This window comes from Nonomuraea thailandensis, assembly GCF_024172165.1.
Taxonomy (GTDB): domain Bacteria; phylum Actinomycetota; class Actinomycetes; order Streptosporangiales; family Streptosporangiaceae; genus Nonomuraea; species Nonomuraea thailandensis.
In genome coordinates this window covers 9,108,454-9,556,545 of the sequence record NZ_JAMZEB010000002.1, presented here as the reverse complement: position 1 = coordinate 9,556,545, position 448,092 = coordinate 9,108,454, and the positions used below count along the sequence as shown (strand labels likewise).

Sequence of the window (448,092 nt, the reverse complement as noted above, 5' to 3'; positions counted from 1 at the left end):
GTCATGCGCGCTACGCCGTAGTGCGCCATCAGTGTGGCTTCGGACGGCACCTTGGCTCCGGGCTCTAGACTCCCTCGCTCAATCGCCTCGCGAAGGTGGTCAGCGATCTGCTTGAACACGGGGCGGTCTGATGCCGGATCGAGACCAGGCATGCTGAAGTCCATGTAAGTCAACTCCTCCACTCGTACATACGTGTACTAGCTTGGAGTCTAGCTAGCTTCTAGTCGCTAAGGATTGCCATGAATCAGGACTCGCGTCACTCAGTGAGCGTCGCTGGCGTCATCGTAGACGATCAAGGTAGGGCGTTGCTCATCCAGCGTCGCGACAACGGTCATTGGGAAGCGCCGGGAGGGGTCCTTGAGCTGAATGAAGACATTGTTAGTGGACTCCGGCGCGAAGTACGGGAGGAGACGGGGCTTGAGATCGAGCCGGAGCTACTTACCGGCGTATATAAGAACATGAAGCACGGTATCGTCGCACTCGTCTTTCGCTGTCATGCCGTAGGAGGGTCTCTTACAGCATCCGAGGAATCAAAAGCCTTTCGCTGGGTGACTGCAGATGAAGCGCGCGCATTGTCTGTCCAGGCGTTCGCTGTCCGCGTTATTGACGCCATGACCAGCGACGGCAAGCCCGCAGTGCGAGAACATGATGGTGTTCACATCGTTGGGCTTAGCCTCTAAGGTCACGTTGGTGGAGTGCCTTGCCCGAGAACGCTGCGATCACACGATTGATTAGCAACTTTCGCATCGTTCCCCGACCGCCGGATATCGACGGACGGGGAAACGATGCGTGCGCTGCCGAGCGGGCTTCAGCGAGGGCCGTTCCTTTAGAAGAGGGTGTCTTGTGTATCCCCGAGGGCTGACGCCGCAACCCCGCTCACTGCATTTACGTGAGCGACTAGGCTGCTTCCAATAACTTCGCCCAGTTGGACGGGTACAGCATTGCCGATCAGTCGCCCGAGAGATTTGAATATGACAGGTTCGCCCTTCTTGACGAACTTGTATTTGCGCGGGAACGTCTGGATCATGGCTGCCTCGCGGAGAGAAATGGCGCGATCCTGCTCGGGGTGCCCAAAACGTCCATTCCCATAGCCGAAGCACTGCGTGGTCATGGTGGGCGCTGGAGCATCCCATTCCATACGTCCATAGACGCTCGGATAACTTGTGCCAGTGTCCTTACGATGGCAGGCGGCAAGCAATTCTGGGTCCCAGTCGCGCCAAGTTCCCCCAGGCTTCGAAGCCCTGATGCGTCGTAGATTTGTCTCACTCAGCGATGAGGCATAGTGGAGAGGGTCTCTTGGATGCTGCTGACCCGCCTCTATACGAGGTAGCCTGGCGATAGTCTGGCGAACAGTGCTACGAGTACCGAATGTTTCGGGAATAGAAAGACCTTCGTGCCCAAGTTTTGATGCCAACAGTACCAGACGACGCCTAGTTTGTGGGATTCCTAGCTTCGCGCACTCGACGACCGACCATGTAACAGCGTAGCCGGCGAGAGCGGAAAGGAACTCCTTGAACACCGAGTGATCGGCGAGTTGTGGCACATTTTCCATTGTCACCAAGGTCGGCTGAAGGTCCTTGATGAGACTGCCGAAGGTAGAGACCAGTTGCCAGTCTAGGCCGCGCTTCTTACTCCTCCCGCTTCGACTGTACGTAGAGAACGGCTGGCAGGGAGCGCACCCAGCCAGCAGTGATATGTCCCCTTCGGGGAAGTACGGGCGCAACTCTTCTGCCCGCAACTCATTGACATCGCGTTCAATGAACTCCGCAGCGTTGTTGGCCTCATACGGGTACTTGCAGGCAGGATCGACATCTATACCAGCGCGCACGGTGATACCGCTGCGGACCAGGCCATGAGTCAATCCGCCGGCGCCGCAGAAAAGATCGACTGCGGAGATATTTGGAAGCGCGCTAGATTCGTCCATCACGCGACCCCCTTTGGCTGATGTTCAGGCTTTAGAAATTCATGCGACTGTATGTGAGAGGTGAAGCAGTCAATAACCTCTCGTAAATATGCACCGATCGCATCGACGGTCGTACGCAGCTCCGATACTCCTATGCCATCTGCGCAATCGACAAAGGAGATGGAGCCGTGTGCTAAGTCGTTTCGTCGGTTCTTTACCAACTTCAGGGCGCCCATGTCGTCCCGAAGTGGTCTTTTTGCTACCGCTCGCACTGCAGCGGAAATTTTGATCTGACAACCGATGCGTTTGCCTATTTTCTCGATAGTTTCGTCATCCCAGTTGCCTCCCCCGCCGATCTCAATGTTGAACGAATCAATTGGAAGCCTGTCGATGAGGTGATTGCACATCGCCACCGCCTGTGCAAGCCGATGCTCCGGAGAGAGATCTACGTGCGTCCTTGCCATTGCGCGGACCCACTCTCTTTGGAGTGATGGGTTTAGGTGCTCGGGGCCCCATTGGCTGCCCGATTGGGCAGCCATACATAGGGCGGCTATGCACCTTGATACCGTAGCCTCAACGAGATTATAAAGTTGGAGGTAAACGCTTGAATAAAGGATTTTTTGCTGTGAGGCGGTGATGGTATAAGCAGAGGCGATGGGTTGGTTGGAGCCGAGTACTTTAGGAACGCCCGCTTGCGCCGATCGTTCTACTTCGCCGAGAAAGTCCAGATACGACTCAATCTCCTTGAAGCGCTCCGTGTAAAACGGTAGGAGATCAGAGATGTTCATGAGCTCACCAGGCGTGTGCGAACGAAGTCGATGCGACCCCTCAAGCGCGCTTTTGCGTTGGCCCCATCCGAGCCGGTGATCTTCGAGAACTCGTCTCCGTGGATCCACTCTGCAACATTGATGCGGCCGGCTTCTAGGTTCGCGAGTTCCGGTCGCTCGCTGAGCGCCCAATACGAGCCGATCGCAATAGATTCAAAACGTGCTCGTGGTGTGGCTTGACCTTTTGGCGTTTTAGTGAAGCCATGCGGGAACACGCGAGCCACAAAAGCCATCGTCTCGGCGAACCTCTGGCGGTAGCGGCCTGCTAGCCTCGGGTCTTCGTTGAACTCCTCGTTCATCTTCTTGGAGTAATCGAACATGAAATCTGAGGGCCGATCGCGATACCCATCCAGGCCATCACCATAAGCAAAAAAGCGCGTGACCAGTTCTTCGGGGCCTCGCTCCTTCTCCCTCTTCTTGCTCATTGGTGCGAGTTGAACGAAAAGCGGGTCCTGTGCGAGATCGATAACCATCTGGATGAAGGGGCCAGCAAGGGCGCCGCGGCGGATCTCGGCGTAGTTCGCGATCTTGCTGCCGGTGTTGATCCGCTCGAACATGTCGAGTCGCGCCGCTTCGTCGGCATGTTCGTTTAACACAATGCCACGGATGGAGCGGTTCTTGATCTTACGCTGTCGGGATTCAGGAAGATCGGTGAATCGAAAACCGGAGACGTGGGTTAGCTGATCGAGATCTCCTAGTTGGAGATTCCCGAAAATAAACTCCTGAAGAGTGCGAAGCCTTTGGGATCCGTCGACTATTTCCAGCTTGCCGTCAGGCATCTCCCAAAAGAATATGAACGGGATCGGAAGGCCCATGATCAGAGATTCAATGAACTTGGACTTTCGCTCATGCTCCCAAGTGAATTCGCGTTGATATGCAGGCACCACATACTCGCCAGTCTGCATTTTGTTCGCTAGGATCTCAACCGAATACTCGGTAATGTAGAACTCAATGCGTTTGGCCTGCTCAAAGATCTGGTTCTCGGCGGCTTCAAGGTCCTCCGCAGTGAGGATCATGCCCTGACTCACCTCTGGCCCGCCCCTCTTCGTATGGCCGCTGCTTGAGGGCTCGTGCATTCGACTGGCGTTGCGGATACACATCCCCACTGGATCATGTCATACGCTGCTGCTCTTGCGCATCTCATGTCCGAATCGGCCCGTGTGGACGCCGGTAACGAGCAAGACCCCTTATCTGTAGTGATGCGACTTTCATCCGAGTCGGGTGGCTGAGTCCGCTTCCGCCAGTGTCCACCTACCCCCTTGGTCCTGGAGGGGAGCTGCCTGTGGCCTCTGGGTGGCCGGCTGCCGATGGACGCGCACTGGCCCGCCTGAAGGAGGGCGGTCTCAGCGGCTCGTAGAGTGCCTTTCGGCGACAGGGCGGAGGGAGAGGTCCAGTCGCGACGTGTTCTTGTCTCAGGGCTCCTGAGCCGTGATCGCTTGTGCGTTACGTTGAATGCGTGCACAGCTAGCCATGGAGCCAGGACGAACGCGCAGGTCAGAGCGGGTTGCAAGGATGCCCTGTAAAACCGTCGGCTCAGCCTACGCAAGTTCGAACCTTGCACCTGCCACCAGCAGTAAGTGCAGCTCAGAGGCCCTACGGGGCCTCTTCTGCCTTTCAGGGGTATGCAGCCGGATGCCGCTCTGAGCGGCCTGTTGTCGCTGGTCCACCAATATGCGTGCAATGATCTTGAGCGCGTTTCCGCAGGTCGAGCCTTGGTTCCGGCCAATACGCGGCCAAGAACAAGAGCCCCGGTGGCGGCCGAGGCTCTGGGCGGGGTTGAGGTGTGGGTCATGCGGCGAGGGCGTCGCCGATCCGCTTGTTGGCGATCTCCTGTTGGCCGTCGATGCACTTGGCGTAGACCCTCAGCAGGACATCGACGCTGTGGCCCGCTCGTTCGGCCACATCCGGGGCTGACACGCCCGCATTGAGCCAGAGGGACACCGCCGCGTGCCGGAGATCATAAGGACGCTTGGCGAGCGGAGAGGCGACCTGGGCGGGCGTGAAGGCCAGAAGTCGGGCGGCCTGCCAGACCTCTGTGTACGCCGTTGAGGCGACGACCCCGCCTCGCTCACTGCGAAAGATCCGGCCGTCCTTGGCCGTTCCGTACTCGGCGATGTGTTCGCGGAGGATGTTGACCAGTTCGGGAGGGACGGGCACCGGTCGGACGTCTTGTCTGCCCCGGTGCTTGAGGCCGCGTTCCTCGTGTGCGTCCCCTGTGTCGGTCCACTGCGTGTTGACCTCGGGTCGAGACACGTCGATCGTCAGCCGTCCCCAACCTGCGGCGGGCAGGTGGCAGTCCTGGACACGGAGGCCCACTGCTTCGGCCGGTCGAAGGGCGGCGTAGTACATGCAGGCGAAGAGGGCCATGAGTCGCCGGCCTCTGCCGCGTCGGCCTACGTAGGTCACCGCGGTCAGCAACTCTTGCGCCTGGCGCGGGTTCACTACGACGCGAGGGTCTACCGTCTCCGTGGTCTTGGGCGGCTTCCACTTGATCTTGTGCAGCGGATTTGCCGAAAGTTCTTCCAGCTCTACCGCGTACTCCAGGAGGGCGTGGAAGACGGCGCGTTTGCGGGCGATCGTCGTGGACGCTGCCGCCTTGCCGTCGAGGCACAGCGTCAGGGCGTACAGCGCGAGCCGCACGGTCTTGGCTTCTTCCAGGTTGGCCAGGTCGAGCGAGGCCGCCTTCATCCAGGCCACGGCGGAAGTGTGCTGCTGCGGCACTGTCGGGCGCTTGTCCTCGGGCAGGAGGAGGAGCTTACGGAGGATCGTGCGCAGTTCGCGGGCATCTGGGCGACCCGTCCGTTCCTTGGTCAGAGCGGGCAGGACCGTCGCCAGGGCATCGGACATGCTGTCCCGGCTCTTGGCCGCTGCATGTGGCCACTTCATCTCTATGAACGCCTGGGCGAACTCCAGAACGCTCCGAGCGTCCTTGGCCTTGATCATGGACATCGGTAGCCCCGAGTCCACGTCGAAGGCTTCACCACGCTTGGCGGCCTGGCGCAGGTCGGACAGGAAGCTCTCGGCGAGGGCCTTGGTCCGGTAGGTCTTCGAGGAGCGCTTGCGGGCGACGGACCAGCGGACGACGTACGAGGGTGTCTTGCTGGACTTGTTGCGAGTGATCTCGAAGAACTTCACGTCGTACGAGGCCGTCATGTGACGCTCCGGAGGGATTCGAGCCAGGCGTTGAGGTCGCTGCGGTAGATGCGAAGTTCACCGTTGGGCAGGCGGATGCCCTCCGGTGCCTTGCCGATCTCACGCCAGCGGTAGAAGGTCCGGCGGGAGACGCCGCCGAGTTCGTCGAGGACCTGTCGGACGGTCAGCAGCTCGTCTTGTGCGGTCATGCGGCCCTCCCCACGTCTTCGACTGCCGAAAGATCTTGTCCGGTTGCTCTGGCTTCCAGTTCACGGAGGTGGGCGCGCCAGCGTTGGCGTTCGTGGACGGAGCGGAGGAGGCGGAGGGCGAGGGGTGGCACGTTGGCGTCTCCGGCCGGGACGGGGCGCCAGATGTAGCGGTGTGGGTCGGTGGGCTCGTCGGCCTGGCCGAGGGCTTCCAGGACCCAGGTGCGGCGGTCCTGCTTGTGTTCGGCGAGGGTCTTGTTCGACCACTTGCGGGAGACCAGGACGCGGCGTCCCGCGTAACCGAGGTGTTCGGGCTTGTGGGCCTTGCCACGGCAGCGGCCGGGGTGCATGCCGGGTTTGGCGTCCTTGGGCTGGATGCCGTAACGCAGCCAGTTCGGGCAGGTGGGCGAGCAGGGTTCGTAGCGGAGCGCATCGAGCATGCGGGCGGCGTGCTGTTGCTGGGTCTGGCCGCCGTCGAGGGCGTCGCCGATGGACTTGGTGAGGTACTTGGACAGGTAGCGGATGCACTGGTCGGCGTCCGGGGTGCCCGCGAGCACGCCTTGGACATCGACTTGTTCGCCGAAACGGATCACGTGGAGCGGTTCGGCGTCCTCGTCGAGGGCGTCGAGGGCTTCGTCCCAGGTCGGCAGGACTTCGCCGGTGGCCGGGTCCAGGTAGCCGGTGCAGTCCTGCCAGACGGGCACGTGGTCGCCGTCGAAGACGACTTCGTCGGCCTGGGGCCACCAGACCTGGTGGTAAGTGGCCGCGGCTATCTGCTTGATCTCGGCGCGTGGGAGCGTTCCACGAATGGCCATGTGCAGGTGCGGGGCGAGCCGCTTCTGAGGCTCCACCGAAGCGAAGTACTGCACGTCATAGCCCGCCACGCGGCGCAGGTTCTGCACGAAGCGATCCACCAGCTTGGAGAAGTGCAGTGCGTCCCGGGCGGCGCGGTGGTAGTCGTAGGTGTTGGGGTCGATGGGTGCGCCGTCGCGAACCTTGCCGTACGAGGGCAAGGTGAGCGTGACGAACAGGGACGGCCGGTAGATCTTGCCGTCGCTGCCTTGGAAGGTGCGGCCCAGGGTGGTGTGGGTCATCTTGCGCTTGGGCAGGTCTGGTGCGTCCTGGCGCCGCCGGGTGGAGCGAGAGCGCTTGAATGCCGTACGACCGAGGACGTTGCCGCGCATCCCAGCGGCGTTGATCTCCTCGTCCAGGCCGGAGATGATCGCTTCCAGTTCGGTGGTGTCGTCGCCGGCCTTTTCGGCAGCCTCGCGCTGGGCTTGGTAGTCGGCGCGGAACTCCACCAGCCAGCGTTGTTCCTCGTTGGGCTCGTCGGGTGTGATGGCGGGTTCGGTGTCGAGGTGCCAGCCTTCGCGGCATTGGGCCTTGCGGAGCTGCTTGTTGCGCTTGGCGCAGGGCGGGCACTTGCTGTCGAGGGTGGCCCCGCACGGTACGTCGATGATCTCGGTCTTGCCGGTGACGACGTCGAGGCGCTTGAGCGGGATGGGGCGGATGCAGACGCCGTGCTGCTTGGCGACCTCTACGAGCACGTCGCGGGCCATCGGCATGGCCTGTCGGACGGCACGGGGGAGGGCGCGGTCGTGCGCATGGGTCATGCGGTCCTCCCTTCGTCGGGGTCGGTGACGATGAGCGCGGTCTGGCCGCACTCGGAGCACTCGACCAGGCCGCGGAGGGGATCGAGCCAGAGAGCGTTCAGGGTGAGGCATGTGGCGCAGCGCAGGCCGTGGAGCAGGTGAGTCATGCGGCCTGCCCGTAGTAGGCGACCATGGCGCGGATGTCGGTGTCGGAGACGTAGGCGGCGCGGACCCGGATGGGCTCGGGTGAGGTCTCCAGTCGCATGTATGCGACGCCCGCGCCCAGTTCCGGTATTGGGGAGATGTGGTCGGCGAGTGCGCCCCGGTCGCGTGCGCCGTCGCCGAGGACCATGTCCACTTGCTCGGACTCGTCGAGCCGGAGGGCGATCTTGTCGGGGAACAGGTTGCGGATGTTCATGACTTCCTTGCGTGGGTCCTGGAGGGCTGCCATGACGCCGACGCCGACCGAGCGGCCTTGGGTGGCGAGGGTGGCCAGGGCGGCGGAGGTGCGTTGCCGGAGTTGCCGGTCGGGTTGGTAGGCGGTCAGGAACGCGACTTCATCAACGAGCACCAGGACGAACGGGTCCTCGATGGTCGGGATGTGGGAGCGCTGCAGTCCGGCGAAGCGGGCGGCCCGCTTCTGCATGACGGAGACGGCCTCGTCGAGCAGGTCGGCGCAGTCGCCCGGATCAGCGGCGTAGCGGCCTTGGAACAGTTCCCGTCCGAAGGACAGTTCCATCAGCTTGGGATCCAGCGCCCAGATCTGGGCCAGGCCCGCCCGCATGGCGGGGAGCAGTCCGCGGATGGTGTCCCAGAGGAAGGAGCCTTTGCCGGCTCCGGTCGCGCCTGCGATCAGGACGTGGGTGCCGTGCACTTTGAGCCGGAGCGGTCGGCCGTCCTCTTGCTTGCCAATCTCAATCGGTCCGACCGATGGCTCGTCCGGGATGGGCAGCGCGGGCATGGGAGCGGCCAACGGATCGTTGCGTGGGAAGGTCAGCAGCAGCCGTCCGCCTTTGACGAGCGCGACCCGGCATGAGGTGGCGCCGAAGCCGTGGGCGAGGTTGTCGATGCGGTCGGACCAGTCCTTGACCGCCTGGCCGCCGAGCATCCGGACCGTGATGCGGTCGGCCCAGCCGTCGCAGGTGACGCGGAGCAGACGCGGCATGTAGACGCGACCGTTGACGCGCTTGGCCAGGCCGGAGACGTCCATGACGCCGTTCCAGTGCCGCCGGTAGACCGACATCAGCCGCCACCAGGCCAGCAGCCGGAAGCCAACGAGGCGGGCGAAGAGATCGCCGTCGGTGCAGGCCCAGGCGAGCAGGGACAGCACGACGAAGCCGAGCGTGGACGCCGCAGCAGGCCAGCCGTACCAGTAGCAGATGCCACCGAGGGCGACCGGGACGGCGACGGCGACCGGATGCCGCCAGGTGGTGCGGACGAGGGCGGACAGGAAGCGCCAGCCGTAGACGAGGAAGGTGATGATGGCGGGTGTCTTGAGCACGGCCGGTCGGAAGACGACGGCTGTATCGGGCGTGGTGGAGACGAGGGTGCGCGCCTCGTCGCCAGGCAGCCGCTTGAACATAAGCTGGGAACCTCTCGTGATTGAGCAAGTCGTGGGAGAGCCGAGGGGCCGCCGGAAGTTGCCGCTTCCAGCGGCCCCGCCTCATGCGTCAGGCCGCCGTGTTGGTGGCGTCCTGGGCCGACTGTTCGGTGTGCAACTGCTCGCAGTCGGCGAGGTAGCGAGCGGCGGCGTTGAAGATCTCGCGGGCGAGGCTCAGGTCGGCGTCGGTGACCGGCCCGGCCCCGGTGGTGGAGATGTGCACGTTCGCCTCATGAGAGGCGAAGTCCAGGTACGGGCGCGGGTTGCTGAGCAGGAGCCCGGCACGGACCTTCAGGCGCGGGGTGTGGAAGGAGACGCCGACGTGCGGCGCGCAGTCGGGCTGCATGGACAAAGTGACGTAGGTGTAGGGCCGGGGCTCGCTCACGCTGCCACCCCCTTGCCGTCCGGGAGGCCGTAGAAACTGCGCTCCACGGAGCGGGCGAAGCGGTGAGCCGCGTGGGCGAGCTGGCGGGCGAACTCCATGTCTTCCGCCGTCACGGGCCCGTTGGTGGTGACCAGGACGGAGGTGGCACCGAAGTCGAGCGCCAGGACGGGCTCACGGCGGGCGAACGGGTGGTTCATGGTGCGGGCGGCGTGCCCGGTGGTCAGCCGGATCACGCTGTTGCGCGGAGTACGGCGTCGGGTCATTTAGGCGGCTTCCTTTCCGGTCTTGGCAGGCTGGGCGCTCTGGCGGGGAGCATGCATCTGCTGAACCTTGATCGAGTAGGCGAGACGTCCGGCCGCGTTTACGTACGGGGTGACGGCCATGCCGTCGAACTCGACCGGCGTGAACGGCAGCCCCGGCATGGGCTGCGGCGGCACCGGCTGGACCGGGGCCAGGATCTTGACCGCCACCGTCTTCTGGGCGGGCTTGAGGGTCGGGTCACCGTCCATGACCGCGACCTGCCAGACCAGCTCCTGGGTCTGCTTGTCGCGGGCCTGCACGAACCGGCCGCCGGCGGAGGCGTCGAAGTCCTTGACGGGCTCGACCTCGCCGACGATGTAGCAGCCGTGCGGGAAGACCATGGCGAAGGTGACGGGGATGGGGCCTTGCAGAGCCATGACGTGGGTTCCTCTCTTGAATGACAGGCACTCGACCTATCAAGTAGTTAGACGATAACTCTCCGTAGCTTGCTAGGTCAAGTGACTAGGTGTGAAGTGACGGGCGTGTCACCAGTGCGATAGACAGTCGCCTAAGCCGATGGCCCGACATCTGGGGAGGATCTGGTGCGAATCCTGTGGGGCTGCTTAGCCGTGGTCGTGATCGCCCCGCTGGTCGGGCTATTCCTGCTGATCATGAAGCCGGTGTGGCGCGACGATGCCCGGCTCGACAACTTCCATGAGCGAGTGCTGGCCATCCCGCTGCCGCCTGAGACACGCAGCAACGGCGACATCGAAGCCGAATTCGGCAAGAACAGCGGTGGCAGTGGCGACTACTGCCACTACGAGATCCGACTGCCCCTCAGCACTGGGCTGTCGGCGGGCGAGATCGGTGCCTACTACCGCAAAGCCGCGATTGCCGGAGTGGAGAACGAGGCCAACGTCCGTCTGACCTGGGGCGAGAACGCCGCAGACGGTAGAGCCGTCGTTGTGGAGTTCAGCGACATCAGCTCCAGCGATTGGGACTTCCGCTGCACATAGACGGCAGCTCCCCGTCACGTGATCGGGTAGGCGTCTTCCAGCTCATGCCGGTCGGCAGGTAGCAGGACCTCGACGACGGCAAGGGGCCGGCCGGAGGCGTCACGGACGGCGCCGAAGACGGCCAGGAGCGGAACGTTCGGGGGCATTGCCAGTTGCTTGGCCTCGTCTGCCGAGGGCATGCGCGCGGTGATCTGCTCCACGATGTGATCGAACCGGACGCCCTTACGCGCCTGGAGGTGCTCCCGGAGTCCCTGCCGCAACGGCTCATCGCTGGTGAGATCCGTACCGCCGGAAAGATCCAACGGCAGCCACAGTGATACCAGCTCGGTCGGCTCGGCGTTACGCACGATGAGCCGCCGCCGGACGAACACTTTGCTCTTGGGCTGCACGTCGAGCAGCACACCGACGCGGTTCGGAGCGGTGACAGCGCTCACTTCAACAACGTCGCCGGTGGTGTCGGCCTCCGGCGTGGTCAGGTACGCCTGTCCAGGCCGCTTCTGCTCGATGGAAGCCATGGCCGGACGGCCACGTACGAAGCGTCCCTTGCCCTGCTGAGATTCGATCCAGCCCTGCTCGCGAAGCACGCGTAGGGCGGCCACCACGGTGGGACGGGAGACGCTGAACTCCTGGATGAGCTGGTTCTCACTGGGCAGGAGCGTGCCCGGTGGGTAGTCTCCTGCCTCGATGCGCCTCCGAAGAGTCTGGACAAGCTGCGCATACTTAGGCGGCACGGACTCTAGCGACATCATGACCGTCCAACAGCCGACAGGTTGTTTTACCAAGTTTGAGAGTAACCGGCGAACCACAGCCTGTCCACGCGGTTGGGACAAGGCCGGGAGCCGTACAGAGAGAACCGGCAGGCAGCCCAGCAGCCGGGCGGGGAAAGGACGCCGCGGGGGCCACCACTGCAACTGCCTGCCGGGAGAGGCGCGACGAGACAAGGCGGCGGCAATCCCTACCCCTTTTGGCAGGGAGCGCACTTGTCTCTCCGCGCCGGTCATCACCTGGCGATGTACTCAGCCAGAAGCTTTGCCGCGCCCTCCGGATCGTGGGCCGGGTGCCGCTGCTCGGCGCTCTGCCAGGAGTAGTAGTTTCCGCCGAACCCGACGAACACCCACACCGGCAGCCCCGGCTCACGCTTGTGGACGACCAGCGCGGTGTTGTCGTCGCGCAACTCGGCGTTGACACCGAGGTTTGTGAGCTGGGCGTGCAGTCGGACGAGCAGGTCCCCCTCACGCTGGTGTTGCAGGAAGTCGTTCATCGCCGCCTGCATGATCGAGTTCATTTCCCGTTCCCTTCGGCCTGGCCGCCTCCGAGGCAGTCGAGACACTCCCGCTCCTCACTAGGGGTCTGATCTGTGTCGCAGTCGCCGATGAGAAGCGCACGGCGCGAGTCGCGCAGCTTGATCCCGCGTCCCCGGCAGCCGGGGCACGGCGACGTCTTGCTCATCTCGTCTGGCCGGATCACCGTCGCCATCTCCTCGTTCATCCGGCGTTCCCTGTGGCGGGAGGCCGCGTGACGTACCGTGGTTGATTGATGACAAGTCCACCGGCAACCGAGTCTGAGCAGGACCCCTGAACGGCCCCCTCATTTCCCCTTTCGAGCCCCCAGCCGGGAGGAAGACCCGAAGATGCCCGACTACGTCCCTAACGTGCGCCTACGTGCTTGGCGCAATCAGGAAAAGCTCAACCGCGCCCAGATGGCAGAAAAGATCAACACCACGCCCATCGGACTCGCGCAAAGGCTGACCTGCGACGAGGAGCGAATCCGGCGCTGGGAAGCAGGCGAAGTCAAATGGCCGCGCGCCGAATACCGGCTCGCGCTGACCCAGCTGACCGGGAAGGAACCGGAAGGCCTCGGGTTCTCCCAGGGGAGGCGGAACGAAAGCCGCCTCATCGAGGCCCACATCATCCCGGCCGACGCCCTTCGAGCCGAGGCCGACCTATACGGCACCATGGAACTCGCCCAGCAACTCCAGGCTTCCGACGTTGGAACCGGAACCTTGGAAGCCCTTGCCGAGGCCGTCGATCTCCTGTGCCGCGCCTATCCAGTGGTACCCGCAGGCACCCTACGGGACCGGACGCAAAAACGCCTGGCGCAGATCAATCACCTACTCGCCGGCCGCCTCACCCTGGATCAGCACCGCGAACTGCTCGTGATCACCGGGTGGCTAACCGCCCTACTGGGCTGCGTCCACTACGACCTGGGGGAGAGGGAAGAGGCCGAAACGGCCCGACGCGCCGCATTCGAAATGGGCCGCCAGGTCGGACACGGCGAACTCATGGGCTGGGCACACGAGATGTCAGCGTGGTTCGCCCTCGTCGAAGGCCGCTACGAAGACGTCGTCACCGCCGCCCGCATGGGCCAAGCCGTCGCCGGCACCAGCAGCGCCATGGTCCAACTCACCCTCCAAGAAGCCCGCGGCCTCGCCCGCATCGGCGACGGCCGTGAAGCTGACCGCGCCTTGACACGCGGAGCCGAAGTGCTGGGCAGCCTGCCCATGCCCGACCACCCCGACCACCACTTCGTCTTCGACCACGCCAAGTGGGTGTTCTACGCCGCCACTTGCTACACCTGGCTCGCCGACGACGACCGCGCCGAAGAACACGCCCGCGAAACTATCCAGATGCACACACGTCCAGACGGCACCTCCAATGCCCCCATGCGGGTCGCCGACGCACACATAGATCTCGGGATTGTCCATGCAAGACGTGGTGATCTCGATGCGGCTGTTGAACAAGGTTTGGCTGCCTTCGACATCGATCGGAGATCTCTTACCGACCTCGTAAATCGTGCTGGGGATCTTGATCGAGTACTACGGCAGCGTTATCGCCGGGAAGTGCTGGCAGCCGAATTTCACGAGAGGTATGTGACAGCTCGGCGCGCACTCATGAGCCGCCGCCCAGACCTGCTCGACTAGACGTTATAAAGCTATGAGTTGAGCCATGCCCCCATAATCAGGGCGGCTTGGCGTGGAGCATAGAATCAGACATGGCGCAAAAAGGGTCGCATACCGTACACGCGGATCGTATGGGTGCTAAAAGAAGTGACGAAATAGCTCATATGTGGCATGATGCGTGGTGGCAGCAATCCGGCTTGCCCCTCAGGTCGTGCGGGTGAAAGATGCGTCTGGATGTTCCATATCTCGCGGCGTTGGATCTCGAGAAAAGCGCTCAGTATGTAATAAAGACGCCACTCGACCACTTCCCTTGCCTGATACTGGATCGCTGCCTAGAGAACGCAACCGCAACTATCGCCAGCCATATGTCCGCAGCTCTTAGTGCGGGTATGGTGATTGCAAGTGAAATTCTCACCATGCCGCGTGCTGGCTTCGGTCCTAGGCCTGTTTTGGTAACTGGAACCTTAGAGCGAACGCTCTATCGATCGCTTATGCAAGCCATAGCGAAGGATCTCCCTCCTCAGTCGAGGGGCGCCGGGAAGTATGACGCACTTAAAAGCTTCGGCCTCGATGGAAGCTCAGAGTATATTGTCGAGATCGACATAGCGGCGTGCTATGAATATATCGGACATAGCATCCTGTGTGACGAAGTCATGCTCCGTTCGATGGATTTTAATACCGCCGATGCACTGATGTCGTTTCTCGGTGAAGTGTCGAAGCAATCTCGCGGCCTTCCGCAAATGCAAGATACTAGCGATCGGCTTGCTGATGTTTATCTCAGCATTCTAGACCGCAAGCTAGGTCGCCATGGCTACAGCGTTCGTCGATACGCTGATGACATCAGGGCCACGGCGAGCGATTGGCTCACGGCGAACGAGGTCATCGAACATGCGGCTGAATATGCTCGAGAGCTCGGGCTTATTCTCTCTGCGCACAAGACGCGAATCTATCGCAGGCAAACGCTGATCGACCAGCAACAAAGTGAAGCTAACTTCTTCAATGGATACATCTGGCGAGCCAAGGAGACGCTAACACGAGTCTTCTTCGCGGCTCCACCTCCATACTCCAATCAGGATCCAGAGGAGATCGCCGTTGAGCCCGAGGATAAGGACACTGCTCAGCGCGCGTATTGGGATCTACTTAGCGATTGGGGAAGGGGGCAGAGGGAGGGATCTGAGGCGGAGATAGAAGGCTTTACCTCCATCTCGATACCGCTTATCCTGTCCGGCCTGCAGTCGTATCAAAAGCGAATCTCGGATCGCCGACTAGAGGATATCGTATTTCGGCATCCTAGATATCTAGAGGCAGTATCCAACTACATTGTCGCACGTGCAAAGGCGGGCCTGGACGAGAGGCACTGGAGCTCAGTGGCCCGTCTAATCGTTATGGCTCGACAAAGCCCCTGGGCGAAGCTATGGCTGTTGGACACCATTGAACGTGTTTCACCGAATATCAGTGAGGCTCCCCGTAGGGTGAGAGAATGGGTAGCTCAGCAGTTGGATGATCGACACGAGACAGTGCGGGCTCAGGCGACCTGGGTCCGAGCTGTCTTGGGCGAACTGACAGCCGGTGAGGTTGGAGAGATTTACCGGGCAGCCTCTGGTATGACCAAGCCTGCTATTGCTGCGGCATCAACGCTTCAGCAAGGACTCGATAACTCCATCGTGCGTGCGATCGAAGGCGACTCCCCATTGAATCGAGAGGCAGTCAAATGGGCAAGCGCATTGATCCCCAAGACCTGACTGAGTCAGCTGATCGATGTCTATTGGCGCTAGCCCGTCTCGCGCGGAGAGGTAGTACTAGTACCCATACTCGTAGTGACCAACACTGGTTGGTCACCTCGGCTGCGACTCTAGTAGAGGGATATACCGATGGGTTGCTGCGATCTTTGATTGACCTGAGCGATATACGGAGTACGCCGTTTGGGAATGCTCTACTTAGCGCCACAGGGGATGATCCCTACAGGGCATGGGAATCGCGACTGGGATGGCTGAGGGATGGTTTCTGTATATCGATCAAAGGTGATAAGGAGACCCAGGCGTTCCTTACCTTGGTAGACGCAAGGAATGCAATCGTGCATGGGGAAGGTAGGCTAACACGTCTGCAAGCGGGAAGGGTAAATCAGCTCGTCAACATGTCGAGGGACTTGAAAAAGATTCTAGATATCGAGCTTTCGTCAACGTCCTTGATTTTCACGCCTACATCCTGCTTGCGAGGTATTTTGACGTGTCGAGATTTTGTGTGCTACTTGGATGCAAAAGCCCTCGAAGCAGAGCCGCGTTTGAAAACGTATAGCACTCGGTGAGTTGACTGCACAAGCGCAATTCCTGGCTGCCGCCTCCAGCTGTTGACTGACTGTTGTCTGGTCTCACTTGATGCTTGACGCTTTGGCATCGGATGATGCTTGACACTCCTAGCCGATCTTTCGCTTCTTAGTATGCGCTTGGGACTTGATCCGGGTGATCTCCTGGGTGGTGGTTCGGGGCACGACGCGGATGGGTTCGCCGTTGTCGCGCACGGTGATGTGGGTGTCGTCCACGGTCACGTCCAGGATCTTGCGGGCGTGAACCCGGCCGACCTGGACCTTCTGCCCGACCACCTGGAAGTGCCCGCGGCTGCAGACCACCCGCTGGACGGTGACGGGCTCGGTCGGAGCGCCGGGTGGTGGTCCGGCGGGGCGGGCGTTGCGCAGGGTGACACACTCGGCGAGCGGGAGTGGGCAGGGTACGGCGCGCAGCAGCAGGCGTTCCTCGTCCATGACGCGGGCCGTGATGCCGTCCAAGCGCACGATGACGCGGCGGCCGGCCAGGTGGGCGCCGATGCACAGGGCCCGCCCGGCCAGGCTGATGGTGCCGATCGAGCTGACCTGCCGATCCACCTCGACGGCGCTCGCCGCAATCGCGGGCTCGGCGACGGGCTCGTCCGGTGCTGGGCGGGCTTGTCCCGAAGCGAGCAGCGCGGCCAGGTCCTTGACGGTCAGCCGGGAGGCCACGCTCTTGAGCCGGCCACCGCTGCCGGTGAACACGTGCAGCCGCTGAGTGCTGATCCACACGGTGATCGGCATGCCCGCCCGATCGGGGCCGAGCCAGAGCTGCTGGCCACCGATCGACAGGTTGCCTGAGGCAGGAACGACCCGATCGACCTCGATCGCCTGGCGCGATAGCGGATCGACCGTGCTCATCAGGACGGGCTCGGGCCGTTCGGGTTGATCGAAGTGATGGATGGCCGGGGCCGGGAGATCCGGCGGTGCGGTCGCGGGAGGGGCCGCGGGAGCAACGCCGGCAGCGGGGGCGGGCACCGTGGTCAGGCCGGCGGGCAGGTGCAGTGGCAGTTCCCGCTCGGCCCGGCGTTGTCCGTCGCTGCGCTCGATGAAGAACCGGTCGGCGGGGAAGGCCATGTCCAGCGCCTGGTGAGGGCGGGCGGTGTTGTAATGCTCGGCGAAGGCGTCCAGTTCGGCCTGGGCGGTCTCGATCGAGGCGAACGGCAGCGCCTCGGTCAGCAGCTCGCGGCGCACGCTCTGATGGAAGCGCTCGATCTTGCCAGTGGTGGTCGGGGTGCGTGGTGCGGTGTGACGCAGTTTGATGCCGTTCTCCCGGCAGACACGCTCGAACAGCACCTCGCCTGCCTTCGGCCCGCCGAACCGGCCGGTGAACTGCTTGCCGTTGTCGGTCAGCACCTCCAGCGGCACCCCATAGGCGCGCATCGCCGCGGCGAACGCCGCGCACACCAGCCGCCCGGTCGGCCGGGTCACCACCGAGGCGATCACGCAGAACCGGGAATGATCGTCCACGCCAGTGATCAGCTGGGCCTCGCTGCCGTCGGCCAGCAGCAGCCCGCCCATGATGTCCATCTGCCACAACTGCATCGGCCCCGGACGCTCCCAGCGGCGGTAATCCTCGCGCCTGCGCCGGCGGGTGACCGGCTCGACCAGCCCGTTACGCACCAACACCCGGTAGATGCTCGCCCGCGACGGCAACGGCTCCACCCCGCGCCGGCCCAGCTCCCACAACAGGGTACGCGGCCCCCACCGCGGATGGGCCCGCCGCAGCTCACAGATCAGCGCCTCGATCGCAGCCGACGTCTGCATCGGATGCGCCTTCGGTGCATGCGACCGATCGGCCAGCCCCGCCAGGCCACCGTCCTGATACCGCCGCACCCAGGCATGCACCGACTGCCGCGACACCCCATACCGTCCGGCCACATCGGTGACCTTCGCGCCCGACAACACCTCGATCACCGCGTGATAGCGCTGCTCCACGACACTCAACTCCACCAATGCCACCCGAGCCTCCCCCGAAGCGCCGATAACGCCACGAGCAGGCACAGATAACGATCAAGGTGTCAAGCATCAAGCGAGGCCAGAGTGTCAACCATCAAGCGAGACAGGACACTGTTGACTGACTGTATGTTGCCGAATTGCTCTCATAGGTATCAAGGCGGCGGCGCGGCGCGCCACCGTACCCCCGGCCCTCCGCCCGCCCGCCGTCCGGGCGTGCGGCCTGGGGGCCGGTCCCGGACGACGGCGGGACACCGGGCCGGGCGCCGCACGCCGGCTCCGCCGTACGGGCCGAACGCACCGGCCGGGGTTGCCACGCTGCCACACACATGCAGCCCTACGATCGCCGCGGCGTGGCTGGTCGTCGTAGATTGCTGGGGGCGATCGACGATCCGTGCTTCGTTCCTCAGCACGGCTCACCGTCAACGTGGTTGCGGTCTGATTCCAAGCCAAGGGCGCGCCTAATCCCGAGGACTTAAACCGGAGGTCCGGTAGGGAGCGGAGGAGTGGCCGCGACGGTCTGTTGAATTGCCAAGGTGACGGCACGGCGCATCACGCGCTCTAGGTCCTCCACGACGGCTTGGAACGTGGATGCCAGGGAGCCGTCCAGCAGGCTCATCGAGGGGGCTACGCCTGGGTCAGCATGAACTTGATGGTTTCGGAGATTGTATGCCTTCGACATGAAGCCTGAGATAGCGGCCGCGGACGCGCCGAGTTCGGGGTCTCTATCGAGCAGGCTTGCCGCGCCTGAGGCGATTAGAGCCTTCTTGCGCTGGGTCCTGCCATGCCCAGCGCCGTGAATGAACATAGCTTCAGCAGCCACCATAAGATCTACTAGACGATCCTCCGGCAGGCCACGGGACCCAGCCAACACAAGACGGCGGATCGCCATCTGAAGCGGCCGATCTTGCGTGACAGACGGGGTGGCAAGCATCGTCATCAGCTGCTGGACCGACATGGCGTCGGCCGTACTGAGAAGCAGCGTGGGCCGTGCCAAGTCGGGCGCTTGGCTCCAACTGAGCGAAGCCGAATAGCCAGGATTGGCGTCGAAATCGTCAGGATGCTGCATCTGGAACGATCGGCCGACTGTTACGGAGCCCCCGCAAACTAGCCTCAGCGCGATCTGAAGTCGCAGCACCTCCTCCTCAATCGAGGGCGGTACGTTGATCGGTCCGTCCACCTCCCCGACCCGAATCGGATAGGTGGTCACCTTAACTACGGCACGCTGATAGAACCTCGACACCGTCCGGCTCAAGGTGCTCGATGTCGCCTGGTCCGGCAGACCAGTCTGAATGGCGGCTGACAGTTCGGCATCGGTCATGAGTCGGAGGACCATACCGTCCCCCAAGGACACCTCGGGATGCAGGGCCATGTCGAAACCGAGCAACGGCACCGCCTGCACCAGTCGGACAGTCGAGGCGAGCAGGCCAGCCTCCACCCGCTCGTACGTTTCGTCGAAGAGGGCTTGGTCGAAGACGTAGGTGCTGTTCGCCTCGACCAACGGCGTCAGCAAGTCAGCGATCAGTACCTGGGTCAGCTCTCGGCTCGTTGCCGAGAAGTCGAATCCAATCAACGTGTTGACCCTGCGGCTCAGCTCCGGATGACTGGCAAGCGCCGTACAGAAGGTCGGCATCCCCGGCAGCTGATTCCACCAGTCATGACTGACTAGCACGGCCGGATGCTGCCAGTGTCGACGCCGAACCAGCACCAGTGTTTCTTGCCCAGCGCGCCACCAACCGTCCCTGCCTACATATTCAGCGAAGATCGGCTCGGGCTCGGCCGCACTCAGCTCCGCCAGTGCCTCTTGCATCAGCGCAGCGGTGGCTTTCCACATGTCGTCGTACTGAATCGCCATGGTGACGCCCCCTGTTCGGTAAACAAGCCCTATAGCGGCGCCCGCAGGAAGCGAGCCAATCAGGATGTCACAGCGGCTCTGCGGGGTCCACCTGAATGGAAGCGCGAGTAGAGATGTCTCTGCCGGGAGTTGCTGTGTGAGGAAGTCCCGTCTGGCATACCCAGTCGTGACGTGCAATATACGTGCAATGATCATGGAGTGCATGGCGCTGAAGTAAGGTTGCACCGCAGGTCAGATGCCCTGCCGACCTGGAAGCAGTCACGAGCTGTAAAACCGTCGGCTCAGCCTACGCAAGTTCGAACCTTGCACCTGCCACACCAGCGGGAAGAGGCCCGTCACCAGCGGAAACGCGGTGACGGGCCTCTTGCGTTGTGCCCGGCCGCCTACGGCTGACACCGACTCTGTACGGGTGGCTGCGCCGAATACGCGCCGAAGATCGTTAGTCTGCCTCGGGGACGTCCGGCTGCTCAGCGGGGGCGGCCGGGGGGAGCGCCGTTTCGATGCGGCGCATGGCTTCGACCTGGCCGCCCGCGATGCACTTCGCATACACCCGCAAAAGAACGTCCACGCTGTGGCCGGCCCACTCTGCAACCTGGGGAGGGTTCACGCCGGCGTTCAGCCAGGTGGACACGCAGGCGTGCCGAAAGTCGTACGGCCGCGCCGCGATGCCCGACGCTTGCTCAGTGGGGCTGAGGGCACGCTCGCGTGCCTTGTGCCAGACCGGCAGATAGGTGCTGTCGCGGATGATGCCGCCGCGCGGACCGGTGAAAATGCGGCCCTCACGACCATGGTTGAACTCGGCGCGATGGGCGCGTAGGAGTGCCACGAGATCCGGGTGGATGGGTACCTGGCGCTTTGCTTTCACCGGGCGGTGCTTGAGTCCGCGGCGTTGCCGCGCTTTGCCGTCGTCCGTCCACTTAGTGCCGACCTCTGGGTCGGAGTTCGTAAGAACGAATTCCCCCCATTCACCACTTTCGGGAAGCTTTCTGATGTTCTCTGTGCGCAAGTCGATGACCTCTTCTGGGCGTAGGGCGGCGTAGTACATGCAACCGAAGAAGGCCGCGAGCCGTTTACCCATGGCACCTTCCTTTGCTACCTCGGCAAGGATGGCGCGGGCTTGTTCGCGGTTCGCTACGACACCAGGATCTACGGCCTCATCAGTTCTCGGTTTGGTCCACGTAACGCTGTCGAGCGGATTAGCCTGCAGGGCGCTGATCTCCCGGGCGAACTTGAAAGCGTTGTTGAGGACTTGCCGTTTACGCTTAACTGTGTTGCCCGCTGCGGCCGTGCCATCCTGCTTGCGACTGATCCGATCAAGCACGGCCCGCGTGAGGAGTGGGCCGCGCTTGGGGCGAGTCAGTTCTAGGACGTCGATGGTGTTCTCCTGCAGCCACCGAACTACGTGCTGGATGTCCTCGGGAGGGTCCAGCCAACGCATGGCCGCGTGCGGACCTTTGGCAGGTTCTGCGCCGTCGCGGACTCGCGTACTGAAAACCCAACCGCGTAGTGCCGCACGAAGCTCTTTCTGGTCGGGCCGTCCTGCATCGCTTACTAGTAGCACTTCGGTGGCATCGGTGAGTGCTTCGGCGATGCTCTTACGGTGGTTCCCCGAGGCGTACGACCATTTAGCATCCGTATAGGCGCAAGCGAATTTGAACCAGCTTAGGGCTTGTTCGTCCCGCCTCCACGAGATCGGTCGCCCATCTTCGACGCTGAATGCTTCGCCTCTGTTGGCCGCGACTGTCAGTTCTGCCTTGAAGTTGTCTGCCTGCGTTTTGCCGCGGAATGGCTCCTTGAAGGGCCTTTCGCCTACTCTCCATCGGACGGTGTACGTAGTGACCTTGGCGCCCTTGTATATGTCCGTTTTCCAGATGCGAACGTTGTAGCTAGTTTCCATTACGCAGCATCCTCCAGGCTACTCAGCCAGCGGTCGTAGTCTGTGCGGCGAATGCGCAGATCGCCGTTGGGGAGCTTGAGGCAGCGCGGAGCACGGCCTTTCTGGCGCCGGTCGTAAAAGGTGGAGCGTGCTATGCCGAGTTCGGTGCAGAACTCGGCGACGGTCATGGGCTTCCCTGCGGTGGTGGCCATGAGCGTGAGTCCTTCCGGATTCATGATCAGCATGAGGCGCGAAAGCAGCTCTCGGAGCCCTGCTCGGGGCTCGTTGGCGCAGTTTTGAGGGGGTAGCCGTACCAGCCGTACCAGCTTCGTTTTGGCTGGTCAGGGTCGGTACGGCTTTTTGAGTGGTACGGCTTAAGCCGTACCAGGGTTGCAAGCCGTACCGCTTTGACCTGGGGATTCGAGGCTGGTACGGCTGGTACGGGCTCCCCTGCCGAACTGCACGACGTCGGCGTCGTCGGCGCCCTCGGAAGGCCGGTCGTGGCCGTCCGGGGCGGGGTCGTCGGCGGGGCAGTAGCGCTGCCAGGCGTCGGTGAAGTCACCGCGGTGGTAGCCCTTGGCCTGCCCGATTGGGCGAGGGAAGCGGATGGTGTCGGAGCGGATGTCGTATTCGCGCAGCATCACGCCGAGCTTCATCGCGGTTAGGCCGGTGGGGCCGTATTCGTTCCAGCCGCCTTCGGGGTTGGCCTTGAGCCGTTCCAGGAGGGTGGCAGTGGGCGGGGCGGTGTCGGTGCCGAAGGCGGTGCGACAGTCGGTGAGCAGGCGCAGCCCGGGGGTTGGGCGGCCGTTGTCGTCGGCCTCGGCGGTGAGGGCGAGGGCGGCGGCGCGGGCGCGGTCGGGCCAGGTGCCGCCGGCGTGGTCTGCGATGATGACCAGGGGTTCCCAGGTGTCGGCGGCGCGGTCTTCGACGGGCATGGCGGGTTCGGCCTCCTCCAGTCGGGTCAGGTCGGCGCGTAGCCACTGGTTAAGGGCGGCGGCCAGGTCGCGCAGTGGGGTGCGGTCGCGGCGGTGCCGGTAGGGGGCGGCTTTCTCGCCGGGGCCGCGGCGGCGCATGCGGATGACGACGGCGCGGTCTTCGATGGTGTCGGGCATGGCGCCGATGCCGGCCAGGGCGGCCATAGCGAAGGTGGGGATGGATTCGACCTGGTTGCGGGCGGCGTCGTAGCGTTTGGCGGGCCGGTTGCGTTGGTGGCCGGCGTTGAGCAGGCCGCGTAGGTCTTCGTTGCCGTCGGCTTTGGGGCCGAAGATGGTGTCGGCTTCGTCCACGAGGATGGTGGGCGGGTCGTCGGTGATGGAGCGGTAGATGGCCGGCGATGAGCTGTTGACGGTGATGAACGGGTCATGGCAGGTGGCCTCCACGATGTCCAGCAACCGGGACTTGCCGCACCGCTTTTCGGGGCCGCGGGCGACCAGGCGGGGGGCGTGCGCGAGGGCGGGCTGGGCGTGGGTGGCGGCGATCCACAGGGTGACGGCGTCGGCGGCCTGGTCGCTGGGCAGGATGACGTAGCGAGTCAGCGCGACGCGTAGCCGGTCCGGCGGCCGATGATCGGTCTCTCTGCGTCGGCCGTCCACGAGGTCGTGATCATGGAATATCGTGCTGGTCATGACCACGGATGACTGGTTGGCCGACACCCGAACCTCTTATGACACGGTCGCGGTCAGCTATGCCGACCAAGTGCGCGGCGCCCTCGCCGGACACCAGTACCTGCGCGCGGCTCTGGCGTTGTTCGCCGACAGCGTGCGAGTCGCTGGCGGCGGGCCGGTCGCGGACGTCGGCTGCGGCCCCGGTGAAGTCACCGCCCACCTGCATGAGCTCGGTGTCGACGCCTTCGGTGTCGACCTCTCCCCTGGGATGATCGACGTGGCCCGGCGCGACCACCCCGGCCTGCGGTTCGAGGTAGGCTCGATGACGGACCTGGACCTCCCCGTCGCTTCGGTGGCCGGCCTGCTCGCCTGGCAGTCGTTGATCCACATCCCCGACGACGAGGTGCCGACTGTGTTCGGGCACTTCCACCGAGCATTGCGTCCCGGCGGACCGCTGCAGCTCCTGTTTCACGTCGGCGACGAGTCGCGGTTGATGACGGAGGGCTATGGCGGTCACCCGATGAAGGTCCATGTCCACCGCCGTCAGCCTGACCAGGTGGCATCCTGGCTGCGCGATGCCGGTTTCGTGGTCGAGGCTCAGATGCTGCTCGACCCGGATGCGAAAGCTCAGCAAGCGATTCTTTTCGCACGCAGTAAGTCCTAACTTCTGCATATGTCGGGCTCGCCAGTCGGAACCGGAGGACATGCGGGTGTGCTCCCAGCGGTGCTGGTGGCCTCGTCGAGGCTGTCGAGCACTCGTTGGACACGGTCGTGCTCGCGCCGAAGCCGGGTCTTCTCTCCCGTGGGGACTCTGGGGTTGCCGAGGAACGCTTGGAAGGTGGCCGCCTGCTCGGCCCAGATCGGTCGGTGGCAGGCGTGGTGGGTGGCCTGCGGGCAGCGAGCCGAGTCGCACAGTCCGATCAGCGGCCGTGTCGCCTGTGTGGTCCCGGCCAGTCGTAGGCAGAGCGCTTTGGACGGGTCGCGGAACCAGCAGTAGTTGGCTGGGCCGACGTGCAGGCTTGCGGCTTGCGCGCGGAGTAGGTTCTCGATTCGCCGGTCGGTGTCCAGCACCGTCGGCTCGGCCGGTGCGCTGTCCCGCAGCGCGTTGTCGATGCGGGTGAAGGTCGCGATGAGGCCGCGGGCACCGGGTCCGGCGGGGAGCTGTCCGGCCTGGTACTGGCGGAATGCGTTGATGGTCAGGCGGAGGTGGTGTTCTTCTTCCAGTTCCTGGACTTCGGCGTGGAAGAGGGCTTGTGATCCGCCGGGGCGGTTGGCGTAGCCCTCGGTGGTGGCGGTCGAGACGTGCTTGAGGTGGATCTTCGCCGCGAGCAGTCCGCCGGGGCGTTGCGCGAGTTCCTGCGCCAGCGTGCGGCGCAGCATCCGCAGGTTGAGCGGGCCGGCGGGGATCGGTGTCAGGCCGAGTCGCTGCCCGGCCGGGCCGTTGATCCAGTTCCGCAGCCGTGGGTAGCTGGTGTGGAAGACCATCGCGCCGAACACGGGTTCGCCGGTGCCGCCGCCGTGGAGACGTTCGGCGAGCGCGATCGCCTGGTCGACCTCGGCGACGACGACCCACTCGTCGTCCTCGCCGCCGAACTGTCGACCCTTGATGACCTTGCTGGCTAGGCGGAAGCGTTGGCCGCCGCCCGTGATCGTGAGGGGAGGCCGTCGGCAGCCGATGCGTAGTTCCAGCAGTTCGCTGGTCCGCATGCCGCTGGCCGCCGCAGTGAGGATCAGGCAGGCGGTGCGGACCGCGGTGACCAGGCCGCGGATCTCGTGGTAGGACACCGGAAGCGTCCAGGCGCGGGGCTCGCCGCCGTCCGCGCCGACCACTGGTGCCGCGTTGCGGCCCCAGGCATGCTCGACCCCCAGCACCCGGACGGCGTGTTCGAGGTGGGGCCGGATCTGCTCGACGTGGCGCAGCAGCAGCTTGCCGTAGCCGAGCTGACGCCCCAGCGGGCTGAGGTTGACCGGCAGTACCGGGTCGGCCGGGCTCCAGCCGTTGGCCAGGCGCCGGTCAATCGTCCCGGTGGCGCGCTGCCCCACTCGGGGGCCCGGCGGAACTCCTCGCGCAGCTCAACGAGCTGCGGTCCGATGGTGTCGACCAGGTAGAGGCAGGCCGCCAGCAGCGGTTGCAGGACGGGCAGCGGGACCGGCGGGGTCCTGTTCTCCCCGGCGCGCTGGTGCCCGGCGACGGTGTTGGCTGGCTTGCCGTTCCAGGGGGTGAATCCGGGCTGGTAGCGGTCGGTGCTGAACAGTTCGCCGTAGATCGCGACCAGCTGGAGCACCCAGACGCGGGCGGCGACGCTGCCCGGCGTGTTCGCGGTCTCGGTGGGGATTCCGTTCGGGTCGTGCTTGACGAACGCGTGTTGCAGGAACTGGTCGCAGTGCAGCTGGGTGACCTCGGCCAGGCTGCGGACGTGATGATTGTCCAGCCAGGACAGCCACTTGATCAGGCTGTTGAGGTGTTTGCGGCAGGTGCGGGGGCTCAGGCGTTCGCGGTGCGCGTGCGGGAGTCGGGCGACCGCCTCGTGGGTCGGCGCGAGCAGGGCGAGCATGAGTTCTTTGGCCATCCGCCGCCATGCCGGGTTCGTGATCGCGGTGAAGTCCCACCGTTTCTCGACCGCGCCCATCATCCGGTGTGCGTCGGCCAACCCGTCCAGAACCCAGACGTCCTGGTCGAACACGGGACGAACGGATCCGGGCAGCACGGTGAGCCCGGCCAACTCGCAGACATCGGCGCCGGTGAATACCGAGGCCGACGGCGAGTGGTCGGGGCTGGAGACGAGGTGTTGGTCGGTCACGCCAACTCCTCGGGACACAGCGGCAGCAGCTCGCCGACGCTGCCACCGATATCGCTGCCGGCCGTGGTGCCGGCCTCGGTGTCGAGGGCGTGGGCGGCGGCGGTGACCGCCTGCTGGTCGAAGCGGGGCAAGATGTCGGTCTCCAGTCGGTGGGCGTAGGGGCCGAACACGGTCAGGAACGCGGTCGTGGGCTGCTGGCGGAACTGCCGGGAGAAGAAACCCTTGAGCCGCAACAGGTTCGGCAGGTGGCGCGGTAGGAACGCCGCCAGCGGACACAGCAGACAGACCCACGGCCGCGCGGGGCAGGGCTTGCCCGCCGGACCGAACGGGCTGGCCAGCTGGTCGGCGCAGGCCGCGACGAACACATCCCGCTGTCCACCGAGCAGCTCGGTGATCGCGGCATCGTCCAACCCGTGCTCGGCGGCCAGCTGCGGCAACCCCGACGCCGCGTCCACGGCCTGCTCGTCGGTCAGCACCCGAGGTGGCTGGGCTTTGCGGAGCAGGTCGGCCTGCCCATCCTCGATGATCGCTTCGATCGCGTCCTGTTGGGCCGGTGTGGTCACGCTCAGGTAGTGGTCGCCCTCGACCGCGGCGCTGTGGTTGGGGTCGATGGTGGTGCGGCCGGTCCAGCCGCGACGGGACAACAGGTTCTGGTAGGTGGTGCGAATGCGGCTGCGGTGCAACCGAATCGAGACACCGTCGACGGTCAGATCGTGCGTGGCGGCCCAGCGTCGGCTCAACCCGTTGCGGAACACCAGACCGGACGCCGGACTTCCCGCCTCGCTGGCGGGGTTGGGGCCCAGGCCCGGGTTCAGTCGGATCCACAACCGCGACCGCAGTTCCTCGCGGATGACGCGGCGCAGTGGGGCGGAAAGCTCCAGCCACTGCTCCAGCAGGCGAACTGCCTGCCGGGGCAAGGTCAGGCTCTGCGGACCCGAGCGGCCTTTGACGTAGTCGAGCAGGATCGTGGCCTCGCCTGCCCAGTCGATGTCGGGCACTCCGAGGTCGGCGATGCCGTCGGGGACGATGCCGGTGTAGGCGCCGAACAACAGCACGTAGGCGAACGTGACGTCGGTCGTCGGGAACAAGGTCCGAGTCACACGGCCCAGGTTCGTTTGGGCCACTGCGTAGCTCGTCACCCCGGCCCACCGGGTGACCTGCGCGCGACCGAGCGGGCCGTGCCGCAGCAGCAACCAGCGGAAACGCGGTGACGGGCCTCTCGCTTTGTGTCCGGCTGTCCACGGGTGACACCGGCGCTCTACGGTTGATCGTTCCCTGTACGTTCCCTAGCGATCACGGTTGGTGGACCCCAGTGCTCGGGATGTGTCTGTGGCGACACTGGGCTCCCGCACCGGCGTCTATCTCAGGGAGGAGCGTCACAGAGCTCGCAGGAAGGACTCCAGCGCCCTGGGACGGTAACGCAGCTACTCCGGCGGGACACCCGCCCTACGCCCGCTACACGCTGGCGTAGGGCGTGTGCCACTGCGCCGTACCCGCCGTGTGATCAACCCATCGTCGGCGCCGAACTGGCCAAGGTCGACGCCACCGGCTACCGGTCACTACGTTCCTTCGAACGCGTCGGGAACCCGTCCTTGTGGTGACCTGAGCCCGGCGGCCAGAGACACGCTCTCGCCGCCCTGACCGGCCGGTCAGGGCGGGTTGTGCATCTTGCCGGCCACCGCCATCGAGGAGGGCCGGGCCTTGTCCTCGATGAGCGGCGTGCTGGCCGCCGCCTACCACCTGCTGTTGGCCTGGCGACAGGCCCCCCTGCTAGCGCAGGTGGCGGGCGAAGAACCCGGCCGCGTCCTCCCCGGCGGACTGCGGGACACCGGTGTGCCCGCCCATGTTGGCGAGCAGCGTCTTCTCCTTGGAGCCGAAGGCGTCGAACAGGTCCAGGGCCGCCTGCCTGTCGTTCCCTTCGTCATCCCACTGCAGCAGGACAAGCAGCGGAATGGTGACCTGCCGGGCCTCCTCGAACATGATGCGAGGCACGAAACTCCCGGCGAAGAGGCCGGCGGCCACGATGCGCGGCTCGACCACCGCGAGCCGGATGCCGATGGAGATCACTCCCCCCGAGTAGCCGACCGGACCGCCGATCTCGGGCAGCGACAGGAGGGCGTCCAAGGCGGCCTGCCATTCCGGGACCGCCTTGTCGACGAGCGGGAGGATGAGGGCGTCGATGATCTCGTCGCCGACCGGCTCGCCGGCCTCAATCGCCCGGCGCAGGTCGGCGCCTGCCTGCTCGGCGCCGGCCCAACGGGGCCGGTCACCGCTCCCGGGGAGCTCGATGGTGGCCGCAGCGAAGCCAGCCGCCGTGGCGTGCCGGGCCCGTGCCACCAGCCGGGGGTACATCTTGTGCAGTCCGAGCGGAGGGTGGCCGAGCAGGATCAGCGGGACCGGTGCGGACGCGGATGAGGGCGTCCACAGGATGCCGGGGATCTCGCCGAGGGTGAATCCGCGTTCGACGACGCCGTCGTCGAGGTGCTGCTCGGAAGTGAATTGCATGGTCGTGCCTTTCGGGAGTGCTCGTGAACGGCGCTCCCGGACGACCTATCGCCCGGCCGTGACCCCAGAGGGGAGCACCCATGTCGATACTGTGTTCACGGGTACCACCTCCTCGTTCTCCGGCACGGCCTCCAGAAAGCTAGCAATGGTCGCCGTGGTCCGCCAACCGGTTTTCGCGAAGGCTCCGTGGCCGGATGATGCACGGAGCCACTCGCCTCAAGGCCGAGGCCGTGTAGTTGAGGGCTTCGCTGTGACGTGATCGCGGCGTGACGGGATCGGAACGCTACGCAGAGCTACTTGGAGCCTCATCGCAGCTGTCCGAGTGGAGGGTCGTTCGGCGCATGATCCGCTCGTTCGCCGGGTTCGGCGAAACCCTGCCGGGTGGTCCCCGGGTCTGGCTGAGGTCCGGCCGTACCGGTGCAGTTCGCAGGTCTGTCGGGCACGTTGGTTGGCCGCGCGGCCAACCCGCCTCTGGCGCGGCCCTCGCCCAGTCGTCCGGCATCACCGCATCATCGCCATCAGCTGCGCCAGGCTCGGGCTCGACCAGTCCACGCCGTGCCCCGTGCAGTGCGACACGTACAAGGCGATCCAGCCCGTGCACGTGTCGTACTGCACGGAGCACGGCCCGCCGCGCAGGCGATCAGAACACCATTGCGAGCAGGTCGGCGAACAGCTCCTGATCGTCGATCTCGAGCCCGCGGTTCGTGAACCAGGTGGCCATGTTGTGGCAGTCACGCATCAGGAAGTCCATGCCCTTCGGGTTGCCGACGACGTCGACGACCTGGGGCAGGTCGATCATCACGATCCGCTCGTCCTGCGCGAGGACGTTGTACGGCGAAAGGTCGCCGTGCGCGAGCCCCGCGCGGGCCAGTTCGCGCATGCCCTCGCGGAGCTGCTCGAAATACACACCGAGCAGCTCCTTCGACGGCCGGACCTGGGCGAGCCGGGGCGCGGCACCGCCCTCGCCGTCGTCGATGAACTCCATCAGCAGCTCGGTGCCGTCCACCTGCACGGGATACGGCACCGGGACGCCGGCCTTCCACAACCGGTTGAGGGCGACCCACTCGGCGTAGGCCCACTGACCGGCCGCGACACTGCGGCCGTGCGAGGTCTTCTTCGCAATCGCCCGGTTGTCGCGGCTGTTGCGGGTACGGCGGCCTTCGACGTACGACGTACTGCGGCGGAAGGACCGGTGTTCCTCGGTGCGGTATCGTTTCGCGGCCAGCAGCGAGGACTTCGCCGGGTTGTCGCCGATGGCTTCGACGGCCCGTTCGAGCAGGAAGACGTCGGCTTCCTTGCCGGTTTTGAGGACGCCGAGCTCGGTGTCGATCGCAGCCTGCTCCGTCACGACCCACGAGGGGCGTGGTTCCGGGCCGCGAGAACCGCGCTCGACCTCCAGCCAGGTGGACCACCGCTGATCCGGGCCCAGCTCCTCGTCGACCGAATGGAACTCGAAGACGAAGGCGTCGGACGGATCTGATGAAGACTCGTCACCGGGGGCATCGGACCAGGGGGAGCCGAGGTCGGAGTAGGAATCAGGGAGTTCGTACTCGGAAGACAACGGGTGTGCTCCTGAACAAAGAGGTGGGACTGATGCGGACATGCCGCAGCGCAGTGATGGCCATCCGTCAGCCCTCCTTAGTCCAGGCAGCGCTCTCCGCCGCTCGATCGAGCCAGCATGCCCGCCCGTTTTGGATCTCGCAACCCATTTACCGGCGCCGGGACCGTACGGTCGGTGCCGATTTCGGAGGGCGTCTGCACGGATGTCAGAAGTCGCCGCTGAGCATGGTTGTGGTGCGGGCCGCGGTACGGGGCATGGCCGGGCTGGTGCTCGGGGCGGTGATGGCCGTGGTCGAGCTGGTGTGGGTCGTCGTCGCGGTGCCGTTGCTGGTGCTGCCGCCGGCCCGGCCTTGGTCGTTTCGTGGCGCTCGCTGGCTGGCCGAGGCCGATCGGGTCCGGGTCAATCGCTGGCTGGGCGGCGCCGTCGCTCCTGGTCTGGCTGGGGGACGTGTGTTGGCGTACGTGGCGATGCGTGCCATGGCGGGCGGGCTCGGCGGCGGAGTGCTGGTGCTGGTCGGGATCTGGGTGGCGGTGAGCTGGCAGGCGCTGTCCGGCGGTATGAGCGAGCGTGCCGGTTGGAGCTGGTACGACCCGATCACCTGGACGGTGTTCGTCCTCCTCGTCCTCTTCCTGGCGGTGCAGGCCCTCATGGGACTGGCGGCGCTGGAGCGGCGGCTGGCGGCATGGGGGCTGGCGCCCAGCGACAAGGAGGTGCTGCGGGGACGCGTTGAGCAGTTGTCGCGGACGCGGGCGGAGGTGCTGGAGGCGGTCGATGACGAGCGGCGGCGGATCGAGCGGGACCTGCATGACGGGGTGCAGCAGCGGCTGGTGGCGCTGGGCATGCTGCTGGGCCGCGCTGATCGCCTCGACGATCCGGGCGCTGCCGCCGCGCTGTTCCGGCAGGCGCGGGAGGAATCCCGCCGCGCTCTGGAGGAGTTGCGGGAGGTGGCCTGGCGGATCTGCCCGGCTCCGCCCAGGAGACGGTTGCCTCCTTCGTGGTCTGCGAGGCGGTGACGAACGCGCTCAAACACAGCCGAGCCCAGCGTGTCGAGGTCGAGATCCGCCAGCCCGGCGGCATGTTGCTGGTACGCGTCACCGACGACGGCGTCGGCGGCGCGCGGGCCGACGGGCGGGGTCTGTCCGGGCCGGCGCGCCGGGTGGCCGCCCACGACGGGCGGTTCGACCTCGACAGCCCGGCAGGCGGGCCGACGACGCTGCGGGTGGAGCTGCCATGCGCATGGTCCTGGCCGAAGACAACACACTGCTGCGCGAGGGCCTGACCCGGCTGCTGAGCGAGGGCGGCCATACCGTTGTGGCCGCCGTCGGCGATGGGGAAGGACTGATGGCCGCCTGTGTTGTCGCAGTACGTCGACACCCGCTACGCCGCCCAGCTCATCGAGGGCGCCGTGCGCGGGGCCGGCTACCTGCTGAAGGACCGGGTGGTCGAGGTCGGCGACTTCCTGGAGGCGCTGCGGCGGGTGGCGAGCGGCGGGACGGCGTTCGACCCGGAGGTCGTCCGGCGGCTGCTCAACCGCGCCCGCGACACCGTGTCCCTGGCCCGGCTCAGCGTGCGCGAGCACGAGGTGCTCGCCCTGATGGCACAGGGACACACCAACGAATCCATCGCCGCACGCCTGCACGTGTCGCGCAGCGCGGTGGAGAAACACGCCAACGCCATCTTCGACAGGCTCGGCCTGGCGCACGCCGACGGCTGCAACCGCCGGGTCCTGGCCATCGTGCGTTTCCTCAACGACCAACCCCCTTCCCATCTGACGACCTGGGCGGCCCTGCGCCGCGGTCGTGCGGGGACAGCACGATGTCGGCGTCCTGGAGGTCGGCTTGGGCGAAGCCGGCCGGGGTGCCTGCGGGTTCAGTCGCGTGCCGGGGGCAGCAGCGCGGCGGCGGCCACGATGAGCGGGTCGAGCCGGCCGTCGGCCGCGCCGGCGTCGGCGAGCAGCCTGGCGCGCATCCGGGGATCCCAGAAGGCGCGGATGTGCTCGGCGATCCGCTCGGCCGCCCAGGCCGGGTCGCGGTTCCTGAACTGCACGGCGATCTCGTTCGCCATGCGGATGTGCGGGGGCGTCCGCGTCGCGGTCACGGGATCACATCACCGCTGCCGGGGCGGGGTGCTTCAGCGACACCTGCACCGCGGTCACCTTGTACTCGGGGCAGTTGGTCGCCCAGTCGGAGTTCTCCGTGGTCACGACGTTCGCGCCGGTCACCGGGTGGTGGAACGTCGTGTAGACCACCCCGACCGGCATCCGGTCGTCGATCTTCACCCGGAGGCTGGTCTCCCCGACCCGGCTGGTCAGCGCGACGGTGTCGCCGTCGCGGACGCCGCGCACCTCGGCGTCGTGCGGGTGCATCTCCAGCACGTCCTCCGGATGCCAGGCGGTGTTGCCGGTACGCCGGGTCTGGGCGCCCACGTTGTACTGCGACAGGATGCGTCCGGTCGTCAGGATCAGCGGGAACTTGCGGGTGCTGCGTTCCCGGGTCGGCACGTAGTCGGTGAGCATGAACCGGCCCTTGCCGCGTACGAACTCGTCGATGTGCATGATCGGGGTGCCTTCGGGCGCCGCGTCGTTGCACGGCCACTGGACGCTGCCGACCTCGTCGAGCTTGGCGAACGACACCCCCGCGAAGCTGGGTGTGGTCATCGCGATCTCGTCCATGATCTGCGCGGAGTCGCCGTACTTCATCGGGTAGCCCATCGCCTGCGCGATCTCGCAGACGATCTCCCACTCGTGCTTGCCGGTCCGCGGCGCCATCACCGGGCGGACGCGGTTGATCCGGCGCTCGGCGTTGGTGAACGTGCCGTTCTTCTCCAGGAACGAGGTGCCCGGCAGGAAGACGTGCGCGTACTTCGAGGTCTCGTTGAGGAACAGGTCCTGCACGACGACGAGCTCCATCGCCGACAGGGCGGCGGTGACGTGCTTGGTGTTCGGGTCGGACTGGACGATGTCCTCACCCTGCACGAACAGGCCCATGAACGTGCCGTCGATCGCGGCGTCGAACATGTTGGGGATGCGCAGGCCCGGCTCCGGGTCCAGCACCCGGCCCCACAGCGTCTCGAACGTGCCCCGCACCACGTCGTCGGAGACGTGCCGGTAGCCGGGCAGCTCGTGCGGGAAGGAGCCCATGTCGCACGAGCCCTGCACGTTGTTCTGCCCGCGCAGTGGGTTCACCCCGACGCCCTCGCGTCCGATGTTGCCGGTGGCCATGGCCAGGTTGGCCATGCCCATCACCATGGTCGAGCCCTGGCTGTGCTCGGTGACGCCGAGGCCGTACATGATGGTGGCGTTGCGCGCGCTCGCGTACAGGCGGGTCGCGGCCCGCAGCTCGGCGGCGGGGATGCCGGTGATCGGCTCGACCGCCTCGGGGCTGTGCTCGGGGGCGGAGATGAACCGCTCCCATTCGGTGAAGTCCTCGCAGCGCTCCTCGACGAACTCCCGGTCCACCAGGCCCTCGGTCACCACCACGTGGCTCATGGCGTTGATCAGCGCCACGTTGGTGCCGGGCTGTACCCGCAGGTGGTGTTCGGCCTGGATGTGCGGGGATCGGACCAGGTCGATCCGGCGTGGGTCGGCGACGATGAGCTTGGCGCCCTGGCGCAGCCGGCGCTTGATCCGCGAGCCGAACACCGGGTGGGCGTCGGTCGGGTTCGCCCCGATGATCAGGATGACGTCGGCCTTGTCCACGGACTTGAAGTCCTGGGTGCCGGCCGACGTGCCGTACGTCTGCTTGAGGCCGTAGCCGGTCGGCGAGTGGCAGACGCGGGCGCAGGTGTCCACGTTGTTGTTGCCGAAGGCGGCGCGCACCATCTTCTGGACGACGTACACCTCCTCGTTGGTGCAGCGCGAGGAGCTGATCCCGCCGATGGAGCCGGCGCCGTGCCTGGCCTGGATCCGCAGCATGCGGCCGGCGACGTGGCCGATGGCCTCCTCCCACTCCACCTCGCGCCAGGGGTCGGTGATCCGCTCGCGCAGCATCGGCTTGAGCCGCCGGTCGGGGTGGGAGGCGTAGCCGAAGGCGAACCGCCCCTTGACGCAGGAGTGTCCCTCGTTGGCCTTGCCGTCCTTGTACGGCACCATGCGAACGACCTCGTCGCCGCGCAGCTCGGCCTTGAACGAGCAGCCCACGCCGCAGTAGGCGCAGGTGGTGAGCACGCTGCGGTTCGGCATGCCGAGCTCGACCACGGACCGCTCCTGCAGCGTGGACGTCGGGCAGGCCTGCACGCAGGCGCCGCAGGAGACGCAGTCGGACTCCATGAACGTGCCGCCGGCGCCGGCGGCCACCTTCGAAGCGAACCCGCGCCCCTCGATCGTCAGGGCGAAGGTGCCCTGCACCTCACCGCAGGCGCGCACGCAACGGGAGCAGGCGATGCACTTGCTCGCGTCGAAGTCGAAGTAGGGGTTGCTGCTGTCGGTCGGCAGGTCGAGGTGGTTCTCGCCGTCGAAGCCGTAGCGGACCTCGCGCAGGCCGACCACGCCGGACATGTCCTGCAGCTCGCAGTCGCCGTTGGCCGGGCAGGTCAGGCAGTCCAGCGGATGGTCGGAGATGTACAGCTCCATGACGCCGCGGCGCAGCTCGGCGAGCTTCGGCGTCTGGGTGCGTACCCTCATCCCCTCGGCCACCGGGGTGGTGCACGACGCCGGGGACCCCTTGCGGCCGTCGACCTCGACGAGGCACAGGCGGCACGATCCGAAGGGCTCCAGGTTGTCGGTGGCGCACAGCTTGGGGATGTCGATGCCGCACTCGGCGGCGGCGCGCATCACCGAGGTCCCCTCCGGAACCAGCACTGTCTGCCCGTCGATCTCCACGGACACGGTCGCCTCGACCGAGCGCGCCGGAGTGCCGTAGTCCTTCTCCTTGATCAGGCTCATCGCCGTTCCTCCGTCGTCACTCCGAAGTCGCCGGGGAAGTGGGTGAGGGCGCTGCGCACCGGCATCGGCGTCAGGCCGCCCATCGCGCAGAGGGAGCCCTCCGTCATCAGGTGGCACAGGTCGTCGAGCAGCTTCAGGTCGGCGGTTCTGTTCCGGCCCGCGACGATGCGGTCGATGACCTCGACCCCGCGCACCGAGCCGATCCGGCACGGGGTGCACTTGCCGCACGACTCGGCGGCGCAGAACTCCATGGCGAACCTGGCCTGCGCCGCCATGTCCACGGTGTCGTCGAACACCACCACGCCGCCGTGGCCGACCATCGCCTCCGCCGCCGCGAACGCCTCGTAGTCCATGGGCAGGCCGAACCGGGACGTCGGCAGGTAGGCGCCGAGCGGCCCGCCGACCTGCACGGCCCGCACCGGCCGTCCCGATCGGGTGCCGCCGCCGTACCCCTCCACCAGCTCGCCGAGGGTGATGCCGAAAGCGGTCTCCACGACGCCGCCGCGGGCGATGTTCCCGCCGAGCTGGAAGACCTGGGTGCCGCGCGAGCGGCCCACCCCGAGCTCGGCGAACGCCTCCGCGCCGTCGGCCAGGATCATCGGCACCGAGCCCAGGGTCAGCACGTTGTTGACCACGGTGGGTTCGCCGAACAGGCCCTCCAAGGCGGGGATCGGCGGCTTGGCGCGCACCATGCCGCGTTTGCCCTCCAGGCTCTCCAGCATGGAGGTCTCCTCGCCGCAGATGTACGCTCCGCCGCCCACCCGGACGAACAGGTCGAAGCTGAAGTCGCGGTCGAGGACCCGCTTGCCGAGCCAGCCCCTCTCATAGGCGGCGTCGATCGCCGCACGTAGCGTCGCCACGGCGTCGGGGTATTCCGAGCGGACGTAGATGTAGCCCTCAGCCGCCCCGACCGCCCAGGCCGCGATCGCCATCCCCTCGACGAGGGTGAACGGGTCGCCCTCCATCAGCATCCGGTCGGCGAAGGTGCCGCTGTCGCCCTCGTCGGCGTTGCAGCAGACGAACTTGAGCTCCGACACGGCACCGAGCACGGTCTTCCACTTGACGCCCGCCGGGAAGCCCGCGCCGCCGCGGCCGCGCAGCCCGGAGTCGGTGACCTCGGCCACCACCTGCTCAGGGGTGAGGGACAGCGCGCGCGTCAGGCCGGCGAGCCCGCCGTGGGCGACGTAGTCGTCGGGGGAGACCGGGTCGACCACGCCGACCCGGGCGAACGTCACGCGCGTCTGGTCGCGCAGCCACGGGATCTCCTCGGTCGGGCCGAGACACAGGGGGTGCTCGGCGCCGTCCAGCAGTCCCGCGGCGAGCAGGTCGTCGACGTCGTCCGCGCCCACCGGTCCGTACGCCACCCGGCCGGCCGGTGTCGCCACCTCGACCAGTGGTTCGAGCCACAGCATGCCTCGGGATCCGTTGCGCACGACGCGGACCTCGGGGCCGGCCGCCTCGGCGATGCGCTCGGCGACCTGGTCGGCGCCGACGGAACGAGCGGCCGAGTCCCGCGGGACGTACACGGTCATCGGCTCGCTCGTCACGCGGCCTCCCCCAGGAGGCGATCGAGCTCCTGTGCCCCCACCCTGCCGTACAACCGGTCGCCGACCTGGACGGACGGGCCGAGAGCGCAGTTGCCGAGGCAGAAGACCTGCTCCAGCGTGATCGCGCCGTCCGGCGTGGTCTCCCCGAGGCCGACGCCGATCCGGCTCCTCGCCCGGTCGACCAGCTCGTTCCCGCCCACCGCCTGGCACGCCTCCGCCCGGCAGATCCGGACCGTCGTGCGGCCCGGAGGCGTCTGGCGGAAGTCGTGGTAGAAGGTGACGACGCCGTGCACGTCGGCTCTCGACAGGTTCAGCTCGTCGGCCAGGATCGGGATCGCCGCCGGATCGACGTGGCCCAGCTCCTCCATGAGGCTGTGCAGGATGGGCAGCAGAGCGCCCCGGTCGTCACGGTGCCGCGCGACGACCGCGCGCACTCGATCTTCAAGAGACTGCGCCGACGACGACGTCATGACCAGCCTTTCGGTCGGGGGGATCTACCTGCACGGTCGTGCATCCCCGGCCGGCGCGTCCAATCGTTTCTTTCTCTCATCCGATAGACGGCTTCTATCAGCGCAGACCACGGTGCGGTCGTCGCATCAGCAGGGTCTCCTCGCCCGCGTCCCCCAGCGGTGCGGTCTTGATCGAGCGCCCGCGAGCGGTATCTCATGGATCCGGAACGCTCGCAGTTCGTGGAACGCCGCAGCGGGGCGGCGCAGGCCGGGCCGGCGTTGATGGAGCCGGTGTTGTCCGGCCGTGAGACCCGTCCACAGGAAGTCACGGCGCGGTAGAGGCCGGGTGTTCGCATTTCCTGAGCAGGAGTGACGATGACGTACGAGGAAGCTGCGGAACTCTCGCGACACGGCGTGCCGCCGACCGGCCTCAGCCGTCGGGAAGGCGCTGTGAGGGTGCGCCGCCCGGGCCCGACGACCCCCGTTCGCATCAGGCAGTTCTCCGGCTCGACGGCCACGGACCGCCGCGACGACCTGGCCACGGAGGAGCCGCTGGAGATCCGCGTGTCCGCCCCGGACGGCACGCGCCGTACGGCGGCCATCACCATGCGCACGCCGGGGCACGACCTGGAGCTGGCGGCCGGGTTCATCAGCGGGGAGGGCCTGGCGGGGCCGGGGGACATCGCCGCGATCGCGTACTGCACCGACGACGACATCCCGCCCGAGGCCCGCTACAACACGGTGACCGTGCACCTGAAGGGGCCCATCCCCGACCTGCCCGCGCTCGACCGTCACTTCCTCACCTCCAGCGCGTGCGGCGTCTGCGGCTCGGCGAGCCTGGAGTCGCTGCACGACCGCTGCCGCCCCCTTCCCCGGGGCGAGCTGGAGCTCACCGCCGAGCTGCTGTACGGGATGCCCGGCGCGTTGCGCGGCGCCCAGGGGGTGTTCGGCAAGACGGGCGGCCTGCACGCCGCCGGGCTGTTCTCGGCCTCGGGCACGCTCGTGGCGGCGCGCGAGGACGTCGGCCGGCACAACGCCGTCGACAAGCTGGTCGGCTGGGCGGCGATGAACGACCGGCTGCCGCTGAGCGACCACGTGCTCATGGTGAGCGGCCGGGCCAGCTACGAGATCATGCAGAAGGCTCTGTCCGCGGGCATCCCGGCGGTGTGCGCGGTGTCGGCGCCGTCCTCCCTGGCGGTCGACCTCGCCAGGGAGTTCGGCATCACGCTGGTGGGCTTTCTGCGCGGCGAGCGCTGCAACGTCTACGCGGGCGGGGAGAGGGTCGTCGGCTCTGCCGAGGGGCGCGGGCACGCCGGTGCGGGCCGGACATGATCACCGGCTGGCGGGAAGGTCGATCGAACGTCGCCGCTGAACAGTGAAGACCGCGATCGCGGTGCGACTCGCCGGAGAACAATGGCGCTCCCACGCCGCCAAGATCCGGCATTTCCGGACAAAGCCCTCCGTTCTTGGAGAGTTTTGGCCCTGTTCGCCGCTTCTGTCTGCTGTGGCAGTCGGGGTGATCCACTCGTCGGCGTTGGGCGAATCCATACCATTCGGAGGCCGAAAGATAGGCCGATGATCACGCCGAATTGGCCGGAGTGGTCGACCGATATGGCTACGATATTCAACGTTCAAACGACCGATTGCGGGACGACCTGTCTCGATCTATTTCGAGCATTGCCCCGTGCGACGCCCGCACAGGGGAGAAGCGCGCAAGGTGACCGGTAACGTCGCTGACGACCCGTGCGACGATCGCTACGACAACTGGCGACGCGACTTCTCGCTGCTGTGGGGCGGCGCCGCGTTCTCCCAGCTGGGTACGGTGTGCAGCAGGCTCGCCGTCCCGCTGCTCGCTCTGGACATGACCGGCTCGCCGGTGTTCGCGGGCTGGGTGGCGGCGGCGGGCGTGCTGCCCGGTGTGCTGCTGCACCTGCCGATCGGCGTGCTGGTGGACCGGTTCGACCGCTATCGCGTCATGGTCGTGAGCCAGGTCGTGCAGGTGTTCGTCGCGCTGCAGGTCGTCGCCATGCTCTGCCTGGGTGGCCCGCCCGTCATGCTGCCCATCGCCGCGGCCCTGCAGGGAGTGTGCCTCAGCTTCTACAACACGGCGGAGCTCACCGCCGTGCAGCGCATCGTCCCGACCGAACACCTGTCGGGAGCCATGGCGAAGAATGAGGCCCGCCGCAATGTCGCCATGATTCTCGGCCGCCCGCTCGGCGGATTCCTCTTCGGGCTCCACCGGATAATTCCGTTTCTGCTCGACGTCGTTTTCGCCGTTGTCGCCCTCTGTGCGCTGCGCGGGATGCGGAACAAAGAATTCCAGGCGGGTTCGGCATTCGGCCAGGCCCGAAATAATTCGCTGTGGCGCGATTTCCGTGACGGCATCTCCTATCTCCGTCGGGAGACGTTTCTTTTCCTGGTGCTGTGGATCTGCACGATCACCAATTTCCTCTTCCAGGCACTCGGCCTGGTCTTCATGGTCTCCGCGGAACAGCAGGGGCTGTCCAGCTTCGAGATCGGCGTCCTGCTGGCGGCCGGCGGGGCGGGCGGCCTGCTGGGAACGTCCATCGCGTCCTGGACGCTGCGCAGGCTCGGGGCCAAGCTCATGGTCGTGGTGTGCGTGTGGACGTGGCTGCTCGTCATGGTCCCCGTCATCTTCTGCGACGACGTCGTCATGCTCATGCTGGTGTGGGCGGTGATCGGATTCATGGGCTCGCACATGAACGTCGCGCTCACCGTGCACCAGGCGCAGGTCGTGCCGGAGGAGTTGCTGGGACGGGTCGTCAGCGTCAACCGGTTCTTCACGGGGGGCGCCGTTCCGCTGGGCGCGCTCGCCAGCGGCTATTTGATGAACGTGCTCGACACCCAGGGCACCGCGGTCGTCACGGTCGTCGTCATCGCGTTTCTCGCCCTGGCCATCACGCCTGGAAAGGCGTGGGAGAGCACCCGCCTCGTCGACGGCGACAACAGGCGATCGATCAATCCGGCGCCACGCGGCAAGCACGTTCAGATGAGCCTGCAGCGTGACCGTCGGCGAATCTCGGTGAGGGCTCACACCGGCGTGATGGCGCGCGATGCGGGTTCCTCCCCGCCGGGGGAGGGGAAGATGGCGAGTGTGAGGCCGCGCAGGCTCGACTGAACCTTGTCCTCGACGATTCCCGGATCGACCGTGCGGGTGCCGCTCGAAATGATGTGTCCGAAAACGTCGTCACAGACGGCGTTCACCTCGTCGATCGCCTGGCGCCGGCCCTCCTCGCCGCACAGCGCCCAGAGCTGCGCGATGGCCACCCGGGCCGCGTGGTAGTCGTCACGGGCCTGGCGGAGCCGGTCAGGGAGATCTTCGGGGTCGAGCCGCACATTCGCGTCCCGGCGCATCTGCAGCACGAGCCGTGCGGTCAAGGCGAGCTTGAGCACGGAGGACTGCACGGCCTCGCACGACTCGCGCAACTCGCGCCTGCGGTTCTCGGTCGCTTCGGCCCGCCGCTCATCCTCCAGCCGGATCCGTTCGTACTTGGCCTTCATCCTCTCGTTCAGCAGCGCCCACACCGCGGTGAGAGTCGCGGCCAGGATCGTGCTGGTGCCGGTGATGATCGCTATCAGCGCAGTGGGGTTCATACGCGTGCATCACAGTTCCTCGATCAGCTGCACGGCGGCGCTGCGTTGGTGGGAGGGAAGGGGAGGACGCTTGGCGGACAACGCGCGGGTGGCGAGCTGGAGGGCGGCCGACCGGTTGCCGCTGAGCTTCTGGACGCGGGCGGCGCGAAAGAGCACCGGCCCGCTCTCGACGGTGTCGGTGACGAGGTCGCCGAGCTCCTTCCTGGCCGCCTCGGTACGGGACAGCGTGGCCAGGGCCAGTGCCCGGGCTGCCCTCGCCGACGGCACCGCCCGGTTGGCGACCCGGTCCAGGTCCCGCAGGGCCGATTCCGCCTTGCCCAGGTCGGCATAGATCTCCCCGCGCACGCGGAGCGCTTCTGGCGTGTCACCGTCGCGCCTGAGCACCTCACCCAGCACGACCAACGCGGCCTCCTTGCGGCCCGCGTTCCAGAGCGCCTGGCCGAGCCCGGTCTGCACGGACAGGTCGTTGGGGACGCGGTTGGCGGCGGCGGAGAGCTCCTCGACGCCGGCCCCCTGACCTCCCTGCACGAGCTTGAGCCGCCCCACTGCGGCGAGCAACTGACCGACGGCCGTGGTGTCACCCAAGGTCTCGAAGATCCCGGCGGCGGAGCGGTAGCGGCGGGCCGCCTCCTCCAACAGGCCCTGCTCGTACGCCACGGTGCCCAGGAACGACTCGGCCTGCGCACGCGTCCTGGTGTCCTCCCGGGAGGCCGCGCTCGCGGCCTCGTCGGCATGCCTCCGTGCGAGAGTGAGCCTGCCCCGGGACAGCGCCTCCTCGGCGGCACGCAGGCGGGACGGCCCGTCCAGTTCGGCACTGTGCCACTGTGCGGCCTCGAGCTGCTGGACGGGCTGCACGAGCCGCGGATGTTGCAGCTCGTAGCCGCGCAGGCCGTTGCGCCACCGCGCCTTGATGACGTGCTCGTCCTCCACGGCCTGGACCACGGCGGCCGGCAGGCCGAAGGCGCGTCCCGACCCCTCCTGCGCTGTTCCCCCGCCCTTCGAGGCGGCGGAGATGAACGTGTTGCGCAACCACGAGGCGAGCTCGTGCGGTGGCAGCTGCTGGTCGGCTGCGACGTTGGCCAGCGCCTGCGCGGTGAAGTGTTGCAGCGCCCTGTTGACGTCCAGGTGCAGACGGGTGGAGTGCACCTCGGGCGCGTCCGTCAGGTCCCTCCACAACCGCGCGCACACCACCTGCAGGAGCACCGGCTCCACCAGAGCCGTCCGGCCTCTGTCGGTCCCCTGAGCGGTCCTCACGGTACGGAGCTCGTCGACCAGCAGGCTCGCGATCTCAGGGGGGAGCGCGCGGCCGAACCGTTCGATCGGCCCCCTCGCCGCCTCGATCGCGGTGTCCTGGCCGAACGGTTCCAGGGGAAACGAGACGCAGGAGTCGTCGGCGACCTCCTTGGCGATCGGGAGGACGTCGTCGAGGTGGTCGGTGCGCACGCACAGGAGCAGGCGCGCGGCCGGGCGGCGGTTCATGGCCTCGATGAGCTCGTCCAGAAACCGGCGCCGACGGCTGATGTGGATCTCGGAGTCCTGGAAGAGCCGCTCCGCCTGGTCAATGGCGATCATGGTGGGGACCGGCTGGCCCGATCGATCGGCACGTTCGTTCCTGCGCAGGAAGTCCTCGATGGACAGGCTCGCGATGCGGGCCGCGGACGCGGTGGGGGCCCACGACGACAGCAGGGCGAACACACACGGATTCTCGTCCGGCAGCGACGCGGAGGGTACGGAGGAGCGGTACGAAAAACGGCCGATGGGCAGGACGTTCGCCCCCTCGGCCGAAAGTTTGGCAAAGGCGCCGGCCCGCAGTAATGACGTCTTGCCGACCCCGGCGTGGCCGTACAGGATGGTGACGCGATTCTGCTGCCAGAGCCTGGTCAGCTCATTCGTCTCGTATGTCCGCCCAAAGAACAGCTCATGATCGCCCACCTCGAAGGAGCGGGCTCCGACAAAAGGGTCAGGCTTCGGCTGCCAAAGCGGGGATGCTCCTGTCATACGGTGATCCTCGGGTACCAAAAAGCGGAAATTGTCTGCCCGAAACGACAGCGAGGTTTCCGTGATCCGACATGCGAGCATCCGATCGTAACAGTTGAAGCCTCTGCTGGCCGCAGTAACATGATCATGTCGAGATGGAGAAGGCGTCCCTGTACGAATGCGACGCACTGTTGGCGGGTCTGCTTCCAGGGTAGGCCATATACGCGGACGCCGGAAGCCGACCGGGCCGGATCCCGCCGCGGCCGGCAAGCCGCGAGATCCTACGGCCGCTGTGTCGACTGCTGAAATCCGGCGCTGATGTCCCCGTTTCGCTTCGGAGAATCGAGAACGTCGCGCAACGCCTGCTCCACGACCGAATCGCCCAGTCGTTCGAGGTCGTCGAGCGTGAAGTCGGACACATCGATCAGCTCGACATGATCAGCCAGGTGGGACGTGAATTCTGGCCCCATGTGCCCTCCTCAGCCACCCTCGCCGGCATCCTCATTCGATTACAAGAATCGATTAGCATGAGCAGTATAGACGCCCGCCTACCCATCTTCCAGATCATCCCATACGCTATTGTGATCCCCTCTCAGGGTGACGCTTCGAAGCGCGACGGGTTGCGGCACGGCCGAAAAAGGAAATAGTGGCTGCCGATTATCTGCGTGGTCGCATCGGAGGCGTGGCGGCTCACGAATGACACGTCGCGAGGATCGAAGGCGGAGGCGGGGCGGATGACGCTTTCACAATCGACTGGCACGATACGACCGTCGGGAAGGTTTCCCAAGGTCTGGGGCAAGATCCCGCCCCAGAACAAGAACTTCACGGGGCGCGAGGAGCTGCTGGAGCGGCTCCGCAACGGCATCATGGGGGAGATCACCGCGGTCGTGCCCCATGCCCTGCACGGTTTCGGCGGAGTCGGCAAGACCCAGATGGCGGTGGAGTACGCCTACCGCTACCGATCGGAATACGACGTGGTCTGGTGGGTCCCCTCCGACCAGCCCGATCTGGTGCGATCGACGCTCGCTCAGTTGGCGCCCCACCTCGACGTGCCGTCCGCCACCACGACCGGCATCGAGGACGCGGCCAACGCGGTGCTGGGCGCCCTGCAACGGGGCGAGCCCTATTCGCGGTGGCTGCTCATCTTCGACAACGCCGACGAGCCGGAGGACATCAACGACGTCATCCCGCGCGGGCCGGGTCACGTTCTGATCACCTCGCGCAACCATCGCTGGGAAGGCGTGGTCGAGACGGTGGCCGTCGATGTGTTCTCGCGCAGCGAGAGCATCGAGTTCCTGAAGAAGCGCGTGCGCAAGGCGATCGACGGAGAGGACGCCAGCAGGCTCGCCGACGAACTGGGCGACCTTCCGCTGGCTCTGGAGCAGGCGGGTGCGCTGCAGGCCGAGACCGGCATGCCTGTGCAGCAATATCTGCAGTTGCTGGCCGAGCGCACGAGTCAGCTCCTCGGCGAGAAGAAGCCGACGGACTACCCCGTGTCCATGACCGCGGCGTGGGCGCTGTCGGTCGCCAAGCTCACCGAGAACCTGCCCGAGGCCGTCGAGCTGCTGCGCTGCTGCGCCTTCTTCGGGCCCGAGCCGATTCCGCGCGAGGTCTTCGCGCCCGTCGACGACGACGCGATCCGGCCCGTGATAGCCGAGGTGGTGGCCGACCCGCTCCGGCTGAGCCGCGCCATCGGAAGCCTCGGCCGCTACGCCCTCGTCCGCGTCGACAACACCTCCCGCACCATCCAGGTCCACCGCCTGATCCAGGCGCTGCTGCGCGACGAGCTCGACATCGAGACGCACAAGCGGATCCGAGCCGAGGTGCACGCCCTCCTCGCCGGAGCCGCCGCGCCCAACCCGGAGAGCCCGGCGACCTGGCCCCGATACCTCGAACTGCTCGCGCACGCGACCTCGGCGGGCGTGGCCTCCAGCCATTCGCCGGCGGTCCGGCAGTTCGCGCTCCGCCTGCTGCGATACCTGCGGGCGTCGGGCAACTACGCCTCGGCCCAGGACACCGCCAAGCGCCTGGTCGAGCAGTGGGGCCAGGAGTCCGGCAGTGACGACATCGACGTGCTCAGGGCCCGCAGCCAGCTCGGCAGCATCCTGCGGGAGCTGGGCGAGTACGGCGAGGCGTACGAGCTCGACAGGACCACTCTGGAGTACATGCGGCGCACGGCCGGCCCGGACCACGAGGACACCCTGGTGCTCGTCAACGGCATCGGCGCCGACCTTCGCGCCCGGGGCGAGTTCCTCCAGGCCCGAGACCACGACAGCGACTCGCTGCTGCGGCACGAGGCGGTGTTCGGCATGGGCGCTCCACGAACGTTGCAGGTCGTCAACAGCCTCGCGCTCGACTACGCCCTGATCAGTGACTACCAGGAGGCCCGCAAGCTTCATGACCGGGCCTACCGCGGGCAGCGGGTGCCCGGGCTGGAGATCACCAGGGCGGGCATGCTCGGCTCCATGAGCGGTCTCGCGCGGGCGGTCAGGCTCTGTGGCGACTACACCGAGGCGTGCGACCTCGGGGAGGACGCGTACTCGTACGGGATGGACCAGCTGGGCGGAGAGCACCCCTGGACCCTCCGCGCCGCCAAGGAACTGTCCGTCGCCCTGCGCCGCGCGGGCGAATACGGCAGATCACTGGAGATCGCCGTGGACGTGCACACGCGCTACGTGCGGCTGTTCGGGCTCGAACACCCCGACACGCTGGCCGCCGCGATCTGCCTGTCCAACATCCAGCGGGCGATCGGCGACACGGATCTGGCCTTCGAACTCGCCGCCGACACCGCGCACCGGTATCCGAAGGTGTACGGCGGCGATCACCCGTACAACTACGGCTGCACAGGGAACCTGGCACTCCTGCATCGCGTCAAGGGCGACCTCCGGACCGCGCGGGAGATGGACAGGAAGGCTCTTGCCGGTCTTGAGGCCAAGATGGGGCGCGATCACCACTATCCGCTGACCGTGGCCGCCAACCTGGCCTCCGACCACGCCGCGCTAGGAGAGCTGGACGAGGCCTGCGAGCTGGGCCAGGACACCCTGCGGCGAGCGCAGAAGGTGCTCGGCGACTCTCACCCCATGACGCTGGGCTGCGCCGCGAACCTGGCGGCGGACCTGTGCGCGATCGGCAGGAAGGACGAGGGAACCTCCCTGCTGGAGCGGACCATGGACGTCTACGCGGCGACGCTGACGCTCGAGCATCTGGACGCGGTGGTGGCGAGCGAGGGCCGCCACCTCGATTTCGACTTCGACCCGCCGCCGATCTAGACCTGCGGGCCGGGGACTGATCCGGGCTCCCCGTTCCGCCGCCGCCATGCGGACAGGTGGTCGTCGGCGGCCTGTCCGGCCGCCGAGCGGGCGTCGTCCGGCACCGGTTCGCGAGACCAGTCGTTCAGTGTCCGGCTTGTCGCGGCGACGAACTGCTCACCCGCCTGGGTGAGCAGGCCGCTGCCCGCGATGACCTGAGCGGCCGAGGCGGCGGCGTCGCGCCAGCGAGCGAATTCAGTGTGCGCGCGAAGGGCCGCGGCGCCGGCCTCGTGGACGCGTTGCCGGCGCCAGAATCCGGCGATGCCGAGGTGCGCGTAGACGCCCTGGAGCAGGCCTGCGATCGGACGCGGGTCGTCGCGCCAGGGGGCGTAGAAACGCCGGCCGCCGTCGGGCCTCGTCAGGGCGACCATGTCGAGCAGCGCGGTGAGCTTGGTGTGCTGCGCCTCGTGCGCCAGCGTGACTGCGAACAGCTGGGGATCCGGCGGGATCGACAGCCCGACGCTGCCGAGGGCCTGGTAAGGCGTGGCGCTCGACACGCCGTCCTTCGGGCCGGCCAGCGGCGTGAGGACCGTGATGGTGTCGGCGATCTCCTGTGCGGCCGTCCAGTGGTGCCGGACGAGCAGCTCCCACGCCGCGCGCAGCGTCGCCCGCCACTGCGCCACCTCTTCAGGGCTCAGCCTCGTCGGAGCGACCTCCGCCCCCGGCACGCGGTCGGGGTCGATGTCGTCGAGCAGGAAACGTACCCCGACCCCCTGGTGTTCGGCGGTCAGCCGGCGCAGCCCCTGCCACCCCGGAGCGTCGTCGCACGGATCGGCGGGAATCCGGACGGAGGTCCTGCCCGCGGTGACGACCGCTCCCCCCTCCTCGACCCGTACGACGGCGGGGCCGTCATCGCCCGGTGCCGCCGCCCGCCCGAGCGACGGCAGCATCACCATGCCGTTCACGGCCGTCACCTGGAACTCGCCCGGGAAGCCCGCCCGGACGGCCGCGGCCGCGACCAGCGAGGCCAGCTCGAGCACGTCGCCATGGTCGTCGGGTCCGTTGAGGATCGCGCGCCGCGCCCACGCGGTCATCGTGGGGTAGCGGATCACGGCGCCGACCGCCCGCGGGTCATGCTGCTGGATCCGGGCGAGCATGGCGTAGGAGCGCTTCACGGCCTCAGTGCCCACAGCGCTGCGCAGCCCGCGCAGTAGGAGCAGGCGCTTGCTGTACTGGGCCGAGAGAAGATGGCCTACTGCCTCCGTGCCGCCGCCGCCCTGTGCCAGCGCGTTGAACACCTTGTCGGGAAGGACGTGCCGGTCCAGATCCATCAACTTCCCTTCCGCAGCATGGCGACGTCGTTGGCGAGAGTCCGGTGGATGTGGGTGATGAGCCGGAAGAGATCCCGGCAGTAGACCGATGCGTTCAAGAAGCCTCGTCCCGAGCGGTAGCGGTGCGGATACAGGCCTCCGCCGCAGATCCGTTTGACGTCGCAGCCGGTGCACTCGGCGGACAACGCCCGGCTGCCGAGCTGACGGGCGGCGATGGCCGGATGGAGCAGCGCCGCGTCGAACGCGTCCCTGGCGACGTGCATGGCCGTGTCGGCGGCTCCTTCGTAGGCCGCCTTCAGCGAGTCCACCTGCTCCAGGCTGCCGTCGGTCTCCACGACCACGACCGTCACCGGGGACAGGCCGATCGCCTCGGTACGCGAGGCTTGGCCGAGCAGCATGCGGATGATCTCCGAGAACAGCCGGACGTGCGTCTCCTGCTTGCGGGCGCCGTACCAGCGGTCGAAGAGGGCGACGAGCCAGTCGGCGTACGGGGTGGCCGCGCCGTGCGGAGACAACCCCGGAGGCGGGAAGTCCCAATTGCCGTGCGGCAGCAGAAAATCCATGGTGGGCGGGGCGAATTGCAGCAGGGATTCGTACGTGGTGACAGGGTCACCGCGTAGGTCGATGGTGCTGAGCACGCCATTGAAGAGATGCCGGTATCGCGGTGACGTCAGTTTTTCCAGCCCGGTGCGGACGGCCGCGTAACTGCCTGTGCCGTTGGCCCGCACCCGATGCCGATCGTGACTTTCCGCGTCACCGTCCACACTGACGCCCACCGACACGTCCAAAGCGTCGAACAGGTCGAGAAACACGGTGTCCAGCAGCACGCCGTTCGTCTGGAGGAGAACCGAGACGTCGACCGCCGGATCGACGGCCGCGCGGAGCGCGGTCACGGCGTAGCGGATGTGGTCGGCGCCGGCGAGCAGCGGTTCGCCGCCGTGCAGGATGACCTCGACCTGGGACAGGCCGTTGTCATGGACGTGCTCGGCGATGCGCAGGGCGGCCGCGTCGATCGTCTCGCGGGCCATCCGCCGTGGTTGCCGCCGCCAGCTCTGGTCGGCCATCTCATAGACGTAGCAATAGTCGCAGGCGAGATTGCACCGACTGTGGATCTTGAGAATGAACTGCCGGAAGGGGGTCGGTCGCCAGCCGATCTCCAGCAAACCTTTCACATCGAGGTTCAGCGGCCATTCGCTCGTATCGGCGGGGGGCCCTGACTGAACGCCAATAGCCACGCAATCAGCTCCATCGGTAAGATCCGAGCGCTGCGCTGCGCCATACCACCTGGGCGGATTATCCATGTGTCCGCGAGAACAAGCAACCAGCGAATCGGTTGCGTCCACAGAAGTGATGTACGGGTTTGACCTGGTCGGCACATCGCGTGACGTTTCCATGTTTGTCGAGCGGGTCCTGCCGTCCCCGGAGCGTCGGCGGCGGTGTGCTGCCGCGCCGCGGCCGGACAGGACCCGGCGGGGAGCATCGGCTTCAGATATTGGAATGGAACATTCCGTTCTGGTATAGTGGAGGCACGACACGACGGACGGGGAGCCGGACGCCGCGGCCCCCCGTACCTGGAAAGGACGCACGATGAGCCAGAACGCCAGCACCCACTGGAAGATCCTCGACGACGCCCACACCGCCCTGCGCACGGCCGTGGCGGGCGTCGAAGCCTCCGGCTGGGGTTGGGCCACCCCGTGCGAGCACTGGAACGTCACCCAGGTGCTGCAGCACGCGGCCGGCGACCAGGTCGGCTTCGCCGCCGCGATCACCGGCGGCCCCGGCCCGGGCGAGGACCCGTTCGCCCCCTCCGGGACGCTGGCCGGGGACCCTGTGGAAGTCGCCGAGGAGGCGATGCGGGCCTCCGCCGCCGCGTTCGCCACCATCGCCCACGACGCGGACGCCGTGCCGACCCCGATCCCCCCGCACTCCTTCCCGGCCGGCCTCGCCGTGGGCGCCTGCGCCCTGGACGCCGCCGTGCACGCATGGGACATCGCCATGGCCACCGGCCAGCCCTCGCCGCTCTCCCCGGAGCTGGCGCGGGCGCTGATGCCCACCGCTCAGGTCATCGTCGACCCCGTACGGGCCTGGGGCGCCTACGCCGCGGTTCTGCCCGAGGCGGAGGGCGACGACGACGTGGCCGTGCTGCTGCGCTACCTCGGCCGCGACCCGCGCTGGACCGCCTGAGGCGACCCGCCGGAGCCGCATGTCAACGTGGGGCGATCGCCTCGTGCAGGCGCTCGAAGCGTTCGCGTACGGCGGGGTCCGGTTCTGCGCGCAGGGCCGCCGCCACGGCGGTTCGCGCCACGGGCGGCAGCGTGGCGTGGTCCCAGGCGGACAGCGCGCGAACGGCCAGGTTGCGGTTCGGGTGACGTGTCTCCTGGTGTTCGGGCAAATTTGCCCAGTCGCAGGTCATGACCGCCGCTGTGCCCGGCGAGTATGTCGACGGACGCCATGGATGTCGCCCATGCTCATCAATAGGCCGACTGTCACTGTCCGTGATGATTCACCGGCCTGGTCTGAGTAGCCGAAGGGTGGGAGCCGAGCCATGGCCGAGCAGGGACGCGTGCGGTGGAAGCGCTTCGGCTTGATCTTCGCTCCGGTCGCGGCCTTGACGTCGCTGCTGGTCGGCGCCACGGCTCAGGGTGTCATCGGCGCCATGTTCGTGGTCTCGGGCAACGCGTTCAAGCTCGCCGTCGGTGAGCTGCGCGGCCAGGGCTTCACGCTGGCCGGCGGCGTCGTGGAGACCAGGAAGGGCCGGACGATACCCGTCATCTCGACCGGCATCCGCCGTGCCGTGGTCACCGACCTGTGCCAGAGCGCCCTCGTGCGGACACCCGTGGGCACGATCACGATCCGGCTCACCGGAGGCCGGGCCGGCAACGTGGTGACGATCGACAACCTGGTGATCGACCTGGAGACGGGGCGGACGGGAGCCTCCATCCGCGACCTGGAGCTGGGCCGTGACGCCGCCACCCTGGACCAGGTGCCGGGCTTCGGAGGGCCCGCCGGGACCTTCGGCAGCCAGGCGTCGGCGGTGACCCTCCGCAATGTCAGGCTGAGCCCGCGGGCCGCCACGGCGGCGACGTTCAGCCTCCCCGACCTCGGCCTCGACGTGGTGCGGGGGGAGAGCGAATGCTTCTAGGACGGATCCGGCCCGGAGCGCTGGACGGAAGCTGGCGGCGATCGCGGCCGTTCTGGGGCGGGCTGTTCATCGTGGCGGCGGGGACGGAGCTGCTCTGCATCCCGCTCGCGCTCGACGCGCTGCCGGTGGCCGTCATGTTCGGCGCGGTCGGGGTCAGCTACCTGATCGCGCTGGTCATGGTCATGGCCGGGGTGCTCGTCTGGCTGCAACCCGCCCAGCGGGTCTTCCTCGGCCTGGTGACCGTGGTGCTCTCCATGGCCTCCTTCGTCTACTCCAACCTGGGCGGATTTCTGGTCGGCATGGTCCTGGGGCTGCTGGGGGGCATGCTGGCGGTGGCCTGGACCCCGGACAGCCGGCCGGAGAACCGCGTCGACACCGTCAGCGTCCGCAGCGCGTTCGCCGTCGTACGCACCTGCGCTGAGAAGGCGATCGCGGCTCTGGCGCGGATCAGGTGAGCGGTGGTCACGGCGTGACGACGGCGAAGTCCGGCGCGGGTCAGGTGAGCGGTGGTCAGGGTGTGACGATGGCGAAGTCCGGCGTGGGCTCCTCCAGGACGGCGGTCAGCCGTTGCAGGACGGTCAGGTCGCCGTCGTGGTCGAGGTCGGCGGCGTCGCCGTCACCGGCGAGCAGGCTCATCAGGCGTTCCTTGGTCAGCCGGAGCGTCAGGTCCGCGCCGTCTCCGGACGGGCTCCGCTCGTGGATCAGGGCGCCGTTGGACATCGTGGTGCGGTGGTGCTCGTCGTTGTCGGTGAGGTGCCAGTCGATGGCGAAGCGCTCGTTCCAGGCGTCAGGGCCGTGCACGCGGATGGAGAGCGAGTCGAAGACCTGCTCCGCGGTGAGCGCCTTGAGCATGTCGTGGGAGACGGTGCTGGTGGCGGGCTTCGACGGCCGTTCGGTCAGCTCGCCGGCGCCGGTCAGGTAGAAGTTGCGCCAGGTGGCGTTCTCGGCGCCGTGGCCGAGGCGGGTGTAGACCTTGGCGAGCAGCCGCCGGGCGGCGGAGTCGTCCGGGTCGGCGAAGATCGCGTGGTTGAGCAGGGTCGCGGCGAAGCGCAGGTCGCCCTCCTCGACGTAGCGGCCGGCCAGGGCGACGACGGCGGAGGTGCCGCCGAAGGCTTCGACGTAGCGGCGGGCCTGCTCGACGGGCGGGTGCTCCCACAGGTGGGCGGGGTTGCCGTCGAACCAGCCGAGGTAACGCTGGTAGATCGCCTTGACGTTGTGGCTGACCGAGCCGTAGTAGCCGTGCGTGTGCCAGGCCTGCTCCAGGGCGGGCGGGAGCTGCATGATCTCGGCGATCTCGTTGCCGGTCATGCCGCGGTTCAGCATGCGCAGGGTCTGGTCGTGCAGGTAGGAGTACAGGTCGCGCTGCTGGGACAGGAAGGTGACGATGCGCTCCTTGCCCCAGGTGGGCCAGTGGTGGGAGGCGAAGGCGACGTCCGCCCGGTCGGCGAACAGGGCGATGGCCTCGGTCAGGTAGCGGGACCAGAGCCGGGTGTCGCGGACCAGCGCGCCGCGCAGGGTGAGGACGTTGTGCAGGTTGTGGGTGGCGTTCTCGGCCATGCACAGGGCGCGCCGGTCGGGGAAGAGGAAGTTCATCTCGGCCGGGGCCTCGGTGCCGGGGGTGAGCTGGAAGACGACGCGGACGCCGTCGATCGTCTCCTCCTGGCCGGTGCGGGTGACGTCCAGGGTGGGCGGGACGAGCGAGACGGTGCCGGCCGAGGTGCCCATGCCCAGGCCACAGCCGAGCTGCCCTTCCGGGCTGTGGGGGAGGTGCTGGCCGTACATGTACGCGGCGCGGCGGTTCATGGCGGTGCCGGCGTAGACGTTCTCGGAGACGGCGTGCTCCATGAAGTGGGCGGGCGCGATGACGGGGACGTCCGTGCCGTCGATGACGCCGCGGGCGCCGCCGAAGTGGTCCGCGTGGGAGTGGGTGTAGATGAGGGCGGTGACCGGCCGGTCGCCCCGGTGGTCGCGGTAGAGCTTGAGCGCGGCGGCGGCGCACTCGGTGGAGACGAGCGGGTCGATGACGACGACGCCGCGCTCGCCCTCCACGAGGGTCATGTTGGACAGGTCGAGGCCGCGTACCTGGTAGATGCCCTCGGTGACCTCGAAGAGCCCCTGCCTGGCGCAGAGCTGCGCCTGCCGCCACAGGCTCGGGTGCGCGCTCTGCGGGCACTCGCCGTCGAGGAAGGCGTAGGAGTCGTTGTCCCAGACGACCTTGCCGTCGGCTGCCTTGATCAGGGCGGGGGACAGCTTGGCGATGAAGCCGCGCTCGGCGTCGTCGAAGTCCGCCCGATCGTGAAAGGGAAGGTCTGCCATGCGACGGTGCTGCCCAGCAGCGCCTGAGAAGAAGGCCAGAGAAGGCCAAAGAATGGGCATGGCCGGCGCGGAGGTCGTCCCGTAAAGGGAACAAGCCGGATGTGCCGCGTGCGCGCCCCCCCGGTGACGGTCCCGGAGCTGTACTGATCGGAGGGCTGCTGTGACGTTCGCGGCGGGGCTTCGCGGGGTCCGGCGGGGTGACCTGGGCAAGGAGATCACCGCCGGCGTGACGCTGGCCGCGCTGGCGATTCCGCTCAACATCGGTTACGCCCAGATCGCCGGGCTGCCGCCGGTGGTCGGCCTCTACACCGCGATCCTGCCGATGCCGGTCTTCGCGCTGTGCTGCTCGTCGCGCCAGCTCGTGGCCAGCCCGGACGCGCCGATCGCCGCCCTGATCGCCTCGCTGCTGGCGGCGCTCGCCGTCCGTCCGGGCAGCCCCCAGTACGTCGAGCCGGCCTACGCCCAGGCGCTGGTGTGCGCGGCCGTGTTCCTGCTCTTCTACGCCTTCCGGCTGGGTTTCCTGGCGAGCTTCCTGTCGGAGCCCGTGCTGGTCGGCTTCATCGCGGGCCTGGCCGTCGAGATCCTCACCAGCCAGATCAAGAAGATCCTGGGCATCCACACCAGCGCCGAAGGCTTCTTCCCGGAGCTGTGGGAGATCGTCACCAAGCTCCCTCAGTCGCAGTGGTGGAGCGTCGTCGTGGGTTCGTGCACGATCGCGGTGATCCTCCTGCTGCGCCGGATCGCGCCCGCCCTGCCCACCCCGCACTGGCCGGGCATCTCGCTCGGGCAGTGGGCGGCGCTCGTCCCCGGCGCCGTCTGCGCGGTCGTGGTGGCGGTCGTCTACCGCTTCGAGAGCCAGCTCTTCTTCGCCAACGCCGGCACCCTCAAGAGCGAGATCGAGGCGCTGGCCGACCGCGGCGCGCGGCACGTCGTCCTGGACGCCGAGGCGATCAGCGACGTCGACACCACCGGCGCGCAGGCCCTGCGCCAGGTCGCCGACCTGCTGCGCGAGCGTGGCGTCGGCTTCTCCGTCTCGCGCGCCACGACGGGCGTCCGCCGGCTGCCGGCGCACTACGGGCTGACCGGTCTGACCTTCCACGAATCCAACCAGGCCGCCGCCGCGGCGTTCCAGCAGGAGGAGTCTTGTGGGTGAAGCCTTCGCCGACATGCTGCCCTACACGCTCGGCCTCATCGTCTCCCCCTTTCCCGTGGTGGCCGTGATCGCGCTGCTGGTCAGCACGGGCGGGCGGGCCAAGGCGACGGTGTTCGAGCTGGCGTGGCTGGTGGTGAGCTGGCTCGTCCTGCTGGCGCTCACCGCGCTGCTGGGCGCCCTCGGGGCCGCGGGTCACGGCGGGCAGCCCGCGTGGCTCTCCTGCCTGGTGCTGGTCATCGGGCTGGTGCTGCTGGCGGTCGTGTTCGCGGGGGCGCGCAGGGCGGCCCGGCGTCCGGCCGGGGAGGCGCCGCGGGTGCCGCGGTGGATCGTGGCCATGGACGCCATGACCAAGCCGAAGATCGCCGGGGTGGCGACCGCGCTGATCGTGGCCAATCCGGTCAACCTGGCCGCGCTGGTCGGGGGCGCGGTCACGGCCGGGCGGGTGCCTCTGTCGCCGCTTCAGCAGGCCGTGCTGGCTGCGATCTTCGTCGTTCTGGGCAGTGTGGGGGTGCTGGCGCCGTACGTTCTGACGATGCGTGAGGGCGGGGAGGAACGGCTGGCACGGCTGCGCGCGTGGCTCATCCTGCACAACAGCGCACTCACCCTGCTCCTCATCGCCGTCTTCGGCCTGCTGTTCCTGGCCAAGGGGCTGCGCGGCCTCCTGTCCTGAACAGCCGGCCCGTCCGGATCGGCCTTCAGCCTGTCACAGCCCAGGGTGATCGCGAATCGGCCTACGCGGGGAGGTGAAAGCGATCATTATGACCGTGGGGGCCTTCCCCGCGAGCGCGACCGACCCCGCAGCCGCTCGCACCCGTCCGAGAGAAAGGACCGCATGTCCGAGGGAACGATCAACCGCCGCAAGCTCATCACCATGGGCTCGGCGGCGGCCGCCGGCGGCCTGTTAGGGCTCTCGCTCGTCCCGGCCGAGGCCCGGGCGGCGTCGCGGACGGCCGGCAGCGCCCGCCGCAGCGCGGCCACCTGGGAGAACATCATCGAGAAGTCCTCCTTCAGCAGCACCACGGCCTTCACCCAGGAATGGAACTACGGCTACCCCTGGGGCAACACCCACAACGGCGCCGCCAAGATGCTCAACAGCAAGGTCACGCTGTCCGGCGGCGTGCTGACCCTGACGGCGACCCGGCTGAGCCAGCCCGACGGGCAGAGCGCGAGCCCCCCGCACGCGCCGCTCTGGTACCACTCCGGCGCCATCCACGCCAAGGAGCCGATCCTCGTCGACGACCAGTTCCCCGAGTACGACATCGAGGGCGAGTTCCGCACCCGGACCGGTCTCGGCATCTGGCCGGCCTTCTGGACCACCGGCATCGCCCCGAACTGGCCTCCGGAGAGCGACATCCTCGAGTACGTCGGCGACTCCACGAACCTGTTCAACACCTGGACCAAGGAGGCCGGCGAGAACGACCCCGCGGAGCGTCACGAGCTCAGCGGCCACGACCCCAGCACCTGGCACCGCTACCGGCTCTGGATGGAGAAGGACGGCGACGACGTCATCCTCGACTACTACTTCGACTACGGCGAGAACGACGGCTGGAAGGTCACCCACCGGGGCGTCGGCTGGGCCGGCATCCCACAGCACCTGATCATGAACTTGCAGATGGGCTCCTGGGCGTCGCAGGTCGACGTGAACGATCCGCTCTGGAGCCAGCAGCCCGGCCCTTCCGGCAACACCACCTTCCAGGCGCGCAACGTGTGGGTCGGCCGGACTCGTAACTGGTAGGACGCCACCCTTCGGCGGCTCACCGGTCGAGGTAGTCGTGGCGCGCGTCGGCCGGGCCGATGTGCACCTGGCCGTCGCGCACCTGCCACTCGCTCCGGCCGCCCTCCTCGTGGGAGACGAGGAAGAGCCCGACCACGCGGTCGTCGTCCGCGTCGGCGGCCGGCAGCGCGGCGGCCTGCCGGATCACGTCGAGCAGGTCACCGACGTGCTGCGCGCGGACGGCGCGTGCGTAGCAGACGGCGTCGAGCCAGCCGCCCTGGGGGAAGGCCCAGCCAGGGTCCGGCGCGCCGCCGAGGATGCGCTCGAACGAGCGTCTCTGGCCGGAGTCCTGGAACTCCAGCCAGCCTCGGACATGGACCCACGCCCCCATGACGCCGTCAGCCGCCGGTCACGTGGACACTGTCGCCGGTGTCCACACCAAGGCGGGACGCCCAGGCCAGGGCGTCGTGGAGGATGGCGGTGTCGTCCGCCGGCCGGGCGGCCGCGAGCGTGGCGGGCGCGCCGCCGCGACGATGGCCTCGACGATCGGTCGCACGGCCGCGTCCACCATGTTCAGTCCTCGTTCCGTCGGCATCGCCGATCAGTCTGGCAGGCGCCTGCCCGCCCCACCTCGGGCAGACGGCGAGGGCGCTACGCCCGCTCGAACAGCAGCTTCGCGGCCGTCATCGCCCCGTCGGCCTGGACCTGGCCGGCCACGTCGGCGGCGCGCGCCCGGGTCCGCGCGTCCAGCGCCGTGCCGAGCGCCGCCGACAGGGACGCGAAGGTCGGTACGGGGCCGTCGTGCGCCACGCCGTTCCCCAGCTCGGCCACCCGCCCGGCGTAGTACGGCTGGTCCACCATCTGCGGCACCACCACCTGCGGCGTGCCCGCCCTGGCGGCCGCGGTCGTCGTGCCCGCGCCCCCGTGGTGCACCACGGCGGCCACCCGGCGGAACAGCGCCTGCTGGTTGACCTCGCCGACGGCGAAGCAGTCGGCGGCGTCGTCGATCGGGGCCAGGCCGGCCCAGCCGCGGGCGAGCAGGACCCGGTGGCCCTGCGCGCGGACCGCCTCGACGGCCACGCGGGCGACGTCCTGGGCCGCCGTCATGGGCATGCTGCCGAAGCCCACGTACACGGGCGGCGTGCCCGCGTCGAGGAAGGTCTCCAGGCCGGCGGGCAGCGGGCGTTCGTCGGGCAGGATCCAGGCGCCGGTCTGCACCACGTCGAGGTCGGCGGGCCGTACCCAGGGGCTGAGGACGGGGTCCGTGGCCAGCCAGGGGCGGTCGGTGAGCAGGTGGTCGCGCACGTTGCCCAGCGCGGGCAGGCCGATCGACGTCCTGTGGGCGTTGATCACGCCGCCGAACAGGACGTTCATGTTCTCGATGTCGAGGTCCCACAGCGCCCGGTTGTCGGTCACCCCGGCCGGGTGCGGGCGGCCCGGGTACTCGAACGGCGGGTGGTGCGGCGACGGCAGCATGGCCGGCTGGAAGCACGTGTAGAAGTAGCGCAGGCCCAGCTTGTCGGCCGCCGTCCGCGCGCCCGCCACGGCGGGGAACATGCCGGTGGCCACCACCGCGTCGGCCCCTTCCGCGGCCGCCGCGGCGATCGTGTCGAAGGTGGCGGCGACCATCTCGGCCGCGCGCTGCGCCATGTCCTGCTCCTTGAACCGCGTCGGCCCCGTCACCATGGAGCGCGCCGTCCGGCCCACCGGCACCAGCGGCACGCCGGCCCGCGCCAGCACCTCGGCGAACTCCTCGTCGGGCGGTGCGCACACCCGAGCGTCCGCGCCGAGATCGAGCAGCCGGACCGCCAGCGCCGCCATCGGCTCGACGTCTCCGCGCGAACCGCGGGTCGACAGCAATACACGCACTACGCACTCTCATCTCTGCAGGTCTTCGGCTTCGGCCTGTGATTCTGCGGCATGACCGGGGTCTTGCCGCAAGCCCGGGGTGCGCTATACGTTGGGAGTGGCGGAGGGTGGTAAACGCCCTTTCCGCATGAATCAGCCGGAAGCGTCCTCTGCCGTGAGCTGCCCGGCGCGCCGCCGCAGGTCCGCGGCGAACTCCTCGGCCCTGCTGAGCTGGGTGCGGAGCGCCTCGCAACGCTCGCGGGCGGCCTGCTCGAAGCGGCCCAGCCGGGCCAGCAGCCGCTCGCGCTCGGCCGCGTCCAGGGCCGCCGCGCCGCTGTCGTCGAGCCGGTCGGTGATGGACAGCAGCTCGCCCATCTCTTCCAGCGTGAAGCCCAGCGGCTTCATCCGGCGGATCACCATCAGCCGGGCCACGTCGGCCTCCGTGTAGAGGCGGAAGCCGCCCTGGCTGCGCGCGGAGGGCCGGACCAGGCCCACCTCGTCGTAGTGGCGGATGGTCCGCAGCGACAGCTCGGTCCGCGTCGCCACCTGCCCGATGTGCATGTGCTCTCCGCCACCGCCCGCCGGCGCGGGAAGCCCTGATCCGTCCATCATTCGCATGACCTCACTGCTCGGCTGATCGGGCGGTGCGGGCCCCGCCGAATCTCTACCCTAACGTCAGGGTAGAGTTGCCCGTGGCCGGACCGCACGTGGCATGCCCTGGCTGGGAACCTACCGCCACCTCGCCACCCCGCCGCCCGCCCCTGTCGAGGGCCGCTCCCCGATGAAGGACGTCTGTTGCTCAGCTCATCCGTGCCCGCCCGCTTCCGCCCCGGCCGCCCGGCCTGGCTGACGCCCTCGGTGGCGCGTACCGAGATCCTGTCCGGGCTGGTCGTGGCCCTCGCGCTGATCCCCGAGGCGATCTCGTTCTCGATCATCGCGGGTGTCGATCCCAGCGTCGGCCTGTTCGCCTCCTTCACCATGGCCGTGGTCATCGCCATCGCCGGTGGCCGCCCCGCGATGATCTCGGCGGCCACCGGCGCCATCGCCCTGGTGGTCGCCCCGCTGGCCCGCGAGCACGGCTTCGGCTACCTGATCGCCACCGTCATCGTCGGCGGCCTCATCCAGATCGTGCTCGGCGCGCTCGGCGTGGCCAGGCTGATGCGCTTCGTGCCGCGCAGCGTCATGGTGGGCTTCGTCAACGCCCTCGCCATCCTCATCTTCATGGCGCAGGTGCCCGAGCTGATCGACGTGCCGTGGGTCGTCTACCCGCTGGTCGGCGGCGCGCTCGCGCTGATGGTGTTCCTGCCCCGCCTGACCAGGGCGATCCCGGCGCCGCTGATCTCCATCGTCGCGCTCACCGCCCTGACCGTCGGCGCCCACCTGGCCGTGCCGACCGTCGGCGACCGCGGCGTGCTGCCCTCCTCGCTGCCCGTGCCCGGCCTGCCGGACGTGCCCTTCACGCTCGGCACCCTCACCCTCATCGCCCCGTACGCGTTCGGCTTCGCCCTCGTCGGCCTGATGGAGTCGCTGATGACGGCCAAGCTCGTGGACGACATCACCGACACGCACTCCTCCAAGACCCGCGAGTCCATCGGGCAGGGCCTGGCCAACATCGTCACCGGCTTCTTCGGCGGCATGGGCGGCTGCGCCATGATCGGCCAGACCATGATCAATGTGAAGAACGGCGCCCGCACCCGCCTGTCGACCTTCACCGCCGGCGCGCTGCTCATGGTGCTGTGCATCGTCTTCGGCCCGCTGGTCTCCCAGATCCCGATGGCAGCCCTCGTCGCCGTCATGATCCTGGTGTCGTTCGGGACGTTCGACTGGCACTCCGTCGCGCCGGCCACGCTCAGGCGGATGCCCGCCGGCGAGATCGGCGTCATGGTGATCACCGTCGCCGTCGTGGTCGCCACGCACAACCTGGCCATCGGCGTCGTCGTGGGCTCGCTGACCGGCCTGGTCATCTTCGCCCGCCGCGTCGCCCACCTCGCCCAGGTGACCTCCTGCCTCGACCCCGACGGCAGGCAGGTCGTCTACGCGGTCACCGGCGAGCTCTTCTTCGCCTCCAGCAACGACCTGGTCTCCCAGTTCGACTACGCGGGCGACCCCGATGACGTGGTCGTCGACCTCACGGGCGCGCACATCTGGGACGCCTCCTCCGTGGCCGCCCTGGACGCCGTCGAGGCCAAGTACGCCGCCCGCGGCAAGACCGTCCGCATCGTCGGCCTCAACCAGCCCAGCGCCCGCATGCACGGCGCCCTGTCAGGGGAGCTGTCCGGCAGCCACTGACACGCGGGCGCCCGTCAGCTCGTGAGGACGACGAGCTGACGGGTCGCGCGCGTCATCGCGACATACCGGTCGACCGCCCCCTCGATGCCCTCGCCGAAGGAGCCGGGGTCGACGAGGACGACCAGGTCGAACTCGAGGCCCTTCGACAGCTCCGGCGTCAGCGACCGCACGCGGGCCGTCTCCTCGAACGCGGGATCGCCGATGACGCAGGCCGTCCCGTCGGCGTGGGCGGCGAGCCAGGCGTCGAGGATCGAGCCCAGCTCCGAGGTGGCGCCGCGGGTGACGGGGACGCCGGTGGCGCGGATGGAGGTCGGGACGTTGGCGTCGGGGAGCGCGGCCCGGATGACCGGCTCGGCCTCCGTCATGATCTCTTCCGGCGTGCGGTAGTTGACGCTGAGCGAGGCCAGGGTGATCCGGTCGAGCCTTACCCGCTCCAGCCGCTCCTGCCACGACTCGGTGAACCCGTGCCGGGCCTGCGCGCGGTCGCCGACGATGGTGAAGCTCCTGGACGGGCAGCGCTGCAGCAGCATCTGCCACTCCGCGTCGGTGAGCTCCTGGGCCTCGTCCACGACGATGTGCGCGAACGGGCCGGCGAGCAGGTCAGGGTCGGCGGCCGGCAGGGCGCTGTCGTCGACCAGGCTGCTGCGCAGGTCCTCGCCGCGCAGCATCGTCACCAGGCCCTCGCCGTCGTCGTCGGCTTCGAGCAGGTTGTCGACGACGTGCGACATGCGCTCGCGTTCGGCGGCGAGGGCGGCCTCCTGACGGCGCCTGCGCCGGGACGCCTCCGGGTCGCCGAGCCGCTGGCGTGCCGCGTCCAGGAGCGGCAGGTCGGAGACCGTCCAGGCCTGGGCGTCATCGCGTTGCAGCCGCCGGATCTCGTCGGCGGCGAGCCAGGGAGCGCACATCCGCAGGTAGGCGGGGACGGACCAGAGGTCGCCGACGAGGTCGGCCGCCTCGATCAGCGGCCACGCGCGGTTGAAGGTCCGCAGGAGCTCCCTGTTCTGCAGCAGGGACTTGCGGAGCAGGTCAGGCGAGATGTCCTCGTCGTCATGCTTGTCGGTGAGGATCGTGAGCAGTTCCTCCCAGATCTGGTCGCGCGCCTCGTTGTGCGGGGTGCCGGGATCCGGCGCGGCGAACGCCTCGGCCCAGTCGTCGGCGCCCAGCCAGATGTCGGACCAGTGGGTCGTGACCGTCATGCCCTCGGTGGGCGGGTTCTCGTAGAACCTGACGGCCGGCTCGATGGCCTTGACCAGGTCCGCGGACGCCTTCAGCCGCGCCACCTCCGGGTCCTTCTCGACCGCGGCCGCGGCTCCCTCGGCGACGAGGTCCCGCAGGGTGCAGGTCTGCACGCCCTCCTCGCCGAGGCTGGGCAGGACGTCGGCGACGTAGGCCAGGTAGGGCTGGTGCGGGCCGACGAACAGCACGCCGCCCCGGCGGTGGCCGAGGCGCGGGTCGGAGTAGAGGAGGTAGGCGGAGCGGTGCAGGGCGACGACGGTCTTGCCCGTGCCGGGACCGCCGTCGACGACCAGGGCACCGCGGGATCCCGCGCGGATGATGGCGTCCTGGTCGGCCTGGATGGTGGCGAGCACGTCGCGCATCCGGGGCGAGCGGCTGCTGCCCAGGCTGGCGATGAACGCGGACTGGTCGTCGAGCGCGGCGTGCCCCTCGGCCCCGTCCGCGGTGAAGACCTCGTCCCAGTAGTCGCTGATCCGGCCGCGGGTCCAGCGGTAACGGCGGCGGCTGGCCAGGCCCATCGGGTTGCCGTGGGTGGCTCCGAAGAACGGCTCGGCCGCCGGGGAGCGCCAGTCGAGCAGCAGGCGGCGGCCCTCGCTGTCGGTGAGGCCGAGGCGTCCGACGTAGACGGGCTCGGGGTCGTCCGCGCTCACCATGTGGCCCAGGCACAGGTCCAGCCCGAAGCGGCGCAGCGCGCGCAGGCGCGCGGTCAGCCGGTGGATCTCCAGGTCCCGGTCCAGCGCCTGCCTGCCCGCGCCGCCGGGCGCCCTGCGCTCGGCGGCGAGCCGGTCCGACAGCTCGGCGATCGCCTGTTCGAGGCTCGCCGCGATGGCCGCGAAGTGTTGCTCGTCGCGGGCGATCAGGGCCGGGTCGGCCTTCGGGGCGAGGTGGTGGGGAAGGTCGAACGCGCTGGTGGTCAGCGGGGTCACGGGTGGTCGGCTCCGATTCGTTGCTCGCGGCAGGGGGTCAGGTCGTCGATTGTGCGGCACGACCGGGGTCTTGCCGCAAGCCCCCTGTTGCGCTATACGTTGAGAGTGGCGGGGGGTGTGCCGTCCTCCTCGCTCCTCATCAGCCGAGGTCGAAGGCGACGTCGGCGAGCCGGATCGTGCTCACGTCCTGGTCGGGCAGCAGCGCACGCAGGTCGGCCAGTTTCCAGCGGTCGATGACGAGCCCGTACACGGCGCCCTCCTCGGCGGCCCGGGCGAGCCACTGGTAGCTGAGGCCGAACGCGCTGAGATCGTCCCCCTCGTCGAGCAGCCCGACCCAGTTGCGGAACTCCCGGAGCGCCGGCTCGGGCTCGGTCTCGTGCTGGTAGGTGAAATCCGCTCCGGTGTTCTCCTCGACCATGTCGCGATTCCACACCACCGCGTTGAGCAGCGGATTCGGGTCGGAGTCGTCGTAGCGCGAGGCCGGGAAGTAGATGTAGGAGACGTCGGGCCCGCCCCGGAGGGCGTACCTGTGGTTGAAGGCGATGAGCTGTTCGGTGGTCATCGGGCGCGTGAACTCCACGACCGCGGTGGCGACGAGCGTCTGGGGCAGCCCGTCGATGGTCTTCCTGGCGATGTGCTTCTGTCCCGCGTAGGGGTTGGCTTCGACGGCGCTGATCGCGTCGCCCAGCTTGCCGGACGGCCCGTCGAGGGAGGGCGCCCGGACGGTGCCGAACAGGCTCTCCACGATCTCGTAGCGCTCGGGCTCGCTGCGGCCGGCCAGTCGAGGCTCTCCCCACATCGCGTAGGCCGACTGCCATAACGTCTCGCCGGAGTCGGAGCCCCCGGACAGGCGCTTGTCCGGGTTGGCGACGCGGGCGGCCGTGCCGTGCACCGTGGCCACGCGCTCGCCGCCGGAGGGGAGGAACAACCACAGCACCCGATCGGCGGCGCCCAGGGCCAGGTGGAGCACCACGGTGACGGCGAGCACCTTGCCGAGGGACCTGGCCACGTGCGCCCAGTCGGGCTCCCTGGGGTTCAGCACCGCACACTCCTCGCGACGTAGATCAAATCCGGCCGAGGGCCATGATGCAGGTGATCGGTTCGGCCGTCGAACGGTGCGGCGTCAGTGGCCGGTGGCGCCGTCGAGGCGCTCGCGGAGCAGGTCGGCGTGGCCGTTGTGGCGGGCGTACTCCTGGATCATGAGCGTGTACACCCAGCGCAGCGACATGGTGATGCCGCGCCTCGGGTCGGTGAAGGTCTCGTCGAGGGAGCGGCCCGCGACCGTGCGGCGGACCGCGTCGAGCTCGGCGAGATAGGTCGCGTGATCGGCCTCCGCGTCGGCCCCGTCCACGTCGAACTCGGCGCTCAGGTCGTCGTCGGTGCAGTAGAGGTACGGCACCCGCTCGCCGGCGAAGCGGGTGCGGAACCAGTCGCGCTCCACCTCGGCCATGTGGCGCAGCAGCCCGAGCAGCGACAGGCTCGACGGCTCGACACAACGGGACCTGAGCTGGCCGGCGGTCAGGCCGCCGCACTTCCAGAGCAGGGTCTCGCGGTGCGCGTCGAGCCAGGCGTCGGCGACGGCCCGCTCGCCGCCCGCGGGCACGCTCAGCTGGCCGTTGAGCCGCGAGATCTCCGGCGAGCGCCAGGCCATGGCTCCATCATGCCTCCAGCAGCACCAGCCAGGTGCGGTCCGGGCACACCCGCTCGATCTCCGCACGGGAGAGCCAGTCGGCGCGGGTGCTCTCGGAGCCCGCGGGCGGCCGCGTCGGCGCGCCGGACTCCGGCAGCGCCGCGCGGAACATCGCCATGTACGCCAGCGCCGGATAGCGGTAGTCCGCCGGAGGCGGCTCCAGCAGCTCGATGCGCTGCCAGGCGAAGATCGACAGAGCGGAGGCCGGCAGGCTCAGGCCGGTCTCCTCGTGCAGCTCCCTGGCCGCCGCCTCGGCCAGGCTCTCGCCCGGCTCCAGGTGGCCGCCTGGGATGTCCCAGCCGCGGCCCTCGCGGTCCACGCAGGTCATCAGCGTCCGGCCGGCGGAGTCGGACACGAACGCGAACGCCGACGTGGTCTGCTCGACCGGCGGCAGGGTCTCGGACAGGATCACGTCGAGGCGGTGCGCCACCGGGATCCAGGGCACCGTCCGCGTCGCCAGCACAAGAGTCACCAGCTCACTCTGGTGGCGACGCGAAACGGATGTCAAAACGGCTCATACGCCTCGACGCAGCGCCCGGTTGCCCAGGTAGAGGCCGACCGCGGCGATGACGCAGGCGGTCGCGGCGCCGTACAGGACGGAGGGGCTGGACAGGTCGCCCGCGAACAGGGCGCGCTGGGCGTCCACGATGTAGGTGACCGGGTTGACCTGGCCGAGCGCCCGCAACCAGCCGGGAGCGGTCTCCAGCGGGAGCAGCACCCCGGAGAGCAGCAGCAGCGGGAACATGATCGACTGGCTGACGACGTAGAACAGGGTGCCGCCCGGGGCCGACTTGATCGCCAGGACGAACGAGAGCGCCCCCAGCCCCACGCTGAAGACGACGAGCTGCAGCAGCGCCCCCAGGACGCCCGCCAGGTGCAGCTCGAAGCCCAGCGGCAGCGCCAGGACGATGATCAGCACCGCCTGCACCAGCAGCGTCAGCACGGCCTTCACGCTCTTGCCGACGAGCATCGCCGTCCGGTTCAGCGGCGTGACCATGAGGCGCTCCATCGCGCCCCCGATCAGCTCGACCAGCAGCGTGTAGCCGGCGCTCATGGGCCCGGTCAGGCACATCATGACCAGGATCCCCGGCACGAACCACTGCCACGACGAGCCGACCGCCCCGTCCAGCAGCGACCCGAACAGGAACAGGAACAGCAGCGGCTGCCCCATGTCGAACAGCAGCCCGACCGGGTTGCGCAGGCTGGGCTTGAACTCGCGGGAGAAAACGGTGGTGGTGTCACGCAGGAACGTCGTCATCGGTGAGGCTTCTCCCAGTCAGGGTGAGGAACACGTCGTCGAGGGTCGGGCGGATGGTCTCGGCGGTGACGACCTTGATGCCGGCGGCGTCCAGCGTCCGCAGGTAGTCGGGCAGCGCGGCGGTGGCCTTGGCGACCCGCAGGCGGACGGTGAGGCCGTCGGCGTCGCCGCCGCCGATCCGCGCGGCCGTCTCGGCCTCGCGCTCGGTGCCGGTGGTGATGACGATGTGGTCGCCGGCCAGGTCGTTCTTGAGCTGCTCGGCCGTGCCGTCCGCGATGATCCGGCCGCCGTCGATGATCACCACCCGCTCGGCCATGCTGTCGGCCTCCTCCAGGTAGTGGGTGGTCAGGAACAGCGTGGTGCCGTACGTCTCGCGCAGGCGCAGGATGTGCTGCCAGATCTCCGCGCGGCTCTTGGGATCGAGCCCGGTCGAGGGCTCGTCGAGGAACAGCAGGGACGGGCGGTGGATGAGGCCCAGGGCGATGTCGAGGCGGCGGCGCTGGCCCCCTGACAGGGTGCCGGGCACGCGCTTGGCCAGCGGCGCCAGGTCCAGCAGGTCGAGCAGCTCGCCGGCGCGGGCGGCGGCCTCCTTCGGGCGCAGGCCGTAGCAGCGGCCCTGGGTGACGAGCTCGTCCCGGACGAGGAAGTCCTCGCCCGCGCTGTTGCGCTGGCCCACGTACCCGATGCGGGCCCGCACGCCCTTCGGGTCGGTGGCCACGTCGTGGCCGGCCACCGTGGCGGTGCCCGAGGTGGGTGGCAGGAGGGTGGTGAGCATGCGCAGGGTGGTGGATTTTCCCGCGCCGTTCGGGCCCAGGAACGCGACGAGCTGGCCGGCCTCCACGTCGAGGTCGATGCCGCGGACGGCCTCCACGCTCTCTTTCTTCATCTTGAACACTCGGGTCAGTCCCCGGGCATGGATCATGGTCGCCTTCCTCCGGGCATGGCGAAGAAACCCCTGGTCGGGGGCGGTCGCTGGATCGAATCCCAGTTTGTGCAGCTCCGGGGATGTTTGGCAAACGCGAATGTCACGTTCATAAAGGGCTTCCACCTGCGGAAACACCGTCAGGAGCGGCGCCGCCGACGTGGCCAATTCAGGGCCTCCGAAGTGCGGTTTCTCCGGATCGGCGCAACAATTTCTGCGAACATCTCGCGCATGGGTGATCTCGTCGTGCTCGTCAACGGCCTGCCCGGCTCCGGCAAGACCACGGTGGCCCGGGCGCTCGGGCGGGCGCTCGGCTGGCCCGTCATCAGCAAGGACGACATCAAGGAGACGCTGGCGGACACGCTCACGAGGCCGGAGTGCGTGCCGCCGCGCGAGTGGAGCAGGCGCCTGGGGGCGGCGGCGGGGGAGAGCATGTGGACCCTGCTGGCCGCGGCCGGTCGCGGCGCGGTGCTGGAAAGCCCCTGGCTGGCGCCGCTGCTGCCGGTGGTGCGCGCCGGGCTGCGGCGGGCGGGCGTCGAGGCGGGCCCGCGCGTGCGGGAGGTCTGGTGCGACGTGCCGCCCGAGCTGGCCAGGCGCAGGTACGAGCAGCGCGTACGGCACCCGATCCACTTCGACGGCGAGGTCGGCGACGAGCGTTGGCGGGAGTGGACGGCAGGGGCGCACCCCCTGGGGCTCGGGCCCGTCTTTTCGGTCGAGACGACGCGGGAAATTGATATTCCCGGACTTGCGAAATTGTGTGCGGCTCCGCAATGATCTCCGGCGTGAAACGTCTCTTGTTATTCGCGGTAATTGCTACGGTCGGCATGACCGGAGTCGCCCAGGCGGCCGACGGAGTGCCCGGTGTGGACGTCAGCAACTGGACGGGCGACATCGATTGGGCGAGCGTTGCCGCCGGAGGCGGGAAATTCGCGTTCGTGCAGGCCACCGAGGGCACGGACTACACCAACCCGCGTTTCGGAGCGCAGTACGACGGAGCCGCGGCGGCCGGGCTCATCCGTGGCGCCTATCACTTTGCGCAACCACACGAAACCGACGGTACGGCGCAGGCCGACTATTTCCTGCAGCACGGCGGCAACTGGATCAGCGATGGCCGCACCCTGCCGGGAGTGCTCGATATCGAGGACAATCCGTACAAGGACACGAACGGCAAGAACAACTGTTACGGCCTGTCCGTCGAGGACATGGTCGCCTGGCTCAAGGCGTTCACGAAGAAGTACCACGAGGCCACCGGCCGGCACGCGATCATCTACACCACCACGAGCTGGTGGCAGACGTGCACGGGGAACTCCGACAAGTTCAGGTCCAACCCCCTCTGGCTGGCCCGCTGGGGCAACGATCCGGGCGAGCTGCCGAAGAGCTGGAAGAAGCACACGTTCTGGCAGTCGTCCGACAAGGGGCCGCTGGTCGGCGGCGGGAACACGTTCAACGGCTCGGAGTCCCAGCTCGCCACGCTGGCCAACCCGCCGGCCTCGGTGACGGTGTCGGGCCAGGCCAGGAACAGGAAGACCTACACGGTCACGATCAGGAACACGGGGCCGCACCCCGTCAAGGACGTCAAGGTCTCCGGGAGGGCGTTCGGCGGGCAGACCGTGGTCAAGGCGCCGGGGTGCGACTTCAGCGGCACGGCGGTGCGTTGCACCGTCGCCGAGCTGCCGCGCGGGCAGAAGAAGACGTTCACGTTCACCACCAAGCCCAGGAAGTCGACGGGCACCGTGGGCGTCAACGTGACGGTCGGCTCGGTGAAGCTCACCCTCAAGGCCCGATAAGAGGCAGTATCAATCCCAGAAGCGTGACTTTTGGGAGGGTATGGGATGAGACGGCGGTTAGCCGTGGCAGCGGCGCTGCTCCTGCTGACCGCCACGGCCTCCGTGCCGCTGGGGCTGTCCATGCCGCCGCTGATCGTACGTGTCGCGTACGAGATCGAGCAGCGCGGGATCGTGTACTCCTGGGGCGGCGGCCACGCGGCGTCCCCCGGGCCGTCCAAGGGCACCTGCAGGGGCTACCGGGGCCGGATCAAGCCCTGCCCGGCGGCCAGGACGCGCGGGCTCGACTGCTCGGGCTTCGCGCGATGGGTGTACGCGCTGGCCCACGGCGAGGACGTGCTGGGGCCGGGGAACACCGACGACCACGTGCGCAGGATGCGGCGGGTCTCCTCGCCCGAGCCGGGGGACCTGGTGTTCTTCGGGAAGATCGGCAAGCGGTCGGTCAGGACCCATCACGTGGGCGTCTACCTGGGCGGCGGGAAGATGATGAACGCGCCGGAGACCGGGGCCGTGGTGCGGGTCGACGAGATCGGCCGGAAGAAGGACTTCGCCGGGTTCTACCGGTACTGAGGCCGGGCTCTACGGGTACTGAGTCGATGCCTGTGCCGATTCGGTATGCCTGGTAACGCGTGTGGCAGGGCAAAAATGAGAGACCCCGCGGCTAATGTGTGCCGCTATGGACAGGCGATGGGTCGGGCTCGACGGTTACGAGGTCGTCGGTGCGGTGCGCGGGGGGCGGCAGGTGCTCCGGGTGCGCAGGAACGGGTGGCTGGTCGCCGACTGCACCTCGGTGGCGGAGGTGGCCAGGCACGTCGATCTGGCGGATCTGTGCGAGGTGATCGACTTCCCCGCGCGGCGGCGGGTGCGGGCCCCGGCGGCGGCCGGAACGAGTTCGCATCATCGCTGAGTGCCGTGTATGGTTACACCTGTCCGCAGCGCCGGACAGGCCCCTATAGCTCAGTCGGCAGAGCGTCTCCATGGTAAGGAGAAGGTCAACGGTTCGATTCCGTTTGGGGGCTCGCACTTCACGCCCGACCCGTAAGTCACGGGGCGGGCGTTTTCGCGTTGTACGCGGCTAATCGGCTGGCGGCTGGTCCTTTCCCCGGTTCCTCCACCACCGGAAGAGCGCCGCGACGGCGAGCATGACCGCCGTGCCCGTGCCGGTCTCCAGGGCGGCGACGACGTCCCAGCGGATCAGGAACGCGCAGAACACCAGCACGGCCCAGATCGCCGCCCCTCCCAGCACCCACGCCAGGAGATCGTGAAGGTTCAAGCTCCGCCCCGCATGGCGAGGAGTGTGGCGACCGGGGCGGGCTGCCCTCTGCCAGGCATCTCAAGCCCGAAATTTGGGCTGTGGCTGATGGGCCGCGTCGCCTCGGATCCATAGCCTTGGAGAAATGGCAAGGTCAACCTGGATCGCTGCAGCGGCCGTGATCGTCGCCATCGCCGTGACGGCCGGCGCCGCCCTGGCGATCGGGATCGTGCTGCTGACCACCGAGCACGGACGTCAGAGCCCGCAGATCGCCGCCTCCGTCCGCGGCTCCGGCTCGACCGCGCAGAAGGGCGCGATGGACGCCTGGCGCGCCGACTTCGAGCGCACGCATCCAGGGTTGCGCGTGATCTACGAGGCCACCGGCTCGGGAGCGGGCATCCGCGACTTCATCGCCGGCCGCAGCGCGTTCGCCGGCTCGGACGTCGCGATGAACCCGCAGGAGCAGGCGCAGGCCGACCGGCGCTGCGGCGGCCGCGCCATCCATCTGCCGATGGTGATCGGGCCCATCGCGCTGGCCTACAACCTGCCGACCGTGCCGGACCTGAAGCTCTCGCCCGCCACGCTGACCGGCATCTTCAGCGGGCGCATCACCAGGTGGAACGCGCCGCAGATCGCCGCGGACAACCGCGGCAGCCGCCTGCCGCCGACCCCGATCCGCGTCTTCCACCGCTCCGACGCCTCCGGCACCACCCACAACTTCCTGTCCTACCTCAAGGCGGCCGGCGACTGGCCGCACCGGCCCTCCCTGAGGTGGAACGGCACGGGGGAGGGCGTGGTGAGCTCCAGCGGCATGGCGCGGGCCGTCGAGCAGCGCCGGCACTCGATCGGGTACGTGGAGTACGGCTTCGCCAGCAGCGCCAGGCTGAAGGTCGCCCGGATCCGCAACGCCGCCGGGCAGTTCGTCCCGCTCACGCCCGAGAGCGCGAGCAGGGCCATGAAGGGCGCCAGGAGCGCCGGTCGCGAGGACGATCTCGTGGTCCGCCTCGACTACGTGACCAAGGTCTCCGGCGCCTACCCGCTCATCCTGGCCACCTACGAGATCGTCTGTGCGAACCGGAACGACCCGGTGGTGCTCACCTTCCTGAACTACACCGCCAGCGACGCCGGCCAGTCCTACCTCTCCCTGTACGGTTACGCCATGCTGCCCGAAGAGCTCCTCGCCAAGGTCCGCGCGCGGCTCGGCGCCACGTCCTGAGCCGGGCGGGCGGCGACCGGTGTGCGGGGGTTCGCGACCGCTGCTACGCTGATCACCCCTTGGGAGGGGACGGCAGACGGGGCTGCCGGGCATTTGATTTCGGTTGTCGGGGGTTCCTGAGGCATACTGGGAGCACCCCACCTGACCGGGTGAGTTACGAATGTGCTCGCCGTGTCGGGTATCCTCTACGGGCCGGGCCCTTTCCGGCTCAAAGGCGGAGTAGCTCAGTCAGGCAGAGCAAACGGCTCATAATCGTTGTGTCGCCGGTTCAAGTCCGGCCTCCGCTACTGCCCCAACCCAGGTCGCCAGGCCTGGGTACGGGCGTGTCCATGTCCCGAACGTAGAAAGGCACTCCCAAGTGGCTGCCACCGACGTTAGGCCGAAGATCACGCTGGCCTGCCAGGAGTGCAAGCACCGCAACTACATCACGCGGAAGAACCGGCGCAACGACCCGGATCGGCTTGAGCTGAAGAAGTACTGCCCCAACTGCCGCTGCCACCGCGCGCACCGCGAGACCCGATAGGGCCTCCGGGCAGGGCTTCTGCCCTCCTACAGACATATCGCACAACCGGCGTCCCCTAGCAGGGCGCCGGTTTGTCGTGTTTGTAGGGGCTTTTCGCGCCGCGCATGTCCCGGGCAAAAAGCAGCCCATCCCCAGCGACAGCCGAACCTTGTTCTGTTAGCGTCGGCCCCATCAGCGCTGGGACGACGGAGACATGCGAGGGAGCAGCGATGGCCTTGAATCGTGACTTCGTGGGCAGGACCTATCCGCCGAGTACCCCGTACGAGGTCAGCAGGGTGAAGATCAAGGAGTTCGCGGCCGCGATCGGCGACAACAACCCGCTCTACCGCGACAGGCAGGCCGCCCAGGCCGCCGGCTACCCCGACGTGATCGCGCCGCCCACGTTCCCCATCGTCTTCAGCCTGCAGAGCGGCGGAGAGGCGCTGGTGGACCCGGATCTGGGCCTGAACCTGGCCATGGTGGTGCACGGCGAGCAGCGTTTCGAGTACGTGCGGCCCGTCCACGCCGGCGACGAGCTGGTCATGACCTCCACGATCACCGACATCCGCACCGCCGGCCGCAACGAGGTGCTGACGGTCAGGAGCGACATCCGGACGGTGCAGGGCGAGCCGGTGTGCGTGACGTACAACACGATCGTCGAGCGCGGAGGGGCGGGCTGAGATGACTGCCACGGTGAGGTACGACGAGGTCGAGGTCGGGCAGGAGATCCCGGCGGCGGAGTACAACGTGCGCCGGGTCAACCTGGTGATGTACGCGGGCGCGTCGGGCGACTTCAACCAGATCCACTGGAACGAGCGCTTCGCCAAGATGGTCGGGCTGCCCGACGTGATCGCGCACGGCATGTACACGATGGCGCAGGCCGGGCGGTTCGTCACCGACTGGGCGGGGGACCCCGGAGCGGTGGTGGACTTCGGGGTGAGGTTCTCGTCGATGGTGGTCGTGCCCGACGACGACCGGGGCGCGACGATCTCGGTGAGCGGGGTGGTGGAGGAGAAGCTCGAGGACAAGAGGGTGGTCGTCGGGCTCACCGCCAGGTCGGGGGACGCGAAGGTGCTCTCGAAGGCCCGGGCCGTGGTCCAGCTCTCATGATAGGCGGGGCGGCTCCCGGGTAGCGCGTGTCCGTATGAATGATGCTGCGCGACAGGTCTGGCCGACGGTTCGATCCATCCCCGTGTCCGCGGTGACCGATGCCAAGCCGCCCGGCAACCTGCGGCCCGCGCGGCCGGAGGAGGTGGCGGGCGGCACCGGCACCGGCCGCGACACGGCGGGCGGCGCCGGGACCGGTGGTGACACGGCGGGCGGCGCCGGGACCGGCCGTGACACGGCGGGAGGCGCCGCCCTCCGCGGTGGCGGGCGGGCGCCCGGGGTCGGCACGGCGGGCACCCGGGCCAAGGGAGAGCACGCCAGGCTGAACCCCGCCGCCGAGCTGGGCTTCTCCGGAGATCCGGGGCAGCACGGCGATCCGGGTGACGAGATGTTGCACGCCCAGCGCGTCTGGGACGGCACGCTGGCCACCAACCGGCTCGACGACCTGGGCGTCAACAGCGAGCGGCAGCGCATGGAGACCAAGGACGTGACGGTCGGCGTGGGCCTGCTCGTGGACGGCAGGCCCGAGGACGTGCGCAGGTGCCTGCAGTCCGTCCTGGACCACACGAACGCCCGCGTGCTCGCCCTCGACCTGGGCGACGTGGACGGCGCCGGCGACGTGCTGCGCGAGCTGGCAGACCGGCACCCGGAGCGGATCGCCGCCTGGCACGTGGCCGAGCAGCCGCACTGGCGCGGCGGCACCGCGACCTGGGGCGAGAGCCGGGCGAAGCTGCTGCGACTGGACGAGTCCGAGGTGCACGTGCTGATGGACACGGACGTGGTGCTGCGGGGCGACGCGCTCACCCCGCTCGTCGCCGCGGTCGCGTCGGGCGCGGTGGCGGCGGGCTGGCGGGGCTTGGAGCCGTCCGACGGCGCCACGGCGCGGACGAGCATCGGGATCGTCCCGCAGTGGCGGCAGGGGCCTGGCGGCGCGGGGCCCGAGTGGCGGGAGGCCGGGCCCGGGAAGGTGCGGGCGCTCACCGGGGGGCTCCTGGCCGTGCGCAGGGCTCAGGCGATCGGCGCGCTGCCCGAGGACGCCTGTTACGGCGCGTACGCCGATCTGGAGCTCTCGCTGGCCCTGCCCGGCGACCTGGTCGTCCCCGACGAGCCGCCGCCCGTGGAGCGGCTGGAGCGGCACGACGTGCCGGCCGACTACCTGGAGCGGGAGTCCCGGCGCAACTACGACGGGGTGCTGCGCATGCTGACCGTCTCCTGACCGACGACTGGGGTGCTGGGCGTGCCGGGCGTCTCCTGAGCGACGACTGGGGTGCTGGGCGTGCCGGGTGCCTCCTGAGCGACGACGGGGGTGCTGCGCATGCCGGGCGCCTCCTAAGCTAGGTGCTCATGGAGATGCTCGCGCCGTACACCACGCTGCGCCTGGGCGGCCCCGCCCGCGACTTCGCCGAGGCGACCTCGGCGGAGCAGCTCGTGTCCCTGATCGCCGAGGCCGACATGAACGGCGTCCCCACGCTGGTGCTCGGCGGGGGCAGCAACGTCGTGGTGTCCGACGACGGCTTCGACGGGCTGGTCGTCAAGGTCGCCACCGAGGGCGTGGCCGTCTCGCGCGACGGCGAGCAGGTCGTGCTGGTGGTCCAGGCGGGCGAGGACTGGGACCGGCTGGCGGCCCGCGCGGTGGCCGAGGGCTGGTCGGGCATCGAGTGCATGTCCGGCGTGCCCGGCCTGGTGGGCTCGACGCCCATCCAGAACGTCGGGGCGTACGGGCAGGAGGTCGCCCACACCATCAGGTGCGTGCGCGCCTACGACCGGCGCACCCGGCAGGTGGTGGACCTGGAGGCGCGGCAGTGCGGGTTCTCCTATCGCGACAGCCTCTTCAAGCGTGACCCGAGCCGGTACGTGGTGCTGGCCGTGACGTACGCGCTGGACGTTTCGGAGCTGTCCGGCCCGCTGGCGTACGAGGAGCTGGCCCGCAGGCTGGGCGCCGAGGCGGGCGGCCGGGTGCCGCTCGACCGGGCCCGTGCGGCCGTCCTGGAGCTGCGCAGGGGCAAGGGCATGGTGCTCGACCCCGACGATCCCGACACGCGCAGCGCGGGCTCGTTCTTCACCAACCCGGTGCTCACGCCGGAGCAGGCGGCGGAGCTGGCCGTGCGCGCGCCGGGGCATCCGCACTGGGAGATGCCCGGCGGGCTGATCAAGGTGCCGGCGGCGTGGCTGATCGAGCAGGCGGGCTACCCGAAGGGGTACGAACGCGGCCCCGTACGCATCTCCACCAAGCACACGCTCGCCCTCACCAACCCGACCGGGGCCGCCACCGCGGCCGACCTGCTGGCCCTGGCCAGGGAGGTGCGTGACGGGGTGCGCGAGAAGTTCGGGGTCACGCTGGTCAACGAGCCGGTGCTGGTGGGCTGCGGTCTGGGGGAATAGGCAGCCTTCTGGGGCTGTTATGGTGTGTTGGAATTACCGAAGGGGAGTAGTCCCAATCGCGTGATCGACATACTGGCGCCCGCGGGCGCCCGGTCGCGCGGGCCTTGATCGGGCGGACGAGACCTTCGGCCTGGCAGTCATGACAAAGACGCTGCCGGGCCGAAGTCGTGCCCGAAAACCATCTCCCCGGGTGCCTGCTTCCGGCCTGGTCGCGCGGAAGAGGACCGTTGGAAGCGTTCTGGATCAGCACCGTCGCCATCTTCGTGGCCGAGCTCGGCGACAAGAGCCAGCTCATGGCGATGACGTTCGCCACCCGTTTCAAGGCCTGGGTCGTGATCCTCGGCATCACCGTCGCCACGGCCGTGGTGCATCTGCTCAGCGTGGCCCTGGGCGGGCTGGTCGGCGACTGGCTGCCGACCACGGCGATCTCGATCGTGGCGGGCCTGGCCTTCCTCGGCTTCGCCCTGTGGACGCTGCGCGGTGACGAGCTGACCGAGGAGGAGTCCAAGAAGGCCCAGCGCACCACCAGGAACGCCCTGATCGCGGTGACCGTGGCGTTCTTCCTGAGCGAGCTGGGCGACAAGACCATGCTGGCCACCATCACGCTGGCGACGCGCTACGACGACTGGGTCGGCACGTGGATCGGCTCGACGGTGGGCATGGTGGCGGCCGACGCGCTGGCGATCCTCGTGGGGCGCATGCTGGGCAAGCACCTGCCCGAGAAGGCCATCAAGTACGGCGCCGCCACCGCGTTCGCCGTCTTCGGCCTGATCCTGATCGCCGAGGCGATCTTCTAGGCGGCGATCTTCCAGGCCGGCAGCCTTCCAGGCCGGCGGTCCTGCGGGACAGCGGCCTTCTAGACCAGCAGCGAGAGCCGGTGGGCGGCCGCGGCCGCCTCGCCGCGCGTGGTGACGCCGAGCTTGGCCAGGATGTTCGACACGTGCACGCTCACCGTCTTGGCCGAGATGAACAGCTCGGCCGCGATGTCGCGGTTGGTCCGCCCCTGCGTCACCAGGCGCAGCACCTCCAGCTCGCGCGGGGTGAGCAGCTCGGACGGCTCCTGTGCCGCCTGGAGCCCGCCCACCCGGCGCGACAGCGCCTCGATGTCGGCGATGAGCGGGGTCGCGCGCAGCGCCCGGGCCAGCGGGAGCGCCGTCTTGAGCCGCGTCGCCGCGCCCTCCCTGTCGCCTCCGGCCGCGGCGCCGCCGGCCGCCCGCAGCAGGGCCTTGGCCTGGTTGTGCGGGCGCCTGAGCCGCTCCCAGGCCGCCGCCGCGGCGTCGAAGTCACCGAGGTACGACAGCCGGTACGCCTCCACGACCGGCCCGATGACGGTCAGCTCGGCGGCCACCTCGGCGGCGTGCTTGCGTACCGCCTCGGTCCGCGCGGGCTCGACGTCCCGGGCGGCGTCGCAGACGACGCGGAGCAGGGCGAGCAGCCGCCAGCCGAGCATCGCCTTGCTCGGCTGGCGCGGCCGGGCCAGCACCCGCTCCGCCTCGTCCAGCGCGGCGGCGGGGTCGCCCGTGGCCAGCCGCCAGCCGATGCGCAGGCGGGCGTTGTTGACCAGGTCCTGGACGAACTCCTCCTGGTGGTCCTTGAACACGCCGGTCTCGGTCAGCAGGGCCTCGACGAGTTGCAGCTCGCCCCTGGCCATGGCGATGTCGGCGCGCACGCGCAGCAGGGCGAGCCTGTGGCGCAGCACGGGGCCGTGGCTGAGCGCGCTCTCGACGATCTCGATGGCCTCGTCCCAGCGGCCGAGCACCTCCATCGACTCGGCCCAGTTGTTGGCGATGAACAGGCCGCTGCCGCGCAGCCTGCCGTACTGCTTGGCGATGCCGTAGCCGTCCTCGGCCAGGCGCAGGGCCTCGTCCTCGCGGCCCATGTCGAGCAGCGCGTCGACGTTGTTGCCGAGCGCCCGGGTGATCAGGCGGGGCGAGCGCTCCTCCCGGCCGATCCGCAGCGCCTGCTCGTTCAGGGCGATCGTCTTCTCCGTCTCGCCGTTGAGCGAGTGGCCGAGCGCCTGGTTCATCAGCAGGTCGCCTTCGAGACAGCGGTCGCCGTACTGCCTGGCCAGGCGCAGGCCCTCGGCGACGAGCCCGCCGGCCTCCTCGATCTGGCCGCGCAGCATCAGGTGGCGGCTCAGCGTCATGACGACCTCGGCCCGGTCGGGGCTGTCCTCGGGGACGAGCTGCAGCGCGTGCCTGAGGTCGTCGATCACGCCGGTCTGGTTCTTGGAGTTCTTGAACGCGGCCCTGCGCTTGATGACCTGGGCCACCCGCTCCGGCTCCGTGGCCTCGTCGAGCTGCGCGAGCGCCGCCTTGACGAACTTCAGGCCCCTGTCGACGTCGCCGCCGGCGCTGGCGGCCTCGGAGGCGCGCTCCAGCACGGCGGTGTGGTCGGCGCCGATGAGGTCGGCGGCGTCGGGCACCCGGACCCAGAGCATGAGCACGCGCTCCAGGAGCTGGACGGCCTCGGTGTACGCGTACGCCTTGAACGACTTCTGCGCCGCCTCCCAGGCCGAGATCAGGGCCCAGCGGTCGTCGCGGGCGCCGTACCAGTGGTGTGCCAGCTCGACGGCGGCGCGGCCGGGCGGGACGAGCCTGCGGTCCTTGGAGATCTCCTCGGCGAACCTGGCGTGCAGGCGCTGGTGCTCGCCGGGCAGCAGCTCGTCGTGGACGGCCTCGCGGATCAAAGAGTGGCGGAAGACGTAGGCGCGGTTGTCGGCGATCTGCAGCACGTTGCGGGCGATGGCCGGGCGCAGCGCGCCCTCCAGCTCGACGTCGGACAGGCCGCTCACGGCCGCCAGCAGTGCGTGGCCGACGCGGTTGCCGCCGGCGGCGGCCACGCGCAGCACGCGCTGGGTCTCCTCGGGCAGCCGCTCGACGGTGCCGAGGATGAGGTCCTGCATGGACTCGGGGAAGGTGCAGTCGACGCCGCACTCCAGCAGGGCCTCGACGAACAGGGGGATGCCCTCGCTGCGCTCGTAGACCTGCTCGACCGCGCCGTACTCGGAGACCTTGCCGAGGATCGCGGTCATCTGCTGCGCCACCTCGTCGCGCGACAGGCGGGGCAGGTCGAGCCGGTGCACCCCGTTGACGCGGCCCAGCTCGGCGAGGACCGGCCTGAGCGGGTGCTGGCGGTGCAGGTCGTCGGACCGGTACGTCATGACCATCAGCACCTGCGGCGCGTGCAGGTTGCGGCTGAGGAAGGCGATGAGGTCGCGGCTGGAGCGGTCGGCCCAGTGGATGTCCTCGATGACGAGGATGGTGGGGCGGCTGTCGGCCAGGCGCTCCAGGAGGGTGAGGAACTGCTCGAACAGGCGCGCGCGGCCCGTGTCGGTCTCGCCGTCGCCGTTGGGCTCCCCGAACTCGGGCAGCAGCCTGGCCAGGTCGCGCTCGGCGCCGTCGGGCAGCAGCCCCGCCACGGCGGCCGGGCCCTGCTCGCGGACGAGCTGCCGGAGTGCGGCGGTGAACGGCGCGTACGCCAGGCCCTCGGTGGACAGCTCCACGCAGCCCCCGAGGAGCACGTGGGCGCCGTCGGCGGCGCGCTGCTCGGCGAACCGCTGGACGAGCCTGGTCTTGCCGACCCCGGCCTCGCCTCCCAGCAGGACGGCCGTCGCGGTGCCGCGTTTGGCGTCGAGGAAACTCTCGGCCAGAGCCGCCAGCTCCTCTTCCCGCCCTACGAAGACGGGACTGACAGATCGTCCCCGCATGTCGTCCAGCATGTCATGCAACTTCCGGTGCTTTCGACGGATTTATGGCGGTTGTGAGGCCCGGCCGCGCGCGAGGATGCGGCCGGGCTCTCGTGGGGTGGTCATGAGGTGCGGCGCTTGCCGAAGAACGAGCGGCGCTCGCTCTTGTTGCCACGCTCCGCCTCGAGTACTCGGCGGTGGTGGGCGGCCGCCCGGCGCAGCTCGCTGGCCTGACTCTTCATGAGCTCGAACTCGATCTCGGGGTTCATGGTGTTTCTCCAGATGTTTCGTGCGTCTTGCTGACACCTTTAATGCTCGGTCTAAGGCCCGCCCCGTCGCATCGGGTGGATGCCTTATCTCTGGTGCCTGAAGGGCTACGGCATACCTAGGGAGGGGGCCCCGGGTGCCCTAAGGTGGTCCGGTTTGGAGGTAGTGGCCCTGGTCGGCGATGCTGTCTAGGTGTCAACTGTGACTACCTCGCTCGCGGACGTCGCCTCGTCCGACGCGGCGTTGCGAGCATTCCTGCAGGGCCTGCCCGGGGTCGACCGGGTCGGCGCGGACCAGCGGGCGGCGATGCTGGGCACCCGTTCGATCAAGACCACGGCCAAGGCCCAGGCCATTGACCTGGCCATCTCGATGGTCGACCTGACCACGCTGGAGGGGGCCGACACGGCCGGCAAGGTGCGCGCGATGTGCGCCAAGGCCGTCCGGCCCGGCGGCGACGCGCCCTCCGTGGCGGCCGTCTGCGTCTATCCCGACCTCGTCCCCGTCGCCGTCGAGGCGCTCAGGGGCACGGGGATCAAGGTGGCCTCGGTGGCCACCGCGTTCCCCAGCGGGCGCACCTCGCTGGAGGTCAAGGTGAGCGACACCGCGCTGGCGGTGTCGGCCGGGGCCGACGAGATCGACATGGTGATCGATCGGGGCGCGTTCCTGTCCGGGCAGTACATGAAGGTCTACGAGGAGATCGTCGCGGTGAAGGCGGCCTGCGGGGCGGCCCACCTGAAGGTGATCCTGGAGACCGGCGAGCTGTCGACCTACGACAACGTGCGGCGCGCGTCCTGGCTGGCGATGCTGGCCGGCGCCGACTTCATCAAGACCTCCACCGGCAAGGTGTCCCCGGCCGCGACGCCGCCGGTGACGCTGATCATGCTGGAGGCCGTGCGCGACTTCCGCGACGCGACGGGCCGCCAGATCGGCGTGAAGCCGGCGGGCGGCATCCGCACCACCAAGGACGCCATCAAGAACCTCGTGCTGGTCAACGAGACGGCCGGCGACGACTGGCTGACCCCCGACTGGTTCAGGCTCGGCGCCTCCTCGCTGCTGAACGACCTGCTGATGCAGCGCCAGAAGCTGGCCACCGGCCGGTACGCGGGTCCCGACTACTTCACCCTGGACTAGACGATGTTCGAATATGCACCGGCACCCGAGTCGCGCGACATCGTCGATCTGAGGTCGTCCTACGGGCTGTTCATCAACGGCGAGTTCGTCGAGGGCTCCGGCGCCTCGTTCAAGACCGTCAACCCCGCCACCGAGGAGACGCTGGCCGAGGTGGCCACCGCCACCTCCGACGACGTCGACCGCGCCGTGCAGGCGGCACGCAAGGCGTTCGGCGTCTGGAGCGCGCTGCCCGGCTCCGAGCGCGCCAAGTACCTGTTCCGCATCGCGCGGCTGATCCAGGAGCGGGCCAGGGAGCTGGCCGTGCTGGAGTCGCTCGACAACGGCAAGCCGATCCGCGAGTCGCGCGACGTGGACCTGCCGCTGGTCGCGGCGCACTTCTTCTACTACGCGGGCTGGGCCGACAAGCTGCAGTACGCCGGGTTCGGCCGGAGGACGGCAGACGGGCAGGGCGGCGCCAAGCCGCTGGGCGTGGCCGGGCAAGTGATCCCGTGGAACTTCCCGCTGCTCATGCTGGCCTGGAAGATCGCTCCAGCGCTGGCCTGCGGCAACACCGTGGTGCTCAAGCCGGCCGAGACGACCCCGCTGACCGCGCTGCTGTTCGCCGAGATCTGCCGGCAGGCGGACCTGCCGCCCGGTGTGGTGAACATCGTCACCGGCGCGGGCGAGACCGGCGCCGCCGTGGTGGCCCACCCCGACGTGAACAAGGTGGCCTTCACCGGCTCCACCGAGGTCGGCCGGATCATCGCCAGGTCGGTCGCCGGCACGGGCAAGAAGCTCACCCTGGAGCTGGGCGGCAAGGCCGCGAACATCGTGTTCGACGACGCCGCGATCGACCAGGCCGTGGAGGGGATCGTCAACGGCATCTTCTTCAACCAGGGTCACGTGTGCTGCGCCGGCTCGCGGCTGCTGGTCCAGGAGTCGATCCAGGAGGAGCTGCTGGCCGCGCTCAAGCGCCGGCTGGGCACGCTGCGGCTGGGCGACCCGCTGGACAAGAACACCGACATCGGCGCGATCAACTCGGCCGAGCAGCTCGCCAAGATCAGGCAGCTGAGCGACCTGGGCGAGTCCGAGGGGGCCGAGCGCTGGTCGCCCGCGTGCGAGCTGCCCGGCAAGGGCTTCTGGTTCCCGCCGACGCTGTTCACCGGGGTCGCGCAGTCGCACAGCATCGCCAGGGAGGAGATCTTCGGCCCCGTGCTGTCGGTGCTGACCTTCCGCACCCCCGCCGAGGCCGTCGAGAAGGCCAACAACACGCCGTACGGGCTGTCGGCGGGAGTGTGGACCGAGAAGGGCTCGCGCATCCTGTGGATGGCCGACAGGCTCAGGGCCGGGGTCGTCTGGGCCAACACGTTCAACAAGTTCGACCCGGCCTCGCCCTTCGGCGGCTACAAGGAGTCGGGCTACGGGCGCGAGGGCGGGCTTGCCGGGCTGGAGGCCTACCTTGATGTGTGAGCACCGCCGGGCCCGCCGCCGTCAGCGGCGCGCCGAGGCCACCAGGGGGCACGCCTTCGCCAGGGCCGGCCGGCCCGTACGCACCGGCTGGTACGCCCACCGCTGCGGCGTGAGCCGGTGCGGGCAGGTCTTCGTCCCGGTCCAGATGTCGCAGGAGTCCACGTGGAGGGGTCGGGGCGATGAGTAGGTTGTCCGTCAACAAGACCTACAAGCTGTACATCGGAGGGGCGTTCCCGCGCTCTGAGAGTGGAAGGTCCTACCCCGTGACCTCGGCCAAGGGCGAGTTCCTCGCCAACGCCTCGCGGGCCTCGCGCAAGGACGCCCGCGACGCGGTGGTGGCCGCGCGCAAGGCGTTCCCCGGCTGGTCGGGCGCGACGCCGTACAACAGGGGGCAGATCCTCTACCGCGTGGCGGAGATGCTGGAGGGGCGGCGCGCGCAGTTCGCCGAGGAGCTCGGCGGCGGCAAGCGCGCCGCGCTGGAGCAGGTGGACGCGGCCGTCGACCGGCTCGTCTGGTACGCGGGCTGGTCCGACAAGATCGCCTCGGTGCACGGGGCGGCCAACCCGGTGGCCGGGCCCTACTTCAACCTGTCCACGCCGGAGCCGACCGGCGTGGTGGCCGTGGTGGCGCCCGCGGATCCGCTGCTCGGGCTCGTGTCCGTGGTCGCGCCGGTGATCGTCACCGGCAACACCTGCGTCGTGGTCGCCTCCGAGCCCGCGCCGCTGGCGGCGATCACCCTGGCCGAGGTGCTGGCCACGTCCGACCTGCCGGGCGGGGTCGTGAACCTGCTCACCGGCAGGCAGGCCGAGCTGGCGCCCTGGCTGTCGGCGCACATGGACGTCAACGGCCTCGACCTGACCGGGGTCGCGGACGCCGACCTGGCGCTGAGCTGCGAGCAGGCGGCGGCGGAGAACCTCAAGCGGGTGCTGCGGCCCGTCCAGGAGGACTGGACGGCCGATCCGGGGATCGGCCGCATGACGCGTTTCCTGGAGACCAAGACCGTCTGGCATCCGATCGGCATCTGACCCGTCCGGGGCCTCTCAGCCGATGAGCGGGCCCCGGGCCGTCAGGTCCCCGACGAGGTCGGGCGGCAGCGCCCGGCAGTCGTGCACGCGGACCTCCTCGCTCGACGGGTGCCCTTCGAGCCCGTCGAGCGAGGTGAGCCGCTGGTGCCGGCCGGTGACCACGCCGGTCAGCGCGGGCAGCCGCCGCGGGCCGCCGGACGGCCTTCCAGGCGTGGGCGGGGGACGCGGTGGCCAGCTTGGCGCGCGGCTCGATCAGGTCTGAGGGCCGGATCATGACCCGAGACCTTACGGGGCGGGAGCGGCGACTCAGGAGAAACCGGGTGGCCTGAGCGGCGGGTGCACGTTCTGGAGCTGGGCGGCCAGGCCCAGCAGGTGCGGCTCGCCGCCGGGCGGGGCGACGATCTGCACGCCGATGGGCATCGCGCTGGAGTGCGTCGCCACGGGGACGCTGATGGCGGGCCAGCCGCACATGTTCCAGGGGCCGGCGGTGGGGGCGTAGGTGACGTTCGTCCACGCGTTGCGCAGGAAGCCGCGCTCGCCCCAGCGCTCGGCCTTGGGCGGCACGGCGGCCAGGGCGGGCGTGATGAGCGCGTCGGCCTCGCCGAACCACTGGTCGGCGCCGTATCCGCGCCAGCGCTCCCGGCCCCGCACGCCGTTCAGCCGCAGCGCGCGCAGCGTCCGGCCCGCGCGGGCCAGCGCCCTGGTGCGGCGTTCGAGCCGGTCGGGGGCCTCGGCGGACTCGGCGGCCCTGATCAGCCAGGTCGCGACCGTGGCCGGGCCGAGCCACACGGGCAGCCTGCGCCCGTGCTCCACCACCGTGTGCCCGGCCACGCGCAACGTCTCGGCCGCCCCGCGCACCGCCGCCTGGAACTCCTTGTCCACCCGCATGCCGGCCGGCAGCGGCTGGGGCGCGTACGCCACCCGCAGGTCGAACGGCTCGGGGCTGTCGGGCGGCGGCTGCGGCTCCCACACCTCGTCGTCGTCCGCCCAGACCGAGCGCAGCATGCGCGGCGGCGGCTCCACCCGCCGCCCGCTCCGCCACGCCTCCGCCAGCGCCGGGTCCGCCGCCAGCACCGACAGCGCCAGCGCCAGGTCCGAGGCGGTGCCGGCCAGCGGGCCGTTCTCGGTGAGGCGGTCCCAGTCGTTCGCGGGCGGGGGCACCAGGCCCGCGCCCGGCTTGATCGCGAGCACGCCGCAGCAGGCCGCCGGGATGCGCAGCGAGCCCATGCCGTCGTTGCCGAGCGCGATCGGCACCATGCCCGCCGCCACCGCCGCCGCGCTCCCCGAGGACGAGCCGCCCGCCGTGCGTGACAGGTTCCACGGGTTGCGGACGATGCCGTACGCGCTGTCGCCGAGCGCCACCAGCCCCAGCTCCGGCAGGTTGGTGAGGCCCACGATCACCGCGCCCGCCGCCCGCAGCCGCGCCACCGTCACATGGTCTTCCGGCGCGGGCGTGTGCGGGCCGGCGGCCGACCCGTGCAGCGTGGCCTCGCCCGCCACCTCAAGGTTGTCCTTCACCGCCACCGGCACGCCCGCCAGCGGCAGCTCGGCCAGATCGCGCCGCTTCTGCAGCAGCCGCGCCTCGTGCACGGCCTGCTCCCTGACCCTCCGGAACGCTCCTACCTGGGGATCCCGCTGCGAGATGACATGGAGGTGCTCCTCGACGACCGTCGTGGCACTGACCTCACCATGCCGGACGGCCGTCGCTATCTCGATGGCGGACCTGCCTGCCCACAACATGAGAAGAGTGTGCAGCTTTTCACTCATCGTTGCGAGGGTCGATAGGGTCGATTCACGTGAACGGACCTTCGCTTGCCCTCCGCCAGCGTTCCATGGGCGACCTCTCGGCCGAGTTCCCCCTGTTCCCGCCGCTGACGCGGGGCTGCCCCAAGACCAGCACCGACGAGATCGCCTTTCCGCTGGACGTCGTCTACGACTACGCGAAGGTGGACCGGCGCCTGTTCGAGCAGGCGCCGGGGCCGGACCTGGCGCGGTGGTCGCCGCTGCTGCCGCCGCTGGACGCGCCCACGCTGGGCGAGGGCGGCACCCCGCTGGTGCCGTTCGGGGACGTCCACGTCAAGGACGAGTCGCGTAACCCGACATGGTCGCACAAGGACCGGCTCAACCGGGTCGCCGTGAGCGCGGCGCTCGCCTCGGGCGCGCCCGGGGTGGTCGTGGCCTCCTCCGGCAACCACGGGGCCTCCGCCGCCGCCTACGCCGCCCGTGCCGGGCTGCCCGCCATCGTGCTGGCCTCGGCCGACTCGCCGCCCGCCGTGCAGGCGTTCCTGCGGGCGTACGGGGCCAAGGTCGTCTCCGTGCCCGGTGAGAAGCGGTGGCCGCTGCTGCGGGAGATCGTCGACCGGCTGGGGTACCACCCGGTCAGCAACCAGACCGTGACGCACACCGGGCATCCGTTCGGGCCCGAGGGCTACAAGACGATCGCGTACGAGCTGTTCCTGCAGCTCGGCGAGGTGCCCGCGGCCGTGTTCACGCCCACCGGGTACGCCGAGCTGCTGTACGGGGTGTGGAAGGGGTTCACGGAGCTGCACCTGCTCGGGGTGACGGAGCGGACGCCGCGGATGTTCTCCTGCGAGACGGCCGCCGGCGGGCCGCACGCCAAGGCGCTGGCCGCGGGCCTGCCCGCCGCCGTCGTCGAGCTGGGGCCCACCGACGCGTACGGCGTGGCCGGGTCGGTGGGCGGGCACCGGGGAGTCGTCGCCGTGCGCGACAGCGGCGGCGAGGCGGTGCTCGTGACGGACGAGGAGATGCGGCGGGCGCAGCGGGAGCTGGCGCGGGCGGGGTTGTGGCAGGAGCTGTCGGGGACCGCAGGGCTGGCCGGGCACCGGCGGCTGCGCAGGGACTTCGACGGGCCCGTGGTGTGCATCGCCACGTCGAGCGGGTTCAAGGACCTGGGGGTGGGCGGCGAGCGCTACCCCGTCCTGGAGGACCCGACCCTGGACGACCTCATCCCCTGATCCAGACCCGGAGCGGGCCCACCGTGGTGAAGCCGTGCCGCAGCGCGGGCGCCGGGTCGCTCTCGTAGCCGACCAGCGGGCGGCCGGGGAACAGCTCGGCCGCCGCCGCCAGGACCCCCGCCCAGTCGCCGAACACGTTCGACACGCCCACGGCCGGCCCGGTCGCCGTCAGGACCGCGCCGGAGCCCAGGCCGGGGGCGTGCACGATCGTCGCCTCGGTGAGCAGCGGCGGCAGGAACAGGTCCCGCACGCCGCAGGCGCGCTCCCACTCGGCGAGCGCGGCCTCGTCCCTGACCACCTGCCAGTTCGTGGTGGCCGGCTCCGGGGCGTCGCGATGGATCCACTGGGCCTCGAACAGCACGTCGAAGCCGGGCGGGTCGAGGGTGGCGAAGCTGTCCTTGATCGACGCGCCGGAGCCCGCGTCGAGGTGCGGGAGCAGGTCGGCGGCCGTGGCGCCGGGGGAGAGGGTGACGGCGTCGGGGTAGAACGGAGGGGTCCTGACCGGGCTGGTCCAGGCCAGGTCCGTGAACGTGCCCCGGATGCCGTGGGCGCGGCACATCAGGTCGCACCAGCGCGCGTTGTCCCTGGCCGCCTCGCCTCGCCAGTCGGTCATGGGGTGTTCCTCTTCGTGCGGCGGGTGGGCCGGGCGGTGAGCGGGTCCTCCGGCCAGGGGTGCTTGGGGTAGCGGCCGCGCATCTCCGCGCGTACGTGACGGTAGCCCTCACGCCAGAACGAGGCCAGGTCCGCGGTGACGGCGAGCGGGCGGCCGGCGGGGGAGAGCAGGTGGACCAGGACCGGGACGCCCGCGATGCGCGGGGTCTCCAGCCAGCCGAACAGCTCCTGCAGCTTGACCGCCAGCACCGGCTGGTCGCCCGAGTAGTCCAGGCGGACGCTGGAGCCGGTGGGGACCTCGATGCGCTCGGGAGCCACCGCGTCGAGGCGCTCGCTCCAGGGGATGAGGCGTCTCAGCGCCGAGGCGACGTCGATGCGCTCCACGTCGGCGCGGCGGCGGGCCCGGCCGAGCTCGGGCTCCAGCCACTGGTCGGCGAGGTCGGCGAGGTGGTCCATCGAGGGCCAGGGGGCGCCGATCGCGCGGTGGCAGAACGCCAGGCGGTCGCGCAGGTCCCTGGCCTGCTTCGTCCAGGTGAGGAGCTCCTCGGTGCGCAGGCCGTGCAGGATGGCGTCGCGGACGTCGGCGTTCCTGAGCGGGGTGGCCGAGAGCTCGATCGCGCCGAGGCGTTCGACCCGGCGGGCCGAGACGTCGCCCCTGCGCTCGCCCGGCGGGACGCGCCAAGTGATCTCGTCCTCCGTCGTGGTGCCCAGGGCCGCTCTCGCGGTGGCCTCGTCGATGACGACGGCCTGCCTGATGCGGGCCGAGGCCGAGCCGGTGGGACGGTCGGCGATCGCGATGGCCAGCCATTCGGCGGTCTGGAGCCGGGAGCCGTCCGGGAGCTGGGCCTGGGTGCCCGAGGCCATGAGGTAGCCGCCGCCGCGCCGGCGCGCCACCCGCTCGGGGAACGCCAGCGCCACCGCCATACCGGCCGGCGCGTCGCCATGGCGCGGCCTCGTGGTGGTGCGGGCGGCGGTGGTGCGGCTGTCCCGGGGGGCGCGGGCTTCCGCGGCGGCGCGGCGCAGGCGGGAGGACTCCTGGCGCCAGCGGGAGGCGAAGCCGGTGCCGCCGCGGCGGGCCGCGCGCCAGACCTCCACCAGGTCGTCGGACGCGTCGCGGGGCAGCTGCTCCGACAGCAGGGCCACCACCTCGGCGGCCTCGGGGCCGAGGTCGAGCAGGGCCCTGGCCAGGCGCGGGTGCACGCCGGCGAGCGCCATCCGTCGCCCGCGCTCCGTCACGCGCGCGCGTTCCCCCTCGGAGGGCGAGAGGGTGACGGCGCCGAGCACGTCCAGGGTGCGGAGGGCGGCGGACAGGGCGGCAGGGGGCGGCGGGTCGAGCAGGGCCAGGCCCGACGCGTCCGGAGCGCCCCAGCAGGCCGCCTGGAGCGCGAAGCCCGTCAGGTCGGCGAGCGCGATCTCCGGGCGGGCGTGGTCGGCCAGGCGGTCGTGGTCGGCGGCCGTCCAGCAGCGGTAGACCGTCCCGGGAGCCTCGCGGCCCGCGCGGCCGGCGCGCTGGGTGGCCGACGCCTTGGAGACGCGGACCGTGGTGAGGGAGCCCAGGCCGCGGGCGTGGTCCGTACGGGGCTCGCGCGCCAGGCCGGAGTCCACCACCACCCGCACGCCGGGAACGGTCAGGCTCGACTCGGCGACCGACGTGGCCAGCACCACCCGGCGCGCCGGGCCGGGGCGCAGCACGGCGTCCTGGACGTGGGCCGGCGCCTGCCCGTGGACCTGGAGGAGGTGCTCCACGTCGCCCGCCAGCATCCCCGCCACCTTGGCGATCTCGCCCACGCCGGGCAGGAAGCACAGCACGTCGCCGTCCCGCTCCGCCAGCGCCCGGCGCACGACCGCGGCCACGTGCGAGAGCAGCGCGGGGTCGACGCGCAGGCCGTGGGGCGGGGCGACCGGGCGCGGCGGCGGCGCCCAGACGGTCTCCACGGGGTGGGCGGCGCCGGTGGCGGCGACGATCGGCCCGCCGATCAGGCCGGCCCACGGCTGGGCGTCTGCGGTGGCGGAGGTGGCCAGCAGGCGCAGGTCGGGGCGGAGCGTCTCGCGTACGTCGAGGAGGAACGCCAGCGCCGTGTCCGCGTCGAGGTGGCGCTCGTGGCACTCGTCGAGCATGACCGCGTCCACCCCGGCCAGCTCCTGGTCGCGCTGGAGCCGCTGGAGCAGCACGCCGGTGGTGACGACCTCGACCATGGGGTTCGCGCCCACGTGGCGCTCGCCCCTGATCGTGTAGCTGACGCCCATGCGGCGGGCCGCCGCGCGGACGGCCAGCCGGCGCGGCTCCGCCACCACGACGCGCAGGCCCGCCTCGGCCAGGGCCAGGGGGACCACGGTGGTCTTGCCGGTGCCGGGCGGGGCGGTCAGGACCGCGCTGCCGTGCCGGTAGAGCGCGGAGAGCAGCTCGGGCAGGACGCGCCGGATGGGCAGCACCTCCGGCGCCGAGGCGGTACCGGGCGGCGCCGAGGCGGTTCCGGGCGGGGCCGAGGTACCGGGCGGGGCCGAGGTACCGGGCGGGGCCGAGGCGGCGCCAAGGGGCGGCGTGGCGCCCTGGTCCGCGTCAGGCATGGGCCCCGGCGGGGACGGGGAGCGCGGCGGTCAGGACCGCGTCGAGCAGGCCGGGGAAGCGGCTCTCCAGGTCGCCGCGGCGCAGGCTCATGTACTTCAGCCGGCCCTCCTGCTTGGTCAGGACCACGCCGGCCTCGCGAAGCGTGCGGTAGTGGTGCGAGGCGGTCGACTTGTGCACGCCGAGGTCGTCGCCCGCGACCGTGCACGTCATCTCGCCGGCCGCGGCGAGGCGGGTCACGATCTCCAGGCGTACGGGGTCGCTGAGGGCCCGCAGAACCTCCGTGAGCTGGATGTTCTCCGTGGACGGATGCGGCAGCAGGCGCATGCTGAAACCCTACCTCCGTTTTATTGTTTGACAACAATCCAACTATCGGTCAGTTTGATGGGCGTCCAACTGAATGCTGGAGGCTCCATGAGTTCGCGGCTCTACCCGATGGCTGCCGGAAATTTCGCGATCGGTACGGGCATGTTCGTGACCGCCGGGCTGCTGCCCCCCATCTCCGCGGACCTGGGGGTCTCCCGATCCGCCGCGGGGCAGCTCATGACGGTGTTCGCGCTGGCCTACGCCCTGCTGTCGCCGATGCTCGCCGCCCTGACCGCACGGATGTCGCGCAGGACGGTGTTGCTGGTGGCCATGGGGGTGTTCGTGGCGGGCAACACCTTGACGGCGCTGGCTCCCACGTACGCGCTGGTCATGCTGACCCGGGTGGTCGCGGCGGCGGGCGCGGCCATGTTCACGCCCACGTCGTCGGCCGTGGCGAACGCGCTGACCGAGCCCGAGCGGCGCGGCCGGGCGCTGGCCCTGGTGATGGGCGGGCTGAGCGTGTCGTCGGCCATCGGGGTGCCGCTCGGCACCTGGCTGGGGGAGGCGGCCGGGTGGCGGGCCACCTTGTGGCTGGTCGCGGGGCTGGGCCTGGTCGGGCTGGTGGGAGTGGCCGTGCTGGTCCCCGAGGTGCGGATCCCGGCGTCGGGACGGTTGCGGGAGCGGTTCGAGCCGCTGCGGGACCGGCGGGTGCTGGCGGTGATGGTGACACAGCTGCTGATGTTCGCGGCGGGCTTCACGGCCTACACCTACATCGGGTCGCTGTTCGATCTGCCGCTGCCCGCGCTGCTGTGGGCGTGGGGGCTGGGCGGCATCGTGGGCAACGCGCTCGGCGGGCGGCTCACCGACGCGTACGGGCCGCGCCGGATGATCCTCGCCGGGCTGGGCGCGTCCGTGGTGTTCCTGGCTCTGGTCCCGGTCGCGAACCTGACCATCCCCGTCGCGCTGGTCTGGGCCTTCCTGTGGGGCGCGACCGGGTGGCTGGTGGCGCCCGCGCAGCAGTTCAGGACCGTCACGGCGGTGCCGGGCAGCGTGCCGATCGGGCTGGGCCTGCTGTCGTCGGCGCAGTACGTCGGGTTGTTCGTGGCGGGGCTGGCCGGTGGCGCGGCGCTGGACTCGTACGGCCGGACGGGCGTGGTCGTGGTGTCCGCCGGGTTCGGGCTGGTGGCGCTGCTGTTCACGTTGGTCACCTACCGGGAGCGGCCGAAGGTCGGCGTTCCCGCTCCCTAAGTAGGGGCTCACGCCGCCCGGTTTTTCGGGAGAATGTCGGATGTGTCTGACGAGCGGGATCCACGTGACGAGCCCCTGTCCGACGACGCGGGGCAGGCCCCGGTGCCGCCCGGCGGCGATCCGCGCGACGAACCCGCCCCCTTCGGCGCCGTCGTCCTGCTGACGGGCGCGGCGGCGGTCGGCATCATGGTGCTCGGCGCGCTGGCGCCCTCGGCGCTGAGCCTGAAGTTCCTGCTGTTCGGGCCGATCGCCCTCGTCCTGTTCGAGATCGCCGTGCACGAGGTGTGGTGGAAGCGGTGGTGGGGGGCGATCCCCGGAGCGGTGCTGGGGCTGGCGATCTACTTCGAGGGCCGTGCGGCGCTGGCCGACATCGTCGGCGACGCCTGGGCGCACCCGGCCTCGTACGTCACCGCCTGGGCCCTGTTCGCGGCCGTCTTCGCCTGGGCCAGCCGCTACCCCCGCACGTCCTCCTGAGGGCCGGCCGCTACCCCCGCACGTTCTCCTGAGGGCCGGCCAGCAGGCGCGCGAGGTCCTCCAGAAGCCTGGCGTCGGCGGCCAGATGGGCCTCGGCGTTGTCGAACAGCGCGTCGGCCAGGGGTGACAGGCCCTCCTTCGCCGTACGGCCGGCGGCCAGGGCCGCGCGCTCGGCCTCCACCGCCCGGGAGGCCGCCGCGACCAGCTCCCCTGCCTCGCCCGTGTCCAGCAGGGCGTGCCAGCGCAGGGCCAGGGCGAAGTCGGAGCGGGTGGAGTGGGGCGGGGCGGCGAGCGCCTTGCGCAGGAGGTCGCGCAGGGTGCGGCGGCCCTCCGGGGTGATCGCGTAGACGCGGCGGAGGCGGTCGCCGGTGCGTTCCTGCGAGAACGTCCGCGCCAGGCCCTCCAGCTCCAGCTTCGCCAGCGCGTGGTAGACCGAGCCGGGCTTCACGCCGGTCCACTGGTCGAGAGCGCCGGCCGTCACGACCTGGTTGATCTCGTAGCCGTGCTTGGGGCCCTCGTTGAGCAGGCCGAGGACCAGCAGCCGGGTGGATGACGCCGACACGGGAACACCTCCGCTGAATAGTCAACGTTGACCATATCAGGGCGGCCGTGCTCTCATTACTCCAAGTCGAATAGTCAACTTGGAGTATCGAATGAGGCGACGGCGGATGGACCGGTTCGTGCGCGCGTACGCGGAGCTGGGCCGCTTCAGCGGAGCCGTGCTGGTCGCGCGGGGCGAGAAGGTGCTGTTCACGAAGGGGTACGGGCTGGCGGACCACGAGCGCGGCGTGCCGAACCGGCCGGACACGGCGTTCAGGATCGGCTCGCAGACGAAGACGTTCACCGCGATGGCGATCCTGCAGCTCAAGGAGCGCGGGCTGGTGCGGGTGGACGACCCGATCGCCAGGCACCTGCCGGGCCTTCCCCACGGCGAGCGGATCACCCTGCACCACCTGCTCACGAACTCCTCCGGCATCCCCGACTACGTCACGACCGAGGGGTTCACCCGCGTCATGGGAACGCCCGTGACGCGGCGGGAGCTCATCGACTCCTTCAAGGACCGGCCGCTGCTGTTCGAGCCGGGCGCGGGCGTGAGTTACAGCAACTCGGGGTGGGTGCTGCTGGGCGAGGTCATCGAGCGGGCGTCGGGGCTGGCGTACGGCGACTACCTGCGCGAGCACGTCCTGGAGCCGCTGGGGATGGCGCGCAGCGGGCTCGTGGGAGAGGCAAAGGGATACGTGTACGCGGACGGGCGGGCCGAGCCGGCCCCGTACCTGGACAACTCCCGCCAGGACGCGGCGGGGGCGCTCTGCTCGACCGTGACGGACCTGCACCGGTGGCGGCTGCGAGTGCCGGACGAGCTCGTGGGGCCGTACGTCGAGAGCGACGGGATCGCCTACGGGTACGGGTGCGCGTCCGGCCGGGGGCGGATCGAGAGCTCAGGAGGGACCATCGGGTTCGTCAGTGTCTCGGCGCGGTACCCGGCCGACGACCTGTTCGTCTGCGTGCTGGCGAACGTCGAGAACGCCGCCTTCTCGGAGATCGAGCGGGGGCTGGCGGCGATCGCCAGGGGCGAGCCGTACGAGCCGCCGTCCGCGCGGGTCTTCGTGAGCGTGGACCCGGCCCTGTTCGACGGGTACGCCGGCCGCTACACCATGCGTTTCCTGGGCCGCGCCTCGACCATGGACGTGACGAGGGACGGCGACCGGCTCATGGCGGAGGTGCACGGGCTGGCCAGGACCGAGCTGCGCCCGATGTCGCCGACGCGGTACTTCGCCCGCATGAAGGGGGAGGTCGAGCTGGACTTCCGCGAGGGCGGCGAGGTCGCGCTGAACTGGGCGGGGCACGACGTGACCGCCCGCAGGGTCGCCTCCTCGTAGGGGACGGCCGGAAGGCCTCAGGGTCTCCTCCTCGTAGGGGACGGCCGGTAGGCCCGCAGGGGGACGACCCGCGGCGGCCCGCCCGCCTACGGTCGGCCGCATGTTCAACGACCACGTGACATTCCGCCGAGTCACGGCGGGCACGCTGCTCGTCGTGGCCCCCCTCCTCCAAGCCGTGGCCGTCGTCGTCGACCCCGGCACCTGGGGCGACGACCGGGAGGCCGTCAGCTTCGGCGACAACCCCGCGCTGGCCCAGACCCAGTCCGTGCTCTACCACTGGAGCTGGATGCTGATGGCCGTCGCGATCATCGGCCTGATGCACCTGACCAGGCGCAGGGCCACCCGGCTCGGCCACGCGTCGGGCGTGCTGGCGGTGATCGGCTATCTCCAGCTCTCCGGGCTGCTGCTGATCGACCCCGTCGAGTGGTACCTGGGACAGCACAACAGCCCGGAGGAGGCCCAGCGGATCCTCGACGAGATGATGAACCTGCCCGGGGTGACCTTCGGCTTCCAGATGCCGTGGATGTTCTTCGGCTTCATCGGGCTGCCGCTGCTGACCGTGGCGGTGTGGCGGGCCGGGTTCGTCGGGTGGTGGGTGCCGCTGGTGGTGGCCGCCGGATACCTCGGCGGCTTCCTGGTCGAGTACGGGCCGCTGACCGTGCCGTTCTGGACCGCGCCCGTCGTCGCCCTGGGCTGGACCGGGGTGAGGATCCTGCGCATGGGAGACGACGCGTGGGCCGGCTACTACCAGGTCAGCCGATCACCGGAATCCAGCCCGCGGTGACCGCGAGGATGATGAAGAAGCCGAGGAGGATCCGGTAGATCACGAAGGGCGTGAAGCGGTGGGTGCTGATGTAGCGCAGGAACCACGCCACCGCCGCGTACCCCACGATGAACGACACGACCGTGGCCACGATCGTCGGCCCCCAGTCGGGGGTGTTCTCGCCGCCGATCTCGAACAGCTCCAGCAGACCCGAGGCGAAGACGGCCGGCATGGCCAGCAGGAACGAGTACTTGGCCGCGTCCTCGCGGCGGTAGTCGAGCAGCAGGCCGGCCGTCGTGGTGCCGCCCGAGCGGGACACGCCGGGGATGAGGGCCAGCGCCTGGGCGAAGCCGTAGATGAGGGCGTGGGTGATGCTGAGGTGCTTCTCCAGCGTGAGCTTGTTGCGGGCGGTGCGGTCGGCGAACCACAGGATGAGCGCGAAGACGATCAGCGTGGTGCCCACCAGGCGCAGGTCGCGGAAGACCGTCTCGATCTGGTCCTTCAGCACCAGGCCGAGCACGGCGATGGGCAGGGTGCCGATGATGATGTACCAGCCCATGCGGGCGGCCCAGTGGCTGCGCAGCTCCTTGACGAACAGCGAGCGCGTCCACGTCGAGATGATCTGCCAGAGCTCCTGCCGGAAGTAGATCACCACGGCCAGCTCCGTGCCGATCTGGATGACCGCCGTGAACGCCGCACCCGGGTCGGGCCAGCCGGCGAAGGCGGAGACCACCCGGATGTGGGCGCTGGAGGAGATCGGCAGGAACTCCGTGAGCCCCTGGACCAACCCCAAGATCACCGCTTCTAGCCAGCCGATCACGACAACACCTCTCGTGCGCGCGGGAGTGACGAGGGTGAGGTTAGCGGAATCGGAGGCCCGCCAATCGCTCTCGTCCGCCGTGACGCCGGCCGGCATGCGGAAGGCGACCAGGACCGCGTCCACCCTGGCCGGTGGACGATTCCGGCAATTCACTGGAAGTTCGCACGATGTTCGCCTCCGCCTGCCTGTGCGCCGAGCTGCCGGCGCTAGCGCTTCCAGACGTGGGCGTTCGCGCGCGCGAAGTCCGCGAAGTCGCGGGCCGGGCGGCCGAGCGCCTCCGGCACGCCGTCCGTCACACTGGCGTTGCGGCCGTCCAGGATGTCGGTGAACAGGTGGCCGAGCCCCTCCGCCGCCTCGCGCGGCACCCCGTGCTCCACGGCCGCCGTCACGTACTCCTCCGGCGTGACCCGGACGAACGTGATCTCCCTGCCGATGATCTCCGACAGCTCCCCGGCCACGGCCGCGAACGTCAGCAGCCTCGGCCCCGTCATCTCGTAGACCCTGCCCGCGTGCCCCTCCTGGGTGAGCGCGGCCACGGCGACGTCCACGATGTCCTCCACGTCGAGGAACGGCTCGGGCACGTCGGCGGCGGGCAGCGCGATCACGCCGTCGAGCACGGCGCCGAGCAGGAAGTCCTCGCTGAAGTTCTGCATGAACCAGCTGCAGCGCAGCACCGTCCACTCGGCCCCGGACTCCGCCAGGGTGCGCTCGCTGGCCTGCGCCTCCGGCTCGCCCCTGCCGGACAGCAGGACCAGCCTGCGCACGCCGCTGCGGACGGCCAGGTCGGTGAACGCCTTGACGTCGTCGTACGCGCCGGGGAAGGCCAGGTCGGGATAGTAGGACACGTAGACGGCCGTCACGCCGTCGAGCGCGGCCTGCCAGGTGCCGCGGTCCTGCCAGTCGAAGGCCGGGGTGGCGGAGCGGGAGCCGACCCGTACGGGCAGGCCGAGCGAGGTGAGCCGGTCAGCAATGCGGCGGCCGGTCTTGCCGGTGCCGCCGAGCACCAAAGTCGTCATGCATCTAGTAAGCCCCGATACCGATAAGACTCTCCATGGTTGAGAAGCGCAATCCCATATGCGATCGTCTAGGCATGGACCAGCTCGCGGCGCTACTCGACGGCCCGAGAGCCCACGGCGCCTTCCTGCTCCGCTCCCTCCTTGATCCGCCCTGGTCGCTGCGCATCCAGGACGAGGCCCCGCTGTCGGTGATCGCGCAGGTGCGGGGCGAGTCGTGGGTCATGTTCGACGACGGCGAGCCCGTACGGCTGGAGCCCGGGCAGGTGGCCATCGCGCGCGGGCCGGAGCCGTACACGGTGGCCGACGACCCCGGCACCAAGCCGCAGGTCGTCATCCACCCCGGCCAGCACTGCACCACGCTCGACGGCGAGGTCCTCTACCAGACCCTCGACCTGGGGCTGCGTACGTGGGGCAACAGCGCCGACGGCGCCACCGTGCTGCTCACCGGCACCTACAACCTGGAGGGCGAGGTCAGCAGGCGGCTGCTCGAAGCGCTGCCCCAGCTCATCGTGCAGGCGGGCGACCCGATCATCTCGCTGCTCGGCGCGGAGATCGTCAAGGACGAGCCGGGGCAGGAGGCGGTCCTCGACCGGCTGCTCGACCTGCTGCTCATCGCCGTCCTGCGGGCCCACTTCGCCACGCACGAGGCGCCCGCCTGGTACCGCGCGATGAGCGACCCGGTGGTGGGCAGGGCCATGCGCATGCTGCACAACAACCCGGCCCACCCGTGGACGGTGGCCCTGCTGGCCGCCGAGGTGGGCGTCTCCAGGGCCGCGCTGGCCAGGCGCTTCACCGAGCTGGTCGGCGAGCCGCCGATGTCGTTCCTCACCGACTGGCGTCTGGCCCTGGCCGCCGACCTGCTGCGCGAGCCGGACGCCACGATCGGCTCGGTGGCCAGGAAGGTCGGGTACGGCAGCCCGTTCGCGCTCAGCGCGGCCTTCAAGCGGGTGCGCGGCGTCAGCCCGCAGGAACACCGGGCGGCGACGGCGGCGGGGGTCAAGTGAAACCCCTGCTCCTGCTGGACGTGGACGGCGTGCTCAACCCCATGGGCCGCCCCGCGCCCGACTTCCGCCGCTACCGCTGCACGATCGGCGATGACGTCTACACCGTGCACCTCAACCCCCGCCACGGCCGCCGCCTGCTGGAGCTCGCCCTGGTCACCGGCTCCGAGCTGGTCTGGGCCACCACCTGGGAGCACCACGCCAACGACTGGATCGCTCCCCGGATCGGCCTGCCGTCGCTGCCCGTCATCACGCTGGGCTCCTCCTCCGGCGCGCCCGCGAGCGAGCACGGGGAGATGTTCAAGACGCCGCACGTGGCGGCGTACGCGGGGCAGCGGCCGTTCGTCTGGTTCGACGACCAGGTGTGGGCGGAGGACGAGGAGTACCTCAGGGTCCATCAGGGTCTGGCGGACTTCCTGCTCATCCACGTGGATCCCAGGCAGGGACTGACCAGCCGACATCTGGGCATGGCACATGAATGGCTGACCCTTACAGGGTTTTCTCAGGGTTCCTGACGGGAGTCTTGCGGCCACGCTGTCCGTTTCCCAGATAGGTCGCGAAAACCACACGGAGGAACAGCATGTACCGCTCTCGTGAGCACCGGATCATCGCAGGCGTCTGCGGCGGGCTCGCCGACAAGATGGGCCTGCCGCCCACCCTCGTACGAATCCTCTGGCTGCTGCTGTCGCTCATCCCGGGGCCGCTCTGGGTGGTCTACGTCGTGATGTGGATCCTCGTCCCGGAAGAGCCGAAGGGTTACCGCACGGCGGCCTGACCCCCCGGGGCGCGGCAGGGGGCGCCGCGGCGCCCCCTGCGCCGGCGGCGCGAGCCGCGCCCCTCGCACCAGTGAGTGAGGCCGGAAGGGCACGTGCCGGTGTGTCCGGACGGCGGCATATCCTCGAAGCATGAGGGCAAGGCCGCTGACGCTCATCCAGGATGAGCTCGTCGATTACGACCAGGCGATGGAGCGCATGACCGACTTCGTCGGGCAGCGCCAACGGGACGAGCGGCCGGACACGCTCTGGCTGCTGAGCCACCCGTCCGTCTACACCGTCGGGCGCCGCACCCCGGTCTCCCACCTGCCCGACCCCACGCGCGGCATCCCCGTCGTCGAGACCGGGCGCGGCGGTCAGCTCACCTACCACGGTCCCGGGCAGCTCGTCGGCTACCTCGTCGTCAAGCTGGGCGAGAGCGAGGGCATCGTCGACTACGTGCGCGAGGTGGAGCTGAGGCTGGTCGAGGCGCTGGGCAAGCTGGGCCTGCCGGCCGAGCGGCGTGACACGCCGCCGGGCTCCGAGCTGCTGACCGGGGTCTGGACGGCCGAGACCGGGCGCAAGATCATTTCGATCGGGATGCGGCAGAGCCGGGGCGTCACCAGCCACGGGTTCGCGCTCAACGTCGACGGCGACCTGACGCCTTGGGACTGGGCCGTGGCCTGCGGGATGCCCGACGTCGACATGACCTCACTCAAGCGCGAGCTGGGCGCCACCGCCATGGACGAGGTGCGCGTGGCCGTGGCCGAGGCGTTCGAGGCCGCCTGACAGGCGGAGGTCATCCTCAAGGAGGAAATCTTGTCATTCCTCCCCTTTCCTGCCTGCGCATAGGCAATGATCCAATCTTGGTCGCACGCCCCGACGGAGGGATCGACTGAAGATTGGAGCACTGTGCGAAGAAGGTTTTCCCTGCTCGCTGCCGCTTTAATGGCGATGGCGACGCTGTCGTCCGTCTCGCCCGCCGCCGCGGAGACGGCGGAGACGGCACCAACGATCACCTGGGCGCCCTGCGAGGAGGAGCCCACCGCCGAGTGCGGCAAGCTGACCGTCCCGATCGACTGGTCCAAGCCCGACGGGCCGACCGTGGACATCGCCGTCGCCCGGCGCAAGGCCACCGACCCGGCCTCCCGCATCGGCTCGCTCGTGATCAACCCGGGCGGCCCCGGCGGGTCCGGCGTGGAGGCCGCGTACGGCGCCACCTGGTTCACCGATGAGCTGCAGAAGCGGTTCGACATCGTCGGGTTCGACCCTCGGGGCGTGGGGCGCAGCAACCCGGTGATCTGCTCGGCGTCGGTGTACAACCAGATGCCGCACACCGTCATGAAGAGCCAGGCCGACTTCGACGCCTGGAACACCTTCACCAAGAAGCTGCACGCCGACTGCCGCGAGCGCACCGGCCCGCTGTACGACCACGTCGACTCCAAGGACGTGGCCCGTGACATGGACGCGCTGCGCGCCGCACTCGGCGAGGAGAAGCTGACCTACTACGGCATCTCCTACGGCACGCTGATCGGCCAGATGTACGCCGAGCTGTTCCCGGACCGCGTCCGGGCACTCGGCCTCGACAGCAACATGGACCACAGCCTCGGCGTCGCCGGCTTCCTGTCCACCGAGGCGATCGCCGTCGAGGACGCCTTCGACCAGTTCGTCGGCTGGTGCGACCAGGACCCGGGCTGCGTCCTGCACGGCCAGGACATCCGGGCCATCTGGAAGGGCCTGCTGGACAAGGCGCGGCGCGGCGAGCTCGTCTACCCGAGCACCGGCACGAAGATGACCGAGCTGCAGGTCATCTACAACGCCGCGCTGGGCAACGAGGGGCCCGACTGGCAGACGCTGAGCCAGACGATCAACTGGCTGAACGGCGGCCCCGAGCCGGGCTGGGTGCCCCCGCTGCCCGGCCGCGGTCCGGTCGAGGGGGACGTGGCGTACCTGCCGACCGCGATCCTCTGCCAGGACTACAACCTCAAGGTGCGCAACTACACCGAGTACGCGGCGCTCATGAAGGTGTCCAACAAGCTGGCGCCGGACACGCGGTACCACCCGTACCCGATCGACGACCTGCCGATCTGCATGAACTACCCGACCACCAACCCGCCGCACGAGCTCAGGTACACGGGCGAGGCCCCGATCCTGCTCGGCAACTCGCTGCACGACCCGGCCACGCCGTGGATCTGGTCGGCCAACGCCGCCCGCCAGCTCGGCTCCAAGGCGGTGCTGCTCACGTACGAGGGCTGGGGTCACCGCATCTACGGCAAGGACAAGTGCCAGACGGACATCTTCGACGAGTACCTGATCTCGCTGAAGGTGCCCGCGCACGGCACGCGCTGCGCCGTGGGCACGCCTGAGGAGACGCTCAAGCTCAGGAGCACGACGCCGGCCTGGCCGACGGACAGGCTCTCCTGGTAGGCCCGATGGGTACGGCGTCGCGCCGTACCCATCGGTTTCCTCACGCGGTGGGGACCTCGTCGACCGTTCGGCGGGGTCCCGTGAACCAGTGGCGGGCCGACAGGGCCCACCACAGCGCGATCCCGACCAGCACCACCCCGACGGCGATCGGCGCGTAGTTGACCGACGTCCAGGTGAAGTCGGCGCTGCCGGGCACGCCGGCCGGCGAGAACGGCATGATGAAGTAGATCGAGACGATCACGATCTCGACGCAGGCGATCCAGCACAGTGCCTTGTACTTCTTGCCCAGCGTCCACGGGCCGGGCTGGAAGGCGTCGCCCATGCGCAGGCGCAGCCAGATCGGGATGAGGAAGGCCAGGTAGAGCCCGATGACGGCGATGGACACGACGGCGTAGAAGGCGACCGGCGTGGTCAGGCCGGGAGGGGCGTAGAGGGCGGGCAGGGTGATCAGGGCGGCGGCGACGCAGCCGGCGATGATCGCGTTGACCGGGGTGCGGTTGCGGTCCACCTTCGACCACAGACGCCAGCCGGGCACCGCGCCGTCGCGCGAGAACGCGTAGGTCATCCGCGACATCGAGGTCACGCAGCTCATCCCGCAGAAGAACTGGCCGATCGTGGAGATCGCGAAGATGGCCGTGGCGAGCGGGGAGGACAGCGCCGTCTCGAAGATGGCGCCGACGAAGCCGGCCTGTTTGTTGAGCTCGTCCACGTTCGTGGCGGCGAACAGGAACGACAGCAGCAGGATCCAGCCGCCGATGGCCGAGTAGAAGATCGACTGCCACAGGCCGCGGGCCGCGCTCCTGGCCGCGCCCTGGGTCTCCTCCGACACGTGCGCGCAGGCGTCGAAGCCGGTGATCGTGTACTGGGTGAGCAGGAAGCCGAGCGGCAGCACGTACAGCCAGAAGGGCAGCCCCTCCGAGCTGTCGCCGAAGCCCGAATTGTTGTTGGTGCCGAAGAAGACGAAGTCGGCCGACTGGTGACTGGCCGGGGCGAAGATCAGGATGGCGACGACGATCGCGGCGCCCGCCACGTGCCACCAGACGGAGACGTTCTGCAGCAGCGAGATCAGCTTGTGGCTGTAGATGTTGATCAGCGCGTGCAGCGCGAGGACGATCACGAAGAGGAGGAACGCCTGGGGCAGGGTGGCCTCCCAGGCGCCGCCGGTCAGGCGGTTCAGGGTGATGTTGAGGAACGTGGCACAGCCGTAGTCGACCGACGCGGTGACGGCGATGAGGCCGATGAGGTTGAGCCAGCCGGTGAACCAGCCGTGGATCGGCTTGCCCAGCTTGGCGGCCCACCAGTAGATGCCGCCGGCCGTCGGGTACGCCGACACCAGCTCCGACATGCAGAAACCGATGATCAGGATGAACAGGGAGATCAGCGGCCAGCCCCAGGAGATGGCGATGGGGCCGCCGTTGTTCCACGCCTGTCCGAAGGTCGTGAAGCAGCCGGCGAGGATGGAGATGATCGAGAAGGAGATGGCGAAGTTCGAGAAACCGCTCCAGGTGCGTGCCAGCTCCTGCTTGTAGCCGAGCTCGGCCAGTCGCCTGGAATCCTCTTCAGTGGTCATTGAGGTCTCCCTGGGGGGCGCGGAGGACGCTCCTTTTGGTCTACGTCTAGACCATTTCTTTCCAGGGGACAAGCCGTTACAGGAGGGTTTCGATCTCGTCAGGCGGGATGGTGGTCCCCCCGCCGGGCGGGGGGACCAGCGGCGGGGTCAGGAGAAGGCGTCCGTGGCCGCCTGGCAGAAGGCCTTGAGGTCGTCCGGCTTGCGGCTGGTGACCAGTGTGTTCGGGCCTTCGGTGCAGACCATGACCTCCTTGTCCACCCAGGTCGCCCCGGCGTTGCGCAGGTCGGTCTGCAGGCTGGGCCAGGACGTCAGGGTCCGGCCGCGTACGACGTCCGCCTCGATCAGCGTCCACGGCGCGTGGCAGATGGCGGCCACCGGCTTGCCCGAGTCGAAGAAGGCCCGGGCGAACCGCACCGCCTGCGGCACCGTGCGCAGGAAGTCGGGGTTCGCGACGCCGCCTGGCAGGACGAGGCCGTCGAAGGCGGCCGCGTCCACGTCGTCCACCGTGTCGTCCACGGCGAAGGTGTCGGCCTTGTCCAGGTGATTGAACCCCTGGACCTGGCCCGGGGCGGTCGAGACGAGCCGGGGCGTGCCGCCGGCCTGCTTGACCGCCTTCCACGGTTCCGTGAGCTCCACCTGCTCGACTCCCTCGGGAGCGACCAGGAAAGCGATGGTCTTGCCGTCCAGCATGTGACTGCCCTCCCTTGTTTCCACCCCCCTTTCCGTGACCGCCGGATGTATGCGTCTTTACCCCTAGGGGGTATATTGGCAGTCAGGAGGGACGAGAGTGAGGAGTGTGACCATGACTGTCGCGACGTACCAGGTGGACGGCATGACGTGCGGCCACTGCGTGAGTGCCGTGACCGAGGAGGTCGGCAAGGTGAGCGGCGTGAGCGGGGTCGAGGTCGATCTGGCGAACGGGGCGGTGACCGTGACCAGCGCGGCGCCCGTCGATGTCGCGCTGATCGACGCCGCGGTGGTCGAGGCCGGTTACGAGCTGGGCGGCAAGGTGGACCTGCTGCCCCAGGCCGGCGGGTCGTGCTGCGGCAGCGGCGGCTGCCACTAGCTCACCAGGGCAGCGGCCCGTTGGCGTCGAGGTAGCCGCCGGTGGGGCCGTCGGGGGCGACCTGGGCCATCCTGACGATGATCTCGGCGCCCTCCTCGACGGTCTGGACGCCGGTGTTGTGGTTCAGGTCCGTCTTGGTGAAGCCCGGCTCCACGGCGTTGACGCGCATGGCGGGGAACGCCTTCGCGTACTGCACGGTGACCATGTTCACCGCCGCCTTGGAGGCCGGGTACGCCACCCCCGGGTAGGCGTACGCCGGGGTGCCCTCGGCGGTGACCCCGGCCATCGAGGCCAGGCCGCTGCTGAGGTTCACCACGACGGGGGCGGGGGAGCGCAGCAGCAGGGGCAGGAAGGCGTGCGTGACGCGGACCAGGCCGAAGACGTTCGTCTCGAAGACGGCACGCAGGTCGCCGGGCGTCACGTCCGCGGCGCCGATCACGGCGCCGTCCGCCGTCCGCCCCTCCACGCCGGCGTTGTTGATCAGCACGTCCAGCCCGCCGTCCGCCCCGACGGCCCGCGCCGCGGCGGCCACGGAGGCATCGTCGGTGACGTCCAGGACGACGAGCCGCGCGCCGAGCCGGTCGGCGGCCTCCCGGCCGCGCCCGGCGTCGCGGCTGCCGAGATAGACGGTGTGACCGGCCTCGACGAGGCGGCGGGCGGTCTCGTAGCCGAGCCCCTTGTTGGCTCCGGTGATCAGTGTCGTGGTCATGTCTCCAGCGTGCGGCGGAGCTCCGGGAGTAGCCATTCGTCCGGTTTTCCTGGGACTGACAGTGCCAGGAACATCCCGGACGGGCGGGGCAGACTGGGGACATGAGGGAGTTCGGGCAGGCGGTGCGGCGCTGGCGTGACCGCGTGACGCCGGAGACGGTGGGGCTGGCCGCCGGCGGGCACCGGCGCGCGGCCGGGCTGCGCCGCGAGGAGCTGGCGCTGCTCGCCGGGATCTCCGCCGACTACGTCACCCGGCTCGAACAGGGCCGGGCCGCAAACCCGTCACCGCAGGTCGTCGAGGCGCTGGCCCGGGCGCTACGGCTGTCGGCGGACGAGCGGGCGTACCTGTTCAGGACGGCAGGGCTGGCGCCGCCGTGCCCCGGCGCCGTGCCCGCGTTCATCCCGCCCAGCGTGCACCGGATGCTGGACCGGCTGGCCGGCACGCCGGTCGGAGTCTACGACGCGGCCTGGACGCTGCTCCTGGCCAACTCCATGTACGCGGCGCTGATGGGCGACCCGTCCGGATGGCGCGGCAACGAGCGCAACGGCGTGTGGCGCAACTTCGCCGGACCGGCAGGCCGGGTCAGGTACACGCCGGAGGAGCGGCGCCGGTTCGAGGCCATGATGGTGGCCGACCTGCGCGCGACGGCCGGCCGGTATCCGGCCGACCAGCGGCTCAGGCGGCTGGTCGGAGAGCTGCGGGCCAGGAGCGAGCGGTTCGCCGAGCTGTGGGACGCGGGGGGCGTCGGGCGGCAGGAGGGCGGCCGGAAGGTCATCGATCATCCGCAGGTGGGCCCGCTGGCGCTGGACTGCGACATCCTCAGCGTGGCGGGCAGCAACCTGCGCATCATGATCTACACCGCCGAGCCCGGCACGGAGGACGCCGAACGCCTAGCCCTGCTGGGCGTCCTCGGCACGCAGTCGATGGTGGGCTAGCCAGCAGGCGGCGGCGCCCACGGCGTACCAGAGCAGGTCGGGCGGGTTGAACGTGCTGCCCAGCACCGGCCGCAGGAGCTCGGGGATCTCCCAGAGCTGGGCGAACTCGATCGCCCAGCTCAGCCCCGCCGAGACCGCCGCGGCCACCCAGGGGCGCACCCTGGGCAGGGCGAGCACGAGGAGCGCGTAGATCAGCGCGGTGTAGAGCGCGTCACCGGCATACTTCGGCACGGGCCCGTCCCAGAGCGCGCGCACGCCGAGCCCGCATGCGACGATCACGACGCAGGTTAGGGCGGTCGGCAGGCGGGGCACCAGCTCACGGTAGTGCCAAGTGCGCTGAAAATTTACACCGCCAAAGGAAACGAAGGTGAAACAATTTTCCGCACCTCGTTGACATGCGGACTCCGTATGGTGTGCCTTTCTCTACACAGGAACCCCCCTGCCTGAAGGTGAGGCACTCATGAGGAGATGGTTCGCACGCCTGGCTGCGCTGGGCGTCGCGCTATTAGTGGCCGGTCAGGGCACCACGGCCGCCCTTGCCCAAGATCCGGCTGCGGGGAAGAAAGTCTTTCGCGTCGGCGCGACGCAGGCCATGGACTCGATGAACCCCTTCCTCGCGGTCCGCCTGGTCTCGACGTCGATCCACCGCTGGATGTACGGCTACCTGACGGTGCCCGACTCCAAGACGCTGCAGCCCAGCCCCGACCTGGCCGAGTCGTGGACCACGTCCGAGGACGGGCTCACGTGGACGTTCAAGATCCGCGCCGCCAAGTGGTCCGACGGGAAGCCCGTCACGGCCGACGACGCGGCCTGGACGTTCAACAAGATGATGACCGACGAGGCCGCCAAGACCGCCAACGGTCCTGCGGTGGAGAACTTCGAGAGCGTCACCGCCAGTGGCCAGGACCTGACGATCAAGCTGAAGGCGCCGCAGGCGTCCATGCTGGAGAACCCGGTCCCGATCATGCCCAAGCACGCTTGGGAGTCGGTCACGGACATGGCGAACTACGACGCCGAGAAGTACCCGACCGTCAGCAGCGGGCCGTACATCGCGGTCGAGCACAAGAAGGACCAGTACGTCAAGCTGCAGGCCAACCCCAACTACTGGCGGGGCAAGCCCAAGATCGACGAGCTGCAGGTCATCTTCTACGACAACCCGCAGGCCGCGATCGCCGGCCTGAAGAAGGGTGACATCGACCTGCTCGGCCGGATGACCCCGCAGGAGTTCGAGGCCATCCAGAACGACCCGAACATCGAGGCGTGGAACACCCAGGGCCGCCGCGCGGCGTACCTCCAGGTCAACCACGGCGCCACCACCACCGACGACAAGCCGGTCGGCGACGGTCACCCGGCGCTCAAGGACGTCAAGGTGCGCCAGGCGCTGCACTACGCCATCGACAAGCAGAAGCTGGTCGACGAGGTCCAGAACGGCCTGGCCAAGCCCGCCGACGGCTCCATCGTGCCGCCGATGTACAAGGACTTCTTCTGGGAGGCCACCGGCGAGGAGAAGGTCTCCTTCGACCCCGCCAAGGCCAACCAGATCCTCGACGACGCCGGCTACAAGAAGGGCTCCGACGGCGTCCGCACGATGCCCGACGGTGACCGCAAGCTGGAGTTCCGCTTCACGATCCACACGGAAACGCCGATCGAGGACAAGCTCGCCGAGTACCTGACCGCGTTCCTCAAGGAGGTCGGCATCACGCTGACCACGGTGAAGCTGGAGTCCAGCAAGTTCACCGAGGAGACCGGCGTCACCGGCAACTTCGACATCGCGATCAGCGGCTGGTCGGTCAACCCCGACCCGGAGGAGGTCATGGCCACCCACCTGTGCAGCCGCAGGCCGGCTCCGGGCGGCGAGGGCGGCGGCACCGAGTCGTTCTTCTGCGACGACACCTTCGAGAAGCTCTACCAGGACCAGCTCAAGGAGCTCGACCGCCCCAAGCGCGTCGACCTCCTCAAGCAGATGCAGGAGCGGCTCTACACCCAGGCGCCGATCATCGCGATCTACTACACCAACGACCTGGAGGGCTACCGCAAGGACAAGGTCACCAGCATCACCCCCATCCCTGAGGACAAGGGTCTGCTGTACGGCGGCAGCGGCTACTGGCCGTTCTACACCGTGGACGTCAAGGCCACGGCGGCCGCCGGAGGCAGCAGCGGTGGTGGCTCCAACACCGGCCTCATCGCCGGCATCGTGGGCGCCGTGGTGGTCGTCGGTGCCGCGGCCTTCTTCCTGACCAGGCGGCGCAAGAGCACCGCAGACGAGCGCGAATGACGACTCCGCTCGAAGCAGCAGAGCCCGCCGCCGTCCAGGCGGCGGGCCCTGGTGACGAGCGCCCCACCAGCCGAGGCGCGCTGCGGTACGCGCTGTCGAAGGCCGGTGGGGCGCTGTTCAGCATCGCCATGGTGCTGGTCGGCACGTTCTTCGTGTTCCGGCTGCTGCCGGGCGACCCCGTGCGCAACCTGGCGCAGGGCCGCAACATGACCCCGAGCCAGCTCGACATGGAACGCCGGCGGCTCGGGCTCGACCAGCCGCTGCTCGACCAGTTCATCGACTTCGTCGGCGACACGCTCAGGCTCGACCTCGGCACCTCCTACGAGTACAAGCGGCCCGTCCTCGACCTCATCGGCGAGCGGCTCGGCCCGACCCTGCTGCTCGCGGGCACCGGCCTGGTGATCGCGGTCAGCCTCGGCATCTGGCAGGGCACGCGGGCCGGCTGGCGGCACGGCAGCCGCTTCGACCGCCTGTCCACCGGCGCGTCGCTGCTGCTGTGGTCGATGCCGACGTTCTGGCTCGGGTTGCTGCTCATGATGGTGTTCGGCGTCGGCATCGGGCCGATCCCGGGCATCTTCCCGTTCCGGGGCATCGAGAGCGTGGACGCTCCCGACGGGTTCGCGTACGTGCTGGACGTGGCCTCCCACATGGTGCTGCCGTGCCTGACGCTGGTGGCCGTGGTCTACGCGCAGTACCTGCTCGTCATGCGCTCGTCGCTGATCGAGGAGGTCAGCCAGGACTACGTCACCGTCGCCCGCGCCAAGGGGCTGCGCGACGACGACGTACGGCGCCGCCACGCGGTGCCCAACGCCCTGCTGCCCACGGTGACGCTGGTCTTCATGCGCATCGGCTTCGTGGTCGGCGGCGCGGTCACCGTCGAGACGATCTACACCTGGCCCGGTCTCGGGCAGTTGTTCTACGAGGCCATCAAGGTGCCCGACTTCACGCTCATGCAGGGCACCTTCCTGCTCATCACCGTGGCCGTGATCGTCATGAACACGCTGGCCGACGTGGTCTACCACCTACTCGACCCGAGGGTGAGGTCGGCGTGACCAGTGTCTCCACGGCCCGCAGGCGGCTCGCGCTGAGCCGGTTCTGGGCCGAGTACCGCCACCACCGCGGCGGCGTGATCGGCCTGGCCGTGCTCGTCGTCGCCGTGCTGCTCGCGCTGGCGGCGCCGCTGTTCATCAGCGAGGACGTGACCAGCGTCGTCCGGGGCGTCGGCCAGAAGTGGGCGGCGCCGAGCCTGAGCGAGCCGTTCGGCACCGACGAGTCCGGCCGCTCGATCCTGCTGATGGTCTGGTGGGGCTCGCGCACGTCGCTGCTCATCGGCTTCCTCGCGGCGCTGCTCAGCATCGTCATCGGCCTGGTCTTCGGCGTGGCCGCCGGGCACTTCCGCGGCTGGCTGGGCGCCTCCCTCATGCGGGTCACCGACTGGTTCCTGGTGCTGCCCTCGCTGGTCACGGCGCTGGTGCTGGCTGCCGTTCTGGGCGGGAGCACGTTCACGATCATCATGGCCATCGGCATCACCACCTGGCCGTCCACCGCCCGCCTGATCAGGGCGCAGACGCTCGCCGTCGAGGCCAGGCCGTACATCGAGCGTTCCAAGGCGCTCGGCGCCGGGCACTGGCACATCACCACCCGGCACGTGCTGCCGAACGTGGCGCCGCTGCTGCTGGCCAGCACCACGCTGGAGGTCGCCAGCGCGATCGTCACCGAGTCCACGCTGGCCTTCCTCGGCGCCAGCTCCAACAAGACCTCGTGGGGCACCATGCTGCGCGCCTCCTACGACTACGGCGCCGCCAACGAGGGCGCGTGGTGGTACATCCTCATCCCCGGTCTGGCCATCCTCGTCGTCGTGATGGCGTTCACCCTCGTGGGGCGGGCGCTGGAGGCCGTGCTCAACCCCCGGCTGAGGAGGGCCGCATGAGTCTGCTCGAACTCGACGACGTGTCGGTGACCTACCGCATCGCCTCGGGCGAGGTGCCCGCCGTACGCGGGGTGTCGCTGAGCCTCGACTCCGGAATGGCGCTCGGCGTCGCCGGCGAGTCCGGCTCCGGCAAGTCGACGCTGGCCATGGCGCTGCTCCGGCTCCTGCCGCGCGACGCGCGCGTCGGCGGCCGGATCCTGCTCGACGGCGACGACGTGCTGGCCATGACGTGGGGGCGGCTGCGCGCCGTCCGCTGGGCCGAGGCCTCGATCGTCTTCCAGGGCGCCCAGCACGGCCTCAACCCCGTGCGCCGGATCGGCGAGCAGATCGCCGAGCCGCTGCTCGTGCACGACCTGGCCAAGCCGGACGCCGCCCGCAAACGTGTCGCCGAGCTGCTCGAACAGGTCGGCCTGCCCGCCTGGCGGTCGCGCAGCTACCCGCACGAGCTGTCCGGCGGGCAGCGGCAGCGCGTGATGATCGCGATGGCGCTGGCCTGCTCGCCCCGGCTGATCATCGCCGACGAGCCCACCACCGCGCTCGACGTGATGGTGCAGGCCCAGGTGCTCACCCTGATCAAGGAGCTGGTCGCCGAGCAGGGCATCTCGCTCATCATGATCTCGCACGACCTGTCCGTGCTCGCCGACGTGTGCGACCGGCTCGCCGTCATGTACGCGGGCCGCGTGGTCGAGCACGGGCCGTCCGGCGAGGTGTTCCACGAGGCCAGGCACCCCTACAGCCGGGCGCTGGCCGCGGCCTTCCCGACCGTGGGCGACCCCCTCTCGCGGATGGCGCCCAAGGGGCTGGGCGGCGACCCGCCCGACCCCATGCACCTGCCGAGCGGCTGCTCGTTCCACCCGCGCTGCCCGGTCGCGCTGGACGAGTGCCCCTCGCTGGACGTCGAGCTGTGGCCGGCGGGGCCGGGCCGTACGGCGGCCTGCGTGCACGTCAGATCTGACCGGGCACTCGGTGCTGCCGACGCTGCCGACAGTGCCGACGCTGCCGACAGTGCCGACGCTGCCGACGCTGCCGACAGTGCCGACGCTGCCGACAGTGCCGGCGCTGTCGGGCTTGTCGGAGCCGAGGAGGAGGCTTCATGACCGAGACGCAGACCACCGCGGAGGCGGTCGCGACCACGCGGCCGACGCTGCTGGAGGCCCGCGACCTGCACGTCGAGTTCTCCTCCAGAGGCCGCCGCGCCCGCGCCGTGGACGGCGTGAACCTGGCCATCGGCGCGGGCGAGATCGTCGCCCTGGTCGGCGAGTCCGGCTGCGGCAAGACCACCCTCGCCCGCACCCTCCTCGGCCTCGAACGCCCCACCTCCGGCGAGGTCCGCTACGACGGCGACCCGCTGAGCTACGGCTCCAAGGCGCTCAAGGCCTACCGCAGGCAGGTGCAGCTCGTCCTCCAGGACCCGACCGGCTCCCTCAACCCCAGGCACACCGTGTACGAGGCCGTCGCCGAGGGCCCGCGCATCCACGGCCTGCGGGACGAGCAGGACATCGTGGCCACCGCGCTGTCCCACGCCGGCCTGCGGCCGCCCGAGCGGTTCTTCCTGCGCTACCCGCACGAGCTGTCGGGCGGGCAGCGGCAGCGCGTGGTCATCGCCGGCGCCCTCGCGCTGAACCCGAAGGTGCTGATCGCCGACGAGCCGGTGGCCTCGCTGGACGCCTCCGTACGCGGCGAGATCCTGGCCCTGCTGCTGCGGCTGCGCGCCGAGCTGGGGCTGTCGGCGCTGGTCGTCACCCACGACCTGGGCCTGGCCTGGAACATCGCCGACCGGGTGGCCGTGATGTACCTGGGCAGGATCGTCGAGTCGGGGCCCGTGGAGCAGGTGCTGACCGCGCCGCGGCACCCGTACACGCAGGCGCTGATGTCGGTGTTGCCCGAGTCGCCGGAACGCGTGGTGCTGACCGGCGAGCCGCCGGACCCGACCCGGATTCCCGGCGGCTGCCGCTTCCACGCCCGCTGCCAGGTGCTCGCCTCCGGCAAGGCGGCCGAGGCGGGGGTGGACGGGCGGTGCCGTACGGAACCGCTGGACATCCTGCCCGCGGTGCCCGAGGCACAGGCGGCCTGCTACTACGCGGAAACAACCGGCCATTGACCCGCTGACGCACTGCTCCGCAGACCCGGTGGGTTCGCTGACCGGTGGGCCCGGTTGCCTGCTCCCCTCGTCTCGCCAGGGGCCGCCGGCATACGGAGTCGGCCGGTGCAGTCGGCCGGCGCAGCCGACCAGCGGACCCAGACATCGCGTCGGCCGGCGGCGGTGGTGGATCGCGTCGGCCGGCGGCGGTGGTGGATCGCGTCGGCCGGCGAGCCGGTCAGTGGAGGTCGGCGTCGTGGACCAGGATCGCGGCCTGGACGCGGTTGGCCAGGCCCAGCTTGGCCAGCACCCGGCTGACGTGCGCCTTCACCGTGGCCTCCGTCAGGCGCAGCTCGCGGCCGATCTCGGCGTTGGACAGACCGCGGGCCAGCGCCTTGATCACGTCTCCCTCCCGGCCGGTGAGCCCGTCGAGCTGCCTGCGGGCGGCCTCGGCGCGCGAGGGGGCGCGGTCGGCGTACTGCGCGATCACCCGCTTGGTGACGGACGGGGAGAGCATCGCCTGACCGTCGGCCACCGTGCGCACGGCGGCGGCCAGCTCCCTCGGCGGGGTGTCCTTGAGCAGAAAGCCGACGGCGCCCAGGCGCAGCGCCGCGTGCACGTACTCGTCCACGTCGAACGTGGTCAGCATGATCACCTTGGGCGCCTGCGGGTCCAGGAGGATGCGGCCGGCGGCGGTCAGTCCGTCCATGACCGGCATCCGCACGTCCATCAGCACCACCTCGGGCCGCAGCCGCCCCACCGCCGAGACCGCCTCCGCGCCGTCACGCGCCTCACCGATCACCGAGATGTCGCCCGCCGCCTCCAGAATCAACCGCAACCCCGACCGTACGAGCGCCTCGTCGTCCACCACGAGCACCCTGATCACGCCGCACTCCCGCCACTCACGACAGCGCCCAAGGCAAAAGGCCCGCGCATGCCGAGCTCAGGGCGGTACCGCTCGCGAACCGCCGCGTCGCGCTCACGGTCGCGCCACGTGCGAAGAGCCACGCTCATGCCGGGATCCTGGCGCTGACGAGGAAGCCGCCGCTCTCCTCGGCGCTGGTGCGCAGCGAGCCGCCGAGGAGCTCCACCCGCTCGCGCAGCCCCACCAGGCCCCAGCCGGCGCCCGGCAGCTCCTCGGGCGGCGCGTGTGGCGCCTGGTTGCGCACCTCCACCTCCAGCGCGCCGTCCCCGAACCGGAGCATCACGTCCGTGGGCACGCCGCCCGCATGCTTGTGCACGTTCGTGAGCGCCTCCTGGATCACCCGGTACGCCGTCCGCTCCACCGTCTCCTCCACCGGCCGGGGCTCGCCCTCGTCGTGCCGGGTCACCGCGATGCCCAGGGCGCGGGACTGGTCGAGCAGCCGGTCGAGGTCGCCGAGCGTCGGCTGCGGCCGGTAGCCGGAGTCGAGGTCGTCCAGCGCGGACGGCGGCCGGAAGTCGCCGCCGAGGCCAGGTCGTGGTCGGTAGTCGCCGCTGAGGCCAGGTTGTGGTCGCAAGCCCCCGCCGAGGTCGGGTTGTGGTCGCAAGCCCCCGCCGAGGTCGGGCTGAGACTGGAACCCGCCGCCGAGGCCAGGCCGTGAAGGCGAGCCGGCGTCCACGGTCTCGGTGCGGGGCGCGCGCAGGACCCCGAGGACGTCGCGCAGGTTGCTCAGGGCCTCCCGGCCGATCCCGCCGATCAGGGCGGCGGTCTCGGCCGTCTCCTCGTCGGCGGCCCGCACCTCCAGCGCCCCCGCGTGCAGCACGATCAGCGAGACCCGGTGGGCGACGACGTCGTGCATCTCCCTGGCGATCCGGGCGCGCTCCTGCGCCCTGGCCTGCTCGGCCCGCATGACCTGCTCGCGTTCGAGCCGCTGCGCCCGCTCCCTGGCGGCCTCCAGCACCTCGGCCCTGGCCCGCGTCCACAGCCCCACGGCCAGCGGCAGCCCGATCATGCCCAGCGCCATGAACAGCGCGTTGCCCAGGCTGGCGGTCAGCATCTCCTGCAGCCCGTCGCGCGCCTCGCCGACCACCGCCGTGATGCCGCAGACCACCAGGCAGGCGGCGATGTAGGCGGCGATGCCGCGGCTCCTGTCGAGCGTGCGGCCCGCGAAGTAGGAGGCGACCAGCAGCGGCGGCCACACCACGAGCCAGGCGTAGGTGACGGCGCCGACGGCGGCCAGCGGCCACCAGGACCGCGGCGCGTGCCAGGCCGCCACGCCCGCCACCGCGGCGATCACGACCTGCACGGGCAGCGGAAGGCCGGACGGCACCCCCATCTGCCCGCTCATCACGAACAGGGACGCCGCGAACATGCCCGCGCCGAGCAGTACGAACCGCATGGTCACAGCGTAGGGGCGCGCCGGGGAAGGGGCCTTACGACGAAAGTAGGGGGTGCGGATCGACGATCGGGGAGGACGCTCCGGCCCGCCCTTCCGGCAGCGTGGTCGCCATGCGAAGCACCGCTGCCGCGGCAGCCCTGTCGTTCATCGTCCTGTCCGTCATCCCCGCCCAGGCGGCGCGCGCGGCCGTGCCTGCGGGAGCCGGAGCCGAAGCCGGAGCCGGAGCTGGAACCGGAGCCGGAGCTGGAACCGGAGCTCGGGCAGGCCTCAACCTGCCCGAGCCGACCGGGCCGAAGCCCGTCGGCACGACGACCCTGCATCTCGTCGACAAGAGCCGCCCCGACCCCTGGAACCCCGAGGCCGACCGGCGAGAGCTGCTCGTCTCGCTCTGGTATCCGGCGAAGAAGGCCACCGGCAAGGCTGCGCCCTACCTGACCGGGCAGGAGTCGGAGCTGGTGCTCAAGGACCTGCCCGTCGCCCGGAAGGACGCGCTCACCACGGTCAGGACACACGCCCGTCTGAACGCTGCCGCCGCGGGAGGCAAGCGGCCGCTGGTCGTGATGTCGCCAGGGTTCAGCTTCCCGCGCGCCACCCTGACCTCGCTGGCCGAGGACTTCGCGAGCAGGGGTTACCTGGTCGCCGCCGTGGAGCACACGTACGAGTCGGTCGCCACCACCTTCCCCGACGGCCGCACCACCACCTGTCTGGCCTGCGTGAAGGGCCAGGACAACGCGAAGGTCGCCGCGAGCAGGGCGAAGGACGTGCGGTTCGTGCTCGACGAGCTGACCGGGAGCGGCTGGGGCAAGAAGATCGACCGGTCGCGGATCGCCATGGTCGGGCACTCGATCGGCGGTTACTCCGCGGCCCGGACGATGCTCGCCGACGGCCGGATCAAGGCCGGGGTCAACCTGGACGGCACGTTCCGGGTGGAAGAGCCGCTCAAGCGGCCGTTCATGCTGATCGGGGCGACGAAGTCGCACACGCCCGACGGCACCGACGAATCATGGAAGCAGGCGTGGCCGAACCTGACCGGCTGGAAGCGCTGGATCACGGTGAAGGGCACCGACCACTCGGCGTTCGTGGACTACGCGGTGCTCAGGCAGCAGCTGGGGCTGCCGGCGCAGGAGCTCGACGGGGCGCGGGCGCTGGAGATCACCCGGGCTCACCTGGCGGGCTTCCTCGACCGGCACCTGCTGGGCAAGCGCACGCCGGTCAAGGACTATCCGGAGGTCAGCGTGCATAATCCTTGAGCGTGACGGCGTTGGCGGCGCGGAAGATGGGGCCGGTGATCCGCTCGATCATCCGGTTCCTGCCGGGCAGGCGCGGCAGCAGCCGCATCATCCTGAGCTGGAACCACAGTGCCGCCCGCGACCCGATGACCATGCCTTTGACGTTGGCGGGCCCCAGCGCCTGGTTCGCCGCCACGAAGGGGCGCAGCTCGCGCTCGTACCCCTCCGTCCCGCCGCCCGTGGCCAGCTCGCCCGCCAGCACGTACGCGCCCACGAGCGCCAGGCTGGTGCCCTGCCCCGAGGCGGGCGAGGCGCAGTAGCCGGCGTCGCCCACCAGCACGACCCGGCCCTTCGACCAGCGGTCCAGGTGGATCTGGGCGACCGTGTCGAAGTAGAAGTCCTCGGCGTCGCGCGCGGCCTCCAGCAGCGCGGGCACCTGCCAGCCGACACCCTCCATGGCCCGCGCGAGCAGCTTCTTCTGGCCGTCGACGTCGCGGTGGTCGTGGTCCAGCGGCGGCGACGACCACATGAACAGGGCCTTGGCCGCCGTGTCCTGCCGGGTGCTGTAGACGTTGGCGGTCCTGCCGACGGCCGCGTGCACGGCCTCCTCGCGGTCGAGGCCGAGCGTGTTGGGCACGGTGCAGATCGAGATGTAGTGGCCGAGGTCGCGGGTGCAGGCGGACTCGTCGCCGAAGGCGAGCCGCCGGACGTTGGAGTGCACGCCGTCGGCCCCGACGACCAGGTCGAACGTGCGGGGCAGGGAGCGTTCGAACGTCACGGCGCCGTCCTCGGCGATGCCGGTGATGGAGTCGCCGAAGACGTACTCGACCTCGTCGCGGGTCAGGTCGTACAGCAGCTCGTTGAGGTCGCCGCGCATGATCTCGGCGTCGTCGCCCGTACGGCCGCCGAACAGGTCGGCGTCCATGGCGGCCAGCGGGCGGCCGGCGGCGTCGTAGTAGGTGGCGACGCGCATGTCCGTGCCCCTGGCGCGGACCGCGTCCAGCAGGCCCATGCGCTCGATCACCTCCAGCGCGGCGCCGCGCACGTCCACCTTGTAGCCGCCCGTGCGGATGGCGGGGGCTCGCTCGACGACGGTCACGGTGTAGCCGTGCCGCCGCAGCCAGTACGCCGTCGCCGTGCCCGCGATGCTCGCGCCCGAGATGAGGATGTTCGTCATGAGCGAGACCGTACATGCGTCTCAGACGCTTGTCTAGTACGCATGTGTTAGCCTCTGGGCATGGGAAACAGGGAAGATCTGCTGGCGGGGGCGAAGCGGTGCTTGATCGAGAAGGGTTACTCGCGCACGACCGCCCGTGACATCGCGACCGCGTCCGGCGTGAGCCTGGCGGGCATCGGTTACCACTTCAGGTCGAAGGAGGCGCTGATGAACGAGGCGCTGTTCGAGGTGATGAAGGAGTGGGGCGAGGAGCTGGGCGCGACCCTGTCGGCCGACGTGCGGCCGGACGCCACGCCGCTGGAGCGGTTCGAGGCGGCCTGGGACCGGGTGGTGGAGTCGTTCGAGAAGCTGCGTCCGCTGTGGGTGACGCAGTTCGAGCTGCTGGGGCACATCGACCATGCCGCGCCGGAGCTGCGGGAGCAGCTCACCCGGGCCATCGGGGAGGCACGGCTGGGGCTCGCCGAGCTGTTCGAGGGCGTCACGCTGGGCACCGATCCCGAACGCGAGCGGCTCACGGGCACGCTCTACCAGGCCATGCTGACCGGGTTCCTGTCGCAGTGGCTGCTCGACCCGGACAGCGCGCTGTCGGGCCGCGAGGTGGCCGCGGCCCTGCGCATGATCACAAGCTGAACGCCCGCGGGCCCGGCAACCCGCCGACCACGACCTTCCCCGGCAGGCGCCGGCTCGCGGTGGGGTCCGGCTTGTCGTGTGGAGTCAGAAGGCGCTGATCGAGCGTCAGAAGGCGCTGATCGTGGCGGGGGCGCGCTCGGCCCTGCTCAGCGTGCGGATGACCGCCGTCGGCCCGTGGCGGTGCACCGCCAGCCGGGCCAGCAGCTCCACCACCGGATCGATCACCGAGGTGGGCAGCTCGGGAGTCTCCACGCCCACGCTGGCGGCCAGGTCGTCGGAGTGCACGACCAGCTCCACGAGCCGGGTGAGCAGGAAGTCGTCCAGCCGCAGCGACCAGCCGGACCACGGCAGGTGCACCACCCGGTCGGCCGGCTCGGAGACCAGCGCCGCGCTCTGCATCTCGTACAGCGCCTGCGCCCGCTCGACCAGCACCGCGGGGCCGGCCGCCGCGGCCGCCTCGCCGCCGCGCCGGACGCTGAGGTTGCTCTCGTGTTCGAGACCGGCCTGCACCCACGGCGAGCGCGAGTAGTGCTCGATGAGCGTGACGGGCTCCCCGGCCTGCCCGTTGGGCGCCAGTACGTCGCCGACCCTGACGAGCTGGTGGGCCAGGTGCCCGGCCAGCCCCGCGACGCTGAACTCCATCAGCGCGCTCGGCTTGTCCCACGAGGCCGCCACGGCCGGATGGCGCAGGAGCGACACGGCCGACGCCGCGGCCTCCAGATAGGACTGCCTGCTCTCCCCCATTTGCCGCCCTTCCCAGGTTTCAGGTGGTGATTGGCGCGAACGCACACTACGCACGTAACAAACCACCGCCGCGTCGCCGTTCTTCCTGGTGAGCCGGGAAACCTCAGCCGAGCGCCTGCCTGATCGCCGACCGGACGAACGCCCGGGCCAGCCGCCCCCGCCGGAACCGGCTCAGCACCGGCGCGGGCGTGCCGTAGCGGCGGGCGCGGATGCCGGCGACCACCGTCTCGGGCGCGCCCAGCTCGTCCAGCACGTCCAGCGCCTCCAGCTTGCTGATCAGCCGCCCCTCCCGCAACGTGACGGTGGCCCTGGCGACGGTCACCATGCCCAGGTCGACCCAGACGTCCTGCAGCCAGCGCCGCCGTTCCTGCGCCTTGACGAGCCAGAAGTCGCGCAGGTCCGTACGGACGAACCGGGCCAGCTCCTCGTCCGACACCGGCGGCAGCAGGCCGGCGGGCGGCGGCCCGTGCAGCACCCTGGCGCCGTTGTGCAGCTCGCGCCGCGTGACCGCGGTGACGGGCCGCCGGAAGATCTGGCTGTGCGCCCACGTGATGTGCTCGGCCCCGAGGTCGTCCAGCTCCTGCCTGGACATGTACGAGCAGTGCAGCCGCTCGGCCAGCGGCAGGCGGAGCCTGCGGTGCACGGCCTTGATGCGCCGCCAGTCGCCCATCGTGGCAGGCGAGTCGAGCACCGCGATCAGGTCGAGGTCGCTGCGTCCCTCCTGGTAGTCGCCCGCCGCGAGCGAGCCGTGCGCCCAGAGCGCGACCAGGGGGACGGCAGGCTCGATGCTCTCGAGAAAATGCCTTAGCAGTCGTTCGGTGGCTGCGTGCATGATGGCAACTATGATCGATACGCGGCTGACAGGAAAGGTTGCGCTGATCACAGGCGCCAATCACGGCATCGGCGCTGCGACGGCGACCGCGCTGGCGGCCGAGGGGGTGGCGGTCCTCCTGACGTACAAGCGGCTCGCGCCTCTGAACGAACCCGCCTATCCGGAGGCCTTCGACCGGGTCAGGGCGGGCACGGCCGACGACGTCGTCCGACGCATCCGCGAGGCGGGCGGCACCGCGGAGTCGGCCGAGGCCGACCTGTCCGACCCCGAGGCTCCGAAGCTGCTGTTCGACCTGGCCGAGAAGGCGTTCGGGCCGGTGGAGATCCTGGTCAACAACGCCAGCGCCGGGCTGGGCGACACCTTCGCGCCCGCCGGGCACGACGCCTTCGGCCGCTCCTTGCGGATGGTGGACGTGGAGACGCACGACAGGCAGTTCGCGGTGGACGCGCGGGCGGCCGCGCTGCTGATCTCGGAGTTCGCCACGCGGCACGTGGCACGCGGCGCGACCTGGGGCCGCATCATCGGCCTGACCTCCGGCGGGCCGAACGGCTTCCCGACCGAGGTCTCGTACGGCGCGGCGAAGGCGGCCCAGGAGAACTACACCATGTCGGCCGCCCACGAGCTGGGCGCCTACGGCATCACGGCCAACATGGTCTACCCGCCCGTCACCGACACCGGCTGGATCAACGACGAGGTGGCCAGGGCGGTCACCGAGAGCGCGGTGCTCAAGGAGATCGCGCGGCCTGAGGACGTGGCCGAGGTGATCACCTTCCTCGTCTCGCACCAGGGGCGGCGGGTGACGGGGCAGATCCTCAGGATGTACTGAACAGGGCGCTCACCGACTCGCCGTAGTGGATCCGGCGCATGGCCTCGGCCAGCGCGGACGCGATCGACAGCACGGTGAGCTTGTCGCTGGGCTTGGGCGGCGGCACGGTGTTGGTGCAGACGATCTCCAGGACCTCGGGCATCGCGCTGAGCCGCTCGATCGCCCCACCGGCGAACAGGCCGTGCGTGCACGCCACCCGTACGGAGCGCACGTCGCGCTCGCGCAGCCGGTCGAGCAGCTCGATGACGGTGCTGCCCTTGGCGATCTCGTCGTCCAGGATGATGACGTCCTTGCCGGCCACGTCGCCGATGACCGAGCTGATCACGACGCGGTCGTCGCTGAAGCGCTGCTTGGCGCCCATCGCGACGCCGGTGCCGAGCAGGCGGGCGAAGTGGGCGGCCTCCTTGGCGTTGCCGAGGTCGGGGGAGACGACGACCGTGTTGGACAGGTCGTACCGGCGGAAGTGGGCAGCCAGCTCGCGCAGCGCGTGCAGGTGGTCGACGGGGACGCTGAAGAAGCCGTGCACCTGCGGCGAGTGCAGCGTCATGGCCAGCACGCGGCTGGCGCCCGCGGCCACCATCAGGTCGGCCACCAGGCGCGCGCCGATCGAGATGCGCGGGGCGTCCTTCTTGTCGCTTCTGGCGTAGGCGTAGTGAGGCATCACCACGGTGGTCCTGGCGGCGGAGGCGCCACGGGCGGCGTCGAGCATGAGCAGCAGCTCGACGAGGTGCTCCTGCACGGGCGGCACGAGCGGCTGGATGAGGAACACGTCACGCTCGCGGCAGTTGGCCTGGAGCTGCACTTCGAGCACGTCATTGGCGAAGCGGTTGAGCTGAACGGGGTGCAGAGGTGTGCCCAGGTGGGCGCAGATCTCCTCGGCCAGGTCGGGGTGGGCGCTGCCGCTGAAAACCGTGATGTCTCGCACGATTCCCACATGGTAGCCAGAGCCACCGACGTTCCACGAGACCAGCCCCGGCACCAGCGCGTCTCAGGTGACGAGCTCGGAGGCCGGCCGGTCTCGGGTGACGAGCCCCGAGGTCGGCGGGCTCAGGTGACGAGCTCGGAGGTCAGCGCGTCCAGGTCGGGCAGGACGCGCCAGGCCAGCGCGAGCGCGTCCGGCGCGGGCGGGTAGCGGGGGTGCGGCACGGCGATCACCCGCATCCCGGCCGCGTGCGCCGAACGCAGCCCGTTGCTGGAGTCCTCGACCGCCACGCAACCATGCGGGTCCACCCCGATGCGCCGGGCCGCCTCCAGGTACCCGTCGGGCGCCGGCTTGCCGCGCGGCACCTCCTCGGTGGAGACGGTGGCCTCGAAGCACTCCGTGAGCCCGGCCGCTTCCAGCACCACGTCGATCAGCCGGCGCGGGGACGAGCTGGCCACCCCAAGCGTGAGGCGCCCCGCAAGCCGCCGCACCACCTCGACGGCCCCGGGCATCAGCGGCACCTCCTCCCGGTACCGCCCGGCCATCTGCTCGACGACCCCGCGGGCGATCTCGTCCGGCGGCAGCCCGACGCCGAGCTCATGCAGGTACGCGGCCCACTCGCCGGTGCTCATGCCCATGAGCCTGGACTGGGTGTCCGGCTGCCAGGTGCCGCCGTGATCGGCGACGAACGCCCGGCGCACCTCCTCCCAGACAGGCTCGCTGTCCACCAGCACGCCATCGAGGTCGAACACGCACACTTCCATGGATCCCCCTGCGACGATCAGCTCAGGACCAAGCCAACCACATGCACTTGTCGGAGATTCATCCTATTTAGGGCCTTTATTGAGCTATTTGCCCGAAAAGGCGGGCATGCGGCTGAGCATGGCAGACCTTCCCTTCCACGACAGGGGCGACTTCGAGGACGCCGACCGCGGTTTCCTCGCCAAACTCAGCCCGGCAGTGATCAGAACGGTCGACGGCAGGATCGTGTGGGACAACGACGCCTACGACTTCCTCCAGGAGGAATGCCCCGGCACCGCCCATCCCAGCCTCTGGAGGCAGGGCCAGCTCTGCTCCAGACAGGGCCTGTACGAGGTCACGGACGGCGTCTACCAGATCCGGGGCCTGGACCTGTCGAACATGACCCTCATCGAGGGCGAGCGCGGCGTCGTCGTCGTCGACCCGCTCATCTCCACCGAGTGCGCCGCCGCCGCGCTCAAGCTGTACCAGGCCCACCGCGGCGCCCGCCCCGTCACCGGCGTGATCTACACCCACGCCCACGCCGACCACTTCGGCGGCGTCCGCGGCGTCACCGTCGGCGACGTGCCGATCCTGGCCCCCGCCGGCTTCATGCGGCACGCGGCGGCCGAGAACTTCTACGCCGGCCCCGCCATAACCCGCCGCGCCGTCTACATGTACGGCCGCGCCCTGCCCCGCTCCCCGCTGGGCCAGATCGGCGCCGGGCTCGGCATGACCGCCTCGACCGGCACCATGTCGCTGATCCCGCCCACGGACGAGGTCGCCCGCACGGGCCAGGAGGAGACGATCGACGGGGTCAGGATGGTCTTCCAGCTCACCCCGGGCGCCGAGGCCCCGGCCGAGATGAACTTCCTGCTCCCCGACCGGCGTGCCCTCTGCCTGGCCGAGAACGCCACTCACAACCAGCACAACCTCCTGCCGCTGCGCGGCGCCGCCGTCCGCGACGTACGCGCCTGGGCCAGGTACCTGACCGAGGCCATCACCCTGTTCGCCGGCCGCGCCGACGTCGCGTTCGCCTCGCACCACTGGCCCACCTGGGGCGCCGAGCGCGTGGAGCGCTTTCTCAGCCAGCAGCGCGACCTGTACGCCTACCTGCACGACCAGACCCTGCGCCTGCTCAACAAGGGCCTGACGGCGTGCGAGATCGCCGAGGCCGTGCAACTCCCGCCCGAGCTGGAACGGGCCTGGCACACGCACGGCTACTCCGGCTCGCTGGTCCACAACGTCAAGGCCGTCTACCAGCGCTACCTGGGCTGGTTCGACGGCAACCCGGCGCACCTGTGGGAGCACCCGCCGCGGGAGAGCGCGATCCGGTACGTCGAGTGCCTGGGCGGCGGGGCGGCCGTGGTCGCGTTCGCCAGGCGGTACATCGACGAGAACGACCTGCGCTTCGCCGCGCAGCTCCTCAACCACGCGGTCTTCGCCGACGAGGGCAACAAGGAGGCCCGGGACCTGCTGGCCGAGGTCTACACCCGGCTCGGCCACGGCGCAGAGAACGCCACCTGGCGCAACTGCTACCTGATGGGCGCGCTGGAGCTGGCCGACGGCATCGTGCCCGCCGCCCTGGACGCCGCCTCGCCCGACTTCTTCGCCGCCCTGACCGTGGAGCAGATCTTCGACTCGATCGCCGTGCGCGTGGACGGGCCGCGGGCCTGGCACGAGCGGCTGTCCATCGACTGGCACCTGACCGACCTGGGGGAGCGCTACCGTACGACGCTGTCGAACGGCGCCTTCATCCAGCAGCCGGCCCCGCGCGACGGGGCCGCGGACCTCACGCTGCGGCTCACCAAGGCGCAGCTCGTCGGCCTGCTGGCGGGCAAGGGCGTGGAGGGCGTGCGGCGCGAGGGCGACACGACGGTGCTGCAGCGGCTGGTGTCGGTGCTCGACCGCCCGGTGCCGGACTTCGCCATCGTGACGGCCTGACCCGTCACTCCCGGTCGGCCTGCGCGCGCAGCGCCTTGCAGGCGAGCGCGAGCAGCGTCACCACGACCGCCGCGACTCCCGGGCCGACCAGCAGCGGCGTGGTCAGCTCGCCGGCGTGCCAGGCCGCCGCCACGACCGCCGCCGACGTCAGCACCGTCACGCCGAACATCGCGCCCCACAGCGGCAGCACGTGCAGGTACGCGAACAGCAGCGGGAAGGCCACCCACACGAACGGCGGCGCCGCCACGGCCAGCACGGCCCACCCGCCGGTCACGAGCCCCAGCCACACCCGCCCCGCGACGGCCCTGCCCTGGACCGCGGGGCCGGTGGCGTACAGCAGGCCGAGCAGCACGCCGCCCGCCGCCAGGCCGGGCCGGTCCTCGCGCAGCACACCCACCACGGCGATCGCCAGCAGCCCGCAGGCCGTGACATGCACCGCCCAGCTCAACAGTCGCAACGGGACGTCAGTCATCAATCACTAAGAGTAACCCCAAGGCGAGGGCGCGCGACAGAGGCGATCAGGTAGTACAGCACCCCGGCCAGCACGAGCGCGATCACCACGCCGATGTTCGCCGTCCCGAACGTGCCGGCCTCCAGCTCGTCGCTCATCAGGAAGCCGACGATCCTGGCGATGTTCGGATCCGCCGAGGTGATCAGGCCCAGCCCCACGACCGACGCCACGACCAGCGACACCAGGCCCGGCCAGTTGAGCGCGGGCGCGCCGGCCCGCAACAGCCGCTCGTCGTAGGCCCGCCCGCCGGCCCGCAGCCGCCACATGTCCACCAGGAAGATCGCTACCCAGGCCGCCATCACGACGCCGACGATCGCCAGGAACGCCTGGAACGTGGCCAGGAAGCTGGTGGAGACGAACAGCAGGTAGTAGCCGCCGAGCACCATGAGCAGCCCGTCGACCAGCACCGCGTAGTGCCGCCTGATGGGCACGCCCAGCGCCAGCATCGACAGCCCTGACGAGTAGATGTCCATGATCGCGCCGGCCAGGAAGCCGCCGACGGCGGTCAGCAGGTACGGCACCAGGAACCACGTCGGCAACGCCCCCGCCAGCGCCGCCACCGGGTTGGCCCCCGCGGCCTCGGCCAGCGTGGGATCGCCGCCGACCAGCAGCACCCCGAACACGAGCAGCACCAGCGGCGGCAGCGCGCCCCCGAGCGTCGTCCACAGGGCCACCGAGCGCGGCCGGGAGCTCGCGGGCAGGTAACGGGAGTAGTCGGCGCCGCAGTTGACCCAGCCCAGGCCCAGCAGCGTCATGGCGAAGATGACCCCGCCCACCCAGCCGCCGGCGCCCGACGTGGTCTCCAGCGAGCCGGCGCCGAGCCTGGGCACCATGAGCACCAGGTAGACGACCGTCAGCACGATGAACGCGTAGGTCAGGTACCGCTGGACCACCATGATCATCGCGTGCCCGTACACGCCGACCGCGATCACCACGACCGCCGCGACGGCGAAGCAGATCGCCGTGGCCGTCGTGGGCGGCACGCCGGGCTCCAACTGCCCGGACGCGGGGAGACCGGGGCCGAGCCGCCTGATGATCTCCGCGCCGCTCTGCGCCGCGAGCGTGACCAGCACGATCTCCCAGCCGACGTTGGAGATGTACGACAGCAGAGTGGGCAGCTTGTTGCCCTGGTAGCCGAACGGCGCCCGCCCCAGCGTCATCGTCGGCACCCCGGATCTGGCCCCGGCGACGGCGACCAGGCCGACCAGCAGGAACGACAGCGCGTACCCGACCGCGCCGGTGATGATCGCGGGCACGACGCCCAGCCCGAGCCCCACGACGTACACGCCGAAGGCCACCCCGAACAGCGACAGGTTGGCGCCCGCCCAGGGCCAGAACAGGTCCCTCGGCCTGCCGCGCCGCTCCCCCTCCGGGACCGCGTTGATGCCGTTCTGCTCGACCGCCATCGTTGCCATGATCGGACGTTACCCATCCTTGGCCGAGAAACGAACCTTTCTCCGGCGGCGAGCAAAGAAACGCCTGATAGGCGATATTTCAGGGTGCCCGGGGCAGCATGTGCGAGGTGATGGGGGAGTCCGGAACCGACACGCGGCGGCGCGCCCTGGCCGTGTGCCTCGTCTCCGCGTTCATGACCGGGCTGGACGTGAGCATCGTCAACGTCGCCCTGCCCTCCATCCGCGACGGGCTCCACGCCTCCGATGACGGGCTGCAGTGGACCCTGTCCGGCTACGCGCTCACGTTCGGCCTGCTCCTGGTCCCCGCCGGCCGGCTCGGCGACGCCAGGAGCCGCAGGACGATCTTCCTGTGGGCCGTGGCCCTCTTCACGCTCTCCAGCGCGTTCTGCGGCTTCGCCTGGAGCATGAACGTGCTGATCGCGGCCCGCCTCGTGCAGGGCATGGCGGCCGGGATGCTGAACCCGCAGGTCTCGGGGCTGATCCAGCAGATGTTCCACGGGTACGAGCGGGGCCGCGCCTTCGGCGCGCTCGGCGCCACCATCGGCGTGTCCACGGCCGCCGGGCCGCTGATCGGCGGCGCGCTGGTGACCGTGTTCGGGGCCGACCACGGCTGGCGGTGGGTGTTCCTGGTGAACCTGCCGATCGGGCTCGTGCTGCTCCCGCTGGCCTGGCGGCTGCTGCCGCGCCCGCAACTGGTGCACACGCGGCCGGAGAGCATGGACCCGGTGGGCGTGCTGCTGCTCGGGATCGGCGTGGCCGGGCTGCTGCTGCCGTTCATCCAGCGGCACCAGTGGGAGGGGCCGGTCAAGTGGCTGCTCGTGCCGGCCTCGCTGGTGGTGCTGGCCGGGTTCGTGACCTGGGAGCGCTTCTACCGGCGCGAGCCGCTGGTGAACCTGGAGCTCTTCCGCAAACGCTCGTACAGCCTGGGCTCGGCCATCGCGCTGTTCTACTTCGCCGGCTTCACCGGCATCTTCTTCATCTTCACGCTGTACCTGCAGAGCGGCCACGGCTACAGCGCGCTGCTGGCCGGGCTGGCGATCACACCGTTCGCGCTCGGCTCGGCCTCGGCCGCCATGGTCGGCGGGCACCTGGTGTCCCGGATGGGGCGGCGGCTGGTCGCCATCGGGCTGACCATGGTGATCGTCGGGCTGCTGGCCACCATGGGCGCCACCGCGCTGGTGCCCGGCGCGGGGGCGGGCCTGGCGACCGCGCTGCCGCTGCTGGTCGCGGGCATGGGCAGCGGGCTGGTCATCTCGCCCAACCAGGCCATCACGCTGTCGGAGGTGCCGCCCTCGGGCGGCGGGAGCGCCGCCGGGGTGCTGCAGACGGGGCAGCGTCTCGGGTCGGCCATCGGCATCGCGGCGGCCGGGACGACGTTCTTCGGGTCGCTGGGCGAGGGGTGGCCGACGGCCTTCCGGCACGGGCTGGTCGTGGTCGTGTCGTCGGTCTGCATCGCCCTGGCGGCGGCCCTGTACGACCTCGTCCGCACCCGCCGCGACCACCGCGAGCCGGCGAGGTCATGACGCCAGGATCCGCGCCTCCAACGCCGGATCGAGGCCCTTGAGCGGCCGGTCCGCCCGCTGGGGCGCCTGCCCGCCGAGCCCGCGCAGCCAGGCCCACGTGTCGGCCACCGTCTCCGCCACCGGGCGGAAGCGCAGCCCCGCCGCCACCGCCTTGCCGACGTCACCTCCGTGCATGAAGTCGTAGTCGTCGCCCACCAGCCAGAACGGCAGCCCGGTCCACGGCTCCACCCCGGCCGCCAGCAGCCGCTCCTCCTCGATCCAGCGCAGCTCGGCATCGGAGCCGGTCACCTTCACGCAGGTCTCCAGCAGCTCGCCCATCGTCGTGGCCCCGGGCGGGCACACCACGTTGAACGCCCCGCCCACGCCCCGCGCCCCCGCCTCCAGGCACCAGACGGCCAGGTCGCGGACGTCGATGTACTGCAGGCCCCGATCCGCCGGAGCGGGCGCGACCACGGGGCCGCCCCGCGCGATCCTGTTGAGCCACCAGGGCAGCCGCCCCACGTTCTCCTGCGGCCCGATGATCAGCCCCGCCCTGGCCAGCAGCGCCCGGTCGCCGAACGCGGCCACCGCTCCCAGCTCGCCGCCCGCCTTGTTGCGCGCGTAGGGGCCGTCACCGTCGTCGGCCGAGGCCGCCACCAGGGGCGCGCTCTCGTCGGCCCCGAACGGCACCGGCTCGGCGTAGAGCGACCTGCTGGAGACGTACACGTAGGAGCCGGCCCGACCGGCCAGCAGCGCGGCGGAGTCCCTGACGGCCGAGGGCGCCCACGACCACGTGTCGATCACGACGTCCCACTCGCCGCGCTCCAGCGCCGCCAGCCCGCCGGGCGCCGTGCGGTCACCGCGCAACGCCGTCACCCCCGCGGGCGGCTCGTGGCTGCCCCGGTTGAACGCCGTCACCTCCCAGCCCATCGCCAGCGCCTCGTCGAGGACGACCCGGCCCACGAAACCCGTACCACCCAGCACCAGAACTCTCATGGCACCCCAGCCTGCCCGCGGAAGCGTACGGCCGGAAGGCACGCACGCCCTCAGCGGAATCGCCGGGAGCGAAACATGTACGGAGAGTATGCGTCGATCATGTTGCGTACGCCATCCACGGGTAAATGTCACACACAGTAACTGCGGGATGGGGGTGTGGGATTGTCACGACGGCTCCTTCCGCGCTCGATCCGGGCGCGGATGACCACGGCCGCGACCCTGGTGGCAGCGGTCGTCATCGTCGGCGCCTCGGCACTCACGCTGGCGACCGTGCCGGACAATCTCCACGACACCGTCCACAACCGGGTGGAGCTGGCCGTGCGGCGGGTGGCGAGCGACGCGCGTACCGGAAGGCTGCCCAGGGACCTGCGGACGCCCGCCCGCGTCCAGCTCCTGCGCGTGCTCTCCGGGACCGGCGAGGTGCTCGCGAGCAGCACGTCCTTCCCCCAGGATGCGCGGGTCACCGCGTTCAGGCCGGTCAGGCAGGAGACCGTCCACACCACCGAGCTGGAGCTGGCGCGCCACCCGGAGGAGCCCAGGAGCAACCACCTGCTGATGGCCATCACGGTGCGCTCGCCGCGGGGGCCCGTCACGGTGCAGGGCGCCTCCTCCCTGGCCGACGTGGACAGGGCGCTCATGTGGATCCACCTGATGGTGTTCGCCGGCACGCCGCTCGTCCTGGTCGTCATCGCGCTGCTCACCTGGGCCGCGGTCACCTGCGCGCTGCGGCCGGTCGAGCGCGTGCGCGCGGAGCTGGCCGAGATCACGGGCCAGGACCTGAGCCGGCGCGTCCCCGTGCCCCCCACAGGCGACGAGATCGCCGACCTGGCCGCCACCACCAACCACACGCTCGACCGCCTGGAGCGCTCGGCCGAGACCCAGCGCCGCTTCGTCGCCGACGCCTCGCACGAGCTGCGCAGCCCCATCTCCGCCCTGCGCGCCCAGCTTGAGGTGGCCAACGACTACCCCGACGAGACGGACTGGCCCGCCACGGGGGCGCGGGCGCTGGCCGCCGCCGACCGGCTCACGGGCATCATCGACGAGCTGCTGATGCTGGCCAAGCTCGACGCGGGCGCCGTCACCCAGCGCCGGGTGGTGAACCTGTGCCTGGTGGCCGAGGAGCAGATCCGCCGCCGCGAGGGCGGCCGGGCGCCGATCTTCCTGCACGCCTGCGAGACGGCCCCGGTCCTCGGCTCGCCCGTGCAGCTCGACCGCCTCCTGACGAACCTGCTCGACAACGCCACCCGCCACACCGCGTCCAGGATCGACGTCGAGGTGACCGTACGGGGGGACAAGGTGGTCGTGACGGTCACCGACGACGGCGACGGGATCGCGCCGGAGGACAGGGAGCGGGTCTTCGAGCGCTTCACCCGGCTGGAGAGCTCCAGGGCCAAGGACAAGAGCGGCAGCGGCCTCGGCCTGCCGCTGTCGAGGGAGATCGCCGTGGCCCACGGCGGCACCCTGACGGCCGCCGACCAGGCGCCCGGCGCCCGGTTCGTCGCCGTTCTGCCGCTGCACCGTGGCTGACCGGAGGCCTAGACTCGGCGGCATGCACCTGCGCGAGCTCTCCGAGGAGATCGAGTCCATCTCGCGGCGGTACGCCGATCACCTGGGCATCGAGCGCGACGACACCTGGTTCCTGCTCAAGCTGCAGGAGGAGGTCGGTGAGCTGACGCAGGCGTTCCTGATGCTCACCGGCAGGGCCAGGACGAAGGGCCGCACCGGGGCGGAGCTCGACGCCGACTTCCGGGCGGAGCTGGCCGACGTGGTGTGCCACGTGCTGCTCATGGCCCGCCACCACGGGGTGGACCTGGAGGCGGAGATCGCGCGCAAGTGGCTGGCCTGGAAGAGGGAGGGCCCGTCTCCGGCTGAGACGGGCCCCGGGGGGATCACTTGACGAAAGTGATCCGGTCGGCGGGGGACGGGCTGATGGGCGAGCGGGCGCTCAGGTAGGCCGTGAACGCGTCCAGGTCGATCGGGCCGCTCCACGTGTCACTGCTCTGCGTGAACACGGAGAAGCCGTCACCGCCGCCCATGAGGAAGTTGTTCGCGGCGATCTTGATGGACTGCGTGTCCGTGACCGGTGTCCCGTTCAGCTTGATGTCGGACACGCGCGAGCCCACCGGCTTGGTCGTGTCGAACGTGTACGTGAGCGAGGACGACACCTGCAGGATCCGGTGCGAGATCGCGCCCGTGGCCGGGTTGGGCGTCCAGACCTGCTGCTCCAGCAGGGCCTTGAGCTGCGCACCCGTGTACGTCCGCACCTGCACGATGTTGCTGAACGGCTGGACCTCGAACGCCTCGCCGTAGGTGACGACGCCGTCGCCCTCGGAGCCCTTCTGCGCGTACGTCAGCGACGTGCGGATGCCGCCGGGGTTCATCAGCGCGATCTCCGCTCCGGCCGCCTTGGCGGCTTCGAGCTGGGAGTCGGCGATGAGGTCGCCGAGCGGCGTCTCGGGCTTCGTCGTCGCGGCCGAGCTGTTGTTGACCACGTTGGAGATGTCGGCCGTGATGGCGCCGAGCTTGCGGTCGGCGACCTCGGCGCTGCGTGCCTTCCACGTCTGGACCTGGGTCTCGACCTGCGGGTCAGGGGTGACCGTCCGCGTGACGACCTTGTTGTCCGCCTTCACCGAGGACCGGATCACGTCCTTGGTGCGCTTGTCGATCTGCAGGTCGATCTGGGTGAGCACCCGGCCGAACGACGACCCCTGCGTGTAGTAGCGGTCCTGGCCCGCGGGGTCGGTCGCCTTGCAGATGTACGCCTGGTGGGAGTGGCCGCTGATGACCAGGTCGATCTGCGGGTTCAGCTCCCTGGCGATGCGCGAGCCCGCGTTCGAGGTGTTCACCGAACAGGCGTCCGGGCTCTGGTTCGGCGTGATCGAGTCGCCCTCGTGCACCAGCACGACCTGCGCCTTGACACCCTTGCGCGCCAGGTGGGCCGAAGCTCTGTTCGCCGCGGCGACCTCCTCGGTGAACTGCAGGCCCTTGATGCCCTCCGCGGTCACGATGGTCGGCGTGGTCGCCGTGACCAGGCCGATGAAGCCGACCTTCACGCCGTTGATCGTCTTGACGTGGTAGGGCGGCAGCGCGTACCTGTCGGTGCCTTCCTTGAGCACGTTGGCGGCGAGGAAGTCGAAGCCGGTGCCCTTCCACTCGCCCGCGGGCGAGCAGCCGTCCACGGGGTGGCAGCCGCCGTTCATGAGGCGCTGCAACTCGGCGTAGCCCTCGTCGAACTCGTGGTTGCCCGCCGACGTGGTGTCCAGCCCGAGAGAGCCGAGCACCTCCAGCGTGGGCTCGTCGTGGTAGGCGGCGGAGATCAGCGGGGACGCGCCGATCAGGTCGCCGGCCGCCACGAGCAGCGTGTTCCTGTTCTGCGCCTGCTTGATGTGCGTCGCCAGGTACGAGACGCCACCGGCGATCGAGTACCTGCCGCCGGCGATGCCGGTCAGGGTGCCGTCCGTGTCGACCAGGGCCCCGTCGGGGTCGAGGATGCGGCTGGAGGAGCCGGACGGGGGCTCCAGGTTGCCGTGCAGGTCGTTGATGCTGAGCAGGCGGACCGGGACCGTCTGCCTGCCATGGTTGCCGCGGTCGCCGTGGGCGCCGGTCGCGGCCAGGGCGGGTGCCACGGCGAGGGCGATCCCGGCCGCGGCCGCGGCTCCGGCCGAGAGCAGCCGGAGGAGGGTGCGTGACGTCATGACAGGAACGTTACGACGTGACGCTATGCAACAAATGTCGCAAAAGGTAACGATTGATAGGAGTACCTGATGGCACTGTTCGCCATGGATACGCCTAGAGTCTGGTCTGTGGGTGCGTACGTGGAGATCAGGGAACAGCTCGGCGACCGCGACGTCAGCGAGGTGCTGGACGTCGTCGAGAAGGCCACGGAGGCGGACGGCGTCCGCCCCCTCAACGAGCATGTGATGCTCCATCTCCGCTACGGAGGTGACCCGCGCGCCCGGTCGTTGCTGCTGCGGGCGGACGACGGCGCGCTGGCCGGCTACGCGCACGTGGACCCCACCGACGAGGTCGAGGGGCCGAGCGTGGAGCTGGTCATCCACCCGTCCCATCGCCGGCAGGGGCACGGCGCGCGGCTGCTGCGAGCCGTGCTGGAGCTGACGGGGGGCGCCGTGCGGCTGTGGGCGCACGGCGACCACGCGGGCGCCGGAGCGCTGGCCGCCGCGTTCGGCTTCGAGCGGGTCCGCTCGCTCTGGCAGATGCGCCGCTCCCTGTTCGCCCCGCTGGCGCCCTACACGCTCCCGGACGGGGTGACGCTGCGCGCGTTCGTGCCCGGGCAGGACGAGGAGGCGTGGCTCAAGGTGAACGCCGCCGCCTTCGCCCACCACCCCGAGCAGGGCGCGTGGACGATGGACGACCTGCTGCGGCGCGAGCAGGAGCCCTGGTTCGACGCCGAGGGCTTCATCCTGGCCCTGCGCGGCGACCGGCTGGCGGGCTTCCACTGGACGAAGGTCCACGGCTCCTCCGAGCACGGCCACGAGCCGCTGGGGGAGGTGTACGTGGTCGGCGTGGACCCCTCCCAGCAGGGCACCGGCCTGGGCCGCTCGCTCACGCTGGCCGGCCTGGGCCATCTGCGCTCGCGTGGTCTCGCCCAGGCGATGCTGTACGTGGACGAGACCAACACGGCGGCGATCAGGTTGTACGAGTCCCTCGGGTTCAACCGGTGGGACGTGGACGTGATGTACGCCCCCGCGTGATCACCCTTCGACGATGGCGTGGAGGACGAAGTAGGACACGGCAGCCACCAGGGCGGCGGCCGGGATGGTCAGGATCCAGGCGGTCACGATGTTGCCCGCGACGCCCCACCGTACGGCGCTGAGCCGCTTGGTGGCCCCCACGCCCATGATCGCCGAGGTGATCGTGTGCGTGGTGGAGATGGGCGCCCCGAACCCGATGGCGGCCCCGTACAGGACGGTCGCCGCCGCCGACTCCGCGGCGAACCCCTGGGGCGGGTCCAGCGCGATGATGCGCCGCCCCAGCGTGCGCATGATGCGCCAGCCGCCCGCGTACGTCCCGAGCGAGATCGCCCCCGCCGCGGCGAGGATGACCCACTGCGGGATGGGATCCGTGGGCTGGGCGAACCCGCCGACGGTGAGCGCCAGGAAGATCACGCCCATCGTCTTCTGCGCGTCCTGCAGGCCGTGCCCGAGCGCCATGGCGGCGGCCGAGACGGTCTGCGCGTAGCGGAAGCCGCGGTTGGTGCGGCCCGGCTGGCTGTTGCGGAAGATCCAATATATTGCGATCATGATCAACGCGGCCAGGGAGAACCCGACCAGCGGTGACAGCACCATCGGGATGACCACCTTCTCCAGGACGCCGTCCCAGTGCACCACGCTGGCCGAGGCCAGCGCGGAGCCCACCAGGCCGCCGATGAGCGCGTGACTGGAGGAGGACGGCAGGCCGAAGTACCAGGTGACCAGGTTCCAGGTGATCGCGCCGATCAGCCCGGCGGCCACGATGACCAGGCCGTGTGAGCCGTTCGGAGCGTCGATGATGCCCTTGCCCACCGTCTGGGCGACCTGGGTGCCCAGGTGGGCGCCGATGAAGTTCATGGCGGCGGCCATGAACAACGCGGCCCTGGGGGTCAGGGCCCGGGTCGAGACGGAGGTGGCGATCGCGTTCGCCGCGTCGTGGAAGCCGTTGGTGTAGTCGAAGACCAGGGCGATGACGACCACGGCGATGACGAGGCCGAGCGTGAGGTCCACTGCCTGGGCCTAGCTTTCCTTGACCGCGATCGACTCGACGGTGTTGGCCACGTGTTCGAAGGCGTCGGCAGCCTCCTCGAGGGCGTCGACGACCTCCTTCATCTTCATGACGGTGAGGGCGTCGTACTCACCGCTGAACAGCTTGGCCAGCAGCCTCCTGTAGACCTGGTCGCCCTGGTTCTCCAGGCGGTTGACCTCGATCCAGTACTCGTTGAGGTTCTTCATCGACCGCAGGCGCGGCATCGCCTCGGCGGTCAGCTCGGCGGCCCGCTCCAGCACCTCCACCTGGCGGACGACGTCCTTGGGGAGGTGGTCGAGCTGGTAGAGGACGATGAGGTCGGAGGCGGCCTCCATGGCGTCCATCACGTCGTCGAGGTTCGAGGCCAGCCGGTAGATGTCCTCGCGGTCGAACGGAGTGATGAAGCTCTCATTGAGCCGGTTCATGATCGCATGGGTGCGTTCGTCACCGGCGTGCTCGCAGGCGCGCATCTTCTCGGCCAGGGCTTCCCTGTCCGAGCCGTCGCTGATGATCTCAACCAGCAGACGCGATGCCGTGACCAGGTTGTTCGCCGAGTCGGCGAACAGGTCGTAGTAGCTGTCCTCACGTGGCGTGAGACGCAGACGCACGTCGTTCTCCAGATGTGCGGGGATGGTCCGTGGAAGAGGGTATGGCTTACCAGGCGAAATGCGAACTTCATGTCCCCTTCGCCTACTGGCTACCCGCCGTATGTTGTGCGACACCGCAGAACCGCGTAGTTTTAGGCGGTTTTTCGCTGCTCGCGCCCTGTTTGGGGTCGCCCATTACGCCTCACTCGGGCGGGGTGAGGCGGGTGAAGTCACCCGTACGTTATCTGGATGTTCATCTGTTGTTCATCTTGTTCAGATCTTCGTACGGTGGAAGTTCCGGAACGACCGGGACGGGGTGGGGCCGCGCTGCCCCTGGTAACGGGACCCGTACTTGCTGGACCCGTACGGGTGCTCGGCGGGGGAGCTCAACCTGAAGACGCACAACTGCCCGATCTTCATCCCGGGCCACAACTTGATCGGCAACGTCGCCACGTTCGACAACTCCAGCGTCACATGCCCGGTGAACCCCGGATCGATGAACCCGGCCGTCGAATGCGTCAGCAACCCGAGCCTCCCCAGCGAGCTCTTGCCCTCCAGCCGCGAAGCCAGGTCGTCGGGCAGGCTGACGACCTCGTACGTGGAGGCGAGCACGAACTCACCCGGATGCAGGATGAACGGCTCGTCACCCTGGGGCTCCACCAACCGCGTGAGATCCGGCTGCTCGACGGACGGATCGATGTGCGGGTACCGGTGGTTCTCGAACACCCGGAAGAAGCGGTCGAGCCGGACGTCGATGCTGGACGGCTGGATCATCTCGGGGTCGAACGGGTCGATGCCCAGGCGGCCGGCTTCGATCGCAGCGAGGATGTCACGGTCAGATAGCAACACGGTGAGCAACTTACCGGTCTGGTCCTGAGAGTGTGGGGCTGGGATTGCTGTTGTGGGCCAAGTTTCCGCTACAGTGGGGGGCGCAGCCTTCGGGGTGTACGCGGGTGTAGTTCAATGGCAGAACATCAGCTTCCCAAGCTGACAGCGCGGGTTCGATTCCCGTCACCCGCTCCAACTGGTGAGGCCCAGGTAGGGACATGAATCCCGACCCGGGCCTTGATTGTTTCCGGACTTGTTCGATCTTCGCGGGCCATTAACGGGCCATTAGCTCTTGATCACCCTGCTGGGACCAGCGCGCCCGCCGTGCCCTCGTCGTCGTCATCGTCCCGTGCTTCGAGTTGCCGATCGATGGCGTTGGTGATCGCCTCGTCGGCTCCTCTGACCGCGTGCTGGTAGATCATGGCCGCCCGTACGTTGTCGTGCCCCATGCGAGCCATGAGGTCCTTGAGGCCCGCGCCGGACTCGGCGGCCAGCATGTTGCCCGTGTGCCGCAGATCGTGGAAGTGGAGTCCCGGCAGGCCCATCTCCGAGACGACGTCCACCCATCGTGTGCGGGTGTTGAAGCCGCTGCGGCGTATCGGGCCGCCCTTGGCCGCTGGGAACATGAGGGCGCCCGGCTCGTCCTGGACGTAGGTGTTCATGTGCTCTTGCAGGACGGGGACGATGCTCTGTGGGATGCCGACCGTCCGGCGTCCGGCCTTGGACTTGGGAGGTCCCAGCACCAGCCCGCTTGCGGAGCGCTCGACGAAGGCGACCCGTACGCGGACCGTACGCGCCTTGAGATCGACGTCCATCCGGCGTAGTGCGCTGACCTCACCCCAACGCAGGCTCGCGAAGGTGGCCAGCAGCACCATCGCACGGAACCTCCGGTCCTGGGTGGAGTCGGCCTTTCCATCCATGGCCATCTTCCACAGTGCACGCTCAGCCGCCGCACGCGCGTGGAAGATCTCCGGATGGGTACGCATCGCGCCGTGCCGTTGGAAGCGCAGCCGGTATGCCCCGTCCTTGATCTTGCGGACATTGCCGATCGGACGTAGCCCGACCCGGTCGGCCAGTTCGAACACCTGGGAGACAGTGAGCACGGGACGCTCTTGCGCGTGCTCGTCGCCTGCCCCGCGGATCCGGCACGGGTTGTGCGGGATGACGCGGTCGTCGGCGGCGGTCATCAGCACGGCTCGCAGCAGCCGGTACGCCTTGGCCGCCATGCTCACCGACACTCCGTTGCCGAGCAGATCAGCCCGCCACTGCCGAACGGCCGAAGTGCTGATCTTGGCTATCGGGACGTTGCCGAGATGTGGCGTGATGTGCTTCTTGAGCAGCCAGCGATAGAGATCGACGGTCCGGGGACGCAGGCCGGGGCGTTGGGCGATCCAAGTTTCGGCGTAGTCGCGCAGCTTGACCTTGCCACGATCTGGATCGTTCCATTCGCCCTTGATGATCTGCGCCTCGATGAGCGACAGAGCACGCTCAGCGTCGGACTTGCGTTCGTAGGTCTCGGTGCCCGTGCGCATCCGGCCGTCCGGTGCGGGATAGCGGATCTGGTACCGCCCGGACTCCCGCTTGCGGATGTTGCCGAAACGACGGTGGTTGTCCTTGTTCGCCATCAGGCGGCCCTCCCGGTTGCGTCGAAGGTCGTCATGGGCGCGACGGTCCCGGCGACGACGAAGGCGATCAGTGCGGACTCTCGGATGCGGACGTGCCTTCCGACCTTCACGAACTCGATGCGGCGTTCGGCGATCAGTCGGCGGACGAAGCGAACCGAGGTGCTGAGCAGTTCGGCCGCTTCCGGGACGGTGAACAGTTGGTCCAAGATCTCCTCCTCTCAGGCTGCCTGTGGAGTTGCCGAAAGTTCTTCGAGCCGTCTCAGGTGGGCACGCCATCGCTGGCGTTCGGCGATGGATCGAAGGAGCCGTACGCCGATCGGCGAGACATCGGGATCGCCGGGCCTGACCGGCTGCCAGACGTAGCGGTGCGGGTCGGTGGGCTCGTCGGCCTGGCCGAGCGCTTCCAGAACCCAGGTACGGCGGTCCTGCTTGTGCTCGGCGAGCGTCTTGTTGCTCCACTTCCGGGAGACGAGGACCCGGCGACCGGCGTAGCCGAGGTGTTCGGGCTTGTGAGCCTTGGACCGGCAGCGGCCGGGAACCATCCCCGGCTTGGCGTTCTTGGGCTGAACGCCGTACCGCAGCCAGTTCGGGCAGGTCGGCGAGCACGGCTCGTAGCGCAGGGCATCGACGAAGCGGGCCGCGTGCTCCCGCTGAGCCTGACCGTCCAGGGTCTCGCCGAGGCTCTTCGTCAGGTACTTGGACAGGTACCGGATGCACTGATCGGCGTCCGGCGACCCGGCGAGCACGCCCTTGACGTCCACCTGATCGCCGAAGCGGATCACGTGCATGGGCTCGTCGCCGAGCTGGTCGAGAGCTTCGTCCCAGGTGGGCAGGACCTCGCCCGTGTCGGGGTCCACGTAGCCGTCGTTCCAGATGGGCAGGTGGTCACCCTCGAAACGGGCTTCATTGGCCTGAGGCCACCAGACCTGGTGATAGGTCGCCGCCGCGATCTGCTTCATCTCGGCGCGCGGCAGAGTGCCCCGGACGGCCATGTGCAGGTGCGGGGCGAGTCGCTTCTGAGGCTCCACCGTGGCGAAGTACTGCACGTCGTAGCCAGCGACCCGGCGAAGGTTCTGCACGAACCGGTCCACGAGCTTGGAGAAGTGCAGCGCGTCACGAGCCGCCCGAACGTAGTCGTACGTGTCCGGATCGACGGGAGCGCCATTCATGATCTTGCCGTAGCTCGGCAGGGTGAGCGTGACGAACAGAGAAGGCCGGTAGGTCTTGCCGTCCGCCCCTTCAAAGGTCCGGCCCAGGGTCGTGCTGGCCATCTTCCGCTTGGGCAGGTCAGGTGCGTCCTGGCGGCGCTTGGTCGAGCGGACCCGCTTGGAGCCCGTGCGGCCCAGCACGTTCCCGCGCATCCCGGCCTCGTTGATCTCGACGTCGAGCCCGGTGAGCACAGCGTCCAAGTCGGAGGTGTCGCCGCCGGCCTTTTCCTCCTCGTCGCGCTTGGCCTGCATGTCGGCCCGGAACTCGACGAGCCAGCGCTGCCCATCGGTCGCCTCGTCGGGCGTGATGATCGGCTCCTCATCGAGGTGCCATCCCTCCCGGCACTGCGCCATCCGAAGCTGCCGGTTGCGCTTGGCGCACGGAGGACACTTGCTATCCAGCGGCGAGCCGCACGGGACATCGACGATCTCTGACTTGCCGGTCGTCATGTCGAGCCGCTTGAGCGCCACGGGACGGATGCAGACGCCGTGAAGCTTGGCGATCTCCTCGGCCACGTCGCGGGCGAGCGGTTGAGCCATGCGGATGGCTCGCGGAGTCTTGCGGTCGATCAACGAACCTCCTCTCCAACCTCGGGGAACGTGAGCGCGATCTGTCCGCACTCGGAGCACTCGACCAGGCCGCGCATCGCGTCGAGCCAGAGGACATTCAGCACGCCGCAGGAGGCGCAGCGGAGGCCGTCGAGAAAGTGAGCCAGTGTCATCGGACCTCACCGACCATCGCGCGGATGTCATCGTCGGAGACGTACGCGGCCCGGACGCGAATCGGATCAGGACTGGTCTCCAGCCGCACGTACCCGACGCCCGCTCCCCGCTCTGGACGAGGAGAGATGCGATCGGCCAGCGCACCGCGATCTCTAGCCCCGTCACCGAGCACCATGTCCACCTGCTCCGATTCGTCGAGCCGTAGAGCGATCTTGTCCGGGAAGAGGTTGCGAATGTTCATGACCTCCTTGCGAGGGTCCTGGAGAGCCGCCAGGACGCCAACGCCGACCGCGCGTCCCTGAGTGGTCAGCGTGGCCAGAGCAGCCGAGATGCGCTGCCTGAGCTGCCTGTCGGACTGGTAGGCGGTCAGGAAGGCCACCTCATCGACCACGACCAGAACGAACGGGTCGTCGAGAGTGGGTGTGTGTGATCGCTGAATCCCGGCGAAGCGAGCGGCACGCTTCTGCATGACACTCACGGCCTCGTCGAGCAGGTCAGCGCAGTCAGCGGGATCAGCCGCGTACCGGCCGCCGAAGAGAGCCCTGCCGTACGACAGCTCCATCAGCTTCGGGTCGAGCGCCCAGATCTCGACCAGGCCCGCATGCATGGCAGGCATGAGGCCACGAATCGCTGACCAGATGATCGAGCCCTTGCCCGCCCCCGTGGCCCCGGCGACGAGGACATGAGTCCCGTGCAGCCGGAGGAGCCACGGCGAGCCGTCCTCTTGCCGGCCGATCTCGACCGCCCCGACAGTCGGGGTATCCGGGATCGGTAGCGCTGCAATCGGCGTGGCCAGCGGATCGTGACGTGGGAAGGTCAGCACGAGCTGACCGGCCCTGGCCACCGCGACCCGACAACTTTCCGACCCGAAGCCGTGGGACAGGTTCTCGATCCTGTCGGACCAGTCCTTGACCGCTTGGCCGTCGAGCATGCGGACGGTGAGCCGATCGGCCCAGGAGTCGGAGGTGACCTTGACCAGCCGCGGAACGTACTCTCGTCCGCGTATGTGCCGAGCCAGCCCGGCGACGGTCATGACCGGTTGCCAGTGCCGCCGATAGATCCAGAACCAGCGTGCGAAGGCGACCAGCCGCCAGCCGATGCACCGCGCGAACGTCGGCCTGTCGAGGATCGCCCAGGCGCCCATGGCCACGAGAGCGGGAACGACGAGCAGCAGCGCGACGCGCCAGCCGTACACGAGGCAGAGCCCAGTAGGAACGGCGATCGCCGCCAGCGCGACGGGATGCCGCCAGACCAGACGGAAGAGGCCGGCTACGAACCGGGCGATGAAGATGACCAGAGTGATGATGGCCGGGGTCTGCACCACGGCCGGTTTGAAGACCACCGCCGTGTCAGGGGTGGTCGAGACGATGCGGTGCGGCTCGTCGCCGGGCATTCTCTTGAACATTAGGGTGAAGTCCTTCCATGCATGTCGCGTGTGTGCGGAAGACCGAGGGGCCGCCGGAAGTTGCCGCTTCCTGCGGCCCCGCTGAGCATCAGGCCGCCTCGCCGTCGGTGGCCTTGCCTGACTCGCCGGAGTGCAGCCGCTCGCAGTCAGCCAGATAGCGAGCGGCGGCGTTGAAGATCTCGCGAGCAACGGTCAGGTCGTCGTCGGTCACCGGTCCCGAGGTCGAGACGGTCACCGCAGCGTCTGAGGTGTCGAGGTCGAAGCAGGGCCTGCCGTTCTCTCCGAGCCAGGCGCGCGCCCGCAGCTCCGCCGAGCAGAAGGCGATGCTGAACCGCGACGGCTGATCGGGACGTAGGGAGACGGTGACGTAGGTGTACGGGCTGAGCGTCATTGACCCGCCACCCCCAGCCCGTTCGGCAGGCCGTGGAACATGCGCTCCACCGCTCCGGCGAACATGGCGGCCTCTCGCGCCAGAGTCCGAGCAAACTCGACGTCGTCGAGGGTGACGTGATCGTTGGCCGACGTGGTGACGAGCACCTGCGTACCGCCGAAGACGAGCCCCAGGACCGGCGACCGCTGCGGGTACGGATGGTTCCGCACGTCAGCGCCCTGGCCGACCTTGAGAGCGATTGTGCTGACCGGACGGGCCTTCTGCCGCCCCATCACGCCGCGTCCTTGGCAGCCGTGGGCTTACCGGTCGGGCGAGGAGCGCGCATCTCGCGCACCTTGATCGAGTACGCCAGCCTTCCGGCCTGGTTGACGTACGGCGTTGCGGTCATGTGGTCGAACTCGACCGGCGTGAACGGCAGTCCGGCCATCGGGGCCGGGGGAACCGGCTGCACCGGGCTGAGAATCTTGACGGAGACGGTCTTCTGAGCCGCCTTGAGTGTCGGGTCGGCGTCCATGACGCTGACCTGCCAGACGAGCTCTCCGCTCTGCTTGTCGCGGGTCTGGACGAAGCGCCCGTTGGTCGAGGCGTCGAAGTCCTTGACGGGCTCGACGTCCCCCACGATGTAGCAGCCGTGCGGGAAGACCATGTCGAACGTGACGGGGATGGGACCTTGCAGTGCCATGAGGCTTACTCCTAGCTAGTCGTCTTGTCGCTAACTCGTCTTGTCGAGTTGTCATGAAAGTACCCGCAGGTCAGGGGCTTGACAACACGAGTTAGCGGGATTTCTTCAAGATCTTTTATGAGGCTATGACAAATCCATCCATAAGCCATTGCGGCATAGCGGATGGATCGGTTCAAATGACGATCAACTCCACGTGATCTCCAAAGCTCGTGCGGGGACCATGTGGCAGTCGCGCCGATATGGGACCGTGCAAGGAGTGCGAGATCTCGAAATTACGGTACGACCTCAACCACGCTCGCAACATGTCGATCAGGAGCGAGCCCGACGACGAGCCCATGGGGCTGCCACCAGGCGTGCGGGGGACGCGGTGGATCGAAGTCGCCAAGAGCAAAGCACGCAATCGGCAGCTAGCCAGACACAAGCTGACCGAGAAGGAAGAGAAAGCCCTCATGCGGAGAATCGCGCGAAGCCGGGCCTGGAAAGAGGAACAAGAACGCCGCAGAAACGGACTATAAATTAGAGGGAGTAGGAGTCCTCTAGCTCATGGAGGTCGCCGGGTAGAACGAGGTCCACGACAAGCACGGGCCGTCCTCCTCCGTTGAAGACACTGGCCAGCACCCCGAGGACGGGCGCGTTCTTGCGGACCTCCATGAGCTTGGCTTCGTCTGACGAAGGGTGTCGAGCGCTCAGCCGCTCGACGACGTGCTGAAGCTTGACACCCTTGCTCGCCCGAAGATGCTCTCTGATGCCAACGGTGAGCGGCTGGGCTTCACCGAGCTGTGTCTCTTCGGCCTGATGCGCCGGGCACCACACGGTGAACAGGTCGGTCGGCCGCTCATCGTCGCGAAAGAGAACCCGACGCCGCACCACCGCGGATCCCTCCGGCACGTCCAGAAGCTTCGCGACCGCAGCGCTGGCTGCGAGCGATCCAGCCTCGATGACAGTGCAGTTCTCGTCCACCTCCACGCGGTCGAGGACGGCCCTGCCCGGACGGGGAGTCTGGTGAGCGGCGCCTGGTGGCGCGGCCTTCACGAAGGACCCCTTGCCGTGCTCCCGTTCGATGACTCCACGGAGCTGGAGAACTTGGAGGGCGCGAACGACGGTCGGCCGGCTCACCCTGAACTCGCGGACGAGTTGCGTCTCGGAGGGCAGCAGAGAGCCGGGCGGATAGGTCCCGTCCGCGATCTTCTGCCTGATCGTCTGCACGATCTGGGCGTACTTCGGGGGCGCGAACTCTTCGGACGACATGACGACCACCCAACAACTCGACTTGTCGTAAAGCCTAGTTCGAGTTGGACAGCCTGTCTTCCCCTCAGCTACAGGAAGCGTACGAGCTGGTGGAGGAACCATCTGACTGCGCCACAGACAGCCCCTCCACCAGCGCCAAGACGCGCCGCAATGGCATCCCTGAACTCGCCATCCGCCGCGCCCGCCTATCGAGCCTCACCGTTGAGGAGAGCAATCCAGACGTCTTGCGCCTCCTTGGACCGCCAGCGATACGTCTCGTGAATCTGCTGCACCACTCCATCGAGACGCGTAGTCCGACGGATGTAGACAAGGCCACCCTCACGACACCGTTCGTAGATGACGTCCTCGCACTCGCAGGTGAACTCGATCACGCGCGGCGGACCCTGCTCGCGTACCACCTCCCGCCAGACCAGGCGCATGCAGTTTGGCCGAGGTGGACCCACGTGAGGCGCAGAGCAGCCGACGTAGACGTTCACAGCAGCGCACCCGCCCGTCCGGTCCCGCTGCACCGCCAGCAGTCATCGCGGTGTCGGTCATCAGGAGCGGTATCGCCTGAGTTGTTCTCGGCCACCACCACGGCCCGGCGGAGGCTGATGTACTTCCAGCCTCGCCCTGAGCAGGAGTTACACGGCGCAGTCATGCAACGAGGATTGCCCGAGGACTTGTCACGTCTCGATCGCTCGTGAGTACCGTCTGTAATCGACTCGTCTCTTTTCGTCTCCTCTTAGTCTCGTCCGAGCCCGTCTCTGTCGCTAACCTGGGCCTATATGGCACCCCAGCCCGAGGCGCGGATCATGACTGACCAGCCGATCCTGTTGAAGACTCTCCTGACGCAACGCCATTGGCAGACCTACAGCACGTTCTGTAAGGAGTACGACAAGGCGGCCAAGAAGGTGGACCCGTCGTTGCAGGGCGGTTGGCCGAGCCGGGCACAGCTCCACCGATGGCTGAACGGGGAGCTCAAGGGTTTGCCGTACTCAGGCCACTGCCGCGTCTTGGAGGCGATGTTCCCGGGCAGGTCGGTACATGAGCTGTTCACCACGACCGCCGTCGAGATCCCCGCACAGAGAACAGATCCGGAGCCAGCCAGAAGCGCCGGCCCCGACATCGTCGCCTGCGCCATGCCGCAGATGGCCGATGTAACCGCGGTCTTCAGTAGCCGCTCGGCCTTCTCCTCCGCATACCCGGCATCATCGATGTTCGACGACGCGAAGGAGATCAACGCAGCAGGCCTGTCGCTCAACATCCTCTGCCAGAGCTATCCCGATCATCAGCTCAAGCGTCTGCTCGACTCAGGCACGCGCATCCGCTGCCTCTTCCTCGACCCGAAGGGCCAGTCGATCCGCGCCCGCGAAGCAGAAGAGGGCTACACCGACAGCACCCTGACGACCCTAACGGCGCTCAACATCAGCATGCTGACCAGGCTGCGCGATCGGCTCGACACCACGTCGGCCCAACGCCTTGAACTCCACGTCTACGACGAGACGATCCGATTCAACCTGATCATCGTGGACCGAGGGTTGTGCGTGGTGCAGCCGTATCTTCCACAGGCGCGCGGAGTCGATTCACCTACCTTTGTGATCAAAGACAACACCGCCGCAGAGGGGCTGTTCCCCATCTTCGACCAGGTGTTCAGAGATATGTGGGAGCGGAGCAAACCCGTATGACCATCGACGCCAGGACTGTTCTCCCCATCGCTGAACGTGCCGTGTCGATCGCCAGCCAGATCATCCGCACCAAGGCTCCCGGCGTCATCACGGCCAAGGGCGACCGGGACATGGCGACAGAGGTGGACTACGCCGTAGAAGATGCCGTAAGGGAATTCCTGTCTCGCGAGACGCCTGAAATCGGATTCCTGGGCGAGGAGGAAGGCGTCAGTCACCTGGGCGACGGCCTGATGTGGGCGCTGGACCCCGTAGACGGAACGGCCAATTTTCTACACGGCATCCCGCTCTGCGGTGCCTCCCTGGGGCTGATCGACAAGGACACGCCCACACTCGGTGTGATCGACCTGCCGTTCCTCAACCTCCGCTACTCGGCGGCTGAAGAGTCCGGCGCTGTCGCCAACGGATCCGCGATTCAGGTGAGCGATGCCCGCGAGTTGCAGAGTGCGATCGTGGCGATCGGCGACTACGCCGTGGGGGAGAACGCTGACGAGCGCAACCGGCCGCGGCTTGCCCTGACCCAAGAACTCGCCGCTCGTGTCCAGCGCATCCGGATGTTCGGCTCAGCCGCGATCGATCTCGCGTGGGTGGCGCACGGCAGGATCGACGCCACCATCATGCTCAGTAACAACCCGTGGGACACCGCAGCAGGCGTCATCATTGCCCGAGAAGCGGGAGCAACGGTGATCGATCTCGACGGCAGTCCGCACAGCATGACCGCCCAAGCGACCATCGCCGCAAGCCCCAAGCTTGTAGCCGACCTCGTGGAACTCATCGCCGAGACCCGCAAGGCAGTGGTGCTCGACCGGATGTCTGGTCTCACTTGATGCTTGACGCTTTGGCATCGGATGATGCTTGACACTCCTAGCCGATCTTTCGCTTCTTAGTATGCGCTTGGGACTTGATCCGGGTGATCTCCTGGGTGGTGGTTCGGGGCACGACGCGGATGGGTTCGCCGTTGTCGCGCACGGTGATGTGGGTGTCGTCCACGGTCACGTCCAGGATCTTGCGGGCGTGAACCCGGCCGACCTGGACCTTCTGCCCGACCACCTGGAAGTGCCCGCGGCTGCAGACCACCCGCTGGACGGTGACGGGCTCGGTCGGAGCGCCGGGTGGTGGTCCGGCGGGGCGGGCGTTGCGCAGGGTGACACACTCGGCGAGCGGGAGTGGGCAGGGTACGGCGCGCAGCAGCAGGCGTTCCTCGTCCATGACGCGGGCCGTGATGCCGTCCAAGCGCACGATGACGCGGCGGCCGGCCAGGTGGGCGCCGATGCACAGGGCCCGCCCGGCCAGGCTGATGGTGCCGATCGAGCTGACCTGCCGATCCACCTCGACGGCGCTCGCCGCAATCGCGGGCTCGGCGACGGGCTCGTCCGGTGCTGGGCGGGCTTGTCCCGAAGCGAGCAGCGCGGCCAGGTCCTTGACGGTCAGCCGGGAGGCCACGCTCTTGAGCCGGCCACCGCTGCCGGTGAACACGTGCAGCCGCTGAGTGCTGATCCACACGGTGATCGGCATGCCCGCCCGATCGGGGCCGAGCCAGAGCTGCTGGCCACCGATCGACAGGTTGCCTGAGGCAGGAACGACCCGATCGACCTCGATCGCCTGGCGCGATAGCGGATCGACCGTGCTCATCAGGACGGGCTCGGGCCGTTCGGGTTGATCGAAGTGATGGATGGCCGGGGCCGGGAGATCCGGCGGTGCGGTCGCGGGAGGGGCCGCGGGAGCAACGCCGGCAGCGGGGGCGGGCACCGTGGTCAGGCCGGCGGGCAGGTGCAGTGGCAGTTCCCGCTCGGCCCGGCGTTGTCCGTCGCTGCGCTCGATGAAGAACCGGTCGGCGGGGAAGGCCATGTCCAGCGCCTGGTGAGGGCGGGCGGTGTTGTAATGCTCGGCGAAGGCGTCCAGTTCGGCCTGGGCGGTCTCGATCGAGGCGAACGGCAGCGCCTCGGTCAGCAGCTCGCGGCGCACGCTCTGATGGAAGCGCTCGATCTTGCCAGTGGTGGTCGGGGTGCGTGGTGCGGTGTGACGCAGTTTGATGCCGTTCTCCCGGCAGACACGCTCGAACAGCACCTCGCCTGCCTTCGGCCCGCCGAACCGGCCGGTGAACTGCTTGCCGTTGTCGGTCAGCACCTCCAGCGGCACCCCATAGGCGCGCATCGCCGCGGCGAACGCCGCGCACACCAGCCGCCCGGTCGGCCGGGTCACCACCGAGGCGATCACGCAGAACCGGGAATGATCGTCCACGCCAGTGATCAGCTGGGCCTCGCTGCCGTCGGCCAGCAGCAGCCCGCCCATGATGTCCATCTGCCACAACTGCATCGGCCCCGGACGCTCCCAGCGGCGGTAATCCTCGCGCCTGCGCCGGCGGGTGACCGGCTCGACCAGCCCGTTACGCACCAACACCCGGTAGATGCTCGCCCGCGACGGCAACGGCTCCACCCCGCGCCGGCCCAGCTCCCACAACAGGGTACGCGGCCCCCACCGCGGATGGGCCCGCCGCAGCTCACAGATCAGCGCCTCGATCGCAGCCGACGTCTGCATCGGATGCGCCTTCGGTGCATGCGACCGATCGGCCAGCCCCGCCAGGCCACCGTCCTGATACCGCCGCACCCAGGCATGCACCGACTGCCGCGACACCCCATACCGTCCGGCCACATCGGTGACCTTCGCGCCCGACAACACCTCGATCACCGCGTGATAGCGCTGCTCCACGACACTCAACTCCACCAATGCCACCCGAGCCTCCCCCGAAGCGCCGATAACGCCACGAGCAGGCACAGATAACGATCAAGGTGTCAAGCATCAAGCGAGGCCAGAGTGTCAACCATCAAGCGAGACAGGACATGGTGCTCGACCGGAACGTTGCCGAATAGCTCTTGTAGGTATCAAGCGGCGGCGCGGCGCGCCACCGTACCTCCGGCCCTCCGCCCGCCCGCCGTCCGGGCGTGCGGCCTGGGGGCCGGTCCCGGACGGCGGCGGGACACCGGGCCGGGCGCCGCACGCTCGCCGCGCCGTACTAACCGATCGCTCCGACCGGGGTTGCCACGCCGCCGCACAGATACAGCCCTACGATCGCCACTGCATGGCTGGTCGCCATACACGGTCGGGGGCGATCGAAGGGCCAGGGCTTCGTGCCTCAGCCCTGGCCCACCGGATGACGTGGAACTCTCCGTGCTGTCTGGGCCGGTGGGGCCGGGCTCCATCACGGATCGTAGACAACAGCCCCCAGTCTGGAAGATTCGCGATTGAGGACCTTCACACCGCTGAGCCTGCCGGCAAGGCGCGAAGGGAGGTCATCACCACTGATATCGATGATCACCACGCCGCTAATCCTGCTTGCGAGAGCCAGAGCCGCGGGCACGGCATTGTCGACTATGTCGTTCCTGGCAGGGTCGATGCCCACCATACGAAGGTAACCATTCAACTTGTCCGGGTCGCTGCCCTGACGATCGAAGGGGCGAGATGGCGCGAAGCTGGTCACCACTTGTCCGCCCACTGTGTAGATGAATCGGTCGTGTACGCCACGGTCGCGTTGCACGGCGACGGCCTCGCCTCCGCCGATGGATAGGACTTTGACGTGTTCGGCTTGGCTCGCACGACGCCCTTTGCACTCGGTGACGACCCAATCCCCGAGACGAGCAACCGTGATGATCTCTTCAGGATTCTCTGCTCCCTGATGTTCGGCGACCTCTTCATCGGAGATGAGCCGGATGTCCTGCTCTTCGGCGCCAAGGCGGTGGAGAACCTCCCGCTCGTCGAGACCGCGGACGAAGGTGATGGCGTAGACCGGGCCGAGCGGTCCGTCATCAGGCCAGTCATATACATCCGGGCCAACCCCCGAGTCTTGTGCGAAGACACGGACGACCTCGATCACCTCGGGATTCGCGGCCAAATAGGCCTCGCGAACGTGAGAGGGGATCATGCCAGTCCCGCCGATCCTGTGGCCGTTGGAGTCGGCCCATTCCCGGATACCGGGAGTGCCGGGAGGACGGACGAGGCGCGCCATGCGCATCGAGCGAAACGAGGAGTCCGACATGTTGGGCAATCTACTCGTAATCGCAAAACCGCGAGAGAGCAGCGAGGCGCCGCCAGGGTTGCAGTCTGGGTTGCAATACGAGGTCGTTCAGAGCCGTTCAGACTGGACCACGCATGGCCTCTGACCTGCACTGAACGATCTGGAACGGCCCGAGCTGGATCTTTTACTCCGTAGTTTCAGCAATCAGTTTCAGCAATCACCAACCCCCGGATCAATCGGGTCGACCATCAGTACCACCCGGCCAGCCTCGACATCGAATCCGAGATCCGGATGACCAGGGGAACCCTCCGGAGTCATTAGCACAGACTCCCCGAGGCTCTGTCCGATCAGGCGGAGGACAACCACCAGGACATCCAATCGCTCCTGCCCTTGCAGCTCTCTGAGGTCAACATCGAAGTCAATCGACTCAGCCTGATACACCCGGAAAATCATGAGGACCTCAGGGATCGGCCAGACTCTCAACTCAGGCGTGGCGTCGGCGGATGCAGCGGCGACCATGTCAGCAGCCGAAGTAAGCTCCATCGGCTCGCCACTCAGCGCGTAGGCGTACTGCCAGCCCTGCGACTGAACGAGATCAAGCAGCGCCTGCCAGTCCTCGACAGTCGTTCCTTCTACGACCACGTCAGGCAACGTTCCGTTGATATCGGGGTCGAAGAGGGACTTCACGTCATCCCACAACAGGTCGGGCATAGTACTCATCATCCCTGAGGAAGTCCCTCCGGCGGGGTACTCTAGCTCCGGGTCAGCGGCTGATCGTCGGGCCATTAGCGGGCCATTAACCAAGGTGACGAGCGGTCAACCACGGTCACTCACGACCTCACCGACTCCCCCGGCGACCAGCAATCCCCTGCTACAGGGATCGCGATCGATGCAGTTCCCAAGCTGACAGCGCGGGTTCGATTCCCGTCACCCGCTCTCATAGGGATAGCCCAGGTGGACCGATGGATTCGATGCCTGGGCTCTGTTGTTTCCTAGGGCTGTTGATCTCTGCGTGCCATTAGCGTGCCATTAGGGCTCGTGGTCACCCGGCGGGAACCAGCAGGCCAGGCGGGTCATCTTCGTCGTTGTCGCGTGCCCGTTCGTGCCCGATGAGGTGCTTGTCGATGGCGTCGGTGATCAGCTTGTCGGCTCCACGGACGGCGTGCTGATAGATCATCGCGGCGCGGACGTTGTCGTGTCCCATGCGCGCCATGAGGTCCTTGAGGCCTGCGCCCGAGTCCGCCGCGATCATGTTTCCCGTGTGACGGAGATCATGGAAGTGCAGCCCCGGGACGCCGATCGCCCGCACGGCCTCCATCCAGCCGGAGAGCTTGTTGAACCCGCTCCGGCGCATCGGGCCGCCCTTGATCCCGGTGAAGATCAGCGCTCCGGCTTCGGGCTTCACGCAGAGCCGCAGGTGTTCTCTCAGGGCCGGGACGATCGCTTGTGGGATGCCGACGATGCGCTTGCTGGCCTTGGACTTGGGCGGACCAAGAACCAGCTCGCCTGTGGAGCGTTCCACATAGGCCAGACGCACGCGGACCGTACCCGCGTTGAGTTCGAGGTCCAATCGGGTCAGTGCGGTGATCTCGCCCCATCGCAGGCTCGCGAAGGTGGCCAGGAGCACGAAGGCACGGTAGCGGCGATCATGCGTGCAGTCGGCCTGCCCGGTGTCGATCATCCGCCACAGCGCCCGCTCGGCTTCTGCTCTTGTCGGGAAGACTTCCGGGTAGGTCCGCATCTCACCATGCCGCTGGAAGCGGATGCGGTGTCCTTCGCCTCTCTTGAGCGCCCGGATGCTGCCCACGGGGCGGCGCCCAACCTTGTCCGCCAGCTCGAAGACCTGCCCGACGGAGAGAGCCGGTCGCTCTTCGGCGTGCTCGTCGCCGGCCCCGCGGATCCTGCACGGGTTGCGAGAGATGATCCCGTCGTCCTCGGCCGCTGTCATGAGTACGGCGCGGAGGAGGCGATACGCCTTGGCCGCCATGCTCACCGAGACGCCCTTGCCGAGCAGGTCCGCCCGCCACTGCCGAATCATTGCGGTGGAGAGCTTGCCGAGGGAGATGTTGCCGAGATACGGCGTGATGTGCTTCTTGAGCAGCCAGCGATAGAGGTCGATCGTCCTCGGTCGAAGTCCGGGGCGCTGGTCGATCCAGGTTGCCGAATACTCTGCGAGCTTGACCTTCAAGGCGGCGGCGCGGCGCGCCGCCGCACGGCCCTCCGCCCGCCCGCCGTCCGGGCGTGCGGCCTGGGGGCCGGTCCCGGACGGCGGCGGGACCGGGCCGCCCGCCGCACACCCGCGCGCCGTACCCATTCGACCCGTCACACGTGGGCCACGCCGCCGCCACACCCCATAATGCGAGCGTGAGACTCCAAATCGATCCGGACCGAAACTTAAAGACCGGCATCTGCGACTGCTGCCAAACCCCCTTCGAACGCGTGACCGGCTTCATCAACAACGATGACGGCGCTTACGCGATCTACTACGCGTCCTGCTACCACCATGACGGAATCCACGAAGCATGGATAGACGTCATCCTCGATGACGCCTGGGACCCTGATGAACCGGTCAGCCACCCCGGCCCCAACCGGGTCACCTTCGGATGCCGAGTCGGACCAGTCGAAAACTCACCCGTCCCAGCCTGCACCTTGGTGACCGGAGCTGCAGTCGCACCCGATCAACCGTTCTACGGACGCAAACTGACCCGAGACGAAGCCCTCGCACATTCATGGCTCTCGGCTTACTGGGAGACCATCGACCACATCTTGGAGAACGACCTCACGGTGCGTCAGCATCTCTACGGTGTGACCACAAACAATCAAGCCTCCGGCGGGGGCACTCCGACTCCGGGATGATCGTCGCACCGGCTGTTCTCGCCGTTGGTGGCCGAGGTAGAAGCCTGATCATCCCGCCCGCCATCGACCCGGGACAAGCCGAGCAGACCAGGGCCACGGGGCCAAGGTCGTTCGTCCAGTGGGGCGCTCCACCTTGTCCCCGTGGCCCTGGCCCGCTTCCCCTTCGGGCGGGTCGACGGCAGACGGGATGATCAGGCGGCCGGCGTGCGCGCGTCGCGCGAGAAACACCAGGTCGCGGGGTGATCGCCGTGCCATTAGCGTGCCATTAAGGGCGGTAACGAGGGGTCAACCACGGTCACTCACGACCGGTCTCAGCTCCAGGTCAGCGCCCCTACAAGCCAAGATCCCTGCGATTCCCAAGCTGACAGCGCGGGTTCGATTCCCGTCACCCGCTCCAACTGCTCGGGCTCTCGTTCCGGGCGCTACGCGCCTTGCGACTTCAGGCAGCGTTTCCTAGAGGGCTCTGCCCCCTTCGACCCCCGACAAGCTGCTTCGCTTCGCTCGCCTTCGCGCCCGCCCGTTGCCCGTTTACCGGGTTGACCGTTGGAGCCCGCCCCCAACGGTCCTCGCCTTCGGCTCGGGCTGTTCCTCCCGGCGCTTCGCCCCCTGTCGAGGGGCTGCCGCCCCTCGAGCACCCCGACCGGGCGGGGCGAGTGCTCGCTTGGGTAAGCCGCGTGCCCGTGCAGTAAGACGATCCAGCACCTCAAGGCGCGAACGGACTCGCCGACAGGCTCTTGACGACCTCTACGGCGCTCAACATCAGCATGCTGGTCAGGCTGTGCGATCGGCTCGACCTCCCGTCCGCCCAGCGCCTTGAACTCCACGTCTACGACGAGACGATCCGATTCAACTTGCTCATCGTGGGACCGGGCGCTGCGCGTAGTTCAGCCGTACCTCCGCAGGCACGCGGAGTCGATCCAGCTACGTTTGCGATCAGGGACAACATCGCCTTTGAGGGCTTTCTGTGTTCGACCAGGTGTTCAGCGATATGTGGGAGCGGAGCAAATCTGTATGACCATCGACGACCGGACCCTGCTCCCCATTGCTGAGCACGCCGTGTCGATCGCCAGTGAGATCATCCGTACGAAGGCTCCGGCATCGTCACGGCCAAGGGCGACCGGGACATGGCTACCGAGGTGGACTGCGCCGCAGAGCATGCCGTACGGGAGTTCCTGGCTCGTGAGACGCCCGAGATCGGATTTCTAGGCGAAGAGGAAGGCGTCAGCCAGTTGGGCGACGGTTTGATGTGGGCGCTGGATCCCGTGGACGGAACGGCCAACTTCCTGCACGGCGTCCCGCTCTGCGGCGTCTCTCTGGGCCTGGTCGACCAGGACACACCCGCAATCGGCGTCATTGACCTGCCGTTCCTCAACCTCCGCTACTCGGCGGCCGAAGGGTCCGGCGCTGTCGTCAACGGATCCGAAATTCGGGTGAGCAACGCCCGCGAGTTGCGTACCGCGATAGTGCGATCGCGACTACGCCGAGGGAGAGAACGCCGATGATCGCAACCGACCCCGGCTCGCCCTGACCCAAGAACTCGCTGCTCGCGTTCAGCGCATCCGGATGTTCGGCTCAGCCGCGATCGATCTCGCCTGGGTAGCGGACGGCAGGATCGACGCCAACATCATGCTCAGCAACAATCCATGGGACACCGTGGCAGGAGTCATCATCGCCCGAGAGGCCGGAGCAGCGGTGATCGATCTCGACGGCAGCCCGCACAGCCTGGGCGCCCGCGCGACGATCGCAGCAAGCCCTGAGCTCGTGGCCGACCTCGTAGAACTCATCGCCGAGGCTCACGAGGCTTCGGCGTTCGACCGAAGCATTGCCGAATGGCTCTCGTAGTATCAAGCGGCGGCGCGGCGCGCCGCCGTAGGCGCCGCGCAAGCGCTGCCGCGCCGTGCATGCGGCCTGGGGCCGTTCTTGCGCGACGCGCCGCGCCTGGCGTCGCCGTAGTACCTCCCGCGCCGCACCAACCGAACTCGCCGGCCCAACCCCGCACCGCCGCACGATGCCAATGCTCTTGCTTTCCGGCGTCTTCGGATACCGCTATGTGACGCCGTGTTCAACAAGCCGCCTGGATTGCCGTTTCTGAGCGTCTTCTCGGCCGCAGCCATCTTCCTCTTGATATGGGCCAGCTTTCCCTCCTGGTACGGGATCGAGACGTTCAAGTTCGGGATCCCCATCGGCTTCGGCCTGATCCTCTACTGGACGATCCGGATCACATGGGCCGACCACAAGGCAGAGGCGCCAGTCGGCTCACTCAACAGGGCGCTCGTGCCGTGGTACATCGCCATAGCCGTTGGGGCCGCCCTCATCACCAATGCGCCGTTCTGGATCCGCTATACATCTTCCGAAGCGAGCCTGAGAGCCTACGCCACAGCGGTGGATGAGAACCCTGGTCGCAAAGAGCCCTGCCAATGGGTTGGCCTGTACTACGTATGCGATGGGAAGCGATACGACGATCTCTTGACAGGGGAACAGATTCCCGGCAGCGCCCGACTGATAGTCCAGGACCTGTTCGGACAGGACGACAAGGGCTTCGTCTGGCTTACCTCTGGCGAGCCAGACGAGAATGCCGATGGCGGCGACCGCTACAGCCATCTCGAAGGGTATTGGTACAGCTACCGGTATGACAGCTCGTGGTAAGTGGCCGGCCCATCGACAAGGTGATGGTCTTAGCACGGCATGGAGAACCAAGCAGTCTGCGGCGAGGGCGCTCCGGCTACGGGGTGATCGCCGTGTCGGCGACAAGGCCATGACTGGCTGAGGTGGAAGCCGCCCGCCCGGCGTAAGAAGATCCAGTACCTCAAGGCGTGAACGGACTCGCGACCGGCGATGACGCAATGCCCTCCCTGCCAAAATGGACAGAGGTAGCAAATAGGCATGAAACTCTGTGCTGAGGGTGGGGAAGGAGACATCCCTTCGTGGGAGCAAGCAAGCCGGATCCGGAGGTTCCTGATCCTCAGGTGCGTGAACGAGGGCGTCCGCGTTCCTACTCCGCCGCTTACAAGGCCCGGATCCTGGAGGAGTACGACCGTCTGGACAAGGCGGGCAAGGGCGCGTTGCTGCGCCGGGAGGGCCTGTACTCGTCGCTGATCTCCAGCTGGCGCACCGCGCGGGATCACGGTGCGGAGCAGGCGCTGGCACGTCCGGTCGGACGGCCGAAGGCCGACCCGCGTGACAAGGAGATCGAGAAGCTGCAGGCGGAGGTCGAGCGGCTGCGTGCCGAGCTTGGCCAGACCCGTCAGGTGATCGAGGTGCAGGGAAAGCTCTTCGCGCTGCTGGATCAGCTCGCCACCAGCAGCGAGCCCCTGCCGGGCCGGGGCGAGCAGTGACCGAGACCTTCCAGGCTGCCCAGGCCGAGGCGATCGAGGAACTGGTGCCGCTGCTGGGGCGGCGCAACGCCTGCACGGCGGCCGGGGTGTCGCAGGCGACCTGGTATCGCCACCACCGCCAGAGCCCGGCTCCGGTGCGGCCCGCCCGGCCGCGCAAGCCGCACCCGGCCGCGTTATCGCCGGCCGAGCGCGACCAGGTCCGCGCGGTGCTGAACGAGCGCTTTGCCGACGCCTCCCCGGCCACCGCCTACTACAGCCTGCTCGACGAGGGCGTGTATCTGGCGTCGGAGTCGACCATGTATCGCATCCTGCGCCAGCACGGCGAGGTGGGCACCGACCGGCGCCGGCAGGCGACCCATCCGCCCCGGGCGGTGCCCGAGCTGGTCGCCGACGCCCCCAACCGGGTCTGGGCCTGGGACATCACCAAACTCCGCGGCCCCGACAAGGGCGTCTGGTACTGCCTCTACACGATCATCGATCTGTTCAGCCGCTACGTCGTCGGCTGGATGGTCGCCTCCCGCGAATCGGCTGACCTGGCCAGACACCTCATCGAAGCCACCGCACGCAAGCACGGCATCGACGCAGGCACCCTCACCCTGCACGCCGACCGCGGCAGCTCGATGACCTCCAAGACCCTCGCCGAACTCCTCATCGACCTGGGCGTGGCCAAGTCTCATTCCCGGCCTCGGACCTCCAACGACAACCCGCACGTCGAAGCGAGCTTCAAGACACTGAAGTACTGCCCCATCTTCCCCGGCCGGTTCGGCTCCATCGACCACGCCCGCGCCTTCTGCCAGGAGTTCTACGCCTGGTACAACCATGATCACTTCCACTCCGGGATCGGCTACCACCACCCCGTCGATGTGCACTACGGCCGCGCCGCCGCCATCCGCGACCGGCGCGCTGCCGTCCTGACCACCGCCTACGCCACACACCCCGAACGATTCGCCAGCGGCGGTCTGCCCACCCCGCCCGACCTTCCCGTACCCGCCTGGATCAACAAGCCCAAGACCAACGAACCGAAGGACGCCACAGAGAAGACGACACACAATTAGCCCAGCTCAACTGCCTTGCTCAAATTGACAGGTTCCGCAGCAATACCCGAGCTGATGATGCAGGCCGTCCTATTCCATGCCGGCTTACGTTGGTCGTTCGGTGTTCAGCCAGTACTGAAGGGATGAGCTCGTTGACTTGAGCACAGTGGGAGCACGTGAGGGCTCCGGCCAGATCTGCAGGAAGTAGTGATCGCCTGTTTCGACCGCGACTTCTTCATCCATGCCTCTGATGTGATACCGCAAACGATACGTTCCGGGACCGGCGGGCAGCGGAGGAAGAGGGTGCGTCCTCCCTCCTCCCCACTCCTGCAGCGAAAGCTGACCGGATGGAGACTCGTAGCTGATCTCGACGATGTCTTCGTATCCATCGAGGTCGGCCTCCGGATCCCGATCGGCGACAGCCACCGTGAACTCCACCGGTCCCCACTGCGGGCCCACGATCAGGAGGGCACTGCCTTTCTCTACTCGGATGACCCCGACAGGGGGATTCGGCACGTCCTCGAATCCGCCCGCGTCGCACCCCTCGTCCACGAGATAGGTCTGGCTGTAATCCACCTCCACAACCATCTGCTTGACGTGGACGGCAGGAGGCTCGTCTGTGGTCATGGGCGGGAAGCATAGGGCCCGCCCTTGACAAAAATCGCCTATCAGGGGCGGCGTAAACCAGCTGCGGTCAGGTGATGGAGGGCGAGCGAGTTTCCGTGCCACATGCGTGCCAGCACAAACGGGGCCCACGGTCGCTCACGTCGCTCGACTCTCCAGCGACCCTGGTCCTCCAAGTCGCGAAGCGCCATGAGACATCGAGTGGCCTCATCCACCCGACCTCTAGGATCTCGCGATGAAGATCTGGACGGAGCGCCCTTCCAAGACCGACGTCGAAGCGGTCGTTCGCCGCTACTTCAGCCTGCTCCGAGCTGGGAACGTCCCTGAAGCCGAACAGCTCGTCGGTGATCACCCAACGACCCGGCATGTGCTCAAGTCGCTCTGGGCGGGCTCGGTCGGAGTGAGCGTCGATGCGAATGAGACGAGTTGCAGCCGTGCTGCCGATGAGTGGAAGCACGACCTGTCCTGGCTCGGCGAACTCGATCTCGTAGGCTTCAACTGGGGCCACACCGGCAGCCATTTCTACGTCGAGGTCACCCATCGCGCACAGGTGATCGAGGTGTCATTGGGCTTCTGGGTCAAGCCTACCGACGCCGGCTGGGTCGTCGCGGGACCGTCCACCCTCTGGTAGGGAACACCAAGGGGCAGCACGATCCAGGTGTCGCCCGGTCGGCGGAGTTGCGTTCCGGCGGGTGTGTAGATCAGCCCTGAACGGCGCGTCGTCATCGGCGGCAACCCGTGGGCCATGTCCGCAAGCAGGTGCAGACTGGGGCGCATGCTTCCAGCCGGCCTCAGCGAGACGGAGTACCTGCGTCACATCGAACTGCTCGCCCGCGATGTCATCCACGCCGCGAACGAAGAAGGCTGGCTGACCTACGACCGCGAGGCGACAGCCGCCACCCCTCTCCACCGAGCCGTGAACGAACTGGCACGTCAGATCCGCCACCACCACTTCAGCGGAGACGGCTGCCTGGAAGACGATCTCCCGCTCATGCGGCTCGCAGGGATCGTCCTCCTCCACCCGAAGGCGATCCCCCCGGACATGGAGGGGACCTACGAAGAAATCTGCGCCCGGCTGGGGGTGCCGCCGGCGGCGGACGGCTGGGCTGTCTGGAACGCCTGGGCCCACGATCGGCAGCCCATCTCCATCGTCCTGGCCGACACCGACGGAACCGAAGGCATTCTCGTCAACTGGGCCCACGGGATCGAGGTCTACCCGGCCGCACCACTGCCGGCCCAGGTCGTCCTGACGCGGCAAGGATGGATCACACCCATGACGCTCTCTCCTCTCAGCGCCCGAAAGCTCGGCGTCACACGGCCTCCCTATTGGACGCCCGATGCCTCCGGCGAGGGCACTCCGGCTCCAGGGTGATCGCCATCGTCCGCCGGTCGCATGCGTCCGGCCTCAGTTTCCGTTCCGTGGCGTGGCTCCCGGCTCGGCTCCCCTTCGGCCCTTCAGCCGATCACACCGTGAACGTGGTGGACTGGAGGATCTTCCCAGTAGAGGTGACCCTCAGCGCCACTGAGAGGTGAGCAGGGTCCAGAAACGTTCCCGGGTCGGGCGCAAGGAGACGGCGTCGTAGGCGTGGCTCACGGCCAGCCGGAAATCGCCGGTCAGCAGGAGTGCCTCGATCAGCTCCTCCATGACCTGGCACCGCTGATCGGCCAGCGCGTCCAGTGCCGGCCTGAGGGTCCAGGTGATGGACGCGTCCTCCGCCGGCTCGCCCCGCCGGCGGGCCAGAGCCCGGCGGAAGTGACGGACGGCCTGGCCGGGGTCGCCGGCCTGCGTCGCGTGCCGTCCCTTGGCGGCGGCTTCCCGGTAGTCGGCCACGTCGAGCTCGCCCTCCTCGTTCCGGAGGCGGTACCCGCCGTACTTCGTGACGAGCCGGTCCTGGTGGTCGAGCGACCTGCGTAACCGGCCGGCGTACGTGCGGGCGTTGGCGATGGCCGACGCCGGCGGCTCGCCGTCCCACAGCGCCCCGAACAGGCGCTTCAGGGAGACCAGTTGGTTGGGCTCCAGCAGGAGCGCGGTCAGGAGGACGCGGACCTTGGTCGACCCGATGGGGCATTCGCGGCCGTCCCGCTCGACCTGGACGGGCCCGAGGAGGCTGAACCGAATGGTCACAGTCATCCTCCGGCGACTCGTTGGGAGCGCTCCTACTTTGGGCGAGGTGAGAGCGAGGGCTGTTGTGGTGGGGCCGGTGCGCTGTCGTATGGCCGGACGAACGCGGCGACCATGATCGCCGCGCCCGCCGCTTGCAACTTTTCGATCAGTGACGACGGAAGACGCACGTCATCAGCGGAAGGGCGTCTCCGATCAGATTCTCCGACATGTGACTGAGCTGCCATCCTTCGCGCTCGATCCCCTCGATCAGCTCGGCGGCATCCGGCACAGCCCAGGCACGCATGGACTCGGCCTTGACCCGGAGGCGGGACACGAAGATCGTATGACCCTCCTGATGGGCCCGCCGAGCCTCCGCGATGGTCTGACCGATGTCCTGCTCATCATTGCGAAGCCACGCCATGGACCGTCGATCTCCCTTGCCGAGATGGGTGCATCAGCTGCTGAGGATAGTGTTCCGATGATTGAACGATGCCCCTGGTGGAGCTCCGGCTGCGTGCCCTGCTCCATGGCCGGCACGGGCCGATGGGGCGAGTCCTCCCTACCGGCCCTTTGACGCGCGGGACGGCCTCGATCAGCGGCGAACCGGGCTCCGCCGTCAGAGACGCTTCGTGATCAGGTCTCACACCAGCCAGGAGCCGGTGCATTTCGCCGCGGTGCCACCGATGATGTCGGCCTTCACGCAGGCCTTGTAGAGGCGACCGGACAGGGCCCGGTGGCCCTGGCTGTAGGTCGTGTTCTTGATGATCGCCTGCTGGCCGCTCTCCCACTTCCCGGTGCTCGGGTTGTAGACCGACAGCCACAGGCGCAGGCCGTCGGCTGCGGAGCTCTTGGGGACGCGAGGCCAGATGTAGGTGTAGTTGCCGTACTTGCCGGATCGAAGCTGAACCGTGAACGAGTACTTCCAGGTGATGGTCTGCGACTTCAGGGTGCCCACCTTCGTGGCGCTCTTCGGCGCGTCCCAGGTCCAGTAACTGGCCGACGCCTGGGCGTGGGGGACGGTCATGACGAGCGCCGCCGACGCCGCCAGGACAGCAGTGCCAACGGACGCGATACGCCCTACGATCTTTCGCATGTCTATGCTCTCTCCTGTTGACGACCCAGCCGGTCGCGATCAGCGAGTTTCCTGGTAGGAACCCTAAGGAGAGGCGGTATGTCCGAGGTATGCCGATGGCGTCCGTCGGCGCGTCCGAAGAGCGATCGCGTCGGTCGGCATCGGGCTGGGAGGTCTCCTCACGGGCGTCGTCCTCTGAGGGTCTGGACCGTCGCCGATCTGCACCTGGACGGGCCGGCCCGATTGACCTCGGTAGGCCGAGCAGCAGGCGGGCACGAGCGCTCAGCCGCCGGCCTCATCATCTTTCACACACCAGCGGGTGACCTTCGGCGAAGCCGCTGTTGTCGTATCGTCCGAGTCACCGAAGAGCGGTGACGAGACAGACAAACCCGCGCCCCCGGCCGGGCGCTCCTGCTCCGGGATGATCCCTTACAGGGCTTCGGTAGTTGCCCATACTCTGTCGCCAGGAACGACCAAGGGGGTCATCAGTGCTGCAAACCTGGGTCAGCACCGCAGGAGGTCCGTTGATCGCCGTCCCTCAGTCGGAGCTGAGCATGTGGGCGGGTGTGGACGACGATGACGGCCCCGTCGAGACGTGGGGAGACTACGGCCGCGCCTGCGCCGTCGAGGGCTACATCGGTGCCGTCACCGTTGGCGCGCAGCAGGCTCTCGTCCTCGGCGACGAACCTGCCATGACGACCTTTCTGCCGGCCGAACGTCTCTTCCTGCGTTGGGCTGCCGCATCTTCCGAGGGTGAGCTTGTCGCGGCAGCCCAGCGAGCCCTGGCGGCCGATCCGGACTGGGACGATGACGAGGACCTGCACTGGGAGGTACGGGAGCCGGTCGTGCTCTTCGACTCCGCCATCCCCGGTGCTGAGGTGGAGCCTGACGAGCGGCTCGTCATCGATCTCGAACCTGCCCGGTACAGGGTTCGAGCCGCCTACGCCGAGGACGAGGACAACGCGATGATCCTCGTCCAACTCCAGCCGGCGACCTGACTTCATGGTCGCCGCATCGCTCTGCACGCCGTGCGCACCGCCGCCGCACATCATGCGAACGCCGCCAGGATGTCCATGAAGCCATCCGAGTTCGTGATCCTCAGATAGACCTCCTGGCCACCCCACTCAGTGCTCACGCCGTCGAGCCCGTCGACACAGATCAAGCACCCATCCCGTGGTTCATCGATCCGGCTCCATCCTTCGGCGAGGAACTTCTCGAATATCTGCTCGCTGGTCATCAGCGCGGGATCGGCTCTGAAGCTCAGGGAACCGCCACTTCCGGAGTCGCAGTCGTCCTCCTCCGCGACGGTCTCAGCGATGGTCTTCGGGAGCAGCCTCAACACGATCTGCTTCAGTTCGTTGATCTCCTGTTGCGCCTGTGCCTCGCACATGGCTCCGCAGCCGGTGATGGTGGTGGCGGCCAAGGCGATGCTCACCATGAAGGCAGCACAGATCCTCGCAAGGCCGTTCATGCGTCTCCGATTCAAGAGCTCAACCGTCGGCGTGCTCAAGGTAGTTCGCCGACCGGTGCGACGGTATGCGTCCCATCGCCGGTACACCGCCAGACGGCGATGCCTTGCTCCCCGTCGGGGTGCAGGCCAAGGTCGTGCGTGGGCAACGCTGTGCGTCTCGTTCAGGCACGCGAACCGGGATCGGCGCGTGCCCTGGGGGCGCTCGTCGTGTCACGTCGCAGTCGATGTTGCCACCACGGTCCATGGGAGTCCGGGGAGACGAGCGGTGCGGGTGAGGTGCGACGCAGGTGATACCGGTCGATGGGCAGGACCAACGCGTACAGGTGCGCTCCGGCCCACGGAGGCAGGGCGACGAGAGCCTGGTGCAGTCGCCGGCGGGGCGCGTTTCCGCTGCACTCATCGCATGGGCACCTGCTGAAGTGGCGGTCGGCGGTCCCGATCAGGACGGCCTCCTGCCAGGCGACCAGGGCGTCCGCTACCGCGCCCGGCCACATCCGGGTGTGTTCGAGGGCGATCACCGCGGTCATGGGGCGACGGCCGAGCCCGGGAACGTGATGGATCACGGCTCTGTGGGCCCCGCACGCCGATCCTCGCGTACGGACCTGGGAAGGGCGCCTACGCGGCATGGCCCTTTCTGATGGCAGGCATGGCCGGGATGATCTCATGCGACGCGCGTGCCGTCCAAGCGCGTCCGAGACGGACCTGACTTTCGACAGGGGCATCGGTTGACGATGGACGGATGATCCGCCGGCCCGGATTCGGCAGGGTGACGTCCGTGGACACGTTCTTTCCGGGGCGGTGGATCGGTGGTGTGGCGCTCGTCGTGGGGCCGGTGGTCATGTGTGCCGGGTACCTGCTGCGCCATCTGAGCACGGTCACCGCCCTCAGCCCTCAGCAGCAGGCGTGGGCCGAGGGGCAGCCTTTCGCCGCCTACGGTCAGCTTCTCGCCTACACCTCGGAGCCGGCCCTGCTCACCCTCTCCTACGCGGTCTTCGCGCTGGGCGCGATCCTGCTCTTCCCCGCCTTCGCCGCTCTGGCCCAGCTCGCGGGCGGCGGCCTTGCCTGGTGGGGGGCCACTCTGCTGATCGCGGGGCTCTTCGCCCGCCTGTACTTCGCCGGCGCCGATCAGAGCGCCTTCCAGCTCACGGAGGCCGTGGGGCTGGACCAGGCGACGAACGCGATCATGAAGGAGTACGTGGACATCTCCTACGGGCCGTGGCGGGTTCCGGTGTGGGCGTCGGTGGGACAGTACGCGGGCTCGCTCCTGCTGGCCGTCGCCGCCTGGCGCGCGGGCCTGTTCGGCACCGCCCGGTCCTTGATGTTGCTGCTGGCGGGAGGCACCTGGATGGGGGTGTTGAAGGGCGCCTCCGTCCCCGACGTCCTGGTCACCGGTCTGCTCTGCGTGGCGCTGGTCCCGCTGGGCGTACGGGTGTCGCGGGGGTGGCTGCCTGCCCTCACCGGCCGGTCGAAGGCGCTGAGCTGGTGAGCGAAAATCCCGAGGAAGTCGTGGACCGCGGCTTGGTATGGTGCCGAGGTCGTCCCACTTGGCGGCGTTCGAGGGAGAGGACACCACGCGACGATGGAGGCGTCAGAGGTCCGGCGTGCGGTGGCCGTGGCCAGATCGGTCGCCTCGGCACTCGGCCTGACGGCCGACGACGCGGTCGTTCTGCAGAACTCGAACAAGCTCACTCTGCGGCTGCTGCCCTGTGACGTCCTGGCGCGGGTGGCGCCCGAGGCGTCCCAGGTCGCACAGTTCGAGGTCGATCTCGCTCGGCGGCTCGCGGGCGCGGGGTGCCCCGTGGCCGCACTTGAGCCGCGGGTGGAGCCGCGCGTTCATGCGCGCGACGGCTTCGAGGTCACGTTGTGGACGTACTACGCACCCGTGACCCCTGGAGAGGTCCCGCCGGCCGACTACGCCAAGGCGCTCCAGCGGTTGCATGCCGGCATGCGCGAGGCCGACGGCGTCCCGACGCCGCACTTCACGGATCGGGTCGAGGAGGCGCAGCAACTGGTGGCGAGCCGCGAGCGCTCGCCGGCGCTCTCTGACGCGGACCGCGAGTTGCTGGGCGACACGTTACGGCGCCTGAGACGAGTGGTCGGCGAGCGGGGCGCACCCGAGCAGTTGCTGCACGGGGAGCCGCACCCGGGCAACGTGCTCACCACGGAGAACGGCCTGCTGTTCATCGACTTCGAGACGTGTTGCCGTGGGCCTGTCGAGTTCGACCTCGCCCATGCGCCGGAAGAAGTCGGCGAGCACTATCCGGGTGCCGATCAGGAGCTGCTGGGCGAGTGCCGGATCCTCATGCTGGCGATGGTCACGGCGTGGCGCTGGGATCGCGACGATCAGCTGCCGGACGGGCGGCGGCTGGGCCTGGAGTGGCTCGGCCAGATCCGAGCGGCTCTAGCTCGTGACGGGCTGGGCGGCCGGCACTGATCGCCGCCCGCGGCAAGCTCCGTCGAGCGCGTCGTTTCCTGCGGACAAGCTGGAACGTCCTTGAAGGGTCACGGGGTCTGGTGGGGACCCCGTGACGGGCCGGTGGTGGGCATGGGGGTCAGGCGGCGTCGAGGGCTTCGGTGATCTTGCGGGCCATGTCGGTCATGGTGGGGCTGGGCTCGCCGGTCTGGGACTGGATGGCGGCGTCGATGGCGACGGTGACGGTGCGGCGGAAGTTGTCGGCTTGGTCGGGGGTGTGCTGCTTGAGCAGGGCGGTGGAGGCGGTCAGGGCGGGCAGGACCTGGTCGGCGAGGGCGGCGACGGTCTTGCCGGACAGGTTCTTGGGGGCCTTGGCCAGGACGTGGCCGATGGCGCCGGTGGCGGAGGTCAGGGCGATGGAGCCGTTGGTGGCGGCCTTGTGGGCGGAGCCGGCGGCGCCGGCGGCGGACATGAGGTAGACGGCGCCCCAGGCGGCGGTGCGGAGGGTGGTCTGGTCCTGCTCGGAGAAGGTGATCGACATGGTGGGTGTGCTCCTTGGGGAGGGTTCCGGTTCGAACGGGCGGGGTGTCGCGCCGTTCATGTGCCTTACTGTCGCGGACCGCTCTGACACGGGGCCGTTGCGGCACTGATGCGGGCGCTGACATGGCGACCTCGGCATGAGCCGACACCAGTGGTGATCCATTCGGGCAGCTCGACGATGACGTCGTTGAGCTTGGCGAGGACCGGGCCAGGCCGTGGTGACCGCGAACGCCACCGATCCGCTCGCGGACCGGTCGAGGTGCGCTACCTGAGCCTCGCCTGGGCTTGGGACTTCACCTCGGGATGCGGGTCCTCGGCGAGAACCCGCAGGACGGCCGCCGGGGTGGACGGCCAGATGGCCTGCCTGTCGTTCGCGAGGAGGCGGTGGCCGTCCAGGGTGGTGAGGGGGTTCTGGGCCGTGTGCGCGCGGACCTTGGGGTCGGCGTCGGTCATCAGGGTGGCGAGGAGGCGGGGGTCGCCGGTGTGCGCTGCCAGGCCGGACCGAGAATCGCGGGTCTGCTCGGCATCGGACAGGTCAGGTTCGCCTTCATCAACGGCCTGGCAGTGTCCAGGGAGAGTCGAGAGCGCCGGGCCGGTACTGCCAGACGAACTCCAGCCACGGCGGGGCGACTCCCGTGAAGTGCGCCCAGCTGCCCGGCTCCGCGCCGGGATGGTCGCCGCGCACTTCCGACAGGAACCTCAGCACGAAGCCTTCCTGGATCAGGCTGTTGGTCATCCGGCTCAATGTCTGCCGGTACTCGCGGGGTTCCTGGATGCGGCTCCCGGACGACTCGTAGACCCATTCCTGGTCGGGATAGGAGGTCACGGTCTCGTCCGTGTAGGGGTCGGTGAGCGGGTAACCGGAGCCGTTCCAAGAATGGTGGGTGAGCCCGGAGAAGAACGGGTTCGCGCACATCAGGTAATAGTGGCCGCCTTCTTCGACGACTTTCGCGACCTCGCGGAACACGACCCGGCAGTCCGGGACGAAGGTCAGCGAGTACGGATGCCAGACCAGCTCGAAGGAGGAGCCGTCGAGGGCCGACAGGTCCCGCATGTCCCCTTGCACCGTGCGGACGGTGACGCCGTGGTGCTCGGCGGCCGAGCGGTCCCGCTCCAGTTGCCCCGAGGAGATGTCGAAGACCGTCACGTCGGCCCCGAGCAGGGCGAAGGCCGCCGACTGCTGCCCGCCCCCGCCTGCCAGGCAGAGCACCCTCCGGCCCGTGAGGTCGCCGGGGATGCCGAGCCGTTCGAGGCCCAGATAGGCCCGGGCCTTCTCGGCGTCCAGGTCGAGCATCGGACGCGTGAACAGCGCGTCCGCCTCCACCAGGGCTTCCCAGCGTTCCTCGTTGTAGCGGTAGACGTCGTCCTGCACGGCGAACACCCTAGATCGCTGGGGTAGGTCCGGGGAAGTCGCGTCTGCGGCGGATCGGGCTGAGCAGCAGGATGGCGAGCGAGCCGAGCTGGACGGCGGCCATCAGCCACAGGGTCTGCCGGACCCCGATCGACTCGCCCAGCACGCCGCCGAGCAGCGCGCCCAGGGGGATCGCTCCGTAGTTCAGGGCCGAGGTGCTCGCGGTGATCCGGCCGAGCAGCTCGGGCGGGCAGTACTGCTGGCGGAAGGTGCTGGTCAGGATGTTGGAGGCGACGATGCCCGCGCCGGCGCAGAAGCCCGCCAGGGTGAAGAGGGCCAGGCTGTCGCCGGTCGGGCCGAGCAGCAACATCGGCGCGGCGAACGCCTCGCACAGCAGGAACCCGCGGGCCGTGCCCGACCGGGCGGCGATGCGGCCGGCCAGCGCCGCCCCGGCCAGACCGCCCGCGCCGGCCAGCGCGAGCACCAGGCCCACCTGGCCCGCGCCCGCGCCGAGATGGCGGGTGAGGAAGACGACCTGGATCGACTGGTATCCCATCAACGCGAGGTTGGACATCGCGCTGAAGAGGGTGAGCGTGCGCAGGTACGGGTCGGGGACGACGAACCGCACCCCGTCCCGGATCTCCGCGAGCAGCCGCCGCTCCGCCGGGCCGCGCGAGCCTGCCTCACGTGAGCCCGCCTCGCGTGAGCCTGCCTCACGTGGGTGGGCCTCGCGCGTGCGGGACTCGCGCAGGCGGGCCTCGCCCGTGCGGGACTCGCGCAGGCGGGACTCGCGCAGGCGGGACTCGCGCGGGTGGGACTCGCGCGTACGGACGGAGCGCAGGCACAGCGCGGCGATCGCGAAGCTGACCGCGTCGGCCAGCACGCCGCTGACCGCCCCGAAGGCGTGCGCGAGGAGCCCGGCCAGGCCGGGGCCGGCGATCTGCGCCGCCGATTCGCTGCCCTGGAGCTTGGTGTTCGCCTCCAGCAGCCGCTCGCCGCCCACCAGGACGGGCAGGTACGCCCGGTAGGCGAGGGTGAAGAACACCTTCGCCACGCCGCCCACCGAGGCCACCACGAGCAGGTGCGCCATCGTGAGCCCGCCCAGCCACGCCGCGACCGGCACGCTCGCGAACGCCACCGCCGACACGCTGTCGCAGGCCAGCATCATCGGCCGTTTCGGCATCCGGTCCACCCACGCGCCGGCGGGCAGCCCGACCACCAGCCACGGCGACCACGCGGCCGCGGTCAGCAGCCCGACGGTGAACGTGCCGGCGTCCAGCGTCACCACGGCGACCAGGGGGAGCGCGACGCCGGCGACGGAGCTGCCCAGCATGCTGGTCGTCTCGCCGGCCCACAACAGCCGGAAGTCGCGCATCCGCAGCAGCCCGCCGGGCGTGACCGGCGGGGCCGGGGTCACGGCTGTCCGGGCACGGCGCGGACGGTGAGGAAGACGAGCTTGCGCTCCTGCCCGTCATCGGGGATCTCCCTGCCGGCCAGGGAGGTCAGCAGGGCGAGGATCCGCTCCTCCACCTCGGCGAGCTCGGCCACCGACAGCCGCGCCCAGTGGTCGGACGTGAACGCCGCCCGCCGCCACGGCTCCGGGTAGCCGTCGCGCTCGGCGATCCACTGCCTGACCAGGCCGGCCTGGCGGTCGAGCAGCAACGACTCCGCCGCGGCCGCGACAGGGTCGTCGGGGAAGTCCGACGGTGACCAGCTCAGGACGTCCGGCGATCTGCGCCACCAGCGTTCGCGGCGGTCGCGGGCGAGCTCGGGGGCCTCCTCCACGAGGTCGCAGGCGGCGAGGACCTTGAGGTGGTGGCTGAGGTTGCCGACGGCCTGGCCGGTCTTCGCGGCGAGCGCCGAGGCCGTCGAGGGGCCGTCGACCCGGAGGAGGTCGAGCAGGCGCCGGCGCAGGGGGTGGGACATCGCGGCGAGCACCTTGGAGTCGCGGATCTCGCGCGTCGGACGGTCGGGCATGGGCTCAGCGTAGATGCACAAGAGCTCTTGTACAACGGCTCTTGTGCATCAGTCGCGGAGCTTCGCGTTGAGCCGGGCGGCCTGGCGGGTGAGGTGGTCGCGTTCGGGGAGGTTCGTCGCTGATCGGGCGGCTTCGGCGTAGAGGCGTGCCGCCGTCACCAGGTCGCCGTCACGCTCGTGCAGGTACGCCGCGGCGGCGGTGTAGCGGGGCAGGGAGGGGTCGAGGTCTGTCAGGGCGGCCAGGCCGGCCCGCGGGCCGTCGGCCTCCCCGACCGCGACGGCCCGGTTGAGGCGGGCCACCGGGCTGCCGGTGAGGCGCACCAGCTCGTCGTACCACTCGACGATCTGCACCCAGTCGGTCTCCGCGGCCGTCAGGGCGTCGGCGTGCAGCGCGGCGATCGCGGCCTGGGCCTGGAACTCGCCCAGCCGGTCGCGGGCGAGGGCGGCCTGGAGGACGTCGACGCCCTCGGCGATCATGCGGGTGTCCCACAGGCGGCGGTCCTGCTCGGCGAGCGGCACGAGCCTGCCGTCGGGGCCCGTCCGCGCAGGGCGGCGGGCGTGGTGCAGCAGCATGAGCGCGAGCAGGCCCGCCACCTCCTCGTGCCTCGTCGTGGCGGCGAGCTGGCGGGTGAGCCGGATGGCCTCGGCGGCGAGGTCCACGTCGCCGGAGTAGCCCTCGTTGAAGACGAGGTAGAGCACGCGCAGCACCGTGGCGACGTCACCGGGCTGGTTGAACCGGACGGCCGAGACGGTCCGCTTGGCCCGACTGATGCGCTGCGCCATCGTCGCCTCCGGCACCAGGTAGGCCTGCGCGATCTGGCGCGTGGTCAGGCCGCCGACCGCGCGCAGCGTCAGCGCGACGGCCGAGGCCGGGGTGAGCGACGGGTGCGCGCACAGGAAGTACAGCTGGAGCGTGTCGTCGGCCTCCTCGCCGGGCGCGGGCTCGGGCTCGCCCTCCACCAGCACCTCGCGGTTTCGCCTGGAGGTGTCGGCGCGGGCGGCGTCGAGGAACTTGCGCCAGGCCACGGTGACCAGCCAGCCCTTGGGGTCGCGCGGCGGATCGTCCGGCCACTTGCGCACGGCCTCGATCAGGGCTTCCTGCACGGCGTCCTCGGCCGCCGCGAAGTCGGCCCCGCGACGGACGAGGACGCTGATCACCGTGGGGGTGAGGGCCCGCAGCAGGAGCTCGTCCACCGTTCGTCAGTCCGTGAGGGGCGGGCACGCGGACATCAGCGGGCGCACCTCGAGCCACTCGTGGATCGGCCTGCCGCCCGCGCCCGGAGCCGCGGACAGCTCCGCGGCCAGCTCCAGCGCCCGCTCGTACGTGTCGACGTCGATCACCATCCAGCCGGCGATCAGGTCCTTGGTCTCCGCGAACGGGCCGTCGGTGACCGGCGGGCGGCCCTCGCCGTCGTACCGGACGAACGTGCCCTCCGGGGAGAGCTCCTTGCTGTCGACGAACTCGCCGCTGCTCTCGAGCCGGTGGGCGAAGTCGCGCATGTACTGCATGTGGGCCGAGACCTCCTCCGGCGTCCACTGGTCCATCGGCACGTCGTTGGCCGGTGCCGGCGCGCCCCGGTAGTGCTTGAGGAGCAGGTACTTGGCCATCGTGTTCTCCTTTGTGCGGTACGGCCCATTGTGGCCGGTGTTCACTGCGGGGACGGAGCCGTGCGCGGGATCTCGACATCCCGCCGCCGGACCTTCTCAGAGCCGGCGTTCCTCCCTCTGCCGCATCAGCTCCTCCACCGGGCTCGGCAGGGTCGTCTCGAAGTCGATCAGCTTCACCCACGTCGGGGTCACGACGATCCGCACCATGCCGTCGTAGAGCGAACGCACCTCCGCCTCCCACTCGACCCGCTGCTCGGGGGTCATCCGGTAGGAGCCGTTCATCTGGAGGTACTCGTCCGGGATGCCCTCGACGACGTCCAGCTCGGCCCGGCCGCGGATGAGCAGGGTCTTGGGCGGGTGCACCTCGGTGTCGATCGTCAGGGCGACCATCGGGTTCTCGCGCAGGGCCGCGAGCTTCGGGGCGTTCTTCGTGGTGCACATGACGATCTGCGAGCCGTTCCAGGTGAACCCGATCGGGACGTTGCGGGGGGTGCCGTCCTTGGCGACGTAGGCCAGGCGGGTCAGGTCGCGGGCGAGCAGTTCCTTGCTGTACGGGCGGTTCAGGATCTCGGTGATCCGGCTCGGCTCCATGGTCGTTCCCTCTCGTCGGGGCTGCCGCTGATGTCCCTGGGACGGAGCCGGGCGGGCGTTCTCGACATCACCGTCGGATTTCTTACCGGAGCCTCGCCACGGTGGGGAGATGGTCGCTGCCGGTGGCGGGCAGGACCCAGGTGCCGGTCGGGGTCGCGCCGCGGGCCATGACGTGGTCGATCCGGGCGAGAGGGAAGGCGGCGGGCCAGGTGAAGCCGAACCCGTCGAGCGCCGGGGTCAGCCGGGAGGTGAGCGGGGACAGGCCGCGGTCGTGGACGGTGCCGTTGAGGTCGCCCAGCAGCACGACCCGCTCCAGCTTCTCGGCGTCGAGGGCGGTGGCCAGCGCGGCGGCGCTCTCGTCGCGCCAGGCCGTGCCGAAGCCGTCCTGAGGGCGGATGCGGACCGAGGGGAGGTGGGCGACATATGCGGCGATGTCGCCTGCCGGGGTTCGTACGGTGGCGCGCAGGCCGCGGTTCCAGTCGGCGGTGATGTCCTTGGGCTTGATGTCGACGGGGCGGCCGTCGGTGAGGGGGTACCGGGACCAGAGCCCGACGGTGCCCACGACGAGGCGATGGGGATGCTCCGGCGCGAGGGCGGCCTCGTAGACGGGCAGGGCCTGAGGTGTCAGCTCCTGGAGGGCGACGAGGTCGGCTCCCGCGCCGGCGAGGGCGCGGGCCGTTCCTCCGGGGTCGGCGTTGTCGTCGGCGACGTTGTGCTGCAGCACCGTGAGGACGGACGCCTGCTCACGCACGCCGGCGATCCCCGAGCCGGAGAACACCGAGGCGCCGAACACGACCACCCAGACCACCGCGGGCAGCGCCACGGCCGCGACCGCGATGGCCGAGCGCCGTAACGCCGCCAGGACGAGCAGCGCCACGACCACCAGGCCGAGCCAGGCCAGGAACGTCTCCAGCAGGCTGCCCACGTTGCCCACCGCGTTGGGCACGGCGGGGTGGAACGCCAGCAGCCCGGCGACCAGCACGGCCGACGAGACCAGGACCCACGGCCCGCGGGCGCGCGGGCTCCTTTCCCGGCGTGGCGCGCTCATCCCACCTCCGGTCGTCACCGGTCGAGGTGTTCGACCAGGAGGCGCAGCAGCGTCCCGGGCGCCTCGACGTGCGGGTCGTGCCCCGTCGGCAGGGACACCTCCCGGATCAGCGGGCACTCCCGCGTGGCCGCGTCGAGCTGCCGCCGCGTCCACGAGCAGTACGCTTCCAGCCCAGCTCCGCCAGGAACGCGGTCATCTCCCGGCAGGCGGCGGCCGCCGTGCAGGAGCAGGACGTCCTGACCCGACCCGCCGTGGTCCTGCGCCACGATCGGCACGCCGCCGCTCACGACCGACGTCATCCCGGCGGTCACCTCGGTTCGAGGAGCAGGTAGTCGATCTTGCCGTCGTCGCCGACGGAGATCTTCGTGTCGTACTTCTGCCCGACGGGGATGGACGTCACCCCGGCCAGCTCGGTCGGCTTCGTGCTGCTCAGCTCCTCCAGCCTGAGCCCGGCCAGGTCCTTGGCGAGCGCGTTGAACTTCTCCGCGGGCACCTCCTTGAGGAACGTCTCGGTGAGGTGCTCGCCGAGCTCTTTCTCGGGGATCGGCGTGCGGTTGACGGCGTCCAGATACCACTGGAGCTGCTTGCCGGCCGGGCTGTCGGGAACGGCGACACTCTGCTCGCCGCCCGCTGCCGAGCAGCCCGTCACGAGCACGGCGAGCAGGGTGATCAAACCGGCTAACGATCGCATGGAGAGCTCCTGATGATCAGCTTTCGGGGAAGAGGAATGTTAACAACCCGCTCCGACGGAAAGCAGCACCCGGCACGGGTCGGAGCAGGACGACGGGGTTGGCGAGCGCCGGCATGCGCCCGTCCGCTCAGCGCAGGACGACGGGGTTGGTGAGCGCAGCCATGCGCCCGTCCGCGTGACGGATCTCGGCCCGGACGAACGCCGACTCCGCCGCACCGGTCCGCCACTCCACGACGCCCGCCCCGCCGCCGGGCAACGACTCGCGCAGCACCGTGCCGCGTTCGGTGTGGAAGGTGACGGCCCCGGAGGGGACGCCGCGCACGTCCACCCGTACGGCGACCGGCCCGCCGCCGGTCTCCAGGCACTCCCCGACACCGGCCCGGGCGTCACCGGCGGTCGCCTCGAAGGACAGCTCGACCGCGGCCGATCCGGCGATCCAGCTCCGGCCGGCGCGGATCGCGGCGAGCAGGGCGCCGGCGCTGAGCTCATCGGCCAGGACGACGGTGTGCGGAGTGCCGAGCTGGCCCTCCAGATGGGCGTCGCTGTTGCCCATCGCGGGCCGCCACGAGCCCCGGTGGACGTCATGGGCCAGGCCACGGCCCCACTCGGCCAGCGCGGCCTCGTTGTTCGCGTTCCACGGCAGGTCGGAGGCCCACTGGCCGTTCCACACCTCCACCACGTCGAACCCCTGGTACGGGTACATGAACACCCCGGACGGGTACGGCGCGTGCGGGTGGGCGGCCACGCACAGGCCGCCGGAGCGCCGCACCTGGCCCAGGTGGCGGTCCACGACGTCGTCGCGGACGCCGTAACGCCATTCGACCACCTCGCCGGGGGCGAGACCGAGCGCCAGCCAGTGTCCGGTGCGGGTCGTCACCTCCTGGCCGTGGATCACCAGCAGGCCGTCCCCGGACAGCGCGCTCCACTCGTCGTGCGCGGCGGGGGTGTTGTGCTCGGTGACGGCGACGAAGTCGAGCCCGGCGGTGCGGGCGGCGGCCGCCAGCTGCGCCGGCGTCAGGTCCGCGCCCTGCGAGAGGTACGAGTGCACATGACAGTCACCCCGGAACCAGCGGGCCGGGCCATGATCCGTCGCCATGCCGGCAGCGTACCGGTGCGCCGCCCGGTGATGGGAGACTCGCACCGGCCCAGCCCGCGTGATCGCGGTGCGGAACTCATCATGGTTTCGAGCAGTTGTCCCGACTGCTGCGACTACTCGACGACACGGATGTGGACGGCGCATGGATGTTCCCCAGGATCTGCCGCGTGAGCTCGACAGCGCGTTCCACGCCGTCGGCCTGCCCTGGCCGGACATCAGGATCGACCAGTTGGAGCGGGTGCTGGAAGAGCTGGGCGACCGGCCGGAGTCCGAGCGGGTCCACGAACGCTTCCGGATGTTGCGCAGGGGACAGGACCTGTTCTTCCGCATGTTGCGCGACATCGCCGACGAGCACGGCGGCGACGCCATGAGGATCCTGCGCCACAAGGACCGGCCCTGCGTGAGCGCCGTGCGGGACACCTGGGCCGAGACCATCGGCCAGGTGGAGGAGCTCCACGAGGCCGTCCGGAGCGTGGCTCGCGCGCTCGTGGCCGAGCGGGCGGCCACGAGCGACTACCTCGCCGGGCCGTGGCCGGCCTGGGTCGCCGGGCGGCCCGACCGCGGCATCCGCGAGGAGCCCACCGCCGGGCGCGGGCCCGCCTGCGACGCGCTGCTGCGCTGGCGGGACGACCGGTACGGCCCGCGGGTCTGCGTCGTCACCGGCTCTCCCGCCTCGGGCAAGACGACGCTGCTCGCCTGGTCCTGCCTGTCGGGCCTGCCGTCCTGGTCCGGATACCCGGGCAAGGAGGCGGCGGTCCTGCTGCGCAGCCTCTCGGTGGCCGAGGCCCGCGCGGAGCTGGAAGCCGAGCTCGGGCGGAAGGGCCTGGACGGCCTCGACGAGACGGTCCTCGTCACGCTGGGCGACCCCCAGCGGAGCCTGGACCCCGAGGCCATGCTCACGGAGCTGATCATTCCGCTGATCGAGAACCCCCATGTCCGCCTGCTCCTGGAGTGGCCGGACCCGGCCGCCCTCCCGTGCGAGGCCTTCGTCCTCGACCTCGACGATCCCCGCTGCACCGACCGCGAGGCGTTCGCCGGGTGGTACGCGGCCCAGAGCCCGCACTCCCCCTTCCCGGAGTGGTACGCCGCCGAGGACGCGCCTTCTCCCTTCACCGCGGGCCAGGTCTACCCGTCACCCGGTCTGGCGGCGCTGGCGGCACGGGCGAAGGGCGCCGATCCGGGAGAGGGCACGATCGCCGAACGGGTGACGGCGGCCTGGCTCGACGGAGTGTCGCCGGCCGCGCGGGACGCCGCGCAGACCCTGGCCCTGACGCTCGGCCCGGCCGGGCCCTACACCTGGCGGCTGTTGCACTGCGGGCGCCGCCGCGACGATCCCGCCGAGGCCGCGCGGGGCGTGGCGGAGGCCGCCGCGTCCCTGCCGCTCGCCGTGGCGGGGTTCCCGTCGTACGCGGTGTCACTGCCGGAGCTCAAGGCGGCGCTGGACCCGCCGCTCCACGGGCACAGCGAGCTGGTGGCGGTGATGCGCGGCTGGCCGCGCTGCGCCGACCTGTCCACCCCCTCCTACGCGAGCGTCCACCTGGAGGCCCACGAACGGCTGGCCGGCACCCCGATCCCACCGCTGCCCCTGTGCCGTCCCCCGGTCGAGGTCACCCGCGAGATGATGGACGGCCTGGGCTGCGAGCTCGCCCGCCCGCGCGCGTTCCATCCGGCCCTTGCCCATGGGCCCACCAGGAGGTTCATGGCCGAGGTCGGCCTGCCGAAGGACGGCCTGTACACAGGGCTGGGAGAGCTCGAGCTGTTCACCGAGCCGATGACCGGGCAGTGGCCCGACGACCACGACGAGCTGGCCGCGATCTCGCCCTGCCCCCTGGAGTCGCTGTTCATGATCGACTCCATGGACAGCTGGTACCTCTTCCTCGACGGCGGGACCGGCCGGATCTACGAGGTGCACGAGAGCCTTGAGGACGCGCGCCCGGCCCACGACGACGTGGCGTCGTACGCGTACTTCCTGTACGTCATCCACCGGACCCGTGCCCTGTGGTGCGGCAAGGACGCGCAGGGCAAGGCCTCGGACTGGTGCGCCGACGACCTGATCCTGGAGCTCCACACCTACTCGCCCGACACGATGGCCTCGGGAAGGGACCCCATCTGGCCCCTGGCCCTCACCGACTACACGCTTCTGACCTAGGCGGGCAACGGCGGGTCATCGGTGGTGATGCGGGTGCCGATGTCCTCGCCCTCGCAGATCGCCCGCATGACGCCTCTGGCGGCGACGTCGAAGACGTGCATGCGCAGGCCCTGCTCGTTGGCCAGCACGAACGCGCTCTCGTCCATCACCCGCACCCCGGCGGCCAGCGCCTCCCGGTAGGTGAGGTTCGTGTAGCGCTTGGCGTCGGGGTCGAGGTTCGGGTCGCTGTCGTACACGCCGTCCACGCCGCGCTTGGCGACCAGCAGGGCGTCCGCGTCGAGCTCCAGGGCCCGCTGCACGGCGGGGTAGTCGGTCGTGACGTACGGCTGGCCGATGCCGCCGGCCAGCAGCACGATGAGGTCGCGCCGCAGGTGCCGGTCGGCGCGCAGCCGGATGAACGGCTCGGCCACGCTCTGCATGGGCATGGCGGTCATGACCCGGACGTCCGTGTCCGAGCGGGCGGTCAGCACGCCGCGCAGCATCAACGCGTTCATGACCGTGCCGAGCATGCCGATGTTGTCGGCCTCGGCCCTGCCGATGCCCCAGCCCTCGGCCATGCGGCCGCGGAAGTAGTTGCCGCCGCCGATCACCACGGCGATCTGCACGCCGAGGTCGTGGACGGAGAGGATCTCGTCCGCGAGCTGGGCCAGGCTCCCCGGGTCGGTGCCCCAGCCGGCCTCCCCGGACAGTGCCTCGCCGCTGAGCTTGACCACGACACGTGAGTAACGACGCATGCCCGCAATCCCTTCGCGGTCGCGCGCTCGGCGACCGGCCCAAGGATACGTGGCCGTGGCCCGCTCCCACCGGCCGCGCTCGTTCACACGGTGAGCACGCCGACCGTCTGGTCACCGCTCACAGGGTGAGCACGCCGACCGTCTGGTCGCCGCTCACCTCCCCTGTGAGCTCGAACCCGAGCCTGCGGTAGAACCCCTCGGGGCCGCCGTCGCCCGGATGCCACGTGACGTACATCCGCGTCGCCCCCCGCCGCCTGAGCTCGGCCGCCACGGACGAGACGGCGAAGCGGCCGACGCCGCGCCCCTGCGCGCCGGGTGTCACGTTGAGCCGCCACAGCCCCGACCGGAAGTCGACCCCCTCGCCGTTCCAGTCGATGTCGAGGAACGCCATGAGGAACCCCACGGCGTCGGCGCCGTCGAGGATGAGGCGCGGCCAGGCCGTCCGCGGGCGGACGTAGGCCTCGGCCAGCGACTTCACCACCGACGTGACGAACTGCTCCTGGTCGGGGCGGACCCGTACGGCGATGGCCGCGTCGAGGTTGGCGAGGGTGACGGGCACGAGGCGCAGATCAGGCGTCATGGGGCGGATCCTGTGGGAGAGGCGTCGCCGCCCAGGGCGGCGTCCAGGCGCCAGTACCAGCCGATCAGCCTTCCGCGCGCCCGCTTCACCGGTCCAGCGCCAGTTTCACGCCGAGCCCGACGAAGAGGCCGCCCGTGGCGACCTCGATGCGGCGCCGGGCGGCGCGCCGGTGGCGCAGCCAGCCGCCGATGCGGCCCGCGAGCACGCCGACCGCGCCGTCCACGAGGAATTCCAGCGCGATGAGAACGGCCCCGAGAATCGCGAACTGCAACCAGACCTGACCGAGACTCGGATTGATGAACTGCGGCAGGAAGGCAATGGTGAAGGTGACCATCTTCGGGTTCAGCAGGTTGGTCATCAGACCGCTCAGATACGCCCGGCGGCCCGACATGCCGCCGCTGCCCACCGCCGCCTCCAAGGGGCTGTCATGGCGGTTGCGGATGGCCTGGACACCCAGGTAGATCAGGTACGCGGCCCCCGCGATCCGCACCACGGTGAACGCGACCGGCACCGCCTCGAACAGCGCCGCCAGACCGGCCGCCGCCACCGCGACGTGAACGGCCTCACTGGTGGCCACGCCCGCGGTGGCGAGCAGCCCGGCCCGCGGGCCGCCGCGCATTCCGCACCCCAGCACGAACAGCATGTCGGGCCCAGGAGTGATCATGGCGACAATGGTGGTCACAGTGAAGAGGGCGAGAAGATGGGGGTCGATAGGCATGACACGAATTCTCCCATGGCGTCCAAGACGGGAAAAAGTGTGACATCTACCTGGGATGAGGCGTTCGCGGATCGGTATGCGGAATGGTCGGCGCACATGGCGGCCGACATCGCGTTCTACGTCGGCCTCGCCCAGGAGGCGGACGGGCCGCTCGTCGAGCTGGCGATCGGGAACGGGCGGGTCGCCATCCCGGTCGCGCGGGCGACCGGACGGTGCGTCATCGGCGTGGACCTCTCCCCGTCGATGCTCGAACAGGCCCGCACGAACGCCGCCGAACAGGGCGTCCAGCTCGACCTGCGCGAGGGCGACCTGCGCGAGCTCACCCTGGAGGAGCCGGCGGCGCTGGTCTACTGCCCGTTCCGGTCGCTGCAGCACCTCCCGGCCTGGGCCGACCGCCGCCGCCTCTTCGAGCGGGTGGCCGCGTCGCTGCGCCCGGGTGGCCGCTTCGCCTGGAACGCCCTCGCCTTCGACCACCACGTCGCCGCCCGCTTCGACGGGACGCGGCGGCTGGAGCCGGTGCCGCACACGACCCGCTTCGCCGTGGGCGACAACCGCATCGACATCGTGCTGGACGACGGGGCGACGAGCTCGTCCTGGTGGGCGACGAAGAACGAGTGGCTCGGGCTGATCGACGTCGCGGGGCTGGAGCTGGAGGCGTTGTACGGAGGGTTCGCCCGCGAGCCGTTCACCGAGGACAGCCGCGAGTACGTGTTCGTCGCCCGCCGGCCCGTCCCGTAGGCGGCCCGGCGCTCACAACCAGGGCTCACAACGGCGCTCACAACCAGCGCAGCCGGCCGCCGTGCATCGCGGAGAACGCCGCCGGCTGCCCGTCCAGGGCCAGCACGTACATGACGGCGTCCGTCGGGGGACGGCGGGGGAGGCGGGCGGTGACCTGCGGGAGGACACTCTCGGTCTCCTGCGAGATCCAGTGGCAGCCGAGCCGTGCGAGCTGCTGCGTGAACGCGGCCCGGCCCTCGCCGGGCATGAGGTAGAGCACCGCCGTGTGGTAGACGACGAGCGTGGCGTGCGGGGGCGCCTGGGCGGCCACGTCGGCGAGCCGGTCGTTGAGGTCGCCGCGCACGATGGGCGGCGGGTCCTCGCGGGCCAGGTCCATCGCCGCCTCCAGGCGGTGCAGCCGCTCCCGCTGCTCCGGCCAGATCAGCGTGCGCAGCCACCGGACGTCGTCGGGGTCGTCGACGTCGAGGGGGTTGAGGTCGATGCCCGACCGCCAGGCGACGGTGATCGGGCCGGGGTGGGCGAGGTGTGGCGGCGGCACGCCCTCCACCTGGCAGCGCAGGCGCAGCGGGCTGTCCACGGCACCGGTCACGTGACCTTCGTCCACGCGGGCGGGCCGGCCGGGAGAAGCGCGGTCATGGGCGGGCCCGCCCGGCAGGTCGTAGGTGTAGGCGTACCGGTCGGGCAGCAGGCACAACCCGGCCGACGCGCCTGCTTCCAGCAGCGCCAGCGGCTGGGGCAGCGCGGCGAGCAGCGGGTACAGGGCCGCGCACCTGGCCGGCTCGTTGGTCTGGGTGCGCCGGGCGAGCATCGTCGCGACGACGGCCTCACGGTGCTCCAGGAGCGAGCGGCGGAAGTCGTCGTACCCGGACGGGGTGCCGGTGACGTACCGGACGGCGGCGAAGAGCAGGTTGGGCTGCCGCTTGGCCGGCGGCAGCTCGAACAGCAGGCGCAGCACCTCATGGTCGGACGCGACGCCGGAGGCGAGCCGCTCGTAGAGGGGCGAGGCGCCGCGGGCCTCCAGCGTCGCGAACCGCCGGTACCACTCCACCGTCGTGTCCCGCTCATCCGGCATCGATGCCTCCATGCGTGCGATCCGACCACGGGCGTCCTCAGGTCCGGCTGTTCAGCACCTCCCCGAGCAGCGCGAAGAACGCGTCGCCGCGGACGATCTCGAACGGGTCGCCGAGCAGCTCGCCCAGCTCCGCGATGTCGGCCGGCGCCCAGTTCCAGGCGTTGACGGCGCCGGCGATGAACAGCGGGCGCGCGCCGTCCCAGCCCTCGATGTGCCGGACCAGCGTGTCCCGGTACTCCTGAGCCCTGCCCTGCGGCGAGAAGTTCCCGATCACGGGCAGCCCCGCCGGAGCGGCCTGCAGGTCGCCGCTCTCCCACGACTGGATGATGCCGCGCAGCGGCGTGTTCTTCCTGTACGAGGCCGCGATCCGCGCGTCGAGGGCCACCCAGCCGTCGCCCGCCGCGTTGCGATGGTTGTAGGCGTAGACCAGGTCCATCCCCGTGCGGCGCAGGAACCGCCCGGTCAGCGCGGTGTAGGCGTCGAGGGCCTCGCGCGGCCACGACCCCGGGTAGGTGTAGCCCGCGCCGGACGGGCCCGCGATCAGCAGGTCGTGGTCCGTGGCCGTGCGCTGGTAGTACGCCAGCAGCGCGGGCCCGATCTCGGCCAGCAGCGGGCTGACCGTCCAGTTGGTGGGCACCCGGCCGCGCGCGGGGTCGTCCCAGATCTGGCGCATCCTGCGCTGGCAGTACTGGATGTTGTCGCCCTCGCCGACGGTGAGCGTCAGGTAGACGCGGTCGCGCAGCGTGGTGCGCGGCCTCGGGCGTACGCGGTCGGAGACGCGCGCCTGGACGCCCGCGTGCACGGTGGCGTTCATGTAGTAGTCGGCGGGCACCACCTCGACCGCGTGTTGCGAGGCCCGGTCCACCCCGCCCCACTCGCCCGCCACGTCGTTGGAGAACCAGCCCGCGTACGGCGTCGTGGGCCTCACCTGGCTCAGGATCTCGTCGAGCAGCGCGCCCGTCCCGCCGCTGGGCGGCAGCCAGAACACCATGGCCCGCATCGCCACCGTGTAGTCGCGGAAGTACGGGAAGGGCTCCACCCGGGTGGGCGCCGTGGTGGTGGCGGTGACCAGGAACTGGTTCCACAGGTCCACCTCGACGAGCAGTTGACGCGTGCCGGCGGGGGCGGTGAAGCGGTAGACGAAGTAGTTGCCGCCGTCGGCGAAGCGGTTGGCGTCCGCGCCGACAGCGGAGTTGAGGCCGTCGAAGAGGTACGCGGTCTCGGCGTCGGTGCCGGGGGTGAAGGAGGCGAGTTGCGCCCCGTCGGCCCTGACCACGACCGAGCCGACCGAGGCGCCCCAGCCGTCGTCGCCCAGCGAGTCCTGGAAGCGCAGGTAGACGCCGTCCTGGCCGGTCAGCTCCTGGCTGAGGTCGAACGTGCGCACCTGCCGGTTCGAGGAGTCCCTGATCCGCTGGGTCTCCCTGGCCACTTCGCGCCACCGTACGTCCTCGACGCGTACTGTCCTGGTCGGTGGCAGGCCGCTGAGCAGGGCCTTGGTGCAGCGGGGGAAGAGGTTGCCGAGCTGCCAGCGGTAGGTGGCGAGCACGTCGCCGGGGTCGAAGCGGCCGCGCAGGTCGGTGATGACCTCGAAGCCGTGCTCGACGGCCTGTTCCGCGGTGGCGGCGACGGCGTTCTCCAGGCCGGCCAGGGTGGTGGCGACGTTCACGGAGTCGGGGACGGCCGGGTCGTGCAGGATCGCGCCGCGGGCCTCGTCCCGGTAGCGGGCGATCAGGTCGAGCGGGCGGTCGTGGCGGGTGATCCGGGCGCCGGTGCCGTCCAGCCAGGCGGTGTCGTAGTTCTCGGCGTTGTAGTTGAAGTACAGGCGGGGGCGGCGGCGGTTGACGACTCCCTGGAGGGTGGTCAGGAGCAACTGGTCGTCGCCGTGCAGGGCGCTGACGTCGGCGAAGTCGAGGTGGGTGGGGCGGCCGAAGCCGGGGAGGAGGGGGGCCGCGGCGGTGGCGGCTCGGGCGGGGAGGGAGACTCCGAGCCCGCCGGCCGCCAGCACCATGCCGTTCGCGCGCAGGAAGGTACGTCGGGACACCATCGGCGTTCACTGCTCCTCGTCGGGGGGAGACCAGGAATGACAGCGTTGTCATCTGCTGGTGCGAACGTAACAACGTGACGGAATGTTGTCCATGGTGTAAAACCCGCCGACAGGGTCGAACCGTACTTTCGGCCGGTACTGCGATCACGTCCCGGCTCCTACCGTGGGAGGCATGCGGGAGCGGTGGGAGGCGGCCGGGCTCGGCGTCGCGTTCGCGGTGGTGCTCGCCGACTGGGCCCACCGGCTCGTGGACAGCTGGGGCGGCGGCTACTGGGTGCCCGGCTGCGTGGCGGGCGTGACGGTGGGCGTGCTCGCCCTCCTGCGCCGCCGCGCCCGGCTGTGGACGGCCGTGGCGGGCATGGCGGTCGCGGCGCTGGCCATCCTGCTCGCGCGGCTCTTCGACCTGCCCGCCGAGCCGGGGCCCGGACTGGCTCTCGGGCTGTCCGTGCTGGTCGGCTCCGCGCTCAGGACGCTGCCGGCGCCGCAGGCCGCCGGCGTCGGCGCGGGCGGGCTCGCGGTCGCCCTCGGCAGCCAGCTCTCCGGGTCCACGCACACCGCCGTCCTCGCGCTGAACCTCGGGGCCTGGCTCGCCGCCCTCGCGGGCGGTCTGGGGCCGCGGTGGCTGGCGATCCGCCGGTCCGCCGCCGCCGAGCGCGTACGCCACGCCGAACGGCTGAGGCTGGCCAGGGAGCTGCACGACGTCGTCGCCCACCACGTCACGTGCGTCGTCCTCCAGGCTCAGGCCGCGCAGCTCGTCGCCCGCAAGGACCCCGGCCGGGTGGCCGGCTCGCTCGCCGACATCGAGGCGGCCGGATCCGACGCGCTGGCCGCGACCCGGCGCGTCGTCGGCCTGCTGCGCGAGCCCGGCGGGCCCGCGGACTTCGGGCCGGCGGAGCGGCTCGGCGAGCTGGTCGCGCACTTCGACGGGCCTCCCGTGGCGCTGCGGCTGCCCGACGGGGAGCCGGCGTGGCCGTCGGAGGTGGCGGGCACCGTCTACCGGCTGGTCCAGGAGTCCCTGACCAACGTCTCCCGCCACGCACCCGGCGCGAGCGCGGTCACCGTCAGCGTCACGCAGGCAACTGAGGAGCTGGTGGTGGAGGTGACGGACGACGCCCCGCCGTCCCACCGGACCCACCGCGACCGCCTGGGCGGCGGCTACGGGCTGGTCGGGATGCGCGAGCGGGTCGAGGCGCTCGGCGGCACGCTGTCGGCGGGCCCGCGCCCCGCGGGCGGCTGGACCGTGCACGCCACGCTGCCCCTGCCGGAACGCGATGCGCACCGGACGCCGGCCGCCTCCCGGGGGACGCCGGCCGGGGCCGGCGGGCAGGGGCGGCGGTGAGCATCACGGTGCTGCTGGCCGACGACCAGCCCATGATCCGCGGTTGCCTGCGCCTCATCCTGGAGGACCAGCCCGACATCCGCGTGATCGCCGAGGCCGGTGACGGCGCGGAGGCGGTCGCGATGGCACGCAGGCTGCGGCCCGACGTGTGCCTCGTGGACGTGCAGATGCCCAGGCTCGACGGCATCGAGGTCACCGCCGCCCTGGCCGGACCCGACACGCGCGACCCGCTGCGGGTGATCGTGGTCACCACGTTCGACCTCGACGAGTACGTCTACGGCGCGCTGCGGGGTGGCGCGGCCGGCTTCGTGCTCAAGGACGCCGGGCCCGAGCTGCTCGTGGAGGCGGTCAGGGCCGCGCACGCGGGCGACGCGCTGATCTCGCCGTCGATCACGCTGCGCCTGCTGCGCCACGTCACGGCCGCCGCTCCCAGGCCCGCCCCCGGGCAGCCGCTGTCGGAGCGCGAGAGCGAGGTCGTGCGGGCGGTCGCCAGGGGCCGCACCAACCAGGAGATCGCCACCGAGCTGTGCATCTCGCTCAGCACGGTGAAGGGCCACGTGTCGTCCGTCATGACCAAGCTCGGGATGCGCAACCGGGTCGAGGTCGTCGCCTGGGCCTGGGAGAGCCGGCTCGTGCGCTAGTCCGCGAAGATCACTCCACGGGGAACGTGCGCAGCTCCTTGCGCGAGGCCAGCCCCAGCTTGCGCAGCGCGTTGGCGATGTGGCTCTCCACCGTGCGCCTGGACAGGAACAGCGCGTCGGCGATCTCCTGGTTCGTCTTCCCGGCCGCGGCCAGCAGCGCCACCTCGCGTTCCCGCGACGACAGCGTCCCGCCGTGCGAGGGCCGCCCGCCCCGCCACGGGTACGGGATCGGCACCCCGTTCTGCCGCATCACCCGGCAGACCCGCGCGAGGTCGCGGTCCGCCCCCATCGCCCCGTACGCCCGCAGGGCCTCCTCCAGCAGCGCCCCGCCGTCGCCGGACCCGCGCTCGCAGCGCCACCGCCCCAGCCGCTCCCCGGCCAGCGCCTCCTCGTACCGCAGCCCGGCCTTGCGCAGCAGGACCCGCGCCTCGTCGAGGAGCCGGTCGGCCCGCCCGGCGTCGTCCGCGCGCGCGAGCACGGCCTCGGCGGTCAGCAGCGCCGCCTGCGCGAGCGGCGCGTCGGCCCTGCCGAGACCTGCGCGCAGCTCCGCCACCTCCTCCGCGCCGCCGCGCCCGCCCAGGGCGTCCAGGGCGTCCACCAGGCACGACACGCTCTCGGCCGCCCACACCCAGTTCCCCTTGGCCCGCGCCAGGTCCAGGGCGGCGGTGGCGTGCTCGGCGGCGCCGGCGGCGTCGTCCAGCGACAGCAGCAGCCGCGACAGCGTCGTCCTGGCCGGGATGAGCGGCCACACCGCCCCCGTCCGCCCGGCGATCGCGATCACCTCGCGCAGGACCTCGACGGCCTGCTCGGCGGGGCCCGTCGCGGCCAGCAGCGCCCCGCGCAGCAGTCGCGAGTCCAGGGAGGCCGCGGCGAACGTGGCGGAGGTGTCGCCCAGCCGGCGCAGCCGCTCCTCCAGCCCGTCCCACCGCCCGGCGGCCCGGTCCACGGCGGCCGTCACCAGCGAGACGACCTCCGCCACCCGCAGGTACTCGGCCTCGTCGGCCACTCGCCGCCCCTCCGCGAGCAGGATCTCGGCCCGGTCGAGCCGCCCGGCGTGCAGGGCGCCCTGGGCCCAGTTGAGGCAGGCGCGGGCGTGCTCGCGGGGCGAGGCGCGCAGCCGCTCGTCGGCCAGCAGCGCGTCGATCAGCCGCCGGCTCTCCGGGTCGCCCTGCTCCAGCAGCAGGCTCGCGCGCGTGATGCGGACCGCGATGGCCACGTCCGGGTCGCCGCTGCGGAGCGCGGCCCGCTCCGCCTGCTCGCAGCGGGCGGTGTGCTCGCTGACGTGCCGGTCCACGACGGTCTCCGGCGCGGCCAGCACGGCCAGCGCGCGGCCCAGGAGCGCGGGCCGCTCGCCGAGGTCGTCGATCGCGTGCTCGATCTGCAGGTATCCCGCTCGCGCCTGCCCGTGCTGGCGCAGCAGGCGGCCGAGGGCGAAGCGCAGCTCGCCGCGCAGCGGGGCGGGCAGCGGCTCGGTGGCCAGCAGGCGTTCGAGTATCGGCACGGCCTCCGCATGCGCGAGCCCGTCCACGGCCGCCCGGCCCAGCTTGACGGCCAGCCGTACGCGTACGTCGCGGGACAGCTCGCCGACCTCCAGCGCGCGCAGCAGGAAGCGGGCGGCCGTGGCGTCGTCCCCGTGGGAGAGCGCCGTGTCGGCGGCGGCCTCGGCGTTGCCCACGAAGTCGGAGGTGCGGCCCGCGTGCAGGAAGTGGTGCGCCAGCCGGGCCACCGGCCGGGGACCGCCGCGGGACTCCAGGGCCCGCGCGGTCCTCAGGTGCAGCCACCGCCGCCCGGACACGGCGACGGACTCGTACACGATCTGCCGCGCCAGCGCGTGCCTGAACCGGGAGCGGCCGTCCTCCTCGTGCAGCAGCCCCACCGCCTGCGCCTTGGCCAGCGCCCTGGCCACCTCCGGCGGGCTGCGGTCGCTGACCTCGGCCAGCACGCGGTCGTCGGGGGTCATGCCGATGACGGCCGCGGCGCCCAGGATCTCCTGAGAGGGGTCGTCGAGGGAGGACAGGCGCTGCAGCACCACGTCCCGCAGCACGGTGGGGACGGCCAGGTCGGCCAGCACGTCGGGGCGGCCGGGGATCTCGCCGGCGGGCAGCCGCTCCAGCAGCGTGCGCAGCACCTCCTCCACGACGAACGGGATGCCGCCCGTCTTCTCGTAGAGGGGGCCGGCGAACGTGCGGGGGAGCTCGACCCCGAGCACGCCGCCTGCCAGCTCCTCCACCTCGGGCAGGCTCAGCGGGGCCAGGCTGATCGTGCGGGCCGGGCCCGACGGCGCCCTGGCGAAGGCCTCGCGGATGGGCAGCAGGCCCGCCTCGGTGCGTACGGTGAGGATCACCGCCACGTCGCGCGGCCGGTGGGCGGCCAGGAAGGCGAGGAAGTCGTGGGTGCCGGCGTCGGCCCAGTGCACGTCCTCCAGCACGAGCACCAGCGGGCCGAGGTGGTCGAGCAGCGCGACCGCCGCGCGGAACACCCGGTGCCGCTCCGCCCGCTGGTCGGGCAGCGGCGGGAGGGGCGGGGGCAGGTGCTCGGCGATCTCGGGCAGCAGCGGCGCCAGCGCCCCGGCCACGGGGTTGAGCGGCAGGCGCGAGCGGGCCAGCTCGGCCCCCGCCGAGCGGAACGCGTCGAGCAGCGGTGAGAGGGGCAGCGGCTCCTGGAGCTGCTCGCACTGGCCGACGAGCCGCCGGGTGCCGGCCAGGTCGGGCGCGGCGAACAGCTCCGCCACCAGCCGGCTCTTGCCGATGCCCGCCTCGCCCTCGACCAGGGCGAGCGACGGCGGTGACCCGATGACCGAGCGCAGCAGCGCCAGCTCGGAGCGGCGGCCGACGAGCACGTCGGAGAGCGAGCCCGAGGGGGCCGGTCCCAGAGGCAAGCGGCCACCTCCTACCGGATATCAGCGGCAACAGGCTACCTGATGTTAAATTTCCGTTTTGTGACGCCATAAATCCGTATCCAGTACGGATACCGGCCCAGTCCGTCCCTTATTAGCGTCGGCGATCATCCGCGTGATCCGCGGGACGCATGAAGGGGCGACGATGCATCTGTCCACATCCCCCAGACGGTTGGTGGCGACTGCCGCGCTGACCGGGCTGGCGATGGCCGGGCTCGCCTGGCCGAGCACGGCGGAGGCCGGCGCGGAGGAGCAGAAGACTTATCTCGTGCGGCTCGCCGCGGAGCCGGTGGCGACGTACGAGGGTGACGTGGCCGGTCTGGCGAGGACCAAGCCCGCCGAGGGCGAGAAGATCGAGACGGGCTCGGCCGAGGTGACCGAGTACGTCGATCATCTGAAGGGCCGCCACGACGCCGCGCTGCGCAAGGCCGGCGGCCACAAGCTCTACGAGTACGTCTACTCCTACGAGGGCTTCGCCGCGCGCCTGACCGCCGACCAGGTGGCCAAGATGCGGGCCTTACCCGAGGTCGTGTCGGTGACCGAGGACAGGAAGGTCTCGGTGGCCACCTCCTCGACCCCGGCCTTCCTCGGCCTGGACGACCGCGGCGGCCTGTGGGACCGGCTCGGCGGCCCGACCGGCGGCAGGAAGGGCGAGGGCGCCGGTGACGGCCTGGTCATCGGGGTGATCGACAGCGGCATCTGGGCGGGCAGCCAGAGCTTCGCCAACCCGGACACGAGCGGCAGGCGGTACGGCCCGCTGCGCGGCTTCCACGGCGGCTGCGCGCAGAGCAGCCCCGACCAGTCATGGGACGCCAAGCTGTGCAACGGCAAGGTCGTCGCGGCCAGGCACTTCAACGCCGGCTGGGGCGGTGACGCGGGCGTCAAGGAGCAGCTCCCGTGGGAGTTCCAGTCGCCGCGCGACTACAACGGCCACGGCACGCACACGGCCTCCACGGCGGGCGGCAACCACGACGTGACCGTGACGGGCCCGGCGGCGGCGTTCGGCAAGATCAGCGGCATCGCGCCGCGCGCCAGGATCGCCGCGTACAAGGCGCTGTGGTCCACGCAGGACGCCTCCACGGCGAACGGCTACTACTCCGACCTGGTCGCCGCCATCGACCAGGCGGTGGCCGACGGCGTGGACGTGATCAACTACTCGGTCTCGGGCACCAGCACGGACCTGCTCGACCCCGCCGAGCTGGCGTTCCTGGCGGCGGCGGAGGCGGGCGTGTTCGTGGCCGCGGCGGGCGGCAACGACGGGCCGGGGGCCGCCACGGTGGCGCACCCGTCCCCGTGGGTGACCACGGTCGCGGCCGGCACCCACGACCGCGCCACGCACGGCTCGGCGACGCTCGGGAACGGCGCCTCGTACGAAGGCGTCTCGCTGGCCGCGACCAAGGCGGGCCCCGCGCCGCTGGTCGACGCCGCAGCGGCCGCGGTGGCCGGCGCGGACCCGGTGAAGGCCGCGCAGTGCTGGGCCGCCAGGGACAACGGCGGCACGGCGGTGCTGGACCCGGCCAAGGTGAAGGGCAAGATCGTGATCTGTGACCGCGGCACCACGCCGCGGGTCAACAAGAGCGTCGCGGTCTCCGAGGCGGGCGGCCTCGGCGTGATCATGACGAACGCGGACGAGAACTCCCTGAACGCCGACCTGCATGTCATCCCCACCGTGCACCTCGCGGTCAAGGACCGGCAGGCCGTCAAGGACTACGCCGCCACGGCCGGCGCCACGGCCACGGTCGAGCAGGCGAGGATCACCTCGGACGCCCCCGCCCCGTACGTGGCCGCGTTCTCCTCGCGCGGCCCGCTCCAGGCGGCGGGCGGCGACCTGCTCAAGCCCGACCTGATCGCCCCCGGTCAGGACATCCTGGCCGCCTACGCGCCGCCGGGAGCGAACGGGCTGGAATTCAACGTCTCCAGCGGCACCTCCATGGCCGCCCCGCACGTGGCAGGGCTGGCCGCCCTGCTGAAGGACCTCAACCCGCGCTGGTCCCCGATGGCGGTCAAGTCGGCCCTGATGACCAGCGGCTCCGACGTCAAGGACGGCCCGTCCACCGACCCGTCGGTCATCTTCGGCCAGGGCGCCGGGCACGTCACCCCGAACAGCGCCGCCGACCCCGGCCTCGTCTACGACAGCGGCATCGAGGACTGGACGGCCTTCCTGTGCGGCAGCACGAACGCCGTCGAGCCGAAGGTGTGCCAGGCGCTGGCGGGCAAGGGCCGCTCCTTCGACCCCAGCGACCTGAACGTGCCCTCGATCGCCATCGGCAGGCTCCCCGGCACGCAGCAGGTGACCCGTCAGGTGACCAACGTGGGCCGCTCGACCGCCACGTACACCGCCTCCGTCACCGGCCTCGACGGCATCGACGTCAAGGTGTCGCCGAGCCGGCTGACGCTGCGCTCCGGGCAGACGAAGTCGTTCACGGTCACGTTCACCCGGACCACGGCCCCCATGAACGCCTACGTGGGCGGCCGGCTCACCTGGAAGGAGCGCAGGCACACCGTGCGGACGCCCGTCGTGGTGCGCCCGGTGCCCGAGAAGTGGGCGGCCACGTACGGCGTCGCCGGAGGCAAGGACACCGCCGAGTTCATCGTCAACGACCCCGCGGGCAAGCGCGTCTACGTGACCGGCGCCAGCTACGGCTCCACGCCCGGCCTGCTCAGCCCGAGCATCGCCACCGTCGCCTACGACGCCGTGACCGGCAAGGAGCTGTGGAGCAGGACGTACGCGGGCCCGGCCGGCAACTACGACGAGCCGTTCGCGCTGGAGCTGACCCCGGACGGGAGCAAGCTGCTCGTGGCGGGCGTCAGCGCGGGCACCGAGACCGGCACCGACGCCGTCACGCTCGCCTACGACGCGGCCTCCGGCGAGCCGCTGTGGACGGCCCGCTACACCGCGGCGAACGCGCACTCCGACCACGCCAACGCGGTGAAGGTCGCGCCCGACGGCAGAACCGCCTACGTCACCGGCATGACCACGGTCGGCGACAACGGCGAGGCCGACTACTTCGTCGCCGCCTACGACACCGCCGACGGCAGGGAGAAGTGGCAGACCCGCTACGACGGCCCCGGCAAGGGCACCGACGACGCCCGGGTGATCGAGCTGACCCCCGACGGCACGAAGCTCTTCGTCAGCGGCCAGAGCCAGGGCGAGGAGGGCACCGGCCTGTCCGACTGGGGCACGGTCGCCTACGACGCCGCCACCGGCCGGCAGCTCTGGACGGCCGGGAACAACGGCCCGGCCAACCGCATCGACGTGCCTTCCGGCATGGCCGCCGACGCCGGGGCCGTCTACGTCACGGGCAGCATCGAGACGCAGGACACCCAGAGCGACGTGATGACGGTCGCCTACGACGCCGCCACAGGAAAGGAGCTGTGGGCCGACCGCTACGACGGCCCCGGGCACGAGAGCGACACCCCGCACGACCTGACGCTCGCGCAGGGCAGGCTGTACGTCACCGGCAACACCACCGGCGAGGGCACCGGCTCCGACTTCACCACGCTCGCCTACGACGCGGCCACCGGTGAGCGGTCCTGGGTGCAGCGCTTCGACGGGCAGGCCGGGAACGAGGACTACGCCTGGGCCGTCAGGGTGACGCCGGACGGAAGCAAGGTCGTCATCGCCGGTCAGAGCGCCGACGACCAGGCGAAGGGCACCGACTACGTGACCGTCGCGTACGACGCCGGGAGTGGCGAGCAGCTCTGGGTGGGCCGCTACGACGGCGCGGTCGGCGCCTCCGACGACGCCCACGGCCTGGCCGTGGACGCGACCGACGCCGAAGGGGTCCGGATCTTCGTGACGGGCTCCAGCGCGACCGGCGGCACCCCGCCGTTCGCCCTGGAGATCGACTTCGCCACGGTGGCCTACTTCGAGCCGTGGAAGCAGTGACCTTCTGACCAAGGAGCGCCTCCCGTGAAAACGGGGGGCGCTCCTGTCGTTTCGGACGTGACCACTGCGGGTAGGCCCGTGTTGATTCTGAGCTGCCTGATCTTCAGGAGCCCCAGATGTCCCGTATCACACTCACTCCCGCAGCCCGTGAAGCGCTCCGCGACGGAGAAGTGATCTTCTTCGACTGGCACGTCACCGGCCTCTGCTGCGCGGACGCGGGGGAGTTCTCGGTCAGGGCGTTGAGCCGCGCCAAGCTGCCCCGCCGGGCCCGCCCGCTGGGGCCGACCGGCCTGGTGTACGCCCACCCCACCGCCTGGGTGCATCTCACCGACCTCCCCGTCACGATCGACTGCCGCCCGCTGTGGCGCTGGCGGCGCTTCGTCTCCGATCTGCCGCCGGACGCCGGCCTGCGCTGCTGCCTGGGGCGCCCCCTATATGGCCCTCACTACGGGAGGTAACCGGTGAAGCTGCGTTCCATCATCATCTGGACGGCGGTGGCCATCGTCGGCGCCGTGGGGTGGGCGGTGCTCGCCCTGTCCAGGGGCGAGAACGTCAACGCGGTGTGGCTGCTGTGCGCCGCGCTCGGCTCGTACGCCATCGCCTACCGGTTCTATGCCCGCTTCATCGTGCGCAAGGTGCTGCGTGCCGACGACCGCAGGGCCACCCCTGCCGAGCGGCTCGACAACGGCATCGACTACCAGCCGACCGACCGCCGGATCCTGTTCGGCCACCACTTCGCCGCCATCGCCGGCGCGGGGCCGCTGGTGGGGCCCGTGCTGGCGGCCCAGATGGGCTACCTGCCCGGCACCATCTGGATCATCGCGGGCGTGATCTTCGCCGGGGCCGTGCAGGACATGGTGATCCTGTTCTTCTCCATGCGCCGCAACGGCAGGAGCCTCGGGCAGATGGCCCGCGAGGAGATCGGGCCGATCGGCGGGGCCGCGGCGCTCATCGCGGTCTTCGCCATCATGATCATCCTGCTGGCGGTGCTGGCGCTGGTCGTGGTGAACGCGCTGGCGCAGTCGCCGTGGGGCGTCTTCTCGATCGCGATGACGATCCCGATCGCCCTGTTCATGGGGTTCTACCTGCGGGTGATCAGGCCGGGCAGGGTCGTCGAGACCACGGTCATCGGCGTCGCGCTGCTGCTCCTGTCGATCGTGGCCGGCGGCTGGGTGCAGGAGTCGAGCTGGGCGCCGTTCTTCACGCTGAGCCCGTCGGCGCTGGCGCTGTGGCTGATCGCGTACGGGTTCGTCGCGGCCGTGCTGCCCGTGTGGATGCTGCTCGCGCCGCGCGACTACCTGTCGACGTTCATGAAGATCGGCACGATCGTGCTGATCGCCATCGGCATCGCGATCACCGCGCCTCCGCTGCAGACCACGGCCTTCACCGACTTCGCCTTCAACGGCAAGGGCCCGGTGTTCGCCGGGTCGCTGTTCCCGTTCGTGTTCATCATCATCGCCTGCGGCGCGCTGTCGGGCTTCCACTCGCTGATCTCGTCGGGCACGACGCCCAAGATGATCCAGAAGGAGACCCAGGTTCGCATGATCGGCTACGGCTCCATGCTCATGGAGTCGTTCGTGGCCATCATGGCGATCACGGCGGCCTGCGTGCTGACGCCCGGCCTCTACTTCGCGATGAACTCCCCGGCCGGAGTCCTCGGCCCCACCGTCCAGACGGCCGCCGAGGCGGTCACGAACATGGGCTTCGTCATCACGCCGCAGGACCTTGAGGCAGCCGCCGCGGCCGTGCAGGAGGAGACGCTGATCGCCAGGACGGGTGGCGCGCCCACGCTGGCCGTGGGCATCTCGCAGATCTTCTCCGGCTTCCTCGGCGGCGCGGCGCTGCAGGCGTTCTGGTACCACTTCGCGATCATGTTCGAGGCGCTGTTCATCCTCACCACCGTGGACGCCGGCACGCGGGTGGGGCGGTTCATGCTCCAGGACACGCTGGGCAACCTGTGGAAGCCGATCTCCCGGGTGAGCTGGTGGCCGGGGCTGGTGGTGACCAGCGGCGTGGTCGTGGCCGCCTGGGGGTACTTCCTCTACCAGGGCGTCAACGATCCGCTCGGCGGCATCAACCAGCTCTTCCCGCTGTTCGGCATCGCCAACCAGCTCCTGGCCGCCGTGGCGCTGACCGTGGCCACGACCCTGCTGATCAAGAGCGGGCGGCTCAAATGGGCCTGGGTGACGGGCGTGCCACTGGCCTGGGACGCGGCGGTCACGCTGACCGCCAGCTACCAGAAGGTGTTCTCGCCCGACCCGACGCTCGGCTTCTTCGCCCAGCGCGACCGCTACCAGACGGCGCTCGACCAGGGGCAGCTCCTCGCGCCGGCCAAGACGACCGGCGCCATGCGGCAGATCGTGGTCAACTCCACCGTGGACGGCATCCTGGCGGCGCTGTTCGCGATCCTGATCATCGTAGTGCTCCTCGACGCCGCCCGCGTGTGGATCAAGGCGATCCGGATGCGGGAGCCGCTGCCCAGCACGGAGGCGCCGTTCGAGGAGTCGAAGATCTACGCCCCCGCCGGGCTCATCGCCACCCGCGAGGAGAAGGAGATGATGGCCAGGGCCTCCTCAAGCGGGTAGCCACCGCTGCGTGGGCCAGCCCTCCAGCCGCCACGCGCTGTCCCAGAACATCCACTCGTACGCCGCCGCCCGGCAGTACGCCTGCGCCATCGCCGCGCGGGTGTCCGGCCCGGCGGCGGCCGCGAGCCTGTCGGCGATGGCCTTGGCCTGCTCGACGGAGGCCGCGAAGCCCGGGTCGGCGTAGGTGGAGATCCACGCGCCGTACGGGTGGCCTGCGGTGTCGCCGACGCGCTCCAGCAGCGCCGTGCCGACGTCCTGGTAGATCCAGAAGCACGGCAGCACCGCCGCCGCGATGACCGGGTAGGGCTCGGTCAGCGCGGTGGCCTGGAGGTACGACGCGTACGCCAGGCAGGCCGGCGAGGTGGGGCCCTTGGCGTCGAGCTCCTCGATGTACCCGGCGTGCAACATCCGCTCGGCCGCCAGCGCCGTGTGCGCGCTCCGCGCCCAGAACGCCGCGTCGTCCGCGGTGGCGGCCCGGACGGAGGCCGTGGCCAGCGCCTTGGAGAACGCCTCCAGGTAGCGGGCGTCCTGCAGCATGTAGAAGCCGAACCGCTCACGGTCGAGGGTGCCGTCGCCGAGTGCGGTGATGAAGGGGTGCTCGTGGATGGCGCGCATCAGCCCGGCCGTGCGCTGCCACATGTCGTCGCAGAACATGCGCGGCCTACCAGATGGCGTGGAAGTGGTGGACGGGACCGTGGCCGTGACCGACGTGCAGGCTGTCGGCCGCGCGCAGCGCCTCGGTGAGGTACGCCTTGGCCGCCCGCACCGCGCCCGCCCAGTCGTCGTGGCGCGGGCGCAGCGCCGCGATGGCCGAGGACAGCGTGCAGCCGGTGCCGTGCGTGTTCTTCGTGTCCACGCGGGGCGCGGCCAGCTCGATCGTGCCCTCCGGCGTGGCCAGCACGTCCACGCACGTGTCGCCGTCGAGGTGGCCGCCCTTGAGCAGCACCTGCCGCGCGCCCAGCGCCCGCAGCCGCTGCGCCTGCTCGTGCATCTCGGCCAGGCTTCCGGCCGGCTGCTCGCCGAGCAGGTCGGCCGCCTCCGGCAGGTTGGGGGTGATCAGGTGCACGCGGGGCAGCAGCGTCTCGCGCAGCGCGGCCACCGCGTCGGAGGGCAGCAGCCGGTCGCCGCTCTTGGCCACCATGACGGGGTCGAGCACGACGTAGGCGGGCCGGTAGGCGTCGAGCGCCGCCGCCACCGCCTTGATCAGCGCCGCGTTGCCCAGCATGCCGATCTTCACCGCGTCGGCCGGCACGTCGGTCAGCAGCGTGTCGAGCTGCTCGGCGACGAACTCGGCCGGCACCTCGTGGATGCCGGTCACGCCGGTGGTGGTCTGCGCGACCAGCGCGGTGACGACGGTCATGCCGTACGCGCCGAGGGCGGAGAAGGTCTTCAGGTCGGCCTGGATCCCGGCGCCGCCGCTGGGATCGGTGCCCGCGATGGACAGGACCTTGGGTACAGCGGCCATGGCCGTGACGTCCCTTCGCTAGTCCGAACTAGATCAGGTTCGACGGGTGTGATCTCAGCCCGGCCTTCCGGGCACCCCGCGTCAACGGCCACTGTAACAGGCGCTCAGACCTCGACGGCGCGGGCCTCCTCCGCCGTGGCGGCCCGGGTGGCCAGGTAGGTGGCGACGATGGTGATCAGCCCGGCCGCGATCATGTAGGGCGGGATGCCGAGGACGGCGCTGCCCGCCGCGGCCTGCAGCGAGGTCAGGATCACGGGCGCGAAGCCGCCGCCGAGCATGCCGCCGATCTGGTAGCCGAGCGAGGCGCCGCTGTAGCGGACGCGGGCGCTGAACATGTCGGCGAACAGCGCGGCGAGCGGCCCGTACATGGCGGGGTGGATGACCGACAGGCCGATGATCGTGGCGACGGCCAGCACCAGCGGCGAGCCCGAGTCGATGAGCAGGAAGAACGGGTAGGCGTACAGGACGTAGGCGACGGTGCCGGCCAGGAACACCTTGCGTCGGCCGATCCGGTCGGACAGCGCCGCGAACGCCGGGATCGTGATCACCTCAAGCGCGGCGGCGATGGAGACGATGAGCAGCACCGTGCCGCGCTCGATCTTCAGCTCGGTGGTCGCGTACGTGAGGATGTACGTGCCGAACAGGTAGAACTGCAGGAACGGCGCGATGCAGGCGCCGAAGGCCAGCAGCAGGTTCTTCGGATGACGCCGGATGGCCTCGATGACCGGCAGCCGCACCTGGCGCCCCGACTGCTTGACCCGCTCGAAGTCGGGGGTCTCCGCCAGCCGCAGCCGGATCACCAGGCCGACCAGCAGCAACGCCACGCTGCACAGGAACGGCACCCGCCAGCCCCACGTCATGAACTGCTCCTTCGGCAGCAGCGAGACCAGGGCGAACGCGGCGGAGGCCAGCACCAGCCCGGCGGGCGCGCCGGACTGCGGCCAGCTGCCGTGGTAGCCGCGACGCTCCTTGGGCGAGTGCTCGACCGCCATGAGCACGGCTCCGCCCCACTCGCCGCCGACCGCGAAGCCCTGCAGCAGCCGCAGCACGACCAGCAGGACGGGGGCGAGCACGCCGAACGAGTCGTACGTGGGCAGCAGCCCGATCAGGAACGTGGCCGCGCCCATGATGAACAGGCTCAGGACCAGCATCGACTTGCGGCCGAGCCGGTCGCCGAAGTGGCCGAAGACGATGCCGCCCAGCGGGCGGACCACGAAGCCGGCGCCGAAGACGGCGAAGGCGGCGAGCTTGCCCGCGACGTCGGAGAACGTCGGGAAGAAGAGCTCGTTGAAGATCAACGCGGCGGCCGTGCCGTAGATGAAGAAGTCGTACCACTCGATGGTGGTGCCGATGAAGCTGGCGAGCACGACCTGCCTGATCGGCTGCTGGTTCTGGGGGGTCACAGGTGCTGCCTCTCTGCCTTGCACCCGGTCGCACGATGGGGTGCCGGAGCGTGTGAGGAGCGAGTGTATGCAACGGTATCCCGCGATTGTCAATGGTTGGCCGTGATGGTTGACAGGGGCACCGATACATGGATATTTCCGTATTCAACGGTATACATTGCACGAGGAGGTGTCCGTGAGGCTGGCGGAGCGGGCCGACGACTGGCACGCGGCCTGCGCGGCCGACGCCGCACTGGCGGCGCTGGGCTGCCCCGGAGAGGTCGGCTTCGGCATCAGGGCCGGCGACGACGTCGTGACCTTCGCCTTCCGCGACGGAAGGCTCACCGGCGCCGCCCGGCGGACCGGCTTCGAGGTGGTCGCGGAGCCCGAGGCGTGGCGGCTGTTCTTCGCGGCCGAGCCCCGGCCGCCGCACCATCACCTCTTCGGGATGCTCATGCGCGTTCCGGGGACCGCCGTCACCGGGGACGAGGTGTGCTTCGCCCAGCACGCCCACCTGGTGCGGCGGGTGCTGGAGATCGGCCGCGCGGTCCTCGCGGGCCCGGCGCCCGAGGCGGCGGCGGAGCCGGGCGGCGCGGTGGTCGCGGACCAGGCACCCGAGGCGGCAGGGGAGCCGGGCGGCGCGGTGGTCGCGGGTCCGGCGCGGCCGGATCGCATCGAGGGGCGTTACCTGCGGGCCGAGGTGGGCGGGGAGCCCGTGCGGCTGTTCTGCGAGCACGCGGGCACCGGTCGCGACGTGCTCTTCCTGCACACCGCCGGCGCGGACGCCCGCCAGTTCCACCACCTCATGAACGACGATCGGCTGGCGGAGCGCTGCCGCATGGTGGCCTTCGACCTGCCCTGGCACGGCCGCTCCTCCGGCCCGCCCAGCGAGCCGCCCGGCGCGTACGCGCTGGACACCGAACGGTACGTCGCCACGATCATGGCCGTCGTCGAGGGCCTGGAGCTCGACGACCCGATCGTGGTCGGCTGCTCGATGGGCGGCGAGATCTGCCTGGAGCTGGCCCTGCGCCATCCGGGCCGGCTCGGCGGCGTCGTGGCCTGCGAGGCCGCCGACCACGTGCCGGGCCGGCAGGTCGCCTGGGCCCGCGACCCCCGCGTCAACCAGGCGCTGTTCGTGCCGGAATGGGTGGAAGGGCTGATGGCGCCGCAGAGCCCGCCCGAGCACCGGCGCGAGGTGTGGTGGGGCTACTCCCAGGGCGGGTTCGGCACGTTCTCCGGGGACATCCTGTTCTACAGCGGCGACTGGGACGCGCGGGACCGCGTCGGCCGCATCGACACGGCGCGCTGCCCGGTGGTGATGCTGACCGGCGAGTACGACTACTCGTGCACGCCGGAGATGTCCCGGCGGACGGCCGGGCGCATCCCCGGCGCGCTCTTCAGGACGATGCCCCGGCTCGGCCACTTCCCGATGGCCGAGAACCCGGGGGAGTTCGCCGGGCACCTGATGTGGGCGCTGGACGAGATCGACGGCAAGGCGAGAGGGACGGCCGGATGAGATATCGCATGCTGATCGGCGGCGAGCGGGTGGACGCCGGCGGCGACCGCAGGCTCGCGGCGGTCAACCCGTACACCGGGGCGGAGTTCGCCACGGTGCCCGACGCCAGCGCCGCCGACGTGGCCGCGGCGGTCACGGCCGCGAGCGAGGCGTTCGAGAGCACGTGGGCGGCGACGCCCGGGGTGGCGCGGGCGCGGCTGATGCACCGGCTGGCCGACCTGATCGAGGAGCGCGCCGACGAGCTGGGCCGGCTGGAGAGCACCGACAACGGCAAGCTGCTCAAGGAGACCGCCGGCCAGGCCAGGTTCGCCGCGCGCAACTACCGGTTCTTCGCCGGGTACGCGGACAAGCTGTACGGCCGCACGATCCCGCTGGACAACCCGGACACCCTGGACTACACGCTGCGCGAGCCCGTGGGCGTGGCCGCGCTCGTCACGGCGTGGAACTCCCCGATGCAGCTCCTGGCCAACAAGCTCGCCCCCGCGCTGGCCACCGGCAACTGCGTGGTGATCAAGCCGTCGGAGCACGCCTCCGCCACCACGCTGGAGCTGGCCGAGCTGGTCGAGCGGGCCGGTTTCCCGCCCGGCGTGATCAACATCGTGACCGGTGGCGCCGAGGCGGGCACGAGCCTGGTCGGCGATCCGCGCCTGGGCCGCATCAGCTTCACCGGCAGCGTCGCCACCGGCCAGGCCATCGCCGCCACGGCGGCCCGCACGCTCGTCCCCGTCACGCTGGAGCTCGGCGGCAAGTCGCCCAACCTCGTCTTCGCCGACGCCGACCTCGACGCGGCGATCACGGGCGCGATGGCCGGGATCTTCGCCGCGGGCGGCCAGACCTGCATCGCGGGCAGCCGCCTGCTCGTCGAGCGGCCCGTCTACCAGCGGGTCGTGGAGGAGCTGGCGCGGCGCGCGGACGCCATCCGGCTGGGCGACCCGCTGCTGCCGGACACCCAGATGGGCCCGGTCGCCAACGCTCCGCAGCACGAGCGCATCCAGCGCATGATCGCGGCCGGGGCCGAGGCCGGCGCGCGCCGGGTCGCCGGCGAGCGGGAGCTGCCGGACAAGGGGCTGTTCGTGCCCCCCACCGTCTTCGCCGACGTGCACAACGGCATGCCGATCGCCAGGGAGGAGGTCTTCGGGCCGGTGCTGAGCGTCATCCCGTTCGGCGACGAGGAGGAGGCCGTCGCGATCGCCAACGACAGCGACTTCGGCCTGGCCTCCGGCATCTGGACCACGAGCCTGGCCCGCGCCCACCGCGTCGCCAAGCGGCTGGTCGCGGGCACCGTCTGGGTCAACACGTACCGGGCGAGCGCGGCGCAGGCTCCGTTCGGCGGCACCCGGATGTCCGGGTACGGCCGCGAGCGCGGCGAGGAGGCCATGGAGGAGTACCTGCGCACCAAGAACGTCATGATCGACCTGTCCGGCCGGGCCGCCGACCCGTTCGCCATGCGGACCTGAAGGGAACACCACATGAGATCACCAGTGGGGCTGTGCGGCCTCGGCAACATGGGGTCCGCCGTCGCGCGGCGGCTCTCCGGGACCTGCCAAGTGCTCGCCTACGACCTCGACCCCGCCCGCACCGGGGCCGCGGGCGAGCTGGACGGCGTGACGGGGGTCGCGGAAGTGGCCGACCTGGCGCAGGCGGAGACGGTCGTGCTGTCGCTGCCCACCCCGGCCGTCTCGGCGCAGGCCGCCGCCGCGATCGCGCCCGGCATGCGCCCGGGGTCGCTGATCGTCGAGACCAGCACGGTCAACCCGGCCGACATGCACCGGCTGCGCGAGCTGTGCGCGCCGCACGGGGTCCGCGTGCTCGACGCCGCAATCCTGTCCGGCGTGGCGCAGATGGCGGCGGGCACGTCCACGCTGCTCATCGGCGGGGACGAGGCGGACGTCGCCCGCGCCCGCCCGGTGCTCGACGCGCTCGCGCCGCGGCAGCTCGTGCTCGGCGAGCTGGGCGCGGGCATGGCCGCCAAGGTCATCAACAACGCCGTGGCGCACGCCGTCATGGTCGTGCTCGCCGAGGCCGGCGCGATGGCGGCGGCCACCGGCGTGTCCGAGCGGCGGCTCGCCGAGCTGCTGGCCGATCCGGAGGCCGGGCTCACCCGCCCGCTCACCCACCGCTTCCTTGAGCGCGTCCTGCCCGGCGACTACGAGGGCGGCATGCCGACCTCCGCGGCCCGCAAGGACTCCACGCTCGCGCTGGCCCTGGCCCAGGACGCCGGCATCCCGCTCTTCGCCATCCAGGCCTGCCACAGCGTGTACGAGATCGCCGTCGGCGGCGGGCTCGGCCGGCAGGACTACGCCTCGATCGCCACCCTGTGGGAGCAGTGGACCGGCCGCCCCATCTCGGAGAAGGAATGAGCATGACCTCGTACGACGTGATCGTGGTCGGCGGCGGCAACGCCGGTTTCTCCGCCGCCCACGCGGCCCGCGAGCGCGGCGCCCGCGTGCTGCTCCTGGAGAAGGGCACGGCCGGCGAGGCCGGCGGCAACTCCTACTACACGGCGGGCGCCTTCCGCTTCCCCTGCTCCGGGCTGGACGAGCTGCGGCCGCTGATCGAGGAGGACCCCAGGCACGCCACGACGGACGTGCCGCCCTACACGGCGGAGGACTTCCTGGCCGACATGAAGCGGGTCACCGACGGCCGCTGCGACCCCGTGCTCACCGGCCTGCTGGTGGGTGACGCGGCCGGCGCGGTCGGCTGGCTGGCCGGCAAGGGGATCCGGTGGCGGCTGATGTACGAGCGGCAGGCGTACGAGTCGGACGGGCGCTGGCGCTTCTTCGGCGGCCTGGTCGTCGGCACGGTCGGCGGCGGGAAGGGGCTGATCGCCGGGCACACCGGGGCGGCGGTCGCGTCGGGCGTCGAGATCCGGTACGGCGCGGCGGTCACCTCGCTGCTGCGCGACGGGCAGCGGGTGACGGGCGTGGAGTACCGCGACGCGTCGGGAGCCGCGCACGAGGTCACCGCGCCCGCGGTCGTGCTGGCGGCGGGCGGCTTCGAGGCCGACCCGGAGCGGCGGGCCAGGCACCTCGGCCCGGAATGGCGGCGGGCCAAGATCCGCGGCAACCCCCTGAACACCGGCGAGGTGCTCGACCTCGCGCTGGCTGCGGGCGCGCAGCCGTACGGCGACTGGGCCTCCTGCCACAGCACCGCCTGGGACGCGGGCGCGCCCGACAGCGGCGGCAACCGCACCCTGACCAACCAGCTCACCCGCCAGAGCTATCCGGTCGGCGTCGTGGTCAACCGCGAGGGCCGCCGCTTCGTGGACGAGGGCGCCGACTACCGCAACTACACCTACGCCAAGTACGGCAGGGAGATCCTGCGCCAGCCGGGCGGCGTCGCCTTCCAGCTCTTCGACGCCAAGAGCAGGCCGCTGCTGCGCCGCGAGGAGTACGACTCCCACCCGATCACCGCCGCGCGGGCGGACACTCTGGCGGAGCTGGCCGCCGAGCTGGGCATCGACCCGGGAGGGCTGGAGGAGACCGTGGCGCGCTTCAACGCCTCGATCGACGACGGCGTGCCGTTCGACCCGTCGGTCAAGGACGGCCGGGCGGCGGCCGTCCAGCCGCCCAAGTCGAACTGGGCGCTCGCGCTCGACGCCCCGCCCTACTACGGGTACGCGGTGACCTGCGGCATCACGTTCACGTTCGGCGGGGTGCGGGTGGACACCGACGCCCGCGTGCTCGACGCGGGCGGCGTGCCGATCTCCGGCCTGTACGCGGCGGGCGAGCTGGTCGGCGGCCTGTTCTCCGGCAACTACCCGGGCGGCTCGGGGCTCACCTCCGGCACCGTCTTCGGCCGCCGCGCGGGCGCCCACGCGGCCGGGGCGTCCCATGTATGAGCTCTACGCCCTCCGCTACGCGCACCGCGACGCCTCCGTCCGCGGCGAGCACTTCTACGGCCACGACCCGTGCGCCCTCGACCCCTACCCGATCGACTACTACGTCTGGGCGGCCATCGGGGAGCACGGCGTGGTGCTGGTGGACGCGGGCTTCACCGAGGAGACCGCCGGGCGCCGCGGCAACCGCCACTACCTGCGCTCGCCCGTGGACACCCTGGCCGCCCTGGGCGTGGCGGCCGACGGGGTCGGTCACGTCGTGCTCAGCCACCTGCACTACGACCACACCGGTCACCTGCGCGACTTCCCCGAGGCCCGGATCGTGCTCCAGCGCTCCGAGCTGGCGTTCTGGACAGGCCCGCACGCCCACCGCGGCGACTACCCACACCTGGCCGACCCCGACGACATCGCCTACCTGGTGCGGGAGAACTTCACCGGCCGCGTGCGGCAGCTCGACGGCGACCACGAGCTGCTGCCCGGCCTGAGCGTGCACCACGTCGGCGGCCACACGCCGGGCATGCAGGTCGTCCGCGTGCGCACCGCCCGCGGGGACGCGGTCGTCGCCTCGGACGCCGGTCACTTCTACGACAACATCGAGGCCGACCGCCCGTACGGGATCGTGGACCACCTGCCGGCCATGTACGACGCCTTCGACCGCGTCCGGGCGCTGGCCGGCTCTCCCGAGCTGGTCGTGGCCGGGCACGACCCGCTCGTGCTGGAGCGCTACCCGGCCGTGCCGGGCCTGGAGGGCTACGCGGTCCGGATCGCCTGACGGTTGTTGACCATACGTTCGAGCATTCGGCATCGTAGGGCGGGTGGCCGCTGATGAGACGCGTGACGGGGTCGAGCTGACCAACCTGGACCAGCCGTTGTTCGACGGCGCCGACGCCACCAAGCGTGACCTGGTCGACTACCTCGACGCCGTCCGCGACCGCATCATCCCGGTGCTGCGCGACCGCCCGCTCTCGGTCGTCCGCGTGCGCCCGGGGCAGGCGCCGTTCATGCAGAAGAACCTGCCCAAGTACGCCCCCGACTGGGTGCGGTCGGTGTCGATGTGGGCGGAGGCGTCGCGCAGGCAGGTGACGTACGCGCTGTGCGACGACAGGAAGACGTTGTTGTGGTTCGCCAACCAGCGGGCGGTGGAGTACCACCCGGCGCTGTTCGCCGGCGAGCACGCCACCCACCTGGTGCTCGACCTCGACCCGCCCGAGCACGACGACTCGTTCTCGCTGGCGGTGCGCGGCGCGCTGCTGGTCCGGCAGGCCCTCGCGGACATGGGGCTGGCGGGCGCGGTGAAGACGAGCGGCGCCAAGGGCGTGCACGTGTTCGTGCCCGTGGTGGCGGGCACGGCGATGGACGATCTCGCGGCGGCCACCCGGGCGCTGGCGGCGCGGGCCGAGCGGCTGGACCCGGCGCTGGCGACCACGGCGTTCATCCGGGAGGACCGCGAGGGCAAGGTGTTCCTCGACTCCACCCGGGCGGGCGGGGCCACGGTGGTGGCCGCCTACAGCCCGCGCATCCGGCCGGGCGTGCCCGTCTCCTTCCCGCTGGCGTGGTCGGAGCTGGACCGGGTGTCGCCGCGGGACTTCACCGTGCGTACCGCGCCGGGGCTGCTGAAGGACGCCGACCCGTGGGCCGGGCACATGCCCGCGCCGCAGCGGCTGCCCGCCGACCTCGTCGAGGAGGGGCACACGATCCCGGTCGCCCGCGTACAGGCGATGCACGAGGGCAAGCGGAGGGCCCGCGCCCGCCGCGCGGAGTGATGTCGCAAATTTGCGACAATAGTGGGTCTTCACGCTGATTCTTCGCCGGGTTACGGTCGGGCAGCGGCGCCTCGGGGGAAAGGCCGCGTCCCTGGTAACCCATGGGGGGACCCTGCATGCGAAGAGTCATCACCGTCCTGATCGCCACCCTCGCCTTACCCCTGGCCATGGCCGTGCCCGCGAACGCGGGCGGCCTCGACGACGCCTTCGCCAAGGTGCTCGTCAAGAAGGTCAAGGGCAGCAACGTCCAGAAGCATCTCGACGCGTTCCAGGCCATCGCCGACGCCAACGGCGGCAACCGCGCCGCCGGCACGCCCGGTTACGACGCCTCCGTCGCCTACGTCGAGAGCAAGCTGCGCAGGGCCGGCTACAAGGTCACACGCCAGCCGATCAACTTCGTCGAGAGCTGGAGCGAGAACAGCCCGCCCGTGCTCGACCTCACCGCGCCCACGCCGAAGTCGTACGTGCCCGGCACCGACTTCGTCACCTTCCAGCCCTCGCCGCCCGGTGACGTGACCGCGCAGGTCCAGGGCGTGGACCTGACGCTGCCGCCGACCCCGTCGCCCAGCTCGACCAGCGGCTGCGAGGCCTCGGACTTCGCCGGCTTCGTCGCCGGCCGCATCGCGCTCATCCAGCGCGGCACCTGTCCCTTCGTCAACAAGGTGATGAACGCGGCCGCGGCCGGAGCGTCCGGGCTCATCGTGTTCAACGAGGGCCAGCCGGGGCGCACGGACCCCTTCCCGCTGGACATCGGCGAGTGGCGGGGCGGGATCCCCATGGTGTTCTCCAGCTTCGCCGTGGGCAACGAGCTGGCCGCCACGCCCGGCGCCACCGTCCGCCTCAAGGTCGACGCGAACCTCGTGCTCGGCACCAACGACAACGTGATCGCCGAGAGCCGCTTCGGCGACCCGCGCAACGTCGTCATGGTCGGCGCGCACCTGGACAGCGTGACGGAGGGGCCCGGCATCAACGACAACGGCTCCGGCAGCGCGGCCCTCATCGAGATCGCCGAGGAGATGGCGCTCGTCCCGACCAAGAACAAGGTGCGCTTCGCGTTCTGGGCGGCCGAGGAGATCGGCCTGCTCGGCTCCGACCAGTACGTCGATTCCCTGTCGGAGGCGCAGCGCGACCGGATCAGGGTGTACCTGAACTTCGACATGATCGCCTCGCCGAACTACGCGTACAAGCTGTACGACGGCGACGACTCGGACGGCGTCGGCTCGCCCGCCGGACCGCCCGGCTCGGCCGAGATCGAGGCGCAGCTCGCGGCGTTCTTCGGCTCCCGGTCGCTGCCCACCGTGGGCACCGACTTCGACGGACGCTCCGACTACGGGCCGTTCATCGCCGTCGGCATCCCGTCCGGTGGCATCTTCACCGGCGCGGAGGGCATCAAGACGCCCGAGGAGGCGGCGCTGTTCGGCGGCACGGCCGGCGTGGCGTACGACGTCTGCTACCACCAGGCGTGCGACACGCTCGCCAACGTCAACGCCACCGCGCTCGACGTGGACTCGGACGCGATCGCGGACTCGGTCGCCCGGTTCGCCTTCAACCTGCGCGCCATCCCGCCGAGGACGGCGCCCCAGGCGGCGGCCGCCCTGTCGGCGGAGTCGACCACCAGCTAGGAGATCCGGCCGGGTGGGCGGTGCTCCCGCCCACCCGGCCGGGCCTCGCGCCGGCCCGCGCCCACCGGCCGGGCCGCGCCCGCGTCGCGGAGCGTGCTCAGCTCGCGGGGGTCGGATGGCTGACGGGGCCGCGATGCCCCTGCTTGTCCACCGCGCGCACCCCGAACTGGAAGTTGTCCTTCGACAACCCCTCCACGGTGTACGAGGTCACGTTCCCCACGAAGCGGGAGTGCGTCCACAACGGCTCGGTCGTGTCCCGCCAGACCACCTCATAGCCCGAAATGTCGGGTTCGGGGTTCGCGTCCCACCGCAGATCCGTGTCGTTGGTGAGCCGGCTCGTCACGATCGCCGCCCGTCCGGGAGAGCGCGGCGCGCGGGCCAGCACCGCCAGCGCCGCCAGGTTGACCTGCGCCACCCGCGCCACGTAGTCGTTCTCGACGAACCGCAGCAGGTCCCCGTACTGCACGCCGTCCTCCACCCGCACGTCCTGGTGCTGGTGCCGGTAGTTCTCGTGGACCTCCGAGAAACGCACCGCCGCGTACCCCTGCTGCAGGAACGGGATCTGGTCGCCGCCCCGCAGGTACCGGTCCCTGCGGTAGTACAGGCGCGCGTCGAACCACGGCACGTACTGCTCGGCCGTCTCGTGCACGAACCTGGCGAGCTGCCGCGACACCCCGTCGTTCTCGCCGCCGACCGACTGGCGGACGGCGGCCTGGGCCGGGGTCTCCGAGGTGGGCACGCCCTCGGAGAACACCCGCACGGCCCCGGCGTCGCGCCCGTTCTCGCCGTCGGCGCTGCCCACGATGTCGTTGGTGAACATGCCCTGCACGTCGGCGTTGTTCTGCCTGGCCTGCTGGGCGTAGTACGCGGATCCGTACAGGCCCTGCTCCTCGCCCGCGACCGCCATGAACACCACGGTCGCGTCGAACGTGCGGGTGGCCATGACGCGGGCGGCCTCGATGGCGACCGCCACCCCCGAGGCGTCGTCGTTCGCGCCGGGAGCGTCGCAGGTGGCGTTCATGACGTCGCTGCAGCGGGAGTCGTAGTGGCCGCTGACCACGTACGTGCGGCCGGCGGCGGCGTCCTGGCTGCCGCGCAGCGTGGCGACCACGTTCGTGATCACCGTCGGGGCGGGGATGCGCGGCGAGACGGGCTGGACGAACGACTGCTTCTCCACCGTCATGCGCCCGCCGGAGGTGGCGGCGATCCTGGAGAACTCGTCGTGGATGTAGTCGCGGGCGGCGCCGATGCCGCGCACGGGATCGTCCTGGCTGGACAGCGTGTGCCGGGTGCCGAACGAGGCCAGCCTGGCGATGATCCGGCCGAGGTTGCGCGCGTCCACCTGCCGGACCATCTTCTCGATCTCCGGATCGCGCGGCGCGCCCGCCTCGGCGGCGGGGGTCAGCACCCCGGCGAGCAGGACGACGACGAGAAGGGGCAAGGCTGATTTACGGACTCTTTTCAGGGCAAATAGAGATAGTGCCATGACGGCTCCATGAGGATGCTGGGGTGTTCCGGGCCGGTCCTTCTCCGTGGACCGGCCCGGAGAGCTACCGGGTGATCGCCACGTTGTCGATCCCCGCCTCCACCAGGGAGGCTCCCGAGGCGTCGGCCGCGTCGACGACGACGCGGACGGTCTGGCCGGCGAAGGCGTTCAGGCTCGCCGAGGCCGTGGCCCAGGCGCCGTTGCGGTTGGAGGCCGCGCCCGCCTGGTTGAACACCGTGGACGTGGTGCCGCCGACCACGCGGACCCGCAGGTAGTCGGCGCTGGAGGCGTTCGAGCCGTGCGCCAGGTACCACGAGAACGACAGGGTCAGCGCGCCGGTGGACGGCAGCGTGATCGGCGGTGACTGGATCGAGGTGACCCCGCCGTCGACGTCGTACGCGCCCGCGGACGAGCCCGCCAGCCGCCCCGTGACCAGGTCGTTCGTGCCGCTGACCGTGATGCCGAGCTGCTTGGCGCCGCTGGACGTGGTGGCCTCCGGGTCACCGCGCTCCCACTGGCCGAGCGTGGCGGTGTCGGTGGCGGCCGGGTTCACCGTCCAGCCCGTGGCCGTCTCGAACGTGTCCGACCAGACGGTCACCGGCGGCACGGCGGTGGCGATCGTCCACACCGCGTAGGCGATGGCGTCGGCGTTCCTGTCGAGCGCGGTGTCGTTGATGTTGGCGGTCGTGTCGCAGGCGCGGTGGTAGCAGACGTCGAACGCCTGCCCGGAGGTGCCGCCCCACAGCGTGGCCTGGGCGGCGCTCTTGATGCCCTCCGCGCCGGTGAACGTGCCGCCCGCCGGGATGCCCACGGCGATGAACGGCCCGTAGTCGGAGCGCCCGTCGAAGTCGGTGCCCCGGGTGGGGACGCCGATGGAGGTGAAGTAGTCCTGGATGGTCCGCTCGATCTGGGCCGAGCCGGCCGGTCCCGGCCCCGCGCCCGTTCCGTCGGAGTTGTCGCCGTCGTAGATGAAGTATCCGGCGTTCGGGGAGCCGACCATGTCGAAGTTCAGGTACCCCTTGATCCGGGCCCGCTCGGCGGCCGGCAGGTTGTTCACGTAGAACTGCGAGCCGCGCAGGCCCAGCTCCTCCGCGCCCCACCAGGCGAAGCGCAGGTGCTTGACCGGCTGCAAGGCCTGGCGGGACACCTCCAGCGCGGTCTCCAGGATGGCCGCGCTGCCGGAGCCGTTGTCGTTGATGCCCGGCCCGGCCGTCACGCTGTCGAGATGCGCGCCGACCATGAGGACGTCGTTCGGGTCGCCGCCCGGCCAGTCGGCGATGACGTTGTAGCCGGTGGCGCCGTTGTAGGTGAACGACTGCAGCGTGGTGGTGTAGCCGGCGGCGTCGAGCAGGCCCCTGACGTAGTTCGCCGAGGCCAGGTAACCGGGCCGGCCGTGGGCCCGGGTGCCGCCGTTGGCGTTGGCGATGGACTGGAACTGGGTCAGGTGGGCCTTGACGTTGGCCAGCGGGATGTCCGGTGGCGCGGCTGCCCGGGCGGCGGGTGCGGCCAGGGCGGGGGTGAGGGTGAGGGTGACGATCGCCGCGACGATGAGTGATCTCATGCCGTTTTTCCAGGTGCGACGGCTGGATAAGAGCATGGCGGCGCCTCCATCCGAGGTCGAGGGTGGAAGATCCCGAGATGGTGCTTACTGGAACGTAACGCCGCAAATGGGGTTCGCCTAGGCCTGGTGTGAGGCCGCCGGGGCCGGACCTGAGGACATCAGGGCTGGGCCGTCTCCTCGGCCCGCAGCGCCGCCAGGACGGCGTTCGGTGAGTCGGCGAAGAACCGGATCGAGGTCACCTCGGCCGTGCGGCCGAGCGGCCGCACGGCGGTGAGCGGCTCGGCCAGCTCGATCGCCACGTTCACCCGCGAGGAGACCGCCACGGTCAGCCTGCCGTCCTTGACCGTGACCATGCTGTCCTCGTTGTACGACCCGCCGGCCCGGACGGCGGTGATGAGGTGACGGGGCACGCGCAGCTCGAAGTAGGCGCCGTACCTGATCAGCAGCTCGTCACGGGTCACCACATGCGGCCTGGTCGCGCAGGAGGCGGCCATCGTGGCCACGAACAGCAGGCCGTACAGGTCGGCGATCAGCACCCCGAACCGCAGCCACGCCGGCACGTCCAGCGCGAGCAGCAGCAGATCGATCACCACGGTCTCGACCGCCATGGCGAACGAGAACAGCGTCAGCACGAAGGCCTGCTCCTTGGCGTACGTCACGACGGTCGCGCCCACCGGCACCCCGTGCCTGCGGCGAAGCACCCACAGCCCGATGGCGGCCAGGCCCTTGAGCTCGAACCCCAGCATCCGCAGCGCGACCCGGACCATCACGTTCCTCCCTCCAGGCGGCCTGACCTCCGATTAGAAACGTTGACGTCGCGTCAAGGTCAAGTGCGGAATGCCGATGGGAACAACGCTCATACCGGTTCCCGCCAGCGGGAAAGATTTTCGGGAATTCGATTGAACCCATCCCCGCCCGACGGCGTACAACCTGTCGGACAACAGCACGCACCGACACCGAAAAACGCCACCTGACCTGCGCGAAGGCGGATTTCGAGCGTGCCCTGCCGCGCTGACCGGCTGCCACGGGGATGGCGATGGAATTTCAGGGATGGAGCGACGGCCTGGCCCTGCGGCCGCGCGATTACCTGGGAAAGGGCCAGACGCTCGCCGCTGCCGTCAGGACGGCGGGCCCCCTCGGGGACGAGGCGCTCCACCTGTTCGCGCTCGGCAGCGCCGCCGCCATGGCCAGGCTGCACCTGGGCGGCATCGCGGGGCTGCGGCTCAGCCCGGGCAACGTCATGATCGGGCCGCGCGGCCAGGTGTTCCTCGCCCCCGGGCCGCGCGACAGCCTCTTCCCCGCCCACGACGTCAAGGACTGGGCCGGCGTGGTCGTGTTCGCGGCGACGGGCCGCGAGCCCGACGACGGGGCCGACCTCGACAGGCTGCTTCCCGCGCTGCGCGCGGTGATCGGCGAGTGCCGCCGCTCCGACGCGGCCTCCCGCCCGTCGGCCGTGGACCTGGTACGCATCCTGCTCGGCCACTCCGGCGCCGCCCAGGGCGCCACGGTGCACGAGCTGCTGCTGGAGGCCGAGCGGCGGACCAGGCCGGAGGAGCCGGCGCCGTACGCGGACCACGTCGTGCCCACGCCGTTCTGGCGCAGGCCGGCCTACCTCACGGGCATCGCCATCGGCATCGCGCTCGTCGCGGGGGCGGCCGGCGCGGTGGTCATGATCGCCGGTGCGGAAGGCGGGCCGGAGCCCGCCGCGGGAGACGTGCTGAGCGCGGTCGGCCGGCGCACGGCCACGTTCCGCCAGGTGATCGAGGAGACGCGGGCGACGGGGCAGGCGGTGGCCGAGGGCCGGCTGAGCTTCGACCCGGGCGCGCCCGCCACGTCGTACGACATGAAACTCGCCTGCGGGAACGATCCACGCCCCACCCCCGTGTCCCTCGTCGGCAGCAGGGGCGTGGCGGGAGGCGTGGCGTTCGACGCCGACCAGCCGCCGGTGGAGCCCTGCGCCCAGCGGACGGCGGCCGTCGTCAGGGAGCTCAGCTCGCCGCGCACCATCAAGGGCCTCATCGACGCGGCCGGATCGAACGTGACCAGCGCGCCCGCCGGCGCGAACGGCCGCACGCTCAGCGGATCGGCCCCGGCCCACCGGGTCAGGGGCGAGGAGGGGCGGAACACCTACGCGGGCCTGCCGGCCGAGGGTCCGGTGCGGTTCCGGCTGCAGGTGGACGGCCAGGGCCTGCCGGTACGGCTGCAACTGCGCCTGGAAGGCCGCGGCAGCGTGCCCCAGATCATCGAGACCGTCTATCGGGATTGGCGCGCATTCGAGGCCATCAAGGGGGAGACGACCAATGGCTGAGGAATTCACCGCGAACCGCCAGGAAGCCGCGAACGTCTCGCGGGATCTCAAGGCCATCCGCGCGGCGCTCGACGGCGGCAACGCCGGCGCGCTCGACGCGAAGACCGGCTCGGAGAAGGTCGACGACGCCTTACGGAGGTTCTTCGAGGAGTCCTCCGACAACCGGGAGCGCATGAACCAGCTCCTGGAGCGCGCGGCGGGCCTGCTGGACGCCCTCGTCGAGGGCACCGGCACGCTCGACGGCTCCCTGGCCGACTCCCTTTCGACCAGCACGGGCGGCTCGTGATGAAGGCGCTCGGCCTCGGCGTGCTCACCGGCGTCCTGATCGCGACGGTCGCGGTGTCGCTGGTGTTCGCGCTGACGGACCGGCCCGCGGCGCCCGCCGGCGCGCGAGCCGTGTTCATCGAGGAGCCTTCGGGACAGGCCGCCGCGCCCGAAAGGACCCCGGACGCCACGCCGGCGGCGCCCCCGCGGAGCGAGGACCCCACACCGGACAAGGGCGACTTCGCCGGGCGGGTGGCCCGCAGCGGCGCGCTCGTCGCGCTGTCGGTGCGCCAGGGCAAGGCCGTCGGCTACTTCTGCGACGGCCGCCGCGAGGTCTGGATGTCGGGCGCCGCCCGCGACAACCGCGTGACGCTCACGGCCCCCAGGGGCGGCAAGGCCCTGATGACCGCCGCCCTGGACGAGGACGGCGCGACCGGGGACCTGGTGCTCGGCGAGGACGCCTTCCGCTTCACCGCGCCCGTCGTCGAGCGGCCGTCGGGCCTGTACCGGGCGACGGGCCAGGTACGCGGCGCGTCGGTCGTCGGCGGCTGGATCGTCCTGCCGGACGGCCGCCAGGTCGGCGCCGTGAACGTCGGCGGCGTCGAGCGGCCCGCACCCCGGCTCGTGCCGGGCGGCGAGGTCCTGGTCGACGACGTCACCCTCGAACCCGAGCCCGTGGACGCCTTCATGGAGGAGCTGACCGATGGCTGACCTACCCTTCGGATTCACGTTGCGGGTGCCCGACTCCTGGTACGAGTTCGACGTCTGGCGCGCCGGCCGTACCGGTGATCTGGCCCGCCTGGTGGACGCCCGTGTGGCGGCCACGCCGGAGCTGGCCCCGCACCGCTCGGTGCTGCTGAAGGTGCTGCGCGAGGTCGCCGACCTGGCGGCGCGGCACGGTGCGGTGTTCGGCGCGGCGATGACCGACCACGTCGAGGACGCCGGCACCCTGCTGGCCACCCTCATGGTCCTGCACACGCCGGGCCGCTCCGACCCCGAGGGCAACACGGTCGAGGCGATCGCCTCCGGCATCGTCGCCGTGCCGCCCACGCCCGGCACGCCCGCCTGGCGCGGCGTCGAGATCGTGGAGCTGGACGCGGGCCGCGCCGTACGCGTGACCGGCGTCGAGACCGGCGAGCTCGACTCGGTGGTCATGCAGACCCTCATCCCCGTGCCCGGCGGGCACGGCGTGCTGGACCTGGTGCTCACCAGCCCGCACCTCAGCCTGGCCGAGCCCATGCTCGACCTGTTCGACGCGATCAGCGCCACCCTGGCCTGGTCCGACCCCCAAGGAGAGTGAACCGTCATGGCAGGTGGGACCCATCACCTCAGCTTCCCGCAGGTGGAGAACAGCGCCACCCGGCTGAACAAGGAGAAGGAGGACATCGAGAGCCGCCTGACCCAGCTCAAGGCGATGATCGACCAGCTCGTGAGCAGCGACTTCGTCACCGAGCGGGCCTCCGGCAAGTTCCAGCAGGACTACGACCAGTGGAACAACGGCGCCAAGCAGGTCATGCAGGGCCTGGAGGGCATGAGCCAGTTCCTCAAGACGGCCATCGCCAAGCACCGCGAGCTGGACGCCTCGCTCAGCGGCGGCGCGGGAGCGTGACGCCATGCCGGGCGGATGGGACGTGCTGGGGCTGGCCGGCGACCCCGCCCCGGGGGACCCCGGGCAGGTCAGAGGGCTCGCCGACCGGCTGCTCAAGGAGGCGGCGCTGGCCGAGGACAACACGGCCAGGCTGAGCACCGTGTCGGGCGGCAGCTCGGCGCTGCGGATGCGCGGCGACTACGCGGCCCGCTACACCGAGACGCTGGGCGAGCTGCCCGGCGAGCTGGCCAAGCTGGGCAGGGCGTACCGGGGCGCCGGTGAGGCGCTGATGACGTACGCGGGCAGCCTGGAGGCGGCCAGGACCCAGGCCGGTACGGCGCTGCGCCGGGGCCAGGCCGCCGCCGCCCGGTCACAGGGGGCGCTGCGCGAGATCCAGGCGCAGCTCCCCGGCCCGGTGCGCGACGTGCCCGAGGCCGAGTCGGCCCTGGCCCTCGCCGACCCGCCGACCCAGGAGGCCGCGCGCCCGGCGCTGCAACGGGCCCGCCGGGCCGAGGACGACCGCGAGCGGGCCCGCCGCATCGCCGAGGAGGCGGCCGCGCTGCGCGCCGACGCCGAGACCCGGGCCACCCGGGAGATCGAGCAGGCGCTCGAAGGCAGCGGCATCAAGGACAGGTCGTGGCTGCAGAAGGCCTGGGACACGATCAGCACGCCGTTCAGGTCCTGGGACGACTTCGTGTCGTTCGCGGCCACCGTCGGGGCGGTGGCCGGGCTGGTGGTGCTGGTCATCGGCACCGGCGGGGTGGCCGGGGTGATCCTGGCCGGCGTGGCGGTGGCGGCGGGCGCGGTGGTGCTCGGCGACGCGCTGAACAAATACCGCCAGGGCAGGGGCTCGCTGGGGCAGGTCGGGCTGGCCGCGCTCGGCGTGCTCCCGATCGGCAAGGGCATCGCCCTGGCGGGCCGCGGCGCCAAGGCCGTGATGGGCATGAGCGGCGCGGTACGCGGCGGCGGGGGAACCCTGGCCGGCACCGGCGCGCTGAGCGTGCGCGGCGGCGGGAGCGCGCTGGGCACGCCCTCGCTGCGTACGGCGGTGCGGAGCGGCGGCGCCCGCCAGGGCACGGCCGCGACCGCGTCATGGCAGCGCGGGCGCCAGTTCTTCAGCCAGGACCCGGTGCACTTCCCGACCGGCACCGTGCTGCTCCCGCAGACGGACGTCGAGCTGCCGGGCGTGCTGCCGCTCCGCCTGGAACGGACCCACCTGTCCACGTACCGCACCGGCCGCTGCTTCGGCCGCTCCTGGGCCTCCACGCTGGACCAGCGCCTGGAGGCCGACGCCGACGGGCTGTGCCTGGGTACCGAGACCGGCGCCCTGCTCACGTTCCCCTACCCCGAGCAGGACCGCCCGGCGTACCCGGACGAAGGCCCCCGCCTGGCCCTGCGCGAGACCGACGACGGTTACACGGTCACCGACCCCCTCACCGGCCGGACCGCGCACTTCGCCGAGACGGCCGAGGCCGGCGTGCTGCCCCTCGCCGCGATCACCGACCGCAACGGCAACCGCATGGACGTGCGCTACACCGACGGCCTGCCCCGCGAGATCGTCCACTCCGGCGGCTACCACCTGGACATCGAGACGTCCCAGGGCCGCGTCGTGGAGATCCGGCTGCGCGGCGCCGGCCAGCGGCTGCTCTCCTACGCCTACGACGAGGCCGGCGACCTGACCGAGGTGACCAACTCCTCCGGCCTGCCGCTGCGCTTCACCTACGACGACGACGGCCGGATGACGCGCTGGCAGGACCGCATCGGCACCTGGTACGCCTACACCTACGACCTGGAGGGCCGCTGCGTGTACGGCACCGGGTCGGCGGGCGTGTTCAACACCGAGCTCTCCTACGGCGACGGCGTCACCCGGGCCTGCGACTCGCTCGGCCACGTCACCACCTACCACCACAACGACCTGCTCCAGGTCACCGCCGAGACCGACCCGCTCGGCCACACCACCCGCTACCTGTGGGACCGCCACGACCGGCTGCTCGCCCGTACGGACGCGCTCGGCCGCACCACCCGCCACGCCTACGACGAGGCGGGCGCCCCGCTCTCCGTCACCCGCCCGGACGGCGCCACCCGCCGCTGCACGCGCGACGCCCTGCACCTGCCGGTCACCGTCACCGACTTCGACGGCACCACGACCACCCTGCGCCACGACGCCCGCGGCAACCTCGTCGCCACCGACGACACCACCCGCGCCTACGACGACCACGGCCGCCTGACCGCGATCACCGACGCGCTCGGCCACACCCACACCATCGCCGCCGACGCGGCCGGCCTCCCCCTGGAGATCACCGACCCCACCGGCGCCACGACCCGCTGCGAACGCGACGCCTTCGGCCGCGTCACCGCCGTCACCGACCCCCTCGGCCGCACCACCCGCCACACGTGGACCGTCGAGGGCCGCCCCGCCACCCGCACCAGCCCCGGCGGCGCGGTGGAACGCTGGGCCTACGACGCCGAGAACAACCTGGTCGAGCACGTGGACGCGATGGGCGAGCCGACCCGCTTCGAGATCGGCCCCTTCGACGTCCCCACGGCCCGCACCACCCCCGACGGCGCCCGCCTGGAGTTCTCCTACGACACCGAGCTGCGCCTCGCCAAGGTCACCAACCCGCAGGGCCTGACCTGGCAGTACGTCTACGACCCGGCGGGCAACCTGGTCGAGGAGATCGACTTCGACCACCGCGTGCTGAGCTACCTGCACAACCCGGTGGGCAACCTCACCGAGCGCGTCAACGGCGCCGGGCAGTCGACCAGCTTCGTCTACGACGTCCTGGACCGGCTCATCGGGCGGCGGGCCGGCGACCGCCTGACCACGTTCGACTACGACCCGCTCGGCCGCCTCGTGCACGCCGCCAACCCCGACGCCGACCTCACCATCGGCCGCGACGCCCGCGGCCGCGTCATCCGCGAGACCTGCAACGGCCGGACGCTCACCTCCGCATACGACGCGCTGGGCCGCAGGGTGCTGCGCCGCACGCCCTCCGGGGCGGAGACCGTGTGGACGTACGACGCCCGCCACCTGCCCCTGACCCTCGAAACCGCCGGCCAGACCCTGCACTTCACCCACGACCCGGCGGGCCGCGAGACCTCCAGGACGTTCGGCGCCGGCGTCGCCCTCCTGCACGACTGGGACGACGACGGCCGCCTCCGCTCCCAGACCCTCACCAGGGGCCCGGCCGGCCGGACGGCCCAGCGCCGCACGTACGGCTACCGCAGGGACGGCGAGCTCACGGAGATCGACGACCTCCTCTCCGGCCGCCGCCGCTTCGACCTCGACCCCGTCGGCCGCGTCACCGCCGTCCACGCGACCGGCTGGTCGGAGACGTACCGGTACAACCCCGCCGGCCAGATCACCGACGCCACCTGGCCCACGCCCGGCGACTCCCAGGGCCCGCGCGCGTACACCGGCACCATGGTCCGCCAGGCGGGCCGCACCCGCTACGAGTACGACCGCCAGGGCCGCACGGTCCTGCGCCAGCGCAAGGGCCTGTCCACCAGGCCCCGCACCTGGCACTACACCTGGGACGCCGACGACCGCCTGACGGCCGTCACCACCCCCGACGGCACCCGCTGGCGCTACCTCTACGACCCGCTGGGCCGCCGCATCGCCAAGGAACGCGCCGACGGCGCCCACCGCACCGACTTCACCTGGGACGGCCTCACCCTGGCCGAGCAGTCCACCGACGACCGCACCACCTCCTGGGACTGGGCCCCCGGCTCCTTCCGCCCCCTGACCCAGACCGAACGCTCCCAGTCGTGGGTGGACGAACGCTTCTACGCCATCGCCACGGACCTGCTGGGGACGCCGGCGGAGCTGGTGTCGGCGGAGGGCGAGATCGCCTGGCGCACCCGCCGCTCCCTCTGGGGCACCTCACCGGGCGCGATCACCTCGGGCGCCGACTGCCCGCTGCGGTTCCCCGGGCAGTACGAGGATGCCGAATCCGGGCTGTTCTACAACTTCCTTCGGTATTACGACCCGGATGCCGGGTGTTATGCGGCCGCGGATCCGATCGGGTTGCGGGGTGGGTGGGACCCGCACGCGTACGTGGTCAATCCACAGGTGTGGATGGACCCGCTGGGGTTGAGCCCGTATCCCATCTGGAGCGCGACGAACAACCGGACCCCGGTGCAGAACGCCTATCGTCACTGGCGCTCTCATGGGGGTGAATTCCCGCACCTGAACAACGCCAAGGAGTATGTGGAAGAGGCTACGGACTTCCTGCGCGGCAACCAGCCAGGCACGCTCACCAGGCAGCGTCCGAACGGGGACATCGTTCGCTACAATCCGCAAACAGATCAGTTCGGCGTGATGAACGCCCAGGGTGCTCCCCGGACCTACTACAAGCCGGACCCGCACATCCACGGACGACCGACGAACCTGGACTACTTCAATGCCCAATGACGGCAACCCCTACTGCCGGGTCTGCGGCCTGCTCCAACCGGGCCTGCCATGGGGCGAGGACGACAAGACGCCTTCCTGGGACATCTGCGACTGCTGCGGCAGCGAATTCGGCTACCACGACTCCACGCCGACGGGCGTCCTTCGCGCCAGGAACGCCTGGATCGCGAAGGGCTGCCCCTGGTTCGAGGAATCCAAGCGGCCCCCGGACTGGGACATGGAAGAGCAGCTCCGGCACGCCCAGCACCTCTAGAACCCCGCGAACTGCACCAGTTCCAGCCTCCGAGCCGTCCCCATGTACGCCCGCCCCACCGGCCCCCCGAAGAACTGGTCCGGCTCCAGGTTGATCCCGTGCTCGCGAGCGTGCACTCGGCTGGTCGGCGTCAGCAGGAACCGCGTCCCCGACCGCAGCACCTCGCTCACCTCACCCGACAACGCCCGCCGATGCCCCTCCAGCAGCGGCGTGGCGTCCCCGCACAACACCAGCGCCCGCCGCCCCAGCTCCGACGGCGCGAGGATGTCCTGCAGCAACGTGGGCAGGGTGTCGAAGCCCTGCTCCCGGGCCGTGACGGTCACCTGGTCGAGGTCGTCCACCACCACCGCGTACCGTTCCCCTTCGAAGGCCTCCACGGCCTCCCGCAGGGAGGCGTCCGTGAAGGAGACGCCCGCCAGCGCCCGCGCCTCGGGCAGCGAGCGCACCAGCGGCGAGCGGGGCGGCCCGATGGCCAGCACCCGCACGCCCGCCCGCAGCAGCACGGTGGCCATGACGAGCGCCGCGTTGCTGCGGCCGGAGCCGGAGGGGCCGGAGACCAGCACGAGGTGCGGTCCGTGGTCGAACAGGTCCAGCTCGACGGGGGTGACGTCGGGGCCGCCGACGCCGATGGCCGGGTCCGGCAGCGAGCGGAGCGGGACGGCGGCGGGGAGCGGCGGGAAGGGTCTGGGACCGCGGACGGGCCGGCGGGCGTGCGAGGGCCGGTGCGCGGGCAGGACGGGCAGGTCCTCGGGCGGGAGGCAGATCTGGGCGTGCAGCCCGCCGGCCGCCTCGATGGCCCGCCCGGCCAGCACGGGCGGCGACACCATGCCCGACGTGAGGTAGGACCGCCGCGTCTCCTCCCGGGGGAACGGCAGGAACAGCCGCCGTGAGAACAGGTCGGGCGTCTTGCCCCGCAGCATGTCGTGCCCGCCCACGGCCACCGTGTGGATGCCCACGGGAGGCCCGCCTGCCACGATCCCGCGCAGGGTGACGAGCAGCGGCGTCTCGAAGAAGTCGGGGCTGCCGCGATCCTCGAAGTACTCCCACCCGTCGATGACGAGCACGATCACCGGCGCGGACGGCTCGCCGGGCGTCAGACGGGCCAGCCGCCGCCGCTCGACCTCCTCAGCCAGCCACGTCACCAGCCGCCTGATCCGGTCGGGCTCGCCGCCGCCGATGACGGCCCCGCAGTGCGGCAGCGACGCGTACGCGGCCAGCCCGCCGGGCTGGTTCTCCACCACGTAGAGCCACACCTGCTCGGGCGAGCAGCGAGCCGCCAGGCTGGAGACGAGCGTCCGGCAGAACGTCGTCCGCCCCGACTGCGGCCCTCCTGCCACCATGAGCCGCTCGGTCCCGCCCAGGTCCAGCCCCATGGCGGGCTGCGCCTGGTTGACCGGGTCGTCCAGCAGCGCGAACGGCACCCCGCCGGCCTCCGGCAGCGCGGACAGCGGCAGCGCGGCGGGCAGCGGCGGCAGCAGCGGGCGGAACGGCGGCTCGGTGGACAGGCGCGGCGCGGCCTCCAGCACGGCCGCGATGGCCAGGTCCTGGTCGGTACGGCTGGCCCGCGGCGCGTCCCTGAGCTCCGGTCTGGGCAGCCCCAGCGCGGGCCAGGGCGCCACCCGGGCGGTGGCGGGGGCCGAGCCGCTGGGCGGCGGGTCGCCCAGGTAGCCGGTCTGGAAGAGCTGGGGCGTGCGCTGCTCGCCGCCCACCCGCATGATCATGCCCCGGCCGCGCAGCCGTGACGGGATCGTCGCGGCGTCGGGCACGCCGAGCACCTCGGTGCTGTCGGACGGCTCGTTCTGGCGCAGGGTGATGCGCAGGGAGATGTTGTTCTTCAGCTCGGGCGACAGCTTGCCCTGCAGCGACTGCGTGGCCAGCACCAGGTGCATGCCGAGCGAGCGGCCCTTGGCCGCCACGTTCACCAGCTCGCGCAGGAAGTCGGGCGAGGTCTCCAGCACGCGGGCGAACTCGTCGAACACCATGACCAGCCGGGGCAGCCGCCCTCCGGCGTTCCAGTAGGCGTCGATCTCGCCGCCGTACCTGGCCAGGATGGCCTCGCGCCGCCGAACCTCGGCCCGGACGGAGGCCAGCACGCGGCGGGCCGCGCTCTCGTCGAAGACGTCCGCCGCCGTGTCGCCGGTCGAGCGGATCAGCCCCACCACGTGCGGGCAGTGCTCGAACGGCAGGAACGCGCTGCCGCCCTTGAAGTCGACGAGCACCAGGTTCAGCTCGTCGGGCCGGTTGGCCAGCAGCAGCGAGGTGACCAGGGTCTGCAGCAGGATGCTCTTGCCCGCGCCGGTCGCCCCGCCGAGCATCGTGTGCGGCCCGTCCGCGGCGAGGTCCACGGTGACGGGGCCGGTGCCGTCGGCGCCGACGCACACCCTGGTGGTCGGCGCGGGGTCGGCGGCCCAGCGTGACAGCACGGCCTCGGCGTCGGGGACGCCCAGGCCGAGCGTGTCGAGCAGGCGGACGGCGTCGGGGATGACGCTCTCGGCCCTGGCCAGGGTGAGCCGGTCGCGCATCGGCGCCACCGCGCGGGCGATGCGCTCGGCGGCCTGCTCGCCGAGGCTCTCCGGCTGCACGGCGACCGGCAACCCCTGGCGGCCCCGGGTGAGCAGCATGCCGGCGCCGTCGAGCTCGCAGACGCCGCGGCACTCGTTCAGGCTGCGCTGGTCGGCGCAGATCACGTACACGCCGACGGAGGGGCCCTCCCTGAGCACCTCCTTCATGCCGGGGATGTCGCGTAACGCCCGCGCCCCGTCGAGGACGACGACGATCTCCTCGCCGAACACGACGCGCCGCTCCTTGGCCTTGAGCCGCTCGGTGACCAGGTCCTTGAGCTCCTCGATGCGTTCCGTGCGGGTCTCGGGCGTGTTGCCGACCAGGCACGGTACGGGGGCGTCCACGTTCAGGTGCGGCAGCCAGCGGGCCCAGGCCAGGTGCTCGCCCCCGGACGCGGTGATCAGCACCAGCCGCAGCTCGTCGGGCGCGCGCAGGGTGCCGAGCTGGACCAGCAGCCAGCGCAGCAGCGCGTCCACCGGGTCGGGCGGGCCGATGACGCCCAGCACGCCGATCTGGCGCAGGTCCACGGTGACGGGCACCCCGCGCAGGGCCGGCGGCGTGAACTCCGGCCAGGGCTCGCCGTCGAACGTGATCGTGGCGGGCTCGTCCGCCACGCCCACGCGCAGCGTCAGCCCGTCAGGGGAGTCGGCGTTGCGCGGCCACAGGCCGGGCCCCTCGTGGGTGGCGGCGAACGTCAGGTCCACCTCGTCGGGAGCGACGACGTGCCGCAGCCACTGCTCGTGCACGACGTGCTGCCTGACGCGCTCCATCGTGTCGCGTTTGCGCTGGTCGAACTCGCGCTCTTTCTTCTTGCGCTGCCGCCCTTCCACCCACTGCGTGCCGAAGAACGTTATCGGGGTCAGAATTCCGAACAGCAGAAAATATGGGCTTTTCAACAGGACGGCCATCGCGATCGATATCGGCAGCGGCAACAGCGACGAAATCAGCGCCACCGCGATATTGCGCTGCGGGATCTCGTTCCTGGGCATGGTGATCCGCGTGCCCGCGACGGCGGGGGCGGGGGAGAAGGCCCGGTCGAAGTCGATGCGCCCGTCACGCGCGCGGGTGGTCCTGAGCCGGGTGGACGGCAGCGGCGCCCACCGCAGCCGGTCGTCGCCCACCTGGAGCACCCCGTCGGGGCGCAGCGCCACCGGGCCCTGGACGCCCAGCTCGTTGACGAGGGTGCCGTTGCGCGAGCCGAGATCGTGGACCGTGGCCTCGCCGGTCCAGGACACGTCGAGGCGGGCGTGCCGCCTGGAGACCTTCTGGTCGCGCAGCAGGCTGATGTCGGTCCACTCGCGGCCGATGACGTGGCTGCCGGGGCTGAGCCAGATCACCCGGCCGGCGTCCGGGCCGGCGAACACGCGGATCGCGCCGGCCGCCGCCAGCGGCCGCCAGGGCTGGACGCGCTCCGGCTCGCCCACGCTGATCGTCGCCCCCGGCACCAGCGGGCTGTCCGCGACGGGGGAGTCGGGGTCGAGCTTGTCGCTGCCGACGTAGCAGGGGCGGCCTCTGACGGGGAAGGGCAGCGCCCGCAGCAGCGAGCCGACGAGGGTCTCGGGCTCCGCCGTCACCTCGGCGTCGACGGCGGTGGAGGCCGCCGGATCGCGGATCGTCAACCGAATGATCATAATCCCCTCTCCAGGGGACTGAAGCACGATTTAACAGATAAATCTAGCTATACGGCGAGACGGGCAAACTACCCAACCTTGGCCCCGCCTCGTGGCTAGAGTGATAATTCTCAATATCAGCCTACCGAGCGCGATATTTCATGATATCCGCTGCGCGAGGAGCCCCGGAGTGACTCACCGCGTAACCGACGAGGCCATGGTCAGAGCCCTCTACCGCGAATACGGCGCCCCCCTGATGGCCTTCGCCGTCAGGCTGACGGGCGGCGATCGCCGCTGGGCCGAGGACGTCGTCCAGGAGACCCTGGTCCGAGCCTGGCGCAACCTCCACGACCTGCGTACGGAGTCCGGTTCGCTGATGCCCTGGCTGGCCACGGTCGCGCGGCGGGTCGTCATCGACAACCGCCGCCGCTCCGGCTCCCGCCCCCTCGACACCGTCGAGGACATCCCCGAACGCGTCATGCCCACGGCGGCCGAGGACGAGCAGCTCCTGCGGGAGATCGTCGTGACCGACGCGATGATGTCGCTCTCCCCGGCGCACCGGCAGGTGCTCACCCAGACGTTCCTCCTGGACCGCACCGTCCAGGAGGCGGCGGAGACGATCGGCGTGCCTGTGGGCACGGTGAAGTCCCGCGTGTACTACGCCATGCGCGCCTTACGGGTCGCGCTGGAGGAAAGGGGGGTGACGCTGCCGTGATCCAGGTGCGTCACGATGACAGGGGGGTGGCGCCATGACAGAGGTACACCACGAGGACGTGGCCGCGTACGCGCTCGGCCTGCTCAGCGAGGAGGAGCGGGCCGCCTTCGAGCGCCACCTCGACGGCTGCGGGAGCTGCGCGTCGGAAGTGGGGTCGTTCGCCGCGATGGGCGAGCTGATCAAGGGAGTCCACCCGGACGACCTCCTGCCCCACCCACCGGACGCGCAGGTGGAGTCCCTTCTGGTCCGCCGCGCCGCCAAGGAGCGCAGGCGCCGCAGCCTGCACCGCGGCTTCATGACCGCCGCCGCGTGCCTCGTGGTCGCGGCCGGCGTCTTCCTCGGCATCAGCTCCATGACCAGCGGCCCCAACCCCGACAGCATCCACGGCCCGGCCCGCGACCTGCTCATGACCGGCCGCACCTACTCCGTCACCGACCAGGCCACCGGCGTGTCCGGGCTCGTCGGCCTGGAGGACAAGGGGTGGGGCACCCACGTCGCGCTGGAGCTCAAGGGCGTCAAGGGCCCGCTGCAGTGCCGGCTCATGGCGGTCGGCGACGACGGGCGCTCGGAGGTCGTCGCGAGCTGGGGCGTGCCGGAGAAGGGGTACGGCGTGCCCGGCTCGCCCGACCCGCTCGTCCTGCACGGCGGCACCAGCCTCCCGCAGTCGGAGCTGAACCACTTCACCATCCAGACCTTCGACGGGAGGACACTGGCGACCGTGGCCGTCTGACCTCTCAAAGGGCGGAAACGCGCCCTCACAGGGCCGATAACAGCGCCCGCAGCTCGCTGACCTGCTTGGGCTCGGCGATCCCGTCCCAGGGTGACAGGGCCGCCAGCCCGGCCTCCTGGTGCTCGGCGGCCCGCTCCCGCCGCAGCCGGGCCAGGTGCAGGTGGGCGAGCGCGGTGCTCACCCCGGCGGCGGGCAGCCGCGGCTCGGCCTCCTCCAGCAGCGCCGCCACCGCCTCCGGCGCGTGCCCGGCCTCCTCCAGCATGATCCCGGCCCGGTGCACCAGGCAGCGCGCCCGCCCGAGCTCGTCCGCCGCCCCGGCGTAGAGCCGCTCGGCCTCGTCCAGGTGGAGGCCGGCGTCGTGGCTCTGGCCCAGGTAGTGGTGGGCCAGGGCGAGCAGCTCGCGGGCGTGCGCCTCGGTCGCGGGCTCGCCGGCCCGCCGCGCCAGGTCGAGTGCCTGGAACAGCACCACCCTGGCGTTGGCGTGCAGGCTGCGGGCCTCGGGGCCGCGGCCGTCGTGGTCGAGCGTCTGGCCCCTGCGCATGAGCAGCGCCGCCACGTTCGCCAGCCGGATCGCCTGGCCGAGGACGTCGCCGCCGGCCAGCGCCTGCCCGTACCGGACGAGGGCGGACTCGACGGCGGTGAACTCGTCGCCGCCGGCCAGCAGGATCGCCGCGTGCGCCAGGTGCAGGTCCGCCGGCCACGACTCGACCCTGACGCGCAGCGCCGCCGAGCGGTTGAAGTGCTGGCGCGCCCTGCGCGGGTCTCCCGAGGTGAGCAGGATCGTGCACCGGCGCAGCTCCGCCGTGGCCTGCACCGGCTCGTCCCCGAGCGCCTCGGCGGCCCTGGCCAGCTCCGCCGCCGCGCGCAGCCGGTCCTCGTGCCGCTGTTCGAGCCGGAACCAGGCCTCCAGCGCGTCCGCGATCCGCGCGAGCGCGCGCCCGGTCCTGGGCGCGGGCGCCTTGCGGGCCAGCACCTGCAGCAGCACCCGGTCCTCCATCGCGAACCAGGTCCTGGCCTCCTCGGCGGGCAGCCGCCCGGCGAAAGAGCCGGCCTGCTCGGCGAAGTGCTCGACCAGCCGCTGCCAGGCCGCCACCTCCCGCGCGGCCTCCCGGGGAGTGCCCTCGGCGCCGCCGCCGCGGAACGCGCTCGACACCCTGACGCGCGTCATCCGTACGTTCTCCACCAGCCCGAGGTCGGCCAGCTCCGTGATCGCGTCCGCGGCGGACGGCACGCCGAGCAGCGCGGCGGCGGCCTGGTGGTCCACCTCCGCGATCGGCAGCCCGGCCAGCAGCACGAAGAGCTGCTTGGCCGTCGGCCTGAGCTGCCTGACACCGAGGCCGAGCACGAAGTCGAGGGTGTCGGCGACGGACAGGCTGCGCAGGTCGTCCACCAGCGTCTGGAGAGGCACGCCCGGATTGCCCGCCAGCCAGCGGCCGACCCTGACGATCTCCAGCGGGCTGCCCAGGCAGACGTCGACCAGCAGCTCCAGCGCCTTCGGGTCGCGGGAGACCCGCTCGGCGCCGAGGTGGCGGGCCAGCAGCGCCTGGCCCGCGTCGGGGGCGAGCGGGCCGAGCTGGATGGGCTCGACGTGCTGCGGCGGCGTGTCGGTGAGCGTGCCCGCCACCACGATGTGCGCGCCCGGCACGCGGGTCGGCAGCCACTCGACCTGGCTCCACGAGCTGACGTTGTCCAGCAGGAGCACGCAGCCCGTGCCGTTGAGCGCCTCGATGACCTGCGCGGTCGCGTCCTGGGGCTCCTGGATGCCGCCCGGCGGGCGGTTCAGCGTGCGCAGCACCCGCTGGGCGACGCTGAGCGGCGTCTCGGGCCGGTCCCTGTCGGGGCCGCGCAGGTCGGCGTAGCGCTGCTTGCGCGCCTCGCCCGCCAGCTCCCACCCCGCCTGGATGGCCACGGTGGAGGTGCCCATGCCGATGCCGCCGTGCACGACGACGATCCCGCGCTCCAGCGCCCCGTCCTTGATCCGCCGCAGCTCGGCGTCCCTGCCCACGAGGCCGTCGATCCGGTCGGGGAACGGCATGGGCGCCAGGACCGGGCGGGGCGCGGGCTCACGGCGGCGCCGGACCAGGTACGTGAGCACGCCGGCCACGACCGGCACCACCAGGACGAGGAGGATCAGCAGCCAGGTCGGCAGCCCGCCGATGAGCTGCTTGATCAGCTCCTCCTGAAGGATCAGGATGGTGCCGCCCACCGTCAGCACCCCGCCGACCCCCAGCTCGGGCAGGTGCGCCGCGGCCCGCCGGTACAGGCGCGACAGCCGGAAGCTCAGCCGCTCCCTGCGCGAGATGTCCGTCACCGGCGCACCCCCCGGGTCAGCCCCCTGTGGAGCCGGCGCGCCGTCACGGCCACCACCAGCACGGGGACGGCGGTGGCGATCACCGCCTGGGCCGCCAGCGGGCTCGCGGCGCTCATGAAGTGGCGGGCCTGCTCCAGCAGGATCAGCGGCAGGTGGTCGCCCGACGGCCAGTTGAGCAGCAGCCCGACGACCGCGTCGTTCCAGACCAGGACGAACGCCAGCACCCCGGCCAGCACCACGGCCGGGCGCGCCTCGCGTACGACGTGGAACAGCTCCCAGCGGTCGCGCGCGAGCATGGGGGCGGGAACCCGGACGAACGCGTTGTGCAGCACCAGCACCGCCAGCGGCATCACCAGCGCCGCGTGCACGATGGCCAGCGCGAGCGGGGTGCCGACCGGGCTCAGCCAGCGCTGCAGCGGCACGGCGAACGCCTGCGGCGGCAGCGCCGCCAGGGCCACCGACACCAGCAGGACGGGCCGCCAGGCGCGGCGGGGCAGCAGGTGCTCGTGCGCCAGCACGTACGCGGCCGGCACCGCGGCCAGCAGCACCACGCACACCACCGCGACGGCCCGCAGGAACGTGGTGCCCAGCGCCCCGGTGAAGGCGCTGTCGGACAGGGCCTCCGCGTACGAGCCGAGCGTCCACGGCTCGCCCTCCCACCACCCGCTGCGCGCGGCGGCGACGGGCTCGCGCAGCGACGTGAGCAGCAGCGCCGCGAACGGCAGCAGCCACAACACCGCCACCGCGCCCCCGAGCGGCCACAACCGCCGGCTCCGATCGGCCGGAGGCCGCGCCGCCGGAGCCGGATCGGCCCAGCTCACCCGCCCGCGCAGGCCGAGCAGCGCCGGCGAGGCCAGCCCCGCCACCAGCAGGGACATCAGCACGGCCAGCGCGGCGGCCCCGGCGTCGCCCAGATCGTCGTTGTGCCGCCACCAGTACAGCCCGCCGCCCTCCACCAGCGCCTGCGTCGACCCAGGCGCCCCCATCAGCACCAGGTCGAACACGCGGGCCGCGGCCACCAGCGCGAACAGGTACGCCAGCGCGGCGGGTCCGGCCAGCGCGGGCAGCACCACGGACCAGAGCCGGCGCCGCCGCCCGACGCCGAACGCCCTGGCCATCCGCAGCAGGCTCGACGGCAGCCGGGCCAGGGCCTCGTGGAAGACCAGGAACGCGACGCCGGCGTACTGCCAGACGAAGGCCAGCCCGAGCACCAGCCAGATCCAGCCGGGCCCGAGGAAGGCCGTGTCCCCGCCCAGCAGGGCGGCGGCCATGCCGCGCTCGCGACTGGTGTCGAACAGCAGCCGGAAGATCGCTCCCGTGGTGAGCGGGGAGACCACGGCGGGCAGCACCAGGATGACGCGCATGACCAGGCCGAGCGCGGGGCCGGCGTTCCTGACCAGCCAGGCCAGGCCGAGGCCCACCGCGCAGACGACCACGACCAGCACCCACCAGATCAGCGTGTTGCCGACCGCCTGCCAGGCCTGGCCGTCGCTCAGCACGCCGGACCAGGCGCCGGGCCGGGAGAAGCTGATGAGCACGGTCGCCAGGAACGGGGCCAGGATCACGCCCGCCGACAGCAGCACCGCCAGCAGCAGGTAGAGGGCGGCCCGCCAGCGGCTGAGCCGCTGACCGGTCGCCGGCAGCCTGGCGTCGTGGTGCGGGGCCACCTCGAACAGGAAGGCGTTGTGCTCGCTCATCGGGCGGCGCCCTCCACGATCTTCTCGCGCGCGGCCACGGCCGCCGTGGCGGGCGCGACCGTGCCCGCGGTGACGTCGGTGAACAGCTCGGTGAGCACCCGCCACAGCCCGCGCCCGTCACCGCCCTCCAGCCGGCCGATGAGCCGGTCCGACAGGTCGTAGTGGCGGTTGCCCGCCCTGTTCAGCGCCTGCGCGGGCGCGCGCAGCAGCGGGTGCGACGGCGCTCTGTACGGGGTCAGGAAGCCGCCCTCGTCCACCCAGCCGGTCAGCGCGTCCCGCTCACCGCTCGCGCGCGGCCTGGTCAGCCAGTTCACGAAGTCGAGGGCGTCCTGCCCGCCGCCGCGCATCGCCACCGCCACGTCACCCCCGACCACCAGCGGGGGCGGCCCGTTCCCGTGCTGCGGGAAGGGGAAGTGGCGGGCCACGTCCCGGCCGCCGTAGAGCTCGATCACGGGCAGCGCGAAGTCGGGCGCGGCCACCACGTCGGCGGTGCGGTAGCTGAAGACGTCGAGGATCGAGTCGTGGAACTGCATGGTCAGCGCCCGCCGGCCCTGGTCGTGGGTGAACGCCTCGCGCCAGATCGTGGCGAGCAGCGTGAGCGCCTCGGTGACCTTGGCCACCCCCCACCACGCCTGGTTGCCCTGCTCCGAGGGCGGGAAGAGCCCGTCGTACACCTCGGGGGCGTAGGCGAGCAGCACGTTCTCGAACCAGTCGCTGAGCACCCACCCGTCGGCCGCGCCGATCGCCAGCGTGCCGGGGCGGGGCTGCCAGGCCGTCAGACTCGCCGGGGGACGCTGCTCGCCCGTGCGGTGCCACACCAGCGACTTGTTCGCGATCTTGAACCAGGCGCCGAGCTCCTGCCCGCTCCCGTACGGCGTCACGAGCCGCCGCCAGAACTCCGGCTGCGCGTGCCCGCCGGTCCTGGGCCGGATGCGGGGCTGGACCACCGGGTCGAAGAGCAGCCCCAGCCGGGGGATGACCGCCACGTCGGGGATGACGTCCTCGGCGGGGCCGCGCAGCAGCGCGCTGATGTTGTCGCCCGCCGAGTAGACGCTGACGGGCCGCCGGTAGCGGGCCACGTACGCGTCCACCACGCGCAGGAAGCGCCGTAACTCCTCGCCGCTCCACACCACCGCCACCCGCAGCGGCGGCTGCCCGGCGCAGCCCGCCACGAGCACGGCCGGGACGGCGGCCAGGAACGCCCTACGGCTCGTCGGCATCGGCGATCTCCCAGATGCACGAGGGCGAGGCGAGGCTGGCCACCCTCGTGCCGTCGTCGGTGACGACGAGCACGGCCAGCCCGGGATCGGCGCCCAGCGCCCCGCTCACCGCCCCGTGACACGGCCCGCAGCCCGTGCGGTCCTCGATCACCACCACCTTCACCGGCAGCGGCCGGCACAGGACCCGCGCCAGCGCGACGCTCAGCCGCTCGTCGTGGGCCAGCTCGTGCGGCCTGGAGCGCAGGAAGCCCTGGATGTCCATCCGCCTGGCCATGAACGCGATCCGGCCCTGCACGAACGACGGCGCCAGGTCGTCACGCGCGGCCAGCGACAGGTTCCGCTCGACGGTCAGGTGCGGCAGCAGCCCCGCGCCCGCCGGGACCAGCCCGATCTCGCGCTCCGCCGGCAGCCGCATGGTGATCTCCTGGCCGCCGAGGCCGATCCGGCCGCCGACGGGCATCTCCAGGCCGAGCAGGAGGTCGGTGAACGCGTCGGCCTCCGCGGGCTCCCCGGCCACCACCACGGCGGTCTGGCCGGGGTCGAGGGTCAGCGGGTCGGGTGACAGGCGGCGACGGAGCCCGTGAGTGTCCCAGGTGAGACCGTTGATCTCCAGTAGTGGCACGTCCGCAACCGCCGTCAAGTCGGGATGTCATCCGCACTTGACGTTCGCACAAACCGTGGATGACTTCAACGTGATCGATCAACACCACTACGTGTTCAGGAAGAGGCAGAAGGGATGGCCGTCAGGGTCGAGGTGCACGCGCACGTCCCGCTGGGGCTGGAAGCCGGCGACCGTCGCGCCCAGCTCGACCGCCCTGGCGCTGCTCTCGTCGAGGTCGTCCACCTCGATGTCCAGGTGCGCCATCATCTGCTGGGCGCCGGGCCGCGCGGGCCACGTCGGCCGTACGTACTGGGGGTCGGTCGAGAACGACAGCCCGGCCCCGCCGCCGGGCGCCGCGAGCATCACCCAGCCGGGCTCCTCCTCCTTGACCTCCCAGCCCAGCAGGGCGCGGTAGAAGGCGGCCAGCGCGTTCGCGTCGGGCGACTCCAGCACGGTGGCGGACAGTCTCACATCGGCTCCCGGGGTGCGGAGAAGTGGGTGGTGAACCAGTCTCGGGCATGTCCGGCCACAGCCTCCAGCGCGCCGGGCTCCTCGAACAGGTGGGTCGCCCCCGGCACGACCGTGATGCGGGACTCCGCGCGCAGGCGCCGCCGCGCCTCCTCGTTCAGCTCCACCACCACGGGGTCGCGCCCGCCCACGACGAGCAGGGTCGGCGCGCGCACCGCCGCCAGCCGGTCCCCGGCCAGGTCGGGCCGCCCGCCGCGGGAGACGATCGCGGCGATCGCATTGTCAGGCTCGGCCGCCGCCCACAGGGCCGCCGCCGCGCCGGTGCTGGCGCCGAAGTACCCGATCGGCAGACCCTTGGCCTCGGGCTGCCCGCGCACCCAGGCGGTGCGCTCCAGCAGCCGGTCGGCCAGCAGCGCGATGTCGAAGACGTTCGCCCTGTCGGCCTCCTCCTCGGGGGTGAGCAGGTCGAACAGCAGCGTGCCCAGGCCCGCCTCGTTGAGCGCGCCCGCCACGTACCGGTTGCGCGGGCTGTGCCGGCTGCTGCCGCTGCCGTGCACGAAGACCACCATGCCCGCAGCGGCGTCAGGAACGATCAGATCGCCGGACATGCCTCACCTCCTCAACTGCCGCGACCCTGTCGCTACCCGCGCGAAGGCGGCTCTATCAGTCACGATGCTGGGCAGAGAAACTGGACATGGAGACCGATACGGGGCGCGGGCGCGAGGTGGCCGGCTCCCCGCTCGAACGTGTCGTGTCGGGCGGGGCGGCCGCGCTCTCGCGCGTGCGGAGCATGGGGGTCGGGCGCTGGCTGCGCATGGAGCGCGAGGCGCTGGCCCAGACGGTCAAGGTGACGGTGGCGTGCTCGGTGGCCTGGTGGCTGGCCGCGTACGTGCTGAAGGTGGACCTGCCGGTGCTCGTGCCCATCGGCGTCCTGCTCACGGTCTCCGCCACCGCGTACAGCACGCTCGTGCGCGGCGGCCAGCAGATCCTGGCCGTCGTCGCCGGCGTGGGCGCGGCGACGGTGCTGATCTGGCTGATCGGCGCCAACGTGGTGACGCTGGCCGTGCTGGTGGTGGCGGGCCTGGTCCTGACGCGCCTGCTGAACCTGCCCGCCCAGAACGTGCAGATCCCCATCACGGCGCTGCTGGTGTTCGCGCTCGGCAGCACGTACGGCTTCGCCCGCCTCGCCGACGTGCTCCTCGGCGCCGCCATCGGCATCGCGGCGAACCTCCTGGTCATGCCGCCCCGCTACGTGGACAAGGCCGGCAAGGAGCTGTGCGGCCTGTCCGCCGAGCTGGCCGACCTGGCCGAGGACATGTCGCACGGCCTGCGCGGAGACTGGGACAGGGACATGGCCGGCGACTGGCTGGAGCGGGCACGCGCCCTGTCACAGCGCCTGGAGGACACCGAGGAGGCCGCGGACCAGGCGGCCGAGTCCGTGCGGCTGTCGCTGCGCCGACGCCGCTACGACCGCCGCCTGCGCCAGCTGGCCGAGGCCGCCACCGCGCTCGACCACGCCTGCCACCAGCTCAGGGGCATCGCCAGAGGGCTGGTGGACCTCATCGCCGGCGTGCGCGGCCTGCCCGGCGAGCGCGGCGCCGACCTGCCGGAGCCCCTGGCGGACGAGCTGGCGGCGCTGTCCCGCGTGTTCAGGGACTTCGGCATGCTGCAGGTCGGCCGCGGGCGGAGCGAGGACCTGGAGGACCTGTACGCCGCGCTCGACGACGGGGAGCACCAGCAGCAGCGGCTGGCCATGGCGTTCCACCCGACCCGGCACACGGAGCTGCGCTCGCTGCAGGGGGCGCTGCTGGACGACTGCGCGCGGATCCGCCACGAGTTCGACCCCGACACCGGCCCGCACAGAGCCGCCTTCCCGAGGCAGGATTGACGGATGCCGGAAGTCCCGGAGCCTCACTGCCGGCTCCACCCCGCTCTTGAGGTCCGCCCCTCGCCCATCGCGGGTCAGGGCCTGTTCGCCACGGCGGCCATCCCTGCCGGCGCCGTCGTCTCCCGCCTGGGCGGGCGCCTGGTCACCTTCGACCACCTCCAGGCCCTCTTCGCCGACCCCGGCGTCCCCTACGTCGACACCATCACCGTGACCGCCGACCTGCACCTGGTCCTGCCCCCTGACAGCCCGATCGGCAAGGCCAACCACAGCTGCGACCCGAACCTGTGGTGGACCGGCCCCTACACCCTCGCGGCCCGCCGCGACCTCGGCCCCGGCGAGGAGGTGACCAGCGACTACGCCACGAGCACCGCCGACCCCGGCTTCGTGCTCGACTGCCGCTGCGCCACCCCGCTCTGCCGCGGCCGCGTGACCGGCGCCGACTGGCGCCGCCCCGACCTGCGCGAACGCTACGGCGACCACTGGGTGCCCGCCCTTCTCGCGCTCATCAGCGACGGCCCCTGACGCCGCTCACCCCATGAGCCGCACACCTCCACGCGCGGGTGACCACGCCCCGCCGCGGGGCGTTGATCCTGGCATACTGCACGGATGTCCGACTTCGGCGAGTTTCGAGCCAGGGGACGCGCCGCCCTGCTGGCCGGCGAGGCCACCCACGACGTCCCCATGGTGGAAGGCGCCATGCGCTGGGGAGCCGCGGCCGCGTTCCGCCCCGAGGGTGAGATCGTGGACCGGATGACGGAGCTGGCCGCCACCGTCGACGCCCCCGGCCACTGGGTGCACGGCGGCCCGACCTTGCACGTCACGCTCAGGACGCTGGAGCCGTACCGCACGCACATCCCCGAGGACGACCCGCTGCGCCGCGCGTACGGAGCCGCGCTGGCGGAGGCGGTGGACGGGCTGCCTCCGGCGGAGGTGCGCCTGGCCGGGGTGAGCCCGCACCGGGGCGGCGTCCTGGTGGGGGCGCACCCGCGGGACGACACGCTGGCCACCGTCCGCAAGCGCTTCGCCTGCGCACTGGAGTCGCGCGGCGTCAGGGACCTGGAGCAGGGCCGTGTCCGCGACCTCTGGTACGTCAGCCTCGTGCACTTCGCCGCCCCGCTGGCGAACGCCCGCGACCTCGTCGGATGGTGCGACACCCACGCGGAGACCGACTTCGGCACGGCCGAGCTGCGCACGGCGGAGATCGTCCAGTTCCTGCACACCGGCCGCGGCATCCGCGTCCGCTCGCTGGAGATCGCCGCCCTGGACGGAGACGGCGGGGTGTCACCCCGGCCCCATTCCTGAGGTGAAACCCCGCCGCCGGCCCCGTCAGCCCAGCAGCAGCGCCGTCACGAAGTGCAGCAGGTGCCAGGCCACGTAGGCGCTCAGCGAGCAGAACGCCCACTCCTTCCCGCGGCTGATCCGTGCGATCCACCGCAGCTCCTCCGCCGGTTCCCGCCGCACCCGCAGGCTGCGGGAGACGAAGTACGCCGCCAGCAGCCACGCGGTCCCCGACCCCATGACGAGCGCGGCCGAGATCGCCAGCAGCAGCGGCGAGGCGGAGGTCTCCGCAGCGGCGGGAAGCTGGTGGACCCAGGCGCCCAGCAGTCCGGCGAGCAGCCCGACGGTGATCCGTCTGTCCTTGCGCGCCTGTCGCTTGAGCCACTGAAGGTCTCGACGCAGATGGTTCTTGAGCATCCGGATCACCTCCGTTGGAGTAGCTGGGTCACCAGCTAACGGGAGTGTCCGGAGAAGATCTGCGACCTCAGGCCTGAGATTTCACGACTTTTGTCGGCATTTCGTGGAGAAGCCGGAGTTCCTCCGCCACCTGCTTCGCCTCGAAGACGTCGCCGACCTCCTCCAGGGTCCGCACCGCCTCGCGGAGATGGGAGACGGCGGCCCACCGGTGCCCGAGCCGGGCCGAGGTCAGGCCCAGCGCCCGCAGCGCGCACCCGAGGTCCCGCCGGGTCCCGCACTCGCTGTGCACGTCCCTGGCCTGCCGGGCGTACACCACGGCCTCGTCCACCCTGTCCAGGTCCAGCAGCACCAGGGCGAGCGTGGTGAGCGCCGCCCCCCACCGGTCGCGGGTGCCGGTCTCGTGCTGCAGCTCCACCGCCTCCCTGGCGGGCTCCAGCGCCTGCGCCGACCGGCCGGCCGCGAGCAGCGCCTGCGCCATCGACAGCAGCGCGCTGCCCCGGTTGTCGCGCAGCTCCTCCCTGATCGCCAGCGCCGACCTGGCCGCCCGCAGCGCCGCCTTGGGCTGCCCCAGCGACAGGTACGTGTACGTCAGCGTCTCCTGCACGTCGGCCTCGACCCGCCGGTTCCCCAGCCCCTGCACGATGTCCAGGGCTTCGAGCGCGTACACGAAGGCCACCTGCGGCCGCCCCTGCCGCCGCCGCACCCGCGCCAGCCGGTTCAGCATGCGGGCCTCGATGGGCCCGTCGCGGATCACCCGGCTGATCGCCAGCGCCTGGCTCAGGTACTCGTCGGCCCGCAGGTAGTCCGACAGCCGCCAGTGCACCAGCCCGATGTCGCCGAGCGTCTCGGCCTTGCCCTGCTCGTGGTGGAGCTCGACCTGCACGGTCAGGGCCTGCTCGTAGCAGGACAGCGCCTCGTCGTAGCGGGAGCCGTTGCGCGCGATGCGGCCGAGCGCGCACAGGGCCCGGCCGCAGCCGTACTGGTCGCCGGTCGCGGTGTAGCCGGCCAGCGCCCGCTCGGCGTCGCGCCGGGCGTCCTGCGGGAGCCTGAGCAGGTCGTAGATCTCGGCCAGGCACAGCAGCGTCTCGGCCTCGGCGTGCTCGTCGCCGAGCTCGTGGCAGATCGACAGCGCCTCCAGGCCCTCCGACAGCGCGGCGTTCGGCTCGCCCAGGTTGCGCTGCACGGTGGCCAGGATGATCAGGCTCTGCGCGGTGCCGCGCCGGTCGCCGAGCTCCTCGCGCACGTCGAGGGCCTGGCCGGCGTGGTGCAGGGCCAGCTCGTACCGCTCCTGCGACAGGTGCAGCCGCGACAGCGTGTGCAGGCAGCTCGCCACCCCCGCCTGGTCGTCGATCGCCCGGTGGAGCTCCAGCGCCTCACCGGCGTAGCGCAGCGCGTCCTCGCTGTTGCCGGCGATGCCGTGCACCTCGGCCAGCTCGTTCAGCGCCCGCGCCTGGCCCTCGCGGTCGCCGAGCTCGGCGAAGTCCGCCAGCGCCTCGCCGATCAGCCTGGCCGCCAGCGTGGAGGGCCCGATGTCGCGGTGGAGCGAGCCCAGGCGGCTGCGCATGAGCGCGATGGCCCGCCGGTTGCTCACCTGCATCGCCGAGGTGAGCCCGCCCTGCTGCACCTCCAGGTTGTTCTCGTAGAACCGCAGCCGCCTGAACGGCTCGAACACGGCCTCGGCCAGCCGCCAGGCCATGCCGTGCGCGCCGCTCTCCCCGGCCAGCCGCACGGCCGAGACCAGCGAGCGCCGCTCGGCCTCGAACCACTCGCGCGGCGTCCCCGGGTCGGTCGCCACGGCCAGGTAGTGGTCGAGCAGCCGCGCCCTGGCCTCCCGCACCCCCGCCTCCGCGTGCCTGCCCAGCTCCCTGGCCAGCCGCTTGACCAGGTCGTGCACCCGGTAGCGCGGCCCGGGCAGCGGCTCCACCAGGTACGCCCGGTGCAGCCCCTCCACCGCGACCACCGCCTCGGTCACCGGCACGCCCAGCGCCGCCGCCAGCACCTCGGGCGTGAAGTCGCGCCCCGGCAGCAGCCCGACGTGCCGGAACGCCCGCCGCTGCGCCGGGCTCAGCGACTCGTACGCCAGGTTGAGCGCCTGCGTGAACGCCTCCTCGGGATCGCCCACCAGCCGCCGGTCGGGCCGGCGCAGCTCCTGGGCCCGGGACTGCACGCTGAGCCCGGGGTTCTCGGCCAGTTTGGCCGCCGAGATCCGCAACGCGAACGGGTGGTAGGAGCACACCCGCGCCAGCTCGGCCAGCGCGTCGCGGTCGGCGGCCCGCGGCGAGCCCTCGCCGAGCACCGCGACCAGCAGCGCCACCGCGTTGCCCGGGTCGAGCACCAGCAGATCCATCAGGTCGGCGTGCCCGGTGGCGCGCAGCGGCGCCATCCGCGTCCTGCTGGTGACCAGCACCACGCAGTCCTTGCTGCCCGGCAGCAGCGCCCGCACCTGCGCGGGGTCGGCGGCGTTGTCGAGGATGAGCAGCAGCCTGCGCCCGGCGATCCTGCTGCGGTAGAGCAGCATCAGCTCGGCCTCGTCGGAGGCGGGTTCGCCGATGCCGAGCGAGCGCAGGATCTGCCCCAGGGCCTCGATGGTGCTCATCGGCGGCTGGCTCGGCGACTGCCCGCGCAGGTCGATGACGATCTGCCCGTCGGGGAACCGGTCGGCGTGCAGGTGGCCCCAGTGCGTCACCAGCGCGGTCTTCCCCACGCCGGGCAGGCCCTGCACGACCATCGTGTTCGTCCGCCTGGGCCGCTCCAGCCAGGCGGTGAGCAGGTCCAGACTCTGCTGCCGCCCGATGAAGTCCGGCATGTCGGCGGGGAGCTGGCGCGGCTTGGGCACCTCGCCCACCGGCAGGGGCCCGGACGGCCCGGCCGGGCGGATCAGGAACGGCGTCACCTGTCCCGCCCACGGGGCCGACAGGTGCTCCCAGCTCCCGGCGGCGCCACGCAGCGCGGACGGGTCGGCGATGCGCAAGCGCCGGTAGCGCAGCCGTACCAGCCAGCCCCGCTGGGTCCACTGGGTGATCTGGCGTTGCACCACGTCGGCTGAGCTGCCCACCAGGCCGGCCAGCGTCTCCATGGTCAGCGGCGGCGCCTGGTCGGAGCCCAGCCCGTAACGCTCGTCCAGGTGCAGCAGCCACACGGCCAGCCGGGCGGCGACGGGGGCGCGGGCCAGCGCCTCGTGCCGGCGCGCGGCCACGTTCCTGGCGAACAGCTCCTGCACCAGCGCGGTCGCCACGGCCGGGCCGGCGGAGGCGTGCTCGCGCAGCCGGCGCAGGTCGATGGGCCAGACGCGCACCTCGGTCAGCGCGTCGACCCTGACCCGGTCGGCGGGGCTCCAGAAGGCCAGCTCGCCGACCAGGTCGCCGGCGCCCCGCAGGTCGTGCAGGGCCTCGCGCCCGCCCGCCGGGGCGTACTCGCGGGCGTAGCCCGAGTCGATCAGGTAGACGTTGTGGTCGGCCCGCTGCGGCGAGCACATCATCTCGTTGCGGTGGTAGACGCGTGCGCGGGCGCCCTCGTCGACCAGCGATCTGAACAGACTCACCCGGACACCACCCCTTTCAGGACGGCGGTGTCCTCGACATGACAGACGCGAAACAGTGTGTACGACGACTTGTCACATCAGTGGAGCGCAGCGGGAACCCGCTGTCAATGAGCCGCCCGGGGTTCAGACGTTGGCGGCGTCGGCGCGGTCGGGCACGAAACGGTAGCCGACGTTGCGCACCGTGCCGATCAGCGACTCGTACTCCGTGCCGAGCTTGGCGCGCAGCCGCCGCACGTGCACGTCGACCGTCCTGGTGCCGCCGAAGTAGTCGTAGCCCCAGACCTCCTGGAGGAGCTGGGCGCGGGTGAAGACCCTGCCGGGGTGCTGGGCGAGGTACTTCAGCAGCTCGAACTCCTTGAACGTGAGGTCGAGCACGCGCCCGCGCAGCCGCGCGGTGTAGGTGGCCTCGTCGATCGACAGGTCGCCGCTGCGGATCTCGTCGGGCACGTCCTCCGCCGCGGCCTGCGAGATGCGGCCGGTGGCCATGCGCAGCCGTGCCTCCACCTCGGCCGGCCCGGCGCTGTCGAGCAGCACGTCGTCCACGCCCCACTCGGCGGTCATCGCCGCCAGCCCGCCCTCGGTCACGATCACCAGGAGGGGGCAGTCGATGCCGGTGGTGCGGATCAACCGGCACAGGCTCTTGGCCTGCACGAGCTCCTTGCGCGCGTCCACGATGACGGCGTCGGCGGGTGGGGTGTCGATGAGGGCGGACGCCTCCGCCGGGGCGACACGGACCGAGTGGAGCAGCAACCCCAGCGCCGGTAGCACCTCGGCGGACGGCTCGAGGGCGTTGGTCAGCAGGAGCAGGTTGCTCATTACGGCCTCCTCAAACACGCAAGGACCCGGGGGCTACGTCGCCCAGGTCCTGTAGGCGAGGATATCCCACGAGTAAGTCGCGTCCATTGCGCGTCCAGCAGGTGAACAGCGCGTCTCCTGGAACAAGCTGGTTAAGGGCGGCGCACAATAGTGTGGAAAGGATTGTGAGGCACGGCATGGCCACGGGAAAAGTACGTTATTGGGCGGCTGCGAAGGAAGCGGCAGGAGTGGCCGAGGAACCGTTCGAAGCGGTCACTCTTGGTGAACTCATGACGAAAATCACACAAAATCGGTCAGAGCTGGCACGGGTCGTGCGACGATGCTCCTTCCTCGTGGACGGCTCCCCGGTGGGCAAGCGCCCCCACGGCGAGGTGGTCCTCGGCGAGGGCGCGACCGTCGAGGTGCTGCCCCCCTTCGCCGGCGGGTGAGCGGTCAGGTGAATGGGCGCTTCGCGGGGGAATGAGGATGCCAGTCGGTAGTCTCTTGACCCCCCGCTCGAGACAGGGAGCTCCATGCGCAAGCTGCTCGTCTTTCTGATCGTGCTCGTCATTCTCCTGGTGGCCGTCGATCGGGTCGCGGTGGCCGGCGTCGAGCGTGATCTGGCGAACCGCATCGCGGCGACGGCCGACCTCTCCGGCACGCCGACCGTGACAATTGAGGGCATCCCATTTCTCACTCAGGCCGTCTCCGGGCGCTATCCGGAGGTACGGTTCAATCTCGGCACGTTCACGTACGGCGACGTGCCGGTCAAGAACCTGCGGGGCGCCGCCTACGACGTGACGGCCCCCCTGTCCGACATCATCCAGAACAGACCTGACATCCGGGCCGGCCGCGTGACCGTCAGCGGCACCCTCACCAGGGCCACGATCGACAAGTACGCCCCCCAAGGCGTCAAGATCGGCGGCAACGGGCGGCGGCTCACCGCGTCGGGCGAGGTCACGATGGGGGTGAACAAGGTGCGGTTCAACGCCGAGATGCGGGTCGAGCTCGCCGACGGGGGCATCAAGATCCAGGCGGAGAAGATCGAGGGCGTGCCCGACCAGGTCGCCCAGCTCGTCTCCTACACCATCCCCTTCCAGGGCAAGCTGCCCTTCGACGTGAAGGTGACCGGGGTCAAGAGCGTGGCCGAGGGCCTGGAGTTCTCGGCCGAGGCGTCTGACGTGCCGATTCGTGGATGAGATTGAACCGCTCGCTCCCGTCGTACGTGATGAGGGCGTGAGTGCAGCCGGGACCGCCGACGAGGAACTCGTGAAGACCCTCTTCGACGAGCATGCCGGGCCCCTCTACGGTTACGTTCTGCGACTGACCGGCGACTCCGGGCGGGCCGAGGACGTCGTGCAGGAGACGCTGTTGCGGGCCTGGCGGCATCCCGAGGCGATGTCCGGCAGGCCGATCCGCGCGTGGCTGTTCACGGTGGCCCGTAATCTCGTCGTGGACCAGCACCGCGCCAAGAAGGCCAGGCCGCCGGAGACCGGCGACGAGGCGCTGGCGGTCCTGCCGGCCGATGACGAGCTGGAGCGCGCGGTCGAGTCGTGGGCCGTGGCCGAGGCGCTGGCCGCGCTGCGCGCCGAGCACCGCGAGGTGCTGCTGGAGGTCTACTACCGGGGGCGATCGGTGAAGGAGGCGTCGGCGACGCTGGGCATACCGCCGGGCACGGTGAAGTCCCGCACGTACTACGCGTTGCGCGCCCTCAAGCTGGCGCTCGAGGAACGGGGGCTGGCACCGTGATGACGTGTGAGGAGGTCCGGATCTCGCTGGGCGCGCACGCCCTGGGGGCGCTCGATCCGGAAGAGGCGGCGGAGATCGACCACCACCTGGCGACCTGCGAGGCGTGCGGCGCCGAGCTGCTGGAGCTGGAGGGCGTCGGCGCGTTCCTGGGCAAGGTGTCGGAGCGCGACGTGGAGCTGGTGGCCAGCCCGCCGCGCCAGGTGCTCGACCGGCTGCTGAACGACCGCGTCAAGCGGACCAGGCGCGGCCGCGCCCTGATGTCCCTGGTCGCGGCGGCTGCGGTGCTGGTGGTGGGCGGCACGGTGTGGACGGCGGTCCAGACCGGCTCGGGAGGCGGGTCGACGGCGGCGCAGGCCCCGGCCGCGTCGCAGGGCCCCGAGGTCATGCGGGACCAGAGCTCCGCGGAGAAGGCCGTGCCCCAGAGCTCCCCGCGAGCGTCGCAGAGCGCCGCCGAGGACGCCCGGAGCGCCGTGGAGCCCTCCGCGAGCCCGGCCCCCCGGATCCAGGCCAGCTCAAGGCCGGCCAGGGCGGACGAGGTCGCGTTCCCCGGCGAGAACAAGGCCGCCGATTACTACGCCACCGTGCTCGTCCGGCAGGCGGCCACGGGCTCCGAGCTCGGCGTGCAGGTCACCGGGGTGCCGGTGGGCACCGACTGCCTGGTCGTCGTGGTCGGCGTGGACGGCCGGCAGGAGCGCTCGGACAGCTGGGTCGTGCGGCGCGCGGACTACGAGACCGGGAAGATCTTCCGCTTCCGTACGGAGCTCGGCCTGAAGCAGATCGCCAGGTTCGAGATCGTCGACACGGCGGGGAACCTGCTCGTCAAGGTGAACGTGCCGGCGAAGGCCCGGGGGAAGTAAACGACCCCGGCGCGCGGTTGCACCAGAGGATGACGGGCTTGTGGGTGGCGCTGGCGACGCTGGCGCTCGGGACGGTGATCGGGGTGGTCCGGTTGCGCCGCGACGGACGCGTGCACGAAGCGGGCGGCGACCGGCTGTCCGCCGGCGACCTCGGCTCGGGGCTGGGCGAGAGGGCCACTCTGGTGCAGTTCTCGACCGCGTTCTGCCAGCCGTGCCGGGCCACCCGGCGGGTCCTGGCCGACGTGAGCGCGCTCGTGCCGGGCGTCGCCCACGTCGAGATCGACGCCGAGTCCCGGCTCGACCTCGTCCGCAGGCTGGACATCACGCGCACGCCCACCGTGCTGGTGCTCGACGCGGCGGGCGGCATCGTCAAGAGAGCCTCGGGGCAACCGCGCAAGGCCGACGTCCTGGCCGCCCTGGCGGCGGCCGTACCGGATTCCGGACTGTGAGCCGTCTCACAAGTTGTCTCACCAACCGGACGAGATGTGACAGATGACGAGACGCCGAGTAGTGTCTTCGCCATGAACCCATCGACAGAGCTGCTGACGAAGCGGCGCGCGGTTGATTTCTGCCGCGTCGCCACCGCGCTCTGTCGCGCTGCCTGAGGACGATCTCGCGCGGACTGAGGATCCGCCCCAATCGACCCTTCAGGAGCATCCCGCGATGCGTGCCGATCCTAGAGCGCTGCGCTTCGGCGCGGCCATCACCACCCTGGTCCTGGCCTCCGTCCTGGTGACGGAGAGCTTCTGGCTGCTCGCCGCCCAGGCGGTGGTCTTCGCGCTCGGGGCGCACCGGCGCTCGCCGTACGCGATGCTCTTCAAGGTGCTCGTGAGGAGCGATCCAACGGAGACCGAGGACGCCCGCCCGCCCCGCTTCGCGCAGGGGGTGGGGCTGGCCTTCGCGGTAGTCGGCCTGGTCGGGTTCGCCACCGGGATCACGTCGCTGGCCTTCGTGGCCACGGCCGCGGCTCTCCTCGCCGCCTTCCTCAACGCAGCCTTCGGATTCTGCCTCGGCTGCGAAACGTACCTGCTCATTCGCCGACTACTGCCCGCCGCCAACATGGAGGTATCCAAATGAGCCGCTCCGCCGCCCTGGTGGACGCCGACTGGGTCGAGGCCAACCTCGACACCCCGGGAGTCGTTCTCGTCGAGGTCGACGAGGACGTCAGCGCCTACGACAAGGGCCACATCCGTGGTGCCGTGAAGGTCGACTGGCGTAACGACCTGCAGGACCCTGTGCGCCGTGACTTCGTGGACAAGACCGGTTTCGAGGCGCTGCTGTCCGACCGCGGCATTGGCAACGATGACACCGTGGTGCTGTACGGCGGCAACAACAACTGGTTCGCCGCCTACGCGTACTGGTACTTCAAGCTGTACGGCCACGAGAACGTGAAGCTGCTCGACGGCGGGCGCAAGAAGTGGGAGCTCGACTCGCGCGAGCTGGTCAAGGACGTGCCGCAGCGGGCCAAGACCCAGTACGTCGCCCAGGAGCAGGACAGCGCGATCCGCGCCTTCCGCGACGACGTGGTGTCCGCCATCGGCAAGCTCAACCTGGTCGACGTGCGCTCGCCCGACGAGTTCACCGGCAAGCTGCTCGCCCCCGCGCACCTCCCGCAGGAGCAGGCGCAGCGCGGCGGCCACGTGCCCACCGCCCGCAACATCCCGTGGTCCAAGGCCGCGAACGACGACGGCACCTTCAAGTCCGACGACGACCTGCGCTCCCTCTACCAGGAGGCCGGCGTCGACTTCGGCAAGGACACCATCGCCTACTGCCGCATCGGCGAGCGCTCCGCGCACACCTGGTTCGTGCTGCACGAGCTGCTCGAGCAGTCCAACGTGAAGAACTACGACGGTTCGTGGACCGAATACGGCTCGCTCGTGGGCGTGCCGATCGAGCTTGGGGAGGCCCGCTGATGTCGGCTGCAGCACAGGGTTGCGGCGCGCCGGAGCAGACCGTCGCGCTGCCCGCCGGGATCGATCTGGCCAACCAGGCCGTGATCCAGGGCGTCGTGACCGGCGCCGGCACGGCGTACGCGCGACTGCTCGACCACTCCGGTGAGTTCACCGGCGAGGTCGTGGTCTCCGAGGACGGCGTCTTCCGCTTCTTCGCCGCTCCCGGCGACTGGACCGTCCGCATCATCGCGGGCGGCGGCGTCACCAGGGACGTGCAGGTGGAAGCCAAGCTGGGCGAGGTCGCCCAGCTCGCGGTCGCCGTCTGAGCATCTGCGTGCGGGCCCGCGTTCCCTCTCCGGGGAACGCGGGCCTTTCGCGTGCAACCGATGGCGACCGCGCGGTGTTGTAGAGAACGTGGCTGAAACCGACTGTCCAGACCCGGTGCGCAAGGCGCTGCTCGACGACCTCGACGAGGGCTTCGCCGAGCTGTACGGCGCCTACCGCGGCCTGGTCTTCTCGACCGCGCTGCGGCTGAGCGGGCGCTGGGCCGACGCCGAGGACTACACGGCGGAGGCGTTCCTGCGGGCGTACCGGGCCCTGTCCGGGTACTCGCCCGAGCGCCTCGCCGGGCTGCAGCCGCGGGCGTGGCTGATGACGATCCTCATGAACGTCTGGCGCAACTGCGCCCGCGCCAAGTCCCGCAGGCCGCCGACGGACCTGGTCGAGGAGCCGTTGGACGGCGCCGACCCCGGCGAGGGCGTCGAGGCGGCCGCGGTCCGCCGCGAGACCGGCGACGAGCTGGCCGCGCTGCTGGGGCAGCTCCCCGACGAGCAGCGGGCCGCTGTCGTGCTGCGGCACGTCGTGGACCTGCCGGTCAGCGAGATCGCCACCGTCCTGCAGATCCCCCAGGGCACGGTCAAGTCGCACGTGTCGCGGGGGCTGAGGCGGCTACGCGTACTAGGAGGTGCCCGATGACTCAGGATCCCCTGCTCACCGGACTCGCGGCACTCGCCGTGGAGCCGCCGGAGAGCCTGCTCGAACGGATCGCGGCCCGGTGGGTGCGCGTTCCGGCGCCGATCGGTGAGGTGACGGTGGCCTGCACGGATCAGGGTGTGGCCTACGTGCACGCGGGAGAGGGCTTCGCGCAGGCGTTCAGGGAGCGGTTCGGCCGCCCGCTGCTGCCCGCCGCCCGGCCGCCCGCCGGGCTGCTGCCCGCGCTGCGCACCGGCCGCCTGTCGGGGCTGCGGCTCGACCTGCGCGGGCTGAGCCCCTTCCAGCGCGCGGTCCTGGACGCGGCGCGGGAGATCCCGCGCGGCGAGGTCCGCCCCTACGCGTGGATCGCCGCCCGCGTCGGCAGCCCCAGGGCCGTACGGGCCGTCGGGACCGCCCTCGGGCGCAACCCGGTGCCCCTGCTCGTCCCGTGCCACCGGGTCACCCGGTCGGACGGGATGGTGGGCGACTACGTGTTCGGCGCGCCGGCCAAGGAACGGCTGCTGCTGGAGGAGGGGGTGGACCTGGACCGGCTGCGGGCACTGGCGGGGAAGCGGGTGTTCTACCTGGCCAGCGACACGACCGGCGTGGTGTGCTTCCCGACGTGCCACAACGCGCGGCGCATCACGGCCGCGCACCGGCACGGCTTCCGCAGCCTCGCCCAGGCGCGGGCCGCGGGCTACCGGCCGTGCCGCACCTGCCGCCCGGCCCAGGACGTGCCGGCGTAGCGGCCCCCGCCTGACGCGCCGGGCACACGGGCTTCAGACGGGCTCAGACAGGCTCAGAACGGGCTCAGACGGGCTTGGTCGGGTACCGCATGAGGAGCGTGGCCCGCACCACGTCCGGCCCGTGCGCCCGGTAGCCGTGCGGCACGTCGGACACCCACGAGATGTGATCACCTGGCCCGGCCGTGAGCGGCTCGTCGATGGGCCCCGCGCTGAGGGTGCCGGTGAAGACCGTGACGTGCTCGCTGACCCCCTCGTGATGCGCGGGCGAGGTCTGGGTGAGCCCTGGCGGGATGCGCACGCGGTAGAGCTCGTAGGTGACGCGATCGTCCTCGAACACCTCGAGCAGCTCGGCCTCGATGGCGGTGCCCCGCATGATCTGCGGCTCGGGCGGCGCGTCGAGAATGGCCCCGATCGGCACCCCGAGCTGCGCGGTGATCGCCCAGAGCGTCTCCAGGGTGGGGTTGCGCGTGCCGGTCTCCACGCCCGACAGCGTGGCCTTGCCGATGCCGGCGCGCTTGGCGAGCTCGGAGAGCGAGACGCCGCGCGCCTGCCGCAGCCGCCGCAGTCGATCTCCCACCACGCGAGGATCGGTGTCGAGTGCGGGCTGCGGCTCCATACCGCCATATTGCCGCACATCCGACCAGCATGTGGGCTGCGCTCCCCGATTGGTCGCGGACCGCCCGCCGCTTCCGGGGGGCCGCGCCGTGATCGCCGCGTGTTCATGATCGATCTGCGGAGCGTAGCGCTTTTGCCAGGTTGCTGCTGCGCCACAAGTGACAGACCGATACGATTCCACAGATGTCCGGATCGACAGGTGTGACGGCACCTCCGCGACCTGGGCCTACGCCGGCTCAGCAGATGCCGTCGCCGTACTCGCTGCCCCTGCACGCCCTTCGCCTGGCGGGCAAGTGCGCGCTGCCGCTGATCTGCTGGTACGCCGTCGGCGAGCTGGCGCGCTTCGTGCTGCTGTACGGCGCCGTCGAGGTGGCCTACGGCGACTGGCGGCAGGTGCGCCTCGTGGGCGTCATGACCCTGCTGACGCTCATCATCCTGGCGGCGATGACGGTCACCACCGGCATGCTCCACACCCTGCGCGGCGCCCTCTGGGAGATCCGGGCCAGGACCGGCGACGAGGTGGCGGACGAGCGCTTCTTCCGGACCCTCGACCGGGTGGCCCCGGCCTTCGCGGTGCTCTATCTCGCGTGGGGCTTCCACGTGGAGGACGCCCGGGACATCTACCAGATGGACCTGTTCCACCACTTCTTCGACATGACGGAGGCCTCCTGGTTCGGGGAGAACTCCGACGTCGGGCAGGGGCTCACCGACATCGACTGGCGGGTGTCGCTCGGGGCGATGGTCGTCATGTTCGGGCTGAAGATGCTGTTCGCCAGGCTCGTGGAGAAGGGCAAGGGCGGTTTCTACGGCTTCGCAGCCGCCTTCTCCGAGTTCGCGTTCGTCTTCTACGGGCTGAACGCCACGGTCGCCTTCGCCGACGCGCGTTCGGAATGGGTGACGCACCGCAGCGTGGTCGAGGGCACCACGGAGGTCTGGGCCGAGGCCCAGCAGAAGATCCCGGTCTGGGACGACGTCACGGGCTGGTTCGGCGACGTCTGGCCGCTGCTGCTCGACGCCGTCGCCGTCCCGCTCGCCTGGCTCACCGTGGCCATGCTCGTCTTCGGCGCCTACTCCGACGACACCCGAGCCCTGGTCAAGGGCACCAGGCTGGAGAAGGGCGTGGACCGCCTCGAAGGCAGCCACGACCTCACGCAGAGGTCGTTCGACCAGGTCACCGGGGGATTCAGGGATCGCTGGGTGCCGCTGGCCAACTCGCTGCGGATGGTGTTCAAGGCGGGCGCGCCGCTGTTCGGCATGATGTGCCTGTGCTACGTGGGCGTGATGGTGGCGGGCGAGTACGCCGACCGCTGGATCCGGCACCTCGTCGGCTCCGAGGCCGAATGGGCGTGGACCTACCAGGGCCCGCCGCTGTACTTCGTGCTCGACATGATCGTGACCGTGCTCACCACGACGCTCCTGGCGGCCACGTACGACATCGCCGCCACCCGCGCCCGCCTCAGAGGAGAGTCGCTCAGCGACGCCTGAACACCAGCACCACGTCGTCCTTCTCGGCCTTCTCCATCGCCTTCCGGTCGAACAGGTCTTCCGTCGGCGTGTCGGAGCGGTAGGCGCTGGGGCGGAAGCTGAGCTGCACCTCGTTCGCCACCGGGGTCGGCACGATCGCCAGCCCCTCGATCCTGTACTCCTCGCCCACCACGAGCCTCTCCGACGGCTGATCCCCCACCGGCCTGGCCTCGACCGCCCAGGTACGGCCCGCGGAGTCCCTCAGCTGCATCTCCGAGGGCCCGGCCGTCATGGTGGCGTTGGCCTCGTCCAGGAGCTTCCGCGTGATCTCGATCTTCAGCCACGTCGTGTTCGGCCGCGGTGTGCTGCCCTGCGGGATCTCCGTGGTGCTGACCGCGGCCCGGTACTCGATGTTGTGGACCTTGCCCGCCTGGCCGGCGGGCACGACGGTCTCCTTCGTCTCCTTGCGTTCGTCGGTGACCTTCTCGTAGAAGAGGTAGCCGTCGTAGGTCTGGCCGGCCGTGACGAGCAGCGACGCGACGATCGCGCCCGCCGCGATCAGGGCGGTGCGGCGGCGCCTGGCACGCGGGGAGGGCGCGGACCCGGTGGGCGCGGCGGCGGGCTCCTCGGGAGCGCCGGACTCGGCGAAGGCCTGCCCCGGGCCCGAAGCCGGGTTCGCCCCAGGGGCCTGCGCGCCCGGGGGCTGCGCGCCAGGAGGTTGCGCGCCGGGGGGTTGTGCGCCGGGGGGTTGTGGGGCGCCGAACATGGCCGCGCCGGGAGCCGCCCCCGCTGTGGGCCGGATGGCGGGGATCGGTTGCGTGGCGCCGCCGACGGACTCGCGCTGCGCCGGGGGCCAGACCTGCTGGTCGGCGGTGGGAGCGTGCCGGGCATGGCTCGGGGACGGGCCGTACCCGTGCGGCACGCCCTGCGGAGGCAGCCCGCCCTGGGGGCGCGGCGTCCTGTGGGGCGTGGGCCCTTGAGGACGGGGCTGCGCGGACCCCTGGGAGTACGGCGGCTCCGGCGGGTACGGCGTCCCCTGCCCCTGAGGCATCGCACGGCCATGCCGCCCGCGACGAGGCGGCATCCCCTGCTCGGGCGGCGGCACGCCGGGGCCGGCGGCGGAGCGCAGGCCCTGCGGCGGCGCGGCGTGGCCGGGCGCCGAGCCGAGTCCGGGTGGTGGTGTGGCGTGGCCGGGGGCCGAGCCGAGCCCGGGTGGTGGCGTGGCGTGCCCGGGGGCCGAGCCCAGACCGGGCGGCGTCACCCGGCTGCGCGGCGGGGCCTGACGGGGCGCCGGAGCCTGGCCAGGCGGGGCGTGACCGGGTGCCGGGGCATGATCGGGCGGCGTGGGGCTGTGCGGCGGCGTGGGGCCGTGGGGCGGCGTGTGGCCGGGGGCCGAGCCGAAGCCGGGTGGCGGGATGGCGGGGCCGGCGCCGGGTGGCGGCATGGCGGGGCCGAGGCCGGGCGGTGGTGCCTGGCTGGGCGGCGGGGCCTGGTCGGCCGGGGGTTCCTGGCCGACCGGCGGGTGGGGCGTGGTGTCGTCCGGACGCCGGTCGTTGCGCGGTGCGAACCAGTCGCGCTCGTCGTTCGTGCTCATGTCCCGATCACTTCTTCACGAAGGAGTAGACGTCCTGCGGCGAGGCGGCCAGCTTGCGCGCCCCCTCCTCGTCCAGCCCGAGATCCACCTCGACCTGGGGCCGGTACGACTCCACCAGCGTCGTCGTGCCCAGCCCGAGCAGCACGCTCGCGCCGGGCAGCGCCGACGCCGGCACCTCGAAGACGACCCGCCCGCTGACCCAGATGTCGGGCTGCACCCAGGTGTGGGCCAGGGTGAGGGAGCTGTCCACGCGGTCGGTGGTGGCGAACCTCTTGCCGTCGGCCGTGACCAGCACCGCCTCCCGCATGTGGTACGGCTTCAGGCTGGACTTGGCGGAGACGGCGATGACGAGGAAGAGGTTGTCGGTCCCGATGGTGGAGCTGTTGTCCTGGATCCCCTTGGCCACGGAGAACGAGTCCACCCGCGCGGTGAACCGCCGCGCGTCCACCTCCTCGCCCTTCTCCCCGGTGTAGACGAGCGCGTTCGAGGTCTCGCCCTCGCTCAGGTGCAGCGACTGGAGCCCGATGGCGCCGGCGACGAGCACCACCCCGGCGAGCGCGTTCAGCCACCGGGAGCCGCCGCCCCGCCGCCTGCCGGCCCGTCTGCCGCGCCGGGCCGGCCCGCCGCTGACCGCCGATCTCGGCTCCGTGGCGGTCACGCCGCGTCGCCCTTCTTGACCGACATGGTCACCCGGGCCTTGATCTCGGGCAGGTGCTTCTCGCCCACTTCCTTCGAGATCATCTGCCAGGCGGGGATGTCGTCGTTGAACTGGGACTCGAACTCGAAGGAGGCCACGTCGAGCGTGATCTTCTCCGGCGGCTGCTCGTTCTCCTTCAGCTTGTAGCGCACGACGACCCGGGAGGGCACTCCCGGATGGAGCTGACGGGTCTCGCCGCCCTTGCTGAGGGCGAAGGTGAAGGGCCCCGCGTCCTTGTCGAAGGCCGGGGAGATCTTGACCAGCGAGCCCGCGAAGGAGGTGAACGTGAAGGCCTGCTCGGGCTTCTCGGGCGGCAGGCCGACGGAGGCGGTCGCGTCGCCCTGGTTGGTGACGTCGAAGAGCAGCTCCACGAACCGCTTCTCCTCGTCCCACTCGTTCTGAGCCGGTTCGATCCTCACGCGGGACTCGACGAACTTCGTGGAATACAGGCCCTGATCGAGCACGGCGCCCTCGCTGAGCGGGTCCGGCGCGTCGGGAGTCTCGTTCAGACCGCCCAGGAGAGCGGTGATGCCGATGACTGTGATCGCCACCAGGGCGATCGCGGGCACCACTACCGGGCGTCTGGGCTTGTCAGTGCTGCCGCCGGAGGGTTCCGTCATGGGTAAGGATGGTAATAGGTATCGCTTGTCCCATCTGCCGCAATGCTCCCATCGGACCGGTCGAATTGCCGAGAACCCTGCCGCTATAGCGCTTGTAACTCATACGCTGTCACGGAGCGGAAAGGGCTGACCCCCACTCCTCATGACATATCGGCGGCCGGAGGGTCACGTGACGGACGTGCATCCCGAGCATGCCCAGCTCCAGGCGGACCGCATCTACCTGGGCTGGCAGTACATCCTGCTGCATCCCGACCCCGGCCCCCCGCCCAAACGCCCCTCGCCCGTCGAGGAGGCGCCCGGCGAGCCCGACCCCGCCGTGCAGGAGCTGATGCGCCGCGAGCGGATGCAGGAGGACATGCTCAACCGGCCGGTCCGGTTCCTGCGCGTGTTCCTGCTGGCCCTGACCGTGGTGATCCTGGCCGTCGCCCTGGCCGGCTATCTCGCCTGGCCCTTCGCGCTGGTCGCGCTGGTCGCCTCCGGCGGCGTGGCGGCCATCCTCAGCTACGCGCTGCTGCAGGGGGACCGGGCGGTCAGGTACCGGGTGCTGGAGCAGCAGGCCAGGGACGACCGGCAGCGCCGGGAACGCGACAAGGACCTGTTCCGCGCCCAGGAGGAGCACGCCGAGCGCTACCGCGAGTGGCAGGAGTCCAAGGAGCGCCACGACAGGCAGCTCACCTGGTACGCGGTCGCGGTGCCCGACGAGCTCGACCGCATCGACGTGGCCGGCGGCACCTTACCGGGCTGGTCCGCGCTGGTCACGCTGCTCGGCGCCACCCGGCTCTACAGCGGCGGGCACCTGACCGTGCTGGACCTGTCGGAGGGCGCGATCGCCAAGGACCTCATCGAGCTGGCCCGCAAGGGCGGCGACGACCCGCTGGTCTGGGTGCTGCCCGTCGATCTGCCCCGGCTCGACCTGGGCGCCACGCTCAAGCCGGAGGCGTTCGCGGACGTGCTGGCGCACGTGGTGAGCGTGAGCGAGGAGCAGCGCAGCACCCGCGACCTCAGCTTCGACAACGCGATCCTGGAGCGGGTGCTGGAGGTGCTCGGGGAGAACGCCACGATCAGCCAGGTCACCGCCGCGCTGCGGGCGCTGGCGCAGGTGGGCGACCCGCGCGACGACCTGCGGTTCGGGCTGATCACCGCGACCCAGCTGGAGCGCATCGGGACGCTGTTCGGGCGTGGCGTGAGCGACCGGGTGGTGATCGAGCGGGCCTGGGCGCTGGAGTCGCAGTTACGCAAGCTGGAGACGCTCGGCACGCAGGCCGTACGGCTGCCGCCCGCCCGGCTGCGGGTGGTGAGTATGGACCGGCAGGCCGGCGTGTTCGGCAACCGGGTGCTCGGCACGTACGTGGCCACCGCCCTGACCCACATCCTGCGCCAGTCGCCCTCCTCCGACCGGCCCTGGTACCACACGATCATCGTGGCGGGCGCGGACAAGCTCAGGGGCGACGTGCTGGACCGGCTGATGGACGCCTGCGAGACCTCGCGTACCGGGCTCGTCCTGACCTACCGCTCCCTGACCCCGACCGTGCGGGAGCGGCTCGGCAGGGGGCACGCCGCGGTCGCGTTCATGCGCCTCGGCAACGCCGAGGACGCGCGGGTCGCCAGCGAGCACGTCGGCACCGAGCACCGGCTGGAGCTGGCCCAGCTCACCGAGACGATCAGCGACTCGCTGCCGGGCCTCGACGGCGGCTACACCTCCACGATCTCCCAGGTCGAGGACGGGCGCGAGGAGCGCGACGGCGACCACGCGGACCTGGCGGAGGACATCACCGAGTCCACCGAGTGGGGCAGGACGGCCGACAAGATCTCGGAGAAGGAACGGGTGCTGCAGCGCTCGCGCGAGTTCCTGGTGGAGCCGCACCAGCTCCAGCAGCTTCCCACGACGTCCGTGATCGTCACGGATGCCACCGCGGACGGCCGCCGGGTACGCCTGGCCGACGCCAACCCGGCCATCCTCACCTTCCCCAAGACCACGCTGGGCGAGCTGGAGGACGTGCGCGAGGCGGTGCTGGCGCTCGACCCGCAGGCCGTGGACGGCAACGGAGAGCCGCCGCCGAACCTCGGGCCACCACCGCCACGCCTGGACTGGCGCAAGGGGAGGCAATGACATGGTCAATGTCGAGGTGATGAGCTGACGGTTGGCGGAATTTAACAAAGAACCGTCTGTGGGGGATTGAAATGCAGCCGAGTGTCTCGCTGAGCGGGCCCTGGTATCGAATTCAGTCGATCGCAGCACCCTCGCGAAGCTCGTCGGCGGAGTGGGATTTCGTCACTGTGCTTCCTGCGGTGCTGTCGGCGGCGCAGCGCGACCGGCCGTTCGTCATCGGATGGTTGTCGCGGGGATCGGGGGCGCCGCTCGAACTCATCACCAACGCCGGCCCGTTGTCGCCGCCGCGCCAGCCGCGCAGGTCCACCGACCTGCCCGACGACCCGAGCGGGCCGCAGCCGTTGCTGTTCCCGGGCGGGGCGCGGGGGGTGCGGCTGAACGAGGAGTACCTGGCCGACCTGGCCGACCTGGTGTGGACGCCGTGCCCGGGGCGGCAGGCGCCGCCGCTGGGCAGCAAGGGGCGCGAGTTCGATCCGGACGAGCTCAAGCGGCCCACGCTGTTCGAGTCGACGCTGGTGACGCTGATGTCGCGGCCGTTCGCCTGGCTGGTCGTGGCCGAGCCGACGGACCTGCTCGACGCCGAGGTGGCGCACCTGCGCACGCAGCTCAACGTGCTGCGGCAGTACGGCGACGCCTCCGAGCGCTCCCGCTACGACGCCGAGCGGGCCGAGCGCCGCATGCAGGAGCTGGACGCCTTCCGCGAGGCCGGCCTGTGGAACGTGCGGGTGCTGGCCGGCGGGGCCACGGCCGACGAGCTGCGGCAGATCGCGCCCGTGCTCGTCGGGTCCGTCGAGATGAGCCAGCATCCGTACCGGCTGCGCAGCTCGCACGGCGCCGCCTACTCCCTGCCGGAGGCCCTGGCCATCACCATGCAGGACCCGGCCGACGGCGCCGCCGCGCCGTTCGCCGCCACCGCGGGGGCGCTGGCCGCGCTGGCCGGGCTGCCCAGGCGGGAGGTGCCGGGCGTGCGGGTGCTCGACTCGGGCTTCTTCGACGTGACGTCGGAGTCGGAGGGCGGCGAACTGGAGCTCGGGGAGATCCTCGACGGGCAGGACCGCGGCGTCGGCACGTTCCGGGTGCCGCTGGCCACGCTGAACCGGCACGCGTTCGTCACGGGCGCGACCGGCTCCGGCAAGTCGCAGACCGTGCGGCACCTGCTGGAGCAGCTCAGCAGGGCCCGCATCCCGTGGCTGGCCATCGAGCCGGCCAAGTCCGAGTACGCCGCCATGGCGGGCCGCGTCGACGAGCCCGTCACGGTGATCAACCCGTCGGCGCCCGACGGCGTCCCGTTCAGCGTCAACCCGCTCGAACCCGAGCCGGGCTACCCGGTCCAGGCGCACATCGACATGGTCAGGGCGCTGTTCATGGCCGCGTTCGACGCCGAGGAGCCGTTCCCGCAGATCATGTCGCTGGCGCTGCAGCGCGTCTACGAGGCGACCGGCTGGGACGTGGTCACCGGCGGCGCCGTGCCGGGCTCGAACGTGCCGCCCAGCGTCCCCACCCTCGAACAGCTCCAGCAGCACGCCATGGACGTGATCAAGGAGATCGGCTACGGCCGCGAGGTGCAGGCGGACGTCGAGGGCTTCATCTCGCTGCGGCTGCGCTCGCTGCGCGTCGGCTCCGCCGGGCGCTTCTTCGAGGGCGGCCACCCCGCCGACATCGGCGGCCTGCTGGAACGCCAGGTCGTGCTGGCCATCGAGGACGTGGCCAACGACGAGGACAAGGCGTTCCTCATGGGCACGCTGATCATCCGGATCGTCGAGCACCTGCGCATGCGGGCCAGGCGGGAACGCTCGGCCGAGCTGCGGCACGTCATCGTGATCGAGGAGGCGCACCGGCTGCTGCGCGACCGCGGCCACGGCCGGGCCTCCACCCACGCCGTGGAGCTGCTGGCCGGGATGCTCGCCGAGATCAGGGCGTACGGGGAGGGCATCGTGGTGGCCGAGCAGATCCCCACCAAGCTCGTCTCCGACGTCGTGAAGAACACCGCGCTGAAGGTCGTGCACCGGCTGCCCGCCGAGGACGACAGGCAGCTAGTCGGCGCCGCCATGAACCTCAGCGACGAGCAGTCCCGCCACGTGGTGTCGCTGCAGCCGGGCTCGGCCGCCGTGTTCGCCGACGGGATGGACCGGCCGCTGCGGGTGCGCGTGCCGCTCGGGGAGTCCAGGGAGAAGGCGCTGCCGGGGCCGCCGCCGCCCATCCGGGGCCGGCGGTCGGCGGCCTGCGGGGCGCAGTGCCGTACGGGGCAGGCGTGCACGCTGGTGGAGCTGCGCGAAGCCGACGTGCTGGCCGGCGCGGCCGAGTGGGCGTGGCTGCGCATCTGGTGCGACACGGTCGTGCTGGCCTTCGTCGGCAACCGGCCGCTGCCCGGCGTGCCGCGCGCCCTGTCGGCCGCCTGGGCCGACCTGCCGGCGCGGCGCCGCGAATGCCTGCTCGCCACCCTGGTCGAGCGCTCGGTGCAGCGGCGCGCCTGGTCGCTGCGCACGTGGTTCGACCCGGCCCTGCTGACCGAGAAGGCCGCGGAGACCGCCACGCGGCTGCTGGGCGGCGCCGACAGCGGCGGCGAGCGGCCGGGCGCGTCGTGGGTCATCCCGCAGGTGCGCTGGCTGCACGAGGTGGACAGGCTCTTCCCGTACGGCCAGCCCGCCCCGAACCTGCGCAGCCCCGCGCCCCCCATGGAGTACGCCCTGTTCCGCCAGCCGGGCGGCGCCGGCCACGGCTCCGTCGAGCCCGAGCTGCTCGGCCACCGGGCCAAGGCGCTGCGCCACCACCCGCTGTCGATGGAGGTGGACCACAACCGGGCGCTGGCCTGGCGGGTGATCCTCGGGGACGACGAGCACGAGGGCGTGCAGCGCGACATCGCGACGGTCGCGATCGGCGTGGAGTCCTCGGCCAGGATCAGGCACGCGGGGCAGACGATGGGGGCGGGCTGGCTGGAGAGCGTGCTGTCGTGGCCGCGCCGCTTCGTGCTGCCGTTCGAGCACGGCGGCTCTCCGGAGATCGCCTTCGCCGAGCCGCCGGGCCCCTGATCGTAAAGGGGCGTTTTCGCGCGTGTCTCCAGACTTGGGGCCAACGCCGACTAGGATCCTTGCACATGACCCAGCTTCCTCTGCGGGCCCAGCTCGCCAGTGCCCTGGGCCGCAGCGCCGCCACGCTGTCCAGGATGACCGGGCGTGGCGACGGCTCGGTGATCGGCGGTCGGGTCGGCCTGCTGCTCGAGCCCGACCTCCTGCGCCAGCTGGCCCGCGACCGCAAGCTGGCCCTGGTCAGTGCGACCAACGGCAAGACCACCACCACGAGGCTGATCACCTCGGCACTGCTGGAGCTCGGCGAGGTGGCCACGAACGCGTTCGGCGCCAACATGCCCGCCGGCCACGTCTCCGCGCTCTCCCAGCACAAGAGCGCCCCGTACGGCGTGCTCGAGGTGGACGAGAAGTATCTGCCCGAGGTGCTCGCCACGACCGGCGCCGGCGTCGTCTGCCTGATGAACCTCAGCCGCGACCAGATGGACCGCGCCGCCGAGATCTGGCTGCTGGCGCAGAAGTGGCGCAAGGCCCTGTCCGGCAAGCCCACCCACGTCATCGCCAACTGCGACGACCCGCTCGTCACCTGGGGCGCCTCCACCGCGGCCAAGGTCACCTGGGTCGCGGGCGGTCAGCGGTGGAAGGAGGACTCCTGGTGCTGCCCCGAGTGCGGAGGCCCGCTCGACCGCAAGGACGCCGACTGGGCGTGCCGGGAGTGCACGTTCCACCGGCCTGAGCCGCAGTGGGTGGTCGACGACGACTCGGCGATCGACCCGCGCGGGCAGCGCTGGCTGCTCGACATCCAGCTCCCCGGCCAGGCCAACCGCTCCAACGCGGTGATGGCACTGGCGGTGGCCGAGGCGTTCGGGCTGCCGGTGGACCGGGCGCTGCCCCGGCTGCGCGAGGTCACCTCGGTGGCGGGCCGCTACACCACCGTCGAGCGCGAGGGCCGGCACGCGCGGCTGCTGCTGGCGAAGAACCCGGCGGGCTGGCTGGAGGCGTTCGACGTCGCCGACCCGCAGCTGCCGATCATCCTCTCGGTCAACGCGCAGGGCCCCGACGGGCGCGACACCTCGTGGTTGTGGGACGTCGACTACCGCATCCTGCGCGGGCGCCCCGTGTTCGTCACCGGCGAGCGCCGCCTCGACCTGGCGCTGCGGCTCGACGTGGCGGACGTGCCCTTCACGCTGTGCGGCACGTTCTCGGAGGCGCTGGCCATGCAGCCGCCCGGGCGGGTGGACGTGATCGCCAACTACACCGCCTTCCAGCAGATCCGATCGGAGTTCGGCCGTGCCGTCTGACAGCGCCCTTAGCATCGTCTGGATCTACCCCGACCTGCTGAGCACGTACGGTGACCAGGGCAACGCGCTGGTCCTGGAGCAGCGGGCGCAGCGCAGGGGGATCCAGACGGAGACGATCCACGTACGCTCGGCCGACCCGGTCCCCGAGACCGGCGACATCTACCTGATCGGCGGCGGCGAGGACCGCCCGCAGATCCTGGCGGCCCAGCGCCTGCGCAGGGACGGCGGCCTGCACCGCGCCATCGCGCGCGGCGCGGCCATGCTGGCGGTGTGCGCCGGCTACCAGATCATGGGCAGCACGTTCGGCGGCGAGGAGGGCCAGCCGGTCGACGGCATCGGCCTGCTCGACATCTCCAGCTCCCGCGGCCCCGCGCGGGCGGTGGGGGAGCTGGTGGCCGAGGTGGACGCCGCGCTCAACCTGCCCACGCTGACCGGCTTCGAGAACCACATGGGCGTCACCCACCTGGGCCCCGGCGTCCGGCCGCTGTCGCGGACGGTCAAGGGCGTGGGCAACGGCGACGGGTTCGAGGGCTGCTACGCGGGGCACGTCGTGGGCACCTACCTGCACGGCCCGGCGCTGGCCCGCAACCCGGCGCTGGCCGACCTGCTGCTGTCGTGGCGGGTGGGCGAGCTGGCGCCGCTCGACGACTCCCGCTACGAGGCGCTGCGCCAGGAGCGCCTGACGACGGTGCTCCAGGCCTCCTGACGGCGAATTACGTGAACCACCCCGAAGTGGGGTAGAACGTCGGCCGTGGGATCCACGGTCACTGTCCCCCAGACCCGCACGATGAGCGGGGAGGAGCTGTCCGCCGACGACGCGTGGGAGACCCTGCGCAAGTACGGCGGCTGGCACTTCGTGCGCGACTCGTTCACGAGGTTCCGCTACGGCGACGGCATGAGCCATTCGCGGGCCCTGGCGTTCCAGATCTGCCTGGCGATCATCCCCGGCGCCATCGCCGTCGTCGGCCTGAGCGCGGTCACCCACCAGGAGGAGCTGGGCCGGGTGCTGCGGCTCACGCTGAGCGCCCTGGCGCCCGGCGGCGGCACGGACGCCATCGCGCAGGTGCTCCGCGGCGGGAACGGCGCCAGGGACGAGCTGGCGCTCTGGCTGGGGCTGGTCACCACGCTGGCCGCGCTCGCCTCGGCGATGGCGCAGTTCGAGCGGGGAGCGAACCGGATCTACGGCGTCGAGCGCGACCGGCCGTTCCACCGCAAGTACGCCAGGGCGGTCGTGCTGGCGCTGACCGCCGGGATCTGCATGATCACCGGATTCACGGTCCTGGTCGGCGGCGGCGAGCTGGGCGCGGCCCTGAGCGAGACGTACGGCTGGGGCTCCGGCGCCCGCCAGGCCTTCGCCTTCGTCCGCTGGCCGCTCGGCTTCCTGCTCGCGCTGGCCTCCACGGTCACGCTGTTCCGGGCCTCGCCCCGGCGCAGGCAGCCGGGGCACACGTGGCTGGCCGTGGGGGCGCTGGTGGCGCTGGGGTTATGGACGCTGTTCACGCTGGGGCTGGCCGCCTACACCGAGTACAACAGCTCGTTCGGCAACACGTACGGGCCGCTGACCGCCGTGATGGCGCTGCTGCTGTGGTCGTTCCTCAGCTCGATCGCGCTCTTCCTGGGCATGGCGTTCGCGGCGCAGCTGGAGGCCTGCCGCGCCGGCTGCGCCGAGCCCGCGCACCCCGACCCGGGGCCCACGGCGGAGGAGGAACGCGAGCCCATGGTCGGAGAGGTCGGGGCGGCGGTGATCGGCGCGGTGCGGGGCCTGTTCCGCGGGAGGCGACGCGGAGCTTGACACGCAGCCGTATGGCTGCCTATCCTGCAAAAGGCAGCCGAGTGGCTGCGTGTTGGGATGGCGACATGATGGACGAGGTGTTCAAGGCGCTGGCGGACCCGAGCCGCCGCAGCCTGCTGGACAGCCTGAACGCGCGCAACGGCCAGACCCTGCGCGAGCTGTGCGCGGAGCTGGACATGGCCAGGCAGTCGGTGAGCAAGCATCTGGCCGTGCTGGAGGAGGCCAACCTGGTCACGACCGTGCGTCGCGGACGGGAGAAGCTGCACTACCTCAACGCCGTGCCGATCAACGCCATCGCCGAACGCTGGATCAACCGGTACGACCGCCACCGCGCCGACGCCCTGGCGGACCTCAAGACGGCACTGGAGGGCCATCCCATGCGGCACGACCCCGACTTCGTCTACACCACCTTCATCCGCACCACCACCGAGCGCCTCTGGCAGGCGCTGACCGACCCCGCGTGGACCAAGCGCTACTGGGGGGTCGCGCTCAAGTCGGACTGGAGCGCGGGCTCCACGGTGACCTGGGAGTACCAGGGCATCACGATGAAGGACCCGGAGCAGGTCGTGCTCGCCGCGGAGCCCGGCAAGCGCCTGGCCTACACCTGGCACACCTTCACCCCGGAGTTCGTCGAGCTCGCCGGGCTGCGCGGCGACGACCTCGAAGCCTGGACGAGGGACCCTCGCTCGACGGTCACCTTCGACCTGGAACAGCAGGGCGAGCTGGTCAAGCTGACCGTCACGCACGGCGGCTTCGGCGCGGACAGCGCCGTGCGCAAGGCCATCAGCGGCGGCTGGCCGCAGATCCTGTCGAGCCTCAAGACGCTGCTGGAGACCGGCGAGACCCTGCCCGCCGGTCAGTAGACCAGGGCCTGCACGCCCTCGGCGGTCACTTCCTCCACGAACGCCGGCGCGCCCGCGATCCGCACCCCCTCCAGGAGGTCGTCCACGGTGATGTTCCTGCGGGCGGCGCACTGCGTGCAGAGCGTCACCCGCCCGGCCGCCAGCACCGCGTCGAGCAGGTCGGCCAGCGGCGCCGCGTGCGGCAGGCTGAACTCCTTGGCCCGGCCGGGCACCGCGAACCACGACGACTCGCCGGTCAGCCACAGGGAAACGGATACACCGCTCGCGAGCGCGGCGGCCGCGACCGTGAACGCCTGGTTGCAGCGCTCGGGAGCGTCGGCCCCCGCGGTCACCTTGATCACCAGTGAACGTGCCATATCCGTCACCCTAGCCCCGGACGAGCCCGTACGGGCGTGGCGCGCCACTACGCTTGGGGAGCATGGAAGAACCTGAGGTGCACCCCGACCTGGAGCCGATCGCGTTCCTGCTCGGGCGGTGGGAAGGCGCCGGCGTGGGCGGCTACCCGACGATCGAGAGCTTCAACTTCGGCCAGGAGATCGAGTTCGGGCACAACGGCAAACCGTTCCTGACGTACGTGAGCCGCACCTGGCTGCTCGACGACGCCGGCAACCGGGTCAGGCCGCTGGCCACGGAGTCCGGCTACTGGCGCTCCCTGCCCGACCGGCAGATCGAGGTCGTCCTGTCGCACCCCACCGGGATCGTCGAGATCTACATCGGCGAGGTCGTCTTCCACAAGATCGAGCTGCGCACGGACGTGGTGGCGCGCACCGCCTCGGCCAAGGAGTACACCGCGGGCCACCGCCTGTACGGCCTGGTCAACGGCAATCTCATGTGGGCGTACGAGATGGCGGCCGTCGGGCACCCGCTCACGGACCACATGTCGGCAGAGCTGAAGAAGGTGGCCTGATCCCATGAGCACGCCGTTCACCGCTGACGCCGTCGAGGCGATCAAGCGGCACATGAATGACGACCACGCCGACGACGGGCTGATCATCGTACGGGGGCTCGGCGGGCGGCCCGACGCCAAGACGGCGCTGACCAGCGACGTCGACGCAGAGGCGATCACGTTCACGATCGACGGCGGGGAGCGGGTGCGCGTGCCCTGGGGTCAGACCCTCACCGAGCGGGCGCAGGTGCGCAAGGCCGTCGTGCTGCTCTACCGCGAGGCGTGCGAGAAGCTCGGCCTCCAGGCCCGCGGCGAGCACTGAAACTGAAGAAGGGCCCCGGGCAACACTCCGCCGTGGCGGCGGGCCGGATGGACCATGGTCGGGATCGATGTCCCGCCCTCCGGCTGCCAGGGGCCCCGGTGGTTGCCTCGTATTCGCATCACGTCACGAGACAACAGTCCGCGAGGTCAGCGGACAACCACCTCGCTAGCCCGACTATGACTAACCATTATTCGGACCACCTCCTTTCCGCGTACTCAAGAAGCTATGCGCTCCGCCGCGAAAGGGGCAAGTGAATATCGTCGGGCCGTAGTATCGAGGGCATGACCGAGACGCAGTGGCATGAGGAACTTCGCGCCAAGGGCTACAGGGTCACTCCCCAGCGCCAGCTCGTGCTGGAGGCGGTCAAGGAGCTGGAGCACGCCACGCCGGAGGAGATCTGCGTCAAGGTCCGCCAGACGGCGCGCGGGGTGAACATCTCGACCGTCTACCGCACGCTGGAGCTGCTCGAAGAGCTCGGCATGGTCACCCACACCCACCTCGGGCACGGCGCCCCCACCTACCACCTGGCGGCCGAGGCCGACCACGTGCACCTGGTGTGCCGGGGCTGCGACGAGGTGTTCGAGGTGCGGCCCGAGCTGGCGGAGGGGCTGGTCAAGGGCCTGGACGAGGAGCTGGGCTTCGTCGCCGACGTCCACCACCTGACCGTCTTCGGCCGCTGCCGCAACTGCCGCTGACACCCCCGCGGCGGACGGCCGCCTCCGGCGGTGCGGATAGCCTGGAAGACATGCGTAGCCCTCTGCTCGACCTCCCCGGCGCCGTCCCGGCGGACGCCCCTGACTCCGACGTAGCAGCGCACTACGGCGACCTGTTCGCCGAGCAGCGCGCACTGGTCAAGGGAGAAGCGGTCGTCGACCGCAGCAACCGCGAGGTGATCCGCATCTCCGGTGCGGACCGGCTGAAATGGCTCAACGACCTCACCTCGCAGAAGCTCGACACGCTCCAGCCGGGCGAGTGGACGCAGACGCTCGACCTCGACCTGCAGGGCCGCGTCCAGCACCACCTCACGCTGACCGACGACGGCGAGAGCGTCCTGGCCCACGTCGAGCCGGGCACCGCGCAGAGCCTGGTCGACTACCTCGACCGCATGCGGTTCATGCTGCGGGTGGAGGTGTCGCGGGCCGACGACCTGGCGGTCCTGTCCACGGCCACGGAGGACGTCCTGGTGCCGCGGGCCGAGCTCGCCGACCACCTCGGCAAGCCGCTGGCGGGGCTGTGGGCGTACGAGGCCCTGCGCATCGAGGCGCACCGGCCGCGGCTGGGCTTCGAGACCGACCACAAGACGATCCCGCACGAGGTGGGCTGGGTCGGCGGGGCCGTGCACCTCAGCAAGGGCTGCTACCGCGGGCAGGAGACGGTGGCCCGGGTGCACAACCTGGGGCACCCGCCGCGGCGCCTGGTCTTCCTGCACCTGGACGGAAGCGTCGACACGCTGCCGGCGCACGGGGCTCCCGTGATCTTCGAGAGCCAGGAGGTGGGGGTCGTCGGCTCGGCCGCCCGCCACCACGAGCTCGGGCCGATCGCGCTGGCCGTGGTCAAGCGCACGGTGCCGGTGGACGCGCCGCTGCTCGCGGGCGGGGTGGCCGCCGCCCAGGAGGTCATCGTCCCGCCGGACGCCGGCCGCAACGTCACCATCGACCCGTCCCTCCGCCGCCGCATCCGCTAACCCCGGCCCGCGCGGCACCCGCCGCGCGGGGCCTACGCCGGTGCGGTGTTGAGCGCCATGCAGGTGCTACGCCGGGCGCAGCGCCACGCCGTGAGCCGTGCCGCGCCGCGCCGCGCCACGCCGTGAGCCGTGCCGTGCTGGGCGCTGCGCCGTGCTGGGCGCCACGTCCCGCCGCGTTTTGCGCCGCCGTGTGGCGGTGGCCCGCTGGCTCGCTGGGCGGCGCGCCGCCCAGGCCGGGCCCGGCGTCACATGTCCAGGACCAGGGTGATGGGGCCGTCGTTGACCAGCGCCACCTTCATGTCGGCCCCGAACACCCCCGTCTCCACCCGCGCCCCCAACGCCCGCAACTCCGCCACCACCGCATCCACCAACGGCTCGGCGACGGGCCCCGGGGCGGCGGCCTGCCAGGTGGGGCGGCGGCCCTTGCGCGCATCGCCGTACAGGGTGAACTGGCTGATCACCAGGAGCGGCGCCGACACGTCCGAGCAGGACTTCTCGCCGTGCAGGACGCGCAGCCCCCACAGCTTGGCGGCGAGCCTGGCGGCCTCGGCACGCGTGTCCGTGTGCGTGACCCCCACCAAAACGAGCAGCCCCGGCTCGCTGATCGCCCCCACCACCTGCCCGTCGACCTCGACGGACGCCGAACTGACCCTCTGTACGACTGCTCGCATGGCATCCCATTCTGGACCAGGACCAAACGCTTCATACACTCATGTCGAAAGGGGAGCGTGAAATGTCGTTGATTGTGGAAGTTGTCCGATCCGGGTTCGTGGAGTCCACGCATCAGGCTCGCATGCTGACCGTGGACGCGGCAGGCCGCCCGGTCGAGACCAGGGGCGCAGTGCACGTGCCGGCCTCGCCACGGTCGTCGATGAAGCCGCTGCAGGCGCTGGGCATGCTCCGCAGCGGCCTGCGCCTGGAGGGCGAGCTGCTCGCCTTGGCCTGCGCCTCGCACTCGGGCGAGCCCTTCCACGTGGACGGCGTCAGGAAGATCCTGGCGGGAGCCGGGCTGGACGAGTCGGCGCTGCAGTGCCCCGAGGACTACCCGTTCGACCGCGCGGCGACCGAGCGCGGGCGCGTCTACATGAACTGCTCGGGCAAGCACTCCGCCATGCTGGCCACCTGCGTGGCGAACGACTGGCCGCTGAGCACGTACCTGGAGCCGGCGCATCCGCTGCAGCGGGCGATCCGCCAGACGGTGGAGGAGCTGACCGGGGAGCGGGTGGCGGCCTCCGGGGTGGACGGGTGCGGGGCGCCGCTGTTCTACGTGTCGATGCTGGGCGTGACGAAGGCGTTCCGGGCGTTCCCGATGTCGTCGGAGGACTCGTACGAGCGCAAGATCTTCGACGCCATGCGCACCTACCCCGAGTGGACCTCCGGCACCGACAGGGCGGAGGCGAAGCTGATGCGGGCGCTGCCCGGGCTGATGCTGAAGGCGGGGGCGGAGGCGTTCGACGCGTTCGTGTTCGAGGACGGGCGCGCCGGCACCGTCAAGATCGAGGACGGCGGCACGCGTGCCCGCGTGCCCGTCACCGTGGCGGCGCTGCGCTCGCTGGGCCTGGACGCGCCGGAGCTGGCCGAGCTCGCCGCCGGCACGGTGCTGGGCGGCGGCCGGCCGGTCGGCGAGCTCCGGGTGCGCTGAGGCGTCTACTCCGAGGCCTGGTCGGGCACGCGCCCGGCGAGGCGCTCGTAGCGCTGCCTGGCGGCCTGCGGCGTGCCGAGGCCGAGCCCGAAGGCGACCTCCTGCCAGGTCATGCCGCGAGCGCGGGCGAGCTGGAGCAGCGTGGCTTCGAGCGCGTCCAGCTCCCCGCGGACCAGCGGGACGAGGCTCAGCGCGGCGGTGATGTCGGCGTGGTCCACCGCCGGCTCACCGTCGCCCGGCCGCGCGGCTCCGCTGAGGAGGAACGTCACGAGCCTGACGGCCTCGTGCGGCGCGAGCGCCGACGGGTGCACCTGCCGCTGCCGCTGCTCGTCGGTGGCCGCGTGCCGCTCGGAGATCCGGTGCAGGGACGCGTACACGCGCTGCGCCCGCGCCTGCTCGGGCTGCGGAGGGTTGAAGAGGTCGGCGTCGGAAGTCATGGGGATCACGATGGTGCATGACACAGCCGCATGTCAACATCTCGGTTTAAACAGATCGTTCAATTGCTATGACGCCGGTGTCAAGGTACTAACGTGACGCCGATGAAGTTCGGTATCAGCTACAGCACGCCCCCCCACGGAGTCGACTCCGACAAGCTCGCCGCGTTCGCCCGGCTGGCCGAGGAGCGCGGGTTCGAGTCCCTGTACGTCCCCGAGCACATCGTGCTGTACCCGGGCGCCCGCATCGGCCCCTTCGAGCTGCCGCCGACGCTGCCGTACGCCGACCCGCTCGACACCCTGACCTTCGTCGCCGCCCACACCGAACGGCTCCTGCTCGGCACGGGCGTGCTGCTGCTGCCGTACCACCACCCGGTGACCCTCGCCAAGCGGCTGGCCACCATCGACGTGCTGTCCAAGGGCAGGATGCGGCTGCTCACCGTGGGCCTCGGCGCGCTGCCGGGGGAGGCCCAAGCCGTGGGGGTGGACTTCGCCGGCCGGGGCCGCCGCGCCGACGAGGCGATCGACGTGCTGCGGCTGCTCTGGGCGGGCGGTGCGGAGGGCGTCGGCTTCACCGGGGAGTTCTTCGACCTGGACGGCCTGTGCAGCTATCCCAAGCCGCACGAGGCCACCACGCTGCCGATCCACGTGGGCGGGTCGAGCCGGGCGGCCGCGCGCCGGGCGGGCCTGCGCGGCGACGGCTTCTACCCCGGCGGCAGGCTGCGCCCCGAGGAGCTGGCCGCGCTGTGGGAGCTCGCGCGGTCCACCGCCGCCGAGGCGGGCCGCGACCCGGACGCGCTGGAGTACACCCGCTTCGGTGCGATCGACATGCCCACCGGCCGCGCCGAGGAACTCGCCGCGCAGGGGGTGACCCGCCTCGTCGTCAGCCCCTCGGCCACGGAGCCCGACGAGCAGCGCGCGGAGCTGTCGGCGTTCGCCGAACGATTCTCCCTCTAGAGAGCCTCAGAGGGAGCGGAACTGGCGGGTGGCGGAGATGGCTCCCGACGTCGTCTGGGTGAACGTGCGCATCGAGCCGGCGAACTTCGACAGGTCCCACTCCGCGGGCCCGTGGTACCAGTACAGGTTGTCGGCCTGGTGCCCGTTGCCCGTGACGGAGGCCACCACCCGCGACCAGTGCTCCACCCCGTCGAAGATCACCGCGTACGGCAGGTACCGCGAGAACAGCTCCACCCGGTGCTGCTCGGGCACGTCCCCCAGCTCGCCGGAGAACAGGTACTGCCGGAAGCCCATCGTGTGCGCCAGCGCCGCCGACCCCTTGGCGGTCTTGGCCGGCATGTACTGCCCGCCGACGGCCAGCGCGCCGCCCGCGATGACCAGGGCCAGGCCCAGCAGCCCGTACGTGGTGAACCAGGCCAGCGCCACCGTGGCCAGCAGCCCCACGCCGACCAGCACCACGCCGATCGTGGTCCACCTGGTGCGCTCGGTGTCGGGGCGGCGGGCGAACCAGCCCTGCCTGACCACGTCGGCATAGAGCGCGTCGCGCACCTTGCCGAGGTGGGCGGCGAACGAGCCGGACAACTGCGACAGCAGCACCACGTCACGCCCGTCGAAGATGGCCTGGTAGAGCGCCAGCTCGTACGGCAGCAGCGCGTTCACGGGCGCGTTGGGCGCCCTGACCAGCATCCAGTCGGGCGCGTCGTAGGTCTGCCTGGGCTGCTCGTCGATGCGCAGGTAACCGCGCACGGCCAGGTCCACGATGGTGGCGGTCACGTCGACCACGTCGGCCTGCTCGTCCACGAGCGTGCCGATCTGGCCGGGGCGCACCCCGTCGGGCGGGGAGAAGTGGCCGTTCTGCACCGGATCGACCTTGCCGCTCTCGTGGCCGGCGACCCGCGCGTCACGGCCGCGCGTCCAGTAGAGCAGGGCGACGCCGCCGAGCATCAGCACCAGCAGCCCGGCCAGGGCGCCGCCGGTGACGGTGTCGAGCGTGAACGCGGCCGACAGCGAGAAGCGCTTGTCCAGGATGGGCTTGCCGCTGCTGGAGCCCTTGGGGTATCCGACGATGACGGTGAGCGCCTGGTCGGGAGCGATGCTCTCCTGCTCGAAGTCGGCCTGCGTGGCGCCGTGGTCCATGGAGGCCGACGTGCAGCCGATGGCCGAGGTGAGCGCGCCGGCGAAGCAGGACAGGTTCTGGACCTGCCCGGGGCCTGTCACCTTGACCGTGGCCTTGGCGACCGGCTGGTTCCAGCCGTTCACGGCGAACCAGCGCAGCTCCTCGATGCCGCCCGAGGGCGTCACCGCCCCCTTGACGTCGTACTCGACGGTCTGGCCCGTCACGGTGAGCACGTCACCGGTGAGGGTGCCGCCCTTGACGTTCGAGATCTGGTAAAGGCGGTCGTTGCTGTCGTCGTAGCGCGTCCTGGTGATGAACGTGCGCTTCAGCTGCCCCGAGGCGCCGCTGATCTTCTCGACCACGTGCAGGGTGCCGTCCTTGCCGAGGGTCATCGTGACCTCGTCCGTCATCCCGGCCTCCGCTGCGAGAGCGGCGGGGGTTGCGGACAACGTCAGAGCGGTGGCCGCCAGGGCGGCCATCGTGAGTCTGATACCCATGGCGGCAAATCGTATCGGTTCGTACCTGCTCAGGTCAGAGTGATGTTGTTGGCCGCCCGCTGGACGCTCTCCGGCGCGGCACCCTGGCCGGGGTTCTCGTGGGCGAGCGCCTGGTTCGCGGCGACGAACGGGCGCATGCGCTCCTCGTACCGCTCGAAGGCGTCCGCGCCGCCGGCGCCGAGCTCCTGCGCGAGCACGTACGCGCCCACCAGCGCCAGGCTCGTGCCCTGCCCGGACAGCGGCGAGGCGCAGTACCCGGCGTCGCCCACCAGCGCGACCCGCCCCTTCGTCCAGCGCTCCATCTTCACCTGCGCCATGGAGTCGAAGTAGAAGTCGTCGGCCTTCCACATGGCCTCCAGCAGCCTGGGCGCCTCCCACACCTGCGAGCAGTGCTCCTGGATCAGCCGCTTCTGCTGGTCGAGATCGCGGTAGTCGTAGTCGATCACATCGGCCCTGAAGCCGAGGTTGACCCGCATCTCGGCCGGGTCGCGGTCGCTGAACAGCGCGCCGCCCGCCTCGCCCGCGTTGAACCAGGTCTGCCAGTGGTCGAGGCCGAGGAAGTTGCCGGCGGTGTAGATGGAGACGTAGGTGCCGAGGTGGTGCAGATACTGCTCCTCGGGGCCGAAGGCCAGCCGGCGCACGTTGGAGTGCAGGCCGTCGGCGCCGATGACGTGGTCGTAGCGCTCGCCCCACCCGCCCTCGAAGGTCACCTCGCCGTCCTCGCCGAGCGTGGCGATCGAGTCGCCGTAGACGTAGCGGGCGCTCGCGGAGGCGCCGAGGAGGATGCGGTTCAGGTCGTCCCGCATGATCTCGACGTCCGGGCTGTCGAACCGGCCGCCGCTGAGCGTCTCCTCCTCGCTGCGCATGAGCTCGTTGCCGTCGCCGTCCAGCATGTTCATGCCGCGCATGGTGGTGCGCAGCGCGCGGACCTGCTCCAGCACCCCCATCCGCTCGACCACGGTCAGCGCCGCGCCCCTGATGTCCACCGCCTGGCCGCCCTTCCTGGGCGCGGGCGCCCGCTCGACCACCGTCACGTCGAACCCGTGCCGCCCCAGCCAGTACGCCAGGACGGGGCCGCCGATGCTCGCGCCGGAGACGAGAACCTTCTTCATGAGTGCGCTCCTGTGTGTTGACGTTGTACGCAAAACTGAATGTACGTAGTACATACAGCAGGTGGCAAGGGTATAGTGGCAAGATCTGTACTAGTACAGGAGGATGGATGAGCAGCACGCCCCACGCCCGCATCGCGGCCGACATCAAGCAGCGGATCGCCGACGGCCGGCTTCGCCCGGGCGAGCGTGTGCCCTCCACCAGGCAACTCGCCAGAGACTGGAACGTCGCCCTGGCCACGGCCGCCAAGGCGCTGACGCTGCTGGCTCGCGAGGGCGTGGTGGTGGCCGAGCCGCGCGTGGGCACGGTCGTGGCGGAGCGGCCCGGCGAGCCGGCCAGGCCCCGGCCGGGCGCGACGGCCGAGCACGAGCTGACGCGGCGGCGCATCGTCGGCGCCGCCATCGAGATCGCCGACGCGGAGGGCCTGTCAGAGCTGACGATGCGCGCCGTCGCGGGCCGGCTGGCGGCGGCCACCATGTCCCTCTACCGGCACGTGGGCGGCAAGGACGACCTGGTCATGCTCATGGTGGACGCGGCGTTCGCCGAGTTCCCGCTGCCGTCGGAGCGCCCTGAGGGCTGGCGGGGGCGGCTGGAGACCTCGGCGCGGGTGCAGTGGGCCGCCTACCGGGCGCATCCGTGGATGGCCCGAGCCACGCCGCTGACCCGGCCGGTGCCCTCGGAGGCGCTGCTGCGGCACTCGGAGTACGTCATGGAGGTGCTGCAGGAGACCGGTCTCGACGCCGCCACCCGGATGTACGTGATGATCCTCGTCTACAGCTTCGTGCAGGGGATAGCGGCCCACATCGAGCTGGAGCAGCGCGCCAGGGCCGACACGGGGATCACCGACGAGGAGTGGATGACCGGGCAGGAGGGCTTCCTGGGCGACATCAAGGCGGCCAATCCGGCCTTCTCGCGGCTGCTCGACGAGCTGGGCGACTTCGACCTCGACCTCGACCGGCTCTTCGAGTTCGGGCTCCGGTCGTTGCTCGACGGGCTGACGAGGCTGGTCGAGCCCCGCTAGTCGGAGATCTGGATGCGCAGGCGGCGGAAGCCGCGGCCCTTGCTCTCGATCTTGGCGACCCTGATCCGCCCGATCTGCTTGGTGGAGGCCACGTGCGTGCCGCCGTCGGCCTGCGTGTCCAGGCCGACGATGTCGACGATGCGCACGTCCTGGACGGTCTCCGGCACCAGGTTCGTCGCCGTGCGGATGAGGTCGGGGATGGTGAACGCCTCCGCCCTGGGCAGCACCCGCACGTCGATGCGCCGGTCGGCGACGATCTCGGCGTTGCAGGCGTCCTCCACGGCCTCCTTGAAGCCGGGAGGCACCTCGGGCAGGTTGAAGTCCATGCGGGCGCTGAGCTCGTCCATGTTGCCGCCGGTGACCAGGCAGCCGTAGTCGCGGAAGACCACCCCGCACAGCACGTGCAGGCCGGAGTGCGTACGCATGAGGGCCGAACGCCGCTCGTCGGCCACCGCGGCCCTGACCGCGGTGCCGGCCGGCGGGATCGGGTCGCCCTCCGCCGGGATCAGGTGAAGGTCGTCGCCCTTGCGCACCCCCACGATGCGGGTCTCCACGCCCTGCCAGATCAGAACGCCGTGATCCGCCGGCTGGCCGCCCCCACCCGGATAGAATGCCGACCTGCTCAGCACGATTCCCTCGGGTGTGGCGTCCAGGACGACGGCTTCGAAGTCGCGCAGGTTCTGGTCGGACAGTTCCAGTCTTTCGGTGCGCCCGTGGAGATCGGTGCTCATATCGGCAGCCTAGTGCCCTGAGGTGGTCATGCGTGGCCTGATGAGACGCGTCGTGGTGCTCGTCGCGGTGCTGGGGCTGCCCTCGTGCGCCTTCGCGGCGAAGCCGGCGCCCGCCGAGCAGCAGGCGCCGGTGATGATGTTCGTGGGTGACAGCTTCACGGTCGGGTCGGGCCCGGTCCCGCCGTGGCAGACGTACGCCTCGCAGACCGCCCGGCTGCTGGGCTGGCAGCCGATCATCGCGGGCGCGGGCGGCACCGGCTTCTGCAACGAGGGACGGGCGGGCCGCACGTTCCAGCGCTCGTTCGAGGTGGAGCTGGCCTGGCGCCCCGCCCCCGACCTGCTGGTCATCTCGGGCGGCCACAACGACCGGCGCTGGAGCCCGGAGCGGGTGCGCGGGGCCGCCGCGAGCCTGCTGTCCGAGGTGCGCGCGCACTGGCCGGAGACCAGGACGGTGGTGGTCGGCCCCATCTGGATGGGGGAGCCGCCGAAGAAGGCGTACGGGGTGCGCGACGCCGTGGCGGAGGCGGCCAGGGCCGGGAAGGTGTCGTTCCTCGACCCCATGCGCAGGAGCTGGCCCAAGGAGGCGGTCCTGCCCGACGGCGTGCATCCCACGCTCGCCGGGCACGAGGGCCTGGCCGCCTGGCTGGCGGCCGAGCTGGCCTGACCTACCAGGGGCCGTAGGGGCCGTTGTTGCCCCGGCCGCCGCCCATGCCCTTGACGGCGGGCTTGACGTCGACGACGTAGATCGTGGCCGCGATGACGGCCGCGATCGAGAACAGCCCGAGGCCGATGCCGATGAACTGGGCGCCGCCGACCACCATGAAGGCCTGGAAGTAGCTCAACGCCCCGGCGGCCGAGAACAGCGTGGCCAGCCCGAGGATCAGCAGCCACAGGTTCTTCTGCAGCTTGCCCGCCGAGACGAACGCGTTGGCCGGCACCCGGAGCGCGTGCGCGAGCGCGTAGATCGACATGCCGAGAATGGCCACGGCGAGCACCAGGAAGAGGAGGTTGAAGACCCCGTTGATCATGTCCATGTAGTCGTCTCCGCCCAACGCCGTGATGCAAACGGCTTCAGCCTAATAGGCGCCCCCGACATAGGGGCACCCCGAACGGAAAGGCCCGTCTCCCTTCCGAGGAGACGGGCCCGGGGGTGGGTCAGGCCTGGGCCTTGGTGGAACGGGTCTTCCTGACCGGCTCGACGGGCTCGGCGACGGCCGGCTCGGCGGCCTCCGACACCTCTTCGAGCTCCAGGGCGGCCGTGCCGCTCGCCTGGCTGACGACCTTGCGGCCGCGCGTGGCGAAGTCCTCGTAGACCTCCGTGGCCTTGAGGGTGAGCTGGTCGGCGTACTCGCGGGCCTTCTCGGGCAGGTCACGCGCGAAGCCCTCGGCCTTGTCGGCGTACTCGCGGGCCTTGACCGGCAGGTCCTTGGCGATCTCGGTGCGGCGCGACTGCAGCCTGTTGAGCTGCCCGGGCAGCTCGCGCAGCTTCTCCACGGCGAAGTCGCCGACACCGGTGATGGCGTAGAACGGCTTGGACTCGGTGAGCTTCTTGACCTCGGTGGCCAGCGTCATGGGTTAACCTTCCTTGGTTTCCTGGGTGACGTCGCCGTTGCGTGAGGTCGCCGCATAGGGCTCAAGAGCGGCGAGAAACTCCTCGGGCAGCGGCGCGTCGTCCGAATCGGAGTCACTCCGGGGGCGGGCATTCTGGGAGGTCTGCTCGTCCTCGGCGTGCTTCTCCTTGCGGAACGACTCATAGATGTCGATCAGCACCTGGCGTTGCCGTTCGCTGAGATGCGCGTCGGCCCTGATCGCGGTGATCACGTCGCTGGGCGGCTCGCGGTCCTCGATGAGGCCCGCCTGCACGTAGAGCGCCTGCGAGGAGATGCGCAGACCTTTGGCGATCTGGTTGAGAATCTCCGCGCTCGGCTTGCGCAGGCCGCGCTCGATCTGGCTCAGGTAGGGGTTGGAGACCCCGGCCGCCGCGGCGAGCTGGCGCAGCGAGATCTTCGCCTGCTGCCGCTGGTCGCGGATGTATTCACCGATCGAGCCGACTTTGGGTAGTGCCATGCCGACAGTCTGCCCCGCGGTGCTTGCAATTGCAAACGCGATGGTTAACACCAGCAAGCATCAGAGCTGGATAACCCACAGGAAGGGTGCGGCGGTGATCAATGTCACAGACAGGGCGATGAAGCCGTAACGCACCGACGTGGCCAGCTCGGGAGCGGGCTTGATCAGGCGATCGACCCTGGCCATGACGTTGTGGACGTGCACCCCCAGCATGCCGTGGGGCGTCGGCATGGCGCCCGCGGTGCCGAACCTGAGCAGCGCCGTGGCCAGCCGGCGCGGCGAGCAGTAGCGGCGGGCCCGGTCGTCGGCCGCCATCTCGACCAGCAGCTCGACCTGCGCCTGCGCGTCGGCCACGACCTTCGACCAGGGCAGAGCCCTGCGCAGCGCGGCGAACGGCAGCAGCACCAGGTCGTGGCGCTCGCGTACGTGGGCGGCCTCGTGCGCGAGCACGGCGGCCAGCTCGTCCTCCGACAGCAGCTTGAGCGCGCCCTCGCTGACCACGACCTGCGAGCGCAGCCCCGGCACGCAGTACGCGGCGGCGCTGGGATGGGCCAGCACCCGCACCCCGGGCACGCCCGGATCGTCGTGGGAGATCAGCGCCAGCAGCATGCGGTGCCTGCGACGGGCCCGCAACGCCTGCACGCCCGCGGTGAGCAGCACCGCGACCAGCACGGCCAGCGCGGTCAGCCCCGCGATCAGGGCCAGCACGTGCAGCGCGTCCCACTCCTGCGCGGGCGTCTCGCCCCGCGCGAAAGCGATCAGACCGGGCAGCACCCCGTCGTCGTACGGCTGGACGGCGAAGGCGAGCATCGCGCCCGTGGTGGCCAGGCCCCAGCACACGCCGAGGGACTGCCAGAGAATGATGGCCAGCCGGGGGGCGCGCGAGGTCCACCCGGCCGTGGTGAAACGCCAGGAGCCAACCGCGCACGCCGTGGCGAGCGCTGCCAGCGCCGCTGCCGTGATCACTCTTCCTCCAGCTCCGTAAGGGCTCTGCGCAGGATCTCCGCCTCCGTGCCCGACACGGCCTGGGCGAAGCGGGTCAGGGCGGCCGAGCGGTCGCCCGTCAGGTCCAACGCCTCCAGCATAAGCTCAGCGATGTATGCGTCGCGGCTTTCCGCCGGTTGGTACCGCCATGCGCGCCCGTCGCGGGTGCGCTCGAGGAAGCCCTTGCGGGTGAGGCGGTCGAGGACGGTCATGACCGTGGTGGGGGCCAGGTCGCGGTCGGCAATCAGCCTGCCGACCTCGCGGGCGGTCAGCGCGTTGCTCTCCGCCCAGAGGATGTCCATGATGCTGCGTTCAAGCTCGCCAAGACCCTTCACGCCCTTCAGGGTAGCTCTACAAAGCGTCGAGCTGGCATTCGGGGCGGCACAGTTCGCCGGAAGTGGCGTGCGCCGCCCGTCGCTGACAGGCTGAGTGAGATGAAGCTCACGCTGGTCCAAGGCGACATCACCGAGCAGCGGGTCGACGCCGTCGTCAACGCCGCCAACTCCTCCCTCCTGGGCGGCGGAGGCGTGGACGGCGCGATCCACCGCCGGGGCGGCCCCGAGATCCTGGCGGAGTGCAGGAAGCTGCGCGCCGGCCACTACGGCAGGGGCCTGCCGACCGGCCAGGCCGTGGCGACCACGGCCGGCCGGCTGCCCGCCCGGTGGGTCATCCACACGGTCGGCCCCGTCCACTCCGCCTCCGAGGACCGGTCCGGGCTGCTGGCCTCCTGCTACCGGGAGTCGCTGCGCGTGGCCGACACGCTGGGCGCCTGCTCGGTGGCCTTTCCCGCGATCTCGACCGGCATCTACGGCTGGCCCATGGACGACGCCGCCCGGATCGCCCTGGAGACGGTCCGGACGGCGGGCGCCCGGGTGGACGACGTGCGGTTCGTGCTGTTCGACGCCGCCGCGTACGCCGTCTTCGAGGCGCGGCTCTAGATCACGGCGCCCACGGCGGCGCCACGGCCCAGGTCACGTCCTGCTCGTAACTGGTGGCCGAGTCGAAGGCGTGCGAGCCGCCCGGCACCGCGATGTACACGGCCTCCGCGAAGTGCCTGACGTTGTGGCCGGCGATGTTGTACGAGGCCAGCGTCACCCCGGCGCCCCCGGCCCTGGGCGGCTGGGCGCAGAAGGTGGCGTCCTGGTCGAACAGGGCCGTGCCGTCGCGCGCGTCGTTGCGCACCCGGAAGTCGGCGTGCCGCAGGTAGCGGCCGGGGAAGTTGCGCGACTCGAAGGAGTAACAGCTGCCCTCGGCCAGCCCCCGCCGCACGAAGAACGTGGCGTCCTCCTTGAGGAGCTGCGCGCTGCCGGCGCTCACCACGTCGGTGCGCGCCAGCGAGTCCTGGTGCCGCAGGTACCGGTCGGTGAACCCCGGCGTCGTCACCCGCAGCGACTGGGCGGCCCCCACGGTCAGGCCCGCGCCGCTGCGCCACCACGGCGTGTCCGGCAGCCAGGTGACGTCGGCGGCGAACGACGTGGGGGTGTCCCAGGCGTTGGGGCCGCCGCTGCGCGCGATGTGGACGGCGTCGTTGTGGTGGCGCAGGTAGGCGCCGGGCTGGTTGAGCGACTCCAGCGACACGCCGGTGCCCGCCTGCCCCGCGCGGGCACAGAACGTGGCGTCCTGGTCGAACAGGGCCGTGCCGTCGCGCGCGTCCTTGCGCACCCGGGAGCTCGCGTGCCGCAGGTAGTGGCCGGGGAAGTTGCGTGACTCGAAGGAGAAGCAGGTGGCGTTCGCCAGGCCGGGCCGGGCCCAGAACGTGGCGTCCAGCTTCAGCGTGTCGGTGCCGCCCGCGGTGATCACGTCTGTGCGGGCCAGGCCGTCCTGGTGGCGCAGGAAGCGGTCGGTGTGGCCGGCGGTGGTGACGCGCAGCGAGACGAGGCCGCCCGCCGTCAGGCCGGTCGCGGCCTGGATCACCGAGCGGTTGACGGCGCGTACGCGCTCCGCGTCCATCTTCAGCACCCGGCGGTCGTACGTCCACAGGCCGTTGACCTCGTTCTCGACGTCCGTGGGCTGGGTGTAGATGGACGCGGACAGGCCGTTGCCCGCGATGAGCGGCTTGAGCTGCTCGTTGATCGAGACGTAGCGGCCCGTCAGCGCCGTGGCGTTCGAGGTCATCTCGTACGCGAAGCCGGTGCCGGGCCACTGGTGGCCGGGGCTGAGCAGGCCGAGGCCGCCGAACTCGCCGAGCACGGCCACCCTGGTCGCGCTGGGCCGCTGCGGCGTGCCGGGGCCGACGTAGATGTGGTCGTCCACCACGTCGCCGTTGCCGCCGTCGAAGCCGCAGCAGTTGGAGCCGGAGTTGTTGTTGACCAGCCGGGTGGGGTCCCAGCTCTTGACCAGGTCGGCGATGCGGGCGGGGTCGTACTCGCCCCAGCCCTCGTTGAACGGCACCCACTGCACGATCGAGGTGATGCCGCGCAGGTGGTCCACCATGCGGCGCAGCTCGCTCTCGAAGTTCGTCCTGTCGGCCGCCGAGGGGCCGGTGCCGGTGCGCATCGAGGGCATGTCCTGCCAGACCATCAGGCCGAGCCGGTCGGCCCAGTAGTACCAGCGGGCGGGCTCGACCTTGACGTGCTTGCGCACGGTGTTGAAGCCCAGCGCCTTCTGCTGCTCCAGGTCGAAGCGCAGGGCGGCGTCGGTGGGGGCGGTGGAGATGCCGTCGGGCCAGTAGCCCTGGTCGAGGGTGCCGAGCTGGAAGACGAACCGGCCGTTCAGCGTGGGGCGCAGCACGCCGCCGACCATGGCCTTGCCCACCGATCTCATGCCGAAGTAGCCGGTCACGACGTCCCCGCCGCCGGTGCCGGTGAGCGTGACGCGCAGGTCGTACAGGAACGGGTCGTCGGGCGTCCACAGGCGGGCGTTCGGGACCGGCACCCGCAGGGGCGCGCCGATGGCGCCGGTGGCCGTCCCTACCACGTTCCCGCCGGTCAGCACCTCGGCCCTGACCTGCTGTCCCGACGCGCCCGTCGCCTGCACGACGAGGTCGAGCCGCCCGGCCGCGACGTCAGGAGTGGTGTCGAGGCGGGTGATGCTCGCGGCGTTGACCGGCTCCATCCACACGGTCTGCCAGATGCCGGAGTGCGCGGTGTAGAAGATGCCGCCGGGGGAGCGGCGCTGCTTGCCGATGGGGGCGCCCGTGGCGTCCACGGGGGCGTACACGCCGACGATGAGCTCGTTCGAGCCGGAGCGCAGGGCCGGGGTGATGTCGAATCCGAACGGGTCGTAGCCGCCGGTGTGGGCGCCGACCGCGGTTCCGTTCACCCAGACCCTGGTCTCCCAGCTCACAGCGCCGAAGTTGAGCCGGACGCGCCGTCCCGACCAGCCGGCGGGCACGGTGAACGTCCTGCGGTACCACATGCGGTCCTCGTGCCGCTGGATGCGCGAGAGTCCCGATTCGATCGGGTACGGGACCAGCACCTGCTCGGCGAGGTTCTGGCCGGTCGGCGGGGTGGTGATGGAGCCGGTCGCGGCGAACTGCCACAGGCCGTTGAGGTTCTGCCATTCGGAGCGTACGAGCTGGGGCCGCGGATACTCCGGCAGGGCGTTGTCCGGGGTGACCTCGGCGGTCCATGGGGTGGTGAGCGGGGGCGCGGCCAGCGCCTCCTGCACGGGTAAGGCGACGACTGCTCCTGAGAGGACCAGCACCGCGGTGAGGCGGCGGGCCCAGCCTGAGAATCTGCTCATCTCGGCTCCTTGACGAGGACCGTGCCTGACTTCCCCCGACAGGTTGCGACCGAACTTGAACGAGTTAGATCGCACTGTGACCATATACCGCAGATCACCTGCGCGAAACAGACCGCTTACCGGGGATCGACGGCCGTCCAGGGAAGCGTCAGCTCGCCGAGCCGCCACCGGCCGGGACCGCCCAGGGGCGGATGCGTCGGGACCGGCCAGGACTCGGCCAGCACGCCCACGGCGGCCAGCCAGCGCTGCCGCTGCCCATGTGCCCCGTAGGGGGCGCTGACCGCCCAGGCGCGGTCGAAGTCGTTCAGAAACGCATGGATCCGCTCACCCGGCACGTTCCGGTGGATGAGCGTCTTCGGCAGCCGGTCGGCCAGGTCGGACGGCCGCTCGAAGGCGTCGAACCGCGCCGCGATCGTGATCGTCCGCGGTCCGCCGGCCGTCAGCCCCACCCACACGGCCCGCCGGCCGTTCTCGGAGCAGGTGCCCTCCACCAGCACGCCGTCCGGGGCCAGCCTGCCCGTCAGCACGTCCCAGTAGTGCCACGCCTCGTCCTCGCCGTACTGCCGCAGCACGTTGAACGCGCGGACCAGCGCCGGCGGGCGCGGGACGGGCAACTCGAAGCCGCCCAGCCGGAAGCTCAGCCCCTCCCGCTCGTACGGCTTGGCCAGCGCCACCCTGGCCGGGTCGATCTCGACGCCCACCACCTCCACGCCGGGCGCCACCCGGCGCAACCGGGTGAACAGCTCCAGCGTGGTGGTGTGCGAGGCGCCGTACCCGAGGTCCACCACCAGCGGCCGCCCGCCGGCCGCGCCGCGCAGCAGCGGGCCGTGCACCGCCGCGATCCAGCGGTCGCAGCGCCGCAGCCGGTTGTGGCCGGTCGTGCCCCGGGTGATCGTCCCGACCGGTTTAGCCACTGACGCGGTGCACCTTGTGCTGCGCGGCCTGGGCCCGGGGGCGGATGATCATGCGGTCGACGTTCACGTGGGCCGGGCGCGTCACGGACCAGGCGATCGCGTCGGCGATGTCGTCCGCGGTGAGGGGGTTCGGCACGCCCTCGTACACGCGGGCAGCCGCCTCCTGGTCGCCCCTGAAGCGGGTGACCGCGAACCCCTCCGTCTGCACCATCCCCGGCGCGATCTCGACGATCCGCACCGGCTGCCCCACCAGCTCCAGGCGGAGGGTCTCGGCCATGGCCCGCTGGGCGTGCTTGGCCGCGACGTAGCCGCCCCCGCCCTCGTACGCGCCGTGCCCGGCCGTCGAGGTGAGCATCACCAGCACGCCGTCGCCCGATTCGACGAGTTTGGGGATCAGCGCCTGGGTCATGCGTAGGGAGCCGAGCACGTTCACGTCGTACATGTGCTGCCAGTCGGCCAACCGGGCGTCGGTCACCTGCTCCAGGCCGAACGCGCCCCCGGCGTTGTTGACCAGCACGTCACAGCGCTCCAGGCCGGCGGCCAGCGCGTCGACCGACTCCTGAGAGGTCACATCCAACATCACGGGCCTGATCGAGGGCACCTCGGCGGCCAGCTTGTCGAGCCGATCGCGGCGCCGCGCGCCCGCGACGACGTCGTATCCCTCGGCGGCGAGGCGCCGCGCGGTCGCCTCTCCGATCCCGCTGCTAGCACCGGTCACCACAGCCGTCTTCCGCATGCTCCACATCCTAGGAGGTGGCCTCCCTACGCCCAGTTGTGACCGTCTGTCGGGAATGTCGAAAAATTCGGGATAGTTGTATTCCGTCTGGAGGTGGTGTCGAGTGAGGCACTTCGGAGGTGAAGTCGGGTGAGGCGACGACGGGTCAGCCGGGTCGCGACCATCAGCATGCACACATCGCCGCTGGACCAGCCCGGAACGGGCGACGCCGGAGGCATGAACGTGTACATCGTCGAGTCCGCCAGACGACTGGCCCAGCTCGGGGTGGAGGTGGAGATCTTCACCCGGGCCACCGCCCGCGACCTGCCGCCCGTGGCCGAGCTCGCCCCCGGCGTCCTCGTCCGCCACCTCACGGCCGGGCCGTACGAGGAGATGGACCGCGCCGACCTGCCCGCCCAGCTCTGCGCCTTCCTGTCGGAGGTGCTGCGCACCGAGGCCATGTACGACCCGGGCCGCTACGACGTCATCCACTCCCACTACTGGCTGTCCGGCCAGGTCGGCTGGCTGGCCAAGGAACGCTGGGGCGTGCCCCTCGTGCACACCATGCACACCATGGCCAAGGTCAAGAACCTCCTGCTCGCCCAGGGCGACAAACCCGAGCCCCAGGCCCGCGTGGTCGGCGAGCAGCAGGTCGTCGAGATCGCCGACCGCCTCGTCGCCAACACCACCGACGAGGCCCGCGAGCTGATCGACCTGTACGGCGCCCCCGAGCAGCGCGTCGCCGTCGTGAACCCCGGCGTCAACCTCACCCGCTTCCAGCCCGCCTCGCAGGGCGCCGCCCGCCACCGGCTCGGGCTCCCGCAGGACGCCCACGTCCTGCTGTTCGTCGGCCGCATCCAGCCGCTCAAGGCCCCCGACGTGCTGTTGCGCGCCGCCTCCAGGATGCTCATCGACGACCCGTCGCTGCGCTCCCGCCTGGTCGTCGCCTGCGTGGGCGGCCCCTCCGGCAACGGCCTGGCCCGGCCCTCCCTGCTGACGGACCTGGCCGCCGAGCTCGGCATCGCCGACGTCGTCCGGCTCGTACCTCCCGCGCCACAGGAGGAGCTGGCCGACTGGTACCGGGCCGCGGACGTCACCGTCGTCCCCTCCTACAGCGAGTCGTTCGGCCTGGTGGCGCTGGAGTCGCAGGCCTGCGGCACCCCCGTGGCCGCCGCCGCCGTCGGCGGGCTGCGCACCGCCGTCCGCGACGGGGTCTCCGGCCTGCTCGTCGACGGCCACGACCCGGCCGAATGGGCGCAGGCGCTGCGCCGCTTCGTCACCGCCCCCCTCTGGCGCGACCAGCTCTCCGAAGGCGCCCGCGCCCACGCGGCCGCGTTCGGCTGGCAGGCCACCGCCTCCCGCCTCATGGAGGTGTACGCCGGAGCCATCGCCCACATGCACAAAGTGCCCGTGGCCGTGTCCTGACTTTTATTCTGGTCGTCATGCGCGATGTCGTCGAAGCCGCGCTCAAGGCCGCGGACGTCTCCTACGACGAGCCGCGGCCCGGGGCGTTCCTGGTCAAACTGCCCGGACAGCACAAGCTCGCCACCATGACCTGGCTGATCGTGGGTGAGAGGGTGCTGCACGTCGAAGCCTTCTTCTGCCGCCAGCCCGACGAGAACCACACCGAGTTCTACCGGTGGCTGCTGGGCAAGAACGGGTCCATGTACGGGGTGCACTTCTCCCTCGACCCCGTGGGTGACGTCTACCTCGTGGGGCGGGTGCCACTGGCCGCGGTCACCGAGGAGGAGGTGGACCGGCTGCTGGGGTGCGTGCTGACGTACTCGGACGAGTGGTTCGACCGGGCGCTGGAGCTGGGCTTCGCCACCTCGATCCGGCGGGAGTGGGCCTGGCGCGCCAAGCGCGGCGAATCCCTCGCCAACCTCCAGGCCTTCGCCCGCTTCGCCGACCCCGACCGCTGACCCATGGCCTTCGCCCGCTTCCCCGACGCCGACCCCGACCCCGACCGCTGACCCATGGCCCGCAGTCGCAAGAGACCGCGGCGGCTCGTGGCCGGCGACGAGACCTTCCTCTGGGTGGTGGCCCACAACCACCGCGACGAGCAGGGCCGGCCGCGCGAGTGCCGGGAGACGCTCAGGCTGCGGCGCAGCGGGGCGCGGGGGCGCCTGCTGATCGTCTTCCAGGAGGGGCCGGGACGGCTGCTGGCGCACTCCGGAGCGGTCGGCGCCGGTGGCCTGTGGCTGAACCTGCACGAACCCGGCACCGTACGAGCCCTGCTGGACGAGGCGACCCTCCGCGGCTGGGACAGCGACGACCCGCTGACGGCCCACCTCGACGGCTGGGACCTCTTCACCGCGGTCGCACCACCCCTCACCGCCCAGGCACGGCCTTGAACCCTCACCGCACCTCCACTCGCCAGGCGCGGCCCTGATCCCGCCGCACCTCCTCCCACCAGGCACGCCCCTCCTCAGGCACGGCCCTCCACCTCGCGCACTTCCCAAACCATAGGATTGGCCTCATGGCGACTTTGGTGCTGCTTAGGCACGGCGAGAGTGACTGGAACGCGAAGGGCCTGTTCACCGGCTGGGTGGACGTGAGCCTTTCGGCCAAGGGCGAGGACGAGGCCCGCCGCGGCGGCAAGCTCCTCCAGGAAGCCGGGCTGCGCCCGGACGTCGTCCACACCAGCCTCCTGACCCGGGCCATCCAGACGGCCCAGCTGGCGTTGGCGGAAGCGGACCTGATCTGGCTCCCGGTGAAGCGCAGCTGGCGGCTCAACGAACGCCACTACGGCGCCCTCCAGGGCAAGAACAAGGCCCAGACCAGGGAGGAGTTCGGCGAGGAGCAGTTCATGCTGTGGCGGCGCTCGTACGACGTCCCGCCGCCCCCCATCGCCGACGACGACGAGTACTCCCAGGCCGGTGACCCCCGCTACGCCCTCCTCCCGCCGGAGCTCATGCCCCGCACGGAGTGCCTGAAGGACGTGGTCGACCGCATGCTGCCGTACTGGTACGACGAGATCGTCCCCGACCTGGCCGCCGGCCGCACCGTCCTCGTCGCCGCCCACGGCAACTCCCTGCGCGCCCTGGTCAAGCACCTGGACGGCATCAGCGACGACGAGATCGCCGGCCTCAACATCCCGACGGGGATCCCCCTCCTGTACGACCTCGACGCCGACTACCGCCCGACCACCCCTCGCGGCAAGTACCTGGACCCGGAGGCCGCCAAGGCCGCCATCGAAGCCGTCGCCAACCAGGGCCGCTGACCAACTGCTCGGTCTTCCCGGGGGCGCGCTTCGCGCGACGCCTTGTGGGGGGCACTGCCCCCCACACCCCCATTTCAACTGCTCGGTCTTCGCCCGAGGGCGCGCTTCGCACGACGCAGCCTCAGGCAGCGCCTTGTGGGGGCAGGCCCCACACCCCCGGTCGAGGGGCCTGCCGGCCGCTCCCGCTCCCCGGCGCTTGGTCACGCACGAACCACCCTCGGCCCCGAGCCGCGGAAAGTTGCTCAGGTTGAAGAACCACAGGCGTGGACACCCGCACACAGCGAAGCCCGCTCGTGATCCGCCACTTGCCACTCTCTGTGCGTTACGCCTGCCACGCGCCTTCAGCCCGTCCGAGCCTTCAGCTCGCCATGCGCCCTCACCACAGTCCGCGCCCTGCCCGCGTCCGAGCCTTCGGCCCGCCATGCGCCCTGACCCAGCCCGCGTCCTGTCCGCGCCTTCAATCTGCCCGTGCCCTCCCCCTCCGCGCCCTCAGCCCGGCATCTCCACCCGGTGCATCCCGGCTACCGTGATCCCGCTCAGACGTGTTCCATCACGATCACCCCGGCCGTATCGGGTACGAGCGCGGTGAAGACATGCGGCGCATCGCCCGGATAGGACAGATAGTCGCCGGGCCCCAGCTCGACCGGCTCGTCCAAGGGCCCCGCCAGCGCCCGCCCCGCCCCGATGACGAGGTGCTCGACGGTCCCCGGCATGTGCGGCTCCGATCGCCGCGACTCGCCCGGCTGCGCCTCGATCCTGTAGAGGTCGCGGCGGGCCCCGGGCGGGCTGGATGCCAGCAGCGTCGCGGTGTAGTTGGCCTGGCCGGAGTGGGCGGCCGGCCCTTCGCCGGCGCGGATCAGCCGCACCGCGGGGCGCGGCGGATCCACCAGCCGGCTGAACGGGACGCCCAACGCCACTCCGAGGGCCCAGAGCGTCTCAAGGCTCGGGTTCCCGGTGCCCGCTTCGAGCTGGGAGAGCGTCGACTTGGCCAGGCCTGAGCGTCTCGCGAGCTCCGTCAGCGACATCCCGGCGCGGTCACGCTCGCGCCTGATCGCCGCCGCGATCCGGTCGAAGGGAGGTCTGTCATCCGCCACCGTTCGCTCCACGCTTCCATTCGTTCGATTTGACGAACACCCATGCCCGGTCCACTATAGCGGTCGAGCGTTCCGATATACCGAACAGGGGGGCACGTGCGCGACCCAGCAAGCCGGAGTCGACCGCTCGACACCGGCAGCAGGCACCACCCGCAGGAGCAGGGCCGAGCCGTCGCCCTGCCGCCACCGCACATGCGACATCTCGGCATCCTCGCGCACAGCACCGAGGGTGCGGCGCTGAGCTTCCTGTCCTTCTGCCAGGAGGGCTTCCAGCGTCTCGGCGAGCACGACCACCCCGACGTGACCCTCGACTACATCCCGTTCGGCCGCAGCATGCCCGCCTGGGACGCGGGCGATCACGACGCGGTACGCAAAACGCTCGCGGTCAGTGTGGACCGGCTGGCCCGGGCGGGAGCGGAGTTCTTCATCTGCCCCGACAACACCGCCCACCTGGCGCTCGAACGCCCGGGCCCGGCTCTGGCCCTGCCGGGCCTGCACATCGCCGAGGTGGTGGCCGATCAGGCCGCCCGCGACGGACGCACGCGCGTGGGGGTCCTCGGCACCGCCTACACGATGGAGGGCGCGGTGTATCCCCGCGCCCTCGGCGCCAGGGGGATCGCCTTCGAGGTGCCGGACGCCTCAGATCGCAAGGTGGTCAACGAGATCATCTTCAGTGAGCTGGTCAACGGCGTGTTCACCGACGAATCCCGTGCCGCGTACGTCAAGGTCATCGAGCGGCTGGCCGCCCGCGGCTGCGACGCCGTAGCGCTGGTCTGCACCGAGATACCCCTCCTCGTCGAGCCGGAGCACTCGCCGCTCCCCACGCTTGACTCGACCCGCCTCCTGTCGACCGCCGCCTACGACACAGCCGTCGGCTTGAGCCCGTTCCCGACTTGGCGTGGCGGCTTGGAGGGGCTCACGGAATGAGATGGCGGGGGTCCGGAGTCCGAATCTCTTGAGGCGATGGGGGAGGATGAAGGAGAGGGCCGGCGCCTCAGCCCGATGAGATGACACCGGCCGTCAGACCGCGTCGGTTACGACTCTCGCCTGGTGACCCCTTCTGCGGTCGATAGTGAGCGAATCGCATCGCTTCGTTGACGTGATCACTCATTCAACGGGCGGCGAGCCATGCTGGGCCTCCGCCCGCACGGGCTTGGCACCCTCGCGCCCTCGGGTATGGAACGAGGCAGGCCGGCTCGGTCACCTCCCCGCTCGCGAATCGTGACGAAGCCGCTCCTGCTTCGCGCTTTCGGATCGTCAGGCAAGCAGTTCCTGCTTCGCGCTTTTGGATCCTGCGGTAGGCCGTTCCTGCTTCGCGCCGTTCGTAGCCCGATCTACACACCCGACGGGACGCAACCCCTTCGGATGGCGAGGCGAGCCGCCCTGCCTCACGCTTTCGGCTTCTGAGGCAGGGCGGCGTGTTTGTCTCGCGCCTTCGAACGGTGAGGCAGGCAAGGCTGCTTCGCGTACCGAACCATGAGGTGAGGGCCTCACCAGTCGATGGCGCGCGCGAGCGGCGTGGCGTCTCCTGGCGTCAGCGGCTTGGTCAGGAGCACCGGCATCTGCGCCATGAACCGCGGCTCGGTGCCCAGGTGCTCCTGCGCGGCGTGCACGGTGAACGGGTGCACCACGTAGGCGTCGCCCGGGCTGCCGGTCGCCAGTGCCAGCGGCCGGTCGGGGCCCACCTCGTCGAAGATCGGCCCCATTTGCATGGGGTCGAGCACCTGCCCCTCCTCCAGCACCTTGACCATGTCCCGGTGTGATCCCGCGCGGATGCGGGTGGGTGCGTCGTCGGTGCCGACCTCGGAGAACAGCACGAGGAGCAGCAGGGTGCCGGGGCGTGTGCTCACTCCCCAGGTGCCGTCGGCGCGCATGGTGTTGGAGTCGATGTGCCACCCACGGTCGTCGGCCGGAGGCACCCGGGGGAAGCGGACCGGGATGTTGCCGACGGCGCCGCGTCGATGCCATCCGCCCGGGCCGGCGACGGCGTCCAGGGCCGCGTGCAGCTTCGGGCTGGCCATGAACTGCCCGAACGGCCCCTCGCCGGTCAGGTCGGCCGTCCACACCACCGGCTGTGTCCACCCGGAGGGCTCGTCCGGCGACAGGCCGATCCGCTGCCACAACAGGGCCCTGGCCGCATCGCCGACCTCCCGCGGCACGATGCCTTCGAGCTTGGCGAAGCCGTCGCGGACGAACTGCTCGACGTCAATGCTGTCCATGTTGAGCACGCTACCGAGGCTGTCCATCGCTTTTCCGCCGCCACCAGGCCGTTTCCAGGGCGCTCCTTGGCCGTCTCCGGGCCCGCCCGGGGCCGCTTCCTGGCCTTCTCCGGGCGATTCCGGACCGTCGTCGGGGTGATTCCAGACCGCCTCCAGGCCCCTCCGGCCGCCTCCAGGCCCCCCGGACGCCTCCAGTGCCCCTCCGGAAGTCTCCAGGGTCGCGCCCAGGCCGCCTCCAGGCCGTCCTCCGATGCGAACCTCTCGGTCCACGACGCGATCGACGAGCTCCCGTCAGGGGCTCAGAGCGCGGACATGGCGAGGACGGTCGAGGCGAACCGCTGCGCTTCGTCCCGGTCCACGGCGGGCTCGATGCGCTTCCCCTTCCTCCAGACCGAGACGGGCTCGGCGGGCGGCCGGTCGATGAGGGCGGTGATGGGCGGCACGGCCCTCGCCACGGGCTGGCCGAAGAGCGCCGACGCCGCCCGTACGACACCGCGCAGCGGTTGCCTGAAGGGCTCGTGCAGCCCGGTCGCCACGAACACCGGGTTGTACAGCACGTATTTGACGCGCTCGGAGCCGTAGGCGGCGCCCAGCAGCACGCTGGCCCTGGCCCCCTGCATGGTGGCGGCGACCGCTCGATAGCCGTTCTCCAGCTGGAGGTCGTCCCAGTTGATCCGGCCGCCCCGCCCGGCGCCGCACAGGTTGACGATCACCGGCGACGGCGCCTTCTCCAGCGGGCCGCGTAACCCTTCGGCCATGAGCCGGCGGTTGAGCACGTAGAGGGCGAAGGTGTGCTCGAAACCCTCCGCTGTCGTCACCCGGCGCGGGTTGTACCTGAAGGCGGCCAGCACCAGCGCGTCGATCACGGGGTGGTCGGCGCTGAGCCGTTCGACGAGGTCGCGGGTCTCGCGCAGGGAGCTGAGGTCGCAGCGGACGAACCGGGCCCGCGGCACCTCCGCACGCAGGCGCCGCCCGCCCTCCTCGCTGCTGCCCACGGCGACGACCTGCTCGCCGAGCGCGGCGTAGTGGCGGGCGAGGGCCAGCCCGATGCCGCTGGTGCCGCCAGTGATCACTATGGTCCTGGACATAAGTTGAGGGCCTCCTCAAATTGAAAGTGCCCTCAACTTATCTAGACTGCCGGTCGACGCGCAAGGACGGCCGACCCGGGAAGGGGCCACGTGAAAAGCAGCTCCGAAGGCTTGCGGGTAGCCGCCCTGCAGGCGGGTCTGATCGGCTCGGCGGCGGGCGACCTCCCGGACGTCCTGGAGCGATGCGCGCAGGAGCGCATCGACCTCCTCGTCCTCCCCGAGTGCTACTTCGGCGGCATGCCGGCCGACAGCCGGGCCGCCGAGTCGGCGGCGATCGCCCCGCCCTACACGAGCCTCCTCGCGGCCCTGGCGGCCTGCCCCGAGCAGACCACGGTGGTCGCCGGGTTCACCGAGCGCTCGGCCGGCGGGCGGCTGCACAGCTCCGCGGCCGTCGTCCGCGCGGGGAAGCTGACCGGCGGGATCTCCCGCAAACTGTTCCCCCGGGAGCCGGTCTTCAGCCCGGGTGACGACCTGCCGCTGCACCACCACGGCGAGCACGCGTTCGGCGTGGTGATCTGTTACGACTGCAACCTCGTCGAGCCGTCCCGGCTGCTGGCGCTGGCCGGCGCCCGCGTCCTGGTCTGCCCGCTCAACAACGACCTTCCCCCGGACGTCACCCGCGGCTGGCTGAGCAGGTCGCGCTCGGCGTTGATCGCGCGAGCGGTCGAGAACGACTGCTGGGTGATCGCGGCGGACGTGGCGGGAACGGCGCCGGGACGGGAGGGGATCGGCGCGACCTGCGTCATCGCCCCGGACGGCCGGGTCGTCGCCGAGCCGGACAGGAGTGCGGCCCCTGAGCTGGTGGTGGCCGAGATCGAGGTGCGCGGCGAATCCATGCTCCCTCGCTGGGACGTCCGCCGGAACCCGGCGATCTTCGACAGGTGGCGGCGGAGCCTGGAGCCGTAGTGGGTGGTGGGCCGGGGCCGCCTGAGCGCCGGCCCACCACGCGCGGGTTCCTACGGAGCGGGGTAGTCCGTGAGGTAGACGGGCGCGCCGACCTTGGTGGTGTCGGCCGCGTCGCCGACGCCGTTGACCACGTGGTCGATCGTCCCGGCGCTGAGGTTGACGGTCATGATGTGGTGCAGCCGCACGCCAGGGGTCTGCGGCACCTCGAACCCGTTCTCCGTGTGGATCTGCGGATTGTTCTGGTTGAAGACGTAGACCCCGCCGCCGTACAGGCGGTGGCGGCGGACGCGGTCGCCGACCTTGTAGCCGGCCCAGCCCTCGACGGCGCCGTTCATCCAGTCGGCCTGGGTCGGCGGGTCGTACGGCAGCTCGTTCTGGTAGAGGATCGTCGTGCCGTCGTCGCCGTTCCAGATCGTGTTGTACTGCTGGAAGTGCTCGACGAACAGCCCGGTCGCGGTCACGTGGTCACCGTTGATGACGGCGCCGTTGCGGCCCAGGTTGGTGTTCCAGCGCTGGGTGTCATTGAGCCCTTCGACGCCGTGGTCGGCCCGCCACACCCAGGTGTGGTCGATGAGCACGTGGTCGCTGTTGACCTCGAGCGCGACGTCGGTCCTGCCGATGTGCGGCCCGCCGACCCGGAAGTACACGTCGGACAGGGTCGTCGGGTTGTGCGGCGTGGCGCGGCGCTCGCCGTGCCGCTTGCCCACCCGCAGCAGCACCGGCGACTTCTCGGTGCCGGCGTCGATGGTGACGCCGGCGATGACCACGCCGGGCACGTCGGCGACCTCGATCGGGGTCGAGCCGCGGGTGGCGGTGAGCGTGGCGTGCCCGAGGCCGAGCACGACCGTGTCGGGACGCTTGACCTCGATGCTGCGCGCGATGTCGTACACGCCGGGGGTGAGCAGCAGGTTCTTGCCGCGAGCGAGCTGCCTGTTGATGTCGTGCACCGAGTCGGACGGCTTGGCGACGAAGAAGTCGGTGATCGGCAGCGTGCGGCCGGGCGTCAGGCCCGCGGCCCACGAGACGCCGCGGGTGTCCCTCCTGGCGGCGGGCACGCGGACGTTGTACCTGCCCTTCGCGTCGGCGTACAGGTAGGGCTTCTCGCGGCTGAGGGGAGTGGTGTCGAGCGTGGTGTACGGCGGGTTCGGGAAGCCCGTCTCGGCCGGGGCGCCGGTGACGCCGGAGAAGACCTGGTTCCACACGCCGTTCGACCAGCCGGCGACCTCGCTGTTGCGGGTCAGCCACTGCTGCTGGGAGCCGTTGGTGACGGACGGCAGCCTGGAGTCGGCGATGAAGCCGCCGCTGGCGTACTGCGGGCCGGCGGTGCAGTAGTCCATCAGCGACAGGGTGCCGCCGGTGACGTCGAGCCGGCGCAGGGACACCGCCTGGGAGACGGCCCAGAAGTTCGCCGACGACCGGCAGCCGTCCTGGCCTGCGGCGTTGATGTTGATCGACAGGTTCGACAGGGTGCGCCAGAAGTTGACGAGTGCCAGGCAGTTGCTCGTGCCGCCGTCCGCCAGGCAGCGGTTGTAGACCTCGACCTTGCCGTTGATGACGACGTCGGTGGGGGAGGCGCCGAGGCCGGCGATCTCCGTGTAGTAGCCGACCTTGATCTGGAGCGGCTGTTCGGCGGTGCCGTACGTGCCGGGCTTGAAGAGGTACGCGTGGCGGGTGGTGCCCATCTCGGCGTCCACCTGGGCGGCGTGGGCGGCGTCGAGGGTGGCCTGGATGTCGCCGACCGGCATGCCGGGGTCGAAGACGGTGACGTTCGGCCCGAAGTCGGGGGCGGCTGGAGAGGCGGCTGCGGGGGTCGCCGACAAGACGGCGGTCGTGGCGGCGGCGGTCAAGAGGGCGGTCGTCAGCACGAGGCCGAATCGCGGCGCCCGGCCGCGGGGAGGCTGGGTCGTCGTCATACGGTCCGTCCCTTCCACTGCGGGGTCGCGCAGTGCTCTGGACATCGCCAGCTCGGGTCGAGAGAGCGCTCTCTCGCGCGACCTGGCTTATATCGAGGCCTGAAGAATGGGGTTCCGGATGTTTCTACCGCGTCACCGGCCCCGATCACAAGATGCGCGGAACGACGTTCAGGCGCAGGGAGAAGGGGTCCAGGGTCTTGGGCAGCGGGCGGTCCGGGCCGAGGGCCGGGCCGTCCGGGAAGAAGTCGTACTGGCGCAGCAGCGCGGCCAGCACCGCGGTGCCGACCGTGCCTCCGAGATCGCTTCCCGGGCAGCGGCCGGGCCCGGCCGAGAACGGGATGATCCACCAGTCGGCCGCGGCCCGCCCGTCCAGCCACGCTTGCGGGGTGAAGGCGTCGGCGTAGCCGATCTGCGGGTTCCGGTTGTGCACGGCGACCGGGATCATGAGGTCGGTCCCGGCGGGGAGCGTGGCTCCGTGCCAGCCGGTGGGCTCGGTGACGACCCGGGGCAGCGTGGCCACCAGCGGCCACAGGCGCAGGGACTCGTGCAGGCAGGCGCGCAGGTGCCGCCGCTCGCCGCCGGTCGCGCACGCCTCGGCCCGCGCCCTTTCGCAGTGCTCGGGATGGCCGGCCAGGAGTGCCAGGGTGGGGCCGATCACCGTACTGCCGAGCCCCGTCAACGCCAGCAGCCAGTGCGGCACCTGCCCCGCGGGACAGGTGCGAGCGCTCTGGGGCGCGGCCGCCGCCAGGCCCGCCAGGCTGTCGCCGGCCGGCGCCTCCAGGTGCCGCTCGATCCCCGCCGTCATGGCCAGCCGCAACCTGCGCGCCCGGCCGCGGCGCCGGGGCCCCAGACCCAGCCAGTTGCCCTGGTGGCGCAGCGCGTTCAGGGTCGACAGGACCTGTACGTCGTCGCGGGCCGCGTCGCCGAGCACCAGCCTCAGCGTCGCCCGGTCGTAGCCGCCGCGCAGCCGCTCCCAGTCCACCGGGGCCTGGCGGCGGCCGAGGATCCCGTCGAGCTCCTCCGTCATCACCTGGTCGATCCGCCGGGCCAGCACGTGCGCCGCCCCGCCCAGCACGGCCTCGTTGAACCGGCGCCGGTCGCCACGCTGCTCCCCCTGGGACAGCAGCAGGCTGTCCGGCTGGAAGGGCGAGAACCCGTGCCACTTCTCCTCCGTGCGCAGGGAGAAGACCGAGTCGCTGCCGGCCAGCACCCGTTCGACGTCGCCCTGCGACAGGAGCAGCAGCACCTTGCCGCGCGGGCCCCGCACGTAGAGCGAGCGGCCGCCGTAGCGCACGCGCAGCCGCAGGCAGAAGCGCTGCGCCGCGGCCTGCGTGTCGAGCCGGGCGAGCAGCCGGGTCATCGAGGGCCGGGGGACGACGATGCCGCGGGCGAACTCCGGCAGGGAGTAGAGCAAGGCGAACGCCAGGCTCTCCAGCCCGGTCGCGCGCGGCGTCTCGGAGGTCTGTCGTCCCATCACAAGCCCTCCACACCTTGGGGATACCACAAGTAGTAGTTAAATGATTACTATAAGTGAAGAGCTGAAAGGCGGTGACCGGCCATGTTCTGGACGAAGATCGTCAAAGAGTGGTACGAACGACCGTTCCTGCTGCAACTCCTGGCGCTGGCCAGGATGCGGGCCGCCCTGCGCCGGCACAACCTGCACGACACCCGCCCGGTCGGCGGCGAGCGGGCCCCCACCCCGTCCCGGCCAAGGCCGCGCCACCGCAGCTACGACGGCTCCGGCTACGACCCCGCCGACGCGGACATGGGCCGGGCCGGCACCCGCTTCGACCGCAACGCGCCCCTCGGCCTCACCCATCCGGGCCCGCGGGAAAGGCTGCTGTCGCCCAGCCCCCGCGAGGTGAGCAACCGGCTGCTGACCAGGCGCGAGCTCATCCCCGCCACTTCGCTAAACATGCTGGCCGCCGCCTGGATCCAGTTCCAGAACCACGACTGGTTCAGCCACGGCGACAACCGCCTGGCCGACCCCATCGAGGTGCCGATCGCCGACGGCGACCAGTGGTACGAGCGGGTGATGCGCGTACGCCGCAGCCGCCCCGACCCCACGCCGCGCACCGTGCCCGGCACCCCGCCCACCTACGCGAACACGGTGACCCACTGGTGGGACGGCTCGCAGCTCTACGGCAGCTCCGAAAGCCGCTGCCGCTCGCTGCGCACCGGCGAGGACGGCACGATGACCCTCCAGGGCGGGCGGCTGCCGGATGAGACCGCCCCGGGGCTGGCCGGGATCGACCTGACCGGGTTCAACGACAACTACTGGGTCGGCCTGGCGCTGATGCACACCCTGTTCGTCAAGGAGCACAACGCCATCTGCGGCATGCTGCGCGAGGCGTACCCGTCGTGGGACGACGAGCGGCTCTTCCAGACCGCCCGCCTGGTCAACGTCGCCGTCATGGCCAAGATCCACACCGTGGAGTGGACGCCCGGCATCCTCGACAACCGGGCCGTGAGCCTGGGCATGAACACCAACTGGGCAGGGCTGCTGGGGCCCGGCTTCCGCCGCCGTCACGGCCGCGTGGGGCGGGGCGAGATGATCTCCGGCATCCTCGGCTCGCCCATGGAGCACCACGCCGCGCCGTACTCGATGACGGAGGAGTTCGTCGCCTCCTACCGGTTCCATCCGCTGATCCGCGACGACTACCCGGTCCGCTCCCACCGCGACGGCAGCCTGATCACCACCGAGGAGCTGCTCCCGATCCAGGGGCAGCACACCCGCGCCGCCGTCGACAGGCACGGCATGTCCGACTGGCTCTACTCCTTCGGCGTCATGCACCCCGGGGCGCTGAGCCTGCACAACCATCCCGACGCCCTGCGCGACCTGGTGCGCGTCAGCGGCGAGCGCATCGACGTGGGCACCCTCGACATCCTGCGCGACCGCGAACGCGGGGTGCCCCGTTACAACGACTTCCGCCGCATGCTGCGCAAGGCGCCGGTGACCGAGTTCGCGCGGATGACCGGCGACCCCGGGTGGTCACGGGAGCTCGAGGAGGTCTACGAGGGCGACCCCGAACGGGTCGACGTCACCGTGGGGCTGCTCGCCGAGCCCAAGCCGCCCGGGTTCGCGATGTCCGACACCGCGTTCCGGGTGTTCGTGCTCATGGCGTCCCGCCGGCTCAAGAGCGACCCGTTCTTCACCGACCTGTACACGCCCGGGGTCTACAGCCCCGAGGGGCTGGACTGGATCGACAGGACCGGCATGACCGAGGTCCTGCTGCGCCACCACCCCGAGCTCGCCCCCGCTCTCAGCGGCGTCCCGCACGCGTTCGCGCCGTGGCGGGCGCTCAGGTGACCCGCCGTCCGCCGCGCCCCTTGGCGGTGTACGGCAGCACGAACAGGTACAGCCCGGTCAGAAACTGCAGCACGAGCGGGAACAACGGCAGGTAGAACACCCACATGGCGGGATTCTCCTGCGAGACGGCGACGATGGCGACGAGCACGGTCGTGGTGAAGGCGATGGACAGCCAGCGGTGACTCTGCCGGATCCACTTGCCGGAGTTCATGGGAAAGACCTCCTCAGCGGACTTCCTGGATGCGGATGAGGTTGCCGGCGGGATCGCGCACGGCGCAGTCGCGGACCCCGAACGGCTGCTCGATCGGCTCCTGCACGATCTCGGCGTCGCCCGCCTGCAGCCGCTCGAACAGGCCGTCGAGGTCGGCGGTGGCCAGGAGGATGCCGGCGTAGGTGCCCTTGGCCATCATCTCGGCGATGGTGTGGCGCTCGGCCTCGGTGACGCCGGGGTCGGCCGCGGGCGGCTGCAGGACGATGGACGTGCCGGGCTGACCCGCCGGGCCGACGGTGATCCAGCGCATCCCGTCGTACCCGACGTCGTCGCGGATCTCGAAGCCGAGAACGTCGCGGTAGAAGGCCAGGGAGGCGTCCGGGTCGTCGTGCGGCAGGAAGCTCGAGTGGATGGAGATGTCCATGGGAGCCACGCTAGGGGCGGCTCGCGGGCCGCTGCTTCTCGATTCCTGACCGATACTGAGGTCAGGGCTCCACAGGCGCCGTCCGGAGGAGAATTCATGTCAGAAGAACGCGAGATGGCGACAGGCCGTTGTTTCGTCTGTAAGCGCGAATTCACCTACGACCCGAGAGAGGTCATTACTTTTCTGATCGACCCGCAAACCGGGATTCCGCCGGGCTTCAGCGTTCTGGGCACCATGCGGCCGGCCGGACCGGAAGCGGTGGCCCGGTCCACCGATGAACCTCTCTGCCCCGATTGTCAGGGCCGGGCGGAGCAGTACAGGGATGCGATGAACGCGCCGCCGCCCCGCTGGGAAAGCTGGCCGCCAGCCGGGAATTAAGCGCCGCATAACGCCCATGCCCGCGCCGCGTGTGCGCGCAGGGCGCGGGCGTGGCTCTAGCATCTCCTTCGGGCAGACCGGTTGGAGTGCTGGGCGGAGGGTGCCCTTCCGCCCAGCTCACATCCCGGTCACCGGCCGTCAGCTCGGGCGGGCGCCGGTGACCAGGTAGACCACGTCCTGCGCCACCCGTACCGCATGATCCGCGTACCGCTCGTAGTAACGCCCGACCAACGTGATGTCGATCGCCGGCTCCACCCCGTGCTGCCAGTCCTTGGCCAGGATGTTCTTGAACAGTTTGCGATGCAGCCGGTCCATCGCGTCGTCGTCCTGTTCCAGCTCCATCGCCGAGTCCACGTCCCGCGACGCCACGCAGCTCCCGGCCTTGGTGACCAGGTTCTCGGCGATCTGGCCCATCTCCAGGATGGTGGAGCGCAGCGCCGGCGGGATGGCGGAGTCGGGGTGCCGCAGGCGGGCCACCTTGGCGACGTGCACCGCGAGGTCGCCCATGCGCTCCAGGTCGGTGCCCATGCGCAGCGCCGTGATGACCATTCTCAGGTCCACCGCGACCGGCTGCTGGCGCGCCATCAGCTCGAAGATCGACGTCTCGATGTCGGCGAAGACCGCGTTCACCTCCTCGTCGCGGGAGATGACGCTCTCAGCGAGCTGGAGGTCGGCATCGAGAAGGGCCGTGGTGGCACGGGATATCGCCGAGCGGACAAGGCGGGTCATTTCGACCAGCTTGTCTGTCAGTGCATCAAGTTCTTCATGGTACGCGTCGCGCATGTCGTCACCGTACGACCCGCTCGATGAACGAACCCCTACAGCAAGATGAACTTTCCAGGAAAGGGCCGTTCATCCCCTGATGAGGGGGTCTGTCCCTGCGAAAACGCCACCTACCATCGGAGGCATGAGTGAGATGGCCATGAGCTTCGCGGCCCTGGCCGGGTTCGTGGTGGGCGCGCTGGCAGTCCTGTTCTATCGCAATCAGATCGAGGCCCCGAGCCGTGCCGCCGCGGCGGACGGCGTGGAGACCGGCGCCGCGCTGCCGCAGGGCGTCGCGTCGGTGCTGGCCGTGCTGCCGTCGTCCGCCGTGGTCCTTGACGCCCACGACCGCGTCCTGCGCGCCAGCTCGGCCGCACGGGCGTTCGGGCTGGTCAAGGGCGACCGCCTGATGGCCGCGGAGCTGCTCGCCCTGGCGAGGCAGGTACGCCGCGACGGCGAGATCCGCGAGAGCGAGATCGACGTCGCCGGCCACAAGTTCGGCCAGGAGACCACCAACTTCGCCGTCCGCGTGGCACCGCTCGGCTCCTACGGCCAGGTGCTCGTGCTGGCGGAGGACCAGACCGAGCGGCGCCGGGTCGAGGCCGTGCGCCGCGACTTCGTCGCCAACGTCAGCCACGAGCTGAAGACCCCGGTGGGCGCCATGAGCCTGCTGGCCGAGACCATCCAGGACGCCGCCGACGACCCCGAGGCGGTCAGCCGCTTCGCCGGGCGCATGCAGCACGAGGCCGCCCGGCTCAACTACCTCATCCAGGACCTGATCACGCTCAGCCGGATCCAGGGCGCCGAGCCCATCCCGACGCCGGGTCAGGTCTCGATCGACGAAGCGATCCACGGCGCCATCGAGTACTGCAACACCAGGGCCTCGGCCAAGGACATCGCACTCGTCACCGGCGGCACCGAGGGCCTGCGCATCTGGGGCGACGACGACCTGCTCGTCACCGCCCTGCGCAACCTGATCGACAACGCCGTCGCCTACAGCCCCGACCACACGAGGGTCGTCGTCAGCGTGCGGCCCGCGGGCGACTCCGTCGAGATCAGCGTCAGCGACCAGGGCATCGGCATCCCCGAGGAGGCGCTGGAGCGCATCTTCGAGCGCTTCTTCCGCGTGGACGCGGCCAGGTCGCGCGCCACCGGCGGCACCGGCCTCGGCCTCGCCATCGTCAAGCACGTCGCCGCCGCGCACGCCGGCGAGGTGTCCGTCTGGAGCAAGGAAGGGTCCGGCTCCACCTTCACCCTCCGCCTGCCCGCCTTCGGCGGCACGGCGGTGGCAGTACCACCCTCGATTCCCCTGGAGGCAGCCAAATGACCCGAGTACTCGTCGTGGAGGACGAGGAGTCCTTCTCGGACGCCCTGTCCTACATGCTGCGCAAGGAGGGCTTCGAGGTGTCCGTCGCGGCGACCGGGCCCGAGGCGCTGGAGACCTTCGACCGCAACGGCGCCGACCTGGTGCTGCTCGACCTGATGCTGCCCGGCCTGCCCGGCACGGAGGTGTGCCGCTCGCTGCGGCAGCGCTCCAAGGTGCCGGTGATCATGCTGACGGCCAAGGACAGCGAGATCGACAAGGTCGTGGGCCTGGAGCTGGGCGCCGACGACTACGTCACCAAGCCGTTCTCCTCGCGCGAGCTGGTGGCCCGCATCCGCGCGGTGCTCCGCCGCCAGGGCGACGTGGTGGAGGAGCTGGAGACGGCCGTGCTGGCCGTCGGCCCGGTGCGCATGGACGTCGACCGGCACGTCGTGGCCGTGCGGGGCGAGCAGGTGCAGCTCCCGCTGAAGGAGTTCGAGCTGCTGGAGGTGCTGCTGCGCAACGCGGGGCGGGTGCTGACCAGGGGCCAGCTCATCGACCGGGTCTGGGGCGCCGACTACGTGGGCGACACCAAGACGCTGGACGTGCACGTCAAGCGCCTGCGCGCGAAGATCGAGTCGGACCCGTCGAACCCGCGCTGCATCCTGACCGTGCGCGGCCTGGGCTACAAGTTCGACGCCGTCGAGGAGTAGGCGAACACGGAAGAACCCCGGTACCGCGCCGCGGTACCGGGGTTCTTCGTGCGATCAGTGACCCTCTTCGGCCGCGGTGGCGGACGGGGTCGGGGTGGGCGTGGGAGCCGCGGTGGCGCCGGGGGCCGGCGGGTAGTCCTTGTATTCGCGGCTGCGCGTCACCACAGGCACGTTCATGGACACGATCCCGGCGTTGGCGAACTGGAGGTCCAGCTTGATGGACTCGCCGCCCCTGAGGCTCCTGGGGATCGCCTCCAGCATGATCTGCGGGGTGGGCTTGCCGGTGTTGACGAGCGTGTTGCTCGGGAGCTGGATCGGGGCGGTGACCTTCACCGAGCCCATCTGGCCGGCCGAGACCGCCTGGAGGGTGTCGGGGGCGCCGGCGGTGTTCAGGATGTTGAGGTAGATGGGGGCGGAGCCGCGCCACGGGATCTGGGCCCCGGAGTCGGGCCCGAGGATGAACGCCTGCGGGATGTGAATGCCGCTCTTGCCGTACGCGTCCTTATCGATCAGCACTTGCGCTTCGGCGGGTGCGTAGGGCTGGTTGGTGGTGGCGTCGAATCCGGCCGCACAGCCCGCGAGCGCGGGGGCTGCCAAGAACGCGGCGGCTACGGCAATCCAGCGACGGCTGGTCACGGGCGGGTACTCCTTGGTCTTGCGCAGGTGTCGCGCGTGCGTGATGTGCAGCGCCCACCATATCCACCCCAATGCAAGGTCATATCCACACCCCCGCAGGTCATTCGCTATGTCCGGAAATGCGATTCATAGAGTTGAGCGCTTGTCAAGCCCCAATATGCGGCCTTGACCTGCAGTTATGAGGATTTCACTGTTCCGGGAGGCTGTGGATGCGTGGTACTCTGGAGTACAGCGGAAGGGGTACTTGTCACATGACTTTCCAGGTCGGCGACACTGTCGTCTACCCCCACCATGGGGCTGCTCGGATCGAAGCAATCACGACGCGATCCATCAAGGGTGAGGAAAAGACCTACCTGGTGCTCAAGGTCGACAAGGGCGACCTTACCGTCCAGGTGCCAGCTGAAAACGCAGAACTCGTCGGCGTGCGCGATGTTGTCGGTCAGGAAGGCCTTGAGCGGGTTTTCGATGTCCTTCGGATGCCGCACACCGAGGAGCCGACCAACTGGTCTCGTCGCTACAAGGCCAATCTCGAGAAGCTCGCCTCCGGCGATGTGAACAAGGTCGCCGAGGTGGTTCGGGACCTGTGGCGGAGGGACCGCGAGCGCGGCCTGTCCGCGGGTGAGAAGCGCATGCTCGCCAAGGCTCGTCAGATCCTTGTCAGCGAGTTGGCCCTTGCCGAGAAGACCAATGAGGACAAGGCTGAGGCCCTGCTCGACGAGGTTCTCAACTCCTGAACACGAATCTTCCACGGGTGGGCGTCGGTGTCGACGTCCACCCGTTCTCATCGGATGACGCAGCCCGCGAGCTCAACCTCGCGGGCCTGCGCTGGCCGGGCGAGGTCGGCCTCGAAGGCCACTCCGACGGCGACGCCGCCGCCCACGCCGCCTGCGACGCGCTGCTGTCGGCGGCCGGGCTGGGCGATCTGGGCCGGCTGTTCGGCACGGCCGACCCGCGCTGGGCGGGCGCCTCGGGTGCCGCCCTGCTGGAGGAGACCGCCCGCCAGGTACGCGCCGCCGGTTTCGAGATCGGCAACGTGGCGGTCCAGGTGGTCGGTAACCGGCCCAAGCTGGCCCCGCGCCGTGAGGAGGCCGAGAAGGCCCTCAGTGCGGCCGTAGGGGCCCCTGTGAGCGTCTCCGCCACCACCACCGACGGGCTGGGCCTGACGGGGCGTGGAGAGGGCGTGGCGGCCATCGCGACGGCGCTGGTCGTCAACCTTTCCTGAGCGCCCGGCGTCATATGTAGGGACGCGTGAGGGTGTCCTGGCGGGTCGTCGCCTAGCCCGCCTGATTCGGAGGCGGCGGTTCGTCACTGGCGCGGTACGGACCGCCGTCTTCTCATGGGTAGTTTGCCTGCTCAGGGGGTATGTGTCCCGTCAAGACATGTGAACGTCTCGGGGGGAGCTACACATGATCGGCGCGATTGTTTCCGCAGTAGTCATCGGCGCCATCGTCGGTGCGCTGGCCAGGCTGCTGGTGCCCGGCAGGCAGAACATGTCCATCGGCCTGACCCTCATCGTCGGCATCGTGGCCGCCCTGGTCGGCACACTGATCGCGCACGCGTTCGGCTGGGCCGACACGAAAGGGATCGACTGGATCGAGCACATACTCCAGCTCGCTCTGGCCGTCATCGGTGTGCTGCTTGTGACCCGCATGGGCATGGGGCGCGGCGGTGGCCGTACTGGCAGAACCATGACCTGACCTGGCCCTTCTTTACGGCATGCATAATCGCCGTAGATCGGGTAGCGACCTTCCCGTGAGAGTGAACCGCTCACCCTCACGGGGAGGTTTCATGTCATGACCATCGAATCCATCCTTGGCGCCATCGTGATTGGCGCCGTGATTGGCGCAATCGGTCGTCTGCTGCTTCCCGGCAGGCAGGCCATCGGGTGGATCCTCACCATCGTCGTCGGCATCGTGGCGGCCCTGGTGGGTACGCTGCTCGCCCAGGTGCTGGGCGTGGAGACGACACCCGGCATCGACTGGATCGAACTGGTGATGCAGGTGGTGCTCGCGATCGTCGGTGTCGGCCTGGTCGCCGGCCTCAAGCGCGGTCATCGCGTCTGACGCCGGCTCCAAGCGGGATACATCGGCCCGCCCGGGATCTCTCCCGGGCGGGCCCGCCCATGTCCGGATCAGTCGTCGGGCGGGCGCGGGGTGGCGCGCAGGCGCCCCGACGGGGCCGGCGTGTCGTCGTGGACCACCGGGTGCGGGGCGGTGTCCTCCATCTCGTCCGGGCGCTCGCCCTCGTCGGCGCTCTCCGGGCCGTGCACGGGGTCGGGGGCGTCGTCCTCGAAGACGGGGTGCGGCTGGGTGTCGGCGTCCTCGTCGTCCTCCGGGCGAGGGTGGACCAGGACGTCGGAGGGCTTGACACGGTCGCCCCAGCGGACGGGGCGCGTCTCCGGCTCGGGCTCTAATTCCGGCTCGGGGGCGGGCTCGGGCGCGGACCCGGAGACAGGTCCGGGGGCGGGCTCGGGGGCGAGGTCCTTCTCCTGCATCGGCCACTCGGACACCTGAGCCGAGACCGGCGGCGTCTCGGGGGCGGGGGTGGGGCCGACCACCGGGGTGGGCTCCAGCACGGGCGGGGGCGTGTCCGTGGCCAGCGGGGGAGCCGTCTCGGGGCGGTGGAACGGCACGATGTCGCGCTCCGCCGTACGGTCCTCCTGCGCGTGGCGTTCGGGGCCGCGCACGTGCTTGATCAGCAGCAGCCACAGCCACAGCGCCAGCGCCAGCATGATCCACGGCGCCAGGGCCACGCCCACGGCCGTCTCCCGCACGCCGAACTGGAACCGCACCGCCGTGGCCACGTTCACCGCCGCGGCCGCCACGATCAGCAGCACCAGCACGAACGCCGCCTGCACGCGCACCAGCATCCTGGCGGGGCGCAGCAGCAGCACGGCGATCAGCGCGATCAGCAGGAGCGCGTCGAAGGCCGCCGGATAGAGGAAGGCGAGGTCGGGCCTGGCCTCGCCGGTGACGGCGAGCGTGCGCAGGTCGTCGAAGGACAGCGCGCACGCGGCCCCGGCGAGGGCGGCGACCGCGAGCCCGGCCAGGGCGATGCCCAGGCGGCGGAGCGTAGAGGGGGGAGTCACGTCCATGGCGGTGTCGAGCCTACAGAACAATGATGGTCAAGACCGATCAAGGGAGAGCCGCGCATGGCAGTGCTGACGGAAGATGTCCGGATACTCCTGGACGCGCCGAATTACGCGACGGTGACGAGCCTCAATCCCGACGGAGGGCCGCAGTCGTCGGTCGTGTGGGTGCGCACCGACGGCGACGACATCCTCTTCTCGACCGTGAAGGGACGCAGGAAGCCGCGCAACTTCGAGCGCGACCCGCGGGCCAGCCTGCTGGTCATCGACCCCGACGATCCGTACCGGTACGTGGAGGTCCGCGGGCGGGTGACCATGACACCCGATCCCGAGGGAGCGCTCATCGAGGAGCTGTCGCAGAAGTACCAGGGCACGTCCTGGGAGGACAAACCGGGCACCGAGCGGCTTATCGTACGGCTCTCTGCCGACAAGGTCATCTTGCGGGGTTGATTTATCGGCGTGCTGACCGCCCTGAGGCGTTAGCCTTGCCTTTGTGAGCCTGCACATCTACGACACGAGCACGCGCGCCATTCGTGAATTCGTTCCGGTCGAAGCCGGCCGGGCGTCGATTTATCTGTGTGGGGCCACCGTGCAGGCTCCGCCGCATATCGGGCACATCCGCTCGGGTGTGAACTTCGACGTCCTCAGACGCTGGCTGATGCGCTCCGGCTACGACGTGGCGTTCTGCCGCAACGTCACCGACATCGATGACAAGATCATCAGGGTGTCGGCCGAGGAGAGCGTGCCCTGGTTCGTCGTGGCCGAGCGCAACCAGCGGGCCTTCACCTGGGCCTACGACACGCTCGGCTGCCTGCCGCCGACCGTCGAGCCGCGCGCCACCGGGCACGTGCCCGAGATGATCACGCTGATGGAGCGGCTGATCGAGCGCGGCCACGCGTACGCCTCGGGCGGTGACGTCTACTTCGACGTGCGGTCCTACGCCGACCGCTACGGCTCCCTGTCCAACCAGAAGCTGGACAACATGCGGGCCGCGGCAGACACCGACGACGAGTCCTGCAAGCGCGACCCGCGCGACTTCGCCCTGTGGAAGGGCGAGAAGCCGGGCGAGCCGACGTGGCCGACGCCGTGGGGCCCCGGGCGGCCCGGCTGGCACCTGGAGTGCTCGGCGATGGCGACGAAGTACCTGGGGCCGACGTTCGACATCCACGGCGGCGGCATCGACCTGATCTTCCCGCACCACGAGAACGAGATCGCCCAGTCGCAGGCCGCGGGCGACGGCTTCGCCCGCAACTGGATGCACAACGGCATGCTCAAGATCGGCGCCGAGAAGATGAGCAAGTCGCTCGGCAACTCGCTGCTGATCCCCGAGATGGTGCAGAAGGTCCGGCCCGTGGAGCTGCGCTACTACCTGGCGGGCCCGCACTACCGCTCCTCGATCGACTACTCCGAGGAGGCGCTGCTGGAGGCCGCGGCCGCGTACCAGCGGATCGAGGGCTTCGTCACGCGCGCCGCCGAGGTCATCCACGACGTCGACGCCGACGCGCCGCTGCCGCAGGCGTTCGCCGACGCGCTCGACGACGACCTGGGCACGCCCCAGGCGCTGGCCGTGGTGCACGAGGTGGTGCGCGAGGGCAACGTGGCGCTGTCGCGCGGCGACAAGGAGGCCGTGGCGCGGCTGCTGGCCGAGACCCAGAACATGCTCGACGTGCTCGGCCTCGACCCGCGCTCGCCGCAGTGGCGCGGCGCCGGGTCCGACCTGACGCCCGTCGTGGACGCGCTGGTGGCGGTGGCGCTGGAGCAGCGCAAGGCGGCCAGGGAGCGCAAGGACTACGCCGCCGCCGACGCCATCAGGAACCAGCTCGCCGCCGCCGGCATCACCGTGGAGGACACGCCGAACGGGGCGCGCTGGGAGCTGAGCCGTTAGGGCGGGGGCGTCTGGTGGCTCGGGCTCGCCAACAGCCCGAGTACCCTTGATTCCATGGCAGCAGGCGGTAGGGCTTCGGGCAGGCCCGCGAAGAAAAAGGGCCCGTCCAAAGGCACCGGAGGTCAGGGCCGCCGGTCGCTCGAGGGCAAGGGCGCGACCCCGCCCGCCGAGATGCGCCACTGGTACAAGGACAAGGCACGCACCGAGCGCATCGCCCGCGAGGACCGCGACGGCACCCGCCGCGCCGCGCCCGCCAGGCAGCAGCGCCGCTCGGAAGACGCCCCCGACTACGTCGGCGGCCGCAACCCGGTGCTGGAGGCCCTGCAGGCAGGCGTGCCGGCCAGCGCCCTCTACGTCGCCCAGCGCATCGACAACGACGACCGCGTACGCGACTCCATCAAGATCGCGGCTGAGCGCGGCATCGCCCTCCTGGAGGTCAGCCGCGACAAGCTCGACCGCCTGACGGAGGGCGGCGTGCACCAGGGCATCGCCCTGCAGATCCCGGCATACGACTACGCCCACCCGTCGGAGCTGGTCGAGCTCGCCCAGGACGCCGCCGAGGTACCGCTGATCGTCGCCCTCGACTCGGTCACCGACCCCCGCAACCTGGGCGCCATCGCCCGCTCCGCCACCGCCTTCGGCGCCCACGGCCTGCTCATCCCGTCCCGCCGCTCGGCCGGCGTCACGGGCGGCGCCTGGAAGACCTCGGCGGGCACCCTCGCCAACCTCCGCGTCGCCCGCGCCGCCAACCTGACGGCCGCCCTGCGCGAATACCGCGAGTCCGGCCTCTTCGTCATCGGCCTCGACGGCGCCGGCGAAACCGACATCGGCGACGTCGACCTGCTGACCGAGCCGCTGGTGGTCGTCGTGGGCTCCGAGGGCAAGGGGCTGTCGCGGCTGGTGCGGGAGCACTGTGACGTCGTCACGCGGATCCCGATGCAGGCGGCTGCGGAGTCGCTCAACGCGGGGGTGGCGGCTGGGGTGGCGCTGTATGAAGTCGCTCGTCACAGGCGTCTCTAGCGTCTACACTGGTAGGCCGTGCCGACGTAGCTCAATCGGCAGAGCATCTGTCTTGTAAACAGAAGGTCAGGGGTTCGATTCCCCTCGTCGGCTCTGCATCCAGAAGGCCCCTGAACAGGCGTTACGCCGTCAGGGGCTTTCTTGCGTCGCCGGCGAGCCTGGGCTAGGAGTTCATCTCATAGCGGTACCAGTGGCGCGGGTCTCCGTGCTCGTGCAGCCACAGCGTGCCGTCTCTGCCGATCTTTCCTCGGGCCCAGCCGGTCGGGTGTCGGTCGTGGGGAAGGAGCAGGTTCAGCCGGTGCGACTCGGTGATGGTGCCGTTCTGTCGGCGGCCTCTGCGGAGCTCCCAGCGGAACCCGCCGGCCGCTCGGTGTTGATCGAGGAAGGCGAGCTCGTCGCCGGAGACGGCCAGGCCGTCGCTGCTTGTGATGGCGTTCGGGGTGATGCTGCGGACGCCGTGACCATCGACCTCGATCAGGGGGAAGTCGGGGTAGGGGCAGGCATGGACCACTTCGTTTCCGACGTTCAGCGCGTAGCAGTCGTACCAGAAGGCGTCCGAGGTGTGGGGCGGCGCCATCCAGGGGTGGCCGCCGTTGTTGCGTAGAAGGCCGACAGGGTATGGCCGCCTTCATCGATGACCCGGACGCTTTTCGTGAGGTGTAGCTCGTCCTCCGGGATGGGCTCCTGGTAGCGCTCGACGTCGATGTCTACGCGCGCACAGCGTGCAGCGGCCAGCACGATGCCGTCGCCGTGGGTGTAGATGTGGGTGAACCGTTGGTCGAAAACTGTCAGCGAAATCTCGCGAGTCTCCGCGCCATCACAGATGACGGCGGTTGCGGGTGCTGAGCAGGCGCCCGTGACGGTGGTGGAAGATCGGCGGAGCGTTCGTCCCGGCACGATCGCCGAGAAGGGAGCGCAAGGTGACGCCCGAGGATGTGGTGCGGCGTACGAAGCGGATCGTGATCAAGGTGGGTGCCGCATTCGGCGAGACTGAGCGCTTCGGGGCTCGTGGGGAAGGCTTAAGGCTTTCGCGCTGGCCGTTCTACTTCGGTGGACGCGCGGGGGTGCTCGGTGATGTGGACGCCGAGGTGGTGGCGGCGGCGTGCGGGTTCTTCTCGCCGGACCTGGTTCGTGACGCGTGGGACACCGCACGGGCCGTGGTTCCGCTCAGAAGCATCGTTGAGGTGGACGTGGAGGAGTGCACGTACTGGGCACGCACCACTTACGGTGACCTTCCGGAGCTCGGTCAGTTGGCCGATCTGGCCGAACGGGTGGCGGAGGCAGCCGAGCCAGTCGGCCGCCCGCTCTTCGCGGCATGGCGATCGCTTGTGGTGGCCGATGAGGATCCGGCGTCCCGGGTCGCTCTCGCATTGCTGCGGTTGCGCGAATATCGGGGCGCCTCTCATCTGATCGCCGTCCATGAGCATGGCCTTACGCCGCTCAGAGCCATCCTCGCCGGGCCTGGAGTCGACAAGGCGAGGGCGAATGGATGGGATGGACCGTGGCCGTCGGCGCCGGAGACTGACCCCATGGCCCTCGCCAGTGCGGAGCGGCGAACGGATGAACTCGCCGCTGTACCGTTCGCTGCCCTGACGCCAGTGGAGCGGGAGCGTTTTGTGCGGCTTCTCGGCCAGGTTCATGACGCCTACGGGCACAGACAGCATCCGGATCAGACATAGCTGCTTTCGGTGTTGGGGCAGGCCATTCGAAGCTGCTCAGCATGAATTTCCCGCAACCGCGGATCCGCAATGAACTACGTGGAACCACCCGCTCGTTATGTGCCGAGGCCGTCGTCGGCGAGACCGTGTGGGAGGGGAGCGCACTCGTGCTCGTTGATCCAGAGGCCTGCCTGTTCCAGGAGGGGTTCGGGGGCGTGGCCGGTGCTGCGGAACACGAAGCCGACCCTTGCCGGTTCGGTGTATAGCTCACGCCTGTCGGGTGAGCTATTCGGGTCTGTTCGCCAACGGCAGCATGCCTTGTCCAGTGATGCCGTGATCTGCCTCATGGTCATCTGAGAGGAATAGGCGGTGAGTACGTTCGTTTCTGGCTCAGGGAGCTCAACGGGGTCGTGTCGAGCTTGGACGCTGACCATCGTCACGGTGCGGCAGTGGCAGACGCAGAGTTCGACGTGTCCGTATGAGAAGAGGTGGGGCCACCTTTTCCGCCGGCTGACACGGCCGATGTCCCATGGCGGGCCGAGGGTCTTGGCGATGCTGTTCAGAGATGCGCCGCAGCGTATGGGCCCGATCTCGCCTGTTGCACCGAAGAGAATCATGATGGCGAGCGCTGTCACGATGCCGGAGCATAGTGGCTCGCTTGAAGGCGTCTGTGGAGGATTGCAGGGGCTGCATCGCCACCCGCGGAATCTATCCATGCTTGCGTTGCTCTGGAAAGATGCGGGCGCAACCGAAGTGCACTACTCAACTGGTCGTGATGGGAGCGGCACGTCATGGACGATGGTTCGCCAGCCTGGGGCGAGGTGTCATCCCACCATCGTCGGTTTCAACAGGGGCCGGGATTGCGGGTGGCGTCCTGATGGACTGTCGTCGTCCGCATGACACGAACAGCTGTCTCGGATGCAGATGTCGGGATGCTTGTGAGTGGTGGCACTGAACACGAGGTTTCAGGTGATGGATCCGGCCGACACGGATCATTTGACGAACATCTCATGTTGGTCGACCGCGTAGGTTCGGCTAATGAACGAGTTGTGGAGTTTCGGGAACAGCTCGTGGTGCCACCGGCTGGAGAGCACTACGGCACTCTGAACGAAGATGAAGATGAAGATGAAGATGAAGACGTGCCGATGGAGGAGAATTGCGCGTGGCTCAAGATGCAGGCCGGTATCGGTCTCGACATCGCGGCGCGCGGGCCGGGGAGCCGCCTCATGGGTTTCGACGCCTATCATCACGTCGGCCTGGCATTCGGCAACGATTGGCCGCCCCTGCGGGAGGCCACCCGCGAGATGCTGCGCTTGGCGAGCGATTGATGGCAAGTCAGCCGTGACCGCGCTTCGTCCCTCGGCGTGGCTCACCGAGCGACTCCTCCGAGAGAATGGCCGCATGGATCCTGTGGAGATTGTCGTCGGCCGAGGCGGACAGTCCGATCGTGTGCTTATCGAGGTTCGCGGTCGCATGCACCCTGGCTCCACCGATTTCTGGGATGGGAACTGGTTGACCTCTCCTGTTCGTGCGCGGGTCGGCGGGTTCGCCGCCAGGATCAACGCGGGGCTCCGGATCGATGAGCTTCGCGACTTCCGAGTGGCGTTGGAGCGTGTCTACACAGAGGTCCAGGGAAGCGCCACCTTGTCGTCGATGGAGAATTGGATTGAGCTCACCATCGAATGCCATCCCACAGGTTCTCTGTCGGTGTTAGGGACTCTGGGTGATGATCCTGGGATGGGGAACATCCTTCACTTCATGATCAAGGATTTGGACCAGACGGACCTTCCGCCGATCGTGGACGCGCTAATTGCTGTTGAGGAGCGATTCCCCGTTGTGGGCCGCGCATGACAGCGCTTGCCCGGCGTCGTCGGGGAGCCGCCAGGGTCGGTGTGGAGGAGTAGTAGGGCGAGGGCGGCGGGCACGGCGTCCGCGGGCCCCGGCGAAAACAGAGGTCAGGGGGTCGGCGGGGTGGCATACTCGCCGGATGCCGTCCCACGTCTCCCGCGAGAATGCGATCCACCTGACCGGGCCTGTGCCGACGCTGGCTCTCGTCTCGGCCGAGCCGGTCGAGCAGCTTCCCGAGCTCGAGCTTCGCTCGGGTGAGCCCTCCGTGTGTGTCGGCTGGCAGCTTCTGACGGCACTTGCCTTCTCGGTCGTGGACGGGCCTGGTGATGCCGGGTTCCTGGTCGATGGGCTGGTCTCTCCCGATGAGGTGGAAGAGCGGTTCGGCTGGTTGAGGGCGGTGGATCGGGCCGGGGGCGCTGTGGTGGTGGTTGCGGGCTCGCGGGAGCAGGCTCGTGACTGGAGCGCGGTGGCCGGGAGCGGCGGGGCGCGCGGGGGGTTCGTGGCTTTGAGGGAGCGGGACGAGGGGGAAGATCAGTGATTCGGTTCTTGACAGCGTCTTGACTCGGACGTGGAGAACCGGCGGACGCGGGCGCGGATCTTAGGAAAGGATGAGTCGCCGGAAGAGCACCTCGGGAAGTGAGGTTCGGGTGAGCGACCTGCGCGGCGTTGTGGAGCAGCTGATTCGCCGGCCTGCGTTCTGGCGTGCCGATCCGCCGCTTCCCATCCTGTACGTCACGGGCGGCTCGCACGCTTCTGTCGCCGTCGAGACGCTGGTTGGAGCGTTCCAGAACGGTGTGCCCTTCGCCCGTGCCGAAGACGACGGGGCCACGGAGAGCGACCCGCATCGGAGGCTGTTGAAGCTGGTCGAGGCGCTGGCCGCGGAGATGGGCAAGCCGGTGAACGGGTCGCTGCTGCCGCCGCCGCGCTTTCCGCTCGCCCAGTTCGTGATCTGGGCGCGGGAGCAGTGCCACGGGCGGCCGGAGGGCTTCGAAGGGGACTGGCCGCCGCGCTTCCGGACGAACAACGGCTACGGGGAGTTCAAGCACCGGTTCAGGGGCTGGCAGCGCAGCAAGTACGGCAGCGAGCACCGCACCAGGACCTCGGCCGACTTCGCGTTCCGGGCGGCGGTGGCGTGGGTGCCCGTCGGCACGCTGGCGGTCTGGCTGGCCGGCACGAAGACCGACCTCATCCCGTGGGACAACCTGGTGGCCCTCGTGCCGTGGGCGGTCGGCCTCGCGGTGATGCTGGTCGGCACGGTGTTCCAGGGCCTGATGTCGGTCACCGGGTCACTCTTCTACCGCTCCTTCCGCAGGCAGCCGTACGTCACACGGCGGCGGTTCGAACGGTTGCCGCAGTACGCGCTGCGCGTGGCGAACGCGGACGCCGCCGAGGCCGAGCAGTTGCTGGTGCACGCGCTGCTGCGGGATCTGCGCGAGGCCTACAAGAAGCGTGTCCTGCCGTGGCCGAACTGGGGGCGCGAATGTTACGCGCTGCTCGTCCTCAAGGTCACCGATCCCGGTGGCGTGCACGCCAGGTTCCTGCGGCTGATGGAGCGGACCACCGAGGAGACGGGTCTGCTGCCTCCCCTGGTCGTGGTGGCGAGCGTGCCCGACGTCACTCCCCGGTCCCCGCGTTCTCCGATGAGCCTCGGCCGGGTCTCCGAGGCGGTGAGGCGGTGGCGGACGGAGGCCGCGCGGCGGGTGCCCGATCTGCGCCTGCGCATCGACACCCCCGGGCCGCCGGAGGTCACCGCGTTCCAGCCGCGGCGCCCGCGGCGCTCGCGTGCCGTGGGCTACTGGTCGGTGGTCCTGGCGGTCCTGCTGGTGCTGCCCGGATGGGGCGGTTTCCAGTGGTGGGACCGGTGCGGTGGCCGGGACTGGGCGGAGATGAAGGGAGGGGAGTGCGTCGGCATCCTCAACTGGGAGCGGCTCAACTACGGGCGGCTCTTCAACCGAGACGTCCGGGCTTGGCTCAGCAAGATCGACGTCAACAACCAGCAGGCCGAGAAGTCGGGGAACTACGTCGACGTGGTGCTGTTCGGCGAGTACTCGCCGTGGAACGTCGATCCGGACGACCCCCGGGTCGTGAGCGGGCTGTCGGAACTGGCGGCGGCCGAGTACGTGCAGAGCAACGTCCACAGCTCACCGCGGCTGCGCATCCTGGTCGCCAACGGAGGCGACGACTTCAGCAAGGCGCCCGAAGCGGCGAGACAGATCGCCGCCATGGCCGAGGGCAACCGGAAGCTCATGGGGGTGGTGGGGCTCCCGCGCAGTCTGAGCGGCATTCGCGAGGCGATCGAGGTGCTGCACAAGGCGAAGATCCCGATGGTGTCGAGCACGGCGACGGCGGACACGATGGGGACGATCGCCTCGGGGAACCACTCCCAGTACTACTTCCACGTGGGGCCGACCAGCCATCGCGAAGCGTGGATGGGTGTGAGCTTCGCCAGGTCGTTGTTCGCGGCCGGCAAGCGGATCAAGGTCGTCATCGTCAAGGACAGGACGAGCAAGGATCACTACACCGGCAACCTGGCCGACGACTTCAAGGCCGTGCTCCAGAAGCAGGCGATCTTCAAGATCGTGGACGAGTTGCCGTACTCCGCGCACGGGGGGCTGCCTCCTGCCGCCGCCGGGGCCTGCCGCCGGGAACCCGACGTCATCTTCTACGCCGGCCGGGCGGTGGACTTCGTCGACTTCCTCACGGCCGTCGAGGGCCGGAGATGCGGCAAGGTGAAGGTGATCGCGGCCGACGACGTGGCCAGGGTGATGCCGCACCACGGCGAGGCGATAGCCGCGATGAAGCAGGTCGACGTCTACTACCTGGGGCTGGCGGGCCGCTGGTTGTGGGAGCTCCCCGGCAAGTCCGGCGAGCGGCCGACTCGCACGAGATTCGCCAATCATCTGCTGGACAACCAGCTCACCGACATGTCCGAGGACAATCTCATCCTGACCTACGACGCGATCAGCCTGATGTACCAGGCGATCAGCGACGCCTTCGAGCCGGAGACGGCCGAGGAGGCACGCGAGGACGAGCTGCCCGGCCGGGGTGAGATCAAGCAGCGGCTGGAGGGCACCACCCTGCGCGACGCGTGGGAGGGAACCAGCGGGTTGATCGACTTCCGCGGCGCCGGTCACGAGCCGTACGACAAGGTGATCGCCGTCATGAGACCTGGCCGCCAGGGCATCCCGGTGCTCTACTGCGGGACCCTCGATCCCGACCACGCTCGCAAGAGTCAGGGCGAGGTGTGCAAGGGCGTGCCCGCGTCCGTCTCGCCCTATGCGAACGAGGGCGACCCCGTGATCGAGGGCGATCCCGCGATCGAGGGCGATCCCGCGATCGAGGGCGATCCCGCGATCGAGGGCGATCCCGCGATCGGGGGTGATCCCGCGGTCAGGCAGGGCTGATCGTCGCGGCGAGCGTGGCGCCCAGCTCCCAGCAGGCCGCCAGGTCGTCCTTGCCCGGCGCGCCCGTCACCGCCACCGGCGGATGGGCGCGCTGCCAGCCCAGCCCGGTCGTGATCGACTCCACCGCCCGGACCGCGCCGGTCGCGTCGCTGTTGCCGTGCACGTACAGCCCGTACGGCAGGCGCCGCGTCTCCTCCAGACACGGGTAGTAGACGGTGTCGAAGAAGTGCTTGAGCGCTCCGCTCATGTAGCCGATGTTGACCGGTGTGCCGAGGATGACGCCGTCGGCCTCGAACACGTCCACGGCGGTGGCGCGCAGCGCGGCACGGGTGACCACTTCGACGCCCTCGACCTCGTCCGTGGTGGCGCCCTGCCGTACCGACTCGAAGAGCTCCCGCAGCGTCGGGGAGGCGGTGTGATGCACGATCAGCAGGCGTGACACGGTGCGATCCTCTCATGAGCGGGCTCGCTAGCCGCCGCGGGTCACGGTGGCGCGGGGCAGCGATTCGTACAGGGCCTCGGGCGAGCCGACGACGGCGTTGAGGCCGCCGTTGACGATCTGCCCGGCGGCGTCGCCGGAGACGAAGGGCTGGGAGGTCTGTCCCTCGACCCTGATCAGCATGCGGGTCGGGGTGCAGAACAGGCTGACCTCGCCCTCGTGGGAGACGGCCGCCGCCGGCTCCACCGGGCCGGAGAAGCCGTCCTCCCGCTTCGGCTGACCCTGCGACCCGGTCAGGTCGACGTGCATGCTCCAGCCGGCGCCGGCCAGCCCGCACAGGCCCGAGGAGTGGATCCACGCGAGCAGGTCGTACGAGCCCACCCTGATCTGCGCCAGTGCCCGCTCGGCCTCGTCGGGCACCTCGGGCCGGTCGATCAGGCCCCGCAGCTCGGCCAGCGGCCACCGGGCCGGGTCCTTGAGCACCGGGTCGGCGGGCGGCGTGGCACAGGCCGTGGCCGCGAGCAGGAGTGACGCGAGCACGGCACGGGCCGGACGACGGATCAAGGGTGCCCCCGTTCGGGTCGAGTCAGTCGATCTTCCCATCGGAGCCCGACGCCAGCAGCCCGTTGAGCTCGCCGAAGTCGAGGGCGCCGTCCAGGGAGTCGAAGGTGCCCTCGCCGAGGAGTTCGAGGGTGACCTGACGGGCCGTGGCGTAGGCGGCCTGGGCGACGGCCGAGCCGAGGCTGATCCTGCGGACCCCGGCCCCGGTGAGGGCGGCCACGTCCGGGCCGCCGGGCATCGCCATGGCGTTGACCGGGATCGGGGAGGCGTCGCAGAGGGTGCGCAGGGCGGTCAGGTCGAGCAGGCCGGGCACGAAGACGCTGTCGGCGCCGGCCTCCGCGTAGGCGAGCGTGCGGGCGACGACCTCGTCCAGGTCGCCGAGGCCGAACAGGATGACGTCGGTGCGGGCGTTGAGGACCAGCGCCGGCAGGCCCGCTCCGGCGGCGGCGGCCCGGGCCTCCCGGATGCGGGCCGCCTGCTCCTCGATCGTGTACAGCGGGCCGCCGGCGGCCCGGGAGTCCTCCAGGTTGACGCCGACCGCGCCGGCGGCGATCACTTCGGTGACGGTGGCCGCCAGGTCGTCGTAGCCGCCCTCGACGTCGGCGGTGACCGGGACGTCGACCACGGCCGCGATCCGGGCGACGACGCCGATCGCTTCGGCGCGGCCCAGCGCCTGGCCGTCCGGGCGCCCCAGGCTCCAGGACAGGCCGGCGCTGGTGGTGGCGATCGCGGGGGCTCCGGCCGCGGCGATCACGGCGGCGCTGGCGGCGTCCCAGGCGTTGGGCAGGAGCAGCACCGCATCGTTCTGGAGCGAGCGGAGCAGGTCGGCCTTGGCGGTGGCGGTCATGGGAAGGGCTCTCCTCGGCAGGTGGACGTCGTCTCGCTCACAGGTATAGCGCCGGGCCGGGCGCGGCCTGCAGCGGATTTCGGACATCATCATCCCGTACCGCCACGAAGCTCGCGTGTCGCTCACGGGCGGGTGTCAGCGAGATGGACGGCACCGGGCCATGCCGCAGGAGACCGGTCAGCGGCACCCGGGCCCGCAGGAGACCGGTCAGCGGTAGCCGGTCGCGTCCGCGGGCCTGCCCGCGTCCTGGACCTCCACGAGGTAGCGCCAGCAGTCGGGTTGTGAGCCGTCCACGTCCGTGAAGCCGTACTCGCGGGCGAGTTGACCGCTGGACAGCGACTGCCCGCTCCAGCGCATCACGTCCGCGTCCGCGGCCAGTGCGGCGACGGCGCGGCCGACGTAGCGGGGCGTCTCGGAGATCACGAAGTGCGGCTCGCGGGCGGTGGCGTCGCGCCAGTTCGCCTCGCTCACCCCGAAGTGCTCCAGCATCAGCTCGGACCTGAGCCAGCCGGGCGTCAGCGTCACGGCCGCGCAGCCGTGTTCCCGCAGCTCATGTGCCTGTGCGAAGCCGAGCCTGAGCACGGCGCTCTTGGCGTGGTCGTAGAAGAACGAGACGCGGTAGTTGTCGTCGTTGTACTCCTTGGTGCCGTCGGTCATCTCCACCACGAGGCCGCCCGGACGTTTGATCAGCAGGGGCAGCGCGTAGTGGCTGGTGATGATGTGCGTGTCGATGGCGAGCCGGAGCAGGCGCAGCCCGGCGTCGAGGTCGTGCTCCCACAGCGGGGTGTCCCACTGGGCCAGCAGCTCCCCGCCCCAGATGTCGTTGACGAGCACGTCCAACCGGCCGTGGTCGCGCTCGATGCGATCCACCAGGGCCCTGACCTGGTCACGTTCCAGATGGTCCACCTGGACGGGGATGCCGTGGCCGCCCGCCTCGTCCACCAGCGCCGCCGTCTCCTCGATGGTCTCGGGACGGTCGTACTCGGATCGGCTCCGGCCGCTGGTGCGGCCGGTCACGTACACGGTGGCTCCGGCGGCGCCCAGCTCGACGGCGATGCCGCGGCCGGCGCCGCGCGTGCTCCCGGTCACCAGGGCGATCTTGCCCTTCAGGTCGTCACTCATGCGGAGGACGCTAGGACGGAAAGCCGACACGTGGTGTCATGTTCTGCCGGAGCCGTCTTGACCGTACGAAGGCCCTTGCGTACGTTCCGTGCGAGGAGGCGGCCATGACCGAGCAGCCCAGCAGCAAGGGAGCCTGGCCCGATCTGCCCCCGGGCCCGTACGGCACTCCCTCACCCGACCTGGCCCGACGGCTCGCCGAGGCGCCGATGGAGGCGGCCACGATGCCGAGCGGCGACCGCATCCCCATGATCGTCCGGTACGCGGACGTACGCGGCCTGCTGGCCTCCCCGGCGAGCAGCCGGAACCTGCGCGAGCCCGGCCTGCCCAGGATGGTCAGCGGCAGGGCGCTGGACGACGATCCCGCGACGCTGAACAACCAGGACCCGCCGGAGCACACCCGCTACCGCCGCATCATGCACGGCGCGTTCACCCCCAGGCAGGCCGAGCGCTGGCGGCCGCGCGTCGCCGCCATCGCCGGCGAGCTGCTCGACGCGGCGGGCGAGGAGTTCGACCTGGCGGCCGACTTCGCGCTACTGCTGCCCGCGCGGGTGATCTGCGAGCTGCTCGGCGTGCCGATGGACCGCTTCGCCCAGGTACGCGAGTGGACCGACATGTTCCTGTCCACCGCCGACACCAGCGCCGAGGCCAGGGCCGAGGGGTACGCCGCGTTCATGGCCTACGCCGCCGAGCTCATCGCGCGGCACCGGGCCGAGCCGGGCGACGACCTGATCGACCTGCTCATCGCGGCGCGGGACGAGGGCGACAGGCTCAGCGAGGCCGAGCTGACCAACATGGTCTCCACGCTGATCTTCGCCGGGTACGAGACCACGGCCATGATGATCATACGAGGGGCCTTCCGGCTGCTGTGCCATCCCGGCCAGTACGCCGAGCTCGTGGCGCATCCGGAGCTGGTGGAGCCGGCGATCGAGGAGATCCTGCGGCACGAGGGGCCCGGCGCGCCCGGCATGCTGCGCAGGGTCACCGAGAGCGTCGAGACCTCCGGCGGCGCCGTCACGGCGGGCACGGTCGTGCTGCCCAACCTGTCGGCCGCCAACCACGACCCGTCGGTGTTCGCGGACCCGATGCGGTTCGACGTGCGCAGGTTCGCCCGCGACGTGCCCCACTCGCATCTGACCTTCGGCCACGGGCCGCATTTCTGCATCGGCGCGAACCTGGCCAGGATGGAGCTGCAGGAGGCGTTCCGCGCGCTGGTGACCCGGGCGCCCGGGCTGCGCCCGCAGGAGGACCTGGCGGCGGTGCGGTGGAACGACGACGCGTTCGCCTACCGGCCCCGGCGGCTGCTGGTCAAGGCGGGATGAGCGGGCGGGCCTACAGCTCGCCCAGCTCCCCGAGAGGCTTGGTCCAGTAGTCGCGGTCGAAGGGCCTGCCCTCCGCGATGGCGTCGGTGTCGGAGATGGCGCGGTGGGGGTCGGCGGCGATGTGCACGATGTCGTTGAAGGTCTTGAACGCCTGCTCGTCGCCGGGCTGCATCGCACAGGCGTGGATGCGGTCGTACCAGTACTTCTGCTCCTGCTCGATGCGGGGCAGGAGCTCGGCGCGGGTGAGGGTTCTGGCCTCCGCGATCGTCAGCCGTTCGAAGCTCGGCATGCAGCCATTCTGTCGCCCGCCGCCGGTGAGATGAAGAGCCCGGGGTGCGGCCTCAGCCCCGTACGCCGCACAGCAGGCGGTTGTTGCCCCGCTGCCAGAGCGTGCCGATCTCGGTGAAGCCCGCCTCGCGCAGCGCCTCCACGTGGTGCGACAGCAGGTGGGACTCCGAGCCGCGGTGGGCGGAGCCGGCCGTCGTCCTGGCCGCGTTGAGCGCGGCGAGGTCGGGGTCGGCCTCGATCGCGTCCCACCAGGACCGCCAGTCCTCCGGCGGGTTCTGGCCGAACACCCGCTCGGTCTCGAGGCGGTGCACCTCGTGCTCCAGCCGCGAGAGCGCGGGTGTGGTGTCCTCGGTGTCCATGTGGTCGCCGTTGAGCAGCAGGCCGCCGGGGCGCAGCACGGTGGCCAGCTCGGCGTACACGCCCTTCAGCTCGGGGCCGGAGATCCAGTGCAGCGCCGTGGTGCTGACGGCCGCGTCGACCTGGCGGCCGTCGAGGCCGAGCAGCCCGGTCCATCCGCTCGTGCGCAGGTCCGCCGAGACGAACGTGAGCTGCGGGTAGGCCGCCTGCCCCAGCCCGAGCAGCAGCGGGTCGGCGTCCACCGCGACCACCGTGGCATCGGGCAGCCGCTCCAGCAGCCGGGCGGACAACGAGCCGGGGCCGCACCCCAGGTCGACCACCACGGGGTCGGGCCGGCCGAGCGCCTCCACCGCGTCGATCAGGGCCGTGAAGCGTGCCTCACGGTCGGGCAGGTAGCCCTCCTGCTGGCGGTCCCAGCGCGCGATCCATTCCTGTGCGGCATCGTGGGTGAGCATGAACGCCCCCTGTAACTGTCATCTAAGATTTGGACAGTCACAACGTAGAACATGAAGGTGTAACCGGTCAATTGGACTACAACAGTCACACGGACATCGTGGTCAGAGTGGCGGTGTCGCTCGTCAACGAGCTGACCCCCGGCGAGCGGCGCGGGCGGCCCTTCCCCGTGCCGGTGGACGCCGGCGCCGCCGCCACCGCCGGCCTGCGCGCCGTCTACACCTCCTACCGCGAGGTCACCGCGTCCGAGGGGACCGAGCTGGCGCGGGTCGCCGCCCGCCTGCGTACGGTCTTCGCCGCGGTCGCCGCCGGCGACGTCGACAGCGCGGCGGGGGAGGTGAACGCGCTGCTGGAGGAGACGCACGCCAGGCCGATGCTCGAACGGCACGACGGCGAGCCCTGGCACCTGCACTTCCACGGCCGCGGCGGCACCATGGCGGGCGACTGGGCGGCGAGCTGCGCCACGGGGCTGGCGATCGTGCTGGGCAGCGAGTTCCACGACCGCCTGGGGGTCTGTACGGCGCCGCACTGCGACCGCGTCTACGTGGACGTCTCGCGCAACGGCACCCGCCGGTTCTGCTCCACGGCCTGCCAGGGCCGGGTGAAGACGGCCGCGTTCAGGGCCAGGACGAGGCCGGAGTGACAGGACGCGGCGCCGGGATGAGGCGCCGGGGTGAGGCGCCGGGGTGAGGCCGGACCGACAGGACGCGGGGCCGGGACGAGGTCAGGGTGACAGGACGCGGATCGGGGCGCCGTCGATGAAGGCGTCGATGTCCTCGACGGCCTCGCGGAAGTACGTGCCGTAGTTCAGCTCCGTCACGTAGCCGAGGTGCGGCGTGGCCAGCACGTTCGGCAGCGTGCGGAGCTCGTGCCCCTCGGGCAGCGGCTCCAGGTCGAACACGTCCAGCCCCGCCCCCGCGATCCGTCCCGCCCGCAGCGCCGCGGCCAGCGCGTCCTGGTCGACGATCGCCGCCCGCGCCGTGTTGATCAGGTAGGCGGTGGGCTTCATCAGCGCCAGCTCCCGCTTGCCGATGAGCCCCCGCGTCCGGTCGCCGAGCACGACGTGGACGGAGACGACGTCGGAGCCGGACAGCAGCGCGTCGAGGTCGGGGGCCAGGCGCGCGCCGGCGGCGGCGGCGCGTTCCTCGGTGAGGTGCGCGCTCCAGGCCACGACGTCCATGCCGAACGCCCGCCCGACCGCCGCCACCCGCTCACCGATCTTGCCCAGGCCGACCAGCCCGAGCGTGCGGCCGTGCAGGTCCGTGCCGATCGTGTGCTGCCAGGGCCCGCCTGCGCGCATGGCCGCCGACTCCGACACCAGGTGGCGGGTCAGGCCGAGGATGAGCGCCCAGGTCAGCTCGACCGGCGGCGTGGAGATGCTGCCGGTGCCGCAGACCGTGACGCCGTGCTCCCGCGCCGCCGCGAGGTCGATGGAGGCGTTGCGCATGCCGGTGGTGACGAGCAGGCGCAGGTTGGGCAGCCGGTCGAACAGCTCGGCGGGGAACGGCGTGCGCTCCCGCATGGCGACGACGATCTCGCAGTCGCGGATCGCGGCCACGAGGTCGTCCGGGCGGCCGAAGTGCTCGCGGAAGCTCTCCGCCCGCACCCGGGACCAGTCGGCCAGGCCGAGGGCCACGCCCTGGTAGTCGTCCAGCACGGCACATCGCAGCATGACCCCGGATCTTACGCCCCGCCCCGCGGGCATCGAGTAAGCCCTCTTACCGAAGGGAGGTTTTCCCCTTACCCCCGCGAACCGGGCGTCCCGCGCAACCGTGCGGAAGGGTGTCCTGAAGACCGATGGGAGAGGAATTCATCCCATGCGCAGACAACTGGCAGCAGCCGGCCTGGCCACCGCTGCCGCTCTCACCACCCTCGTCGCTCTCCCCGCCTCGGCCGACGCCGCCGCCTCCAACGCGCGGCGGGTCGCGATGAGCGGCAAGCAGGAGGTGCCCGGGCCGGGCGACCGCAACGGCTCCGGCGTGTTCGCCTACGAGGTGAGCCACGGGCGGCTGTGCTACGTCATCACCGCCCGCAAGATCAGGCCCGCCACCATGGCCCACATCCACCGGGGCAGGAAGGGCGTGGCCGGCCCGGTCGTCGTCACGCTCAAGGCGCCGTCGAAGGGCTTCGCACGAGGGTGCGTCAAGGCGGTCAGGCATCAGAACGCCAGGAACGCCGCCACCACGCTCACCTTCAGGGAGCTGCGCGGCATCGTGAAGTGGCCGCACCTGTACTACGTCAACGTGCACAACAAGAAGTTCCCGGCCGGCGCCATCAGGGGCCAGCTCGGGTAGAGCGCAGGACCGACCCCCTGCTCCAGCTCCCCGGTGTGCCCGGGGAGCTGGAGCCCGTTCAGTCGGCGGCCAGCCGCTCCGCCTCTTCGTGCAGCGCCTGGATCAGGACCAGCTCCAGCCGGAGCCGTTCGAGATCGGGCGCGACATCGTCCAGGACGTGCATGATCGGGCCTCCCTGAAAGTTTAGGACGCCCCATATGCCACAGAGGTTTACAACGCCTCAGGTTTCGCTCCTGAAACGTTCCCACGCGGACTGCCGCGTCATGCCGAGGGCGGCGCCGACCCGTTCCCAGCTGACGTCCCGGGAGCGGAGCTGTGCCACCCAGTCGCGTAGGTTGTCGTCCACCTGTGCCTGTACGGCGGCGATTTTCGGGAGATGTTCGAGGATTTGCTCGACGGACATGGTTTCCCAGGCGGGAAGCCGGGGTTCGGTGGAAGCGGCGAGTCGTTCCTGTTCGAGGATTTCCCCGCACAGCCCGACACATTCGTCACAAATGTGTACGCCGGGCCCGGCAATCAGCTTGTTCACGTCCCCGCTCTTCTTGTGACAGAAGGAGCAATGGAGGTTCTCTTTCCAGTCAGGCATGACCTGACGGTAGCTTCGTCAGGCCACACCTGACAACCCCTGGAGCCGATCCCGGTCCATGTGCGCCCGCAGAATCTCCTGCCGCTCCTCGTTGATCCTGCGGGACAACAACAGGTAGGCGCTCAACACCTGCCCGTACCTCTCGCGTGCCTGTTCAAGCTGGTCGCGCAGCAGGAGAACGCGCTCCCCGTCGCCGTGTCGCTCGGCCTCGGCCAGCAGCGCGCGAGCCTCGTCCACGATCTCTTCGGCCCGCGTCCTCGTGCGGCGCAGCACTGCGGAGCACTCGTGCAGCTCCGTCAGGCGCGCCGAGGAGACGATGAACTCAGCAGTGTGCACGGCCGAGCCGTCGGCCGTTCCGCTGCGGAGATCAGATCCCATTTCCCGCCACCTCCCGGTCAAGGTTGCCTAACTGTAGACGCGCAACTCCGGCGCCGGGATCACCGGAGGTGGGCGGTGGTGACGTAATGAACCCGGCGGAGATAAATCCTCTCCCGGGGAGGAAATCCTCCTCCCTGAAACTCATTCGGTGCCGATTGAATGAGGTATTTGGCGGAGATCCCGCTGCTTATCGGCGGAATGCCGCGAATCTCCAACGCCGGCAAAGCAGTGGGAAGAAGACGCCGCGATCGGCCCCCACGGGCACCCGCACTCGTCACATACTGAGACGGGACGACGGCGCTACGTGACTGTGGAGTGGTGGAGATGGGCGGGGCAGGCGACGGTGACGACACGGTCGACGTCAGCGTCGTGATCCCCGTCCACAACTGCCGGGACTTCCTCGACCGGTGTCTCACCTCCGCGCTCGTCCAGCGGGTGAAGAAGGAGATCGTCGTCGTGGACGACGGCTCCACCGACGGCAGCGGCGAGCTCCTCGACCTCTACGCCTCCTACCACCCGGACAGCGTCAAGGTCGTGCACATCGAGGCCAGCGGAGGCGCCGGCAGGCCGCGCAACGTCGGCATCGAGCACGCCACCGGCCGGTACGTCTTCTTCTGCGACGCCGACGACCACCTCGGCCCCGAGGCGCTCGAACGCATGGTCGCCGTGGCCGACCGCAACGACACCGACATCGTCCTCGGCAAGATCGTCGGCCACGGCCGGCGGGCGCCCGTGTCGATGTTCGCGCACAGCGCCGACCGGGTGGAGCTCGGTGACAGCAACGTCTACAACAGCCTGAGCTGCTTCAAGCTGTTCAGGAGGGAGCTGCTCGTCCGCCACCGCATCAGGTTCGGCGAGGGCATGCTGGTCGGGGAGGACATCCTCTTCACCGTGCACGCCTACTGCCACGCCCGGGCGATCTCCGTGGTGGCCGACCACGACTGCTACCACCTCGTCTCCAGGCCCGACGGCAGCAGCATCATGCAGCAGCCCGGCAGCCGGGACCCGCTGGCCTGGCTGGCCATGATCCGCGAGCCCATCCGGCTGATGGCCCGGCACGTCGAGCCCGGCCCGCTGCGCGACCACCTGCTGCGCAGGCACTTCAGGCTCGACGTCTTCACCCAGCTCGGGGCCGTGTTCCTGGACAGCGACGACGTGCGGCGCAAGGACATCGCCCGCGAGGTCGCCGCGTTGTGCGAGGAGTGGTACACCCCCGGCGTCCACGAGCGGCTCAACACCATCGACCGGCAGCGGGCCGGCGCCCTGGACGACATCGACCGCCTCATGCGCCTGGCCCGCATCGAGAGCGCCACCGTGCGGCGCCGGCTGACCGGGCTGCGCTGGGAGGGCGAGCACCTGGTGGTGACGGGCGCCGCCAGGCTCTCCGGGATCACCAGGGACGACGGCCTGGCCGTGGTGCTGCGCGCCAGGCACGACCCGGACAGGGAGCTGGTGGTGACGGCCGAGCGCAAGGGCGGCGAGTTCACCGCCAGGGTGGACGTCGGCAGGCTCGACTCCGGCATCTGGGACCTGCGGGTCGCGGTCGAGATCGAGGGGGTGATCCGGCTCGGCAGGCTCGGGGCCGACCGTGACAGCGGCCTCGGCAGGCCGCGGCCCCGGCTGGTCGGCGGCGTCGTGGCCCTGCCCTACTTCACCCGGGACAACGGCAACCTCAGCATCGACGTGGGCGGCCACGTGGTCGCGGTGCCCGGCACGGCGCGCCTGATCAGGATGCGCTGGGCGCTCGGCCACCGGCTGCTGATGGACGGCGAGGTCACCGTGGCCGGCACCACCCCGCCCGCCACGGCGGTCAAGCGGCTCGTGTGGCGGGAGCGGCGCACCGGGCGCGAACGCGCCGAACGCGTGATGGCGCTGCCCGGAGGCGGGTTCGCGGCCAGGCCGGCGGTCGGGAAGCTGGCGCCCGGCACCTGGGACGCCTACCTGGAGCTCGATCTGGGCGGGCCGCCCGCGCTGTTCAGGATCGAGACCGATACGGTGGCCGGGCCACGCCGATGGTGGGCGTCGGCCCTGTTCAGAAGCGTGCGGCCGTACGCGACCTCGGGCAAGGGGCGGCTGAGCGCGGTGGTGCGGCGGCTGACGGCCGAGAGCGTGGTCAAAAGAATTCTTCGGTAATTGCCATCTATGTGCAGGTGCAAGACGATGTCCTAAAGTAGGACCGTTTGTCCGTCCTCTTCTCGGACCCTCTTGCTGGAGGCAGCCGTGCACGTACCCGATGGCTTCTTCAACGCGGTGACATCCATATCGGCCGGGGTCGTCGCGGCCGCCGGCGTCGCCGTCTGCCTGCGCGGCGCGCGGCGCGAGCTCGACGACCGCACCGCCCCCATGGCCGGGCTCGTCGCGGCGTTCATCTTCGCCGTGCAGATGCTCAACTTCCCCGTCGCCGCCGGCACCAGCGGCCACCTGCTGGGCGGCGCGCTGGCCGCGATACTCGTCGGGCCGTACACAGGAGTGCTGTGCATGGCCGTGGTCCTGCTGGTGCAGGGCGTGTTCTTCGCCGACGGCGGGCTGACGGCGCTCGGCGTCAACATAACGATCATGGGCATCGTCACGGTGCTCGTCGGCTGGGGGATCTTCCGGCTGGTCACGACGATGGCCAGGGGGAAGGTCGTGGTGGCGGCGTTCCTGGCCGCGCTGATCTCGGTGCCGGCCTCCGCGCTGGTGTTCACGCTGCTGTTCTGGATCGGCGGCACCGCGCCGATCGAGGTCGGCACGGTGGCGGCCGCCATGGGCGGCGTGCACCTGCTGATCGGCATCGGCGAGGGCCTGATCACCGCGGTGACCGTCGGCGCCGTGCTGGCCGTGCGGCCCGACCTGGTGTACGGGGCCCGCGGCCTGGCCAAGCCGCTGGAGCTGCGCGGCACCGGAGGCACCACCACCGTCGTGCCCGAGGAGCGGCCGGTGACCACCGGTGGCGGGCTCAGGCCGTTCCTGCTCGGCGGCGTCGGCCTGACGCTGGTACTGGCCGGGGTCGTCTCCTTCTTCGCCTCCGGGGACCCCGACGGGCTGGAGGCCGTGGGCGAGAGCGAGGGCTTCCTCGCTCAGCAGGCCGACCACCTGTTCGGCCGGTGGGCTCTGGCCGACTACGGTGAGGTGGGCGGGATTCCCGTCGGCGTGGCCGGGATCCTCGGCGTCGGTCTGGTGTTGCTCATCGCCGGGGCCGTGGCCTGGGCCGCGCGCAACCGTGACAAGACAGCCGACAAGACCAGGGTGTGATTCGTGGGCGCTGGGCACCACCACCGGCTCTACCTGCCGGGCGAGTCGGTCGTGCACCGGCTGCCGCCGCAGTGCAAGCTGCTGGCGGTCTTCGCCTTCGCGCTCGTGGTCGTGGCCACGCCGCGCGAGCGGTTCTGGGCGTTCGCCGCGTACGCCGTCCTGCTGGGCGGCGTCGCGGTGGCCGCCAGGGTGCCGGGGACGTACGTGCTGCGGCGCATGGTGATCGAGGTGCCGTTCGTGCTGTTCGCCTTCCTCATCCCGGTGGTCGGGCTGGGGGAGCGGACCGAGGTGCTGGGGCTCTCGCTGAGCGTGCCCGGCCTCTGGGCGGCCTGGAACATCCTGGCCAAGGCCTCGCTGGGCGTGGTGGCGTCCATCCTGCTGGCGGCCACCACGGAGCCCCGGGCGATCCTGCTGGGGGCGCAGCGGCTGCGGCTGCCGAGCCTGCTGGTGCAGATCGCCATGTTCATGCTCAGGTACCTGGACGTGATCGTGGACGAGATGCGGCGGATGCGGGTGGCCAGGGAGTCGCGCGGCTTCGAGGCCCGCAACTTCCGGCACATCCCGGTGATCGCGCGGTCGGCCGGGGCGCTGTTCATCCGCTCGTACGAGCGGGGCGAACGCGTGCACCTGGCCATGCTCAGCCGCGGCTACTCGGGCCAGATGCCCGTCATCCAGGAGCTGCCCGCGTCGCCGGCCCACTGGGGGGCCGCACTCGCCCTGCCCGCCGTCGCCCTCGCCATCTTGGGACTAACGTGGTGAACTCTCTTGAAGTCCGGCAGCTCGCCTACGCCTATCCGGACGGCACCCAGGCGCTGTTCGGCGTGGACCTGACGATCGCCCGCGGCGAACGCGTGGCCCTGCTCGGCCCGAACGGCGCCGGCAAGACCACGCTGGTGATGCATCTCAACGGCATTCTCACCGCAGGGCACGGCAGTGTCACGGTGGCAGGCACGCCGGTGCGCAAGGACACCCTCAAGGAGGTCAGGCAGCGCGTCGGCCTGGTCTTCCAGGACCCCGACGACCAGCTCTTCATGCCCACGGTCCGCGACGACGTGGCCTTCGGCCCCGCCAACGCGGGCCTGCGCGCCCCGGAGCTGGACCGGGTGGTCGAGGGCGCGCTGGAGCGGGTGGGCATGCTGGAGGCCGCCGACCGGCCGCCGCACCACCTGTCGTTCGGGCAGCGGCGCAGGGTGGCGGTGGCGACGGTGCTGGCCATGGCGCCCGAGATCCTGGTGCTCGACGAGCCCTCGTCCAACCTCGACCCGGCCGCCCGCAGGGAGCTGGCGGAGATCCTGCGCTCCCTCGACGTGACGGTGCTGATGGTCACGCACGATCTGCCGTACGCGCTGGAGTTGTGCGAGCGCTCGCTCATCCTCTCCGGTGGCGTGATCGCCGCCGACGGTCCCACCCGCGACCTGCTCGGCGACGCCGACCTGCTGGCCCGGCACCGCCTGGAGCTGCCGTACGGCTTCGCGATCCCCGCCGTCTGAGCAAGCTGGCCTCCCAGGCAAGGGCATCGGCGGCGAGATGGGTAGAAACCCGGAGCATGGCTCTTGACGGGGCGTTTGGTACGCGTTTAGGCCCGCCTTGTTCTCCTGCATCCGACTTTTCGTAGTTTGTGCATGCCCGGTATCCGGGGATGTCGAAGTACAGTGGCTCATCGAGGAGGGGCCCATGAAGCTGCGGCTTGCGCGACACGCCCTGGGCGACGCCGTGGTGGTGGCCGTCGAGGGAGAGCTTGACCTGTTCACCGCGCCGTTCCTGCGTGACGAGGTGCGTGACGCCATCAAGCAGGACAGCGCGCGGCTCGTGCTCGATCTCCAGCAGCTCTCGTTCATGGACTCCAGCGGCCTGTCGGTGCTGATCGAGGCCTGGCGGCTGGCGACCGGAGAGGGCGGCGGCGTGTCCCTGGCGGCGCCGCAGGCGCCGGTGGCGCGCATCCTCCGCACGACGGGTCTCGACCGGCGGATCAAGGTGTACTCCGACGTGGACACCGCCGTGGGCGAGATTTAACCGCCCCCGAGTAGAACTTCATTCGGTCTGCGGGTTAGGGTCCGGCTATGGACGTGAACGGATCTGCAGCAATCATCTCCGGCGGTGCCAGCGGCCTCGGTGAGGCGACCGCCCGCCTGCTGGCCCAGGCAGGCGCCACCGTGGTCATCGCCGACCTCAACGAGGAGCGCGGCAAGGCCGTCGCCGACGAGATCGGCGGCGTCTTCGCCAAGACGGACGTCTCCGACGACGAGCAGGTGCAGGCGGCCGTGGACGCCGCCGTGGCCACCGGCAAGCCGCTGCGCGTGGTGGTCAACAGCGCCGGCATCGGCTGGGCAGAGCGCACGGTCAACCGTGACGGCAACCCGCACAACCCGGCCACCTACCGCAAGGTCATCGAGGTCAACCTGATCGGCACGTTCAACCTCATGCGCATCGGCGCCGCCGCCATCGCCAAGACCGAGGCGGCCGACGCCGACGGGCAGCGCGGCGTGGTGATCAACACCGCGTCCGTGGCCGCGCTGGAGGGGCAGACGGGGCAGCTCGCCTACTCGGCCTCCAAGGGCGGCATCGTGGGCATGACCGTGCCCGCGGCCCGTGACCTGGCCGCCATCGGCGTACGGGTGAACACCATCTGCCCCGGCATCATCGACACCCCCATCTACGGCTTCTCGCCCAACTCCGAGGAGTTCAAGGCGAAGCTGGTGGCGCCGGTGGTCTTCCCCAAGCGCATGGGCCGGGCCGACGAGTTCGCCCACCTGGTCAGGTCGCTCGTCGAGAACGACTACATGAACGCCGAGGTCATCCGCTTCGACGGCGGCATCCGCTTCCAGCCCAAGTAAGGCAGGTCCCGTGTCTGACGAAGTGCTCGTCGAAGAGTCCGGCAATGTGGCGATCCTCACCATCAACCGCCCCAAGGCCCGCAACGCCATCAACGGCGCGGTGGCGCGGGGCGTCGCCGAGGCGCTGGACGCGCTGGACGCCCGTCCCGACATCTCCGCCTACGTCCTGACCGGCGCCGGCGGCACGTTCTCCGCGGGCATGGACCTCAAGGGGTTCCTGTCCGGGGACTTCCCGGTGGTCAAGGGCCGCGGGTTCGGCGGGCTGACCGAGGCGCCGCCGAAGAAGCCGCTGGTGGCCGCCGTCGAGGGGTACGCCCTGGCGGGCGGGTTCGAGCTGGCGCTGGCCTGCGACGTCATCGTGGCCTCCTCGGAGTCGAAGTTCGGCCTGCCGGAGCCCAAGCGCGGGCTGGTGGCGGGCGCGGGCGGGATCATGCGGCTGCCGCGGCGGATCCCGTACCACGTGGCCATGGAGATGGCCCTGACCGGCGACCACTACGAGGCCGCCCGCCTGTACGAGCTCGGCCTGGTCAACCGGATCACCGAGCCGGGCGGCGCCCTGGAGGGCGCCCTGGAGCTGGCCAGGAAGATCGCCGCCAACGCCCCGCTGGCCCTCGCCGCGACCAAGAAGGTGGTCATCGAGTCGCAGGACTGGTCGCTGGAGGAGATGTTCGAGAAGCAGGGCGCGATCATCAACCCGGTCTTCGGCTCGAAGGACGCCATGGAGGGCGCCGCCGCTTTCGCCGAGAAGCGCGCGCCCCAGTGGAAGGGCGAATGACCAGGAAGGTCGGATGACCGTCCCCCTCCCGTCCTGCCCAAGGAACGGGAGGGGTCTCCTTTAGCGCGCGCATAGCTCCGCACGGATACGGTAAAGAAAGAGGAGACAAGTTACCGGGAGAGCGCATGAGCGACTATTCGGGTTCCAGGTTCGAGTCGGCCAAGCGCGGTGCCGGAGCGCTCCTCTCCGGCGCGCTCAGCGCGTTGATCATCGTGGTCGGCATGGTCGCCGTCATGTGGGTGGTCGAGGGCGTCGACTTCTTCGTGGGCGGTGCGCTCGACTACCAGTTCGGCATCGTCGGCTGGGATCCTGACGGCCTGGTGGGCATCCTGTTCGCGCCCTTCCTGCACGGCGGCTTCGGCCATCTGATGGCCAACTCGGTGCCGCTGCTGGTGCTGGGCTTCCTGGCCGGGCTGCGTGACCTGCGCAAGTTCCTCTGGGCCACCGTGCTGATCATCTTCATCGGCGGCCTGGGCACCTGGGTGACCAGCCCCGCGGTCCTGACGATCGGGGCGAGCGGGCTGGTGTTCGGCTACTTCGGCTACATCCTGGCCCGCGGCCTGTTCGACCGCCGGCTCCTCGACATCGTCATCGGCATCGGCGTGGGCATCGCGTACTGGGGGATCCTGGCGGGCCTGCTGCCGAACCAGCAGGGCATCTCGTGGCAGGGGCACCTGTTCGGGCTCGTCGGCGGCGTGGTGGCCGCCTGGGTGCTGCGCCGCAGGCCGCGGCGCGAGGTGGCGCCGGCCAACCCGTACTCGTTCTGATAAGAAATGTCCAACTTTCTCCCTACATCGGGTCCTTAGCCCGAACGCGGGCAGGCGTCGGTCAGAGCTGCTGAAGGAACGGGAGCGCTGACCATGTCGAACAAGTTGCGCATTGCCTTTGCCCTGCTCGCCGGGTACTTCCTCGGCCGGCGCCGTAAGCTGCGCATGGCCGCGGCGCTGGCCGCGGCCGGGCTGGCCGGCCGGGCACGCGGGGGCAAGGGCGGGGGCGGCAGTGGCGGTGGCCTGCTGTCCCAGGGGATCAAGACCCTCACCTCCTCCGCGGACGTGGCGCCGATCGTCGATCGCCTGCGCGGAGATCTCCTGGAGGTCGGCAAGGCGGCGGCGGTAGCCGCGGCCGGCAGGCAGATCGACTCCCTGAGCGACAAGCTGCACGAGCGCGCCGAGGCCATGCGGGCGCCGGGGCAGAAGCCCGGCGACGACTCCGACCGGGCGGGCGCGCCACAAGGCGAGCAGGACGGGGCGGAGGAGCCCGAGGACACCGCGGAGGACACCGCCGCGGGCACCACGGAGGACACCGCCGAGGGCGAGGACGAGGACTACGGCGAGGAGCCGGAAGCGGAGGCTCGGGAGCCGGAAGCGCGCGAGAGGACCCAGCGGCGACCCCGCATGCTGCGGCGGACCCGCCGGGCGATGAGGGGGAGCGACCATGGCTGAGGCAGAAGCAGGCCGAGCAAGGAGATTGGCCCAGGCGGCGGGCCGAGCCGGGACGGGAACGGCCAGGAGGGCCGCCGGCGCGGGCAGCGGCCTGGCCGCCGCGGCGAAGAACACGGAGGAGCAGGCGGCCTCCGCGGCGAACACCGCGGCGAACACCGCGGCCGAACAGGCGGCCAATGAGCAGAAGGGCGCCGGTGGACGCGCGATCGGCGCGGCGAAGGGAGCGGCCGGAGGGCTGGCCGGCGCCGCGAAGGGGACCACGCGAGCGGTGGCCGGCGTGGCGAAGGAGGCCGGGCAGGAGATCGTCAAGAACCTGCCCACGGACCGGCTCAAGCAGGAGGCGCAGAACCTGCTGCACGCCGCGGCGGGCCGGGCGCTCGCCCGCGCCGAGAACAAGCTCGAAGGGCTGACCGGCCGTCTGTCCGACTACGCCGGGGGCAAGGGATCCAGCCTGCTGGGCGCGGTGACCGGCTCCGGTGGCGACAAGCCGGGCATGGTGAGCGGAGCCATCAAGGGCGGCCTCACGGGCGGCCTCACCGGCGGCCTGAAGGGCGGTCTCAAGGGCATCATGCAGAAGCTCACCGGCAAGGGAGGCGACAAGGGGAACCGGAAGATCACCAACATCATCGAGTCGATCGACATCGGTGCTCCGCGGCGCCTGGTCTACAACCAGTGGACCCAGTTCGAGGACTTCCCGTCGTTCATGAAGAAGGTCGAGAACGTCAAGCGGGAGTCGGACCAGGAGTCCACGTGGAAGGCCCAGGTCTTCTGGTCGCACAGGAACTGGAAGGCGCACGTCGTCGAGCAGCTTCCCGACCAGCGGATCATCTGGAGGTCCGAGGGCCCGAAGGGGTTCGTGAACGGCGCGGTGACCTTCCACGAGATCACCGACGACCTCACCCGCGTCCTGGTGGTGCTGGAGTACCACCCGCAGGGCCTGTTCGAGCGCACCGGCAACCTGTGGCGTGCCCAGGGGCGCCGCGCGCGGCTGGAGCTCAAGCACTTCAGGCGGCATGTGATGGCGCACCTCCTCCTGCACCCCGACGACGTGGGCGACGGCTGGCGCGGGGAGATCCGCGACGGCGAGGTCGTGAAGGACCACGAGACGGCGATGGACGAGGAGCGCGCGGCCGCCGAGCAGGAGGAGCCCGAGGAAGAAGAGGACTACGAGGAGGAAGAGCCCGAAGAGGAGGAGGGCGAGGAGCCCGAGGAGGAAGAGGAGCCCGAGGAGGAAGAGGAAGAGGAAGAGGAAGAGGAGCCCGAGGAGGAAGAGGACGAGTACGAGGAGGACGAGGAGCCGGAGGAAGAGTACGAGGACGAGGAAGAAGAGGAGGAGGAGCCCGTCCCCGCGCGTGGCGCTTCCCGCCCTCGGACCCGTTAGAGGTGGGAGCGCGTGTGCTCGGCCGGTGACGTGGACAACAACCGGTCGATGTAGGCGAGGCCCACGGCCGACGCCACGAACGCCAGATGCATCAGCGTCTGCCACATGATCTTGTCGTTGGGCGTGCTCTGTGCCCGGATGAAGGTCTGCAGCAGGTGCACCGACGAGATCCCGATGATGGCCGTGGCCAGCTTGACCTTGAGCACGTTCGCGTTGACGTGGGAGAGCCACTCGGGCTCGTCGGGGTGGTCGTTGAGGTCGATGCGCGAGACGAACGTCTCGTAGCCCCCGATGATCACCATGATCAGCAGGTTCGAGATCATCACCACGTCGATGAGGGCCAGCACCGTGAGCATGACCACGACCTCGGGCGAGGGAGCCCCGGCTGCGGCCGGGGCGTCGCCGTGCAGGAACACGGTCTCGATGAGGTGCCACAGCTCCAGCGCGAACTGGTAGACGTACACGGCCTGGGCCACGATGAGCCCGAGGTAGAGGGGAACCTGGAGCCAGCGGCTGGCGAACATCAGGTAACCGAGGCTCTTCGGCCGGGCGCTGCCCTGGCCGAATAAGGGCTTAGCGGACAAGAATGTTTCCTGGTCGTCGAGCCGGAGGGGATGGCGAGGCGGGCGACCCGAGCTCATGCCGGAAGCGCCGACGGCCGGCACCGACGGACTGCCGGTGCCGGCCGGATTTGTCTGGAGCGAGGCTAGAGGCGCTCGACCACGTAGTCGACGCAGGCCGTCAGCGCCTCGATGTCGGCCGGGTCGATGGCCGGGAACATCGCGACGCGCAGCTGGTTGCGGCCGAGCTTGCGGTACGGCTCGGTGTCGACGATGTCGTTGGCGCGCAACACCTTGGCCACGGCGGCGGCGTCGACGGAGTCGCTGAAGTCGATCGTGCCGACCACCTGGGAGCGGAACTCCGGAGCGGCGAACGGCGTGGCGTAGGCCGACTTCTCCGCCCAGGTGTAGAGGCGCTGGCTGGACTCGGCGGTGCGGGCGGTGGTCCAGGCCAGGCCGCCGTTGCCGTTCATCCAGTCGAGCTGGTCGGCCAGCAGGAACAGCGTGGCGACCGCCGGGGTGTTGTAGGTCTGGTCCTTGCCGGAGTTGTCGATCGCGACCGGCAGGCTGAAGAACTCGGGCACGAACCGGCCGCTCGCGGCGATCTCCTCGACCCTGGCCAGGGCACGCGGCGACATGATCGCGATCCACAGGCCGCCGTCGGAGGCGAAGCTCTTCTGCGGCGCGAAGTAGTAGACGTCGGTCTCGGCGATGTCGACGGGCAGGCCGCCGGCGCCGGAGGTGGCGTCGACGAGCACCAGCGAGTCGTCGGAGCCGATGCGCTTGATCGGCATGGCGACGCCGGTCGAGGTCTCGTTGTGGGTGAGCGCGTAGGCGTCGACGCCGTCCTCGGCGACCGCCTCGGGGTAGGTGCCGACCTCGGACTTGATCACGCTCGGCTCGGCCAGCCAGGGCGCCTTCTTGGTGACCGTGGCGAACTTCGAGGAGAACTCGCCGAACGACAGGTGCTGGGACTTCTCGCGGATCAGCCCGAAGGCGGCGATGTCCCAGAACGCGGTGGTGCCGCCGTTGCCCAGCACCACCTGGTAGCCCTCCGGCAGCGAGAACAGGTCGGCGAGACCGGAGCGTACGCGGCCGACCAGGTTCTTGACCGGCTTCTGGCGGTGCGAGGTGCCCATGAGGCTCGCGCCGGAGGCGGCGAGCGCGGCCAGTTGCTCGGTGCGAACCTTCGAGGGCCCGCAGCCGAAGCGGCCGTCGGCGGGCTTGATGTCAGCGGGAATCACGATGTCAGCCACGTAACGGAGCCTACCGACCTGCGCGTAATGGCTTGCACTCGGTCCGGACTTTGAGACCGCTGGAACTTTCACCGCCCGCGCCAGGTCAGCGGCCCGTCCCTGACCGGAGACTTGACTAAACGCTCAGGAAATCCCACTTTCCAGGCAAGTCGCATGAGGCGTTGATGGCCATGGAAGACGCTGACGTCCTCACCGCCAGAGAGCTGGAGATCCTCTCCCTGACCGGTTCAGGCCACAGTGCCCAGGAGATCGCGGATCGGCTGCGGCTCTCGCGCTGCGCCGTGGAGAACCACAGGCGGCGCATCTACCGCAAGCTCGGGGTGGCGGGCCAGGGGCAGGCCGTCTTCCGCGGGCTCGGCCTGCTGGAGCCCGCCGGCAGGGCGTACGTGGAGCGGGAGCGGGGCAGGGAGCTGGTCGTCCTGCACGCCAGGTGCCCGATCGCGGGCGAGGTGGTGACGCGGGCGATGATCGGGGCGGGGCGGGCGCTGGCGGCCGTGCGGGGGCCTCTGCCGTACGACGAGGAGATGGCGGGCGGCCGGCTCACGGCGGTGCTCGTGGACCCCGTGGAGGCCGACTGGGCGCTGCCCGGGCGGCTCGGGGCGCGGGCGATCGCCGTGCCGTCGGCGCCGCCTGGGCCGTGCGTGGTGACCGACGCCGTGGCGCGTGGCGCGCACGCGGTGTTGTGGCTGGGGGACGTGCCCGGCCACCTGTGCGCGGTGCTGGACCTGGTGGCGCGGGAGTACCTGGTGGTCGGGGCGGGCATGGTGCGGCGGCTCGGGCCCGCGCCGCGGCTCACCGAGCGCGAGGCCGAGGTGCTGGCCTCGATCGCGCGCGGCGACAGCATCAAGCAGACCGCCCGCCTGCTCGGCATCGCGGGCAAGACCGTGGAGAGCACCAGGGCCAGGCTGTTCGTGAAGCTCGGCGCCCGCAACCGGTCCGAGGCGCTGACCATTGCCCACCGCGTGGGCCTGCTGCCGCCGGGGCCGCCGGGCGGGCGGCCCCGGCGCAGGATCACTGGCCTCGGCTCGCCGGATCGACCCGGGCGAAGGTGAGCAGGTCCACCATCCTGAAGTCGCCCGCCGGGCCCGAGCGCCGCGGCAGCGTGGGCCGCCAGGACGGGTTCGTGCTCAGGAACGAGGACGGGTCGAGCTGCAGCAGCCCGACGAAGACCTCGCCCACGATCCGCGCGCCCACGCCGGCCAGCCTGAGGCCGCCGGCCAGGACCTCGGCCTCCTTGAGCACGTAGTACCAGAGCGGGGTGCTGGAGGGCAGCCCGTGCCCGATCGACTGCAGCTCGGGGAAGTGCTGCGCCTCCAGGGACTGCACGCCGATGGCCCGTGCGATGTTCTGCCCGGACGGCAGCGACCAGGTGATGTGCCGCAGCAGGTTGCGCTGCGCCAGCGAGGTCGGCGGGTCCGCGGACGGGATCGCGGCCAGCGGCAGGTTGAACAGCGGCGTGGACAGCTTGGTGTCGATGCGCTTGTTCGGCCGCACCTCGCCGTCGCCGAAGTCGAAGAACGTCTGCCAGCCGATGAACCGCCTGGCCGCCCTGGCCCCGCCGCGCAGGTCCACCGGGTCGGCCTGGCCCTGACCCGCGGGGTCGAAGATGAAGCCGAAGAACGGCGTGCCGTCCGGGTTGCCCGCGAGGTTGGCCCGGTACGACGGCCGCACCATGCTGTGCCCGAACCGGTAGGCCGCGCCCTGGAACTCGACGGGGATGAACTGCTGCCCTGCCACCGGCCGGTAGAAGCGCCGCCCGTTCCTGAGGATGTCGTCGACCACGCTCTGGCCGATGATCTGCGGCAGGAACTCCCGCAGCACCAGCCACTGGTAGTGCCACCTGACCTGCTGCCTGGCGGCCTCGAACACGTTGCCCTGCTGGCCCGCCGCCCGCAGGTGGTCCACGACCCGGTTGTGGAAGCGCAGGAACGCCGCGTGCATGCCGCTGATCATGAGGTTCTCGTCGTTGCGGGGATCGGGGATGATCGCCGTACGGTTGGCCCTGCGGGGCACGTCCTCGAACCGGCCGCCGCTCTCCACACGGAGCTTGGCGGTGTCCGCGGGGTCGTAGAACTGCGGATCGGAGGCGGGGCCGCGGGCGTAGACGGTGTCGAGGTCGAAGCCGGGCGTCCTGAGGTTGGGCGACTGCTCGGGCGCGGTCGGCACGCCCAGGGGAGAGTCCCGGTCGAAGGTCATGTCGTGGTCGATGAACTGGCCGAAGAACGTCGTGCCCGCCGTGTGGGTGGCGTTGTCGAGGTTGTTCGGGCTGAGCTCGGGGTTGGTGATCAACCGGATCGGGCCCTCCTGCAGCGGGTCCCTGGCGTCGGCCAGGCCGCCGGGGCGGCCCATCTCCATCAGCGCGGACCTCAGGCTGGGGGCGTTGAAGTCGGCGAACGGGGCCAGGCTGAAGACCCGTCCGAACCGGTCGGGGGAGGTCGCCAGGCCTCCCGCGCGTGCCGTGACGACCTTGGCGAGTGCCTCTGCGGGGGTGAGCGTCAGTGCGGCGGCTCCGGCGCCTACGCCGGTGAGGAAGCCGCGCCTGGTTAAGCCGGATGTGGGCTCCATGACGTGCTCCTTACTGACCCTCACACCGGAGGAGGGCAGGCGCGCGCAGAACGTCATACCTGCTCGTGGGAGGGCCGAGGGTGCCTGCCGCCAGGCTGAGCCTCTGACCGGAGACGGTCAAGGAACCACTTTCCCCTAGGGTCTTTCGTCCCCGGGAACGCGAAACGGCTACCGCCACGGCCCGTCCTGGTGAAAAAGGGGCCGCGCGGTAGCCGCAACACGGAATCAGTACTTGCCGACGACCTCGTCGGCGCCATCGAGCTCGCTGAGTGGGCGCGAGGTGGGACCGGTGTAGATGGCGCTCGGGCGGACCAGCCTGCCCGTGCGCTTCTGCTCCAGGATGTGCGCGGCCCAACCGGCCGTGCGGGCGCAGGTGAACATCGAGGTGAACATGTGGGAGGGCACCTCGGCGAAGTCGAGCACCACGGCGGCCCAGTACTCCACGTTGGTGGCCAGCACGCGGTCGGGCTTGCGGGCGTGCAGCTCCTCCAGCGCGGCCTGCTCCAGCGCCGCCGCGACCTCGTAGCGAGGCGCGTCGAGCTCCTTGGCCGTACGGCGGAGCACGCGGGCGCGCGGGTCCTCGGCGCGGTAGACGCGGTGGCCGAAGCCCATGAGACGGTTGCCCTTGTCGAGCTCGCTCTGGACGTACTTCTTGGCGTCGCCGAGCTGCTCGACGCCCTCGATCATGTGCAGCACCCGGGCCGGCGCGCCGCCGTGCAGCGGGCCGGACATGGCGCCGACGGCGCCGGAGAGCGCGGCGGCCACGTCGGCGCCGGTGGAGGCGATGACGCGGGCGGTGAACGTCGAGGCGTTCATGCCGTGCTCGGCGGCCGAGGTCCAGTAGGCGTCGATGGCCTTGACGTGCTTGGGATCAGGCTCACCGCGCCAGCGGATCATGAAGCGTTCGACGATGGTCTTGGCCTCGTCGACCTTGCTCTGCGGCACCATCGGCAGGCCGAGGCCGCGCGCGGACTGCGCCACGAACGACAGGGCCATGACGGAGGCGCGGGCGAGCTGGTCGCGGGCCTCCTCGTCGCTGATGTCGAGCAGGGGCTTGAAGCCGTAGGCAGGGGCCAGCATCGCCAGCGCGCTCTGCACGTCTACACGGATGTCACCGGAGTGGACAGGAATGGGGTACGGCTCCGCCGGGGGCAGGCCCGGCTGGAACTGATTGTCGACCAGCAGGCCCCAAACGTGCCCGAACGGGACACGGCCGACCAGCTCTTCGATGTCGACGCCCCGGTATCGAAGGGCGCCCCCTTCTTTGTCCGGTTCCGCGATCTCGGTCTCGAAAGCTACGACGCCTTCGAGCCCGGGTTTGAAGTCGGACATACTCGGCCGCCTCCCTTTCTTGCCATGTTTCGGCAACGCGATGCCTTGATGTCGAGATACCGGCGGGTCAATTTAACCCCCTCCCAGCTCATGCTCGGTCTCGGGACCCGCCGTTCAGGCAAACCCGCTGGTCGGGAGCGGTGCATGGGATCTACCACGCAAGCGCGCAAGAATATCGTCTCGTGGATGCCACCCCGCGCCCGCCCACGCTGGCGGGGCTTCGCCGTACGTACGAGGGCGAGCCGTTGCTCGAATCAGACCTCGCGTCCGACCCCATCGCGCAGTTCACCACCTGGTTCCAGGACGCGCTCGAAGCCGGCCTGCCGGAACCCAACGCCATGATCCTGGCCACCGCCTCCGCCGGCGGCCGCCCGAGCGCCAGGACGGTCCTGCTCAAGGGCTACGACGAACGCGGATTCGTCTTCTACACCAACTACGAGTCGCGCAAGGGCCGCGACCTGGCCGAGAACCCGCGCGCCTCCCTGCTGTTCCCCTGGCACCCGGTACGCCGCCAGGTGCGCATCGAGGGCACTGTGACGAGGATCTCCCACGCGGAGTCGGCGGAGTACTACGACTCGCGCCCGTACGGCTCGCGCATCGGTGCCTGGGCATCGCGGCAGTCGGCCGTCGTGCGTTCCCGGGAGGAGCTGGACGCCCGGTACGAGGAGCTGGCGGCCCGCTGGCCGGAGGATCCGCCGGTGCCCGACTTCTGGGGCGGTTTCCGGGTCACCCCGGTCGAGGTGGAGTTCTGGCAGGGGCAGCTCGACCGGATGCACGATCGGCTGCGCTACCGGCGGACACGACCCGGATGGGTTCTGGAGAGGCTTGCCCCTTAATGTTCGTTAAGTGGCATTCGGGGAGCTGGTCAAGCGTCATCTCGTAGACACCCGGCCGCTGGGCGTTCCCGCGTACCGGCGGATCTGGCTGGGCCAGGCCGTGTCACACGTAGGCGTCGGCGTGACCGTCGTGGCGGTCGGGCAGCAGGTCTACGAGATCACGCACTCGTCGTTCTACGTCGGCCTGATCGGCATCGCCAACCTGATACCGCTGATCGTCTTCGGTCTGTGGGGCGGGGCCGTCGCCGACGCCGTCGACCGGCGCAAGCTGCTCATCATCGGCTCGGTGGTCGCCTGGGCCGCCACGCTGTTCATCCTGGTCCAGGCGCTGCTCGGGCTGAACAACGTCTACCTGATCTTCCTCGTGGTCGCGCTGAACTCCACCGGCTTCGCCATCACCGGGCCGACCCGGGGCGCGATCATCCCCAGGATCCTCGAACCGGAGCTGGTGCCGGCGGCCAACGCGCTCAACTCGCTCGTCTACAGCATGGGCGCGGTCCTCGGGCCGATGGTCGGCGGGGTGGCGATGTCGTACGGCGGGTTCGCGTGGGCGTACGCGGTGGACGCCGTCCTGTTCACCGCCAACCTCTACGCGGCGCTCAGACTGCCCTCACTGCCTCCGCTGGGCGAGGTGCAACGTCCGGGGGCCAGGGCCGTCCTGGACGGCCTCAGCTTCATCGTCAGGAGCCCGGTGCTGCTGATGTCGTTCGTCGTGGACATCATCGCGATGGTGTTCGCCATGCCGCGGGCGCTCTTCCCCGAGCTGACCGCCGAGCGCTTCGGCGGGGACCTGCTCGCGCTGGGCTGGATGAACTCCGCGATGGCCATCGGCTCCGTGGCCGGCGCGCTGTTCTCCGGGTGGGTGGGGCGCGTCAAGCGGCAGGGGGTGGCGCTGACGGTCGTCATCGCCGTCTGGGGGCTGGCCGTGGCCGCCGCCGGGCTCGTCCACGACCTGTGGCTGCTGGTGCTGTTCATGGCCGTCGGCGGGGTGGCCGACGTGATCTCCTCGGTCTGGCGGCAGTCGATCCTGCAGCTCTACGCGCCCGACGAGATGCGGGGGCGGCTGCAGGGGGCGTTCATGGTGGTCGTGGCGGGCGGGCCGCGCCTGGGCGACCTGCGGGCCGGCGCCACGGCCACGGCCTTCGGGCTGACGGGCGCGTGGGTGGGCGGCGGCCTGGCCTGCGTCGTCACCGTGCTGGTCGTGGGGCTGTCGGTGGCGGGGTTCCGCAACTACCGGGCCGGCTCGGCCGCGGTGGTCCGGCCGCGCCGTTCGAAGGGAACCGGCCCCTTGAAGGAGGAACCGGCGGATTGACGCTCAGGCGACCCGCGCCTGCGCCCGGTCGGGCTGACGCTCAGGCGCCAGCGGCGCCTGGGCGGCTGGTGCTCAGGCGACCCGGGCCGCCGCCTGGAGGTCGGACAGGAAGCCCGCGTAGGCCGCGTCCCGGTCGGGCGCGCGAAGCACGGCCGACGGGTGGATGGTCGCCACCGCCAGCGACTCGCCGAGCGGCACCGGCTCGCCACGGTGCTGCGTCACCTTGAACGTGCGCCCGAGCAGCGACCGGGCGGCCGTCGCGCCGAGCACCACGACCACCTCGGGCCGCACCGCCGCCAGCTCGGCGTCGAGCCACGGCCGGCACGCGTCGATCTCGGCGGCCGTGGGTTTCTGATGAATCCGCCTTTTACCCCGTGGCGTGAAAGAGAAGTGTTTGACGGCGTTCGTGAGGTAGACGTCGTCCCGTTTGATTCCCGCCTCCTGCAGACCTCTGTCCAGAATGCGCCCCGCCGGGCCCACGAACGGGTGCCCCTGCCGGTCCTCCTGGTCTCCCGGCTGCTCGCCGACCAGCATGAACCTCGCCTGCCGCGGCCCCTCGCCGAACACCGTCTGCGTGGCGTTCCTGTACAGGTCACAGCCCTCGCAGCAGGCCGCGGCACTCCGGAGCGCATCGAGATCGAGACGGTCGGGAAGGAACTCGGCCGCCCCATTGTTGCCGTCCTTAACCATCGTCGGTCGTTCTCCCAATAGGGTTCCCTGTGACTCCTGTGCCCGCAGCGGACGGGCTCAGTCCCACGATCGGCGAAGTACCATTCACTTGGGAGGAGCCTTGACCGCACACGGCCTGATCGACACTACGGAGATGTATCTCCGTACCATCTACGAGCTCGAAGAAGAGGGCATCGTCCCGCTGCGGGCCCGCATCGCGGAGCGTCTTCAGCAGAGCGGCCCCACCGTCAGCCAGACCGTCGCACGCATGGAACGTGACGGGCTCGTCCGCGTCGAGGGTGACCGCCACCTGTCGATGACGGAGCTGGGCCGCACGCTCGCCACGCGGGTGATGCGCAAGCACCGCCTCGCCGAGTGCCTGTTGACGCAGGTGATCGGCCTTCCCTGGGAAGAAGTGCACATCGAGGCGTGCCGCTGGGAGCACGTCATGTCGGAGTCGGTCGAGTCACGCCTGGTGACGCTGCTCGACAACCCGACGGTGTGCCCGCACGGCAACCCGATCCCCGGGCTGGCCGAGCTGGGCGCCAGGGAGCCGGTCGAGAGCGGCGACGACGTGCTGACGACGATGTGCGACCTCGCCGGCACACGCGACACACCGGTAGTCGTGCGTCGAATTAGCGAACAAGTGCAAAGCGATCCCGCTGTGATGCTTAAACTCAAGCAAGTTGGGATACAACCCGGACGCGAGGTGACGCTCGCGGCGAGCGACGACGGTGTACGGGTGACAGGTGACGGTGACGCGAAGGATACTCCCGCGGAGCTTCCGCGCGATGTCGCCGCGCACGTTTTTGTCTCCAAGCGCTGACGCGCGTCCAGCTACTTGGTTGAATCCCTCCTGGGAGGCCCTCCACTCTCCCCTGGCCAAGACTGTTGCAGGAGCGCCCGTGGTCCGCTTTGCATACACGCCACCCCGAGGAGTGGTCTCCGGATGAAGCGATGGGGGGATCTGTCACAAGAAGCGGCTGATCACCTTGCTGCCGGGTCCGTGCTCGACCACGCCGAAATGGCCGTGGTCGTCACCGACCGTTTCAGCAATCTCCTCTATTGGAATCCGTTCGCCGAGAAACTCTTCGGCCGGCAGGGTAAGTCGCCTTCGCGTGACTCGTCCGTCCTGTCCCTCGGGATCATGGAGAAGGACCACCCGATGGCGATCGAGCTCGCCAAGCACGTCCTCAAGGGCGGCGTCTGGGAGGGCACCTTCGACGTCAGGCGCGGCGACGGGACGATCGTCTACGTCCGCGCGCAGGCCGTGCCCCTGCGTCCCTCGTCGGGCGGGGTGACGGGGATCGTCATCATGGCCCGCGAGGCGCTGCGCAGCAACGAGCGGGAGAAGGACCGGTTCGGGCTGCTGGAGCGCATCGGCGAGCGGCTGGCCGGCTCGCTGTACGTCGAGGAGACGCTCAAGCGGGTCGCGGAGATGCTCGTCCCCCAGTTCGCCGACCACTGCTTCATCGAGCTGATGGAGGGCGACCGGCTCGTCCGCAGGGTCTCGCAGCACGTGCAGGGGTGGACTCCACCGTCGGGAACATGGAAGCCGGTGGGCGCGGAGATCCGCTACCCCTCCGGCCACTACGCCGACACCGCGCTCCGCCGCCAGGAGACCATCCTGGTCGAGGACTTCGCCACCAACCGCAGCCCCGTCCCCCACGAGGGCAGCGCGCGCCTGTGCGGCGAGATCGGCATGACCTCCGCCATCGTGGCGCCGCTGCTGGTGCGGGGGGAGACGCTGGGGCTGATGTACCTCGGCCTGTCCAACCTCACCGACCGCCGCAGCCCCCACTACGACGCCTTCGACCGCGACTTCGTGGGCGCCATCGCCACCCGGGTCGCGCTCGCGATCGACAACGCGCTGCTGTTCGAGGAGGAGCGCCACACGGCTGAGTCGTTCCAGAAGTACCTGCTGCCCCGGGCGCTGCCGCAGCTCGACGGCCTGCAGATCGCCGTGCGCTACTACCCGGCCGCCCCCCTGGCCTCCCACGGGCAGGGCATCCAGACCCAGGTCGGCGGCGACTGGTACGACGTCATCCCGCTGTCCGCGGGCCGCGTCGGCATCGTGATCGGCGACGTCGAGGGCAGGGGCGCCAAGGCCGCGGCCATCATGGGCCAGCTCAGGGCCGCGTTGCGGGCCTTCGCCCAGGACGACAAGTCCCCGGCCGACATCCTGGCCAGGCTCGACGAGTGGACCCGCATCATCGCCACCCCCGAGCAGGACGACAACGGCGCCGACGTCAGCATCCCGCCCATCGTGACCTGCCAGTACCTCGTCTACGACGCCTGGTCCCGCCAGCTCTCCTTCGCCAACGCCGGGCACGCCCCGCCGCTGCTGCTGGTCGACGGGCAGTGCGTCGAGCTCGACATCGAGGAGGTCGGCCAGCCGCTCGGGGTGCGCGCCAAGGGCCTGCACGCCGACCTGGTCTACAAGGAGGAGACGCGCACGCTGCCACCGGGCGCGGCGCTGCTGCTCTACACCGACGGCCTGGTGGACCGCCGCCCCGGCCGCGACGGCCGGATGCCGAGCGAGGCCGAGACGCTGGGCGTGCTCTGCGAGAAGCTGGCCAAGATGTCCGACGCCGAGGTCGAGCGCATCGCCGACGCCGCCACGGTCGCGGTGCCCGGCGAGATCGACGACGACATGGCCATCCTCGTGGTCCGCTCCAGCGACGTCGACCTCGACGTGGAGGCCCGCACGTTCCCCGCCCAGCCCATCATGGTCGGCGAGGCGCGCCGGATGGCCGCCGAGGCGTTCGCGAGCTGGAACGTGCCCGAGGAGCGCGCCGAGCTCGCCTGCCTGCTCGTCTCCGAGGTCGTCACCAACGTGGTGCTGCACGCCGCCACCGCCGGGGTGCCGCGCAGGGAGCTGGTCGTGGAGGGGCCGCCGCTGCCGTTCGAGGAGTCCTGGGACATGCCGGGCTTCGAGGACGAAGTGGTCGGCGACAAGGAGTTCACGCTGCGGCTGCGCAGGGGCGAGGAGTCGGTCTGGGTCGAGGTGTTCGACCAGGACCTGCGGCTGCCCCGCATCCGCAGCGCGGGCGAGAACGACGAGGGCGGGCGCGGCCTCTACCTGGTCGACCAGCTCGCCAGGCGCTGGGGGTCGCGACCCACCAGGGAAGGCAAAGCGGTCTGGTTCGAGATTCCCACGCGTGGTAGGTGAGTGATTCACTGGCGGCCATGGAGCTGGCCTTCGAGCGCCGGGGCACCGGCGCGCCGCTGATCCTCGTCCACGGCATCGGCCACCACTGGCAGGGCTGGCTGCCGGTGCTCGACCGCCTCGCCGCCTCCCGCACGGTGTTCGCGGTCGACCTGCCCGGCTTCGGGGTCTCGCCCGAGCTGCCGGCGCGGATCCCGTACACCGCCGAGGCGCTGGCCGACGCGGTCGAGTCGTTCTGCGCCCGGCTCGGCATCCGCGAGCCCGCCGTGGCGGGCAACTCCCTCGGGGGCTACATCGCGCTGGAGCTGGCCTCGCGCGGTGTCGTGAGTTCGGCCGTCGCGCTCTCCCCGGTCAGCTTCTGGTCCCGCGCGGAGCTGCTCTACTGCCAGGCGACGCTGCGCGCCATGCGCACCTCGGCCCGCGCCCTGACCCCGGAGCAGCTGGAGAACCGCCACCTGCGCGCGGTGGCCGCCGGCCTCCTCGTCGCCCATCCCGCCAGGCTCGACCCGGCCGCCCTGATGGCCGCCACGCAGGCGCTGAGCAACGCGCCCGGCTTCGACGAGACGCTGGAGTCGTTCGGCGGGCTGATGCCGCCCGCGCCGCCGAAGTCGCCGATCACGATCGCGTGGGGCGAGCACGACCGGCTGCTGCTGCGCCGCCAGGCCGTGCGCGCGGCGCGGTGGTCGGGGCAGCGGGTCAAGCTGCTGAAGGGGTGCGGTCACGTGCCGATGAGCGACGATCCGGAGCTGGTGGCCCGCGTCATCCTGGAATCGGCGTGAGGCCAAGGGCGGGAATGAGAGGATTGTGACCCTCACCTAGGCGGGGTCACGAGTGCCTTCTGATCGGTACGTGCTGCTCGACAGGCTCGGCAGCGGGGGCATGGGCACCGTGTGGCGGGCCACCGATCAGCTCCTGGGCCGTACGGTCGCCGTGAAGGAGATGCACCTCCAGGCGACGGGCAAGGCCCGCGCCGACCGGGCGGCCCGGGCGCACCGGGAGGCGCACGCCATCGCCCGGATCTCCCACCCGAACGTCGTCAACGTCCACGACCTCGTGATCGAGGACGAGCGGCTGTGGCTGGTGATGGAGTTCGTGGACGGGCCCTCGCTGAAGGACCGGGTCGCCGCCGCCGGTCCGATGAGCCCGTCCGACGTGGCGGGGGTCGGCCTGCAGCTGCTGTCCGCCCTGGAGGCCGTGCACGCGGCCGGCGCGCTGCACCGCGACGTCAAGCCGGCCAACGTGCTGGTGCGCCGCGACGGCAGGGTGGTCCTGTGCGACTTCGGCATCGCGGCGCTGACCGGGGCCGGCCCGCTCACCGAGACCGGCGCGGTCGTGGGGTCGTACGAGTACATCGCTCCCGAGCGGCTGAACGGCGGGGCCGTGGGGCCGGCCAGCGATCTGTTCTCGCTCGGCGTCACCCTGTGCGTGCTGCTGGGCCGCTCCCCGTTCGCGCGGCCGGAGGCGGCCGGCGTGCTGCACGCCATCGCCCGTGCCGAGCCGGAGCTTCCGCCCGCCGCGGGGCCGCTGCGGCCGGTGCTCGAAGCGCTGCTGCGCAAGGACCCGGCCGCCCGGCCGTCCGTCGCGGAGGCGAGCGCGATGGTGCGGCCCCTCGCCGGCACGGACGCGACCGCCTACGACCTCCCGATGCCCTCGCCCGCTCCGCGCGGCCGCCGCCTCATCGGCCTGGCGGGCATCGCCGTCGCCGTCCTGCTGGGCGTCGCCGCCACCACGGTCGCGCTGACGAGCCGTTCGACGGACGGCGCCACGGCCGCCGCCACCGGGACGGCGAGCCCCGCGCCACCGAGTTCCGTCCCCCCGAGTTCTGCGGCACCGAGTTCCACGGCTCCCGCGCGCCCGACCCGCATCGACGCCGTGATGCCGGTCCCGGACGACCCCGAGCAGTACTGGGTGTTCTCCGGTGACCGGTACGTGCGGACCACCCTGGAGGGCGAAGGCCCCGGCGGCCAGGTCACCTACGGGCCGTCACGGCTCGACGGGTGGCCCGGCACGTTCGACAGGGTCGGCGCGTTCAGACAGGGCCTCGACGCGGTGCTGCCCGTGCCGGGCGTGCGGAACGACTACTGGGTGTTCTCCGGAACGCAGTACATGAAGATCCGCGTCACGGACGTCGCCTACGAGGACACGGTGCTCGAAGGGCCGGACACCCTCCGGAGCTGGTCCGCCCTCCGCTGACGCGGGTCAGCCGGAGCGGGGGGTGACGAACTCCTCGATCAGGACGGGATACTGCTCCCCACCGTGCCCCGCCGCGATCGCCCGGTCGGCCATCGCCTTGATCAGCTTCGGCAGCTCGGCGTTGACCCCGGCCGCCTCGCTCTCCTCGACCAGGTGCGCCATCGCCCGCGCGTCCGTCTCCAGGGCCGACACCTCGGCGGGGAAGGAGCCGCCGTCGACCTGCTCGGCATAGCCCGGCAGCCATCCGGCCACCCCGGTGGCGATCTCCCGCGCGAACGGCGCGAAGGTCGCCGCGTCCACCCCGGCCGTCCTGAGCAGCGCGGTGCCCTGGAGCCAGGCGTTCAGGACGCTCCACATCATGGCCAGGCCGGCCGCGTCGTACAGGGACGCCAGGCCCGGGTCCGCGCCGAGGTAGGTGATGGTGCCGAGCACGCCGAGGGTCTGCTCGTACGGCTCGAGGTCGGCCCGCGGCCCGCTGTGCAGGATCACCGCCTCGTCGGTACCGATGGTCTGCGGGATGGCCATGATGGCGCCGTCCAGGTAACGCGCGCCGCGCCCGGCGGCCCGCTGGGCGGCCTGCCTGGCCTGGGCGGAGGTGCCCGAGGTCAGGTTGATCAGCGTCGTGCCCTCCAGCGTGCCGTCGCTCGCGCCCAGCAACTCGTGCACGGCCTCGTAGTCGGTGACGCAGATGATCGTCAAGGGGCTCGCCTGGAGGGCGTCGCCGACCGTCGGCGCCAATCGTGCGCCCCCGGCCACCAGCTGGTCGGCCCTGGACGTCGTACGGTTCCAGACGGTCGTGGGATGCCCGGCCTTGAGGAAGGCGGCGGCGAGGGCCTGGCCCATCAGCCCGAGCCCGATGACGGTCACAGGTGTAGCGGTTCTGTCGTTCATGGCAACATCGTCAACGTTGAGACCGGTCTGAAGGTCAAGTGAGGTTTCGATGCGAATCGGGGAACTGAGCCGTCGGACGGGCGTGCACGCCCACCAGTTGCGCTACTACGAGGCCCAGGGCCTGCTGGAGGCGGAGCGCGGCTCGAACGGTTACCGGGAGTACGACGAGGGCGCGGTGCTGCGGGTCAAGCAGATCCGGCACCTGCTGGGCGCGGGCCTGTCGTCGGAGGACATCGCGTACCTGCTGCCCTGCGCGGTGGGGGAGGCCCCGGAGCTGTTCGGATGTCCCGAGCTGCTGGCGGCGATGCGGACCCGGCTGCGGCGGCTCGACGACCAGATGACGCGGCTCGCCCAGTCCCGCAGCGCCCTGGCCGGCTACATCGAGGCGGCCGAGCAGACGGGCCGCGACAGCTACCCGCCCTTCGAGCACGCCGGCCTGGAGCCCGTCCCCGTGCCGTAGCGACGGCGCCCGCAGGTCTGCCTTCCCGGCCACGGGCCCGCCGGCGGGGGACCTGGGCGCACCCGATCGCGGGGCGGCGACTCAGCCCTTCGAGTCCGCCTTGTAATCCTGGGCGAGGAGCCCGAGCAGCACCTCGTCCAGGAACTCGCCCATCACCCACGCCGAGGACCTCAGCACCCCCTCGCGCACGAACCCGTTCCGCTCGGCGGAGCGCAACATCGCGGTGTTGTCCGCCAACGTCTCGATCTGCAGCCGGTGCAGGCCGCGCACGACGAACCCGTAATGGCACATCACCGCCACCACGTCGGTGCCGTAACCCTTGCCGCGGGCGGACGGCCGCAGCCCCAGCCCGATGTGCGCCGACCGGTTGTGGGTGTCGATGCCCCACAGCGTCGCGGTGCCGACCAGCGCGCCGCCGTCCAGTTCCACCACGGAGAACACGACGTGCCCCTGCGCCTTGTCGTCCACCATGACCAGCGACTCCTGGGAGCCGGGCGTGATCGGGCGCCATGGGCTGGCCTGGGCGCGTGAGTGGGTGACCACGTCGTCGTAGAGCTCGGCCTGCAGGACCGGGAGGTCGTCCTCGTGCCGGGCCCTGAGCCCGACCTTGCTGCCCTTTAGCATGCGAGATTCCTAGCCGACCGGGCCGACCGTCGGCAAACCCCTTGTGATACTTTCGGCGTCGCCGTGCGGTGCTGCGAGTTCGAGGAGGTGAGTCCGATCAACGCTGTGACAGGTCGGGGCTCCCTCCTTTGCATGGCCTAGGGAGCGCCCGCGCAAGGCATCCCGAAAGGCCTGAAACGCTGATGCGCTTCACTTCCCAGACGTCGTCGGACGGCGTCACCGAGCAGTTCTTCACCCTCGACGAGATCCCCGGCGTGCTGTGGACGCCGGAAGGCGCCTGCGGTACCCGTCCGCTGATCCTGCTGGGTCACGGCGGCGGGCAGCACAAGGCGGCCCCCGCCAACGTGTCTCGGGCGCGTCGCTACGCCGCCGAGGGTTTCGCGGTCCTCGCGATCGACGCGCCCGGCCACGGCGACCGGCCCCAGGACGAGGAGTTCGGCCGGATCGCGGCCGAGATGCGGGCCGGCATGGCCGCCGGCCGGAATCCCGGCGCGCTGGTCGCCGGCATGCACGGCCATCTGGCCGGTCAGGCCGTCGCCGACTGGCAGGCGGTGCTGAGCGCGGTCCAGCGCCTCGACCGTGTCGGCGCCGGCCCGGTGGGCTACTGCGGCCTGTCGATGGGCTGCGGGCTGGGCATCCCGCTCATCGCCGCGGAGCCCCGGATCCGGGCCGCGGTGCTGGGCCTGCTCGGCGTGCACGGGCTGGCCGAGGACGCCGCGCGCATCACCGTGCCGGTGCGGTTCCTGGTCCAGTGGGACGACCAGCTGGTGCCGCGGGACCAGAGCCTGGCCTTGTTCGACGCTCTGGCCTCGGCGCACAAGACGCTGCACGCCAATCCCGGCAGGCACGGGGAGGTGCCGTCGTTCGAAGAGGACGACTCGCTGAGGTTCTTCACCCGGCAGCTGAGCTGACACGAGATCGCGGAGCCCCGGCGCGCCGGGCCGGAGGTCGTTCCGGTCCGGCGCGGTGCGCGGGCTGGCGAATTTTCGGTGCAGGCCGAAACTAGCCTTGTGCCTCCGGGATCGTCACAGGCGGGCAGCTCGGGTCGAGCCGCACCTTCGCCAGGTCCCGGCCGACGATCGTCCAGGCGTCGAAGGAGCCCGGCTCGAACTGCAGGTGCGGATTGGTGTGCCACTCGTCGCCCAGCCCGGTCGCCAGCAGCTTGGCCTCCGATCCGAGCTCGTAGGCGTTGCCGCCGCCGAAGAAGGTGGAGGTGAACACCCGGCCCTTGTGGACCTGCAGCTCGCCGTGTCCCGACAGCAGGCCCTGATGCCTGATGGTTCCGGTGGCGGGGTCCAGGGCGATCCAGGCGCCCAGCACGCGCTTGTACACCGCGTACAGCAGCCCTTCGTGGACCTTGAGGTCCTGGAAGGTGCGGTGGCCGGGAAGCGGATCGAACTGCCGGACCACCTTGCGCTGCTCCAGGTCGAAGGCGGCGATCGAGGCCGTCGTCCTGGTCGGCGGCGTGCCGCCTCCGCCGAGCACGTCGCCGCCGAGGTAGACGAGGCCGCGCGCGGGGTCGACGCTCAGGCTCATCAGGCTCTGGTCGGGGATGACGTTCGGGTAGACGTCCATCTTCCCGGTGTCGGGGTCGAGCACCGTCAGGGCGCCCTGCAGCTTCGCGCCGGTCGGGGCGGAGGCCACCAGGATGGTGTCGGTGACGGGGTCGTGCTCGATGTCCCACGGCCGCGACTGGTCGTGGCCGATGTAGCCGAGGCCGCGTACCTCGTCGGTGTGGACGTCGATGGAGACGATCTGGCCGCTCGGATACAGCGCGGCGTAGATCTTGTTCCCCCGCCGCACCATGGCCTTCGGCTCGCCGACCACGCGGATCCTGCGTTCCTGGCCGGTGCGCAGGTCACGCACCTCCACGGCGAAGTGGCCGCCGATGTACAGGGCCCGGTTCGGCACCAGCAGCATGCTCTGGGTCCGCTCCGCGCCGGCCGGGAAGCCCGCGTCGATGAGGTCCACGAACTCGGAGGTCCTGCTCGGCAGGTCCAGCCACCACATGCCGCCGCTGCCGGCGAAGCCGATGAGCCGCTGCCCGTCCAGCTTCAGCGCCCGGGTCTCCTCGCCCGGCGAAGGCGGGTCGGCGACCTTGGTCACCGCGTCCTGCCCGGTGCGGTAGCTGTAGACGGCGCCGTCGGGGCGCGAGGTGAGGTAGACCGTGCCGTCGGGGGCCACCTCGAACGCGTCGATGACGCCCACCCCGGCCTCGAACTGCCGCCGGTCCGTGCCGTCCTTGCGCACGTCGATCAGCGTGCTCCCGCTCGCCGCGAGCACGCGGTCGCCGTGGAGGGAGACCGTGCCGACGGCCTGTGGCCCCTGGGCCAGCTCCCTGACCGCGCCGCTGACCCGGTCGACGGCCATCAGCTTGGCCTTCTCCAGCAGGCCGACGTAGGCGGTGGTCTCGTCGACGGCGACCGCCCTGACGTAGTGCTCGCCCTGGACCAGCACGCCGTACCTGCGGACCGCGCCCGTCGAGGGGACGTACTCCCACAGCCGGCCGTCGGAGGAGGTGCCGAGGTAGAGGGCGCCGTCCGGTGCGGCGGCCATGCTCCAGACGAAGCCGCCGTTCGCGCCGAAGGAGTGCAGGTGCGCCACCTGGCCCGTGGCCAGGTCGTAGCTGTACAGGTCGGGTACGGGGTAGGTGCCGACGTACAGCTTGCCGCCGGCGACGGCGGTGGCCCAGCCGCCTTCCGGCTCGCCCGCCTTGGGGCCGTCCGGCAGGGTCGCGGTACGGGTCACCTTGCGGGTGGCCAGGTCGATCTCGGCCACGACTGGAGGCTTCGGCCCGCGCGAGACGACGTACGCGTGGCCCTCGTGCACGGCAGCGCCGACGATCGCGCCTGTGACGGAAGCGGGGCCGTACGTGGTGACGGCCGGGGTGTCGCAGCTCGGCGCGGCCGTCGCCTGTGCGGCGGCAGCAGTCGACCAGGCCGGTATCGACAAGGCGGACAGGACCATGAGCAGCGCAAGACAGGTTCGCGGCACGGGCCGCACCTCCAGGATGTTCAAAGCTGCCTAGTTTTGGTCCAGACCGTAATCATGTGAGCATGGCACGTCAACACCGGCCGTCGTCGGGACGCCCGTCGGCTTGTCGGCGGCGCGGAACGCGGAGTCGCTGCGCGACGCGGGCGTGCAGGGCGGACCTTTGGCGCTAGATCTTGGTCTGGCCCCAGAGCAGCAGCATGACGATGACGAACACGATCACCACGCCGGCATAACCGATCGGCCCCAGGCGGATCGCCCGGCGTACGCGGTTGAGCAGCCAGGCGAACAGCAAGGCCAGAAAAATCAGGAGGATCAGGCCGCCGTCCATGTTGTCCAGTATGCGGCCCGATCCCGCCTGCTGCGCGGTGACGAATCAGAACCGGTCAGAGACCGAGCTCAGAACCGGTCAGAGAAGAACTTCGAACAGGTCAGAAGCCGAAGGACCTGCCGATGATCTCCTTCATGATCTCGGTGGTGCCGCCGTAGATCGTCTGGACGCGGCTGTCGAGCCACGCCTTGGCCACGGGGTACTCGGTCATGTAGCCGTACCCGCCGTGGAGCTGCAGGCAGCGGTCGATCACCTTGGTCTGCAGCTCGGTCGTCCACCACTTGGCCTTGGCGGCGTCCACGGCGGTGAGCTCGCCGGCGTTGAGGGCGAGGATGCACTTGTCGACGTAGTGGCGGGCGATGTCGGTCTCGGTGGCCAGCTCCGCCAGGACGAAGCGGGTGTTCTGGAACGAGCCGATGTTGCGGCCGAAGGCCTGGCGGGTCTTGCAGTACTCGACGGTCTGCTCCAGCACCGCCTCGGCCGCGGCCACCGCCGCCACGGCGATCGACAGGCGCTCCTGCGGCAGGTTGTGCATGAGCTGGAAGAAGCCCTCGCCGTCCTTGGAGCCGAGGCGGTTGGCGACGGGCACGCGTACGTTGTCGAAGAACAGCTCGGCCGTGTCCTGCGCCTTCATGCCGACCTTGTCCAGGTTGCGCCCGCGGGCGAAGCCCTCCATGCCGCGCTCCACCACGACCAGCGTGGTGCCCCTGGCGCCCGCCTCCGGGTCCGTCTTGGCCACGACGACCACGAGGTCGGCGTTGATGCCGTTCGTGATGAACGTCTTCTGGCCGTTGAGGACGTAGTGGTCGCCCTCCCGGATCGCGGTGGTCCTGATGCCCTGCAGGTCGCTTCCGGCGCCGGGCTCGCTCATCGCGATCGCGGTGATCAGCTCGCCGGACGCGAAGCCGGGCAGCCAGCGCTGCTTCTGCTCGTCGTCGGTGAGGTCCACCACGTACGGGGCCATGACGTCGTTGTGCAGCGAGAAGCCGAGGCCGCTGGCGCCGTTCCGCATGATCTCCTCGACGATCACGGCGTTGAAGCGGAAGTCCTTGACGCCCGCGCCGCCGTACTCCTCGGGCACCGAGAAGCCGAACATGCCCAGCTCACCGGCCTTCTTCCAGGCCTCGCGCGGGACGATCCCGTCCTTCTCCCACTGGGGGTGGTACGGGGCGACCTCGCGGGCCATGAAGTCGCGCACGGTCTCCTGGAAGAGGAGGTGCTCGTCGTCGAAGAGGTCACGCTGCATCAGTCGCCTCCGCTTGCAGAATAGGATTCTGTTACCGGAAGGTATACCCGTGGTGGGCGGCTGGGGACACGGGTTCATCACAAGTGCCGGAAGTAGCGGGTTTCGGCATGTGTTGCGGGTGTTTCGACTCTAGGATCTACCCTCGGTCTGGTATGTGGGGGATCGGAGTCTCCGTGAGTCGGTGGCACAAGGCGTTCATCGCCGCATCCTTGGGCATGGCGGCAACTGCTGGTTTAGTCGTGACGTCCTCGATTCCCAGCCAGGCTGCAACCTCGCTCGTGATCAATTATCGCTGCACGGGTGGTGTGGCGGGCAGCGGCGTGGAGCTGGAAGCGCGGATGACGCCCCAGGTCCAGGCGGGGCGCATGGACGTCCGCTGGGACATCTCCTACACCGACGACTTGCAGCGCTTCGGCTCGCCGGGCTTCTTCCCCGCAGGGTCGTCACTGCATCTCGAAGGTGTCGTGGACATCAGCGGCGCCTGGAACGGCCAGCTCAAGCCGCGGGGTGGCAAGACCCAGCAGCAGCTTGTCCCTGGGGATTATCTGGAGCTTCCCGAAGGGCTGTCCGACGGTGCGGCGCTCGACCGGGCGGGGACGATCCGCTTCAGGCCGGGCGGGCTGAACCTCAAGTTCACGCCTGCCGAAGGTGACGTGAAGATCAACGGTAACGACCCCAGGATCCAGTACGAAGGCACGTGGAACCAGGTGTACACGGCGCCGACGTACAGCGACTACCTCAGCGACATTCAGAAGACCGACGGACTGCACGCGAAGGCCTCGTTCGAGTTCATAGGCACGAAGGTCGCCTACATCGGCCGGCGTGAGCAGAACCTCAGCAAAATCCAGGTGTTGATCGACGGCGAGCCAGCTACTCCCGAGTTTGTCGAGCCAGGTAAGGACACCAGCGGCAACGACATGACGGGCACCAAGAGCCAAGAGGTTCTCTGGACGTCGCCACAGCGGTCCTATGGGCCGCACACCATCCAGATCGTCAACACCGAGGGCAAGGTCGCCTACCTGGACGCCTTCCAGGTGATCACTGGTGACATCCCCGAGCCGCCGGAGTATGACAAGGCGACCTGCACCATGCTCGGGAGCCCGGGCGCCATCGACGTGGTCGTTCCTGGCAGTTCGCCCACGGGCACCGGCACGCAGACACCGACGGACGACCCAACGGACCCGCCCACAGACGACCCGAACGACCCGGATCCGAACGACCCCGACCCCAACGATCCCGACCCGGACCCGGACGACAACGACGTCGACTCCCACGCCACCATCGGCGGTGACTTCGTCCAGGTGGTCACGCCGTCCGGCACCGCCACCGCGACCGCAACGGTCACTCCGAAGAGCACCGGCCCCACCGCGACCAAGTACTACCGCGCCCAGGTGGCCAACACCCCGAGCGGCGGCGTGGACACCGGCGTCGCCCCCGATGAGGAGAGGCCCCCGTTCGGCCTCATGGCCAGTGGCATGGCGTTGGTGATGAGCACCGCAGGCGGCGGGCTGCTGCTTCGCCGCCGCAAGGCCGCGCACGCGGGAGGAGCGCAGTGATGGCCGAGGAGAAGATGGCCGAGCAGCAGAGGTCGCCGATGCACCGGGCGTTGCCCGGGCTGCTCATCGCCGGCTCGCTCGGCGGCATCGGCCTGGTCATGGTGAGCCTGCTCTCGCTGGCGCCCCCGGTGGACGACGGCTCGGGCTCGGGAGTGCCGCTCGCTGCGCCCCAGGGCGCGCCGTCCACGGTCGAGATGTCGAACGCGGGCGCGTTCATCCTGCCGCCGACGGTCGGTCCGGGCGGCAAGAACGTCCCCCTGACCCCGGCCCGCCTGGACGCCCCGCCCCCGCTGGCGGCCGTTCCCGTCGTGCCGGCGATCCCCAAGGCCAAGCCCAAGGTCGGCAAGACCGCGCCCAGGCCGATCCGCATCAAGATCCCCAAGATCAAGGTGAACTCGCCGATCGGCTCGGTCACGGTCAACAAGAAGGGCGTGCTCGGCACGCCGCCCCTGAGCAAGCCCAACCAGACGGGCTGGTACAAGGGCTCACCCGTGCCCGGGGAGACCGGCCCGGCCGTCATCAACGGCCACGTGAGCACCCGGTCGGGGGCCGCGGTCTTCGATCGGCTGCGGGAGCTGGCCAAGGGTGACCAGATCTACGTGTATCGGTCGGACGGGAAGGTCACCCGGTTCACGGTCAGCGGGATCGAGCAGGCGAGCAAGAACTCGTTCCCGACCAAGCGGGTGTATGGCAACACCAGCAACTCCCAGCTCAGGCTCATCACTTGCGGTGGGGTCTATAACAAGGCGACTCACCACTACACGGACAACATTGTTGTGTACGCAACGTTGTCGAAGAAGAAGGGCTGAGGGGGAAAGTTGGGGCGGATTTGGCGGTTTACGGGAAGTTGACAGGGACAGTTCGTAGGATCTCAACCTAACCGTGACCAACGGCTGGAATTCTGGCACGACTGTTGAGCTGGCTTTGAAACGGAGAAGGACCCGTGCTTATGTCCCAGGCGGGGCGCCGCCTCGCCCGTAAGACGTCCGCGATGGGGCTTGCGAGCACGCTGGTCTTCTTTGCGTGCGCGGTCCTTACTTGGTCATCTCCGGCTCAGGCCGCTGTGGACAAGACGATGGAAGTCACCTATGACTGCACGGGTGGTTCCTTCGCGGCCACTGGCGTCAAGGTCACGATCACGGCGCCCGACACCGTGGCGCCCAGCGGAACTGCTTCCATCAAGTGGACCTTGCCTACGACCCTCACGGCGACGTCATCGCTTGCAGCGAATACTCAGATCCTGATCGACGGCAGCCTCACAGTCGGCGGAGGTGGCACGCCCGCTGCGCTGACGAAGACCCACACTGGCACGATGACCGCAGGCGGCACGGCTTACACGCCGTCGCCTGCCACCATGGAGGCCACGGTGACGGCACCGGCCACCGGTGGTCCGGTCACCATCACGCCTGGGACCGCGAACACCACCAAGGGTCTTAAGATCACCGCAACGCCTAGTGGCGGTCAGCAGAGTGTCACTGAGTGCACCTACAAGTCAGCGACGCCCGCGACCGGCCTCTCCATGACGGTTCAGGCGGGTGGCGGTGGTGGCACCAATGACGACGTCGTCGCCTACGTCTGTGACGTCCCCACCGGCACCACCGACACGAACTACCCGTCCGAGGCGGACGTGGACATCAAGGTCGTCATGACGCCCCCCACCAGCGCCTCGGCCAACGCCGACGCCTCGATCACCTGGACCGGCACCATCCAGACCACGGGCGACGGACTAGTTGCTCCTGCAGCCTGGCCGGCCACGGGCGCGAAGCTCTTCGCGACGATCAAGGCGACCGGCGCCGGAGCCCCCGCCACCGCGACCGGTGAAGGCTCGTTCACGACCACCATCCAGCCGGGCGCGGACATCACGACCCTCCCCAGCATCACGATCAAGGTCAAGCCGACGACCACGGGCACCGTGTCGCTGACCGCCGGCGACCTCGCCTTCGGCACCAGCTCGACCAGCCCCGTGCTCAGGTGCACCGCCCCGACCACCGGTCTCAAGGCGTACACGTTCACGGTCGGCAACGGATCGACCAGCCCGAGCCCCACCACGACGAGTCCCACCCCCACGAACACGAGCCCCCGCCCCACCACGACCCGCACCTCCACGGTGACGGTCACCCCCACCAGCAGCACCACCAGAAGGTCGCAGACCCCCAAGGCGGGTGCGGACACCGGTGCCGGTGGGACGATGGGCCCTGATGGCCGCCTGTTCATCCTGACCGGCACCGTCCTGGTAGGAGCAGCCGCGGCCGGCGGTCTGATCATGCGACGCCGTTCGATCAAGGGCTGACGAGACGTGTCGGGCTACTATCCGTACGGCGGCCAGACCCCCGCCCCTCCGCCGTCCCAGGACAAGGGCAGCACCGCTCTCAGAGCGGTGCTGATCACGGCCGCGATCGCCGGCGTGGTGACGGTCGTGGCGGGCCTGCTGATCGTGCTCAAGTCCCCCGAGGAGTACGGCCTGCAGAGCAGCAGGGACACCCTGAACCTCCAGGCCCAGCCGAAGCAGACCGCCCAGCCCGAGCCGGCCTGGTTCCAGGCGCCGGCGAACGTGCCGCCCCCGCTGCCGCAGATCACCCCGGCGCCTCCGATGCTGCCGTCCACGCCGATCAGGCTGGTGATCAAGCGGCTGGGCATCAACGCCCCGATCCAGTCGGTCGGCCTGAAGAGGGACGGCACGATCCAGGTGCCCCCGTCGGAGAACCACAACCTGGTCGGCTGGTACCGGAACATGTCCACCCCGGGCGAGGTGGGCCCCGCCGTGCTGCTCGGGCACAAGGACACCCGGACCCGCGCCGCCGTCTTCGCCCGCTTGCCGGAGCTCAAGAACGGCGACACCATCGAGGTCAAGCGCCAGGACAAGACGACCGCGGTGTTCACCGTCGGCGGGGTGGAGCAGGCGGACAAGAAGACCTTCCCGACCCAGCGCGTGTACGGGGAGCAGCAGAACGCCCAACTGCACCTCATCACCTGCGGTGGCACCTACGATCGGTCCACCGGGCACTACACGGACAACGTCATCGTGTACGCCACGATGACGAGCTCTTACAGAAGCTGAGCGCGGAGGCGGGCATGGGCTGGATGGCGAAGCGGAGACTGCGTACTGGCCCCACGGCGGCACTGCCCGCCAAACCGGACCCCGGCGAGCTGCTGCGCCTCGTCCAGCTCGCGGATCCGAACGCCAGGCGCGACGGCGACGACATCGTGGCCGTGGACGTGCGCGTGTGCGCCCCCGTCGAGGCGGACAAGGACCTGACCGGCGGCGAGCTGGAGCAGGCGTGGGCGGTCCGGGTGGCCGCCGAAGGGCCGCTGCCGCTCGACTTCTTCGACCGCTACCTGGCCGAGGGCCTGGCGTTCCGGCTGGGCGGGCTCGCGGTGTGCCGGGGCGAGGTGAGCGATCCGGCCGATGACAGCGCCGAGAGCGGGCCCGCGGTGATCCTCCCGGTACGCCCTACCGCCGAGGAGCTGGAGCCCCTGCTGCAGCAGGACGAGGACGACGAGTTCCTGTTCACGGCCGGAGACGTCAAGGCCGCGCTGGTGCCGCAGAAGGGGCAGCCGCCGGCCGTGCAGGAGCTGCTGCCCTTCGCGACCGAGCTGACCGCGATCGAGCTGCGCGGCGACGACCCCGTGAAGCTGGGCACGCTCGCCCTGGAGCTGTCGGAGGCGCTGAACGGCATCCCCGTGGACCGCTGGCGCTTCCGGATCGACGCCCCGGAGGACCTGGTGCCGGCCGCGCAGGACGCCACCGAGGACGCCAGCGAGGACGCCGCCGAAGACGCCACCCAGGACGAGCCGGAGGACGCCGTACCCCCCACGGCCCCTGCACCCGAATGACGTTCTGTTGTACCCTGCACCTAGTAACCGAATAATGCTCGGTTTCCAGGAGGCACTGTGGCAGAGGCGTACATCGTCGGGGCGGTCCGTACCCCGGTCGGCAAGAAGAAGGGCGGCCTTTCCACCGTCCACCCCACTGACCTGGCCGCTCACACGCTGAAGGCGCTGATCGACCGCACCGGCGTCGACCCCGTGGCGGTCGAGGACGTCATCATGGGGTGCGTCATGCAGTTCGGCCCCCAAAGCATGGACATCGCGAGAAATGCCTGGTTGTCGGCAGGTCTGCCGGAGACCACGGCCGGCGTCACGATCGACCGCCAGTGCGGTTCCTCGCAGCAGTCGATCCACTTCGCCGCTCAGGGCGTCATGTCCGGCACCCAGGACCTCGTCGTGGCCGGGGGCGTCGAGTCGATGAGCATCGTGCCCATGGGCTCCTCGATCACGGCGGCCCTGGAGAAGGGCATGCCGTTCCCGTTCGGCGAGAAGTGGGTGGAGCGGTACGGCAAGCAGGAGATCTCGCAGTTCCGCGGCGCGGAGCTGATGTGCGAGAAGTGGGGCTACACGCGGGAGGTGCTGGAGCAGTTCGCGTTCGAGTCCCACCAGCGCGCCGCCAAGGCCATCGCGAACGGCTACTTCAAGGACCAGATCGAGCCCGTCAACGGCGTCGAGGACGACGAGGGCCCCCGGGCCGACACGACGCTGGAGAAGATGGCCGGCCTGAAGACTCTGAAGGAGGGCGGGCAGATCACCGCCGCCACCTCCTCGCAGATCTCCGACGGCTCCGGCGCCGTGCTGATCGCCTCGGAGCAGGCCGTACGTGACCACGGGCTGACCCCGCGGGCCCGCATCCACCAGCTCGCGCTCATGGGCGACGACCCGGTCTACATGCTGACCGCGCCGATCCCCGCCACGCAGCGGGCGCTGAAGAAGGCCGGCATGTCGATCGACGAGATCGACGTGGTGGAGATCAACGAGGCGTTCGCGCCGGTGCCGCTGGCCTGGATGCACGAGCTCGGCGCCGACCCGGCCAAGGTCAACCCGAACGGCGGCGCCATCGCCCTCGGCCACCCGCTGGGCGGCACGGGCGCGATCCTGATGACCAAGCTGCTGCACGAGCTGGAGCGCACCGGCGGCCGGTACGGCCTGCAGACCATGTGCGAGGGCGGCGGCCAGGCCAACGTCACCATCATCGAGAGGCTGTAGCAAAGCGGCGAGCGCCGCCCCGGGCGTAACAAGGGGGCGGCGCTCGCCTGACTACCCATCCCGGTAGTTGCTTTCATCGGCCCTTCGGCGGGATGCGGCGCGGCGGCGCGATGGGCCGCTGCGGCATCTTGGGCATCGGCCGCACGACCGGCAGGGCGGGGCGGCTCTTCTTGTTGGATGCACGGATGAACATACAAGGCTCCTCTACGTAATTCGGGGACGCGGCTTCCTACGAGAGGGCCGCTCTGCGAGCTCAGCTGTGGGCCGCGTCACATGGCTGGACGGGGAACAGGGCTTGCTTGCGAATTACAGGTAAAGGCGCATGTCCAAGAGGCTATGGGGGCGCCGGATGCCCGCGCAACCGAATTAATGACAGGGCCAGGCGGGGGGCGGCGGCCCCTCGTCCACCGCGTTCCCCGGCCCGGCAGGCAGGCCCGCGTTCCTCGCCGCGCGATGTGACCTGTCCCGGTTCACACCCGGGCGGCTGAGATGACCAGGTCCAGGGCCTGCCTCGACTCGCTCAGGTCGCGCATCGCCTGGTCGATCCGGTCGCGTTCCCTGCGAAGCCGCCCCACCACGTCCGGGCAGGTAGGCGCCAGCCGCTCACCGCGCGCCTCCAGGCACGGCAGCACGGCGGCGATCGTCGAGGTGCTCAGGCCGGCGGCGAGCAGGCAACGGATGCGGCGCACGGTCTCCACGTGGGTCTCGGTGTACTCGCGGTAGCCGCTGGGCAGGCGCGAGGGAGCGAGCAGGCCCTGTTCCTCGTAGTAGCGCAGGAGCCGCTCGCTCACGCCGGTGCGCCGGACGAGCTCGCCGATCCTCATCCCCACCTCCACGACTTGACTCTCACATACATGTCAGACTTTAGCGTTCCCGCATGAAGAAGAGTCTGCTGGTGCCGGTCGTGCTCATGGTGAGCGTGTTCGTGGTCGGCACGTCCGAGTATCTGATCGCGGGGCTGCTGCCTCAGGTGGCCGCCGACCTCGGCGTCTCCGTGTCAACGGCCGGGCAGGCCGTGACGGCGTACGCGCTGGGGGTGGTGGTCGGCGGGCCGCTGGTGACGATCGCGACCGTGCGGCTGCCGCGCAAGGGGCTGGCGCTGGGGTTGCTGCTGCTGTTCGCCGCCGGGAACGCGGTGTGCGCGGCGGCGGGATCGTACGAGGTGCTGATCGTCGGGAGAGTCGTCGCGTCGTTGAGCCACGCGGCCTTCCTGACCCTGGCGTTGACGGTGACGACGCGGGTGGTCGAGCCGCAGCGGGTGGGGACGGCCATCGCCGCCGTCGGGTCGGGCTTCTCGGTGGCCACCTTGCTGGGCGTGCCGCTGGGAGTGCTGCTGGGCGAGGACTCGGGGTGGCGGACGCCGTTCGCCGTGCTGGCGGTGCTGGCGCTGGCCGTGACCGCGGTGCTGGCCGCCGTGCTGCCCCGGCAGGACGCCCCGGCCACCAGCGTGCGGGACGAGGTCGAAACGGTGCTCGGGCGGCGGGTGCTGGTGGTGATCGCGACGACGGCCGTGGGGCTGGCCGCGACCTCGACCGTGTTCACCTACCTCGCGCCGGCGCTCACCGAGATCACCGGGTTCGGGACGGCGGCGGTGTCGACGCTGCTGCTCGTGTACGGGGCCGGCAGCCTGGCGGGCGGGCTGGTGGCGGGGCGGCTGGCGGATCGCTCGCTGGGCGCCACCGTGCGCGGCACGTTCATCGGGCTGAGCGTGGTGCTGGCCGTCTTCCCGTTCGCGGTGCCGTGGGCCGGGACCGCCGTGGTCGCGGTGCTGGTGTTCGGGCTGCTGACCTCGGCCACCACGCCGGTGTTGCAGAGCCTGGTGCTGCGGCACGCCGGGCGGGCGCCCACCCTGGCGGTGTCGGTGAACGTGTGCGCGTTCAACATCGGCATCGCGGCCGGGTCGGCGCTCGGTGGCGGGCTGGTGGCGGTGGACGGGCTGCGGTGGCTCGGGCTGGCCGCCGCCGCGCTGAGCCTCGTCGCCCTGGCCATCAGCTATGCCGCCGTCCCGCGCCGCGAGCCCGCGCTCGTGAGCCAGTGACGTCCGGCCGGTTCATCGGGAGCGTACGAGGGTCTCCAAGACCTGGTGGAGGGTCTTCGCGGGGTGGCCGATGACGGTTTCCAGGGTGGGGTCGGTGGTGTCGAACTCGCCGGCGCGGGACGCGGCGAACATCGTCAAGGTGAACTCCGCGGCCGGCCGCGGCATCCCGCCGGCGACCGCTGCGGAGATCCACTCGTCGTCGTCCATGACGACCCGGGTGACGGTCCGGCCGGTGATGCGGCCGAGGATCGCGGCGACGTCGGCGAAGTCCAGCGTGTGCGGGGCCGTCAGCGGCGGCGTGACGCCTTCGAGCGCGCCGTCCTCGGCCAGCGCGACGACCGCGGCCTCCGCCAGGTCCTCGTGCGCCGTCCAGGACACCGGGCCGTCCAGCGGAACGGCGAGCGTGCCGGTCTCCAGCGCCGCGCCGATGTAGTGGCCCAGGGTGGAGGCGTAGAACCCGTTGCGAAGGGCGGTGTGGGGCACTCCTGCCTGCCTGAGGTGCTCCTCGGTGGCCGCGTGCACCTTCTGCGGCGGGAAGAGCGAGGTGGGGGAGGCGGCCTGATGGCTGGTGTAGAGGATGCGCCGGGCGCCCGCTTCCCGCGCCGCGTCGATGGCGGCGAGGTTGGCGGTCAACGCACCGCCGCCCCGGATGGCCGCGGAGATGACCAGGACGCACTCGGCGTCTTCGAAGGCGTGCTTGAGGGTGCCGGGTTCGGTGAAGTCTCCCGTACGGACTCGCACCCCCCGCTCGGCGAGGTCGACGGCCCTGCCCGCGTCGCGCACGCTGACGCCGATCCTGCCGGCCGGGACCCGCTCCAGCAGGCGGTTGACGATCAGCGACCCGAGGTGGCCGGTGGCTCCCGTGACGATCAACATCGATGACTCCCGTCTGTTTCCGATGGAACTAATAAGACGGTAACACCGATAATTCCATTGGAAGCAACATGAGCGATATCATCGTGTCCATGGCAGCACCGAAGTCGCAGCGGCGAGACCTCACCCGGGGCCGCATCGTGAAGATCGCGGCCCAGCTGCTGCGCGACCAGGGGCCGGCCGCGGTGACCACGCGCCGGGTGGCCCAGGAGGCCGGGCTCCAGCCCCCGGCTCTGTACCGCCTCTTCCAGGACAAGGACGACCTGCTGGACGCCGCCGCGGAGCACGTCTTCGCCGAACACGTGGCGGGCAAGCGGCTCACCACGCCCTCGGACGACCCGGTGGAGGACCTCCGCGCCGGATGGCACACGCAGATCAGCTTCGGCCTGGCCAACCCGTACGTCTACGGCCTGCTGCTCGACCCGGCTCGCGCCCGCGACACCCCGGCACAGGCCAAGGGCGTGCGGATCCTCGCCGAGCGGGTGCACAGGATCGCCGCCGCCGGGCGGCTCCGGGTGAGCGAGGAACGCGCCGTCAACCTCATCCGCGCGGCGGGGGCCGGAACCGTCCACACCCTGCTGACCCTGCCGCCGGGGCACAGCGACCCGCAGCTGGCCGACGCCGCCTTCGACGCGATCGCTCGCGCCATCCTCGTGGACGAGCCCGCCGTCCCCGCCCGCGACCCGGCGGCCGTCGTCGCGGCCTTCCGCACGCTCCTGCCCGACCTGCCCATGCTCAGCAAGGCCGAGGCCGCGCTTCTCGACGAGTGGCTGCGACGCTGATCCGGGTCATCCGGAGACCCCGGTCACGGCACTAGACGAGCTGCCGTTCGAAGCCCGTCACCATGGCGATCAGCCCCGAGTCGAACCACTGGTCGTAGAAGGCGATGGCCGCCTCGTCGTGCGTCTCGCCGCCCGCGCCCACCTGGGCCAGGGCATGGCCGAGGACGTACACGCCGACCGACTGGACCGCCGTGAGCGCGTCCCGGGAGGCGATGCCGGCGGCCTCGAAGCGGGACAGCAGGCCCGTGAGGAGCTCCAGCCCCAAATCCACGTCGACCGGATGGGTGGCGAGCAGCGGCACGGCGCGCGGGTGCGCCAGCAGCATCCTCCGGTACGCCGCCCCGAACCCCGTCAGGGCCTCGGGCCAGGCGACGTCCGGAGAGTGGTCGGCCACCGCCTCGGCGAACAACGAGTTCACCACGGCCGCCAGCAACGCGTCCCGGTTGGGGAAGTGCCGGTAGAGGGACATCGCCGCGACGCCGAGCTCGGTGCCGAGGCGGCGCATGGTCAGTGCCTCCAGCCCGTCGCCGTCCAGCACCTCGACGGCCGTCGCGACGATGCGTTCTGTGGTGAGCACGGCGGGCCGCCCTGCCCGTCTCCGGTCCGGAGTCATGCGCTCAGCGTAGTGACCAGCATGATCAGGGAGAGCGCCCCCACCACCATGTGCTGGACGTCCGGGACCACGCCGTGCCCCTCGGCGGGCAGGATCTTCAGCGTGCGGGCGTACTCCCGCCGGTAGAGCTCGCGCTGCGCGGCCGAGGACGGGCCGAGGTACGGCAGCCACCAGTTGTGGACGTGCCCGGCCAGGATGAGCACGCAGATCGCGGTGGCGGCGGTCAGCGACCAGGGCCGCCCGAATTTGTGTACCTTGTAAGCTTATACAGTACACAAATCCGGGCGGCTGTCACCCCCAAGCCCGCGAGCGCCGCGACCAGCACCGCGACCGACAGGGGCGCGGGGAAGTAGGTGAGCTGAGCCCAGGTGACCGTGCGCCCGTTCACCAGCACGGACACGAGGTCCGGATACGCGGCCAGCACCGCCGCCGGCACGAGCGCGGGCAGCAGCCGCAGGCCGATCCGCCACCACGGCCGGCCCGACCGCGGAGCGGCCCAGCGCCGCGCCCGCAGCCCGCCCAGCACGCCCAGCCCGGCCGCGACCAGCGCGAGCGCGGCCAGCACGCCCTCGAAGAGCTGCCGCTCGTTGCCCGGCCCCTCGGGGCTCCTGCCCTCGCTCATCGCCGTGAGCCCGAGCATGATGTCGTACGTCGGGTCGTACAGCGTCGCGTTGTTGGTCATCACCGCGAAGCCGTAGCCGGTCCTGGGGGAGACGGCCTCGACGGCGTTGTAGGTGAACAGGTTCCCCGAGTGCACGAGCTGCCCGTCGTCCTCGATGCCCCATCCCATCCCGTACGGGCGCAGCTTCGAGGGCTGGTGCATGGCCTCCAGGCTCTGTCGCTTGACCAGCGGCCGGCCGTCACCCGACTGCGCGACCAGCCACTTGCCCATGTCGGCGGCGGTGGTGATGACCCCGCCCGCCCCGCTCTCGTCGTGGAACCCGTCCAGCTCCGGCCGGGGCAGCCAGGCTCCGAAGAGCGAGTTGTAACCGTCCGCGACCGGGACGACCTTGTCGGAGATGGCGCTGGATCTCATGCCCAGCGGCCCGAACACCCGATCCCGCAGGTAGTCGCCGAACCGCCGCCCGCTCGCCACCTCCACCAGCCGCCCGGCCAGGTCGTAGTTGACGTTGCAGTACTCGTAGCGGGTGCCGGGCTCGGCGGCGAGCCGGGAATCGGCCAGGCGGGCGGTGTAGTCGGCCGGCGAGGTGGCCTCCTCCGTGGAGGCGATGTCCACCGTGCGGTCCGACAGGCCGGAGGTCTGGTTCAGCAGGTGCCGTACGGTGATCCGGGCCGCCCGCGGATCGGCCATCCTGAAGCCGGGCAGTTGCGCGGCGACCGGCTCGTCCAGCTTGATCTTGCCCTGGTCCACGAGCGTCATGACCGCCATGGCGGTGAACGACTTGCTCACCGAGGCCACCCGCATCGGCGTGTCGGCGGTCATCGGCCGCCCTTCCGAGTCGTGCCCGTAGCCGGCGGCGTGCACGACCTTGTCGCCGTGCGTGACGACCACGGACAGGCCCGGGACCCCGGTCGACTCCATCGCCTGCTCCAGGTAGGCGTCGATGGTGGCGGGCGTCAGCTCGGGGGCCGGGCTCAGGGTGAGGGCGAGGGCGAGAAGGAGTTTCACGGGAAGAAACCTAGGAACGCGAGGGCCCCTCCCGTATCCGCCGACCGTCAATGACCACCCCTGTCGAAAGTCAGGTGTCCTCCAGCCGGGTCGGCACCGCCTTCTGCACCTGCTGGAACACCACCGACGTGCGGAACCCGACGATCTCCTTGCGCTTGCTCAGCCGGTCGAGCAGGAACCCGTGCAGGTGATCGAGGTCCTGCACCCCCACGTGCAGCAGGAAGTCGTCCCCGCCGGCCAGCACGAACACGCTCAGCACCTCCGGCATCTCCGCCGCCGACGTCTTGAACGCGTTGATCACCGCCCGGCTCAGCGGCCGCACCTGCACGGACACCATCGCCTGCACGCCGCGGTTGAGCGCGGCCGGATCGATGTCGGCGTGGTAGCCGCGGATCACCCCGCGCCTGGTCAGCGCCCTGACTCGCTCCAGGCAGGTGGACGGCGCGATGCCGAGCTGCCTGGCCAGCTCGCGGTTGGACTGCCGAGCATCCGTTTGGAGCAACCGTACGATCGCCGAATCAAGTTCATCCATGCGGCCAGGTTCGCACGTGATTCCGGCCGATCGTTCGGCCGGGGCCCGGTATGACCGAACGGACGGGTTACGTTCGGCTGCATGAATGGACATATGGGGGCATGGCAGGGTACGGCGCTTCTGGTCGGCGCCGTGCTGGGGCCGGGCATGCTGGTGCTGCCGCACCTCGCCGCCGCCGCAGCAGGTCCGGCGTCGGTGCTGGCCTGGGCGGGGATGCTCGCGCTGAGCGTGCCCGTCGCGCTGACCTTCGCCGCGCTCGGCGCGCGCTACCCGGGCGGCGGAGGCGTGGCCGCCGTCGTCGGCCTCGCGTTCGGCCGCCACGCCGCCGCGGTGGCCGGGTGGTGGTTCTACGGCGCCGTGCCGATCGGGACGGTCGCCGGCGCGCTGGTCGGCGGCCAGTACGTCGAGGCGTGCCTGGGCCTGGACGCCACGCCGGCCGCGTGCCTCATCCTGGCCGCCGCGTTCGCCGCCAACGCCGCCGGGCTGCGCACGTCGGGACGGCTGCAGATCGGCTTCGTCGCCCTGCTCGTCACGCTGCTGGCCACGGCCGTGCTCACCGCCGCCCCGCACGCCGACCCGGCCAACTTCACCCCCTTCGCCCCGTACGGCCTGGCGGGCGTGGCCGGCGCGGCCGGGGTGCTCATGTTCGCCTTCGTGGGCTGGGAGGCGGCCAGCCACCTGTCGGGTGAGTTCGCCCGCAGGGACGGCCTGATGCGCGCCACCGCCGTGACGCTCGTCGTGATCGGGCTGCTGTACGCGGGCGTCTCCGTCACCTCCGTCGGCGTGCTCGGCGCGGACATGTCCGCCGTGCCGCTCACCGGCATGCTGGAGCTCGGCCTCGGCCCCGTCGCCCGCCCGGTGACCGGGGTGGTGGCGGTGCTGCTGACGTTCGGCGCGGTCAACACCTACCTCGCCGGGGCGGCCAGGCTCGGCGCGGCGCTGGCGGCGGACGGGGCGCTGCCGCGCTGGTTCGCCAGGGGCGGGGCGCCCGGGCAGACGCCGTACCGGAGTCTCGGGCTGGTGCTGGCGCTCAGCGTGCCCGTCCTGGTGTGGGCGGTGGACCTGGACATGCTGATGCGGGCCACCTCGGCGTGCCTGGCGGCGGTCACGTCGGCGGGGGTGGCGGCGGCGGTGCGGATGTTGCCGGCGGGCCGTCACCGGATCACGGCGATCGTGGGGACCGGGATGTCGCTGCTGGGGCTGGCGTTCTGCGGGGCGTACCTGCTGGTGCCGGCCGTGCTCGGCGCGGTGGCGCTCGCCGCGATCGGCATCAACCCTCGCCGTTCCTACAAAATCGGGCTATAAACGGCGACAGGGCGCCGTCAGGCGGGCAGTACACATGAGCATCAGACGGCGCGACGTCGGGAGGTGCCATGACCCAGCACGCCAAGTACGCGGAGTCCAGGCAGGTCGGCGAGCAGGCGCGGGAGAAGGAGTGGACGCGCCCCAGCTTCGCCAAGCAGCTCTTCCTCGGCGACTTCCGGATGGACCTGGTGTATCCGGCGCCCGCGCCGCCCGACGAGGCGACCAAGAAGGGGGAGGAGTTCGTCAGGGCGGTGCGCCGCTTCCTCGACGCCCGCGTCGATCCGGCGCTCGTCGAGCGGACCGCCCAGGTGCCCGACGACGTGGTGAAGGGGCTGGCGGAGCTCGGCGCGTTCGGCATCACGATCAAGGAGGAGTATGGCGGCCTGGGCCTGCCGTACCTGTACTACTGCCGCGCCCTCATGCTCGTCGGCTCCTACTGCCCGGCGCTGGCCACGCTGCTGTCGGCGCACCAGTCGATCGGGGTGCCGCAGCCGCTCAAGCTGTTCGGCACCGAGGAGCAGAAGCGGGAGTTCCTGCCCAGGTGCGCGGCGGGGGAGATCTCGGCGTTCCTGCTGACCGAGCCCGACGTCGGCTCCGACCCGGCGCGGCTGGCCACCACCGCCGTGCGTGACGGCGACGACTACGTGCTGGACGGCGTCAAGCTGTGGACCACGAACGGTGTCATCGCCGACCTGCTGGTGGTCATGGCCAGAACCGGCAAGAAGATCAGCGCGTTCGTGGTGGAGGCCGACACACCGGGCATCACGGTCAAGCGACGCAACACGTTCATGGGGCTGCGCGGCATCGAGAACGGCGTCACCGAGTTCTCCCAGGTCAGGGTGCCCGCCCGGAACCTCATCGGCAAGGAGGGCGAGGGGCTGCGCATCGCTCTCACCACGCTCAACACCGGCCGCCTGTCGCTGCCCGCCACCTGCGCCGGGAACGCCAAGTGGGCCGTCAAGATCGCCCGCGAGTGGGGCAACGAGCGCGTGCAGTGGGGGCGCAAGGTCGGCCTGCACGAGGCCGTGGCCACCAAGGTCGCCTTCATCGTGGCCACCGCGTACGCCGTCGAGGCCGTCTGCGAGCTGACCGCCCGCCTGGCCGACGACAGGCGCAACGACATCAGGATCGAGGCCGCGCTGGCCAAGCTGTTCACCTCGGAGCTGTCGTACCAGGTGCTGGACGAGCTGGTGCAGATGCGCGGCGGGCGCGGCTACGAGACCGCCGAGTCGCTGGCCGCCAGGGGCGAGCGCGGGGTGCCCGCCGAGCAGATGTTGCGCGACTCCCGCATCAACCGCATCTTCGAGGGCTCCTCCGAGATCATGCGGCTGGCGATCACCCGGGAGGCGGTGGACGCGCACCTGTCCGCCGCCGGCGAGCTGATCAACCCCGAGGCCAGCCGCCAGGAGCGTGCCCAGGCCCTGCGCCGGGCCAGCCGCTTCTACGCCAAGTGGCTGCCCACACTGGTGGCCGGCACGGGCAACCTGCCCACCGCGTACGCCGACTTCGGCCCGCTGGCCGGGCACCTGCGCTTCGTGGAGCGGACCAGCAGGAAGCTGGCCAGGTCCACCTTCTACGGCATGTCCCGCTGGCAGGGCAGGCTGGAGCACAAGCAGTCGTTCCTGGGCAGGATCGTGGACATCGGGGCCGAGTTGTACGCGATGACCGCCGTCTGCCTCAAGGCCGAGGAGGACTCCAAGGACCTGGGGCGCCGGCCGTACGAGCTGGCCGACACCTTCTGCCAGCAGTCCAGGCGCCGGGTGGACGCGCTGTTCGACCGCCTGTGGGACAACAGCGACAACCACGACGTACGCCTGGCCGGCTACGTGCTCGACGGCCGCTACACCTTCGTCGAGGAGGGCATCCTCGACCCGTCGATCGAGGGCCCGTGGATCGGGGCCCCCGAGGGCGGGGAGAACGTCCGCCGCAAGATTCTCTGACATCCGGTCTAGACCGGTCGTGCGGTCCTCGCCGCCTGAGTGTTGCCAAACCGAGACAGGCCGGTATAGACCGGCTGCTGAACTCCGGCTTACGCTTGCGCAAACGCGGCCATGCACTGGCCCGCGTGCTCATCCCCCTGGGCGGGGTCCGGCTGGCTGGTACGGACCAGCAAGGCCCGTCCGACGAGAAGGCGGTATCTCCGGTGAACATGAAGCTTGTGGGCGGCGCCGCTCTCGGCCTTGCCACGATGCTGGTCCTGTCCAGTTGCGGTTCTGGCGGCTCCGGTGGCGGAGGCGACACCCAGGCGGCCGGCGACGGCCAGGTCACGCTGAAGATGGTCGCCGCCGACTACGGCGACGGCCCCGGCAAGCCGAACTCCGGCGAGACGTTCTGGAAGGGCGTCACCGACGAGTTCACCAAGGCCAACCCGAACATCAAGGTCGAGGTCCAGGTCATCAACTGGAACGACATCGACAAGCAGGTCGCCACCATGGTGCAGAACGGGCAGGTCCCGGACATCCTGCAGACCGGCGACTACTCCGGCTTCGTCGAGGACGGCCTGCTCCACAAGGTGGACGAGGTCCTGTCCCCGAACGTCTCCGGTGACATGCTGCAGAAGTTCGCCGAGTTCGGCAAGGTGGACGGCACCGCGTACGGCATCCCGTTCGTCTCCTCCGCCCGCGCCCTGTTCTACAACAAGGACCTGTTCGAGCAGGCCGGCATCGCCGAGCCGCCGAAGACGTGGGACGAGCTCAAGGCCGCCGCCGAGAAGCTGAAGGCCAAGGGCGTGACCCAGCCGTTCGGCCTGCCCCTCGGCCAGGAGGAGGCCCAGGCGGAGTCGTTCCTGTGGATGCTCGGCAACGGCGGCGGCTACAAGGACGCCTCCGGCAAGTGGGCGATCAACTCGGCCCAGAACGTCGAGACCTTCACGTACATGAAGGGCCTGGTCGACGCCGGCCTGACCACCCCCAACCCGGGCACCAAGGACCGCAAGACGGTCTGGGAGGACTTCGGCGCCGGCAAGGTCGGCATGGTCAACGGCGGCCCCATGTCCATCCCGATCTTCGACGCGGCCGGCCTGAAGAACTACGGCGTCGCGCCCATCCCCGGCAAGGCCGGCCCGCTCGACACCACGCTCGGCGTCATGGACTGGATCATGGCGTTCAACAAGAACGGCCACGCCGCCGAGATCAAGAAGTTCTTCGACTTCTTCTACACCGGCGCCGCCGCCCAGAAGATCTCCGACACCTACAAGCTGCTGCCCGTCACCAACGGCGGCATCCAGAAGCTGTCCGGCGACGAGAAGCTCAAGCCGTTCCTCGACGCCCTGCCCAACGCCAGCTTCTACCCCTTCCAGGACCCCAAGTGGGCCACCCTGAACCCGGCGATCAAGCAGACCATCGGCGGGGCCGTCAAGGACGACCCGGCCAAGGTCCTCGGTGAGCTGCAGAAGACCGCGGAAGCGGCCGGCTGATCCAGCGGGACCGCGGTACGGCCGGCCGTCCGCCGGCCGTACCGTCCTTGCGAAAGGTGCTTGAGTGACAACGCTGGATGTGAAGAAGCCCCGCGCCAAGCGGGGTCTGCGCGCCCTCGAACCCCTGGCCTGGGTCGGGCCCGCCATCGTGCTGATCGTCCTGGTCGTGCTCTGGCCCGTGGTCGAGATGATCAGGTCGTCGTTCCTGGAGATCAGCCGGCTGGGCGTGGTGCGCGGCTCGGCGGGGTTCGCCAACTACGAGAAGCTCTTCGCCGAGAAGGACTTCGCCGACGTCATGGTCCGCAGCGTGATCTGGGTGATCGCGGTCGTCGCGCTCACCGTGCTGATCTCGCTGGCCCTGGCCCAGCTCTTCAACCAGCGCTTCCCGGGGCGCAAGCTGGCCCGCTGGGCGCTCATCGCGCCGTGGGCCGCGTCGGTGCTGATGACCGCGATCATCTTCAAGTGGATGCTCGATCCCGAGGTCGGCGTGATCAACCAGATCCGCCTCAAGCTCGGGCTCATCGACGCGATGGGCGGCGCCGCCGCCGACCAGCTCGGTGACGCCTCCACCGCCATGCCGTGGCTGGTGTTCGTCGCCGTCTTCGTGTCGGTGCCGTTCACCACGTACGCGCTGCTCGCCGGGCTCGCCACCATCCCCGCCGACGTGTACGAGGCCGCCAGGATGGACGGAGCCGGACGCCTGCGGACGTACTGGTCGATCACGCTGCCGCTGCTGCGCCCCGCGCTCACCGTGGCGGCCCTGATCAACGTCATGAACGTCTTCAACAGCTTCCCGATCATCTGGGCCATGACCCACGGGCAGCCGGGCTACTCGACGGCCACCTCGACCATCCTCATGTACATCCTCAAGGGCTCCGACATCGGCGAATCGGCCGCCATGTCCGTCGTCAACTTCGGCATGGTGATCGTGCTCACGGTCATCTTCCTGAAGGTGTCGCGGTGGAACAAGGAGGTGGCCTGATGGCCGTCAAGACCATGCCGGCGCAGGCCCAGCCCCATCACCACCACGCCCGCGCCCGCCGCAGCGCCGCGCGCCGCGCCATGCCCCGGCTCAAGACCGTGCTCATCGCGGCCACCGCGTACGTCGTGGCGTTGCTGTTCCTGTTCCCGTACGTGGTCATGCTGCTGACCTCGCTGCGCTCCCAGGAATCGCTGCGCGACGTGACGTTCTGGCCCGATGAGTGGGTGTGGTCGAACCTCACCGACTTCTGGGGCAGTGGCCTGGCCGGGAACCTGTGGGTGACGATCAAGGTGGCGGCCGGCTCGACGTTGCTCGTGCTGCTGGTCGCGCTGCCCGCCGCGTACTACTCGGCGCGGCACAACTTCCGCGGCCGCACCGCGTTCCTGATCCTCGTGCTGATCACGCAGATGTTCCAGCCCACCGCCATGGTGGTCGGCATCTACCGGGAGTTCTTCCAGTTCGGGCTGGTGGACTCGGTCTGGTCGCTGATCCTCGTCAACGGCGGGTTCAACCTGGCCTTCGCCGTGTGGATCCTGAACGCGTACTTCTCCTCCATCCCGCGCGAGCTGGAGGAGGCCGCCTTCATCGACGGGAACGGGCGCTTCGGCGCGCTGTTCAGGATCACGCTGCCGCTGGCCATGCCCGGCGTCATCACCGCGCTGATCTTCACGTTCATCGCCGCGTGGAACGAGTTCGTGGTCGCTCTGACGCTCACCACCACGACCGAGAACCAGCCGCTCCCCGTGGCGCTCAACTCGTTCATCGGGCAGTACCAGGTGGACTGGCAGAACCTGTTCGCCGGCTCGGTGATCGCCACCATCCCGGTGATCATCCTGTTCGCCCTGATCGAGCGGAAGGTGGTCGGCGGTCTGACCGCCGGCTCCATCAAGTAGCCCGCCCGGGCCGCCTCACCATCCTCCGGGGCGGCCCCGGCGTGTCATCGCTCCTGCGGAACGCGCGCCACGCAGAACACGGTCTGGCCGAACGGCGGCGTGATGAACCGCTCGATGAGCCTGGTCATGGGCACCACCGTGCGGTCGTAGATCTTGACCAGGCGCGGGTCGGGGTAGCCCACGCCGCCCCGGCGCACGGCCGCCCACCAGGCGATGCCGCCCAGGAAGTTGATCGGCTTGAGCACCTCGATGTCGAGCCCCGCCCTGGCGACCGTCGTGCTCAGCGTCTTCGGCGTGTAGCGCTGGACGTGGCCCACCTTGCGGTCGAAGTCGCCGTAGAGCTGCATGTAGCCGGGCACCCAGATGATGATCCGGCCGCCGGGCAGCGTCACCCGCGCCAGCGAGCGCAGCGCCTCCGCGTCGTCCTCGATGTGCTCCAGCACGTTCATCATGACGACCGTGTCGACCTTGTCCTCGAGCGGGATGTCCGTCGGCAGGCCGAACTGCAGGACGCTGATGTCGTCGCGGTCGGCGAAGCGCTTGTCGAGCTGCTCGACGCAGTAGGGGTCGAAGTCGCTCACCACGAGCCGGTCGAGGCGCGGCAGGAACTGCTCGGCGAAGTGGCCCAGCCCCGAGCCGATCTCCAGCATCGAGCGGCCGACATGCGGGGCGACCATGTCGAACTCGTACTGCCGATAGTTCTTGGCCTCGTCCCCACCCAGGTGGTTCTCCAGGGCCTCGTCACCGGCCGCGGGTTGCACTACACGGTCATACCCAGAAGACATAATCCCGTTCCTTCAAGGGGCTCATGGATTGCCCGAGTCTAATGCCCTGGACAGTCACCAGGATGACACGATCTGCGGATCGCCCTTCCGCACGTGACCTGTTTGCGGTGGAATCTGACTCGCCATGGACGACGACGAGGCGATCGCCCGCTCGCTCGAAGGTGACCTGGCGGCCTACGAGGTGCTGGTCGCCCGCTACAGCGCGCTCGCCCACCGGACCGCCTTCATGCTCGGCGCCGGTGACGAGGCGGAGGACGTGGTGCAGGAGGCGTTCGTCAAGGCGTTCCGGCACCTGTCCGGCTTCCGCAGGGACGCGCCCTTCCGGCCGTGGCTGCTGCGCATCGTCGCCAACGAGACCCACAACCTGACCCGCTCGCGCGGCCGCCGCTCCTCGCTCGAACTGCGGCTCGTGGGCACCGCCGACACGCGGGTGCCCGAGGACCCGGAGGGCGCCGCCGTCGCCGGTGACCGGCGCTCGCGGCTGCTGGCCGCCGTACGGGGGCTGCCGGAGCGGGAACGTCAGGCGGTCGTGTGCCGGTACTTCTTACAACTGAGCGAGGCGGAGACCGCCCAGGTGCTCGACTGGCCCGTCGGCACCGTCAAGTCCAGCACCCATCGGGGGCTGGCCCGGCTGAGGGAGGAGGTGGGGGATGAGCTCGCGTGAGCACCCGGACGAGCCCTTCGACGACATCGAGGCCGAGCTGACGGCCCTCGGCAACCTCCTCGACGTCCCCGGCCCGCCGCCACCGTCGGAGCTGGCCGCCGCCGTCCGCGCCCGCCTCGAACAGCCCGCCGAGGCCCCTGCCGACTCCCACGACGCCGTCCGTGCCCGCCCCGACCAACCCGTCCAGCCCTCAGACGACCCGCACCACGCCGGCGGGCCGGATCCGGCGCACGGGCCGGTCACCGGTCCCGTCAGGCCGCCCGGCCGCAGGGACTCCCGGGCGCCGGCGCGGCGTCGCCGCCGGGCGAGGTGGGCGATCGTGGCGGCCGTGGTCGTCGTCGTGATCACCGTGACGGCCGCCACCCCGCAGGGCCGCGCCGCCGTGACGCAGATCCTGCGCTTGGCCGGCATCGAGATCGAGGTCGGCCCGACCGCGCCCCCGCCCGTCACCACCACGGCCACCCTCCCGGGCGAGCACCAGGTCCCCCCGTCGGACGTCCCGGGCCGGGCCAGGTTCCAGGTGCGGGCCCCGGCGGCGCTCGGCGACCCGCAACGCGTCACGGTGGCCGACGACGGCAGGCTGGTGTCGATGTTCTGGCCGGGCGGCATCAGGCTCGACCAGTTCGACGGCACCGTGTCCCCGTTCTTCTTCAAGAAGCTGGGCCCGCCCAGCCCCGAGTACACCCGGGTGAACGGCCGCGAAGCCTGGTGGATCCCCGGCGAGCACCCCCTCGGCTACCTCACCCGCGAGGACGGCACCCGGATCCCGCTCCGCCAGGCCGCCGCCACGCTCATCTGGCAGCAGGACGGCCTCAACCACCGCCTGGAGGGAGCGAAGAGCATGGAGGAGGCCGTCCGCATCGCCTCGTCACTGGAGTGAGAGCGGCCGGGTGAGCCAGTCGTCCACGCCCTTCAGCAGCTCCTTGCGCACCGACTCGGGGGCGGTGGACGACCGCACGGACTGCCGCGCCAGCTCCGCCACCTCCGCGTCGCTGAACCCGTACACGTCCCTGGCCAGCTCGTACTGCCGCAACAGCCGCGTGCCGAACAGCAACGGGTCGTCGGACCCGAGCGCGATCGGCACCCCCGCGTCGAACAGCCGCCGCACCGGCACGTCCGCCGCGTTCTCGGCCACGCCCAGACCCACGTTCGAGGTGGGGCAGACCTCGCAGCAGATCTGCCGGTCGGCCAGGCGCTGCATCAGCCAGTCGTCCTCGGCCGCCCGCACCCCGTGCCCGACCCGGTCGGCTCCCAGGTCGTCCACGCACTGCGCCACGCTGCGCGGCCCCAGCAGCTCGCCCCCGTGCGGCACCGCCAGCAGCCCGCCCCGCTTGGCGATCCTGAACGCCCGCTCGAAGTCCCTGGCCGCGCCGCGCCGCTCGTCGTTGGACAGGCCGAAGCCGACCACTCCCTTGCCGACGTACTGGGTGGCCAGCCGGGCCAGGGTGTTGGCGTCGAGCGGGTGGCGGGTGCGGTTGGCCGCGACGATCACCACGATCCCGATGCCCGCGTGCCGCGCGGCCTGCTCCACCGCGTCCAGCATCAGCTCCAGCGTGGCCGTCAGGCCGCCGAAGCGCTGCGCGTACCCCGAGGGGTCCACCTGGATCTCCAGCCACCGGGATCCGGCCGCCGCCTCGTCCTCCGCGGTCTCCCGCATCAGCCGGTAGACGTATTCCGGGCGGGTCAGTACGGACCGGGCGATGTCGTACAACCGCTGGAACCTGAACCAGCCCCGCTCGTCCGTCGCCCGCAGCTTGGGCGGCCAGTCCTGCTCCAGCGCGTCGGGAAGGGTCAGCCCCTGCTCCCTGGCCAGCTCGATCAGCGTCGAGTGCCGCATCGAGCCGGTGAAGTGCAGGTGAAGGTGGGCCTTGGGAAGCGCGTGCAGGGGCCGGAGCATCTGCATATCTTGCCACTCAACCTCCGGCCGGGTTCGCGCGTTGGGGAGGGCGAAAGGGGACCCTCGCTGATGACAGACGACGACGAAGCGGCCTTCGACGAGTTCCTCGCCGCGTGCGGCACCTCGCTCCTGCGTACCGCGACGCTGGTCTGCGGGGCGAGCAGGCACGACGCCGAGGACCTGGTCCAGCACGCGCTGGAGAAGGTCTGCCGCCACTGGACCCGCATCAGGCGCGACAACCCCGAGGCGTACGCGCGCAAGGCCGTGGTGAACGCGGCCATCAGCAGGTCACGGCGGCGCAAGGTCGTCCGCGAGATCACCGGTACTGGGAGGACCGGTCCGAGCAGGCCGCCGCGGCCCTGCTCGGCTGCTCGGTCGGAAGCGTCAAGAGACAGGCGGCGCGAGGGCTGGCCAGGATCCGCGAAACCTGGACGTCTCAGAGGGAGTGACGAGATGACGATCGAGGACGACCTCGCCGCCGCCATGGCGGCGCACGTCTCCGGCGTGCGGGCCGCACCCGGTCTGGGCGGGGCCGTACGCCGCAGGCACCGTGCCCGGGTGATCCGCTTCCGCGCGGCGGGCGCGGCGCTCCTCACGGCGGCGGTCGCCGCGGCAGTGCCGGTGGCGATGAGCCTGGCCGGCCCCGCGGGCGCGGGGGAGGCCGCCGGCCGCGCCGTCGTGACCGGATCGCCGAGCGGTCCCCGCGAGTTCGCCGGCGTCCGCATGGAGTACCTGCCCGAGGGCCTGGCCTGGATCCGGGAGCCCGGCCCCGGTCCGGTGGTCCCCCCGGCGAGCTACGTCGCCGCCTTCGACAAGCTCGGCGACGCGACCGGCCGCCGCTTCGTGCAGCTCGTCGTGTTCCACGGCGAGTCCGCCTTCGAGCGCGCCGGCCCCCTGCCCGGGGAGGGGACCGAGGTCGTGGACGTGAACGGCAGGCAGGCGCGCCTGGCCGCGGTGTCCCGGGACGGCGAGGTCGTCCCGTACGGAACCGAGGGCGGCACCCCCACGATCGTCTGGGAGCTGCGGCCGGGCCTGGCCGTCGAGCTGTGCGTCAGCCCCGAGTACGCCGAGGAGATCGACGCCGCCGAGGAGCTGAAGAAGATCGCGAGAGGTGTCCGCGAGAGCGGCTGAAACGCACGGTGCCGACGGGACCCGGTGGGATATCAAGGATGCATGATCCCCGAGGGGCACCACATCGGCCAGGGATGGCGGGCGGCGCTCGCGATGCTGGCGTTCGGAGTCACGGCCCTGGTCATCTACGGCCTGTTCTCCTCGGGCTTCGGACGCCTGCCGCGCGCCGCCGTCCCGACCCCCGCGCCCGCGCCCCGCCAGGTCGAGCCCGCGCCCGGCACGGAGCCCGACCGGCCGGCCGCCGCCGCGGCGGCGCATCCGGGCCCCGTCCGCGCCGCGGGTCCCGGCGCGCTCTGGGTCGTCTCCGACGGCTTCTGGCTCACGTACCTGCCGGAAGGGCTCGCGCGCGGCGGCGGCAGGGTCACCGCGACGGCCGCCCGGGCCACGTTCGGCACGGCGAGCAGGCTCGTCGAGGTCCAGGTGGAGCACGGTACGGTAGCCACCGACTGGGGCGCCTACCGCAGGCGGATCACCGTGCTGGACGCCCGCGCGACCACCGTGCGCGGCAGGCCCGCCATGGTCGGCAGGCACCCCGGCGGCGGGCGCGTGATCGCCTGGCTCGAACGCCCGGGTACAGGCGCGTGGATCCGCGTCAGCGACTCCCTGAGCAGCGAACTCGTCGCAATTGCCGCCTCGGTCAAAGCTCCTGTAGGAGACTAGGGGCCTTTTCCCTGGTTACACGCACTCTCATGGGGGGTCGATGCGGCGGTTGGCGGCGGTTCTCCTCATGCTCACGCTCGCGGCGTGCGGCGGCGGGGGCGGTGGTCGTGACGGGGCGCGGGAGCCTTCGAGCATCCCGCCGCAACCCAAGCCGGCCATCACCGGCAGCGGCGACACGATCGAGCTGTCCTGCGGCGACACCGGCGTGCGGGTGCCGGCCTCGCCCGCGGGTCTCACCCCGGCCGGCACGTTCGGCCGGCTCGACTCGCTGACCCGGCCGCTCAAGGTCGAGGGCCGCATCTGGAGCGACAACGACGAGCGCATGTACGTCGGCGTGGTGTGCGGGGTGCGGGCGGCCGAGCAGTTCGCCACGCTGGTCGCCAGGTCGACGCTGACGGCGTACCAGGGCAAGCCCGCGCTGCGCTGGACCACGCGGACGGGCGTGCGCAGCTTCATGTGGCTGGAGCGGCCGGGCACCGCCGTCTACGTCGGGGCGACGCCCGGCCTCGCCGACGACATCAGGCCGATCGCCGCCGACATCACCTTCACCGCCTAGCGCGCCTCGGCGAGCAGCTTGCCCAGCCGGCTGACGCCCTCGGCCAGATCGTCGTCACCCAGCGCGTAGGACAGCCTGAAGTAACCCGGGGTGCCGAAAGCCTCACCCGGCACGACGGCGACCTCGGCCTCCTCCAGGATCAGCTCCGCCAGCTCGGCGGACGACTGCGGCCGCCTGCCCCGCAGCTCCTTGCCGATCAGCTCCTTGACCGACGGGTACGCGTAGAACGCCCCCTTCGGCTCGGGGCAGAGGACGCCGGGGATGTCGTTGAGCATCCGCACCATCGCCTGCCGGCGCCGGTCGAAGGCGGCCCGCATCTCCGCCACCGCCGACAGGTCGCCCGACACCGCCGCCAGTGCCGCCATCTGGGCGACGTTGGAGACGTTGGAGGTGGCGTGCGACTGCAGGTTCGTCGCGGCCTTGACCACGTCGGACGGGCCGATCAGCCAGCCCACGCGCCAGCCCGTCATCGCGTACGTCTTGGCCACGCCGTTGAGGATCACCACCCGGTCGCCCAGCTCGGGGACGGCCGTGGCGATGCTGGTGAACTCGGCGCCGCCGTACACGAGGTGCTCGTAGATCTCGTCGGTGACGACCCACAGGCCGTGCCGGGCCGCCCAGCGGCCGATCGCCACCGTCTCCTCGCGCGAGTGGACGGCGCCCGTCGGGTTGGACGGCGAGACGAACAGCAGCACCTTCGTCCGCTCGGTGCGCGCGGCCTCGAGCTGGTCCACGCTCGCGAGGTAGCCGGTGGACTCGTCGGTCACGACGTCCACCTGCACGCCGCCCGCCAGCTTGACCGCCTCGGGGTAGGTCGTCCAGTACGGGGCGACGACCAGCACCTCGTCGCCCGGGTCGAGCAGCGTCGCGAACGCCTCGTACACCGCCTGCTTGCCGCCGTTGGTGACCAGCACCTGCGAGGCCTCGGCGGCGTAGCCGGAGTCGCGCCGGGTCTTGGCGGCGATCGCCTGCTTCAGCTCCGGGAGGCCGCCCGCGGGCGTGTACTTGTGGAAGCGCGGGTCGCGGGCCGCCTCGATCGCCGCCTCGACGATGTACCCGGGCGTCGGGAAGTCTGGCTCGCCCGCGCCGAAGCCGATGACGGGGCGCCCTGCCGCCTTCATCGCCTTGGCCTTGGCGTCCACGGCGAGGGTTGCGGACTCGGAAATCGCGGAAATTCTCGCGGAGATGCGGGATCGGGTGGACATGCCTCCATGCTCCCATGGGGGCGTGACCTGGGCGATCAGGTTTTGGTTCGACGTGGCGGGCAATCACCCGTATGCTTTCGCCTGGTCCTTCCGCCGCATGTCGGCGAGCGGTTCGGTCCAGGCAGTGAGTCGATCAGGGTAGTGTGGTTGACGACATAGGGCACTGGCGCAATTGGTAGCGCACCGGTCTCCAAAACCGGCGGTTGGGGGTTCGAGTCCCTCGTGCCCTGCGAGTGCGGTCCGCGCAACAATAGGCGTGTAAGCGCGCCGCAAGACTGCGTTGGATACGACGGATCAGGTGAGGACTGTGGCGATCGACACGCGCGGCGAGACCGCAGACAAGCCTAGTGGCGAGAAGAAGACCCGCACTTCTCCTGCCCTCTTCTACCGGCAGGTCGTCAACGAGCTTCGTAAGGTCATCTGGCCGACACGCAAGGATCTCATCACCTACACCACGGTCGTTCTGATATTCGTTCTGATCATGGTTGCGATCGTGTACGGGCTCGACAGCGCCCTGGGATGGGCGGTCCTCCGCATCTTCGGCGGATCCTGACCGAGACACCGACGGGTGGGGTCGCCTGACGGAGTCGCCATTCGAAACCACGAAAGAGGAAGAGTCACCGTGTCCGAGTCTTCATTTCCGGCGGACGAGTCCCGCGACGAGTGGGGCGACGAGCTGGAAGAGGCCACTGAGGAGTCCGCCGAGGCGGCTCTGGAAGAGGCTGAGGCCGAGTCCGAGCTCGAGGAGAGCGACGAGGCTGCCGAGGACGAGGCGGCCACTGTCGAGGACGAATCGGTGCTTCCCGACGTCGACCCTGTCGAGGAGTTCAAGAGCTCGCTGCGCGGTCTTCCCGGCGAGTGGTACGTCATCCACTCCTACGCCGGTTACGAGAACCGCGTGAAGTCCAACATCGAGAGCCGCAACGTGTCGCTCAACATGGAGGACTACATCTACCAGGTCGAGGTGCCGACGCACACCGTCCAGGAGTTCAAGAGCGGCAAGAAGGTGCCGGTCAAGGAGCGCGTGCTGCCCGGCTACGTGCTGGTGCGCATGGAGCTGACCGACGAGTCCTGGGCCGCCGTGCGCAACACGCCCGGCGTGACCGGCTTCGTGGGCCTGTCCAACAAGCCGAGCCCGCTCAGCCTCGACGAGGTCGCCAAGCTGCTGGCGCCCGAGCCGACCGAGGAGGCCAAGAAGACCACGACGAAGGCCGCCAGCGGCCCCACGGTCGAGTTCGAGATCGGCGAGTCCGTCACGGTCATGGACGGCCCCTTCGCCACGCTGCCCGCCTCGGTGAGCGAGATCAGCCCCGAGTCGCAGAAGCTCAAGGTGCTCGTGTCGATCTTCGGTCGGGAGACCCCGGTGGAGCTCTCGTTCAACCAGGTCTCGAAGATCTAAGACGATCACCTACACTTAGACGTTCGGTCGGCCGCCTTATCGCGAGGGCGGCCTCCGACATGTCCGGGCCCGCAATCCTACGGGCCGGACGCAACGCAATCAGGACCCGGAGAAGGACAAATGCCTCCGAAGAAGAAAATCGCCGCACTCGTCAAGGTGCAGCTCCCGGCCGGCCAGGCCACGCCGGCTCCGCCGGTGGGTACCGCCCTCGGTCCCCACGGCGTCAACATCATGGACTTCGTCAAGCAGTACAACGCTGCGACGGAGGCCCAGCGGGGCAACATCATCCCCGTTGAGATCACCATTTTCGAAGACCGCAGCTTCACCTTCGTCACGAAGACGCCGCCGGCGCCTGAGCTGATCAAGAAGGCCCTGGGTCTCGACAAGGGCAGCGCGGTCCCGCACCGCGACAAGGTGGGCAAGCTCAGCCGTGAGCAGCTGCGCAGCATCGCCGAGACGAAGATGCCCGACCTCAACGCCAACGACATCGAGGCGGCCGAGAAGATCATCGCCGGCACCGCCCGGTCGATGGGCATCACCGTCGCCGAGTAAGACCTTTCCCAGCAGTTCGTGGGAGGGCCGCCGTGAGACGCGGCCCGGACACCACTAGGAGTCAAGAATGCAGCGCAGCAAGGCGCACAAAGACGCGGCCGCCAAGGTCGACCGCGACAAGCTCTACTCGCCCGTAGAGGCCGCGAAGCTGGCCAAGGAGACGTCGACCACCAAGTTCGACTCGACCGTGGAGGTCGCTCTCCGGCTGGGCGTCGACCCTCGCAAGGCCGACCAGATCGTGCGCGGCACGGTCAACCTCCCGCACGGCACCGGCAAGACCGCCCGGGTCCTGGTCTTCGCGACCGGTGACCGTGCCGAGGCTGCCCGCGAGGCGGGCGCCGACATCGTCGGCGCCGACGAGCTGATCGACGAGATCGCCAAGGGCAACCGGCTCAACGAGTTCGACGCCGTCGTGGCCACGCCCGACCTGATGGGCAAGGTCGGCCGCCTCGGCCGCGTGCTCGGTCCGCGTGGTCTCATGCCCAACCCGAAGACCGGCACGGTGACGCCCGACGTCGCCAAGGCCGTGACGGAGATCAAGGGCGGCAAGATCGAGTTCCGTACCGACCGGCAGGCCAACCTGCACTTCATCATCGGCAAGACGTCGTTCGACGAGCGTCAGCTCATCGAGAACTACGCTGCCGCGCTGGACGAGGTGCTGCGTCTCAAGCCGTCGGCGGCCAAGGGCCGTTACCTGAAGAAGGTCACCTTCTCGACGACGATGGGGCCGGGCGTTCCGGTCGACCCCAACGTCACGCGTGGGCTCACGGCTGAGCTGGAGGCCTGAGCCTCAGGCTTGGTCGTCGAACGCCCCCGCCCGATTCGTTCGGGCGGGGGCGTTCTCGTGTCGGGGTGGCGCATGGGCCCGGGGGCGTCCTCGGCGGCGTGGAGACGCCCAGCCGCCAGTCGAGCGGTGCGGAGACGCGCGAGGGCGTGGCGGGGGCCTGGGGACGTGCAGGGGCCCGGCGCGGAGGCGACGTCGTCGGTGGCCGACAGCCGGTGAGAGCGGGTACGGGCCGGCGGCGTACGGTGGATGTGTGGGAGATGTGCAGACCGGGTGAGGGTTAACCCTGGGTTTTCCCCTAATTGTGCGGGGAAGACGCCATGACCCGGAAACTTAAACGTAGGGTCAAAGCATGCTGAAGCGCACGATAAGTATGACCGCGGCTGGAGCCGCGCTCGTGGTGGCGGCGGTCGCCGGTTGTGGATCGAACGCCCAGCCCATCCAGGTCAACCTGGCCGCCTCGGAGGTGCTCGCGCAGGCCGCGCAGAAGACGGCCGAGGTCACCAGCTACACGGTCGACGCCGTGGTGAACGTCGCGCACCCGCAGGAGGGCTCAGGCAAGGTGCAGGGCCGCATGCTCTACCAGAGCAAGCCGCAGCTCGCCGCCGACGTGACCCTGGACACCGTCGACATGGGAGGCCGCAGCGTCCCCGGCGGGGTGCGGGCGGTGCTCCAGGGCGACACCGTCTATGTGAAGGTCCAGGCGCTCAACGACTTCCTGGGCAACACCAAGCCGTGGATCAAGGTCTCGCTGAGCGACACGGGTCACGCCGGCGAGGTGAACCAGTACCTCGGCCAGATCCAGCAGTTCGACCTCGCCAGCGTGACGAAGCTCGTCACGGCGTCGCAGGACGTGAAGTCGGTCGGGACCGAGAGCGTCAACGGCGAGGACGCCACGCACTACAGCGGCACCTTCCCCGTGGAGGTGGCCGTGCAGCAGCTGCCCGCGGAGCAGCAGGAGCAGGCCCGGAAGAACCTGGCGGAGCTGAAGGACGTGAAGTTCGACATCTGGGTGGCGGCCGACGGGCTGCCGCGCAAGCTCGCGCTGAACGGCTCCAAGGAGGGCGCCACGCTCGACGCGACCCTGTTCTTCAAGGGTTACAACGAGAGCGTCAACATCGAGACCCCGCCCGCCGACCAGGTCGGCGAGCTGCCCAAGGGCACGACCAACTGAGAACGATTTGGAAACTCGGCGGCCAGCACGTAGTCTGGTCGTTGCCGAAGACCGCCGGTCGTCGTCGGGTGCTCTGAGCCTGTCGACCGAAGGATCCACGTCATGTGGGCGACCTGCGCAGGTGTGATGCGAGTTTCCCACATGGTTGATTCCGTGTGCGTGAGCCCCGTGCGCCCTGCGCCGGGGCTGTTCTCATGTCAAGGGCCTTCTCCGGCGGCACATTCTGGAAGGAGGCCCATGGCGAGGGCGGATAAGGCGACAGCGGTTGCCGAGCTCAAGAGTGAGTTCGAAGGCAGCCAGGCCGCCGTTCTGACCGAGTACCGCGGTCTCACCGTCGCGCAGCTCAAGGAGCTGCGCACCTCTCTCGGTGGGAATGCGAAGTTCGCCGTGGCGAAGAACACCCTGACCAAGATTGCGGCCACCGAGGCCGGTCTGACGGGCCTCGACGGCCTGCTCGCCGGTCCGACCGCGATCGCCTTCGTCAACGGCGACGTTGTCGAGGCGGCCAAGGGTCTGCGTGACTTCGCCAAGGCCAATCCCCTTCTGGTGATCAAGGGCGGCGTCCTCGACGGCAAGACGCTCGACGCCACCGAGATCACCAAGCTCGCCGACCTCGAGTCCCGCGAGGTTCTCCTCGCGAAGCTCGCCGGTGCCCTCAAGGCCAAGCAGAGCGCCGCGGCCGCGATGTTCGCCGCTCTGCCCACGCAGATGGCCCAGCTTGCTGAGGCCCTGCGTGCCAAGCGCGACGAGGCTGGCGAGTAACACCGGGGGTTGCCGCACGTACCGCGGTCCCGTTCCAAGTTTTCAGCAAGACCTAACGTAAGGAATCAATCATGGCGAAGCTCAGCACCGACGAGCTGCTCGACGCGTTCAAGGAGATGACCCTCCTCGAGCTCTCCGAGTTCGTGAAGGTCTTCGAGGAGACCTTCGACGTCAAGGCCGCCGCCCCCGTCGCGGTTGCCGCCGCCCCCGCCGCCGCTGGTGGTGGCGAGGCCGCCGCCGTCGAGGAGCAGGACGAGTTCGACGTCATCCTCGAGGCCGCCGGTGACAAGAAGATCCAGGTCATCAAGGAGATCCGCGCCCTGACGTCCCTGGGCCTCAAGGAGGCCAAGGACCTGGTCGACGGCGCTCCGAAGCCGGTCTTCGACGGCAAGGTCAACAAGGAGCAGGCGGAGAAGGCCAAGGCTGCCCTCGAGGGCGCCGGCGCCACCGTGACCGTGAAGTAACTTCCCCTTCACTTCACGCAAGAGCTCTTCGGAAAGAGGCGGACACACCCTGGTGCCGGGTGTGACCGCCTCTTTTCGCATGTCCGGGCCCTGTTCCGGCCCGGGTGCCGGCCCTGGGCCGGTCGCCGTGCCGGTCGCCGTGCCGGTCGCCGTGCCGGTCGCCGTGCCGGCTCCGCGCCCGCCCCGCGCCGGCCCTGTGGCGGCCCTGTGGCGGCCCTGTGAGGGCTCAGGAGATTCTCAGGTGCGTCTCATCGCCCGGCCAACCGGCCTGCCTAGCGTTCCTGGCGTGGTTACCGAAGCGAAGTCTCGTTGGGCGCCGGCCGTGCTGCTGGTCGGCACCGGGGTGCTCTACATCTGGGGTCTGGGGGCCTCGGGGTGGGCCAACTCCTTCTACTCGGCGGCGGTGCAGGCCGGCAGCCAGAGCTGGAAGGCGTTCTTCTTCGGGGCCTCCGACGCCGCCGGCGCGATCACCGTGGACAAGACCCCGGCCTCGCTGTGGCCGATGGTGCTCAGCGTGCGCCTGTTCGGGCTGAACTCGTGGGCGATCCTCGTGCCGCAGGCGCTGATGGGGGTCGGCTCGGTGGCGATGGTGTACGCCTCGGTGCGCAGGTCGGCCTCCGCCTGGGCGGGGCTGCTGGCGGGGGCCGCGATGGCGCTCACGCCGGTGGCCGTGCTGATGTTCCGGTTCAACAATCCCGACGCGTTGCTGGTGCTGCTGCTGACCGTGGCGGCGTACTGCGTGGTCAGGGCGCAGGAGCGCGGGGCCACGCGGTGGCTGGTGCTGGCGGGGGTGGCGATCGGGTTCGCGTTCCTGGCCAAGGTGTTGCAGGCGTTCCTGGTGCTGCCGGGGTTCGCGCTGGTGTACCTCGTGACGGCGCCGGTGGGGTTCTGGCGGCGGGTGCGGCAGTTGCTGGTGGCGGGCGCGGCCATGGTGGTCGCCGCGGGGTGGTGGCTGCTGGCCGTGGCGCTGGTGCCGGCGTCGCAGCGGCCGTACATCGGGGGCTCGCAGACCAACAGCGTGCTGGAGCTGGCTCTCGGCTACAACGGCCTCGGCCGGCTCAACGGGGAGGACTACGGCGGGCTCGGCAATCTGAACCAGCAGGCCGGCTGGCTGCGGCTGTTCGACACCGAGGCGGGCGGCCAGATCGCCTGGCTGCTGCCCGCGGCGCTGGTGCTGCCGGCCGCGGCCATGTGGCTGACCCGGCGGGCGCCGCGGACCGATCCGGTGCGGGCGGCGCTGTGGGTCTGGGGGAGCTGGCTGGTGGTGACCGGGCTGATCTTCAGCCTGATGCAGGGGATCTTCCACGCCTACTACACCGTGGCGCTGGCTCCGGCCATCGCGGCGCTGGTGGGCCTGGGCGCGGCGGTGTTGTGGGAGCGCGGGGCGCACCGCGTGCTCGCCATGGTGGCGGCGGGGACGGCTGTGTGGTCGTACGTGCTGCTGTCGCGCAGCTCCGGCTGGAACCCGTGGCTGGGCGTGGTCGTCCTGGTGGCGGGGCTGGGGGCGGCGCTGGCGATGTTGTTCACCCGCCGGATGCCCGCCGTGGCCGCGGTCGCCGTGGTGGCGTGCCTGGCCGGTCCGGCGGCGTACGCGGTGGACACGGCGGCGTCGCCGCACACGGGGGCCATTCCGACTGCCGGGCCCTCCACCGGCGCAGGCTCCGGGAGACCGTCGGGCGGCGGCTCCCAGCGGCAGGGCGGCGGCAACCTCCCGCCTTTCGCGCAGGGGCGTTCGCCAGGCGACGGCGACGGGCAGGGGCGGTCGCCTGGGGACGGCGACAGCGGTGCGCAGGGGCGTGGCCGGGGCGGGCGCATGGGCGGTGGTGGCATGGGCGGGCTGCTGAACGCCGGCACCCCGAGCGCCGAGCTGACCGCGCTGCTGAAGTCCGGCGCCTCCGGTTTCACGTGGGCGGCGGCGACGGTGGGGTCCAACAACGCGGCCGGCTACCAGCTCGCCACGGAGCTGCCGGTGATGGCGGTGGGCGGGTTCAACGGCACGGATCCGGCGCCGACGCTGGAGCGGTTCAAGCAGTACGTCGCCGAGAAGAAGATCCACTACTTCGTCGGCACCGGCATGGGCGGCGCCGGTCGCGGCACGGGCGGCAGCGACGACGCCGCCCGGATCGCGGCCTGGGTGCGGGAGACGTTCACCGCGACCACGGCCGGTGGCACGACGGTGTTCGATCTCACACGATCATGAAATATCGCAGAATGGGGGCGTGACAGAATCCGCCCCCCAGGTGGATCGCCGGACGATCTCGCCCCGGCTCACCCGGCTCGGCGCCTGGCTCGTCGACATCCTGGTGTGCGCGGTGCTCGTGGCGACCACCCAGCAGGTGCTCTCCGCCGACTGGGACGAACCGGTCGCCTCGATCCCCGCCTTCGTCTACTTCTGGCTGCTGCACGCCCGCTTCGGACGGACCCTGGGGAAGTGGCTGGCCGGGATCAAGGTCGTCGCCCGGGGGACGGACCGGCCGCCGTCGCTGTGGGCCGCGGCCGTTCGCTCCCTCTGGGTGTTCCTCACCGCGATCCCGGCGGTCGGCTGGGTCGTCGGGATGGCGGACTGGCTGTGGTCGTTCTTCGACGGTGAGAAGCGGTGCCTGCACGACCTCCTCGCGGGCACCGTCGTGGTGAACGCCCAGGCCAAGGACTGACCAGCCGGCCTGTGCGCGCTTACTGGACAAGACGTCTCATAACTGCCCGGTAACAAGCTGCGGGATCCGGTTCCCCTCCGCCGGAACGCCGTTACGGTGAGGGCATCGTCCGCCTGCACTCGGGAAGGTGACCGTGGGCGTGGAAGTCGTGATCGACGGGTTGACCAAGTCCTTCGGCCGGCAGGTCATCTGGGAGGACGTCTCGCTCACGCTGCCCGCCGGCGAGATCTCGGTGCTGCTCGGCCCCTCCGGCACCGGCAAGTCGGTCTTCCTCAAGACCATGGTCGGCCTGCTGCGGCCCGACAGGGGGCACATCTGGATCGACGGCTTCGACCTGGCCGACTGCGCCGAGGCGAAGCTGTACGAGCTGCGCCGCCTGTTCGGCGTGCTGTTCCAGGACGGCGCCCTGTTCGGCTCGCTCAACCTCTACGACAACATCGCCTTCCCGCTGCGCGAGCACACCAGGAAGAGCGAGGCCCAGGTCCGCCAGATCGTCATGGAGAAGGTGGAGCTGGTCGGCCTGCTGGGCGCCGAGACCAAGCTGCCGGGGGAGATCTCCGGCGGCATGCGCAAGCGGGCGGGCCTGGCCAGGGCGCTGGTGCTGGATCCGGAGATCATCCTGTTCGACGAGCCCGACTCGGGGCTCGACCCGGTCCGCACCGCGATACTCAACCAGCTCATCGTGGACATCAACGCCGAGATCGAGGCCACGTTCCTGATCGTGACCCACGACATCAACACCGCCCGCACGGTGCCCGACAACATCGGGCTGATGTTCCGGCGGGAGCTGGTGATGTTCGGCTCGCGGGAGATGCTGCTGTCGAGCGACGAGCCGGTGGTGCGGCAGTTCCTGAACGCCAGGAAGCACGGCCCCATCGGCATGTCCGAGGAGAAGGACCTGTCGGAGCTGGAGGCCGAGGCGCAGATGGGGCACGATCCCGGGCCGCTGCCGCCGATCCCGCCGCAGCTCATGCCGTCCGGCAGAAAGATCCGCCGCACCCAGCGGCCGCCCGGCACCTGGCTGGCGGCCAACGGGGTGATCCCGCCGCAGGGCTCGTTCGTGGACGAGCGCGGGCGCAACTGGCTGGAGGAGTATCCCCGGCTGGTCAACGCCCACCTGCACGGGATCGCCTGAGACCGCCCCTGGACGCGGGACCGCGTCGCGGTGGGTTTCAGGAAGGGGAGCCCGTGCGCGGCGCTCAGGGGGCCGCTGAGGGCCATCTGAGGGCATTTGTGGAGATCTTTCGGCTCTGACCGATTCTCGCGGCAAGGGCGAGCACGAGCAACGCCCCGCGCGCCACCCGCCCAACCGCCTGCGTTGGTTGGCGGGCTTCCGGAGCGGATGTCGCGTTATGATCCGGCAGCGGCCGGCCGGGAGAGGGGTGAGCAGACGTGTCAGGACTCGCTGTTCGGCCCGCTCGCATCATGATCGCGGCACTCAGCGGGGTGCTGGCGGTGCTCGTCGGCGGCGGCGTGTGGATCGCGGCCCAGGCGCGCGACGAACAGGGCAGGGCAGGCGACAAGCAGGCCGCGCTCCAGGCCGCGGGCATCCACGCCAGGAACCTCGTCTCGCTCGACTACAAGAGCGTCGACACCGACATGCGGCGCATCCTCGACACCTCCACCGGCGCCGCCAGGGCCGAATACGAGGCCAACGCCGGCAAGCTCAGGACCACCACGGTCGAGAACAAGGTCGTCCAGCACGGCGTGCTGCGCGCGACCGGCCTGGTCTCGATCACCGGCACCACGGCCAGGGTGCTGGTCGTGGCCGACGTGGAGATCCGCTGGGACGGCTCCGACAGCTCGCCCCAGGAGCGCTTCTACCGATGGCAGATGGACCTGAGCAAGGTCGGCGGGGCCTGGCTGGCCGCCAAGGTGGTGCAGGTCCGTTGAGGATCTTCATGATCGTGCTGCTCGGCGCCCTCGTGATCATGGGCGGGGTGCTGGTGCCGACCATGTGGTTCGACCTGCGCGAGCTGCGCGACAGCGACGCGGCGGGGGCGCAGGCCGTGGCCGCGGCCAGGAAGGTCGCGCCCGATCTGCTCTCCTACGACTACCGGACGGTGGAGGAGGATCTGGCCCGGGCGGGCACGTTCACGACGGGCGAGCTGGCCGGGCACTACAAGGAGCTGGCGAAGACCCTGGTGCCCAAGGCCAAGGAGCAGAAGATCGTGCAGAACGTGGCCGTGGCGGGCGCCGGCGTGGAGCGGGCCGAGCCCGACCGGGTAGAGGTTCTGCTCTTCGTGAACACTGGTACGGTCAAGGAGATCCCTGGTAAAGAAGGGGTCCAGCAAGAGTTCACCCAGAATCGCGCCAGGTTCGTCATGGTGCGGCAAGACTCTCGCTGGCTGGTGGCGGGCCTGTCCACGCTCCTGGGCACGGCCTGAGGCTCCAGGTGATCGCGGGCGCGTCGCTTCCTTCAATTGTTACCAAAAATCAGGTTTAGCGCAGCCTTTGATAGGGGTACCTCAGTCACTGCTGCACCGGTTGTCGGCATGGGTTCGACCCCCGGTGTGACGGAGCGTTAACCGCCCCCGTTCGCGGGTATCGTCTTGGGCCTGGCGGTAGGCGATCAGTCACACAGGGGAGAAAACCCAGCGTCCGGGCCCTGAGTCGGCTAAAAGTCGGGCTCGCGGGCTTGACGTTTCCGCCTGAACGGGCGATGCTGCGACCAACGTGGAGCATGCAGCGAGGGTGAAGTGGACAGGCGTGTGCCGTTCGGCTACACTGCCCCTTTGCGCTGCCCTTTGACGACCCGCGATGCTTGCTCACGTTGCGAGGTTGTCTGGCGTGCGTGTAGTCAGTCCGCCGCGAGCCCTCGGAAGGACATCTGTTGGCAGCCTCGCGCAACGCCTCCGCCGTACCCGCTGGTCCCCGTCGCGTCTCTTTCGCGCGTATCCAGGAGCCTCTCGAAGTTCCTGACCTTCTTGCCCTGCAGACCGAGTCTTTCGACTGGCTGCTCGGAAACGAGAAGTGGAAGGCCCGGGTAGAGGCGGCTCGCCAGGCCGGGCGCAGGGACGTCCCGACCCAGTCGGGCCTCGAAGAGATCTTCGAAGAGATCAGTCCGATCGAGGACTTCTCGGGGACCATGTCCCTGTCGTTCCGCGACCACCGGTTCGAGCCGCCGAAGTACTCCGTAGATGAGTGCAAAGAGAAGGACATGACCTTCTCCGCCCCGATGTTCGTGACGGCGGAGTTCATCAATAACACCACCGGTGAGATCAAGAGCCAGACGGTGTTCATGGGCGACTTCCCGCTCATGACCCCGAAGGGCACCTTCATCATCAACGGCACCGAGCGTGTCGTGGTCTCCCAGCTGGTCCGATCGCCCGGCGTCTACTTCGAACGCAATGTCGACAAGACGTCCGACAAGGATCTGTACGGCTGCAAGGTCATCCCGTCGAGGGGTGCCTGGCTGGAGTTCGAGATCGACAAGCGCGACAGCGTCGGTGTTCGCATCGACCGCAAGCGCAAGCAGGCCGTCACCGTGCTTCTCAAGGCACTGGGGTGGACCAGCGACCAGATCCTCGAGCGCTTCGGCCAGTACGAGTCGATGCGGGCCACCCTGGAGAAGGACCACACCGCCGGCCAGGACGACGCCCTGCTCGACATCTACCGCAAGCTGCGGCCGGGCGAGCCGCCGACCAAGGAGTCGGCGCAGACCCTGCTGGAGAACCTCTACTTCAACCCCAAGCGGTACGACCTCGCCAAGGTGGGTCGCTACAAGATCAACAAGAAGCTGGGCGTTGACTCCGAGATCACCCAGGGCACGCTGACCGAAGAGGACATCGTCGCCACCATCGAGTACATCGTCCGCCTGCACGCGGGCGAGGAGTCGATGCCGGGCGCCAATGACCGTGAGGTCATCGTCGAGATCGACGACATCGACCACTTCGGCAACCGCCGCCTGCGCAGCGTCGGCGAGCTCATCCAGAACCAGGTCCGCCTGGGCCTGGCCCGTATGGAGCGCGTCGTGCGCGAGCGCATGACCACGCAGGACGTCGAGGCCATCACGCCGCAGACCCTGATCAACATCCGCCCGGTCGTGGCGTCGATCAAGGAGTTCTTCGGCACCTCGCAGCTGTCGCAGTTCATGGACCAGACCAACCCGCTGGCCGGCCTGACGCACAAGCGGCGTCTGTCCGCGCTGGGCCCCGGTGGTCTGTCCCGTGAGCGGGCCGGCTTCGAGGTTCGAGACGTGCACCCGTCCCACTATGGCCGGATGTGCCCGATCGAGACCCCTGAAGGCCCGAACATCGGCCTGATCGGTTCGCTGGCCTCCTACGGCCGGATCAACGCCTTCGGCTTCGTCGAGACGCCGTACCGCAAGGTCGTCGACGGCAAGGTGACCGACCAGATCGACTACCTGACCGCCGACGAGGAAGACCGCTACGTCAAGGCGCAGGCCAACACGACGCTCAACCCCGACGGCTCCTTCGCCGAGGCCCGCGTCCTGGTCCGCACCAAGGGCGGCGAGACCGAGCTCATGCGGGCCGAGGAGGTCGACTACATCGACGTGTCGCCGCGCCAGATGGTGTCGGTCGCCACCGCGATGATCCCCTTCCTCGAGCACGACGACGCCAACCGCGCGCTCATGGGCTCCAACATGCAGAGGCAGTCCGTGCCCCTGCTGAAGAGCGAGGCTCCGCTGGTCGGCACCGGCATGGAGTACCGTGCCGCGACCGACGCCGGTGACGTCATCAGCGCCGAGAAGGCCGGTGTGGTGGAGGAGGTCTCCGCCGACTACGTGACCGTCATGAACGACGACGGCACGCGTACGACGTACCGGGTGGCCAAGTTCAAGCGCTCCAACCAGGGCACCAGCTTCAACCAGAAGCCGATCGTGGCCGAGGGTGACCGGGTGGAGGTCAACCAGGTCATCGCCGACGGTCCGTGCACGGACCAGGGCGAGATGGCGCTGGGCAAGAACCTGCTCGTGGCGTTCATGCCGTGGGAGGGCCACAACTACGAAGACGCGATCATCCTGTCCCAGCGGCTGGTCCAGGACGACGTCCTGTCCTCGATCCACATCGAGGAGCACGAGGTCGACGCCCGTGACACCAAGCTGGGCCCCGAGGAGATCACCCGGGACATCCCGAACGTCTCCGAGGAGGTCCTGGCCGACCTCGACGAGCGCGGCATCATCCGCATCGGCGCCGAGGTCGTGCCCGGCGACATCCTGGTCGGCAAGGTCACGCCCAAGGGCGAGACCGAGCTGACCCCGGAGGAGCGGCTGCTGCGCGCGATCTTCGGTGAGAAGGCGCGCGAGGTCCGCGACACCTCGCTGAAGGTGCCCCACGGTGAGCAGGGCAAGGTCATCGCCGTCCGCGTGTTCAGCCGCGAGGAGGGCGACGAGCTTCCCCCCGGCGTGAACGAGCTGGTCCGGGTGTACGTGGCCCAGAAGCGTAAGATCACCGACGGTGACAAGCTGGCCGGCCGCCACGGCAACAAGGGCGTCATCTCCAAGATCCTGCCGGTCGAGGACATGCCGTTCCTGGAGGACGGCACCCCGGTCGACATCATCCTCAACCCCCTCGGCGTGCCCGGTCGAATGAACGTCGGCCAGGTGCTGGAGACCCACCTCGGGTGGATCGCCGCCCGCGGGTGGGACATCTCGGGCATCCAGGAGGCCTGGGCCGAGCGGCTGCGTGACAAGGGCTTCGAGCAGGTCGCCCCGCGCACCAACATGGCCACCCCGGTCTTCGACGGCGCCCACGAGGAGGAGATCGTCGGCCTGCTCGGCAACACCATCGCCAACCGCGACGGTGACCGGATGGTGCAGCCGACGGGTAAGGCCCAGCTGTTCGACGGTCGTTCCGGCGAGCCGTTCCCGTACCCGATCGCGGTCGGCTACATCTACATCCTCAAGCTGCTGCACCTGGTCGACGACAAGATCCACGCCCGGTCGACCGGCCCCTACTCCATGATCACCCAGCAGCCGCTCGGCGGTAAGGCCCAGTTCGGCGGCCAGCGCTTCGGTGAGATGGAGGTGTGGGCGCTGGAGGCGTACGGCGCCGCGTACGCGCTGCAGGAGCTGCTGACCATCAAGTCCGACGACGTTCTCGGCCGGGTGAAGGTCTACGAGGCCATCGTCAAGGGCGAGAACATCCCCGAGCCGGGCATCCCCGAGTCCTTCAAGGTGCTCATCAAGGAGATGCAGTCGCTGTGCCTCAACGTCGAGGTGCTCTCCAGCGACGGCATGTCCATCGAGATGCGCGACACCGACGAGGACGTCTTCCGCGCGGCGGAGGAGCTCGGTATCGACCTGTCCCGGCGTGAGCCGAGCAGCGTGGAAGAAGTCTGAGGGGGAGATCGCACAAAATGCTAGACGTCAACTTCTTCGACGAGCTCAGGATCGGCCTTGCGACGGCCGACGACATCCGTCAGTGGTCGCACGGCGAGGTCAAGAAGCCCGAGACGATCAACTACCGAACCCTCAAGCCGGAAAAGGACGGGCTCTTCTGCGAGAAGATCTTCGGTCCTACCCGCGACTGGGAGTGCTACTGCGGTAAGTACAAGCGCGTCCGGTTCAAGGGCATCATCTGTGAGCGCTGTGGCGTCGAGGTGACTCGCGCCAAGGTGCGTCGTGAGCGGATGGGCCACATCGAGCTGGCCGCGCCGGTCACGCACATCTGGTACTTCAAGGGCGTCCCGTCGCGCCTCGGCTACCTGCTCGACCTGGCCCCGAAGGACCTGGAGAAGGTCATCTACTTCGCGGCCTACATGATCACGCATGTCGACACCGAGATGCGTGAGCGTGACCTGCCCTCGCTGGAGGCGAAGATCTCCGTCGAGCGGCAGCACATCGAGCAGCGCCGCGACGCCGACGTCGAGGCCCGGCAGAAGAAGCTCGAGGCCGACCTGGCCGAGCTGGAGGCCGCCGGCGCCAAGGGCGACCAGCGCCGCAAGGTCCGCGAGGGCGCCGAGCGCGAGATGCGTCAGCTTCGCGACCGCGCCCAGCGCGAGCTGGACCGGCTCGACGAGGTCTGGAGCCGCTTCAAGAACCTCAAGGTCCAGGACCTCGAGGGCGACGAGCTGCTCTACCGCGAGATGCGCGACCGCTTCGGCCGCTACTTCAAGGGCGGCATGGGCGCGCAGGCGATCCAGGACCGCCTGATCAGCTTCGACCTCGACGCCGAGGCCGAGAACCTGCGCGAGACCATCCGCAGCGGCAAGGGCCAGAAGAAGGCCCGTGCCCTCAAGCGGCTCAAGGTCGTGTCGGCGTTCCTGAACACCACCAACTCGCCGCGCGGCATGGTGCTCGACTGCATCCCGGTCATCCCGCCGGACCTGCGCCCGATGGTGCAGCTCGACGGTGGCCGGTTCGCGACCTCCGACCTCAACGACCTGTACCGCCGGGTCATCAACCGCAACAACCGCCTCAAGCGTCTGCTCGACCTCGGCGCGCCCGAGATCATCGTGAACAACGAGAAGCGGATGCTGCAGGAGGCCGTGGACGCGCTGTTCGACAACGGCCGCCGCGGTCGCCCGGTCACCGGTCCCGGCAACCGGCCGCTGAAGTCCCTCAGCGACATGCTGAAGGGCAAGCAGGGTCGTTTCCGCCAGAACCTGCTGGGCAAGCGAGTCGACTACTCCGGCCGTTCGGTCATCGTCGTCGGCCCGCAGCTCAAGCTGCACCAGTGCGGTCTGCCCAAGCAGATGGCGCTGGAGCTGTTCAAGCCGTTCGTGATGAAGAGGCTCGTGGACCTCAACCACGCGCAGAACATCAAGTCGGCCAAGCGGATGGTCGAGCGCGCCCGCCCCGTGGTGTGGGACGTGCTCGAAGAGGTCATCACCGAGCACCCGGTGCTGCTCAACCGCGCTCCGACGCTCCACCGTCTGGGCATCCAGGCGTTCGAGCCGCAGCTCGTCGAGGGCAAGGCCATCCAGATCCACCCGCTCGTCTGCACCGCCTTCAACGCGGACTTCGACGGCGACCAGATGGCCGTGCACCTGCCGCTGTCGGCTGAGGCCCAGGCCGAGGCACGCATCCTGATGCTCTCGACCAACAACATCCTCAAGCCGGCCGACGGCAAGCCCGTCACCATGCCCACCCAGGACATGGTCATCGGCCTCTACTGGCTGACCACCCAGAAGGACGGCGCGATCGGCGAGGGCCGCGTGTTCGGCTCCATCGCCGAGGCGCAGATGGCCTTCGACCGCCGCGAGCTGGAGATCCAGGCGAAGATCCACATTCGCCTCAAGGACGTCCTGCCGCCGCGCGAGTGGGTGGCCCCCGAGGGCTGGGAGCAGGGCGACCCGATCCGCCTGGAGACCACGTTCGGGCGGTGCCTGTTCAACCAGACGCTGCCGGACAGCTACCCCTTCGTCGACTTCCAGGTCGGCAAGAAGCAGCTGTCCACGATCGTGAACGAGCTGGCGGAGACCTACCCCAAGATCGAGGTCGCCAACTCGCTCGACGCGCTCAAGGACGCCGGCTTCCGCTGGGCGACCCGCTCCGGTGTCACGATCTCGATCGAGGACGTCGTCGCGCCGCCCAACAAGCAGGACATCATGGAGAACTACGAGCGCCGGGCCGACAAGGTTCAGCGCGAGTACGAGCGCGGTCTGATCACCGACGAGGAGCGCCGCCAGGAGCTCATCGAGATCTGGACGCACGCGACGGCCGACGTCGAGACCGACATGGTCAACGCCTTCCCGGCGACCAACCCGGTCTGGATGATGGTCAACTCCGGTGCCCGTGGTAACAAGATGCAGGTCCGGCAGATCGCCGGCATCCGCGGCCTGGTGTCCAACACCAAGGGTGAGACGATCCCGCGGCCGATCAAGGCCTCGTTCCGCGAGGGCCTGTCGGTGCTGGAGTACTTCATCTCCACCCACGGTCAGCGGAAGGGTCTGGCCGACACCGCTCTGCGTACCGCCGACTCGGGTTACCTGACCCGTCGTCTGGTGGACGTGGCGCAGGACGTCATCGTCCGCGAGATCGACTGCGGCACCGACCGCGCGGTCCCGCTGCACGTCGGCGAGCGGGACGCCTCGGGCAACCTGGTCAAGGCGGAGAACGCCGAGTCCAACGTGCACGGGCGCATCCTGGCCGAGGACGTCGAGGTCGACGGCAAGATCATCGCCCCGGCGGGTGTCGACATCAACGACATCCACGTGACGAAGCTGGTCGAGGCCGGTGTCGAGACCGTCCGCACCCGCAGCGCGCTCGTCTGCGAGGCCAAGATCGGTGTCTGCGCGACCTGCTACGGCCGCTCGCTGGCCACCGGCAAGCTCGTGGACGTCGGCGAGGCGGTCGGCATCATCGCCGCCCAGTCGATCGGCGAGCCCGGCACGCAGCTGACGATGCGTACCTTCCACACCGGTGGTGTGGCCGGCGCCGACATCACCCACGGTCTGCCCCGTGTCACGGAGCTCTTCGAGGCGCGCATCCCCAAGGGTGTCGCCCCGATCTCCGAGGCCGAGGGCCGGGCTCGCATCGACGAGACCGACAAGACCAGGAAGATCGTCATCACGCCGGACGACGGCTCGGAGGAGATCGCCTACCCGGTCTCGATGCGCTCGCGCCTGCTCGTGCAGGAGGGGCAGCGCGTCACGGTCGGCCAGCAGCTCGTCGCCGGCGCCGTCAACCCGAACGAGGTGCTGCGCATCCTCGGCCCGCGGGCCGTGCAGCTGCACCTGGTGGCGGAGGTCCAGCAGGTCTACCGCTCGCAGGGTGTGTCGATCCACGACAAGCACATCGAGATCATCGTTCGGCAGATGCTCAAGCGCGTGAACGTGCTGGAGTCCGGTGACACCGACCTGCTGCCCGGCGAGCTCGTGGAGCGTCCGCGCTTCGAGCAGATGAACCGCGAGACCGTGGCCGAGAGCGGGTCGCCCGCCGCCGGCCGTCCGGTGCTCATGGGCATCACGAAGGCGTCGCTGGCCACCGAGTCGTGGCTGTCGGCGGCCTCCTTCCAGGAGACGACCCGGGTGCTGACGGACGCGGCGATCCACGCCAAGTCCGACTCGCTGCTGGGCCTGAAGGAGAACGTCATCATCGGTAAGCTCATCCCGGCCGGTACCGGCATGCCGCAGTACCGCAACATCCGGGTCGAGCCGACCGAGGAGGCCAAGGCCGCCATGTACACCGTGGGCGGCTACGACGGCTCGGCCGCCGACTACACCTTCGGCACGGGCAGCGGCGAGGCCGTCCCGCTGGAGGAGTACGACTTCGGCCAGTACAACCGTTAATCGCTCCAGGTCACGCGCCCGGGTCTCTCGTCGGAGAGGCTCGGGCGCGTTGCGTTGCGGCCCTGGTGCCGTTACGGCACGCCTTGCTCACCCCACCCGCCGTACGTGGCCGGGGGCCCTCCAGGGAGACGCCTCCGAGCCCTTCAGCGGCGGGGCGCCGTCACGGCGCACCGTGGGCCGGTGGCGTGGTCAGAGCATCGCCGTGAGCAGGTCCCTGACCTTCGTGGCCGCTTCGCTGATGGCCGTCACCCCGCCGGCGGAGGCCGTCAGCATGGTGAGGAAGCCCAGGAGGCGGTTGGGGCGTTGCTCGCCCGTCGTCTCCTCCCTCAGGAGCTCCACCGCGGTGCTCGTGCCCTGAGGGTCGGCCAGCTCGTTCTGGTGGCGGGCGACGGCGGAGAGCAGGTCGCCGATGAGCCTGCGCAGCTCCTCCTGCTGGGCGGCGGTGCCGTGGTCGTTGACCACGCCGTGGAAGGTCGAGCCGGGGGCGTGACCGAAGTTGGAGCCGGGGGCGTTGCCGAAGTTGATGCCCTGGGCGCCGCTGAAGTCGCCGCTTGTCATGGGGTGTCGCCTTTCTGCGCCGGGCCCGTGCTGCCGCGGAACTGGGAGCCGGGCGCGTTGCCGAAGTTGGAACCGGGGGCGTTGCCGAAGTTCGAGCCGCGGGCGTCGATCTTGTTGTGGGTGATCTGGGTGATGCGCTGGGCCACCTCGCCGGTGTCGATGCCGTGGTCGGACAGGAAGCGGCTGATGGCCTTGAACACCGCCTCGTGCACGACCTGGTCGAACATCTCGACGTCGCGTTCGATGAAGAAGCGGCGCAGGTCGTCGCCCATGGCGAGCTCCCGTACGCTCGTGAGCGCGCCGTAGTCGTACAGGCCGTGGTTGTGGATGACCGTGCGGTCGTCGCGTTCCTGGCGGCGCAGGGCCGCGGCTCCGGCCGAGCGCCTGGCGAGCCGATAGGGGGCGGTGAGCAGCAGCGGGATCGTTCTCACCGCGCCCTCGCCGATGGCGACGGCCAGGCCCGTCAGCGGGTCGGCCGAGATCCGGTCCACGTCCGAGTACTTGTGCGCCAGTGGATAGAGCATGTACGTGCTGCCCTCCATGAACAGGGAGCCGCGCAGCCTGATCGCCCTGATGAAGATGGTGACGATCAGCTGGCCGCCCCAGCCGAGGACCTCCACGCAGAGGTAGACGCGGGCCGAGGACTCCGGTGTGCGCGAGACCGCGCGCAGCAGCTCGGCGTCCGTGGTGACCAGGGGCGGGGCGAGGGGGTTCGGTAACAGGTCGGGGGCGTGGTTGATGTCGACGCCGTTGATGAACAGCCGCTCGGTCAGCCGGAGGTTCGGCAGCCCCGTGGCGGCCACCTCCCGCGCGAGGTGGGCGTGCACGTCGTCGGAGTGGAAGGGGCGGGGCGGGCGGTCCTTGTTCGCGGGCTTGGTGATGTCGATGGCGAACGACCAGCCGTGGTACTCCTCGCCGCTGCCGACGAAGGGCCGGTAGCCGGAGAAGACCATGACGTTCCCGTGCTGGGCCTGGACGAGGCGGCGGACCTGGCGCCGGGCGCGCGGGCCGAGCGGTGAGGGCGCGGAGCCGGCCGTGAAGCGGCGGCTGGACAGGCGCCCGCCGAGGACGACGACTCTGGTGTGGAAGAGGTGCGCGGCCACCACCAGCCAGGCCGGGGCCAGGGGGAGCAGCGCCAGCACGGCGAGCCCGAGTGGGCTGAGGTCGTCCAGATCGTCGAGGTCCTCCAGGACGTCGAGTGCGTCGAGGGCGTCCAGCTCGGGCAGGACACCGGCCACGGCCGCCGCCAGGGCGGCGAGGGTGGCGGCGGCGATGAGCAGGAGGAGCACGTCGCGGACGGTGCGGTGGCGCTCGGCGGCCAGCGCGTGCTTGGCCACCGCGGGCAGGTCCACCCCGTACGAAGGGGCGGTGGCGCGGTAGGGGTGGCCCAGGGTCTCACGGATGACCTCGCGGGCGAACTCGGCTTCGAGGTAGCCGGCCGCGCACAGGTAGCGGGTGGTGTTCGTGGGGCGTTGCAGGGGAGCGGAGGTGGTGTGGTGCTCGTCCGGGACGCCGCCGCCCTGGATCTGCAGCACGGCCTCCACTCCGCCCATGCGTACGCGCTGGCCCACGGCCAGGCGTACGGGCTGGTGGATGCGCGCGTCGTCGACCCAGGTGCCGTTGGTGGAGTCGCAGTCGGCGATCCACGCCGCCCCGCCGGCGAGCCAGACCCTGGCGTGCCTGCGGCTGATCTCCTGGGAGTCGATGCGCAGGGGTGAGGTGCGGCCGATCTCGGTGGGCGCCTCCGAGACGGGCAGTCGCAGGCCCCGCAGCTCGCGGGGCCTGACGAGGACGAGTTCGAAGGGGGAGGTGTGGGAGCCGGGCCAGTGCCCGTCGGCCGCCTCAGACAACGCGGCCTCCGCCCAGGTGTCGTGGGAGCCCCTGGTGCGGCTGGTGGAGGAGCTGTGACATGTCCGTCGTCCCCTCTCGGCGATTCGCCACGCGACGTTATCCGTACGGTGAGGCGCCCGCTTCAGGGAGTGACCCAGGGATTACCCTAGGGATGCTCGCCCGCTCTTCACCATTCCGACGCCTGAGCTTCGGCGAAGCGCTCGCGAGATGGTCGCGAAGGCCGATATCATGGTCTGCGGAGCTGTAGATGGGCTGGATGAAAAGGCCCGCGGCGATCCGGAGTGGCAAGGCTTACGGCCTTGTCGCGCCGTTTTGACGTGTCGCCAGGGCCTGGGTAGTCTTGAGCATCGTGCCCGTCTTCTAGCGGGCTCTCGACCGTGCGCTCATTGCGGGCGCGGGACGGCTTCCTGGCTCGTAATCCTCGCGGACGTGTCTGTGTGAACAGCGCGACACGCCCGAGCGCGGGGGCACCGAGACAAGAAAAACCAGCAGGTCATGACACCGGCAGCACCTGCGAAATGCAAGACCTGATGACGTAACACCGGCCAAGGCACGAAACGGAGTGGCAGTGCCCACTATTCAGCAGTTGGTCCGCAAGGGCCGGCAGGACAAGGTCTCCAAGACCAAGACTCCTGCCCTCAAGGGGAGTCCGCAGCGGCGCGGCGTGTGCCAGCGCGTGTACACCACGACCCCGAAGAAGCCCAACTCGGCACTGCGCAAGGTGGCCCGCGTTCGGCTCACGAACGGCATCGAGGTCACGGCCTACATCCCCGGTGTGGGTCACAACCTGCAGGAGCACTCCATCGTGCTCGTGCGTGGCGGTCGTGTGAAGGACCTGCCGGGTGTTCGCTACAAGATCATCCGTGGTTCGCTCGACACCCAGGGTGTCCGCAACCGCAAGCAGGCCCGTAGCCGCTACGGCGCGAAGAAGGAGAAGAGCTAACAATGCCTCGTAAGGGTTCTCCTGGCCGCCGTCAGCTCATGTCTGACCCGGTTTACAGCTCGCCGCTGGTGACCGCCCTGATCAACAAGGTGCTTCTGGACGGCAAGCGCTCCATCGCGCAGTCGATCGTCTACGGCGCCCTCGAGGGCTGCAGGGACAAGACGGGCAACGACCCGGTCGTCACCCTGAAGCGCGCGCTTGACAACGTCAAGCCGACCCTCGAGGTCCGCAGCCGTCGCGTCGGTGGCGCGACCTACCAGGTGCCGGTCGAGGTGCGCGCCGCGCGCAGCACCACCCTGGCCCTGCGCTGGCTGGTGCAGTACTCCCGCGCCCGCCGCGAGAAGACCATGACCGAGCGCCTCATGAACGAGCTCCTCGACGCCAGCAACGGCCTCGGGGCGAGCGTGAAGAAGCGCGAGGACACCCACAAGATGGCCGAGTCCAACAAGGCCTTCGCTCACTACCGCTGGTAGTGGGTTCGACGAGACGACGAGGACGCGAGAGAAGTGGCCACCCAGACCGCTCTTGACCTGGCCAAGGTCCGAAACATCGGGATCATGGCCCATATCGACGCGGGCAAGACCACCACGACCGAGCGCATCCTGTTCTACACCGGGATCAACTACAAGATCGGTGAAGTCCACGAGGGCGCTGCCACGATGGACTGGATGGAGCAGGAGCAGGAGCGCGGCATCACGATCACGTCGGCCGCGACCACCTGTGAGTGGGCCGGTCACACGATCAACATCATCGACACTCCGGGTCACGTCGACTTCACCATCGAGGTCGAGCGCTCGCTGCGCGTCCTCGACGGTGCCGTCGCCGTGTTCGACGGCGTGGCCGGTGTCGAGCCGCAGTCGGAGACGGTGTGGCGTCAGGCTGACCGCTACGACGTCCCCCGGATCTGCTTCGTCAACAAGATGGACCGTGTCGGCGCGGAGTTCCACCGCTGCGTCGACATGATGATCGGCCGTCTGGGCGCGACCCCGGCCGTCATCCAGCTCCCGTGGGGTGTTGAGGCCGACTTCAAGGGCGTCATCGACCTCATCAAGATGAAGGGTCTCATCTGGAGCGCCGAGGCCGCCAAGGGCGAGATGTACGACACCGTCGACATCCCGGCCGACCACGCCGAGGCCGCCCGTGAGTGGCGCGACAAGCTGGTCGAGACCGTCGCCGAGAACGACGACGAGCTGATGGAGCTCTTCCTCGAGGGCACCGAGCCCAGCGAGGAGCAGCTGGTCGCGGCGATCCGCCGCGCGACGCTGGCCAGCGCCATCAACCCCGTCCTGTGCGGCACCGCGTTCAAGAACAAGGGTGTTCAGCCCCTGCTCGACGCGATCGTGGCCTACCTCCCCGCCCCGACCGACATCCCGGCCTTCAAGGGCCACGCGGTCGGCAACGAGGAGAAGGTCATCGAGCGTCACGCGGACCCGACCGAGCCGTTCTCCGCCCTGGCGTTCAAGATCGCCAGCGACCCGCACCTGGGCAAGATCACCTACATCCGCATCTACTCGGGCACGCTCGAGGCCGGTTCACAGGTCGTCAACTCTGTGAAGGGCAAGAAGGAGCGGATCGGCAAGATCTACCAGATGCACGCCAACAAGCGCGAGGAGCGCCCGACGGCGATCGCCGGTCAGATCGTGGCCGTGATGGGTCTGAAGGACACCACCACCGGTGACACGCTGTCCGACCCGACCCACCAGGTCGTGCTCGAGTCGATGACGTTCCCGGCTCCGGTCATCAACGTCGCCATCGAGCCCAAGACCAAGGGTGACCAGGAGAAGCTGTCCACCGCCATCCAGCGGCTGGCCGAGGAGGACCCGTCCTTCCAGGTCCGCCGTGACGAGGAGACCGGTCAGACGGTCATCTGGGGCATGGGCGAGCTTCACCTCGAGATCCTCGTCGACCGCATGCGGCGCGAGTTCAAGGTCGAGGCCAACGTCGGCCGCCCGCAGGTGGCCTACCGCGAGACCATCCGCCGCAAGGTGGAGAAGATCGACTACACCCACAAGAAGCAGACCGGTGGTTCCGGTCAGTTCGCGCGGGTGATCATCAACCTCGAGCCGCTGGGCGAAGGCAACGACGGCTACGAGTTCGAGAACAAGGTCACCGGTGGCCGCGTCCCGAGGGAGTACATCCCGTCGGTCGACGCCGGCGCCCAGGAGGCCGCCGAGTTCGGCGTGCTGGCCGGTTACCCGATGGTGGGCGTGAAGGTTACGCTGACCGACGGTGCGGCCCACGACGTGGACTCCTCGGAAATGGCGTTCAAGATCGCCGGTTCGATGGCCTTCAAGGAGGCCGCGCGCAAGGCGGACGCCGTGCTCCTCGAGCCGATGATGGCCGTCGAGGTGACCACGCCCGAGGACTACATGGGTGATGTCATCGGTGACCTCAACGGTCGCCGCGGGCAGATCCAGGCGATGGACGACCGGGCCGGTGCCAAGGTCGTCCAGGCGCTCGTGCCGCTGTCTGAGATGTTCGGCTACGTGGGTGACCTGCGTAGCAAGACGCAGGGGCGCGCGAGCTACAGCATGCAGTTCGACTCCTACGCGGAGGTGCCTCCGGGCATCGCCAAGGAGATCGTCGCGAAGGCCCGGGGCGAGTAGTTTCCAGTCCGATCCCGCGAGGGATCGGACCGGGACTTCTGTCCTGGTCCCTGGTGGGGTGGTGCGAGCCACCCCGCCGCCAAGGGGTTCGGGAGTTCCCGGGCCCGAGTGTGTAGACGAAAGTCAGTCAGATTCTCAAGGAGAGAACCAGTGGCTAAGGCCAAGTTCGAGCGGACCAAGCCGCACATGAACATCGGCACCATTGGGCACATCGACCACGGCAAGACCACGCTGACCGCGGCGATCACCAAGGTGCTTCACGACCGTTTCCCCGAGCTCAACAAGGCGACCCCGTTCGACAAGATCGACAAGGCGCCCGAGGAGAAGGCTCGTGGTATCACGATCTCCATCGCGCACGTCGAGTACCAGACGGAGAAGCGTCACTACGCGCACGTTGACTGCCCGGGTCACGCCGACTACGTCAAGAACATGATCACCGGTGCCGCCCAGATGGACGGCGCCATCCTGGTGGTCGCCGCCACCGACGGCCCGATGCCGCAGACGAAGGAGCACGTCCTCCTGGCCCGCCAGGTCGGCGTTCCCTACATCGTCGTGGCCCTCAACAAGTCCGACATGGTGGACGACGAGGAGATCCTGGAGCTCGTCGAGCTCGAGGTCCGTGAGCTCCTGTCCGCTCAGGAGTTCCCCGGCGACGACCTGCCGGTCGTCCGCGTCTCCGCGCTCAAGGCTCTTGAGGGCGACGAGAAGTGGGCCGACAGCATCATCGAGCTGATGAACGCCGTCGACGAGAACGTCCCCGAGCCCCCGCGTGAGACGGAGAAGCCGTTCCTCATGCCGGTCGAGGACGTCTTCTCGATCACCGGTCGCGGCACCGTCGTCACCGGTCGTATCGAGCGCGGCATCGTCAAGGTCAACGAGCAGGTCGACATCATCGGCATCAAGCAGGAGAAGACGACCACCACCGTCACCTCCATCGAGATGTTCAACAAGATGCTCGACGAGGGTCACGCGGGTGACAACGCCGCCCTGCTGCTCCGCGGCATCAAGCGCGACGACGTCGAGCGCGGCCAGTGCATCATCAAGCCGGGCACGACCACCCCGCACACCGAGTTCACCGGCCAGGTCTACATCCTGTCCAAGGACGAGGGCGGCCGCCACACGCCGTTCTTCAACAACTACCGTCCTCAGTTCTACTTCCGTACGACTGACGTGACCGGTGTTGTGAACCTCCCCGAGGGCACCGAGATGGTCATGCCGGGCGACAACACCGAGATGCGCGTTGAGCTGATCCAGCCCATCGCCATGGAGGAAGGCCTCAAGTTCGCGATCCGTGAGGGTGGCCGCACCGTCGGCGCCGGCCGGGTTGTGAAGATCATCAAGTAGGACCGTCGGGGCGGCGGTCGGCCCCGGACCCCGGGACCGACCGCCGCACCACGTAGGGCCCCATGGCAAGGCGCCGTGATCCAGCAGTAGCTTCGGCCGGCGAGCCAAGGCGAGTGACCGAAGTCACTGCCGGATCACGGAAGAAAAGGCAGATCGACTACGTCTGCCTCGTGGGGTTAATGCGGGGTTGCACCTGCATGAACACACAGCGGCACAGGCCGCACGATACTTTTTCAGACGACAGCGAAGGACACCGAGGCCACTATGGCGGGACAGAAGATCCGCATTCGGCTCAAGGCCTATGACCACGAGGTCATCGACAGCTCGGCCAAGAAGATCGTCGAGACGGTGACGCGGACTGGCGCGAAGGTCGCGGGCCCGGTGCCGCTGCCGACCGAGAAGAACGTGTACTGCGTCATCCGCTCGCCGCACAAGTACAAGGACAGCCGCGAGCACTTCGAGATGCGCACGCACAAGCGGCTGATTGACATCATCGACCCGACCCCCAAGACGGTTGACTCGCTCATGCGGCTCGACCTCCCCGCGGGTGTCGACATTTCGATCAAGCTCTGAGGGAACGCACTGACATGGCTAAGACGATCAAGGGCGTCCTGGGCAAGAAGCTCGGCATGACCCAGGTCTTCGACGCGGACAACCGGCTCGTTCCGGTCACCGTGGTCGAGGCCGGTCCGTGCGTGGTGACCCGCGTCCGCACCGCCGAGAAGGACGGCTACTCCGCCGTTCAGCTCGGCTTCGGGCAGGTCGACCCCCGGAAGGTCAACAAGCCGCTCGGCGACTACCTGCGTAAGCACGACATCACCCCGCGCCGTTACTTCGCGGAGATCCGCACCGACGACGCGAGCGACTACACCCTGGGCCAGGAGCTGCTGGCCGACACCTTCGAGGCGGGCCAGTTCGTCGACGTGACGGGCAAGAGCAAGGGCAAGGGCTTCGCCGGTGTCATGAAGCGGCACGGCTTCGGTGGTCTGGGCGCGTCGCACGGTACGCAGCGCAAGCACCGCTCGCCGGGTTCCATCGGTGGCTGCGCCACCCCGGGCCGCGTTTTCAAGGGTCTGCGCATGGCTGGCCGGATGGGTAACGTCCGCACCACCGTGCAGAGCCTCAAGGTTCACGCCGTGGACGCCGAGAAGGGCCTCATCCTGATCAAGGGTGCGATCCCCGGCGCCAACGGCAGCCTGGTCCTCGTCCGTACCGCTGCCAAGAAGGGGGCTGCCAAGTGAGCACCACTATTGACGTCCTCGACGCCAGCGGCGCGAAGGCCGGCACCGTCGACCTGCCCGAAGACATCTTCGGCGCCAAGGTCAACGTACCGCTGATCCACCAGGTGGTCGTGGCCCAGCTCGCCGCTCGCCGGCAGGGCACCCACAAGGCCAAGACCCGTGGTGAGGTCTCCGGCGGTGGCAAGAAGCCGTACCGCCAGAAGGGCACCGGCCGCGCCCGTCAGGGCTCGACCCGCGCTCCGCAGTTCACCGGCGGTGGCACCGTCCACGGCCCCGTGCCGCGCGACTACTCGCAGCGCACGCCCAAGAAGATGAAGGTCGCCGCCCTGCGTGGCGCCCTGTCCGACCGGGCGAGCGGCAACCGCGTGCACGTGGTGAGCTCCCTGGTCTCGGGCGAGACGCCCAAGACCAAGTCCGCGCTGGAGGCCCTGCGCAAGGTCACCCAGGCCGCTCGCGTCCTGGTCGTCGTCGACTCCGACGACGAGCTGACCTGGCTGAGCCTGCGCAACGCTCCCGAGGTCCACCTGCTGGACGCCGGGCAGCTCAACACCTACGACGTGCTCGTGCACGACGACGTGGTCTTCACCCAGGAGGCGTACGACCAGGTCGTGGCGCGGCTGAGTGGCGGGAAGGAAGACGCCTGATGGAGAAGATCGCCGACCCGCGCGACATCATCATCAAGCCGGTCGTCTCTGAGAAGAGCTACGGCCTGATCGATGAGAACAACAAGTACACGTTCCTGGTGAAGAAGACCGCGAACAAGACCCAGGTCAAGATCGCCGTTGAGCAGATCTTCGGGGTCAAGGTCACCAGCGTGAACACGATCAACCGGCAGGGCAAGCGCAAGCGCACCCGTACCGGCTTCGGCAAGCGTCCCGACACCAAGCGCGCGATCGTGAGCCTGGTCGAGGGCGATCGGATCGACATCTTCGGTCAGATCGGCTAGCAGCCATAGAAGTGAGCGGGCCCCCCGAGGGCCCGCGGGGCTGAGACCGTCGCACTCCGGTGCGGCGGGCTCACCCATGTAACCGACGAAGGATGAACGAAAAAGATGGGCATCCGTAAATACAAGCCGACGACTCCGGGTCGCCGCGGATCGAGTGTCTCGGACTTCTCCGAGATCACCCGCAGCACTCCTGAGAAGTCGCTGCTTGCGCCCCTGCACAGCAAGGGCGGCCGCAACGTACACGGCCGAGTCACCGCTCGCCACCAGGGCGGCGGTCACAAGCGCGCCTACCGGATCATCGACTTCCGCAGGCACGACAAGGACGGCATCCCGGCCAAGGTCGCTCACATCGAGTACGACCCCAACCGCACCGCCAACATCGCCCTGCTCCACTACGCCGACGGCGAGAAGCGCTACATCATCGCGCCGACCGGCCTCAAGCAGGGCGACCGGATCGAGAACGGCCCCGCCGCCGACATCAAGCCGGGCAACTGCCTGCCGCTGCGCAACATCCCGACCGGTACCTTCATCCACGCGGTGGAGCTCCGTCCGGGTGGTGGCGCCAAGCTCGGCCGCTCCGCGGGCGCTCAGATCCAGCTCCTCGCCAAGGAGGGCCAGTACGCCACGCTGCGTATGCCGTCCGGTGAGATGCGCATGGTGGACGTGCGCTGCCGCGCCACGGTGGGCCAGGTCGGCAACGCCGAGCAGGCCAACATCAACTGGGGCAAGGCCGGCCGCATGCGGTGGAAGGGCAAGCGCCCGACCGTCCGTGGTGTCGCGATGAACCCCGTCGACCACCCGCACGGTGGTGGTGAGGGTAAGACCTCCGGTGGTCGTCACCCGGTGAACCCCAAGGGCAAGCCCGAGGGCCGTACCCGTCAGGCGAACAAGGCCAGCGACAGGCTGATCATCCGCCGTCGGTCCAAGAGGAAGAAGCGGTAGGAGCAGCCGAAATGCCACGTAGCCTTAAGAAGGGTCCCTTCGTGGACGACCACCTTCAGAAGAAGGTGGACGCCCAGAACGAGAAGGGCACCAAGAATGTCATCAAGACGTGGTCGCGTCGCTCCATGATCGTTCCTGACATGCTCGGGCACACGATCGCCGTGCACGACGGCCGCAAGCACGTCCCGGTGTTCGTCACCGAGTCGATGATCGGGCACAAGCTCGGAGAGTTCGCCCCGACGCGTACGTTCCGCAGCCACGTCAAGGAAGACCGCCGCAGCCGGCGGTAAGCGTCCCAGAAGTAGGAGAAAGCGATGGAAGCCAGGGCTCAGGCGCGGTTCGTCCGTGTCACGCCCCTCAAGGCCCGCCGCGTGGTGGACCTTATTCGCGGGCTGCCCGCTTCGGAGGCGCAGGCCGTGCTGCAGTTCGCTCCCCAGTCGGCGAGCGAGCCGATCTACAAGGTGCTCAGCTCCGCCATGGCGAACGCCGAGCACAACTTCGATCTCGACCCGAGCACGCTCTTCGTGAGCCGCGCGTGGGTCGACGAGGGCCCGACGCTGAAGCGGTTCCGTCCGCGTGCACAGGGTCGCGCCTATCGGATCAACAAGCGGACGAGCCACATCACCGTGATCGTGGAGTCCCGCGAGCCGAAGGGAAGGACCCGATAGTGGGCCAGAAGGTTAACCCGCACGGGTTCCGCCTCGGCATCACGACCGACTTCAAGAGCCGGTGGTACGCCGACAAGCTGTACAAGTCCTACGTCGCCGAGGACGTGTCGATCCGTCGCATGCTGCAGAAGGGCATGGAGCGGGCCGGCATCTCCAAGGTCGAGATCGAGCGCACGACGGACCGCGTGCAGGTGGACATCCACACCGCGCGTCCCGGCATCGTGATCGGCCGCCGCGGCGCCGAGGCCGACCGCATCCGCGGTGACCTGGAGAAGCTGACCAAGAAGCAGGTCCAGCTCAACATTCTCGAGGTCAAGAACCCGGAGATCGACGCGCAGCTCGTCGCGCAGGGCGTGGCCGAGCAGCTGTCGAGCCGTGTCTCGTTCCGCCGCGCCATGCGCAAGGCGATGCAGTCGGCCATGAAGTCCGGCGCCAAGGGCATCCGTGTCCAGTGCTCCGGTCGTCTGGGCGGCGCCGAGATGTCGCGCTCGGAGTTCTACCGCGAGGGCCGCGTGCCCCTGCACACGCTCCGCGCGGACATCGACTACGGCTTCTACGAGGCCCGTACGACCTTCGGCCGCATCGGCGTGAAGGTCTGGATCTACAAGGGCGAGGCTCCGACGAGCCGCGCCGAGCGTGAGGCGGCTGCCGCCGGCGCTCGTGCCGGCCAGCGTCGCGAGCGCGACGACCGTCGTGGTGGCGGCGGCGACCGTCCGCGTCGTGGTGGCGGCGACCGCCCCCGTCGTGGCGGCGGCCGTGGCGACCGCGCCCCCCGCAACGAGGCGGCCTCGCAGGCCGCCCCCGAGACCGGCCCGGCTGCGCAGCCGGGTGCTGAAGGGAGCTGACCATGCTGATCCCGCGCAGGGTCAAGCACCGCAAGCAGCACCGGCCTGACCGCAGCGGAGCCGCCAAGGGCGGCACCAGGGTCGTGTTCGGCGAGTTCGGCATCCAGGCTGTTGAGCACTCCTACGTGACCAACCGCCAGATCGAGTCCGCTCGTATCGCCATGACCCGTCACATCCGCCGTGGCGGCAAGGTGTGGATCAACATCTACCCCGACCGTCCGCTCACGAAGAAGCCTGCCGAGACCCGCATGGGTTCCGGTAAGGGTTCGCCGGAGTGGTGGATCGCCAACGTCAAGCCCGGACGCGTGATGTTCGAGCTGTCCGGCGTGACGGAGCCGATCGCTCGCGAGGCGCTTCAGCGTGCGATCCACAAGCTCCCGATGAAGTGCAAGATCGTTAAGCGTGAAGTGGGTGAGGCGTGATGGCTAAGGGCCTGACCGCCGGCGAGCTGCGGGTGGAGGACCAGGACACCCTGGTCCAGAAGCTCAAGGAGGCCAAGGAGGAGCTGTTCAACCTCCGCTTCCAGGCGGCGACCGGTCAGTTGGAGAGCCACGGGCGGCTGCGCGCCGTCCGCCGCGAGATCGCCCGTATCTACACCGTGATGCGCGAGCGCGAGCTGGGCATCGTCACGGTCGAGAAGGAGACGAGCGATGGCTGAGACCACCGAGACCACCGAGGCCGCCGAGAAGAACGGCGAGCAGCGGCACTTCCGCAAGGTCCGCGAGGGCCTCGTCGTCAGCGACAAGATGGACAAGACCGTCGTCGTCGCCGTCGAGGACCGCGTGAAGCACCGTCTGTACGGCAAGGTCATCCGCCGTACGACCAAGTACAAGGCGCACGACGAGGCCAACGCCTGTGGCGTCGGCGACCGCGTGCTGCTGATGGAGACCCGCCCCCTCTCCGCCACCAAGCGGTGGAGGGTCGTGGAGATCCTCGAGAAGGCCAAGTAGGCCCTCTCGGATATACCGCGCCTCGTGGGGGCTCTGAGAGCCCCCATGACGGCGTCCAAGGACGCGGGGCCTAACGGCCTCGCGTCGCCTGCGGTGCGGCGCCCTGAGGGGCGCTGTGGCCGTGGGAACAAGACAATGCCAGGTTCCGCCAGGCTCAGAGATGAGAACCGGCGCGACTATCAGGAGTAGACGTGATCCAGCAGGAGTCGCGGCTCAAGGTCGCCGACAACACGGGCGCGAAGGAGATCCTTTGCATCCGCGTTCTCGGTGGCTCGGGCCGACGCTACGCCGGTATCGGCGACGTCATCGTCGCCACTGTCAAGGACGCGCTGCCGGGCAGCACGGGCGTCAAGAAGGGCGATGTGGTCAAGGCCGTCATCGTCCGCACGGTCAAGGAGCGCCGCCGGCCCGACGGCTCCTACATCCGCTTCGACGAGAACGCCGCCGTCATCATCAAGGACAGCGGCGACCCTCGTGGCACTCGTATCTTCGGCCCGGTCGGCCGCGAGCTGCGCGACAAGAAGTTCATGCGCATCATCTCGCTCGCCCCGGAGGTGTTGTAGATGCCGAAGTCGTTGCATGTGAAGAAGGGTGACCTGGTCCAGGTCATCGCCGGCAAGGACAAGGGTGCCAAGGGTCGCGTGATCGCCACGCTGCCGCGCGAGGACCGCGTGGTGGTCGAGGGCATCAACATGATCAAGAAGCACGCCAAGGAGACCCACCAGGGCCCGCGCGGCGCCAAGACCGGCGGCGTGCAGACCATGGAGGGGCCCATCCACGTCTCGAACGTGAAGAAGCTCAAGGACGACAAGCCCGCCGAGAAGAAGGCCGACGAGAAGAAGGCCGACGAGACGGGTGAGGACAGCTGATGACTGCCACGACCACTGAGACCGAGCGCCCGACGCCGCGACTCAAGACGAAGTACCGCGAGGAGATCGCGGCGCAGCTTCGCGAGCAGTTCGGCATCGAGAACGTCATGCAGATCCCCGCCCTGACCAAGATCAAGGTCAACATGGGCGTGGGCGAGGCGGCTCGTGACTCCAAGCTCATCGAGGGTGCCGTCCGCGACCTCACCGTGATCACCGGCCAGAAGCCGGCCGTCGTCCGGGCGCGCAAGTCCATCGCGCAGTTCAAGCTGCGCGAGGGCATGCCGATCGGCGCGCACGTCACGCTGCGCGGCGACCGCATGTGGGAGTTCCTCGACCGCCTGCTGGCGCTGGCCCTGCCCCGTATCAGGGACTTCCGGGGTCTGTCGCCCAAGCAGTTCGACGGCAACGGGAACTACACCTTCGGTCTGACCGAGCAGGTCATGTTCCACGAGGTCGACCAGGACAAGGTCGACCGGCCGCGGGGCATGGACATCACGATCGTGACCACCGCGAAGAACGACGACCAGGGCCGGGCGCTGCTGAAGCTCCTCGGCTTCCCGTTCAAGGAGGCCTGATCCAATGGCGAAGAAGTCGCTGATCGCCAAGGCGGGGCGCAAGCAGAAGTTCGAGGTCCGGGCCTACACGCGGTGCTCGCGCTGCGGTCGTCCGCGCGCCGTCTACAGGAAGTTCGGCCTGTGCCGTGTGTGCTTCCGCGAGATGGCGCACCGGGGCGAGCTGCCCGGCATCACCAAGTCGAGCTGGTAGGTAACCTGGGGGCGGCCCGGTGTCGTCCCCCAGGCCCATATATGTAGTAGGAAACAGGACGCATCCGCGTCCGTGACCGCGCCGAAGGTCCACCGGTAGAGCTCAGCTTCACCGACTGGAAACCGCGGCGAGGAAGGCCACTGGCCATGACGATGACCGACCCGATCGCAGACATGCTCACGCGTCTGCGCAACGCGAATTCGGCGTACCACGACAGCGTGTCGATGCCGTACTCGAAGATCAAGGCGCACATCGCCGAGATCCTCCAGCAGGAGGGCTACATCCAGGCCTGGACCGTCGAAGACGCCAAGGTCGGAAAGAACCTCGTGGTGGAGCTCAAGTTCGGGCCCACCCGTGAGCGGTCGCTCGCGGGCCTGCGCCGGGTTTCCAAGCCCGGTCTGCGGGTTTATGCGAAGAAGGACAACCTGCCTCGAGTCCTGGGCGGACTGGGCGTCGCGATCATCTCGACGTCCCACGGCCTCATGACCGACAAGCAGGCCGGCAAGCGTGGTGTGGGCGGGGAAGTCCTCGCCTACGTCTGGTAGAGGGGAGGAACACAGCATGTCGAGAATCGGACGGCTGCCCATCCCTGTGCCGAGCGGCGTAGACATCACGATCGACGGCCAGGATGTCCAAGTCAAGGGCCCGAAGGGCACGCTCACTCACTCGGTCGCCGAGCCCATCAAGGTGGCTCGGGACGACGACGGCGCCATCGCCGTCACCCGGCCGAACGACGAGAACAAGGTCCGTGCGCTGCACGGCCTGTCCAGGACGCTGATCGCCAACATGGTGCAGGGCGTCACTCAGGGCTACTCCAAGAGCCTTGAGATCGTCGGCGTCGGTTACCGCGTCCAGGCCAAGGGCCCGACGCAGCTGGAGTTCTCTCTGGGCTTCAGTCACCCGGTCATCGTCGACGCCCCCGAGGGCGTCAGCTTCCGCGTCGAGAAGCCGACCCTGTTCCACGTGGACGGCATCGACAAGCAGAAGGTCGGCGAGGTCGCGGCCAACATCCGCAAGTTGCGCAAGCCTGACCCGTACAAGGGCAAGGGCGTGCGCTACCAGGGCGAACAGATCCGCCGCAAGGTCGGAAAGGCTGGTAAGTAGGCATGGCTCCGAAGGTTGCGTTCAGCAAGCACACGGCTGCCCGCACCGTCTCGCGGGCCCGCCGTCACCGCCGCGTCCGCAAGTTCGTCGTGGGTACGGCCGAGCGTCCGCGCCTGGTCGTCAACCGCTCGACCCGTCACATGTTCGTCCAGATCGTGGACGACTCCGTCGGCCACACGCTGGTGAGCGCCTCCACCATGGACGCCTCGCTGCGCTCGCTGGAGGCGGACAAGACGGAGAAGGCGAAGAAGGTCGGCGAGCTCCTCGCTCAGCGGGCCAAGGAAGCCGGTATCACCAAGGTCGTCTTCGACCGCGGTGGCAACCGCTACGCCGGCCGCATCGCGGCTCTGGCGGACAGCGCCCGCGAAGGCGGGCTCGAGTTCTGATGGCTACTGAGAAGAGGAACCACTGATGGCTGCAGCTCCGCGTCGCGGTGGCGGCACCGGTGGCGAGCGGCGGGACCGTCGTGACGATCGCCGCGGTGGCGCCGCCGACAAGGGCGTCTCGTACATCGAGCGCGTAGTGAAGATCAACCGAGTGGCCAAGGTCGTGAAGGGTGGTCGTCGCTTCAGCTTCACCGCCCTCGTCATCGTCGGTGACGGCAACGGCCTGGTCGGCGTCGGCTATGGCAAGGCCAAGGAAGTCCCCGCGGCCATCGCCAAGGGTGTCGAAGAGGCGAAGAAGCACTTCTTCAAGGTGCCGAGGATCCAGGGCACCATCCCGCACACCGTGCAGGGCGAGGAGGCGGCCGGCGTCGTCTTCCTGCGTCCGGCCTCGGCCGGTACCGGCGTCATCGCCGGTGGCCCGGTGCGCGCGGTGCTGGAGTGCGCGGGCATCCACGACGTGCTGTCCAAGTCGCTCGGCTCCGACAACCCGATCAACATCGTGCACGCCACCGTGGCGGCTCTGAAGGGCCTCTCGCGCCCCGAGGAGATCGCCGCCCGCCGTGGCCTGCCGATCGAGGACGTGGCCCCGCCGGCCATGCTCAAGGCTCAGCGTGAGGGCCTGGCGGAGGCGGCGGCCGCGAAGGCGGTGAGCTAGTCATGGCACGCCTGAAGATCACTCAGGTTCGCTCGAAGATCGGTGGCAAGCAGAACCAGCGTGACTCGCTGCGTTCGCTTGGCCTGAAGCGAATCGGCGACGTCGTCGTCAAGGAGGACCGGCCCGAGATTCGCGGGATGGTCTCCGTGGTGACGCACCTCGTCGAGGTGGAAGAGGTCGACTAGTCATGACTGACAAGGCTCCGCTCAAGATTCACGACCTGCGTCCCGCCCCCGGCGCCAACAAGTCGAAGATCCGCAAGGGTCGCGGCGAGGCGTCGAAGGGCAAGACGGCCGGTCGCGGCACCAAGGGCTCGCACGCCCGTACGACGGTTCCCCTCGGCTTCGAGGGTGGCCAGGTGCCGCTGCAGAGGCGTCTGCCGAAGCTCAAGGGCTTCTCCAACGCCCTGTTCAAGACGACCTACCAGGTCGTCAACCTCGACAGGATCGGCGAGCTGTTCCCCGAGGGTGGCGAGGTCACCGTCGAGGGTCTGGTCGCCAAGGGTGCTGTCCGCAAGAACCAGCTCGTGAAGGTGCTCGGCACCGGGGAGATCTCGGTCGCGGTGAACGTGACGGCTCACGCCTTCTCGTCCTCCGCGAAGGAGAAGATCGCCGCCGCCGGTGGTTCCGTTACCGAGCTGTAGTAACGCTATGACGAGGCGTGGGGGCTTTGACAATGGGCCCCCACGCCCGTAGTGCGTTAGAGTTCGCGAGACGGCAGGCTTCTGTCCGGCTCGTTTGACATGAGACTTCAGATGGCAGATCCCCGCACCATCGCTTACTCACACCGCCGTAAAGGCGCGCAGGAGGGACCGTGCTGACCGCGTTTACCCGGGCGTTCCGGACACCGGACCTGCGCAAGAAGTTGCTCTTCACCCTGGGCATCATCGCGCTTTTCCGTCTCGGCTCGGTTCTTCCGACCCCGGGAGTCCACGTACAGAACCTCGCCGCCTGTTTCGACCAGGCTCGGAGTGGCGACACCGGCAACATCTACGGGATGGTCCAGCTCTTCAGCGGCGGTGCGCTGCTGAAGCTTTCCGTGTTCGCGCTGGGCATCATGCCGTACATCACCGCGAGCATCATTCTTCAGCTGCTCGTCGTGGTCATTCCGCGACTCGAAGCGCTGAAGAAGGAAGGCCAATCCGGCCAGACCAAGATCACGCAGTATACGCGTTATCTGACCATCGGGCTCGCGGTTCTGCAGTCCACCGCCTTCATCGCGCTGGCCCGCACCGGCCAGCTCTTCCCGAACTGCCAGCAGGACGTTCTGCTCGACCCCGACAACATCTTCCAGATCGTGACGATGGTGGTCATCATGACCGCCGGTACGTCCGTGATCATGTGGCTCGGTGAGCTCATCACCGACCGCGGTGTCGGCAACGGCATGTCCATCCTGATCTTCACGCAGGTCGTCGCGGTGTTCCCGTCCGAGCTGGCCAACATCTTCCAGGCGAACAAGTTCACCTTCGCCGTCGTCATGGTGGTCGGCATCTTCATGATCGCCGCGGTGGTCTTCGTCGAGCAGGCGCAGCGCCGCATCCCGGTCCAGTACGCCAAGCGCATGGTGGGGCGCAGGATGTACGGCGGCACGTCGACGTACATCCCGCTGAAGGTCAACCAGGCCGGCATCATCCCGGTGATCTTCGCGTCGTCCCTGCTCTACCTGCCGCAGCTCGTCACGTCGCTCTTCCAGACCAGCGACAACGTGGTGATCACCTGGATCTCGCAGAACCTGGCCACGGGCGACACCCCGATCTACATGGCCACGTTCTTCCTGCTGATCATCTTCTTCACCTACTTCTACGTGTCGATTACGTTCAACCCCACTGAAGTCGCCGACAACATGAAGAAGTACGGTGGGTTCATTCCGGGCATCCGCCCCGGCCGTCCGACGGCTGAATACCTGAACTTCGTGCTCACCCGTCTGACCGCGCCCGGCGCGCTCTATCTGGGTCTGATCTCCATGGTCCCGATCGTCGCGCTGGCGGTGGCCGGTGCGAGCCAGAACTTCCCGTTCGGAGGGACGAGCATTCTGATCATGGTAGGCGTCGGCCTGGACACGGTGAAGCAGATCGAGAGCCAGCTGCAGCAGCGTAACTACGAAGGTTTCCTGCGGTAGTGCGTCTCGTTCTGGTTGGGCCCCCTGGAGCGGGTAAGGGGACACAGGCCCAGTACATCGCATCGAACCTGTCCATCCCGAAAATCTCGACAGGTGACATCTTCCGTGCCAACGTCTCGGGCGGCACGGACCTTGGCAAGCTGGCCAAGACGTACATGGACCGTGGTGACCTGGTGCCCGACGAGGTCACCATCGCCATGGTCCGTGACCGTCTGTCCGAGGACGACGCGCAGGACGGGTTCCTGCTCGACGGCTTCCCGAGGAACGTCGCGCAGGCGGAGATCCTGCGCGACATGCTCAAGGACTGGGGCCAGGCGCTCGATCTCGTACTCGAGCTTGTGGTCGACGACGACGAGGTGGTCAGGCGGCTCGCCGGCCGGCGCACCTGCAGCCAGTGCGGCCGCATCTGGCACGTCGAGTTCGACGACAAGAAGGACGACAAGTGCGACGCGTGCGGGGGCGCGCTCTTCCAGCGTGACGACGACAAGGAGGAGACCGTCAGGCACCGCCTGGAGGTCTACCAGGAGCAGACGGCGCCGCTGGTCTCCTACTACGCCGACGAGGGCATCCTGGTCGGCGTCGACGCGACAGGGCCGGTCGAGGAGGTCACTCAGCGGGCCATGGACGCGATCCGGCCGTTCCTGGGCTAGTCCAGTTACGTCCGATTTGCGGAGGTGGCACGGGTTTCCGTGCCACCTCGCGGCTATTGTGGGGGGAATTGGGCCCCCACTGTGGCCCGTTGAGACCCAGGGGGGCAGAAGATGTTCAAACGCAACAGACACGGCATCCAGATCAAGTCGCCGGAGCAGCTCGAGAAGATGCGGGCCGCGGGCCTGGTGGTCGGGCGCACGCTCGACCTGCTCAAGCGCTCGGTCGAGCCCGGCATGACGCCGCTCGACCTCGACGTCATCGCCGAGAAGGCGATCAGGGGCGAGGGTGCGATCCCGTCGTTCAAGGGCTACCAGGGCTTTCCTGCCACGATCTGCGCGTCGGTGAACGACGAGGTGGTCCACGGCATCCCGACGAACGCCCGCAAGCTGCAGGAGGGCGACATCATCTCGATCGACTGCGGCGCGATCCTGGAGGGCTGGCACGGCGACTCCGCCGTCACGGTCCCGGTCGGCGAGGTGGACCAGAAGCTGACCGAGCTGATGCGGGTCACGGAGGAGGCCATGTGGCGCGGCATCGCCGCGCTGAAGCCGGGCCGGCACCTGTCCGACATCGGGTACGAGGTCGAGCGTTACGTGAAGTCCCAGGGCCGCTTCGGCATCCCTCCCGAGTACGGCGGCCACGGCATCGGCACCGAGATGCACATGGACCCGTGGATCGCCAACCACGGCAAGCCCGGCCGCGGCCCGATGCTCGAAGAGGGCATGTGCCTGGCCATCGAGCCCATGGTCAACCTGGGCACCGAGCGCACCCGCGTGCTGGCCGACGACTGGACCGTGGTGACGATCGACGGCAAGCACTCCGCACACTTCGAACACAGCGTCGCTGTGACACATAATGGTCCCTGGGTGCTTACCGCCCTAGATGGGGGCGAATCGCGCTTGGCTCAACTTCAGCTCTAGCCGGGAGTGGTGGGATGGCGAAGAACAGCCCCGAGATGCGTGCCTCCGACGCCGACCGAGACAGGGTGGCCGCCATCCTCCGCGAGCACACGGCGCAGGGCCGCATCACGATGGACGAGTTCAACGAGCGGCTCGAGAGCCTCTACAAGAGCAAGACCTACGGCGAGCTGGCCAAGCTGACCTCCGACCTGCCCGACGTGGACCTGCGCCACCTGCCGGTCAAGGCCTCCCCGGCGGCCAAGCCGGCGCGGCAGCAGGGCATGCACAGCGGCATGAAGGCCGCCTGGAGCGCCTGGGCGGCGGCCAGCGGCATCAACTGGGTGATCTGGCTGATCGTGAGCATCACGGCCGGTGGCTTCATCTACCCGTGGCCGTTGTGGGTGATGGGCCCGTGGGGCGTGATCCTGCTGGTGAGCACCATCTTCGGGGACAACAAGCCGAAGAGCACCTAGGGCTCTGTGCAGTAGTGCACTGTGTGAATTCCTGCGCAGTGCGGATATGCCCGGCTTCTTAACGTGAGCTGTGTCGGACCACGACTCACGGAGGAAACCACATGCGCAAGGTCCTTGCAGCCACCGCTCTCGCCGGCTCGATGGCGTTCGCCGGCCTCGCCGTCGCCCCCGCCGCGCAGGCGGCCACCGCCTCGCCCGTCAGCGCGACGCAGGCGACCGCTTCGATGGGGAGCTGGGGCAAGTACTACTCCAGCAACAAGAAGGCCTACACCTACGGCAAGACCTACAAGTCGGGCAAGAAGGTCTACACCCACTGGTACGGCAAGGAGTCGTCGTCGAAGTACGGCTACGTCTGGTTCAAGTACTACTCCGGCGGCAAGTGGCACCAGTTCTACCGCCAGTGGGACGGCTCGCACCACGCGAAGTGGTCGGGCAAGGGGATCAAGAGGATCTACACCTGGACCTGCTGGGGCGGCAAGCACAAGTACTGCGGCTCGCAGCACCGCATCTACGGGTAGACCGCAGGCAAGCTCTACGGGTGCACCACAGGCAAGGCCCGCCGGCGAATCCCCGGCGGGCCTTCCGCTGTGTGCGTAGGTCAGGGCGGTCGTGGGGTAGACTCTCTCATGGTTGTGTCAGGACACCTGGCACGCGTTTCGCGTTTTTGGCTCAGGTGTCGTACACTCCTTAGTCGGCTCACTATGACTTATCACGCGTCGGCGATCGTTCCCGATCGCCGCTCTCTTCGAAGCGTGAGGGTCGCGGCTGCGTAGTGAACCGGAGCCTCAGACGACCGATCAGTGAAACGCGAGGAATTTTGGCCAAGAAAGACGGCGCCATCGAGATCGAGGGCACTGTGGTCGAATCGCTCCCGAACGCCATGTTCCGGGTGCAGCTCGACAACGGCCACAAAGTCCTGGCCCACATCAGCGGACGCATGCGGATGCACTACATCCGAATCCTTCCCGATGACCGGGTCGTTGTTGAGCTGAGCCCCTACGACCTGAGTCGTGGGCGGATCGTCTACCGATACAAGTAAAAACGTCTGAGGACACGAAGGACAATGAAGGTAAAGCCGAGCGTCAAGAAGATCTGCGACAAGTGCAAGGTGATTCGCCGGCACGGTCGCGTCATGGTGATCTGCGACAACCTGCGCCACAAGCAGCGCCAGGGTTAGTCGCCGCAAGGCGTCTCCGAGTCCGCCCCATCAGGGTGCGGGCTCGATCCATGAGGAGCCTGCAACAAGTAGTCACGTCTCACACCTGAAAAGGCGGCGGCATCCGCTGAACCGTTCAGGAGACCCCCGGTCGGAGGCCGGGGCCCTCACCCCGGGCATTGGGGAGGGGCAGTGCGGCGTAAGACCTCCGCCACAAAGAAGGAGAATGCCCGACCATGGCTCGCCTGGTTGGCGTCGACCTCCCCCGCGAAAAGCGGCTGGAGATCGCTCTCACCTACATCTACGGAATCGGCCGCACCCGCGCCCAGGAGATCCTCCAGGCCACCGGCGTGAGCGGCGACCTGCGCGTGCACCAGCTCTCCGACACCGAGCTCGTCCCGATGCGTGACTACATCGAGGCGAACTTCAAGATCGAGGGTGACCTGCGCCGCGAGGTCCAGGCCGACATCCGTCGCAAGATCGAGATCGGTTGCTACCAGGGCATCCGGCACCGCAAGGGCCTCCCGGTCCACGGTCAGCGCACGCAGACCAACGCGCGCACCCGCAAGGGCAAGAAGAAGACCGTCGCCGGCAAGAAGAAGCCCGGTAAGAAGTAGTCCCGCGCAGCCGCGGACCGAAGACCTCAGGAGTGAAGGCAAAGGATGCCTCCTAAGAGCCGCCAGGGTGCGCCCAAGAAGGTGCGCCGCAAGGAAAAGAAGAACGTCGCTCACGGGCACGCCCACATCAAGAGCACGTTCAACAACACGATCGTCTCGATCACCGACCCGAACGGGAACGTGATCTCCTGGGCCAGCGCCGGCCACGTGGGTTTCAAGGGCTCCCGCAAGTCCACCCCGTTCGCCGCCCAGATGGCCGCCGAGAACGCCGCCCGCCGCGCCATGGAGCACGGCATGCGCAAGGTCGACGTCTTCGTCAAGGGCCCCGGCTCCGGCCGTGAGACCGCGATCCGCTCGCTTCAGGCCACCGGCCTCGAGGTGGGTTCGATCCAGGACGTCACCCCGGTCCCGCACAACGGTTGCCGGCCGCCGAAGCGCCGCCGCGTCTGACTTAGCCCAGGAGATACAGAGAAATGGCTCGTTACACGGGCGCGGACTGCAAGCTCTGCCGTCGCGAGAAGACCAAGCTCTTCCTCAAGGGCAGCAAGTGCGAGTCCGCCAAGTGCCCCATCGAGATCCGTCCTTACCCGCCGGGTGAGCACGGCCGCGGACGCCCCAAGGAGTCCGAGTACCAGCTTCAGCTTCGTGAGAAGCAGAAGACCCGCCGCATCTACGGCGTCCTCGAGAAGCAGTTCGCGAACTACTACGAGGAGGCCACCCGCAAGACGGGCAAGACCGGTGAGGTGCTGCTCCAGATCCTGGAGAGCCGCCTCGACAACGTGGTCTACCGCGCCGGTTTCGCCCAGTCGCGCGACGCCGCCCGCCAGCAGGTCCGTCACGGACACATCCTGGTGAACGGCAAGAAGGTCGACATCCCGTCGTACCGCGTGCGTGAGCACGACATCATCGAGGTCCGCGAGACCAAGCGCAACCTCCTGCCGTACGAGGTGGCCCGCGCCACCGCCGGCGAGCGCACCGTGCCCGCGTGGCTCGGTGTCGTGCCCGAGAAGCTCCGCGTCCTGGTTCACCAGCTGCCGGTCCGCCAGCAGATCGACACCCAGGTCCAGGAGCAGCTCATCGTCGAGCTCTACTCGAAGTAAGTAGTAACCGGTCCGGTCGGGGTGCGGCATGTCGCATCCCGACTAGGCTGTTTTCATCGGAGTGGCGTCATATAGCGGTCGCCACACGAAACAAGGGGAGACCCGCACATGCTGATCGCTCAGCGTCCGACTCTTCTCGAAGAGTCGATCGACGAGACCCGGTCCCGGTTCGTCATCGAGCCGCTGGAGCCGGGCTTCGGCTACACCATCGGCAACTCTCTGCGCCGCACGCTGCTGTCGTCCATCCCGGGCGCGGCCGTGACGAGCATCCGCATCGAGGGCGTGCTGCACGAGTTCTCGACCGTTCCCGGGGTCAAGGAAGACGTCACCGACATCATCCTGAACCTCAAGGAGCTGGTCGTCTCCTCCGAGCACGACGAGCCGGTCGTGATGTACCTGCGCAAGCAGGGCCCGGGTGAGGTCACCGCCGCCGACATCGCGCCTCCGGCCGGTGTCGAGGTGCACAACCCCGAGCTGCGCATCGCCACGCTGAACGGCAAGGCGAAGCTGGAGATGGAGCTGACCGTCGAGCGCGGTCGCGGCTACGTCTCCGCGGCGCAGAACAAGCAGCCGGGCCAGGAGATCGGCCGGATTCCGATCGACTCGATCTACTCCCCGGTCCTCAAGGTCACCTACAAGGTCGAGGCGACCCGAGTCGAGCAGCGCACCGACTTCGACCGCCTCATCCTCGACGTCGAGACCAAGCCGGCGATGAAGCCCCGCGACGCGGTGGCCTCGGCCGGTAAGACCCTCGTCGAGCTCTTCGGCCTGGCCCGCGAGCTCAACGTCGAGGCCGAGGGCATCGACATCGGCCCGTCGCCGACCGACGCCGCCCTCGCGGCCGACCTGGCGCTGCCGATCGAGGAGCTGAACCTCACCGTCCGCTCCTACAACTGCCTCAAGCGCGAGGGCATCCACACCGTGGGTGAGCTCGTCGCCCGCAGCGAGCAGGACCTGCTCGACATCCGCAACTTCGGCGCCAAGTCGATCGAAGAGGTCAAGCAGAAGCTGCACGAGATGTCGCTGGCGCTCAAGGACTCCCCGCCCGGGTTCGACCCGAGCGCGGTGGCCGGCGGCGGCTACGACGACGACGACAGCGCGTACGTCGAGACCGAGCAGTACTGATTCCCAGCTAGCGCGGGCCCCCGACCCGGGGGCCTGGCGGCCCGACCCCGGTACCTGGTACGGCCGGGGCGGGTGAACTCCCAAGGAGAACTAACATGCCCAAGCCCACCAAGGGTGCACGTCTTGGCGGCAGCCCGGCGCACGAGCGGCTGATCCTGGCCAACCTGGCCACGGACCTGTTCCGCCACGGCAAGATCCGCACGACGGTCGCCAAGGCCAAGCGCCTGCGCCCGCTGGCGGAGCGCCTGATCACCAAGGCGAAGAAGGGCGACATCCACAACCGGCGTCAGGTCCTGACCGTCGTTCGGGACAAGGGCGTCGTGCACCACCTGTTCACCGAGCTCGCGGTGACGTTCGCCGAGCGTCCCGGTGGCTACACCCGCATCACCAAGATCGGTCCGCGTAAGGGCGACAACGCCCCGATGGCGGTCATCGAGCTGGTGACCGAGCCGCTGAACGGCGTCACCACCCGCAGCACCGAGGCCCCGGCCGCCGCTCCGGCTGCCGCCCCGGCCGAGGAGGAGACCAAGGCCGAGGCCCCCGAGGCCGCCGCCGAGGAGGAGACCAAGGCGGAGGCCGCCGAGGCTCCCGCCGAGGGCGCCGAGGCTCCTGAGGCGAAGAAGGACGAGGCCTGATCTTTCAGGCTGGATGAGACGGGCCCGAATCCCCTCGCGGGGGTTCGGGCCCTTTTCCATAGGTGAGGGAGAACCATCGTGGTACGGCTGCGCCTCGATCTCGCGTACGACGGGACCGGCTTCTCCGGATGGGCCAGGCAGCCGGGGCTGCGCACGGTCCAGGGGGAGATCGAGCAGGCGATCGGCCGGATCCTGCGGCTCGACGGGCCCGCCATGCTGACCGTGGCCGGGCGTACCGACGCCGGGGTGCACGCGCGGGCGCAGGTGGCCCACGTGGACGTGCCGGAGGCGTCGCTGGGGGAGCTCGACGGGAACAGGGGGCCCCTGGGCGTCGATGAGCGGCTCGCTGCGCTCGTGAGACGGCTTGGCGGGGTCCTGGAGCCAGATGTACGGATTTATCGGGTCTCGGTGGCTCCTGAGGGCTTCGACGCACGGTTCTCCGCGATGTTCCGGCGGTACGCGTACCGGGTGAGTGACGCTCCCGGCGGCGTCGACCCGCTGCGGCGGCGCGAGGTGGTCTGGCACAACCGGCCCCTGGACCTGGCGGCGATGAACGCGGCCGCGGCGCGGCTGGTCGGCGAGCACGACTTCGCGGCGTTCTGCAAGAAGCGCGAGGGCGCCACGACCATCAGGGAGCTGCAGCGGCTGGAATGGGCCCGCCTGCCGGACGGTGTGCTGGAGGCCACGGTGGTGGCCGACGCGTTCTGCCACTCGATGGTGCGGGCGCTGGTCGGCTCGCTGCTGGCGGCCGGTGACGGGCGGCGGCCCGTGGAGTGGCCGGGGCAGGTGCTGACGGCGGCCGTACGGGACTCCGGGGTGCACGTCGCGCCCGCGCACGGCCTGTGCCTGGAGGAGGTCGGATACCCGCCGGAGCCGGAGCTCGCCGCGCGGGCGCTGGCCACGCGGCGAGTGCGGACGGCGGGCTCAGCCCTTGGTGATGCGGCGCTCCAGCACGAGTGAGGTCTGGTCCCGGAACGCCCCGCTGACCTTGGGCAACGTCTTGTCCTTGGCCTCCGGCGTGTGGCCGTCGGCGTGGGTGGCGTAGCTGAAGACGATGTAGCGCCCCCAGACCAGGCCCGCGGCGTACCCGCCCGCGATGTGCACGCGCTCGCCGCCCGAGTCCTCAGGGCCGGGCAGCGGGCGGAACCAGATGTTGCGTGAGAGGTTCTTCGCCTGGTCGGCGGAGGCGGCGGCGTTCCTGTCAGGCAGGACGGCGATGCCGGTGGTGACGGCGTAGCGGCGCTTGCTGTCGACGTACGTGGCCCGCAGGACCCGGCTGCACTTCTGCTCCTTCAGCGCGTCGGCGAACTCTCCCGTGGCGGCCTTCTCGCAGGTCGTCTCCATGTCGGCCTTGACCCGGGTGAACGTGGTGCCGGCCGCCCCCACCTTCTTCTTCGGGAACGCCTCCGACAGCGACAGCTTCTGCGGGTCGGTCTGCTCCGAGTTGAGTATCGACGTGCCGGCGGCGTCCACCGGCGGGGACGGCTCGGCGGTGGACGGAGGAGCGGTGGAGCGGGCCGCGGCCGTCGTGGGCGGAGCCCCGCTGACGGCCTGGTAGGCGAAGAAGCCGCCCGTCGCCACGCCCGCCAGGGCCAGCGCGCCCAGCGTCACCAGCAAGGCCCGCTTGCTCTTGGCCGGAGGCGGGGGTGGGGGCGGGGTCTGGAACGGGGGCTGCTTGAACGCGCCCGGCGGGAAGGCCGGGCCGCCTGCCGGGGGCCTGGGCACGTCCAGCGACGTGGACGGGCGCTGGCCCCAGGTGTCTCTGGAGAACGGGAGCTCGGGCAGTTTGTCACCGGTGGGGGGCGTGGGGGGCCAGACGGGGACGTCGCCGGGCTCCGGTGGGCGGATGGACGGGTTCGCGGCGGTGGCGTCGTGGCCGGGCGCGCCGGGGTCGAAGTGGGGGGCCTGGTCGCCGGCGTGCTCTTCCATCGCCACCGGGGCGGCCAGGGGCGGTGGATGCGCGCCCGGGGCGGTCGGGAAGGGCAGGGCCAGCCGGGTGTCGTCCGGTCCGAGCTCGTCGTGGCCGGCGACCGAGTGCGCGTCGTCCGAGTGGGCGGCGGCCGAGTGGGTGGCGGCCGAGCGGGCGTCGTCCGGTGCGGTGCCGTGGCCGGGCCCCGGGTCGCCGGGCAGGGCCGGCACGCCGTCAGGTGGCGTGGCGCCCTCCGGCGCCCGGACGGCGGGGTTCGTGGCGTCCTGTTCGGCGTCCCGCTTGGCGGCGTCGGGGTCGAAGTAGTGGGCCGGGCGGGCGAAACCCTCGGGGTTGGTGGCGTTCGGGTCGAAGGGCGGCAGGAGGCCCGGCTCGTCGGGCTCGGCCTCCAGCTCGCCCGTGGCGGCCGGCCAGGGTGGCATGGCGTGCGGGTCGGAGACGGGGGCCGGCCAGGCCGGCATGCCCGCCGCGGCGGCCGTGAACGCGGGCGGCGGCTCCCAGGGCGGCGCGCCCGGCACCACCGGCTCCACCGGCCAGCGGTTCGTGTCGCGGCCGTGGTCGTCGTCAGGATGGTCCCAGGGGCGGATGCGGCCCGGGCGGGTCTGGTCGTCGTCCGCCTGCCACGTGGGATCGGACTCGGGGGTGCCGAAGGGGGTGAAACCGGTCGGGGGTGCGGCGAACGGCTGCTGGTACGCGGGCGGGGTGAAGGGCTGCTGCCCAGGCGCCTCCTGGGCGCCAGGCGGGCCGAAGGGCTCCTGGGCGGGCGCGTTCTGGGCCGCCTGCGTGGGGAAGGGCTGATCCGCCTGGTCGCCCCTGCCGTGGTGATGGTCCGGCTGGACGTCCTGCGTGCCGTGAGGCGGGTCCGGCTGGCCGCCGTACATGTCGTGAGGCGGGTCCGCCTGGACGCCTTGCGTGCCGTGAGGTGGCTGCGGCTGAGCGCCCTGCGTGCCGTGGTGATGGTCCGGCTGGGCGGTGGACGGCGCCGGGCCGGGCTGCTGGGGGTCGAACGCGTGCTGGTCGAAGGCGTGCTGGTCGCCTGGTGGCACGCCGAAGGGCGCGTGGCCGGTGGAGGGCTCCCAGCCGGGCTGTTGCTGCGCGAAGGCGTGGTGGCCGGTGGGTGGCGGCTGGGCCGGACTGCCGAAGGCGTGCTGGTCGGCCTGCGGTGAGCCGGAGGGCCCGTGGCCGGGGTGGGTGGGGTCGGAGTACCAGTCGTACGGGGCGGCGTCGTCGCCCGGCACCTCCCATGACTGGGCGCCGGGCGACGTCTCCTGATCGGAGGTCGGTCCCTGCAGGACGGGTGGGACGGGACGCGCGTCGGCGTCCGCCGCCTCGTCGGATGGAGTGAACGCCGCTGGAACGTCTTGCCCGTTGGTCTGGCCGAAGCTCGGCGGTGGCGTCGCGGGGACGGCCGAGCGGTCGGCTTCCCTGCGATCGTGCTCAGACCCGGGTTCCTGGCCACGCATAGCTGGAGCCTAGCGAGAGTAGCGAGATCGTTATGTCGGTATGGGCGTTCCCAGAGGCATCACGAGTCCCCTACAGGCGCATATGCCCCACAAAGACCACTCAGCTCAGCGCGCTACCGGTGAGCGCCCGATGGTCCAGAGCCTGGAACACGGTGGCCTTGGTGATGTCGTTGATGGCCTCGGAAATCCGCTTCGACCCCTTCGAGTCGGGCTTCGTGCCGTCCTTGTTCTGGAACCAGACCAAGATCGCATAGTGCCCGAACGTCGAGACCTTCGCGCCGCCGGCGCCCGAGCCGAGGAGCTTCGTGACGCTGTCCTTGCCCGCCAGCGGCTTGACGTAGTTCTCGTCGCTGCCGCTCTTGGCGACCTTGCTCGCGTTCTTGCTCGTGCTGAGGTTGGCCACGCCGATCGTGCCGATCACCGTGCCGGCCTTGTCACGGAAGCTGGCACGCAGGAACTGGTTGCACTTGGCGGACTTGAGCGCCTTCTTGAGGGCATCGCCCAGGGCGCCGTCGTCACACTTCTTGTCCTTGCTGGTGATCGTCATCTCGTAGCCGCGGCCCGAGACCGTGAACTTCTTCTTCGAGCCGAAGAACTCCTTCACCGAGATCGCGTCGGGGTCGGTCTCGCGCTCGGCGGCGAACCCGTACTTGCCGGGCGGGGCCGACGGCAGCGGCGCCGAGGTCTGCCGGGGTGCGGCCGTCTCGGCGGAGGTGGGGGTCTCGCTGTTCCACATCAGGTAGAGACCGCCGCCCAGCAGGCCGAGCACCACCACGCCGCCGATCGTGGCCAGCAGCGGGCCGCGCGAGCGGGTGCCCTCGTCGTACGGGCTCCAGCCGACGCGGCTCTGAGGGCTGCGGGAGGTGTCGTCCTTGTCGTTCTTGGCGGGGTCGTCCTCGGCGGCCTTGCGGTCCTTGCGGGAACGGCGGCCCTTGCCGGACGGGGACGCGTCGTCCTCGTCGGTGGCGAAGGGGTCCTTGCCCCGGGTGCCGGGCCCGCTGTCGTCGGAGTCGGCCGCGCGCCTTCCGCGGCGGCCTGAGCCACGTCCCTCGGAGCGGCTGTCGGAGCGTCCGTCAGGGCCGGGAGCGCCGGGGCCGCCACCAGAGCCACCACCGGGGCCACCACCAGAGCCACCACCGGGGCCACCGCCCGGGCCTTGGCCGCCGGGGCCTTGCGCGCCAGGGCCGGGACCGCCAGGGCCGGGGCCGTTCGGCCCGCCACCGCCGAAGGGACCGCCGGCGAAGGGGTCACCGCCGAACGGGTCGGAGCCGAAGAAGCCGCCACCGGGCTGCGGGCCGCTCGGCGGGCCACCGGAGGGCCTGCCGCCGCCGGGACCACCGGGACCGCCGGGGCCGCCACTTCCAGGGCCGCCACCGCCGAAGGGGTCGCCACCTCCAGGGCCGCCACTACCCGGCCCGCCGCCACCTGGCCCGCCACGCCCAGGGCCGCCACCGCCGAAGGGATCGCCACCTCCAGGGCCGCTGCCGAAGGGGTCGCCACCAGGGCCGCCGCCTCGCCTGCCATTACCGGGGCCGCCAGGGCCGCCGCCGGGCCCACCGCCGCCGGGTCCGCCACCAGGTCCGCCACCGGGTCCGCCGGGGCCGCCTCCTGCCGGGCCGTTGCTGGTGAAGAAGCCGCCGGAAGGGCCGCCGAACCCGTCGGGCCCGCTGTCGAAGGGGTCGCGCGGCCTGCTGCCGAAGGGATCGGTCGATCCCCCGCCGGAGGACCGGTCCTGCCCGTTGCCGGAAGGGCCGCCGCTGCTGAAGAAGCCGCCGGACGAGCCGTTCCCGGAGGAGCCGTCGTTCGCGGAGAAGAAGCCGCCGGACGAGCCGTTGCCCGAGGAGGAGCCGTCGTTCGCCGGGCCGCGGCTGGTGAAGAAGCCGCCGGAGGATCCGTTGCCGGAGGGGCCGTCGTTCATGAAGGAACCGCCGGCAGGACCGCCGTCAGCGGGACCGCCACCGAAGGGGGCACCGTCTGCGGAAGCGCCGCCCCTGGGAGCGCCGCCCGGACCTTTCGGACCGCCTCCCATCCCGTAGGGGGCGTTGCCCGTGCCGTTCTCACGTTCCCCACTGCCGTTGGAAACCATGCGGCGACATTACCGTGATGTTCGTCATTGGGTTCCGAAGTCCTGAGTCCACCATGGTCCTCCAGGGCCCGAGGCGACGCCGACGCCGATGGCCTTCAGGCCGCAGTCCAGGATGTTCTTGCGGTGGTCGCGGCTGGCCATCCAGCCGTTCACCGCCTCCTCGGCGGTGTCGTATCCCGCGCCGATGTTCTCGGCGGCGCCCCAGCGGTATCCGGCGCGCTCCATCCGGTCCCAGGGCGAGGCGCCATCGGGGGAGTTGTGCGACAGCTGCCCCGTACGGGCCATCTCGAGCGAGTGCGCCCGCGCGGAGCGGGTGAGTGAGATCTCCACCCGCAGCGGCCCGCAGCCGCGCCGTGCCCGTGCGGAGTTGGTCAGGGAGACGACCCGGGACGCCAGGCCCGCCATGACCCGCACCCCGTCGTCGTGGGGCGCGACGGCCACCGCGGGGTCGTCCTGCGTGTTGAAGCCGTCGATCTGGTCGTCGGGAGTCCTGGTCGGCGTGGGCGTGGCCGTGCCGCGGGGCGGCTTCTTCGTGGTGATGCCACGGGGGATGCGCTCGGCCTGAGGCTGCGCCTTCCTTGCCGTCGTGGGCGCGGGGTTGGCGGTGGCGGCGGCGGGCGGGGCGGTCTCGTTCAGGTAGACGTGGGGGGCGACCTCGGGGCCGTCGGTCAGCCGGCCGATGAGCACGCCCGTGAAGAGCACAGCCAGGAGGCAGGTCAGCACGCCCAAGCGGCTCCGGCGCCGAAGGCCGCGCTGGGTTTGCCGGGTGTGAGAGATCCGCCACATACCGCCGCTAACGATAGAGATGTCTGGTCCTGGGAAAGAAGGGGTCCCAGGGAAACGAAATCGAACCGTTCTGCGGTCGGGTAGACTCGCCTCGGGTTACCGGTCACTTTGACCTGCACGCCTTTGGGCGGGTAGCTTAGGTTCGTTGTGTGCATAGGTCCAGCGTGACCAATGCGCGGCGCGTCCGGCGTCATCTCCCGTGTTGAGGAGACGGAAGGTCCGGGCCGTCGTGTGCCCGCACCGACCGACCAATGTAGCTGTCGCATCCGACAGCGCCGAAGACGCGAGCATAAAGAAGGCTACGACCGTGCGCACGTACTCACCGAAGCCCGCCGACGTCCAGCGTCAGTGGTACGTCATCGACGCGACCGATGTCGTGCTGGGCCGGCTGGCCAGCCACGTCGCGACCCTGCTCCGCGGCAAGCACAAGCCGATCTTCGCGAACCACGTCGACACCGGTGACTTCGTCATCGTCATCAACGCCGACAAGATCGCGCTGAGCGGCAACAAGCGTGAGCAGAAGAAGGCGTACCGCCACTCGGGCTACCCGGGCGGTCTGCGTTCCGTCAGCTATGGCGAGCTCATGGACAAGCGCCCCGACAAGGCCGTCGAGAAGGCCGTGAAGGGCATGCTGCCGAAGAACTCCCTCGGTCGGAAGATGGCCAAGAAGCTGAAGGTCTACGCGGGTTCCGAGCACCCGCACCAGGCCCAGCAGCCGGTGCCGTTCGAGATCACCCAGATCGCCCAGTAGTAGTTCGAAAGAGTTAGAGGAGAACCGTGGCTGAGCCCACCGGTGTCGAGACGGTCGTAGAGACGGCCGAGCTGGAGGAATTCTCCGGCGAGGACTTCCCGTCCGAGTACACCACCGAGTCCGCCGCCAGCGCTGACGCTCCCGTGCGCAAGCCCGTCACCACGGGCAACTCGTACGGCACCGGCCGCCGCAAGGAGGCGATCGCCCGCGTGCGCATCGTCCCCGGCACCGGCAAGTGGACGATCAACGGTCGTTCGCTGGACGTCTACTTCCCGAACAAGGTCCACCAGCAGATCGTCAACGAGCCCTTCGTGGTGCTCGGCGCCGAGGAGGCGTTCGACGTCATCGCCCGCATCGACGGCGGCGGCGTCACCGGTCAGGCCGGCGCGCTGCGCATGGGCCTGTCCCGCGCCCTGGCGATCCTGGACGTCGAGGTCAACCGCCCGCCGCTGAAGAAGGCCGGCTTCCTCACCCGTGACGCCCGCGCCACGGAGCGGAAGAAGTACGGCCTCAAGAAGGCCCGTAAGGCTCCGCAGTACAGCAAGCGCTAAATTGGCGCGCCTTTTCGGCACCGACGGGGTACGTGGGGTCGCTGGTCGCGACCTCACGGCGGAGCTCGCCATGGATCTGTCCGTGGCGGCGGCGCACGTCCTCGGCGATGCAGGCGCGTTCGCCGCTACCGGACGCCGTCCGGTAGCGGTCGTAGGCCGGGACCCGCGTGCCTCGGGAGAGTTTCTCGAGGCCGCAGTGGTCGCCGGCCTCGCGGCGTCCGGAGTGGATGTGCTGCGCCTCGGCGTGCTGCCCACCCCGGCCGTCGCCCACCTCACCGCCGCGCTCGGCGCCGATCTCGGGGTCATGCTGTCGGCCTCGCACAACCCGGCGCCCGACAACGGCATCAAGTTCCTGGCGCGCGGAGGCTTCAAGCTGTCCGACGCGGTGGAGGACGAGATCGAGCGGCGGCTCGGTGAGGAGTGGAGCTTCCCCGTCGGCTCCGGCGTCGGCCGCGTGCGCGACGCCTACGGCGAGGCCGACCGGTACATCTCCCACGTCCTGACCACGATGAGCGCGTCCCTGGACGGGCTGAACATCGTGGTCGACTGCGCTCACGGGGCGGCCCACATGGTGGCGCCCGAGGCGCTGCTGCGCGCGGGCGCCAGGGTCGAGGCGATCGGCGCCAGGCCCGACGGCCTCAACATCAACGCCGGCCACGGCTCGACCCACCTGGACAAGCTCCAGCAGGTCGTCATCTCGCGCGGGGCCGACCTGGGCGTGGCCTACGACGGCGACGCCGACCGCTGCCTGGCGGTCGACCACACGGGCGCGATCATCGACGGCGACCACATCATGGCCATCCTCGCCGCCGCCATGCACGGCGAGGGCACGCTGGCCAAGGACACCGTCGTCGCGACCGTGATGTCCAACCTGGGCTTCAAGCTCGCGATGCGCGGCGCGGGGATCACCGTGGTGGAGACGTCGGTGGGTGACCGCTACGTGCTGGAGCGGATGAAGTCCGACGGCTTCAACCTGGGCGGCGAGCAGTCGGGGCACGTCATCATGCTCGACCACGCCACCACGGGCGACGGCCTGCTCACCTCGCTGCACCTGCTGGGCGTGATGGCCAAGTCGGGCGTGCCGCTGAAGGAGCTGGCCGCGGTGATGACGCCGCTGCCGCAGATCCTGATCAACGTCAAGGACGTCGACAAGGGCAAGGCCTCGGTGCCCGAGCTCGTCGCCGCCGTCGCCGAGGCGGAGGCGGAGCTGGGGGAGACCGGCCGGGTGCTGATCCGGCCGAGCGGGACCGAGCCCATGATTCGGGTCATGGTGGAGGCCGCTTCCGAGGAGCACGCCACCCAGGTGGCGGGGCGGCTGGCCGACGTCGTGCGTACGGCCTGCGTCTGACGATCGATCGTTCACCGGGTGCGAGGCCGCGCCCGGTGAACGCCTCAGAAGCGACTCAGAAGAGACTCTGCCGTTCGGGCAGGTCGATGACCCCCGTGAGGGCCAGCAGCACCAGCGCGGCCAGGGCGGCGGCGATCGCCCATGTCACGGGATGCCCGAGGTTCAGCGTCCAGGTCTGGCCGAAGCGCGCGTGCAGGACGACGGCGGGGTCGTGGCGGTTGGCGTAGACGGTGCCGGCGAGGAACCAGTGCCGGTCGTCGTCGCGCTGCACGAGCCCGGAGTCCTCCTTCTCCTCACCCGGCAGGGCGGGCAGGCGGTGCCCTCCCTGCCCGACGCGCCATTCCCAGGCGAGCGGGCCCAGCAGCAGGGCGGCGAGCGGGAGCACGGCGGCCGCGGTGCCGGCCGCGGAGACCTCCCAGAGCTGCAGCGCGGCGATGAACAACGAGAAGTTCACGCAGGCGGCGCCGAGCAGGCAGAGCCGCGCCATGCCGCGCAGGTAGACGCGGTATCTGCGGGCCGATCCCGCCGGGCGGGCGGCGTCGAGGTCGGGGCGGGCGCGCAGCAGGACCATCGTCAACGCGGGGAAGGCCAGGGTGACCGCCGCCTGGAACAGCACCGGCTCGAAGGCGGCGAGCGCGGTGGTGGGCGCGCGCCGGGCGGGATCGACGCCGAGCCCGTGGAAGTGCGCCAGCGTGGCGGGCAGGGCGTCGTAGCGCCACCGGCCGAACGCGGCGGTGGCCAGGGTGATGGCGACCGCGGGCAGGATCCAGCGCCAGGGCAGGCGGACGGGATCCGAGCGGAACGAGGTGTTCACGGTGACGCCCTGGCGCCTGCCGGCGAGCCAGCGGCCTGCCTGCTTGGCGGCGCGCACCTTGAGGTGGGCCCGGTGGTACAGCGTCAGGCAGGCCACGCCGAACCCCGCGAGCCAGAGCTGCCCGAAGGTGGCGGTGAGCGGAGCGAACAGGACCATGGCGAGCAGCACCAGCCGCACGTAGGCTCGCCGCTGGGCGATGACGGCCGGGTCGGCGGCGCGGTCGTCAGGGACGCGCACGCCGAACGGCAGCGTGGGTCTGGCCAGCGCGGGCGTGATCAGCGCGATGCAGCCGATCAGCACGACGGCGGCCAGGGCCGCGACGACCGGCGTCATGTGACCGCCTTCTCCGGCACAGGCGGCGCGGGCTCATGCCTCGGCCCGGCCTTCCCCTGCGCGGGCTCATGCCTCGGCCCGGCCTTCCCCTGCGCGGGGACGCTCGCCTGCCCGAACCCCGCCAGCACCTGCGCGCACTGGCGCAGGATCTCCTCGTGAGCCACACCGTGCACGCTGGCCTCGGCGAGCAGCACGCGCATGCGCTCGTGCCACTGCTCGCCGAACCCCGGATCCGGCGCGCCTGAGCGCGCGTCGCGTCTGATGACCGCGCCGCTCTTGCGGTTGACGCGGATGACCCCCTCCTGTCTGAGCAGGTCGTACGCCTTGTTCACGGTGTGGAAGTTGATCCCGAAGTCGGTGGCGAGCCGGCGGGTGGACGGCAGCGGATCACCCTCCTTGGCCTCACCGCGTGCCACGGCCTCCACGACCCGGTCCCTGATCTGCTGGTAGATCGGGACGTCGCTGTCGAGATCGATGGTCAGGTTCACACCCTCAGTCTATCTGATATAGAAGTAATAGAACAGATGGAGCGGAGGCTTGCATGATCGAGGTAGAGATCCGGGCGGGAGCGCTCGAGCTGCGGCACGCGCCGTGGACACGGCCGTTCGTGGGCAGGGCGACGACCCGCGTGCCGCTGGGCGCGATCCGCGAGGTGCGCCTGGTGGAAAGGCCGCTGGCCGAGGCGCGCGGGCTGCGGCGCGGCCTGGTCGTGAGCGGCCGGCTCAAGCTCGGCGTGTGGACCGGGTGGGACCGCGTGAAGCGCCTGGTCTGCGCCCGCCGCGCCCCAGGGCTGCGGATCGTCCTCGACCGGCGGATCGCGGGGGTGGACGAGCTGGTGTTCAGCGTCGACGCCGCCGGGCGGCTGCGTGCCGGGATCGCGGGAGCCAGGGCATGATCGAGGTGCGCGGCCTGAGCAAGTCCTTCGGCCCGGTGCGGGCGGTCAGCGAGCTCAGCTTCGAGGCCGCGGCAGGCACCGTGACGGCGTTCCTCGGCCCGAACGGCGCGGGCAAGACCACCACGATGCGCATGCTGCTGGGCCTGGTCAGGCCCAGCGCGGGCAGCGCCACCATCGGCGGGCGCCGCTACGCCGACCTGCCCAGCCCGTCGTCGCGGGTCGGCGCGGTGCTCGACACCTCGGGCTGCCACCCCGCTCACACCGTCCACGACCACCTGCGCGTCTACGCCCGCATGGGCGGGCACCCCCGTTCCAGGGTGAGCGAGGTCATGGAGCTGACCGGGGCGGCGGCCTTCGCCGGACGCAGGACACGCACGCTGTCCACCGGGATGCGCCGCCGGGTGCAACTGGCCACCGCGCTGCTCGGCGACCCGGCGGCGCTAGTGCTGGACGAGCCGGCCAACGGCCTGGACCCCGAGGGCATCGCCTGGCTGCGCGGCTTCCTGCGCGACCTCGCCGGGCAGGGGCGCGCGATCCTGATCTCCAGCCACGTCCTGAGCGAAGTGGAGCAGGTGGCCGGGCAGGTCGTGATGATCAGGCAGGGCCGGCTGGTCACGGCGGGCCCGGTGAGCGACCTGTACGGCGCGGCGGCCGTACAGGTGCGCTCGCCGCAGGCGGAACGGCTGCGGGCCGCCCTGCGCGGTGAGGGCGTCACCGTGGAGGCGCGGCACCCCGACGTCCTGCGCGTCCAGGGGCTGACCGCTCCCGAGGTCGCCGCCGCCGCGGCGCGCCACGGCATCGCGCTGCACGAGCTCACCCAGGAGAGACCCACACTCGAACGGGCCTTCCTCGACCTCACGGGAGGCGCCTCATGACCTGCCTCATGACCGGGCGCCGCGCCTCCGCGATCCTCTCCGCCGAACGGCACCGCCTGACGGCCTCCCGGCTGCCTCTGTGGGGAGGGGCCGCGGCGCTCTGCAGCGGCGCGTTCATCGGGCTGCTCGCCCTCATCGGGCCGGAGAACTTCCAGCCGCCGCTGCCCGGCCTGGAGACGGAGCAGGGCACCCGCATGCTGCTCGGGATGCTGGGGATCCTGGCGTTCGTGCCCGCGCTGATCGGAACCACCGCGGTCGCCGCCGAGCACCGCCACCAGACGATCACCACCACCGCCCTCTTCGTTCCCCGACGGTGGCACGCGCTGCTCGCCAAGCTCGCCGTCTACGCGGTCGCGGGGCTGGGCTACGGGCTCCTCAGCGCGGCCGTGGCCGGTGCCGCGCTCTTCGCGGCGGCCGCGGTCAAAGGGATCACGCTGGGCCTGCCCGCCGTCGCCGTGCTGGCGCTGCTGGTGAGGATCGCGCTGGCGATGGCCGCGTACACGCTGCTCGGGGTGGCCGTCGGGGCGCTGCTGCCCAACCAGGTCGCCGCGCTGGCCGTGCTCGGCGGCTACTTCTACCTCGTCGAGACCGCGCTGCTGGTGATCCCCGGCGCGAACCTGCTCTATCCGTACCTGCCGGGCGGGTCCGCGGCGGCGCTGACCGGGTTCACCTACCTGGCCGACGCCGTCGCGACGCAGACCGGCGGGGCCGCCGCCGGTCTGCTGCCCGCCTGGCTGGGGGCCGTCGTGCTGCTCGCGTACGCGCTGCTCGCCGCGCTCGTCGCGATCGCGGCGCCGCTGCGCAGGGACATCACGTGAGCGTCACTCGTCGCCCGTGAGCGAGAAGACGCGCAGCCGCTGACCTGCCCAGAAGACCGCGCCGACGGTGACCACGAGCAGGGCCGGGATGGCGAAGCCGAGCGTGACGTCGGCCTTGAAGAAGGGCGAGTCGGTGAGCTGGTCGGCGATCGACTGGCCCCAGTGCTGGATGGAGAACTTGCGGGCGCCCGGGATGAGGTTGCCCACCAGGCTCTCCCAGACCAGGGCGTAGATGATGCCGATCGTGACCGCGTGCCGGGTGACGACGCCGAGCAGCAGGAAGACGGCGGCGTAGGCGATGCTGGCCACCAGCGAGCCGACGGCGAAGCCGGCCGCGATGCCGTCCTCGTTGCCGATCAGCAGCCAGCCGGCGACGTAGGTGGGCACGGCTCCGAACGCGACCAGCAGCGAGGCCGCGACCAGGAACTTCGTCCGGATGATGACCGGGCGCGAGATCGGCTTCGACATCAGGTGGATGATGGTGCCGTCGTCGATCTCCGGGGCGATGACGCCGGTGCCGGCGATCAGGCCGAGCAGCGGCAGCATGGTGCCGATCGCGAAGCTCTTCATCAGCTCCACGGTCGTCGACTGATCGGCGGCGCCGACGAGGCGGAACAGCACGGTCAGGGCGATCAGGGCGAGCGGGAGCAGCAGGAGCAGGATGATGCGCCGGCGGCCCAGCAGGGCGCGGTAGGTGATGCCCGCCACCACGGTGTTCATGTCAGGTGCTCCTGTTGATCAGGTAGGAGAAGACGCTCTCCAGGTCCTCGTCCGCCGGGGAGACCTGGTGGAGGCGTACGCCCTCCTCCTGAGCCACTCGGGGCAGGAGGCGGGCGAACCGGCGGAACTCGGTGGCCTGGACCTCCAGGCCCTCTGGGCGCAGCGTGATGCCGCCGGTCGAGGCGTCGCGGACGAGGGCGGCGGCGAGCTTCCTGTCGTCGCTGGAGCGGATCATGAACAGGTGGGGCCGGTCCGTCATCAGCCGCCTGATCTCGCGGAAGTTGCCCGACGCCGCGTGCCGGCCCGCGACCAGCACCTCGATGTGCTGGGCGACCCGCTCGACCTCCTCCAGGATGTGGGAGCTGAACAGGATCGTCTTGCCCGCCGTGCCCATCGAGCGGATCAGGTCCATGAGGTGCAGGCGCTGGCGCGGGTCCATGCCGTTGAACGGCTCGTCCAAGAGGAGGACCGGAGGGTCGTGGACGAGCGCGGCGGCGACCTTGACGCGCTGGCGCATGCCCTTGGAGTACGTCTCCACGCGCCGGTCCTTGGGCTCCTCCATCTCCACCGTGGCCAGAGCCTTGCGGGCGGCCTCGACGGGGTCGGGCAGGTTGTGGAGGCGGGCGGCGGAGAGGACGAACTGCCAGCCGGTCAGGAAGCCGTATACGCCCTCCCTTTCCGGAACTAGGCCGATATTTCGGTAAATGTGGTGGTTCTTCCACACGGTGGTGCCGTCGAGCGTGACCGTGCCGCCCGAGGGGGGCAGGAAGCCGGCCATCATGTGCAGGAGCGTCGACTTGCCCGCGCCGTTCGGCCCGAGCAGGCCCGTGACCCCGGGCCCGATGGTCATCGTGACGTCGTTGACCGCCACCACGTTGCCGTACCAGCGGGACACCTGCGAGAGCTCGATCTTCATCGCGCGGCCGCCTTCCTGTAGCGCAATCCGAGAGCGGCCAGGCCGGCGGCGATCAGCAGCACCAGGACGGCGGCGGAGGCGGGGCCGCTGGGGTAGGCGGCGCTCTCGATGGAGTGCGGCGGGGTGCCGAACAGCCAGTGCTGTACGGAGTCGACCAGCCAGAACGGGTTCGCCAGCCACGCCCAGGCGGCCGCGGACTCGTTGCCCGTGGAGTACAGCGAGCCGTAGATGATCGGGACCGAGGCCGACGAGAGCAGGTAGACCGTGATCACGGAGGCCACGCCGAGCCCGCGGCGCGGTGTGAACGAGGCCAGCGCCAGCCCGAACGCCGACAGCAGCAGGGCCAGCAGCAGCGCCATGAGCACGGCTCCCAGGTACTCGCCCGTGGCGGGCGGCCCCGGCATGTCCACGACCAGCTCGCCCAGGAAGGTCACCGTCAGCGGCACCGCGATCAGCGCGAACACCGCCACGGTCATCGCCGCCACCTTGGCGCCGACGTACTCGGTGATCGTGACGGGCCGCGACAGGTAGAGCGGCAGCACGCGGTAGCGCAGGTCGGGCGCGACCACCGTGGGGGCCTGGGCGGCCAGGAAGATGGCGACAACGGCCTGCATGATGACCGCGAAGCCGCTGTAGGCGATGCCGCGCTGCTGGATCAGGGCCATCATGGCGATGCCCACGATGGAAGGCATGATCATGATGGCGGCCAGCGCGAACGGCACGATCTTGCTGCGGGCCGGGCGGCCCAGGCCGAAGATGCCGCGCAGGCTGTGCACGGCCAGCGCCCTGGTCGCGTAGCCGCGGCCGAGGCGTACGCCGTCGTAGTGGCGGTAGCCGATGTCGTAGATCTCAGACATGCGCCACCTCCTCCCTGAAGACGTCCTCGATGCGGTGGCGTCCCTGTTCGAGCCGGATGAGGGCCAGGTCCAGCTCGGCCGTGGTGTCGCGGATCGCGTCGAACGTCTCGGGCCCCAGCACCTTGACCACCAGCAGGCGCCCCTGCTGGGAGACGGTCTGCCCGCCGGCCGACAGCCGGGCGGCCAGCTCGTCCAGGCCCTCGTCCACCTCGACCGTCACCGTCTGCGTGGCCTGCGTGAACTCGCCGATCGCCGACGAGCGCAGCAGCCGCCCCGCGTCGATGACGACGACGTGGTCGCAGACGCGCTCCAGCTCGCCGAGCAGGTGGGAGGTGACCAGCACGCTGATGCCGAACTCGGTGCCGATGCGCCTGATCAGCGCGAGCATCTCGTCGCGGCCGCGCGGGTCGAGGCCGTTGGTCGGCTCGTCGAGGAAGATCAGCTTGGGGTCGTGGACGAGCGCCTGGGCCAGCTTGACCCGCTGCTTCATGCCGGTCGAGTAACCGCCGACCGGACGGTAGCGCTCTTCGGCCAGGCCGACATGGCGCAACACGTCGGCGGCGCGCTCGCGGGCCGCGGTGCGCGGCAGGCCGGACATCCGGGCGAGGTGGACGACCAGCTCGGTGGCGGAGACGTCGGGGGGCAGGCATTCGTGCTCGGGCATGTAGCCGACGAGCCGGCGGATCTCGGCGCCCTGGGCCGTGACGTCCAGATCCAGCACGCGCGCGCCGCCGCCGGACGGCGGCAGCAGGCCGAGCAGGATCTTGATCAACGTCGACTTGCCCGCGCCGTTGGCTCCGACCAGCCCGGTCACGCCGGGCCCCACGGTGACCGTGAGCTGGTCGACCGCGGTGACGGTGGGGAAACGCTTGGTCAGCCCCTCGGTGGCGAGGATGTGCATGTGCCGGACCCTACTAGCCGCCCCGGCGGTGTGGCCTCGGTCATATGGATGAACGACGTCCTACTTGAGGCCAGAATTTTCGCTGGACCACGAGGGTGACGGTGCCCGCGATGACCATCCCCAGGATGTTGACGCCGAGCTGGGCGACGGAGGCCGCGACCTCCTTCCAGTCGGACATCGCCGCGGCCACAGCCACATAACCGGCGGCGGGGACCGTGGTGACCGAGATGAAGACGCCGACCAGGGCCGAGGACTTGCCCGCCGTGACCGACAGCACCCCGGCCGCGCCCGCGAGCAGCGCCACGATGATCGACCAGCGGTCGGGCTTGACGATGAACTGGACCTCCTCGTTCCTCCTGAGATTGCCGAGGTCGATCCACTCCCACCAGTAGGAGACGAGCGCGCACGCGTACGTGATCGCGATCGCCACCAGGAATCCGATGACCAGCGTCCGCAGCGCCGTCGCGACCAAATGCCACCGGCCGCGCAGAAGGCCGAAGCAGATGGCGGCCACCGCGCCGAACTCGGGCCCCAGGACCATCGCGCCGACGATCAGGACGGGCGAGTTCTGCAGGACGCCGATGCCCGCGAGCTGGGTGGCGATGGCGAGGAAGGCCAGGTAGGCCCAGGTCACCCGGGAGTCGGCGGAGACCTTCTGGGCCAGCTCCTCCCAGATCACCGCGTCGTCGGGAGCGCCCGGCGCCTCCTCGACCGCCTGGTCGGCCACCTTGGACAGCGACAGATCGATCTGCTCGGCGGCGATGGACCCCTCGTCCTCCAGCCAGGCGAGCTTGCCCAGCACCTCGTTGGCCGACTCGCGGGCCGCGTCGCAGAGGATCACGTCACCACGCGGCTCGCGCGCCGCGCCGGGCAGCACCACGAGGTTGGTGACGCCCGGGCAGCCCTTCAGCACCTCGACCGCCTCTTCTGTGCGGGCGGACGGGACGATCAGTCGCAGATGCAGCACGGGGACATTGTCGTCGAACGAACCTTGACGATGTGTTGATAGTCGTACGCGAGGCTCCCTCACATGATCTGGTACTGGTGCCACGACCACGGTGAGGAGTGCTGGTTCGCCGGCCTCGACGACCAGGAGTGCGCGGGCCGGTTCGCGCGCTACCTGTTCGAGGAGGTGTTCAGGTCTGGCGGAGCCGAACCCGCCGTACGGAGTGGTCGCCGCCCTTCTTGAGGACGAGATCGGCGCGGCCCCTGGTGGGAGCGATGTTCTCGATGAGGTTGCGCTCGTTGATGTCGCGCCACACGTTGCGCGCGAAGTCCGTGGCCTCGTCGTAGGAGAGCTCGGCGATGTGCCGGAAGTACGACTTCGGGTCCTCGAAGGCGGTCCGGCGCAGCTTGTGGAAACGTTCGACGTACCAGGTGCGGATGTCCTCGGTCTTGGCGTCCACGTAGATGGTGAAGTCGAAGTAGTCGTTGACGGCGAGGGAGGTGGGCGGGGCCGGCTGGAGGACGTTGAGCCCCTCGATGATCAGGATGTCGGGATTCTTCACGGTCTGGTGGGCGCCGGGGACGATGTCGTATTCGAGGTGGCTGTAGATGGGCGCCTTGACCTCGGCCGCGCCCGCCTTCACCTCCGCCACGAACCTGACCAGCGCCCGCCGGTCGTAGCTCTCGGGGAAACCCTTGCGATGCATGATCTTCTTGGCCTCCAGCACCGCGTTGGGGTAGAGGAAGCTGTCGGTGGTGATCAGCTCCACGTGCGGATGCTCGGGCCAGCGGGCCAGGAGGGTGTGCAGCAGGCGCGCCGTGGTCGACTTGCCGACCGCGACGCTGCCCGCGATGCCCAGGATGTACGGCACGCGCTTCTCGGATTTGCCGAGGAACGCGCTCAGCACGCTGCTGCGCTGCTTGGACCCGGTGAAGTGCAGGTTGAGCAGCCGGGTCAGTGGGAGGTAGATGTCGGTGACCTCGGTGAGGTCGATGGGGTCATCGACGCCGCGTAGCTCTTCCAGCTCGTCTGCGGTGAGAGTCAAGGGCGTGTTCTTGCGGAGCTCGCTCCACTGCTCCCTGCTCAGTTCCACGTAGCCGTTATTCACCTAGGCAGCGTAGCGATGTGCCGCGAACCCGACCTCGGGCGGGGCGTCCCCAGGGATCCACAGCCTGTGGATAAAAACGTGGGATTACCGATAGCACGTTCGGGGAAGGAAAGTTGGTCTTGGTGAAACGGACATGCAACGGCTGACCGGCGGCTACTGTCCCGACGGGAGGTATTCCGTGGACCGTCGTCGCTTCATCTCCAACGTCGTGGCCGGGATCGCCGGGCCGTTCGCGGGCGTCGCGTGCGCCGGCGCGAAGGGCGGGGCCGATCCCGTGCGCGGGTACGGCCCGCTGCGCCCCGTACGCGACCTGCGTGACGGGAAGGCGCGGCTGCACCTGCCCGACGGGTTCAGATACCGCTCGTTCAGCGTGGCGGGAGACAGGTACAGCGACGGCTCCGCCGTGCCGGGCAAGCACGACGGCATGGCCGCCTTCTCCGGGCCCGGGGGCAGCGCCGTCCTCATCCGCAACCACGAGGTCAACGGGCCGGTGGGCGCGTTCGGCGACCGGCGCAAGGCCTACGACCCGATGGCGGGAGGCGGCACCTCGACGCTCCAGGTCACCCGCTACGGCGAGGTGATCCGCAGCGCGCCGTCGCTGAACGGCACCATGATGAACTGCTCCGGCGGCCCCATGGCCTGGCGGGCCTGGGTGACCTGCGAGGAGACGGTCAACGGCCCCGACGTGGCGAACGACCGCTCCGGCGAGGACAACTCCAAGCTCACCCGCAAGCACGGCTACCTCTTCGAGGTGCCGGTCGCCCGCGCGGCCACGGCCACGCCGATCCGCTCGGCCGGGCGCTTCCCGCACGAGTCCGCCGCCTTCGACCCCTCCTCGGGCGCCGTCTACCTGACCGAGGACAACTTCTCCTTCCCCTCCGGCTTCTACCGCTACCTGCCGCCCAAGCACCCGATCCTGGCCGGGCGGCTGCTCGACGGCGGCAGGCTGCAGATGCTCGCCGTCGAGGACGCCGACCGCGCGGACCTGTCGAAGGCGCAGGAGCCCGGCGCCGCGTACGGGACCGCCTGGGTGGACATCGACGACCCCGACCCCGACTTCACCGGCAGGCCCGCCTACGACGAGGCCGCCCAGGCCGTGGGCAGGCAGGGCAGGAAGAAGGGCGCGGCCATCTTCGCCAGGCTGGAGGGCGCGGTGCACCACCACGGCACCGTGTACTTCGTCTCCACCCAGGGCGGGGCCACCGCGCCCGGCGAGCGCGCGCCCGACGGGTTCGGCGACGGGCGGGGGCAGGTGTGGGCGTACGAGACGTGGAGCGGCCGGCTCAAGCTCGTCTACGAGTCGCCGCGCTCGTCGGTGCTCGACCTGCCCGACAACGTGACGGTCAGCAGGCGCGGCACGCTGGTGCTGTGCGAGGACGGCGAGGAGGACAACTACCTGCGCGGGCTCACGAAGAGCGGGGACATCTTCGACTTCTGCCGGCTGCAGCCCATCGAGGGCGACGGCGGGGCCGAGTTCGCCGGCACCACGTTCGGCCCCGGCGGTCACACGCTCTACGTCAACCTGCAGGCCAAGCAGGGCATGTCCATCGCGATCTGGGGGCCGTGGGAGCGCGGGCCGTTCTAATACGCTGGGACGATGATCCTGGGTATCGGCGTGGACGTCGTGGACATCGCCCGCTTCGAGGCCGCGCTGGAGCGCACCCCGCGCATGAAGGAGCGGCTGTTCACCGAGGGCGAGAGGCCGCTGCCGGTGCAGTCGCTGGCCGCCAGGTTCGCCGCCAAGGAGGCCGTGGCCAAGGCGCTCGGCGCGCCCAAGGGGCTCGGGCACCTGGAGGCCGAGGTGCACTGCGACGAGCTCGGCAAGCCGGAGCTGCGGGTCTCCGGCAAGGTGGCCGAGGTCGCGTACGGGCTCGGGGTCAAGCGCTGGCACATCTCGCTCAGCCACGACGCGGGCGTGGCCGTGGCCTACGTGATCGCGGAGGGATAGCTTCGGATCATGCCTACTGCTTTCACCGCCGATCAGATCCGGGGGGCTGAGCACGCGCTCATGGCCCGGCTGCCCGAGGGCACGCTGATGCAGCGGGCCGCCGCCGGGCTCGCCGCCGTCTGCGCCGACCTGCTGGGCCGGGTCTACGGCAGACGCGTGGTGCTGCTCGTCGGCAGCGGCGACAACGGCGGGGACGCCCTGTACGCGGGCGAGCGGCTGGCCAGGCGCGGGGCAAGGGTGGACGCCGTGCTCGCCGGGTCCAGGACGCACGAGGCGGGGCTGCGGGCGCTGCTCGACGCCGGTGGGCGGGTGGCCGAGGCGTCCGCGATCGGGCGGGCCGACCTGATCGTCGACGGGCTGGTGGGCATCGGGGCCGCGGGCGCGCTCAGGGAGCCGTACGCGCGGCTCGCGCAGGAGGCCGATGCCGCCCGCGGCGTCGTCGTGGCCGTGGACGTGCCCAGCGGGGTGGACGCGAGCACCGGGCGGGTGGAGGGGCCCGCCGTCCGGGCCCGGGTGACCGTCACCATGGGCGCGTACAAGACGGGGCTGCTGGTCGATCCGGGCGCCGCCTTCGCCGGGGACGTCCGGCTGATCGACATCGGGCTGGGGGAGCACCTGCCGGATCCCGACGTCGCCGCGCTCACCGCCCGCGACGTGCGCGACCTGATCCCGCGCCCGGGCGAGGAGTCGGACAAGTACCGCAGAGGGGTGCTGGGCGTCGCGGCGGGCAGCGACCTGTTCACCGGCGCGGCCGTGCTGGCCGTGGGCGGCGCGCTGCGGGGCGGCGCGGGCATGGTGCGGTACGCCGGCCGCGAGGCGCCGGTCGCCCAGGTGCGCGCGCGCTGGCCGGAGGCCGTCGTCACGCTCCTGGGCGAGCCCTCGATCGAGCAGGTGGGCCGGGTGCAGGCGTGGGTGCTCGGCCCGGGGCTCGGCACCGACGACTGGGCGCACGAGCTGGCGGCCAGGGTGCTCGCCACCGACGTGCCCGTGCTGATCGACGCCGACGGGCTGACCCTGGTGGCCGCGGACAGGGCGCTGCTGCGGCGCGCCGCGCCTGTTCTGATCACCCCGCACGCGGGCGAGCTGGCCAGGCTCATCCGCGCCGACCGCGCCGACATCGAGGCGGCCCGGCTGGAGCACGCCCGGCGGGCGGCGGCGGAGCTCGGCGTGACCGTGCTGCTCAAGGGCTCGACCACGGTGGTGGCCGAGGACGGGCGACCGGCGCTGGTGAACGTCACCGGCACGCCCTGGCTGGCCACCGGCGGCACCGGCGACGTGCTGTCCGGGCTGGCGGGCGCGCTGCTGGCCCAGGGCCTGAGCTGCTACGACGCCGCCTCGTGCGGCGCCTACCTGCACGGGCTGGCCGGGCGCCTGGCCGCCGACGGCGCGCCGCTGGCCGCCGCCGACGTGGCCACCGCCGTTCCCGCGGCCATCCGCACCGTGACCAGCGCGGGCTCGTGACGCGTCCCGGATGAAAACTGGACTCGGTCACGAGCCGGAGCTGCCACACTAGAAGGATGTACTCTCCAGTGGCCACGCCCGCCCAGGCGCGGGTCGATCTGGCCGCCATCAGGCACAATGTCGTCCTGCTCAAGGAGTGGGCGGGCGGTGCGGAGGTCATGGGCGCGGTCAAGGCCGACGCCTACGGGCACGGGCTGGTGCCCACGTCCGAGGCGGTGCTGGAGGGCGGGGCGAGCCGGCTCGGCACCGCGTTCGTCAGGGAGGCGCTGGAGCTGCGCGCGGGGGGCGTGACCGCGCCGATCCTGTCCTGGCTGATCACCCCGGGCGAGCCGCTCGACGCGGCGCTGGCCGCCGACATCGAGGTGTCGGCCGCCGACGTGCGGCTGCTCGACGAGATCGCTGCCGCCGCCCGGCGCGCGGGCCGCGCCGCGAAGCTGCACCTGGAGGCCGACACCGGCATGAGCAGGGGCGGCGCGCCGCTCGCCGCCTGGCCGGACCTGCTGGCCAGGGCGGTGGAGCTGCGTGCCGAGGGCGTCATCGAGATCGTCGGGCTCTGGTCCCACTTCGCCTGCGCCGACATCCCCGGCCACCCGTCGATCGCGCAGCAGCACGAGGCGTACGAAGCGGCGCTGAAGCTGGCCGACCAGGCCGGCGCGGCCGACTCCGGCGTGATCAGGCACCTGGCCAACTCCGCCGCCACGGTGACGCTCCCCGACACGCGCTACGACCTGGTCAGGCCCGGCATCGCGATGTACGGCCTGAGCCCCATCCCCGAGCTGGGCGACTTCGGCCTCCGGCAGGCCATGACGCTGACGGCCAGGATCGGTCTGGTCAAGCGCGTCACCGAGGGCGCGGGCGTCTCCTACGGACACCTTTACATCACGGGGCACGAGACGACGCTTGGTCTGGTTCCCCTCGGGTACGCGGACGGCATCCTGCGGCACGCGACGGGGCGGGCCGAGGTGCTGGCGGGAGGCCGTCGCAGGCTGATCGCGGGCCGGGTGTGCATGGACCAGTTCATGATCGACATGGGCGACGACCCGCTGTCGGCAGGCGACGAGGTCGTGCTGTTCGGGCCGGGTGACGGGGGCGAGCCGACCGCTCAGGAGTGGGCGGATACTCTCGGCACGATCACGCATGAGATCGTGACCAGAATCGGTTCGCGCGTGCCGCGAGTTCACGAGAACGTGACGCAGGGCACTTCGCGGCGGGCATGAGCGGAGAAGGATCGGGGAGATGACGACGACGACAACACGGCGCAGGGTAGGGATCGCCGGCGCGCTCGTCGGCGCGGCTTCCGCCGGCGTCGCGGCTGCGGCGCTGGCCAAGCGTTACGCGGTGGGCCGGATCAGGCTCCGCCCCGACCACGAGGCGAGCGAGCCGTTCGGCGAGCTGCGGGGCCGGGAACGCACGCTCGTCACCTCCGACGGTTACGCCCTGCACGTCGAGATCGACGGCCCCGAGGACGCGCCGCTGACCGTCGTGCTCTGCCACGGCTACTGCCTGAGCCTGGAGTCCTGGCACTACCAGCGCAAGGACCTGCGCGAGAACTACCGGATCGTGCTGTGGGACCAGCGCTCCCACGGCCGCTCCCAGCGGGCCGCCGCCGACGACTGCACGATCGACCGGCTGGGCGAGGACCTGGCCGAGGTGATCGAGAAGTTCGTGCCCGGCCCGTGCGCGCTGGTCGGCCACTCCATGGGCGGCATGACGATCATGGCGCTGGCCGACCGCCACCCCGAGCTGTTCGGCGAGAAGATCCGCGCGGCGGCGCTCATCGCCACCTCGGCCGGCAAGCTGGCCGAGCTGACGCTGGGCCTGCCCGCGATGCTCTCCAAGGTCGTGCACAAGGTGGCGCCCGGCACGGTGTCGCTGCTGGGCAAGCGGGGCACGTGGATCGACCGCACCCGCCACGCGGGCAGCGACATCGCCTTCCTGATCACCCGGCTCTTCGGCTTCGGCGACTCCAAGAACGTCAGCCCCACCGTGGTCGACTTCGCCGAGTCGATGATCAGGGCCACCCCCACCGAGGTGGTCGCCAACTTCTACCCGGCCCTGATGAACCACGACAAGCTCGCCGCCCTGCACGTGCTCGACCCCGTGCCCACCGCGATCGTGGTCGGCGACAGCGACTGGCTGACGCCGCCCGACCACAGCAAGGCCATCGCCGCGGCGCTGCCCAGGGCGCAGCTCACCGAGGTGCCGGAGACCTCGCACCTGGTGCAGATGGAGCGGCCGGGCATCGTCAACGACACGCTGCGCGACCTGCTGAAGAGGGTGGAGATCTAGTGCGGCTCGCGACTCCCGACGACATGCGGGCCTACGGCGCCCGCCTGGCCGCCCGGCTGCGCCCCGGCGACCTGCTGGTGCTGTCCGGCCCGCTCGGCGCCGGCAAGACCACGCTCGTCCAGGGCATCGCCGAGGGGCTGAAGGTGCGGGGCCCGATCACCTCGCCGACGTTCGTGATCGCCAGGGTGCATCCGTCGCTGCGCCAGGGGCCGCCGCTCGTGCACGTGGACGCGTACCGGCTCGGTGGCGACCTCGAGGTCGACGACCTCGACCTCGACGCCTCGCTGGAGGAGTCGGTCACCGTCGTCGAATGGGGTGAGGGGCTCGTCGAAGGGCTGGCCGACGACCGGCTGGAGATCCACATCGACCGCGAGGCCGGCGACGAGGCCCGGATCGTGAGCCTGCGAGGCGTGGGCCCCAGGTGGGCCGACACGCCGTCTGATCCGCTACAAGGCTGAAACCTCCGTCAACGCCCGGTAAAGCTGGCACCCTTGACGTACCACGCCAACGATATAAATCATGATCGTTGGTCAGGGATTCGCCCAGATTTTCTGGGTATCAGGACGAGCGAGTTCACCAAATTTGGTGGATGCTGGGGTGCAAGACGGCGGAGTGGGGTGCGGGCCGGTGCTCAGGGTCAGGCGTGTCGCGTACGCGGGAGCCATCGTCATGGTCGGTCTGACCGGCTGCTCCGCCTCGGCGGAGACCAATCCAACAGGCACACCCACCCCGACAGCCTCGACACCCACACCCGGCACCCCCACAGGCACCGCCACCACCACGACGACCGGCAGCCCGCGGCCGACCACCACCACGACCAGGCAGACCATCTCGGTCCAGCTCAACCCCGACCGCGTCACGGCGGGCGAGACGTCCAGGGTCTGGATCCTGGCCAACTGCCCCGTCCCGACCGGCGGCCCGGCCCACACCGGCACCGCCACGTCCAGGGCGTTCATCAACGGCGTCACGCTCAACCCGGTCCCCGCGGCCTCGATCACCCCCTCCCCGACCACCACCGCCGGCTCCCCCTGGGTGCGCGGCGAGGCGCAGGTCTCGGGAACGATCCGACGCGGCAACTACCGCGTGGACGTCAAGTGCGACGGCACCAACGACATGGGCAGGGCCACGCTGCGGGTCGTCGCGGCCCAGACCGACGAGCCGAACACCACCGTGCCCACCAGGGCGCCCAGGGCGGGCGGCGGAGGCACGTTCGCCCAGGACGCCTCCGAGGAGTCGTCGATCCCGTTCGGCCCCGCCGGCGTGCTGATCGCACTGGCCCTGGCCGGAGGCATCGGCTACGCGGTCAAGCGGCGCAACCGGGCCTAGCCGTGGCCCGCCCGGGACGGGTGGTGCTCGCCGGCGCGATCACCGGTCTGGTGCTCGTCATGTTCGGCAGGGGGATGCAGACCGGCACCACCACCACGCCCGCCGCCGACGTCGTGCCCAAGAGCATCGACATCCCCTCGATCGACGTCGAGGCTTCGCTGATGGAGCTCGACCTGCTGAAGAACGGCGAGGTCGAGCTGCCGCCGTACGAGAAGCCGAAGGTGGCCGGCTGGTACACCGGCAGCGCGGTGCCCGGCGAGAAGGGCGCCTCGGTGATCATCGGCCACGTCGACACCAAGACCGCGCCCGCCGTCTTCTACAAGCTCAGGCACTTACGCAAGGGCGAGACCGTCAAGGTGGAGCGCAGCGACGGCAAGGTCGTGGAGTTCAAGGTGGACTCCATCGAGCAGGTGCACAAGGACAGCTTCCCCGCCCAGCGCGTCTACGTCGAGGACGGGCTCAAGCTGGTGACGTGCGGCGGCAAGTTCGACTACGCCAAGGGCGAGTACCTTGACAACGTCATCGTCTACGCGTCCCAGGTCTGAGAGCAGATGAGCAGCGCCGACCACCCGCCGGCCACCGGCAGCCGGGTCCCGTGGCCCGACGTGCACCCGAAGGTGCGCGCGGCCGTCGAGGAGTTCCTCGGCGGCCCCGTGGCCGAGGCCGTCACCCAGGAGGGCGGCTTCTCACCGGCCGCGGCCGTGCGCCTGCGCACGACGGGTGGCAGGCGCGCCTTCGTCAAGGCCGTCGGCCCCGAGCCGAACGCCGAGAGCGTGCGCATCTACCGGTCCGAGCTGAGGATCGCCGCCGCGCTGCCCGAGTCCGTGCCCGCCCCCAGGCTGCTGACCGGCTTCGAGCTGGACGGCTGGGTGGCGCTGGTCTTCGAGGACGTCGAGGGCCGGCACCCGGCGATGCCGTGGCGGCGCGACGAGCTCGACCGGGTGCTCGCGGCGGTGGCGGAGATGTCGGCGGCGCTCACTCCCGCCCCCATCGACGCGCCGGCCATCGAGGAGGTGCTCGGCGGCTCGTTCAGGGGCTGGGGCAAGCTGCTCGACGAGGACACCGGCGGGCTCGACCCGTGGATCCCGCGTCACCTCGGCGAGCTGGCCGAGCTGGAGTCGGGCTGGGCAGCGGCGGCGGCGGGCGACAGCCTGGTCCACGCCGATCTGCGGGCCGACAACATCCTGCTGAGCGGCGAGCGCGTCTACGTCGTCGACTGGCCGTGGGCCTGCAAGGCCGCGCCCTGGTTCGACCGGGTGGCCATGCTTCCGTCCGTCGGGATGCAGGGCGGGCCGCCGCCGCACGAGCTGTTCACCGATGACGATCCCGCGGTGACCACGGTGGTGGCGGCCATGGCAGGCTACTTCGTCCGGCAGTCCCGCCGGCCGGACCCGCCCGGCCTGCCCACGCTGAGGGAGTTCCAGCGGGCGCAGGGCGTGGTGGCGCTCGACTGGCTGAAGAGGCGTACGGGCTGGGCCTGAAGCGGCCGGGTGAGACCCTCGCGGCGGGTAGGCTAAACAGTCGTGCTGGTCCTGGCCTTTGATACCGCGACGCCCGCCGTCACCGCCGCGCTCCACGACGGGGAGCGCGTGCTCGCCGAGTCGACCACGATCGACGCCCGGCGCCACGGTGAGCTGCTCGTGCCCACCATCGAGGCCGTGCTGCGCGAGGCGGACGTGCCGCTGCGCGCGGTGACGGCCATCGTGGCCGGCAGCGGCCCCGGTCCCTACACGGGTCTGCGCGTCGGGCTGATGACCGCGCAGGGCCTGGCCACCACGTTGGGCGTGCCCGCGTACGGCATCTGCACGCTCGACGCCGTCGCCTACGGCAGCGGGCTGTCCGAGCCCTTCCTGGCGGCCACCGACGCGCGGCGCAAGGAAGTCTTCTGGGCGCGTTACTCCGACCACCGCACGCGTGCCGACGGCCCCTTCGTGGACCGCCCCGCCGACGTGCCCGCCGAGGGGCTGCCGGTCGTGGGCGCGGGCGCGCAGCTCTACCCCGACCTCCTGGGGGGCGGTCTCGACCTGCCGCTCTACCCGTACGGTGGCGCGCTGGGCGCGCTGGCCGCCGAGCGGCTCGGCGCGGGCGTCCCGCTCGACCCGCCGCGCCCCATCTACCTGCGCAGGCCCGACGCGGTGGTGCCGGGCGCGCCCAAGAGGGTGACGGCGTGAAGCTGCGCACGATGACCGAGGCCGACCTGCCGGCGGTCATGGCGATCGAGCGGGCCACGTTCCCGCTCGACGCGTGGAGCGAGGGCATGATGCGCGGCGAACTGGCCGAGATGCCCCGCACCCGCCACTACGTGGTGGCCCTGGTGGGCGACGAGATCGTCGCCTACGCCGGGCTCGCCGCCGCGGGCGACCAGGCCGACGTGCAGACCATCGCGGTGCTGGACAAGCACCAGGGCACGGGCATCGGCGGCGCGATGCTGACCGAGCTGCTGGCCGAGGCGGGCCGCAGGGGCGCGCGGGAGATCTTCCTGGAGGTACGCGCCGACAACCCGCGCGCGCAGGGGGTCTACCGGCATTTCGGGTTCGAGGAGATCGGCACCCGCCGCCGCTACTACGACGACGGCACCGACGCGATCATGATGAGAAGGAAGCTTGGTGACTGACGCACCCCTGGTCCTCGGCATCGAGACGTCCTGCGACGAGACCGGCATCGGCATCGTCAGGGGTCACACGCTGCTGGCCAACACGATCGCCTCCAGCATGGACGAGCACGCCAGATTCGGCGGCGTGGTGCCCGAGGTCGCCTCGCGCGCCCATCTGGAGGCCATGACGCCGACCGTGGAGGCCGCGCTGGCCCAGGCCGGGCTGAAGTTCTCCGACATCGACGCCATCGCCGTGACGGCCGGCCCAGGGCTGGCGGGCGCGCTGCTGGTGGGCGTGGCCGCGGCCAAGTCGTACGCGCTGGGCCTGGGCGTCCCCCTCTACGGCGTCAACCACCTGGCCGCGCACGTCGCCGTCGACCAGCTGGAGCACGGGCCGCTGCCCAAGCCGTGCATCGCGATGCTGGTCTCGGGCGGCCACTCCTCGCTGCTGCTCGTGCCCGACGTGGCCGAGGACGTCATCTCGCTCGGCTCCACCGTCGACGACGCGGCGGGTGAGGCGTTCGACAAGGTCGCGCGGGTGCTGGGCCTGCCGTTCCCCGGCGGCCCGCACATCGACAGGGCCGCCCGCGAGGGTTCGGGCACGGCGATCGCGTTCCCGCGCGGCAAGCTCGACGACGGCACGCTCGACTTCTCCTTCTCCGGGCTCAAGACGGCCGTCGCCCGCTGGGTGGAGGCCCGCGAGGCGTCGGGCGAGTCCGTCCACGTGCCCGACGTGGCCGCCTCCTTCCAGGAGGCGGTGGTCGACGTGCTGACCCGCAAGGCCCTTCAGGCCTGCCGCAAGTACGACGTGCACGACCTGCTGGTCGGCGGCGGCGTGGCGGCCAACTCGCGGCTGCGCGCGCTGGCCCAGGAGCGCTGCGACGCGGCAGGCGTACGGCTGCGCGTGCCCAGGCCGGGGCTGTGCACCGACAACGGCGCCATGGTCGCCGCCCTCGGCTCCGACCTGGTCGCCGCCGGTGTCACGCCCTCGACGCTGGAGATCCCCGCCGACTCGTCGCTGCCGATCACGACCGTGCACGTGTGAGCTCGCGCCTGCGGGAGAGCACCCGCAGGCGCAGCACCAGGGCCACCGCCGCCGGCACGGAGAACAGGCCGAGCTGCCACCAGTCGTCGTCGCTGCCGCCCAGGTGCCGGTCCAGCACGTGGTTGACGGCGTGGAAGGTGTTGGTGAACACGTATCCGGCCAGCACCACCGCGATCACGTCGCGCCACCACAGTGCGCACAACATCATCATGCCGATGCCGATCTGGAAGACACCGGCGTCGTGGAGGAAGTGCTCGTGGTTGGGCCAGTTGGCCCACTCGGCGAAGCTCGCCGGGTCGATCCGCATCCACACGCCGGTGACCAGCATCGTGGCCGCCGCGACGACCACTGTGATCTTGATGAACATCCGTCGCTCTCCCTTCGGGTCTGAGCAACGGACGGTCATGACCGCGCGAACGTGACAGCCGTGCCTGTGAGCCTCCCCACAGGCACGCGGGTCAGTCCTTGGCCCTCGTCGGGCGCAGCAGGGCCTCGGCCAGGGCCAGCATGGTCTCCTCCAGCGCGTCGAGCCGCTTGTTCAGGTCGGCCGTGGCCGGCTGGACGATGCCGGTCACCGTGCCGGCCAGCTCGTCGCCGTCGGGGCGGGCCCTGACCAGCTCGGTGAGCGCCTCGGTGGCGGCGGTCAGGCGCTCGGCCTGCTCGCCCACGTGCGCCTGGAGCACTTCGCCGACCCGCTCCGGGATGGCCAGGTCGGCGGGCAGCCGGCCCACGCACTCGGTGACCGCCTCGATGCGCTCGTCCACCGACTCCAGGTGCTCGCTCGCCTGCTCGGCGCGCGCGGCCAGCCCGTTGAGGTGGGTGTCGAAGCCGTGGAAGCGGGTGTCGAGGCCGCCGAAGTGGCCGTCGATGGCGTCGAAGCGGCTGCTCAGGTGCTCCTCGGCCTCGCCCAGCCGCTCGTCGATGGCGTCCATCTGGTTGTCGAGTTTGTTGAAGCGGCCCTCGTTGCGGGTGGCGAGCTCGGCGGTGTGCTGGTCGGCGGCGGACATGCGCTCGTCGAGCGAGGAGAAGCGGGCGTCGATGCGCACGTCGAGCGCGTCGAACCGGTCGTCGTGACGGCCCAGGTGGCCGTCGAGGGTGCCCAGCCGCTTGTCGACCGAGCCGAGCTGGCCGTCCATGGACACGAGCCGCTTGTCCACGCCGCTCATGCGGCCGTCGAGGCCGTCGATCCTGGTGTCGATGTCGGCCAGGCACTCGTCGGCGGACTCCAGCCGGCTGTCGAACCCGGTGAGCCGGGAGTCGAGGCCGGTGAGCTTGCCCTCGGCCCTGTCGAGCCGGGCGTCCACGCCGCTGAGCCGGGCCGTCAGGCGCTGCTCGCTCTCGCCGAGCTGCACGGCCAGGTGCTGGTCGGCCTCGTCGAGCCGGGTGGTCAGGCGCTGCTCGACGCCGGCCAGGCGGCCGGTGAGCGCCTCGTCGGCCTCCTTGAGCCGGCTGACGAGGCGCTCGTCGGCCTCCAGGAGGGCCGTGGCGAGCCGCTGGTCGGTCTCGTCGAGCCGGGTGCCGAGGCGCCGGTCCGTGTCGTCCAGGCGGGCGCTCAGCCGCTCGTCCGTCTCGTCCAGGCGGGCGGTGAGCCGCTGGTCGGTGTCGCCGAGCCGGGTGCCGACGCTCTCCGACAGGTCGTTGACGACGTCCTCGACCCGGTCGGTGCGGGTGGCCAGCTCGGCCATCGACTTGTCGAGCCGGGTGAAGCGGCTGGCGGCGGCCTCCATGCTGGAGTTGAGGCCGGCCAGCAGGGCCGCGAAGTCGGACATGCCCTTGGTGATGCCGTCGGTGGTGTCGAGCACCGACTGCAGGCGCTTGAGCGCCTCGTCCACGCTCTCGCCGACCGTGCCCACGTCGGCCCACAGGCTCGGCAGCTCGGCCACCGGGGTGACCCGGGCGTCGACGTGACCGACCTTCTCGCCCACGGCGTCGACGTGGTCGCGCACGGCCTCCACGTGCTGGGCCAGGCCCTCCGCCCACATCGGTGGCTTGGCGGAGATCTCGTCGAGCCGCCCGCTGACCGTCTCCAGCGCGCCGCTGAGGCCGCCCAGCTCGCGCTCGCGCACCTCGCGCAGCAGCCACTCCATGCCTTCGAGCCGCTGGCGGATCTCGTCGAGCACGGCGCCCTGGGTGCGTTGCTCGTAGACATGGTCCTGGGCGGCACGCGCGAGCAGGTCCCGCATCCTCTTGGGGACGGCGTCATGGCCGTTCGGAAGAAGGGCGGCGTGGTTGGAATGGTCCACCGAAAGCTCCTTCGCTCGCCGACGGTCTGCCGCGCAGCGGTGGGATAGGTCCGGTTTATCGTTGAAAGGTGAGAGCGCGGTCAACCGCAATGGGGCGGAGAGCCACTCGCCCGCCTACCTTAGCCTTTCGATCAAGGTCCGTCAGGGCTGAATTGAAAGATCGCGATTAACGTACGGATGTCCGGGTTCGGTGATTCAGGCAGGTGGGCGGGCCTTGCACAAGATTACCGAGGGTTTGTCGGCAATTCTGGTGAGCATGATCACCATGGATTTGTCGCCTTTGAGGCGCAAGTCGGCGCGCAGGCGTTCGATGTCCACGGCGGAGCCCCGCTTTTTGATGGTGACATTGCCGATCTGTCGCTCGCGGAGGGCGGCTCGGAGCCTTTTCAGGGAAAAGGGAAGAATGTCGTCGACTTCGTAGGCGGCGGCCCACGGGGTGTCCACCGGTTCGTCGGACGTGACGTAGGCGATCATCGGATCGAGCAGCCTGCCGCCGACCAGCTCGGCCACCTCGCCGACCAGGTGCGCGCGGACGGCCGCGCCGTCGGGCTCGTAGACGAAGCGGCCCGGCGCGCCGACCGGGGCCCGCACGCCGGTGGCGGCCAGCGTGTGGCCGCCGGGCAGCAGGGTGGCCCGCCTGCCCCCGCCGCCCTGGGGCCCGGCCCACAGGGTGGCCTCCTTGACCTCGCCCTTGTACGAGATCCACTCGGCCTCCGCGCCCTCGGGGATGAACTCGTACGGGATGCCGGGGGCGACCTTGAGACAGGCCAGCCGCGCCCGGGAGACCAGATCGAGCACCACGGGCCAGGGCGGCGAGTAGGCCATCGGGTCGAACGTCCGGCCCCGGCCCGTGCGCCTGGCCGGGTCGGCGAACAGCACGTCGTGGTCCTCCGGCCGGACTCCCGCCGCGTCCGCCACGGTCACCGTCACCCGGTCGGCCAGCTCGAACGCCTCCGCGTTGGCCCTGGCCACCGCGACGGTCAGCGGGTCGGTGTCCACGGCGGCCACGGTGCAGCCGGCGCGGGCCAGCGCGAGCAGGTCGCCGCCGACGCCGCAGCAGGCGTCCACGACCCGGGGCGCCCCCGCGCCGTGCAGGGCGAGCAGGCGGCGGGCGCGGTGCTCGGCCACCTCCGCCCTCGTGGACTGCTCCAGGCCGTGCGGGGTGAAGAACATGCGCCCGGCGTCCGCGCCGAACTTGGCCCTGGCCCGCTCCCTGAGCCCCGCCTGGGTGAGCGCGGCTGAGGTGAGCGCCGCGTCGTACGTCCTGCGCAACGTGGTGGCGGCGACGACCGGGTCGGCTCCCGCCAGCTCCTCGGCCTCCGCCAGCGCGCGCCTGCCGCGCGGGGTCAGCAACTCGGTGAAGGCGTCGAGATCCACGTCACCAGACGTTAGCGCCACGCGGGAGCGGGAAAGGCCCCGGGGCGGCGCGGCCGTGGCCCGCGTACGCGCAGGTGGCGGCGGCGCGCCGGAGGCGGGGACGTTCGCGCACGTGGGAGACTGGACCAGGCCCCGCATGCCCGCGAGGCGGGTCTGATCGCTCTCAGCAGACGCGTTCGTGTTGACTGTCAAGCCCCTCTTGCATATGTTTCCTGTTGGCACTCTCCCCTTGAGAGTGCCAACGTGCGACGAGGCAGGTCTGACACCCGCGACGGCAGGCCCAGCTGGTCGCCTCTTCTAGATCATTCAAATCTGAAGGGGAGGTCCGATCGTGACGACCGCCACCAAGGTTCCCGTTAAGCCGCTCGGCGACCGCATTGTGGTCCAGCCGCTTGAGGCCGAGCAGACCACCGCTTCCGGCCTGGTCATCCCTGACACCGCCAAGGAGAAGCCGCAGGAGGGCAAGGTCCTCGCGGTGGGCCCGGGCAACTGGGACGAGGACGGCGACAAGCGGATTCCGCTCGACGTCTCTGAGGGCGACATCGTCCTCTACAGCAAGTACGGCGGCACCGAGGTCAAGTACGGCGGCGAGGAGTACCTCGTGCTCTCCGCCCGCGACGTTCTCGCGATCATCGAGAAGTAAGCCGGTTGTGTCGAGCCCCGGGCGCTCTTGAGGGCGGCCGGGGCTTTCGACGCCAGGAGAGGACTTTCAGCAATGGCGAAGATCCTGGAGTTCGACGAGGACGCCCGCCGCGCGCTCGAGCGCGGTGTGAACGCCCTCGCGGACGCCGTGAAGGTAACCCTCGGCCCGCGTGGCCGCAACGTCGTCATCGACAAGAAGTTCGGTGCGCCGACGATCACGAACGACGGTGTCACCATCGCTCGTGAGATCGAGCTGGAGGAGCGCTACGAGAACCTCGGCGCCCAGCTCGCCAAGGAAGTTGCCACCAAGACCAACGACATCGCGGGCGACGGCACCACCACCGCGACCGTCCTGGCCCAGGCCATGGTCCGCGAGGGCCTGCGCAACGTGGCCGCCGGCGCCTCGCCGCTGTCGCTCAAGCGCGGCATCGACAAGGCCGCCAAGGCCGTCAGCGACAAGCTGCTGGCCAGCGCCCGCGAGGTCGACGACAAGAAGGAGATCGCCAACGTCGCGACGATCTCCGCGCAGGACGCCCAGATCGGCGGCCTGATCGCCGAGGCGTTCGACAAGGTGGGCAAGGACGGTGTGCTCACCGTCGAAGAGTCCAACGCCATGGGCATGGAGCTCGAGTTCACCGAGGGCATGCAGTTCGACAAGGGTTACCTGTCGGCCTACATGGTGACCGACCCCGAGCGGATGGAGTCCGTCCTCGAGGACGCCTACATCCTGCTCACCCAGGGCAAGATCTCCTCCATCGCGGACTTCCTGCCGCTGCTGGAGAAGATCGCCCAGACGAAGAAGCCGCTCCTCGTGGTCGCCGAGGACGTCGAGGGCGAGGCCCTGGCCGTCCTGGTCACCAACAAGATCCGCGGCACCTTCACCTCCGTGGCCGTCAAGGCCCCGGGCTTCGGCGACCGCCGCAAGGCGATGCTGCAGGACATGGCCATCCTCACCGGCGGCCAGGTCGTCAGCGAGGAGGTCGGCCTCAAGCTGGAGCACGTCGGTCTCGAGGTGCTCGGCACGGCCCGCCGCGTCGTCGTCACCAAGGACGCCACGACCATCGTCGACGGCGCCGGTGACGCGCAGGCCATCGAGGACCGCGTCAAGGAGATCAAGATTGCCATCGAGCAGTCCGACTCCGACTGGGACCGCGAGAAGCTGCAGGAGCGCCTGGCCAAGCTCGCCGGCGGTGTGTGCGTGCTGCGGGTCGGCGCCGCCACCGAGGTGGAGCTGAAGGAGAAGAAGCACCGCCTCGAGGACGCGATCTCCGCGACGCGCGCCGCGATCGAGGAGGGCATCGTCTCCGGCGGTGGCTCCGCGCTCATCCACATCTCGAAGGACCTCGACGACCTCGGCCTCACGGGCGACGAGGCCACCGGCGTCGGCATCGTCCGCCGCGCGCTGGTCGAGCCGGCCCGCTGGATCGCCGAGAACGCCGGCCTCGAGGGCTACGTGGTGACGCACAAGGTGGCCGAGCTGGAGGCCGGTCACGGTCTCAACGCCGCCACCGGCGAGTACGTGAACCTGCTCGACCAGGGCGTCATCGACCCGGTCAAGGTCACGCGCTCGGCCGTGCAGAACGCCGCTTCGATCGCGGGCATGCTGCTCACCACCGAGGCGCTCGTGGTGGACAAGCCCGAGGAGGAGGCCCCGGCCGCCGGCCAGGGTCACGGTCACGGCCACGGCCACTGACCGCGCCTTCCGTTCCGTTACGGCCCGCACCCCTCAGGGGTGCGGGCCGTACGGCGTTTCAGGGGCCGGGGGGCGGCACCGGACCGGGGTGCGGGGAGCGGGCGCGCGAGGGCGGGTCCTACGCTGGGGGCATGCGGTACGCGCGGGCGGTGGAGCGGCTGAGGATGCTGGCCGAGGCGTGCGAGCAGACCAGGCGGCTGCCGGCGGTGGAGCCGTTCCTGCGCGAGGCCCACGTGTTCGGCGCCCTGACGGAGGGGGCGGACCCGCTCGACGAGCTCGAGCTCGCCTTCGTGCTGAACCTGCCGCCGGACGAGGTCGCCTGGGGCACGCACCCGCCGGGCACGGCCTGGCTGGTGGACTTCCTGCGGCTGGACGAGGGCGGGATCGCCTACTGGTGGCGGTCGTTCCGCGAGCCGGTGGCCAATCATCACATCCACGAGCCGGTGCGGTTCTGGTCGCTCGACGGCATCGACGAGGGCGTGCTGGCCTCGCTGCGGGAGCGGCGGTTCGGGGCGCTGCGCGGCGCTGAGGCTCCTCGGGGGGAGGAGCGGGTCGCCGGGGTCGCGCAGGAGCTGGAGGCGGCTCTGGAGCACCTGAGGGCGGTGCACGGGGCGTACTGGGACCGGCAGTGGCGGCGCGAGCACAGGGGGCTGCGGCGCTACCCCGAGCATCACCTGTGGGAGGCGGTGCGGGGCTACCTCGAACTGCTGGACGTGCGCGACGAATGAGCCGGGCCCCGCGGCGGCATGTCCCCTCGTGGGTGGGATGGGGGGAAGTGGGGGAAAAGGTGGCTTATTGGAGTAAACCGGAAGTGTGCGTTAAGCGTCTGGGGTCTGACAAATGTCGCGCATTCTGGCTTATCGCCTGAAACATTATGTCAGCATTAAGGCTTAGTGTGGTCAGTTGATTACTGTTCGTTATCGTCGCTTCAATGTGACCAATCCGTAGCCGTTCGCTATGACGACAGGCCGGATCAGTGCGGGCATCATGCCTATCGTGAGCGAGGGAAGCGTCGCCGACGCCAAAATTGGGGTAAGGCTCGCGTCGAGACTTCCGGCACGGACGGATGACTCCGACCTTAGGGAACTGACGAGCCTCGCCGTGCAGGGGGATCGCAGTGCGATCGAATCCCTGCTCGGTGAGTTGCGTCCGATGGTGGTGCGGTATTGCCGCGCCAGGCTGGGCAGGGTTTCAGGGCAATATCACATTGCCGATGACGTAGCCCAGGAGGTGTGCATCGCGGTGTTGTCCGCGCTGCCGCGGTACCGGGACATGGGGCGGCCGTTCGCGTCCTTCGTGTTCGGGATCGCCTCGCACAAGGTGGCCGACGCGCTGCGGAGCTCGGTGCGCTCCGCCGTGCCGACCCAGGATCTGCCCGACGGACCCGACGACGGCCCCGGGCCGGAGGAGACGGTGGTCCGCTACATCGAGGTGGAGCACGCCAGGCGGCTGCTGGCCAGGCTCCCCGACAACCAGCGGGAGTTGCTGCTGTTGCGGGTGGTGTCGGGGCTGTCCGCCGAGGAGACCGGTAATGTACTCGGTATGTCACCGGGAGCGGTCCGAGTCGCCCAGCATCGGGCGCTGGCGAGATTGAGGCAGATGGCCGAGCTGGAGTCGGCTTGACACCTGAGGAGGAGACCGATGCGCTGCTCGACGCGCTCGGTCGTGGAGAGCTGCCCGACTCAGGCGATCCAGCGGCGCGTCTGCTCGCCGCGCTGCTCGATGACGTCGATCAGCGGCGCTCCTCCGTGTCGATGACGCCGTCGACGTAGCCGCGGGCGTAGTCCCAGCTGACGTAGTCGGCGGGGTCGGGGTGGAAGGCCGGCTCGTGCACCTGCGGCTGGCCTTTCTCGATCATCTGTTTGAGGTTGCCGCGCAGCAGCTCCCAGTCGAAGAAGTGCTGCTCGCCGCATTCCGGGCAGTCGAGCACGAGCCCCAGCACCCCCTGCGGTTCGAGCAGGGAGCGGAAGACCTCGACGTCGGCGAGGTCCGTGATGGCCTCGTCGCGCTCGGCGGCGGTGAGTGGCTCGGCGTCGTCGAGCGCGCCCATCGCCGAGGACGGGTCGTTCGGGTCGTCCGCGAACGGATCGCGGGGGACGTCTTCCAGCACCTTCCCACCATATGACCGAAGCGGCCCGCGCGGTGGGGTTTACCTCAGCCATCCACGTCTGGCAGCCTCGACGCCGGCGTGAAAGCGGGATTGAGCTCCCAACTCGGTCATGGCGTCGGCGAAGCGCGCGCGGACCGTGCGTACCGACACGCCGAGCTGGCGGGCGATCGAGTCGTCGCACATGCCCTGCGCGGCCAGGCGCAGCACCTGCACCGCGCCGTCGCTCCTGTGCCCCCACGGCAGGGGCAGCGCGCGGGCCCACAGCTCGCGGAAGAGCGAGCCGAGCACGCCCACCACGACGGAGGTGCGCACCAGGTAGAAGTTGTAGGCGTGGTCGGGCAGGTTGCCGCCCCAGTGGGCGGGCAGGCCGGCCACCTCGGGCCCGGCGGTCATGAACCAGCTCGGCACCCGGTCCAGCGTGCGCACCTCGCCGCCGGCCTCGGTGAGGCGGGTGAGCTGGTCGCGGACGCCGGGGAGCAGCAGACTGGAAACCGGGATGATCGCTTGAACGGTAAGCAAATTCCGTTTCTGCGCATCAATCCAAGGATCCGCAAATTTCCGGGCAAAGTCTGTCATGGTCCGGTCGTCCGGAACGGAGGTCAGTAAAGGCATTGGTGGGGTTTGACATTGCACGGCGATGCCCACCACGCTCTCGTAGAGGATGTCCGCCCCCCTCGCCATCTCCACCGTGAAAGGCCCGCTGCGATAGTCGCGCCCGGCGTCGTAGTCGCGGATCAGCCCGCGGATCGAGCCCAGCGCCGAGTCGATCCTGCGGCTCTCCTCCGCCAGCCGGTCGAGCCGCTCGGCGATCAGTCGGCCGAGCGCCGCCGCGGGATGCCTGGCCAGGTACTGTCCCGAGTGCTCGTCGATCACTCCCAGCCTGACGAGGTCGTCGAGCTGGCGGCCGACCTTCTCGATCGGGCCGTCCATGGCCTGTGCCAGGTCCGAACGGGTCGCTTTGTGCAGGCGCAGCACCGCGGA

460 protein-coding genes, 5 tRNA genes, 2 pseudogenes and 1 riboswitch (2 of these 468 cut by a window edge) are annotated in these 448,092 nt (G+C 70.2%); of the genes and pseudogenes, 266 read left to right on the top strand and 201 right to left on the bottom strand.

Features of this window, described 5'->3' with window-relative positions; translation table 11 throughout:
* A protein-coding gene (locus HD597_RS47910; protein ID WP_253753564.1) for a GntR family transcriptional regulator crosses the window boundary here: on the bottom strand, positions 1–164 show its start. The gene continues 619 nt to the left of window position 1, outside the view; the window shows 164 of its 783 coding nt (coding positions 1–164); the start codon lies at positions 162–164; its stop codon lies off the left edge, out of view.
* A gap of 75 nt (positions 165–239) precedes the next feature.
* On the opposite strand from HD597_RS47910, the gene HD597_RS47905 reads away from it, so the two are divergent.
* Positions 240–680 carry an NUDIX hydrolase gene (locus tag HD597_RS47905; RefSeq protein ID WP_253753562.1) on the top strand — a complete coding sequence of 147 codons (441 nt, stop codon included), beginning with the start codon at positions 240–242 and terminating at the stop codon, positions 678–680.
* Between the two features lie 146 nt (positions 681–826).
* Here HD597_RS47905 and HD597_RS47900 read toward each other — a convergent pair whose 3' ends face one another.
* The 11 genes from HD597_RS47900 to HD597_RS47850 form a co-directional block, all read right to left on the bottom strand.
* Positions 827–1,924, bottom strand: coding sequence for a DNA cytosine methyltransferase (locus HD597_RS47900; RefSeq protein WP_253759777.1), 1,098 nt, complete (start codon positions 1,922–1,924; stop codon positions 827–829).
* Positions 1,924–2,691 (bottom strand): MAE_28990/MAE_18760 family HEPN-like nuclease, encoded by a 768-nt coding sequence (locus HD597_RS47895; protein ID WP_253753560.1) that lies wholly within the window; start codon positions 2,689–2,691, stop codon positions 1,924–1,926. The genes HD597_RS47900 and HD597_RS47895 overlap by 1 nt, the downstream gene beginning before the upstream one ends.
* Positions 2,688–3,746 (bottom strand): DUF262 domain-containing protein, encoded by a 1,059-nt coding sequence (locus HD597_RS47890; RefSeq protein ID WP_253753558.1) that lies wholly within the window; start codon positions 3,744–3,746, stop codon positions 2,688–2,690. The genes HD597_RS47895 and HD597_RS47890 overlap by 4 nt, the downstream gene beginning before the upstream one ends.
* Before the next feature lie 772 nt (positions 3,747–4,518).
* Positions 4,519–5,883, bottom strand: coding sequence for a tyrosine-type recombinase/integrase (locus HD597_RS47885; RefSeq protein ID WP_253753556.1), 1,365 nt, complete (start codon positions 5,881–5,883; stop codon positions 4,519–4,521).
* The gene (locus HD597_RS47880) at positions 5,880–6,071 is read right to left on the bottom strand and encodes a helix-turn-helix transcriptional regulator (protein ID WP_253753554.1); all 192 of its coding nucleotides are present in this window, start codon (positions 6,069–6,071) and stop codon (positions 5,880–5,882) included. Before HD597_RS47880 ends, HD597_RS47885 begins: the two co-directional genes overlap by 4 nt.
* Positions 6,068–7,681, bottom strand: coding sequence for a replication initiator (locus tag HD597_RS47875; protein ID WP_253753552.1), 1,614 nt, complete (start codon positions 7,679–7,681; stop codon positions 6,068–6,070). Before HD597_RS47875 ends, HD597_RS47880 begins: the two co-directional genes overlap by 4 nt.
* A complete protein-coding gene (locus HD597_RS47870; RefSeq protein WP_253753550.1) occupies positions 7,678–7,827 on the bottom strand; it encodes a hypothetical protein in 150 nt (49 codons plus the stop codon). Before HD597_RS47870 ends, HD597_RS47875 begins: the two co-directional genes overlap by 4 nt.
* Positions 7,824–9,242, bottom strand: a complete 1,419-nt coding sequence (locus HD597_RS47865) for an FtsK/SpoIIIE domain-containing protein (protein WP_253753548.1) — start codon at positions 9,240–9,242, stop codon at positions 7,824–7,826. The genes HD597_RS47870 and HD597_RS47865 overlap by 4 nt, the downstream gene beginning before the upstream one ends.
* Positions 9,243–9,330: 88 nt before the next feature.
* Complete coding sequence (locus HD597_RS47860) at positions 9,331–9,645, bottom strand: hypothetical protein (RefSeq protein WP_253753546.1); 315 nt, start codon at positions 9,643–9,645, stop codon at positions 9,331–9,333.
* The gene (locus HD597_RS47855) at positions 9,642–9,908 is read right to left on the bottom strand and encodes a hypothetical protein (RefSeq protein WP_253753544.1); all 267 of its coding nucleotides are present in this window, start codon (positions 9,906–9,908) and stop codon (positions 9,642–9,644) included. Before HD597_RS47855 ends, HD597_RS47860 begins: the two co-directional genes overlap by 4 nt.
* Positions 9,909–10,322, bottom strand: coding sequence for a plasmid replication, integration and excision activator (locus HD597_RS47850; protein WP_253753542.1), 414 nt, complete (start codon positions 10,320–10,322; stop codon positions 9,909–9,911). It abuts the gene before it with no gap.
* Between the two features lie 165 nt (positions 10,323–10,487).
* Here HD597_RS47850 and HD597_RS47845 point away from each other — a divergent pair, with 165 nt between their 5' ends.
* The gene (locus HD597_RS47845; protein WP_253753540.1) at positions 10,488–10,901 is read left to right on the top strand and encodes a hypothetical protein; all 414 of its coding nucleotides are present in this window, start codon (positions 10,488–10,490) and stop codon (positions 10,899–10,901) included.
* Positions 10,902–10,915: 14 nt separating this feature from the next.
* Here HD597_RS47845 and HD597_RS47840 read toward each other — a convergent pair whose 3' ends face one another.
* Together HD597_RS47840 and HD597_RS47835 are read right to left on the bottom strand one after the other, a co-directional pair.
* Positions 10,916–11,650, bottom strand: a complete 735-nt coding sequence (locus HD597_RS47840; protein WP_253753538.1) for a GntR family transcriptional regulator — start codon at positions 11,648–11,650, stop codon at positions 10,916–10,918.
* A 251-nt stretch (positions 11,651–11,901) separates the two neighbouring features.
* Complete coding sequence (locus tag HD597_RS47835; protein ID WP_253753536.1) at positions 11,902–12,186, bottom strand: hypothetical protein; 285 nt, start codon at positions 12,184–12,186, stop codon at positions 11,902–11,904.
* 345 nt (positions 12,187–12,531) lie between these two features.
* Between HD597_RS47835 and HD597_RS47830 the strand changes: the two genes are divergently transcribed.
* Positions 12,532–13,821, top strand: coding sequence for an NsdA family TPR-like regulatory protein (locus tag HD597_RS47830; RefSeq protein ID WP_253753534.1), 1,290 nt, complete (start codon positions 12,532–12,534; stop codon positions 13,819–13,821).
* 203 nt (positions 13,822–14,024) lie between these two features.
* Positions 14,025–15,542 (top strand): reverse transcriptase domain-containing protein, encoded by a 1,518-nt coding sequence (locus HD597_RS47825; protein WP_253753532.1) that lies wholly within the window; start codon positions 14,025–14,027, stop codon positions 15,540–15,542.
* A gap of 671 nt (positions 15,543–16,213) precedes the next feature.
* Here HD597_RS47825 and HD597_RS47820 read toward each other — a convergent pair.
* From HD597_RS47820 to HD597_RS47800, 5 genes are all read right to left on the bottom strand, one after another.
* Entirely contained in the window at positions 16,214–18,067 is a 1,854-nt protein-coding gene (locus HD597_RS47820) for an IS481 family transposase (protein WP_253759725.1), read from the bottom strand.
* Positions 18,068–18,551: 484 nt separating this feature from the next.
* Positions 18,552–19,931, bottom strand: a complete 1,380-nt coding sequence (locus tag HD597_RS47815) for a hypothetical protein (protein WP_253753530.1) — start codon at positions 19,929–19,931, stop codon at positions 18,552–18,554.
* Between the two features lie 439 nt (positions 19,932–20,370).
* The gene (locus HD597_RS47810; protein ID WP_253753528.1) at positions 20,371–21,828 is read right to left on the bottom strand and encodes a tyrosine-type recombinase/integrase; all 1,458 of its coding nucleotides are present in this window, start codon (positions 21,826–21,828) and stop codon (positions 20,371–20,373) included.
* Positions 21,828–22,052: a helix-turn-helix transcriptional regulator gene (locus HD597_RS47805; protein WP_253753526.1), complete on the bottom strand. Its 225-nt coding sequence runs from the start codon at positions 22,050–22,052 to the stop codon at positions 21,828–21,830. Before HD597_RS47805 ends, HD597_RS47810 begins: the two co-directional genes overlap by 1 nt.
* Positions 22,053–22,181: 129 nt before the next feature.
* Positions 22,182–23,432: a DUF3631 domain-containing protein gene (locus HD597_RS47800; protein WP_253753524.1), complete on the bottom strand. Its 1,251-nt coding sequence runs from the start codon at positions 23,430–23,432 to the stop codon at positions 22,182–22,184.
* Between HD597_RS47800 and HD597_RS47795 the strand changes: the two genes are divergently transcribed.
* Positions 23,431–24,075 (top strand): class I SAM-dependent DNA methyltransferase, encoded by a 645-nt coding sequence (locus tag HD597_RS47795; protein WP_253753522.1) that lies wholly within the window; start codon positions 23,431–23,433, stop codon positions 24,073–24,075. The genes HD597_RS47800 and HD597_RS47795 overlap by 2 nt on opposite strands.
* Here HD597_RS47795 and HD597_RS47790 read toward each other — a convergent pair.
* From HD597_RS47790 to HD597_RS47770, 5 genes are all read right to left on the bottom strand, one after another.
* Positions 24,072–25,196 carry a site-specific integrase gene (locus HD597_RS47790; protein ID WP_253753520.1) on the bottom strand — a complete coding sequence of 375 codons (1,125 nt, stop codon included), beginning with the start codon at positions 25,194–25,196 and terminating at the stop codon, positions 24,072–24,074. The two genes, HD597_RS47795 and HD597_RS47790, sit on opposite strands and share 4 nt — an antisense overlap.
* Positions 25,142–26,212, bottom strand: coding sequence for a hypothetical protein (locus HD597_RS47785; RefSeq protein ID WP_253753519.1), 1,071 nt, complete (start codon positions 26,210–26,212; stop codon positions 25,142–25,144). Before HD597_RS47785 ends, HD597_RS47790 begins: the two co-directional genes overlap by 55 nt.
* Positions 26,209–27,300: a site-specific integrase gene (locus HD597_RS47780; protein ID WP_253753517.1), complete on the bottom strand. Its 1,092-nt coding sequence runs from the start codon at positions 27,298–27,300 to the stop codon at positions 26,209–26,211. Before HD597_RS47780 ends, HD597_RS47785 begins: the two co-directional genes overlap by 4 nt.
* Before the next feature lie 682 nt (positions 27,301–27,982).
* Positions 27,983–28,717 carry a dienelactone hydrolase family protein gene (locus tag HD597_RS47775; RefSeq protein WP_253753515.1) on the bottom strand — a complete coding sequence of 245 codons (735 nt, stop codon included), beginning with the start codon at positions 28,715–28,717 and terminating at the stop codon, positions 27,983–27,985.
* Positions 28,718–29,357: 640 nt separating this feature from the next.
* Positions 29,358–30,278: a serine protein kinase RIO gene (locus HD597_RS47770; RefSeq protein ID WP_253753513.1), complete on the bottom strand. Its 921-nt coding sequence runs from the start codon at positions 30,276–30,278 to the stop codon at positions 29,358–29,360.
* A 224-nt stretch (positions 30,279–30,502) separates the two neighbouring features.
* On the opposite strand from HD597_RS47770, the gene HD597_RS47765 reads away from it, so the two are divergent.
* From HD597_RS47765 to HD597_RS47755, 3 genes and pseudogenes are all read left to right on the top strand, one after another.
* On the top strand, positions 30,503–31,291 hold the full coding sequence (locus HD597_RS47765) for a sensor histidine kinase (RefSeq protein ID WP_253753511.1): 789 nt from the start codon (positions 30,503–30,505) through the stop codon (positions 31,289–31,291).
* Entirely contained in the window at positions 31,288–31,557 is a 270-nt protein-coding gene (locus HD597_RS47760; RefSeq protein WP_253753509.1) for a sensor histidine kinase, read from the top strand. The genes HD597_RS47765 and HD597_RS47760 overlap by 4 nt, the downstream gene beginning before the upstream one ends.
* Positions 31,509–32,031, top strand: a pseudogene (locus tag HD597_RS47755) (response regulator transcription factor); the annotation flags it as partial. The gene HD597_RS47760 and the pseudogene HD597_RS47755, both read left to right, overlap by 49 nt.
* A 116-nt stretch (positions 32,032–32,147) precedes the next feature.
* Here HD597_RS47755 and HD597_RS47750 read toward each other — a convergent pair.
* From HD597_RS47750 to HD597_RS47735, 4 genes are read right to left on the bottom strand one after another with little or no spacing between them, the layout of a single operon-like run.
* Entirely contained in the window at positions 32,148–32,375 is a 228-nt protein-coding gene (locus tag HD597_RS47750) for a formate dehydrogenase subunit delta (RefSeq protein WP_253753507.1), read from the bottom strand.
* A 4-nt stretch (positions 32,376–32,379) separates the two neighbouring features.
* Complete coding sequence (gene fdhF / locus HD597_RS47745) at positions 32,380–35,160, bottom strand: formate dehydrogenase subunit alpha (RefSeq protein ID WP_253753505.1); 2,781 nt, start codon at positions 35,158–35,160, stop codon at positions 32,380–32,382.
* Positions 35,157–36,707, bottom strand: coding sequence for a formate dehydrogenase beta subunit (locus HD597_RS47740; protein WP_253753503.1), 1,551 nt, complete (start codon positions 36,705–36,707; stop codon positions 35,157–35,159). Before HD597_RS47740 ends, fdhF begins: the two co-directional genes overlap by 4 nt.
* On the bottom strand, positions 36,704–37,177 hold the full coding sequence (locus HD597_RS47735) for a formate dehydrogenase subunit gamma (protein WP_276083207.1): 474 nt from the start codon (positions 37,175–37,177) through the stop codon (positions 36,704–36,706). The genes HD597_RS47740 and HD597_RS47735 overlap by 4 nt, the downstream gene beginning before the upstream one ends.
* 429 nt (positions 37,178–37,606) lie before the next feature.
* On the opposite strand from HD597_RS47735, the gene fdhD reads away from it, so the two are divergent.
* Together fdhD and HD597_RS47725 are read left to right on the top strand one after the other, a co-directional pair.
* Positions 37,607–38,488, top strand: a complete 882-nt coding sequence (fdhD, locus tag HD597_RS47730) for a formate dehydrogenase accessory sulfurtransferase FdhD (RefSeq protein WP_253753500.1) — start codon at positions 37,607–37,609, stop codon at positions 38,486–38,488.
* Between the two features lie 385 nt (positions 38,489–38,873).
* Positions 38,874–40,295, top strand: a complete 1,422-nt coding sequence (locus HD597_RS47725; protein ID WP_253753498.1) for an MFS transporter — start codon at positions 38,874–38,876, stop codon at positions 40,293–40,295.
* Here the strand turns inward: HD597_RS47725 and HD597_RS47720 are convergent.
* From HD597_RS47720 to HD597_RS47710, 3 genes are all read right to left on the bottom strand, one after another.
* Positions 40,208–40,771, bottom strand: coding sequence for a hypothetical protein (locus tag HD597_RS47720; protein ID WP_253753496.1), 564 nt, complete (start codon positions 40,769–40,771; stop codon positions 40,208–40,210). The two genes, HD597_RS47725 and HD597_RS47720, sit on opposite strands and share 88 nt — an antisense overlap.
* 9 nt (positions 40,772–40,780) lie before the next feature.
* Positions 40,781–42,769, bottom strand: a complete 1,989-nt coding sequence (locus HD597_RS47715) for an nSTAND1 domain-containing NTPase (RefSeq protein ID WP_345694398.1) — start codon at positions 42,767–42,769, stop codon at positions 40,781–40,783.
* A gap of 260 nt (positions 42,770–43,029) precedes the next feature.
* Positions 43,030–43,218, bottom strand: a complete 189-nt coding sequence (locus HD597_RS47710; RefSeq protein WP_253753492.1) for an FxSxx-COOH-like cyclophane-containing RiPP peptide — start codon at positions 43,216–43,218, stop codon at positions 43,030–43,032.
* A 264-nt stretch (positions 43,219–43,482) separates the two neighbouring features.
* Between HD597_RS47710 and fxsT the strand changes: the two genes are divergently transcribed.
* A complete protein-coding gene (gene fxsT / locus HD597_RS47705) occupies positions 43,483–46,017 on the top strand; it encodes an FxSxx-COOH system tetratricopeptide repeat protein (RefSeq protein ID WP_253753490.1) in 2,535 nt (844 codons plus the stop codon).
* On the opposite strand, the gene HD597_RS47700 is transcribed toward fxsT, so the two are convergent.
* Positions 46,014–47,327: an HEXXH motif domain-containing protein gene (locus tag HD597_RS47700; RefSeq protein WP_253753488.1), complete on the bottom strand. Its 1,314-nt coding sequence runs from the start codon at positions 47,325–47,327 to the stop codon at positions 46,014–46,016. The two genes, fxsT and HD597_RS47700, sit on opposite strands and share 4 nt — an antisense overlap.
* Positions 47,327–48,562 (bottom strand): FxsB family cyclophane-forming radical SAM/SPASM peptide maturase, encoded by a 1,236-nt coding sequence (locus HD597_RS47695; RefSeq protein WP_253753486.1) that lies wholly within the window; start codon positions 48,560–48,562, stop codon positions 47,327–47,329. The genes HD597_RS47700 and HD597_RS47695 overlap by 1 nt, the downstream gene beginning before the upstream one ends.
* A gap of 352 nt (positions 48,563–48,914) precedes the next feature.
* Here HD597_RS47695 and HD597_RS47690 point away from each other — a divergent pair, with 352 nt between their 5' ends.
* Complete coding sequence (locus HD597_RS47690) at positions 48,915–49,511, top strand: TIGR03086 family metal-binding protein (protein ID WP_253753484.1); 597 nt, start codon at positions 48,915–48,917, stop codon at positions 49,509–49,511.
* Between the two features lie 22 nt (positions 49,512–49,533).
* Here HD597_RS47690 and HD597_RS47685 read toward each other — a convergent pair whose 3' ends face one another.
* Complete coding sequence (locus tag HD597_RS47685) at positions 49,534–49,740, bottom strand: hypothetical protein (RefSeq protein WP_253753482.1); 207 nt, start codon at positions 49,738–49,740, stop codon at positions 49,534–49,536.
* Between the two features lie 132 nt (positions 49,741–49,872).
* On the opposite strand from HD597_RS47685, the gene HD597_RS47680 reads away from it, so the two are divergent.
* Together HD597_RS47680 and HD597_RS47675 are read left to right on the top strand one after the other, a co-directional pair.
* Positions 49,873–50,469 carry a DUF6230 family protein gene (locus HD597_RS47680; protein ID WP_253753480.1) on the top strand — a complete coding sequence of 199 codons (597 nt, stop codon included), beginning with the start codon at positions 49,873–49,875 and terminating at the stop codon, positions 50,467–50,469.
* A complete protein-coding gene (locus HD597_RS47675) occupies positions 50,460–50,924 on the top strand; it encodes a DUF6114 domain-containing protein (RefSeq protein WP_253753478.1) in 465 nt (154 codons plus the stop codon). Before HD597_RS47680 ends, HD597_RS47675 begins: the two co-directional genes overlap by 10 nt.
* Before the next feature lie 55 nt (positions 50,925–50,979).
* On the opposite strand, the gene HD597_RS47670 is transcribed toward HD597_RS47675, so the two are convergent.
* The gene (locus HD597_RS47670) at positions 50,980–52,785 is read right to left on the bottom strand and encodes an alkyl/aryl-sulfatase (RefSeq protein WP_253753476.1); all 1,806 of its coding nucleotides are present in this window, start codon (positions 52,783–52,785) and stop codon (positions 50,980–50,982) included.
* A 160-nt stretch (positions 52,786–52,945) separates the two neighbouring features.
* Here HD597_RS47670 and HD597_RS47665 point away from each other — a divergent pair, with 160 nt between their 5' ends.
* The 3 genes from HD597_RS47665 (at position 52,946) to HD597_RS47655 (ending at position 55,673) form a co-directional block, all read left to right on the top strand.
* On the top strand, positions 52,946–53,938 hold the full coding sequence (locus HD597_RS47665) for a SulP family inorganic anion transporter (RefSeq protein WP_253753468.1): 993 nt from the start codon (positions 52,946–52,948) through the stop codon (positions 53,936–53,938).
* Positions 53,931–54,608 (top strand): GAP family protein, encoded by a 678-nt coding sequence (locus tag HD597_RS47660; protein WP_253753458.1) that lies wholly within the window; start codon positions 53,931–53,933, stop codon positions 54,606–54,608. Before HD597_RS47665 ends, HD597_RS47660 begins: the two co-directional genes overlap by 8 nt.
* Before the next feature lie 162 nt (positions 54,609–54,770).
* Entirely contained in the window at positions 54,771–55,673 is a 903-nt protein-coding gene (locus HD597_RS47655) for a glycoside hydrolase family 16 protein (RefSeq protein WP_253753456.1), read from the top strand.
* A gap of 19 nt (positions 55,674–55,692) precedes the next feature.
* On the opposite strand, the gene HD597_RS47650 is transcribed toward HD597_RS47655, so the two are convergent.
* The 3 genes from HD597_RS47650 to HD597_RS47640 form a co-directional block, all read right to left on the bottom strand.
* Complete coding sequence (locus HD597_RS47650) at positions 55,693–56,043, bottom strand: hypothetical protein (RefSeq protein ID WP_253753454.1); 351 nt, start codon at positions 56,041–56,043, stop codon at positions 55,693–55,695.
* Positions 56,044–56,303: 260 nt separating this feature from the next.
* Positions 56,304–57,521, bottom strand: coding sequence for a glycosyltransferase (locus tag HD597_RS47645; RefSeq protein WP_253753452.1), 1,218 nt, complete (start codon positions 57,519–57,521; stop codon positions 56,304–56,306).
* 132 nt (positions 57,522–57,653) lie between these two features.
* A complete protein-coding gene (locus tag HD597_RS47640; RefSeq protein ID WP_253753450.1) occupies positions 57,654–58,061 on the bottom strand; it encodes a MerR family transcriptional regulator in 408 nt (135 codons plus the stop codon).
* Between the two features lie 249 nt (positions 58,062–58,310).
* Between HD597_RS47640 and HD597_RS47635 the strand changes: the two genes are divergently transcribed.
* The gene (locus HD597_RS47635; protein WP_253759774.1) at positions 58,311–59,789 is read left to right on the top strand and encodes a SulP family inorganic anion transporter; all 1,479 of its coding nucleotides are present in this window, start codon (positions 58,311–58,313) and stop codon (positions 59,787–59,789) included.
* 14 nt (positions 59,790–59,803) lie between these two features.
* Here HD597_RS47635 and helR read toward each other — a convergent pair whose 3' ends face one another.
* The 6 genes from helR to HD597_RS47605 all read right to left on the bottom strand — a co-directional run bounded on the left by helR (position 59,804) and on the right by HD597_RS47605 (position 65,821).
* Entirely contained in the window at positions 59,804–61,951 is a 2,148-nt protein-coding gene (gene helR / locus HD597_RS47630) for an RNA polymerase recycling motor ATPase HelR (RefSeq protein WP_253753448.1), read from the bottom strand.
* 139 nt (positions 61,952–62,090) lie between these two features.
* Entirely contained in the window at positions 62,091–62,993 is a 903-nt protein-coding gene (locus tag HD597_RS47625; RefSeq protein WP_253753447.1) for a hypothetical protein, read from the bottom strand.
* An 81-nt stretch (positions 62,994–63,074) separates the two neighbouring features.
* Positions 63,075–63,602, bottom strand: a complete 528-nt coding sequence (locus tag HD597_RS47620; RefSeq protein WP_253753445.1) for a DinB family protein — start codon at positions 63,600–63,602, stop codon at positions 63,075–63,077.
* A 7-nt stretch (positions 63,603–63,609) separates the two neighbouring features.
* Positions 63,610–64,113, bottom strand: a complete 504-nt coding sequence (locus tag HD597_RS47615; protein WP_308210842.1) for an NUDIX domain-containing protein — start codon at positions 64,111–64,113, stop codon at positions 63,610–63,612.
* A 42-nt stretch (positions 64,114–64,155) separates the two neighbouring features.
* A complete protein-coding gene (locus tag HD597_RS47610) occupies positions 64,156–64,899 on the bottom strand; it encodes an ABC transporter permease (RefSeq protein WP_253753443.1) in 744 nt (247 codons plus the stop codon).
* Positions 64,880–65,821 (bottom strand): ATP-binding cassette domain-containing protein, encoded by a 942-nt coding sequence (locus HD597_RS47605; RefSeq protein WP_253753441.1) that lies wholly within the window; start codon positions 65,819–65,821, stop codon positions 64,880–64,882. The genes HD597_RS47610 and HD597_RS47605 overlap by 20 nt, the downstream gene beginning before the upstream one ends.
* Positions 65,822–66,052: 231 nt before the next feature.
* On the opposite strand from HD597_RS47605, the gene HD597_RS47600 reads away from it, so the two are divergent.
* The 5 genes from HD597_RS47600 (at position 66,053) to HD597_RS47580 (ending at position 68,624) form a co-directional block, all read left to right on the top strand.
* On the top strand, positions 66,053–66,595 hold the full coding sequence (locus HD597_RS47600) for a P-loop nucleotide/nucleoside kinase family protein (protein WP_253753439.1): 543 nt from the start codon (positions 66,053–66,055) through the stop codon (positions 66,593–66,595).
* Between the two features lie 50 nt (positions 66,596–66,645).
* On the top strand, positions 66,646–67,608 hold the full coding sequence (locus tag HD597_RS47595; protein WP_253753437.1) for a lysozyme: 963 nt from the start codon (positions 66,646–66,648) through the stop codon (positions 67,606–67,608).
* A gap of 45 nt (positions 67,609–67,653) precedes the next feature.
* Positions 67,654–68,175, top strand: coding sequence for a C40 family peptidase (locus tag HD597_RS47590; RefSeq protein WP_253753435.1), 522 nt, complete (start codon positions 67,654–67,656; stop codon positions 68,173–68,175).
* 106 nt (positions 68,176–68,281) lie between these two features.
* A complete protein-coding gene (locus HD597_RS47585; RefSeq protein ID WP_253753433.1) occupies positions 68,282–68,512 on the top strand; it encodes a transposase in 231 nt (76 codons plus the stop codon).
* 39 nt (positions 68,513–68,551) lie between these two features.
* Positions 68,552–68,624 (top strand) — tRNA-Thr (locus HD597_RS47580).
* 56 nt (positions 68,625–68,680) lie between these two features.
* On the opposite strand, the gene HD597_RS47575 is transcribed toward HD597_RS47580, so the two are convergent.
* The gene (locus HD597_RS47575) at positions 68,681–68,878 is read right to left on the bottom strand and encodes a hypothetical protein (RefSeq protein WP_253753431.1); all 198 of its coding nucleotides are present in this window, start codon (positions 68,876–68,878) and stop codon (positions 68,681–68,683) included.
* 124 nt (positions 68,879–69,002) lie between these two features.
* Between HD597_RS47575 and pstS the strand changes: the two genes are divergently transcribed.
* The 8 genes from pstS (at position 69,003) to HD597_RS47535 (ending at position 74,861) form a co-directional block, all read left to right on the top strand.
* A complete protein-coding gene (pstS, locus tag HD597_RS47570; RefSeq protein ID WP_253753429.1) occupies positions 69,003–70,073 on the top strand; it encodes a phosphate ABC transporter substrate-binding protein PstS in 1,071 nt (356 codons plus the stop codon).
* 213 nt (positions 70,074–70,286) lie between these two features.
* A tRNA-Met gene (locus HD597_RS47565) sits at positions 70,287–70,360 on the top strand.
* 71 nt (positions 70,361–70,431) lie between these two features.
* Positions 70,432–70,596 (top strand): 50S ribosomal protein L33, encoded by a 165-nt coding sequence (rpmG, locus tag HD597_RS47560; protein ID WP_019632658.1) that lies wholly within the window; start codon positions 70,432–70,434, stop codon positions 70,594–70,596.
* Positions 70,597–70,805: 209 nt separating this feature from the next.
* Positions 70,806–71,255 carry a MaoC family dehydratase N-terminal domain-containing protein gene (locus HD597_RS47555; RefSeq protein ID WP_253753427.1) on the top strand — a complete coding sequence of 150 codons (450 nt, stop codon included), beginning with the start codon at positions 70,806–70,808 and terminating at the stop codon, positions 71,253–71,255.
* A gap of 1 nt (position 71,256) precedes the next feature.
* Positions 71,257–71,685: a MaoC family dehydratase gene (locus tag HD597_RS47550; RefSeq protein ID WP_253753425.1), complete on the top strand. Its 429-nt coding sequence runs from the start codon at positions 71,257–71,259 to the stop codon at positions 71,683–71,685.
* Between the two features lie 91 nt (positions 71,686–71,776).
* Positions 71,777–72,898: a glycosyltransferase family 2 protein gene (locus HD597_RS47545; protein ID WP_253753422.1), complete on the top strand. Its 1,122-nt coding sequence runs from the start codon at positions 71,777–71,779 to the stop codon at positions 72,896–72,898.
* Between the two features lie 128 nt (positions 72,899–73,026).
* A complete protein-coding gene (locus HD597_RS47540) occupies positions 73,027–74,064 on the top strand; it encodes a UDP-N-acetylmuramate dehydrogenase (RefSeq protein ID WP_253753420.1) in 1,038 nt (345 codons plus the stop codon).
* Positions 74,065–74,291: 227 nt separating this feature from the next.
* Positions 74,292–74,861: a TMEM165/GDT1 family protein gene (locus tag HD597_RS47535; RefSeq protein WP_253753418.1), complete on the top strand. Its 570-nt coding sequence runs from the start codon at positions 74,292–74,294 to the stop codon at positions 74,859–74,861.
* Between the two features lie 59 nt (positions 74,862–74,920).
* Here HD597_RS47535 and HD597_RS47530 read toward each other — a convergent pair whose 3' ends face one another.
* A complete protein-coding gene (locus HD597_RS47530; RefSeq protein WP_253753416.1) occupies positions 74,921–77,773 on the bottom strand; it encodes an ATP-binding protein in 2,853 nt (950 codons plus the stop codon).
* Positions 77,774–77,874: 101 nt separating this feature from the next.
* Complete coding sequence (locus HD597_RS47525) at positions 77,875–78,021, bottom strand: hypothetical protein (protein WP_253753414.1); 147 nt, start codon at positions 78,019–78,021, stop codon at positions 77,875–77,877.
* A 199-nt stretch (positions 78,022–78,220) separates the two neighbouring features.
* On the opposite strand from HD597_RS47525, the gene deoC reads away from it, so the two are divergent.
* From deoC to HD597_RS47505, 4 genes are read left to right on the top strand one after another with little or no spacing between them, the layout of a single operon-like run.
* Positions 78,221–79,150 carry a deoxyribose-phosphate aldolase gene (gene deoC, locus HD597_RS47520; RefSeq protein WP_253753412.1) on the top strand — a complete coding sequence of 310 codons (930 nt, stop codon included), beginning with the start codon at positions 78,221–78,223 and terminating at the stop codon, positions 79,148–79,150.
* 3 nt (positions 79,151–79,153) lie between these two features.
* Complete coding sequence (locus HD597_RS47515; RefSeq protein WP_253753410.1) at positions 79,154–80,599, top strand: aldehyde dehydrogenase family protein; 1,446 nt, start codon at positions 79,154–79,156, stop codon at positions 80,597–80,599.
* Positions 80,592–80,786: a hypothetical protein gene (locus HD597_RS47510; RefSeq protein ID WP_148433332.1), complete on the top strand. Its 195-nt coding sequence runs from the start codon at positions 80,592–80,594 to the stop codon at positions 80,784–80,786. The genes HD597_RS47515 and HD597_RS47510 overlap by 8 nt, the downstream gene beginning before the upstream one ends.
* Complete coding sequence (locus HD597_RS47505) at positions 80,779–81,624, top strand: aldehyde dehydrogenase family protein (protein WP_253753408.1); 846 nt, start codon at positions 80,779–80,781, stop codon at positions 81,622–81,624. The genes HD597_RS47510 and HD597_RS47505 overlap by 8 nt, the downstream gene beginning before the upstream one ends.
* 15 nt (positions 81,625–81,639) lie before the next feature.
* Here HD597_RS47505 and HD597_RS47500 read toward each other — a convergent pair whose 3' ends face one another.
* Entirely contained in the window at positions 81,640–81,786 is a 147-nt protein-coding gene (locus HD597_RS47500; protein WP_253753406.1) for a hypothetical protein, read from the bottom strand.
* A 144-nt stretch (positions 81,787–81,930) separates the two neighbouring features.
* The gene (locus tag HD597_RS47495) at positions 81,931–83,391 is read right to left on the bottom strand and encodes an amidase (RefSeq protein WP_253753404.1); all 1,461 of its coding nucleotides are present in this window, start codon (positions 83,389–83,391) and stop codon (positions 81,931–81,933) included.
* Between the two features lie 65 nt (positions 83,392–83,456).
* On the opposite strand from HD597_RS47495, the gene HD597_RS47490 reads away from it, so the two are divergent.
* On the top strand, positions 83,457–84,599 hold the full coding sequence (locus HD597_RS47490; protein ID WP_253753403.1) for a threonine synthase: 1,143 nt from the start codon (positions 83,457–83,459) through the stop codon (positions 84,597–84,599).
* On the opposite strand, the gene HD597_RS47485 is transcribed toward HD597_RS47490, so the two are convergent.
* The 3 genes from HD597_RS47485 to HD597_RS47475 form a co-directional block, all read right to left on the bottom strand.
* Positions 84,589–85,212, bottom strand: a complete 624-nt coding sequence (locus HD597_RS47485) for a hypothetical protein (protein WP_253753401.1) — start codon at positions 85,210–85,212, stop codon at positions 84,589–84,591. The two genes, HD597_RS47490 and HD597_RS47485, sit on opposite strands and share 11 nt — an antisense overlap.
* A complete protein-coding gene (gene hrpB, locus HD597_RS47480) occupies positions 85,209–87,644 on the bottom strand; it encodes an ATP-dependent helicase HrpB (protein ID WP_253753399.1) in 2,436 nt (811 codons plus the stop codon). The genes HD597_RS47485 and hrpB overlap by 4 nt, the downstream gene beginning before the upstream one ends.
* A gap of 127 nt (positions 87,645–87,771) precedes the next feature.
* Positions 87,772–88,104, bottom strand: coding sequence for an ArsR/SmtB family transcription factor (locus tag HD597_RS47475; RefSeq protein WP_253753397.1), 333 nt, complete (start codon positions 88,102–88,104; stop codon positions 87,772–87,774).
* Between the two features lie 87 nt (positions 88,105–88,191).
* Between HD597_RS47475 and HD597_RS47470 the strand changes: the two genes are divergently transcribed.
* Both HD597_RS47470 and HD597_RS47465 read left to right on the top strand, forming a co-directional pair.
* A complete protein-coding gene (locus HD597_RS47470; RefSeq protein WP_253753395.1) occupies positions 88,192–89,331 on the top strand; it encodes an MFS transporter in 1,140 nt (379 codons plus the stop codon).
* Positions 89,332–89,373: 42 nt separating this feature from the next.
* Entirely contained in the window at positions 89,374–89,805 is a 432-nt protein-coding gene (locus HD597_RS47465; RefSeq protein ID WP_253753393.1) for a hypothetical protein, read from the top strand.
* Between the two features lie 10 nt (positions 89,806–89,815).
* Here the strand turns inward: HD597_RS47465 and HD597_RS47460 are convergent, their stop codons facing one another.
* Positions 89,816–90,367 (bottom strand): PadR family transcriptional regulator, encoded by a 552-nt coding sequence (locus HD597_RS47460; RefSeq protein ID WP_253753391.1) that lies wholly within the window; start codon positions 90,365–90,367, stop codon positions 89,816–89,818.
* A 91-nt stretch (positions 90,368–90,458) separates the two neighbouring features.
* Here HD597_RS47460 and HD597_RS47455 point away from each other — a divergent pair, with 91 nt between their 5' ends.
* The gene (locus HD597_RS47455) at positions 90,459–91,685 is read left to right on the top strand and encodes a serine hydrolase domain-containing protein (protein WP_253753389.1); all 1,227 of its coding nucleotides are present in this window, start codon (positions 90,459–90,461) and stop codon (positions 91,683–91,685) included.
* A 100-nt stretch (positions 91,686–91,785) separates the two neighbouring features.
* The gene (locus tag HD597_RS47450) at positions 91,786–92,469 is read left to right on the top strand and encodes a hypothetical protein (protein WP_253753387.1); all 684 of its coding nucleotides are present in this window, start codon (positions 91,786–91,788) and stop codon (positions 92,467–92,469) included.
* Here HD597_RS47450 and HD597_RS47445 read toward each other — a convergent pair.
* Positions 92,438–93,268 carry an undecaprenyl-diphosphate phosphatase gene (locus HD597_RS47445; RefSeq protein ID WP_253753385.1) on the bottom strand — a complete coding sequence of 277 codons (831 nt, stop codon included), beginning with the start codon at positions 93,266–93,268 and terminating at the stop codon, positions 92,438–92,440. The two genes, HD597_RS47450 and HD597_RS47445, sit on opposite strands and share 32 nt — an antisense overlap.
* Before the next feature lie 206 nt (positions 93,269–93,474).
* Positions 93,475–94,284 (bottom strand): NAD(P)H-binding protein, encoded by an 810-nt coding sequence (locus HD597_RS47440; RefSeq protein WP_253753383.1) that lies wholly within the window; start codon positions 94,282–94,284, stop codon positions 93,475–93,477.
* Between the two features lie 74 nt (positions 94,285–94,358).
* Between HD597_RS47440 and HD597_RS47435 the strand changes: the two genes are divergently transcribed.
* The 5 genes from HD597_RS47435 to HD597_RS47415 all read left to right on the top strand — a co-directional run bounded on the left by HD597_RS47435 (position 94,359) and on the right by HD597_RS47415 (position 98,464).
* Positions 94,359–95,288: an AraC family transcriptional regulator gene (locus HD597_RS47435; protein ID WP_253753381.1), complete on the top strand. Its 930-nt coding sequence runs from the start codon at positions 94,359–94,361 to the stop codon at positions 95,286–95,288.
* A complete protein-coding gene (locus HD597_RS47430) occupies positions 95,285–95,800 on the top strand; it encodes an HAD domain-containing protein (protein ID WP_253753380.1) in 516 nt (171 codons plus the stop codon). The genes HD597_RS47435 and HD597_RS47430 overlap by 4 nt, the downstream gene beginning before the upstream one ends.
* A gap of 65 nt (positions 95,801–95,865) precedes the next feature.
* A complete protein-coding gene (locus HD597_RS47425; RefSeq protein WP_253753378.1) occupies positions 95,866–96,060 on the top strand; it encodes a PspC domain-containing protein in 195 nt (64 codons plus the stop codon).
* 130 nt (positions 96,061–96,190) lie between these two features.
* Complete coding sequence (lipB, locus tag HD597_RS47420) at positions 96,191–96,826, top strand: lipoyl(octanoyl) transferase LipB (RefSeq protein ID WP_253753376.1); 636 nt, start codon at positions 96,191–96,193, stop codon at positions 96,824–96,826.
* 165 nt (positions 96,827–96,991) lie between these two features.
* On the top strand, positions 96,992–98,464 hold the full coding sequence (locus HD597_RS47415; RefSeq protein WP_253753375.1) for an alpha/beta fold hydrolase: 1,473 nt from the start codon (positions 96,992–96,994) through the stop codon (positions 98,462–98,464).
* Positions 98,465–98,504: 40 nt separating this feature from the next.
* Here HD597_RS47415 and HD597_RS47410 read toward each other — a convergent pair whose 3' ends face one another.
* Positions 98,505–100,034: an amino acid permease gene (locus HD597_RS47410; protein WP_253753373.1), complete on the bottom strand. Its 1,530-nt coding sequence runs from the start codon at positions 100,032–100,034 to the stop codon at positions 98,505–98,507.
* A 147-nt stretch (positions 100,035–100,181) separates the two neighbouring features.
* Positions 100,182–100,724 (bottom strand): type 1 glutamine amidotransferase domain-containing protein, encoded by a 543-nt coding sequence (locus HD597_RS47405; protein WP_253753371.1) that lies wholly within the window; start codon positions 100,722–100,724, stop codon positions 100,182–100,184.
* 112 nt (positions 100,725–100,836) lie between these two features.
* Here HD597_RS47405 and HD597_RS47400 point away from each other — a divergent pair, with 112 nt between their 5' ends.
* Positions 100,837–101,100 carry a heavy-metal-associated domain-containing protein gene (locus HD597_RS47400; RefSeq protein ID WP_253753370.1) on the top strand — a complete coding sequence of 88 codons (264 nt, stop codon included), beginning with the start codon at positions 100,837–100,839 and terminating at the stop codon, positions 101,098–101,100.
* Between the two features lies 1 nt (position 101,101).
* Here the strand turns inward: HD597_RS47400 and HD597_RS47395 are convergent, their stop codons facing one another.
* Complete coding sequence (locus tag HD597_RS47395) at positions 101,102–101,809, bottom strand: SDR family NAD(P)-dependent oxidoreductase (RefSeq protein ID WP_253753368.1); 708 nt, start codon at positions 101,807–101,809, stop codon at positions 101,102–101,104.
* 101 nt (positions 101,810–101,910) lie between these two features.
* On the opposite strand from HD597_RS47395, the gene HD597_RS47390 reads away from it, so the two are divergent.
* Entirely contained in the window at positions 101,911–102,744 is an 834-nt protein-coding gene (locus tag HD597_RS47390) for a helix-turn-helix transcriptional regulator (RefSeq protein ID WP_253753365.1), read from the top strand.
* Here HD597_RS47390 and HD597_RS47385 read toward each other — a convergent pair.
* Positions 102,700–103,056, bottom strand: a complete 357-nt coding sequence (locus tag HD597_RS47385; protein WP_253753363.1) for a ribosomal maturation YjgA family protein — start codon at positions 103,054–103,056, stop codon at positions 102,700–102,702. The genes HD597_RS47390 and HD597_RS47385 overlap by 45 nt on opposite strands.
* A 289-nt stretch (positions 103,057–103,345) precedes the next feature.
* On the opposite strand from HD597_RS47385, the gene HD597_RS47380 reads away from it, so the two are divergent.
* The 5 genes from HD597_RS47380 to HD597_RS47360 are packed head-to-tail and all read left to right on the top strand — an operon-like array spanning position 103,346 to position 109,050.
* On the top strand, positions 103,346–105,019 hold the full coding sequence (locus HD597_RS47380) for an ABC transporter substrate-binding protein (RefSeq protein WP_253753361.1): 1,674 nt from the start codon (positions 103,346–103,348) through the stop codon (positions 105,017–105,019).
* Positions 105,016–106,071 (top strand): ABC transporter permease, encoded by a 1,056-nt coding sequence (locus HD597_RS47375; RefSeq protein WP_253753359.1) that lies wholly within the window; start codon positions 105,016–105,018, stop codon positions 106,069–106,071. Before HD597_RS47380 ends, HD597_RS47375 begins: the two co-directional genes overlap by 4 nt.
* Positions 106,068–106,949, top strand: a complete 882-nt coding sequence (locus tag HD597_RS47370; RefSeq protein WP_253753358.1) for an ABC transporter permease — start codon at positions 106,068–106,070, stop codon at positions 106,947–106,949. Before HD597_RS47375 ends, HD597_RS47370 begins: the two co-directional genes overlap by 4 nt.
* Positions 106,946–108,046 carry an ABC transporter ATP-binding protein gene (locus HD597_RS47365; protein ID WP_253753356.1) on the top strand — a complete coding sequence of 367 codons (1,101 nt, stop codon included), beginning with the start codon at positions 106,946–106,948 and terminating at the stop codon, positions 108,044–108,046. Before HD597_RS47370 ends, HD597_RS47365 begins: the two co-directional genes overlap by 4 nt.
* The gene (locus HD597_RS47360; RefSeq protein ID WP_253753354.1) at positions 108,043–109,050 is read left to right on the top strand and encodes an ABC transporter ATP-binding protein; all 1,008 of its coding nucleotides are present in this window, start codon (positions 108,043–108,045) and stop codon (positions 109,048–109,050) included. Before HD597_RS47365 ends, HD597_RS47360 begins: the two co-directional genes overlap by 4 nt.
* Positions 109,051–109,267: 217 nt before the next feature.
* Here HD597_RS47360 and HD597_RS47355 read toward each other — a convergent pair whose 3' ends face one another.
* Together HD597_RS47355 and HD597_RS47350 are read right to left on the bottom strand one after the other, a co-directional pair.
* The gene (locus HD597_RS47355; protein ID WP_253753352.1) at positions 109,268–109,915 is read right to left on the bottom strand and encodes a response regulator; all 648 of its coding nucleotides are present in this window, start codon (positions 109,913–109,915) and stop codon (positions 109,268–109,270) included.
* 124 nt (positions 109,916–110,039) lie between these two features.
* A complete protein-coding gene (locus HD597_RS47350) occupies positions 110,040–111,350 on the bottom strand; it encodes a sensor histidine kinase (protein ID WP_253753350.1) in 1,311 nt (436 codons plus the stop codon).
* A 110-nt stretch (positions 111,351–111,460) separates the two neighbouring features.
* Here HD597_RS47350 and HD597_RS47345 point away from each other — a divergent pair, with 110 nt between their 5' ends.
* On the top strand, positions 111,461–112,600 hold the full coding sequence (locus HD597_RS47345) for an alpha/beta hydrolase family protein (protein WP_253753348.1): 1,140 nt from the start codon (positions 111,461–111,463) through the stop codon (positions 112,598–112,600).
* Here the strand turns inward: HD597_RS47345 and HD597_RS47340 are convergent.
* On the bottom strand, positions 112,581–113,756 hold the full coding sequence (locus HD597_RS47340; protein ID WP_253753346.1) for an FAD-dependent monooxygenase: 1,176 nt from the start codon (positions 113,754–113,756) through the stop codon (positions 112,581–112,583). The genes HD597_RS47345 and HD597_RS47340 overlap by 20 nt on opposite strands.
* Before the next feature lie 60 nt (positions 113,757–113,816).
* On the opposite strand from HD597_RS47340, the gene HD597_RS47335 reads away from it, so the two are divergent.
* Positions 113,817–114,386, top strand: coding sequence for a TetR/AcrR family transcriptional regulator (locus HD597_RS47335; protein ID WP_253753344.1), 570 nt, complete (start codon positions 113,817–113,819; stop codon positions 114,384–114,386).
* 105 nt (positions 114,387–114,491) lie between these two features.
* On the opposite strand, the gene HD597_RS47330 is transcribed toward HD597_RS47335, so the two are convergent.
* Together HD597_RS47330 and HD597_RS47325 are read right to left on the bottom strand one after the other, a co-directional pair.
* On the bottom strand, positions 114,492–115,130 hold the full coding sequence (locus HD597_RS47330) for a maleylpyruvate isomerase N-terminal domain-containing protein (protein ID WP_253753342.1): 639 nt from the start codon (positions 115,128–115,130) through the stop codon (positions 114,492–114,494).
* Positions 115,131–115,233: 103 nt separating this feature from the next.
* Entirely contained in the window at positions 115,234–115,962 is a 729-nt protein-coding gene (locus HD597_RS47325; protein WP_253753340.1) for a nucleotidyltransferase domain-containing protein, read from the bottom strand.
* A gap of 10 nt (positions 115,963–115,972) precedes the next feature.
* Between HD597_RS47325 and HD597_RS47320 the strand changes: the two genes are divergently transcribed.
* The gene (locus tag HD597_RS47320) at positions 115,973–116,788 is read left to right on the top strand and encodes an SDR family NAD(P)-dependent oxidoreductase (RefSeq protein WP_253753333.1); all 816 of its coding nucleotides are present in this window, start codon (positions 115,973–115,975) and stop codon (positions 116,786–116,788) included.
* Here HD597_RS47320 and HD597_RS47315 read toward each other — a convergent pair.
* Positions 116,775–117,713 (bottom strand): ribose-phosphate diphosphokinase, encoded by a 939-nt coding sequence (locus tag HD597_RS47315; RefSeq protein ID WP_253753331.1) that lies wholly within the window; start codon positions 117,711–117,713, stop codon positions 116,775–116,777. The genes HD597_RS47320 and HD597_RS47315 overlap by 14 nt on opposite strands.
* Before the next feature lie 122 nt (positions 117,714–117,835).
* The gene (locus HD597_RS47310; RefSeq protein ID WP_253753330.1) at positions 117,836–118,462 is read right to left on the bottom strand and encodes an HAD family hydrolase; all 627 of its coding nucleotides are present in this window, start codon (positions 118,460–118,462) and stop codon (positions 117,836–117,838) included.
* A gap of 130 nt (positions 118,463–118,592) precedes the next feature.
* Here HD597_RS47310 and HD597_RS47305 point away from each other — a divergent pair, with 130 nt between their 5' ends.
* Positions 118,593–120,392 (top strand): alkyl/aryl-sulfatase, encoded by a 1,800-nt coding sequence (locus tag HD597_RS47305; RefSeq protein ID WP_253753329.1) that lies wholly within the window; start codon positions 118,593–118,595, stop codon positions 120,390–120,392.
* Positions 120,393–120,396: 4 nt separating this feature from the next.
* On the opposite strand, the gene HD597_RS47300 is transcribed toward HD597_RS47305, so the two are convergent.
* Both HD597_RS47300 and HD597_RS47295 read right to left on the bottom strand, forming a co-directional pair.
* On the bottom strand, positions 120,397–120,867 hold the full coding sequence (locus HD597_RS47300) for a hypothetical protein (protein ID WP_253753325.1): 471 nt from the start codon (positions 120,865–120,867) through the stop codon (positions 120,397–120,399).
* Positions 120,864–122,318, bottom strand: a complete 1,455-nt coding sequence (locus tag HD597_RS47295) for a purine-cytosine permease family protein (protein WP_253753320.1) — start codon at positions 122,316–122,318, stop codon at positions 120,864–120,866. Before HD597_RS47295 ends, HD597_RS47300 begins: the two co-directional genes overlap by 4 nt.
* A 110-nt stretch (positions 122,319–122,428) precedes the next feature.
* On the opposite strand from HD597_RS47295, the gene HD597_RS47290 reads away from it, so the two are divergent.
* A complete protein-coding gene (locus HD597_RS47290; RefSeq protein WP_253753317.1) occupies positions 122,429–123,841 on the top strand; it encodes an MFS transporter in 1,413 nt (470 codons plus the stop codon).
* Here the strand turns inward: HD597_RS47290 and HD597_RS47285 are convergent.
* On the bottom strand, positions 123,836–124,816 hold the full coding sequence (locus HD597_RS47285; protein WP_253753315.1) for an NAD-dependent epimerase/dehydratase family protein: 981 nt from the start codon (positions 124,814–124,816) through the stop codon (positions 123,836–123,838). The two genes, HD597_RS47290 and HD597_RS47285, sit on opposite strands and share 6 nt — an antisense overlap.
* A gap of 201 nt (positions 124,817–125,017) precedes the next feature.
* Here HD597_RS47285 and HD597_RS47280 point away from each other — a divergent pair, with 201 nt between their 5' ends.
* The gene (locus HD597_RS47280) at positions 125,018–126,343 is read left to right on the top strand and encodes a sensor histidine kinase (protein WP_253753313.1); all 1,326 of its coding nucleotides are present in this window, start codon (positions 125,018–125,020) and stop codon (positions 126,341–126,343) included.
* 22 nt (positions 126,344–126,365) lie between these two features.
* Positions 126,366–126,713, top strand: coding sequence for a nucleoside triphosphate pyrophosphohydrolase family protein (locus HD597_RS47275; RefSeq protein ID WP_253753311.1), 348 nt, complete (start codon positions 126,366–126,368; stop codon positions 126,711–126,713).
* On the opposite strand, the gene HD597_RS47270 is transcribed toward HD597_RS47275, so the two are convergent.
* Positions 126,706–128,511: a bifunctional metallophosphatase/5'-nucleotidase gene (locus tag HD597_RS47270; RefSeq protein ID WP_253753309.1), complete on the bottom strand. Its 1,806-nt coding sequence runs from the start codon at positions 128,509–128,511 to the stop codon at positions 126,706–126,708. The two genes, HD597_RS47275 and HD597_RS47270, sit on opposite strands and share 8 nt — an antisense overlap.
* A gap of 84 nt (positions 128,512–128,595) precedes the next feature.
* Between HD597_RS47270 and mshD the strand changes: the two genes are divergently transcribed.
* A complete protein-coding gene (gene mshD / locus HD597_RS47265) occupies positions 128,596–129,528 on the top strand; it encodes a mycothiol synthase (protein WP_372513648.1) in 933 nt (310 codons plus the stop codon).
* On the opposite strand, the gene HD597_RS47260 is transcribed toward mshD, so the two are convergent.
* The 3 genes from HD597_RS47260 to dcd all read right to left on the bottom strand — a co-directional run bounded on the left by HD597_RS47260 (position 129,529) and on the right by dcd (position 131,991).
* Positions 129,529–130,536, bottom strand: coding sequence for an inorganic phosphate transporter (locus HD597_RS47260; RefSeq protein ID WP_253753305.1), 1,008 nt, complete (start codon positions 130,534–130,536; stop codon positions 129,529–129,531).
* Between the two features lie 9 nt (positions 130,537–130,545).
* Positions 130,546–131,163 (bottom strand): DUF47 domain-containing protein, encoded by a 618-nt coding sequence (locus HD597_RS47255; RefSeq protein ID WP_043625094.1) that lies wholly within the window; start codon positions 131,161–131,163, stop codon positions 130,546–130,548.
* 252 nt (positions 131,164–131,415) lie between these two features.
* Positions 131,416–131,991 carry a dCTP deaminase gene (gene dcd / locus HD597_RS47250; RefSeq protein WP_253753303.1) on the bottom strand — a complete coding sequence of 192 codons (576 nt, stop codon included), beginning with the start codon at positions 131,989–131,991 and terminating at the stop codon, positions 131,416–131,418.
* Positions 131,992–132,091: 100 nt separating this feature from the next.
* Between dcd and HD597_RS47245 the strand changes: the two genes are divergently transcribed.
* Positions 132,092–132,165 (top strand) — tRNA-Gly (locus tag HD597_RS47245).
* A gap of 101 nt (positions 132,166–132,266) precedes the next feature.
* On the opposite strand, the gene HD597_RS47240 is transcribed toward HD597_RS47245, so the two are convergent.
* The 9 genes from HD597_RS47240 to HD597_RS47200 form a co-directional block, all read right to left on the bottom strand.
* Complete coding sequence (locus HD597_RS47240; RefSeq protein WP_253753301.1) at positions 132,267–133,595, bottom strand: tyrosine-type recombinase/integrase; 1,329 nt, start codon at positions 133,593–133,595, stop codon at positions 132,267–132,269.
* A complete protein-coding gene (locus HD597_RS47235) occupies positions 133,595–133,801 on the bottom strand; it encodes a helix-turn-helix domain-containing protein (protein WP_225271124.1) in 207 nt (68 codons plus the stop codon). Before HD597_RS47235 ends, HD597_RS47240 begins: the two co-directional genes overlap by 1 nt.
* A 12-nt stretch (positions 133,802–133,813) precedes the next feature.
* Positions 133,814–135,343, bottom strand: coding sequence for a replication initiator (locus HD597_RS47230; RefSeq protein ID WP_253759770.1), 1,530 nt, complete (start codon positions 135,341–135,343; stop codon positions 133,814–133,816).
* 29 nt (positions 135,344–135,372) lie between these two features.
* Entirely contained in the window at positions 135,373–135,525 is a 153-nt protein-coding gene (locus HD597_RS47225; protein WP_253753299.1) for a hypothetical protein, read from the bottom strand.
* Positions 135,522–136,931, bottom strand: a complete 1,410-nt coding sequence (locus tag HD597_RS47220; protein WP_372513647.1) for an FtsK/SpoIIIE domain-containing protein — start codon at positions 136,929–136,931, stop codon at positions 135,522–135,524. The genes HD597_RS47225 and HD597_RS47220 overlap by 4 nt, the downstream gene beginning before the upstream one ends.
* 88 nt (positions 136,932–137,019) lie before the next feature.
* Positions 137,020–137,322, bottom strand: a complete 303-nt coding sequence (locus HD597_RS47215; RefSeq protein ID WP_253753297.1) for a hypothetical protein — start codon at positions 137,320–137,322, stop codon at positions 137,020–137,022.
* A complete protein-coding gene (locus HD597_RS47210; RefSeq protein ID WP_253753295.1) occupies positions 137,319–137,594 on the bottom strand; it encodes a hypothetical protein in 276 nt (91 codons plus the stop codon). Before HD597_RS47210 ends, HD597_RS47215 begins: the two co-directional genes overlap by 4 nt.
* The gene (locus tag HD597_RS47205) at positions 137,594–138,004 is read right to left on the bottom strand and encodes a plasmid replication, integration and excision activator (protein WP_253753293.1); all 411 of its coding nucleotides are present in this window, start codon (positions 138,002–138,004) and stop codon (positions 137,594–137,596) included. Before HD597_RS47205 ends, HD597_RS47210 begins: the two co-directional genes overlap by 1 nt.
* Positions 138,005–138,520: 516 nt before the next feature.
* Positions 138,521–139,252: a GntR family transcriptional regulator gene (locus HD597_RS47200; protein ID WP_225271129.1), complete on the bottom strand. Its 732-nt coding sequence runs from the start codon at positions 139,250–139,252 to the stop codon at positions 138,521–138,523.
* A 794-nt stretch (positions 139,253–140,046) separates the two neighbouring features.
* On the opposite strand from HD597_RS47200, the gene HD597_RS47195 reads away from it, so the two are divergent.
* Entirely contained in the window at positions 140,047–140,919 is an 873-nt protein-coding gene (locus HD597_RS47195; RefSeq protein WP_253753291.1) for a DUF5919 domain-containing protein, read from the top strand.
* Positions 140,916–141,743, top strand: a complete 828-nt coding sequence (locus tag HD597_RS47190) for an inositol monophosphatase family protein (protein WP_253753289.1) — start codon at positions 140,916–140,918, stop codon at positions 141,741–141,743. Before HD597_RS47195 ends, HD597_RS47190 begins: the two co-directional genes overlap by 4 nt.
* 37 nt (positions 141,744–141,780) lie before the next feature.
* On the opposite strand, the gene HD597_RS47185 is transcribed toward HD597_RS47190, so the two are convergent.
* The 4 genes from HD597_RS47185 to HD597_RS47170 all read right to left on the bottom strand — a co-directional run bounded on the left by HD597_RS47185 (position 141,781) and on the right by HD597_RS47170 (position 147,242).
* A complete protein-coding gene (locus HD597_RS47185) occupies positions 141,781–143,634 on the bottom strand; it encodes an IS481 family transposase (RefSeq protein WP_253759725.1) in 1,854 nt (617 codons plus the stop codon).
* A gap of 481 nt (positions 143,635–144,115) precedes the next feature.
* Positions 144,116–144,949 (bottom strand): DUF6461 domain-containing protein, encoded by an 834-nt coding sequence (locus HD597_RS47180; RefSeq protein ID WP_253753287.1) that lies wholly within the window; start codon positions 144,947–144,949, stop codon positions 144,116–144,118.
* Positions 144,950–145,138: 189 nt separating this feature from the next.
* The gene (locus HD597_RS47175; protein WP_253753285.1) at positions 145,139–145,639 is read right to left on the bottom strand and encodes a hypothetical protein; all 501 of its coding nucleotides are present in this window, start codon (positions 145,637–145,639) and stop codon (positions 145,139–145,141) included.
* A 331-nt stretch (positions 145,640–145,970) separates the two neighbouring features.
* Complete coding sequence (locus tag HD597_RS47170; protein WP_253753283.1) at positions 145,971–147,242, bottom strand: tyrosine-type recombinase/integrase; 1,272 nt, start codon at positions 147,240–147,242, stop codon at positions 145,971–145,973.
* Positions 147,243–147,292: 50 nt separating this feature from the next.
* Between HD597_RS47170 and HD597_RS47165 the strand changes: the two genes are divergently transcribed.
* From HD597_RS47165 to HD597_RS47140, 5 genes are all read left to right on the top strand, one after another.
* Positions 147,293–147,784, top strand: coding sequence for a hypothetical protein (locus HD597_RS47165; RefSeq protein ID WP_253753281.1), 492 nt, complete (start codon positions 147,293–147,295; stop codon positions 147,782–147,784).
* Between the two features lie 1,124 nt (positions 147,785–148,908).
* On the top strand, positions 148,909–149,286 hold the full coding sequence (locus tag HD597_RS47160; protein ID WP_253753279.1) for an inositol monophosphatase family protein: 378 nt from the start codon (positions 148,909–148,911) through the stop codon (positions 149,284–149,286).
* A gap of 22 nt (positions 149,287–149,308) precedes the next feature.
* A complete protein-coding gene (locus HD597_RS47155; protein ID WP_276084885.1) occupies positions 149,309–149,626 on the top strand; it encodes an inositol monophosphatase family protein in 318 nt (105 codons plus the stop codon).
* 216 nt (positions 149,627–149,842) lie between these two features.
* Entirely contained in the window at positions 149,843–150,430 is a 588-nt protein-coding gene (locus HD597_RS47150; RefSeq protein WP_253753275.1) for a hypothetical protein, read from the top strand.
* A gap of 278 nt (positions 150,431–150,708) precedes the next feature.
* A protein-coding gene (locus HD597_RS47140; protein ID WP_372513567.1) for an IS3 family transposase occupies positions 150,709–152,174 on the top strand; the annotation gives its coding sequence in 2 pieces (ribosomal slippage) (positions 150,709–151,048 and positions 151,048–152,174; 1,467 coding nt in all).
* An 84-nt stretch (positions 152,175–152,258) separates the two neighbouring features.
* On the opposite strand, the gene HD597_RS47135 is transcribed toward HD597_RS47140, so the two are convergent.
* The gene (locus HD597_RS47135) at positions 152,259–152,780 is read right to left on the bottom strand and encodes a hypothetical protein (RefSeq protein WP_253753271.1); all 522 of its coding nucleotides are present in this window, start codon (positions 152,778–152,780) and stop codon (positions 152,259–152,261) included.
* Positions 152,781–153,012: 232 nt separating this feature from the next.
* Between HD597_RS47135 and HD597_RS47130 the strand changes: the two genes are divergently transcribed.
* Positions 153,013–153,408, top strand: coding sequence for a hypothetical protein (locus tag HD597_RS47130; RefSeq protein ID WP_253753269.1), 396 nt, complete (start codon positions 153,013–153,015; stop codon positions 153,406–153,408).
* Between the two features lie 144 nt (positions 153,409–153,552).
* Positions 153,553–154,149, top strand: coding sequence for a hypothetical protein (locus HD597_RS47125; protein WP_253753267.1), 597 nt, complete (start codon positions 153,553–153,555; stop codon positions 154,147–154,149).
* Between the two features lie 141 nt (positions 154,150–154,290).
* Here HD597_RS47125 and HD597_RS47120 read toward each other — a convergent pair whose 3' ends face one another.
* The 3 genes from HD597_RS47120 to HD597_RS47110 form a co-directional block, all read right to left on the bottom strand.
* A complete protein-coding gene (locus tag HD597_RS47120; protein ID WP_253753265.1) occupies positions 154,291–154,908 on the bottom strand; it encodes an AfsR/SARP family transcriptional regulator in 618 nt (205 codons plus the stop codon).
* A gap of 139 nt (positions 154,909–155,047) precedes the next feature.
* Positions 155,048–155,302 carry a hypothetical protein gene (locus HD597_RS47115; protein ID WP_253753263.1) on the bottom strand — a complete coding sequence of 85 codons (255 nt, stop codon included), beginning with the start codon at positions 155,300–155,302 and terminating at the stop codon, positions 155,048–155,050.
* Positions 155,303–155,521: 219 nt separating this feature from the next.
* Positions 155,522–155,974, bottom strand: coding sequence for a hypothetical protein (locus HD597_RS47110; RefSeq protein WP_253753261.1), 453 nt, complete (start codon positions 155,972–155,974; stop codon positions 155,522–155,524).
* 467 nt (positions 155,975–156,441) lie between these two features.
* Between HD597_RS47110 and HD597_RS47105 the strand changes: the two genes are divergently transcribed.
* Positions 156,442–156,951: an Imm21 family immunity protein gene (locus HD597_RS47105; protein WP_253753259.1), complete on the top strand. Its 510-nt coding sequence runs from the start codon at positions 156,442–156,444 to the stop codon at positions 156,949–156,951.
* 50 nt (positions 156,952–157,001) lie between these two features.
* On the opposite strand, the gene HD597_RS47100 is transcribed toward HD597_RS47105, so the two are convergent.
* A complete protein-coding gene (locus HD597_RS47100; RefSeq protein ID WP_253753257.1) occupies positions 157,002–157,391 on the bottom strand; it encodes a hypothetical protein in 390 nt (129 codons plus the stop codon).
* Positions 157,392–158,199: 808 nt separating this feature from the next.
* Between HD597_RS47100 and HD597_RS47095 the strand changes: the two genes are divergently transcribed.
* Positions 158,200–158,910, top strand: a complete 711-nt coding sequence (locus HD597_RS47095) for a hypothetical protein (RefSeq protein ID WP_253753255.1) — start codon at positions 158,200–158,202, stop codon at positions 158,908–158,910.
* A gap of 93 nt (positions 158,911–159,003) precedes the next feature.
* Positions 159,004–159,858: a phosphotransferase enzyme family protein gene (locus HD597_RS47090; RefSeq protein WP_253753253.1), complete on the top strand. Its 855-nt coding sequence runs from the start codon at positions 159,004–159,006 to the stop codon at positions 159,856–159,858.
* Positions 159,859–159,976: 118 nt separating this feature from the next.
* Here HD597_RS47090 and HD597_RS47085 read toward each other — a convergent pair whose 3' ends face one another.
* The 12 genes from HD597_RS47085 to HD597_RS47030 form a co-directional block, all read right to left on the bottom strand.
* Positions 159,977–160,378, bottom strand: coding sequence for a hypothetical protein (locus tag HD597_RS47085; protein ID WP_253753251.1), 402 nt, complete (start codon positions 160,376–160,378; stop codon positions 159,977–159,979).
* A 263-nt stretch (positions 160,379–160,641) separates the two neighbouring features.
* Positions 160,642–160,830: a hypothetical protein gene (locus HD597_RS47080; protein WP_253753249.1), complete on the bottom strand. Its 189-nt coding sequence runs from the start codon at positions 160,828–160,830 to the stop codon at positions 160,642–160,644.
* 97 nt (positions 160,831–160,927) lie between these two features.
* Complete coding sequence (locus tag HD597_RS47075) at positions 160,928–161,749, bottom strand: class I SAM-dependent methyltransferase (protein ID WP_253753247.1); 822 nt, start codon at positions 161,747–161,749, stop codon at positions 160,928–160,930.
* Between the two features lie 10 nt (positions 161,750–161,759).
* Positions 161,760–163,145 carry an MFS transporter gene (locus tag HD597_RS47070; protein WP_253753245.1) on the bottom strand — a complete coding sequence of 462 codons (1,386 nt, stop codon included), beginning with the start codon at positions 163,143–163,145 and terminating at the stop codon, positions 161,760–161,762.
* On the bottom strand, positions 163,142–163,705 hold the full coding sequence (locus HD597_RS47065) for a winged helix-turn-helix domain-containing protein (RefSeq protein WP_253753243.1): 564 nt from the start codon (positions 163,703–163,705) through the stop codon (positions 163,142–163,144). The genes HD597_RS47070 and HD597_RS47065 overlap by 4 nt, the downstream gene beginning before the upstream one ends.
* A gap of 48 nt (positions 163,706–163,753) precedes the next feature.
* Positions 163,754–164,899, bottom strand: coding sequence for an RNA polymerase sigma factor (locus tag HD597_RS47060; protein WP_253753242.1), 1,146 nt, complete (start codon positions 164,897–164,899; stop codon positions 163,754–163,756).
* A gap of 6 nt (positions 164,900–164,905) precedes the next feature.
* Positions 164,906–165,313, bottom strand: a complete 408-nt coding sequence (locus HD597_RS47055; protein WP_253753240.1) for a YciI family protein — start codon at positions 165,311–165,313, stop codon at positions 164,906–164,908.
* Between the two features lie 96 nt (positions 165,314–165,409).
* Positions 165,410–165,904 carry a pyridoxamine 5'-phosphate oxidase family protein gene (locus tag HD597_RS47050; RefSeq protein ID WP_253753238.1) on the bottom strand — a complete coding sequence of 165 codons (495 nt, stop codon included), beginning with the start codon at positions 165,902–165,904 and terminating at the stop codon, positions 165,410–165,412.
* 82 nt (positions 165,905–165,986) lie between these two features.
* Positions 165,987–166,952, bottom strand: a complete 966-nt coding sequence (locus tag HD597_RS47045; protein WP_253753236.1) for an endonuclease/exonuclease/phosphatase family protein — start codon at positions 166,950–166,952, stop codon at positions 165,987–165,989.
* Positions 166,953–166,966: 14 nt separating this feature from the next.
* Complete coding sequence (locus HD597_RS47040) at positions 166,967–167,251, bottom strand: hypothetical protein (protein WP_253753234.1); 285 nt, start codon at positions 167,249–167,251, stop codon at positions 166,967–166,969.
* 8 nt (positions 167,252–167,259) lie between these two features.
* On the bottom strand, positions 167,260–167,643 hold the full coding sequence (locus HD597_RS47035) for a Cpe/LpqF family protein (RefSeq protein WP_253753232.1): 384 nt from the start codon (positions 167,641–167,643) through the stop codon (positions 167,260–167,262).
* A 127-nt stretch (positions 167,644–167,770) separates the two neighbouring features.
* The gene (locus HD597_RS47030) at positions 167,771–168,739 is read right to left on the bottom strand and encodes a CehA/McbA family metallohydrolase (protein ID WP_253753230.1); all 969 of its coding nucleotides are present in this window, start codon (positions 168,737–168,739) and stop codon (positions 167,771–167,773) included.
* A gap of 142 nt (positions 168,740–168,881) precedes the next feature.
* Between HD597_RS47030 and HD597_RS47025 the strand changes: the two genes are divergently transcribed.
* Complete coding sequence (locus tag HD597_RS47025) at positions 168,882–170,888, top strand: SUKH-4 family immunity protein (protein WP_253753228.1); 2,007 nt, start codon at positions 168,882–168,884, stop codon at positions 170,886–170,888.
* On the opposite strand, the gene pyrH is transcribed toward HD597_RS47025, so the two are convergent.
* The 3 genes from pyrH to HD597_RS47010 all read right to left on the bottom strand — a co-directional run bounded on the left by pyrH (position 170,885) and on the right by HD597_RS47010 (position 172,866).
* Positions 170,885–171,622 carry a UMP kinase gene (pyrH, locus tag HD597_RS47020; RefSeq protein WP_253753225.1) on the bottom strand — a complete coding sequence of 246 codons (738 nt, stop codon included), beginning with the start codon at positions 171,620–171,622 and terminating at the stop codon, positions 170,885–170,887. The genes HD597_RS47025 and pyrH overlap by 4 nt on opposite strands.
* Positions 171,623–171,740: 118 nt before the next feature.
* Entirely contained in the window at positions 171,741–172,202 is a 462-nt protein-coding gene (locus HD597_RS47015; RefSeq protein WP_253753224.1) for a GNAT family N-acetyltransferase, read from the bottom strand.
* 85 nt (positions 172,203–172,287) lie between these two features.
* Entirely contained in the window at positions 172,288–172,866 is a 579-nt protein-coding gene (locus HD597_RS47010; protein WP_276083203.1) for a LysE family translocator, read from the bottom strand.
* Positions 172,867–173,016: 150 nt separating this feature from the next.
* Here HD597_RS47010 and HD597_RS47005 point away from each other — a divergent pair, with 150 nt between their 5' ends.
* Positions 173,017–173,658 carry a class I SAM-dependent methyltransferase gene (locus HD597_RS47005; protein WP_253753220.1) on the top strand — a complete coding sequence of 214 codons (642 nt, stop codon included), beginning with the start codon at positions 173,017–173,019 and terminating at the stop codon, positions 173,656–173,658.
* Positions 173,659–173,695: 37 nt separating this feature from the next.
* Here the strand turns inward: HD597_RS47005 and HD597_RS47000 are convergent, their stop codons facing one another.
* Together HD597_RS47000 and HD597_RS46995 are read right to left on the bottom strand one after the other, a co-directional pair.
* Positions 173,696–174,730 carry a DUF2332 domain-containing protein gene (locus HD597_RS47000; protein WP_253753218.1) on the bottom strand — a complete coding sequence of 345 codons (1,035 nt, stop codon included), beginning with the start codon at positions 174,728–174,730 and terminating at the stop codon, positions 173,696–173,698.
* 37 nt (positions 174,731–174,767) lie between these two features.
* Complete coding sequence (locus tag HD597_RS46995) at positions 174,768–176,774, bottom strand: GxGYxYP domain-containing protein (protein WP_253753216.1); 2,007 nt, start codon at positions 176,772–176,774, stop codon at positions 174,768–174,770.
* A gap of 172 nt (positions 176,775–176,946) precedes the next feature.
* Between HD597_RS46995 and HD597_RS46990 the strand changes: the two genes are divergently transcribed.
* The gene (locus tag HD597_RS46990) at positions 176,947–178,113 is read left to right on the top strand and encodes a sensor histidine kinase (RefSeq protein ID WP_253753214.1); all 1,167 of its coding nucleotides are present in this window, start codon (positions 176,947–176,949) and stop codon (positions 178,111–178,113) included.
* Positions 178,110–178,754: a response regulator gene (locus HD597_RS46985; RefSeq protein ID WP_253753213.1), complete on the top strand. Its 645-nt coding sequence runs from the start codon at positions 178,110–178,112 to the stop codon at positions 178,752–178,754. Before HD597_RS46990 ends, HD597_RS46985 begins: the two co-directional genes overlap by 4 nt.
* 10 nt (positions 178,755–178,764) lie before the next feature.
* On the opposite strand, the gene HD597_RS46980 is transcribed toward HD597_RS46985, so the two are convergent.
* On the bottom strand, positions 178,765–181,632 hold the full coding sequence (locus HD597_RS46980; RefSeq protein ID WP_253753211.1) for an ATP-binding protein: 2,868 nt from the start codon (positions 181,630–181,632) through the stop codon (positions 178,765–178,767).
* A 163-nt stretch (positions 181,633–181,795) separates the two neighbouring features.
* Between HD597_RS46980 and HD597_RS65250 the strand changes: the two genes are divergently transcribed.
* The 3 genes from HD597_RS65250 (at position 181,796) to HD597_RS46955 (ending at position 188,124) form a co-directional block, all read left to right on the top strand.
* Positions 181,796–185,539, top strand: a complete 3,744-nt coding sequence (locus HD597_RS65250; RefSeq protein ID WP_276083202.1) for a S8 family serine peptidase — start codon at positions 181,796–181,798, stop codon at positions 185,537–185,539.
* A gap of 116 nt (positions 185,540–185,655) precedes the next feature.
* Complete coding sequence (locus HD597_RS46960) at positions 185,656–185,997, top strand: hypothetical protein (RefSeq protein WP_253753209.1); 342 nt, start codon at positions 185,656–185,658, stop codon at positions 185,995–185,997.
* Positions 185,998–186,000: 3 nt separating this feature from the next.
* The gene (locus tag HD597_RS46955) at positions 186,001–188,124 is read left to right on the top strand and encodes a carbon starvation CstA family protein (protein ID WP_253753207.1); all 2,124 of its coding nucleotides are present in this window, start codon (positions 186,001–186,003) and stop codon (positions 188,122–188,124) included.
* Here HD597_RS46955 and HD597_RS46950 read toward each other — a convergent pair.
* The 3 genes from HD597_RS46950 to HD597_RS46940 form a co-directional block, all read right to left on the bottom strand.
* Complete coding sequence (locus HD597_RS46950; RefSeq protein ID WP_253753205.1) at positions 188,113–188,778, bottom strand: TenA family protein; 666 nt, start codon at positions 188,776–188,778, stop codon at positions 188,113–188,115. The two genes, HD597_RS46955 and HD597_RS46950, sit on opposite strands and share 12 nt — an antisense overlap.
* Before the next feature lie 7 nt (positions 188,779–188,785).
* Positions 188,786–189,589: a bifunctional hydroxymethylpyrimidine kinase/phosphomethylpyrimidine kinase gene (gene thiD / locus HD597_RS46945; protein WP_253753203.1), complete on the bottom strand. Its 804-nt coding sequence runs from the start codon at positions 189,587–189,589 to the stop codon at positions 188,786–188,788.
* Positions 189,583–189,678, bottom strand: a riboswitch (TPP riboswitch). It overlaps the preceding gene by 7 nt.
* 15 nt (positions 189,679–189,693) lie before the next feature.
* Positions 189,694–190,992 (bottom strand): MFS transporter, encoded by a 1,299-nt coding sequence (locus HD597_RS46940; RefSeq protein ID WP_253753201.1) that lies wholly within the window; start codon positions 190,990–190,992, stop codon positions 189,694–189,696.
* Between the two features lie 175 nt (positions 190,993–191,167).
* Here HD597_RS46940 and HD597_RS46935 point away from each other — a divergent pair, with 175 nt between their 5' ends.
* The 7 genes from HD597_RS46935 (at position 191,168) to HD597_RS65245 (ending at position 199,710) form a co-directional block, all read left to right on the top strand.
* Positions 191,168–192,487, top strand: a complete 1,320-nt coding sequence (locus tag HD597_RS46935; RefSeq protein WP_253753199.1) for an alpha/beta fold hydrolase — start codon at positions 191,168–191,170, stop codon at positions 192,485–192,487.
* Positions 192,484–193,944, top strand: coding sequence for an aldehyde dehydrogenase (locus HD597_RS46930; protein ID WP_253753197.1), 1,461 nt, complete (start codon positions 192,484–192,486; stop codon positions 193,942–193,944). The genes HD597_RS46935 and HD597_RS46930 overlap by 4 nt, the downstream gene beginning before the upstream one ends.
* Before the next feature lie 12 nt (positions 193,945–193,956).
* Positions 193,957–194,847: an NAD(P)-dependent oxidoreductase gene (locus tag HD597_RS46925; RefSeq protein ID WP_253753195.1), complete on the top strand. Its 891-nt coding sequence runs from the start codon at positions 193,957–193,959 to the stop codon at positions 194,845–194,847.
* A 2-nt stretch (positions 194,848–194,849) separates the two neighbouring features.
* Positions 194,850–196,328, top strand: a complete 1,479-nt coding sequence (gene tcuA / locus HD597_RS46920; RefSeq protein WP_253753193.1) for an FAD-dependent tricarballylate dehydrogenase TcuA — start codon at positions 194,850–194,852, stop codon at positions 196,326–196,328.
* Positions 196,321–197,097 carry an N-acyl homoserine lactonase family protein gene (locus tag HD597_RS46915; RefSeq protein ID WP_253753191.1) on the top strand — a complete coding sequence of 259 codons (777 nt, stop codon included), beginning with the start codon at positions 196,321–196,323 and terminating at the stop codon, positions 197,095–197,097. Before tcuA ends, HD597_RS46915 begins: the two co-directional genes overlap by 8 nt.
* Positions 197,098–197,140: 43 nt before the next feature.
* Positions 197,141–198,088 carry a DNA polymerase domain-containing protein gene (locus HD597_RS46910; protein WP_253753189.1) on the top strand — a complete coding sequence of 316 codons (948 nt, stop codon included), beginning with the start codon at positions 197,141–197,143 and terminating at the stop codon, positions 198,086–198,088.
* 116 nt (positions 198,089–198,204) lie between these two features.
* Complete coding sequence (locus tag HD597_RS65245) at positions 198,205–199,710, top strand: M28 family metallopeptidase (RefSeq protein ID WP_276083200.1); 1,506 nt, start codon at positions 198,205–198,207, stop codon at positions 199,708–199,710.
* A 97-nt stretch (positions 199,711–199,807) separates the two neighbouring features.
* On the opposite strand, the gene HD597_RS46895 is transcribed toward HD597_RS65245, so the two are convergent.
* The 3 genes from HD597_RS46895 to HD597_RS46885 all read right to left on the bottom strand — a co-directional run bounded on the left by HD597_RS46895 (position 199,808) and on the right by HD597_RS46885 (position 203,524).
* On the bottom strand, positions 199,808–201,151 hold the full coding sequence (locus tag HD597_RS46895; protein WP_253753187.1) for a M28 family metallopeptidase: 1,344 nt from the start codon (positions 201,149–201,151) through the stop codon (positions 199,808–199,810).
* A gap of 109 nt (positions 201,152–201,260) precedes the next feature.
* Positions 201,261–202,757 (bottom strand): M28 family peptidase, encoded by a 1,497-nt coding sequence (locus HD597_RS46890; protein WP_253753185.1) that lies wholly within the window; start codon positions 202,755–202,757, stop codon positions 201,261–201,263.
* A gap of 158 nt (positions 202,758–202,915) precedes the next feature.
* Positions 202,916–203,524, bottom strand: a complete 609-nt coding sequence (locus HD597_RS46885; RefSeq protein ID WP_253753183.1) for a hypothetical protein — start codon at positions 203,522–203,524, stop codon at positions 202,916–202,918.
* Positions 203,525–203,793: 269 nt separating this feature from the next.
* Here HD597_RS46885 and HD597_RS46880 point away from each other — a divergent pair, with 269 nt between their 5' ends.
* From HD597_RS46880 to HD597_RS46850, 7 genes are read left to right on the top strand one after another with little or no spacing between them, the layout of a single operon-like run.
* A complete protein-coding gene (locus HD597_RS46880) occupies positions 203,794–205,065 on the top strand; it encodes a serine/threonine-protein kinase (RefSeq protein ID WP_253753181.1) in 1,272 nt (423 codons plus the stop codon).
* The gene (locus HD597_RS46875; RefSeq protein WP_253753179.1) at positions 205,058–205,351 is read left to right on the top strand and encodes a hypothetical protein; all 294 of its coding nucleotides are present in this window, start codon (positions 205,058–205,060) and stop codon (positions 205,349–205,351) included. Before HD597_RS46880 ends, HD597_RS46875 begins: the two co-directional genes overlap by 8 nt.
* Positions 205,351–206,040, top strand: coding sequence for a hypothetical protein (locus HD597_RS46870; protein WP_253753177.1), 690 nt, complete (start codon positions 205,351–205,353; stop codon positions 206,038–206,040). Before HD597_RS46875 ends, HD597_RS46870 begins: the two co-directional genes overlap by 1 nt.
* Positions 206,033–206,629 (top strand): hypothetical protein, encoded by a 597-nt coding sequence (locus tag HD597_RS46865; RefSeq protein ID WP_253753174.1) that lies wholly within the window; start codon positions 206,033–206,035, stop codon positions 206,627–206,629. The genes HD597_RS46870 and HD597_RS46865 overlap by 8 nt, the downstream gene beginning before the upstream one ends.
* Positions 206,630–206,635: 6 nt before the next feature.
* Positions 206,636–206,938 carry a WXG100 family type VII secretion target gene (locus tag HD597_RS46860; RefSeq protein WP_148433426.1) on the top strand — a complete coding sequence of 101 codons (303 nt, stop codon included), beginning with the start codon at positions 206,636–206,638 and terminating at the stop codon, positions 206,936–206,938.
* A 4-nt stretch (positions 206,939–206,942) separates the two neighbouring features.
* Entirely contained in the window at positions 206,943–211,331 is a 4,389-nt protein-coding gene (locus tag HD597_RS46855) for a DUF6531 domain-containing protein (protein ID WP_253753172.1), read from the top strand.
* The gene (locus HD597_RS46850) at positions 211,321–211,581 is read left to right on the top strand and encodes a hypothetical protein (protein ID WP_253753170.1); all 261 of its coding nucleotides are present in this window, start codon (positions 211,321–211,323) and stop codon (positions 211,579–211,581) included. The genes HD597_RS46855 and HD597_RS46850 overlap by 11 nt, the downstream gene beginning before the upstream one ends.
* Here HD597_RS46850 and HD597_RS46845 read toward each other — a convergent pair.
* The gene (locus tag HD597_RS46845; protein WP_253753168.1) at positions 211,578–215,762 is read right to left on the bottom strand and encodes an FtsK/SpoIIIE domain-containing protein; all 4,185 of its coding nucleotides are present in this window, start codon (positions 215,760–215,762) and stop codon (positions 211,578–211,580) included. The genes HD597_RS46850 and HD597_RS46845 overlap by 4 nt on opposite strands.
* 181 nt (positions 215,763–215,943) lie before the next feature.
* Here HD597_RS46845 and HD597_RS46840 point away from each other — a divergent pair, with 181 nt between their 5' ends.
* Together HD597_RS46840 and HD597_RS46835 are read left to right on the top strand one after the other, a co-directional pair.
* Positions 215,944–216,468 (top strand): sigma-70 family RNA polymerase sigma factor, encoded by a 525-nt coding sequence (locus tag HD597_RS46840; RefSeq protein WP_253753166.1) that lies wholly within the window; start codon positions 215,944–215,946, stop codon positions 216,466–216,468.
* Positions 216,469–216,502: 34 nt separating this feature from the next.
* Positions 216,503–217,198: an anti-sigma factor family protein gene (locus tag HD597_RS46835; RefSeq protein ID WP_253753164.1), complete on the top strand. Its 696-nt coding sequence runs from the start codon at positions 216,503–216,505 to the stop codon at positions 217,196–217,198.
* 25 nt (positions 217,199–217,223) lie between these two features.
* Here the strand turns inward: HD597_RS46835 and HD597_RS46830 are convergent, their stop codons facing one another.
* From HD597_RS46830 to HD597_RS46805, 6 genes are all read right to left on the bottom strand, one after another.
* A complete protein-coding gene (locus tag HD597_RS46830) occupies positions 217,224–219,509 on the bottom strand; it encodes a hypothetical protein (protein WP_253753162.1) in 2,286 nt (761 codons plus the stop codon).
* Positions 219,506–221,206 (bottom strand): ABC transporter permease subunit, encoded by a 1,701-nt coding sequence (locus HD597_RS46825; RefSeq protein WP_253753160.1) that lies wholly within the window; start codon positions 221,204–221,206, stop codon positions 219,506–219,508. Before HD597_RS46825 ends, HD597_RS46830 begins: the two co-directional genes overlap by 4 nt.
* Complete coding sequence (locus tag HD597_RS46820) at positions 221,203–222,426, bottom strand: hypothetical protein (protein ID WP_253753158.1); 1,224 nt, start codon at positions 222,424–222,426, stop codon at positions 221,203–221,205. Before HD597_RS46820 ends, HD597_RS46825 begins: the two co-directional genes overlap by 4 nt.
* The gene (locus HD597_RS46815) at positions 222,410–223,066 is read right to left on the bottom strand and encodes an ATP-binding cassette domain-containing protein (RefSeq protein WP_253753156.1); all 657 of its coding nucleotides are present in this window, start codon (positions 223,064–223,066) and stop codon (positions 222,410–222,412) included. Before HD597_RS46815 ends, HD597_RS46820 begins: the two co-directional genes overlap by 17 nt.
* A 69-nt stretch (positions 223,067–223,135) precedes the next feature.
* A complete protein-coding gene (locus tag HD597_RS46810; RefSeq protein ID WP_253753154.1) occupies positions 223,136–223,498 on the bottom strand; it encodes a VOC family protein in 363 nt (120 codons plus the stop codon).
* Positions 223,495–224,103 (bottom strand): dienelactone hydrolase family protein, encoded by a 609-nt coding sequence (locus HD597_RS46805; RefSeq protein ID WP_253753152.1) that lies wholly within the window; start codon positions 224,101–224,103, stop codon positions 223,495–223,497. The genes HD597_RS46810 and HD597_RS46805 overlap by 4 nt, the downstream gene beginning before the upstream one ends.
* 86 nt (positions 224,104–224,189) lie before the next feature.
* On the opposite strand from HD597_RS46805, the gene HD597_RS46800 reads away from it, so the two are divergent.
* The 3 genes from HD597_RS46800 to HD597_RS46790 all read left to right on the top strand — a co-directional run bounded on the left by HD597_RS46800 (position 224,190) and on the right by HD597_RS46790 (position 226,685).
* Positions 224,190–225,383 (top strand): FUSC family protein, encoded by a 1,194-nt coding sequence (locus HD597_RS46800; protein ID WP_253753150.1) that lies wholly within the window; start codon positions 224,190–224,192, stop codon positions 225,381–225,383.
* Between the two features lie 3 nt (positions 225,384–225,386).
* Positions 225,387–225,905: an SET domain-containing protein gene (locus HD597_RS46795; protein ID WP_253753148.1), complete on the top strand. Its 519-nt coding sequence runs from the start codon at positions 225,387–225,389 to the stop codon at positions 225,903–225,905.
* 84 nt (positions 225,906–225,989) lie between these two features.
* Positions 225,990–226,685, top strand: coding sequence for a hypothetical protein (locus HD597_RS46790; RefSeq protein WP_253753146.1), 696 nt, complete (start codon positions 225,990–225,992; stop codon positions 226,683–226,685).
* 24 nt (positions 226,686–226,709) lie between these two features.
* On the opposite strand, the gene HD597_RS46785 is transcribed toward HD597_RS46790, so the two are convergent.
* The 3 genes from HD597_RS46785 to HD597_RS46775 all read right to left on the bottom strand — a co-directional run bounded on the left by HD597_RS46785 (position 226,710) and on the right by HD597_RS46775 (position 231,435).
* Positions 226,710–227,078: a hypothetical protein gene (locus HD597_RS46785; protein ID WP_253753144.1), complete on the bottom strand. Its 369-nt coding sequence runs from the start codon at positions 227,076–227,078 to the stop codon at positions 226,710–226,712.
* Between the two features lie 67 nt (positions 227,079–227,145).
* Positions 227,146–230,619, bottom strand: coding sequence for a tetratricopeptide repeat protein (locus HD597_RS46780; RefSeq protein WP_253753142.1), 3,474 nt, complete (start codon positions 230,617–230,619; stop codon positions 227,146–227,148).
* Positions 230,620–230,742: 123 nt separating this feature from the next.
* Entirely contained in the window at positions 230,743–231,435 is a 693-nt protein-coding gene (locus HD597_RS46775; RefSeq protein ID WP_253753140.1) for a response regulator transcription factor, read from the bottom strand.
* 176 nt (positions 231,436–231,611) lie between these two features.
* Between HD597_RS46775 and HD597_RS46770 the strand changes: the two genes are divergently transcribed.
* From HD597_RS46770 to HD597_RS46725, 11 genes are all read left to right on the top strand, one after another.
* A complete protein-coding gene (locus tag HD597_RS46770) occupies positions 231,612–231,863 on the top strand; it encodes a MoaD/ThiS family protein (RefSeq protein WP_253753138.1) in 252 nt (83 codons plus the stop codon).
* 84 nt (positions 231,864–231,947) lie between these two features.
* Positions 231,948–232,613, top strand: coding sequence for an LmeA family phospholipid-binding protein (locus HD597_RS46765; RefSeq protein ID WP_253753136.1), 666 nt, complete (start codon positions 231,948–231,950; stop codon positions 232,611–232,613).
* Positions 232,614–232,650: 37 nt separating this feature from the next.
* Complete coding sequence (locus HD597_RS46760; RefSeq protein WP_253753134.1) at positions 232,651–233,163, top strand: sigma-70 family RNA polymerase sigma factor; 513 nt, start codon at positions 232,651–232,653, stop codon at positions 233,161–233,163.
* Positions 233,163–234,020, top strand: a complete 858-nt coding sequence (locus HD597_RS46755; RefSeq protein ID WP_253759764.1) for an anti-sigma factor family protein — start codon at positions 233,163–233,165, stop codon at positions 234,018–234,020. Before HD597_RS46760 ends, HD597_RS46755 begins: the two co-directional genes overlap by 1 nt.
* A 29-nt stretch (positions 234,021–234,049) precedes the next feature.
* A complete protein-coding gene (locus HD597_RS46750; protein ID WP_253753132.1) occupies positions 234,050–234,469 on the top strand; it encodes a thioredoxin family protein in 420 nt (139 codons plus the stop codon).
* 72 nt (positions 234,470–234,541) lie between these two features.
* The gene (locus HD597_RS67085) at positions 234,542–234,625 is read left to right on the top strand and encodes a putative leader peptide (protein ID WP_350668905.1); all 84 of its coding nucleotides are present in this window, start codon (positions 234,542–234,544) and stop codon (positions 234,623–234,625) included.
* Positions 234,626–234,683: 58 nt separating this feature from the next.
* Positions 234,684–235,097: a DUF4395 domain-containing protein gene (locus HD597_RS46745; protein WP_253753130.1), complete on the top strand. Its 414-nt coding sequence runs from the start codon at positions 234,684–234,686 to the stop codon at positions 235,095–235,097.
* Positions 235,094–235,933, top strand: a complete 840-nt coding sequence (locus HD597_RS46740) for a sulfurtransferase (RefSeq protein WP_253753128.1) — start codon at positions 235,094–235,096, stop codon at positions 235,931–235,933. Before HD597_RS46745 ends, HD597_RS46740 begins: the two co-directional genes overlap by 4 nt.
* On the top strand, positions 235,933–236,238 hold the full coding sequence (locus tag HD597_RS46735) for a DUF1416 domain-containing protein (RefSeq protein ID WP_253753126.1): 306 nt from the start codon (positions 235,933–235,935) through the stop codon (positions 236,236–236,238). Before HD597_RS46740 ends, HD597_RS46735 begins: the two co-directional genes overlap by 1 nt.
* 88 nt (positions 236,239–236,326) lie before the next feature.
* Entirely contained in the window at positions 236,327–236,887 is a 561-nt protein-coding gene (locus tag HD597_RS46730) for an RNA polymerase sigma factor (protein ID WP_253753124.1), read from the top strand.
* On the top strand, positions 236,884–237,630 hold the full coding sequence (locus HD597_RS46725) for a methylated-DNA--[protein]-cysteine S-methyltransferase (RefSeq protein WP_253753122.1): 747 nt from the start codon (positions 236,884–236,886) through the stop codon (positions 237,628–237,630). Before HD597_RS46730 ends, HD597_RS46725 begins: the two co-directional genes overlap by 4 nt.
* A gap of 64 nt (positions 237,631–237,694) precedes the next feature.
* Here the strand turns inward: HD597_RS46725 and HD597_RS46720 are convergent, their stop codons facing one another.
* Positions 237,695–238,207: a helix-turn-helix domain-containing protein gene (locus HD597_RS46720; protein ID WP_253753120.1), complete on the bottom strand. Its 513-nt coding sequence runs from the start codon at positions 238,205–238,207 to the stop codon at positions 237,695–237,697.
* A 281-nt stretch (positions 238,208–238,488) separates the two neighbouring features.
* On the opposite strand from HD597_RS46720, the gene HD597_RS46715 reads away from it, so the two are divergent.
* A complete protein-coding gene (locus HD597_RS46715; RefSeq protein ID WP_253753118.1) occupies positions 238,489–239,730 on the top strand; it encodes a hypothetical protein in 1,242 nt (413 codons plus the stop codon).
* On the opposite strand, the gene HD597_RS46710 is transcribed toward HD597_RS46715, so the two are convergent.
* The 3 genes from HD597_RS46710 to HD597_RS46700 are packed head-to-tail and all read right to left on the bottom strand — an operon-like array spanning position 239,717 to position 242,620.
* Positions 239,717–241,303: a hypothetical protein gene (locus HD597_RS46710; RefSeq protein WP_253753116.1), complete on the bottom strand. Its 1,587-nt coding sequence runs from the start codon at positions 241,301–241,303 to the stop codon at positions 239,717–239,719. The genes HD597_RS46715 and HD597_RS46710 overlap by 14 nt on opposite strands.
* A gap of 7 nt (positions 241,304–241,310) precedes the next feature.
* Entirely contained in the window at positions 241,311–241,961 is a 651-nt protein-coding gene (locus HD597_RS46705) for a hypothetical protein (protein WP_253753114.1), read from the bottom strand.
* Positions 241,958–242,620 (bottom strand): hypothetical protein, encoded by a 663-nt coding sequence (locus HD597_RS46700; protein WP_253753112.1) that lies wholly within the window; start codon positions 242,618–242,620, stop codon positions 241,958–241,960. Before HD597_RS46700 ends, HD597_RS46705 begins: the two co-directional genes overlap by 4 nt.
* Before the next feature lie 169 nt (positions 242,621–242,789).
* On the opposite strand from HD597_RS46700, the gene HD597_RS46695 reads away from it, so the two are divergent.
* From HD597_RS46695 to HD597_RS46670, 6 genes are all read left to right on the top strand, one after another.
* Positions 242,790–244,730 carry a hypothetical protein gene (locus HD597_RS46695; protein ID WP_253753111.1) on the top strand — a complete coding sequence of 647 codons (1,941 nt, stop codon included), beginning with the start codon at positions 242,790–242,792 and terminating at the stop codon, positions 244,728–244,730.
* 167 nt (positions 244,731–244,897) lie between these two features.
* A complete protein-coding gene (locus tag HD597_RS46690) occupies positions 244,898–247,759 on the top strand; it encodes an ATP-binding protein (RefSeq protein WP_253753109.1) in 2,862 nt (953 codons plus the stop codon).
* A gap of 65 nt (positions 247,760–247,824) precedes the next feature.
* On the top strand, positions 247,825–249,054 hold the full coding sequence (locus HD597_RS46685; RefSeq protein WP_253753107.1) for a MurT ligase domain-containing protein: 1,230 nt from the start codon (positions 247,825–247,827) through the stop codon (positions 249,052–249,054).
* Positions 249,044–249,760, top strand: coding sequence for a type 1 glutamine amidotransferase (locus HD597_RS46680; protein WP_253753105.1), 717 nt, complete (start codon positions 249,044–249,046; stop codon positions 249,758–249,760). The genes HD597_RS46685 and HD597_RS46680 overlap by 11 nt, the downstream gene beginning before the upstream one ends.
* Positions 249,761–249,805: 45 nt before the next feature.
* A complete protein-coding gene (locus tag HD597_RS46675; RefSeq protein WP_253753078.1) occupies positions 249,806–250,846 on the top strand; it encodes a YihY/virulence factor BrkB family protein in 1,041 nt (346 codons plus the stop codon).
* Positions 250,847–250,911: 65 nt separating this feature from the next.
* Complete coding sequence (locus tag HD597_RS46670; RefSeq protein WP_253753076.1) at positions 250,912–251,709, top strand: ArsR/SmtB family transcription factor; 798 nt, start codon at positions 250,912–250,914, stop codon at positions 251,707–251,709.
* Here HD597_RS46670 and HD597_RS46665 read toward each other — a convergent pair.
* On the bottom strand, positions 251,703–252,065 hold the full coding sequence (locus HD597_RS46665) for a DsrE family protein (RefSeq protein WP_253753074.1): 363 nt from the start codon (positions 252,063–252,065) through the stop codon (positions 251,703–251,705). The two genes, HD597_RS46670 and HD597_RS46665, sit on opposite strands and share 7 nt — an antisense overlap.
* A gap of 62 nt (positions 252,066–252,127) precedes the next feature.
* On the opposite strand from HD597_RS46665, the gene HD597_RS46660 reads away from it, so the two are divergent.
* From HD597_RS46660 to ygfZ, 4 genes are all read left to right on the top strand, one after another.
* A complete protein-coding gene (locus tag HD597_RS46660; protein WP_253753072.1) occupies positions 252,128–252,616 on the top strand; it encodes a heme-binding beta-barrel domain-containing protein in 489 nt (162 codons plus the stop codon).
* 4 nt (positions 252,617–252,620) lie between these two features.
* Complete coding sequence (locus HD597_RS46655) at positions 252,621–252,917, top strand: DUF2470 domain-containing protein (protein ID WP_253753070.1); 297 nt, start codon at positions 252,621–252,623, stop codon at positions 252,915–252,917.
* A 281-nt stretch (positions 252,918–253,198) separates the two neighbouring features.
* Positions 253,199–253,612, top strand: coding sequence for a Fur family transcriptional regulator (locus HD597_RS46650; protein WP_185110434.1), 414 nt, complete (start codon positions 253,199–253,201; stop codon positions 253,610–253,612).
* Between the two features lie 50 nt (positions 253,613–253,662).
* A complete protein-coding gene (gene ygfZ, locus HD597_RS46645; protein WP_253753068.1) occupies positions 253,663–254,601 on the top strand; it encodes a CAF17-like 4Fe-4S cluster assembly/insertion protein YgfZ in 939 nt (312 codons plus the stop codon).
* Positions 254,602–254,846: 245 nt separating this feature from the next.
* On the opposite strand, the gene dtd is transcribed toward ygfZ, so the two are convergent.
* Complete coding sequence (dtd, locus tag HD597_RS46640; RefSeq protein WP_253753066.1) at positions 254,847–255,272, bottom strand: D-aminoacyl-tRNA deacylase; 426 nt, start codon at positions 255,270–255,272, stop codon at positions 254,847–254,849.
* A gap of 41 nt (positions 255,273–255,313) precedes the next feature.
* Here dtd and HD597_RS46635 point away from each other — a divergent pair, with 41 nt between their 5' ends.
* A complete protein-coding gene (locus tag HD597_RS46635; protein WP_308210836.1) occupies positions 255,314–256,243 on the top strand; it encodes an asparaginase in 930 nt (309 codons plus the stop codon).
* A gap of 5 nt (positions 256,244–256,248) precedes the next feature.
* Here the strand turns inward: HD597_RS46635 and HD597_RS46630 are convergent, their stop codons facing one another.
* Positions 256,249–256,680, bottom strand: a complete 432-nt coding sequence (locus HD597_RS46630; protein WP_253753062.1) for a DNA-binding protein — start codon at positions 256,678–256,680, stop codon at positions 256,249–256,251.
* Between the two features lie 102 nt (positions 256,681–256,782).
* Here HD597_RS46630 and HD597_RS46625 point away from each other — a divergent pair, with 102 nt between their 5' ends.
* Positions 256,783–257,634 carry a TIGR03619 family F420-dependent LLM class oxidoreductase gene (locus tag HD597_RS46625; RefSeq protein WP_253753060.1) on the top strand — a complete coding sequence of 284 codons (852 nt, stop codon included), beginning with the start codon at positions 256,783–256,785 and terminating at the stop codon, positions 257,632–257,634.
* A 6-nt stretch (positions 257,635–257,640) separates the two neighbouring features.
* Here the strand turns inward: HD597_RS46625 and HD597_RS46620 are convergent, their stop codons facing one another.
* Together HD597_RS46620 and HD597_RS46615 are read right to left on the bottom strand one after the other, a co-directional pair.
* The gene (locus tag HD597_RS46620; RefSeq protein WP_253753058.1) at positions 257,641–259,248 is read right to left on the bottom strand and encodes a DUF2207 domain-containing protein; all 1,608 of its coding nucleotides are present in this window, start codon (positions 259,246–259,248) and stop codon (positions 257,641–257,643) included.
* 29 nt (positions 259,249–259,277) lie between these two features.
* A complete protein-coding gene (locus HD597_RS46615) occupies positions 259,278–260,360 on the bottom strand; it encodes an FAD-dependent monooxygenase (RefSeq protein WP_253753056.1) in 1,083 nt (360 codons plus the stop codon).
* Positions 260,361–260,467: 107 nt separating this feature from the next.
* On the opposite strand from HD597_RS46615, the gene HD597_RS46610 reads away from it, so the two are divergent.
* Positions 260,468–261,379: a TetR/AcrR family transcriptional regulator C-terminal domain-containing protein gene (locus HD597_RS46610; protein WP_253753054.1), complete on the top strand. Its 912-nt coding sequence runs from the start codon at positions 260,468–260,470 to the stop codon at positions 261,377–261,379.
* Here HD597_RS46610 and HD597_RS46605 read toward each other — a convergent pair.
* Complete coding sequence (locus HD597_RS46605; RefSeq protein WP_253753052.1) at positions 261,376–262,110, bottom strand: alanyl-tRNA editing protein; 735 nt, start codon at positions 262,108–262,110, stop codon at positions 261,376–261,378. The genes HD597_RS46610 and HD597_RS46605 overlap by 4 nt on opposite strands.
* A 40-nt stretch (positions 262,111–262,150) precedes the next feature.
* On the opposite strand from HD597_RS46605, the gene HD597_RS46600 reads away from it, so the two are divergent.
* Positions 262,151–262,774, top strand: a complete 624-nt coding sequence (locus tag HD597_RS46600; RefSeq protein ID WP_253753050.1) for an SGNH/GDSL hydrolase family protein — start codon at positions 262,151–262,153, stop codon at positions 262,772–262,774.
* A gap of 1 nt (position 262,775) precedes the next feature.
* Here the strand turns inward: HD597_RS46600 and HD597_RS46595 are convergent, their stop codons facing one another.
* The 5 genes from HD597_RS46595 to HD597_RS46575 all read right to left on the bottom strand — a co-directional run bounded on the left by HD597_RS46595 (position 262,776) and on the right by HD597_RS46575 (position 265,496).
* On the bottom strand, positions 262,776–263,144 hold the full coding sequence (locus HD597_RS46595; RefSeq protein ID WP_253753048.1) for a DUF2516 family protein: 369 nt from the start codon (positions 263,142–263,144) through the stop codon (positions 262,776–262,778).
* A 121-nt stretch (positions 263,145–263,265) separates the two neighbouring features.
* Positions 263,266–263,682 carry a hypothetical protein gene (locus HD597_RS46590; protein ID WP_253753046.1) on the bottom strand — a complete coding sequence of 139 codons (417 nt, stop codon included), beginning with the start codon at positions 263,680–263,682 and terminating at the stop codon, positions 263,266–263,268.
* Between the two features lie 3 nt (positions 263,683–263,685).
* Positions 263,686–264,228 carry a helix-turn-helix domain-containing protein gene (locus HD597_RS46585; protein ID WP_308210984.1) on the bottom strand — a complete coding sequence of 181 codons (543 nt, stop codon included), beginning with the start codon at positions 264,226–264,228 and terminating at the stop codon, positions 263,686–263,688.
* 9 nt (positions 264,229–264,237) lie between these two features.
* A complete protein-coding gene (locus HD597_RS46580; RefSeq protein WP_253753043.1) occupies positions 264,238–265,143 on the bottom strand; it encodes a M56 family metallopeptidase in 906 nt (301 codons plus the stop codon).
* Positions 265,140–265,496, bottom strand: coding sequence for a BlaI/MecI/CopY family transcriptional regulator (locus HD597_RS46575; protein ID WP_080043346.1), 357 nt, complete (start codon positions 265,494–265,496; stop codon positions 265,140–265,142). Before HD597_RS46575 ends, HD597_RS46580 begins: the two co-directional genes overlap by 4 nt.
* Positions 265,497–265,595: 99 nt before the next feature.
* On the opposite strand from HD597_RS46575, the gene HD597_RS46570 reads away from it, so the two are divergent.
* Positions 265,596–266,099: an O-acetyl-ADP-ribose deacetylase gene (locus HD597_RS46570; RefSeq protein ID WP_253753042.1), complete on the top strand. Its 504-nt coding sequence runs from the start codon at positions 265,596–265,598 to the stop codon at positions 266,097–266,099.
* A gap of 1 nt (position 266,100) precedes the next feature.
* On the opposite strand, the gene HD597_RS46565 is transcribed toward HD597_RS46570, so the two are convergent.
* The 3 genes from HD597_RS46565 to HD597_RS46555 form a co-directional block, all read right to left on the bottom strand.
* Positions 266,101–268,845: an AbfB domain-containing protein gene (locus HD597_RS46565; RefSeq protein ID WP_253753040.1), complete on the bottom strand. Its 2,745-nt coding sequence runs from the start codon at positions 268,843–268,845 to the stop codon at positions 266,101–266,103.
* Between the two features lie 116 nt (positions 268,846–268,961).
* Positions 268,962–269,759 carry a class I SAM-dependent methyltransferase gene (locus HD597_RS46560; protein ID WP_253753039.1) on the bottom strand — a complete coding sequence of 266 codons (798 nt, stop codon included), beginning with the start codon at positions 269,757–269,759 and terminating at the stop codon, positions 268,962–268,964.
* Complete coding sequence (locus HD597_RS46555; RefSeq protein WP_253753037.1) at positions 269,752–270,495, bottom strand: SDR family NAD(P)-dependent oxidoreductase; 744 nt, start codon at positions 270,493–270,495, stop codon at positions 269,752–269,754. Before HD597_RS46555 ends, HD597_RS46560 begins: the two co-directional genes overlap by 8 nt.
* 129 nt (positions 270,496–270,624) lie before the next feature.
* Here HD597_RS46555 and mshA point away from each other — a divergent pair, with 129 nt between their 5' ends.
* The 4 genes from mshA (at position 270,625) to HD597_RS46535 (ending at position 273,697) form a co-directional block, all read left to right on the top strand.
* On the top strand, positions 270,625–271,899 hold the full coding sequence (gene mshA / locus HD597_RS46550; RefSeq protein ID WP_308210835.1) for a D-inositol-3-phosphate glycosyltransferase: 1,275 nt from the start codon (positions 270,625–270,627) through the stop codon (positions 271,897–271,899).
* 17 nt (positions 271,900–271,916) lie between these two features.
* A complete protein-coding gene (locus tag HD597_RS46545; protein WP_253753034.1) occupies positions 271,917–272,396 on the top strand; it encodes a type III secretion system chaperone family protein in 480 nt (159 codons plus the stop codon).
* Between the two features lie 54 nt (positions 272,397–272,450).
* On the top strand, positions 272,451–272,828 hold the full coding sequence (locus HD597_RS46540) for a hypothetical protein (RefSeq protein ID WP_253753032.1): 378 nt from the start codon (positions 272,451–272,453) through the stop codon (positions 272,826–272,828).
* Between the two features lie 125 nt (positions 272,829–272,953).
* On the top strand, positions 272,954–273,697 hold the full coding sequence (locus tag HD597_RS46535; RefSeq protein WP_253753031.1) for a phosphoglyceromutase: 744 nt from the start codon (positions 272,954–272,956) through the stop codon (positions 273,695–273,697).
* A 536-nt stretch (positions 273,698–274,233) separates the two neighbouring features.
* Here the strand turns inward: HD597_RS46535 and HD597_RS46530 are convergent.
* Complete coding sequence (locus tag HD597_RS46530; RefSeq protein ID WP_253753029.1) at positions 274,234–274,791, bottom strand: helix-turn-helix domain-containing protein; 558 nt, start codon at positions 274,789–274,791, stop codon at positions 274,234–274,236.
* A gap of 96 nt (positions 274,792–274,887) precedes the next feature.
* Between HD597_RS46530 and HD597_RS46525 the strand changes: the two genes are divergently transcribed.
* A complete protein-coding gene (locus HD597_RS46525) occupies positions 274,888–275,718 on the top strand; it encodes an aspartate/glutamate racemase family protein (RefSeq protein ID WP_253753027.1) in 831 nt (276 codons plus the stop codon).
* A gap of 563 nt (positions 275,719–276,281) precedes the next feature.
* Here HD597_RS46525 and HD597_RS46520 read toward each other — a convergent pair.
* Positions 276,282–277,010, bottom strand: coding sequence for a phytanoyl-CoA dioxygenase family protein (locus HD597_RS46520; RefSeq protein ID WP_253753025.1), 729 nt, complete (start codon positions 277,008–277,010; stop codon positions 276,282–276,284).
* Positions 277,011–277,309: 299 nt separating this feature from the next.
* The gene (locus HD597_RS46515; protein WP_253753023.1) at positions 277,310–278,098 is read right to left on the bottom strand and encodes an SDR family NAD(P)-dependent oxidoreductase; all 789 of its coding nucleotides are present in this window, start codon (positions 278,096–278,098) and stop codon (positions 277,310–277,312) included.
* Between the two features lie 90 nt (positions 278,099–278,188).
* Between HD597_RS46515 and HD597_RS46510 the strand changes: the two genes are divergently transcribed.
* Positions 278,189–279,004 carry a carbon-nitrogen hydrolase family protein gene (locus HD597_RS46510; RefSeq protein ID WP_253753021.1) on the top strand — a complete coding sequence of 272 codons (816 nt, stop codon included), beginning with the start codon at positions 278,189–278,191 and terminating at the stop codon, positions 279,002–279,004.
* A 50-nt stretch (positions 279,005–279,054) separates the two neighbouring features.
* Here HD597_RS46510 and HD597_RS46505 read toward each other — a convergent pair whose 3' ends face one another.
* Both HD597_RS46505 and HD597_RS46500 read right to left on the bottom strand, forming a co-directional pair.
* Positions 279,055–280,917, bottom strand: a complete 1,863-nt coding sequence (locus HD597_RS46505; protein WP_253753019.1) for a pectate lyase-like domain-containing protein — start codon at positions 280,915–280,917, stop codon at positions 279,055–279,057.
* A 145-nt stretch (positions 280,918–281,062) separates the two neighbouring features.
* Complete coding sequence (locus tag HD597_RS46500) at positions 281,063–282,391, bottom strand: cytochrome P450 (RefSeq protein ID WP_253753017.1); 1,329 nt, start codon at positions 282,389–282,391, stop codon at positions 281,063–281,065.
* A gap of 84 nt (positions 282,392–282,475) precedes the next feature.
* Between HD597_RS46500 and HD597_RS46495 the strand changes: the two genes are divergently transcribed.
* Positions 282,476–284,227 (top strand): peroxidase family protein, encoded by a 1,752-nt coding sequence (locus HD597_RS46495; RefSeq protein WP_253753009.1) that lies wholly within the window; start codon positions 282,476–282,478, stop codon positions 284,225–284,227.
* Here HD597_RS46495 and HD597_RS46490 read toward each other — a convergent pair.
* Both HD597_RS46490 and HD597_RS46485 read right to left on the bottom strand, forming a co-directional pair.
* Positions 284,220–284,438 carry a hypothetical protein gene (locus HD597_RS46490; RefSeq protein ID WP_253753007.1) on the bottom strand — a complete coding sequence of 73 codons (219 nt, stop codon included), beginning with the start codon at positions 284,436–284,438 and terminating at the stop codon, positions 284,220–284,222. The genes HD597_RS46495 and HD597_RS46490 overlap by 8 nt on opposite strands.
* A 13-nt stretch (positions 284,439–284,451) precedes the next feature.
* Positions 284,452–284,862 carry a VOC family protein gene (locus HD597_RS46485; protein ID WP_253753005.1) on the bottom strand — a complete coding sequence of 137 codons (411 nt, stop codon included), beginning with the start codon at positions 284,860–284,862 and terminating at the stop codon, positions 284,452–284,454.
* A 96-nt stretch (positions 284,863–284,958) separates the two neighbouring features.
* Between HD597_RS46485 and HD597_RS46480 the strand changes: the two genes are divergently transcribed.
* Positions 284,959–285,240 carry a hypothetical protein gene (locus tag HD597_RS46480; RefSeq protein ID WP_253753003.1) on the top strand — a complete coding sequence of 94 codons (282 nt, stop codon included), beginning with the start codon at positions 284,959–284,961 and terminating at the stop codon, positions 285,238–285,240.
* 138 nt (positions 285,241–285,378) lie between these two features.
* On the opposite strand, the gene phoU is transcribed toward HD597_RS46480, so the two are convergent.
* A complete protein-coding gene (phoU, locus tag HD597_RS46475) occupies positions 285,379–286,023 on the bottom strand; it encodes a phosphate signaling complex protein PhoU (RefSeq protein ID WP_253753001.1) in 645 nt (214 codons plus the stop codon).
* A 133-nt stretch (positions 286,024–286,156) separates the two neighbouring features.
* Here phoU and HD597_RS46470 point away from each other — a divergent pair, with 133 nt between their 5' ends.
* Both HD597_RS46470 and HD597_RS46465 read left to right on the top strand, forming a co-directional pair.
* On the top strand, positions 286,157–287,329 hold the full coding sequence (locus HD597_RS46470) for a sensor histidine kinase (protein WP_253759758.1): 1,173 nt from the start codon (positions 286,157–286,159) through the stop codon (positions 287,327–287,329).
* Positions 287,326–288,018, top strand: coding sequence for a response regulator (locus tag HD597_RS46465; RefSeq protein WP_185110404.1), 693 nt, complete (start codon positions 287,326–287,328; stop codon positions 288,016–288,018). The genes HD597_RS46470 and HD597_RS46465 overlap by 4 nt, the downstream gene beginning before the upstream one ends.
* A 54-nt stretch (positions 288,019–288,072) precedes the next feature.
* On the opposite strand, the gene HD597_RS46460 is transcribed toward HD597_RS46465, so the two are convergent.
* Entirely contained in the window at positions 288,073–288,726 is a 654-nt protein-coding gene (locus HD597_RS46460) for a copper chaperone PCu(A)C (RefSeq protein WP_253752999.1), read from the bottom strand.
* A gap of 179 nt (positions 288,727–288,905) precedes the next feature.
* On the opposite strand from HD597_RS46460, the gene HD597_RS46455 reads away from it, so the two are divergent.
* The 4 genes from HD597_RS46455 (at position 288,906) to HD597_RS46440 (ending at position 290,717) form a co-directional block, all read left to right on the top strand.
* Positions 288,906–289,388 carry a CarD family transcriptional regulator gene (locus tag HD597_RS46455; RefSeq protein WP_020544658.1) on the top strand — a complete coding sequence of 161 codons (483 nt, stop codon included), beginning with the start codon at positions 288,906–288,908 and terminating at the stop codon, positions 289,386–289,388.
* A 17-nt stretch (positions 289,389–289,405) separates the two neighbouring features.
* On the top strand, positions 289,406–289,876 hold the full coding sequence (gene ispF, locus HD597_RS46450) for a 2-C-methyl-D-erythritol 2,4-cyclodiphosphate synthase (RefSeq protein ID WP_253752997.1): 471 nt from the start codon (positions 289,406–289,408) through the stop codon (positions 289,874–289,876).
* A 184-nt stretch (positions 289,877–290,060) separates the two neighbouring features.
* Positions 290,061–290,351 carry a GlsB/YeaQ/YmgE family stress response membrane protein gene (locus HD597_RS46445; protein ID WP_253752995.1) on the top strand — a complete coding sequence of 97 codons (291 nt, stop codon included), beginning with the start codon at positions 290,061–290,063 and terminating at the stop codon, positions 290,349–290,351.
* Between the two features lie 96 nt (positions 290,352–290,447).
* The gene (locus tag HD597_RS46440) at positions 290,448–290,717 is read left to right on the top strand and encodes a GlsB/YeaQ/YmgE family stress response membrane protein (protein ID WP_253752993.1); all 270 of its coding nucleotides are present in this window, start codon (positions 290,448–290,450) and stop codon (positions 290,715–290,717) included.
* A 68-nt stretch (positions 290,718–290,785) separates the two neighbouring features.
* Here the strand turns inward: HD597_RS46440 and HD597_RS46435 are convergent, their stop codons facing one another.
* Positions 290,786–291,748 carry a DUF2637 domain-containing protein gene (locus HD597_RS46435; protein WP_253752991.1) on the bottom strand — a complete coding sequence of 321 codons (963 nt, stop codon included), beginning with the start codon at positions 291,746–291,748 and terminating at the stop codon, positions 290,786–290,788.
* Between the two features lie 57 nt (positions 291,749–291,805).
* Between HD597_RS46435 and HD597_RS46430 the strand changes: the two genes are divergently transcribed.
* The 4 genes from HD597_RS46430 to HD597_RS46415 all read left to right on the top strand — a co-directional run bounded on the left by HD597_RS46430 (position 291,806) and on the right by HD597_RS46415 (position 294,740).
* Positions 291,806–292,192, top strand: a complete 387-nt coding sequence (locus HD597_RS46430) for a PPOX class F420-dependent oxidoreductase (protein ID WP_253752989.1) — start codon at positions 291,806–291,808, stop codon at positions 292,190–292,192.
* Between the two features lie 43 nt (positions 292,193–292,235).
* Complete coding sequence (cysS, locus tag HD597_RS46425; RefSeq protein ID WP_253752987.1) at positions 292,236–293,627, top strand: cysteine--tRNA ligase; 1,392 nt, start codon at positions 292,236–292,238, stop codon at positions 293,625–293,627.
* A 54-nt stretch (positions 293,628–293,681) separates the two neighbouring features.
* Positions 293,682–294,647: a 23S rRNA (guanosine(2251)-2'-O)-methyltransferase RlmB gene (rlmB, locus tag HD597_RS46420; RefSeq protein ID WP_253752985.1), complete on the top strand. Its 966-nt coding sequence runs from the start codon at positions 293,682–293,684 to the stop codon at positions 294,645–294,647.
* Between the two features lie 20 nt (positions 294,648–294,667).
* Positions 294,668–294,740: transfer RNA gene (locus tag HD597_RS46415), tRNA-Thr, on the top strand.
* A gap of 70 nt (positions 294,741–294,810) precedes the next feature.
* Here the strand turns inward: HD597_RS46415 and HD597_RS46410 are convergent.
* Complete coding sequence (locus HD597_RS46410; RefSeq protein WP_253752983.1) at positions 294,811–295,224, bottom strand: hypothetical protein; 414 nt, start codon at positions 295,222–295,224, stop codon at positions 294,811–294,813.
* A 343-nt stretch (positions 295,225–295,567) separates the two neighbouring features.
* Here HD597_RS46410 and HD597_RS46405 point away from each other — a divergent pair, with 343 nt between their 5' ends.
* Positions 295,568–296,326, top strand: a complete 759-nt coding sequence (locus HD597_RS46405) for an SCO6745 family protein (RefSeq protein ID WP_253752981.1) — start codon at positions 295,568–295,570, stop codon at positions 296,324–296,326.
* 95 nt (positions 296,327–296,421) lie between these two features.
* On the opposite strand, the gene HD597_RS46400 is transcribed toward HD597_RS46405, so the two are convergent.
* Positions 296,422–296,940, bottom strand: coding sequence for a hypothetical protein (locus tag HD597_RS46400; protein WP_253752979.1), 519 nt, complete (start codon positions 296,938–296,940; stop codon positions 296,422–296,424).
* A 261-nt stretch (positions 296,941–297,201) separates the two neighbouring features.
* Here HD597_RS46400 and HD597_RS46395 point away from each other — a divergent pair, with 261 nt between their 5' ends.
* The 4 genes from HD597_RS46395 (at position 297,202) to HD597_RS46380 (ending at position 301,557) form a co-directional block, all read left to right on the top strand.
* Positions 297,202–297,633, top strand: coding sequence for a hypothetical protein (locus HD597_RS46395; RefSeq protein ID WP_253752977.1), 432 nt, complete (start codon positions 297,202–297,204; stop codon positions 297,631–297,633).
* Between the two features lie 73 nt (positions 297,634–297,706).
* Entirely contained in the window at positions 297,707–298,156 is a 450-nt protein-coding gene (locus tag HD597_RS46390; RefSeq protein ID WP_253752975.1) for a WapI family immunity protein, read from the top strand.
* 136 nt (positions 298,157–298,292) lie between these two features.
* Positions 298,293–298,691: a hypothetical protein gene (locus HD597_RS46385; RefSeq protein ID WP_253752973.1), complete on the top strand. Its 399-nt coding sequence runs from the start codon at positions 298,293–298,295 to the stop codon at positions 298,689–298,691.
* 109 nt (positions 298,692–298,800) lie between these two features.
* Positions 298,801–301,557: an ABC transporter substrate-binding protein gene (locus HD597_RS46380; protein WP_253752971.1), complete on the top strand. Its 2,757-nt coding sequence runs from the start codon at positions 298,801–298,803 to the stop codon at positions 301,555–301,557.
* Here HD597_RS46380 and HD597_RS46375 read toward each other — a convergent pair.
* The 4 genes from HD597_RS46375 to HD597_RS46360 form a co-directional block, all read right to left on the bottom strand.
* Positions 301,544–301,999, bottom strand: a complete 456-nt coding sequence (locus tag HD597_RS46375; protein ID WP_253752969.1) for a flavodoxin family protein — start codon at positions 301,997–301,999, stop codon at positions 301,544–301,546. The two genes, HD597_RS46380 and HD597_RS46375, sit on opposite strands and share 14 nt — an antisense overlap.
* Positions 302,000–302,026: 27 nt before the next feature.
* Complete coding sequence (locus HD597_RS46370) at positions 302,027–302,560, bottom strand: hypothetical protein (RefSeq protein WP_253752967.1); 534 nt, start codon at positions 302,558–302,560, stop codon at positions 302,027–302,029.
* A 22-nt stretch (positions 302,561–302,582) separates the two neighbouring features.
* Positions 302,583–303,404, bottom strand: coding sequence for an isocitrate lyase/PEP mutase family protein (locus HD597_RS46365; protein WP_253752965.1), 822 nt, complete (start codon positions 303,402–303,404; stop codon positions 302,583–302,585).
* A 207-nt stretch (positions 303,405–303,611) separates the two neighbouring features.
* The gene (locus HD597_RS46360; RefSeq protein WP_253752963.1) at positions 303,612–304,526 is read right to left on the bottom strand and encodes an SDR family oxidoreductase; all 915 of its coding nucleotides are present in this window, start codon (positions 304,524–304,526) and stop codon (positions 303,612–303,614) included.
* Positions 304,527–304,630: 104 nt separating this feature from the next.
* On the opposite strand from HD597_RS46360, the gene HD597_RS46355 reads away from it, so the two are divergent.
* Entirely contained in the window at positions 304,631–305,845 is a 1,215-nt protein-coding gene (locus HD597_RS46355) for a cytochrome P450 (RefSeq protein ID WP_253752961.1), read from the top strand.
* Positions 305,846–305,855: 10 nt separating this feature from the next.
* Here the strand turns inward: HD597_RS46355 and HD597_RS46350 are convergent, their stop codons facing one another.
* Both HD597_RS46350 and HD597_RS46345 read right to left on the bottom strand, forming a co-directional pair.
* Positions 305,856–306,134, bottom strand: a complete 279-nt coding sequence (locus HD597_RS46350) for a hypothetical protein (RefSeq protein ID WP_253752953.1) — start codon at positions 306,132–306,134, stop codon at positions 305,856–305,858.
* 52 nt (positions 306,135–306,186) lie between these two features.
* Positions 306,187–306,945 (bottom strand): class I SAM-dependent methyltransferase, encoded by a 759-nt coding sequence (locus tag HD597_RS46345; protein WP_253752951.1) that lies wholly within the window; start codon positions 306,943–306,945, stop codon positions 306,187–306,189.
* A 71-nt stretch (positions 306,946–307,016) separates the two neighbouring features.
* Here HD597_RS46345 and HD597_RS46340 point away from each other — a divergent pair, with 71 nt between their 5' ends.
* Positions 307,017–307,586 carry a CGNR zinc finger domain-containing protein gene (locus HD597_RS46340; RefSeq protein WP_253752949.1) on the top strand — a complete coding sequence of 190 codons (570 nt, stop codon included), beginning with the start codon at positions 307,017–307,019 and terminating at the stop codon, positions 307,584–307,586.
* Positions 307,587–307,667: 81 nt separating this feature from the next.
* Here HD597_RS46340 and HD597_RS46335 read toward each other — a convergent pair whose 3' ends face one another.
* Positions 307,668–308,615, bottom strand: coding sequence for a D-2-hydroxyacid dehydrogenase family protein (locus HD597_RS46335; RefSeq protein WP_253752947.1), 948 nt, complete (start codon positions 308,613–308,615; stop codon positions 307,668–307,670).
* Between the two features lie 145 nt (positions 308,616–308,760).
* Between HD597_RS46335 and HD597_RS46330 the strand changes: the two genes are divergently transcribed.
* A complete protein-coding gene (locus HD597_RS46330) occupies positions 308,761–309,237 on the top strand; it encodes a CHRD domain-containing protein (protein ID WP_253752945.1) in 477 nt (158 codons plus the stop codon).
* A 220-nt stretch (positions 309,238–309,457) separates the two neighbouring features.
* On the opposite strand, the gene HD597_RS67080 is transcribed toward HD597_RS46330, so the two are convergent.
* Both HD597_RS67080 and HD597_RS46320 read right to left on the bottom strand, forming a co-directional pair.
* A complete protein-coding gene (locus HD597_RS67080) occupies positions 309,458–309,823 on the bottom strand; it encodes a ClpX C4-type zinc finger protein (protein WP_276083195.1) in 366 nt (121 codons plus the stop codon).
* Between the two features lie 18 nt (positions 309,824–309,841).
* The gene (locus HD597_RS46320; protein WP_253752944.1) at positions 309,842–310,201 is read right to left on the bottom strand and encodes a hypothetical protein; all 360 of its coding nucleotides are present in this window, start codon (positions 310,199–310,201) and stop codon (positions 309,842–309,844) included.
* Positions 310,202–310,525: 324 nt separating this feature from the next.
* Between HD597_RS46320 and HD597_RS46315 the strand changes: the two genes are divergently transcribed.
* From HD597_RS46315 to HD597_RS46270, 10 genes are all read left to right on the top strand, one after another.
* Positions 310,526–312,334, top strand: a complete 1,809-nt coding sequence (locus HD597_RS46315) for a glycosyltransferase family 2 protein (RefSeq protein ID WP_253752943.1) — start codon at positions 310,526–310,528, stop codon at positions 312,332–312,334.
* Positions 312,335–312,421: 87 nt separating this feature from the next.
* Complete coding sequence (locus HD597_RS46310; protein ID WP_253752942.1) at positions 312,422–313,435, top strand: energy-coupling factor ABC transporter permease; 1,014 nt, start codon at positions 312,422–312,424, stop codon at positions 313,433–313,435.
* Between the two features lie 3 nt (positions 313,436–313,438).
* Positions 313,439–314,194 carry a cobalt ECF transporter T component CbiQ gene (gene cbiQ, locus HD597_RS46305; protein WP_253752941.1) on the top strand — a complete coding sequence of 252 codons (756 nt, stop codon included), beginning with the start codon at positions 313,439–313,441 and terminating at the stop codon, positions 314,192–314,194.
* Positions 314,188–314,925, top strand: a complete 738-nt coding sequence (locus HD597_RS46300) for an energy-coupling factor ABC transporter ATP-binding protein (RefSeq protein ID WP_372513564.1) — start codon at positions 314,188–314,190, stop codon at positions 314,923–314,925. Before cbiQ ends, HD597_RS46300 begins: the two co-directional genes overlap by 7 nt.
* Positions 314,926–315,109: 184 nt before the next feature.
* The gene (locus tag HD597_RS46295) at positions 315,110–315,448 is read left to right on the top strand and encodes an STAS domain-containing protein (RefSeq protein WP_148442055.1); all 339 of its coding nucleotides are present in this window, start codon (positions 315,110–315,112) and stop codon (positions 315,446–315,448) included.
* Between the two features lie 47 nt (positions 315,449–315,495).
* Positions 315,496–316,269 carry an SDR family NAD(P)-dependent oxidoreductase gene (locus HD597_RS46290; RefSeq protein WP_253752939.1) on the top strand — a complete coding sequence of 258 codons (774 nt, stop codon included), beginning with the start codon at positions 315,496–315,498 and terminating at the stop codon, positions 316,267–316,269.
* A 10-nt stretch (positions 316,270–316,279) separates the two neighbouring features.
* Positions 316,280–317,044: a crotonase/enoyl-CoA hydratase family protein gene (locus HD597_RS46285; RefSeq protein ID WP_253752938.1), complete on the top strand. Its 765-nt coding sequence runs from the start codon at positions 316,280–316,282 to the stop codon at positions 317,042–317,044.
* A gap of 125 nt (positions 317,045–317,169) precedes the next feature.
* Positions 317,170–317,811, top strand: coding sequence for a rhomboid family intramembrane serine protease (locus HD597_RS46280; protein WP_253752937.1), 642 nt, complete (start codon positions 317,170–317,172; stop codon positions 317,809–317,811).
* Between the two features lie 93 nt (positions 317,812–317,904).
* A complete protein-coding gene (locus HD597_RS46275; RefSeq protein ID WP_253752936.1) occupies positions 317,905–318,486 on the top strand; it encodes a hypothetical protein in 582 nt (193 codons plus the stop codon).
* Positions 318,479–319,867, top strand: coding sequence for an SRPBCC family protein (locus tag HD597_RS46270; RefSeq protein ID WP_253752935.1), 1,389 nt, complete (start codon positions 318,479–318,481; stop codon positions 319,865–319,867). Before HD597_RS46275 ends, HD597_RS46270 begins: the two co-directional genes overlap by 8 nt.
* On the opposite strand, the gene HD597_RS46265 is transcribed toward HD597_RS46270, so the two are convergent.
* A complete protein-coding gene (locus HD597_RS46265) occupies positions 319,864–320,451 on the bottom strand; it encodes a TIGR00645 family protein (RefSeq protein ID WP_253752934.1) in 588 nt (195 codons plus the stop codon). The genes HD597_RS46270 and HD597_RS46265 overlap by 4 nt on opposite strands.
* 122 nt (positions 320,452–320,573) lie before the next feature.
* Complete coding sequence (gene serC, locus HD597_RS46260) at positions 320,574–321,683, bottom strand: phosphoserine transaminase (protein WP_253752933.1); 1,110 nt, start codon at positions 321,681–321,683, stop codon at positions 320,574–320,576.
* Positions 321,684–321,853: 170 nt separating this feature from the next.
* Here serC and HD597_RS46255 point away from each other — a divergent pair, with 170 nt between their 5' ends.
* A complete protein-coding gene (locus HD597_RS46255) occupies positions 321,854–322,735 on the top strand; it encodes a LuxR C-terminal-related transcriptional regulator (RefSeq protein ID WP_253752932.1) in 882 nt (293 codons plus the stop codon).
* Here the strand turns inward: HD597_RS46255 and HD597_RS46250 are convergent.
* Positions 322,695–324,248 carry a peroxidase family protein gene (locus HD597_RS46250; RefSeq protein WP_253752931.1) on the bottom strand — a complete coding sequence of 518 codons (1,554 nt, stop codon included), beginning with the start codon at positions 324,246–324,248 and terminating at the stop codon, positions 322,695–322,697. The two genes, HD597_RS46255 and HD597_RS46250, sit on opposite strands and share 41 nt — an antisense overlap.
* Before the next feature lie 225 nt (positions 324,249–324,473).
* Entirely contained in the window at positions 324,474–325,580 is a 1,107-nt protein-coding gene (locus HD597_RS46245; protein ID WP_253752930.1) for a citrate synthase 2, read from the bottom strand.
* A 182-nt stretch (positions 325,581–325,762) separates the two neighbouring features.
* On the opposite strand from HD597_RS46245, the gene pdxH reads away from it, so the two are divergent.
* Positions 325,763–326,416, top strand: a complete 654-nt coding sequence (gene pdxH / locus HD597_RS46240; RefSeq protein ID WP_253752929.1) for a pyridoxamine 5'-phosphate oxidase — start codon at positions 325,763–325,765, stop codon at positions 326,414–326,416.
* Between the two features lie 10 nt (positions 326,417–326,426).
* On the top strand, positions 326,427–327,728 hold the full coding sequence (locus HD597_RS46235; RefSeq protein ID WP_253752928.1) for an MFS transporter: 1,302 nt from the start codon (positions 326,427–326,429) through the stop codon (positions 327,726–327,728).
* A gap of 72 nt (positions 327,729–327,800) precedes the next feature.
* Here the strand turns inward: HD597_RS46235 and HD597_RS46230 are convergent, their stop codons facing one another.
* Positions 327,801–328,418 (bottom strand): UdgX family uracil-DNA binding protein, encoded by a 618-nt coding sequence (locus tag HD597_RS46230; RefSeq protein WP_253752927.1) that lies wholly within the window; start codon positions 328,416–328,418, stop codon positions 327,801–327,803.
* Positions 328,419–328,518: 100 nt separating this feature from the next.
* On the opposite strand from HD597_RS46230, the gene HD597_RS46225 reads away from it, so the two are divergent.
* The 4 genes from HD597_RS46225 to HD597_RS46210 all read left to right on the top strand — a co-directional run bounded on the left by HD597_RS46225 (position 328,519) and on the right by HD597_RS46210 (position 333,759).
* A complete protein-coding gene (locus HD597_RS46225; RefSeq protein WP_185110359.1) occupies positions 328,519–329,223 on the top strand; it encodes an iron-dependent transcriptional repressor DtxR in 705 nt (234 codons plus the stop codon).
* 123 nt (positions 329,224–329,346) lie between these two features.
* On the top strand, positions 329,347–331,569 hold the full coding sequence (locus HD597_RS46220; RefSeq protein ID WP_253752926.1) for an ATP-binding SpoIIE family protein phosphatase: 2,223 nt from the start codon (positions 329,347–329,349) through the stop codon (positions 331,567–331,569).
* Positions 331,566–332,345, top strand: coding sequence for an alpha/beta fold hydrolase (locus HD597_RS46215; protein ID WP_253752925.1), 780 nt, complete (start codon positions 331,566–331,568; stop codon positions 332,343–332,345). The genes HD597_RS46220 and HD597_RS46215 overlap by 4 nt, the downstream gene beginning before the upstream one ends.
* Before the next feature lie 52 nt (positions 332,346–332,397).
* A complete protein-coding gene (locus HD597_RS46210; protein ID WP_253752924.1) occupies positions 332,398–333,759 on the top strand; it encodes a serine/threonine-protein kinase in 1,362 nt (453 codons plus the stop codon).
* Positions 333,760–333,765: 6 nt separating this feature from the next.
* Here the strand turns inward: HD597_RS46210 and HD597_RS46205 are convergent, their stop codons facing one another.
* A complete protein-coding gene (locus HD597_RS46205; protein WP_253752923.1) occupies positions 333,766–334,650 on the bottom strand; it encodes an NAD(P)-dependent oxidoreductase in 885 nt (294 codons plus the stop codon).
* Positions 334,651–334,699: 49 nt separating this feature from the next.
* Here HD597_RS46205 and HD597_RS46200 point away from each other — a divergent pair, with 49 nt between their 5' ends.
* Positions 334,700–335,110: a MerR family transcriptional regulator gene (locus HD597_RS46200; protein ID WP_253752922.1), complete on the top strand. Its 411-nt coding sequence runs from the start codon at positions 334,700–334,702 to the stop codon at positions 335,108–335,110.
* An 81-nt stretch (positions 335,111–335,191) separates the two neighbouring features.
* Here HD597_RS46200 and HD597_RS46195 read toward each other — a convergent pair whose 3' ends face one another.
* Positions 335,192–335,734, bottom strand: coding sequence for a GNAT family N-acetyltransferase (locus HD597_RS46195; RefSeq protein WP_253752921.1), 543 nt, complete (start codon positions 335,732–335,734; stop codon positions 335,192–335,194).
* Positions 335,735–335,916: 182 nt separating this feature from the next.
* Here HD597_RS46195 and HD597_RS46190 point away from each other — a divergent pair, with 182 nt between their 5' ends.
* Positions 335,917–336,645 (top strand): dienelactone hydrolase family protein, encoded by a 729-nt coding sequence (locus tag HD597_RS46190; protein WP_253752920.1) that lies wholly within the window; start codon positions 335,917–335,919, stop codon positions 336,643–336,645.
* Between the two features lie 91 nt (positions 336,646–336,736).
* On the opposite strand, the gene HD597_RS46185 is transcribed toward HD597_RS46190, so the two are convergent.
* The 3 genes from HD597_RS46185 to HD597_RS46175 form a co-directional block, all read right to left on the bottom strand.
* Positions 336,737–338,728: a PQQ-binding-like beta-propeller repeat protein gene (locus HD597_RS46185; protein ID WP_253752918.1), complete on the bottom strand. Its 1,992-nt coding sequence runs from the start codon at positions 338,726–338,728 to the stop codon at positions 336,737–336,739.
* Between the two features lie 166 nt (positions 338,729–338,894).
* Positions 338,895–339,056 carry a hypothetical protein gene (locus HD597_RS46180; RefSeq protein ID WP_253752916.1) on the bottom strand — a complete coding sequence of 54 codons (162 nt, stop codon included), beginning with the start codon at positions 339,054–339,056 and terminating at the stop codon, positions 338,895–338,897.
* 100 nt (positions 339,057–339,156) lie between these two features.
* Positions 339,157–340,302, bottom strand: a complete 1,146-nt coding sequence (locus HD597_RS46175; RefSeq protein WP_253752914.1) for an acyl-CoA dehydrogenase family protein — start codon at positions 340,300–340,302, stop codon at positions 339,157–339,159.
* Between the two features lie 173 nt (positions 340,303–340,475).
* On the opposite strand from HD597_RS46175, the gene HD597_RS46170 reads away from it, so the two are divergent.
* From HD597_RS46170 to HD597_RS46145, 6 genes are all read left to right on the top strand, one after another.
* Entirely contained in the window at positions 340,476–341,858 is a 1,383-nt protein-coding gene (locus HD597_RS46170) for a hypothetical protein (RefSeq protein WP_253752912.1), read from the top strand.
* Entirely contained in the window at positions 341,858–342,667 is an 810-nt protein-coding gene (locus tag HD597_RS46165; RefSeq protein ID WP_253752910.1) for a class F sortase, read from the top strand. Before HD597_RS46170 ends, HD597_RS46165 begins: the two co-directional genes overlap by 1 nt.
* A gap of 266 nt (positions 342,668–342,933) precedes the next feature.
* Complete coding sequence (locus tag HD597_RS46160; RefSeq protein WP_253752908.1) at positions 342,934–344,148, top strand: hypothetical protein; 1,215 nt, start codon at positions 342,934–342,936, stop codon at positions 344,146–344,148.
* A 6-nt stretch (positions 344,149–344,154) separates the two neighbouring features.
* Complete coding sequence (locus HD597_RS66205; protein ID WP_253752906.1) at positions 344,155–344,916, top strand: class F sortase; 762 nt, start codon at positions 344,155–344,157, stop codon at positions 344,914–344,916.
* A 23-nt stretch (positions 344,917–344,939) separates the two neighbouring features.
* On the top strand, positions 344,940–345,692 hold the full coding sequence (locus HD597_RS46150) for a hypothetical protein (RefSeq protein WP_253752904.1): 753 nt from the start codon (positions 344,940–344,942) through the stop codon (positions 345,690–345,692).
* Between the two features lie 57 nt (positions 345,693–345,749).
* Complete coding sequence (locus tag HD597_RS46145) at positions 345,750–346,895, top strand: acetyl-CoA C-acetyltransferase (protein ID WP_253752902.1); 1,146 nt, start codon at positions 345,750–345,752, stop codon at positions 346,893–346,895.
* A gap of 470 nt (positions 346,896–347,365) precedes the next feature.
* On the opposite strand, the gene HD597_RS46140 is transcribed toward HD597_RS46145, so the two are convergent.
* Positions 347,366–347,719 (bottom strand): MerR family transcriptional regulator, encoded by a 354-nt coding sequence (locus HD597_RS46140; RefSeq protein ID WP_253752900.1) that lies wholly within the window; start codon positions 347,717–347,719, stop codon positions 347,366–347,368.
* Between the two features lie 53 nt (positions 347,720–347,772).
* On the opposite strand from HD597_RS46140, the gene HD597_RS46135 reads away from it, so the two are divergent.
* Complete coding sequence (locus HD597_RS46135; RefSeq protein ID WP_253752898.1) at positions 347,773–348,933, top strand: MFS transporter; 1,161 nt, start codon at positions 347,773–347,775, stop codon at positions 348,931–348,933.
* Between the two features lie 12 nt (positions 348,934–348,945).
* Here the strand turns inward: HD597_RS46135 and HD597_RS46130 are convergent, their stop codons facing one another.
* Complete coding sequence (locus tag HD597_RS46130; protein WP_253752896.1) at positions 348,946–349,809, bottom strand: NmrA family NAD(P)-binding protein; 864 nt, start codon at positions 349,807–349,809, stop codon at positions 348,946–348,948.
* An 89-nt stretch (positions 349,810–349,898) separates the two neighbouring features.
* On the opposite strand from HD597_RS46130, the gene HD597_RS46125 reads away from it, so the two are divergent.
* A complete protein-coding gene (locus HD597_RS46125) occupies positions 349,899–350,588 on the top strand; it encodes a TetR/AcrR family transcriptional regulator (RefSeq protein ID WP_253752894.1) in 690 nt (229 codons plus the stop codon).
* Between the two features lie 31 nt (positions 350,589–350,619).
* Here HD597_RS46125 and HD597_RS46120 read toward each other — a convergent pair whose 3' ends face one another.
* The 4 genes from HD597_RS46120 to HD597_RS46105 form a co-directional block, all read right to left on the bottom strand.
* Positions 350,620–351,201 (bottom strand): TetR/AcrR family transcriptional regulator, encoded by a 582-nt coding sequence (locus HD597_RS46120; protein WP_253752892.1) that lies wholly within the window; start codon positions 351,199–351,201, stop codon positions 350,620–350,622.
* Positions 351,198–351,404, bottom strand: a complete 207-nt coding sequence (locus tag HD597_RS46115; protein ID WP_253752890.1) for a hypothetical protein — start codon at positions 351,402–351,404, stop codon at positions 351,198–351,200. Before HD597_RS46115 ends, HD597_RS46120 begins: the two co-directional genes overlap by 4 nt.
* Positions 351,405–351,424: 20 nt before the next feature.
* Positions 351,425–352,831: a serine hydrolase domain-containing protein gene (locus tag HD597_RS46110; protein WP_253752887.1), complete on the bottom strand. Its 1,407-nt coding sequence runs from the start codon at positions 352,829–352,831 to the stop codon at positions 351,425–351,427.
* 70 nt (positions 352,832–352,901) lie between these two features.
* A complete protein-coding gene (locus HD597_RS46105; protein WP_253752885.1) occupies positions 352,902–353,363 on the bottom strand; it encodes an Lrp/AsnC family transcriptional regulator in 462 nt (153 codons plus the stop codon).
* Between the two features lie 93 nt (positions 353,364–353,456).
* Between HD597_RS46105 and HD597_RS46100 the strand changes: the two genes are divergently transcribed.
* The 5 genes from HD597_RS46100 to HD597_RS46080 all read left to right on the top strand — a co-directional run bounded on the left by HD597_RS46100 (position 353,457) and on the right by HD597_RS46080 (position 359,958).
* Positions 353,457–354,668, top strand: coding sequence for an APC family permease (locus HD597_RS46100; protein ID WP_253752884.1), 1,212 nt, complete (start codon positions 353,457–353,459; stop codon positions 354,666–354,668).
* Between the two features lie 68 nt (positions 354,669–354,736).
* A complete protein-coding gene (locus HD597_RS46095; protein ID WP_253752882.1) occupies positions 354,737–356,608 on the top strand; it encodes an acyl-CoA dehydrogenase family protein in 1,872 nt (623 codons plus the stop codon).
* 209 nt (positions 356,609–356,817) lie between these two features.
* Positions 356,818–358,083 carry an extracellular solute-binding protein gene (locus HD597_RS46090; RefSeq protein ID WP_253759756.1) on the top strand — a complete coding sequence of 422 codons (1,266 nt, stop codon included), beginning with the start codon at positions 356,818–356,820 and terminating at the stop codon, positions 358,081–358,083.
* A gap of 64 nt (positions 358,084–358,147) precedes the next feature.
* A complete protein-coding gene (locus tag HD597_RS46085; RefSeq protein WP_253752880.1) occupies positions 358,148–359,065 on the top strand; it encodes a carbohydrate ABC transporter permease in 918 nt (305 codons plus the stop codon).
* Positions 359,065–359,958, top strand: coding sequence for a carbohydrate ABC transporter permease (locus HD597_RS46080; RefSeq protein ID WP_253752878.1), 894 nt, complete (start codon positions 359,065–359,067; stop codon positions 359,956–359,958). The genes HD597_RS46085 and HD597_RS46080 overlap by 1 nt, the downstream gene beginning before the upstream one ends.
* Before the next feature lie 44 nt (positions 359,959–360,002).
* On the opposite strand, the gene HD597_RS46075 is transcribed toward HD597_RS46080, so the two are convergent.
* Entirely contained in the window at positions 360,003–360,719 is a 717-nt protein-coding gene (locus HD597_RS46075) for a class I SAM-dependent methyltransferase (protein ID WP_253752876.1), read from the bottom strand.
* Between the two features lie 148 nt (positions 360,720–360,867).
* Between HD597_RS46075 and HD597_RS46070 the strand changes: the two genes are divergently transcribed.
* Positions 360,868–361,407, top strand: a complete 540-nt coding sequence (locus tag HD597_RS46070) for an RNA polymerase sigma factor (protein WP_253752874.1) — start codon at positions 360,868–360,870, stop codon at positions 361,405–361,407.
* Positions 361,394–362,287 (top strand): hypothetical protein, encoded by an 894-nt coding sequence (locus HD597_RS46065; protein ID WP_253752872.1) that lies wholly within the window; start codon positions 361,394–361,396, stop codon positions 362,285–362,287. Before HD597_RS46070 ends, HD597_RS46065 begins: the two co-directional genes overlap by 14 nt.
* Here the strand turns inward: HD597_RS46065 and HD597_RS46060 are convergent.
* Positions 362,276–363,304: an adenosine deaminase gene (locus tag HD597_RS46060; protein WP_253752870.1), complete on the bottom strand. Its 1,029-nt coding sequence runs from the start codon at positions 363,302–363,304 to the stop codon at positions 362,276–362,278. The two genes, HD597_RS46065 and HD597_RS46060, sit on opposite strands and share 12 nt — an antisense overlap.
* Positions 363,305–363,373: 69 nt before the next feature.
* Between HD597_RS46060 and HD597_RS67075 the strand changes: the two are divergent.
* The 4 genes and pseudogenes from HD597_RS67075 to HD597_RS46045 form a co-directional block, all read left to right on the top strand.
* Positions 363,374–363,595, top strand: a pseudogene (locus HD597_RS67075) (sigma factor); the annotation flags it as partial.
* Entirely contained in the window at positions 363,511–363,753 is a 243-nt protein-coding gene (locus tag HD597_RS67070; RefSeq protein ID WP_372513646.1) for a sigma factor-like helix-turn-helix DNA-binding protein, read from the top strand. The pseudogene HD597_RS67075 and the gene HD597_RS67070, both read left to right, overlap by 85 nt.
* A 724-nt stretch (positions 363,754–364,477) precedes the next feature.
* Positions 364,478–365,095, top strand: coding sequence for a hypothetical protein (locus HD597_RS46050; protein WP_253752866.1), 618 nt, complete (start codon positions 364,478–364,480; stop codon positions 365,093–365,095).
* A 40-nt stretch (positions 365,096–365,135) separates the two neighbouring features.
* Positions 365,136–365,651, top strand: a complete 516-nt coding sequence (locus HD597_RS46045) for a hypothetical protein (protein WP_253752864.1) — start codon at positions 365,136–365,138, stop codon at positions 365,649–365,651.
* Here HD597_RS46045 and HD597_RS46040 read toward each other — a convergent pair.
* Positions 365,648–366,856, bottom strand: a complete 1,209-nt coding sequence (locus tag HD597_RS46040) for a pyridoxal phosphate-dependent aminotransferase (RefSeq protein WP_253752862.1) — start codon at positions 366,854–366,856, stop codon at positions 365,648–365,650. The two genes, HD597_RS46045 and HD597_RS46040, sit on opposite strands and share 4 nt — an antisense overlap.
* A 157-nt stretch (positions 366,857–367,013) precedes the next feature.
* Between HD597_RS46040 and HD597_RS46035 the strand changes: the two genes are divergently transcribed.
* The 15 genes from HD597_RS46035 (at position 367,014) to HD597_RS45965 (ending at position 384,842) form a co-directional block, all read left to right on the top strand.
* A tRNA-Trp gene (locus HD597_RS46035) sits at positions 367,014–367,086 on the top strand.
* Between the two features lie 77 nt (positions 367,087–367,163).
* Positions 367,164–367,409: a preprotein translocase subunit SecE gene (secE, locus tag HD597_RS46030; RefSeq protein WP_253752860.1), complete on the top strand. Its 246-nt coding sequence runs from the start codon at positions 367,164–367,166 to the stop codon at positions 367,407–367,409.
* 69 nt (positions 367,410–367,478) lie between these two features.
* Positions 367,479–368,255, top strand: a complete 777-nt coding sequence (gene nusG / locus HD597_RS46025; RefSeq protein WP_253752858.1) for a transcription termination/antitermination protein NusG — start codon at positions 367,479–367,481, stop codon at positions 368,253–368,255.
* Positions 368,256–368,375: 120 nt separating this feature from the next.
* Positions 368,376–368,807: a 50S ribosomal protein L11 gene (gene rplK / locus HD597_RS46020; RefSeq protein WP_148442008.1), complete on the top strand. Its 432-nt coding sequence runs from the start codon at positions 368,376–368,378 to the stop codon at positions 368,805–368,807.
* Positions 368,808–368,874: 67 nt separating this feature from the next.
* Positions 368,875–369,594, top strand: coding sequence for a 50S ribosomal protein L1 (gene rplA / locus HD597_RS46015; RefSeq protein WP_253752856.1), 720 nt, complete (start codon positions 368,875–368,877; stop codon positions 369,592–369,594).
* A gap of 349 nt (positions 369,595–369,943) precedes the next feature.
* Positions 369,944–370,765, top strand: a complete 822-nt coding sequence (locus HD597_RS46010) for an SCO4651 family lipoprotein (protein ID WP_253752854.1) — start codon at positions 369,944–369,946, stop codon at positions 370,763–370,765.
* 237 nt (positions 370,766–371,002) lie between these two features.
* Complete coding sequence (rplJ, locus tag HD597_RS46005) at positions 371,003–371,527, top strand: 50S ribosomal protein L10 (RefSeq protein ID WP_253752844.1); 525 nt, start codon at positions 371,003–371,005, stop codon at positions 371,525–371,527.
* A 71-nt stretch (positions 371,528–371,598) separates the two neighbouring features.
* The gene (gene rplL, locus HD597_RS46000) at positions 371,599–371,991 is read left to right on the top strand and encodes a 50S ribosomal protein L7/L12 (RefSeq protein ID WP_185110319.1); all 393 of its coding nucleotides are present in this window, start codon (positions 371,599–371,601) and stop codon (positions 371,989–371,991) included.
* 286 nt (positions 371,992–372,277) lie between these two features.
* The gene (locus HD597_RS65230; protein WP_308210833.1) at positions 372,278–374,191 is read left to right on the top strand and encodes an ArnT family glycosyltransferase; all 1,914 of its coding nucleotides are present in this window, start codon (positions 372,278–372,280) and stop codon (positions 374,189–374,191) included.
* Between the two features lie 19 nt (positions 374,192–374,210).
* A complete protein-coding gene (locus HD597_RS45990) occupies positions 374,211–374,645 on the top strand; it encodes an RDD family protein (protein WP_253752842.1) in 435 nt (144 codons plus the stop codon).
* A gap of 133 nt (positions 374,646–374,778) precedes the next feature.
* Positions 374,779–375,780 carry an ABC transporter ATP-binding protein gene (locus HD597_RS45985; RefSeq protein WP_253759754.1) on the top strand — a complete coding sequence of 334 codons (1,002 nt, stop codon included), beginning with the start codon at positions 374,779–374,781 and terminating at the stop codon, positions 375,778–375,780.
* 290 nt (positions 375,781–376,070) lie between these two features.
* Positions 376,071–376,538, top strand: coding sequence for an Rv1363c family protein (locus HD597_RS45980; RefSeq protein ID WP_253752840.1), 468 nt, complete (start codon positions 376,071–376,073; stop codon positions 376,536–376,538).
* The gene (locus HD597_RS45975) at positions 376,535–377,032 is read left to right on the top strand and encodes a hypothetical protein (protein ID WP_253752838.1); all 498 of its coding nucleotides are present in this window, start codon (positions 376,535–376,537) and stop codon (positions 377,030–377,032) included. Before HD597_RS45980 ends, HD597_RS45975 begins: the two co-directional genes overlap by 4 nt.
* A gap of 446 nt (positions 377,033–377,478) precedes the next feature.
* Positions 377,479–380,949 carry a DNA-directed RNA polymerase subunit beta gene (gene rpoB, locus HD597_RS45970; RefSeq protein WP_253752836.1) on the top strand — a complete coding sequence of 1,157 codons (3,471 nt, stop codon included), beginning with the start codon at positions 377,479–377,481 and terminating at the stop codon, positions 380,947–380,949.
* 17 nt (positions 380,950–380,966) lie between these two features.
* Entirely contained in the window at positions 380,967–384,842 is a 3,876-nt protein-coding gene (locus HD597_RS45965; RefSeq protein WP_253752834.1) for a DNA-directed RNA polymerase subunit beta', read from the top strand.
* 189 nt (positions 384,843–385,031) lie between these two features.
* On the opposite strand, the gene HD597_RS45960 is transcribed toward HD597_RS45965, so the two are convergent.
* Both HD597_RS45960 and HD597_RS45955 read right to left on the bottom strand, forming a co-directional pair.
* Positions 385,032–385,400, bottom strand: a complete 369-nt coding sequence (locus tag HD597_RS45960; protein ID WP_253752825.1) for a hypothetical protein — start codon at positions 385,398–385,400, stop codon at positions 385,032–385,034.
* Complete coding sequence (locus tag HD597_RS45955; protein WP_253752823.1) at positions 385,397–387,250, bottom strand: FHA domain-containing protein; 1,854 nt, start codon at positions 387,248–387,250, stop codon at positions 385,397–385,399. Before HD597_RS45955 ends, HD597_RS45960 begins: the two co-directional genes overlap by 4 nt.
* Before the next feature lie 569 nt (positions 387,251–387,819).
* On the opposite strand from HD597_RS45955, the gene rpsL reads away from it, so the two are divergent.
* From rpsL to truA, 38 genes are all read left to right on the top strand, one after another.
* Positions 387,820–388,194, top strand: coding sequence for a 30S ribosomal protein S12 (gene rpsL, locus HD597_RS45950; protein WP_020542315.1), 375 nt, complete (start codon positions 387,820–387,822; stop codon positions 388,192–388,194).
* 2 nt (positions 388,195–388,196) lie between these two features.
* On the top strand, positions 388,197–388,667 hold the full coding sequence (gene rpsG, locus HD597_RS45945; RefSeq protein ID WP_138670613.1) for a 30S ribosomal protein S7: 471 nt from the start codon (positions 388,197–388,199) through the stop codon (positions 388,665–388,667).
* 84 nt (positions 388,668–388,751) lie between these two features.
* Positions 388,752–390,800, top strand: coding sequence for an elongation factor G (gene fusA, locus HD597_RS45940; RefSeq protein WP_372513563.1), 2,049 nt, complete (start codon positions 388,752–388,754; stop codon positions 390,798–390,800).
* A gap of 150 nt (positions 390,801–390,950) precedes the next feature.
* Entirely contained in the window at positions 390,951–392,144 is a 1,194-nt protein-coding gene (gene tuf, locus HD597_RS45935; protein WP_253752819.1) for an elongation factor Tu, read from the top strand.
* A gap of 264 nt (positions 392,145–392,408) precedes the next feature.
* On the top strand, positions 392,409–392,717 hold the full coding sequence (rpsJ, locus tag HD597_RS45930; RefSeq protein WP_012887830.1) for a 30S ribosomal protein S10: 309 nt from the start codon (positions 392,409–392,411) through the stop codon (positions 392,715–392,717).
* A 14-nt stretch (positions 392,718–392,731) separates the two neighbouring features.
* The gene (gene rplC / locus HD597_RS45925) at positions 392,732–393,385 is read left to right on the top strand and encodes a 50S ribosomal protein L3 (protein WP_148439698.1); all 654 of its coding nucleotides are present in this window, start codon (positions 392,732–392,734) and stop codon (positions 393,383–393,385) included.
* Complete coding sequence (rplD, locus tag HD597_RS45920; RefSeq protein ID WP_253752817.1) at positions 393,382–394,029, top strand: 50S ribosomal protein L4; 648 nt, start codon at positions 393,382–393,384, stop codon at positions 394,027–394,029. The genes rplC and rplD overlap by 4 nt, the downstream gene beginning before the upstream one ends.
* Positions 394,029–394,331, top strand: coding sequence for a 50S ribosomal protein L23 (rplW, locus tag HD597_RS45915; RefSeq protein WP_111180891.1), 303 nt, complete (start codon positions 394,029–394,031; stop codon positions 394,329–394,331). Before rplD ends, rplW begins: the two co-directional genes overlap by 1 nt.
* Positions 394,332–394,436: 105 nt before the next feature.
* Entirely contained in the window at positions 394,437–395,273 is an 837-nt protein-coding gene (gene rplB, locus HD597_RS45910) for a 50S ribosomal protein L2 (protein ID WP_080043237.1), read from the top strand.
* 11 nt (positions 395,274–395,284) lie between these two features.
* Complete coding sequence (gene rpsS, locus HD597_RS45905) at positions 395,285–395,563, top strand: 30S ribosomal protein S19 (protein WP_030451498.1); 279 nt, start codon at positions 395,285–395,287, stop codon at positions 395,561–395,563.
* A 24-nt stretch (positions 395,564–395,587) separates the two neighbouring features.
* Positions 395,588–395,941 (top strand): 50S ribosomal protein L22, encoded by a 354-nt coding sequence (gene rplV, locus HD597_RS45900; protein ID WP_049572697.1) that lies wholly within the window; start codon positions 395,588–395,590, stop codon positions 395,939–395,941.
* On the top strand, positions 395,941–396,786 hold the full coding sequence (gene rpsC, locus HD597_RS45895; protein WP_253752815.1) for a 30S ribosomal protein S3: 846 nt from the start codon (positions 395,941–395,943) through the stop codon (positions 396,784–396,786). Before rplV ends, rpsC begins: the two co-directional genes overlap by 1 nt.
* 2 nt (positions 396,787–396,788) lie before the next feature.
* Positions 396,789–397,208, top strand: a complete 420-nt coding sequence (gene rplP, locus HD597_RS45890) for a 50S ribosomal protein L16 (protein WP_253752813.1) — start codon at positions 396,789–396,791, stop codon at positions 397,206–397,208.
* Positions 397,208–397,444: a 50S ribosomal protein L29 gene (gene rpmC, locus HD597_RS45885; RefSeq protein WP_080047279.1), complete on the top strand. Its 237-nt coding sequence runs from the start codon at positions 397,208–397,210 to the stop codon at positions 397,442–397,444. The genes rplP and rpmC overlap by 1 nt, the downstream gene beginning before the upstream one ends.
* Complete coding sequence (rpsQ, locus tag HD597_RS45880) at positions 397,437–397,736, top strand: 30S ribosomal protein S17 (RefSeq protein ID WP_253752811.1); 300 nt, start codon at positions 397,437–397,439, stop codon at positions 397,734–397,736. Before rpmC ends, rpsQ begins: the two co-directional genes overlap by 8 nt.
* A 191-nt stretch (positions 397,737–397,927) precedes the next feature.
* The gene (gene rplN / locus HD597_RS45875; RefSeq protein WP_026214151.1) at positions 397,928–398,299 is read left to right on the top strand and encodes a 50S ribosomal protein L14; all 372 of its coding nucleotides are present in this window, start codon (positions 397,928–397,930) and stop codon (positions 398,297–398,299) included.
* A complete protein-coding gene (gene rplX / locus HD597_RS45870) occupies positions 398,300–398,605 on the top strand; it encodes a 50S ribosomal protein L24 (protein ID WP_311132214.1) in 306 nt (101 codons plus the stop codon).
* Positions 398,605–399,180 (top strand): 50S ribosomal protein L5, encoded by a 576-nt coding sequence (gene rplE, locus HD597_RS45865; RefSeq protein WP_106253395.1) that lies wholly within the window; start codon positions 398,605–398,607, stop codon positions 399,178–399,180. The genes rplX and rplE overlap by 1 nt, the downstream gene beginning before the upstream one ends.
* A gap of 4 nt (positions 399,181–399,184) precedes the next feature.
* Positions 399,185–399,370, top strand: a complete 186-nt coding sequence (locus tag HD597_RS45860) for a type Z 30S ribosomal protein S14 (RefSeq protein WP_020542298.1) — start codon at positions 399,185–399,187, stop codon at positions 399,368–399,370.
* 146 nt (positions 399,371–399,516) lie between these two features.
* Positions 399,517–399,915: a 30S ribosomal protein S8 gene (rpsH, locus tag HD597_RS45855; RefSeq protein ID WP_020542297.1), complete on the top strand. Its 399-nt coding sequence runs from the start codon at positions 399,517–399,519 to the stop codon at positions 399,913–399,915.
* A gap of 16 nt (positions 399,916–399,931) precedes the next feature.
* On the top strand, positions 399,932–400,474 hold the full coding sequence (rplF, locus tag HD597_RS45850; protein WP_253752809.1) for a 50S ribosomal protein L6: 543 nt from the start codon (positions 399,932–399,934) through the stop codon (positions 400,472–400,474).
* A 2-nt stretch (positions 400,475–400,476) separates the two neighbouring features.
* Positions 400,477–400,860, top strand: a complete 384-nt coding sequence (gene rplR, locus HD597_RS45845) for a 50S ribosomal protein L18 (RefSeq protein WP_253752807.1) — start codon at positions 400,477–400,479, stop codon at positions 400,858–400,860.
* 25 nt (positions 400,861–400,885) lie between these two features.
* Entirely contained in the window at positions 400,886–401,515 is a 630-nt protein-coding gene (gene rpsE / locus HD597_RS45840; protein ID WP_253752805.1) for a 30S ribosomal protein S5, read from the top strand.
* Positions 401,516–401,517: 2 nt separating this feature from the next.
* On the top strand, positions 401,518–401,700 hold the full coding sequence (rpmD, locus tag HD597_RS45835; protein ID WP_080043226.1) for a 50S ribosomal protein L30: 183 nt from the start codon (positions 401,518–401,520) through the stop codon (positions 401,698–401,700).
* Between the two features lie 2 nt (positions 401,701–401,702).
* A complete protein-coding gene (gene rplO / locus HD597_RS45830) occupies positions 401,703–402,158 on the top strand; it encodes a 50S ribosomal protein L15 (RefSeq protein ID WP_185110302.1) in 456 nt (151 codons plus the stop codon).
* 170 nt (positions 402,159–402,328) lie between these two features.
* Entirely contained in the window at positions 402,329–403,633 is a 1,305-nt protein-coding gene (gene secY, locus HD597_RS45825) for a preprotein translocase subunit SecY (protein ID WP_253752803.1), read from the top strand.
* The gene (locus HD597_RS45820; RefSeq protein WP_080043223.1) at positions 403,633–404,283 is read left to right on the top strand and encodes an adenylate kinase; all 651 of its coding nucleotides are present in this window, start codon (positions 403,633–403,635) and stop codon (positions 404,281–404,283) included. The genes secY and HD597_RS45820 overlap by 1 nt, the downstream gene beginning before the upstream one ends.
* 111 nt (positions 404,284–404,394) lie before the next feature.
* Positions 404,395–405,204 carry a type I methionyl aminopeptidase gene (gene map / locus HD597_RS45815; protein WP_253752801.1) on the top strand — a complete coding sequence of 270 codons (810 nt, stop codon included), beginning with the start codon at positions 404,395–404,397 and terminating at the stop codon, positions 405,202–405,204.
* 14 nt (positions 405,205–405,218) lie between these two features.
* Positions 405,219–405,656, top strand: a complete 438-nt coding sequence (locus HD597_RS45810) for a DUF1707 SHOCT-like domain-containing protein (RefSeq protein WP_253752799.1) — start codon at positions 405,219–405,221, stop codon at positions 405,654–405,656.
* A 101-nt stretch (positions 405,657–405,757) separates the two neighbouring features.
* On the top strand, positions 405,758–406,174 hold the full coding sequence (locus tag HD597_RS45805; RefSeq protein WP_253752797.1) for a hypothetical protein: 417 nt from the start codon (positions 405,758–405,760) through the stop codon (positions 406,172–406,174).
* A gap of 299 nt (positions 406,175–406,473) precedes the next feature.
* A complete protein-coding gene (gene infA, locus HD597_RS45800; RefSeq protein WP_012887858.1) occupies positions 406,474–406,695 on the top strand; it encodes a translation initiation factor IF-1 in 222 nt (73 codons plus the stop codon).
* Positions 406,696–406,719: 24 nt separating this feature from the next.
* Positions 406,720–406,833: a 50S ribosomal protein L36 gene (gene rpmJ / locus HD597_RS45795; RefSeq protein ID WP_003956441.1), complete on the top strand. Its 114-nt coding sequence runs from the start codon at positions 406,720–406,722 to the stop codon at positions 406,831–406,833.
* 215 nt (positions 406,834–407,048) lie between these two features.
* Positions 407,049–407,429 carry a 30S ribosomal protein S13 gene (gene rpsM / locus HD597_RS45790; protein WP_125644650.1) on the top strand — a complete coding sequence of 127 codons (381 nt, stop codon included), beginning with the start codon at positions 407,049–407,051 and terminating at the stop codon, positions 407,427–407,429.
* Between the two features lie 45 nt (positions 407,430–407,474).
* Positions 407,475–407,879, top strand: a complete 405-nt coding sequence (gene rpsK, locus HD597_RS45785) for a 30S ribosomal protein S11 (RefSeq protein ID WP_020542285.1) — start codon at positions 407,475–407,477, stop codon at positions 407,877–407,879.
* A 23-nt stretch (positions 407,880–407,902) separates the two neighbouring features.
* Positions 407,903–408,529, top strand: coding sequence for a 30S ribosomal protein S4 (gene rpsD / locus HD597_RS45780; RefSeq protein ID WP_253752795.1), 627 nt, complete (start codon positions 407,903–407,905; stop codon positions 408,527–408,529).
* Between the two features lie 108 nt (positions 408,530–408,637).
* On the top strand, positions 408,638–409,654 hold the full coding sequence (locus HD597_RS45775) for a DNA-directed RNA polymerase subunit alpha (protein WP_043623495.1): 1,017 nt from the start codon (positions 408,638–408,640) through the stop codon (positions 409,652–409,654).
* A gap of 95 nt (positions 409,655–409,749) precedes the next feature.
* Complete coding sequence (gene rplQ, locus HD597_RS45770) at positions 409,750–410,289, top strand: 50S ribosomal protein L17 (protein ID WP_253752793.1); 540 nt, start codon at positions 409,750–409,752, stop codon at positions 410,287–410,289.
* Positions 410,290–410,367: 78 nt separating this feature from the next.
* Complete coding sequence (truA, locus tag HD597_RS45765; RefSeq protein WP_253752791.1) at positions 410,368–411,249, top strand: tRNA pseudouridine(38-40) synthase TruA; 882 nt, start codon at positions 410,368–410,370, stop codon at positions 411,247–411,249.
* Here the strand turns inward: truA and HD597_RS45760 are convergent.
* From HD597_RS45760 to HD597_RS45750, 3 genes are all read right to left on the bottom strand, one after another.
* Complete coding sequence (locus HD597_RS45760; protein ID WP_253752789.1) at positions 411,214–413,679, bottom strand: hypothetical protein; 2,466 nt, start codon at positions 413,677–413,679, stop codon at positions 411,214–411,216. The genes truA and HD597_RS45760 overlap by 36 nt on opposite strands.
* A gap of 100 nt (positions 413,680–413,779) precedes the next feature.
* On the bottom strand, positions 413,780–415,597 hold the full coding sequence (locus HD597_RS45755; protein ID WP_253752787.1) for a hypothetical protein: 1,818 nt from the start codon (positions 415,595–415,597) through the stop codon (positions 413,780–413,782).
* A 192-nt stretch (positions 415,598–415,789) separates the two neighbouring features.
* Entirely contained in the window at positions 415,790–416,488 is a 699-nt protein-coding gene (locus tag HD597_RS45750; protein ID WP_253752785.1) for a CAP domain-containing protein, read from the bottom strand.
* Between the two features lie 370 nt (positions 416,489–416,858).
* Here HD597_RS45750 and rplM point away from each other — a divergent pair, with 370 nt between their 5' ends.
* Genes rplM through glmM form a run of 3 tightly spaced genes read left to right on the top strand, consistent with a single transcriptional unit; the run spans position 416,859 to position 419,201 of the window.
* The gene (gene rplM, locus HD597_RS45745) at positions 416,859–417,302 is read left to right on the top strand and encodes a 50S ribosomal protein L13 (protein ID WP_106236123.1); all 444 of its coding nucleotides are present in this window, start codon (positions 416,859–416,861) and stop codon (positions 417,300–417,302) included.
* Positions 417,303–417,328: 26 nt separating this feature from the next.
* Positions 417,329–417,853, top strand: a complete 525-nt coding sequence (rpsI, locus tag HD597_RS45740) for a 30S ribosomal protein S9 (RefSeq protein ID WP_253752783.1) — start codon at positions 417,329–417,331, stop codon at positions 417,851–417,853.
* Position 417,854: 1 nt separating this feature from the next.
* A complete protein-coding gene (gene glmM / locus HD597_RS45735; RefSeq protein ID WP_253752781.1) occupies positions 417,855–419,201 on the top strand; it encodes a phosphoglucosamine mutase in 1,347 nt (448 codons plus the stop codon).
* A gap of 55 nt (positions 419,202–419,256) precedes the next feature.
* Here the strand turns inward: glmM and HD597_RS45730 are convergent, their stop codons facing one another.
* The gene (locus tag HD597_RS45730; RefSeq protein ID WP_253752779.1) at positions 419,257–420,348 is read right to left on the bottom strand and encodes a DUF1648 domain-containing protein; all 1,092 of its coding nucleotides are present in this window, start codon (positions 420,346–420,348) and stop codon (positions 419,257–419,259) included.
* Positions 420,345–420,836 carry a GntR family transcriptional regulator gene (locus HD597_RS45725; protein WP_253752777.1) on the bottom strand — a complete coding sequence of 164 codons (492 nt, stop codon included), beginning with the start codon at positions 420,834–420,836 and terminating at the stop codon, positions 420,345–420,347. The genes HD597_RS45730 and HD597_RS45725 overlap by 4 nt, the downstream gene beginning before the upstream one ends.
* A gap of 53 nt (positions 420,837–420,889) precedes the next feature.
* Here HD597_RS45725 and HD597_RS45720 point away from each other — a divergent pair, with 53 nt between their 5' ends.
* From HD597_RS45720 to HD597_RS45710, 3 genes are read left to right on the top strand one after another with little or no spacing between them, the layout of a single operon-like run.
* Positions 420,890–421,243, top strand: a complete 354-nt coding sequence (locus tag HD597_RS45720) for a hypothetical protein (protein ID WP_253752775.1) — start codon at positions 420,890–420,892, stop codon at positions 421,241–421,243.
* Positions 421,240–422,118 (top strand): ABC transporter ATP-binding protein, encoded by an 879-nt coding sequence (locus tag HD597_RS45715; RefSeq protein ID WP_253752773.1) that lies wholly within the window; start codon positions 421,240–421,242, stop codon positions 422,116–422,118. The genes HD597_RS45720 and HD597_RS45715 overlap by 4 nt, the downstream gene beginning before the upstream one ends.
* Positions 422,115–422,936, top strand: coding sequence for an ABC transporter permease (locus HD597_RS45710; RefSeq protein WP_253752771.1), 822 nt, complete (start codon positions 422,115–422,117; stop codon positions 422,934–422,936). Before HD597_RS45715 ends, HD597_RS45710 begins: the two co-directional genes overlap by 4 nt.
* Positions 422,937–422,939: 3 nt before the next feature.
* Here the strand turns inward: HD597_RS45710 and HD597_RS45705 are convergent, their stop codons facing one another.
* The 6 genes from HD597_RS45705 to coaA all read right to left on the bottom strand — a co-directional run bounded on the left by HD597_RS45705 (position 422,940) and on the right by coaA (position 428,369).
* Complete coding sequence (locus tag HD597_RS45705; RefSeq protein ID WP_253752769.1) at positions 422,940–423,656, bottom strand: ABC transporter permease subunit; 717 nt, start codon at positions 423,654–423,656, stop codon at positions 422,940–422,942.
* Between the two features lies 1 nt (position 423,657).
* Positions 423,658–424,572 (bottom strand): ABC transporter ATP-binding protein, encoded by a 915-nt coding sequence (locus HD597_RS45700; protein WP_253752766.1) that lies wholly within the window; start codon positions 424,570–424,572, stop codon positions 423,658–423,660.
* On the bottom strand, positions 424,569–425,429 hold the full coding sequence (locus HD597_RS45695) for an ABC transporter permease (RefSeq protein ID WP_253752765.1): 861 nt from the start codon (positions 425,427–425,429) through the stop codon (positions 424,569–424,571). Before HD597_RS45695 ends, HD597_RS45700 begins: the two co-directional genes overlap by 4 nt.
* Positions 425,422–426,330 carry an ABC transporter ATP-binding protein gene (locus tag HD597_RS45690; protein WP_253752763.1) on the bottom strand — a complete coding sequence of 303 codons (909 nt, stop codon included), beginning with the start codon at positions 426,328–426,330 and terminating at the stop codon, positions 425,422–425,424. The genes HD597_RS45695 and HD597_RS45690 overlap by 8 nt, the downstream gene beginning before the upstream one ends.
* Before the next feature lie 40 nt (positions 426,331–426,370).
* Positions 426,371–427,297, bottom strand: a complete 927-nt coding sequence (locus HD597_RS45685) for a DUF389 domain-containing protein (protein WP_253752761.1) — start codon at positions 427,295–427,297, stop codon at positions 426,371–426,373.
* A 169-nt stretch (positions 427,298–427,466) separates the two neighbouring features.
* Positions 427,467–428,369, bottom strand: coding sequence for a type I pantothenate kinase (coaA, locus tag HD597_RS45680; RefSeq protein ID WP_253759752.1), 903 nt, complete (start codon positions 428,367–428,369; stop codon positions 427,467–427,469).
* Positions 428,370–428,562: 193 nt separating this feature from the next.
* Here coaA and HD597_RS45675 point away from each other — a divergent pair, with 193 nt between their 5' ends.
* From HD597_RS45675 to tsaD, 12 genes are all read left to right on the top strand, one after another.
* Positions 428,563–429,969: an alkaline phosphatase PhoX gene (locus HD597_RS45675; protein WP_253752759.1), complete on the top strand. Its 1,407-nt coding sequence runs from the start codon at positions 428,563–428,565 to the stop codon at positions 429,967–429,969.
* A gap of 12 nt (positions 429,970–429,981) precedes the next feature.
* On the top strand, positions 429,982–430,332 hold the full coding sequence (locus HD597_RS45670) for a holo-ACP synthase (protein WP_253752757.1): 351 nt from the start codon (positions 429,982–429,984) through the stop codon (positions 430,330–430,332).
* A gap of 9 nt (positions 430,333–430,341) precedes the next feature.
* Entirely contained in the window at positions 430,342–431,793 is a 1,452-nt protein-coding gene (locus HD597_RS45665; protein WP_253752755.1) for an NAD(P)H-hydrate dehydratase, read from the top strand.
* A gap of 56 nt (positions 431,794–431,849) precedes the next feature.
* A complete protein-coding gene (gene alr, locus HD597_RS45660) occupies positions 431,850–433,010 on the top strand; it encodes an alanine racemase (RefSeq protein ID WP_253752753.1) in 1,161 nt (386 codons plus the stop codon).
* Positions 433,011–433,029: 19 nt separating this feature from the next.
* Positions 433,030–434,082 (top strand): alpha/beta fold hydrolase, encoded by a 1,053-nt coding sequence (locus HD597_RS45655; RefSeq protein ID WP_253752751.1) that lies wholly within the window; start codon positions 433,030–433,032, stop codon positions 434,080–434,082.
* Positions 434,082–434,540, top strand: a complete 459-nt coding sequence (tsaE, locus tag HD597_RS45650; protein WP_372513561.1) for a tRNA (adenosine(37)-N6)-threonylcarbamoyltransferase complex ATPase subunit type 1 TsaE — start codon at positions 434,082–434,084, stop codon at positions 434,538–434,540. Before HD597_RS45655 ends, tsaE begins: the two co-directional genes overlap by 1 nt.
* A 169-nt stretch (positions 434,541–434,709) precedes the next feature.
* Positions 434,710–435,408: a hypothetical protein gene (locus tag HD597_RS45645; protein WP_253752748.1), complete on the top strand. Its 699-nt coding sequence runs from the start codon at positions 434,710–434,712 to the stop codon at positions 435,406–435,408.
* A 2-nt stretch (positions 435,409–435,410) separates the two neighbouring features.
* On the top strand, positions 435,411–435,953 hold the full coding sequence (locus HD597_RS45640) for a class F sortase (protein ID WP_253752746.1): 543 nt from the start codon (positions 435,411–435,413) through the stop codon (positions 435,951–435,953).
* 6 nt (positions 435,954–435,959) lie between these two features.
* Positions 435,960–436,889 carry an aminoglycoside phosphotransferase family protein gene (locus tag HD597_RS45635; RefSeq protein ID WP_253752744.1) on the top strand — a complete coding sequence of 310 codons (930 nt, stop codon included), beginning with the start codon at positions 435,960–435,962 and terminating at the stop codon, positions 436,887–436,889.
* 42 nt (positions 436,890–436,931) lie between these two features.
* Entirely contained in the window at positions 436,932–437,579 is a 648-nt protein-coding gene (gene tsaB / locus HD597_RS45630; RefSeq protein ID WP_253752742.1) for a tRNA (adenosine(37)-N6)-threonylcarbamoyltransferase complex dimerization subunit type 1 TsaB, read from the top strand.
* Between the two features lie 11 nt (positions 437,580–437,590).
* Positions 437,591–438,022, top strand: a complete 432-nt coding sequence (gene rimI, locus HD597_RS45625) for a ribosomal protein S18-alanine N-acetyltransferase (protein WP_253759748.1) — start codon at positions 437,591–437,593, stop codon at positions 438,020–438,022.
* Positions 438,015–439,046 (top strand): tRNA (adenosine(37)-N6)-threonylcarbamoyltransferase complex transferase subunit TsaD, encoded by a 1,032-nt coding sequence (tsaD, locus tag HD597_RS45620; RefSeq protein WP_253752740.1) that lies wholly within the window; start codon positions 438,015–438,017, stop codon positions 439,044–439,046. Before rimI ends, tsaD begins: the two co-directional genes overlap by 8 nt.
* Here the strand turns inward: tsaD and HD597_RS45615 are convergent.
* The 3 genes from HD597_RS45615 to HD597_RS45605 form a co-directional block, all read right to left on the bottom strand.
* Entirely contained in the window at positions 439,027–439,413 is a 387-nt protein-coding gene (locus tag HD597_RS45615) for a hypothetical protein (RefSeq protein WP_253752738.1), read from the bottom strand. The two genes, tsaD and HD597_RS45615, sit on opposite strands and share 20 nt — an antisense overlap.
* Positions 439,414–439,504: 91 nt before the next feature.
* Positions 439,505–441,289 (bottom strand): hypothetical protein, encoded by a 1,785-nt coding sequence (locus HD597_RS45610; RefSeq protein WP_253752736.1) that lies wholly within the window; start codon positions 441,287–441,289, stop codon positions 439,505–439,507.
* A gap of 195 nt (positions 441,290–441,484) precedes the next feature.
* Positions 441,485–442,666 carry a class I SAM-dependent methyltransferase gene (locus tag HD597_RS45605; protein ID WP_253752734.1) on the bottom strand — a complete coding sequence of 394 codons (1,182 nt, stop codon included), beginning with the start codon at positions 442,664–442,666 and terminating at the stop codon, positions 441,485–441,487.
* Positions 442,667–442,997: 331 nt separating this feature from the next.
* Between HD597_RS45605 and groES the strand changes: the two genes are divergently transcribed.
* From groES to HD597_RS45580, 5 genes are all read left to right on the top strand, one after another.
* A complete protein-coding gene (groES, locus tag HD597_RS45600; RefSeq protein WP_043623565.1) occupies positions 442,998–443,309 on the top strand; it encodes a co-chaperone GroES in 312 nt (103 codons plus the stop codon).
* A gap of 72 nt (positions 443,310–443,381) precedes the next feature.
* The gene (groL, locus tag HD597_RS45595) at positions 443,382–445,001 is read left to right on the top strand and encodes a chaperonin GroEL (RefSeq protein ID WP_253752732.1); all 1,620 of its coding nucleotides are present in this window, start codon (positions 443,382–443,384) and stop codon (positions 444,999–445,001) included.
* A 131-nt stretch (positions 445,002–445,132) separates the two neighbouring features.
* On the top strand, positions 445,133–445,729 hold the full coding sequence (locus tag HD597_RS45590) for a DUF7711 family protein (RefSeq protein ID WP_253752730.1): 597 nt from the start codon (positions 445,133–445,135) through the stop codon (positions 445,727–445,729).
* Between the two features lie 259 nt (positions 445,730–445,988).
* Complete coding sequence (locus HD597_RS45585) at positions 445,989–446,624, top strand: sigma-70 family RNA polymerase sigma factor (protein ID WP_090930520.1); 636 nt, start codon at positions 445,989–445,991, stop codon at positions 446,622–446,624.
* The gene (locus HD597_RS45580; RefSeq protein ID WP_253752728.1) at positions 446,621–446,773 is read left to right on the top strand and encodes a hypothetical protein; all 153 of its coding nucleotides are present in this window, start codon (positions 446,621–446,623) and stop codon (positions 446,771–446,773) included. Before HD597_RS45585 ends, HD597_RS45580 begins: the two co-directional genes overlap by 4 nt.
* On the opposite strand, the gene HD597_RS45575 is transcribed toward HD597_RS45580, so the two are convergent.
* Both HD597_RS45575 and HD597_RS45570 read right to left on the bottom strand, forming a co-directional pair.
* Positions 446,734–447,111, bottom strand: coding sequence for a DUF5319 domain-containing protein (locus HD597_RS45575; RefSeq protein ID WP_080043188.1), 378 nt, complete (start codon positions 447,109–447,111; stop codon positions 446,734–446,736). The two genes, HD597_RS45580 and HD597_RS45575, sit on opposite strands and share 40 nt — an antisense overlap.
* A 39-nt stretch (positions 447,112–447,150) precedes the next feature.
* On the bottom strand, positions 447,151–448,092 hold the 3' portion of the coding sequence (locus tag HD597_RS45570) for a helix-turn-helix transcriptional regulator (RefSeq protein WP_253752726.1). It continues 75 nt past the right edge of the window; only the last 942 of its 1,017 coding nucleotides appear in the window; its start codon lies beyond the right edge, outside the window; its stop codon occupies positions 447,151–447,153.

Coding starts and splice junctions, on each gene's coding strand:
- HD597_RS46665 (WP_253753074.1), bottom strand. CDS start 252,065: ATGGCACGTTCACTGGTGATCAAGGTGACCGCGGGGGCCGACGCTCCC.
- HD597_RS46880 (WP_253753181.1), top strand. CDS start 203,794: ATGGAATTTCAGGGATGGAGCGACGGCCTGGCCCTGCGGCCGCGCGAT.
- HD597_RS47640 (WP_253753450.1), bottom strand. CDS start 58,061: ATGCACATCGGGCAGGTGGCGACGCGGACCGAGCTGTCGCTGCGGACC.
- HD597_RS46860 (WP_148433426.1), top strand. CDS start 206,636: ATGGCAGGTGGGACCCATCACCTCAGCTTCCCGCAGGTGGAGAACAGC.
- HD597_RS46360 (WP_253752963.1), bottom strand. CDS start 304,526: ATGAGTGACGACCTGAAGGGCAAGATCGCCCTGGTGACCGGGAGCACG.
- HD597_RS46790 (WP_253753146.1), top strand. CDS start 225,990: ATGTCCGACTTCGGCGAGTTTCGAGCCAGGGGACGCGCCGCCCTGCTG.
- HD597_RS46930 (WP_253753197.1), top strand. CDS start 192,484: ATGAGATATCGCATGCTGATCGGCGGCGAGCGGGTGGACGCCGGCGGC.
- HD597_RS47190 (WP_253753289.1), top strand. CDS start 140,916: ATGACCATCGACGCCAGGACTGTTCTCCCCATCGCTGAACGTGCCGTG.
- HD597_RS46775 (WP_253753140.1), bottom strand. CDS start 231,435: ATGAGCAACCTGCTCCTGCTGACCAACGCCCTCGAGCCGTCCGCCGAG.
- HD597_RS45730 (WP_253752779.1), bottom strand. CDS start 420,348: ATGACGCCGGTCGTCGCGGCCCTGGCCGCCGTCGTGCTGATCGGCTGC.
- HD597_RS46045 (WP_253752864.1), top strand. CDS start 365,136: ATGCGGCGGTTGGCGGCGGTTCTCCTCATGCTCACGCTCGCGGCGTGC.
- alr (WP_253752753.1), top strand. CDS start 431,850: ATGTACTCTCCAGTGGCCACGCCCGCCCAGGCGCGGGTCGATCTGGCC.
- HD597_RS45760 (WP_253752789.1), bottom strand. CDS start 413,679: ATGCGTGGCCAGGAACCCGGGTCTGAGCACGATCGCAGGGAAGCCGAC.
- HD597_RS46625 (WP_253753060.1), top strand. CDS start 256,783: ATGAAGTTCGGTATCAGCTACAGCACGCCCCCCCACGGAGTCGACTCC.
- HD597_RS46670 (WP_253753076.1), top strand. CDS start 250,912: ATGATGGACGAGGTGTTCAAGGCGCTGGCGGACCCGAGCCGCCGCAGC.
- HD597_RS46950 (WP_253753205.1), bottom strand. CDS start 188,778: ATGTTCTGCGACGACATGTGGCAGCGCACGGCCGGGCTGATGCGCGCC.
- HD597_RS47200 (WP_225271129.1), bottom strand. CDS start 139,252: ATGTCGTCCGAAGAGTTCGCGCCCCCGAAGTACGCCCAGATCGTGCAG.
- rplC (WP_148439698.1), top strand. CDS start 392,732: ATGGCTAAGACGATCAAGGGCGTCCTGGGCAAGAAGCTCGGCATGACC.
- lipB (WP_253753376.1), top strand. CDS start 96,191: ATGAGGGCAAGGCCGCTGACGCTCATCCAGGATGAGCTCGTCGATTAC.
- rplB (WP_080043237.1), top strand. CDS start 394,437: ATGGGCATCCGTAAATACAAGCCGACGACTCCGGGTCGCCGCGGATCG.
- HD597_RS46385 (WP_253752973.1), top strand. CDS start 298,293: ATGCCGTCCCACGTCTCCCGCGAGAATGCGATCCACCTGACCGGGCCT.
- HD597_RS46735 (WP_253753126.1), top strand. CDS start 235,933: ATGTCGGCTGCAGCACAGGGTTGCGGCGCGCCGGAGCAGACCGTCGCG.
- HD597_RS46455 (WP_020544658.1), top strand. CDS start 288,906: ATGACTTTCCAGGTCGGCGACACTGTCGTCTACCCCCACCATGGGGCT.
- HD597_RS46650 (WP_185110434.1), top strand. CDS start 253,199: ATGACCGAGACGCAGTGGCATGAGGAACTTCGCGCCAAGGGCTACAGG.
- pstS (WP_253753429.1), top strand. CDS start 69,003: ATGGCAAGGTCAACCTGGATCGCTGCAGCGGCCGTGATCGTCGCCATC.
- HD597_RS47205 (WP_253753293.1), bottom strand. CDS start 138,004: ATGGCACTGCAAGGTCCCATCCCCGTCACGTTCGACATGGTCTTCCCG.
- HD597_RS46870 (WP_253753177.1), top strand. CDS start 205,351: ATGAAGGCGCTCGGCCTCGGCGTGCTCACCGGCGTCCTGATCGCGACG.
- HD597_RS46855 (WP_253753172.1), top strand. CDS start 206,943: ATGCCGGGCGGATGGGACGTGCTGGGGCTGGCCGGCGACCCCGCCCCG.
- HD597_RS45960 (WP_253752825.1), bottom strand. CDS start 385,400: ATGACAAGCGGCGACTTCAGCGGCGCCCAGGGCATCAACTTCGGCAAC.
- HD597_RS46710 (WP_253753116.1), bottom strand. CDS start 241,303: ATGAGCACGAACGACGAGCGCGACTGGTTCGCACCGCGCAACGACCGG.
- HD597_RS45965 (WP_253752834.1), top strand. CDS start 380,967: ATGCTAGACGTCAACTTCTTCGACGAGCTCAGGATCGGCCTTGCGACG.
- HD597_RS46345 (WP_253752951.1), bottom strand. CDS start 306,945: ATGCTCACCCACGATGCCGCACAGGAATGGATCGCGCGCTGGGACCGC.
- HD597_RS47540 (WP_253753420.1), top strand. CDS start 73,027: ATGGAGATGCTCGCGCCGTACACCACGCTGCGCCTGGGCGGCCCCGCC.
- HD597_RS47855 (WP_253753544.1), bottom strand. CDS start 9,908: ATGACCCGACGCCGTACTCCGCGCAACAGCGTGATCCGGCTGACCACC.
- HD597_RS46320 (WP_253752944.1), bottom strand. CDS start 310,201: ATGGGATCTGATCTCCGCAGCGGAACGGCCGACGGCTCGGCCGTGCAC.
- fdhF (WP_253753505.1), bottom strand. CDS start 35,160: ATGAGCCTGATCAAGGAGAAGGACTACGGCACTCCGGCGCGCTCGGTC.
- HD597_RS46755 (WP_253759764.1), top strand. CDS start 233,163: ATGACGTGTGAGGAGGTCCGGATCTCGCTGGGCGCGCACGCCCTGGGG.
- HD597_RS46205 (WP_253752923.1), bottom strand. CDS start 334,650: ATGAACGACAGAACCGCTACACCTGTGACCGTCATCGGGCTCGGGCTG.
- HD597_RS47170 (WP_253753283.1), bottom strand. CDS start 147,242: ATGGGTACGGCGCGCGGGTGTGCGGCGGGCGGCCCGGTCCCGCCGCCG.
- rplF (WP_253752809.1), top strand. CDS start 399,932: ATGTCGAGAATCGGACGGCTGCCCATCCCTGTGCCGAGCGGCGTAGAC.
- HD597_RS46355 (WP_253752961.1), top strand. CDS start 304,631: ATGACCGAGCAGCCCAGCAGCAAGGGAGCCTGGCCCGATCTGCCCCCG.
- HD597_RS47700 (WP_253753488.1), bottom strand. CDS start 47,327: ATGGATCTGGACCGGCACGTCCTTCCCGACAAGGTGTTCAACGCGCTG.
- HD597_RS45695 (WP_253752765.1), bottom strand. CDS start 425,429: ATGTCTGAGATCTACGACATCGGCTACCGCCACTACGACGGCGTACGC.
- HD597_RS47875 (WP_253753552.1), bottom strand. CDS start 7,681: ATGACCCATGCGCACGACCGCGCCCTCCCCCGTGCCGTCCGACAGGCC.
- HD597_RS47825 (WP_253753532.1), top strand. CDS start 14,025: ATGCGTCTGGATGTTCCATATCTCGCGGCGTTGGATCTCGAGAAAAGC.
- HD597_RS47375 (WP_253753359.1), top strand. CDS start 105,016: ATGACGACTCCGCTCGAAGCAGCAGAGCCCGCCGCCGTCCAGGCGGCG.
- HD597_RS47840 (WP_253753538.1), bottom strand. CDS start 11,650: ATGATGTCGCTAGAGTCCGTGCCGCCTAAGTATGCGCAGCTTGTCCAG.
- HD597_RS46160 (WP_253752908.1), top strand. CDS start 342,934: ATGGAAGTCACCTATGACTGCACGGGTGGTTCCTTCGCGGCCACTGGC.
- HD597_RS47280 (WP_253753313.1), top strand. CDS start 125,018: ATGACCACGGCCGCGACCCTGGTGGCAGCGGTCGTCATCGTCGGCGCC.
- HD597_RS45670 (WP_253752757.1), top strand. CDS start 429,982: ATGATCCTGGGTATCGGCGTGGACGTCGTGGACATCGCCCGCTTCGAG.
- HD597_RS45615 (WP_253752738.1), bottom strand. CDS start 439,413: ATGTTCATCAAGATCACAGTGGTCGTCGCGGCGGCCACGATGCTGGTC.
- HD597_RS46630 (WP_253753062.1), bottom strand. CDS start 256,680: ATGACTTCCGACGCCGACCTCTTCAACCCTCCGCAGCCCGAGCAGGCG.
- HD597_RS46255 (WP_253752932.1), top strand. CDS start 321,854: ATGGAAGACGCTGACGTCCTCACCGCCAGAGAGCTGGAGATCCTCTCC.
- HD597_RS47720 (WP_253753496.1), bottom strand. CDS start 40,771: ATGAACCCCACTGCGCTGATAGCGATCATCACCGGCACCAGCACGATC.
- HD597_RS45690 (WP_253752763.1), bottom strand. CDS start 426,330: ATGCACATCCTCGCCACCGAGGGGCTGACCAAGCGTTTCCCCACCGTC.
- HD597_RS45655 (WP_253752751.1), top strand. CDS start 433,030: ATGACGACGACGACAACACGGCGCAGGGTAGGGATCGCCGGCGCGCTC.
- rplL (WP_185110319.1), top strand. CDS start 371,599: ATGGCGAAGCTCAGCACCGACGAGCTGCTCGACGCGTTCAAGGAGATG.
- HD597_RS47085 (WP_253753251.1), bottom strand. CDS start 160,378: ATGTCGATCACCTTCTCCGAGCAGGACCAGACCACCCTCCGCACCGCC.
- HD597_RS46595 (WP_253753048.1), bottom strand. CDS start 263,144: ATGGACATGATCAACGGGGTCTTCAACCTCCTCTTCCTGGTGCTCGCC.
- HD597_RS47405 (WP_253753371.1), bottom strand. CDS start 100,724: ATGCTGGACGGCAAGACCATCGCTTTCCTGGTCGCTCCCGAGGGAGTC.
- HD597_RS46065 (WP_253752872.1), top strand. CDS start 361,394: ATGAGCTCGCGTGAGCACCCGGACGAGCCCTTCGACGACATCGAGGCC.
- fxsT (WP_253753490.1), top strand. CDS start 43,483: ATGACGCTTTCACAATCGACTGGCACGATACGACCGTCGGGAAGGTTT.
- HD597_RS45775 (WP_043623495.1), top strand. CDS start 408,638: ATGCTGATCGCTCAGCGTCCGACTCTTCTCGAAGAGTCGATCGACGAG.
- HD597_RS47805 (WP_253753526.1), bottom strand. CDS start 22,052: ATGCTGATCATGAATCCGGAAGGACTCACGCTCATGGCCACCACCGCA.
- HD597_RS47230 (WP_253759770.1), bottom strand. CDS start 135,343: ATGGCTCAACCGCTCGCCCGCGACGTGGCCGAGGAGATCGCCAAGCTT.
- HD597_RS46180 (WP_253752916.1), bottom strand. CDS start 339,056: ATGGACGGCGGCCTGATCCTCCTGATTTTTCTGGCCTTGCTGTTCGCC.
- HD597_RS47110 (WP_253753261.1), bottom strand. CDS start 155,974: ATGCGAAAGATCGTAGGGCGTATCGCGTCCGTTGGCACTGCTGTCCTG.
- HD597_RS47005 (WP_253753220.1), top strand. CDS start 173,017: ATGGCGGCCGACATCGCGTTCTACGTCGGCCTCGCCCAGGAGGCGGAC.
- HD597_RS45715 (WP_253752773.1), top strand. CDS start 421,240: ATGATCGAGGTGCGCGGCCTGAGCAAGTCCTTCGGCCCGGTGCGGGCG.
- HD597_RS47080 (WP_253753249.1), bottom strand. CDS start 160,830: ATGACCGACGCCGACCCCAAGGTCCGCGCGCACACGGCCCAGAACCCC.
- rplO (WP_185110302.1), top strand. CDS start 401,703: ATGACTGACAAGGCTCCGCTCAAGATTCACGACCTGCGTCCCGCCCCC.
- HD597_RS46200 (WP_253752922.1), top strand. CDS start 334,700: ATGCGAATCGGGGAACTGAGCCGTCGGACGGGCGTGCACGCCCACCAG.
- HD597_RS47120 (WP_253753265.1), bottom strand. CDS start 154,908: ATGACTGTGACCATTCGGTTCAGCCTCCTCGGGCCCGTCCAGGTCGAG.
- HD597_RS47240 (WP_253753301.1), bottom strand. CDS start 133,595: ATGGCGAACAAGGACAACCACCGTCGTTTCGGCAACATCCGCAAGCGG.
- HD597_RS46365 (WP_253752965.1), bottom strand. CDS start 303,404: ATGACCGCCACCGCCAAGGCCGACCTGCTCCGCTCGCTCCAGAACGAT.
- HD597_RS47555 (WP_253753427.1), top strand. CDS start 70,806: ATGGCCTTGAATCGTGACTTCGTGGGCAGGACCTATCCGCCGAGTACC.
- HD597_RS47850 (WP_253753542.1), bottom strand. CDS start 10,322: ATGGCTCTGCAAGGCCCCATCCCCGTCACCTTCGCCATGGTCTTCCCG.
- rpsQ (WP_253752811.1), top strand. CDS start 397,437: ATGGCTGAGACCACCGAGACCACCGAGGCCGCCGAGAAGAACGGCGAG.
- HD597_RS47900 (WP_253759777.1), bottom strand. CDS start 1,924: ATGGACGAATCTAGCGCGCTTCCAAATATCTCCGCAGTCGATCTTTTC.
- HD597_RS46470 (WP_253759758.1), top strand. CDS start 286,157: ATGGCCATGAGCTTCGCGGCCCTGGCCGGGTTCGTGGTGGGCGCGCTG.
- HD597_RS45720 (WP_253752775.1), top strand. CDS start 420,890: ATGATCGAGGTAGAGATCCGGGCGGGAGCGCTCGAGCTGCGGCACGCG.
- HD597_RS47395 (WP_253753368.1), bottom strand. CDS start 101,809: ATGACCACGACACTGATCACCGGAGCCAACAAGGGGCTCGGCTACGAG.
- HD597_RS47435 (WP_253753381.1), top strand. CDS start 94,359: ATGGACCAGCTCGCGGCGCTACTCGACGGCCCGAGAGCCCACGGCGCC.
- HD597_RS46505 (WP_253753019.1), bottom strand. CDS start 280,917: ATGACGACGACCCAGCCTCCCCGCGGCCGGGCGCCGCGATTCGGCCTC.
- HD597_RS45590 (WP_253752730.1), top strand. CDS start 445,133: ATGCGGTACGCGCGGGCGGTGGAGCGGCTGAGGATGCTGGCCGAGGCG.
- HD597_RS47455 (WP_253753389.1), top strand. CDS start 90,459: ATGAGGCGACGGCGGATGGACCGGTTCGTGCGCGCGTACGCGGAGCTG.
- rpsG (WP_138670613.1), top strand. CDS start 388,197: ATGCCTCGTAAGGGTTCTCCTGGCCGCCGTCAGCTCATGTCTGACCCG.
- HD597_RS46010 (WP_253752854.1), top strand. CDS start 369,944: ATGCTGAAGCGCACGATAAGTATGACCGCGGCTGGAGCCGCGCTCGTG.
- HD597_RS47130 (WP_253753269.1), top strand. CDS start 153,013: ATGAAGATCTGGACGGAGCGCCCTTCCAAGACCGACGTCGAAGCGGTC.
- HD597_RS46770 (WP_253753138.1), top strand. CDS start 231,612: ATGGCCACGGGAAAAGTACGTTATTGGGCGGCTGCGAAGGAAGCGGCA.
- fusA (WP_372513563.1), top strand. CDS start 388,752: ATGGCCCATATCGACGCGGGCAAGACCACCACGACCGAGCGCATCCTG.
- rpsE (WP_253752805.1), top strand. CDS start 400,886: ATGGCTGCAGCTCCGCGTCGCGGTGGCGGCACCGGTGGCGAGCGGCGG.
- HD597_RS45710 (WP_253752771.1), top strand. CDS start 422,115: ATGACCTGCCTCATGACCGGGCGCCGCGCCTCCGCGATCCTCTCCGCC.
- HD597_RS47610 (WP_253753443.1), bottom strand. CDS start 64,899: ATGACGACGTTCCTGCGTGACACCACCACCGTTTTCTCCCGCGAGTTC.
- mshD (WP_372513648.1), top strand. CDS start 128,596: ATGGATACGCCTAGAGTCTGGTCTGTGGGTGCGTACGTGGAGATCAGG.
- HD597_RS46330 (WP_253752945.1), top strand. CDS start 308,761: ATGCGCAGACAACTGGCAGCAGCCGGCCTGGCCACCGCTGCCGCTCTC.
- HD597_RS47440 (WP_253753383.1), bottom strand. CDS start 94,284: ATGACGACTTTGGTGCTCGGCGGCACCGGCAAGACCGGCCGCCGCATT.
- HD597_RS46270 (WP_253752935.1), top strand. CDS start 318,479: ATGGCTGAGGCAGAAGCAGGCCGAGCAAGGAGATTGGCCCAGGCGGCG.
- HD597_RS46445 (WP_253752995.1), top strand. CDS start 290,061: ATGATCGGCGCGATTGTTTCCGCAGTAGTCATCGGCGCCATCGTCGGT.
- HD597_RS46220 (WP_253752926.1), top strand. CDS start 329,347: ATGAAGCGATGGGGGGATCTGTCACAAGAAGCGGCTGATCACCTTGCT.
- HD597_RS47415 (WP_253753375.1), top strand. CDS start 96,992: ATGGCGACGCTGTCGTCCGTCTCGCCCGCCGCCGCGGAGACGGCGGAG.
- HD597_RS46745 (WP_253753130.1), top strand. CDS start 234,684: ATGCGTGCCGATCCTAGAGCGCTGCGCTTCGGCGCGGCCATCACCACC.
- HD597_RS47035 (WP_253753232.1), bottom strand. CDS start 167,643: ATGCGATCGTTAGCCGGTTTGATCACCCTGCTCGCCGTGCTCGTGACG.
- HD597_RS46190 (WP_253752920.1), top strand. CDS start 335,917: ATGCGCTTCACTTCCCAGACGTCGTCGGACGGCGTCACCGAGCAGTTC.
- HD597_RS46315 (WP_253752943.1), top strand. CDS start 310,526: ATGGGCGGGGCAGGCGACGGTGACGACACGGTCGACGTCAGCGTCGTG.
- HD597_RS46865 (WP_253753174.1), top strand. CDS start 206,033: ATGGCTGACCTACCCTTCGGATTCACGTTGCGGGTGCCCGACTCCTGG.
- rplJ (WP_253752844.1), top strand. CDS start 371,003: ATGGCGAGGGCGGATAAGGCGACAGCGGTTGCCGAGCTCAAGAGTGAG.
- HD597_RS47305 (WP_253753329.1), top strand. CDS start 118,593: ATGGCAGACCTTCCCTTCCACGACAGGGGCGACTTCGAGGACGCCGAC.
- HD597_RS46480 (WP_253753003.1), top strand. CDS start 284,959: ATGTCAGAAGAACGCGAGATGGCGACAGGCCGTTGTTTCGTCTGTAAG.
- HD597_RS47055 (WP_253753240.1), bottom strand. CDS start 165,313: ATGGCCAAGTACCTGCTCCTCAAGCACTACCGGGGCGCGCCGGCACCG.
- HD597_RS47590 (WP_253753435.1), top strand. CDS start 67,654: ATGAGACGGCGGTTAGCCGTGGCAGCGGCGCTGCTCCTGCTGACCGCC.
- HD597_RS46600 (WP_253753050.1), top strand. CDS start 262,151: ATGAGACGCGTCGTGGTGCTCGTCGCGGTGCTGGGGCTGCCCTCGTGC.
- HD597_RS45980 (WP_253752840.1), top strand. CDS start 376,071: ATGATCGCGGCACTCAGCGGGGTGCTGGCGGTGCTCGTCGGCGGCGGC.
- HD597_RS46095 (WP_253752882.1), top strand. CDS start 354,737: ATGACCCAGCACGCCAAGTACGCGGAGTCCAGGCAGGTCGGCGAGCAG.
- rpsH (WP_020542297.1), top strand. CDS start 399,517: ATGACGATGACCGACCCGATCGCAGACATGCTCACGCGTCTGCGCAAC.
- HD597_RS46280 (WP_253752937.1), top strand. CDS start 317,170: ATGAGCGACTATTCGGGTTCCAGGTTCGAGTCGGCCAAGCGCGGTGCC.
- HD597_RS46060 (WP_253752870.1), bottom strand. CDS start 363,304: ATGCTCCGGCCCCTGCACGCGCTTCCCAAGGCCCACCTTCACCTGCAC.
- HD597_RS47295 (WP_253753320.1), bottom strand. CDS start 122,318: ATGGCAACGATGGCGGTCGAGCAGAACGGCATCAACGCGGTCCCGGAG.
- rimI (WP_253759748.1), top strand. CDS start 437,591: ATGACCGAGGCCGACCTGCCGGCGGTCATGGCGATCGAGCGGGCCACG.
- groL (WP_253752732.1), top strand. CDS start 443,382: ATGGCGAAGATCCTGGAGTTCGACGAGGACGCCCGCCGCGCGCTCGAG.
- rpsD (WP_253752795.1), top strand. CDS start 407,903: ATGGCTCGTTACACGGGCGCGGACTGCAAGCTCTGCCGTCGCGAGAAG.
- HD597_RS47670 (WP_253753476.1), bottom strand. CDS start 52,785: ATGGCAGACCTTCCCTTTCACGATCGGGCGGACTTCGACGACGCCGAG.
- HD597_RS46850 (WP_253753170.1), top strand. CDS start 211,321: ATGCCCAATGACGGCAACCCCTACTGCCGGGTCTGCGGCCTGCTCCAA.
- HD597_RS46150 (WP_253752904.1), top strand. CDS start 344,940: ATGGCGAAGCGGAGACTGCGTACTGGCCCCACGGCGGCACTGCCCGCC.
- HD597_RS47815 (WP_253753530.1), bottom strand. CDS start 19,931: ATGGCGATTCAGTACGACGACATGTGGAAAGCCACCGCTGCGCTGATG.
- rpmC (WP_080047279.1), top strand. CDS start 397,208: ATGGCTAAGGGCCTGACCGCCGGCGAGCTGCGGGTGGAGGACCAGGAC.
- HD597_RS47905 (WP_253753562.1), top strand. CDS start 240: ATGAATCAGGACTCGCGTCACTCAGTGAGCGTCGCTGGCGTCATCGTA.
- HD597_RS45705 (WP_253752769.1), bottom strand. CDS start 423,656: ATGAACACCGTGGTGGCGGGCATCACCTACCGCGCCCTGCTGGGCCGC.
- HD597_RS46245 (WP_253752930.1), bottom strand. CDS start 325,580: ATGTCCGACTTCAAACCCGGGCTCGAAGGCGTCGTAGCTTTCGAGACC.
- HD597_RS47050 (WP_253753238.1), bottom strand. CDS start 165,904: ATGGAGCCGAGCCGGATCACCGAGATCCTGAACCGCCCGTACAGCAAG.
- HD597_RS47180 (WP_253753287.1), bottom strand. CDS start 144,949: ATGTCGGACTCCTCGTTTCGCTCGATGCGCATGGCGCGCCTCGTCCGT.
- HD597_RS47450 (WP_253753387.1), top strand. CDS start 91,786: ATGTTCAACGACCACGTGACATTCCGCCGAGTCACGGCGGGCACGCTG.
- HD597_RS46465 (WP_185110404.1), top strand. CDS start 287,326: ATGACCCGAGTACTCGTCGTGGAGGACGAGGAGTCCTTCTCGGACGCC.
- HD597_RS46995 (WP_253753216.1), bottom strand. CDS start 176,774: ATGGTGTCCCGACGTACCTTCCTGCGCGCGAACGGCATGGTGCTGGCG.
- HD597_RS46050 (WP_253752866.1), top strand. CDS start 364,478: ATGATCCCCGAGGGGCACCACATCGGCCAGGGATGGCGGGCGGCGCTC.
- rpsS (WP_030451498.1), top strand. CDS start 395,285: ATGCCACGTAGCCTTAAGAAGGGTCCCTTCGTGGACGACCACCTTCAG.
- HD597_RS65250 (WP_276083202.1), top strand. CDS start 181,796: ATGCATCTGTCCACATCCCCCAGACGGTTGGTGGCGACTGCCGCGCTG.
- HD597_RS47655 (WP_253753456.1), top strand. CDS start 54,771: ATGTCCGAGGGAACGATCAACCGCCGCAAGCTCATCACCATGGGCTCG.
- rpmD (WP_080043226.1), top strand. CDS start 401,518: ATGGCACGCCTGAAGATCACTCAGGTTCGCTCGAAGATCGGTGGCAAG.
- HD597_RS46135 (WP_253752898.1), top strand. CDS start 347,773: ATGAAGAAGAGTCTGCTGGTGCCGGTCGTGCTCATGGTGAGCGTGTTC.
- HD597_RS46750 (WP_253753132.1), top strand. CDS start 234,050: ATGACGGGCTTGTGGGTGGCGCTGGCGACGCTGGCGCTCGGGACGGTG.
- HD597_RS47880 (WP_253753554.1), bottom strand. CDS start 6,071: ATGACCGCACAAGACGAGCTGCTGACCGTCCGACAGGTCCTCGACGAA.
- rplP (WP_253752813.1), top strand. CDS start 396,789: ATGCTGATCCCGCGCAGGGTCAAGCACCGCAAGCAGCACCGGCCTGAC.
- HD597_RS46275 (WP_253752936.1), top strand. CDS start 317,905: ATGTCGAACAAGTTGCGCATTGCCTTTGCCCTGCTCGCCGGGTACTTC.
- HD597_RS47470 (WP_253753395.1), top strand. CDS start 88,192: ATGAGTTCGCGGCTCTACCCGATGGCTGCCGGAAATTTCGCGATCGGT.
- HD597_RS46700 (WP_253753112.1), bottom strand. CDS start 242,620: ATGACGGAACCCTCCGGCGGCAGCACTGACAAGCCCAGACGCCCGGTA.
- HD597_RS46080 (WP_253752878.1), top strand. CDS start 359,065: ATGGCCGTCAAGACCATGCCGGCGCAGGCCCAGCCCCATCACCACCAC.
- HD597_RS46915 (WP_253753191.1), top strand. CDS start 196,321: ATGTATGAGCTCTACGCCCTCCGCTACGCGCACCGCGACGCCTCCGTC.
- HD597_RS46490 (WP_253753007.1), bottom strand. CDS start 284,438: ATGAACTCCGGCAAGTGGATCCGGCAGAGTCACCGCTGGCTGTCCATC.
- HD597_RS47715 (WP_345694398.1), bottom strand. CDS start 42,769: ATGACAGGAGCATCCCCGCTTTGGCAGCCGAAGCCTGACCCTTTTGTC.
- HD597_RS46635 (WP_308210836.1), top strand. CDS start 255,314: ATGTCGAAAGGGGAGCGTGAAATGTCGTTGATTGTGGAAGTTGTCCGA.
- rplW (WP_111180891.1), top strand. CDS start 394,029: ATGGAGAAGATCGCCGACCCGCGCGACATCATCATCAAGCCGGTCGTC.
- HD597_RS47515 (WP_253753410.1), top strand. CDS start 79,154: ATGTTCGAATATGCACCGGCACCCGAGTCGCGCGACATCGTCGATCTG.
- HD597_RS46660 (WP_253753072.1), top strand. CDS start 252,128: ATGGAAGAACCTGAGGTGCACCCCGACCTGGAGCCGATCGCGTTCCTG.
- HD597_RS47830 (WP_253753534.1), top strand. CDS start 12,532: ATGCCCGACTACGTCCCTAACGTGCGCCTACGTGCTTGGCGCAATCAG.
- HD597_RS47865 (WP_253753548.1), bottom strand. CDS start 9,242: ATGTTCAAGCGGCTGCCTGGCGACGAGGCGCGCACCCTCGTCTCCACC.
- HD597_RS47680 (WP_253753480.1), top strand. CDS start 49,873: ATGGCCGAGCAGGGACGCGTGCGGTGGAAGCGCTTCGGCTTGATCTTC.
- HD597_RS46555 (WP_253753037.1), bottom strand. CDS start 270,495: ATGCGGAAGACGGCTGTGGTGACCGGTGCTAGCAGCGGGATCGGAGAG.
- HD597_RS47505 (WP_253753408.1), top strand. CDS start 80,779: ATGAGTAGGTTGTCCGTCAACAAGACCTACAAGCTGTACATCGGAGGG.
- rplA (WP_253752856.1), top strand. CDS start 368,875: ATGCAGCGCAGCAAGGCGCACAAAGACGCGGCCGCCAAGGTCGACCGC.
- HD597_RS47390 (WP_253753365.1), top strand. CDS start 101,911: ATGAGGGAGTTCGGGCAGGCGGTGCGGCGCTGGCGTGACCGCGTGACG.
- HD597_RS46590 (WP_253753046.1), bottom strand. CDS start 263,682: ATGACGCTGGCCACCGAGGTCAAGAAGCTCACCGAGTCCAAGCCGTTC.
- HD597_RS46875 (WP_253753179.1), top strand. CDS start 205,058: ATGGCTGAGGAATTCACCGCGAACCGCCAGGAAGCCGCGAACGTCTCG.
- HD597_RS47325 (WP_253753340.1), bottom strand. CDS start 115,962: ATGCACGCAGCCACCGAACGACTGCTAAGGCATTTTCTCGAGAGCATC.
- HD597_RS47015 (WP_253753224.1), bottom strand. CDS start 172,202: ATGACGCCTGATCTGCGCCTCGTGCCCGTCACCCTCGCCAACCTCGAC.
- HD597_RS47490 (WP_253753403.1), top strand. CDS start 83,457: ATGGGCGACCTCTCGGCCGAGTTCCCCCTGTTCCCGCCGCTGACGCGG.
- HD597_RS46195 (WP_253752921.1), bottom strand. CDS start 335,734: ATGCTAAAGGGCAGCAAGGTCGGGCTCAGGGCCCGGCACGAGGACGAC.
- HD597_RS46100 (WP_253752884.1), top strand. CDS start 353,457: ATGGGGGCATGGCAGGGTACGGCGCTTCTGGTCGGCGCCGTGCTGGGG.
- HD597_RS47030 (WP_253753230.1), bottom strand. CDS start 168,739: ATGGCGACGGATCATGGCCCGGCCCGCTGGTTCCGGGGTGACTGTCAT.
- HD597_RS47400 (WP_253753370.1), top strand. CDS start 100,837: ATGACTGTCGCGACGTACCAGGTGGACGGCATGACGTGCGGCCACTGC.
- HD597_RS45585 (WP_090930520.1), top strand. CDS start 445,989: ATGCCTATCGTGAGCGAGGGAAGCGTCGCCGACGCCAAAATTGGGGTA.
- HD597_RS46500 (WP_253753017.1), bottom strand. CDS start 282,391: ATGGGACGACAGACCTCCGAGACGCCGCGCGCGACCGGGCTGGAGAGC.
- HD597_RS46040 (WP_253752862.1), bottom strand. CDS start 366,856: ATGTCCACCCGATCCCGCATCTCCGCGAGAATTTCCGCGATTTCCGAG.
- HD597_RS47885 (WP_253753556.1), bottom strand. CDS start 5,883: ATGACGGCCTCGTACGACGTGAAGTTCTTCGAGATCACTCGCAACAAG.
- HD597_RS47380 (WP_253753361.1), top strand. CDS start 103,346: ATGAACCCCTTCCTCGCGGTCCGCCTGGTCTCGACGTCGATCCACCGC.
- HD597_RS47600 (WP_253753439.1), top strand. CDS start 66,053: ATGGGTGATCTCGTCGTGCTCGTCAACGGCCTGCCCGGCTCCGGCAAG.
- HD597_RS46960 (WP_253753209.1), top strand. CDS start 185,656: ATGTCCCGTATCACACTCACTCCCGCAGCCCGTGAAGCGCTCCGCGAC.
- HD597_RS47685 (WP_253753482.1), bottom strand. CDS start 49,740: ATGACCTGCGACTGGGCAAATTTGCCCGAACACCAGGAGACACGTCAC.
- HD597_RS46885 (WP_253753183.1), bottom strand. CDS start 203,524: ATGGTCCGGGTCGCGCTGCGGATGCTGGGGTTCGAGCTCAAGGGCCTG.
- HD597_RS46295 (WP_148442055.1), top strand. CDS start 315,110: ATGAAGCTGCGGCTTGCGCGACACGCCCTGGGCGACGCCGTGGTGGTG.
- HD597_RS46835 (WP_253753164.1), top strand. CDS start 216,503: ATGACAGAGGTACACCACGAGGACGTGGCCGCGTACGCGCTCGGCCTG.
- HD597_RS47135 (WP_253753271.1), bottom strand. CDS start 152,780: ATGACCACAGACGAGCCTCCTGCCGTCCACGTCAAGCAGATGGTTGTG.
- HD597_RS47485 (WP_253753401.1), bottom strand. CDS start 85,212: ATGACCGACTGGCGAGGCGAGGCGGCCAGGGACAACGCGCGCTGGTGC.
- HD597_RS46565 (WP_253753040.1), bottom strand. CDS start 268,845: ATGAGCAGATTCTCAGGCTGGGCCCGCCGCCTCACCGCGGTGCTGGTC.
- HD597_RS47195 (WP_253753291.1), top strand. CDS start 140,047: ATGACTGACCAGCCGATCCTGTTGAAGACTCTCCTGACGCAACGCCAT.
- HD597_RS46250 (WP_253752931.1), bottom strand. CDS start 324,248: ATGGAGCCCACATCCGGCTTAACCAGGCGCGGCTTCCTCACCGGCGTA.
- HD597_RS47220 (WP_372513647.1), bottom strand. CDS start 136,931: ATGTTCAAGAGAATGCCCGGCGACGAGCCGCACCGCATCGTCTCGACC.
- HD597_RS46545 (WP_253753034.1), top strand. CDS start 271,917: ATGCGCGATGTCGTCGAAGCCGCGCTCAAGGCCGCGGACGTCTCCTAC.
- HD597_RS46805 (WP_253753152.1), bottom strand. CDS start 224,103: ATGTCCGGCGATCTGATCGTTCCTGACGCCGCTGCGGGCATGGTGGTC.
- HD597_RS47710 (WP_253753492.1), bottom strand. CDS start 43,218: ATGGGGCCAGAATTCACGTCCCACCTGGCTGATCATGTCGAGCTGATC.
- HD597_RS46825 (WP_253753160.1), bottom strand. CDS start 221,206: ATGAGCGAGCACAACGCCTTCCTGTTCGAGGTGGCCCCGCACCACGAC.
- HD597_RS47090 (WP_253753253.1), top strand. CDS start 159,004: ATGGAGGCGTCAGAGGTCCGGCGTGCGGTGGCCGTGGCCAGATCGGTC.
- HD597_RS46175 (WP_253752914.1), bottom strand. CDS start 340,302: ATGCAGCGTGACCTCTTCGACGACGAGCACCTCCTCTTCCAGGAGACC.
- HD597_RS46230 (WP_253752927.1), bottom strand. CDS start 328,418: ATGGTTAAGGACGGCAACAATGGGGCGGCCGAGTTCCTTCCCGACCGT.
- HD597_RS47345 (WP_253753348.1), top strand. CDS start 111,461: ATGCGAAGCACCGCTGCCGCGGCAGCCCTGTCGTTCATCGTCCTGTCC.
- pyrH (WP_253753225.1), bottom strand. CDS start 171,622: ATGCGTCGTTACTCACGTGTCGTGGTCAAGCTCAGCGGCGAGGCACTG.
- rpsJ (WP_012887830.1), top strand. CDS start 392,409: ATGGCGGGACAGAAGATCCGCATTCGGCTCAAGGCCTATGACCACGAG.
- HD597_RS47340 (WP_253753346.1), bottom strand. CDS start 113,756: ATGACGAACATCCTCATCTCGGGCGCGAGCATCGCGGGCACGGCGACG.
- rplK (WP_148442008.1), top strand. CDS start 368,376: ATGCCTCCGAAGAAGAAAATCGCCGCACTCGTCAAGGTGCAGCTCCCG.
- rpmJ (WP_003956441.1), top strand. CDS start 406,720: ATGAAGGTAAAGCCGAGCGTCAAGAAGATCTGCGACAAGTGCAAGGTG.
- HD597_RS46410 (WP_253752983.1), bottom strand. CDS start 295,224: ATGGCGCCGCCCCACACCTCGGACGCCTTCTGGTACGACTGCTACGCG.
- HD597_RS47125 (WP_253753267.1), top strand. CDS start 153,553: ATGCTTCCAGCCGGCCTCAGCGAGACGGAGTACCTGCGTCACATCGAA.
- HD597_RS46785 (WP_253753144.1), bottom strand. CDS start 227,078: ATGCTCAAGAACCATCTGCGTCGAGACCTTCAGTGGCTCAAGCGACAG.
- HD597_RS47335 (WP_253753344.1), top strand. CDS start 113,817: ATGGGAAACAGGGAAGATCTGCTGGCGGGGGCGAAGCGGTGCTTGATC.
- HD597_RS46140 (WP_253752900.1), bottom strand. CDS start 347,719: ATGAGGATCGGCGAGCTCGTCCGGCGCACCGGCGTGAGCGAGCGGCTC.
- HD597_RS47775 (WP_253753515.1), bottom strand. CDS start 28,717: ATGCAATTCACTTCCGAGCAGCACCTCGACGACGGCGTCGTCGAACGC.
- HD597_RS47800 (WP_253753524.1), bottom strand. CDS start 23,432: ATGACCAGCACGATATTCCATGATCACGACCTCGTGGACGGCCGACGC.
- HD597_RS47550 (WP_253753425.1), top strand. CDS start 71,257: ATGACTGCCACGGTGAGGTACGACGAGGTCGAGGTCGGGCAGGAGATC.
- HD597_RS46070 (WP_253752874.1), top strand. CDS start 360,868: ATGGACGACGACGAGGCGATCGCCCGCTCGCTCGAAGGTGACCTGGCG.
- HD597_RS47890 (WP_253753558.1), bottom strand. CDS start 3,746: ATGATCCTCACTGCGGAGGACCTTGAAGCCGCCGAGAACCAGATCTTT.
- HD597_RS46715 (WP_253753118.1), top strand. CDS start 238,489: ATGCCGTCGCCGTACTCGCTGCCCCTGCACGCCCTTCGCCTGGCGGGC.
- HD597_RS47495 (WP_253753404.1), bottom strand. CDS start 83,391: ATGAGTGAAAAGCTGCACACTCTTCTCATGTTGTGGGCAGGCAGGTCC.
- HD597_RS46395 (WP_253752977.1), top strand. CDS start 297,202: ATGACACGAACAGCTGTCTCGGATGCAGATGTCGGGATGCTTGTGAGT.
- HD597_RS47000 (WP_253753218.1), bottom strand. CDS start 174,730: ATGCCGGATGAGCGGGACACGACGGTGGAGTGGTACCGGCGGTTCGCG.
- HD597_RS47115 (WP_253753263.1), bottom strand. CDS start 155,302: ATGGCGTGGCTTCGCAATGATGAGCAGGACATCGGTCAGACCATCGCG.
- HD597_RS47605 (WP_253753441.1), bottom strand. CDS start 65,821: ATGATCCATGCCCGGGGACTGACCCGAGTGTTCAAGATGAAGAAAGAG.
- HD597_RS46540 (WP_253753032.1), top strand. CDS start 272,451: ATGGCCCGCAGTCGCAAGAGACCGCGGCGGCTCGTGGCCGGCGACGAG.
- HD597_RS47175 (WP_253753285.1), bottom strand. CDS start 145,639: ATGCCCGACCTGTTGTGGGATGACGTGAAGTCCCTCTTCGACCCCGAT.
- dtd (WP_253753066.1), bottom strand. CDS start 255,272: ATGCGAGCAGTCGTACAGAGGGTCAGTTCGGCGTCCGTCGAGGTCGAC.
- HD597_RS46390 (WP_253752975.1), top strand. CDS start 297,707: ATGGATCCTGTGGAGATTGTCGTCGGCCGAGGCGGACAGTCCGATCGT.
- HD597_RS46125 (WP_253752894.1), top strand. CDS start 349,899: ATGGCAGCACCGAAGTCGCAGCGGCGAGACCTCACCCGGGGCCGCATC.
- HD597_RS47620 (WP_253753445.1), bottom strand. CDS start 63,602: ATGGCCTGGCGCTCGCCGGAGATCTCGCGGCTCAACGGCCAGCTGAGC.
- HD597_RS46605 (WP_253753052.1), bottom strand. CDS start 262,110: ATGAGCACCGATCTCCACGGGCGCACCGAAAGACTGGAACTGTCCGAC.
- HD597_RS46820 (WP_253753158.1), bottom strand. CDS start 222,426: ATGCCGACGAGCCGTAGGGCGTTCCTGGCCGCCGTCCCGGCCGTGCTC.
- HD597_RS46495 (WP_253753009.1), top strand. CDS start 282,476: ATGTTCTGGACGAAGATCGTCAAAGAGTGGTACGAACGACCGTTCCTG.
- HD597_RS47285 (WP_253753315.1), bottom strand. CDS start 124,816: ATGAGAGTTCTGGTGCTGGGTGGTACGGGTTTCGTGGGCCGGGTCGTC.
- map (WP_253752801.1), top strand. CDS start 404,395: ATGTTCAAACGCAACAGACACGGCATCCAGATCAAGTCGCCGGAGCAG.
- HD597_RS46620 (WP_253753058.1), bottom strand. CDS start 259,248: ATGGGTATCAGACTCACGATGGCCGCCCTGGCGGCCACCGCTCTGACG.
- HD597_RS45810 (WP_253752799.1), top strand. CDS start 405,219: ATGGCGAAGAACAGCCCCGAGATGCGTGCCTCCGACGCCGACCGAGAC.
- HD597_RS47320 (WP_253753333.1), top strand. CDS start 115,973: ATGATCGATACGCGGCTGACAGGAAAGGTTGCGCTGATCACAGGCGCC.
- thiD (WP_253753203.1), bottom strand. CDS start 189,589: ATGGCCGCTGTACCCAAGGTCCTGTCCATCGCGGGCACCGATCCCAGC.
- HD597_RS67080 (WP_276083195.1), bottom strand. CDS start 309,823: ATGCCTGACTGGAAAGAGAACCTCCATTGCTCCTTCTGTCACAAGAAG.
- HD597_RS47675 (WP_253753478.1), top strand. CDS start 50,460: ATGCTTCTAGGACGGATCCGGCCCGGAGCGCTGGACGGAAGCTGGCGG.
- HD597_RS47290 (WP_253753317.1), top strand. CDS start 122,429: ATGGGGGAGTCCGGAACCGACACGCGGCGGCGCGCCCTGGCCGTGTGC.
- HD597_RS47595 (WP_253753437.1), top strand. CDS start 66,646: ATGACCGGAGTCGCCCAGGCGGCCGACGGAGTGCCCGGTGTGGACGTC.
- HD597_RS45635 (WP_253752744.1), top strand. CDS start 435,960: ATGAGCAGCGCCGACCACCCGCCGGCCACCGGCAGCCGGGTCCCGTGG.
- HD597_RS47530 (WP_253753416.1), bottom strand. CDS start 77,773: ATGCGGGGACGATCTGTCAGTCCCGTCTTCGTAGGGCGGGAAGAGGAG.
- HD597_RS46335 (WP_253752947.1), bottom strand. CDS start 308,615: ATGCTGCGATGTGCCGTGCTGGACGACTACCAGGGCGTGGCCCTCGGC.
- HD597_RS65245 (WP_276083200.1), top strand. CDS start 198,205: ATGCGAAGAGTCATCACCGTCCTGATCGCCACCCTCGCCTTACCCCTG.
- HD597_RS47040 (WP_253753234.1), bottom strand. CDS start 167,251: ATGACGTCGGTCGTGAGCGGCGGCGTGCCGATCGTGGCGCAGGACCAC.
- HD597_RS46350 (WP_253752953.1), bottom strand. CDS start 306,134: ATGCCGAGCTTCGAACGGCTGACGATCGCGGAGGCCAGAACCCTCACC.
- HD597_RS46440 (WP_253752993.1), top strand. CDS start 290,448: ATGACCATCGAATCCATCCTTGGCGCCATCGTGATTGGCGCCGTGATT.
- HD597_RS47870 (WP_253753550.1), bottom strand. CDS start 7,827: ATGACTCACCTGCTCCACGGCCTGCGCTGCGCCACATGCCTCACCCTG.
- HD597_RS46290 (WP_253752939.1), top strand. CDS start 315,496: ATGGACGTGAACGGATCTGCAGCAATCATCTCCGGCGGTGCCAGCGGC.
- HD597_RS47895 (WP_253753560.1), bottom strand. CDS start 2,691: ATGAACATCTCTGATCTCCTACCGTTTTACACGGAGCGCTTCAAGGAG.
- HD597_RS47365 (WP_253753356.1), top strand. CDS start 106,946: ATGAGTCTGCTCGAACTCGACGACGTGTCGGTGACCTACCGCATCGCC.
- HD597_RS46890 (WP_253753185.1), bottom strand. CDS start 202,757: ATGAGATCACTCATCGTCGCGGCGATCGTCACCCTCACCCTCACCCCC.
- HD597_RS46990 (WP_253753214.1), top strand. CDS start 176,947: ATGCGGGAGCGGTGGGAGGCGGCCGGGCTCGGCGTCGCGTTCGCGGTG.
- HD597_RS47225 (WP_253753299.1), bottom strand. CDS start 135,525: ATGACACTGGCTCACTTTCTCGACGGCCTCCGCTGCGCCTCCTGCGGC.
- HD597_RS46570 (WP_253753042.1), top strand. CDS start 265,596: ATGAAGCTCACGCTGGTCCAAGGCGACATCACCGAGCAGCGGGTCGAC.
- HD597_RS47690 (WP_253753484.1), top strand. CDS start 48,915: ATGAGCCAGAACGCCAGCACCCACTGGAAGATCCTCGACGACGCCCAC.
- HD597_RS46725 (WP_253753122.1), top strand. CDS start 236,884: ATGACTCAGGATCCCCTGCTCACCGGACTCGCGGCACTCGCCGTGGAG.
- rpsK (WP_020542285.1), top strand. CDS start 407,475: ATGCCTCCTAAGAGCCGCCAGGGTGCGCCCAAGAAGGTGCGCCGCAAG.
- HD597_RS46765 (WP_253753136.1), top strand. CDS start 231,948: ATGCGCAAGCTGCTCGTCTTTCTGATCGTGCTCGTCATTCTCCTGGTG.
- HD597_RS47100 (WP_253753257.1), bottom strand. CDS start 157,391: ATGGTGAGCATCGCCTTGGCCGCCACCACCATCACCGGCTGCGGAGCC.
- HD597_RS46685 (WP_253753107.1), top strand. CDS start 247,825: ATGACCCAGCTTCCTCTGCGGGCCCAGCTCGCCAGTGCCCTGGGCCGC.
- HD597_RS47270 (WP_253753309.1), bottom strand. CDS start 128,511: ATGACGTCACGCACCCTCCTCCGGCTGCTCTCGGCCGGAGCCGCGGCC.
- HD597_RS45665 (WP_253752755.1), top strand. CDS start 430,342: ATGCCTACTGCTTTCACCGCCGATCAGATCCGGGGGGCTGAGCACGCG.
- HD597_RS47765 (WP_253753511.1), top strand. CDS start 30,503: ATGGTTGTGGTGCGGGCCGCGGTACGGGGCATGGCCGGGCTGGTGCTC.
- rplQ (WP_253752793.1), top strand. CDS start 409,750: ATGCCCAAGCCCACCAAGGGTGCACGTCTTGGCGGCAGCCCGGCGCAC.
- HD597_RS45755 (WP_253752787.1), bottom strand. CDS start 415,597: ATGAACGACGGCCCCTCCGGCAACGGATCCTCCGGCGGCTTCTTCACC.
- HD597_RS47360 (WP_253753354.1), top strand. CDS start 108,043: ATGACCGAGACGCAGACCACCGCGGAGGCGGTCGCGACCACGCGGCCG.
- rplX (WP_311132214.1), top strand. CDS start 398,300: ATGCCGAAGTCGTTGCATGTGAAGAAGGGTGACCTGGTCCAGGTCATC.
- tcuA (WP_253753193.1), top strand. CDS start 194,850: ATGACCTCGTACGACGTGATCGTGGTCGGCGGCGGCAACGCCGGTTTC.
- HD597_RS46435 (WP_253752991.1), bottom strand. CDS start 291,748: ATGGACGTGACTCCCCCCTCTACGCTCCGCCGCCTGGGCATCGCCCTG.
- ygfZ (WP_253753068.1), top strand. CDS start 253,663: ATGCGTAGCCCTCTGCTCGACCTCCCCGGCGCCGTCCCGGCGGACGCC.
- HD597_RS47350 (WP_253753350.1), bottom strand. CDS start 111,350: ATGCGGTTCGTACTGCTCGGCGCGGGCATGTTCGCGGCGTCCCTGTTC.
- HD597_RS46610 (WP_253753054.1), top strand. CDS start 260,468: ATGAGCAGCACGCCCCACGCCCGCATCGCGGCCGACATCAAGCAGCGG.
- HD597_RS47735 (WP_276083207.1), bottom strand. CDS start 37,177: ATGACGTCGTCGTCGGCGCAGTCTCTTGAAGATCGAGTGCGCGCGGTC.
- HD597_RS46130 (WP_253752896.1), bottom strand. CDS start 349,809: ATGTTGATCGTCACGGGAGCCACCGGCCACCTCGGGTCGCTGATCGTC.
- HD597_RS46795 (WP_253753148.1), top strand. CDS start 225,387: ATGCCGGAAGTCCCGGAGCCTCACTGCCGGCTCCACCCCGCTCTTGAG.
- HD597_RS47795 (WP_253753522.1), top strand. CDS start 23,431: ATGACCACGGATGACTGGTTGGCCGACACCCGAACCTCTTATGACACG.
- HD597_RS46485 (WP_253753005.1), bottom strand. CDS start 284,862: ATGGACATCTCCATCCACTCGAGCTTCCTGCCGCACGACGACCCGGAC.
- HD597_RS46165 (WP_253752910.1), top strand. CDS start 341,858: ATGGCCGAGGAGAAGATGGCCGAGCAGCAGAGGTCGCCGATGCACCGG.
- HD597_RS47835 (WP_253753536.1), bottom strand. CDS start 12,186: ATGAACTCGATCATGCAGGCGGCGATGAACGACTTCCTGCAACACCAG.
- HD597_RS46925 (WP_253753195.1), top strand. CDS start 193,957: ATGAGATCACCAGTGGGGCTGTGCGGCCTCGGCAACATGGGGTCCGCC.
- HD597_RS47510 (WP_148433332.1), top strand. CDS start 80,592: ATGTGTGAGCACCGCCGGGCCCGCCGCCGTCAGCGGCGCGCCGAGGCC.
- rplR (WP_253752807.1), top strand. CDS start 400,477: ATGGCTCCGAAGGTTGCGTTCAGCAAGCACACGGCTGCCCGCACCGTC.
- HD597_RS46090 (WP_253759756.1), top strand. CDS start 356,818: ATGAAGCTTGTGGGCGGCGCCGCTCTCGGCCTTGCCACGATGCTGGTC.
- HD597_RS47810 (WP_253753528.1), bottom strand. CDS start 21,828: ATGGAAACTAGCTACAACGTTCGCATCTGGAAAACGGACATATACAAG.
- HD597_RS47010 (WP_276083203.1), bottom strand. CDS start 172,866: ATGATCACTCCTGGGCCCGACATGCTGTTCGTGCTGGGGTGCGGAATG.
- HD597_RS47275 (WP_253753311.1), top strand. CDS start 126,366: ATGCACCTGCGCGAGCTCTCCGAGGAGATCGAGTCCATCTCGCGGCGG.
- rlmB (WP_253752985.1), top strand. CDS start 293,682: ATGGCAGCAGGCGGTAGGGCTTCGGGCAGGCCCGCGAAGAAAAAGGGC.
- HD597_RS46800 (WP_253753150.1), top strand. CDS start 224,190: ATGGAGACCGATACGGGGCGCGGGCGCGAGGTGGCCGGCTCCCCGCTC.
- HD597_RS47585 (WP_253753433.1), top strand. CDS start 68,282: ATGGACAGGCGATGGGTCGGGCTCGACGGTTACGAGGTCGTCGGTGCG.
- HD597_RS47160 (WP_253753279.1), top strand. CDS start 148,909: ATGGCTACCGAGGTGGACTGCGCCGCAGAGCATGCCGTACGGGAGTTC.
- HD597_RS46615 (WP_253753056.1), bottom strand. CDS start 260,360: ATGAAGAAGGTTCTCGTCTCCGGCGCGAGCATCGGCGGCCCCGTCCTG.
- HD597_RS47025 (WP_253753228.1), top strand. CDS start 168,882: ATGGATGTTCCCCAGGATCTGCCGCGTGAGCTCGACAGCGCGTTCCAC.
- HD597_RS47650 (WP_253753454.1), bottom strand. CDS start 56,043: ATGGGGGCGTGGGTCCATGTCCGAGGCTGGCTGGAGTTCCAGGACTCC.
- HD597_RS67085 (WP_350668905.1), top strand. CDS start 234,542: ATGAACCCATCGACAGAGCTGCTGACGAAGCGGCGCGCGGTTGATTTC.
- HD597_RS46740 (WP_253753128.1), top strand. CDS start 235,094: ATGAGCCGCTCCGCCGCCCTGGTGGACGCCGACTGGGTCGAGGCCAAC.
- HD597_RS47425 (WP_253753378.1), top strand. CDS start 95,866: ATGTACCGCTCTCGTGAGCACCGGATCATCGCAGGCGTCTGCGGCGGG.
- HD597_RS47215 (WP_253753297.1), bottom strand. CDS start 137,322: ATGACGCTCAGCCCGTACACCTACGTCACCGTCTCCCTACGTCCCGAT.
- HD597_RS46655 (WP_253753070.1), top strand. CDS start 252,621: ATGAGCACGCCGTTCACCGCTGACGCCGTCGAGGCGATCAAGCGGCAC.
- HD597_RS45860 (WP_020542298.1), top strand. CDS start 399,185: ATGGCGAAGAAGTCGCTGATCGCCAAGGCGGGGCGCAAGCAGAAGTTC.
- HD597_RS46535 (WP_253753031.1), top strand. CDS start 272,954: ATGGCGACTTTGGTGCTGCTTAGGCACGGCGAGAGTGACTGGAACGCG.
- HD597_RS47525 (WP_253753414.1), bottom strand. CDS start 78,021: ATGAACCCCGAGATCGAGTTCGAGCTCATGAAGAGTCAGGCCAGCGAG.
- HD597_RS47330 (WP_253753342.1), bottom strand. CDS start 115,130: ATGGGGGAGAGCAGGCAGTCCTATCTGGAGGCCGCGGCGTCGGCCGTG.
- rplE (WP_106253395.1), top strand. CDS start 398,605: ATGACTGCCACGACCACTGAGACCGAGCGCCCGACGCCGCGACTCAAG.
- phoU (WP_253753001.1), bottom strand. CDS start 286,023: ATGCGCGACGCGTACCATGAAGAACTTGATGCACTGACAGACAAGCTG.
- HD597_RS47475 (WP_253753397.1), bottom strand. CDS start 88,104: ATGCGCCTGCTGCCGCATCCGTCCACGGAGAACATCCAGCTCACGGAG.
- rpsM (WP_125644650.1), top strand. CDS start 407,049: ATGGCTCGCCTGGTTGGCGTCGACCTCCCCCGCGAAAAGCGGCTGGAG.
- HD597_RS45700 (WP_253752766.1), bottom strand. CDS start 424,572: ATGAAGATCGAGCTCTCGCAGGTGTCCCGCTGGTACGGCAACGTGGTG.
- HD597_RS46430 (WP_253752989.1), top strand. CDS start 291,806: ATGGCAGTGCTGACGGAAGATGTCCGGATACTCCTGGACGCGCCGAAT.
- HD597_RS47210 (WP_253753295.1), bottom strand. CDS start 137,594: ATGGGGCGGCAGAAGGCCCGTCCGGTCAGCACAATCGCTCTCAAGGTC.
- HD597_RS46515 (WP_253753023.1), bottom strand. CDS start 278,098: ATGTCCAGGACCATAGTGATCACTGGCGGCACCAGCGGCATCGGGCTG.
- HD597_RS45805 (WP_253752797.1), top strand. CDS start 405,758: ATGCGCAAGGTCCTTGCAGCCACCGCTCTCGCCGGCTCGATGGCGTTC.
- HD597_RS47045 (WP_253753236.1), bottom strand. CDS start 166,952: ATGAGCGCGCCACGCCGGGAAAGGAGCCCGCGCGCCCGCGGGCCGTGG.
- HD597_RS47410 (WP_253753373.1), bottom strand. CDS start 100,034: ATGACCACTGAAGAGGATTCCAGGCGACTGGCCGAGCTCGGCTACAAG.
- HD597_RS46120 (WP_253752892.1), bottom strand. CDS start 351,201: ATGACTCCGGACCGGAGACGGGCAGGGCGGCCCGCCGTGCTCACCACA.
- rplV (WP_049572697.1), top strand. CDS start 395,588: ATGGAAGCCAGGGCTCAGGCGCGGTTCGTCCGTGTCACGCCCCTCAAG.
- HD597_RS47065 (WP_253753243.1), bottom strand. CDS start 163,705: ATGCCCGACCGTCCGACGCGCGAGATCCGCGACTCCAAGGTGCTCGCC.
- HD597_RS46105 (WP_253752885.1), bottom strand. CDS start 353,363: ATGGATGAACTTGATTCGGCGATCGTACGGTTGCTCCAAACGGATGCT.
- HD597_RS46520 (WP_253753025.1), bottom strand. CDS start 277,010: ATGGACAGCATTGACGTCGAGCAGTTCGTCCGCGACGGCTTCGCCAAG.